Annotated in this window: 477 protein-coding genes, 8 tRNA genes, 2 rRNA genes, 22 pseudogenes and 3 CRISPR repeat arrays (2 of these 512 only partly in view); of the genes and pseudogenes, 227 read left to right on the plus strand and 282 right to left on the minus strand. The window is 45.5% G+C overall.

Annotation, left to right across the window (positions count from 1 at the left end; all coding sequences use genetic code 11):
- Nucleotides 1-894, plus strand: the 3' portion of a protein-coding gene (locus ADU37_RS06265) for a calcium/sodium antiporter (RefSeq protein WP_058946798.1). The gene continues 33 nt to the left of window position 1, outside the view; the window shows 894 of its 927 coding nt (coding positions 34-927); its start codon lies beyond the left edge, outside the window; the stop codon is at nt 892-894.
- Here ADU37_RS06265 and ADU37_RS06270 read toward each other — a convergent pair.
- Together ADU37_RS06270 and ADU37_RS06275 are read right to left on the minus strand one after the other, a co-directional pair.
- Complete coding sequence (locus ADU37_RS06270; RefSeq protein ID WP_203226250.1) at nt 887-1714, minus strand: radical SAM protein; 828 nt, start codon at nt 1712-1714, stop codon at nt 887-889. The genes ADU37_RS06265 and ADU37_RS06270 overlap by 8 nt on opposite strands.
- A gap of 5 nt (nt 1715-1719) precedes the next feature.
- Nucleotides 1720-2085, minus strand: coding sequence for a hypothetical protein (locus ADU37_RS06275; RefSeq protein WP_144433217.1), 366 nt, complete (start codon nt 2083-2085; stop codon nt 1720-1722).
- A gap of 139 nt (nt 2086-2224) precedes the next feature.
- Between ADU37_RS06275 and ADU37_RS06280 the strand changes: the two genes are divergently transcribed.
- From ADU37_RS06280 to csa3, 16 genes and pseudogenes are all read left to right on the plus strand, one after another.
- Nucleotides 2225-3085, plus strand: coding sequence for a cation diffusion facilitator family transporter (locus ADU37_RS06280; protein ID WP_058946800.1), 861 nt, complete (start codon nt 2225-2227; stop codon nt 3083-3085).
- Nucleotides 3086-3090: 5 nt separating this feature from the next.
- A complete protein-coding gene (locus ADU37_RS06285) occupies nt 3091-3531 on the plus strand; it encodes a ferritin family protein (RefSeq protein WP_058946801.1) in 441 nt (146 codons plus the stop codon).
- 188 nt (nt 3532-3719) lie between these two features.
- Nucleotides 3720-7562, plus strand: coding sequence for an adenosylcobalamin-dependent ribonucleoside-diphosphate reductase (locus tag ADU37_RS06290; protein WP_058946802.1), 3843 nt, complete (start codon nt 3720-3722; stop codon nt 7560-7562).
- Nucleotides 7563-7706: 144 nt separating this feature from the next.
- Nucleotides 7707-8495: a CRISPR-associated endoribonuclease Cas6 gene (gene cas6 / locus ADU37_RS06295; RefSeq protein ID WP_058946803.1), complete on the plus strand. Its 789-nt coding sequence runs from the start codon at nt 7707-7709 to the stop codon at nt 8493-8495.
- 64 nt (nt 8496-8559) lie between these two features.
- Complete coding sequence (locus ADU37_RS06300) at nt 8560-10248, plus strand: hypothetical protein (RefSeq protein WP_144433219.1); 1689 nt, start codon at nt 8560-8562, stop codon at nt 10246-10248.
- On the plus strand, nt 10226-10615 hold the full coding sequence (locus ADU37_RS06305; protein ID WP_058946805.1) for a hypothetical protein: 390 nt from the start codon (nt 10226-10228) through the stop codon (nt 10613-10615). The genes ADU37_RS06300 and ADU37_RS06305 overlap by 23 nt, the downstream gene beginning before the upstream one ends.
- Entirely contained in the window at nt 10584-11537 is a 954-nt protein-coding gene (locus ADU37_RS06310; RefSeq protein ID WP_058946806.1) for an RAMP superfamily CRISPR-associated protein, read from the plus strand. The genes ADU37_RS06305 and ADU37_RS06310 overlap by 32 nt, the downstream gene beginning before the upstream one ends.
- 19 nt (nt 11538-11556) lie before the next feature.
- Entirely contained in the window at nt 11557-12468 is a 912-nt protein-coding gene (locus ADU37_RS06315) for a hypothetical protein (RefSeq protein ID WP_144433221.1), read from the plus strand.
- A gap of 21 nt (nt 12469-12489) precedes the next feature.
- Nucleotides 12490-12918, plus strand: a pseudogene (cas1, locus tag ADU37_RS06320) (CRISPR-associated endonuclease Cas1); the annotation flags it as partial.
- Nucleotides 12919-13113: 195 nt separating this feature from the next.
- Nucleotides 13114-13467 (plus strand): type I-A CRISPR-associated protein Csa5, encoded by a 354-nt coding sequence (gene csa5 / locus ADU37_RS06325; RefSeq protein WP_058946808.1) that lies wholly within the window; start codon nt 13114-13116, stop codon nt 13465-13467.
- A complete protein-coding gene (cas7a, locus tag ADU37_RS06330) occupies nt 13467-14414 on the plus strand; it encodes a type I-A CRISPR-associated protein Cas7/Csa2 (protein ID WP_058946809.1) in 948 nt (315 codons plus the stop codon). The genes csa5 and cas7a overlap by 1 nt, the downstream gene beginning before the upstream one ends.
- 1 nt (nt 14415) lies before the next feature.
- Entirely contained in the window at nt 14416-15159 is a 744-nt protein-coding gene (gene cas5a / locus ADU37_RS06335; RefSeq protein WP_058946810.1) for a type I-A CRISPR-associated protein Cas5a, read from the plus strand.
- Nucleotides 15149-16348 carry a type I-A CRISPR-associated protein Cas8a2/Csx9 gene (gene cas8a2, locus ADU37_RS06340; RefSeq protein WP_058946811.1) on the plus strand — a complete coding sequence of 400 codons (1200 nt, stop codon included), beginning with the start codon at nt 15149-15151 and terminating at the stop codon, nt 16346-16348. Before cas5a ends, cas8a2 begins: the two co-directional genes overlap by 11 nt.
- Nucleotides 16345-17913, plus strand: a complete 1569-nt coding sequence (gene cas3, locus ADU37_RS06345; protein ID WP_058946812.1) for a CRISPR-associated helicase Cas3' — start codon at nt 16345-16347, stop codon at nt 17911-17913. The genes cas8a2 and cas3 (ADU37_RS06345) overlap by 4 nt, the downstream gene beginning before the upstream one ends.
- On the plus strand, nt 17910-18575 hold the full coding sequence (locus ADU37_RS06350) for a CRISPR-associated endonuclease Cas3'' (RefSeq protein ID WP_058946813.1): 666 nt from the start codon (nt 17910-17912) through the stop codon (nt 18573-18575). Before cas3 (ADU37_RS06345) ends, ADU37_RS06350 begins: the two co-directional genes overlap by 4 nt.
- Complete coding sequence (csa3, locus tag ADU37_RS06355; protein ID WP_058946814.1) at nt 18544-19221, plus strand: CRISPR-associated CARF protein Csa3; 678 nt, start codon at nt 18544-18546, stop codon at nt 19219-19221. Before ADU37_RS06350 ends, csa3 begins: the two co-directional genes overlap by 32 nt.
- A gap of 79 nt (nt 19222-19300) precedes the next feature.
- Here the strand turns inward: csa3 and cas2 are convergent, their stop codons facing one another.
- Together cas2 and ADU37_RS06365 are read right to left on the minus strand one after the other, a co-directional pair.
- Nucleotides 19301-19558 (minus strand): CRISPR-associated endonuclease Cas2, encoded by a 258-nt coding sequence (cas2, locus tag ADU37_RS06360; protein ID WP_058946815.1) that lies wholly within the window; start codon nt 19556-19558, stop codon nt 19301-19303.
- A gap of 520 nt (nt 19559-20078) precedes the next feature.
- Nucleotides 20079-21549: direct repeats of the CRISPR family, unit length 30 nt; unit sequence GTTCCAATAAGACTTCAGAAGAATTGAAAG.
- 39 nt (nt 21550-21588) lie between these two features.
- Nucleotides 21589-22560 (minus strand): beta-ribofuranosylaminobenzene 5'-phosphate synthase family protein, encoded by a 972-nt coding sequence (locus ADU37_RS06365; RefSeq protein ID WP_058946816.1) that lies wholly within the window; start codon nt 22558-22560, stop codon nt 21589-21591.
- Nucleotides 22561-22614: 54 nt separating this feature from the next.
- On the opposite strand from ADU37_RS06365, the gene folP reads away from it, so the two are divergent.
- On the plus strand, nt 22615-23439 hold the full coding sequence (folP, locus tag ADU37_RS06370; RefSeq protein ID WP_058946817.1) for a dihydropteroate synthase: 825 nt from the start codon (nt 22615-22617) through the stop codon (nt 23437-23439).
- Here folP and ADU37_RS06375 read toward each other — a convergent pair.
- Nucleotides 23429-24223 carry a class II glutamine amidotransferase gene (locus tag ADU37_RS06375; protein WP_058946818.1) on the minus strand — a complete coding sequence of 265 codons (795 nt, stop codon included), beginning with the start codon at nt 24221-24223 and terminating at the stop codon, nt 23429-23431. The genes folP and ADU37_RS06375 overlap by 11 nt on opposite strands.
- 54 nt (nt 24224-24277) lie before the next feature.
- On the opposite strand from ADU37_RS06375, the gene ADU37_RS06380 reads away from it, so the two are divergent.
- Nucleotides 24278-25006 carry a Rossmann-like domain-containing protein gene (locus ADU37_RS06380; protein WP_058946819.1) on the plus strand — a complete coding sequence of 243 codons (729 nt, stop codon included), beginning with the start codon at nt 24278-24280 and terminating at the stop codon, nt 25004-25006.
- Nucleotides 25007-25018: 12 nt separating this feature from the next.
- The gene (locus ADU37_RS06385) at nt 25019-25891 is read left to right on the plus strand and encodes a type I restriction endonuclease (protein WP_058946820.1); all 873 of its coding nucleotides are present in this window, start codon (nt 25019-25021) and stop codon (nt 25889-25891) included.
- On the opposite strand, the gene ADU37_RS06390 is transcribed toward ADU37_RS06385, so the two are convergent.
- On the minus strand, nt 25888-27132 hold the full coding sequence (locus ADU37_RS06390; protein ID WP_058946821.1) for an alpha/beta hydrolase-fold protein: 1245 nt from the start codon (nt 27130-27132) through the stop codon (nt 25888-25890). The two genes, ADU37_RS06385 and ADU37_RS06390, sit on opposite strands and share 4 nt — an antisense overlap.
- Before the next feature lie 180 nt (nt 27133-27312).
- On the opposite strand from ADU37_RS06390, the gene ADU37_RS06395 reads away from it, so the two are divergent.
- Together ADU37_RS06395 and ADU37_RS06400 are read left to right on the plus strand one after the other, a co-directional pair.
- Nucleotides 27313-28242 carry an SDR family oxidoreductase gene (locus tag ADU37_RS06395; RefSeq protein WP_058946822.1) on the plus strand — a complete coding sequence of 310 codons (930 nt, stop codon included), beginning with the start codon at nt 27313-27315 and terminating at the stop codon, nt 28240-28242.
- Nucleotides 28239-29174, plus strand: a complete 936-nt coding sequence (locus tag ADU37_RS06400; RefSeq protein ID WP_058946823.1) for a hypothetical protein — start codon at nt 28239-28241, stop codon at nt 29172-29174. The genes ADU37_RS06395 and ADU37_RS06400 overlap by 4 nt, the downstream gene beginning before the upstream one ends.
- Here ADU37_RS06400 and pfdA read toward each other — a convergent pair.
- The 11 genes from pfdA to ADU37_RS06455 form a co-directional block, all read right to left on the minus strand.
- Complete coding sequence (gene pfdA / locus ADU37_RS06405; protein ID WP_058946824.1) at nt 29155-29598, minus strand: prefoldin subunit alpha; 444 nt, start codon at nt 29596-29598, stop codon at nt 29155-29157. The genes ADU37_RS06400 and pfdA overlap by 20 nt on opposite strands.
- A 60-nt stretch (nt 29599-29658) precedes the next feature.
- The gene (gene rpl18a / locus ADU37_RS06410) at nt 29659-29895 is read right to left on the minus strand and encodes a 50S ribosomal protein L18Ae (protein ID WP_058946825.1); all 237 of its coding nucleotides are present in this window, start codon (nt 29893-29895) and stop codon (nt 29659-29661) included.
- 6 nt (nt 29896-29901) lie between these two features.
- Nucleotides 29902-30588 (minus strand): translation initiation factor IF-6, encoded by a 687-nt coding sequence (locus tag ADU37_RS06415; RefSeq protein ID WP_058946826.1) that lies wholly within the window; start codon nt 30586-30588, stop codon nt 29902-29904.
- A gap of 40 nt (nt 30589-30628) precedes the next feature.
- Nucleotides 30629-30889 carry a 50S ribosomal protein L31e gene (locus ADU37_RS06420; RefSeq protein WP_058946827.1) on the minus strand — a complete coding sequence of 87 codons (261 nt, stop codon included), beginning with the start codon at nt 30887-30889 and terminating at the stop codon, nt 30629-30631.
- 6 nt (nt 30890-30895) lie between these two features.
- Nucleotides 30896-31051 carry a 50S ribosomal protein L39e gene (locus ADU37_RS06425; RefSeq protein ID WP_058946828.1) on the minus strand — a complete coding sequence of 52 codons (156 nt, stop codon included), beginning with the start codon at nt 31049-31051 and terminating at the stop codon, nt 30896-30898.
- 147 nt (nt 31052-31198) lie between these two features.
- Nucleotides 31199-32362: an FAD-binding oxidoreductase gene (locus ADU37_RS06430; protein WP_058946829.1), complete on the minus strand. Its 1164-nt coding sequence runs from the start codon at nt 32360-32362 to the stop codon at nt 31199-31201.
- Nucleotides 32352-32633 (minus strand): (2Fe-2S)-binding protein, encoded by a 282-nt coding sequence (locus tag ADU37_RS06435; protein WP_058946830.1) that lies wholly within the window; start codon nt 32631-32633, stop codon nt 32352-32354. Before ADU37_RS06435 ends, ADU37_RS06430 begins: the two co-directional genes overlap by 11 nt.
- The gene (locus ADU37_RS06440) at nt 32630-33136 is read right to left on the minus strand and encodes a 4Fe-4S binding protein (protein WP_058946831.1); all 507 of its coding nucleotides are present in this window, start codon (nt 33134-33136) and stop codon (nt 32630-32632) included. Before ADU37_RS06440 ends, ADU37_RS06435 begins: the two co-directional genes overlap by 4 nt.
- Nucleotides 33133-34566, minus strand: a complete 1434-nt coding sequence (locus ADU37_RS06445) for an FAD-dependent oxidoreductase (protein WP_058946832.1) — start codon at nt 34564-34566, stop codon at nt 33133-33135. The genes ADU37_RS06440 and ADU37_RS06445 overlap by 4 nt, the downstream gene beginning before the upstream one ends.
- 106 nt (nt 34567-34672) lie before the next feature.
- Nucleotides 34673-35833 carry an FAD-binding oxidoreductase gene (locus ADU37_RS06450; protein WP_058946833.1) on the minus strand — a complete coding sequence of 387 codons (1161 nt, stop codon included), beginning with the start codon at nt 35831-35833 and terminating at the stop codon, nt 34673-34675.
- 5 nt (nt 35834-35838) lie between these two features.
- Nucleotides 35839-37323 carry an FAD-dependent oxidoreductase gene (locus ADU37_RS06455; RefSeq protein WP_058946834.1) on the minus strand — a complete coding sequence of 495 codons (1485 nt, stop codon included), beginning with the start codon at nt 37321-37323 and terminating at the stop codon, nt 35839-35841.
- Between the two features lie 355 nt (nt 37324-37678).
- Between ADU37_RS06455 and ADU37_RS06460 the strand changes: the two genes are divergently transcribed.
- A complete protein-coding gene (locus ADU37_RS06460) occupies nt 37679-38656 on the plus strand; it encodes an ornithine cyclodeaminase family protein (RefSeq protein WP_058946835.1) in 978 nt (325 codons plus the stop codon).
- A gap of 47 nt (nt 38657-38703) precedes the next feature.
- Entirely contained in the window at nt 38704-39663 is a 960-nt protein-coding gene (locus ADU37_RS06465) for a proline racemase family protein (protein WP_058946836.1), read from the plus strand.
- 16 nt (nt 39664-39679) lie between these two features.
- Here ADU37_RS06465 and ADU37_RS11765 read toward each other — a convergent pair whose 3' ends face one another.
- The 3 genes from ADU37_RS11765 to ADU37_RS06475 form a co-directional block, all read right to left on the minus strand.
- Complete coding sequence (locus tag ADU37_RS11765) at nt 39680-39802, minus strand: hypothetical protein (RefSeq protein WP_255357503.1); 123 nt, start codon at nt 39800-39802, stop codon at nt 39680-39682.
- A gap of 1 nt (nt 39803) precedes the next feature.
- Entirely contained in the window at nt 39804-41288 is a 1485-nt protein-coding gene (locus ADU37_RS06470; RefSeq protein ID WP_058946837.1) for a sodium-dependent transporter, read from the minus strand.
- Nucleotides 41289-41627: 339 nt separating this feature from the next.
- Nucleotides 41628-42791, minus strand: coding sequence for a GTP-binding protein (locus ADU37_RS06475; protein WP_058946838.1), 1164 nt, complete (start codon nt 42789-42791; stop codon nt 41628-41630).
- Nucleotides 42792-42911: 120 nt separating this feature from the next.
- Here ADU37_RS06475 and ADU37_RS06480 point away from each other — a divergent pair, with 120 nt between their 5' ends.
- Nucleotides 42912-43364, plus strand: a complete 453-nt coding sequence (locus tag ADU37_RS06480; protein WP_058946839.1) for an Lrp/AsnC family transcriptional regulator — start codon at nt 42912-42914, stop codon at nt 43362-43364.
- Here the strand turns inward: ADU37_RS06480 and ADU37_RS06485 are convergent.
- Genes ADU37_RS06485 through cobB form a run of 4 tightly spaced genes read right to left on the minus strand, consistent with a single transcriptional unit; the run spans nt 43361 to nt 45812 of the window.
- Nucleotides 43361-43924 (minus strand): ASCH domain-containing protein, encoded by a 564-nt coding sequence (locus ADU37_RS06485; RefSeq protein ID WP_058946840.1) that lies wholly within the window; start codon nt 43922-43924, stop codon nt 43361-43363. The genes ADU37_RS06480 and ADU37_RS06485 overlap by 4 nt on opposite strands.
- Nucleotides 43890-44609 (minus strand): TIGR02253 family HAD-type hydrolase, encoded by a 720-nt coding sequence (locus ADU37_RS06490; protein WP_058946841.1) that lies wholly within the window; start codon nt 44607-44609, stop codon nt 43890-43892. Before ADU37_RS06490 ends, ADU37_RS06485 begins: the two co-directional genes overlap by 35 nt.
- Nucleotides 44610-44642: 33 nt before the next feature.
- Nucleotides 44643-45035, minus strand: a complete 393-nt coding sequence (locus ADU37_RS06495; protein WP_058946842.1) for a DUF3783 domain-containing protein — start codon at nt 45033-45035, stop codon at nt 44643-44645.
- Between the two features lie 9 nt (nt 45036-45044).
- Nucleotides 45045-45812 carry an NAD-dependent protein deacetylase gene (gene cobB / locus ADU37_RS06500; RefSeq protein WP_058946843.1) on the minus strand — a complete coding sequence of 256 codons (768 nt, stop codon included), beginning with the start codon at nt 45810-45812 and terminating at the stop codon, nt 45045-45047.
- 110 nt (nt 45813-45922) lie between these two features.
- Between cobB and glyA the strand changes: the two genes are divergently transcribed.
- Nucleotides 45923-47200, plus strand: coding sequence for a serine hydroxymethyltransferase (gene glyA / locus ADU37_RS06505; RefSeq protein ID WP_058946844.1), 1278 nt, complete (start codon nt 45923-45925; stop codon nt 47198-47200).
- A 50-nt stretch (nt 47201-47250) separates the two neighbouring features.
- Here the strand turns inward: glyA and ADU37_RS06510 are convergent, their stop codons facing one another.
- Entirely contained in the window at nt 47251-48519 is a 1269-nt protein-coding gene (locus ADU37_RS06510) for a UbiD family decarboxylase (RefSeq protein ID WP_058946845.1), read from the minus strand.
- Nucleotides 48520-48661: 142 nt separating this feature from the next.
- Between ADU37_RS06510 and ADU37_RS06515 the strand changes: the two genes are divergently transcribed.
- Nucleotides 48662-50026: a DEAD/DEAH box helicase gene (locus tag ADU37_RS06515; protein WP_058946846.1), complete on the plus strand. Its 1365-nt coding sequence runs from the start codon at nt 48662-48664 to the stop codon at nt 50024-50026.
- Here ADU37_RS06515 and truA read toward each other — a convergent pair.
- The 4 genes from truA to tdh form a co-directional block, all read right to left on the minus strand.
- Nucleotides 50013-50813, minus strand: coding sequence for a tRNA pseudouridine(38-40) synthase TruA (gene truA / locus ADU37_RS06520; protein ID WP_058946847.1), 801 nt, complete (start codon nt 50811-50813; stop codon nt 50013-50015). The genes ADU37_RS06515 and truA overlap by 14 nt on opposite strands.
- 305 nt (nt 50814-51118) lie before the next feature.
- Nucleotides 51119-52801, minus strand: coding sequence for a phenylalanine--tRNA ligase subunit beta (gene pheT / locus ADU37_RS06525; RefSeq protein WP_058946848.1), 1683 nt, complete (start codon nt 52799-52801; stop codon nt 51119-51121).
- Between the two features lie 6 nt (nt 52802-52807).
- A complete protein-coding gene (locus ADU37_RS06530) occupies nt 52808-54319 on the minus strand; it encodes a phenylalanine--tRNA ligase subunit alpha (RefSeq protein ID WP_058946849.1) in 1512 nt (503 codons plus the stop codon).
- 74 nt (nt 54320-54393) lie between these two features.
- Entirely contained in the window at nt 54394-55446 is a 1053-nt protein-coding gene (gene tdh / locus ADU37_RS06535) for an L-threonine 3-dehydrogenase (RefSeq protein ID WP_058946850.1), read from the minus strand.
- 250 nt (nt 55447-55696) lie between these two features.
- Here tdh and ADU37_RS06540 point away from each other — a divergent pair, with 250 nt between their 5' ends.
- The 3 genes from ADU37_RS06540 to hmgA all read left to right on the plus strand — a co-directional run bounded on the left by ADU37_RS06540 (nt 55697) and on the right by hmgA (nt 58042).
- Complete coding sequence (locus ADU37_RS06540) at nt 55697-55903, plus strand: TRAM domain-containing protein (protein ID WP_058947643.1); 207 nt, start codon at nt 55697-55699, stop codon at nt 55901-55903.
- A 134-nt stretch (nt 55904-56037) separates the two neighbouring features.
- The gene (locus tag ADU37_RS06545) at nt 56038-56796 is read left to right on the plus strand and encodes a MinD/ParA family protein (RefSeq protein ID WP_058946851.1); all 759 of its coding nucleotides are present in this window, start codon (nt 56038-56040) and stop codon (nt 56794-56796) included.
- 22 nt (nt 56797-56818) lie between these two features.
- On the plus strand, nt 56819-58042 hold the full coding sequence (gene hmgA, locus ADU37_RS06550) for a hydroxymethylglutaryl-CoA reductase (NADPH) (protein ID WP_058946852.1): 1224 nt from the start codon (nt 56819-56821) through the stop codon (nt 58040-58042).
- Between the two features lie 3 nt (nt 58043-58045).
- Here hmgA and ADU37_RS06555 read toward each other — a convergent pair whose 3' ends face one another.
- The 8 genes from ADU37_RS06555 to cgi121 form a co-directional block, all read right to left on the minus strand.
- The gene (locus ADU37_RS06555; RefSeq protein WP_058946853.1) at nt 58046-58738 is read right to left on the minus strand and encodes a hypothetical protein; all 693 of its coding nucleotides are present in this window, start codon (nt 58736-58738) and stop codon (nt 58046-58048) included.
- Nucleotides 58668-59300, minus strand: coding sequence for a hypothetical protein (locus ADU37_RS06560; RefSeq protein WP_058946854.1), 633 nt, complete (start codon nt 59298-59300; stop codon nt 58668-58670). The genes ADU37_RS06555 and ADU37_RS06560 overlap by 71 nt, the downstream gene beginning before the upstream one ends.
- A gap of 398 nt (nt 59301-59698) precedes the next feature.
- Nucleotides 59699-60943 (minus strand): 23S rRNA (uracil(1939)-C(5))-methyltransferase RlmD, encoded by a 1245-nt coding sequence (gene rlmD / locus ADU37_RS06565; RefSeq protein ID WP_058946855.1) that lies wholly within the window; start codon nt 60941-60943, stop codon nt 59699-59701.
- An 8-nt stretch (nt 60944-60951) separates the two neighbouring features.
- Nucleotides 60952-61284 (minus strand): hypothetical protein, encoded by a 333-nt coding sequence (locus tag ADU37_RS06570; protein WP_058946856.1) that lies wholly within the window; start codon nt 61282-61284, stop codon nt 60952-60954.
- Nucleotides 61274-62476, minus strand: coding sequence for an MFS transporter (locus ADU37_RS06575; RefSeq protein WP_058946857.1), 1203 nt, complete (start codon nt 62474-62476; stop codon nt 61274-61276). The genes ADU37_RS06570 and ADU37_RS06575 overlap by 11 nt, the downstream gene beginning before the upstream one ends.
- A gap of 10 nt (nt 62477-62486) precedes the next feature.
- The gene (locus tag ADU37_RS06580) at nt 62487-62750 is read right to left on the minus strand and encodes a TMEM165/GDT1 family protein (RefSeq protein ID WP_058946858.1); all 264 of its coding nucleotides are present in this window, start codon (nt 62748-62750) and stop codon (nt 62487-62489) included.
- Nucleotides 62751-62774: 24 nt separating this feature from the next.
- Nucleotides 62775-63950 carry an aminotransferase class I/II-fold pyridoxal phosphate-dependent enzyme gene (locus ADU37_RS06585; RefSeq protein WP_058946859.1) on the minus strand — a complete coding sequence of 392 codons (1176 nt, stop codon included), beginning with the start codon at nt 63948-63950 and terminating at the stop codon, nt 62775-62777.
- Nucleotides 63951-64083: 133 nt separating this feature from the next.
- Nucleotides 64084-64506 (minus strand): KEOPS complex subunit Cgi121, encoded by a 423-nt coding sequence (cgi121, locus tag ADU37_RS06590; RefSeq protein WP_058946860.1) that lies wholly within the window; start codon nt 64504-64506, stop codon nt 64084-64086.
- A 207-nt stretch (nt 64507-64713) separates the two neighbouring features.
- Here cgi121 and ADU37_RS06595 point away from each other — a divergent pair, with 207 nt between their 5' ends.
- Nucleotides 64714-64905 (plus strand): ribbon-helix-helix domain-containing protein, encoded by a 192-nt coding sequence (locus ADU37_RS06595; protein ID WP_058946861.1) that lies wholly within the window; start codon nt 64714-64716, stop codon nt 64903-64905.
- Between the two features lie 20 nt (nt 64906-64925).
- Nucleotides 64926-66173, plus strand: coding sequence for a cell division protein FtsZ (gene ftsZ, locus ADU37_RS06600; RefSeq protein ID WP_058946862.1), 1248 nt, complete (start codon nt 64926-64928; stop codon nt 66171-66173).
- A 51-nt stretch (nt 66174-66224) separates the two neighbouring features.
- Here ftsZ and ADU37_RS06605 read toward each other — a convergent pair whose 3' ends face one another.
- From ADU37_RS06605 to ADU37_RS06685, 16 genes are all read right to left on the minus strand, one after another.
- The gene (locus tag ADU37_RS06605; protein WP_058946863.1) at nt 66225-66671 is read right to left on the minus strand and encodes an adenylyltransferase/cytidyltransferase family protein; all 447 of its coding nucleotides are present in this window, start codon (nt 66669-66671) and stop codon (nt 66225-66227) included.
- A complete protein-coding gene (locus tag ADU37_RS06610; RefSeq protein WP_058946864.1) occupies nt 66668-67180 on the minus strand; it encodes an RNA-binding protein in 513 nt (170 codons plus the stop codon). Before ADU37_RS06610 ends, ADU37_RS06605 begins: the two co-directional genes overlap by 4 nt.
- Before the next feature lie 10 nt (nt 67181-67190).
- Entirely contained in the window at nt 67191-67790 is a 600-nt protein-coding gene (locus ADU37_RS06615; protein WP_058946865.1) for a DUF4443 domain-containing protein, read from the minus strand.
- A gap of 48 nt (nt 67791-67838) precedes the next feature.
- On the minus strand, nt 67839-68981 hold the full coding sequence (locus ADU37_RS06620) for an RNA ligase (RefSeq protein WP_058946866.1): 1143 nt from the start codon (nt 68979-68981) through the stop codon (nt 67839-67841).
- A 394-nt stretch (nt 68982-69375) separates the two neighbouring features.
- On the minus strand, nt 69376-70101 hold the full coding sequence (locus tag ADU37_RS06625) for a tRNA-binding protein (RefSeq protein WP_058946867.1): 726 nt from the start codon (nt 70099-70101) through the stop codon (nt 69376-69378).
- Nucleotides 70085-71155: a hypothetical protein gene (locus ADU37_RS06630; protein ID WP_058946868.1), complete on the minus strand. Its 1071-nt coding sequence runs from the start codon at nt 71153-71155 to the stop codon at nt 70085-70087. Before ADU37_RS06630 ends, ADU37_RS06625 begins: the two co-directional genes overlap by 17 nt.
- A 5-nt stretch (nt 71156-71160) precedes the next feature.
- Nucleotides 71161-71493: a hypothetical protein gene (locus ADU37_RS06635; protein ID WP_058946869.1), complete on the minus strand. Its 333-nt coding sequence runs from the start codon at nt 71491-71493 to the stop codon at nt 71161-71163.
- A gap of 4 nt (nt 71494-71497) precedes the next feature.
- Complete coding sequence (locus tag ADU37_RS06640; RefSeq protein ID WP_058946870.1) at nt 71498-72478, minus strand: bifunctional oligoribonuclease/PAP phosphatase NrnA; 981 nt, start codon at nt 72476-72478, stop codon at nt 71498-71500.
- The gene (locus tag ADU37_RS06645; RefSeq protein ID WP_058946871.1) at nt 72441-72764 is read right to left on the minus strand and encodes a DUF3194 domain-containing protein; all 324 of its coding nucleotides are present in this window, start codon (nt 72762-72764) and stop codon (nt 72441-72443) included. The genes ADU37_RS06640 and ADU37_RS06645 overlap by 38 nt, the downstream gene beginning before the upstream one ends.
- Nucleotides 72765-72796: 32 nt before the next feature.
- Nucleotides 72797-73147, minus strand: coding sequence for a prefoldin subunit beta (locus ADU37_RS06650; protein ID WP_058946872.1), 351 nt, complete (start codon nt 73145-73147; stop codon nt 72797-72799).
- Nucleotides 73148-73203: 56 nt separating this feature from the next.
- Nucleotides 73204-73440, minus strand: a complete 237-nt coding sequence (pcc1, locus tag ADU37_RS06655) for a KEOPS complex subunit Pcc1 (RefSeq protein ID WP_058946873.1) — start codon at nt 73438-73440, stop codon at nt 73204-73206.
- Nucleotides 73437-74066 (minus strand): ribosomal biogenesis protein, encoded by a 630-nt coding sequence (locus ADU37_RS06660; protein ID WP_058946874.1) that lies wholly within the window; start codon nt 74064-74066, stop codon nt 73437-73439. Before ADU37_RS06660 ends, pcc1 begins: the two co-directional genes overlap by 4 nt.
- A 65-nt stretch (nt 74067-74131) precedes the next feature.
- Nucleotides 74132-74281, minus strand: coding sequence for a DNA-directed RNA polymerase subunit P (locus ADU37_RS06665; RefSeq protein WP_004066568.1), 150 nt, complete (start codon nt 74279-74281; stop codon nt 74132-74134).
- A 29-nt stretch (nt 74282-74310) separates the two neighbouring features.
- A complete protein-coding gene (locus ADU37_RS06670; RefSeq protein WP_058946875.1) occupies nt 74311-74568 on the minus strand; it encodes a 50S ribosomal protein L37ae in 258 nt (85 codons plus the stop codon).
- Nucleotides 74569-75222: 654 nt separating this feature from the next.
- Nucleotides 75223-75468, minus strand: a complete 246-nt coding sequence (locus ADU37_RS11310) for a hypothetical protein (RefSeq protein WP_144433223.1) — start codon at nt 75466-75468, stop codon at nt 75223-75225.
- 214 nt (nt 75469-75682) lie between these two features.
- A complete protein-coding gene (locus ADU37_RS06685) occupies nt 75683-76582 on the minus strand; it encodes a hypothetical protein (RefSeq protein ID WP_020953791.1) in 900 nt (299 codons plus the stop codon).
- Between the two features lie 118 nt (nt 76583-76700).
- On the opposite strand from ADU37_RS06685, the gene ADU37_RS06690 reads away from it, so the two are divergent.
- Nucleotides 76701-77084, plus strand: a complete 384-nt coding sequence (locus ADU37_RS06690) for a hypothetical protein (protein ID WP_058946107.1) — start codon at nt 76701-76703, stop codon at nt 77082-77084.
- Nucleotides 77085-77119: 35 nt separating this feature from the next.
- Nucleotides 77120-77497 carry a hypothetical protein gene (locus ADU37_RS06695; RefSeq protein WP_058946108.1) on the plus strand — a complete coding sequence of 126 codons (378 nt, stop codon included), beginning with the start codon at nt 77120-77122 and terminating at the stop codon, nt 77495-77497.
- Nucleotides 77498-77635: 138 nt separating this feature from the next.
- On the opposite strand, the gene rrp42 is transcribed toward ADU37_RS06695, so the two are convergent.
- The 8 genes from rrp42 to ADU37_RS06735 form a co-directional block, all read right to left on the minus strand.
- Nucleotides 77636-78445, minus strand: a complete 810-nt coding sequence (rrp42, locus tag ADU37_RS06700; RefSeq protein WP_058946877.1) for an exosome complex protein Rrp42 — start codon at nt 78443-78445, stop codon at nt 77636-77638.
- A 1-nt stretch (nt 78446) separates the two neighbouring features.
- A complete protein-coding gene (rrp41, locus tag ADU37_RS06705; protein ID WP_058946878.1) occupies nt 78447-79190 on the minus strand; it encodes an exosome complex exonuclease Rrp41 in 744 nt (247 codons plus the stop codon).
- A complete protein-coding gene (gene rrp4 / locus ADU37_RS06710) occupies nt 79187-79942 on the minus strand; it encodes an exosome complex RNA-binding protein Rrp4 (protein WP_058946879.1) in 756 nt (251 codons plus the stop codon). The genes rrp41 and rrp4 overlap by 4 nt, the downstream gene beginning before the upstream one ends.
- On the minus strand, nt 79939-80649 hold the full coding sequence (locus ADU37_RS06715) for a ribosome assembly factor SBDS (protein WP_058946880.1): 711 nt from the start codon (nt 80647-80649) through the stop codon (nt 79939-79941). Before ADU37_RS06715 ends, rrp4 begins: the two co-directional genes overlap by 4 nt.
- Before the next feature lie 10 nt (nt 80650-80659).
- Nucleotides 80660-81442: an archaeal proteasome endopeptidase complex subunit alpha gene (psmA, locus tag ADU37_RS06720; protein WP_058946881.1), complete on the minus strand. Its 783-nt coding sequence runs from the start codon at nt 81440-81442 to the stop codon at nt 80660-80662.
- 217 nt (nt 81443-81659) lie between these two features.
- Entirely contained in the window at nt 81660-82232 is a 573-nt protein-coding gene (locus ADU37_RS06725; protein ID WP_058946882.1) for a hypothetical protein, read from the minus strand.
- Between the two features lie 58 nt (nt 82233-82290).
- Nucleotides 82291-82827 carry a hypothetical protein gene (locus ADU37_RS06730; protein ID WP_058946883.1) on the minus strand — a complete coding sequence of 179 codons (537 nt, stop codon included), beginning with the start codon at nt 82825-82827 and terminating at the stop codon, nt 82291-82293.
- A gap of 210 nt (nt 82828-83037) precedes the next feature.
- The gene (locus ADU37_RS06735) at nt 83038-83397 is read right to left on the minus strand and encodes a ribonuclease P protein component 2 (protein ID WP_058946884.1); all 360 of its coding nucleotides are present in this window, start codon (nt 83395-83397) and stop codon (nt 83038-83040) included.
- 281 nt (nt 83398-83678) lie between these two features.
- Here ADU37_RS06735 and ADU37_RS06740 point away from each other — a divergent pair, with 281 nt between their 5' ends.
- Complete coding sequence (locus ADU37_RS06740; protein ID WP_058946885.1) at nt 83679-84833, plus strand: DUF763 domain-containing protein; 1155 nt, start codon at nt 83679-83681, stop codon at nt 84831-84833.
- Nucleotides 84834-85127: 294 nt separating this feature from the next.
- Here ADU37_RS06740 and ADU37_RS06745 read toward each other — a convergent pair.
- Together ADU37_RS06745 and ADU37_RS06750 are read right to left on the minus strand one after the other, a co-directional pair.
- Nucleotides 85128-85204, minus strand: a tRNA-Val gene (locus ADU37_RS06745).
- Between the two features lie 42 nt (nt 85205-85246).
- Entirely contained in the window at nt 85247-86191 is a 945-nt protein-coding gene (locus ADU37_RS06750) for a DNA cytosine methyltransferase (RefSeq protein ID WP_058946886.1), read from the minus strand.
- Nucleotides 86192-86261: 70 nt separating this feature from the next.
- Here ADU37_RS06750 and ADU37_RS06755 point away from each other — a divergent pair, with 70 nt between their 5' ends.
- The 3 genes from ADU37_RS06755 (at nt 86262) to pyrG (ending at nt 88670) form a co-directional block, all read left to right on the plus strand.
- Nucleotides 86262-86549 (plus strand): DUF357 domain-containing protein, encoded by a 288-nt coding sequence (locus ADU37_RS06755; RefSeq protein ID WP_058946887.1) that lies wholly within the window; start codon nt 86262-86264, stop codon nt 86547-86549.
- Between the two features lie 5 nt (nt 86550-86554).
- On the plus strand, nt 86555-86947 hold the full coding sequence (locus ADU37_RS06760; protein WP_058946888.1) for a DUF555 domain-containing protein: 393 nt from the start codon (nt 86555-86557) through the stop codon (nt 86945-86947).
- Between the two features lie 127 nt (nt 86948-87074).
- A complete protein-coding gene (gene pyrG / locus ADU37_RS06765) occupies nt 87075-88670 on the plus strand; it encodes a glutamine hydrolyzing CTP synthase (RefSeq protein ID WP_058946889.1) in 1596 nt (531 codons plus the stop codon).
- On the opposite strand, the gene ADU37_RS06770 is transcribed toward pyrG, so the two are convergent.
- Entirely contained in the window at nt 88667-89551 is an 885-nt protein-coding gene (locus ADU37_RS06770) for a hypothetical protein (RefSeq protein ID WP_144433225.1), read from the minus strand. The genes pyrG and ADU37_RS06770 overlap by 4 nt on opposite strands.
- A gap of 105 nt (nt 89552-89656) precedes the next feature.
- Between ADU37_RS06770 and ADU37_RS06775 the strand changes: the two genes are divergently transcribed.
- The gene (locus ADU37_RS06775; RefSeq protein WP_058946891.1) at nt 89657-90049 is read left to right on the plus strand and encodes a 30S ribosomal protein S8e; all 393 of its coding nucleotides are present in this window, start codon (nt 89657-89659) and stop codon (nt 90047-90049) included.
- A 62-nt stretch (nt 90050-90111) separates the two neighbouring features.
- Entirely contained in the window at nt 90112-91005 is an 894-nt protein-coding gene (locus ADU37_RS06780; RefSeq protein WP_058946892.1) for a zinc ribbon domain-containing protein, read from the plus strand.
- Here ADU37_RS06780 and ADU37_RS06785 read toward each other — a convergent pair.
- A complete protein-coding gene (locus ADU37_RS06785; protein WP_058946893.1) occupies nt 90968-92023 on the minus strand; it encodes an NOG1 family protein in 1056 nt (351 codons plus the stop codon). The genes ADU37_RS06780 and ADU37_RS06785 overlap by 38 nt on opposite strands.
- 59 nt (nt 92024-92082) lie before the next feature.
- On the opposite strand from ADU37_RS06785, the gene ADU37_RS06790 reads away from it, so the two are divergent.
- Nucleotides 92083-93060 (plus strand): ferritin family protein, encoded by a 978-nt coding sequence (locus ADU37_RS06790; protein ID WP_082663030.1) that lies wholly within the window; start codon nt 92083-92085, stop codon nt 93058-93060.
- Here the strand turns inward: ADU37_RS06790 and ADU37_RS06795 are convergent.
- From ADU37_RS06795 to ADU37_RS06805, 3 genes are read right to left on the minus strand one after another with little or no spacing between them, the layout of a single operon-like run.
- The gene (locus ADU37_RS06795) at nt 93055-94119 is read right to left on the minus strand and encodes a DUF512 domain-containing protein (RefSeq protein ID WP_058946894.1); all 1065 of its coding nucleotides are present in this window, start codon (nt 94117-94119) and stop codon (nt 93055-93057) included. The genes ADU37_RS06790 and ADU37_RS06795 overlap by 6 nt on opposite strands.
- Nucleotides 94120-94170: 51 nt before the next feature.
- A complete protein-coding gene (locus tag ADU37_RS06800) occupies nt 94171-95490 on the minus strand; it encodes a TldD/PmbA family protein (protein ID WP_058946895.1) in 1320 nt (439 codons plus the stop codon).
- A gap of 5 nt (nt 95491-95495) precedes the next feature.
- The gene (locus tag ADU37_RS06805; protein ID WP_058946896.1) at nt 95496-96866 is read right to left on the minus strand and encodes a TldD/PmbA family protein; all 1371 of its coding nucleotides are present in this window, start codon (nt 96864-96866) and stop codon (nt 95496-95498) included.
- A gap of 152 nt (nt 96867-97018) precedes the next feature.
- Here ADU37_RS06805 and ADU37_RS06810 point away from each other — a divergent pair, with 152 nt between their 5' ends.
- Nucleotides 97019-97897 carry an ADP-dependent ribose-1-phosphate kinase gene (locus tag ADU37_RS06810; protein ID WP_058947645.1) on the plus strand — a complete coding sequence of 293 codons (879 nt, stop codon included), beginning with the start codon at nt 97019-97021 and terminating at the stop codon, nt 97895-97897.
- On the opposite strand, the gene ADU37_RS06815 is transcribed toward ADU37_RS06810, so the two are convergent.
- Genes ADU37_RS06815 through ADU37_RS06825 form a run of 3 tightly spaced genes read right to left on the minus strand, consistent with a single transcriptional unit; the run spans nt 97894 to nt 100470 of the window.
- Nucleotides 97894-98715, minus strand: coding sequence for an ABC transporter permease (locus tag ADU37_RS06815; protein WP_058946897.1), 822 nt, complete (start codon nt 98713-98715; stop codon nt 97894-97896). The genes ADU37_RS06810 and ADU37_RS06815 overlap by 4 nt on opposite strands.
- Complete coding sequence (locus ADU37_RS06820; RefSeq protein ID WP_058947646.1) at nt 98702-99469, minus strand: ABC transporter permease; 768 nt, start codon at nt 99467-99469, stop codon at nt 98702-98704. The genes ADU37_RS06815 and ADU37_RS06820 overlap by 14 nt, the downstream gene beginning before the upstream one ends.
- Nucleotides 99470-99501: 32 nt before the next feature.
- Complete coding sequence (locus tag ADU37_RS06825) at nt 99502-100470, minus strand: ABC transporter ATP-binding protein (RefSeq protein ID WP_058946898.1); 969 nt, start codon at nt 100468-100470, stop codon at nt 99502-99504.
- A 147-nt stretch (nt 100471-100617) separates the two neighbouring features.
- Between ADU37_RS06825 and ADU37_RS06830 the strand changes: the two genes are divergently transcribed.
- From ADU37_RS06830 to ADU37_RS06840, 3 genes are all read left to right on the plus strand, one after another.
- Entirely contained in the window at nt 100618-100899 is a 282-nt protein-coding gene (locus tag ADU37_RS06830) for a hypothetical protein (protein ID WP_004067064.1), read from the plus strand.
- 145 nt (nt 100900-101044) lie between these two features.
- On the plus strand, nt 101045-101569 hold the full coding sequence (gene tfe, locus ADU37_RS06835; RefSeq protein WP_058946899.1) for a transcription factor E: 525 nt from the start codon (nt 101045-101047) through the stop codon (nt 101567-101569).
- A 27-nt stretch (nt 101570-101596) separates the two neighbouring features.
- On the plus strand, nt 101597-102328 hold the full coding sequence (locus ADU37_RS06840; protein ID WP_058946900.1) for a DUF2110 family protein: 732 nt from the start codon (nt 101597-101599) through the stop codon (nt 102326-102328).
- On the opposite strand, the gene ADU37_RS06845 is transcribed toward ADU37_RS06840, so the two are convergent.
- From ADU37_RS06845 to ADU37_RS06910, 14 genes are all read right to left on the minus strand, one after another.
- Nucleotides 102312-103649, minus strand: coding sequence for a hypothetical protein (locus ADU37_RS06845; protein ID WP_058946901.1), 1338 nt, complete (start codon nt 103647-103649; stop codon nt 102312-102314). The genes ADU37_RS06840 and ADU37_RS06845 overlap by 17 nt on opposite strands.
- Before the next feature lie 112 nt (nt 103650-103761).
- Nucleotides 103762-104640 carry an Mrp/NBP35 family ATP-binding protein gene (locus ADU37_RS06850; protein WP_058946902.1) on the minus strand — a complete coding sequence of 293 codons (879 nt, stop codon included), beginning with the start codon at nt 104638-104640 and terminating at the stop codon, nt 103762-103764.
- A 99-nt stretch (nt 104641-104739) separates the two neighbouring features.
- Entirely contained in the window at nt 104740-105687 is a 948-nt protein-coding gene (gene porB / locus ADU37_RS06855) for a pyruvate synthase subunit PorB (RefSeq protein WP_058946903.1), read from the minus strand.
- A 10-nt stretch (nt 105688-105697) separates the two neighbouring features.
- Complete coding sequence (porA, locus tag ADU37_RS06860; RefSeq protein WP_058946904.1) at nt 105698-106882, minus strand: pyruvate synthase subunit PorA; 1185 nt, start codon at nt 106880-106882, stop codon at nt 105698-105700.
- A gap of 9 nt (nt 106883-106891) precedes the next feature.
- The gene (porD, locus tag ADU37_RS06865; protein ID WP_058946905.1) at nt 106892-107209 is read right to left on the minus strand and encodes a pyruvate synthase subunit PorD; all 318 of its coding nucleotides are present in this window, start codon (nt 107207-107209) and stop codon (nt 106892-106894) included.
- Nucleotides 107210-107271: 62 nt separating this feature from the next.
- Nucleotides 107272-108207 (minus strand): 3-methyl-2-oxobutanoate dehydrogenase subunit beta, encoded by a 936-nt coding sequence (locus tag ADU37_RS06870; protein WP_058946906.1) that lies wholly within the window; start codon nt 108205-108207, stop codon nt 107272-107274.
- 5 nt (nt 108208-108212) lie between these two features.
- Entirely contained in the window at nt 108213-109394 is a 1182-nt protein-coding gene (porA, locus tag ADU37_RS06875) for a pyruvate ferredoxin oxidoreductase (protein ID WP_058946907.1), read from the minus strand.
- A 9-nt stretch (nt 109395-109403) separates the two neighbouring features.
- The gene (locus ADU37_RS06880) at nt 109404-109721 is read right to left on the minus strand and encodes a 3-methyl-2-oxobutanoate dehydrogenase subunit delta (protein ID WP_058946908.1); all 318 of its coding nucleotides are present in this window, start codon (nt 109719-109721) and stop codon (nt 109404-109406) included.
- A 39-nt stretch (nt 109722-109760) separates the two neighbouring features.
- A complete protein-coding gene (locus tag ADU37_RS06885; protein ID WP_058946909.1) occupies nt 109761-110318 on the minus strand; it encodes a pyruvate/ketoisovalerate ferredoxin oxidoreductase subunit gamma in 558 nt (185 codons plus the stop codon).
- A gap of 486 nt (nt 110319-110804) precedes the next feature.
- The gene (locus ADU37_RS06890) at nt 110805-112193 is read right to left on the minus strand and encodes a hypothetical protein (RefSeq protein ID WP_058946910.1); all 1389 of its coding nucleotides are present in this window, start codon (nt 112191-112193) and stop codon (nt 110805-110807) included.
- A 56-nt stretch (nt 112194-112249) separates the two neighbouring features.
- Nucleotides 112250-112441: a hypothetical protein gene (locus ADU37_RS11315; protein ID WP_144433227.1), complete on the minus strand. Its 192-nt coding sequence runs from the start codon at nt 112439-112441 to the stop codon at nt 112250-112252.
- Nucleotides 112442-112712: 271 nt separating this feature from the next.
- Complete coding sequence (locus ADU37_RS06900) at nt 112713-113360, minus strand: hypothetical protein (protein ID WP_144433229.1); 648 nt, start codon at nt 113358-113360, stop codon at nt 112713-112715.
- A 5-nt stretch (nt 113361-113365) separates the two neighbouring features.
- Entirely contained in the window at nt 113366-114040 is a 675-nt protein-coding gene (locus ADU37_RS06905) for a hypothetical protein (protein WP_058946913.1), read from the minus strand.
- Nucleotides 114041-114052: 12 nt separating this feature from the next.
- Nucleotides 114053-114880 carry a hypothetical protein gene (locus ADU37_RS06910; RefSeq protein ID WP_058946914.1) on the minus strand — a complete coding sequence of 276 codons (828 nt, stop codon included), beginning with the start codon at nt 114878-114880 and terminating at the stop codon, nt 114053-114055.
- Nucleotides 114881-115185: 305 nt separating this feature from the next.
- On the opposite strand from ADU37_RS06910, the pseudogene ADU37_RS11640 reads away from it, so the two are divergent.
- Both ADU37_RS11640 and ADU37_RS06915 read left to right on the plus strand, forming a co-directional pair.
- Nucleotides 115186-115385: pseudogene (locus tag ADU37_RS11640) on the plus strand (S-methyl-5'-thioadenosine phosphorylase); the annotation flags it as partial.
- 83 nt (nt 115386-115468) lie between these two features.
- Nucleotides 115469-116431, plus strand: a complete 963-nt coding sequence (locus ADU37_RS06915) for an inorganic phosphate transporter (RefSeq protein ID WP_058946915.1) — start codon at nt 115469-115471, stop codon at nt 116429-116431.
- A 10-nt stretch (nt 116432-116441) separates the two neighbouring features.
- On the opposite strand, the gene ADU37_RS06920 is transcribed toward ADU37_RS06915, so the two are convergent.
- The 8 genes from ADU37_RS06920 to ADU37_RS06955 form a co-directional block, all read right to left on the minus strand.
- On the minus strand, nt 116442-117713 hold the full coding sequence (locus ADU37_RS06920) for an ABC transporter permease (RefSeq protein ID WP_058946916.1): 1272 nt from the start codon (nt 117711-117713) through the stop codon (nt 116442-116444).
- The gene (locus tag ADU37_RS06925) at nt 117714-118454 is read right to left on the minus strand and encodes an ABC transporter ATP-binding protein (protein ID WP_058946917.1); all 741 of its coding nucleotides are present in this window, start codon (nt 118452-118454) and stop codon (nt 117714-117716) included.
- Entirely contained in the window at nt 118451-118663 is a 213-nt protein-coding gene (locus ADU37_RS06930; RefSeq protein ID WP_058946918.1) for a helix-turn-helix transcriptional regulator, read from the minus strand. The genes ADU37_RS06925 and ADU37_RS06930 overlap by 4 nt, the downstream gene beginning before the upstream one ends.
- A 2-nt stretch (nt 118664-118665) precedes the next feature.
- Complete coding sequence (locus ADU37_RS06935; RefSeq protein WP_058946919.1) at nt 118666-118965, minus strand: hypothetical protein; 300 nt, start codon at nt 118963-118965, stop codon at nt 118666-118668.
- Nucleotides 118966-119346, minus strand: a complete 381-nt coding sequence (locus tag ADU37_RS06940; protein ID WP_058946920.1) for a DUF2178 domain-containing protein — start codon at nt 119344-119346, stop codon at nt 118966-118968. It lies immediately after the preceding gene.
- Nucleotides 119347-119824: 478 nt separating this feature from the next.
- Nucleotides 119825-120130, minus strand: coding sequence for a PRC-barrel domain-containing protein (locus ADU37_RS06945; protein ID WP_058946921.1), 306 nt, complete (start codon nt 120128-120130; stop codon nt 119825-119827).
- A gap of 73 nt (nt 120131-120203) precedes the next feature.
- Nucleotides 120204-122714 (minus strand): CDC48 family AAA ATPase, encoded by a 2511-nt coding sequence (locus ADU37_RS06950; protein WP_058946922.1) that lies wholly within the window; start codon nt 122712-122714, stop codon nt 120204-120206.
- The gene (locus ADU37_RS06955) at nt 122711-123481 is read right to left on the minus strand and encodes a hypothetical protein (RefSeq protein ID WP_058946923.1); all 771 of its coding nucleotides are present in this window, start codon (nt 123479-123481) and stop codon (nt 122711-122713) included. Before ADU37_RS06955 ends, ADU37_RS06950 begins: the two co-directional genes overlap by 4 nt.
- 138 nt (nt 123482-123619) lie before the next feature.
- On the opposite strand from ADU37_RS06955, the gene ADU37_RS06960 reads away from it, so the two are divergent.
- Genes ADU37_RS06960 through serS form a run of 3 tightly spaced genes read left to right on the plus strand, consistent with a single transcriptional unit; the run spans nt 123620 to nt 126515 of the window.
- On the plus strand, nt 123620-123838 hold the full coding sequence (locus ADU37_RS06960; protein WP_203226251.1) for a hypothetical protein: 219 nt from the start codon (nt 123620-123622) through the stop codon (nt 123836-123838).
- A 54-nt stretch (nt 123839-123892) separates the two neighbouring features.
- A complete protein-coding gene (gene glp, locus ADU37_RS06965; RefSeq protein ID WP_058946925.1) occupies nt 123893-125095 on the plus strand; it encodes a gephyrin-like molybdotransferase Glp in 1203 nt (400 codons plus the stop codon).
- A gap of 52 nt (nt 125096-125147) precedes the next feature.
- Nucleotides 125148-126515, plus strand: coding sequence for a serine--tRNA ligase (serS, locus tag ADU37_RS06970; protein ID WP_058946926.1), 1368 nt, complete (start codon nt 125148-125150; stop codon nt 126513-126515).
- Nucleotides 126516-126590: 75 nt separating this feature from the next.
- Here the strand turns inward: serS and ADU37_RS06975 are convergent, their stop codons facing one another.
- The 3 genes from ADU37_RS06975 to ADU37_RS06985 all read right to left on the minus strand — a co-directional run bounded on the left by ADU37_RS06975 (nt 126591) and on the right by ADU37_RS06985 (nt 128752).
- Nucleotides 126591-126773: a DUF257 family protein gene (locus tag ADU37_RS06975; protein WP_058946927.1), complete on the minus strand. Its 183-nt coding sequence runs from the start codon at nt 126771-126773 to the stop codon at nt 126591-126593.
- 106 nt (nt 126774-126879) lie between these two features.
- On the minus strand, nt 126880-127242 hold the full coding sequence (locus tag ADU37_RS06980; RefSeq protein WP_058946928.1) for a ribonuclease P protein component 4: 363 nt from the start codon (nt 127240-127242) through the stop codon (nt 126880-126882).
- Between the two features lie 7 nt (nt 127243-127249).
- Entirely contained in the window at nt 127250-128752 is a 1503-nt protein-coding gene (locus ADU37_RS06985; RefSeq protein WP_058946929.1) for a hypothetical protein, read from the minus strand.
- 54 nt (nt 128753-128806) lie between these two features.
- On the opposite strand from ADU37_RS06985, the gene rrf (ADU37_RS06990) reads away from it, so the two are divergent.
- Together rrf (ADU37_RS06990) and ADU37_RS06995 are read left to right on the plus strand one after the other, a co-directional pair.
- Nucleotides 128807-128928 (plus strand): 5S ribosomal RNA (rrf, locus tag ADU37_RS06990).
- Between the two features lie 8 nt (nt 128929-128936).
- Nucleotides 128937-129014 (plus strand) — tRNA-Asp (locus tag ADU37_RS06995).
- An 18-nt stretch (nt 129015-129032) separates the two neighbouring features.
- On the opposite strand, the gene surE is transcribed toward ADU37_RS06995, so the two are convergent.
- Both surE and ADU37_RS07005 read right to left on the minus strand, forming a co-directional pair.
- A complete protein-coding gene (surE, locus tag ADU37_RS07000) occupies nt 129033-129818 on the minus strand; it encodes a 5'/3'-nucleotidase SurE (protein ID WP_058946930.1) in 786 nt (261 codons plus the stop codon).
- Nucleotides 129819-129820: 2 nt separating this feature from the next.
- On the minus strand, nt 129821-130387 hold the full coding sequence (locus ADU37_RS07005) for a DUF996 domain-containing protein (protein WP_058946931.1): 567 nt from the start codon (nt 130385-130387) through the stop codon (nt 129821-129823).
- 90 nt (nt 130388-130477) lie between these two features.
- Between ADU37_RS07005 and ADU37_RS07010 the strand changes: the two genes are divergently transcribed.
- The 8 genes from ADU37_RS07010 to ADU37_RS07045 all read left to right on the plus strand — a co-directional run bounded on the left by ADU37_RS07010 (nt 130478) and on the right by ADU37_RS07045 (nt 137120).
- A complete protein-coding gene (locus ADU37_RS07010) occupies nt 130478-131449 on the plus strand; it encodes an archaeosine biosynthesis radical SAM protein RaSEA (protein ID WP_058946932.1) in 972 nt (323 codons plus the stop codon).
- Between the two features lie 210 nt (nt 131450-131659).
- Nucleotides 131660-131917: a 2-oxoglutarate ferredoxin oxidoreductase subunit delta gene (locus tag ADU37_RS07015; RefSeq protein ID WP_058946933.1), complete on the plus strand. Its 258-nt coding sequence runs from the start codon at nt 131660-131662 to the stop codon at nt 131915-131917.
- Between the two features lie 4 nt (nt 131918-131921).
- A complete protein-coding gene (locus ADU37_RS07020) occupies nt 131922-133139 on the plus strand; it encodes a 2-oxoacid:acceptor oxidoreductase subunit alpha (RefSeq protein WP_058946934.1) in 1218 nt (405 codons plus the stop codon).
- Nucleotides 133140-133192: 53 nt separating this feature from the next.
- The gene (locus tag ADU37_RS07025; protein WP_058946935.1) at nt 133193-134056 is read left to right on the plus strand and encodes a 2-oxoacid:ferredoxin oxidoreductase subunit beta; all 864 of its coding nucleotides are present in this window, start codon (nt 133193-133195) and stop codon (nt 134054-134056) included.
- On the plus strand, nt 134046-134558 hold the full coding sequence (locus tag ADU37_RS07030; protein WP_058946936.1) for a 2-oxoacid:ferredoxin oxidoreductase subunit gamma: 513 nt from the start codon (nt 134046-134048) through the stop codon (nt 134556-134558). The genes ADU37_RS07025 and ADU37_RS07030 overlap by 11 nt, the downstream gene beginning before the upstream one ends.
- A complete protein-coding gene (locus tag ADU37_RS07035; RefSeq protein WP_058946937.1) occupies nt 134555-135712 on the plus strand; it encodes a 2-oxoacid:acceptor oxidoreductase subunit alpha in 1158 nt (385 codons plus the stop codon). Before ADU37_RS07030 ends, ADU37_RS07035 begins: the two co-directional genes overlap by 4 nt.
- A 5-nt stretch (nt 135713-135717) precedes the next feature.
- A complete protein-coding gene (locus tag ADU37_RS07040) occupies nt 135718-136563 on the plus strand; it encodes a 2-oxoacid:ferredoxin oxidoreductase subunit beta (RefSeq protein WP_058946938.1) in 846 nt (281 codons plus the stop codon).
- On the plus strand, nt 136560-137120 hold the full coding sequence (locus tag ADU37_RS07045) for a 2-oxoacid:ferredoxin oxidoreductase subunit gamma (RefSeq protein WP_058946939.1): 561 nt from the start codon (nt 136560-136562) through the stop codon (nt 137118-137120). The genes ADU37_RS07040 and ADU37_RS07045 overlap by 4 nt, the downstream gene beginning before the upstream one ends.
- Nucleotides 137121-137159: 39 nt before the next feature.
- Here ADU37_RS07045 and ADU37_RS07050 read toward each other — a convergent pair.
- Nucleotides 137160-137701, minus strand: a pseudogene (locus tag ADU37_RS07050) (FAD-dependent oxidoreductase); the annotation flags it as partial.
- Between the two features lie 259 nt (nt 137702-137960).
- Between ADU37_RS07050 and ADU37_RS07055 the strand changes: the two are divergent.
- On the plus strand, nt 137961-138425 hold the full coding sequence (locus tag ADU37_RS07055) for a DUF192 domain-containing protein (RefSeq protein ID WP_058946941.1): 465 nt from the start codon (nt 137961-137963) through the stop codon (nt 138423-138425).
- Nucleotides 138426-138481: 56 nt separating this feature from the next.
- Here the strand turns inward: ADU37_RS07055 and ADU37_RS07060 are convergent, their stop codons facing one another.
- The gene (locus tag ADU37_RS07060; protein ID WP_058947647.1) at nt 138482-139474 is read right to left on the minus strand and encodes a class I SAM-dependent methyltransferase family protein; all 993 of its coding nucleotides are present in this window, start codon (nt 139472-139474) and stop codon (nt 138482-138484) included.
- Between the two features lie 86 nt (nt 139475-139560).
- On the opposite strand from ADU37_RS07060, the gene ADU37_RS07065 reads away from it, so the two are divergent.
- Nucleotides 139561-139638, plus strand: a tRNA-Glu gene (locus tag ADU37_RS07065).
- Nucleotides 139639-139709: 71 nt separating this feature from the next.
- On the opposite strand, the gene ADU37_RS07070 is transcribed toward ADU37_RS07065, so the two are convergent.
- Nucleotides 139710-141737 carry a hypothetical protein gene (locus ADU37_RS07070; RefSeq protein ID WP_058946942.1) on the minus strand — a complete coding sequence of 676 codons (2028 nt, stop codon included), beginning with the start codon at nt 141735-141737 and terminating at the stop codon, nt 139710-139712.
- 117 nt (nt 141738-141854) lie between these two features.
- Here ADU37_RS07070 and ADU37_RS07075 point away from each other — a divergent pair, with 117 nt between their 5' ends.
- Nucleotides 141855-142853 (plus strand): iron ABC transporter permease, encoded by a 999-nt coding sequence (locus tag ADU37_RS07075; protein ID WP_058946943.1) that lies wholly within the window; start codon nt 141855-141857, stop codon nt 142851-142853.
- Nucleotides 142846-143568, plus strand: coding sequence for an ABC transporter ATP-binding protein (locus ADU37_RS07080; protein WP_058946944.1), 723 nt, complete (start codon nt 142846-142848; stop codon nt 143566-143568). The genes ADU37_RS07075 and ADU37_RS07080 overlap by 8 nt, the downstream gene beginning before the upstream one ends.
- A 6-nt stretch (nt 143569-143574) precedes the next feature.
- Here ADU37_RS07080 and ADU37_RS07085 read toward each other — a convergent pair whose 3' ends face one another.
- Nucleotides 143575-144099, minus strand: coding sequence for an NTPase (locus tag ADU37_RS07085; RefSeq protein ID WP_203226252.1), 525 nt, complete (start codon nt 144097-144099; stop codon nt 143575-143577).
- 237 nt (nt 144100-144336) lie between these two features.
- Between ADU37_RS07085 and mtnA the strand changes: the two genes are divergently transcribed.
- The 4 genes and pseudogenes from mtnA to ADU37_RS07100 all read left to right on the plus strand — a co-directional run bounded on the left by mtnA (nt 144337) and on the right by ADU37_RS07100 (nt 149593).
- Nucleotides 144337-145401, plus strand: coding sequence for an S-methyl-5-thioribose-1-phosphate isomerase (mtnA, locus tag ADU37_RS07090; RefSeq protein ID WP_058946946.1), 1065 nt, complete (start codon nt 144337-144339; stop codon nt 145399-145401).
- Between the two features lie 6 nt (nt 145402-145407).
- A pseudogene (locus ADU37_RS11645) lies at nt 145408-145622 on the plus strand (zinc ribbon domain-containing protein); the annotation flags it as partial.
- A gap of 48 nt (nt 145623-145670) precedes the next feature.
- Entirely contained in the window at nt 145671-146813 is a 1143-nt protein-coding gene (locus tag ADU37_RS07095; protein WP_058946947.1) for an iron-containing alcohol dehydrogenase, read from the plus strand.
- A 29-nt stretch (nt 146814-146842) separates the two neighbouring features.
- Complete coding sequence (locus ADU37_RS07100) at nt 146843-149593, plus strand: DEAD/DEAH box helicase (protein ID WP_058946948.1); 2751 nt, start codon at nt 146843-146845, stop codon at nt 149591-149593.
- Here ADU37_RS07100 and ADU37_RS07105 read toward each other — a convergent pair whose 3' ends face one another.
- Together ADU37_RS07105 and ADU37_RS07110 are read right to left on the minus strand one after the other, a co-directional pair.
- On the minus strand, nt 149594-150526 hold the full coding sequence (locus tag ADU37_RS07105) for an alpha/beta hydrolase (RefSeq protein WP_058946949.1): 933 nt from the start codon (nt 150524-150526) through the stop codon (nt 149594-149596).
- 2 nt (nt 150527-150528) lie between these two features.
- Nucleotides 150529-151581: a M20/M25/M40 family metallo-hydrolase gene (locus tag ADU37_RS07110; protein WP_058946950.1), complete on the minus strand. Its 1053-nt coding sequence runs from the start codon at nt 151579-151581 to the stop codon at nt 150529-150531.
- Nucleotides 151582-151754: 173 nt separating this feature from the next.
- On the opposite strand from ADU37_RS07110, the gene ADU37_RS07115 reads away from it, so the two are divergent.
- Entirely contained in the window at nt 151755-152444 is a 690-nt protein-coding gene (locus ADU37_RS07115) for an MBL fold metallo-hydrolase (RefSeq protein WP_058946951.1), read from the plus strand.
- Nucleotides 152441-152710 carry a DUF504 domain-containing protein gene (locus tag ADU37_RS07120; protein WP_058946952.1) on the plus strand — a complete coding sequence of 90 codons (270 nt, stop codon included), beginning with the start codon at nt 152441-152443 and terminating at the stop codon, nt 152708-152710. The genes ADU37_RS07115 and ADU37_RS07120 overlap by 4 nt, the downstream gene beginning before the upstream one ends.
- On the opposite strand, the gene ADU37_RS07125 is transcribed toward ADU37_RS07120, so the two are convergent.
- Complete coding sequence (locus tag ADU37_RS07125) at nt 152681-153610, minus strand: DUF835 domain-containing protein (protein WP_058946953.1); 930 nt, start codon at nt 153608-153610, stop codon at nt 152681-152683. The genes ADU37_RS07120 and ADU37_RS07125 overlap by 30 nt on opposite strands.
- Before the next feature lie 76 nt (nt 153611-153686).
- Here ADU37_RS07125 and ADU37_RS07130 point away from each other — a divergent pair, with 76 nt between their 5' ends.
- Entirely contained in the window at nt 153687-154448 is a 762-nt protein-coding gene (locus ADU37_RS07130; RefSeq protein ID WP_058946954.1) for a YchF/TatD family DNA exonuclease, read from the plus strand.
- A gap of 5 nt (nt 154449-154453) precedes the next feature.
- Nucleotides 154454-154741 (plus strand): DUF3216 domain-containing protein, encoded by a 288-nt coding sequence (locus ADU37_RS07135; RefSeq protein WP_058946955.1) that lies wholly within the window; start codon nt 154454-154456, stop codon nt 154739-154741.
- A 94-nt stretch (nt 154742-154835) separates the two neighbouring features.
- On the opposite strand, the gene ADU37_RS07140 is transcribed toward ADU37_RS07135, so the two are convergent.
- The gene (locus tag ADU37_RS07140) at nt 154836-156350 is read right to left on the minus strand and encodes a dihydropteroate synthase-like protein (RefSeq protein ID WP_058947648.1); all 1515 of its coding nucleotides are present in this window, start codon (nt 156348-156350) and stop codon (nt 154836-154838) included.
- An 84-nt stretch (nt 156351-156434) separates the two neighbouring features.
- Here ADU37_RS07140 and ADU37_RS07145 point away from each other — a divergent pair, with 84 nt between their 5' ends.
- Both ADU37_RS07145 and ADU37_RS07150 read left to right on the plus strand, forming a co-directional pair.
- On the plus strand, nt 156435-157196 hold the full coding sequence (locus ADU37_RS07145) for an ABC transporter ATP-binding protein (protein WP_058946956.1): 762 nt from the start codon (nt 156435-156437) through the stop codon (nt 157194-157196).
- Between the two features lie 8 nt (nt 157197-157204).
- Entirely contained in the window at nt 157205-158683 is a 1479-nt protein-coding gene (locus ADU37_RS07150) for a hypothetical protein (RefSeq protein WP_058946957.1), read from the plus strand.
- On the opposite strand, the gene ADU37_RS07155 is transcribed toward ADU37_RS07150, so the two are convergent.
- From ADU37_RS07155 to ADU37_RS07165, 3 genes are read right to left on the minus strand one after another with little or no spacing between them, the layout of a single operon-like run.
- Complete coding sequence (locus tag ADU37_RS07155; protein WP_058946958.1) at nt 158673-159026, minus strand: Mth938-like domain-containing protein; 354 nt, start codon at nt 159024-159026, stop codon at nt 158673-158675. The genes ADU37_RS07150 and ADU37_RS07155 overlap by 11 nt on opposite strands.
- A gap of 5 nt (nt 159027-159031) precedes the next feature.
- The gene (locus tag ADU37_RS07160; RefSeq protein ID WP_058946959.1) at nt 159032-159544 is read right to left on the minus strand and encodes an NUDIX hydrolase; all 513 of its coding nucleotides are present in this window, start codon (nt 159542-159544) and stop codon (nt 159032-159034) included.
- 35 nt (nt 159545-159579) lie between these two features.
- A complete protein-coding gene (locus ADU37_RS07165) occupies nt 159580-160434 on the minus strand; it encodes a PfkB family carbohydrate kinase (RefSeq protein ID WP_058946960.1) in 855 nt (284 codons plus the stop codon).
- Between the two features lie 46 nt (nt 160435-160480).
- On the opposite strand from ADU37_RS07165, the gene dapA reads away from it, so the two are divergent.
- The 4 genes from dapA to ADU37_RS07185 all read left to right on the plus strand — a co-directional run bounded on the left by dapA (nt 160481) and on the right by ADU37_RS07185 (nt 164185).
- A complete protein-coding gene (dapA, locus tag ADU37_RS07170) occupies nt 160481-161362 on the plus strand; it encodes a 4-hydroxy-tetrahydrodipicolinate synthase (protein WP_238981933.1) in 882 nt (293 codons plus the stop codon).
- Between the two features lie 77 nt (nt 161363-161439).
- Complete coding sequence (locus ADU37_RS07175) at nt 161440-161664, plus strand: HypC/HybG/HupF family hydrogenase formation chaperone (protein ID WP_004068835.1); 225 nt, start codon at nt 161440-161442, stop codon at nt 161662-161664.
- Between the two features lie 2 nt (nt 161665-161666).
- Nucleotides 161667-162776, plus strand: coding sequence for a hydrogenase formation protein HypD (gene hypD, locus ADU37_RS07180; protein ID WP_058946961.1), 1110 nt, complete (start codon nt 161667-161669; stop codon nt 162774-162776).
- 215 nt (nt 162777-162991) lie between these two features.
- Nucleotides 162992-164185 (plus strand): pyridoxal phosphate-dependent aminotransferase, encoded by a 1194-nt coding sequence (locus ADU37_RS07185; protein WP_058946962.1) that lies wholly within the window; start codon nt 162992-162994, stop codon nt 164183-164185.
- Between the two features lie 13 nt (nt 164186-164198).
- On the opposite strand, the gene ADU37_RS07190 is transcribed toward ADU37_RS07185, so the two are convergent.
- Nucleotides 164199-164402, minus strand: a complete 204-nt coding sequence (locus tag ADU37_RS07190; protein ID WP_058946963.1) for a MoaD/ThiS family protein — start codon at nt 164400-164402, stop codon at nt 164199-164201.
- A 176-nt stretch (nt 164403-164578) separates the two neighbouring features.
- On the opposite strand from ADU37_RS07190, the gene ADU37_RS07195 reads away from it, so the two are divergent.
- Nucleotides 164579-165616, plus strand: coding sequence for a DUF835 domain-containing protein (locus tag ADU37_RS07195; protein ID WP_058946964.1), 1038 nt, complete (start codon nt 164579-164581; stop codon nt 165614-165616).
- Between the two features lie 10 nt (nt 165617-165626).
- On the opposite strand, the gene ADU37_RS07200 is transcribed toward ADU37_RS07195, so the two are convergent.
- Nucleotides 165627-165704 (minus strand) — tRNA-Arg (locus tag ADU37_RS07200).
- A 111-nt stretch (nt 165705-165815) separates the two neighbouring features.
- Here ADU37_RS07200 and ADU37_RS07205 point away from each other — a divergent pair.
- The gene (locus tag ADU37_RS07205) at nt 165816-166262 is read left to right on the plus strand and encodes an Lrp/AsnC family transcriptional regulator (RefSeq protein ID WP_058947650.1); all 447 of its coding nucleotides are present in this window, start codon (nt 165816-165818) and stop codon (nt 166260-166262) included.
- Here ADU37_RS07205 and ADU37_RS07210 read toward each other — a convergent pair.
- The 6 genes from ADU37_RS07210 to ADU37_RS07235 form a co-directional block, all read right to left on the minus strand.
- Nucleotides 166251-166595: a hypothetical protein gene (locus tag ADU37_RS07210; protein WP_058946965.1), complete on the minus strand. Its 345-nt coding sequence runs from the start codon at nt 166593-166595 to the stop codon at nt 166251-166253. The genes ADU37_RS07205 and ADU37_RS07210 overlap by 12 nt on opposite strands.
- A gap of 28 nt (nt 166596-166623) precedes the next feature.
- Nucleotides 166624-167337: a phosphoribosyltransferase family protein gene (locus ADU37_RS07215; RefSeq protein WP_058946966.1), complete on the minus strand. Its 714-nt coding sequence runs from the start codon at nt 167335-167337 to the stop codon at nt 166624-166626.
- A gap of 65 nt (nt 167338-167402) precedes the next feature.
- Nucleotides 167403-167924 carry a YkgJ family cysteine cluster protein gene (locus ADU37_RS07220; RefSeq protein ID WP_058946967.1) on the minus strand — a complete coding sequence of 174 codons (522 nt, stop codon included), beginning with the start codon at nt 167922-167924 and terminating at the stop codon, nt 167403-167405.
- Nucleotides 167925-167936: 12 nt separating this feature from the next.
- Complete coding sequence (locus ADU37_RS07225; protein WP_058946968.1) at nt 167937-168176, minus strand: Lrp/AsnC family transcriptional regulator; 240 nt, start codon at nt 168174-168176, stop codon at nt 167937-167939.
- Nucleotides 168173-169519 (minus strand): signal recognition particle protein Srp54, encoded by a 1347-nt coding sequence (locus tag ADU37_RS07230; RefSeq protein ID WP_058946969.1) that lies wholly within the window; start codon nt 169517-169519, stop codon nt 168173-168175. Before ADU37_RS07230 ends, ADU37_RS07225 begins: the two co-directional genes overlap by 4 nt.
- A gap of 375 nt (nt 169520-169894) precedes the next feature.
- A complete protein-coding gene (locus tag ADU37_RS07235; RefSeq protein ID WP_058946970.1) occupies nt 169895-171178 on the minus strand; it encodes an MFS transporter in 1284 nt (427 codons plus the stop codon).
- A gap of 62 nt (nt 171179-171240) precedes the next feature.
- Here ADU37_RS07235 and ADU37_RS07240 point away from each other — a divergent pair, with 62 nt between their 5' ends.
- The 4 genes from ADU37_RS07240 to mtnP all read left to right on the plus strand — a co-directional run bounded on the left by ADU37_RS07240 (nt 171241) and on the right by mtnP (nt 174370).
- The gene (locus ADU37_RS07240; RefSeq protein WP_058946971.1) at nt 171241-172086 is read left to right on the plus strand and encodes a damage-control phosphatase; all 846 of its coding nucleotides are present in this window, start codon (nt 171241-171243) and stop codon (nt 172084-172086) included.
- A gap of 82 nt (nt 172087-172168) precedes the next feature.
- A complete protein-coding gene (locus tag ADU37_RS07245; RefSeq protein ID WP_058946972.1) occupies nt 172169-172378 on the plus strand; it encodes a hypothetical protein in 210 nt (69 codons plus the stop codon).
- Nucleotides 172379-172484: 106 nt separating this feature from the next.
- Nucleotides 172485-173531, plus strand: coding sequence for a lipopolysaccharide assembly protein LapB (locus tag ADU37_RS07250; protein WP_058946973.1), 1047 nt, complete (start codon nt 172485-172487; stop codon nt 173529-173531).
- Nucleotides 173532-173569: 38 nt separating this feature from the next.
- Nucleotides 173570-174370: an S-methyl-5'-thioadenosine phosphorylase gene (gene mtnP, locus ADU37_RS07255; RefSeq protein ID WP_058946974.1), complete on the plus strand. Its 801-nt coding sequence runs from the start codon at nt 173570-173572 to the stop codon at nt 174368-174370.
- Between the two features lie 354 nt (nt 174371-174724).
- Here the strand turns inward: mtnP and ADU37_RS07260 are convergent.
- Together ADU37_RS07260 and ADU37_RS07265 are read right to left on the minus strand one after the other, a co-directional pair.
- Nucleotides 174725-174802, minus strand: a tRNA-Gly gene (locus tag ADU37_RS07260).
- Between the two features lie 57 nt (nt 174803-174859).
- On the minus strand, nt 174860-175567 hold the full coding sequence (locus ADU37_RS07265) for a nucleotidyltransferase domain-containing protein (protein WP_058946975.1): 708 nt from the start codon (nt 175565-175567) through the stop codon (nt 174860-174862).
- An 85-nt stretch (nt 175568-175652) separates the two neighbouring features.
- On the opposite strand from ADU37_RS07265, the gene ADU37_RS07270 reads away from it, so the two are divergent.
- A complete protein-coding gene (locus ADU37_RS07270; protein WP_058946976.1) occupies nt 175653-176072 on the plus strand; it encodes a hypothetical protein in 420 nt (139 codons plus the stop codon).
- Nucleotides 176073-176152: 80 nt separating this feature from the next.
- Complete coding sequence (locus tag ADU37_RS07275) at nt 176153-176356, plus strand: winged helix-turn-helix domain-containing protein (RefSeq protein ID WP_058946977.1); 204 nt, start codon at nt 176153-176155, stop codon at nt 176354-176356.
- On the opposite strand, the gene ADU37_RS07280 is transcribed toward ADU37_RS07275, so the two are convergent.
- The 7 genes from ADU37_RS07280 to minD form a co-directional block, all read right to left on the minus strand.
- On the minus strand, nt 176343-177527 hold the full coding sequence (locus ADU37_RS07280) for a hypothetical protein (RefSeq protein WP_058946978.1): 1185 nt from the start codon (nt 177525-177527) through the stop codon (nt 176343-176345). The genes ADU37_RS07275 and ADU37_RS07280 overlap by 14 nt on opposite strands.
- A 109-nt stretch (nt 177528-177636) precedes the next feature.
- Complete coding sequence (locus tag ADU37_RS07285; protein ID WP_058946979.1) at nt 177637-178662, minus strand: L-threonylcarbamoyladenylate synthase; 1026 nt, start codon at nt 178660-178662, stop codon at nt 177637-177639.
- Nucleotides 178628-179695 carry a glycosyltransferase family 4 protein gene (locus ADU37_RS07290; protein ID WP_058946980.1) on the minus strand — a complete coding sequence of 356 codons (1068 nt, stop codon included), beginning with the start codon at nt 179693-179695 and terminating at the stop codon, nt 178628-178630. Before ADU37_RS07290 ends, ADU37_RS07285 begins: the two co-directional genes overlap by 35 nt.
- A gap of 35 nt (nt 179696-179730) precedes the next feature.
- Nucleotides 179731-180903 carry a cell wall-binding repeat-containing protein gene (locus tag ADU37_RS07295; RefSeq protein WP_058946981.1) on the minus strand — a complete coding sequence of 391 codons (1173 nt, stop codon included), beginning with the start codon at nt 180901-180903 and terminating at the stop codon, nt 179731-179733.
- A 144-nt stretch (nt 180904-181047) separates the two neighbouring features.
- Nucleotides 181048-182490, minus strand: coding sequence for an asparagine synthase (glutamine-hydrolyzing) (asnB, locus tag ADU37_RS07300; protein WP_058946982.1), 1443 nt, complete (start codon nt 182488-182490; stop codon nt 181048-181050).
- A gap of 123 nt (nt 182491-182613) precedes the next feature.
- Nucleotides 182614-183357, minus strand: coding sequence for an ATP/GTP-binding protein (locus ADU37_RS07305; RefSeq protein WP_058946983.1), 744 nt, complete (start codon nt 183355-183357; stop codon nt 182614-182616).
- Between the two features lie 5 nt (nt 183358-183362).
- Nucleotides 183363-184088 (minus strand): cell division ATPase MinD, encoded by a 726-nt coding sequence (minD, locus tag ADU37_RS07310; RefSeq protein ID WP_058946984.1) that lies wholly within the window; start codon nt 184086-184088, stop codon nt 183363-183365.
- Nucleotides 184089-184178: 90 nt separating this feature from the next.
- On the opposite strand from minD, the gene ADU37_RS07315 reads away from it, so the two are divergent.
- Together ADU37_RS07315 and ADU37_RS07320 are read left to right on the plus strand one after the other, a co-directional pair.
- Nucleotides 184179-185987 (plus strand): PINc/VapC family ATPase, encoded by a 1809-nt coding sequence (locus tag ADU37_RS07315; RefSeq protein WP_058946985.1) that lies wholly within the window; start codon nt 184179-184181, stop codon nt 185985-185987.
- A 102-nt stretch (nt 185988-186089) separates the two neighbouring features.
- Nucleotides 186090-186650, plus strand: a complete 561-nt coding sequence (locus ADU37_RS07320; RefSeq protein ID WP_058946986.1) for a Maf-like protein — start codon at nt 186090-186092, stop codon at nt 186648-186650.
- Between the two features lie 20 nt (nt 186651-186670).
- On the opposite strand, the gene ADU37_RS07325 is transcribed toward ADU37_RS07320, so the two are convergent.
- Complete coding sequence (locus ADU37_RS07325) at nt 186671-188455, minus strand: transglutaminase-like domain-containing protein (protein WP_058946987.1); 1785 nt, start codon at nt 188453-188455, stop codon at nt 186671-186673.
- A 306-nt stretch (nt 188456-188761) separates the two neighbouring features.
- Entirely contained in the window at nt 188762-189409 is a 648-nt protein-coding gene (locus ADU37_RS07330) for a PHP domain-containing protein (protein ID WP_203226280.1), read from the minus strand.
- A 139-nt stretch (nt 189410-189548) separates the two neighbouring features.
- Here ADU37_RS07330 and ADU37_RS07335 point away from each other — a divergent pair, with 139 nt between their 5' ends.
- From ADU37_RS07335 to mce, 3 genes are read left to right on the plus strand one after another with little or no spacing between them, the layout of a single operon-like run.
- Nucleotides 189549-189983: a cobalamin B12-binding domain-containing protein gene (locus ADU37_RS07335; RefSeq protein ID WP_058946989.1), complete on the plus strand. Its 435-nt coding sequence runs from the start codon at nt 189549-189551 to the stop codon at nt 189981-189983.
- A 43-nt stretch (nt 189984-190026) separates the two neighbouring features.
- Entirely contained in the window at nt 190027-190986 is a 960-nt protein-coding gene (meaB, locus tag ADU37_RS07340; RefSeq protein ID WP_058946990.1) for a methylmalonyl Co-A mutase-associated GTPase MeaB, read from the plus strand.
- Entirely contained in the window at nt 190983-191384 is a 402-nt protein-coding gene (mce, locus tag ADU37_RS07345) for a methylmalonyl-CoA epimerase (RefSeq protein WP_058946991.1), read from the plus strand. Before meaB ends, mce begins: the two co-directional genes overlap by 4 nt.
- Nucleotides 191385-191459: 75 nt before the next feature.
- On the opposite strand, the gene rrf (ADU37_RS07350) is transcribed toward mce, so the two are convergent.
- Nucleotides 191460-191581: ribosomal RNA gene (gene rrf / locus ADU37_RS07350) — 5S ribosomal RNA — on the minus strand.
- 154 nt (nt 191582-191735) lie between these two features.
- Here rrf (ADU37_RS07350) and ADU37_RS07355 point away from each other — a divergent pair.
- The 3 genes from ADU37_RS07355 to ADU37_RS07365 are packed head-to-tail and all read left to right on the plus strand — an operon-like array spanning nt 191736 to nt 194153.
- Nucleotides 191736-192587, plus strand: coding sequence for a CBS domain-containing protein (locus ADU37_RS07355; protein WP_058946992.1), 852 nt, complete (start codon nt 191736-191738; stop codon nt 192585-192587).
- Nucleotides 192584-193594 carry a homoserine dehydrogenase gene (locus tag ADU37_RS07360; protein ID WP_058946993.1) on the plus strand — a complete coding sequence of 337 codons (1011 nt, stop codon included), beginning with the start codon at nt 192584-192586 and terminating at the stop codon, nt 193592-193594. The genes ADU37_RS07355 and ADU37_RS07360 overlap by 4 nt, the downstream gene beginning before the upstream one ends.
- Before the next feature lie 31 nt (nt 193595-193625).
- The gene (locus ADU37_RS07365; protein WP_058946994.1) at nt 193626-194153 is read left to right on the plus strand and encodes an ASCH domain-containing protein; all 528 of its coding nucleotides are present in this window, start codon (nt 193626-193628) and stop codon (nt 194151-194153) included.
- A 4-nt stretch (nt 194154-194157) separates the two neighbouring features.
- On the opposite strand, the gene ADU37_RS07370 is transcribed toward ADU37_RS07365, so the two are convergent.
- Both ADU37_RS07370 and ADU37_RS07375 read right to left on the minus strand, forming a co-directional pair.
- Complete coding sequence (locus ADU37_RS07370) at nt 194158-194763, minus strand: ZPR1 zinc finger domain-containing protein (protein WP_058946995.1); 606 nt, start codon at nt 194761-194763, stop codon at nt 194158-194160.
- A gap of 56 nt (nt 194764-194819) precedes the next feature.
- Nucleotides 194820-195209 carry a cell division protein SepF gene (locus ADU37_RS07375; RefSeq protein WP_058946996.1) on the minus strand — a complete coding sequence of 130 codons (390 nt, stop codon included), beginning with the start codon at nt 195207-195209 and terminating at the stop codon, nt 194820-194822.
- A gap of 418 nt (nt 195210-195627) precedes the next feature.
- On the opposite strand from ADU37_RS07375, the gene hpkA reads away from it, so the two are divergent.
- The gene (gene hpkA / locus ADU37_RS07380) at nt 195628-195831 is read left to right on the plus strand and encodes an archaeal histone HpkA (RefSeq protein ID WP_004068982.1); all 204 of its coding nucleotides are present in this window, start codon (nt 195628-195630) and stop codon (nt 195829-195831) included.
- Nucleotides 195832-195857: 26 nt separating this feature from the next.
- Here hpkA and ADU37_RS07385 read toward each other — a convergent pair whose 3' ends face one another.
- The 3 genes from ADU37_RS07385 to ADU37_RS07395 are packed head-to-tail and all read right to left on the minus strand — an operon-like array spanning nt 195858 to nt 197625.
- Nucleotides 195858-196373 carry a metallophosphoesterase gene (locus tag ADU37_RS07385; RefSeq protein ID WP_058946997.1) on the minus strand — a complete coding sequence of 172 codons (516 nt, stop codon included), beginning with the start codon at nt 196371-196373 and terminating at the stop codon, nt 195858-195860.
- Between the two features lie 16 nt (nt 196374-196389).
- Nucleotides 196390-197310, minus strand: a complete 921-nt coding sequence (locus ADU37_RS07390) for a transcription initiation factor IIB (protein ID WP_082663037.1) — start codon at nt 197308-197310, stop codon at nt 196390-196392.
- 6 nt (nt 197311-197316) lie between these two features.
- Nucleotides 197317-197625 (minus strand): Gar1/Naf1 family protein, encoded by a 309-nt coding sequence (locus ADU37_RS07395; protein WP_058946998.1) that lies wholly within the window; start codon nt 197623-197625, stop codon nt 197317-197319.
- Nucleotides 197626-197831: 206 nt separating this feature from the next.
- Between ADU37_RS07395 and ADU37_RS07400 the strand changes: the two genes are divergently transcribed.
- The 7 genes from ADU37_RS07400 (at nt 197832) to ADU37_RS07430 (ending at nt 208690) form a co-directional block, all read left to right on the plus strand.
- Nucleotides 197832-199157, plus strand: a complete 1326-nt coding sequence (locus ADU37_RS07400) for a RuvB-like helicase (protein WP_058946999.1) — start codon at nt 197832-197834, stop codon at nt 199155-199157.
- A 280-nt stretch (nt 199158-199437) separates the two neighbouring features.
- Nucleotides 199438-200700 (plus strand): ORC1-type DNA replication protein, encoded by a 1263-nt coding sequence (locus tag ADU37_RS07405; protein ID WP_058947000.1) that lies wholly within the window; start codon nt 199438-199440, stop codon nt 200698-200700.
- Nucleotides 200693-202684, plus strand: coding sequence for a DNA-directed DNA polymerase II small subunit (locus ADU37_RS07410; RefSeq protein WP_058947001.1), 1992 nt, complete (start codon nt 200693-200695; stop codon nt 202682-202684). Before ADU37_RS07405 ends, ADU37_RS07410 begins: the two co-directional genes overlap by 8 nt.
- Before the next feature lie 11 nt (nt 202685-202695).
- Nucleotides 202696-206988, plus strand: coding sequence for a DNA-directed DNA polymerase II large subunit (locus tag ADU37_RS07415; RefSeq protein WP_058947002.1), 4293 nt, complete (start codon nt 202696-202698; stop codon nt 206986-206988).
- Nucleotides 206989-207047: 59 nt separating this feature from the next.
- Entirely contained in the window at nt 207048-207734 is a 687-nt protein-coding gene (locus tag ADU37_RS07420) for a hypothetical protein (protein WP_058947652.1), read from the plus strand.
- 54 nt (nt 207735-207788) lie between these two features.
- A tRNA-Gln gene (locus ADU37_RS07425) sits at nt 207789-207864 on the plus strand.
- A 139-nt stretch (nt 207865-208003) separates the two neighbouring features.
- Nucleotides 208004-208690, plus strand: a complete 687-nt coding sequence (locus ADU37_RS07430) for an HAD family hydrolase (protein WP_058947653.1) — start codon at nt 208004-208006, stop codon at nt 208688-208690.
- 44 nt (nt 208691-208734) lie between these two features.
- On the opposite strand, the gene argF is transcribed toward ADU37_RS07430, so the two are convergent.
- Nucleotides 208735-209682 carry an ornithine carbamoyltransferase gene (argF, locus tag ADU37_RS07435; protein WP_058947003.1) on the minus strand — a complete coding sequence of 316 codons (948 nt, stop codon included), beginning with the start codon at nt 209680-209682 and terminating at the stop codon, nt 208735-208737.
- Between the two features lie 190 nt (nt 209683-209872).
- Between argF and thyX the strand changes: the two genes are divergently transcribed.
- The 3 genes from thyX (at nt 209873) to ADU37_RS11525 (ending at nt 211217) form a co-directional block, all read left to right on the plus strand.
- The gene (gene thyX, locus ADU37_RS07440; RefSeq protein ID WP_058947004.1) at nt 209873-210604 is read left to right on the plus strand and encodes an FAD-dependent thymidylate synthase; all 732 of its coding nucleotides are present in this window, start codon (nt 209873-209875) and stop codon (nt 210602-210604) included.
- Between the two features lie 100 nt (nt 210605-210704).
- Complete coding sequence (locus tag ADU37_RS11650; RefSeq protein WP_238981934.1) at nt 210705-210815, plus strand: DUF257 domain-containing protein; 111 nt, start codon at nt 210705-210707, stop codon at nt 210813-210815.
- Nucleotides 210816-210920: 105 nt separating this feature from the next.
- Nucleotides 210921-211217 (plus strand): DUF257 family protein, encoded by a 297-nt coding sequence (locus ADU37_RS11525; RefSeq protein WP_058947005.1) that lies wholly within the window; start codon nt 210921-210923, stop codon nt 211215-211217.
- On the opposite strand, the gene ADU37_RS07450 is transcribed toward ADU37_RS11525, so the two are convergent.
- Nucleotides 211214-211699: an HIT domain-containing protein gene (locus tag ADU37_RS07450; protein WP_058947006.1), complete on the minus strand. Its 486-nt coding sequence runs from the start codon at nt 211697-211699 to the stop codon at nt 211214-211216. The genes ADU37_RS11525 and ADU37_RS07450 overlap by 4 nt on opposite strands.
- A 93-nt stretch (nt 211700-211792) precedes the next feature.
- On the opposite strand from ADU37_RS07450, the gene ADU37_RS07455 reads away from it, so the two are divergent.
- Nucleotides 211793-213025 carry a 2,3-bisphosphoglycerate-independent phosphoglycerate mutase gene (locus ADU37_RS07455; RefSeq protein WP_058947007.1) on the plus strand — a complete coding sequence of 411 codons (1233 nt, stop codon included), beginning with the start codon at nt 211793-211795 and terminating at the stop codon, nt 213023-213025.
- Between the two features lie 70 nt (nt 213026-213095).
- Here the strand turns inward: ADU37_RS07455 and ADU37_RS07460 are convergent, their stop codons facing one another.
- The 4 genes from ADU37_RS07460 to ADU37_RS07475 all read right to left on the minus strand — a co-directional run bounded on the left by ADU37_RS07460 (nt 213096) and on the right by ADU37_RS07475 (nt 216036).
- Nucleotides 213096-214082, minus strand: a complete 987-nt coding sequence (locus ADU37_RS07460) for an aminotransferase class I/II-fold pyridoxal phosphate-dependent enzyme (RefSeq protein WP_058947008.1) — start codon at nt 214080-214082, stop codon at nt 213096-213098.
- A 1-nt stretch (nt 214083) separates the two neighbouring features.
- Complete coding sequence (cbiB, locus tag ADU37_RS07465; RefSeq protein ID WP_058947654.1) at nt 214084-214944, minus strand: adenosylcobinamide-phosphate synthase CbiB; 861 nt, start codon at nt 214942-214944, stop codon at nt 214084-214086.
- Nucleotides 214945-215024: 80 nt separating this feature from the next.
- Complete coding sequence (locus tag ADU37_RS11885; protein WP_394325709.1) at nt 215025-215318, minus strand: uracil-DNA glycosylase family protein; 294 nt, start codon at nt 215316-215318, stop codon at nt 215025-215027.
- Between the two features lie 442 nt (nt 215319-215760).
- The gene (locus ADU37_RS07475; RefSeq protein WP_058947009.1) at nt 215761-216036 is read right to left on the minus strand and encodes a hypothetical protein; all 276 of its coding nucleotides are present in this window, start codon (nt 216034-216036) and stop codon (nt 215761-215763) included.
- 42 nt (nt 216037-216078) lie between these two features.
- Here ADU37_RS07475 and ADU37_RS07480 point away from each other — a divergent pair, with 42 nt between their 5' ends.
- Genes ADU37_RS07480 through cobZ form a run of 3 tightly spaced genes read left to right on the plus strand, consistent with a single transcriptional unit; the run spans nt 216079 to nt 217386 of the window.
- On the plus strand, nt 216079-216318 hold the full coding sequence (locus ADU37_RS07480) for a hypothetical protein (RefSeq protein WP_042702076.1): 240 nt from the start codon (nt 216079-216081) through the stop codon (nt 216316-216318).
- A complete protein-coding gene (locus tag ADU37_RS07485; RefSeq protein ID WP_058947010.1) occupies nt 216315-216968 on the plus strand; it encodes a diphthine--ammonia ligase in 654 nt (217 codons plus the stop codon). The genes ADU37_RS07480 and ADU37_RS07485 overlap by 4 nt, the downstream gene beginning before the upstream one ends.
- On the plus strand, nt 216952-217386 hold the full coding sequence (cobZ, locus tag ADU37_RS07490) for an alpha-ribazole phosphatase CobZ (protein ID WP_058947011.1): 435 nt from the start codon (nt 216952-216954) through the stop codon (nt 217384-217386). Before ADU37_RS07485 ends, cobZ begins: the two co-directional genes overlap by 17 nt.
- Here the strand turns inward: cobZ and ADU37_RS07495 are convergent.
- Genes ADU37_RS07495 through ADU37_RS11440 form a run of 4 tightly spaced genes read right to left on the minus strand, consistent with a single transcriptional unit; the run spans nt 217383 to nt 220559 of the window.
- Entirely contained in the window at nt 217383-218081 is a 699-nt protein-coding gene (locus ADU37_RS07495; RefSeq protein ID WP_042702069.1) for a hypothetical protein, read from the minus strand. The genes cobZ and ADU37_RS07495 overlap by 4 nt on opposite strands.
- Entirely contained in the window at nt 218078-218959 is an 882-nt protein-coding gene (locus ADU37_RS07500; RefSeq protein ID WP_042702066.1) for an ABC transporter ATP-binding protein, read from the minus strand. Before ADU37_RS07500 ends, ADU37_RS07495 begins: the two co-directional genes overlap by 4 nt.
- The gene (locus ADU37_RS11320) at nt 218947-220353 is read right to left on the minus strand and encodes a radical SAM/SPASM domain-containing protein (RefSeq protein ID WP_058947012.1); all 1407 of its coding nucleotides are present in this window, start codon (nt 220351-220353) and stop codon (nt 218947-218949) included. Before ADU37_RS11320 ends, ADU37_RS07500 begins: the two co-directional genes overlap by 13 nt.
- A 50-nt stretch (nt 220354-220403) precedes the next feature.
- Entirely contained in the window at nt 220404-220559 is a 156-nt protein-coding gene (locus ADU37_RS11440; RefSeq protein ID WP_158508491.1) for a hypothetical protein, read from the minus strand.
- A 309-nt stretch (nt 220560-220868) separates the two neighbouring features.
- Here ADU37_RS11440 and cobS point away from each other — a divergent pair, with 309 nt between their 5' ends.
- Together cobS and ADU37_RS07515 are read left to right on the plus strand one after the other, a co-directional pair.
- Complete coding sequence (gene cobS / locus ADU37_RS07510) at nt 220869-221564, plus strand: adenosylcobinamide-GDP ribazoletransferase (RefSeq protein ID WP_058947013.1); 696 nt, start codon at nt 220869-220871, stop codon at nt 221562-221564.
- A complete protein-coding gene (locus ADU37_RS07515; protein ID WP_058947014.1) occupies nt 221561-222130 on the plus strand; it encodes an NTP transferase domain-containing protein in 570 nt (189 codons plus the stop codon). The genes cobS and ADU37_RS07515 overlap by 4 nt, the downstream gene beginning before the upstream one ends.
- On the opposite strand, the gene ADU37_RS07520 is transcribed toward ADU37_RS07515, so the two are convergent.
- On the minus strand, nt 222092-223543 hold the full coding sequence (locus ADU37_RS07520; RefSeq protein WP_058947015.1) for a cobyric acid synthase: 1452 nt from the start codon (nt 223541-223543) through the stop codon (nt 222092-222094). The two genes, ADU37_RS07515 and ADU37_RS07520, sit on opposite strands and share 39 nt — an antisense overlap.
- A 29-nt stretch (nt 223544-223572) precedes the next feature.
- Nucleotides 223573-224586, minus strand: a complete 1014-nt coding sequence (locus ADU37_RS07525) for an ABC transporter substrate-binding protein (protein WP_058947016.1) — start codon at nt 224584-224586, stop codon at nt 223573-223575.
- Between the two features lie 85 nt (nt 224587-224671).
- On the opposite strand from ADU37_RS07525, the gene cobT reads away from it, so the two are divergent.
- The gene (gene cobT, locus ADU37_RS07530) at nt 224672-225664 is read left to right on the plus strand and encodes a nicotinate-nucleotide--dimethylbenzimidazole phosphoribosyltransferase (protein WP_394325710.1); all 993 of its coding nucleotides are present in this window, start codon (nt 224672-224674) and stop codon (nt 225662-225664) included.
- On the opposite strand, the gene ADU37_RS07535 is transcribed toward cobT, so the two are convergent.
- Together ADU37_RS07535 and ADU37_RS07540 are read right to left on the minus strand one after the other, a co-directional pair.
- The gene (locus ADU37_RS07535) at nt 225648-226232 is read right to left on the minus strand and encodes an adenosylcobinamide amidohydrolase (RefSeq protein WP_058947655.1); all 585 of its coding nucleotides are present in this window, start codon (nt 226230-226232) and stop codon (nt 225648-225650) included. The two genes, cobT and ADU37_RS07535, sit on opposite strands and share 17 nt — an antisense overlap.
- Nucleotides 226233-226273: 41 nt before the next feature.
- Nucleotides 226274-226816: a 50S ribosomal protein L16 gene (locus ADU37_RS07540; protein WP_058947018.1), complete on the minus strand. Its 543-nt coding sequence runs from the start codon at nt 226814-226816 to the stop codon at nt 226274-226276.
- A gap of 147 nt (nt 226817-226963) precedes the next feature.
- On the opposite strand from ADU37_RS07540, the gene ADU37_RS07545 reads away from it, so the two are divergent.
- The gene (locus ADU37_RS07545; protein WP_058947019.1) at nt 226964-228109 is read left to right on the plus strand and encodes an alanine--glyoxylate aminotransferase family protein; all 1146 of its coding nucleotides are present in this window, start codon (nt 226964-226966) and stop codon (nt 228107-228109) included.
- On the opposite strand, the gene ADU37_RS07550 is transcribed toward ADU37_RS07545, so the two are convergent.
- The gene (locus ADU37_RS07550) at nt 228106-228699 is read right to left on the minus strand and encodes a Flp pilus assembly complex ATPase component TadA (protein WP_058947020.1); all 594 of its coding nucleotides are present in this window, start codon (nt 228697-228699) and stop codon (nt 228106-228108) included. The genes ADU37_RS07545 and ADU37_RS07550 overlap by 4 nt on opposite strands.
- Before the next feature lie 263 nt (nt 228700-228962).
- Between ADU37_RS07550 and tuf the strand changes: the two genes are divergently transcribed.
- The 5 genes from tuf to ADU37_RS07575 all read left to right on the plus strand — a co-directional run bounded on the left by tuf (nt 228963) and on the right by ADU37_RS07575 (nt 231945).
- Nucleotides 228963-230249 (plus strand): translation elongation factor EF-1 subunit alpha, encoded by a 1287-nt coding sequence (gene tuf, locus ADU37_RS07555; protein ID WP_058947021.1) that lies wholly within the window; start codon nt 228963-228965, stop codon nt 230247-230249.
- A gap of 67 nt (nt 230250-230316) precedes the next feature.
- Complete coding sequence (gene rpsJ, locus ADU37_RS07560; RefSeq protein ID WP_004068568.1) at nt 230317-230625, plus strand: 30S ribosomal protein S10; 309 nt, start codon at nt 230317-230319, stop codon at nt 230623-230625.
- Between the two features lie 17 nt (nt 230626-230642).
- Nucleotides 230643-230730 (plus strand) — tRNA-Ser (locus ADU37_RS07565).
- Nucleotides 230731-230777: 47 nt separating this feature from the next.
- On the plus strand, nt 230778-231098 hold the full coding sequence (locus ADU37_RS07570; protein ID WP_058947022.1) for a PqqD family protein: 321 nt from the start codon (nt 230778-230780) through the stop codon (nt 231096-231098).
- Nucleotide 231099: 1 nt separating this feature from the next.
- Nucleotides 231100-231945 (plus strand): DMT family transporter, encoded by an 846-nt coding sequence (locus ADU37_RS07575; protein ID WP_058947023.1) that lies wholly within the window; start codon nt 231100-231102, stop codon nt 231943-231945.
- Here the strand turns inward: ADU37_RS07575 and ADU37_RS07580 are convergent.
- Together ADU37_RS07580 and panB are read right to left on the minus strand one after the other, a co-directional pair.
- Entirely contained in the window at nt 231931-232989 is a 1059-nt protein-coding gene (locus tag ADU37_RS07580) for a histidinol-phosphate transaminase (RefSeq protein WP_058947024.1), read from the minus strand. The genes ADU37_RS07575 and ADU37_RS07580 overlap by 15 nt on opposite strands.
- Nucleotides 232976-233848, minus strand: coding sequence for a 3-methyl-2-oxobutanoate hydroxymethyltransferase (gene panB, locus ADU37_RS07585; protein WP_058947025.1), 873 nt, complete (start codon nt 233846-233848; stop codon nt 232976-232978). The genes ADU37_RS07580 and panB overlap by 14 nt, the downstream gene beginning before the upstream one ends.
- A gap of 57 nt (nt 233849-233905) precedes the next feature.
- Here panB and ADU37_RS07590 point away from each other — a divergent pair, with 57 nt between their 5' ends.
- Genes ADU37_RS07590 through ADU37_RS07605 form a run of 4 tightly spaced genes read left to right on the plus strand, consistent with a single transcriptional unit; the run spans nt 233906 to nt 238590 of the window.
- Nucleotides 233906-234331, plus strand: a complete 426-nt coding sequence (locus ADU37_RS07590) for an archease (protein ID WP_058947026.1) — start codon at nt 233906-233908, stop codon at nt 234329-234331.
- 9 nt (nt 234332-234340) lie between these two features.
- A complete protein-coding gene (locus ADU37_RS07595; RefSeq protein ID WP_058947027.1) occupies nt 234341-235255 on the plus strand; it encodes a tRNA (cytosine(49)-C(5))-methyltransferase in 915 nt (304 codons plus the stop codon).
- On the plus strand, nt 235252-235656 hold the full coding sequence (locus ADU37_RS07600; RefSeq protein WP_058947028.1) for a hypothetical protein: 405 nt from the start codon (nt 235252-235254) through the stop codon (nt 235654-235656). Before ADU37_RS07595 ends, ADU37_RS07600 begins: the two co-directional genes overlap by 4 nt.
- A gap of 42 nt (nt 235657-235698) precedes the next feature.
- Nucleotides 235699-238590: an intein-containing RctB family protein gene (locus ADU37_RS07605; RefSeq protein ID WP_058947029.1), complete on the plus strand. Its 2892-nt coding sequence runs from the start codon at nt 235699-235701 to the stop codon at nt 238588-238590.
- A gap of 18 nt (nt 238591-238608) precedes the next feature.
- Here the strand turns inward: ADU37_RS07605 and ADU37_RS07610 are convergent, their stop codons facing one another.
- The 5 genes from ADU37_RS07610 to ADU37_RS07630 form a co-directional block, all read right to left on the minus strand.
- Entirely contained in the window at nt 238609-239532 is a 924-nt protein-coding gene (locus tag ADU37_RS07610) for an ABC transporter permease (protein ID WP_058947030.1), read from the minus strand.
- Complete coding sequence (locus ADU37_RS07615; RefSeq protein WP_058947031.1) at nt 239529-241724, minus strand: NEW3 domain-containing protein; 2196 nt, start codon at nt 241722-241724, stop codon at nt 239529-239531. The genes ADU37_RS07610 and ADU37_RS07615 overlap by 4 nt, the downstream gene beginning before the upstream one ends.
- Nucleotides 241721-242644, minus strand: coding sequence for an ABC transporter ATP-binding protein (locus ADU37_RS07620; RefSeq protein ID WP_058947032.1), 924 nt, complete (start codon nt 242642-242644; stop codon nt 241721-241723). Before ADU37_RS07620 ends, ADU37_RS07615 begins: the two co-directional genes overlap by 4 nt.
- Nucleotides 242645-242648: 4 nt before the next feature.
- Entirely contained in the window at nt 242649-243572 is a 924-nt protein-coding gene (locus tag ADU37_RS07625) for an ABC transporter permease subunit (protein ID WP_058947033.1), read from the minus strand.
- A 212-nt stretch (nt 243573-243784) separates the two neighbouring features.
- The gene (locus ADU37_RS07630; protein WP_058947034.1) at nt 243785-244114 is read right to left on the minus strand and encodes a YbjQ family protein; all 330 of its coding nucleotides are present in this window, start codon (nt 244112-244114) and stop codon (nt 243785-243787) included.
- An 87-nt stretch (nt 244115-244201) separates the two neighbouring features.
- Here ADU37_RS07630 and moaC point away from each other — a divergent pair, with 87 nt between their 5' ends.
- Both moaC and ADU37_RS07640 read left to right on the plus strand, forming a co-directional pair.
- On the plus strand, nt 244202-244663 hold the full coding sequence (gene moaC / locus ADU37_RS07635; RefSeq protein ID WP_058947035.1) for a cyclic pyranopterin monophosphate synthase MoaC: 462 nt from the start codon (nt 244202-244204) through the stop codon (nt 244661-244663).
- Nucleotides 244664-244696: 33 nt separating this feature from the next.
- Nucleotides 244697-246400 carry a DNA mismatch repair protein gene (locus tag ADU37_RS07640; RefSeq protein ID WP_058947036.1) on the plus strand — a complete coding sequence of 568 codons (1704 nt, stop codon included), beginning with the start codon at nt 244697-244699 and terminating at the stop codon, nt 246398-246400.
- Here the strand turns inward: ADU37_RS07640 and ADU37_RS07645 are convergent.
- Nucleotides 246390-247055: a Kae1-associated kinase Bud32 gene (locus tag ADU37_RS07645; protein WP_058947037.1), complete on the minus strand. Its 666-nt coding sequence runs from the start codon at nt 247053-247055 to the stop codon at nt 246390-246392. The genes ADU37_RS07640 and ADU37_RS07645 overlap by 11 nt on opposite strands.
- A 371-nt stretch (nt 247056-247426) precedes the next feature.
- Here ADU37_RS07645 and ADU37_RS07650 point away from each other — a divergent pair, with 371 nt between their 5' ends.
- The 3 genes from ADU37_RS07650 to ADU37_RS07660 are packed head-to-tail and all read left to right on the plus strand — an operon-like array spanning nt 247427 to nt 249183.
- Nucleotides 247427-248101: a hypothetical protein gene (locus ADU37_RS07650; protein ID WP_058947038.1), complete on the plus strand. Its 675-nt coding sequence runs from the start codon at nt 247427-247429 to the stop codon at nt 248099-248101.
- Nucleotides 248091-248798: a hypothetical protein gene (locus tag ADU37_RS07655; RefSeq protein ID WP_058947039.1), complete on the plus strand. Its 708-nt coding sequence runs from the start codon at nt 248091-248093 to the stop codon at nt 248796-248798. The genes ADU37_RS07650 and ADU37_RS07655 overlap by 11 nt, the downstream gene beginning before the upstream one ends.
- Nucleotides 248791-249183, plus strand: a complete 393-nt coding sequence (locus tag ADU37_RS07660) for a sigma-70 family RNA polymerase sigma factor (protein WP_058947040.1) — start codon at nt 248791-248793, stop codon at nt 249181-249183. Before ADU37_RS07655 ends, ADU37_RS07660 begins: the two co-directional genes overlap by 8 nt.
- Here the strand turns inward: ADU37_RS07660 and ADU37_RS07665 are convergent, their stop codons facing one another.
- On the minus strand, nt 249184-249825 hold the full coding sequence (locus tag ADU37_RS07665; protein ID WP_058947041.1) for a YigZ family protein: 642 nt from the start codon (nt 249823-249825) through the stop codon (nt 249184-249186).
- 184 nt (nt 249826-250009) lie between these two features.
- On the opposite strand from ADU37_RS07665, the gene thsB reads away from it, so the two are divergent.
- A complete protein-coding gene (gene thsB, locus ADU37_RS07670; protein WP_058947656.1) occupies nt 250010-251656 on the plus strand; it encodes a thermosome subunit beta in 1647 nt (548 codons plus the stop codon).
- 95 nt (nt 251657-251751) lie between these two features.
- On the opposite strand, the gene ADU37_RS07675 is transcribed toward thsB, so the two are convergent.
- The 7 genes from ADU37_RS07675 to ADU37_RS07705 form a co-directional block, all read right to left on the minus strand.
- Nucleotides 251752-252885: a sodium ion-translocating decarboxylase subunit beta gene (locus ADU37_RS07675; protein WP_058947042.1), complete on the minus strand. Its 1134-nt coding sequence runs from the start codon at nt 252883-252885 to the stop codon at nt 251752-251754.
- A 6-nt stretch (nt 252886-252891) separates the two neighbouring features.
- A complete protein-coding gene (locus ADU37_RS07680; RefSeq protein ID WP_058947043.1) occupies nt 252892-253374 on the minus strand; it encodes an acetyl-CoA carboxylase biotin carboxyl carrier protein subunit in 483 nt (160 codons plus the stop codon).
- A 2-nt stretch (nt 253375-253376) separates the two neighbouring features.
- Nucleotides 253377-253754, minus strand: a complete 378-nt coding sequence (locus tag ADU37_RS07685) for an OadG family protein (RefSeq protein ID WP_058947044.1) — start codon at nt 253752-253754, stop codon at nt 253377-253379.
- 10 nt (nt 253755-253764) lie between these two features.
- The gene (locus tag ADU37_RS07690) at nt 253765-255333 is read right to left on the minus strand and encodes a carboxyl transferase domain-containing protein (RefSeq protein WP_058947657.1); all 1569 of its coding nucleotides are present in this window, start codon (nt 255331-255333) and stop codon (nt 253765-253767) included.
- A 122-nt stretch (nt 255334-255455) separates the two neighbouring features.
- Nucleotides 255456-255878, minus strand: coding sequence for a translation initiation factor IF-2 subunit beta (locus tag ADU37_RS07695; RefSeq protein ID WP_058947045.1), 423 nt, complete (start codon nt 255876-255878; stop codon nt 255456-255458).
- Between the two features lie 45 nt (nt 255879-255923).
- Nucleotides 255924-259862: an LAGLIDADG family homing endonuclease gene (locus ADU37_RS11035; protein ID WP_082663040.1), complete on the minus strand. Its 3939-nt coding sequence runs from the start codon at nt 259860-259862 to the stop codon at nt 255924-255926.
- Nucleotides 259862-260356 (minus strand): hypothetical protein, encoded by a 495-nt coding sequence (locus tag ADU37_RS07705; protein WP_058947046.1) that lies wholly within the window; start codon nt 260354-260356, stop codon nt 259862-259864. The genes ADU37_RS11035 and ADU37_RS07705 overlap by 1 nt, the downstream gene beginning before the upstream one ends.
- A gap of 111 nt (nt 260357-260467) precedes the next feature.
- On the opposite strand from ADU37_RS07705, the gene ADU37_RS07710 reads away from it, so the two are divergent.
- The 5 genes from ADU37_RS07710 to ADU37_RS11655 all read left to right on the plus strand — a co-directional run bounded on the left by ADU37_RS07710 (nt 260468) and on the right by ADU37_RS11655 (nt 263728).
- The gene (locus ADU37_RS07710) at nt 260468-260980 is read left to right on the plus strand and encodes a metallophosphoesterase (protein WP_058947047.1); all 513 of its coding nucleotides are present in this window, start codon (nt 260468-260470) and stop codon (nt 260978-260980) included.
- A gap of 30 nt (nt 260981-261010) precedes the next feature.
- The gene (locus ADU37_RS07715; RefSeq protein ID WP_058947048.1) at nt 261011-262150 is read left to right on the plus strand and encodes a hypothetical protein; all 1140 of its coding nucleotides are present in this window, start codon (nt 261011-261013) and stop codon (nt 262148-262150) included.
- Nucleotides 262137-263189, plus strand: a complete 1053-nt coding sequence (gene rtcA, locus ADU37_RS07720) for an RNA 3'-terminal phosphate cyclase (RefSeq protein WP_058947049.1) — start codon at nt 262137-262139, stop codon at nt 263187-263189. Before ADU37_RS07715 ends, rtcA begins: the two co-directional genes overlap by 14 nt.
- Before the next feature lie 101 nt (nt 263190-263290).
- A complete protein-coding gene (locus tag ADU37_RS11040; RefSeq protein ID WP_238982021.1) occupies nt 263291-263473 on the plus strand; it encodes a UPF0175 family protein in 183 nt (60 codons plus the stop codon).
- A gap of 114 nt (nt 263474-263587) precedes the next feature.
- The gene (locus tag ADU37_RS11655) at nt 263588-263728 is read left to right on the plus strand and encodes a DUF3368 domain-containing protein (protein ID WP_238981936.1); all 141 of its coding nucleotides are present in this window, start codon (nt 263588-263590) and stop codon (nt 263726-263728) included.
- A 281-nt stretch (nt 263729-264009) separates the two neighbouring features.
- On the opposite strand, the gene ADU37_RS07725 is transcribed toward ADU37_RS11655, so the two are convergent.
- The 8 genes from ADU37_RS07725 to shyB form a co-directional block, all read right to left on the minus strand.
- Nucleotides 264010-264855, minus strand: coding sequence for a TatD family hydrolase (locus ADU37_RS07725; protein ID WP_058947050.1), 846 nt, complete (start codon nt 264853-264855; stop codon nt 264010-264012).
- A gap of 42 nt (nt 264856-264897) precedes the next feature.
- Complete coding sequence (gene pbp11 / locus ADU37_RS07730) at nt 264898-265200, minus strand: tRNA-binding protein Pbp11 (RefSeq protein ID WP_058947051.1); 303 nt, start codon at nt 265198-265200, stop codon at nt 264898-264900.
- Between the two features lie 2 nt (nt 265201-265202).
- A complete protein-coding gene (locus tag ADU37_RS07735) occupies nt 265203-265874 on the minus strand; it encodes a DUF257 family protein (protein ID WP_058947052.1) in 672 nt (223 codons plus the stop codon).
- A complete protein-coding gene (locus ADU37_RS07740) occupies nt 265865-266536 on the minus strand; it encodes a DUF257 family protein (protein WP_058947053.1) in 672 nt (223 codons plus the stop codon). The genes ADU37_RS07735 and ADU37_RS07740 overlap by 10 nt, the downstream gene beginning before the upstream one ends.
- A 69-nt stretch (nt 266537-266605) precedes the next feature.
- Nucleotides 266606-267853: an NAD(P)-dependent hydrogenase/sulfhydrogenase 2 subunit alpha gene (gene shyA, locus ADU37_RS07745; RefSeq protein WP_058947658.1), complete on the minus strand. Its 1248-nt coding sequence runs from the start codon at nt 267851-267853 to the stop codon at nt 266606-266608.
- Nucleotides 267850-268590, minus strand: coding sequence for an NAD(P)-dependent hydrogenase/sulfhydrogenase 2 subunit delta (gene shyD / locus ADU37_RS07750; RefSeq protein WP_058947054.1), 741 nt, complete (start codon nt 268588-268590; stop codon nt 267850-267852). Before shyD ends, shyA begins: the two co-directional genes overlap by 4 nt.
- A complete protein-coding gene (shyC, locus tag ADU37_RS07755) occupies nt 268587-269453 on the minus strand; it encodes an NAD(P)-dependent hydrogenase/sulfhydrogenase 2 subunit gamma (protein WP_058947055.1) in 867 nt (288 codons plus the stop codon). Before shyC ends, shyD begins: the two co-directional genes overlap by 4 nt.
- Nucleotides 269450-270454, minus strand: coding sequence for an NAD(P)-dependent hydrogenase/sulfhydrogenase 2 subunit beta (shyB, locus tag ADU37_RS07760; protein WP_058947056.1), 1005 nt, complete (start codon nt 270452-270454; stop codon nt 269450-269452). Before shyB ends, shyC begins: the two co-directional genes overlap by 4 nt.
- Before the next feature lie 223 nt (nt 270455-270677).
- Here shyB and ADU37_RS07765 point away from each other — a divergent pair, with 223 nt between their 5' ends.
- From ADU37_RS07765 to ADU37_RS07775, 3 genes are read left to right on the plus strand one after another with little or no spacing between them, the layout of a single operon-like run.
- Nucleotides 270678-271514, plus strand: a complete 837-nt coding sequence (locus ADU37_RS07765; protein ID WP_058947057.1) for a sulfide/dihydroorotate dehydrogenase-like FAD/NAD-binding protein — start codon at nt 270678-270680, stop codon at nt 271512-271514.
- Nucleotides 271515-272918, plus strand: coding sequence for an NADPH-dependent glutamate synthase (gene gltA / locus ADU37_RS07770; RefSeq protein ID WP_058947058.1), 1404 nt, complete (start codon nt 271515-271517; stop codon nt 272916-272918). It abuts the gene before it with no gap.
- A gap of 30 nt (nt 272919-272948) precedes the next feature.
- On the plus strand, nt 272949-273491 hold the full coding sequence (locus tag ADU37_RS07775) for a nitroreductase family protein (protein ID WP_058947059.1): 543 nt from the start codon (nt 272949-272951) through the stop codon (nt 273489-273491).
- A gap of 5 nt (nt 273492-273496) precedes the next feature.
- Here ADU37_RS07775 and ADU37_RS07780 read toward each other — a convergent pair whose 3' ends face one another.
- The 4 genes from ADU37_RS07780 to ADU37_RS07795 all read right to left on the minus strand — a co-directional run bounded on the left by ADU37_RS07780 (nt 273497) and on the right by ADU37_RS07795 (nt 278220).
- Nucleotides 273497-274402, minus strand: a complete 906-nt coding sequence (locus ADU37_RS07780; protein ID WP_058947060.1) for an asparagine synthetase A — start codon at nt 274400-274402, stop codon at nt 273497-273499.
- Between the two features lie 215 nt (nt 274403-274617).
- On the minus strand, nt 274618-276816 hold the full coding sequence (locus ADU37_RS07785; RefSeq protein ID WP_058947061.1) for an elongation factor EF-2: 2199 nt from the start codon (nt 276814-276816) through the stop codon (nt 274618-274620).
- A gap of 72 nt (nt 276817-276888) precedes the next feature.
- The gene (gene uppS / locus ADU37_RS07790) at nt 276889-277689 is read right to left on the minus strand and encodes a polyprenyl diphosphate synthase (RefSeq protein ID WP_058947062.1); all 801 of its coding nucleotides are present in this window, start codon (nt 277687-277689) and stop codon (nt 276889-276891) included.
- 6 nt (nt 277690-277695) lie between these two features.
- A complete protein-coding gene (locus tag ADU37_RS07795; RefSeq protein WP_058947063.1) occupies nt 277696-278220 on the minus strand; it encodes a gamma carbonic anhydrase family protein in 525 nt (174 codons plus the stop codon).
- Between the two features lie 74 nt (nt 278221-278294).
- Here ADU37_RS07795 and hjc point away from each other — a divergent pair, with 74 nt between their 5' ends.
- The 6 genes from hjc (at nt 278295) to cyaB (ending at nt 282852) form a co-directional block, all read left to right on the plus strand.
- The gene (hjc, locus tag ADU37_RS07800; protein ID WP_058947064.1) at nt 278295-278699 is read left to right on the plus strand and encodes a Holliday junction resolvase Hjc; all 405 of its coding nucleotides are present in this window, start codon (nt 278295-278297) and stop codon (nt 278697-278699) included.
- On the plus strand, nt 278692-280233 hold the full coding sequence (locus ADU37_RS07805; protein WP_058947065.1) for a CARDB domain-containing protein: 1542 nt from the start codon (nt 278692-278694) through the stop codon (nt 280231-280233). The genes hjc and ADU37_RS07805 overlap by 8 nt, the downstream gene beginning before the upstream one ends.
- Before the next feature lie 76 nt (nt 280234-280309).
- Nucleotides 280310-281347 carry a lysyl aminopeptidase gene (locus tag ADU37_RS07810; protein WP_058947066.1) on the plus strand — a complete coding sequence of 346 codons (1038 nt, stop codon included), beginning with the start codon at nt 280310-280312 and terminating at the stop codon, nt 281345-281347.
- A 45-nt stretch (nt 281348-281392) separates the two neighbouring features.
- On the plus strand, nt 281393-281746 hold the full coding sequence (locus tag ADU37_RS07815; protein ID WP_058947067.1) for a DUF86 domain-containing protein: 354 nt from the start codon (nt 281393-281395) through the stop codon (nt 281744-281746).
- Between the two features lie 3 nt (nt 281747-281749).
- On the plus strand, nt 281750-282304 hold the full coding sequence (locus tag ADU37_RS07820) for an archaemetzincin family Zn-dependent metalloprotease (RefSeq protein ID WP_058947068.1): 555 nt from the start codon (nt 281750-281752) through the stop codon (nt 282302-282304).
- The gene (gene cyaB / locus ADU37_RS07825; protein WP_058947069.1) at nt 282301-282852 is read left to right on the plus strand and encodes a class IV adenylate cyclase; all 552 of its coding nucleotides are present in this window, start codon (nt 282301-282303) and stop codon (nt 282850-282852) included. The genes ADU37_RS07820 and cyaB overlap by 4 nt, the downstream gene beginning before the upstream one ends.
- Here cyaB and ADU37_RS07830 read toward each other — a convergent pair.
- Nucleotides 282830-283669: an ATP-binding cassette domain-containing protein gene (locus tag ADU37_RS07830; RefSeq protein ID WP_058947070.1), complete on the minus strand. Its 840-nt coding sequence runs from the start codon at nt 283667-283669 to the stop codon at nt 282830-282832. The two genes, cyaB and ADU37_RS07830, sit on opposite strands and share 23 nt — an antisense overlap.
- A 3-nt stretch (nt 283670-283672) precedes the next feature.
- Nucleotides 283673-285157 (minus strand): TrkH family potassium uptake protein, encoded by a 1485-nt coding sequence (locus ADU37_RS07835; protein ID WP_058947071.1) that lies wholly within the window; start codon nt 285155-285157, stop codon nt 283673-283675.
- A 102-nt stretch (nt 285158-285259) separates the two neighbouring features.
- Here ADU37_RS07835 and map point away from each other — a divergent pair, with 102 nt between their 5' ends.
- On the plus strand, nt 285260-286150 hold the full coding sequence (gene map / locus ADU37_RS07840) for a type II methionyl aminopeptidase (protein WP_058947072.1): 891 nt from the start codon (nt 285260-285262) through the stop codon (nt 286148-286150).
- A gap of 57 nt (nt 286151-286207) precedes the next feature.
- On the opposite strand, the gene ADU37_RS07845 is transcribed toward map, so the two are convergent.
- From ADU37_RS07845 to hpkB, 8 genes are all read right to left on the minus strand, one after another.
- A tRNA-Ser gene (locus tag ADU37_RS07845) sits at nt 286208-286294 on the minus strand.
- 275 nt (nt 286295-286569) lie between these two features.
- Nucleotides 286570-287580, minus strand: coding sequence for a hydrogenase expression/formation protein HypE (gene hypE, locus ADU37_RS07850; RefSeq protein ID WP_058947073.1), 1011 nt, complete (start codon nt 287578-287580; stop codon nt 286570-286572).
- Nucleotides 287581-287647: 67 nt separating this feature from the next.
- Nucleotides 287648-289960 (minus strand): carbamoyltransferase HypF, encoded by a 2313-nt coding sequence (gene hypF / locus ADU37_RS07855; RefSeq protein ID WP_058947074.1) that lies wholly within the window; start codon nt 289958-289960, stop codon nt 287648-287650.
- A 145-nt stretch (nt 289961-290105) separates the two neighbouring features.
- Nucleotides 290106-291284 carry an RNA-guided endonuclease TnpB family protein gene (locus tag ADU37_RS07860; RefSeq protein WP_058947075.1) on the minus strand — a complete coding sequence of 393 codons (1179 nt, stop codon included), beginning with the start codon at nt 291282-291284 and terminating at the stop codon, nt 290106-290108.
- Entirely contained in the window at nt 291265-291870 is a 606-nt protein-coding gene (locus tag ADU37_RS07865) for an IS607 family transposase (protein WP_058947076.1), read from the minus strand. Before ADU37_RS07865 ends, ADU37_RS07860 begins: the two co-directional genes overlap by 20 nt.
- 68 nt (nt 291871-291938) lie before the next feature.
- Nucleotides 291939-292631, minus strand: coding sequence for a metallophosphoesterase (locus ADU37_RS07870; RefSeq protein WP_058947077.1), 693 nt, complete (start codon nt 292629-292631; stop codon nt 291939-291941).
- Between the two features lie 36 nt (nt 292632-292667).
- Nucleotides 292668-293939 (minus strand): TIGR04013 family B12-binding domain/radical SAM domain-containing protein, encoded by a 1272-nt coding sequence (locus ADU37_RS07875; protein WP_058947078.1) that lies wholly within the window; start codon nt 293937-293939, stop codon nt 292668-292670.
- Nucleotides 293940-294004: 65 nt separating this feature from the next.
- Nucleotides 294005-294208: an archaeal histone HpkB gene (gene hpkB / locus ADU37_RS07880; protein WP_058947079.1), complete on the minus strand. Its 204-nt coding sequence runs from the start codon at nt 294206-294208 to the stop codon at nt 294005-294007.
- A gap of 510 nt (nt 294209-294718) precedes the next feature.
- Here hpkB and ADU37_RS07885 point away from each other — a divergent pair.
- Together ADU37_RS07885 and ADU37_RS07890 are read left to right on the plus strand one after the other, a co-directional pair.
- Nucleotides 294719-296200: a sodium/proline symporter gene (locus ADU37_RS07885; protein ID WP_058947080.1), complete on the plus strand. Its 1482-nt coding sequence runs from the start codon at nt 294719-294721 to the stop codon at nt 296198-296200.
- 143 nt (nt 296201-296343) lie between these two features.
- Nucleotides 296344-296922 (plus strand): thymidine kinase, encoded by a 579-nt coding sequence (locus ADU37_RS07890; protein ID WP_058947081.1) that lies wholly within the window; start codon nt 296344-296346, stop codon nt 296920-296922.
- Here ADU37_RS07890 and ADU37_RS11890 read toward each other — a convergent pair.
- The 4 genes and pseudogenes from ADU37_RS11890 to ADU37_RS07910 form a co-directional block, all read right to left on the minus strand.
- A pseudogene (locus tag ADU37_RS11890) lies at nt 296919-297304 on the minus strand (alanyl-tRNA editing protein). The gene ADU37_RS07890 and the pseudogene ADU37_RS11890 overlap by 4 nt on opposite strands.
- 13 nt (nt 297305-297317) lie before the next feature.
- The gene (locus tag ADU37_RS07900) at nt 297318-298697 is read right to left on the minus strand and encodes a glycerate kinase (protein WP_058947082.1); all 1380 of its coding nucleotides are present in this window, start codon (nt 298695-298697) and stop codon (nt 297318-297320) included.
- 42 nt (nt 298698-298739) lie between these two features.
- Nucleotides 298740-299825: an ATP-binding protein gene (locus tag ADU37_RS07905; RefSeq protein WP_238981937.1), complete on the minus strand. Its 1086-nt coding sequence runs from the start codon at nt 299823-299825 to the stop codon at nt 298740-298742.
- A gap of 108 nt (nt 299826-299933) precedes the next feature.
- A complete protein-coding gene (locus ADU37_RS07910; RefSeq protein ID WP_058947084.1) occupies nt 299934-300350 on the minus strand; it encodes a DUF371 domain-containing protein in 417 nt (138 codons plus the stop codon).
- A 102-nt stretch (nt 300351-300452) separates the two neighbouring features.
- Here ADU37_RS07910 and ADU37_RS07915 point away from each other — a divergent pair, with 102 nt between their 5' ends.
- Nucleotides 300453-300656: a 30S ribosomal protein S17e gene (locus ADU37_RS07915; RefSeq protein ID WP_004069582.1), complete on the plus strand. Its 204-nt coding sequence runs from the start codon at nt 300453-300455 to the stop codon at nt 300654-300656.
- On the opposite strand, the gene ADU37_RS07920 is transcribed toward ADU37_RS07915, so the two are convergent.
- On the minus strand, nt 300653-301255 hold the full coding sequence (locus ADU37_RS07920; RefSeq protein WP_058947085.1) for an ArsR family transcriptional regulator: 603 nt from the start codon (nt 301253-301255) through the stop codon (nt 300653-300655). The two genes, ADU37_RS07915 and ADU37_RS07920, sit on opposite strands and share 4 nt — an antisense overlap.
- A gap of 131 nt (nt 301256-301386) precedes the next feature.
- Here ADU37_RS07920 and ADU37_RS07925 point away from each other — a divergent pair, with 131 nt between their 5' ends.
- Nucleotides 301387-302010: an MBL fold metallo-hydrolase gene (locus ADU37_RS07925; RefSeq protein ID WP_058947086.1), complete on the plus strand. Its 624-nt coding sequence runs from the start codon at nt 301387-301389 to the stop codon at nt 302008-302010.
- Between the two features lie 79 nt (nt 302011-302089).
- Here ADU37_RS07925 and ADU37_RS07930 read toward each other — a convergent pair whose 3' ends face one another.
- The 4 genes from ADU37_RS07930 to ADU37_RS07945 form a co-directional block, all read right to left on the minus strand.
- Nucleotides 302090-303421, minus strand: coding sequence for a TrpB-like pyridoxal phosphate-dependent enzyme (locus tag ADU37_RS07930; RefSeq protein ID WP_058947087.1), 1332 nt, complete (start codon nt 303419-303421; stop codon nt 302090-302092).
- A 512-nt stretch (nt 303422-303933) separates the two neighbouring features.
- Nucleotides 303934-304722: a hypothetical protein gene (locus ADU37_RS07935; RefSeq protein ID WP_058947088.1), complete on the minus strand. Its 789-nt coding sequence runs from the start codon at nt 304720-304722 to the stop codon at nt 303934-303936.
- Nucleotides 304723-305520, minus strand: coding sequence for a radical SAM protein (locus tag ADU37_RS07940; protein ID WP_058947089.1), 798 nt, complete (start codon nt 305518-305520; stop codon nt 304723-304725).
- Nucleotides 305507-306040 carry a hypothetical protein gene (locus ADU37_RS07945; RefSeq protein ID WP_058947090.1) on the minus strand — a complete coding sequence of 178 codons (534 nt, stop codon included), beginning with the start codon at nt 306038-306040 and terminating at the stop codon, nt 305507-305509. Before ADU37_RS07945 ends, ADU37_RS07940 begins: the two co-directional genes overlap by 14 nt.
- Nucleotides 306041-306083: 43 nt before the next feature.
- Between ADU37_RS07945 and ADU37_RS07950 the strand changes: the two genes are divergently transcribed.
- Together ADU37_RS07950 and ADU37_RS07955 are read left to right on the plus strand one after the other, a co-directional pair.
- A complete protein-coding gene (locus ADU37_RS07950; protein WP_058947091.1) occupies nt 306084-306824 on the plus strand; it encodes a heparan-alpha-glucosaminide N-acetyltransferase in 741 nt (246 codons plus the stop codon).
- 3 nt (nt 306825-306827) lie between these two features.
- On the plus strand, nt 306828-307217 hold the full coding sequence (locus ADU37_RS07955) for an NfeD family protein (RefSeq protein ID WP_058947092.1): 390 nt from the start codon (nt 306828-306830) through the stop codon (nt 307215-307217).
- Here ADU37_RS07955 and ADU37_RS07960 read toward each other — a convergent pair.
- Entirely contained in the window at nt 307189-307620 is a 432-nt protein-coding gene (locus ADU37_RS07960) for a hypothetical protein (RefSeq protein WP_058947093.1), read from the minus strand. The two genes, ADU37_RS07955 and ADU37_RS07960, sit on opposite strands and share 29 nt — an antisense overlap.
- Nucleotides 307621-307827: 207 nt before the next feature.
- On the opposite strand from ADU37_RS07960, the gene ADU37_RS11060 reads away from it, so the two are divergent.
- Nucleotides 307828-307977, plus strand: coding sequence for a hypothetical protein (locus tag ADU37_RS11060; protein ID WP_203226253.1), 150 nt, complete (start codon nt 307828-307830; stop codon nt 307975-307977).
- Between the two features lie 61 nt (nt 307978-308038).
- On the opposite strand, the gene ADU37_RS07965 is transcribed toward ADU37_RS11060, so the two are convergent.
- A complete protein-coding gene (locus ADU37_RS07965; protein WP_058947094.1) occupies nt 308039-309133 on the minus strand; it encodes a TRM11 family methyltransferase in 1095 nt (364 codons plus the stop codon).
- Nucleotides 309134-309476: 343 nt separating this feature from the next.
- Here ADU37_RS07965 and ADU37_RS07970 point away from each other — a divergent pair, with 343 nt between their 5' ends.
- Nucleotides 309477-309878: a secondary thiamine-phosphate synthase enzyme YjbQ gene (locus ADU37_RS07970; RefSeq protein ID WP_058947095.1), complete on the plus strand. Its 402-nt coding sequence runs from the start codon at nt 309477-309479 to the stop codon at nt 309876-309878.
- A 42-nt stretch (nt 309879-309920) separates the two neighbouring features.
- Here the strand turns inward: ADU37_RS07970 and ADU37_RS07975 are convergent, their stop codons facing one another.
- Complete coding sequence (locus tag ADU37_RS07975; RefSeq protein WP_144433232.1) at nt 309921-311054, minus strand: hypothetical protein; 1134 nt, start codon at nt 311052-311054, stop codon at nt 309921-309923.
- A gap of 248 nt (nt 311055-311302) precedes the next feature.
- Between ADU37_RS07975 and ADU37_RS11465 the strand changes: the two genes are divergently transcribed.
- From ADU37_RS11465 to ADU37_RS07990, 4 genes are read left to right on the plus strand one after another with little or no spacing between them, the layout of a single operon-like run.
- On the plus strand, nt 311303-311476 hold the full coding sequence (locus tag ADU37_RS11465; protein ID WP_162492200.1) for a hypothetical protein: 174 nt from the start codon (nt 311303-311305) through the stop codon (nt 311474-311476).
- A 59-nt stretch (nt 311477-311535) separates the two neighbouring features.
- Nucleotides 311536-311982, plus strand: coding sequence for a hypothetical protein (locus tag ADU37_RS07980; protein WP_058947659.1), 447 nt, complete (start codon nt 311536-311538; stop codon nt 311980-311982).
- A gap of 17 nt (nt 311983-311999) precedes the next feature.
- On the plus strand, nt 312000-312572 hold the full coding sequence (locus ADU37_RS07985; RefSeq protein WP_058947097.1) for a hypothetical protein: 573 nt from the start codon (nt 312000-312002) through the stop codon (nt 312570-312572).
- Nucleotides 312572-312844, plus strand: coding sequence for a hypothetical protein (locus tag ADU37_RS07990; protein ID WP_058947098.1), 273 nt, complete (start codon nt 312572-312574; stop codon nt 312842-312844). Before ADU37_RS07985 ends, ADU37_RS07990 begins: the two co-directional genes overlap by 1 nt.
- Here ADU37_RS07990 and ADU37_RS07995 read toward each other — a convergent pair.
- Nucleotides 312789-313355 (minus strand): Era-like GTP-binding protein, encoded by a 567-nt coding sequence (locus tag ADU37_RS07995; RefSeq protein WP_058947099.1) that lies wholly within the window; start codon nt 313353-313355, stop codon nt 312789-312791. The two genes, ADU37_RS07990 and ADU37_RS07995, sit on opposite strands and share 56 nt — an antisense overlap.
- Nucleotides 313356-313400: 45 nt before the next feature.
- Between ADU37_RS07995 and ADU37_RS08000 the strand changes: the two genes are divergently transcribed.
- Genes ADU37_RS08000 through ADU37_RS08010 form a run of 3 tightly spaced genes read left to right on the plus strand, consistent with a single transcriptional unit; the run spans nt 313401 to nt 315131 of the window.
- Nucleotides 313401-313718: a hypothetical protein gene (locus ADU37_RS08000; RefSeq protein ID WP_058947100.1), complete on the plus strand. Its 318-nt coding sequence runs from the start codon at nt 313401-313403 to the stop codon at nt 313716-313718.
- A 2-nt stretch (nt 313719-313720) separates the two neighbouring features.
- Nucleotides 313721-314254 (plus strand): HD family hydrolase, encoded by a 534-nt coding sequence (locus ADU37_RS08005; protein WP_058947101.1) that lies wholly within the window; start codon nt 313721-313723, stop codon nt 314252-314254.
- Between the two features lie 4 nt (nt 314255-314258).
- On the plus strand, nt 314259-315131 hold the full coding sequence (locus ADU37_RS08010) for an MBL fold metallo-hydrolase (protein ID WP_058947102.1): 873 nt from the start codon (nt 314259-314261) through the stop codon (nt 315129-315131).
- On the opposite strand, the gene cas4 is transcribed toward ADU37_RS08010, so the two are convergent.
- Both cas4 and ADU37_RS08020 read right to left on the minus strand, forming a co-directional pair.
- On the minus strand, nt 315121-315741 hold the full coding sequence (gene cas4 / locus ADU37_RS08015) for a CRISPR-associated protein Cas4 (RefSeq protein ID WP_058947103.1): 621 nt from the start codon (nt 315739-315741) through the stop codon (nt 315121-315123). The two genes, ADU37_RS08010 and cas4, sit on opposite strands and share 11 nt — an antisense overlap.
- A 134-nt stretch (nt 315742-315875) precedes the next feature.
- Nucleotides 315876-316220 carry a hypothetical protein gene (locus ADU37_RS08020; RefSeq protein WP_058947660.1) on the minus strand — a complete coding sequence of 115 codons (345 nt, stop codon included), beginning with the start codon at nt 316218-316220 and terminating at the stop codon, nt 315876-315878.
- 150 nt (nt 316221-316370) lie between these two features.
- Here ADU37_RS08020 and ADU37_RS08025 point away from each other — a divergent pair, with 150 nt between their 5' ends.
- Nucleotides 316371-317216: a class I SAM-dependent methyltransferase family protein gene (locus ADU37_RS08025; RefSeq protein ID WP_058947104.1), complete on the plus strand. Its 846-nt coding sequence runs from the start codon at nt 316371-316373 to the stop codon at nt 317214-317216.
- Here ADU37_RS08025 and ADU37_RS11530 read toward each other — a convergent pair.
- Nucleotides 317206-317367, minus strand: coding sequence for a hypothetical protein (locus ADU37_RS11530; protein ID WP_203226254.1), 162 nt, complete (start codon nt 317365-317367; stop codon nt 317206-317208). The genes ADU37_RS08025 and ADU37_RS11530 overlap by 11 nt on opposite strands.
- Before the next feature lie 67 nt (nt 317368-317434).
- On the opposite strand from ADU37_RS11530, the pseudogene ADU37_RS08030 reads away from it, so the two are divergent.
- The 4 genes and pseudogenes from ADU37_RS08030 to ADU37_RS08045 all read left to right on the plus strand — a co-directional run.
- Nucleotides 317435-318331, plus strand: a pseudogene (locus ADU37_RS08030) (radical SAM protein); the annotation flags it as partial.
- Nucleotides 318332-318569: 238 nt separating this feature from the next.
- Complete coding sequence (locus ADU37_RS08035; RefSeq protein ID WP_058947106.1) at nt 318570-319391, plus strand: 7-cyano-7-deazaguanine synthase; 822 nt, start codon at nt 318570-318572, stop codon at nt 319389-319391.
- A 361-nt stretch (nt 319392-319752) separates the two neighbouring features.
- Nucleotides 319753-321975, plus strand: a complete 2223-nt coding sequence (locus ADU37_RS08040) for a DHH family phosphoesterase (RefSeq protein ID WP_058947107.1) — start codon at nt 319753-319755, stop codon at nt 321973-321975.
- A gap of 41 nt (nt 321976-322016) precedes the next feature.
- Nucleotides 322017-322235 carry a hypothetical protein gene (locus ADU37_RS08045; RefSeq protein ID WP_058947108.1) on the plus strand — a complete coding sequence of 73 codons (219 nt, stop codon included), beginning with the start codon at nt 322017-322019 and terminating at the stop codon, nt 322233-322235.
- Here ADU37_RS08045 and ADU37_RS08050 read toward each other — a convergent pair.
- The 5 genes from ADU37_RS08050 to ADU37_RS08070 form a co-directional block, all read right to left on the minus strand.
- On the minus strand, nt 322232-323227 hold the full coding sequence (locus ADU37_RS08050) for an asparaginase (protein ID WP_058947109.1): 996 nt from the start codon (nt 323225-323227) through the stop codon (nt 322232-322234). The two genes, ADU37_RS08045 and ADU37_RS08050, sit on opposite strands and share 4 nt — an antisense overlap.
- Before the next feature lie 141 nt (nt 323228-323368).
- Complete coding sequence (locus tag ADU37_RS08055; protein ID WP_058947110.1) at nt 323369-324544, minus strand: MFS transporter; 1176 nt, start codon at nt 324542-324544, stop codon at nt 323369-323371.
- Nucleotides 324541-324846 carry a PadR family transcriptional regulator gene (locus ADU37_RS08060; protein WP_058947111.1) on the minus strand — a complete coding sequence of 102 codons (306 nt, stop codon included), beginning with the start codon at nt 324844-324846 and terminating at the stop codon, nt 324541-324543. The genes ADU37_RS08055 and ADU37_RS08060 overlap by 4 nt, the downstream gene beginning before the upstream one ends.
- Nucleotides 324847-324900: 54 nt before the next feature.
- Nucleotides 324901-325383 carry a hypothetical protein gene (locus ADU37_RS08065; RefSeq protein WP_144433234.1) on the minus strand — a complete coding sequence of 161 codons (483 nt, stop codon included), beginning with the start codon at nt 325381-325383 and terminating at the stop codon, nt 324901-324903.
- Entirely contained in the window at nt 325373-325762 is a 390-nt protein-coding gene (locus ADU37_RS08070; protein ID WP_058947113.1) for a PaaI family thioesterase, read from the minus strand. Before ADU37_RS08070 ends, ADU37_RS08065 begins: the two co-directional genes overlap by 11 nt.
- A gap of 102 nt (nt 325763-325864) precedes the next feature.
- Between ADU37_RS08070 and ADU37_RS08075 the strand changes: the two genes are divergently transcribed.
- Genes ADU37_RS08075 through ADU37_RS08085 form a run of 3 tightly spaced genes read left to right on the plus strand, consistent with a single transcriptional unit; the run spans nt 325865 to nt 327499 of the window.
- Entirely contained in the window at nt 325865-326500 is a 636-nt protein-coding gene (locus tag ADU37_RS08075) for a hypothetical protein (RefSeq protein ID WP_058947114.1), read from the plus strand.
- Nucleotides 326501-326551: 51 nt separating this feature from the next.
- Complete coding sequence (locus ADU37_RS08080) at nt 326552-326950, plus strand: DUF2240 family protein (protein ID WP_203226282.1); 399 nt, start codon at nt 326552-326554, stop codon at nt 326948-326950.
- A 3-nt stretch (nt 326951-326953) separates the two neighbouring features.
- Nucleotides 326954-327499 carry a nicotinamidase gene (locus ADU37_RS08085; RefSeq protein ID WP_058947116.1) on the plus strand — a complete coding sequence of 182 codons (546 nt, stop codon included), beginning with the start codon at nt 326954-326956 and terminating at the stop codon, nt 327497-327499.
- On the opposite strand, the gene ADU37_RS08090 is transcribed toward ADU37_RS08085, so the two are convergent.
- Nucleotides 327480-328472, minus strand: coding sequence for an AI-2E family transporter (locus ADU37_RS08090; RefSeq protein WP_058947117.1), 993 nt, complete (start codon nt 328470-328472; stop codon nt 327480-327482). The two genes, ADU37_RS08085 and ADU37_RS08090, sit on opposite strands and share 20 nt — an antisense overlap.
- A 128-nt stretch (nt 328473-328600) precedes the next feature.
- Here ADU37_RS08090 and ADU37_RS08095 point away from each other — a divergent pair.
- A pseudogene (locus ADU37_RS08095) lies at nt 328601-329235 on the plus strand (IS6 family transposase).
- A 5-nt stretch (nt 329236-329240) separates the two neighbouring features.
- On the opposite strand, the gene ADU37_RS08100 reads toward ADU37_RS08095, so the two are convergent.
- From ADU37_RS08100 to ADU37_RS08115, 4 genes are all read right to left on the minus strand, one after another.
- Nucleotides 329241-330401 (minus strand): MFS transporter, encoded by a 1161-nt coding sequence (locus ADU37_RS08100; protein ID WP_058947118.1) that lies wholly within the window; start codon nt 330399-330401, stop codon nt 329241-329243.
- A gap of 43 nt (nt 330402-330444) precedes the next feature.
- Nucleotides 330445-331617: an MFS transporter gene (locus ADU37_RS08105; RefSeq protein WP_058947119.1), complete on the minus strand. Its 1173-nt coding sequence runs from the start codon at nt 331615-331617 to the stop codon at nt 330445-330447.
- 169 nt (nt 331618-331786) lie between these two features.
- Nucleotides 331787-333247: an S-layer protein gene (locus ADU37_RS08110; protein WP_058947120.1), complete on the minus strand. Its 1461-nt coding sequence runs from the start codon at nt 333245-333247 to the stop codon at nt 331787-331789.
- 47 nt (nt 333248-333294) lie between these two features.
- Nucleotides 333295-333951 carry a sulfite exporter TauE/SafE family protein gene (locus ADU37_RS08115; protein ID WP_238981938.1) on the minus strand — a complete coding sequence of 219 codons (657 nt, stop codon included), beginning with the start codon at nt 333949-333951 and terminating at the stop codon, nt 333295-333297.
- A 147-nt stretch (nt 333952-334098) separates the two neighbouring features.
- Between ADU37_RS08115 and ADU37_RS08120 the strand changes: the two genes are divergently transcribed.
- Both ADU37_RS08120 and ADU37_RS08125 read left to right on the plus strand, forming a co-directional pair.
- The gene (locus tag ADU37_RS08120; RefSeq protein ID WP_238981939.1) at nt 334099-334344 is read left to right on the plus strand and encodes a hypothetical protein; all 246 of its coding nucleotides are present in this window, start codon (nt 334099-334101) and stop codon (nt 334342-334344) included.
- The gene (locus tag ADU37_RS08125) at nt 334345-335367 is read left to right on the plus strand and encodes a DUF3226 domain-containing protein (RefSeq protein ID WP_058947123.1); all 1023 of its coding nucleotides are present in this window, start codon (nt 334345-334347) and stop codon (nt 335365-335367) included. It abuts the gene before it with no gap.
- Here ADU37_RS08125 and ADU37_RS08130 read toward each other — a convergent pair.
- Nucleotides 335353-336018, minus strand: a pseudogene (locus tag ADU37_RS08130) (glycosyltransferase); the annotation flags it as partial. The gene ADU37_RS08125 and the pseudogene ADU37_RS08130 sit on opposite strands and share 15 nt — an antisense overlap.
- Here ADU37_RS08130 and ADU37_RS11065 point away from each other — a divergent pair.
- From ADU37_RS11065 to ADU37_RS08140, 3 genes and pseudogenes are all read left to right on the plus strand, one after another.
- Nucleotides 336017-336189: pseudogene (locus ADU37_RS11065) on the plus strand (Gfo/Idh/MocA family oxidoreductase); the annotation flags it as partial. The pseudogenes ADU37_RS08130 and ADU37_RS11065 overlap by 2 nt on opposite strands.
- Before the next feature lie 14 nt (nt 336190-336203).
- Complete coding sequence (locus ADU37_RS11665; RefSeq protein ID WP_058947124.1) at nt 336204-336563, plus strand: TOBE domain-containing protein; 360 nt, start codon at nt 336204-336206, stop codon at nt 336561-336563.
- 1 nt (nt 336564) lies between these two features.
- Nucleotides 336565-337203: a TrmB family transcriptional regulator sugar-binding domain-containing protein gene (locus ADU37_RS08140; RefSeq protein WP_238981940.1), complete on the plus strand. Its 639-nt coding sequence runs from the start codon at nt 336565-336567 to the stop codon at nt 337201-337203.
- On the opposite strand, the gene tpiA is transcribed toward ADU37_RS08140, so the two are convergent.
- The 4 genes from tpiA to ADU37_RS08160 form a co-directional block, all read right to left on the minus strand.
- Nucleotides 337200-337874 carry a triose-phosphate isomerase gene (tpiA, locus tag ADU37_RS08145; RefSeq protein ID WP_058947125.1) on the minus strand — a complete coding sequence of 225 codons (675 nt, stop codon included), beginning with the start codon at nt 337872-337874 and terminating at the stop codon, nt 337200-337202. The genes ADU37_RS08140 and tpiA overlap by 4 nt on opposite strands.
- Before the next feature lie 37 nt (nt 337875-337911).
- On the minus strand, nt 337912-339876 hold the full coding sequence (gene gor, locus ADU37_RS08150) for a glyceraldehyde-3-phosphate:ferredoxin oxidoreductase (protein WP_058947126.1): 1965 nt from the start codon (nt 339874-339876) through the stop codon (nt 337912-337914).
- Nucleotides 339877-340006: 130 nt separating this feature from the next.
- Nucleotides 340007-341131: a fructose-1,6-bisphosphate aldolase/phosphatase gene (fbp, locus tag ADU37_RS08155; RefSeq protein WP_058947127.1), complete on the minus strand. Its 1125-nt coding sequence runs from the start codon at nt 341129-341131 to the stop codon at nt 340007-340009.
- Nucleotides 341132-341241: 110 nt separating this feature from the next.
- Nucleotides 341242-341481, minus strand: coding sequence for a hypothetical protein (locus tag ADU37_RS08160; RefSeq protein WP_004068029.1), 240 nt, complete (start codon nt 341479-341481; stop codon nt 341242-341244).
- A gap of 114 nt (nt 341482-341595) precedes the next feature.
- Here ADU37_RS08160 and ADU37_RS08165 point away from each other — a divergent pair.
- Nucleotides 341596-341996 (plus strand): annotated as a pseudogene (locus tag ADU37_RS08165) (NifB/NifX family molybdenum-iron cluster-binding protein).
- A 214-nt stretch (nt 341997-342210) separates the two neighbouring features.
- Here the strand turns inward: ADU37_RS08165 and ADU37_RS08170 are convergent.
- A complete protein-coding gene (locus ADU37_RS08170) occupies nt 342211-342621 on the minus strand; it encodes a SufD family Fe-S cluster assembly protein (protein WP_058947128.1) in 411 nt (136 codons plus the stop codon).
- A gap of 29 nt (nt 342622-342650) precedes the next feature.
- Here ADU37_RS08170 and ADU37_RS08175 point away from each other — a divergent pair, with 29 nt between their 5' ends.
- The gene (locus tag ADU37_RS08175; protein ID WP_394325711.1) at nt 342651-343037 is read left to right on the plus strand and encodes a hypothetical protein; all 387 of its coding nucleotides are present in this window, start codon (nt 342651-342653) and stop codon (nt 343035-343037) included.
- Nucleotides 343038-343079: 42 nt separating this feature from the next.
- Here the strand turns inward: ADU37_RS08175 and ADU37_RS08180 are convergent, their stop codons facing one another.
- Nucleotides 343080-343970 (minus strand): cation diffusion facilitator family transporter, encoded by an 891-nt coding sequence (locus ADU37_RS08180; RefSeq protein WP_058947129.1) that lies wholly within the window; start codon nt 343968-343970, stop codon nt 343080-343082.
- A 112-nt stretch (nt 343971-344082) separates the two neighbouring features.
- Between ADU37_RS08180 and ADU37_RS08185 the strand changes: the two genes are divergently transcribed.
- The gene (locus ADU37_RS08185) at nt 344083-344499 is read left to right on the plus strand and encodes an OsmC family protein (RefSeq protein WP_058947130.1); all 417 of its coding nucleotides are present in this window, start codon (nt 344083-344085) and stop codon (nt 344497-344499) included.
- Here the strand turns inward: ADU37_RS08185 and ADU37_RS08190 are convergent.
- A complete protein-coding gene (locus ADU37_RS08190) occupies nt 344496-345113 on the minus strand; it encodes an arsenic resistance protein (RefSeq protein ID WP_144433238.1) in 618 nt (205 codons plus the stop codon). The two genes, ADU37_RS08185 and ADU37_RS08190, sit on opposite strands and share 4 nt — an antisense overlap.
- Between ADU37_RS08190 and ADU37_RS08195 the strand changes: the two genes are divergently transcribed.
- Nucleotides 345085-345342, plus strand: a complete 258-nt coding sequence (locus ADU37_RS08195) for a helix-turn-helix domain-containing protein (RefSeq protein WP_238981941.1) — start codon at nt 345085-345087, stop codon at nt 345340-345342. The genes ADU37_RS08190 and ADU37_RS08195 overlap by 29 nt on opposite strands.
- Here ADU37_RS08195 and ADU37_RS08200 read toward each other — a convergent pair.
- Complete coding sequence (locus ADU37_RS08200) at nt 345332-345781, minus strand: arsenate reductase ArsC (protein WP_058947132.1); 450 nt, start codon at nt 345779-345781, stop codon at nt 345332-345334. The two genes, ADU37_RS08195 and ADU37_RS08200, sit on opposite strands and share 11 nt — an antisense overlap.
- A gap of 158 nt (nt 345782-345939) precedes the next feature.
- Between ADU37_RS08200 and arsB the strand changes: the two genes are divergently transcribed.
- Together arsB and ADU37_RS08210 are read left to right on the plus strand one after the other, a co-directional pair.
- Complete coding sequence (gene arsB, locus ADU37_RS08205; protein WP_058947133.1) at nt 345940-347037, plus strand: ACR3 family arsenite efflux transporter; 1098 nt, start codon at nt 345940-345942, stop codon at nt 347035-347037.
- Nucleotides 347038-347113: 76 nt separating this feature from the next.
- Nucleotides 347114-347704, plus strand: coding sequence for a SagB/ThcOx family dehydrogenase (locus ADU37_RS08210; protein ID WP_058947134.1), 591 nt, complete (start codon nt 347114-347116; stop codon nt 347702-347704).
- On the opposite strand, the gene ADU37_RS08215 is transcribed toward ADU37_RS08210, so the two are convergent.
- From ADU37_RS08215 to ADU37_RS08225, 3 genes are read right to left on the minus strand one after another with little or no spacing between them, the layout of a single operon-like run.
- The gene (locus ADU37_RS08215; RefSeq protein ID WP_238981942.1) at nt 347701-348057 is read right to left on the minus strand and encodes a hypothetical protein; all 357 of its coding nucleotides are present in this window, start codon (nt 348055-348057) and stop codon (nt 347701-347703) included. The genes ADU37_RS08210 and ADU37_RS08215 overlap by 4 nt on opposite strands.
- Nucleotides 348058-348117: 60 nt before the next feature.
- Complete coding sequence (locus tag ADU37_RS08220; protein ID WP_058947136.1) at nt 348118-348423, minus strand: thioredoxin family protein; 306 nt, start codon at nt 348421-348423, stop codon at nt 348118-348120.
- A gap of 43 nt (nt 348424-348466) precedes the next feature.
- Nucleotides 348467-350866, minus strand: a complete 2400-nt coding sequence (locus tag ADU37_RS08225; protein ID WP_058947137.1) for a heavy metal translocating P-type ATPase — start codon at nt 350864-350866, stop codon at nt 348467-348469.
- A gap of 118 nt (nt 350867-350984) precedes the next feature.
- Between ADU37_RS08225 and ADU37_RS08230 the strand changes: the two genes are divergently transcribed.
- Entirely contained in the window at nt 350985-351605 is a 621-nt protein-coding gene (locus ADU37_RS08230) for a TRASH domain-containing protein (protein ID WP_058947138.1), read from the plus strand.
- 221 nt (nt 351606-351826) lie between these two features.
- Here the strand turns inward: ADU37_RS08230 and ADU37_RS08235 are convergent, their stop codons facing one another.
- A complete protein-coding gene (locus tag ADU37_RS08235; RefSeq protein WP_058947139.1) occupies nt 351827-352147 on the minus strand; it encodes a hypothetical protein in 321 nt (106 codons plus the stop codon).
- 215 nt (nt 352148-352362) lie between these two features.
- Here ADU37_RS08235 and ADU37_RS08240 point away from each other — a divergent pair, with 215 nt between their 5' ends.
- On the plus strand, nt 352363-352905 hold the full coding sequence (locus ADU37_RS08240) for a class I SAM-dependent methyltransferase (RefSeq protein ID WP_058947140.1): 543 nt from the start codon (nt 352363-352365) through the stop codon (nt 352903-352905).
- 5 nt (nt 352906-352910) lie between these two features.
- Here the strand turns inward: ADU37_RS08240 and ADU37_RS08245 are convergent, their stop codons facing one another.
- The gene (locus ADU37_RS08245; RefSeq protein ID WP_082663041.1) at nt 352911-353198 is read right to left on the minus strand and encodes an SHOCT domain-containing protein; all 288 of its coding nucleotides are present in this window, start codon (nt 353196-353198) and stop codon (nt 352911-352913) included.
- Nucleotides 353199-353370: 172 nt separating this feature from the next.
- Here ADU37_RS08245 and ADU37_RS11330 point away from each other — a divergent pair, with 172 nt between their 5' ends.
- From ADU37_RS11330 to ADU37_RS08275, 6 genes are all read left to right on the plus strand, one after another.
- Nucleotides 353371-353739, plus strand: a complete 369-nt coding sequence (locus tag ADU37_RS11330) for an FAD-dependent oxidoreductase (RefSeq protein ID WP_238981943.1) — start codon at nt 353371-353373, stop codon at nt 353737-353739.
- The gene (locus tag ADU37_RS11080; protein ID WP_058947141.1) at nt 353727-354041 is read left to right on the plus strand and encodes a DUF6775 family putative metallopeptidase; all 315 of its coding nucleotides are present in this window, start codon (nt 353727-353729) and stop codon (nt 354039-354041) included. Before ADU37_RS11330 ends, ADU37_RS11080 begins: the two co-directional genes overlap by 13 nt.
- 512 nt (nt 354042-354553) lie before the next feature.
- A complete protein-coding gene (locus tag ADU37_RS08260; protein WP_058947142.1) occupies nt 354554-354778 on the plus strand; it encodes a hypothetical protein in 225 nt (74 codons plus the stop codon).
- Between the two features lie 13 nt (nt 354779-354791).
- Entirely contained in the window at nt 354792-355235 is a 444-nt protein-coding gene (locus ADU37_RS08265) for a hypothetical protein (protein ID WP_058947143.1), read from the plus strand.
- A complete protein-coding gene (locus tag ADU37_RS08270; RefSeq protein WP_058947144.1) occupies nt 355235-356038 on the plus strand; it encodes an ABC transporter permease in 804 nt (267 codons plus the stop codon). Before ADU37_RS08265 ends, ADU37_RS08270 begins: the two co-directional genes overlap by 1 nt.
- A gap of 11 nt (nt 356039-356049) precedes the next feature.
- Nucleotides 356050-356955: an ABC transporter ATP-binding protein gene (locus ADU37_RS08275; RefSeq protein WP_058947145.1), complete on the plus strand. Its 906-nt coding sequence runs from the start codon at nt 356050-356052 to the stop codon at nt 356953-356955.
- Between the two features lie 18 nt (nt 356956-356973).
- Here ADU37_RS08275 and ADU37_RS11535 read toward each other — a convergent pair.
- The 4 genes and pseudogenes from ADU37_RS11535 to ADU37_RS08285 form a co-directional block, all read right to left on the minus strand.
- Nucleotides 356974-357150: pseudogene (locus tag ADU37_RS11535) on the minus strand (IS982 family transposase); the annotation flags it as partial.
- A pseudogene (locus ADU37_RS11340) lies at nt 357150-357257 on the minus strand (IS982 family transposase); the annotation flags it as partial. The pseudogenes ADU37_RS11535 and ADU37_RS11340, both read right to left, overlap by 1 nt.
- 138 nt (nt 357258-357395) lie before the next feature.
- The gene (locus tag ADU37_RS08280) at nt 357396-357644 is read right to left on the minus strand and encodes a hypothetical protein (RefSeq protein WP_144433242.1); all 249 of its coding nucleotides are present in this window, start codon (nt 357642-357644) and stop codon (nt 357396-357398) included.
- Between the two features lie 281 nt (nt 357645-357925).
- Entirely contained in the window at nt 357926-358663 is a 738-nt protein-coding gene (locus ADU37_RS08285) for a hypothetical protein (RefSeq protein WP_058947147.1), read from the minus strand.
- Nucleotides 358664-359398: 735 nt separating this feature from the next.
- Here ADU37_RS08285 and ADU37_RS11445 point away from each other — a divergent pair.
- Genes ADU37_RS11445 through ADU37_RS08305 form a run of 4 tightly spaced genes read left to right on the plus strand, consistent with a single transcriptional unit; the run spans nt 359399 to nt 362019 of the window.
- Nucleotides 359399-359566: a hypothetical protein gene (locus tag ADU37_RS11445; protein WP_158508492.1), complete on the plus strand. Its 168-nt coding sequence runs from the start codon at nt 359399-359401 to the stop codon at nt 359564-359566.
- Nucleotides 359567-359620: 54 nt separating this feature from the next.
- Nucleotides 359621-360454, plus strand: a complete 834-nt coding sequence (locus tag ADU37_RS08295; RefSeq protein WP_082663042.1) for an ABC transporter ATP-binding protein — start codon at nt 359621-359623, stop codon at nt 360452-360454.
- The gene (locus ADU37_RS08300; RefSeq protein WP_058947149.1) at nt 360455-361222 is read left to right on the plus strand and encodes an ABC transporter permease; all 768 of its coding nucleotides are present in this window, start codon (nt 360455-360457) and stop codon (nt 361220-361222) included.
- Nucleotides 361207-362019 carry an ABC transporter permease gene (locus ADU37_RS08305; protein WP_058947150.1) on the plus strand — a complete coding sequence of 271 codons (813 nt, stop codon included), beginning with the start codon at nt 361207-361209 and terminating at the stop codon, nt 362017-362019. The genes ADU37_RS08300 and ADU37_RS08305 overlap by 16 nt, the downstream gene beginning before the upstream one ends.
- A gap of 101 nt (nt 362020-362120) precedes the next feature.
- Here ADU37_RS08305 and ADU37_RS08310 read toward each other — a convergent pair.
- Nucleotides 362121-362873: pseudogene (locus ADU37_RS08310) on the minus strand (HAD-IC family P-type ATPase); the annotation flags it as partial.
- A 219-nt stretch (nt 362874-363092) separates the two neighbouring features.
- On the opposite strand from ADU37_RS08310, the pseudogene ADU37_RS08315 reads away from it, so the two are divergent.
- Nucleotides 363093-363623 (plus strand): annotated as a pseudogene (locus ADU37_RS08315) (TRASH domain-containing protein).
- Here ADU37_RS08315 and ADU37_RS08320 read toward each other — a convergent pair.
- Entirely contained in the window at nt 363564-364304 is a 741-nt protein-coding gene (locus ADU37_RS08320; protein ID WP_058947151.1) for a cytochrome C biogenesis protein, read from the minus strand. The pseudogene ADU37_RS08315 and the gene ADU37_RS08320 overlap by 60 nt on opposite strands.
- A gap of 55 nt (nt 364305-364359) precedes the next feature.
- Complete coding sequence (locus tag ADU37_RS08325) at nt 364360-364719, minus strand: hypothetical protein (RefSeq protein ID WP_058947152.1); 360 nt, start codon at nt 364717-364719, stop codon at nt 364360-364362.
- Between the two features lie 215 nt (nt 364720-364934).
- Between ADU37_RS08325 and ADU37_RS08330 the strand changes: the two genes are divergently transcribed.
- Nucleotides 364935-365480: a class I SAM-dependent methyltransferase gene (locus ADU37_RS08330; protein ID WP_011011866.1), complete on the plus strand. Its 546-nt coding sequence runs from the start codon at nt 364935-364937 to the stop codon at nt 365478-365480.
- An 18-nt stretch (nt 365481-365498) separates the two neighbouring features.
- Here the strand turns inward: ADU37_RS08330 and ADU37_RS11085 are convergent.
- Nucleotides 365499-365603: pseudogene (locus tag ADU37_RS11085) on the minus strand (SHOCT domain-containing protein); the annotation flags it as partial.
- Nucleotides 365604-366300: 697 nt separating this feature from the next.
- Here ADU37_RS11085 and ADU37_RS08335 point away from each other — a divergent pair.
- Genes ADU37_RS08335 through ADU37_RS08360 form a run of 6 tightly spaced genes read left to right on the plus strand, consistent with a single transcriptional unit; the run spans nt 366301 to nt 371129 of the window.
- Entirely contained in the window at nt 366301-367398 is a 1098-nt protein-coding gene (locus tag ADU37_RS08335) for a hypothetical protein (RefSeq protein WP_238981946.1), read from the plus strand.
- Nucleotides 367398-368303, plus strand: a complete 906-nt coding sequence (locus ADU37_RS08340; protein WP_232054787.1) for an ABC transporter ATP-binding protein — start codon at nt 367398-367400, stop codon at nt 368301-368303. The genes ADU37_RS08335 and ADU37_RS08340 overlap by 1 nt, the downstream gene beginning before the upstream one ends.
- Nucleotides 368304-368336: 33 nt before the next feature.
- Nucleotides 368337-368627 (plus strand): hypothetical protein, encoded by a 291-nt coding sequence (locus tag ADU37_RS08345; protein ID WP_058947156.1) that lies wholly within the window; start codon nt 368337-368339, stop codon nt 368625-368627.
- Nucleotides 368593-369552: an ATP-binding cassette domain-containing protein gene (locus ADU37_RS08350; protein ID WP_058947157.1), complete on the plus strand. Its 960-nt coding sequence runs from the start codon at nt 368593-368595 to the stop codon at nt 369550-369552. Before ADU37_RS08345 ends, ADU37_RS08350 begins: the two co-directional genes overlap by 35 nt.
- The gene (locus ADU37_RS08355) at nt 369545-370336 is read left to right on the plus strand and encodes an ABC-2 family transporter protein (protein WP_058947158.1); all 792 of its coding nucleotides are present in this window, start codon (nt 369545-369547) and stop codon (nt 370334-370336) included. The genes ADU37_RS08350 and ADU37_RS08355 overlap by 8 nt, the downstream gene beginning before the upstream one ends.
- 4 nt (nt 370337-370340) lie before the next feature.
- Complete coding sequence (locus tag ADU37_RS08360) at nt 370341-371129, plus strand: ABC-2 family transporter protein (protein ID WP_042699671.1); 789 nt, start codon at nt 370341-370343, stop codon at nt 371127-371129.
- 367 nt (nt 371130-371496) lie between these two features.
- On the opposite strand, the gene ADU37_RS08370 is transcribed toward ADU37_RS08360, so the two are convergent.
- Nucleotides 371497-371985 (minus strand): hypothetical protein, encoded by a 489-nt coding sequence (locus ADU37_RS08370; protein WP_144433244.1) that lies wholly within the window; start codon nt 371983-371985, stop codon nt 371497-371499.
- Between the two features lie 450 nt (nt 371986-372435).
- Between ADU37_RS08370 and ADU37_RS11670 the strand changes: the two genes are divergently transcribed.
- From ADU37_RS11670 to ADU37_RS08380, 4 genes are all read left to right on the plus strand, one after another.
- A complete protein-coding gene (locus ADU37_RS11670; RefSeq protein ID WP_238981947.1) occupies nt 372436-372786 on the plus strand; it encodes an ATP-binding cassette domain-containing protein in 351 nt (116 codons plus the stop codon).
- Between the two features lie 227 nt (nt 372787-373013).
- The gene (locus ADU37_RS11675; RefSeq protein WP_238981948.1) at nt 373014-373202 is read left to right on the plus strand and encodes a hypothetical protein; all 189 of its coding nucleotides are present in this window, start codon (nt 373014-373016) and stop codon (nt 373200-373202) included.
- Nucleotides 373195-373467 carry a hypothetical protein gene (locus ADU37_RS11680; protein ID WP_238981949.1) on the plus strand — a complete coding sequence of 91 codons (273 nt, stop codon included), beginning with the start codon at nt 373195-373197 and terminating at the stop codon, nt 373465-373467. Before ADU37_RS11675 ends, ADU37_RS11680 begins: the two co-directional genes overlap by 8 nt.
- Nucleotides 373442-373909, plus strand: a complete 468-nt coding sequence (locus ADU37_RS08380) for a hypothetical protein (protein WP_238981950.1) — start codon at nt 373442-373444, stop codon at nt 373907-373909. Before ADU37_RS11680 ends, ADU37_RS08380 begins: the two co-directional genes overlap by 26 nt.
- On the opposite strand, the gene merA is transcribed toward ADU37_RS08380, so the two are convergent.
- The 6 genes from merA to ADU37_RS08410 all read right to left on the minus strand — a co-directional run bounded on the left by merA (nt 373883) and on the right by ADU37_RS08410 (nt 377561).
- Complete coding sequence (merA, locus tag ADU37_RS08385; protein WP_158508493.1) at nt 373883-375283, minus strand: mercury(II) reductase; 1401 nt, start codon at nt 375281-375283, stop codon at nt 373883-373885. The genes ADU37_RS08380 and merA overlap by 27 nt on opposite strands.
- A gap of 65 nt (nt 375284-375348) precedes the next feature.
- Nucleotides 375349-375561, minus strand: coding sequence for a YHS domain-containing protein (locus tag ADU37_RS08390; RefSeq protein ID WP_004067992.1), 213 nt, complete (start codon nt 375559-375561; stop codon nt 375349-375351).
- Nucleotides 375562-375768 (minus strand): heavy-metal-associated domain-containing protein, encoded by a 207-nt coding sequence (locus ADU37_RS08395; RefSeq protein WP_058947162.1) that lies wholly within the window; start codon nt 375766-375768, stop codon nt 375562-375564.
- Between the two features lie 96 nt (nt 375769-375864).
- A complete protein-coding gene (locus ADU37_RS08400; protein ID WP_058947163.1) occupies nt 375865-376239 on the minus strand; it encodes a DUF302 domain-containing protein in 375 nt (124 codons plus the stop codon).
- 2 nt (nt 376240-376241) lie between these two features.
- Complete coding sequence (locus tag ADU37_RS08405) at nt 376242-376634, minus strand: CoA-binding protein (protein ID WP_058947164.1); 393 nt, start codon at nt 376632-376634, stop codon at nt 376242-376244.
- A 69-nt stretch (nt 376635-376703) separates the two neighbouring features.
- Nucleotides 376704-377561, minus strand: coding sequence for an FTR1 family protein (locus ADU37_RS08410; protein ID WP_058947165.1), 858 nt, complete (start codon nt 377559-377561; stop codon nt 376704-376706).
- An 809-nt stretch (nt 377562-378370) separates the two neighbouring features.
- Here ADU37_RS08410 and ADU37_RS11345 point away from each other — a divergent pair.
- From ADU37_RS11345 to ADU37_RS08430, 4 genes and pseudogenes are all read left to right on the plus strand, one after another.
- Nucleotides 378371-378598: pseudogene (locus ADU37_RS11345) on the plus strand (IS6 family transposase); the annotation flags it as partial.
- A 25-nt stretch (nt 378599-378623) separates the two neighbouring features.
- Nucleotides 378624-379293: pseudogene (locus ADU37_RS11090) on the plus strand (transposase); the annotation flags it as partial.
- A gap of 38 nt (nt 379294-379331) precedes the next feature.
- Nucleotides 379332-379640, plus strand: a complete 309-nt coding sequence (locus tag ADU37_RS08425) for a winged helix-turn-helix domain-containing protein (protein ID WP_058947168.1) — start codon at nt 379332-379334, stop codon at nt 379638-379640.
- Nucleotides 379637-380059 carry a hypothetical protein gene (locus tag ADU37_RS08430; RefSeq protein WP_058947169.1) on the plus strand — a complete coding sequence of 141 codons (423 nt, stop codon included), beginning with the start codon at nt 379637-379639 and terminating at the stop codon, nt 380057-380059. Before ADU37_RS08425 ends, ADU37_RS08430 begins: the two co-directional genes overlap by 4 nt.
- Here ADU37_RS08430 and ADU37_RS08435 read toward each other — a convergent pair.
- Complete coding sequence (locus tag ADU37_RS08435) at nt 380016-381284, minus strand: glycosyltransferase family 39 protein (protein WP_058947170.1); 1269 nt, start codon at nt 381282-381284, stop codon at nt 380016-380018. The two genes, ADU37_RS08430 and ADU37_RS08435, sit on opposite strands and share 44 nt — an antisense overlap.
- 19 nt (nt 381285-381303) lie before the next feature.
- Complete coding sequence (locus ADU37_RS08440) at nt 381304-383304, minus strand: DUF1566 domain-containing protein (protein WP_058947171.1); 2001 nt, start codon at nt 383302-383304, stop codon at nt 381304-381306.
- A 260-nt stretch (nt 383305-383564) separates the two neighbouring features.
- On the opposite strand from ADU37_RS08440, the pseudogene cbiB (ADU37_RS08445) reads away from it, so the two are divergent.
- Nucleotides 383565-384419, plus strand: a pseudogene (cbiB, locus tag ADU37_RS08445) (adenosylcobinamide-phosphate synthase CbiB); the annotation flags it as partial.
- A 69-nt stretch (nt 384420-384488) separates the two neighbouring features.
- Entirely contained in the window at nt 384489-384731 is a 243-nt protein-coding gene (locus ADU37_RS11855; protein ID WP_343203989.1) for a cation transporter dimerization domain-containing protein, read from the plus strand.
- Between the two features lie 18 nt (nt 384732-384749).
- Here ADU37_RS11855 and ADU37_RS08450 read toward each other — a convergent pair whose 3' ends face one another.
- Both ADU37_RS08450 and ADU37_RS11095 read right to left on the minus strand, forming a co-directional pair.
- The gene (locus tag ADU37_RS08450; protein ID WP_058947172.1) at nt 384750-386315 is read right to left on the minus strand and encodes a hypothetical protein; all 1566 of its coding nucleotides are present in this window, start codon (nt 386313-386315) and stop codon (nt 384750-384752) included.
- Between the two features lie 141 nt (nt 386316-386456).
- Nucleotides 386457-386880 (minus strand): annotated as a pseudogene (locus ADU37_RS11095) (IS982 family transposase); the annotation flags it as partial.
- Between the two features lie 114 nt (nt 386881-386994).
- On the opposite strand from ADU37_RS11095, the gene ADU37_RS08455 reads away from it, so the two are divergent.
- Nucleotides 386995-387813 (plus strand): hypothetical protein, encoded by an 819-nt coding sequence (locus ADU37_RS08455; protein ID WP_058947173.1) that lies wholly within the window; start codon nt 386995-386997, stop codon nt 387811-387813.
- Between the two features lie 511 nt (nt 387814-388324).
- Here the strand turns inward: ADU37_RS08455 and ADU37_RS11100 are convergent.
- Nucleotides 388325-388792, minus strand: coding sequence for a metallopeptidase TldD-related protein (locus ADU37_RS11100; protein WP_343203990.1), 468 nt, complete (start codon nt 388790-388792; stop codon nt 388325-388327).
- On the opposite strand from ADU37_RS11100, the pseudogene ADU37_RS11685 reads away from it, so the two are divergent.
- Nucleotides 388752-388862, plus strand: a pseudogene (locus ADU37_RS11685) (IS982 family transposase); the annotation flags it as partial. The gene ADU37_RS11100 and the pseudogene ADU37_RS11685 overlap by 41 nt on opposite strands.
- 113 nt (nt 388863-388975) lie before the next feature.
- On the opposite strand, the gene ADU37_RS08465 reads toward ADU37_RS11685, so the two are convergent.
- Nucleotides 388976-389545, minus strand: coding sequence for a peroxiredoxin (locus tag ADU37_RS08465; RefSeq protein WP_058947175.1), 570 nt, complete (start codon nt 389543-389545; stop codon nt 388976-388978).
- A gap of 140 nt (nt 389546-389685) precedes the next feature.
- Between ADU37_RS08465 and ADU37_RS08470 the strand changes: the two genes are divergently transcribed.
- From ADU37_RS08470 to purE, 4 genes are all read left to right on the plus strand, one after another.
- Entirely contained in the window at nt 389686-390237 is a 552-nt protein-coding gene (locus tag ADU37_RS08470; protein ID WP_058947176.1) for an NADPH-dependent FMN reductase, read from the plus strand.
- A 724-nt stretch (nt 390238-390961) separates the two neighbouring features.
- Nucleotides 390962-392242 carry a S8 family peptidase gene (locus ADU37_RS08480; protein WP_058947178.1) on the plus strand — a complete coding sequence of 427 codons (1281 nt, stop codon included), beginning with the start codon at nt 390962-390964 and terminating at the stop codon, nt 392240-392242.
- 121 nt (nt 392243-392363) lie between these two features.
- Complete coding sequence (locus tag ADU37_RS08485) at nt 392364-393509, plus strand: 5-(carboxyamino)imidazole ribonucleotide synthase (protein ID WP_082663045.1); 1146 nt, start codon at nt 392364-392366, stop codon at nt 393507-393509.
- Complete coding sequence (purE, locus tag ADU37_RS08490; RefSeq protein WP_058947179.1) at nt 393481-393993, plus strand: 5-(carboxyamino)imidazole ribonucleotide mutase; 513 nt, start codon at nt 393481-393483, stop codon at nt 393991-393993. The genes ADU37_RS08485 and purE overlap by 29 nt, the downstream gene beginning before the upstream one ends.
- 248 nt (nt 393994-394241) lie before the next feature.
- Here the strand turns inward: purE and ADU37_RS08495 are convergent, their stop codons facing one another.
- The 13 genes from ADU37_RS08495 to ADU37_RS08550 form a co-directional block, all read right to left on the minus strand.
- Nucleotides 394242-397607 (minus strand): hypothetical protein, encoded by a 3366-nt coding sequence (locus ADU37_RS08495; RefSeq protein ID WP_058947180.1) that lies wholly within the window; start codon nt 397605-397607, stop codon nt 394242-394244.
- Nucleotides 397608-397749: 142 nt separating this feature from the next.
- Entirely contained in the window at nt 397750-398856 is a 1107-nt protein-coding gene (locus ADU37_RS08500; RefSeq protein WP_058947181.1) for a SufD family Fe-S cluster assembly protein, read from the minus strand.
- A complete protein-coding gene (sufB, locus tag ADU37_RS08505) occupies nt 398856-400283 on the minus strand; it encodes a Fe-S cluster assembly protein SufB (protein WP_058947182.1) in 1428 nt (475 codons plus the stop codon). Before sufB ends, ADU37_RS08500 begins: the two co-directional genes overlap by 1 nt.
- Entirely contained in the window at nt 400280-401005 is a 726-nt protein-coding gene (sufC, locus tag ADU37_RS08510; protein ID WP_058947183.1) for a Fe-S cluster assembly ATPase SufC, read from the minus strand. The genes sufB and sufC overlap by 4 nt, the downstream gene beginning before the upstream one ends.
- Before the next feature lie 195 nt (nt 401006-401200).
- Nucleotides 401201-401413, minus strand: coding sequence for a hypothetical protein (locus ADU37_RS08515; protein WP_238981951.1), 213 nt, complete (start codon nt 401411-401413; stop codon nt 401201-401203).
- 59 nt (nt 401414-401472) lie between these two features.
- Nucleotides 401473-402075, minus strand: a complete 603-nt coding sequence (iorB, locus tag ADU37_RS08520) for an indolepyruvate ferredoxin oxidoreductase subunit beta (protein WP_058947185.1) — start codon at nt 402073-402075, stop codon at nt 401473-401475.
- Complete coding sequence (locus ADU37_RS08525) at nt 402072-404075, minus strand: indolepyruvate ferredoxin oxidoreductase subunit alpha (RefSeq protein ID WP_058947186.1); 2004 nt, start codon at nt 404073-404075, stop codon at nt 402072-402074. The genes iorB and ADU37_RS08525 overlap by 4 nt, the downstream gene beginning before the upstream one ends.
- A gap of 81 nt (nt 404076-404156) precedes the next feature.
- The gene (locus ADU37_RS08530) at nt 404157-404678 is read right to left on the minus strand and encodes a ferritin (RefSeq protein ID WP_058947187.1); all 522 of its coding nucleotides are present in this window, start codon (nt 404676-404678) and stop codon (nt 404157-404159) included.
- Nucleotides 404679-404750: 72 nt separating this feature from the next.
- Nucleotides 404751-405779, minus strand: coding sequence for a hypothetical protein (locus ADU37_RS11690; protein ID WP_238981952.1), 1029 nt, complete (start codon nt 405777-405779; stop codon nt 404751-404753).
- Between the two features lie 30 nt (nt 405780-405809).
- Nucleotides 405810-407168 carry a hypothetical protein gene (locus tag ADU37_RS11695; protein WP_238981953.1) on the minus strand — a complete coding sequence of 453 codons (1359 nt, stop codon included), beginning with the start codon at nt 407166-407168 and terminating at the stop codon, nt 405810-405812.
- Nucleotides 407169-407359: 191 nt separating this feature from the next.
- Nucleotides 407360-408451 (minus strand): tRNA uracil 4-sulfurtransferase ThiI, encoded by a 1092-nt coding sequence (gene thiI, locus ADU37_RS08540; protein WP_058947188.1) that lies wholly within the window; start codon nt 408449-408451, stop codon nt 407360-407362.
- Nucleotide 408452: 1 nt separating this feature from the next.
- Nucleotides 408453-409409: a ThiF family adenylyltransferase gene (locus tag ADU37_RS08545; protein ID WP_058947189.1), complete on the minus strand. Its 957-nt coding sequence runs from the start codon at nt 409407-409409 to the stop codon at nt 408453-408455.
- Nucleotides 409410-409466: 57 nt separating this feature from the next.
- A complete protein-coding gene (locus ADU37_RS08550) occupies nt 409467-410264 on the minus strand; it encodes an NAD(P)-dependent oxidoreductase (protein ID WP_238981954.1) in 798 nt (265 codons plus the stop codon).
- A 111-nt stretch (nt 410265-410375) separates the two neighbouring features.
- On the opposite strand from ADU37_RS08550, the gene ADU37_RS08555 reads away from it, so the two are divergent.
- On the plus strand, nt 410376-410912 hold the full coding sequence (locus ADU37_RS08555; protein ID WP_058947191.1) for a nitroreductase family protein: 537 nt from the start codon (nt 410376-410378) through the stop codon (nt 410910-410912).
- Here ADU37_RS08555 and ADU37_RS08560 read toward each other — a convergent pair.
- The 19 genes and pseudogenes from ADU37_RS08560 to ADU37_RS11775 all read right to left on the minus strand — a co-directional run bounded on the left by ADU37_RS08560 (nt 410905) and on the right by ADU37_RS11775 (nt 434231).
- Nucleotides 410905-411366 carry an NAD(P)H-dependent oxidoreductase gene (locus ADU37_RS08560; RefSeq protein WP_058947192.1) on the minus strand — a complete coding sequence of 154 codons (462 nt, stop codon included), beginning with the start codon at nt 411364-411366 and terminating at the stop codon, nt 410905-410907. The two genes, ADU37_RS08555 and ADU37_RS08560, sit on opposite strands and share 8 nt — an antisense overlap.
- A gap of 49 nt (nt 411367-411415) precedes the next feature.
- The gene (locus ADU37_RS08565) at nt 411416-412510 is read right to left on the minus strand and encodes an SLC13 family permease (RefSeq protein WP_082663046.1); all 1095 of its coding nucleotides are present in this window, start codon (nt 412508-412510) and stop codon (nt 411416-411418) included.
- A 585-nt stretch (nt 412511-413095) separates the two neighbouring features.
- Entirely contained in the window at nt 413096-414463 is a 1368-nt protein-coding gene (cas3, locus tag ADU37_RS08570) for a CRISPR-associated helicase Cas3' (protein WP_238981955.1), read from the minus strand.
- Between the two features lie 56 nt (nt 414464-414519).
- Nucleotides 414520-415700, minus strand: a pseudogene (locus tag ADU37_RS08575) (RNA-guided endonuclease InsQ/TnpB family protein).
- Nucleotides 415681-416286: an IS607 family transposase gene (locus tag ADU37_RS08580; RefSeq protein ID WP_058947193.1), complete on the minus strand. Its 606-nt coding sequence runs from the start codon at nt 416284-416286 to the stop codon at nt 415681-415683. The pseudogene ADU37_RS08575 and the gene ADU37_RS08580 overlap by 20 nt, the downstream one beginning before the upstream one ends.
- A 125-nt stretch (nt 416287-416411) precedes the next feature.
- Nucleotides 416412-419634: direct repeats of the CRISPR family, unit length 29 nt; unit sequence CTTTCCACACGACTACGTTCTACGGAAAC.
- 461 nt (nt 419635-420095) lie between these two features.
- Nucleotides 420096-420779 carry a CRISPR-associated protein Cas5 gene (gene cas5, locus ADU37_RS08585; RefSeq protein WP_058947194.1) on the minus strand — a complete coding sequence of 228 codons (684 nt, stop codon included), beginning with the start codon at nt 420777-420779 and terminating at the stop codon, nt 420096-420098.
- Nucleotide 420780: 1 nt separating this feature from the next.
- On the minus strand, nt 420781-421266 hold the full coding sequence (gene cas7i / locus ADU37_RS08590; protein WP_082663048.1) for a type I-B CRISPR-associated protein Cas7/Cst2/DevR: 486 nt from the start codon (nt 421264-421266) through the stop codon (nt 420781-420783).
- Entirely contained in the window at nt 421235-421660 is a 426-nt protein-coding gene (locus ADU37_RS08595) for a hypothetical protein (RefSeq protein WP_058947195.1), read from the minus strand. Before ADU37_RS08595 ends, cas7i begins: the two co-directional genes overlap by 32 nt.
- Before the next feature lie 5 nt (nt 421661-421665).
- Nucleotides 421666-421875, minus strand: coding sequence for a hypothetical protein (locus ADU37_RS08600; protein ID WP_058947196.1), 210 nt, complete (start codon nt 421873-421875; stop codon nt 421666-421668).
- Nucleotides 421868-422632 carry a hypothetical protein gene (locus tag ADU37_RS08605; protein ID WP_058947197.1) on the minus strand — a complete coding sequence of 255 codons (765 nt, stop codon included), beginning with the start codon at nt 422630-422632 and terminating at the stop codon, nt 421868-421870. The genes ADU37_RS08600 and ADU37_RS08605 overlap by 8 nt, the downstream gene beginning before the upstream one ends.
- Entirely contained in the window at nt 422629-423939 is a 1311-nt protein-coding gene (csx1, locus tag ADU37_RS08610; RefSeq protein ID WP_343203931.1) for a CRISPR-associated CARF protein Csx1, read from the minus strand. Before csx1 (ADU37_RS08610) ends, ADU37_RS08605 begins: the two co-directional genes overlap by 4 nt.
- Nucleotides 423921-425132 carry a type III-A CRISPR-associated RAMP protein Csm5 gene (csm5, locus tag ADU37_RS08615; RefSeq protein ID WP_058947199.1) on the minus strand — a complete coding sequence of 404 codons (1212 nt, stop codon included), beginning with the start codon at nt 425130-425132 and terminating at the stop codon, nt 423921-423923. The genes csx1 (ADU37_RS08610) and csm5 overlap by 19 nt, the downstream gene beginning before the upstream one ends.
- Nucleotides 425129-425983 (minus strand): type III-A CRISPR-associated RAMP protein Csm4, encoded by an 855-nt coding sequence (gene csm4, locus ADU37_RS08620; protein WP_058947200.1) that lies wholly within the window; start codon nt 425981-425983, stop codon nt 425129-425131. The genes csm5 and csm4 overlap by 4 nt, the downstream gene beginning before the upstream one ends.
- A complete protein-coding gene (gene csm3 / locus ADU37_RS08625; RefSeq protein ID WP_343203932.1) occupies nt 425983-426861 on the minus strand; it encodes a type III-A CRISPR-associated RAMP protein Csm3 in 879 nt (292 codons plus the stop codon). Before csm3 ends, csm4 begins: the two co-directional genes overlap by 1 nt.
- Nucleotides 426861-427361 carry a type III-A CRISPR-associated protein Csm2 gene (gene csm2 / locus ADU37_RS08630; RefSeq protein WP_058947201.1) on the minus strand — a complete coding sequence of 167 codons (501 nt, stop codon included), beginning with the start codon at nt 427359-427361 and terminating at the stop codon, nt 426861-426863. Before csm2 ends, csm3 begins: the two co-directional genes overlap by 1 nt.
- Nucleotides 427362-427366: 5 nt before the next feature.
- Nucleotides 427367-429724 carry a type III-A CRISPR-associated protein Cas10/Csm1 gene (cas10, locus tag ADU37_RS08635; protein WP_058947202.1) on the minus strand — a complete coding sequence of 786 codons (2358 nt, stop codon included), beginning with the start codon at nt 429722-429724 and terminating at the stop codon, nt 427367-427369.
- Between the two features lie 4 nt (nt 429725-429728).
- Entirely contained in the window at nt 429729-430442 is a 714-nt protein-coding gene (gene cas6 / locus ADU37_RS08640; RefSeq protein ID WP_058947203.1) for a CRISPR-associated endoribonuclease Cas6, read from the minus strand.
- 162 nt (nt 430443-430604) lie between these two features.
- Nucleotides 430605-431882: direct repeats of the CRISPR family, unit length 29 nt; unit sequence CTTTCCACACGACTACGTTCTACGGAAAC.
- 555 nt (nt 431883-432437) lie between these two features.
- Nucleotides 432438-433880 carry a hypothetical protein gene (locus tag ADU37_RS08645; protein ID WP_058947204.1) on the minus strand — a complete coding sequence of 481 codons (1443 nt, stop codon included), beginning with the start codon at nt 433878-433880 and terminating at the stop codon, nt 432438-432440.
- Nucleotides 433881-434096: 216 nt separating this feature from the next.
- Nucleotides 434097-434231, minus strand: coding sequence for a hypothetical protein (locus tag ADU37_RS11775; RefSeq protein WP_255357511.1), 135 nt, complete (start codon nt 434229-434231; stop codon nt 434097-434099).
- Between the two features lie 386 nt (nt 434232-434617).
- On the opposite strand from ADU37_RS11775, the gene cmr1 reads away from it, so the two are divergent.
- From cmr1 to cmr6, 7 genes are read left to right on the plus strand one after another with little or no spacing between them, the layout of a single operon-like run.
- Nucleotides 434618-436033 (plus strand): type III-B CRISPR module RAMP protein Cmr1, encoded by a 1416-nt coding sequence (gene cmr1, locus ADU37_RS08650; protein ID WP_058947205.1) that lies wholly within the window; start codon nt 434618-434620, stop codon nt 436031-436033.
- Nucleotides 436030-438894 (plus strand): type III-B CRISPR-associated protein Cas10/Cmr2, encoded by a 2865-nt coding sequence (gene cas10 / locus ADU37_RS08655; RefSeq protein WP_058947206.1) that lies wholly within the window; start codon nt 436030-436032, stop codon nt 438892-438894. Before cmr1 ends, cas10 (ADU37_RS08655) begins: the two co-directional genes overlap by 4 nt.
- Entirely contained in the window at nt 438891-439940 is a 1050-nt protein-coding gene (gene cmr3 / locus ADU37_RS08660; RefSeq protein ID WP_058947207.1) for a type III-B CRISPR module-associated protein Cmr3, read from the plus strand. The genes cas10 (ADU37_RS08655) and cmr3 overlap by 4 nt, the downstream gene beginning before the upstream one ends.
- Nucleotides 439937-441472 carry a CRISPR-associated CARF protein Csx1 gene (csx1, locus tag ADU37_RS08665; protein ID WP_058947208.1) on the plus strand — a complete coding sequence of 512 codons (1536 nt, stop codon included), beginning with the start codon at nt 439937-439939 and terminating at the stop codon, nt 441470-441472. Before cmr3 ends, csx1 (ADU37_RS08665) begins: the two co-directional genes overlap by 4 nt.
- A 10-nt stretch (nt 441473-441482) precedes the next feature.
- Entirely contained in the window at nt 441483-442376 is an 894-nt protein-coding gene (gene cmr4, locus ADU37_RS08670; protein WP_058947209.1) for a type III-B CRISPR module RAMP protein Cmr4, read from the plus strand.
- Nucleotides 442357-442803: a type III-B CRISPR module-associated protein Cmr5 gene (gene cmr5, locus ADU37_RS08675; RefSeq protein ID WP_058947210.1), complete on the plus strand. Its 447-nt coding sequence runs from the start codon at nt 442357-442359 to the stop codon at nt 442801-442803. Before cmr4 ends, cmr5 begins: the two co-directional genes overlap by 20 nt.
- 5 nt (nt 442804-442808) lie before the next feature.
- Entirely contained in the window at nt 442809-443816 is a 1008-nt protein-coding gene (gene cmr6 / locus ADU37_RS08680) for a type III-B CRISPR module RAMP protein Cmr6 (RefSeq protein ID WP_058947211.1), read from the plus strand.
- A gap of 241 nt (nt 443817-444057) precedes the next feature.
- On the opposite strand, the gene dmpI is transcribed toward cmr6, so the two are convergent.
- Nucleotides 444058-444252, minus strand: a complete 195-nt coding sequence (gene dmpI / locus ADU37_RS08685) for a 4-oxalocrotonate tautomerase DmpI (RefSeq protein WP_058947212.1) — start codon at nt 444250-444252, stop codon at nt 444058-444060.
- 149 nt (nt 444253-444401) lie between these two features.
- Here dmpI and ADU37_RS08690 point away from each other — a divergent pair, with 149 nt between their 5' ends.
- From ADU37_RS08690 to ADU37_RS08710, 5 genes are read left to right on the plus strand one after another with little or no spacing between them, the layout of a single operon-like run.
- A complete protein-coding gene (locus ADU37_RS08690; RefSeq protein ID WP_058947213.1) occupies nt 444402-444608 on the plus strand; it encodes a hypothetical protein in 207 nt (68 codons plus the stop codon).
- A 2-nt stretch (nt 444609-444610) separates the two neighbouring features.
- Nucleotides 444611-444940, plus strand: a complete 330-nt coding sequence (locus ADU37_RS08695; protein WP_058947214.1) for a hypothetical protein — start codon at nt 444611-444613, stop codon at nt 444938-444940.
- Nucleotides 444941-445000: 60 nt separating this feature from the next.
- The gene (locus tag ADU37_RS08700) at nt 445001-446281 is read left to right on the plus strand and encodes a cytochrome c biogenesis protein CcdA (protein ID WP_058947215.1); all 1281 of its coding nucleotides are present in this window, start codon (nt 445001-445003) and stop codon (nt 446279-446281) included.
- Between the two features lie 12 nt (nt 446282-446293).
- A complete protein-coding gene (locus ADU37_RS08705) occupies nt 446294-446647 on the plus strand; it encodes a DUF302 domain-containing protein (RefSeq protein ID WP_058947216.1) in 354 nt (117 codons plus the stop codon).
- 56 nt (nt 446648-446703) lie between these two features.
- Nucleotides 446704-447516, plus strand: a complete 813-nt coding sequence (locus ADU37_RS08710; RefSeq protein WP_058947217.1) for a hypothetical protein — start codon at nt 446704-446706, stop codon at nt 447514-447516.
- On the opposite strand, the pseudogene ADU37_RS08715 reads toward ADU37_RS08710, so the two are convergent.
- Nucleotides 447513-448359 (minus strand): annotated as a pseudogene (locus tag ADU37_RS08715) (M24 family metallopeptidase) (it continues 227 nt past the right edge of the window). The gene ADU37_RS08710 and the pseudogene ADU37_RS08715 overlap by 4 nt on opposite strands.

A 448359-nucleotide genomic window follows, 5' to 3' on the forward strand; every position in this document is an offset into this window, starting at 1 on the left:
TTTGCCCTGGGACTGCTAATGCTGGTCAAGGGAAGCGACATATTTGTGGAAGCGGCTACAAGGGTTGCAAAGGGATTTGGAGTTAGCGAGTTCATAATCGCTTTGGTATTGGCCAGCATCGCCACAACTCTGCCGGAGGTCACGACTTCCGCGATAGCTGCGTATCAAGGGCTCAGCGACATAGCCCTCGGAAACGCCATAGGGAGTGCCTTAGCAAACATAGCCCTTATTTTGGGACTCTCTGCTCTCATCATGCCCCTCGATGTTGATGAAATAGCCTGGAAGAACGCCCTTTTTATGATTGGTGTGACATTTTACGCGTGGATTTTGATGAGGGATCTCGTAATTTCCAGGATTGAGGGGTTAACGCTGATCCTGATATATCTGGGATTCCTCTATTACCTATATAAGAAGCATGTGACGCTGGAAGAAGTTAAAGAGGGCAGAGGAAATCCCAAGAGAGATGTTGTAATTTTGTTTGCAAGCGGACTTGTGGTTGTTTTCGGGGCTAGGCTTGTTGTTGAAAGCGCTGTAAAAATAGCGACAGCCCTTGGAATTCCAGAAGTGGTCATAGGTCTTACGTTGGTCTCAGTTGGCACCTCCCTTCCGGAGATGGCAAACTCGTTAACCGCCACACTGAAAAAAATCCCCAATATAAGTGTTGGCAACATTGTTGGAGCGAACATACTGGACATCCTGATGGTCATTGGCATCGCGGCTTTAATAAGGCCGATAAAAGTGGATTACAGCATATATTCCTTCACAACCCCTCTAACGTTGTTTGTAATGGTAGTACTGACAGTATCTCTAAAGCTGAACAACAGGGTTGGAAGGAAAACAAGCGTAGTCCTCTTAGCTTTGTATGCTTATTTCCTCTACGCTAATTTTACATAACGCAGCATTCGTAAATAATCTCCACTTCCCTTATCGTTTTTGCCCACTCAATGACCTTTCTCGGGGGGTTTGTTATTCTGTCAACTCCCTCCTCTATGGCCCCTTTGTCAAACTCCAGCCTCCATTTCCCGAGGGGTCTCATGCATCCAATGCTCAGCTCTCCATCGAACCTTTCTCTGGCGTATTTAACAACCTTTAGGCTCTCCTCCACGGAAGGAGCTTTTATGTTCTCCATCTCCGTTCCTCTTGTGGGGATAAGCACGTCAAGAACCAAAACCTCAATCGGATACTCCCTGAGCATATCAATTGCTTTGTACTCCCACCAAATCCTTCCAAAGTCCAGACCTATGGTTATATGCGGCGCAACCTTGATCCCGTTTGACGTGAGAAGATCTATTATCTCGAGGTAATCTCTAACGCCCTTTTCTATTTTATAAACCCTCCTAATAACATCGTCATCCCCAACAAAGTCGAGAGAAACTGCGTCCACATGCCTTACCCACTCTAAGTCTTTATCGTCTATAAACCCAACATGGGCGTTAAGCTTTAGCTTCGTTTCTTTCTTTATGCGCTCTATCTCTGAAGAATAAAGATCAAGTGGTACTTTCAGCCTTGAATCCATTCCACCGCTTAAAAGACATCCCTTATAGCCCTCTTTCTCAAGCGATTTACAGTATTCGACGAGGTTATGCTTCGTTACTTTCTTCATTCCCTCAAGGTAGTGTTTCCCACAGTGGGCACAGTTTAGGGTGCAGTAGTTTCCAGTAAGGGAAACAGATGGGAAAGAAATACCAGGTATGTAGACCTTGAGCTTTTTCAAGGGGATCACTCCTCGTCGACGCTTGCCTCTATTCTCTCCACATCTTCGATAATGTCTTCCTCCTCTTCTTCGAGGAGGAACTGCTCCTCAAGCTTCTCTTCAAGACTGATCTTTTTCTTTTCTTTCATGGTCAGCTTCTCCGCCTCGGCCACCATGTTTAAAAGCACCGCTGCAAGCCTAGCGGCTGTCTCAGTCCTCATCGAGGCCTTTGCCTCAACATCCTCATTATGTATTGTCATGCTTATGTTTGCCGGTCTGAAGGTTCCCTGCTGGTCTATGTATGCATCCCAGAGGCTTAAGGCAATGTACTTATCCTTGCTCCCCATGTAAATTCGTATTGTGTATCTCGGCTTATTTACCATGAGCTTCACCAACTGTTGTTTGTCTCCCGTCAATAAAAGTCTTTTGAAAAAAGGTTTAAAAGTCTCATGTGAAGTGTATAACACCCAATGAAGAGTTCAGCCTTACCTGAATCGTGATGAGGGAGTGACGGACTGAGGGGATTTCCCAATGGAAGAAGTTTACAGACCCTTAATGGTGAGCATTCTTGGGAATATCTTTTTAGCTATTCTGAAAGTTTCTGTGGGGTTCCTTTACTCCAGTTTGGCCTTGATTTCTGACGGCATACACTCTCTCTCAGATGTTGTGACAAGTGTTGTGGGCTACCTTGGGGTCAAAATCTCCTCTAAACCTGCTGATAAAACCCACCCTTTTGGCCATTCCAGATTTGAACCCCTCTTTGCCTTTTTTATAGGTATGGCGCTCTTTTTGGTGGCCTATGAGGTAGGAAGAGATGCCCTGGAGAGGATTTTCGCCGGATATACTATTGAAGTGAACTCGATTATGCTTGCCATTGTGGTGCTTTCTATTGTTTCAAAAGAGGCAATGACTCAATACTCCCTTAGAATTGGGAGGAAACTCAACAACCAAATACTTATTGCAGACGCATATCACCACAGGAGCGATGTATTAAGCAGCATAGCCGTGTTTGTTGGCCTGCTCCTTCAAAGGTTTGGCTTTACCTACGGAGATGCCCTGGCAGGACTTATCGTGGCTCTGCTGGTAGGGAAAGTGGCGGTTGAGATAGTCTTCAAGAACGTGAACTACCTAACGGGAACTTCTCCACCCTTTGAGCTCTGTGAAAAAATTAAAGAAACTGCCCTTGGCGTTGAAGGCGTTGTGGGTGTTCATGATTTAAGGGCACACCACGTTGGTCCAAAGTTGCATGTTGAACTGCACATAGAGGTTCCTCCCCATATAACCCTCAAAGAGGCTCACGACATAAGCGAAGAAGTTAAAAGGAGAATCGAAAAGATTGATGAAGTCGAGGTAGCGTTTGTCCATGTAGACATCAAAGGGATAACGGAGTGAGAGGAATGAAACTTGAAGAACTCCTGCAGAAGATAGTTCACCAAGAGAACGAGCTTTACAACCTCTACAAGCTTGGAGAGACTTTTGCTACCTATGGATATCCCTCCTTAATCGAACATTTCCAGTGGCTCGCAAGTGAGGAGCTAAGGCACAGGGATACAATCGAAAAATTCCTTCGCGAGGGAACACTTGAAAACACCGCAATTATAGATTACATTGATTCTCTAAGCCTGGAGCCCTACTTCCAAGATGAGAGGGCTGAACCGCAAACCTTAACGGATCTTGTTTTAGAGGCGCTCATAAGGGAAAAACACAGTTATGAGCTCTATAAAAAGCTAAGCCAAATACTCAGCGGTTCTCTAAGCGAGATATTCGGGATAATGGCTCAGGAAGAGCTCAAACATGCCTACAGGCTGAAGATTATCTATGAGGGTTTGGAGGAATAGCTGGATAAAATATCCGACTTAGGTATTTTTCTACTCTTTATTATTCCGACAGAGCTCATCTTCAATATTTGTCATCTTGGCAATCCACAGCGGGGCAAGGTATATTTACCTTACACGCACATTACTCTCTACTGATACTTTTACTAATGTGTCGCGGAATAGTAAAATAATATGACAGGGGGGTTTATATGCCAGTTGAAAAAGTGATGAAAAGGGATGGTCGAATAGTTCCTTTCGATGAGAGCCGTATAAGGTGGGCTATACAAAGGGCAATGTGGGAAGTTGGGGTAAGGGATGAGAATCTTCTCGATAAGATTGTGAAGGATGTTGTTGATAGGATCAATGAGCTTTATGAGGGGCAGATTCCCCATATAGAGAACATTCAGGATATAGTGGAACTTGAACTGATGAGAAACGGCCTTTTTGAGGTTGCCAAAGCCTACATAATCTACAGAAAGAAGAAAGCAGAGATTAGAGAAGAGAAAAGGAAGATACTGAACAAAGAGAAGCTTGATGAGATAGACAAGCGTTTTTCAATAAACGCTCTGAGGGTTCTGGCAAGCAGGTATCTCATGAAGAACGAGGAAGGAAAAATAATCGAGAGCCCAAAACAGCTCTTTGAGAGGGTTGCCACCTTAGCAGCAATTCCCGAGCTCTTATACGACGAGAGGGTGTTCTCCAAAGAAGGAGGCTACACACAGGATTTGAAGAGGGTCGAGCATTATCTGCAGAACTTTGGGAGCTTTGATAACGTTTACAGCATAGGCCGCTTCAAGCTCAACAAGTACCATTTTGAGAGGATGATAAACCTCTATAAGGAGCTGGCAGAGAAGGGAAAAATGAAGGTAAGCATTGACGAATTTTTGAACATGCTCGAGAGAGGAGATTTTGACAGATACGAAGAGGTCATCGAGGACTTCTTCAATTTGATGGTCAATCAAGTTTTCATGCCCAATACCCCCGCTTTAATAAACTCTGGAAGACCACTGGGAATGCTCTCGGCTTGCTTTGTTGTGCCGATAGAGGATGACATGGAGAGCATAATGAAAGCAGCTCATGATGTGGCTATTATACAGAAAATGGGTGGGGGAACAGGGTTAAACTTCTCAAAACTCCGCCCCGAGGGCGATTTAGTCGGAACGACGACCGGGGCAGCCTCAGGTCCAGTCTCGTTCATGCACCTCATCGATGCCGTTAGCGATGTAATAAAGCAGGGTGGAGTGAGAAGAGGAGCCAACATGGGCATACTTGAGGTCTGGCATCCGGATATTGAGAAGTTCATCCATGCAAAAGAGCAGAACGTTGGAACCAATGTTTTGAGCAACTTCAACATAAGCGTTGGTCTCTGGGGAGATTTCTGGGAAGCCCTCAAAGAAGGGAAGAAGTACCCCTTAGTTAATCCAAGAACGGGGAAAAAGGTAAAGGAGATTGATCCCAAGAGCCTCTTTGAGGAATTAGCTTACATGGCCTGGGCAAAGGCAGATCCGGGTGTGGTGTTCTTTGACATAATAAACAGAAGAAACGTTCTGGAGCCCGCTAAGGGTGAAAAGATAAGGGCCACCAACCCATGTGTTGTTGGAGATACAAGGGTTTTAACACCCGAGGGCTACCTCAAGATTGAGGAGCTCTTTAGGATTGCAAAAGAAAGGAACGAAGAGAAAGTTGTTGCAGTTGAAGGAATAGCTGAGGAAGGAGAAGAGTTCGCTTATCCAATAACGATCCTACTTCCAAATGAAGAAGAGAAAGAGGTCATTTATGAAACTGTACACGGAAAGCAGCCTGCTATAGCAGATCCTGTTGAAGTCAAAGCCTACGTCTGGAAAGTTGGAAGGAAGAGGGTGGCTAGAGTAAAGACAAAAGAGGGTTACGAGATAACCGCTACCCTTGACCATAAGATAATGACAAAGGATGGCTGGAAAGCAGTTGAAGATCTTAAAGAAGGCGATTTAATAGCCTTGCCAAGGTTTGAGGTCGGGGATGACTTTGGAAGCGAGAGCATAGGCGAGGATTTAGCCTTTACTTTAGGATGGCTTATTGGGGATGGATGTATTAACACAAATGATAAGAGGGTTTGGTTCTACTTCAACGCTGAAAAAGAAGAGGAGATAGCGCAGAAAATCTCTGAAATACTCAAGAAGCACTTTAACTCCAAAGCCGAACCCCACAGATATGGAAGTGAAATCAAGCTTGGAGTTCGCGGCGAGGCCTACAGATTCTTTGAGAAAATAGTCAAAACGAACGAAAAAAGAGTTCCAGAAATCGTTTACCGCTTAAGGCCAAATGAGATCAGAGCATTTTTAAGAGGCCTCTTCACAGCTGGCGGCTACGTGGACAATGATAGTGCAATAAGACTAACCTCAGGGGATAGGAAGCTTTTAAGAGACGTCCAAGACTTACTGCTTCTCTTTGGTATAATATCAAAAATCCACGAAAGGCCATACAAGGATACATTTGAATACACAACCAAAGACGGTGAAAAGAAAATCTACGAAGCACAAGGTTATTATGAACTCGTTATAGCAAACTACAGCAGAAAGCTGTTCGCAGAGAAGATCGGCTTCGAAGGGGAAAAACAAGAAAAAATTAGGCTCAATAAAACAGAAATTGACGAACCCCACGCAAGAGTTGAGAGTGTGGAAATCATCGGAGAAGAAATTGTTTACGACTTAACAGTACCGGAGATTCACAGCTATGTCTCCAACGGCTTTATGAGCCACAACTGTGGAGAAGAGCCCCTCTACGACTACGAATCGTGTAATCTGGCCTCTATAAACCTTGCAAAGTTCGTAAAATATAACGACGAAGGAAAGCCGTACTTCGACTGGGACGAATATGCTCAGGTTATAATGAAAGTCGCCAGGTACCTTGATAACGCGATAGATGTAAACAGATTCCCCCTACCGGAGATAGACCACAACACCAAGCTGACAAGAAGAATCGGTGTGGGAATGATGGGTTTAGCGGATGCGCTCTTCAAACTTGGAATAGCTTACAACAGCAAAGAGGGCTACGACTTTATGAGGAAGGTCACCGAGTACCTCACCTTCTACGCATACAAGTACAGCATAGAGGCGGCAAAGAAGAGGGGAACCTTCCCGCTTTATGAAAAGACCAGATATCCAGAGGGGGAGCTGCCGATAGAGGGCTACTACCACAGGGAGATATGGAACCTCCCATGGGATGAGCTCGTTGAAGAAATCAAGAAATACGGTGTAAGGAATGCAATGGTAACCACATGCCCGCCAACGGGGAGCGTTTCAATGATAGCGGATACCTCAAGCGGAATTGAGCCAATATTTGCCCTTGTTTACAAGAAGAGCGTCACGGTTGGGGAGTTCTATTACGTTGACCCCGTGTTTGAGGCTGAGCTTAAGAAGAGAGGACTTTACAACGATGAAATCCTTCAAAAGATAAGTGACAACTACGGTAGCGTGCAGGGTTTGGAGGAGATACCAGAGGACATGCAGAGAGTTTTCGTGACCGCAATGGACATCCACTGGCTTGATCACCTCTTAGCCCAAGCAAGCATCCAGCTCTGGCTCACAGACAGTGCAAGCAAGACAATAAACATGCCAAACGATGCAACTGTTGAAGACGTCAAGGCCGCTTATCTCTTGGCCCATGCCCTCGGATGTAAGGGAGTTACAGTTTACAGGGATGGAAGCTTGAGCGTTCAGGTTTACAGTGTTGAGGGTGAGAAGAAGAAGCGTGTGCCCGCAAAGCCGAGCGAATATGCAAAGAAAATACTTAGGGAGATCGTTGAGAGCGAATCGTGGCTCAAGAGATTCATCAATGTTGAGGCGATAATAGACGGCACCAACGGAAAAGGCTCGCCAACGTTTTCTTTAAGTATCCCGAAAGCACAAAGACCGGCGGAGGAAACAGCCAAGGAGAGAAACGTAAAAGACCTTCTTGGGGTGGCATACTGTCCAGTCTGCTATGAAAAAGATGGAGAGCTCGTGGAGCTCAGGATGGAGAGCGGATGTGCCACATGTCCAAAATGCGGCTGGAGCAAGTGCGTGATTTCCTAGCTCTCTATTTTAAATTTGTTCCATGCTGTTTTAATAGAGGGCAAGAATTCTTCAAATCGTGGTAATGGTCGTATTACCATCCGTTAGGTAAGGCTTAAATACTTTGAAGGTCTATCTAACACTACGATCCCTGGGGGGATGATATTGAGATTTTTAATAAGACTCGCCAGCGAGAATAGTGAGTTTAAAGTGCCCTACAACCACCAGCATTATCTCCAAGGCCTTATATATCGGAGGATTCAGGCCGTAAATCCGGAGCTGAGCCTTAACCTTCACCGCCCTAAAGTGCCGAAGCTTTTCACTTACTCGCTCTTCATGACCGAGAGGCGAAAAACACTTCGAGGAGAGAGGTACTTCATTGGAAAAGGAAAAGCTTTCTTTTACTTCTCAACGCCTATAGCGGAGATTGTTGAAGCTTTCATTGGAGGCCTTCTTCAAGAGCCAGAAGTAACGCTATGGAATGAGAGGTTTTACGTGGAAGAGATTAAGGCGCTGGCAGAGCCTTTCTCTTACAGCGGGAAGACCTATTCGACCCTCTCACCAATAGCAGTAACCACTTTAAAGCCCGAGCTCGGGAGGCTCAAGCATTATGATCTCTCTCCCATGGAGGGGGAGTTCTACAGTAATTTGAGGGAAAATCTCAGGGAGAAGTATGTTCTACTTTACGGAAGGGCTCCTCCTGAGGATTTTGAGATTAGGGTGTTGAAGGCAAAGCCCAAGCGCTTCGAAGTTAAGCCCGGTATTTTCCAAAGAGCCTGGCATCTGGTTTTCAAGGCTTACGGTGATGAAGAACTCTTAAGGGTTGGCTATCAGGCTGGCTTTGGGGAGAAGAACAGCTTAGGCTTCGGGATGGTGAAGGTCGATGGGCTTAAGGAGGGGGTGAAGAAGAGATGGAAGGGAGGTGCGAACCATCGAAAAGGAGAAGGGGCTTGATGAGTTCTTAAGAATCTCAAAGAACAAGCCCACGAAAACGACTAAAAACTCGGAACTTAGAGTTATGGGAGATAATGTTACTTATGATTCAGCGCTGGTTAAGGGCACAATAGCTCGAACGGATAAATACAGTGGTATGCCCCATCTTGACGAACTCACTCACCACCTAATTGCGGTCTCTATAGCCTCTTTAAAGTTTGATTCTCCCGAAGTTGTAATGGCAGCGTTGATTCATGATTATTTTAAGCCAGTATTTGACATAAGAGTTGAGAAACGAACTCAATGGTATCATTTCATAACCGACAGAGATGTATATAACCAGCTATTGACTGAGTTCAGCGATTCTCTTGATATCTCAAAAGTCGCCAGCATCTCTCAGTGGCACCATAAAAACAATTCAAACGAGATAAGTCATGTTGAGAACAGCGAGTTGATCTCGGCTATTGAAATAGGGGTTCCCTTTGACGTGCCCACAAACAGGAGTTATACAGTGGCTTATAACTTGAAAATTCCTGGAAAATACAGGATGTTCCTGTTAGCCCTTATAAAAGACCAATTTACACGGATTCTAAGTGAAAAGTACTCAGAAAGACTCCAAGAAGTTCTTGGAGTTAAGGGGATCCGCTACGAGTATAGGCCCATTGGAGATAACGGAAGTTCCAAAATAGAAGAGGTTGGAGAACAGATACTCAGAGAAGACTGGAAAATTACCTTTGATAATGACACTCTTGTAATACCCCTTCCCTCAAAGTTCCATACAGGGCCATTTTACTTTGAGTATTATGAAGGAGCAGATATTGTGATTGATTTTGACAAAAAAGCAAAAGTTATCCGTGGAATCAAAATACCCCTTGGGAAAGCTTCGTCCACCGTGTATTTAGTTGGAAGTAGGGAAGCATACTTAGTTTATGTTGATGCTGGATTTGAACCGTTGCACTTACAAGAGATAATTGAAGAGTTGCTCGACTATTTGAGGTCATCCTTGTCTGAAAAGAAGCGAAAGGCTGCTTTCACTGGAATAGAACTGGACAAGGTTGTGAACTCTCTAACGGGACATTTTAGCAGTGACAGAGCATGTTTATTCTGTGGAGAACCTGGAGAACCAATTACTGATAGGGACAGTACAAAAAGCATTTTGAAAAACAAATTTACGGATACATGGTCATTTTTGAGTTATGAAAAAGCCATATGCCCGGCATGTAAGCTTGGTTTTGAAATAGAAGAAAACTTCAGATCAAGGGGGCTTATCCAATATCTTGTTCACGAGGCCATAATAGAGGAAACGAAATTGCTTGCTAGCGTCCCCATTTTTAAACAGCAAACATTTGTAAAAAGTATTTCATCAAAAATCTGGCTTGAATTAATAAGCGACATTTATTACTCGCTCCACAAAGAGCAAGACAAGATGAATAAGAAAAACACATGGCTTGCAAAATTTTACCTGGATCCTGCTGTCATTGTGTATCCCTACGCCTTGAGGATAATCCCGCAAATTTCACTTGTAAGTTCAAGATACCCTCAAAAGAAGTTTGTCCTTCAAAGCGGGCTTCATTCCAACGTGGTATTCCCAGGAAACGAGAAGGACATGACACCAGAAGAATTCGCGAGATTACGGAAGTTTTACTCGTCAAACCTGGATTTAGGTATGTATCTTCTCAAAAAGATTAGAAGTGTTTATTCTCCCACTTTTGGAATTCCAAAGGTCGATACTCAAAAAGGAGGTGGATCTCGTGCAAGAAAAGGAAAAGGTTGAAGATTTGGTCGTATCCTTGTTGGGGGCCATCGACAGCCTGATAGATTGGAGTGCAATGGGCGACAAAGTTCGCAAGAAGAAGTACTCCATTATGGCTAAGAGAATCGCAGTGGTGGCTAAAAGCTCTAACAACCTCAACGAGTTTATTGAGAAACTCCTCAGCCAGATTGCTGGAGATTCCCTCTATGTTTCCAGAGAAAAGGGCGAGAAATTCCAGGAAGTGTACAGAAAAGCCAAAGCCCGCGAGAATGAACTCCTCAAGTTCCTGAAGGACTATCCCTACCTGAGCACGGTTTTGTATTCCGCTTATGTCGAAAGCTTAGGAGGTGGAAAGAATGCGGATAACACTCAGAATGAAAGCTCTTGAACCCATAAGTGTGGGCTATGAGTCCATCGGAATTGAGACGTTGCTATACTCGCTCCCAATTGTCAAGGAGGACGGAATCGCCATTGAAGTTCCAATAATCCCCGGAAACAGTCTTAGAGGTGTTCTAAGAGACGAAATGGCAATGCAGTTTCTTGAAGATGTAAAAGCAAAATTAACAGAGAAGTGTTCGGAAAAAGGTGATAAACAACTAAAAGTCCACATTGGGACGCTCCTCTCAATGTTCAGCGGAGGCATTCTGAGCGGAGAAGACACAGAGGATAGAACCTTGGACATAACAGACGTCATGAATAATTACGTTTATCCCCTTCTGCCGCTTTCGATCATGGGAGTTGCACTCAAGAAAGTCATCATCCCAGGAAAGCTCAAAGTAGGGATTGGCTATCCTCTTACAGAAGAGACTAAGGATTTACTGGCAGATCTCGGTGTTAATCCCGAAAAGAAAGTCCCTCCACTCTCAGAGATCCTGTCTTCTGTGTTGATCACCCGCAAAGACGATACTGCCAAGGTAATGCAGCTCAAGGAATTAATTGCAGAAATTGAAGGAAAACCAGAGGATGTAAAAGCAGACGACAGTGCTATTCAGCAGAGACTGTATCGTCAGGTCGTAGTACCGGGCACAATCTTTTACAGCTACATTGAAGATGTTATACCCATGACCGACGCTGAATGGGGACTTGTCCTAAAAACTCTCAAACGCCTGAACCGTGTAGGAGGCCGTGTGGCAGGCGGACTTGGAAAAATCAAAGTAGATGTGGAAGGAGTGTCAGATGAAAATAGTTACATTAAGAGTTATGAAAAGTTTATCTACAATAACATAGAAAACATATCAAAGGCTCTAAAAACGGACCCAAACAGCTTCTTCAAGAAGGATAGCAAATCAAAAAAGAGTGCTAAGGGATGAATTGTCACAGCATCTGGTGATGCGGGCTATGTACTTGGTGACACTGAAGTTTAGAGTACACCCTCTTGCTTTATCCCTCTCAAACCCCAATGAGCTCTCACAGGAAATGCTAACATTAGATGGACCACTTGCGTTTGCAGAGTACTATAAAAAGAAACTCTCCACAAGCAAAGACTGGAGAATTAAATACTTAGAAGACACACTCTTTCCAAAAAAGGAATTAGAATGGGCTTCTAGCATTAAAAGCTCCTACCTATTGCCGACCGTATTAGACAAAGAAAACGAAATAGTTAAATTACTGACTCCTATGGGGTTCTCTGCACTATTTTCCATTGATAATCAGCGTGCTAAATATGAGTACTCCAAGGGGAAATACCCAAGAAGGCTCGAATCTTCCCAAATAATCCTAAGATTGGGGCGCAGAGACGACATACTTAAAGCAGAGGTCTTCCGCAAGGCAAAGAATATAACCTTAACGAAACAAGTTAAACTCCCCAGTTCCCAGAGTGGGCCGTATAAGGCAGTCGATTACACAGTAAAACTCTACACTACTCATATATTGTGGGCGTCGATTGTAGATGGAATATCAAAAAAAGAACTTGAAGATCTTCTACTCATCCTCAAAAAGTTTGGAATAGGCAAGAAACGCAACATGGGATGGGGGGATCTGTTAGGATACAACATCTATGACTTAAAGAAAGACTCAGTAACGCCAGAGTTCATAATACATAGCAGCGATGACTCACGATACTTGGAGACCATACGACCAGTATCTCCAAAAAAGATTGCAGAACTCATAGGAAACCCTAATAGAAAGACTAGGAGCAAAAAGTACGTATTGATAGACTCCAAGCTGGAATATGGGGCAGATGGGCCCCCCTATTGGAGGAGACAGCTCGTTGTTAAGTCCGCTTTATTCCAGATCACCTAAAGTTTAAACCTGACAAGTTGGGAGATGAACGCCCTGATAAGCTTCCTCAATTCGAGGCTCTACGCCACCATAGTTAGCGAGCTTTACAACACCCAACTGGCTCCAACGGTGAGTTACCTCCACGAGCCCGGTGAGAGGAGGTTTTCGCTCGCGCTCGACTTGAGTGAAATCTTCAAGCCGGTAATAGCCGACAGGATAGCGACGCGCCTCGTGAAGCAGGGGATAATCAGGAAGGAACACTTCAGAGAGGATCTAAACGGTGTCCTGCTAACAAAGGAAGGCATGAAGATAGTTCTGAAAGAATACACCGAAGAACTGGGCAAAAGCGTGAGGCATCTTGAGCTCAAGAGGAACGTGACAAAGCAGAGACTAATAAGGCTCGAGGCGTATAAGCTGATAAAACACCTCGTTGGAGTTAAAGAGTACGAGCCACTGGTGGCGTGGTTCTGAGATGTTAAGAGATCTCTAAACAGAAACGCATGAAGTCAGATAACCCCGATAAAAAGGCTTCAATAAGCACCCTCCTCTAAGGGTGGAAAAACTATGTTTAGATTTTTCTGAACATTATCATCATCCTTGTTAAACATATCCTAAACGTAAACCTTAAATTCAGTAAAATTTCTTACTATAACTGGGGTGAACTACATGGTGGAGACGGAGTATGAAGGCATCGTGAAAATGCTGAGGTTCTTTGTTCAGACAAAGAACTTCAGCTACGTAGACAGAATTGGAAACGCCCTGAATCCGGAGCCCGTTGAAGTGGCACTTCTTGAGGCCATTAGGGCCTTTAGGTCGATAAGGGAGAGCGCTGCAGTTGGGGAAAACGGAAGGAGGTTCGTAGAGAAAGACGGCAGCAAAATTCCGGTCCCGGGGATCCCCACGGAAATGGAAGTCAAGGAGTTTCTTGAAGCGGTTCACAGGGATATGAGTGTTGCCAAACTCGTGGCCACTCTTGCTCTCTCGTATCCTTCAAAAAGGGAAGAGGGAGGTGATGAGTGATGTTTTTAAGCGTTGGAGTTAGGTTTGAGGCCAACGTTGAGGCTCTGAACATGGTCGAAACAGCTGGAAACTACGGCAAGCACAGGCGCGTTCCGTACCTTGTTGAGGAGGACGGTAGGTTGAAGACTGTATACGTGCCAGCTATAAGCGGTGAGAGCCTAGCCCATGCATACCAGGAGCATCTTGTGAGGGAGGCTCTCTCCATAGGCTTGCCAGTATGTGATGACTGCCAGAGGGGGGAGTTCTACAAGTCTATGAACAAAGTCCACCTTGAGAAGAAAGTCTCCCCCATTCCAGAAGATCCCAGGGCTATCGAAGAGGCCATCGTTAAAGCCTGCGTAGTTGAAGATGTTGGTGGGTTCCTTTATGCTGAAAAGCCCCCTGTAAGGAGAACTTCGGCTTTTCAAGTCAGTTACGCCCTCCCAGTCAAGTCGGTCGCTCTCTTCGCCACTTCCGAGCCACAGCTTCACGCCAGGCACGCTCAGATGGACGCATCGAGCAAGAAGGGTAATGCCTCTGAGCAGATGATATACTACGTCGAGACCGGCACTGCCCTTTACGGCTTCACATTCAACCTGGACCTCGATGCAGTCGGCGTTAGCGCAATAACCTCAAAGCCAATAATTGATGAGAACGAAATAAAGAAGAGACGCGAAGCATCGCTAAAGGCTCTTTTCAGGATGCTGTCATCCAGTCAGTTCGGAGCCAAGCTCTCCCGCTTCTTCCCCGTTGGGGGAATAAGGGAGCTTGTCGTGGTAGTAACGGAACATCCCTTCGTCGTTACCTCACCTATCTACGACGACTACATCGAGAAAACCAAGAAACGGCTGGAAGTCCTCAATGGCCTCGGGGAAGAGACCTTCCTTGCCGTGGCCGACGGTGAAAAAGTCCCAGAAGAGGCCCTGAAGGAGGTGATTGACTACCTCCACGGAAAGGGAGCCTTTTGAGGTGATCCCCTTGACTTTATTTTTAAAGGTTCAGCTGAGGCCTACCGGAATAATAGCCCTTCGCGCCCTTCCCCAGAGCAAGATGCGTATTGCTCTGCGCCACATCCCGCCAACCACACTAATAGGTGCAATAGCGTATCCCCTCCTCCACATCGGCGGTGACAGAGGGGAGACCATCTACGAGAAGAAAAACTTCAAGAGCAAAGCGGAATTCGTAATGAGCCTCTTTAAATGGGCCACCATTAAGATAGAAGGCAAATCAAAGCTCTACGGTTCCCTACTGAAAATCAATACAATTTACCGCGGTAACGTTCAGAGTGCAGTAACCTCATTTCCCTTTGCGGTCCTATATGGTGAATTCGATAACTCCCTAACAGCCGTGTATCTTATCGACGAGGAGGCCTTATCGAATAGCATATACGGCCCAAAAGACCTCGAAAGAGCCGCGTGGGGGATAACAAGGATAGGATCGAGGGAATCAATAGTCAGTGTTGAAGAGGTAAAAATGGGAAAGGCGGTATTTCGGGAGGCTGACGAAGTCAGAACAGCGTATGCCTTCCCCTTTAAAGGGGTCAATGTGCAGGGAGAGGGGACTCTCCAAACAGTTATTGACTGGCGCTCTGGAATCGGTGACTACTCCAACGCCAAACGCATGGTAATGTTTTACCCGGAAGGGAAAGTTGATGTCAGAGGAAAACTCTCAACTGTGGAGATCGACGGGGAGGTGGTAGTTCTTGCTCCTTGAAGCGCTGGCCAGGTACCCCTACGAGGGCCTCACGAGGGAACTACTCTCGCTTGGAATGTCTTGGGTGGTCATGAACTCGGGGCTTGAACCCGATGCCGAGGAGCTGGCCGATTCCCTTGAAGGTGCCCTCCGCTCCCTCAGGAATAAGGTAAAGGCGCACACCTCCAAGATGGGCAGGAACGACAGGGATTCCTTCGATAAAGTCCTGAAGGTATGGTTCAACAGGAGCGCTCCAGAAACTTACGGTGAACTCTTTGAACTTGTGCTCACTGAGACCATAAAACTCCTCAGAGATGGAGATATAGATCCCAGCGAGTCTTTATCCTCAATAAAAACGGACAAAAACGGGACTTATCTTGGAGTGACGTATAACGGGGAACAGGCCATTTTACCAGCAATAATCAAGCAACCCGAATATTACGAACGCCAAAGTGGCTTCCTAAGTCCGACAACCGGCCAGAAAGCTCAGATACGTATGGATCCCCTATGGTTCTCTTTCACGGTTCTCGGATTCTTCACGGGGTTTGCCGGGTTCATAGGTGGAAAATACTACCTCATGACAAAGCCCGGAATAGAAGGCCTCTGGCCCTATGAAGTCGAGGACGTCATCGTAAAAGGTCTGCTCCCCCTAACCGAGGCGGGGATCTCGGGCAGGGTCTCGCTGAGCACGGAGGAACTCTACGAGATAAAACTTGCTATGAAGCTCGCCGAGGAGAACAGAATCCTGCCCGAGGAAGTTTATCCCGTCACTCTGCACCTTATCAGCCTTGAAGGACAGGTGTACACCGAACTCAAGACCCTCCAGCTTGACCTTTCGGGGCTTAGCGGGTACTTGAACGCCTACGTGAAACGCATAAATGCTCTGGCTACCAGTGGAGTACAGATGACCGTGAAGTTGAAGGAAGGAGAAGCGCAGGTTGAGAAATATCCCCTCTGGGCGCTTGTGGACATCGCCGAGAGGGAACTTAGCAAGGGCGTGAGCGGCGATGGGGAGATGCTGGCTTACATCTTCGTCAAGGACCTCTACAGAGCCATTAACAGCGGAGATAGGAAGCTCATCGAGGATTCCGTCTTTAGACTCTTCCGCCAGGGGAGGGCGTTGCTTGAGGGAAGCGGGCGCGCGAGTGGTCAGCTGAGGATAGTGCTGAAGGCCTTCATGTGGCGGGAACACCTAGGGGTGCTCCTATGAGAGCCTACACGGAAGCCGTCGAAAGGCTCGCGGAGGTAAAGGGTTTTAGGCCAGAGAAAAGACCCCTCCTCGAGGAGGCGTTTGATTTTTTAACATCCTCCTCCAAGCCTTTTCTCATCCTCAACGCTCCAACCGGCTATGGCAAAACGCTCCTGAGCTTTGCCCTTGCCCTGCACTCGCTGAATGACGCTTCCCTATTTGACAGGGTCATTCACGTCCTTCCCATGAGGTCAATCATAGAGGACATCCAGCGAACGGCAGAGGAGGCGTTTGGGTTCTCGAGAACCAAGATGATGGGGTCGAGTGGAGAGTTCATGCACCTTTTTCCCCTCAACGTGACTACCGCCGATACCTTTACGTGGGATTTGCTAAAGCTCAACACCAAGAAGAAGCACAGCGTGAAGGCGGGAAAGGAGTTTGGCTACGATTACCTGACCCAGGCTTCAATCCTCACATCACTCGTCATCTTTGATGAAGCCCACTTTCTCCTTGAGGACGAGTCTCTGGCAACAGCCTTTGACACCGTGGTTGATTTCCTGACATCCCAGGGAGTCCCCGTTGCGGTGATGACCGCTACACTCCCCCGCGGCCACGTCAAGTTCTTCGAGCGGTACGCGATGAAAAACGGATACGATTTCAAAGTCCTCTCACCCGATGAGGATGACCCCTTCGTGAGGAGGGAGCTTGAAAAGGACATCACGATCGAATTCGGGAAGGGAGACCCGCTGAGCTTCGTTGAACCCGGAAAGAGAAACGCCGTCATAGTGAACACCGTGGAGCGGGCCGTCGAACTGTACAACAGGGCTATCTCAGACACCCGCTTTGGATTTGAGCGCGAGAGGGTAATCCTAATCCACGGAAGAATGACTCCAAGCCACAAGAGGAGCATCATTACCCGTCTCCAGAGGCTAAAAAATGAGGATTTTCTTCTAATAGGGACGCAGGCGGTTGAAGCGGGAGTAGATTTCTCGGCAGATGTTATGATAACTGACAGGGCGCCCATTAATTCCCTCCTTCAGAGATTTGGAAGGCTCGCCCGCCACGCTGGAGATGAAGCCGGCAAAGCAATGGTGATGGAGGATGCTCCAGTAGGTCCCTACCAGCCAGAAAAAGTGGAGGGAACATTGACCCGGATCAAGGAGCGCGATATTCACCCGCGCGTTCCTTCAACGTATGAGGAGCTTGTGACAGAAGTTCACGGGCCCCAGGCCAGTTCCGTTAAAAAGCTCGTTAATCAAATGCTGAAGGGAAAACTTCTCCAACTCATGAGTGACCCGTCCAAGAGGGCCTCCCATGTTCTCGGAGAAGTTGAACGGCTTGTGGCCAAAGGCACTCCAATCATGAGGGGCTTTCTTGTTCCACTCTCGGTCGGAAGCGAGGTGGTGCTCGTAAGCCCGAAGAAGCTCTTTGAGCTTCACTCCCTAGGACTCGTCAAGGTAAGGGGTGTTGTATCTGAACTCCAAGAACTTGGAGACGCCTACCTTGTTGCGAGGGCAATTGCACTAGGTGACGACGTCGAGGTAATTTACACGGGGGATTACGACGGGGAGCGTGGTATCGTATGATTCCCTGTGCGTACTTCAGCAACGGAAAGTGCGTCGAAACGATGGAAGCCCATGTAAAGCGAGGCCTTGAGCTGATCGAGAAACTCTACATCAAGAGGAACTACACCGCACTGCTGGGGAAGCTTCTCGGCGTCAAACCAGATGTTGCGGGGGATATTCTGCGGAAAGTCTACGTCCTCCATGACGTCGGCAAGTGCCTTGAGACATTCCAGACAAGGCGTGGAAAATTCTCCTACCATGAGTTCTACTCTTACCTGGTGGCAAAAGACGTTTTGAGGGAGTTTGGAACTGCGGGCCAGATAGCCTCGGTCGCAATCCTACTCCACCACCACGACTGGGTACGGAACACCCTTGTCGAAAGACCTCCGAGTTTAAGACTGATCAAGGAGTGTCCCCCACTAATTAAGAATCTCTCAGGCCTCACAATTCCCGGGGAAGTACCTTGGAACAAACCTATCGAGGAATACTCCAGCGTCGAAGGGATCCTTCGGAAAAGCCTAAGGGCAGTTTACGCACTTCTTCTGCCAACAGTGGTGGCGGACAACTACTCTGCAGCCTGCAATAGGGGGGGAGCGGGAAGTATGCTTGGAAAGGAAATCCTGGAGACCCTGGAGGTGAGGGGGTGGGATCTTGCTGGTTGTCTTTCCAGTGGGCTTCGATGAAAAGTTTATTGTCCGGGCACTGGTGAGAAAGAGAAAGAACGTCAATGGACTCGAAACCGGGGACAGACTATTGGCAATCGTTCCAGAAGGCTACCAAAAGGATCAAAGAACTGTCAACGCAATAAGTTCAATAAAAAACATAGCCTCGCCAATAATCGGAGAAGAGCGTTTTGTGATTTTAGAGGTCCCTCCTAACGGCGAAGAGATAGTAGTTAGAATAGCCCAGGCCATAAGAGAAAATCTCACAAATGACCGCCTCGTTCTGGCAGTTCTCTCTGGAGGTATGAGACCGCTTATCGTATCAACTTTGCTGGCACTTTTGAGCGTTCAGGATGTTCGGGTTATAGTGGAAAGTGACTTTGAGAACCTTTCAGGGCATATTTCCTTGGAATTAGGATCGTTTTTAGCTCCCTCAAACAGAAGGTGGGTAAGAATAATCTGCGGCCTCCTTGAGGATAAGAGTGTAAGAAAAATATCCGAGGAGCTTGGGGTGTCTCCAGCGACAATAAGCAATGAGCTTAAGGAAATGGCAAAATACCACCTTGTTAAGGCTGAAAAGCCCGATGGGAGGGCACCCAAGTACAGAGCAACCAAAGCTGGAGAGTTATACCTAAAGGTCAAAGGGGAAGAGTGTCATGAGGTTTAGCTTTATCCTCCACTTCGAACCTTCGTTCTCCATCCCTGCAACACTTGCCTTAGATGTGGGATGATAGAAATGAAAAAACTCAGATAATATCCTCTATCGGGTTCTTCTCCACCCCTATTGTTTCTCTTTTCGGCATTGAGCGGAGCTTGTAAATGACTACAGAGTCCTCATTTTCATCAACGATGTCTTTGAGACCGGCCTTAATGCGCTCAAATTCGGCCAGCGTTATCTCCCCTTCGAAGACGCTGTTCTGAACCCAGTGAAGGTACTGCCTAAGGAACTTCTTAACTTTATTGACCCTCTCAACAGCAACGTCATAGACGACAACCACATACATAACCCATCGACACTAATTTTAACAAGCTTTCTTTTATGTCTTTTGGAATGTTATCACGTTAGAATAACCTTATTTTCAGTTCTCCCTTGTGTTGGGGAATTAAATTTGAAATCATTCTATAAGGTTGCTCTGGATGTTTTTAGTAACTGAAGGTTATTATCGGACAAAGAGTTACAAATTTTTGAGGTTTTTGTAACGAAATTTTTTCGGGTTTTTGAGCGAAGGCTTCTCAGGAATTATTTAATGTCCTCTCCTCGCGGGAATTCGACCATTTTTAGTTTAAAGTGTTTTTATTAGCCTATTTTTGATTTTAGCCTTCGTTCTGTCTCTGGAAGTCTCATGAACAAGACTGGACATGGGAGAAAAAGAGTAAGTTCAGGCGAGCGAGTGTTCTGGAGTCTTTTCTGAGGGCCCGAATTCGAGCTTTTTAAGGGGAGTTTTATTGACCCTTTGACGAAAAGCTTATAAGATTCAAACCATTTAATTACTTTGTAAAGGATTTCAAGGAAAATTCACCCCTGTTCCAATAAGACTTCAAAAGAATTGAAAGAATGTAATGCCCATCCCTCAAAATGTAAACTCTTGCCGTTCCAATAAGACTTCAAAAGAATTGAAAGGGCACAAAGGGAACAGCAGCAGCGCTTTAAGATAGGGTTCCAATAAGACTTCAAAAGAATTGAAAGGACCCGGCATGGGAGACCTGGAAGCAGTGGCTGGTCTACGGGTTCCAATAAGACTTCAGAAGAATTGAAAGGAAGCCTTAACGCCTTCGTACTGGACTGGTTTCCTCAATGGTTCCAATAAGACTTCAGAAGAATTGAAAGTTGGGGCCGAAACCAAAGTTGTTTGCACCAACTCCAAACGTTCCAATAAGACTTCAGAAGAATTGAAAGAAATTCGATGATACGACTACTACTCTTCGATTCCTCAAGTGTTCCAATAAGACTTCAGAAGAATTGAAAGGTTCGAAGCCACCCATAAGCCCAAATAGACCACTGTCACCCCAACGAGTTCCAATAAGACTTCAGAAGAATTGAAAGATAAGAGCTTTGACAAGCATGCCGTTGTCAGCGAGTGTGTTCCAATAAGACTTCAGAAGAATTGAAAGCTCAGAGGGAGCGGTGAGCTTCTGGCTCAAATGGGATGGGTTCCAATAAGACTTCAGAAGAATTGAAAGCATATTGCCGATATCCAATAGTCAACAATAGGCCTACAGTTCCAATAAGACTTCAGAAGAATTGAAAGTTAAAATACGTTACACTCGGTGATATCTGAGACCTCTGAGTTCCAATAAGACTTCAGAAGAATTGAAAGCAATAGCCGACTTACCTATAGCCAATATCCAATATCTGGTTCCAATAAGACTTCAGAAGAATTGAAAGATGTACTTTCTTGCCTTTCCGATCGGCCCGTAATTCGTTCCAATAAGACTTCAGAAGAATTGAAAGTTGCGTTCTTCACTCCGTCCTTGCTCGTTACCAAATGTTCCAATAAGACTTCAGAAGAATTGAAAGCTTGCGGGCCTTGAATTCTCACCACTACCCCATCCTATGTTCCAATAAGACTTCAGAAGAATTGAAAGGGGGTGTGTGGATAGAGAACATGGCCAGCACTGACATCAAGTTCCAATAAGACTTCAGAAGAATTGAAAGGCCTTTGCATCCCCGCCATACCTGTCAATATAAACGAGTTCCAATAAGACTTCAGAAGAATTGAAAGTAATCTTCTGAAACATTGTAGTCCACATCGTTCCCAATGTTCCAATAAGACTTCAGAAGAATTGAAAGGTGGGAGCACTATCAGGGCTCCCATGACAATTCCAGGTTCCAATAAGACTTCAGAAGAATTGAAAGCCGGCTTCTTTTACCGCATTCTCCCGAACGAGATCTTCATGTTCCAATAAGACTTCAGAAGAATTGAAAGTTCGCTAATGCCATTGCTGTCCTGTCATCATATTCTAAGTTCCAATAAGACTTCAAAAGAATTGAAAGATAAAGCAGAGATATTCCAACAAAAATTCAAAAATTGCACTACTTCTGAGCAACTTTGTTGATGAGCCTCAAGATATAGGTGTTTTCTTCGACGGTTGTTGCTCCCCTGTTTCTCGGGATACCCAGCTCAAGCTCGGCCTTTATTCCATGTTCCTTAAGAAAATCGTGAGCCTTTGCTTTTATGCTCCCATACTCACCCCTTTTTATCAGCCCATAGACCGTTGGTCCCCAGGAGCTCTGGCCGTAGCCGTATGCGTTCTCACTCAGGAATTCCGTGATGAGCTTAACATCCTCTCTGAACTCTCCACCCTGATACTCTTCAAAGTGCTTCCCAACCAGTTTTTGGATTTCACTCAAGTGCTTTCCAAAATCTTCGATGTTTCTCTCCTTCAACGCCGGCAGCAATCCCAGAAGAACTCTGTGGGAGATTTTCTCCGCTACGCTGCTTTCCCCTTTCACGCTCTGCATTATTGGTTTTTCCTCCTCCTCGTCAAAGCCCCTCTTTGTTTCCGGGATTATTAAGAGAAATCCCCACTCCTCCGGAAACTCCTCCCTTATGATCAGAGGCGGAAATTTATCCTTAACTCCCCCATCTATCACGAGGCCGCCGTATTTAAAGACATAAACCCCTGCACCCGAGTTCTTTCCCCTCCCAAGCAGGGAGGCAAGTTCCTCTATTTCAATCCTAATGGAGTTAAGCCTTGCTATTCCCAATCCTACAGCAAGCGTTAGCTGGGTAGTGGAGCCCAAGCCGATGTGCCTTGGGATGGCTTTCTCAACCTCAATGAGGTAGTTAAATCCCGTTGTAAATTTCTGATTCATTCTATCGACAGCATGGCGTATTGTTTTGGTGTCCTCTTCACTTGCCCTTATTTCAAGCTTATCGTGGGGCATTACCCTTATTCTGTACCCTCCCTCAAGGGCAACTCCAAGTGATCCGAATCTCCTTCCCAATGATCCGGAAGGATCTACCAGACCCAGGTGCAACCTCTTCGGTGTCTCGATTAACATTTTCTCACCCCAAATCTTTATAGTGTGGGCATTAAAACACTTTTCGGTGAGAGCATGAAGTTTGCAGGGGTAAGCTTGGATGAGCCAAAAATCATGGGAGTCGTCAACGTTTCACCCGAGAGCTTCTTCAAGGAAAGCGTTAGGCAAAATGAGGAAGAGCTGATAGAAACTGCAGTTCAAATGGTGAAGGAAGGGGCTTCCTTTATAGACATCGGGGCAAAATCCACCGCTCCATATTTGGAAACCCAGATACCGGTGGAAGAAGAGGTTAGAAGGGCGGTATGGGCGATAAGCACCATCAGAGAGCATGTTAGGGTTCCGATAAGCATAGATACAACAAATGCAAAGGTCGCCGAGGAAGCCATCAAAGCCGGAGCAGACATCGTAAACGACGTTACCGGTCTCAAAGGAGATTCAAAAATGGCGATGGTCGCCAGAGAATACGGTGTTCCGGTGATAGTTTGTGCCCATAAAGAAGTAAAGAACTTCACCGATCCAGTTCATGAAGTCCTTGATGCCCTCGAAGAGAGCCTCCAGATTGCATATAAAAACGGCATTGAAAAAGAGAGAATAGCAGTTGACCCGGCAATTGGGTTTTTAAGGCCAAAACATCCTCCATGGTACGAATGGGACTCAAAGATTATCGCAAACCTGAACCTGTTGAAAGTCTTTGGACTTCCCATTCTGGTCGGGGTATCGAGGAAGTCGTTTATAGGGGCCATAACCGGAAGAAAAGACCCGCTGGAAAGATTGGCCGGAAGTTTAAGTGCAACAGCGATAGCAGTATGGAATGGTGCTAACATTGTAAGAACCCACGACGTTAAAGAGGCCCTCGATACCGCAAAGGTGGCGAACTTCATAAAAAAGTTTAGAGGGTGAGCTCCTCCACCTCGAACTTTTTCCCCTCTAAGTCTATGGTTGTGTAAAATGCCCTTCCGTTTGGGATTTCTTCAAAGGGAAGGGACGAATAGAGCTCAAAGGTTGAAGACACAACTGCAAAGAGACCTTTTTCTTCAACTTTTAAAAGGCGGGAATACCTCCTGTACAGCGGGTCTTTCTCTCTCTTCTCCACCATGTAGGCAGTTACAAATGCCCTAACCTCATTCGGGGCTATTAAGAGGGTGCCCGTGTTGAGCGTGGTCTTAACTACGGGAAGGGCAGCTTTAAATGCGTTAAGAACCTCACTTTCCTCAAATGAGGACAATTTTCTCAAAAGATATAGGCCAAATACATAGCTGTCGGAGGCGTCTTTAAGCTCATCTTCCTTAAGCCCTGCCATTTTTATAAGTTCATCCTTTTTTAGGTCGCCGTTGTGATAAAACCAGAATGTAAAGCCCTTTGGAGAAGAATAAGAAAAAGGTTGAGCATTGAATAGGTTGACACTTCCTTGGCTTGCAGCTCTTGCGTGGGCCAGTAAAACTCCAAAACCTTTTAAGGACTCTAAAAGCTTTTCGACTCCTCCTTTATCTTCAAAAATGGGTTTTATCGTTTTGTAATGTTCGGCTTTGTCTTTGGACATCCAGAGGAATCCCCATCCATCTTTATGGAAGGGACTCTTGCCTAATGCTGCCTTGTAAAGGTCATTTTCAGAGGATTTTACCAGCGCATCTACAAGGTCTTTCATCACTTCTCCATTTCCAACCGCAAACAGCACCCTGCACATTTTATCCACCAAACTTTTTAGGCAATACTGCTTAAAAAGATTGGAGGAGTAGAAATGATGCTGAAGCTGTTAAAAGAGAGGGCAATGAAAGCGATTGAAGAGGAATTCAAACTAGTGGATTTTTCTTTCGCTTTGCCCTACACTTACGTTGTTATTGAAGGGAAAAAGGGAAAATCTATAGGGTTGGCCATGACTCTGCCAGAAGAGATTGGCGAATACAAAAATACCTTCACAAAGCCAAGCTTGGAGGAGTTTATAGAAAAGGCAGACAGCCTTAACATAATAGAAAGAACCCTTGGGCTTGCGGCGATCAACGCCGTTTCTCAGTACTACTTAGAGGTGGATGAAGAAAAAGATGCCATAGAGTTAATAGAAGAGGAAAAGGTTGCCGTCATAGGGAATATGCCTCCAATCGTAAAGGCGTTAAAAGATAAGAACAAAAAGGTGTTCGTGTTCGAGAGGAACCCCAAACTCTGGGACAGAGAGACCTTAAGCGATGCCCTTGAGTACGTTCTTCTTCCAGAGATGGAAGCTGTAATTGTTAGTGGCTCCGCGTTGTTAAACTGCACCATCGATATGATACTCGAGAGAAGTAAGAGGGCAAAGAAAATCATACTCACAGGGGCAACAGCCCAAGCATTGCCGGAGTTCTTCAGGGGGACCGGAGTGACTCATCTCGCTTCTGCAAAGGTTCTCGATATCGAGAAAGCCCTTATAAACCTAAAGCTCGGAAGTTTTAGGGGATTTGGAGAGCAGAGCAAGAAATACGTTATGGAAGTCTGACAGGTGTGAGAGATGCTTGAAATCCAGAGGGCTGTGATAGATGTTCTCAAAAAGGTTCGAGAACACAGGTTGCTCTATGAAAGGAACGAAGAGGCGGTGAAGCAGCATCTTATAGGAGGGATATTCAAAGCCTTAGGATGGAACTGGGAGAACCCAAAAGAGGTAAGACCCGAAGAGAGAACGGAAGAAGGAAAGGCCGACTATGCCCTCGTCATCAATGACAAAGTGGTGGCCTATTTGGAGGCCAAAAATTTAAGCGTAAACGTTTTGAGAAGTGAAAAACCCCTAAGACAGCTCGCCAAATACTGCTTTTCTCATGGAGTTAAATACGGTATCTTAACAAACGGCATACAATGGAAAGTAGTGAAGTCCTTCGAAGAAAACTCCACTCTTGAGGATAGGGTTCTTATGAAAATAGACCTCTTTAACGAGCCTCTTGAGAAAAGCTCCTTGAAACTCAGCTTTCTATCAAAGGAAAGGATATCCTCGCTGGAAGAATACGCCAACTACCTAAAAGCTTTTTACTGGGGATTCGAAATGCTCAGGGCGAAAGGATACTCAAAAGATTCCCTCATTTCATACCTGCAGAGCACGATAAGGCCAAGCTTTTTCCTTCTGGAGCACCTGAGCGGTGATGAAATTCCGCAGGCCCTCTACGTATACGACAATGGATGGAAAGTTGTCCCCCTAATCGAGAAGAGCATGAAGGGTGTTCTGCTTTCCCTGTTGTTATATTTAGCGGAGAAAGCGGAGAAAAAAGAAAAAACCGAATTGCTTAAAGCTTATGAGCACTTGAGAGGAGTTCCTTTGGATAGGGAGAAAATAATGTTTCTCCTTAAAGGCCTGGAAAAAGAGAAGGGCATTAAGGTGGGAATTGAAATCTAAGGATCTTCAAAGAGCCACAATACAGCGTTGGGGAATCTCCTTGACCAGTGGTATTCGTTGTGTGTGGCACCTTTTTCTTCAATCACCATTAAGTTAACTCCCCCCCTGTATCCTTTTTCCTTGAGAATTTCGACGAGCTTTTTGTTTGTCTCTATGTAGGCTTTGGGGTCTTTTCCCTCCAATGTACCCCAGTCGATGTAGATCTTCTCTGGCCCGGCCGTGGAGTTTTTAACAAACTCGTAAATCTCGGGGTTAAACCAGAAGGCAGAGCTCATAGCGCCAACGTACTTAAAAACCTCCGGATACTTAAAGCCGGCATATATTGAGATGAGTCCTCCTAAGGAAGACCCCATTATTCCGGTTTCGTTTGGCAAAGTTCTGTATTCAGAGTCTATGTAAGGCTTCAATGTTTCGACAATAAAGCGTACATAAGCATCGCCTTCTCCACCTTTCCCGTACTCAGAGTTCACCCAAGGAGAGTATTCGTCAATTCTTCTGTCTCCACCATTGTCTATTCCAACAACAATTATCGCAAACCCCTTCTCTTTAAAGAGCCTCTCCAGAGTCTCATCTACCTGCCATTCCCCAGCAAAGGAAGTTGCTTGGTCAAAGAGGTTTTGCCCATCGTGCATATACAAAACCGGATATCTTCTATTGCTCTGATTGTAGTCCGGCGGGAGGTAAATCCATATCCTTCTTTCTCTGTTGTCGAGCTGGGGAATTTTCATTTTGAAGGTTATGACGTTCCCCACTATTGTATGAGTCCCAACACCGGCCTCTTCCACATAGTCCCGCCAGTGGTAGACTTTAAATTCGTATGTACCTTCTTTTTCGATCACGAGAATTCTGTTGGGAATCTCTTCTCCGTTTTTACCTTTTTCTACTGTTTCCCAAGAGCCCCTTGTGAACTTGAACTCAATTTTTCTTCCCCTCTGAAAGCTTAAGGTAATCTCCCACTTTCCATCCGCCCTTTTCTTGAGCTTATAATCTTCATCTCCCGGATTCCAACCATTGAAATCCCCGGCTATGTAAATACTGTCGCCCTCTGGAGTATATTCTGGAACTTCCACCACAAAAGTTACTGAAATTTTGGAGTTCTCAGGGGTAGGAGAAGTTTGAGCAATGGTGCTTGTTGAGGTTTCGGTATAGAAGGGAGTCTCTGCAGTGGGAAGTTCTTGTCCTTTTTCTATACACCCCGCAAAAAACACCAAGCCCATTATGATCAGTGCTATCCTTCTCATTGCAACCACGAAGGTGTTTTATTTGTTTGAGACTATTTTAAATTTGCTGGACACTCTTGGGAATAAAACATCTTCAAAAATTTCGACAAAAGAACAGCCTTATAGGAGCTCATCAATCCAAAGAAAAATGCCTCCCCAAAAATTATAAATTCCCCAAGAAGAACTCAAAGGGGGAGAGCAATGATAAAGAACAAGCTAATTGTGGTCACCGGAGGAGCAGGGTTCATAGGCTCCCACATAGCCGAAGAGCTCAGCAAAGAGAACGAGGTGATAGTGATAGATAACCTCTACGCCGGTAAAGTTGAGAACGTCCCCCCAAATGTGAAGTTCATTCAGGCTGATATAAGGGACTACCAAAGCATGGCCGAGCTAATTTCTCAAGCGGATTACGTTTTTCATGAAGCTGCTTTAGTTAGCGTTGTTGAAAGCGTAGAAAAGCCAGTTCTCACGGAGGAGATAAACGTTCTCGGCACTTTAAACATTCTAAAAGCCCTCAGCGAGGGGCATGGAAAGTTGATTTTCGCTTCATCTGCCGCAGTCTATGGGGACAACCAGAACCTCCCCCTCAAAGAGAGCGAAAAACCCAATCCTTTGTCTCCCTATGGCGTGACAAAGGTAGCTGGAGAGTACTACTGCAAGGTCTTTTACGAGCTTTATGGGGTTCCAACTGCAAGCTTGAGGTATTTCAACGTTTTTGGAGAAAGGCAAGGCTACAATCAATATGCCGGTGTTATAAGCATCTTCATAAACAGAGCTCTTAAAGGTGAACCCCTAATAATCTACGGCGATGGAAAGCAAACGAGGGACTTCATTTACGTTAAAGATGTTGTAAAGGCAAACATCCTTGTAGCTAAGAGCAACAAGGCAAACGGAAAGGTCTTCAACGTTGCGAGGGGAGAGAGAACAACAATACTTGAACTTGCGCTCAAGATCATCGATGCAACAAGCTCGTTGAGTTCAATCATCTTCGACAAGCCAAGACCGGGGGACATAAGGCACAGTCAAGCCGATATAAGCGAGATAAGGAAACTTGGTTTTGAGCCGGAATACTCGCTTGAGGAGGGATTATTGAGGACAATTGAGTGGTACAAGCACAGGGGAGTGGGATGAAGCAAATTGTCCTCAAAAGAAGTGTCAGGGGAATCTTGTTCCTTACGGCATTCGGGCTGGTAGTTGGTGTGCCAATGCTTGTGAGAGTCCTTGCCCGTGATGTCCCTCTCAAGATAAAAGCTGGAGCGATTGCTTTCATTTGTTTGTGGTTTGGGCTCACTCTTTTTGCATTCTACCGAACAAAGAGAAGCCTCAAAAAAGTTGAAGAGTTAGAAAGGCTTATTTCCGTTATTGGAGATGAGATCAGCTTTTCCACTCCAGTAAAAGCTGAGGTTGGATATTTCTATGCGAATGGCCGTTGGAGCTCAAGCGGAAAAAGCAGAAGCTACCACGTTTTTAGAAACTTCGTGAAGGAATCTGAGGGCACCTTAAGTTCCCTAAAGTTTGAAAACAGGCCTTTCCTTCTTGCAATTGCCCAAGACGGAGAGGGCGAGGTTCGTCTTCCGGGGATTAAGATTTTGAATGAGACACTTCAAGGAGTCCTTATACTGTATGCAAAGCCTTCCTATAAATTCAGCTTTCCCGTTGAAAGCCTCGGTGTCTCCCATGGAGAAGACTTTGTCGAGGCCAGAATAGAAGAGATTGAAAACGGGTTTAGGGTCTCGGTGAGCGCAAACCTCTCAAAGGCAAAAAGAGCTAAAGTGGAGCTAATTTCAAGAGAAAAAAGAGACGTTAAAGAGCTCATCGGCGATACAAAAAACATTGGAGTTTTTGAAAAAGAATTTCTAAACGAGCCTTTGGTAATAGTTGGGCACCATGACCAGATAAGCCCCTTGGAAATCCTAAAAGCTGGGAAATTCGGAAGGATAATATCTGGACATGGAAAGTTCATCCTCAGGTTAGCGCTGGATGTTCCCTTTAGGCCAGATATAAAAGAAGAAATTGAGTTTGAGGTTATCCCAAGGGAGGAGATTACTTCTTGGGGACTCTGAAGCTCATCGCCTGCTTTTGTTGCAATTGTTGGGCTTTTTGAGCTAATTCTTGAAGCTTGTGTTCCAGCTGGTGTAACGCTTCTTGGGTCTTTGCAATGGCACTTTCATACTCCTTGATCCTCTCTTCAAGGTATACTATTGCATCATCAATGCTCTTCTCGATTGCGTATCCGGAACCAACGCTAACTATGACATTGTTTTTGTCCTCTATCCTTCCCTTTAAGAACGAACCAGCCCCTATTGGGACGAGAATCTCGGGCTTCTCTTCCTCAACGCTTTTTAGCCCTTCAAGGGTCTCTTTTACGGCCTGGAACTCATTCTTACCGAGGGTTAAGAGCTCAAGGTTTTGGGCCAAAAGCTGTGCCTGGGCTTGTAAAAGCTGATACTCATAAGCCAATCTCTCAAGCTGTTCTCTGTTTTCCATTTCCATCACCAAAAAGAGTCACCGGAGAAGTTTTTAAGAATATTGTTAAAAAATAAAGTGTCAGGCAAGCTCTAAGCTGAGTCTTCTAACTACTGGGTTCTCAGCCTCTTCTGGCTTTATCTCTTCAACGCTCTCTATGTATATCTTTGACCTCTTAACGCGGTGCTTGCTTCCAATCCCTGAAAGGACAAGCTCCTTTATGTCTTCTGGTTTTAATGCCCTGTACTCCTTGGTGAACCTAAACTTCTTTCCGTTCTTCTCAAAGACCCCCTTAACTCTGAACACCTTAACCTCCATCGCCCATCACCCCAAAAAGCCCAATGCCTCTTCAATCTTAACTATCTCGGGACCAGTTGTGAGGTGCCCAACTACAACACCAAAGGAATTTGCAATCATGCATGAGCCCACAAAGGGAACACCCATGTTGGCAGTTCCCACATAAAAATCAACTTTGAAGAGGTCTTCAAGCCACTCAAGCTCTTCATCAGTTGCTTCGGGATGAACAAGACCTCCCTTGTTCGTAACCACTCCAACGCTTCCAACTGCGTGGTAGTTGGCTATTACTCCCCTCTCCACTTCGACACCAAAGATATCCTCGAACTGCTTTGCTTCTTCCCTCGTGAACTTTGAGCTTATCAAAGCAGCTTTATCGTTCACAAGTATAAGGTTTCCAAAGGCGGTAAGCTTGCTTAAAACTGGCTCAACCCTGACGTCCAGGCCGTTCTCTTCCAGGGAGGTTTTAATTTTCTCAAGCTCGGAGTCCCAGATGTAGTATGGGACTACTACGGCATTCGAGTTTGCCGCGGCAAAGATCCCAACTATTCTTGACTTCATTATACTCGTTTCAATAATCGGAACCTTTAAAACTTCCCTAAGGACGTTAAGCTTCTTCTCCTGAAGCCCTTCTCTAACTAGGGCAAACTTATCAGTGGCCAAGCCAAATACACCAAGATATGGCGAGTTTTCAAAGTCCAGTCTTTCAATGTGCATTTCCACACCTCGGTTTTCCCTCATTGGAAAAAATTAGGAATCAAGCGAGGTGGACTTCAGCCACCTTAACGCCTTCCCTCTCCTCGATGGTTACCTTGACACGGAGCTTGCTTGGTGGCTTCTCGATACCCCTCTCCCAGATCTTTTCGTTAACGTCCGTGCCTATTATGACCTCATCTGCCTTTGTGTGCCTCGCTATAAACTCCCTAACAAAACGAGCGGCTCTTGGCGCTCTCTTCCATCTAGGAACGATCTTTTTGATTTTTCTAATTGGGACAACGTAAATTCTCTCTTCCGCCATCTCACATCACTCCTTAAGCTTGGTTCTCCTCCAGTATCTTCTCTTGGGGTGTGTCAAAACCCTTCTGTTGGTTTTCACAATAACCCAAACAGGTACTCTCCTATTTTGCTTAGCTGCCTTTGCCAGGCGGAGCTTCTTTGCCAACGGTTTGTTTCTTGCCATTCTTAACCCCTCCCTAAGTTGTGAACGTGAAAAGCCCAACTAATGCCCGATTAGTAAAGCCTTATTTAAATTTTTGCTTTCACTCACATTCAAAGATTAGGGGTTAAAAAGCTTTTCATTCGAATGGGCAGGAAAAAGAAGAAAAGGTCACCCTATCTGGAAAGCTGTGCTCCTAAGTTCTCCCCTCTCAAAGCGGTGTGGGTCATACCACTCCCAGTCAAGTGGCACGTGAGTTTTTCCTTTAACAATAAGCTCTGCCATTGCTTCTCCAACTCCCGGAGCCATCATGAAACCGTGTCCGCTGAAACCGGCTGCAATGTAAAAGCCATCTATGGAGTTAATCTTTCCTATGGCCGGGTTGCTGTCTGGAGTTTTTGCATATTGTCCTGCCCACTGCCTCAACACGTGAACGTATTTTAACGCCGGGATTATCCTCGTTGCCCATTTGAGCACTTCCCTCAAGAAGTCATACGTTGGAGTCACATCGTATGTTGGACCATGCTCCAGTCCAGTCCCACAAATTACCCCGCCATCCTCCCCATCTTGAATTACGTAGGAGTCGTTCCATGCTGGTGGGCATACAAGCGGTTCAATCTGGCCTTCTTTAAGAGGTTCCGTTTTGACAATTTGATGCTTATAGGGCTTTATCGGGATGAAATCCCTATCCAGTCCAGCCATCTCATTTATTATCGGTGCCCAAGCGTTTGTAGCGTTAACAACAACGTCAGCTTTTATAGTCCCCCTGTTTGTTTTCACCCCTTTGACCTCGTTGTTTTCCACGATAATATCAGTTACCTCGGTGTATTCATAAATCTCAGCCCCGAGCTCTTTGGCTTTTCTTGAAAAGGCAAAGACGGTTTTGAAGGGATTCGCCTTCCCATCGGTTGGGTTCCACTGTCCGGCCAAGAACTCATCGGCATTTAATAGAGGAACTATCTCTTTTGCCTCCTCTGGAGTTATGAGCCTTGTTGGGACGCCGAACCTGTTGTGGAGCTTTATGTTCTCCTTAAACGCCTCAACTTCCTCTTCAGTTGTTGCGAGGAAGAGATACCCAGTCTGCTTGAAGTTTATGTCGTATTCAAGTTCCTCGCTAAGCTTTTTCCATCTCTCAACGTTGTATTTTTGCAACTTAATGTTTGCCTCATCCGTAAACTGCTGCCTGATTCCAGTTGCACACCTAAACGTTGAGCCACTCCCAAGATATTCCTTCTCAACGAGAACAACGTCAACACCAAGCTTTGCCAGATGGTAGGCTATTGAAGTGCCGGTGCTTCCTCCGCCTATGACAACTACCTCAGCTTTACTCTTCATTCATATCACCCACCAGAACTCCTGCCGGAACTGGTCTAATTGGAATTCTCGTTGCGGGGAGCTTTATCTCATCCGGGCTCTTCCCGGTTTTTCTTGCTATTATGCTGATCACCATGGGAAGGCACGTCCTTCCCTGACATGGCCCCATGCCAATCCTCAAAAGGCGCTTTATCATCTCAATGTCTGCAACCCCCTGCTCAATTAGCGCCTCAATCTCCTCGAGAGTTACTTCGTTACATCTGCATATTATCCTCTCACCCTTTTCACTCATTCTCTCACCACCTTAACGGCCCTAACATCCCATGCCAGCTCTATGGGCATCTCAACGGTTATAATCGGTGTATCCCCCTTGCTTTTCTCCCTTGGGATCACCGTCACTACTTTACCCTTCCCAACCTCCTTTCCAACCCTGTTGAGCAGAACCACCTCCTCACCAACTTTCGGGATTGGAAGAATCTCGTGGGGCATTGTTACCCTTGCTTTGTCCCCAAGGTAGTGAACCATGAAAAACGCCAGTCCCGGGCAAATCTGCACGCACAGAGAACAGCCGATACACTTTTCGTAATCAACGATTGGAACGGCATTTGGATGCTCCATAAGAACCGCATTGGTTGGGCATATCTCTTTGCACGGCGTACACGGGATTTCTTGAGGGCACTCGGGAACGGCCACGGGTTTTTGCCTCAGCCTCTCTTCACTCGGCAAACCAACGTACTTTTTTAGCTCTTCAACACTTAGATAGCCTTCCCTTAGGTAGTTGGGGATCTCGCTCATTCTATCACCACCTTCTTAAGACCCTCAAGAACCTTTCTTCCGAAGGGTCCACTCCTGAACTCCTCAAGATCCCTCTGGGCTTTCTCTATCTCCTTAAGCCACTCTGGAGAAGCCACACCTGTGGCCAAAGCAGCCCCAATTCCGGCTATCTTCCCCTCAAGCATTGCCGTTGTTGCCTCCTCAATACCTGCCGAATCACCGGCAACAAAAATTCCCTTTATCGTCGTCTCCATCCTTGAGTCCCTAATCACAACGTGGCCACCAAGCTCCGGAACGTACTTTATCTGACATCCAACTTGGTGGAGAAGCTCTATACTCGGCCTCAATCCAACCGCCAAGGCTATTACATCAACCTCAAAAACCTTCTCAGTTCCCGGAATAACGTTCCAGTTCTCATCGAGCTGGGCAACAACCGCTCTTTCAACCTTTTCTTTGCCTTCCGCCCTTAGAATTGTATGCCTTGTGAGTATCGGAATTCCAAGTCTTCTAACTTTAGCTGCATGAACGAAATAGCCCCCTATCTTCGGCATTGCCTCCACTATCGCCTCAACTTTCACTCCAGCCTGATAGAGCTGGTAAGCCAAAATTAGCCCAACGTTGCCGGCTCCTACTATCAAAACTCTATCTCCCGGCTTTACCCCGTAAGTGTTCATTAGGGTTTGAATTGCCCCAGCCCCATAAACTCCGGGCAAATCGTTGTTCTCAAAGGGGATCATCCTTTCCATTGCTCCCGTTGCGACAACAACGGTCTTCCCTCTGAACTCTATCAGCTCCTTGTTCTTTCTAACTCCAACGACAAGCTTCTCCTCTCCATTTTGTAGAAGCATTATTGCGGAGGTTTCCAAGAAAATTTCAATGTTTCTCCTCTTGAGCTCTTCGCCTAATATTTCGGCAATTTTTATCCCCCTAACTCCAGCAAACTGCTCTCTCTTACCAAAGAACTTGTGGGTCTGCTTAACCAGCTGTCCTCCGAGCATCGGATTTTCATCCAGGAGAACAACCTTTGCCCCGGCATCTCTCGCATGTATGGCGGCCATCATTCCGGCCGGACCACCGCCAATCACAATAACGTCCGCCTCTATTCTCGGCGGTTCTTTCCACTTGGGTGGCTTTATGGTTTTAGGCAAGGCAGGCTTTTCTTCTTGCCTCTCTATTTGCATGCCTTCCTCAACAAGTGTTATACAAGTCCTCACGTTTGGAATGCCATTTACCTTCATTAGGCATGAGGAACACTTCCCAATTGCACAGAAAAGCCCCCTTGGCCTGTGCTTCTTCGTGGAGTACTGGAAGGTTCTTATGCCCGCGGCATGGAGAGCCATTGCGATTGTTTCACCCTCATAGGCTTTTATCGGCTTTCCTTCAAAATAAATTGTAACCTCTTTCCCGCGGACTTTTTCAAAATTTAAAATAGGATGTTCAGTAAGTCGCATAATATTTCACCAATGTAAAATCGGGAAGAAGTGTTTATGAGTGTTTTTTCATAAAGAGGTTATACACCTTTGGTTGTGGGGAAAAACAAAAGAAGCATAAGACAGGTTAACCCATTTGCAGAGCTTTATTCCTTAGTTCACCTCTTTCAAAGCGGTAGGGGTCATACCATTCAATCGGGAGTTTGCTTTTTCCTCTCGTTATTAAATCCGAGAGCATTTCTGCAACTGCCGGAGCCATCATAAAGCCATGTCCGCTAAAACCAGCCGCAATGTAGTATTCATCTATTTCATTTATCCTTCCAATTGCGGGGTTGCTGTCCGGAGTCTTTGCGTAGTAGCCTGCCCACGTCCTTAATATAAGAAGCTCTCTCAGGGCCGGGATTATTTTAGTAAGGTAATAGCTCACTTCCTTCATAAACTGATAGCTTGGGTTAAGGTCGTAGGTGGGACCCACCTCGTATCCGACGCCACCGACGATTCCTCCGTGATTCGTTTGGGTTAAATAGGCGTGACCGTATTTAAAGGATATTACCATGGGTTTCACTGTTCCCCCTTTTATTGGCTGAGTTATAATCGCTTGGTGTTTGTATGGCTCAATGGGGATGTGTATCGGAACTTTGGCCATTGCATTTATTAGCTTAGCCCATGCGTTTGTGGCATTTACGACGATCCCCGTATTGACAACGCCACGATTTGTCTTCACTCCCTTAATTTCCCCATTTTCAATTATGATTTCCTTGACTTCCGTGTACTCATACAGCTTTGCCCCCATTTCCTCTGCATGAAGTGCAAATGCAGTGGTCGAATGGAACGGATCGGCTTTCCCATCTGTGGGGTTCCAAGATGCTGCAACTACCTCACTTATATCCAAAAGGGGCACTATCTCTTTCGCTTCTTCCGGAGTTATGAGCCTTGTAGGAACACCGAAACGATTCTGAATCGCTATGTTCTTCTTAAACTCCTCAACCTCTTCGTCATCATATAGCAGGAAAAGATACCCCGTTTGCTCAAATGAGAAGCCATATTCCTCGCTGTATTTTTTCCAAAGTTCAACCGAACGCTTCATTACCTGCACGTTGGCTTCATCGTTAAACTGCTGTCTTATTCCAGTACCACAGCGGAAGGTTGAGCCGGAACCTATAAAGCGCTTCTCAAGAACTACAACTTCCTCCCCTCTTTTTGCGAGTTCATGAGCCAAAGTGACCCCTACAATTCCTCCACCAATAATGACAATTTCACTCTTATTTGGAAGCTCTTTATGTGGCATTTTCATCACTCCCTTACAGCGGTAACTTTCATTCTAACATTCTTAAGCGGGGGTCTTGCAACGGGAAGGTCTATTTTACCCATATCTATTCCGGTTCTCTGGCTAACAAGCAGTGCACCATTGAAGAGGCAGAATCTTCCCTGACAGAAGCCCATTGCCAAGTGGGTAAGGCGCTTCACTATCTGCAAATCAGTTATTCCCTTCTTTACTACATCGTCAACTTTCTTCAGGTTGACATCACAGCCGCATATCTGCACATCCTCTAAGTTCATATCCTTGAACTCTATCCTCTGCATGGGCATTGGCTCGGGCTCATATTCCTCAAGCTTCTCCTTGTAAACCGCTGGAGTGGCTTCGTAGCCGAATTCCCTCAGGATATAAGCCCCTACAAGCCTTCCTTCGAGGAAATTAGCGTAGTGAGGCTTTATTCCAGCTGCACTCCCCGCAACGTATATTCCCTCCCTTATGCGATTTTGTTCATCAAGAACCGGAACGTAGTAGCCCCATTTGAATTTGAGCTTTCCCCCTGCTTGAGTGATCGGATTTATATCGGGCAAGCGGTAATCGCTCACGATGACTGCATCAACCTCATACACATTACCGTTGGTATCTATAAGCCTCTCAACTTTCTCCTCCCCTTCAACGCGCTTTGGATTTGGCACTACAATGTACTCAATGTTCCATTTCTCAAGCTCCGGTATTATTCTCTCGGGCTTTCTTCCAACGACGGCAACCCTCTTGCCCGGAGCAACTCCCCACTTGTTTATAACCTCAAGAGCAAAGTCGAGCCTAAAGACACCCGGAAACTCATTGTTCTCAAAGAGAAGAATATTCTCCACAGCCCCGGTAGCCAGTACAACCCTTTTTGCCATTATTTCTATCAGCTGGTCTTTTTTGACTACGGGAACCAAGAAGTATTCCCCCTCATCAAAAACCCCAAGAGCTATTGTACCCTTGAAGACCTTAACGTTCTCGTTGAATTGGGAGGTCAGTTCCTCAATGACTTTCTTGGGTTCTTCATCAAAGCCCTCCTGAATTGTGCTCCTTAGGGACATTAAGCCCCCAAGCCACCCCCTCTCTTCGATTAGGGCAACTGTTAGATACTCCTGAAGCTCTAAAGTTGCGCCTATTCCAGCGATTCCCCCGCCTATTATGGCGACGTCAACGACTTCCCTAAGAACCCCCTTGCTTCCGTCTATCTCCACGGCCTCCTGGAATTCGCCGTAGTTCTGCCTTTCTATTCTCATTCCGTCCTTAACCAAGGTTTTCCTCCCGTCTATATTTTTAATCCCATTTATCACCACAGGTAGCGGTCCAAAGGTGAATGCTCCCCTTTTTCTTCCCTGTAAGCTGGTTGTTATCCAGTAAATGCCGTTTGCAAGCAGTGCCACTGGAAGTTTTTCTCCTTCATAAGCTTCCAGAGCTTTTCCCTCAAAATATATCGTGACCTTCTTAGAAGCGTCTTTTTCGTAAAGATCCAGCGGTCGCATAGGATCACCCATGAACAAGTTTTTATCATAGAAGTTTACACATGTAAACTATTTAAACTTTGTGTTTAAACAAAAAAGTGTTAAACCTGCGGTTAAATGGACATTTTTATTGACATAACTCCCACCTGTGAGGCAATCACCTCCAGATTCACGAATTGCACTCAAAATCCTGCCAACTTCCTTGGCTTCAGGAAACCTCGAAAGCAAAGCCCATAACAACTGCCCCTTAAAAAGTTAAGTGCCTGCGATTCCAACGACCCGATGGGAACTGGGTTTTTGTTATTAACACCCCCATGGTTCAAAGTTCAACGGAGAATATTTATACAACAAAGAACACTACAATATGGTGTTCAGCATGTTGCTCCTAAGCAGAAGTGATCTTGAGAAGTTGCTCTCAATGAGAGAAGTCATAGAGTCCGTTGAAAGGGCATTCTTAGAACTTTATAACGGAAAAGCAAAAGTTCCATTGAGGATTATGATAGAGATCGAAAAGTACAACGGGTTTATTCTTTACATGCCAAGTTTCTTAGGAGACTCTGAAGCCTTAGCTGTAAAAGTGGTTTCTTTATACCCCGAAAACACCAAGAAAGGTCTGCCGACTGTTTTGGCCTCAATTCTCCTTAACGATCCCAAAACGGGTGTCCCGTTAGCATTGATGGAGGGTACCTACATAACTGCAATGAGAACGGGCGCAGCAAGCGGTGTTGCCACAAAGTATCTCGCCAGAAAAGACTCAAAAATCGTGGGGATCATTGGCGCAGGAGTTCAAGCAAGAACTCAGCTTTGGGCAGTTTATGAGGTTAGAGACATAGAAAAGACGCTTGTCTACGACATTAATCCCGAAAATGCTAAAAAATTTGCTGAAGAAATGTCTAAAAAGTTTGGAATCGAGATAAAAACCGTTGAATCTGCAAAGGAAGCTGTTGAGAAATCTGATATCTTAATAGTAGCAACAACGGCAAGAGAACCAGTAGTTAAGGGAGAGTGGATCAGGGAGGGCACGCATATCAACTCTATAGGTTGGGTAGGCAGAAACGCTAGGGAACTCGATTCCGAAACAGTAAGAAGGTCTAAGCTGGTTGTGGATTCAAAAGAGGGTGCCTTAAATGAATCTGGAGACATAATAATTCCCATGAAGGAGGGGGTAATTGAGGAGAGCCATATCTATGCTGAGCTCGGCGAAATTGTTGCGGGAGTTAAAAAAGGAAGGGAAGACAACAAAGAAATAACCCTTTTCAAGAGCGTCGGTTTGGCTATAGAAGACGCAATAACAGCCAAGTTAGCATATGAAAAAGCCCTTGAACGTGGAGTTGGTACTAATGTGGAGTTTTAGGAACTTTTATATACATCCTTGTTTCTTTTAATACTTTGGTGTCCCATATGTTTGCGGCCAATGTTTTCCACGTTGTGGATACTCACACAGAGGGTGAGCCCACGAGAATAGTCTTTTCTGGAGTGAATGTAAAAGGGAAGGATATCATAGAAAAGAGAGAATACTTTAAGGAACATTATGACTGGGTTAGAACTGCTCTGCTCCATGAGCCCAGAGGACATGGCGATCAGTTTGGGGCAGTTATAGTTCCCTCTGATATAGCAGACTTTGGAGTCATATACATGGACACCTCTGGCTATCTTGATATGTGCGGTCACGCTACAATGGGAATTGCTACCGTGTTGGTGGAATTGGGAATTGTGGAGAAAATGGAACCATACACAAATGTAACAAAGGTTGAAAACGGTGTTGTCAAAGAGGTCACGGTTGTTGATGTGCCAAGCTTTCATGTGGGCGAATTTGAGATTGAGTATCCAGAAAGAGGTAAGATAAAAGTCGACGTGGCCTTCGGTGGGAATTTCTATGTGATTGCAGATGCAAGAGATTTAGGCCTCAGGGTTAGAAAAGAATACATAAAAAAGCTTATTCCAGCAGCGTTAAAACTCATTAAAGTTGCCAATGAGCAGATAAAAGTGCAACACCCAAGGAAAGGAGTCCAAAACAGAATAAATTTAGCAATGCTCACTGATGGTCCAGAAAGAGAAGACTCGGATGGCAAGAACGTTGTCATATGGGGACAAGGAAGTGTAGATAGGAGTCCTTGTGGAACAGGAAGTGCTTCAAGGGTCGCGAGTCTTTATTCAAAGGGTATTCTTAGAGTTGGAGATACCTTTGTCCATGAGAGCATTTTAGGAACTCAATTTAGAATCAAAATAGTTGGCACAACAAAGGTTGGTAATTATACTGCAATAATCCCCGAAATTACAGGAAGTGCATACATAACAAAAATTTCTCAAGATATTATATCCAAAAATGACCCACTTTGGAAGGGATTCTTGTTAAGGTAAAAAGAAAAGTTAAAGGTCAGGAACTCTGAGCCCCAGCCTTTTCTTTCTCTTTTTGCAACGCAAGTCTAACGAAATATAGTGTAAGCCCCCAGTAAAATCCAAGAACCACTATCATAGAGATTATTATTGATGCCTCCATTTCAGACTCCCTCCTCGGCCAGCTTTGCTTCAATTTTAGGCATGAGCAGTTTGTTCACTAGGATCCAGATGGCAACTGCAGCTATAATCCACTGCACAATCACCGTTCCGGCACTATAGATCTCAAGTGGATTCCACCAGCTTTCTGGATACCAATCGATTGACTGCTTGAGCCACCAGAGCATGACTATTATTATGCTTACTGGGGAAACGTAACCGATCATAATGTCCCACCACTTGCCGACTTTGATGTCCGATCCTCTGTTTGCAGTCTCTCTGTTCTTTTCTAAGCCTGTTTTAACCATTATGAATGAGATAACAATTGCGCTAACCAGCAACGCAACACCCCATGCCCAGTCTTGGTTGTTGAGCCAGTTGATACTGATTGCCGCTGGAAGGCCCGCCACTAAACCGATGACGGCAACATAGGTGGCAGCTTTCTTTCTTGGAACTCCAAAATCTACCACATTCTTAACAAAGACGTCTGTAATTGCTATTTGTGATGTGAATGCAGCAAAGAACAGGGCTAAGTAAAAGAGTGTACCTATGGCAAATCCTGCTGGTACCTTGGGGAAGAGTTCAGTTAGCCAGATGAAAGTCAATCCCACGTTACCTTCAGCATATACTTTGAAGGGGTCTAACCCAATAAGGGGCGCTGTGACGGCAACGGTTGTAATTACTGCCAAACCTCCCAGAAGTGCTGCACTTGTATCACCAAATCCGGTAATATGAGCGTTGAGGTTAATGTCATCGTTTTTCTTCAAATATGAAGAGTACGTCAGATATATACCCCACCCAGCCCCAGTGCTCCACAGCACTTGACTGTATGCTTGAAGCCAAGCTTCCGCGTTTGAGAGCTTTGAGGTGTCAAATTTGAACATGTATGTTAGGCCTACATCAGCTCCCGACATCGTAACTGCCCTTATAATAACGACCACCAGGAAAAGTATCAATGATGGAACCATGAAACTGGCGACCTTTTCAATTCTCTTAACACCAACGGCCATTACGTACCATGTAAATACCCAGACGAGTATTGTAAATAACACCGGTTGCCATCCACTTATGAACGCATTCCAAGTTTCCAGACCCTTTCCCGGAGCATAGCTTGCATAAAGTCCCGTAAGCCCTTTAATGAAGTAAGCAAGTGCCCATCCATTGACAACTGCATAGTAAAACATAATTGCTATGTTAACCCACGCAACCCAAGCTCCGAGCCATGCATACTTTTTATTCCCGGTATATTTTGCAAAGCCAAGTATTGTGCTTTTTCCGGTTTCTCTACCTATGATACCCTCTGCAATAAGCAGTGGAATTGCCACTGTGAACAATGCAAGGCTGTAAGGAATCAAGAAGGCACCGCCACCGTACATTGCCATCATTCTTGGAAAGCGCCATATGTTACCGCTGCCAACCATTGCACCTATAATAGCAAAAATAAAACCCAATCTAGTTCCCCAGTGTTCACCGGTTTCGACCTTTTCCATTTTCACTTCCCCCCAGGTTTGTAGGCGAATTAGCTATATGTCCCCTACGTGGGGTCATAGCATACACAGTTTTGTAGTATACATATTTATACTTTTCTGATCAACTATTTGTCTCTGCTGATTTATTTTGGAATACAACGTACATTTTTATTCATAGTTCAAAAGAGACTCAAAAAACTTCGAAAAGTTCTCGTCTCCTGAAAACCAGAAGAGAACTTGTAAAGTGGCCTATAATTCAAACCTGAGAAAGAACTCCTAAAAGAAGTGCTTTTGCATTGCCCTTTTCTTTTGAAAGCCTCACCCCCTCAGTATGGGGAGAGGCTCAGGGAATAGAAGTGATTACCTAACATGAATTTCAACAATGTCCCCATCTTCAAGAACATGATCTGGTCCAACTCTCTGTCCCGGGAACTTTGCGCTCTTTCCCCACACCCTTGCGTACTTAAAGTTCTTTGCGAAGTCCTTGTGTATTCTCTCCGCCACATCAAGAACGGTTGAGCCTTTTTTAAGAGCTATGGGGGGATAAGAGGGCTCTTCACCAGGTGATTTGGTGAAAACCCTTATTATATCGGCAAGTTCATAGAGCTCTTCTTTGAGGATCTCAATGTTCGCCTTCTTTTTTGCAGATACGGGAACTATTTTAAACCTGTCCCCATAGGCTTTAACGAGCTTTTCGTAGTTCTCTTTGCTCCCCGGTGCATCGCCTTTGTTGGCAATGATTATTGCCTTTCTCCATACGAGGCTCTCATCAAGAGCATCTGAAAACTCCTCAAGGGTAACGGGCTCTTTTACAGTGATCTCAGCACTGTGAATGCCTTCCTCTCTAAGCATTTTCATAACCTCACTTACATCTCCTTGAATCAAATCCTGCCCGTTGATCACAATCCCACCTGTAGGCATTCTTCTTATTTCCACTTTTGGCTTTCTTTTGTTTATCTTTATCCCAGCACGTTCAAACTCCCTCAGTATTATTTCCATCTGGTTTATTGGGTCTTGAGAAAGGTCAACGACGATAGCTATTGCATCGGCGTTTCTTATGACGCTCAAAAGCTGCGTCCCCATGCCTTTACCCAGGGCAGCCCCTTCTATTAAGCCCGGTACCTCTACAAGCTGAATTTGAACGTCTTTGTGCTTCATCATACCCGGAATTGGCTCAACCGTCGTGAAAGGATAATCGGCAACATCCGCCTCAACGCCCGCAAGAACCTTAAGAAGTGAAGACTTTCCGACGTTTGGCAAACCCGCGAGAGCTATTTGAGCAGCCCCTTCCTTTTTAACGCTAAATGAATACCCTCCCCCCTTTCTCTGGCTTTGCTGCTTTTCCAGTTCTTTCCTAAGTTCAGCCAGCTTTCTCTTTATCTGGAGTCTGAGCTTCTCCGTTCCCTTGTGCTTTGGCACGGTGGCATACATCTTCTCCAATGCCCTTATTTTTTCGGGTATTGTTTTGGCTTGTCTGTATTCCTCTTCCGCCGCTAGATATTCTGCTGTTACGTTTGTTGGCATTTCTACTCACCCCTCGTTCTCAGCCCATTAGGGTTATGATGGAGGGTTTTTATAAATCTATGGTGTGAAACTATCATCAACTTTATATACTTTCTCGAAAAATTTTAGGGTGGTGAGAATATGAAGGGACTTTTAGATGAAATTGATAAGGAAATCTTGAGGGTGCTTCAAAAGAATAGCCGCACTCCGCTGAGAGAAATATCCAAGCGAGTGGGACTTGCAGAGTCAACGGTCTATGAAAGGATTAAGAAGCTGAAGGAGAAAGGAATAATAAAGAAATTCACGATTATCCTTGATCCAGAGTCCCTTGGCTTTCATCTGCTGGCTTTTATATTGATAAAGGCAAAAGCTGGGAAGTATGCCGAAGTTGCCGGGAAGCTCATAACTTATCCGGAGATAGTGGAAATTTATGAGACCACCGGTGATTACGACATGATACTCAAGATAAGAACGAGGAGCAGCGAAGAGCTCAACGACTTTCTTGATAGGATAGGGGAGATAGAAGGTGTCGTGGCAACGCATACGATGGTTGTGCTGAAGATACACAAAGAGACAACCGAGCTTCCGCTTTAAATTTTCCCCTCTGCATAAAGTTTATGATAGGCTTTCAAAAGGGCATCCCTTACCCTCTTTGGCCCGTATCTTCTCACCGCGCTTTTTAATCCTTCGGAATAAACCCTTTTAACTATTAAATCAACATCGGGAGAATCTTTTAGGCTGTTTTCTACATAGAGCTTTGCTACCTCCTCTGGATCCCTGTAGTTCAGCCCCTTAAGCCATTTTAAGGGGATTCCGCTTTCGAACTTCTTTATTACCTCAAACTCAATCACCGTAACCTCGTCATCTCCATGGAGTTCCCCGTATATCTTGCTCAATGCACCTACTAGCTCTTTGACATCCTTAAACCCGTCTTTTTTTGCGTCTTGATTTGTAAGCTCCTTAACCTTTTTCTTCTCCACCTTTGTGATTTTTACCTTTGCAACGGCCGTGTCGCTTGGTGTTATTACAAGGTAAACTTCACTTCCAGGTTTTGCCCCATACTCTCCAAATCTAATCGTGGTTGTCTTTTTTCCGCTTAGTATCTTGGACTTGTATGAATTATCTATCAGCAGGAACTTCCTTATTTGAACCATCCTTGAGCACCTCTAAAATCTCCGGAAGCTCTAAGAGGTCGTTTATTTTGAAATCAGCGTACTCCTCATATTCAAGCTCCCTGTTTGCGTATTTGCCATAGCGGAACCATACGGTATGCATTCCTACCCTCTTTGCCCCATAGATGTCTGAATAAAGCCTGTCTCCTACCATCAATGCCTCTTCCGGAGAGACTTCAAATATCTTAAGGGCTTTCTGGTATATTTTCGGATGTGGCTTTTTCACCCCCTCAAAGTCCGAAATTATCATATGCTCAAAGAAGTCATCTAGGTCAAGCCTCAGAACCTTCTCCCACTGCTTTATTGGATTGCCATCGGTTATGATGCCCAGTCGATAGCCCATTTCCCTGAGTTTGATGAGGGTTTTTCTTGCGTGCTTGACTTCCCTTATGTGGGCAAATTTGGTGTTGTGGTAGGCTATAACCCCGGCGGCAACCCATTTCGGATTGTACTTTAGATCGAGCCTCCTGAGGAGGTAATCAAAGTGATGAGGGAAATTGCTTCCGTATTCGTTTATGAGCTCCAAAAGTTCGTTATAGGCGGTGTCAAAATCAACAGGCATTCCGTGCTGAATCATGTTTTCTATGGCGTTTTTTCTGGCAAGCTCAGCTAAACGAGACGTGTCAACAAGGGTGTCATCGAGATCAAAAAACACTACCCTTATCATTCCAACCCCCAATCAAGTAAAAGGTTAAAGTATTTAACTTTTCCCTATGTCGAGATAAAAGGACTTCATCCTTCGCTTTTCCTCTCTTAGCTTTCTAAAGTATTCATCCTCTCGAACGAGCTCATCAAGAAGGTCTTCAAGCTTCCACGTTAGGGACGTGGGGGTGGTGGTTGCAAAGATCGGGCTAATTCCTTGAGAGCGGACTGTTTTGATAACCCTCTTTACGTCTTCATTTGAGAGGTTGTGCATTATGATGAACTTCCTCCAGTGCCAGTTGCCGCTTCCTTGGAAAGTGGGGGCCTTTGCCACAACTTCCTCCACAACCCAATCTTTGCAGTATTCCGGAACCTCATAAATGTCGAACTCACTTAAGATTTCTCTCACCCTGGAAACTTCATCCTGCTCAAACCCTATTAAGAGTATCATAGCACCACCTTAACAGCCTTTATCTTTTAAACACCTTTTAACCTTTGCCAAAAGATGCTCCATTATTTCTCCAGCAGGTCCTTTTAGGAAAATATCGGCTATAGGGGTTATGCCGCTTTCCTTTGGGTTGATCTCTATCACATAACCTCCGTTCTCTTTTACAATGTAAGGGACATACGCCGCAGGAAAAACCTGACCACTCGTCCCGATAACCAGGCAAACGTCAGCCCTTTCGGCAAGCTTAAAGGCCTTTTGAAGGGCTTCTTGAGGGAGAGGTTCCCCAAACCAGACAACATCCGGCCTTAAGAGGGAACCGCATTTCGGACATTTGAGTAAGCCCTCTTCTTCCAAGAACTCCTCAAGTTTTTCTGATTCAAGAAGATTTTCCCTATAAGCACAGCTGGTGCACTTAACCCGATAAATGTTCCCATGAAGCTCTACAACGTTTTTGTTTCCGGCTTCTCTGTGGAGGTTGTCAATGTTCTGAGTTATGACAGCCTTTAAAAGACCCATTCTTTCAAGCTCTGCCAGTGCCAAGTGGCCCCTGTTGGGCTTTGCTCCCTTCATAAGCTTCATTCTCATCCTGTAGAACTCCCATACAAGTCTGGGATTTCTTCTAAACGCCTCCGGGGTAGCTACCTCCTCCACTCTATACTTCTCCCACAGACCGTTTTTGTCTCTAAAGGTTGGTATTCCGCTTTCTGCGCTTATTCCAGCTCCGGTAAAAGCTATTAAAAATCGGGAGTGGGCTATCAACTTAGCCGCTTCTTCCATCATAGGACATCGCTTTCTAATTCCCCCCTGAAATTTTTAAAGGTATTCTAACGGCAAGATTTAAATTACATGGATGTAAAATATCACATGCAAGAAAGCACCGGGGTGATACCATGAGCTACCAGATGTATAGAGACAAGGTTTTGGAATTTGTTGAGATGCACGAAAAGTGGAGGGCATCAACTATAAACCTGATTGCAAGTGAAAACGTGACTTCCCCAAGCGTTACAAGGGCTGTGGCAAGCGGTTTTATGCACAAATACGCCGAAGGATGGCCAAGGCAAAGGTATTATCAGGGATGTAAGTACGTCGATGAAGTTGAGCTCATAGGAGTTGACCTCTTCTGCAAGCTCTTCAAGAGCGATTTCGCGGATCTAAGACCAATTTCCGGAACTAACGCAAATCAAGCCGCGTTCTTTGGACTAACAAACGCCGGAGACAAAGCTATTGTTCTTCATACTTCCCACGGTGGGCACATAAGCCACATGCCCTTTGGAGCAGCTGGTATGAGAGGATTGGAGGTTCATACATGGCCTTTTGATAACGAAGAATTCAACATCGATGTCGACAAGGCAGCCCAGATGATTAGAGAGCTCGAGCCCAAGATAGTTGTCTTCGGTGGTTCATTGTTCCCGTTCCCACACCCGGTTAAGGAGCTCGCCCCAGTGGCCAAAGAGGTTGGCGCTTACGTAATGTATGACGCAGCCCACGTTTTGGGATTAATAGCGGGAGGAAAGTTCCAGGACCCACTTAGAGAAGGAGCCGATGTCGTAACTTCCTCAACCCACAAGACCTTCCCGGGCCCACAGGGTGGTGTAATACTCTACAAGGACCTCGGGGAAGACACGGCAAAACTGCAATGGGCAATCTTCCCAGGTGTTCTAAGCAACCACCACCTACACCACATGGCTGGAAAAGTCATTACCGCTGCGGAGATGCTCGAATTTGGTAAAGCCTACGCTGAGCAGATCGTAAAGAACGCAAAAGCCCTCGCCGAGGCTCTTGCAGAGGAAGGATTCAAGGTCATTGGAGAGGACAAGGGCTACACGGAGAGCCACCAGGTTATCGTGGATGTAAGTGAGCTCCACGAAGCTGGAGGAGGATGGGCTGCTCCTCTTTTGGAAGAGGCGGGCATAATCCTCAACAAGAACCTCCTCCCATGGGATCCACTTGAGAAGGTCAACACCCCAAGCGGTCTAAGAATCGGTGTGCAGGAGATGACAAGAGTTGGCATGATGGAAGACGACATGAAAGAGATAGCAAGGTTCATGAGAAGAGTCCTTCTTGACAAAGAGGATCCAAAGAAGGTAGAGAAGGAAGTATTCGAGTTCAGGAAGCAGTTCCAGAAGGTCTACTACTCCTTCGACTACGGTCTGCCGATGAAAGAGTGATTTCTCCTTTTTGCCTTTTCTTTATAAAAGGCCTTTTAAAAAGAAAAAATCTAGAGTTTCGCCCGTTCAAACTCTTCCTTTTTGCCTAAAGGCTTTGTGGCATCTATACCCCATTTAGCAGTGAAGCCCTTCTCCCCGGAGGGGTCAAGAGAGCTTCCCCTTGCGTTAGGAATCACAACCAGGTCCTTATCCGCCTGAAATCTCGTGGCCACTGCCCATTCTATCTCTTTATCGTCGTAAATGTTAATGTCCTCATCGACCACTATCACGTGCTTTAGGCTCGGATGTCCAGCAAAAGCCGCCAAAATAGCATTTTTTCCATCTCCATCGTGCTGCTTTGTTATACTCACAACTGCGTGGAGCCACATGCAACCTCCTTCCGTTAATCTTACACCGTGAACCTTTGGAACCACCTGCTTAACGCTCTTGTATATCTGCGGCTCCTTGGGAAGTCCCATGAGCATGTAGTGCTCATATCCGCTGGAAAGCAGTGCGTGGAAAATTGGCCTCTCAACATGGTACATCTTCTCAAAAACCACAACGGGCTGCTCCCTTACTATGTCGTATGTCCCAGTTATATCAACAAAGGGCCCCTCCTTGTCAAGCTCTGGCAAAATTTTTGCCTCGAAGACAAATTCACTCTCGATGGGAACCGGGATACCGTTAATGTTCACGACTTCCAAGGGCTTTCCAAATGCAATCTCACTCATAGATGACGCAATGCTGAGCTCACTAACTCCATAAGGCGGGCTTGTCGCTGCCGCTAGGAGGATATGTATTGGATTGCCGATGATTATTCTAACATCAAGCTCTTCACCGTGTTCTGCCTTATCCTTCCACATTGCATACAAATGCCTTGGGACTAATCTAACTGTCCCGGTTTTTTCATCTCTCACCATTGTTCTGTGATATGAAAGGTTTACAAATCCATTCTCGTCCTTTGCTATGTAGATTGCCGAGGTAAAGTACTGCCCCCCATCCCTTGGAAAGTAATGCGGAACCGGCAACTCTTTGAGGGAGAAATCCTTCGTGGAGTTCTTGAAAAATTCAGCGGTTTTTGCCTCTTTATAGGGTTTGGGATTCTCCATAGCTTCCATTATGAAATGAACAAGCTCCTCTCTTTTTATGCCGAGGTACCTTGCTATTCTCTCCCGCGTGCTCCATATGTTGCCTGCAACTTCCCATCCATCCACATCTTTAAACAGAACGGGCTTAGTTTTATGCTGAAGGAGATAGCTCGTTATCTCAAACTTTTTGCTAACAGGCTTATCAACGATGATAAGCTCGTCCTGAAATTGGTTTAGTATCTCGCGTATCATGACACCACCCATTCAAACTCTGCTTGTACCGTGATAAACTTTTTGGAGGCTTTCATTTTTTCGTTTTTCTTTATTGAATATTTTTCAAAATGAGAGGGAAAGGGCTATAAAGGAGAAACTCCAAAAATTTCTTTTGAGTTGTATGACGACCGTGGTATTGAGAATCCCGGATAAATCTGCACTGGTGTATATTGAGAAGGCCGACCCTAAGATATACTTTATGGTATATGAGGAGCTAACTTACCGAAAAAGTTTCGGCAAATGGGAGAAGCCTGAGAGCCTATACGACCCTCACACAAAGTCCTTTCCCGTAGGGTTAATTCCCCGTGTAAAGCAGCTTTTGAACTCAAAAGGATACAGGGTTAGGGTAATCGATGAAAGAAAAATTGAAGGAGTGGAGATAAACGCAACATGGAATGAGCAGTATAAGTTAAGGAAATACCAAGAAAAAACCGTTAAAAAAGCATTGAAATCCGGCATGGGAGTCTTAGCGTTACCCGTGGGGAGCGGAAAAACAATAATAGGGCTGAGAATTGTCTACGAGCTTAACCTGTCAGCCCTCATTGTTGTGCACACAAAGGAACTTCTTTATCAGTGGGCCGAGAATATAAGGCGAGTTCTCGGAATCGAGCCCGGACTTGTGGGGGATAATAGCTGGATAGAAAAGCCAATAACGGTGGCTATGATACAGACGCTTCTTTCCAGAGGGGCTGATAAGCTCCAGCTCCCATATGCGGTGGTTGTGTTTGATGAATGCCACAGGACTTCTGCCGCAGAAAAGTTCTACGAACTTGGGATAAGCCTCCCCCAGAGATTTAGATTTGGCCTCTCTGCAACCCCATGGAGGAGAATTAAAGGAGAAGAGCTAAAGATAGAAGGGGCGATAGGGCCAATAATCTATGAAGTTAAAGCCGAAGACCTGATAAAAGAAAAGTTCTTGGCAAAGCCAAGGTTTAAAGTAATTGAATACGAATCCTCCATGCCCCCGTTAGCGGATCGCTACAAGGAACTTTATGAAGAAATAATCATGGAAAACGAGGAGAGAAACAAGGCGATAGTTGAGACTGCATACAAGCTTGCGAAACAGGGCCATCGTGTCTTAATAGACGTCAAAAGGATTGAACACGGAAAGATTCTTGTGGAGATGCTTAAAAAGAAGGGCTTAAACGCTGAGTTCTTGAGCTCTCAGAGTCCAAACAGGTGGGAGATTTTTGAAAAGTTCAAAAATGGCGAGATCAACGTTTTGGTCTCTACGCTATTGAAAGAAGGGGTAGATATCCCAGAAATTTCCGCCATAATACTTGCGGGTGGAGGAAAAAGCGATATAATGACAATTCAGACAATAGGAAGGGCACTAAGACCCAAAGGCGGGGGCGGTGCTGTTATAGTTGACGTGAAAGATGAAGACCCACTGCTTTTTACTCACTTCATAGAGAGACAAAAAGCCTTGAGGCAGTACTATGGCAGATACTATGACAAGGAGCTTGAGAGGCTCATAGAGAAGTGAACCAGTCTTCAAAAATGCTCGCTGTTATTAAGTGTTGGGCAAACCTCTCAAAGAATTCTCTTTTTGCCTTTTCAACTGCATAAGGATCTTTTTCGAAGGATATTCCCTCATACTTAACTTCCCACAGGACGAGGTTTTCTGGAGGGGCAGGAGGGAGCTTTTTATCAACTTCCTCTTCCAGCATTCTTTTCACTTCTTCCATTGAGAGAGCGCCAGAGGCGCAGAGCTTGAGAGCCGTTATAATCCTTCTCACCATTTCCCAGAGAAAACTTTCCCCCTCAATTTCAACCGCAATTACATTTCCCCTTAGGAGTATCTCAACCCTGTCTATCTTTCTTACAGGGTTTTTATCCTCCTCAAGCTTGGCAAAGTTTGAGAAGTCATGAACCCCCACAAAAATCTCGGCACAGGATTTCATTTTCTCAATATCAAACCCCTCATTGAGGAGGTAGTACCTATACACCTTTCCTTTGCTCCAGAATCTTGGATGGAAATCCTCCGGAACCGGTGCCCTCCCTAAAACCCAAACATCCTTCAAATGGTGATTCAAAATTCTCGGAGACGTTAGCTCAGGCTTGGAAGTGTTAAACGCAACAACGTTTCCAAAGGCAGAAACCCCTCTGTCGGTTCTTGAAGCCCCCTTAAAGTTGGCATCTTTGGGGTTTTCAATTATTCCGAGCTTAGTTAATACTCCAATTATCTCGCCTTCCACTGTTCTTAAGTTGGGCTGCCTTTGAAAGCCGTAAAATCTTCTTCCATCGTAGGCAATTTTCAAGGCTACCCTCATGGTTGGAAATTTGAGCGGGGCTATAAAAGGGTTGTCCGCCTTATTCTCTTTACAAATATCAAAGTTAATACGCCAATGTATTCGACCTTGTTCCGGAATGTTTTTGGAAATGTGACAACAAAAACAGGATAAAAGCTAAAACCCCTACTCCTTACAAGAAAATTGGGGGTGATAAAATGGTGACTGAGATCGATGTAGAGACCATGGAGTGCTTAATCAACTTTGAGATTATGTTTACATTTGCAAAGAAATTTCTCCGAGAAGGGAGGCCTTTTTGAACCCTTTTTAAGGGAAAGGGAAGAAAATCAGAGAAAACTCCCCTTGTAGAAAGGCCTCAGGAAAATCTCAAATGCCGCTATCGGCATCTCTATTCCCCAGTTTTCAAGCACCTGTGGATGAATCTCCCCTATTATCCCAACGCTCTTCCCATCAACCACTATCTCCCCTACTCTGCCCGGAATGAAGGAGCCGTGTTCTATCTCTCTAAGCTCATATTCAGCATTGAGATGATGCATTAGGCTGTCGAGGATTTCTTTTGCTTCTGTGAAGGTTACTTTGGGATGGGCAAGGGCAACGGCAAGTTTGCTCTCGCTGACGGTCTTTGTTTCTCTGCTTTCGTCTATGAGGGTCACCTTGCCGACCTCAAAGATTTTCTGAGGATACTCCTCATGGGTGTTCTGGCTCAAAAACTCCATCAGGCTTGGAAGGAGCCATTTTCTCAACGCAGACCATTTTTGACTTATGGGATTCTCTATCTCCACTATTTCCTCCTCTGAAATGTTCATTTTGTCAAACTGGGCTTCCTTATTTGTGAGGTTGAATGTCATAACCTCTTGGAGGCCAAAGCCAACCATGAGGTCTCTCACGGCATTTTCAAACTCTATAAAATCGTCTCCCTTTCCTTGAACGGCAAGCCTTGGCTCCTCTGGAACAATGTTGTTGTAGCCGTATGCAATGAGGACGTCCTCCAAAACGTCTCTTGCATGCATTATGTCGTCTCTAAATGCCGGATACCTCAGCTTTGCCTTTCCATCAACGATCTCAACCTCATACATCATGCGCTCAAGCAGGTCTTTTATCTCCTCATCGCTGAGCTCAACTCCCGCAAGTCTTTTGATGTAGTTTAGGTCAACCTCGAACTCCTTGGGAGTCAAGTCGGGGGTTTCTATCTCGAAATCCTTGTAGACTACCTTAACGCTCCTTATTTTTCCGCCACGCTCAGCTAAGGCAGTTACAATTACATTCAAAGCAAGCATGATCCTGTTAAGATTCCATCCCGTGATGTCTATGAAGATGCTCTTTGTCTCTTCAGTGACCTTCCCATGGGTTTCGGAATTTATAACCGGGGGCATTGAGAGAACGTTTCCTTCCCTGTCAACAAGCAATGGATAATAGGGCTTTCCTTTAATCAAGTGGCCGTATTCCTTCCCCTTCTCGTGCTGCTCGAGAATCTCATCAGCACTCATTTCTCGGTCGCTGTTTAATGGAGTAAATCTTATTTTATCCGGTTCAACAGCCTTGTAATAGAAAGGAGGCTTGAGCTTATCGAAGTCGAACGTCCCTATGGCAACTTCTCTTCTCCTCCTTCCGAAGGTGAGCGCCACTTTCTCCTGAAGCTGGATTATCTGTCTCAAGGCTTCCTCATCAAGTTCGAGATTCTCAACTATGGCATAAACCCCATAGGGCCTTATATCTTTCAATTTTTCATCAACATAGACAACAACATCGCTTTTTTCGATTTTATATTTCGGCAATCCCCTTGCCATTCCAAGGGCCCATTTTACCTGTCTCGCTATTCCCTCGGCACTCCATAAGTCGGGTCTGTTGGTATCTTTGGCATCTGCTTTGAAGTATATTTTACCTTCGTGCTCCCAAACATCGTCAAGCTCGCATTTTGCGTAGAGGAACAAGTCTTCCCACTCTTCGACCGTGAATTCTTTCCCAATTAATCTCTCCAGGTCATGCTTGGCAACGTCGAACTTCGGCATCTTTCATCACCACACCAGTTTAGCCTCTCTCAACCATTTTAAATCATAGCTGAAGAGGTACCTTATGTCGTCTATTCCCAGCTTAAACATGGCCAATCTGTCGATACCGATTCCCCATGCAATTACCGGCACGTCTATTCCTAAAGGCTTCGTCATCTCTTCTCTGAATATTCCCGCTCCCCCAAATTCTACCCATCCGAGCTCTTCGTGATAGGCACTCATTTGAACGCTCGGCTCTGTGAAGGGGTAATAATCTGGAAGGAACTTAACCTTCTTTGCTCCAGCTATTTCAACCGCAAACCTCTTCAAGATTCCGAGGAGGTGTTTGAATGTTAAGCTCTCGTCCACAACGAATCCATCAACTTGGTTGAACTCTATTAGATGTGTTCTGTCCAAAACGTCTGGCCTAAAAACTCTTTGAATAGCGAAGTACTTACCCGGTATTTGGACACCTTTGCCAAGCTGTCTGGCACTCAAAGCCGTTGCATGGGCTCTGGGCATTAAAAGCATGGCCATCCTTGGATCCCACTTGTATCCCCATCCTCTTGAGCCCGTTGTCCAGCCGTGCTCGTGAGATGCCCTAACCCTTTCCACAAGCTCCCCATCCGGAAGAGAGCCATATTTTGGATACTTCAGCTGGTATGTATCAGTCCAATCTCTCGCTGGATGATTCTGGGGCTGGAACAAAGCATCAAAGTTCCAGAATTGAGTCTCTATTAGGCTTTCTGCAGTCATCTCAATAAAGCCCATCTCTATAAGTTTTCTCCTTATCTTATCGAGGAAAACCCTATAGGGTTGCTTTTTGCCGGGATAGAGTCTCTTCACAGGGACTTGAATGTTAAAGCGTTTGAACTCAACCTTTCTCCATTCCCCACTCTTTATGAGCTCTGGAGTTAAAACTGAGACCTCTTTCTTGAGCTCAAGACCACCCTCAGCGAGTTTCATCCCTTCCTCTGTTATTTCGACCTCTCTCTCCGCCTTGGTGTCTTCTTCCCCAATCTTTCTACCCTTCAATTCCTTAACAGGGATGAGCTTTTCAAGCTCTTTTGCCTCAGCTTCTCCTTTTTCTGCAAGGATTTTCAATGCTTTGTCAATTGGCCTCTCCTCAGAAATCGCTGCTCTTCCCTTTTCGGTGACCTCAAGAACGAGCTTTCCATCCTCCTTTCCGGCATTCGCCCACCCTTCTCTCCTTAAGATTCCAACGATAGGCCTAAGCTCATCCTCGCTCAGTACTTCCTTTAACTCATCAAGAGAAACTTTGCCCCTCTCCACAAGCAGTTTTAAGGCTCTCCTTTCTGGAAGTCCAATTTTTGCATATTTTCTCCCCAGTTCTGTTATTCTTACGATTCTCTTCTGTCTTTCATGGAGCTTTGCAAGCCCCTTGCTCTGGAGCCAGAGAACGGCTCTCATTACCGCTACCTGATCAAGTCCGGTCTCTTTAACGAGGTCTTCAAATTTCGCCTTTTTTAAATCCCTGAGCTTGATGAGAGTTAATTTTTCTTGATAGCTTAATTCCATTATCAACCCCCCGAAAGAAGTCTTACAGGACTTACTTAAAAATTGCGGTGGTAAAGATAAAAGGGTTAGAAAAGTCAGTGCTTGTGGGGGAAGAAAACGACCTTACCCGTTTTTCCAGCGCGCATGAGCTCAAAAGCTTCCTCAAACTTGTCAAATCCCTTGTACTTGTGCGTGATTATCGGGTCTAAATTGAGCTTTCCGCTTCTAAGGAGGTTGGATACGGTGTACCAAGTTTGCCACAGGTGCCTTCCGGTAATTCCATGAACTTCCAGTGCCTTGAAGATTACGAGGTTGTTGATATCAAAGGTCACTTCCCTCGGGAAGAGACCAAGAAGACTAACCCTTCCAGCGGGAGTGACCGCTTGTAGCCCCTGTTCAAGGGCCTTTGGAGCGCCGCTGAATTCAAGAAAAACGTCAACTCCATTGCCATCTGTTAGGTCTTTCACTTCCTTAACAACATCCTCTTCCATGGGATTTATAACCACATCAGCACCCACTTTTTTAGCCAGCTCTCTTCTGAAGTCACTTGGCTCGCTTACTATTACCAGGGAAGCTCCACTTGCCTTTGCTACTGCTATACCCAAGAGACCCAAGGGTCCAGCACCGGTTATGAGAACAGTCTTACCAGAAATTGGTCCGGCTAAAACCGTATCGACTGCGTTGCCTAACGGCTCCTGGAGGGTTGCGTATTCTGGAGGAATTTCCTTTGGATTTTTCCATGCATTCTGAGCTGGGACTATCGCGTATTCCGCAAAAACACCATCTGTGTCTACTCCAAATATCTTGGTGTTCTGACAGACATGATAGTTGCCGGTTTTACATTGGTAGCATTTTCCGCAAACTATATGCGTCTCTGCAGAGATGTAGTCACCTACCTGAATGTTATCCACTCCTTTTCCAACTTCCACGACCTCGCCAGCCACTTCATGTCCCATTATCTGTGGGGGCTTTATTCTGCTCTGGGCCCATTCATTCCACTCGTAGATGTGAAGGTCAGTCCCACAGATGCTGGTTGCAAGAACCTTGATGAGAACTTCTCCCTCTTTTGGCTGTGGAACGTCAACTTCAACAAGTTCAGCCCCGTAAGCGGGCTTAGTCTTCATAATGGCGGTCATTTTTTCCCCCATGGTTACCATCTCCACAGACTTTTTAACATTAATATCTTCTTGTTTTGTGATATAAAGCTTTTTGTCCCCATAAAATACCCAGCCGTTGCCCTCGGTTTTTCAAAAGGAAAAAAGCGAAATTAAGCTACAAAAAGTTTGGAAAAACCTCAGGCTACCAAAAATTTTAAATACCCCCCTCATCACAATTAAGATTGCAGATACTTGCTTGGTGGTGTCTGAATTGGAGGATAGGAAATTTGGAAAGAAGAGGATGGATAGAGGAGGCCCAAAACTGCCTCCAGTTAAGGTTGGAGAAAGATACAAGGTAAAGATAGAAGCCCTTGGAAAAGGTGGAGATGGAATAGCAAGAATTAAGGGCTTTGTGATTTTTGTCCCCAACACAAAAGTGGGGGATGAGGTGGAGATTGTTATAAACTCAGTGAAACAGAAGTTTGCATTCGGAGAAATTATTGGTTGATTCTTTCATTTCTTCCCCCTTTTATACGAAAATCTTATATTTTATTTTGTAATAGAAGTATTATGTCTATCACTGCGATGATTTAGCGACTTTGTCACTACTTTAAAGACTCACCTATTAAGGAAGTGTGAGTAATGCCGGTTATAATAGTTACCGGGAGAGGGGGAGCTGGTAAAACCACAACCACTGCAAATCTAAGCGTGTATTTTGCTCAAAAGGAATATAGGACTTTAGCTATAGATGGCGATCTCTTCTTGCCCAATCTCGGCTTTCATTTTGCTTTGGATAATGTAAATTATACTGTCCATTCCCTTCTCAAAAATCCCGAAGTTGATCCGGAATGGGCAATCTACAAACACGCAAAGACCGGAGTTAACGTGATGCCCGGTAGCACTAGGCTACAAGATGTAATAGGTATATCACCCAAAAGATTAAGGGATATCGTCGAGCAGATGAGGTATAAGTTTCCGGTGGTTTTTGTCGATTCTCCCACCGGAATTCCCTTTGATACCCTTCCAACTTTTGAAGTTGCTGACTATCAAATAATAGTTGTTGAAGTTGAAAGATCGCCGATTTATTCCTTTGAAACAATGGTGGAGAATGAGATTAACAAGCTTAAGGCAATAGGCGAGGAATATGGGTTAAAGATTGGAGTAGTGCTAAACAAGGTCAGGGAGTCTGAAGAGGTTATAGACCACATAATAGACGAGATCACTGAAAACGTTGGCCTGCCGGTTGTAGGGGTAATACCATTTGATGAACATGTTCCAGAATCCATAAACGTTGGGATTCCAATATTAGCCTATAAACCAAGAAGCGATGCGGCTATAGCGTTTTATGAGGCTGGAGAGATATTGGAAGAATGGATGTTTAAGAAGGCTAAAAAGATCTAAAATCTCTTTTGGGGGTTGGGAGATGAACCTGGAGGAACTTATCGAAAAGGTAGCCAGTGGAGAAATTAAGCTCCACCAAGTGGAAAAATATGCCGGAAGCAAAAGGCTTGCAACTGAGATAAGAAGAAAAGCCCTTGAGAAAAAATTGGGGATATCACTCAAAAACATCGGGCATTACTCTATCGACCCCGAGGAGGTTATCGGGAGGAACATAGAAAACATGATCGGAGTTGTCCAGATACCAATGGGAGTGGCCGGGCCATTAAAGATAAACGGCGAATACGCCAAAGGGGAGTTCTACATTCCCTTGGCAACAACCGAAGGAGCATTGGTTGCAAGCGTTAACAGAGGGTGCTCGGCTTTAACTGCTGCGGGCGGTGTAAAAACAACCATAATCGACGACAAAATGACAAGGGCGCCCCTTTTAAAATGCCCCGATGCAAGAAGGGCAAGAGAAGTTGCCCAATGGGTCGAAAAAAACCTTGAATACCTCCAGGAGAAAGCTGTTTCAAAAGTAACTAGGCATGGAAAGCTTAGGGGGGTTAAGCCTTATATCGTCGGCAATAACCTCTACCTGAGGTTTGAGTTCGAAACTGGAGATGCCATGGGCATGAACATGGTCACGATAGCGAGTGAAGAGATAATGAAGGTTATCGAAGAACACTTCCCGGATGTTAAGTACCTAGCCCTTTCTGGAAACCTCTGCGTTGATAAGAAGCCCAACGCAATGAACTTCATCAACGGAAGGGGAAAAACAGTAATAGCTGAAGCGATCATTCCAAGGGAAATCGTGGAGAAAAAGCTCAAGACAACGCCGGAGCTAATAGCGGAGGTAAACTACAGAAAAAACCTAGTAGGCTCAGCTCAGGCTGGAAGTTATGGATTCAACGCCCATTTTGGAAACATTGTGGGAGCAATATTCTTAGCAACTGGCCAGGATGAGGCCCAAATAACCGAAGGCTCCCATGGAATAACCCTTGCAGAGGTCACCCCTGAGGGGGATTTGTACATAAGCATAACGATGCCGAGCCTCGAAATCGGAACAGTGGGTGGAGGAACGAGAGTCCCTACGCAGAGGGAAGCGTTAAGCATTATGGGTGTTGCCGGCGGTGGAGAGCCAGCAGGAACAAATGCAAAGAAGTTTGCGGAGATTGTTGCAGGTGCAGTATTGGCGGGAGAACTCTCTTTGCTGGCAGCCATAGCGGCAAAACACTTGGCAAAGGCCCACAAAGAGCTTGGACGTTGAGGTTTATTTCTTTTCTAAAAATTCTAAAACTGATGGCGGGAAGCTTATCTTTGTGATTTTAGTCTTCTTTTTCTTCTCTACTAATCTAACTCCTCTAAACTGCAAAAGCAGGAATGGTTGCCCCATCAGGAATGCCATCAGAAAAACCGCTATTGCAATCAGAACTGAGGAGAGCAAGAAGTCCCAATAACTTTTAGGCTCGAAGAACGCAGATGTAACAACACCTCCCACCATAGAGACCAAAAAGGTCATCATGGAGAATCTCCTGCGCTTCTTAGGGTCTATTTTGCCCTTGCATATGAGCTTAAGGAGATATTTTAATCCCTCGGGAGTAAAAACATCAAACTCAAGCGCCTCTTCAAACTCCACCCTCTCAGGGAAAAGGTAAAACATCCTGTTTAGCTCTCCCCTCACCTCTACTATTCCAATATGTTTACTCCCATATAAAGACTCTGCGAGGCTTTCTAGGGTATAGCATTCTGGGTCTATGAGCCTAATTGGTCGTATTCCCAGAGACGAAAAGCGCTCTTCAAGTGCTTTTGAAGTTTCTGCAAGAGAGCCCGATATTACAGAATAATCACATCTCTTGGGCTTTTTCGAGGTTGAGCTTGGGAGATAAGGGCCCTCAATCCTCCCAACCTCTCCTTTTGTATCCTTTTTTAATGCTCTGCAATGCGAAGATGAAGAACAGTACAAAAGTTACAATGTCGCTGAGCTGAGAAAGGTCAATAACATTTTCAAGTGCCAAATAGCCAGCCATAAATGTTAAAATACCCAGAGCCACTTCTATTGCCGTCACCACAAGTTCAAACGTGCTCCTCTTAGCTAACTTGCCCTCAGCGATTTTCTTAAATATCTCCTCGAGGGCGGAGTCCTTTTTGATGAGGAAGACCATGTACTCGTCCTTATTTTTGAACTTAATCCTCTCCTCACTCGGCACGAGATAAAACCAGCGATTCGTTTCATCAGTCAGTTCAACCACATAGAGCCTGCTTGATTTCGAGAAGAGGTTTTGGGCGTTCATTAAAAGGGTATATTCATCGGGGTTCACTACTCTGTTAAAGGTCTTTCCCTTAAAAAGCTCCTCTAGCTCCTTAGCTCTTTCGCTTATCATTTGTTCGGCCTTTAATTTAATGAGAACGTAGACTAACTTCTTTTCCCTTTTCTGAGGGATATTCTTTTTATCCACTTTCTTTTTGTTCTCTGGTTTTCCTTTAGGCTTTCGTGGAATTATAATTGGGCCCGGAACAAAGGTCATCTCTCTTCCCGCTTAGGATACAACTTCAAATCTTAAAAAGTTATGTTATTGAAAAACCCCAGTTCCCATCGGATCGTTAGGGTATAAATTTTGGTTGGTGGGTGTTATGGACTTCGAGGTTTTCTGAGTTCCTTCTGAGGCCGAGGGGGAGTGTTAGTTTGAGGGGATCTGGATTTTGGGGGCTATTCCGGCCGTGAATATGATTATACAACTTCACGGGTCCCATCCATTTATATTGACAATCCACAAAACCCTATGGGGCGGGTTTTAAAGCTAAAACAATTACAGGGTCTTTCTCTAAAGGATTTTGGTTGGCCGGTATCTTCCAGTAACAACGATTTCACTTGTTGCCGCTTTAAAGGCCTTGAAAGATAGCTATGTTCGAATATATAAAAAAATCAACGCCGCTTGAGCTTTATAACCCCCTCCATGTGGGGAGTATGCGGGAACATATCAACTAAGATGGCATCCTCTACCTTGTAAATCTCCTTCAAGTGGGAATAATCTTTGCTAAATGCCTGCGGGTTGCATGAGACATAAACGATGTTTTCTGGTTTCTCTCTTTTTAGGGTTTCCACAAGCTCTTTCAAACCTTTTCGCGGAGGATCGACAATAACTGTGTCATAATCCTTTACCGGGAAAGATCCGGCGTCCCCTACCAAAAAAGTCGCTTCCACACCGTTTATTTCAGCGTTTTTGTTCGCCATTTCAACTGCAAAGGGGTTTATTTCAACTCCCTTAACCTTAATTCCTTTCTTTGCTAAAAACACCCCAAAGGTTCCAACACCGGAATAAAGGTCAAGAACTTTCTCCCCTTCAACAAAATTTAAAACAGCCCTCAAAAGGATGGGAAGGGCATAGGAATTTGTCTGGAAAAAGCTGTTTGGATGCATCAAGTAAACGGTTCCCTCAATTTTCTCCTTTATAAATGGGGACCCACCTACAAGTTTTGGTATACCTTTAGGGTCGTCTTTAGGTTCTTCTTTAAAGCTCCAGTAAAGGGAATCCGCAAACTCAAAATAATCTGGGAAGCCTTGTGGGGCTTTTTCAAGGTGCGCAATTAAGTTCACCATGGTTTCCCCGGTAAACTTCCCCTCCCTAATGGAAAGGTAGTGAACATCGCCGCCTTTCTTTTTTGGATCCCACGGGGAAAGTTTTTCTTCATCAATGAAACGTTTTAAAGCCCTTATGAAGTCTGGAGTGCTGTTAGAAAAAACTGGGCACTGTTCAATGTTCACAATACGTTGAGAATCCCTCTGCTTGAATCCAATGCCTTCCGTTGAAACAATAAAGTTGCTTATGTTTCTAAAGCCCCAAAGCTTGGGAGAACCTTTTATCGGGGCTTCAATTCCGGTAGTCTCTTCAAAGATTCTTTTCTTGAGGTTCAACTGCTCCTTATACTTTATGTGCTGCCAGAAACAGCCTCCACACCTTCCAAAATATGGACATCTCGGATTTTGTCTCAAAGGTGACTCCTCAAGAACTGCGAAATCTTTTGCGATTAAACGTCCAAACCTTCTAAATGTTTTTCTAACCTCCACAAAATCTCCAATAACAGTGTAAGGAACGTAAACCTCTTTTTCCAGCTTTAAAAGCCCATAGCCGTCTGGACTTATCCCCGTTATGTATCCCTTTCCTTTCATTACCATCACTAATACCCGAACTTCACCTCATTTTTAAATTCGTCGCTGGTTATCAGCACAAGGCAAATTGCCGCCAGAAAAGTTAAACTAGCAGATGCGGGCTCAAAGCTTACCAATACCCACAGTATGCCAAAGATAAGGTCCAGAAGTGTTATATACGTCCCCATTTGGATAACAATCTCCCTGCTTAGCAAAATCCCCAGTAGAGTGAGAAAGTGAATCAGAGCGATTATAAAAAACCCAAGCGCAGTTGATCTTTCACTTAAACTCAACACGCCCATTCCAGCAAAATATGCCCCCATTAAGAAAAAGAAGAGAGAAACAACGGGTTTAAGCCCCATCTCCAAATTCCTCCACAGGCAATTTCATTCTCGACACTGCTATTAAAGTCAATATCCCCAGTATTGGCATAAAAGTGAGCTCTGCGAGCGCTAATGCTTCACTATGCCTTGCTAGGGCTTCCGTTATAGAGGGGGCAATTGCATTTGCTGAGTTGGAAATCAGTCCCAAAGCAAAGGATGCCCGGGGATAAATGCTCTTCGGATAAGTTGCAGGTGCAGAGGTCCAGAATGCCGGCCCTGTACCTTGAAGAGCACCAATAAGCCATACTGAAGCTAATGCCAATGAGTAATTCCCCTCCGTCATTGCCTTGGAATAAACGGTTAATCCAACAAATGCCACTGCATAGGAGAGTATCATAACCTGAACAATGGCCTTAAAGAGGCCTCTTGGACTTGGGTTTTTCTTTGAAAGCTGGAAGCCAACGAATCCCATAATTATTGACCAAAGGGCTTTTGATATGTTTAGGTTTGTGCTTAAAGTGGCTACTTGGTTTTTGCTCCAACCGGCTTCGTATCCCAAAGAGGATGAGAAACCAGCAATTGTGAAGATAACCCATAGTGCTGGGAAGAAAGTGAATCCAAGCACCCAAGTAAACTTCATCTTCCAGATGTTTACCTCTTCTTCGCCTTCTTTTTTGTGAATTATCTCAAAGTCCTCCGTAAAGAGCCACCATATCAAAAGAACCGCATACATTATGGCAACCGTTATCAGGAAAGCCGTTTTCCACTCAAAGGCACTTACCAGATATTTGGCGCTCATTGAACCAAAAACGCCTCCCCAAAATATACCTGAAAGGATAATACCTTTAGCAAACGGCCTTTCTGCGACAAAGTAATTGGCTATCTGGGTGCTGAATAACGGGACTAAGCTCACGACAAAACCCTGGATGAACCTAAGGAACACAACGAGATACCAGTTTCCAACATAGGGTATCAAAGCCTGGGGTATTGCGGCAAAACTGAGGGCTATAGCAACACTCCTCTTGAAGCTTCCCTCATAAAGCCTTGTATGTCCAAGCAGGAACGCTATGAAGAGACCGAATACATAGGCCACGTGCTGGAGATCATAAGCCTCGGCACTTATTCCGAAGTGGGAAACTATATCCGGCTTTGCAACACTCATCATGCTTAAAGTTCCAAATCCTGCAGTCATGACCAGTGTGTCCAATACAACGGATTTCCAGCGTTTCATATTTATCACCTCACAGCTTTCCAAGAAGCATCAGTACTCCAAAGACAATGAACAAAATGCCAGCTCCCTTGTGAATAACTTCAAGGGGCAATGCATCGCCTATTTTGTCTCCTAAAACTGCCCCAATCAAATTGACCAATGCCAAACCAAAAATTGCTCCTAAAAACGCCTTAAGCCAGCCATACCTGGAAGCAAATGCAATTGTAGCCAGCTGAGTTTTATCCCCCAATTCTGCAAGGAATATTGCAGCGAAGACATAGAGGATCTCCTTCACGTTACCACCTCAAAAAGAATAAAGTTAAAGCTCCTCGAGGGCCTTCTTTATTCTTTCCATGGCCTCTAAGAGCTTTTCCTTACTTGTTGCGTAGCTTATTCTGATGTAGCCTTCGCCATTTGGTCCAAAGGCAGTTCCCGGAATGACAACTACTCTTGCCTTTTCCAGCAACCATTCTGCAAACTCTTCGCTTTTCATTCCGGTTTCCTTTATGTTGGCAAAGATGTAAAATGCCCCCTTAGGTTCGAGTGCCTTTATATAGGGCATTTCCTTTAAATGCTCTAAAACGAGTTTTCTCCGCTCTGCATATTCCTTGCGCATCTCTTCCACAGCTTTCCAGCTTGCCTCTTCTTTAAGCGCCGCAACTCCAGCAACCTGGACAAAAGAGGCAACGTTTCCGATGATGTAAGCGTGAAGTTTTATCATGTCCTTTATTATCTCCTCCGGGGCTATTGTAAATCCCAAGCGCCATCCGGTCATTGCAAAAGTCTTTGAAAAGCTGTTTGCTAGGACCGTATTATCGGGGGCATACTTTATCATTGGCACATGCTTTGCCCCGTCGTATAGGAAGTGCTCATATGGTTCATCGCTAAGAATGTAAATGTTATAGTCTTGAGCAATATCCGCTATAGCCTTTGCAACTTCTTCATCCAAAACTGCACCAGTGGGATTATTTGGATAGTTAACCACGATCATCCTCGTTCTCTTGGTAATAAGTTCAAGAAGCTCATCCGGATCAGGTTGAAAGCCGTTCTCTTCTTTCAAGGGCAGTCTAATTGGCTTCGCATCTGCAATCTTCGCATCCTCAACATAGCATACAAAAGCTGGATCGGGGATTATCACTTCATCACCACTTTCCAGCAGAGTTTCGAAGGCAAGGTAGGTGGCTTCATAAGCCCCAGCCGTTACGATCACCCTTTCTGGTAAAACATTCACGCCGTAGTGGTCCCTATAGTAATCTGAAACAGCCTCTCTAAGCTCTGGAATACCAGCATTTGGCGTATAGTGAGTCCATCCCTCGTCGAGAGCTCTCTTTGCTGCTTCCTTTATATTTTGAGGTGTCTCAAAGTCCGGTTCGCCTATGCCGAGGGAGATGACATTCTCCATCTTTGATGCCCTTTCAAAAAGCTCCCTAATCTTTGATCTCTGGATAAGATTTATACGACCTGCGACGAAATATTTATGCTTTTTATAGCGCATGATTCATCCCTCCGGAAGCATTTATGAGTGATACCAGATTCTTATAAATTTATCGAGAAAAAAGTTTCAAAACTAGGCACAAATCATAAAAATTCTTCGAAATTTTAACAAAAAATAAACAGTTAAGTCAGCATCAGAGAACATCTACCAAAGCAGCCTTTTCAAGGAGTTTCTTTACTTCCTCTTTTTCACAGTCGTTGAACGGTATCTCTTCCGCGGGTATCTTTGGAAGTATCTCCTGGAGATCCTTTTCTGCATTCTCACTAAATACCACTATGAAGTTCTCACCCTTTTTTGCTCCAACAGCTTTAATGGCATCTTTGATCTGAAGTGTTCCACTTGCCCTAAGAAGGATTTCCCCTTTGATAGTTTTCGCTTTGTTTGTTTTTCTTTCAAACGATTTTAGGGCCAATATAGTAGAAAAAACTACTTGTTCCCAACATTTTACGTTCAATATCTGGACATTATCTGGGAGAATTTCAAAAATATCTCCAGTATTCTCGAGCAAAATCCTTGCAATCGCGATCTTAATTGTGCCGTAGTTTAATACCTTCATTCCATCTCCCCAAGCTCATTGTTTCGTTGTTTATTAAATTTTTTGCTTCTACAGAAATGTGTACTTAATAAAAATATTTTAATTATCTTTCAATTTTCTTAAAAATTTTCGAAATTAATAATATTTTCATATTAATGCAGAGGCAAAAAATATTTAACTAATTAAAACCAGATATACGTTAGATGCACTCATGTAATGGTGGGCAGAATGGCAAAGATGAGAATCATTAGTGTCCAGCTGCCGCAGGGGCTCATAAATGCTCTTGATGTCTTAGTCAAAAGAGGGGTGTATCCCAACAGAAGTGAAGCAATTCGGGAAGCTATCAGGGAACTCATAAAGAAGGAATTGTACACAACAGAGGCAGGAGAAAAGGAACTTCCAGAATACGTGGTTGAATAAGAATATTGGGGGGAATTAATATGGTGTTTAAACTGCTGGAACAAGCTGGTATTGATTTGGATATGGATGACAACGGTAGCAAAATACAAGAAGCCCTCGGTGATCTGGAAACTTCTAAATCTCTCATTAAGATAGCAATTATAGGTGTCGGAGGTTCTGGAAACAATACAATAACAAGACTGTATGAACTGGGGGTTGAAGGGGCAGAATTAATAGCCATGAACACCGATGCTCAACATCTTTCAAGAACCAAGGCTCACAGGAAAATTCTTCTCGGAAAGAATATTACTCACGGAAAGGGTTCTGGTGGAAATCCAAGAATTGGTTATTTAGCTGCAGAAGCCAGTAGAGATGAAATAGCGGAGGCAGTTAGAGACGTCGATCTCGTGTTCATAACCGCTGGTATGGGTAATGGAACAGGAACAGGAGCGGCACCCGTTGTTGCCAGAATTATAAAAGAGGAGGCAAGAAACTCCGGAAGAATTCAAGAGCCGCTTGTTGTGAGCGTTGTGACATATCCCTTCAAAAACGAGGGGACAAGGAGACTCGAAAAGGCAAAAGCAGGTATACAGGCCCTTTTAAAGTATTCAGACACTGTTGTGATAATAGAAAACGACAAACTTCTTGAATTGGTGCCAAAGCTCCCAATTTCAGCCGCATTTAGATTTGCCGATGAAATAATAGCGAGAATGGTTAAGGGTATAACAGAAACAATAATGCTCCCCTCCATGGTAAACATAGACTTTGCGGATGTGTACAGCGTCATGAAAAACGGTGGTGCTGCGTTAATTGGAATAGGTGAAAGTGATTCAAACAAGAGAGCCGTTGATGCCGTAAATAACGCCTTGAACAACAAAATGCTTGAAGTGGAGTTTGGAAGCGGGGAGGCTGCATTGGTGCACTTTACAGTTGGCCCAGACGTCAGCCTTGGAGAGATAAACGATGCCATGCAGATTGTACATGAAAAGCTCGGAACAAAGTCAGAGATAAAATGGGGAGCGAGAATTGACAAAGAGCTTGGAAAAGTCGTTAGGGCAATGGTAATAATGACGGGAGTAAAATCCCCTCACATACTCAGCGGCGACGTTAACGCATTAACAACCGAAGACAATCTGATAATTTCAAATCCAATAACCAGAAGGATAAACAAAGACTCAGAGCTTGAAAACCTATTTGACGAAGTTTCAGGAAAGAAAAAGGCCAACGTAGTTATTAACCCGGAGATTGAGAGAATCATAAAGGGTGCTGTGGATTACGACTTAAGTTAAATCCTTAACTCTTTATAATCATCAAAGGGGTAAAATCAGAAGTTGCTAAAATCACTCGCAAAATATTTCTACTATTTTTTGAATTATTTTGCTTGTCTTGGCAACATCTGTCTTGTATGCGTAGGGTATTCTAATGACTTCTGCCTCGATGCCATGCTTTCTGAGTTCTTCTTTTAGGGCACATAAGTCGAAGTTCTGATCCGGACCCAAGGCAATAACATCTGGATTAAGCTTTTTAACAAGTTCGAAGCTTATGTGCTCCGGTTCCCCAATTACAACTTCATCCACCATCTTGAGCGCCTTTAAGAGCTCAGCCCTTTCGTACATAGAGTTTATCGGTGGTCTGCCTTTTCTTTCTTTTACCGTTTCATCGTGAGCTACTATTACTATAAGCTCATCTCCCAGCTCTTTCGCTTTTTTCAGAAAGTGGATATGTCCCACATGGAGAATATCAAAGACACCTCCAACAACAACTCTTATCTTTTTCTTTTCACTCATACCGCAGTCAACTCCCAGATTTTATCTTTTGCGTGATGTATCACTTTCACGGCCTTCCCCTTCGTTTTCTCCTTCATGGTTTTTCCGTCCATCAATGCAATCCCAATTGCCAACGGCCTACCGTATTCTTCCTCCACCACAAACACAAAATCGCCCTCTTTTATACCCTCATCTGCGTCAACTATACCCGGAGCCATCACATCGGCGCCATTCAATATGTATGGAACAGCGCCTTGATCGACAACAACTCTACGCTTCCATTTTCTTAAATCTTCCTTGTCGGAAATCTCGTACAGAGTTATCACCAGTGGAAATATAAGCTTCTCCCTCCGTATAAAGCGAGGTTTTCCGTTGACAAACAGAATCTGGGTAGTCGCATCAAACTCACCCACCAGAACTTGATCATTTTTTGATATTAACTTCCCGGCCACTTCTTCTCCGAAGATTCTGGCTATTTCTTCCATTATCTTCTTGACTTCTTTTTTGCTCAATGGATGCTTTATTTTCATTTAGAACACCTCACTCAACGAGCTTTTTGATTTCTTCTGGCAATAATTCCCCTTTTAAGCTCAATGCTACATGGATTAAACTTTTCAGAGCATCTGCTTTATTTTCAGCCCACGTAACAATCACAAGGTCACCGTTTTCAATGGGAAGCTTTTTGAGATCTTTGGAAAGTCCAGGGAGGGTTTCCCTTAGAGGCCTCCCATCCTCTGGGAAAACTATCTCACCGTTCTGCACTGTTAAAATCATGGCACCCTTAGCGAAAAAACGAATTGCCTCGTCTCTAAGTTCTATACTCTTAAACTCCGGAGGCTTTCTCACGACGAGTGCATACGTCACAAAACCTTCGAGGGGGGTCACCTTTGAAGGCTCCGAGAACAGTTCTGAAATTTCCTGGACGATTTTAACACCCCTCTCACTCAGTGAATGTCCCTTTTGCTGAGATTCAACAAGCTCAATCGAGGAAAGTTTCTTTAAAAGGGTTCTAACAGTTCCTTCTCCAAGATTCAACTCTTCAGAAATCTGTTTTCGCCCTTTGGGTGTTTTTAATAAGAAAAGTACGGCAATAACATCCTCAATTTTAAACTCCGGATATGCCCCCCGCTTCCAATCCATCTTTTCACCTCTGTTTTCGATTTAATGGCAAAATATAAAAACTTTAGGCTAGTCAACAAAAGCATGTCCGCCCCAAAGCTCCCTAATTTCCCTTGTAGCATCCGGGTAAACTCTCTTAAACGTAATCCTCCAGTAACCCTGGGGCATTTCTTCTATGTCCTCTATGTGAATCTTTAAGCCCAAACGTTCAAAGTGGGATACCATCTTATAGGCCGTTTCTATGTGCTTTACTCTTACAGTGAAAACTTCCGCTATTTCTTCTCCAGCGCTAACGTCCCATATGCTTTCCACAAAGGGTTCCAGAAGGGCCCTCCCCAAAGCCCCTGCATATTTCTCGAATTCCTCATACTGCACTCTCTTTTCGGCCAAGTAAAAAGCAAGCCGCTTTATCCTCTGCATAAAGTATCCATGTGGAAGGTCGAAGAAAATCCTTGCTCCGATTTTAATATCATTGACATTAGCGTAAGGAGTGACGTATTTTACGATTTTCTTCATATCGGGGCTCTTCATGACTATTCCTTCTCTCTTTTCCCTGCTTAGCTGCTCTATGAGATCCTTAAGCTCATCAATTTTCGAGATGTCATATACTCCAAAAACCTCAACACTTGGAATTCCGTATTCTTCTGCTATTTTAAGTCTCTCTTCCACAGTAAGAGAGTTCCCGGTTTTCTTTTCTTGGATGTCAAAAAGAAAGAATTCTATGTCCTCTTTCACATAGGGTGGCCCTTCAACAAGATACGGGCTTTCTGGCCCTGCCATTTCTCCACAGAGAACCAAATTCGGATAATCCTTAAAAAGCTCCATGTTGATAAAATCCTCAATTCTCTCAGTAGTGAATGGACATACGAAACCACCCCGAGTAAAGGCAAAAACCCTTCCCTCAATTTGAGCAACCCTTATGTTGTACCCATCGACCTTTTCTTCCACGTAGAAGGGCTTCCTCTTGAATACCCTCTTTATTCCATTTTCCAGATGAACTACCCTCTTTATGTGGGGAAAGCCAAGTATGATGTTGTGAGAATCAAAAACGACAGTCCCCCTTCTTAAGCTTCCGGCAGAATCCTTAAACCTGAGGTACCTTATTCCCTCGAACTCATCCTCCACTATACCCCCTTTACTTTCCAGTATCTCAATACGCTTCCTGCCGATACCAAGCTCAAGAAGAAGACTTTTGAAATGGGAACTCACCATCCTCAGCACCATTATTATTTTCTGGTTTGAAGTTTATAGGTTTTTGGACGTTACTCCCAAGACCTGCCAAATGTTCAATCTCTGCAAAAGCTTAGGATAAAAGAAAAATAAACCAAAAGCACATTAGCCGTTAAAACTGCTATCTCATTTCCCTCCGAACCAACAACTTGAAGAACTACATTTCCGTTGAGTTCTTTCTCAAGGTCGGAGAGCATTTTCTCGTATCTCCACAGAACTCACTTCTTCCCCGCTTGTGAAGCTGCTCATTGTCCTTTATATATTCTCCCACAGGGGAAAGCATCTCAATTTTTATGGAAATCCCCCTTGCTCTGGGAATTGTCCAATGTTACTGGCCAACATAAAACCAATAAAGTTTAAAAAGCAAAAACCAACCTCAATCCTTCAAAAACGCCTCAACTAAGTTTCTTGTTTCCTTAAGAGCCTCCAACGGTATTCCCTTTGGTAAGCCGCCGATCTCGCCCTTTACATCCTTTAAAACGCCTTCTCCCGCTCCCAAGAACATTCCTTCGCTCGTTATTCCTCTGAAGTTTGCGGGGGGTAAAAGTGCCACAGCAACTCTGTGACCTTCCTTCACGGTTAAATCGTTTGTAACCACAGTAATCGCCCTATCCCCTATGTTGACATTGCATACGAGAAGCTTATCTGCATTTGGGTGCTTACCGGCACTCATGACCTCCCCAACCCTTATGTCTACTGCAATGACTGGATCGTTTATCTTACCAAGTGCCAGCCTCTTATCAAGGTTAAGAATTGTGTTTAGGAAAAAGCGAACCTTTGCTATGCTCTCTTCAACCTTTTCCCTCTCACTCCTATCAGCCAGCTCGAGAAACTTGGTGTACCAATCCTCACCACCCAGTGCCTCAACTATCCCCAGAGCCTTCTCCTTTAGCTCTTTCATCTGAGGCGTCTCAATTAACTCCTGCGGTTCCAGATATGAGTAGCGCAACGCCTGGAGCTCGGGAATCATTTCTTTTGCCAATTTTACTGCCCTCTTTTTGTCCCACTTTCCCTTGAATTTAGCCCCTTCAATGGTTTTCAAAAACAGCTCAACTGCCTTTTCAGCAACCAGCAGCCGGTAATCCTTACTCGTGTCCCACATTTTCCTCACCTTCAATCGCTTTTAGAACATCTCTCTTAATATTTTCGTCGGAAATTGCCTCCGCAACGGTAATTGCCTTGAGCTTCTCACCCCTCTTTGCATAAGTCAAAGCAATTTTTTCAAAGACTCTGGATGCTATTCTATCATCAGAGATTATTGCTCCTACCGTCAGGGCTTCCCCAATCTCTCCTATTTTTAGGAACTTTAATGCAATTTCCTCAAGCTTTTCGTCATTTGGCCTTATTTTCCTCTCTGCAGCCATCCTAAATGCGTCTTCAACAATACTCTTTGCAAGGCCCTTTTTGTCATGGAGAAAGAGCCAGTAAGCTATTTCCAAGAGAGCCAAGAGTTTTTCTTCATCTGGTAGGTATTTGATAACAAAAACCGCGTTGTCGACATCTCTCCTTTCGAGAAACTCAGAAACAAGTCTACTGCCCTTTTCAAGTGCCATCTCTATAAGGGATGCCTTTTTCTTCAGCTCCTGTGCACTTAAGTGCCTCTTTATGTCTTCATAAATCTCTGCGGCAAGTTCGTAGAATTCCTTGGCTTCTGGGGAATGTATCCTTTCTGCGCTTTCCAGAATCTGCTGGGCCAAGCGATATAAAAATGAAAGAACCCTCGAATAAGGTTCGGGAGATTTTTGAGCAGTTTCGTATGCTATATTGTAATAATAAAGGGCATCGTTATACTTTCCCGCAAGTGCCATGTAGTATGCAAGGTAGTCGTAACCCTCGGCTTTCCAAAGAGAGTGGTCAATTGCCTTAATAGCTTGATGGGCCTTTTTAAAGAAGTACTCGCCCTTCTTATCGCCAGTGACGGCAAGGGTATAGGCAATTAATGCCAAAGCCCTTGCCTTCTCCAAAAGCCCTTCAAATGAATCAACGATCTCAAGCATTCTCCCCAGCACGGCTTCCCTGTACTCACTTTCCTCCACGTATTGATATATGTATGAAAGGGCCTCAAGCCTTGAGAAGGGATCCTCAATTCGAAGGGCAAGTTCCAGTGCACTTGAAAAATTTCCTCTCTGGAGAAGGTCGGAAATATCTTCCATCATAAATATCACCGAGCGCCTTTAACTCTCTTATCCCATTCTTCAAGCATTAAATCCAACGCCAGAAGATTCGTAAGCTTAAGCCTAACCTTGTTGTTGCTGTAGTCTATCGAGCCGCTAAACTCATTTATAAGTTCAAAAACTTTTTCAGCTTCCCTAAGATTAAGATTTCTCCCATAAAATTCCTCACCACATTCGGGGCACTTGAAGGCAAAATCCTCCAAAGCCGATAAGAATGCACCCTTATCTTTAAGCAGCTCCTGAAAGTTATCGAGGATGAGCATCTGTTCTATTAAATCCTCCCATTTAATGGCTTTCCCGCATATGGGGCATCTGGACATCAAATCACCCCAACCTCTTTAGAAACATTTCGATTTCTTTCACTAAAAACTTAACGGCTTCCTCAAGATTTCTCTTCCCGTTAGCACCTGCCGCTCCGGAGTGACCTCCACCAGAACCCTCTATAATCGGACCAACTTTCTCCATGAGCTTTCCTAAATGAAGACCCCTCTTGACAAGGTTTTCTTTTGCCCTTGCAGAAATCCTAACACCCTTCTTATCGCTTCCAACAATCGCAACATCAGCCCCAAGCTGAAGGAAAATTTTGCATGCCAAGGACTCATAGGCAGAAACCTTTGAAACGGCTATTATGTAATTGCCGACTTTTTTGATTTCCATTCTCTGGCAGGCCTTTAATATGGCCATTCTCTTTGCCTGGTCTATGTTCTCATCACTCACTGGAGCAACCAAATTGTATATCTCCCCCATCTGGATATCAAACCTCTCCAAGATTTTGGACACCGTTTTGAAGGTTTTCGAGTTTGCGTATCTAAAATTGGCAGTGTCTGTGACTATCCCTGCTAAAAGAACTTTTGCAGAGATTTCATCGTAAAAGCCAAAGTATTCCAGAAGCTCCCACACAATCTCTGCAGTGGAAGTCCTTGAGGAGTCAACGATTTTTATGTGGGCCCTTATTGGGTTCTCCTTTTCGATGTGATGATCGATAATGATTAGATACCTATCATCCGGAACTTTAACAGGCTCCAGCTGTTCAAGGGAGGAGGTATCAAAGATTATAACAGCATCCTCCAAAACGGCTGGATTCTTTTCCACCTGAGCGAAGTTGAGAAGGCGTTTTGCATAAGATGAGACGCTTTGGGCAACACCTATTCGGTTTTTTAGGCCTAGACTTGTAAGGTACCTGGAGAAAGCTATAGCGCTGCCTAAAGAGTCCGGATCGGCGTTATGGTGGCACAGCAACAAAAAAGAATAATTTTTCTCTTTTGCGTTATTCAGAAAGTTTTTGAGCTTTATTTTGCCCTGCAATTTTCCTCAACCTTTTTTCAACTTTTTCATAAGCCTTCTCAAGCGCCTCATAAATCAGCTTTTCCACGTCCACTTTCACGAATATTGGCACCTCAAGATAGACCTCTATCTCCAAATCCAAGGTATCCTCCCGGTTTATCCTCGTTGTCACTTCTATGTCTTTCACTTCACTTCTCGTTAAATGCTCAAAGATATACTCTATAATCTCCTCCTGGGCTAACTCGCCGAGAGATATTAGCTCTTCCTCATCCAGCTCTGGAAGCCCTATGTGGAACACCCTCTTCATCTACACCCCTCATAAAATGTTGAAAAAAGAACTCACCCAGCGACTCCTCTCAGAGAGCTCTGTATTTGTTGTGTGAGCTCTTTGATTTTTTCGTTAAGCTTCTGTTCCTGCCTCTCCAAAGCCCTTAAGCGAACCTCCAGAGTTTCCACTTTCTCTTTAAGCTCCTCCAGTGCCTTTGCCTTCGTTGCCCTGACTATCAAAGTGCCAACCGTCTTGTATATTGGAGTCTCATCTTCAACTTTTTCAATCTCCTCAAGGGCTTTTTTAGCATCGTTAAGCTCCACTTGGATTCTCTGCTTCTGCTGGATTACAAGCTGGAGCTGCTGTTGATAATTCTCGAGCTGTCCCAACAAAGCCTGCACCTGAGGTGGAATGCTCTGCATGACAACACCTCCCTTTAGTCCGAGGCTATACTCTCAGAGGAGATTTAAATAGTTAACTAAAGCTCGACTACATCGAGTGCAACTTTAATCCATCGAAGATAAGAATTAAGGGTTCCTCTTAAGGCGGAGTTGTCCTTCGCAGTGAACTCCATTATAACCTTGTTTCCCTTTAGAGAAAACTTCATCTTGCTTCTCCTATAGGGAACAGTTTTATGCTCAAAAAGAACACTCTCATAAACAACTCTTGCTGTCTCATTGCTGGGGAATTCAATCTCGATTGTGCCTCTTATCATTTTTCATCCCTTTTGATGCCGAGCTTTTCTTTATAGTCCCATCTTCTTCCGTCTTCCATTATCCATATTTTAACGCTTATCAAAGGACCTACCGGTTTTTCCCGTGAGACGTCAAAGCGGTAGAAGTTCACAGCTATTCCCCTTGGATGGCGCTCAATTACCCCCAAGACATCGGTATTGTACTTATCAGCTATATACTGAAGGCTTTTCTCTCCCCTTGGGACGAATTTTCCGTTGGTGAGCTCGGCAAAAACCTGACCAAATACTATGTGATCAAGTCCAACCCTTTTGGCGGTTGTAACTATAAAGGGCATCTCCTCCCTAATCGGGCGAAGGTTTCTAAACCCCATTTCTCTCTGAAGCTTGATTCCATGAAGGTAAAGATATCCCATATATCCCCAATCCTCTGGAGAAACCTTTATGAAAGTCATCTTGAGTGGGTTCCCCCTCCACACATTGATTATCAGAAGCCTCTCGTAGCCCCTATCGTAAGCCTCCATGAGGAGGTCTTGAATGGTTTTCTTTCCCCTAGTTAAATAAGTCGAATTAGGAAAAACCCTCTCCAGATCGTGTCCAAAGCTTCTTGTCCTCCTTGTGGGTCTGTGGGATGTCGTTATCAGCATCATCTCTGATCACTTGGGGATTTTGGAGAAGGGGGTTATAAATCTTTTCAATAGAGAAGAGATAGGGCTCAAATTGCCTTAATCCTTCTGGCAACTTTGGGCCTAGGCTTGTAGATTATCTTTGCTCCACAGTATGGACAGCGTATTTCTCTTGTAATAGCGAGATCCATCTTAAACTCTTTTCCACATTTTGCACATTTATACAATGCCTCTACCATAACGACCACCAAAAAATATTTTAGGGGATTTATTGAGTTGTTGCACCCCTCTTAGCAATCCTTCCAGCCGGAGTTGCGGGCAAATAAGCCCCTCCTGCAAAGGTAGCGCCACACTTCTGGCACTGCCATATTCCGGTGCTTATCCTTTTAACGGCTTTCCTTCCACATACTGGGCAAGTATGCTTTTGTCTCATCTTTTCCTCTACTGCCGCAACTCTTCTTCTGATCTTAAGACCATATCTTGGCCCAAATCTTCCAGCGGATCCAACTTTCTTTGTTCCTGACATGATCATCACCTCTAATGACCTTCAAGCTGAAGGGTATAGCCGAGTTTTATTTAAAAGGCTTTTCCCAAAGCCCAACTAAAAAACAAAAATTTAGTTTATAAATCTTTCTTGCTAAATGCTCCCAATTTCTCTGTGGGAGATTTTCCATGTTAAAATCTCAAAAGCTTCTCCAACTAAGGGACATGACCCCATACCCCAAGCACGGGGATGAGTGTAAATCGCACACCCCCAGCCAGCGATCCAAAGAGCTGGAAAAAGAAAATCCATTAGGTGAATTGTCCATCTCTCTAACTTTGCAGCTTTGGAAAGTGCCTTCTTTTCATGGAAAGCTACGAATGCAAAGATTAAAGTCAATACCAGAAAAATCTTGCTGTAGGCATTAATCCTACCAGAGCAAAGAACGTGAATAGCAAAAATCCAGCGATTGTAACACCCAGAAGTGTCCTTTTATAATTTATGTCAGCCAAAAGGCCAACTAATCCAAGAACGATAATGGATAACAGCAATGCAGGTATAAAAGTCCCCAGATAGTCAGAAAACGATATGCAGGCTCCAGGAGCAAAAAAGGTTAATCTAAGCAACCAAAAAGAAAAATAATGATGGGTTAAGGAGCGGTCTCTTTTTCTCTGGAGATAATTGAATCATAATACTCCCTCAAGCAAGATACACTTTTCTAAGCCGCAGTTTTGCATGGTAGTATGCAGAAACAATTCCACTGAGCCATGGAATTAAGATGAGCCAGCTATCATCCTTAGGGAGGGCAAGCCAGAAGTCAAGGAAGACTATCGCTAATAATCTTACCAACCACTTTTCATAGGGCAAAGCTTTATTAAATTCATCGCCTTTGGAGAAAGCATTAACCAGCAGTTCATAGAGGAAAATCAAAAAAGCATTAATCACTGTGTAACCAATAAGTGCTTCATAAAAGGCTTTTGATGATGTATCTTTTATATGTGGATGAGGGTGAAAAACCCTAAAGATACATAGTACAGTAAAGCCGAGCACAATCAATAGGAAGTCTTTGCTTTTGATTATTTTACTGGGAGTTGTATCAAGATATGGCATTATTATCATACCTCCATTGATAAAATCAGAAAAAAGAGGAAGATAAAAACTACAGTGTCCATAAAGCTTTAGCTGAAACTGTCCACGAGCCATCTAACAAACTTTCTGTAGCTGAAGATATAGTGTATGCTGATACACTATATACAATCCATCCTGGTGTAGCAGTAAGAGCTAATCCTAAGCTAATTGTTGCAGCAGCAAAGTTAAGCCAGGGATCATCAAGTAACGAAAAGAGATAATTTCCATAAGTGTGCTCATATACCATTGAAAACTCTACAGGAATTCCCTTAGCATTTGGATGTATTGTGTATATAATGGTAATGTATCCCTCAACAATTTCATCTTTTACTGTGTATGTTCTAGTAGTAAGTACTGTATAAACCCCATTGATATATGTTCCCCCAGGTGTTTCTTCTTCTTTCACATATGTTACTCCACTGTTATCTCCTGCTCCCAAAGTTGTGTATATTAATTGCCCATCATAGGATAAAATTCCTTTTTGATACGGGATATAAATCAAGTCTTCACTTCCCCTCCAGCCCCATTCTTCCGTTGCTGGATAACCATCTGGTGTTCTCCATTCCCAATGATAATCTACAAATACATACTCGGGCATTGACGAATAACTGTATGGAGTTACCTCCAAAGTGAGGTACATCTGCTCTCCACCCATTGGTTGGATTTCTCCACTCTTACTAGTCTTTTTTGGAAAACTGTACGTATAGGTGACAGTTTTCCCTTTCTTAATCCCATACTTAACTAGCAACCACTCAGCACGAAGTTCGTTATGCCATCCACCTTTTAAGAGCAATCTATGATATTCGTTGAATACCTCCTCAACTTCAGTCCTTGACACCCCCTCACTAACTCCAAATGGAAATGCCATTGCTGTTCCGGCTGTTGCTCCTATCATTAATAATCCAACTAATAGGGCAAAAAGTTTCTTCATGTATCCATCACCGCAAAATATTTTCAAACATCATAGTATATAAATTTTTTCATCTTAATGGGGCGTGTTTATAGTAACTTTTATTTAGGGTTTTTGCTGAATTTTTTCTGGTGATCACATGATCCCCAGATGGGATCACAGACTCAAAGACCCCGAAAGCGTAGCATTTACAATTCTTGACGTCCTGGCAGACCTAGAATCAGAAGGAAAACTGAAAAACCTACCAAAATCCAAAAAATTCCCAGTAAAAACAATAATAGCAGTACTCCTCTTCAAACAATACTACAACCTACCCCTCAGAGACGCCCAACACTACGGCAGAAAACTCTTCGCAGCAAACATCCACTACTCAACCCTCCACAACTGGGAGAAAAAACTGGACTTAGAAGAACTAACAAACCACCTCCTGAAAAAACTCCAACAACTACCCTACACCAGCACCCAAGCAGACTCAACAATCATCACAAATAAAAAAAGACAAAAATCAAAGTCCAGGCAATAACAAGAATCCTGCCAGGCTTACTGTACCCAGTCGCCGTGAAAATCACAACTTCTGAAAACGAGCTGATTGAACTCCTGCCAGAAGGTTCCGGGAAGTTCTACGCTGACGGGGCTTATGATTCGAAAAAAGTACTGAACACTGTGGTGGAGAAGGGTTATCTGCCGATTGTCAAAAAGACTAAGAATCCTCCGGATGGCTTTGGCAGTAAGAAGAGGGATGAAGTGTTTTCTGAGAAGGAGTACAGGCACAGGAATCCGCATGAAGGGTTCTGGGGTGCTTTTACAACCTGGTTTGGCGGTAGGATTCGTTGTTTTCTGAGAGAAACTACTGTAACGAGGATTCTGCTTGGTGTGATGTGTTATGCGCTGAAAATCCTCCTCAGAGTCAAGTACTATTTAAGTAACGGGAGGTGAAACTAAACACGCCCTCATCTTAATTAGTATATCAACTATAGTTTTTGTTTGTTTTTTATTACATATTAGAACAGTACTAATTATAAATGAAAATGCGGAACAAGCAAATTTCAAGGAAAAAGAAGAAAACAAAAAAGGTCACTCTTTCTTGATGCTTTCAAGAACCACTTTTCTTATCTCTTCAGCCTTTTTATAAGCTAAATCCACGGCATAAACGACTTCTTCAAGCTTGAAGCTTCCTCCCTCGCTTTTCTGCACTGCTGAGATGTATCCGTTCTCATCGGTTGTTATTGTTAGTTTGCCATCCATCACCTGCTCCTCTTCAAAGTTTGGATCTACTATCAAGGTGTTACCTATTTTGGCAAAGCTCACTGGAATCGGGACTTTTGTTACTGGCAAGGGCTCGTATTCATCCAGAAGCTTTACTTCTCCGCTTTCCTCATCGTATTCAACTTTCGGTATTTTTGTGCTCAACAATGCTGCAATTGCACCGATTCCAGAAGCATCTAACAGATTCCCGTCGTGGTCGAGAACGTGTACATCTATGAAGATCACCCTTACAAGCTTTCCGGGTACTATTACAAGCTTGCTCAAATCTACAGCCTGGCTTTCTCTTAGTCCCCTATCTACAACTCTAGCCAGCTCTATTGCCCTTTCATCCGGGGGTCCCGGTTCAAAGCTCGGAGATGCTAACGGGACGAATTCGACGTTGGTCGTCATGACACCCATTTCCGGTAAATCTGGAAATGGCTCTCCAAACTCAACTTTTATTCCAACAAGAACTTGAGTGTTGCCTAGTTTTACAAGGGCAGACCCTTCAGCTTTTTCTATGACGTTTGTTTCTATGGTCAGAGACCTTAAATCTTCCGGCCCCCTTCCATCGATTCTTTTACCCTCTTTCAAAAGATTGAGGATGTGATCTCTCATTATTGATGCCATTACTTCCATTTTACTCACCTACCTCTTCCGCTATCTTGAGATACTTCTCCTTCAAAGCCTCTCTCTGTTTTTGATACACTGCCTTAGCTCCCTTTATTGCAAGCCTTACTGCTTCAAGGAATTCCTCCTTGGTGAGGTATCCGTCCATCTGGAGAAGGGTTATGTCGTTCTTGATGGGCATTATCGCAACTGGAACATCAGCTTCCCCATAGTTGTCTTCCTCTTTATTCAGGTCAAGAACGATCTCCCCGTCTATCTTCCCGGCGGCACATGCTGCAACTAAGTCCCTCATAGGAATCCCGGCGTCTGCCAAAGCAAGGGAAGCCGCGGTAATTCCAGCTACCCTTGTACCTGCATCTGCTTGAAGCACCTCAACGAACACGTCTATGGAAGTTCTCGGAAATAGTTCAAGGATAATGGCTGGTTCAAGGGCCCCTCTAATAACTTTGCTTATTTCTATGCTTCTCCTGTCTGGTCCGGGTTTTTTTCTCTCCTCAACACTAAAGGGTGCCATATTGTACCTGACTCTCAAAATCGCTCTGTCGGGCTTCTGAAGGTGCTTTGGATGAATCTCTCTAGGCCCATAAACCGCCGCTAAAATTTTATTCTTCCCCCATTCTACATATGCAGAGCCATCTGCACTCTTTAAAACTCCAACCTCCATTTTAATTGGTCTCAGCTCGTACTTTTTCCTTCCATCAATCCTCTTGCCGTTCTCATCAATAAGCTTGAGTCCCTCAGGCCTTCCCATCATTCCTTTTCACCCTCTTCAATTTGAGGAACTTCTTCAATAATCCCCTGTTCTTTAAGCTCATGCAATCTCTTAATCAGCATCTCCCTAACCCTGTCAGTTAATCCCTGAATGTGGCTTTCTTTGTCTACTTTTAGAATTGCCTCTATAGCCAGCTTTTCCAGTTCCTCATTTCTTCCGCTAACCCATATCCATCCGTTCTGCCCTACTATTATCCTCGTGTTCGTAAGGCTCTTGATCATGTTTATCATTGAGCCACCCTTGCCTATAAGGCGAGGCACTTTAGAAGGAGTTATCTTTACAAGCTGTCCCCCCTTTAGAGGTCCCCCATTGAAAGGCATTCCTTTTGTTATTAGGTCTATTTGATTGATTTCATTAAACGCCTTTACTTTTGCGTAGATTATGTCACCTATATCAAATATTTTCCTCAAATCTGTCTTTAAAATGTCTATTTTCCCTTCAACAGCATCCTGAACCCTCAGCGTGGCTTGATAGGGAGCGCCTATATCGACCACCCAGTTTGAGAACTTTACGTCAACTATCTTCCCTATTACGCTATCCCCCACTTCTGGAATGTATGGACCTTCCAAAGGAACTACTGACACTGTATCGTTTGAAATCCTGACCAATCCAATTACCGTCGAGTAAATCCTGTTTCCATCTTTAAAAGTTCCTCTTCCATTTTTGAACGGTCCCTGGGCTAAAAGCGTTCCTGGAACCACCAATTCCCTATTTTTTACAAAAATCTTCTTCATAGTCCCTTCCTCTCTATAAGTTTAGTTACTGCAGTGCCCTTTGTAAGGGCATTTAATTTCTCATAAAATTCTTCCTCAACTCCACCCGGAATCTCTATTAAAAACATCCATGAGCCATCGCTTCCCCATTCTTCCCTCTTTATGTTTCCAAACTTTCTAACTTCACCGTAGGCTTTTCCACTGTATTCAGAGGGTATCTTCACCGCTATGACCCTTGTTTCTATTTTAAGCGGTAGAGTTCCTCTCAAAGCCTTTATAACATCTGGAACCTGAGCTTCGGCATCCTTGAAGATGTCCACCCTAACTCCAACTTCCTCCATTGCCTTCAGAATCCTCTCTGGAGGATGTGGATAGCCGGTTCTTGGATCCACGGCATGTTTGTGAATTATCATAGCTATCTGCTTTTTCTTTTCCTCAAGCATCTGCCTTCGTTGCTCTGCTGTGAGCTGTACTTCTCCCTTCTTGAGGATTATCTTTGCCACTTCATAGGGATCACTGGTCCCAAAAATCTTCTGCATTTCGTGTTCACTGGCTTTATCTCCCTTATGGGCGTCCTTAAAAACATAAGGGGTGGCGAGGATTTCCTCAATCGGAACAGCTTTGCCCTCTTTGAAGTCTCTGGCTAAATATGGATCCACCAGTATTTCAAAAACCTCGCCATGTGTCTTCAATCGAGCAATCACTGCCTTGTCGACGCTTATGGGCATGCTACTCACCTCAGTAGTTGCTGTCGAGCTCGCTGTAGTCCTCTTCCTTCTCTGGAACCTCCTCTGCTTCAGCCTCTTTCAATGCCTCCTCAAGGCATTTGGCAACTTCTTCTTTGCTGATCTTTTTGAACTTCTTCTCCTTCACTGTGATTACTGCAACTTCAATGCTCTCTGGAGAGGGCTCTTCCATCGTCTTTGCAAGAGCGAGCACTGCAAGCTTTATGGCATCCTCAAGCGTCATGTCATCCCTGTACTTTTCCTCAAATATCGCCATTGCCGTGTTTCTTCCGCTTCCTATTGCAACGGCTTTCCATTCAAAGTAAGCTCCACTTGGGTCTGTTTCAAACAGTTCGGGCTTTTCGTTTACACCCGCCATTAAAAGGGCTGCACCAAAAGGTCTAACTCCACCGTATTGTGTGTGCATCTGCTTTAGGTCACAAATCTTTTTCACTAAAACGGTGAGCGGAACGGGTTCTCCATAAGTTAAGCGGTAAATCTGAGCTTCCAAACGTGCTCTATCAACAAGAACCCTTGCATCGGCTATTATTCCGCTTGAAGCTGCGGCTATATGGTCATCAATCTGGAAAATCTTCTCATAGCTTTCGGGCTCTATGAGCTTGCTCGTTACTCTCTTTTCTACAGCCAGAACAACACCGTCTTTACACTTTACCCCCACGGCGGTTGCTCCCCTCTTAACAGCTTCTCTTGCGTATTGGACTTGGAAAAGCCTTCCATCAGGGCTGAAAACCGTTATTGCCCTATCATATCCGGCTTGCGGTGGTACAAACGCCATTTTCCATCACCTCTAAAGTTATCGTAATCGGCTATATTGGGAATTCCTCAATTCCCTTTATATACTCTCCGATGTGTAAGTTGTCGGGTTGATAATTAAATTTTTCTCTTTAAATTTGAGTCGAAGTTGCTACCCTATAACAGCTTTTGCATTCCAGCAAAATTTGCTAGGCAATGGCACTGTCACAAAGAATTGAGAAGAAGCAATATATTTTAAGCTAATCAACATTAAAAACAAGAGTTCTCTTTTCAAATGGTGCATATGTCACGTATAATCTGCTGTTCTTTAGTTTCAGTTCTATTTCTGATGGGTAGCAACCTTCGCCTGGTTTGCATCCTTTAAGCTCTTTATAATACCATTTAAGATTACCGTTTAAATCCAATGCCAGCAAATAGCGTTCTTGGAGATGATATACAACGTCAATATCCTGATAAAATTCCTTAATTCCAACAATCCCTTTTTCTTTTAGTATTGCGACATATATCGTATTATTGTGAATTAGAACATCTACATGGGAGTACCAGTTTAAGTACTCAAAACTTTGAGATTTCCAAACTATATTTCCATTCCTAATTAAGACAACAGAGTTATTCATGATCTTTGCAGAGTATTCAGGCTTTTCCTCCTCCGTACCTCCACTAGTTTTAACAACTTCATCTGGCATTCTTCCCTCTTGAATTGGGTTAGAGTATTTGTGTTCGTAATATTCCACCATCACACGAGTTAATCCAACAGGCAAGATTAACAAAATTAAAAGAAAGAGGAACAAAATTCTTATCGTTTTAGTCATCTATATTGACCCCCTATCTCCTCGATTATAGTATTGGTTTCTTTAAGTTTTTGTAATTTCATAACCAAGTGTAAACTTGACTGTCACTCCCCATATAAAATTCAATGTTCTTAACTAGTGCCCAATATCGTATTGGAATACCATTAGAGGGAGCTCTTGGATAGTAAATGCCTTCTTCCCCTTCTAAGTAGCAGTTTGTATGATGCACTCCTGAAGGTTCAGATATCCATACATATGAATAATACCACTTTCCATCTTGGATTTTTTCTGCATTACCTCCCACTCCTAAGTCATCCTCATCAACATATCCGTCAGGTAAATTTGTTATGTATTGTCCTCCATAAGAAATTTTATCCCGATTTGGATCCGCTTCCACTCTAAACTCATGTTCATAGTAAGTTCCTGGGTAGTATCCTCCAAACTGAGGATTTATCCATTTAAACGATGATACTATCACCCCTGTACTATCAATCCAGACATCCCCGGTATCTGGTAAATATCCACCTTTTGTTTCAATTGCCAGTGGAGTTACTGGTACTCCTGCTGTTTCTGAAATAAGTGCAGACGATCCAAATCCTGCTGTTAGTAATCCCACAAAAGTATCACCCCCAACAAGTTGTTGCGTTTATATTTACTTATTTGATCTTTATAAGCTTTTTCTTTTACTAGTTGTAATTTGTTACGCTTTTTTTAGTGAGTATTTACGTTTCAACTGCAGTTTTATGTGTCATATTAATCAAAAAAAGCGAGAGTAAGGGAATGAATAGAAGGATACATAAGTACGTAGAAAATACAAATGCAGCTCTTACCACCCAAACTCCTTCAAAAACTTCATCCTCAAACGCTTTATTGTCCCGGAAACTCCAAGAGTCCTTGTTATGACCTTTGACCCGCTAATTTCAGTGAGCATAGCTAAAGCAAAGCGAATTTCTTCCACATACTCTCTGTTGCACCTCACAATTCCAGTTTGAGTTTTTTCGTCAAACTTGATGAACCAAGGCTTTGCCCTTGCAGTTCCTAATTCTCCAAGAACTCTGAGGGAAGCTTCCCAAATTGCTTTTTTAATTTCGTCTTTTTTGAAGTTCCTTTCCCCAATGATTTGAAAAGCTATGTAGCGGTGCTTATCCCTTAGCGTTGGAGGCAAAGTTCTCGGCTTCTCCCTCATGAGAGAGCCTTCCGCATTTTGATTTATTAAATTATCTCAAAAACTTTTGATACTGTCAGGATAAGCTTGGGGTGTTAGATTTAAACCCATGACGCTACTTCAGAAAAAAGAAAAGGGAATATGCAAGCTGTCTTGTTTTTCTGTTTACTTTCTGGTATAATCTTGTTAGGTTTCGTGCTGGTTTTAAGGTCACCCCGTGATTTTGCTGAGTTGCTTTAGGAGGTGACACCCAAGTTATCATAACAGCGCGAAACTTTTAATGAAAGAAACTCGAAGTATTCATGATGAGGAGAGGAATTGCAGAGCTTCCCCTTCACGGTGGGCATGTGCCGAGATGGTTGGCTTTGAGAATGAAGAGGTTAGCGGAGCTTGTCTTAAAGCTTCTAGTCGATGAATACGGCACCCAAGGGGTTCTCGAAAGGTTGGCAGATCCGGTGTGGTTCCAAGCGCTCAACAATCTAATCGGTATGGACTGGGATTCCTCGGGTTCAACAACTGTGACGGCTGGAATTATAAAAGAAGTCCTCTCAAGAGAAGAGCTCGGGATAAAAGCCGCTGGTGGAAAAGGAGCAAAGAGCAGACAAACCCCAGAAGAGCTGAAGAAAATAAGCGAGATCTACGAGCTAAATTCCAACGATTACATAAAGACCTCCAAACTCGTTGCAAAGGTTGACACCGTTGCTTTACAAAACGGCTACCAGCTCTACCATCACGTTTTCTTCCTTGATGAAGAGGGCAGATGGGCGGTAGTGCAGCAGGGAATGAACCCTTTGGTCAAACTCGCGAGAAGATACCACTGGTTTTCCGAAAAGGTGGAATCCTTCACAATAGAGCCTCATAAGGGGATAAGCGGGATAAAAAGCAACTATGCTCTAAATACAATCGCCAGAGAAGCGAAGGAATATCAGAAGACCCTTCTGGACATAGTTTCCGAGAGCCCCACAAAGATCGAAAGAGAAGTCAAAAGCTTGGAGGCCATAAAAAGGGGATATGTACCGTTTTACAAGCCCTATGAAAAAAGAAAGGTTGTGCCTCTATTAGAGAGGTACCAGAGCCTTGGAAAGCTCGAGCTTAACAAAAGGGCACTGGAGCTGGCAAGGGAGCTAAGCGTAAAGAGCTACGACGAGCTTTTGCTTATTAAAGGCTTAGGGCCGAGCACTTTAAGGGCACTCTCCCTTGTTCTCGAGCTTATCTACGATGTTCATCCATCATGGAAAGATCCGGTAACTCATCCACCGGATCCATTCAAGTTCGCCTATGCCGTTGGCGGAAAGGATAAAGTTCCTTTCCCCGTTGAAAGGGGGACTTATGACGACTTGATATCATTCCTTGAGAAGCTCCTTGAAAAGGGCAAAGAGGAAAGGGAGCTCGTTAAGCAGGTGACGAAGATAAGCAAGACGTGGAGCTTTCCCGAGGAAGAGAAGAGGGCTACTTGAGAATGAAAACTTTCTTCTCTTGTTTTGGGCAACATACTTTAACTACACACCTCCCTATAGAGAAGCCACTTCCGAAGTGGTACAACCTGCTCTTTGTTCCAGCTTCGCTTATCTTGTCTTTTCCCTGTAGAATAGCAACTTAGAAGGAACCACGAACTTTAATCCAACTTTTGGGAAAGTTTAGCCAAGAGTTCTTTTCTTTCTAACAGGTAGCGTCCACAGGACGCTTTCCTGAGTGAAACCCTTAGAAAAGCACTTAACACTCTGCAGCGCTTACGCAGGTAAGGGCTGTTATGGTGGGCCCGCGGGGATTCGAACCCCGGACCTCCACCTCGTAAGGGTGGCGTCATAACCAGCTAGACCACGGGCCCGCCCAAACCATTAAAGTTGAAGTTTAAATATAAATCTTTCGCTCACGGAGTTTTCTTGAGCATCACTTTAACAACTTCCGCTATAGCCCTCGCAACCATCGGGGGGACGGACTCGCCAACACTGTCATACTGCACGTTTCTTCCCCCAAGGAAGATGTGGTAATCCGGGTACCCCATTAGCCTTGCATGCTCCCTAACCGTCAAAAGCCTATCTTCAAATGGGTGAATAAACCTGCTTGTCCCCCTAACCGTCGGGGCGGGCTTGTGGGGGTGTAGTCTTATCCAGTTCTTAAACCTACCACCAAAGGAGTGCAGTGCCTCTCCCCACCCAAGCTTTGCAATAGCCTTCCTTTTCTTGGGAGAAATTGGGACATACTCGTGGTTTGGGATTTCTTCCTCGGAAAACATCGGGTCTGGGAGGTCACCTATCGCATCCCAGACCGTGGGCTTCTCTCTGACCTTCGGAGGATTCAAAGGCACGTTGGATATGAAGACTCTTCTCCTTATCTGGGGCGTTCCATAATCATAAGCGTTAAGTACGTTGAAATAAACCTCATAGCCAGCCTTTTTGAACTCCTTTCGGAGGGCTTCTCTCAGAGGACCTTCCATAACCTGAGGGACTTCCTCCATAACGAAAATTGGTGGCTTAAAAACCTTTAAAAATCTAATAAAATGGAGAACCAATCTGCCAGTTGGATCATTGTAAAGCCTGTCAATGGGGTTCTCCTTCCTCTTCAGGTTTATTGCGGTAAAGGGCTCGCAGGGGGGACCGCCTATAATCACTTCAACTTCTCCAATCTCCTTTTTGAGCTTCTCCGAATCAAGCCTCTTGATGTCCTCCACAAAGATGACCGCTTCTGGAAAATTGGCCTGATAGCTCTTCGCTTTTGGAGGAAAGTTTTCTACAGCGGCGACTATCTTAAATCCCGCCTCCTTAAATCCTCTACTGAATCCCCCAGCGCCGGCAAAGAGGTCTATTACCCTCATCCATTCACCGAAAAGGGTATAAAAGCTAAGCTTTATAAGGTTTTCAAAGTACTCAAGAGAGGCGAGACCGGTGGAGCGAGAGATTACTGAAGAGAAGCTTAAAAAGTATTTTGAAATCACAAGGAAAGCCCTCGAGACACTTGAGATAGCAGTCCATGAAAAAAGCCTTCTCTTTTCTGTAGCGCAAGACTTTTTAACCATGGCAAAAAGCTACTATAGCGACGCTGAATACTACTACAGGAAAGGGGACTACGTCACAGCATTTGCCGCTTTGAACTACGCACACGGCTTTATTGACGCGGGGGTAAGGCTTGGAGTGTTTAAAGGTGAAGATGACAGATTATTTGCATTCGGGTGAGGAAGATGGGGGATTATATAGTCGTCCTTGAGGCTCCAATAATAGTGAGAGACGTTGAAAGTGCCGAAGATGCAATAAACGTTGCCGTATCAAAGGTGGCAAAGGCACTAAACAAGGAAAAACTCGACTTTGTGAGGGTTGAAATTGGTTATTCCCAGTGTCCTGTTTGCGGGTCACCATTTGAGAGCGCGTTTGTCATTGGGAGTATAGGTTTGGTTGGAATTTACCTAACGCTTAAGGTGTTCAATGCTCAAAGCCTTGAGCACGCGGAGAGGATAGCCAAAGCCGTTGTTGGAAAAGCCCTGAGAAAAGTGCCTCTAAAGGTTTTTGAGATTAAAGAGCTCCACAACGGAAAAGAAGAAGAGGGGATAGAAATAAACGATAACAACGGCGTTTAAACCTTTGTGCTTTTCTCATTTTTCACCGGGGATTTATAATTTGGAGTTTATCATTTTTAGCTTTTTCTAAACAAAGCTTTTAAGCTTCCTTGCTGCAAAGGACAACATAACTTTTGGAGGTTTTGACATGGCAAAGTTCATCTTTGTAACGGGAGGAGTGGTGAGTGGACTTGGAAAGGGGATAACCAGCGCTTCGTTGGGCATGCTCATGAAATCAAGGGGTTTTAAAACCACAAACATCAAAATTGACCCGTACATCAACTACGATGCTGGAACCATGAGCCCGTATCAACATGGAGAGGTTTTTGTGCTCGACGACGGAGGAGAGGTTGACCTCGACCTCGGAAACTACGAGCGCTTTTTGGACACAAACCTGACATTCGACCACAACATCACAACTGGAAAAGTATACTCCACGGTTATAGAAAAAGAGAGAAGGGGAGATTATTTAGGTGCAACTGTTCAAGTTATCCCCCACATTACCAACGAGATCAAGGAGCGCATAAGAAGAATAGCCGAGGGGTATGATGTTGTTGTCGTTGAAATAGGGGGTACAGCTGGAGACATAGAGAGCATGCCCTTCCTTGAGGCAGCCCGTCAGATGCAGCTCGAAGAAGGGAGAGAGAACGTTGCCTTCGTTCATGTAACTTACGTTCCAAAGCTTAAAGTTGTTGGAGAGCAAAAGACGAAGCCCACACAGCACAGCGTTAAGGAGCTGCGCTCCCTTGGGATTCAGCCTGACGCAATAATAGCCAGAAGCGAGGATCCCCTTGAAGAAGGGGCCAGAAAAAAGATAAGTCTCTTCACAAACGTGCCAGAAGAGGCTGTGATAAGTGCCTATGACGTCGAAGACACCTACGAAGTTCCGCTCCTCCTTGAGAGGGAAGGGCTTGGCAGATATTTAACCAAAAGGCTTGGACTGGAAGAGAGGGAGCCAGAGCTGGGGGCATGGGAAGAAATGGTCAGGAAATACAAAAGCCTGAAAGATGAAGTGGAGATAGCTATTGTAGGGAAGTACATTAAGCTTGCCGATTCATACCTCAGCATAAAGGAAGCGTTGAAGCACTCCAGCGTCGCCAACGATGTAAAGGTAAAGATAAGGTGGATCGAAGCAGAGGACCTGGAAAAAGAAGGCTTCAAGCTCCTTGAAGGGGTTCACGGTATAATAGTGCCCGGCGGATTTGGTGCAAGGGGTAGCGAGGGTAAGATCATGGCAATACAGTATGCGAGAGAAAACGACATTCCCTTCCTTGGAATCTGCTTTGGATTCCAGTTAACCGTTGTGGAGTTTGCGAGGCACGTTCTCGGTCTTGAGGGGGCAAATTCAACCGAAATAAATCCACAAACGCCATATCCAGTCGTTGACCTCATGCCGGAGCAAAGGAGTCTCGAGAAGCTCGGCGGCACGATGAGGCTTGGAGCATATCCAGTCAAGATAAAAGAAGGTACCCTTGCCCACAGGCTCTACGGTAAGGAACTCATATACGAACGCCACAGGCACCGCTGGGAGGTAAATCCGGAGTACATCGAACGGCTCGAAAAGGCCGGTCTTGTGTTTAGTGGAATAGCAGGAGACGATGAAAGGAGAATGGAGATCCTTGAGTTGCCGGATAAGCGCTATTTCATAGCGACCCAGTTCCATCCAGAGTTTAAGTCAAGACCAATGAAGCCAGCACCTGTGTTTAGAGGATTGGTAAAAGCGGCAAAAGAAATGAAAGGCTAAAACTCAAACTCCAATAGCTTTTCTTCTTTTTCTTTCTCCGAAAGCTCAAGATAGAGCATCAAACCCCCAATGGCTACTAAAGCTTGAATTATCGCCTGGAATGGAGCTTGTAAAAGGTTAACTATTAAATTCGCCATAAAGTCGGTTCTCCCAAAAAACAGCACACCAATGAAAGATGCAGGGACAGCTAAAAGGAAAAAGATTGATACAACAAGCAACGCTCCAAAGGTCATGGAGGAGAGCTTGTTCTTGAAAGCCAGTGAAAAGCATTTCAGAGAAGCGCTGATGGAATCGCTCATAACGTAGATGGGCACTGCCATTGAGCTTGCCCCTATCACAAATAAAACGAGTGGGAGTTCAACTAAAAATAAGAGGAAAACTATTGCCGGATTTCCTCCAGAGATGAAGAGCAAAAATCCAAGGACGAAGAGGGGGACTGAGAGTATTGCAAAGCTTATGATTCCAGCGATCAAAATCGTCAAAAACACCTGAAAGACGTGCATTATTCCTTCGTATATCAGATCAAGGAGGGAATAGCTTTTCCCCTCTTCCGTCATTAGAGCGCCTTTTATCATGGCGTATTCACTGAGAGCCTGGAGAAGGAGAGAGATAAGCATGAAAATCACCAAAAATTTGAAAAAGTCTGCAAGCTCGGCAAGCATCTCTTCAGAAAACGCACCGTGTTCTTCAAATATGATGGTCTCATTACTGCTCTCCGGAAGCTTGGAAAAGCTCTCAAACATCGGCATCTCCTTGATAAGGTAAGCAGAAACCGGACTTAGGATGATTGAGATAATCAGCGGAATTAGCAAGAGCTTGGGATTTCTTGTAATAGCTACAATGGTTCTGGCGAAAGCGTTCACAGCTCCCATCTGCACCACCAGCGAAGATAGAAGAGTTATGGTTTTAAGGATTTTGGAGGGAAAAGATTTATAAGCAAATCCCTAAAATGCCCATAGGGTTAAGATCATCATGAGGTGAAAGCTATGGCTATCTGGCAGGGAAGATCACTCAAAAAGCCTTCAGGTGGAAGGATTATACTCGCAAGAAAGAAGAGAAAGAGGGAACTCGGAAGAGAACCAGCGTTTACAAGGGTAGTTGAAGATAAGGAAGAGAGAAAGATCATCAGAACCTACGGAGGCAACAGAAAAGTCAGACTCGTGAAGGCACTCTACGCTAACGTTTTCGAAAACGGAAAGGGCAGGAAGGTGAAGATAATAAGCGTGGTTGAGAACCCAGCCAACAGACAGTACGTTAGAAGGAACATCATCACAAAGGGTGCAATAATCCAGACAGAAATTGGGAGGGCAATAGTTACCTCAAGACCGGGCCAAGATGGTGTTGTAAACGCGGTTCTCATCAAGGAAGAAAACGCCTGAATTCCTCTCTTTTTCTGCAAACCTTTTTATATACGGGCTCCCTATTTATTCCGGTGTGAATAATGGAATACTCGCGCATTGAAAAGATACTCGCGAGTTTGTTCGTTGTTTTTCTTCTTCTGGCGAGCATAAACTTTCTCAGAGAGCTTGAGAACGTCCCTCAAAGGCCGAATTATGAGTATTATCAAGAGAAATACGGGATAAAGGCCCTCCTCGAAAATCAAAGCCGCTTAATGGAACTCGATAGAAAGCTCTTCGAGATGTATCAAAAGGCAGAGAGCAACTTAACAGAGGCAGAGAGGGTTTACCTCTTCAAAAGGGAGGAATACAGAGTTGCGCTTGAGAGCGGAAATGCAACGGAAGAGCTAAAGGAGGAATATCTAAAGGCCAAAGAAGACTATGAAAAAGCCTATTTCCAGTATCTCGGGGCAAAAAGTGCTTACGAAGAGACTCACAAAAAGCTGGAAGAGCTTAACTCAGAACTCCAAGGGCTCATGCAGAAGGCAAATGAGGAATATAGAAGAGCTTACAACGTCTACAGACTTAAAGTTCTGATTCTAAAGCTTTTATTTGCTGTTCCGATTTTCATAGCCTCGCTTTTACTCCTTCGGAGGTACAAAAACATCTACACTTCATCTCTGATAGCCTATTCCTCGCTGTTGCTTATCTATCTCCTCCTCTCTGCAATATGGAGTACAGTTCAGCTTATAGGCTTAAGTCTTTTTGGAGCATTTGCAACGCTTTTAGCGCTCTATTACTTGAGAAGGGAATACCTCAAGCCTGAAAGAGTGTACAAAAGGAGAACCGCCCAAAACAAATGCTACAACTGCGGCTTTCCTATAAAGGATGATTATCTCTACTGTCCCAACTGCGGGGCAAAACTAAAAGAAAAGTGCGAGCATTGCGGAGCCCTAAGGCCTATTCACCTTCGATTTTGCCCATACTGCGGGCAATAGCTTCCATCGCTGGCTTTATTATTTTTATTACCCTTTCCTTTAGCTCATCTATCCCAATTCCCTTTTCAGCGGAAATCTTTAGGGGTTTAACCCCCTTAGCTCTGAGAAATTCCTCGATCTTCTTTATCTTTTCCTCATCTGCAATGTCTATCTTGTTGAGCACCACTATAAATGGAAATTCTCCGAATTCTGCGTAAATTTCTTCAAAAAGATGCATCTGTTCCTCTATTGGAAAGCCACAGTGCTCGCTCGGATCAAAGATGTAGATTATCAGCTTACCGAGATGCTTTAATGCCAAAATCGCCTGCTTCTCTATCTCGTTCCTTTCGCTTAATGGTCTGTCCAAAAGGCCGGGGGTATCTATAACCTGATATTTGAGATAGTGCTCCTCAAACTGTCCTACGTTTATTCCCTTCGTCGTGAAAGGATAGCTCGCCACTTCAGGCTTGGCGTTTGTGAGCTTTCTGAGAAGAGTTGACTTTCCAACGTTTGGATGGCCGGCTATCACTATGGTGGGAAGGCTGAGGTCAATTACGGGCATATCTTTGAGAACGTCCCTGGCTTTGTTCAGATATTCAAGGTTTTCGGCTATGTCCTTTATAACGCTCGCGACCCTTCCGTAAAATTCCCTTCTCAGCTGTGCAATCTCCTTTGGATCTTTAGAATACCTAATTTTTTCCACGTACCTCTCTTCAAGTGTCCTCACGGTCTTTATAGCCCAGTTTATTGAAGCAAGAGCCTTATGGAAGGTTCTCTTATCAACCAGCGTGTCAAGAAGCTCCTGATAAAAAGGAGGCAGCTTTGAAACTCCGGGAGTCCTGTCAAGGACTTTCTTTAGGTTGTCCCTAATCACGTTTGAGACGGTTCTTATTCTAAGCTCCTCCCTCTGCCTGGCTTTACTAACTACACTCCCCCTTGGATTAAAGGCAGAGGCAGCTTTCTCAGCTCGCCTAAAAGCCTTATCAATGATTTCATCCGCAAGAAGTATTGTTGGCATCTTTTCAAATGGATTTTTCATGATCTCTCACCTTTCCTATTTTTCTCGCCGTTAGTGACTTTCACGATGGGTTTTTAAAGATGTTGATCAAATTTTTTAAGAGGGGGAAAGTGCGGGAAGAGATTGTTGTCGATAGCTACCTTGAAAAAGTCGTGAGCTCACTTGAGAAAAAGTCCCCAAAGGAGGTTCTAAGCTACGCTATTTTTAATGAGGAGGAAGAGGCTAAATACTATGCCGAACTTTCCAAGAAAGCCAGGAGAGAGAGTATTAAACTTCTTTTTATACAAATGAGCGAGGAGAGCGTGGCACATAAGGAAAAGCTCTACAGGCTTTTTAAAAGGCTCTATCCGGAGGAGGAACCGGTTAAAGTAGAGGCTCCTCCAGTTGAAGTCCTTCCGTTCTATCCGAAGTTTGAAACTGTAGATGATTACCTGAAAGCTCTCAACTACTGCATGGAAAGCGAGCTCTTCGCAAAGAAGGCTTACGAACTGCTTGCTCAAAAAGCGGAAAATGAAGATGTCAAAGTCTTAGCCCTACAGCTGGCCCTTTTTGAAGAAGACCATTATGAAAGGATTAAAAAGGCCTACGAACTCTTTACAGCCGTTAAACAGGGGAGTATTGACTTAACAAGTTTTTCTCCCATGGGTTATCTTTTTAGTGATAAGATAAAAGCTCGATATTTATTTCTGGAAATCTTGGGAGATCGTAAGGGTGTTGTATTCTCGAGGGATTCTCCAGAGGAAATCAAAAAGTGGATGAAGAAAGAGATAATCTCTTTTTGGATAACCTCCAAAACGTGCCAGCGGTGCATAACGCCCAGAAAACTGCTGGAGTCTCTAAAAGACATCCCCGAGGAGGAAAATCTCGTGATCTTGATAGAGAATATAGAGACGCTTAGAATAGCAGCAGATAGCTTTGAAGAGTTCTACACGAGCATATCAAGGCTTAAGGACGAGGCGACGGCAAAGAAGTGCCACGTTATTTTACATGGAAGTAGGAAAGCCTTTGAAGATAAAGAATGGGCGATACTGGAATCGGAGTTCAAGTATGTCTCATAGCCTCTCAAGTATTTCTGGAATCTCTTGAGGCTCTAAGGCTGTCTCGACAATGTAGCCCTTTTCCATTAAGATTCTGTTGAAAAGTCCTTCTCTCTTCCAGCCATCTAAAGTAAAATCCCCATAAAACATGACCTCTGGGAGGAGAATTACTCCCAAATCCACCTCTGGCAGTTTTTCAACTTCTCTAAGGACGTCATGAGCCGTTAGTAATCCGGCAGTGCCTATGTTTCCTCCAAAGAATTCATTCTTGACCATGACAACGTTTATTTTTGGGAAGAGACGCTTGATTTCTGGATAAGCGAGCTCCCCGGTGAAGATGTAGGTTGGTAGAGGGGGCTCAATGTCAAAGGGCTCCAGGGGAACTTTGAACTCACCAAGAAGAGCCTCAAAAATTGGTGGTATGACTATCTTTAGGCTCAGCTCTTTCTCCTTCTCAAGGGCGACGTTTTTAACAAAAAGAAGCTCCTCCCTTGTTAAAGCTCTAGTCCTTGAGTACCTTGTGACTCCAATCGGAAATAGCCTGACTTCATGAACGCCAAAGTTATCTAAATCATCCAAAACCTCACCTATATCGGAGACGTTGTAGCCGGGAGTTAAGATTATGTCCGCTATAACCCTAAAGTTCTCCACGACCTTTGGTAAAAGGTCAATGACTTTTCCGGCGTTTCTGTTCTTCATAAGCTTAATCCTAACGTCTTTCTTTGTTGTGTGGAGGGATATTTGGATTTCATCCAGCCCAGCTGAGTAAAGGCTTTCGATCCTCTTTTCGTCAAAGCGGACGTTTGCACTTGTATCGGTAACCCTTATCCACAGATCGTAGTGCTTCCTTGCGTAGGCTATTCTGTCCTCAAGCTCCGGATCGTTGAGGGTGTCATGTTTGGAAACCCTGTACACCATCTGGGGGGGATTTTGCATAAGGTAACAAAAAATGCAATCGTTACCACACGAGCCCGCCTTAGAGGATGGGGGAATTATCAATAGGTCTTCCCTCTCGCCTACCATGTCAAGCTCATATTTGGTAATCTTCCTGAGCTTGTAATCCTCTGTTAGCTCATACATGTGGGAAAAATTAAAGCGAGGGTTTAAAAAGGATTAGATGGATAAATTATCCTACTTTCCCGCTATTCTAACGTTCTCGAAGGCCATTGAAGGCACAACCATGCTTCCTCCGAAGGGCAATACCTTTTGCTCTTTGCTTACTGCGTAGAGGTTTGGTAGCAGTTCGTAAACGTTGCCGCTCATCATGAACACTGTGGAGCCTTTTATCTCTCCATCCTCTATAAGAAAAGCCGGATTTGCCACCACGGCAAAGTTCCCGTTGTCTGGATTGCTTGAATGGGCCCCTTGGAAGCCGTCCACCAGATAGCCGTGCTCTATCTCCCCTATAATCTCTTCGAGGCTTTTATTACCCTTCTCAATCACGACGTTGTGAAACCCTATGCTTATTCCTCCGGTAGACAGGTTTCTCTTTCCGTTTCCGGTGCTCTCAGTTCCGTGAACCTTTGCCCAGTAGTTGTCCCATATAAAGCCTTTGAAAACTCCTTTTTCGATTATCGTGTTTCTTCTGGTTGGGACTCCCTCGTCATCTGCTATAATTGGGTTTATGCTGAGCTCGTGAAGCGGGTCGTCGTAGATTGTGAGGAGCTCGTTTGAAACCTTCTCGCCCACTTTGCCAGCTAATGGAGTAGTTCCCTTGACGAGTCTTTCACCGCTGAATGCCGGGAATAGTGCATAGGATAAAAGTCCCGAAACTGCCCATGGCCCAACTACCACTTTTGCTTCCTCTGTCCTGCTTTTTTCGGTTTTAAGTGCCCATTTGACTTTTTGAAGGGCGTTTTTAACGACGCTTTCTACATCAAGCTTGAGGGAAAGCTTAGCATCGAAGTCAAAAATGCCCGGGGTTACCTTGCCTTCCTTCATCCCAACGAGTTCAATGTAAAAGAAAGCCCCTCCGCCTTCTTGAGATACGTTAACGCCGTGGGAATTAACTATTAGGCTTTCTCCCCATTCCGCTCCTCCTCCACCGCCTGCGACGACTATTCCCTCCTCAGATGCCAGCTCTATGCCCCTTTTTGCAAGCTCCACAAAGTAGTCCGGTGAGACTTCTTTGAGTTCCCTATCTACTTTTCGTGGCTCCTTGTATCTTCCGGGTTCTGGGAATGAAACCCACCTTTCATCGGGCTTGTTGAGCTTTGCAAGTTTGTATGCCCTCTCTATGGCCTCCTTGATTTTCTCTTTATCTCCGGTATCAACTATGGCCACTCCAAGCCTTTTGTCTTTAATACCCCTGACAACCGTAACAACCCTCTCCCTCAAGGCTGAAGTGGAAACCTCGTTGAGCTCAATGTTAACGCTGGCATCCCTGTTTCTGTAAAAGGCAATCTCAATCTCATCAAAGAATTTTTCTCCGAAACGAATTAGCTCCTCCATCCCTATCACCCTATTATTATTCCTCCATCAAAGCGCATGTGGGGACCGCCAGAGCTGACAAAAGCCGTCTGTCCTTTTCCGCATCTCCCCATCTCGAGACCAAAGTCATTTCCTACGGCACTTATCTTCTTCAACGCCTCGATGGCAATTCCGCTTATTGAAGTATCCCTTATGGGCTTCGTTATTTCGCCATTCTCAATCATATACCCCTCCTGAACCCCCACCTGGAAGGCAGAGTTGAGCTGTGCCTGACCTCCTCTAAAGTCAACAACGTAGTAACCGAACTTGATGTCCTCTATCATCTCCTCAAACTTCCAGTCTCCCGGCTCAAAGATTGTGTTGCGCATTCTTATTATCGGGGGATAGGTGTAGTTTTCTGCCCTCGCATGACCGTTTGGCTCCATATTCCACTTGTGGGCATATTCCCTGTTGAGCATTATCTCCTTCAAAATTCCGTTTTCAATTATGTGAATGTCTTTGACCGGAACGCCCTCGTCGTCATAGCGGTCGTTTCCGAAGCCCCCTTCAACTATGCGTTCGCTCATTGTAACGTATTCCGGAGCAATCTGCTTTCCAATCAAATCTTTAAAGGGAGAGTTTATCGTCAAATCCGCCTCTGCGAGGTGTCCAAGGGCTTCGTGAGCTATAATGCCCACCACTATAGGCCCGGCAACTATTGGAAATTCTCCCCTCTTCGGTGCAATGCCCTCTAACTGTGCATGAACTTTTCTGATGACCCTCTTAGCGACTTCTTCATTTGGCTCTTTTTCTTTGAAAAGCTCCCAGCCGTAATCAACTGCACCAACTTCATCTCTCGCGGCTGCAAGCCTTTCCCCTTCTTTGCCAGTTGCCCATACATACTGCCATACATAGTTCAAATCCCACTTTATCTTTGTACCCTCGTTTGTTATGAGGATCTTTTCCCCGCTTGCGTCTTCATAGCGAAGCCACGTTGATTTTATAGCTCCGTCTTCTTTGAGAAGAGCTTCCAGGTCCATTAGCCTCTCAACTTTTTCCTCTATTGGGACTTCTCTGGGCCTTATTTTCACCTTGCTCTTCACCACATCCTCGTGAGTCTTTATCTCCGCGAGCTGGATTTTTTCCTTCTTGGCTTTTGCCGTTGCTTTCGCAAGCTTGTATGCATTTTCTATGGCCTGCTCAAGGTTTTCAAGTCTGTTTGTTGAGGAAAACCCCCATGCCCCGTCTGCTAAAACTCTAATGGCAACGCCCATCTGCCCTTTGCCGGCAAAGGTTGTAAAAGTTCCATCTTTGAGTTCCAGAGTGTTTTTGCTGATGTTCTCATAGCGGATTTCTATGTAGTCCGCTTTGAAGTTTTCAAGGGCCCAGTTAAGGGCTTTTTCTAATCTATCTTCCATGCATATCACCCGCAATCTAAGGGTTTAGACAATCATTTAAATTAAAGTTTAAGACTATAAAAGCGTTGTCTCGAGGAGAGATGTATACAAAAGGACGTTTAGAGGAGAAAAATATAAATCGGTCAAGCGGGGAAGATTTTAGGGGTGAGAGAGTGTTTGAGGTAATTGCAATAGGAAACCTCAACTACGATATAATCCTACTTGTGGAGAGATTTCCCGAGTTTCATGAGAAGGTAATCGCCAAGAGAGCCCACTTCGGATTGGGAGGTGCTGCAGGCAATACCGCTTCTTGGCTGGCCCACATGGGAGTTAAGGTTGGGTTTATTGGAGCAGTCGGTAACGATGAGATTGGCGAGGCCCACATAAGCTATTTTAAGAAAATTGGCGTTGATGTGGGGGGGATTAAAGTCGTTAACGAGCACTCGGGAATAGCTATTTCCCTGATAAAAGGAGAGGACAAGAGGATAGTAAAGCATCTCGGTGCTAACGCATACAGAGACGTTGATTTTGAGTACCTTTCCAAAGCTAGGCACATCCACATGTCATCAAACCCAAAAGAGCTCATTGAAAAGACTGTTAACTTTGCCTTCGAGAATGGAATTTCCATTTCACTGGACATAGGCGAAGCAGAGGTGCCAGAATCCGTTGAGGACAAGATAACCTATCTCCTCATGAACGAAGATGAGTTCAAGCGAAAGTATGGAAGCCTGGTGAAGATCCACGACGTTAGAGCTAAAAACGTCATCATAACATTAAACGGCGGTGGGGCGATGATTAGAGATGATAAAGGGAAAGTTTTTGAGATTAGGGGGCTGAGTGCTAAAGTAGTAGATTCCACCGGGGCTGGAGATGCCTTTGATGCCGGATTTATCTATGGGGTTCTTAAAGGATGGGAGCTGAGGGATGCGGCAAAACTTGGAACTCTTCTGGCATATCTAACGGTGCAGAAAGTTGGCGCGAGAAGCGCGATCATACCGTTGGAGGAGATCAAAAAAATAGCAGAAGAGCTGAACTTGGGCCTTCCCTTTTAGTAGCTCTTCAAGCCTACGGTTTTTGCTTGTTTCTCGCTCCATTTGTAGCTTAGGTATCCCAAAAGGGCATAGAGCAGAGAAAGAACTATAAGATAGGAAATCTCCCCCAAAGCTTTTTCATAGCCGTAGGCAACAACCTTTCTCACGGCCTCACTTGTGGGAGCATAGGGAAGAATTTTCGCCATTATCTGCAACCCCTTAGGCAAGATTGAGATCGGATACATCGCACCGCTTAAAGCAAAGACCAGCATTTCAAGAATAGTTATAAACGGACCCGGGTCTTTTAAATAAAGAACGATACCAGCGGCAGCCATTCCCATCCCTATCATTCCCACTGTACCCACAAGCAACACTGGAAGGGCTTTGAGAAAATTGAAGAAGTCAAAGCTAATGTCAAATATCACGACAAAAAGTGGAATGTAGATTGCCATATAGATCAGTGACAGGAAAATTCTGGTAAGAACGTTGCCTATAAAGAAGGTCAGCCTCCTTATGGGGGCTGCAAAGGAGTACTCAAGGGTTCCAGCATAGAGTTCATCAACAACGCTCCACACAAAGCCGCTGAGAAAAGTCAAACCAAAGCCCAATACCATAAATCCCAAGACTGCAAAAGTTACGTAGTCTGAATATCCCGTGAGTTTTTGAAGTGCGGGGGAATTTCTCTCTCCGGTGAGACCTATTCCTATCAGCAGAGCCTGACCCACGAAGAAAAACCCCAACATAACATCGCTAATAAACCACACCCTGTAACTCAAGAAGATTCTCCAGCTCTTAACTGCAACACCGTAAAGCGCTCTGAGCTCTTTAGTAACCTCCATAACCAACCACCCGGGTTACCTTTTCTGCCCATTTGAAAATTAAGTACCCAACTGCCCAGTAAAGTGGTATTAAAAGAAGAAGCCACACTATTTCTCCCCGTATTTCTGCATAGGTTTTTCCAACAAAGATTGCCCTAACAGCGGAGGCAGCATGGGTAAGTGGGAAGGCCTTTGAGAAAGCAACCAGCCATTCGGGCATTACAGCAAGGGGGAAGAAGACGCCGGAGAAAAAGAGCATTCCAAACTCAAATATCTGTGCAAAAGGCCCTATGTTCTTTAGGAGCATCACAAGCCCAGCAAAGATGAAACCAAACCCCAAAAAAGCCAGTAGTGATGCCAGAATAATTGGAATAGACTTCAGAATTATTGTGAACGTGAGGGGGATATCAAATATCAGGGCACCAATTACAAAGACGATTCCCATGAGGGTAGAATCCATTAAAAGCCAGCTAACAGCCAATCCGAAGAGGAGCTCCAAAATTCTGGTCGGGGAGAGTATGTTCATTTCAAAAGTCCCTCTCTGGAGCTCCCTCCTCACTCCCCAGACGTAAGCTTCCATTGGTGAAACCGAAACCCACCACAAAACGTAGCCAATCAAAGCGTACGTTGGATAATCCCCCATGCCCGTAGAGCTCGCCAAAAGCTGTGAGTGTCTCCCTCCAAGGACAGCCTGCCCAAAGAAGACAAACTGAAGAAGGAAAACTAAGCCAACAAGAATAGAGCTTATTATCCTCAAGGGATACCTGAAAAACATCCTAAATTCTTTTTCTATCACAGCTGGCACTATCAATCCCTCAACCCCCTTCCGGTGAGCTTTATAAAAACGTCCTCAAGGGTTGGCTCCTTCTGTTCTACACTTATTATCTTAGCCCCTTTCTTTACAAGCCACTCGACCAGCTTGGGAAGCTCTTCCTCGTCCACCTGGCCTCTCAGGGTTATGATTCCTCTCTCCGAATCCTCCTCAACGACAGCAATTCCCCAAGGTAGGCCATCAAAGGTACCCTCCCATTTAAGGCGTATTTCCACGGCATCCTCGTCCTTAACAAGCTTTTTAAGTCCCTCTGGGGTATCAAGGGCTATAATCTTGCCCTGGTCCATTATGGCTATCCTATCGCAGAGCTGCTCCGCCTCGGCCATGTAGTGGGTAGTTAGGAGGACGGTTTTTCCTTTCTCATCCACAAGCTTCCTTATAAATTCCCGGACAAATATGGAGCTCTGCACATCCAAGCCTAAGGTGGGTTCATCCAAAAACAAAACATCCGGGTCGTTTATCAAGGCCTTTGCTATGGCCAGCCTCTGCTTCATTCCCCTCGAATAGTTCATAACGAGGTCATCTTTTCTCTCCCATAGACCAACCAGCCTGAGAAGTTCCTCAATTCTCTCTTTTTCCTCTCGCTTGGGAACATAATAAATCCTCGCAAAATATTTCAGGTTTTCATACGCACTTAAACGCCAGTAAAGGGTTCTCTCCCCCTCTGCCACGAGGTTTATTCTCTTTCTAATTTCCCTTGCGTCTTTCCTTATATCATACCCCAAGATTTTCACTTCTCCTTCAGTAGGCTCAAGCAAAGTTGTGAGCATTTTTATTGTGGTGGTCTTTCCAGCCCCGTTGGGTCCGAGAAGGCCAAAAAGTTCGCCCTTTTTAACCTTAAAGCTGATGCCCTTAACCGCCTCGACCCATTCCACCTTTCTTAACGGGAGAGGAATCTTTTTAGGGTACCTCTTCTTCAAATCAAAGACCTCAACTGCATCCATACTTTTCCCCTAAGATACTCATGCTGATCAGAATACATAAAGATAGTGGTCTTTAACATGCAAAGGCTTAAAAATGGTAACAAAGATAAACTATTAAAAAAGACCACAAAAGGCTTAAAGGGCAACTGTATCATGGAGGTGACTTCGTTGGAAATAACAATTGAGAAATTCAAGCCAAAAGTTACCCGGCCTTTTAAGAGGAAAAACGAATACTGGGTAAAGCTCATAGATGAGAGTGGCGAGTATATAATGAAGTTCAAAACCCCTCTGGAGGCTGAAGATGCAATATACGGGCTTCTTGATCTTCAGGTTTACGGTGGCAAAGTTAAGCTAAAGCTTAGAGAGGGGAACGTCATAGAAGATATTCAAATTCTTGAACTCTATAAGCCCTCTGCAAAGGAGCTTGTTGACGAGTATTTTAGCGAATAGCTGAAGTCCTTTTTTGTACATTAAGCTTCTTTTTTCGACAAAAACCTATATATACTCCAGAGCCCAAATGTATTATTAGTGGGTTAATACAGCGTTCACAAAATCAATTTTTAAGATAAAATCCAAGGACTTGGAGGTCTTACTTATGGCCAGAAGAAAAAACAAAGAACTCTTGAAATTCGCAGAGGAGATAGGCGGAAAAGAGGCGATTGAGGTAATCAAGGCTCTCGAAAAGAAGAAAGAGGCAACCGATGAAGAGATAGCAGAGATGACCGGAATTAGGGTAAATACCGTCAGAAAAATACTATACGCCTTCTACGACACTCAGCTTGCAGAATTTAGAAGGGTAAAGGACAAGGATACGGGATGGTACTACTATTACTGGCGCCTTGAAACAAGAAGACTGCCGGAGATCATAAGAGCGAGAAAAATGCAGGAGCTCAAAAAATTGAAAGAGATGCTCGAGGAGGAAACTAAAGAAGTCTACTACCACTGCGGAACTCCCGGCCATCCAAGACTGACTTTTGATGAGGCAATGGAGTATGAGTTCAGATGCCCTCTGTGCGGTGAAATGCTCATGCAATACGACAACAGTGAAATAGTTAAAGAGCTCCAAGAAAAAATCAAAAGGCTTGAGGAAGAACTGGGAATAAACCATGACCAATCTTGAATTTTAGTGAACTGCGGGGATGATAAGATGGAGATTATTATTCTTGAGAAGATATACGGGGATAGGAGTGGTTTTGAAAAGCTCAACAAGAAGCTCAAATCCCTTATAGGAGATTTAGAAGTTTCGTGGAAAATAGGAATTACCCAAAAACAATGGGCCAAAATAAACTTAGAAGGGGAAGATGAGGAAGTTTCTGCAAATCTCATACGGGAGGAGTTTGGAGAGGTTCCATACAAGTTAAGCAAGGTAAAGGAAGGGGAAACGTACAGGGGAAGGTTTATTGAGCTCGGAAAAGTAGGTTATGGGGTCTACGTTGACATTGGAGTATTCTCGCCGACCCCAAAGGATGCTTTGGTTCCCCTTTACTATCTCAAGTCCACATTTGGAGACAAGCCAGCCAGACAGCTCATAAGAGAGTTTGGCTGGATAGACCATTTGCCAGTAGAATTAGAAATCACAAAAGTGGAGTTTGGGGCTAGAGAGATGGAAGGAAAATTCAGCGAAAGACAGCTAAAACAAATAGAAAAGTGGACAACCGATGGATATGACAAGATATTCGTTGCCGGCACAATAAGTGAAAAGGTCGAAGAAGCACTAATAAAAACAGGACATTCAAGGGATGTAAAAAGACTCGAAGAGCTTGGACTTATGGAAACTCTTTTAGTTCTTAAAAAGGGCACACAGGCCCCTGGAATTATCAAAGAGATAGGGCCCCATCTAAAAGCCGCGGTGTTTGGGGCAATTAAGTTTGAGGAGTGAGCTCACATATCAGTCTAACTGCAAGAGCTGAAGAGATGTACTGAACCATTGGGAAGAGCTGAGGAGAGCAAGCCGACAACGGAACAAAAATAACCAGAAGCCAGAAAAACAATGCTTTTCCCCCTCTCATATTTAATATCGATCTTCTGAAATCAAACAACAGATAGGATATTAAAATCAGCTGGAGGATTCCTTCCCTTAAGAAGACGAAGAGAGAGCCGGGATCAAAGGATAGGGAGATTTCTGGAATTGAAAAAACATTTGCCCCTAAGATAAAGAAAGTAATGCTCAGACCAAGGTAAATGGAATTTCTTATAGACTTTGTTGGAAAGACAAAAAACGTGAAAAATGGAAAAACAATCAGATAGGGCCACACCAAACTGCCCGCTGCAACGACAAGTGAGAGGAGAAAGACTTGCCCCATTACCTTAGGACTCCCTTCCGTAAATTTTGCATTTAGTGTAAGCGCCGCAACAAGGACTAAGAGAAACACCCCGATATTTGTGGAGAAATCTGCAATAGAATTCCTGAATGAGGGAGACGAGAACATAAGTCCAAAAACCAAAAAGCCAAGCTCTCTATATGGCTTTGGAGCCGTAAAAAATATCAGAGTGGACGTAAAGAAGAGGATAAATAAATGAAGAACAAGAAGGGCTTCTTCCGTTGGAGAGTAGACTTGGAAATAGGAATTGAGAGCAAGAGATAGAAGCGAGTCTTTAGTCTCCATCAAGGCACTCTGAAAGGTATTCTTAAGAAAGTCTTCGCCAATAGTAAAGGGCATCGAGTTTGAAACCCAGAATGCAAGGAGAGACACAACAAGAAGATAGAAAAAGTGAGTATAAGTTCCGTGATTGGAGAACCAAAATGCAAAGAAAAGGACCAAAAAGATACCTGCAAATAAAAGACCATACACCTCCGCACTTCTGAACCTATAGTGGGATGAAAACGCCTTCTCTATGAGGTACATGTTCCCCTCGCTGCCGGTGAAGAGAACAACCCCGTTGAGAACTATCACTGAGGGCTCCAAAGAAGCTTCCGGAGGTAATCCCGTTAAATTCCAGAGCTTTTTCATCTCCGGGTTGTCATAGACGTTTCCAACAAGAACCAGAACTTCATCCCCCTTATCTTTAAACCGAGAAAGCTTCTCATCAACATACCATCCCCATGCCTTAGAATAGTCACTCTCTCCCGAAACCACATGGTATGTTCTTCCATCAGATAAAAACTCTTCAAAGGCATTTTCATTTGGATAGAACTCTAACTGAGACGCAGAAGCAAGGGGAAGCATAAAGAGGAGCGTCATGATTAAAAATTTCTTCATCTCCCCCACCGGATAAAATTATGTAGCCAGGTCCAGCGCGGCATCACCGTTTCGGCCCATGCCGATCTCAGCCGCGCATCGATAGGTAATAATTCAAAAAGAGATTTAAGCTTTACTCTTTCTTCAGCTCTTCCAGTTTTGTAATGAGCTTTTGGACTATTTCCATAAAGGCCTTTGCCGCTGGAGTGTCCTCGTAGAGAACTATGGGTATACCGTTGTCGCCCGCTTCTCTAGCCTTCAAATCTATGGGAACTTTTCCAAGAAAGTCAACCCCTTCTCTCTTTGCTAACTTCTCTCCGCCGCCCTCACCAAAGAGGTCTATCTTGTTCCCGCAGTGGGGGCATATTAGATAGCTCATGTTCTCAATGACCGCTATGTAGGGAACGTTCATCTGTTTCATCATATTTACCGCTTTACCCGTATCGAGCAAAGCAACCTCTTGAGGCGTGGTAACTATTATAGCCGCATCGAGCTGGATTGTCTGGGTAACGGTTAAGATTTGGTCTCCCGTTCCCGGAGGAAAGTCCACGATCATGAAGTCCAAGCTTCCCCACTTTACATCACCGAGAAGCTGTTTGATGGCCTTTGTGACGAGAGAGCCTCTCCATATTATTGGCTGGTCTTCAGGAACCATGAGCCCCATACTCATGACCTTAATTGGAGTTGTTTGGCCAAGAAAGTCGTTCATTGGGGGTATCATCTCGAAATGTCCATCCTCAAACTTCTCTGCAAGAACTTCCGCCTTTTCAACCCCAAGCATCTTTGCCACGTTTGGGCCATGTACATCTGCATCCAAAATGCCCACGAAATAGCCCTGTTTTGCAAGTGCCGCTGCAAGATTTACCGCAACTGTGGATTTCCCAACGCCTCCTTTCCCACTCAGAACAGCAACTTTGTATCTCCACTGCTTCTCTTTTTCCTTTATTCTCTGGGTGAGAGGATCAACACCCAATCCGGGTAAGTTAAAGCTAGGCGGAGTTTTTATCGTCATCCCATCACCTCTGGTTTAGGGTAGTCTAAAAATGCTTATAAGTTTTGCTCACAAAATACACAATATTACACAAAAATGGGTAACAAAAAAGAGGAAAATTCACGGAAGTTCGACTTCTTTACCCAGAATTCTCCATAGCTCCTTTATCTGATTCTTGAGCTCTTGTATCGCTTCGGGTCTCTTGAAGAGGTGCTTAAACCTTCCTTGCAACCTAAGGTAATCTTCAATTGGCTTCTTGAACTTTCCATCCTTGGGGAACCTCTGGAACTTTATGTTGTGGAAGTCCCCGTTTTCTATTTCAAATAGTGGCCAAATACCTGTCTCAATTGCCAGCCTGGCCACCTCAACTGTCTTTTCTGGTGGAGTCCTCCATCCGGGAACACATGGTGCCAAAACTTGAACAAACGCCGGCCCATCCACGCTTGCCGCCTTCTTCATCTTCCTGTAGAAATCATGGGGGTCCCCAATGCTGGCAGTTGCAACGTATGGAATTTGGTGGGCTGCAGCTATTAATGCCACCCATTTCTTTGGCTTGTCCTCACCAATTGAGTACTTTCCGGGAGGTGATGTAGTTGTCCATGCTCCGTATGGGGTCGATGAGCTTCTTTGAATACCGGTATTCATGTAGGCCTCGTTGTCATACATGAGGTAGACCACGTTGTGTCTCCTCTCAAGCATTCCGGAGAGTGCTTGGAGACCAATGTCAGCTGTACCACCATCTCCACCAATGGCAAGAATCTTTCCTTTTCTGCCGAGCTTTTTCCACGCAGCTTCAACACCGCTGGCTACAGCAGCGGCATTTTCAAAAGCTACATGGATCCATGGAGCTTTCCAAGCTGTGTATGGGAAAACACCAGAGACAACTTCCATACATCCTGTGGCGTGGGCTATTGCAAAAGCGTTTGGGTCGCCGTACTTCTCTTCCATTGCTTCGCTAAATGCCTTTGTGGCGAGCTTCATGACTATAGCCGGCCCACAACCGGCACACGCAGCGTGACCAGGTGCCCAGTATTCGCGAGTTGTGATAGGAGGCTTTCTAACGGCCATCATAATCACCTCACAAAATCTCCTTCCTCAATCCTATCCAGTTGACTTCCTCAACCTTCTCTCCTTCAAGGGCTTTCTTTGATATTTCAACGACCTCTTCAAGGTTTTCAAAGGTGACGTCTCTTCCACCAAGGCCGAGTATGAAGTCTAGGACTATTGGCTTCTCTTTCTCATTTATGAGTGCTCTGCTTGTGTCTGCAAAGACCGCACCGCCAATTCCAAAGCTGATGTCCTTTTCGAGAATTGCAAGGACTTTTGTCTTCTTAGCGAGAGCTTTGATTTCCTCAATTGGGAATGGCCTGTAGACAGTCATCTTTGCTGCTCCGATCTTCACTCCCTCTTCCCTCTTTTTATCCACGAACTCCTTGAGCGTTCCGGCAAGTGAACCCATGGTGAGGAGAATTATCTCAGCATCGTCTGTCTTGTATTCCTCAATCATGTGGTATCTTCTACCGAACTTCTTCTCGAACTCGTCAAATACTTCCTTGATGACCTTTCTCGCGTTTTCCATGGCCTCCCAAACCGTGTATCTTGCCTCCATGTAGTGAGCCGGGAACCCAAGGGCACCCTGAGTAATTGGTCTGGCCGGATCAAGGTAAGCGTGCTTTGGAACGTACTCCCCAAGGAACTCGTCAACTACCTCTTGGTCTGGGATTTCAACCGGCTCAACTGTGTGGGTCAATATGAACGCATCGAATCCAACCATTGCTGGGAGCAAAACGCGTTCATCTTCTGCAACCTTAAAGGCGATCAATATCAAGTCAAGTGCCTCTTGGTTGTTTTCCGCATAGAACTGAATCCAGCCAGTATCCCTCTCGCTTATCGTGTCCTGCCAGTCATTCCAGATGTTAATTGGGGCTGAGAGGGCTCTATTACCAATTGCCATAACAATTGGGAGCCTCATTCCTGCAGCTATGAAGAGAATCTCATGCATCAAAGCCAAACCTTGGGAAGCAGTTGCCGTAAAGGTTCTGACTCCTGCAGCAGATGCACCAACACATGCAGAAATTGCCGAGTGTTCACTTTCAACTTTTATGAACTCGGCATCCATCTCTCCATCGGCGACAAATTCACTAATCTTTTCTGGAACGAGAGTTGATGGTGTAATTGGGAATGCAGCCACAACCTTTGGCTTTGCAAGCTTAGCTGCCCAAGCAGCGGCTTCATTACCCTTCATAACTTTCCTCATAGGCATTTTACCACCTCACTTGAATTCTCTAACCATTTCAATTGCTTTGGTTGGGCATTCGTTTGCACAGATTCCACAACCCTTACAGTAGTCGTAATCAAACACCGGATAGCTTTCCTCGTCCAGATAAATTGCGGGCTCTGGACAGAAGGTGTAGCACAAGAAACATCTGACGCACTTATCTTTGTTAAACTTTGGCATGAAAACTCTCCAACCACCGGTCTTGTTAACAACGCTGCTTCCGGGAATGTATACTATTGCACCCGGTGTCATTTTTTCGCTATACTCCTTTTGGACTCTTTCAATATCAGCCTTGAAAGGACTTTCCGCCATACATACCACCCCGAGTGAGTCATCACACTTTTCTTTAAACTTTTCGCAAAAAGAAATAAAAATCAACCGAAGAGCTCGGCCTTCTTCTTAAGCTCCTCCCATTCCTTGAGCACCCATTCTTGGAGTATCTCCATGTCCTCCTTTGTCATGTACTTAAACCTTCCTTGGAGCTTGAGATACTCCTCGAGTGGCTTTGGTTCTTTGTTCGGCGAAGGCATGTTTATCTTGTATTTTCCGTTCTCGTATTCAAAGAGCGGGAAGTATGCAGTCTGAACTGCCAAGCGGGCAAGCTCTATGCTCTTGTCTGTTGGGCTTCTCCACCCGGTTGGGCATGGGGCGAAGAGCTGAATGAAAGAGGGCCCCCTAATTGTTTGAGCCTTTTTGAGCTTTCTCATGAAGTCCTCCGGATAGGCAATGCTCGCAGTTGCTGCATAAGCCGGCTTGTGGGCTATAACAATATCGATAACCTTCTTCTTTGGTCTCTGCTCAATGAAGTGCCTCTTTCCACCCGGAGTATTGGTTGTCCAAGCACCGTATGGGGTCGATGAGCTTCTTTGAATACCGGTATTCATGTAGGCCTCGTTATCGTACATGATGTAAAGGGCATCGTGTCCCCTCTCAAGGAAACCGCTCAAGGCCTGGAGACCAATGTCAGCTGTACCACCATCTCCGGCCCATCCAACGACCATTATTCCATCTTCGCCCTTTACCTTGTATCCTTTTGCCTTCAATGCCGCCTCAATGCCACTAATTACCGCACCCGTTGTTTCAAATGCGGTGTGGAAGAGGGGAGCATTTAAAGCAGTGTAGGGCCATGGGCCGGCTATGATTGTGGAACAGCATGCTGGAATTGTGAATATCGCTTTTCCCCCATAGGCTTTAAGGACATACCTCAAACCCAGGGATGCACCACAACCTTGGCAAGCAGTGTGTCCGGCATAAAAGTGCTCCTCAAAGGGAAGGGTCAACCTTTTCTTAACATCAGCAGGAAGTTCCATTTTTCTCACCTCTTCAGATGGTACCATTCAATTTCCCTATCGAGCTTGCCCTTTTGGATTATCTCCCTCATGTTCTTGGCTATTGTCTTCACATCGTTCACTGTAAGGTCCCTTCCTCCAAGTCCAACGATGTAGTTCTTCATTATTGGCTTTGCATCAGTGTTGTAGAGGACACCCTTGGACTCGTTGAAGAGGATTCCCTCCTGTCCAAAGGAGAAGTTCCTGTCGAGAACCGCTATTCCTTCAACGTTCTTTGCCAATTCGTAGAGCTCTTCCTTCGGGAACGGCCTGAACCACCTGACTTTTGCGGCCCCTACCTTATAGCCCTCACTTCTGAGCATGTCAACTGCCTCTTTTACGGTCCCCATAAGGGAGCCCATTCCCATGAAGACTATCTCAGCATCATCAGTTTTGTAGAGCTCTATCATCTGACTGTAATCCCTTCCAAATCTCTCGCCGTATTCCTTTCCAACCTCTTTGATGACCTTCTTTGCCTCTTCCATTGCCTTGGCTATCTTGTACCTAAACTCATAATAGTCAGCTGGAGTTCCTAAGGCACCGACTGAGAATGGGTTTTCAAAGTCAGTAAGTGTGTACAAGGGCTTCCTCGGTGGGAGGAACTCATCTATCTCTTCCTGCTCTGGCATGTCAACCACATCGTAAGTGTGACTGAGGATGAAGGCGCTCTCAACAACCATTACGGGGAGGTTGACCTTCTCATGCTCCGCAATCTTGAATGCCATCAATACTCCATCATAAACCTCTTGGTTGTTTTCGGCGTAAAATTGGAGCCATCCCGTGTCTCTCTGAGAGAGTGAATCTGTCTGATCATCCCAAACGCTCCATGGAGGAGCCATAGCTCTGTTAACATCGACCATAACAATTGGGAGCCTTGCCCCAGCCGCCCAGTGGAGCATCTCGTGCATTAAAGCCAAACCCTGCGCAGAGGTGGCAGTAAAAGCTCTCGCACCCGTTGCTGAAGCACCTATACAGGCAGCCATAGCAGAGTGCTCGCTCTCAACGGGCACATATTGAAGGTTTTCAACTTCCCCATTGGCAATGAACTCGGCTATTTTCTCAATAATTGAGGTTTGAGGTGTGATGGGATAAGCGGCTACAACCTCAACTCTGGCATGTTTAGCAGCGTAAGCTGCAGCGTAATTACCACTCACAACTTTCTTTGGCATTTTACCACCTCACTTCTCTTCCCTTACCATGGTTATTGCTTTGGTTGGGCATTCGTTTGCACAGATTCCACAGCCCTTACAGTAGTCGTAGTCCACTGCAGTGTAGCCATCTTCCTTGATATATATTGCCGGCTCTGGACAGAACTTCCAGCAAATGTAGCACTTTATACACTTGCTCTCGTCAATAACTGGCATGAAAGTTCTCCAGTCTCCGGTGAAGTTCGATAGCGTTGTCCCCAGCGTTATTGGGGCTTCCGGATACTCATCAACGGACTTAAATACTATTTTTTCGGATTTTGCCTTCTTCTCCCCAAATAGAGTATTCAAGACGTTTCACCCCTAAATGGATTTTAAAGGAAGGAAAAATCAAAGCTCGTAAACAACAGTCTTCTCAAAGGCTTCTCTTGCAGCTTTGGCGTTCTTTTTGCCAAGCTCTCCCGAGAAAGTATCCTCGATAACCTCTTCCACGCTTTCTATCTTAACTATCCCTGTTGCTTTTGCAACAGCACCAAGAATTGAGGTATTTGTAATCGGCAGACCGAGAATTTCAAGGGCTATTGTTGTAGCGTCAACGAGCGCCAGTTTGGCTGGCTTCTTCTTGAGCTTCTCGAGGACTTCCTCCTTGGTTTTCTCGGTGTTTACAATTACCAATCCTCCATCTTTAAGACCGGCCGTAACGTCAACCGTATCCAAGAGAGAGGGGTCAAGGACAACTACAACATCTGGCTCATAAATCTGGGTCTTGATTCTAATTGGTTTGTCGTCAATTCTTGTAAAGGCTGTAACTGGGGCACCTCTTCTTTCAACACCAAAGAAAGGGAACGCTTGGACGTACTTGCCCTCCAAGAAAGCTGCCTCGGCTAAAACGTTCGCGGCTGTAACTGCACCTTGTCCACCTCTACCGTGAAAACGAATCTCTATCATCCTTTCTTCCTCCCAAGTTTTGTCGGTATTATTTCACTTAGTGCATTTATTTAGTTTTCGGTATGGCAAGAAACCTCTTTCGGCATCTGTCTTTGAGTAAAAGTGAACAAATAGTATGTTTAATGGATAATATAATACACCAGCAGACACAAAAAATATCTTTATGTTTGTAAAGTCAATCACGCTTTTAGTGGCTCGGGCCTTGGGGAGCATTATCGGTGTTCACGAGCGGGTTAATCACTCTGAGAAGGAGTTTGCACATGGCGGGATTCACGTCTAACATTGGAGTTAATGAAGTGTAAACACTATTACGAGGGTTCTCTCTTCAGTGATGTACCATCCTCCTTCATCCATTGCCCATCCAGCAGTAATCTTCCACTCCTGTTTCCCTGTTGTTTCAGGCTCTATTTTAATAGGTTCTACTGTTCCATCCTAAACCCCAAGAAGACGATTAACAAAAAACTTAAGAGAAACTAAGCAAATTATCTATTTTGTTGTCCCGCTCTCGAGGGATGATGGGCAAACATCGCCAATGCATGGGATAGACCCAAGCCCATCATCAACCATGGCAAAGTACATCCCAACCTCAACATTGTTAGAGTCCACAAGAGTTATGTCCCTCCTAATAATTGTCACGTAATAATACTGATTGGCCGCTCCATTAACAATGTCTATATTGTAAGCTATTACCGATTCTGAGCCTTCCGAGTATCCGAGTGTTATTGAAAGTGCTCCAACCACCGGGACTTTGCTCCATATCCAATTGAATCCATCTCCCCCAAGAGGCGTTGAGTAAAAGTCGTATCCAGACGAACCCTGAAAATCAAATACTATATTGTTGTACACCCTGTAGCTGTCCGTTTTTATTACTTTTTCTTCTGTTGTTGTTTGTTTAGTCGGGAAGTTGGACGATACCAAATAGTTCGTCAGTAACAATCCACTGTTCACGTCATTTTCATCGAGGTTGTGAGTTCCGGTCAGCATTACTTGAATGGGATAAACGCCCGCAATTGGAATTGTGCCATACTGCTGATTCCATTTATCATAAACGGGAACGTTGTATGTTGCGATAACGTATTTTAAAGGCAGGTTTATGTACCTCTCAAGATGACCGTTATCCGTAGGGATGCTCGGGCTGGGGGCGTAGCTTACCCTTAACGTTGAGCCCCCATAAGAGCTTCCAAAATCGATCATGGGTATTCCGTCAAGGTTAAAAGTCCACATTGCCCTCGTGTTTGAGGTTAACTGTATTCCCCATGAGGCACCCATCTTGTCAATTGTCTTATAACTTTCCGTTCTAACCTTCATTCCCATAAAGGGCACATACTCGGTGAATGTTCTCGAATCGGCATAATAAGAGTCTTTTAAGTATTCCCAGTTTTCTATTATGCAGTATCTGGAATTAAGCTCCTCGTAACCGTTCGGACACGAACTGCTCGTAAGAAGCGATTTCACAGTATTCCTAATCCTTGGGAGTATGGGAATTTCTAATTGGGGTTTTTTTGAGGGGTTAAAAACCTCATCAAGGTTTATCATTCCTTCAAGCTGTAAAGGTCTGTCTTTAACTACGCTTTTGATTCCAATATTTCCGTCCTTTGTAAAGTAAATTGCTATGGGTGTTGGTGGTGCTTTCAAGCCCCTCCCTTTGAGAGCCTTCTCCCAGTTTTTTGTTTCAGTTCGAAGTGAGAGAACCCCACCGGGGATGACACCTTGTTTTAAAAGTTTAACACCTCCTTCTGGTCGTGGCTGAAAGATGAAAACTTTGGCTTTCCCCTGAACGTTAATTTGTTCAATGCTTAAGTAGTTCGAAGTCGCCTGACCGAGTGCTGTTCCAACTATTAAGACCAGCATCAAACCTAAGAGTTTCCTCCACATTACGGAACCTCCCTACGAGGTTTTTACAGAACACTCTCCCCATGCTTGTTATCAACCTACCTTAGAGTCGCTCTGCATTCTTTTTCTTTGCAATTTAGCTCAACTTTAAATTCCAATTTACTTGGAACAATAACACCAATCCACCAAACCTCATAAATCTGTATCTCTCCAGTGATTGTGTGATTTCCCGTTAAATTGGAATTCAATGTGAATCCTATATACTCTCTAACATGCTCTTTTTTAATCAAAATATCGCTCTTAGTGTCAACTTTAATTAAAAATCCCTTAATGACAGGTAATTTGTTTTTAAATGCTAGATAACATCCAAAATATCTCCCGCTGGTGGTTTGTTGTGTAATATTCCAGCAATAAAGAGAAACTGCATAAGTAGGTTTGGAATAGTTTGTATATAGTAAGGATGCCTTTCAAAGCTATTCTCTAAGATTAGAGAATTTGTTGAAATCATTAAGTTAAACAGGATTATATAAAGAAAATAAAAAAGCAGAATATCTCGTTTCCTCATAGCTTTCCCCTATTTTTGTTTTTTACTATTGTGGCAAGATAGGGGCAGAATTTTTGGGCCAAAATCTTTGCCATCTCGTAATCATATATCATGTGGGAGTCGTAATCATAAACCCAGTAGAGGCTGTAAGGTACTTCTGGGTCTGCTGCATTCCGAAGAACGTGCTCAGCTCGTTTGAAATACCAGCCTGTGGCATCGTTTAGATATAGAGATGTTATTGGATCCGAGGAACACTCTTTGAGACTGTTTATTGCCTCTTCCCTTAATTTGAGGATAATTTTGGCTTTGTCTGTTAGACTTTTTGAACTGTTGAATTCCAATGCTAAGCTTTTAAACTCCTCAAGCCTCTCTGCAATGGCGATGGCGTAGAGAAGGTGATAATTTGCCGCTGAGTAGTATCCCTTTTGAAGGGCGATGATGCCTCTCTTTTTATGATAGTCCTTCCAATCACACGCAACTTTGGCCATCATCACGGTGATGTTGCAGGGTCTATCAACCTCTGATAAATTTTTCCTGAGCGTGTTCACCTTGTCTTTGAGCTCTGCAGGCTGGAAATCCCCGGTATCCACGTGCTTCATTAGTATTAATGCATCTTCCAAAAAGCTCCTAGCGTATTCTAAATCACTTGTTATTTCGCTTCCCAACAATGTTAAGTTCTCAGTTTCTTCAGGGCGTATAGGACTGGGTTCTTTTTTAACTTCTCCAAAGAAATAGCGGACCTATTTAAAAAGAGCTCTGCTTCAATTAACTTGTGTTCTATTTTGAGTCCAGTGGTCATGTAGTCGGTAAATTCCACGCCATTCTTCACCCTATTTTTCCATTTTCTCTCAGCTTCATTCCAGAGAATCGTGATATTTTGAAGTTCTTTGGAAGCATAATCAAGGAACTCCTCTCTGTTTACGACTACAAGATGGGAGCCGAGATAATCTGATGCCAGTATTGCACAAACCCTTGCCTGTGTGAGGGCGTCATAAAATTCTCCCATGTTATAAAAGGAGTATGTCTCGTTGAGGCATCTGTCCACGTCCTCAATTTTATTTTTAGAGACGTTTAGCTGTCTCAGCTTATCCATGAGCAGTAATACCCTGCTGATGGCAACCCCGCTATCATTTTCATCTGCTTTTTGATTGAGATATGCGGAGTGAGTTGAATTGTAATTTAATTTGTAAGATTGAAGATGGGATTCAACCAGCTTGATACTGGTGTTAAGGTCTAACTCCATTTCTTCTTGTGTTTTATGTTCCCGGTATTTTGAGTATGCAATGAAAATAGAGGCTGATAGGATAAAAATAATAAAAAAAGCTGTGAATTTCTTTATATCCATAGAGAGATCCCCTCAGTTGTTTTTGTTTTCATAATAAATTCTTGTGACTGTTGTAACACTTACGCTTCTTTCCGTTTCTCCAATGATGGAGGCTAGAGCAATGCGCTTTATCTCGGGGATGATTGGGATACTGTTATGGGAATATCCCGCAATGTATAGTGTCGCGCCCCCACTTATCTTGAATTCGTAATCAGCCTCCTGTGGGTTTACTATGCTCCAAGTCACTCCTGCACCGTAGTCGGTGCCTCTAAATCTTGAATCCCCATAGAATCTAATTGTTATCTTCCTGACGTCATAGGCCACATCCCCTGAAGTTTGGATGGTGTAACTGCCCTTCTCACTCCTGCCAATGTTGAACAGGGGATCCATAAAGTTTGGCAATCCAAGAATCCCTGCTAATGCATCTACTGCCATTTTAAAGAACTCCCTGTACGCTACCTCTGTTTTTGACCCGCTGGATCCCAAGTCTGCAACGAAGATGCCATTTGTACCAGTTAGTATCCCAACGTGGGTGGATATTGATGGTTTTATAACCTCGACAGAGAGCCAGTGCCCACTGCTAACCGGGTAATAATAGTGGTTCCATCCACTTTTCCATCCTTTTCCAAGTTTTACTCTAAGGACAAAGGTTTGTTGGGGCGTGGCGATGTCGTCCTGATTGATTACTACTACTTTAGGTAGATAAGTGGAAGCTACGCCGACTTTACCTATGAAATGTCCGTTCCAGTAGTATGAATATGAATCATCCGCATTTGTCTCTGGTTCTGCAGCCCTAACAATTCCTCCAATTGCTCCCAAAACTAACAATCCCAGCATCAAACCTAAGAGTTTCCTCCACATTACCGAACCTCCTTACGAGGCTTGTGTATTATATTGTAAAACTCAAATCTTTATAAAATTTTCTACGAAATATTGCAATTTTACTTGTCCAGAAACGCAATAATCTTCCAACTATGTAATTTCGGCCTCCCTCCTAGCAAAAAAGAGGGGAAGTAAAAAATGGGCATATAAGGACAACTAAGAAATTTTACGGGCTTATTTCCAGGAGGTACCCTTTTATCATTTAGAGTTTCCTTTTCGGTGGAAAATAGCTCTTAAATAACTCGGTGTAATTTTTACATGGTTATGTCAATGCCAAAGAGTGTGGTGGCTCCGGTGTCTATGGAGTCTTTGAGCCTAGGGAAAGCATAAAAGTGCACACGCCTTACTGAAGACCTTCAGCTCAGGTGGAAATAGACGGAATTAACGGTGTTGAGATTGCTTTTCTCCCAAGGCGTGCGATAGGTATTACTGTTGCAGATTCCCTTGGGGAAAAATACAAGCCCAAGACATAGTAATTACTGACCCCTGCCATGATTAGGTACCTAGGAAATGAGCAATTTTTTTAAGCTTCTCTTGGCTATATAGACTATATAGATGGTGAAGGCAATGGAGGCAATAGTAATAGCGGCAATTGCAATTACGTTCTATATAGCATGGAACATAGGGGCCAACGATAGCGCAAACGCGATGGGAACTGCAGTAGGGGCTGGACTGCTAAGCTTCCGTCAGGCAACATTAACCATAGCCATATTCGTCATGCTTGGGGCTTACCTTAAGGGTTACAAGGTCATGAAAACAATAGGCAAAGGTATTGTTCCTCCAGAGTACCTCACACTCAAAATTGCCATAATAGCCCTCCTTGCGGCTGGTATTTGGGTCACTATAGCGACTATAAAAGGGCTCCCCGTGTCCACCACCCAAGCCATAGTTGGAGGGGTTGTGGGGGTTGGAATAGCGATAAATGCTCCGATAAAATGGGAGACTCTATTGAAAATAGCCGGAGCCTGGGTATTTTCCCCTATCTTAGCAGGTTTATTTGCCCTGATACTCTTTAGGTTTTATGGAAAAGTAATAAACAACATTAAAAGCCTGGGCAGAATTGAGTTTCTTTACAAGTGGCTTGCTGTTCTCGGAGGATCATATATGGCATTTAACTTTGGAGCAAATGAGGTGGCAAATGCAACGGGTCTTCTGGTTGGGGCAGGCTTCTTTAGTCCGAAAACTGCTGGGATGTTTGGGGCGTTAAGCCTAGCCTTGGGTTCTTTAACTTTTAGCTACGCCGTAATGTACACGGTGGGTAAAAAGATCACCTCTCTTGGCCCCATCTCGGCTTTTTCAGCCCAATTCGGCTCGGCTATAGCGGTTAGTTTGGCGAACATGTTCGGACTGCCGGTTAGCTCAAGCCAGGCTATAGTGGGAGGAGTCATTGGGGTAGGACTTGCGGCAGGGGAGGGAGTAGAGAAGAGGGTTATATGGGAGATAGCGTTTGGATGGATAGCCACTCCAACGGTCAGCATAGCCTTAGCCCTCGGAATCTTCAAGCTCTTCCAGTTCTCGGGATTAATTTAAAAAAGAAAGGTTACTTTCTCCTAAACCTCAGCTTTGCCGTGAGGATTTTTTCTGTTGTGAAAAACCTTGCGGTTACAAACAGCGTTAGTGTTGAGATTGCTCCCAAATAGATTGCGCTGGCATACATTGTGGAATATTCTCCCATAAACATTGCCCTAGAAGCCAATATCGGGTGGCTGAAGGGTATTGCCAGCAAAAGATACTTTATTGCCAGAGGCAAAGTTTCTATGTCCGCAAACATGAGTATGAACGTAGGAAAGGCTAAAGGCATTATTCCCGCACTTACCACGGTGTTTGCGCTCTTTGTGTCCTCTGCAAAAACAGCAAGCAGCATAGCGAAGCTCAAAGCGAATATCATGGCTAAAAACATTATAAGAACAAAAAGCGCCGCCCCTTGTGGAGTAACCGTCAGTCCAAGGTCTTCAAGAGAAATTCCAACCTGAGCTGAAGAAGTCAAGCTCCCGAGATAGTTTCTCATACCAATCATATATGCTATTGCCGCTATTATGCCTATTACAGCCGTTCCTACCATTTTTCCAGCCACAATAGTTATCCTTTTAACGGGCAGAGTTAGGAGGGTTTCGAGAGTTTTGTTCTCCTTTTCCATAGCCATGCTCCCGGCCGACATCTGGGCAACCAGTATTATCATTATGAATATTACAATGGGCATAGAAAAAGACTGAGACGCTATGATGTTCGCTACCAACGAAGGGGGAACGGCAACAATGCGCCCCTTAATTACGGTGAAGCTTTTTGCGTCTATTGGTCTTAGAATAGCCTCCGGGTCGCCTTCTATGTTCCGCTCTATTTTCAGCTTTGCAAGGTACTCATTAAGAACAGTTAAAACGGCGTTTATTCTACCTTCACTTACCGCTTCCCTCATGCCTCCACTTATCCCCTCGATTATGCCATAAACCTTCACCTGAGCCTTTTGGTTGTTCTCTATAGCCTTTGAAAAGTTCTTCGGGATTATTACGATCATGTTGTAGTTTTTCTCTTGAGCTTTTTTGATAGCTTCATCAATGCTCAAGGCATCTATCTTGGTTAGAGTCACATTGGGGGCAGTTTCTAAAGCTTTGATCAGAAGATCGCCGTATTGCCCTTCGTCAAGGTTCACCAATACAACTTTAGTTTCCTCTTGAGCTTGCTGAAAGCCTACCTGCATCATCTGTCCCAAGGCGGGATATATGATTAGCGGGACTATTATTATGCCAAAAATGAGTCCCTTGTCCCTCAGAAGGTCTTTGAGTTCTTTCATTACGAGTACCCAGAAGTCGCTCATTCAAACACCCCCACCGCCCGTTTGGATTATGGACATAAAGACCTCTTCGAGGTTTTCCGCTTCGTATTTTTCTTTCAGCTCTTTTGGAGTTCCAATTTCAACTATCACGCCACGGTTTATCAGAGCAACCCTATCACAGAGAAACTCCACCTCAAGCATGTTGTGACTCGAAACTAGAAATGTTATCCCCTTCTCTCTTGCAAAACTCTTTATCGTCTGCCTTATGGAGTATGCGTTTATTATGTCCAGCCCGCTTGCCGGCTCATCCAGAATGGCAAGCTTGGGCTCAACCATCAAAGCCCTCGCAAGCAAAAGCTTTCTCGTCATACCCTTTGAGTACGTTGAAATTTTATCGTTCAGCCTATCTCCAAGGCCACTAAGCTTTATGCCAAGCTCAAGCATCTCTTCATAGCTCTTTCCCGTTTTAGCATAAAGCTTTGCCATGAACTGGAGGTACTCAATCCCCTTGAGGTTCTTATAAGCCCCGGCTTCCTCCGGAAGGTAGCTTATGAGCTTCCTCACTTCATTTCCCTCTTTAACTACATCATGGCCAAAAACTTCAGCCCTTCCTCCCGTTGGAGTTAATAAAGTTGCCAAAATCTTGAGCGTTGTGCTCTTTCCAGCGCCGTTAGGACCAATTAAGCCGAAGATTTCTCCCTCTTTAATCTCAAAGCTTATTCCTTTGAGAGCCTTAACCTTTCCATAATCCTTCTCAAGAGCTTCAACTTTTACAGCACTCATTTATTTACCTCCTTACCATTTTCATATATGAATATATCCTCAATTTTAACGTTGAAAAACCTTGCTATCTTAAAAGCCAGCTCAAGAGAGGGGTTGTATTTGCCTTTCTCTATCGCTATTATCGTCTGCCTTGTCACACCTAAGGCCTTCGCCAGCTCCTCCTGCGTTAGGCCCCTCTTTTCCCTGAGCTCGTGGAGACGGTTCTTCATGCTCACATCCTCCTAGCGTAGTACGCTCTGAATATCCAGATGCCAAAGAATACCATCATAAAGATTATCAGGGCCGTGTCTCTGGCGGCGCTGTTTTTTGTGATAAACCAGTGATAATACAGCAAAACTATGTCCACACCCATGACAAGCTTAAGGGTACTAAGGGCCGTCCTTTTGTCGATTTCCATCGCTCTTTCATCGGCGGGAAGCCCTATTTCTCGAAGCATAATTCTCGTAATCAAAGTTCCAAGAAGAGCTCCACCGAAAAAGGAAACAACTGCAACGATGGCCAATTCGTTCATTCACATCACCCTCGCGTAATAGTGCCTCAGAATAAAATGCAGGAAAAGCATTCCGGCAAGTGTAACCCCTATGGCGGCAAAGGCCCCAACAAACTTCGGATCACTCAGCTTTCCTGTGAGAGTTATCATGGCGGTTGCCAGCGACACTCCCACAATCTGAATGGTTCTTACGGCGGCAATTTCGCTTATCCTTTTTGTACGCTCGTCCTCGAAGACATGACCCCTCCTTTCAAGGATTGAGTAGTAGGTGTTAATAAAAAACGCTCCCAATACAAAAACCGCCACGGCCACCTTAACTTTTCCCTCCCCGGATGCCCAGCCCATCATCCATCCCATGGCCATGACACCAACCAGCGGTGGAAGATGGACAAGCTTGCTCATCCTACTCACCATGTAAAGTTTCCTTTACGTAAAGTTTCCTTTACATCCTTATAAACTTTTTGCTAAGACCCTTCTACTTTTTGAGCCAATAGTAAAGCATTGCAACCAAAGAAGAATATACAAAGAGTTGCACTACAACAAAAAAGTATCTACTGAGAATTTCGAACTCTTTTGCTCCATAACTGCTCGCTAACTTCCAGACGGAAAATGCCGCTATTATCGGAGCAGAAATCTCAAAGGTTAAAAGTTAAAACTTCCATTCATCTTCGCTCCTTTCAATTCCTGCAAACTTCATTCCCGAATATATGGAACAAAACGCCAGAATTACAGATATCGCAGCTTTATCGGATTTTTAGATTTTATAAAGTGGTTTGTGAGAACTACAAACATGAAGACAAAAGCAGATATCCAAACACCCCAGCACTTAATCTCCATGCAGTCATCGGATAATTACTAAAATTAGAGGGAACAGAAAGGGTCAAGGTCTTTGAAGTCTCTCCTTTATCGTTGAAATCTTTCTTAGCTTGGACTTTATAGCGAGTTTACTGTGATCAATGACAATGAATTCTCCGATGCTCTTAACGGCCTTCATCGGTATGAGGAGAAGCCCTTCTTGGTCTGTAACAAACTCACTCGTATCTAAATCTTCATCCGGCTCAGCGACAATCACCAAAATTTCCCCGGTGTCCTCGTCAAAACTCAGATCGTAAAGCCATCCGAGTCTTATTCCCGTGTCGGTTATAAGTTCCATATCCCTAAGCTTTGATGCCTTAATTTTCACCATCTTAGTCCCCTCCAATTTTTGCCTACATAAAAAATCGCCTTTTTTCTATAAAATCTTTTCTGAAAATAAAAGGTCAGAGGGTGAAGTAATCAACCTCCCTCCGCTCCTCCTTTGCACCGGCTTTTCTGCTTTCCTCGAATTGCTTGTAATAATCGAGCATGTACCTTGTTATGCTCGGCTTGACTTTTTTCATTGCCTCTTCAAAGTCCCTTCTTGAGACTCTAAGTTTTTCAAGGAATTCCTCAGCCTGCTCTTCTACGAACTCTCTTGGAGTGCTGGAAACGGCCCTTCTGAGGGCAATCAAGGCTGCTTCTCTAACCAACGCAGCTAAATCAGCACCGCTGTAGCCTTCGGTTTTCTTTGCGAGTTCTTCCAAGCTGACATCACTCGCCAATGGAACCCTTCTCGTATGAACCTTGAGAATCTCAAGCCTTGCCTTTTCATCCGGGGCTGGAACTAAGATAAGCCTATCGAACCTGCCAGGCCTAAGCAAAGCCGGGTCAAGAATGTCAGGCCTGTTTGTGGCAGCAATAACCACGACACCGCTGTTCTCCTCAATCCCGTCCATCTCAGTCAAAAGCTGATTAATAAGCCTATCCGTAACCCTGTTGATGTCACTTCCCCTCACCGGAGCTATTGCATCAATCTCATCTATGAAAACCACCGTAGGAGCAGCCTGTCTTGCCTTCCTGAAAATTTCCCTAACCCTCTTTTCACTCTCTCCGACCCACTTGCTAATCACTTCCGGACCCCTAATACCTATAAAGTTGGCCTCGCTTTCGTTAGCAACGGCTTTGGCCAACAAAGTCTTACCAGTACCCGGAGGACCGTAGAGGAGAATCCCCTTCGGTGGAGTAATGCCCAGCCTCTGGAAAGCCTTGGGATATTTGAGCGGCCACTCCACGGCTTCTCTCAATTCTTGCTTAACCTCCTCAAGACCACCAATGTCCTCCCACCTAACGTTGGGAACCTCTATAAGAACTTCCCTTAGAGCTGAAGGTTCAATCATCTTCAATGCCTCATAGAAATCATTCCTTGTGACCTTAAGCTCCTGAAGCACTTCGGGTGGGATCCTTTCTTCCTCGGGGTTTATCTTCCCCTCTGTTATTAACCTCCTCAGGACAACCATTGCGGCTTCTCTTGCCAATGCCGCCAAGTCGGCACCAACGAATCCATGAGTCTTCTCCGCAAGCTCCTCAAGGAGAAGGTCAATCAAACGATGCCTAACCTCTTTGTATATCTCTCCATCCTCTTTTAGAATCTCCTTGATCTCGTTTTCGTCCTTTGCACCCTCAACTTTCTTGATAATTTCATCAAGCTTTGCCCCCTCTAAGGAGAATTTCCTTTTCAGCTCACTTAACACCCTCAAGACACTCTTCTTATCGTAATCTGGCTCAAGAGGCATTCCTCTTGTGTGGATTTGGAGGATTTCCTTTCTTCCCTGTTTGTCTGGAACGCCAACCTCAATCTCCCTATCAAACCTGCCCGGCCTTCTAAGAGCCGGATCTACTGCATCAGGCCTATTAGTAGCACCAATAACTATAACCTTCCCCCTACTCTTCAAACCATCCATTAGGGTAAGCAACTGAGCAACAACCCTCTTCTCAACCTCACCCGTAACCTCCTCCCTCTTCGGCGCTATTGCATCAATCTCATCAATAAAAATTATACTCGGAGCATTCTCCTCTGCCTCCTTAAAGATTTCCCTTAGCCTCTCTTCGCTTTCTCCGTAGTATTTGCTCATGATCTCCGGCCCATTAATCGCTATAAAATGAGCATTAGCCTCGTTGGCCACAGCCTTAGCCAACAAAGTCTTACCAGTTCCCGGAGGACCATAAAGCAAAACACCCTTAGGCGGCTCAATGCCAAGTCTCTCAAACAGCTCCGGGTGCTTAAGAGGAAGCTCTACCATTTCCCTAATCTTTTGGATAGCCTCTTTAAGGCCTCCAATGTCCTCATAGGTAACCTCAGGCACTTTTTCCTCCTTAACCTCCACAGCCTGCGGAAGAACCTCTATCTCGGTGTTATACGTTATCTGCACGATTCCCTTTGGGGTGGTGTTCACAACGATGAACTTAAGCTCGCCAAATCCCAAAGGAAGGCTCTCAAAGAAGCCCCTAAACAGCTCATCAAATGGAGAGCCCGTATAGAATTCCGTCTCCCTTCCACTTGCCACGATTAGGTCTCCTTTGACCACCGGCCTTCCGAGGAGGTTTCTTTTAACGAGCTCACCTGGAATCTGGAGATAGACCCCCTTTTGTGCCGGTGCCAGAACGACCTTCATTGCTTCTTGAACTTCTGCTTTTCTTACCGTGACGTAATCCCCTATGCTAACTCCCGCATTTCTCCTAATATAGCCGTCCATTCTTATTATGTCAAGGCCTCTATCGTCAGGATGAGCGTTTTCAACTATTGCTGCGGTTTTCCTCTCTCCTTCCAGCTCCACTATATCTCCAGGTCCAACGCCAAGCTGCTTTTGATAATTTCTATCAAACCTGACTATCCCCCTACCGACGTCTCGCTTTAACGCTTCAGCAACCCTCAATTTTATTTCTTCTTTGGTTTCCTCCTTCCCGAAAATCATTTTTTATCACCCTTTTTCTTTTTGTGAATTTCAATAGCTTCTTCTAAGGTCAAATTTCCCTTAGCCACTTCTCTCGCAAGCTTTGACGAGATCGTTATTTTACCATTACTCAATTCCCGGCTCCGGGTTTTTATATACTCAATTTCACCTTTCGTAGGTTCACCAGCATGGATGAGCTCCCCCAATTTAACCTCCCTTCCATCTCTTAAAGCTATGTTTATCGAGGCAACTATATCCTGCACATGAGGGTCTACCCCACCAACCTTTGGAGTTGTGCCCCTCTCATTCACGAGTATAATGGGAAAATCCTCACCAAGCACTGAAGCGAGGCTTTTAAGCATTAATATTCGATGTCTTTTTGCCCCGTGTCCTATCTTAATCTTTGCCTTGGGATACCTCTCCAAAAGCTCTAAGATTGTGCCAACGTCCTTGGGATTTTTGAGGTGATAGGCTTCAATTACCCGATTGTCCGCAACAACAACCACTCCCGGCCTCTCTCCGGGGTCTATGGCGATGTATATGTTTTTAAACCTTTTTCTCCCTTCAAGCCTCGCCAGCAGTTCGTCTATGAAGTTCTCATTTACAACCGCTATCTTGACCGGGAAATTGATTTTATCGTACTCCTCAAAGCTCGTCAGAACTACCTCAACATCAAAGGGAATCCTATCTGTAAGCCTAAGGCTGTAAAAAGGGATTCTATACTCACGTAAGACCTTTGTTGCAAGGTAGTAAACCCTCGCATTCTCAGTAACAACCGCAACCCTCATGATTAATAAATCACATAAGGACATTAAAAACATTAAGGAAAACACAAAAAGCAGAAACCCGCTTGAATTTGGAAAAAGAACTGTAAAACTTAAAAATTTTTTTGATAAAGTTTATAAACCCTGGTTGCAGAGATAAGAATGCCCCGAAGGGGCGAGGTGATAAACATGCAACCTCCCAAGAAAAAGAAAGTCGAGGATTATGAAGAGGAAGAAGAGCTCTTCGAAGAGGAAGAATGGGAAGAAGATGAGTTTGAAGAAGAGGACTGGGACGAAGAAGAATTGGAAGAGGAGGACTGGGAGGAAGACTTTGAAGATGAGGACTGGGACGAAGACTGGGACGAGGAAGAAGAGTGGTAATCCTCTCCAACAATTTTATTAACCCTTTTTCTCCTTCTTTATCCAGGTGATAAAATGGCATTTTTGAAGGTTGTTCCCCTTGAGGAAGCACTAAAAATCATTAACTCCCTACCGCTCAAGCCGAAAATTGAAGAAGTTGCCCTGGAAGAGGCTCTTGGAAGGATTCTCGCGGAAGATATAAACTCCCCCATGGATGTTCCACCCTTCGATAGGGCAACGGTAGATGGATACGCGGTTAGGAGTCAAGACACCTGGAACGCAAACGAGAGCAATCCGGTAGTTCTTAAGGTAGTTGGAGAAATCCATGCCGGAGAAGAGCCCGATATTGAGCTCGGAGAAGGGGAAGCTGCATACATCTCAACCGGAGCGGTGTTGCCAAAAGGAGCCGATGCCGTAATAGAGTTCGAGATAGCGGAAAGAAAAGGAGACGAGGTAATAATCACCAAGCCCACTTATCCCCAAGCGGGTGTAATGAAAGCGGGGGCAGATATTCCAAAGGGAACTCTTCTTTTAAAGAAGGGGACAAAACTTGGCTTCAAGGAAACTGCCCTTCTCTCTGCCGTAGGGATAAGCAAGGTGAAGGTCTTTGCAAAACCCAAAGTTGCAGTGATCAGCACGGGAAACGAGGTTATTTTACCTGGAGAGGAGCTTAAGCCTGGAAAGATTTATGACATTAACGGAAGGGCCGTAAGCGATGCCGTTAGAGAACTTGGAGGCGAAGCATATTTCCTCGGAATAGCAGGGGACAATGAGGAGAGCTTGAAAAAGAAAATACTTGAGGGGCTTAAGTGTGATATAATAATCCTTTCCGGCGGAGCAAGTGGAGGGACGAGGGACCTAACGGCGTCAATAATAGAAGAGCTTGGGGAAATAAAAGTGCACGGAATAGCCATACAGCCCGGCAAACCAACAATAATCGGGGTTATAGATGGAAAACCTATTTTTGGACTTCCCGGGTATCCAACTTCTTGTCTAACGAACTTCACCCTTCTCGTTGCCCCCCTTATTAGGAAGCTCCTGGGCGGAGAGTTTGAAACCCAAAGAATCAAAAAGAAGTTGGCCCATAAGGTGTTTTCCGTCAAAGGTAGGAGACAGTTTCTACCGGTTAAGATAGAAGGAGAAATCGCAAAACCAATCCTAAAAGGCAGCGGGGCGGTTACAAGTTTTATAGAGGCAGATGGGTTTGTTGACATTCCGGAAAACGTTGAAATACTTGAGGAAGGGGAAGAGGTAGAGGTTATTCTATTCCGCTTTTAATTTCCAAATAACTTTTAAATGATCTCCTCATTATTAGGGTAGGTGAAAAGGAATGCTCGATATAAAGCTCATCCGTGAAAACCCGGATCTGGTAAAGGGCGACCTGATAAAGCGTGGAGAGTTAGAAAAGCTCAAATGGATAGACGAGATTCTTGAACTCGATGAAAAGTGGAGAGAAAACTTAAAGAAAATTAATCTCCTCAGAAGAGAAAGAAACAGGCTTGCCGTGGAGATAGGAAAAAGAAAAAAGGCAGGAGAGCCTGTAGAAGAGCTTTTAGCAAAGAGCGATGAAATAGTGAGACAAATTGAGGAAATCGAAAGAGAAAACAGGGAAATCAAAGAAAAAATCGACTATTATCTCTGGCGCCTTCCCAATATAACCCATGAAAGCGTCCCCATAGGGAAGGACGACACGGAGAATGTTCCAATAAAATTCTGGGGCAAGGCAAGGGTATGGAAAGGTCACTTAGAGAGCTTTTTAGAGCAGAGCCAAGGAAAGATGGAGTATGAAGTGATTGAATGGAAGCCGCAGCTTCATGCCGATCTTTTACCTAAACTTGGAGGGGCGGACTTTGAAAGGGCCGCAAAGGTAAGCGGTTCAAGGTTCTTCTACCTCTTAAACGAAATCGTCATCCTCGACCTTGCATTGATAAGGTTTGCCCTCGACAAGCTCATTGAAAAAGGATTCATCCCTGTAATACCGCCGTACATGGTCAGAAGATACGTGGAAGAAGGAGTTACCAGCTTTGATGACTTTGAGAACGTGATCTACAAAGTAGAGGGAGAAGACCTCTACCTGATACCAACCTCAGAGCACCCGCTTGCAGGTCTTCACGCAAACGAGATCCTTGATGGGAACGATTTACCCCTCCTCTACGCCGGGGTAAGCCCCTGCTTTAGAAAAGAAGCAGGAACTGCTGGAAAAGACACCAAGGGTATCTTTAGGGTACACCAGTTCCATAAAGTTGAGCAGTTCGTATATTCAAGACCAGAAGAAAGCTGGGAATGGCACGAAAAGCTCCTCCAGAATGCGGAAGAAATCTTTCAAGCCTTGGAGATTCCCTATCGTGTAGTTAACATATGCACCGGTGATTTGGGCTACGTCGCGGCTAAAAAATATGACATTGAAGCGTGGATGAGCGCACAAGGGAAGTTCAGAGAGGTTGTAAGCTGTTCGAACTGTACAGAATGGCAGGCGAGGAGATTAAACATAAGGTTCAGGGATAAGCCGAATGAAAAGCCACGTTTCGTTCACACACTCAACTCAACGGCAATAGCCACATCAAGGGCAATTGTGGCGATAATAGAAAACTTCCAAGAGGAGGATGGGACAGTAAAGATACCAAAAGTTCTTTGGCCATACACAGGATTTAAGGAAATAGTGCCGGTGGAAAAGAAGGAAAAGTGCTGCAAAGGTTAATCTCTGCTTTGGCTTTCCTTTAACAGGTCTTTCTTCTCTCATCACCAACAAAGCTTGACATAAAATTAACCGAGCTCAGGTCCCCCCACGGAGCTTGAGTACGGTGCAAAGAGCTTTCCTACCCAACCACAATATTAACAACTTTAGCGTGTCTAAAACATCCGCAACCACTACCATATATCCCTTTTTCTTGGCCCAGCTAACCAAACTATAGAACCCAAACGAAGGGAAACCTATGCTGTTGTACTCAAGGAGCACGGTCTCGCCAAACTTCGTTTTCTCCCAAATATTAACAGCAGGGTGCTGTATCTTCCATCCCCTTCATTATAATTCAGCAAGAACATTAAAAAACGTTGCGGTTGCTTTAAAAACCCGGCTTTTTCCTCCGTTCTCTCTTCTCTCTCAGATACGGGTACCTCATTATATGCCCACATTCCAGGCATTTTATAACAACATGAGGCATCCTCTTCTGCCTAAGCCTAACCCGAGCATTAACGCCGGGAACAAGAAAGGAATGACACCTCTTGCAGTACCTCCTCTTCCACTTCCTCGGCATTCTAACCTTTGCCTTTTGTTGCACTGCCAAGGCTATCTCAACGTAGCGATTTGCCAGTTCTTTGTCATAGGGAAAGACTCTCTCGGCTAAGCTAAAGAGAATATCTATTCTTTCAAGGGCTATTCTTTTCTTTTCCCTCTGTTCCCTGCGCTTTACAAAATTTTTTGACATCTTCTCACTACTCCGGCTTTATCATCTTTAACCTGCCCATGAACGGCTCATAAAGGTATCCATCTGCAATAAGGCGTTCTATAACCTCCTCCGCATAGGACGGCTTAAATCCGTACTCCACTAAGGCTTTGTAAAACTCCTCCCTGCTAACAGAACCATCTATTGAAGTAGCCTCCAAATCCATAAAGACCCTCAAAGCCATTACCAAGCGTTTGTTTCTAAAGTCCCGCTCGATGTATTTCTCATAAATCTCCAGCACCTTCAACATATCTCTCTCTGAGATTTCGTTCATCCACATGTCCACTATCTCCTGGTTCATATTTATAACGTCGCTTATGATTTTATTGTTTATTTCTCCCTCAAATCGCGCCATTGAGCCGAGGAGGCGGAGGCTTAACAAGTATCTTGTGTTTGTTTCGAATATCATCCCCTTAAGTCTTAAAGCGTCGAATTTTTCTCCGTATTCTCTGGCATTTCTAAAAATCCATCTTTCAAACCTTTCTCTAAACTTCTCTATCATTTTATCAGAAGGGTTAAGCGAGGGTATTTTTTCTTTTTCCAGAAATATTGTGGCCAGAAGATTGGGGATGAGCTGTTCCAGCTCCCGGTTTTTCTCCCACCCAATAGGTTCATTTACAATAAAAGGCGTTTCGGAAGCGTAAGCCAGAGGATCCTCTGGAGAAATCCGTTTGTACACTTTTGGGGTTAAAAATACTGCTTGCTTTTTCTCAAAATATCCTCTGGCCCACTCTGGAACTGGAATTTCTTTTTTAAGGAGACTTTTGTTTGAAGGAGAATAGTACCTGCCCCCTTCAAAGAGGAATGGAAGGTCAAGATCAAGATTATCATCCACAAAGGATTTTGCTTTTCCTTTTTTCAAGATCATCTCCTCAGGGAAAAGGTCGATTAAGTATTTCGAGGCTTCCCAGAGAGATTTTACAACTTTGAGGTCATTTTTGAGGGCAGAAAACGTCACACCCTCTCCCCAGAGTTTTCTGCTACCAACTACCGAAGGGGAAGCAAAGAGAGAATAAAGAATGGCCTGCCTGAGCTCGTAATTGGCATTGATTGTCCCCTCTATGAGACCCTCCAGCTCTTCCTTTTTAAGGGCGAGCTCCTTATACTGGAGCCAGTAATCCTCAACACTGACTTTTTCCAGAGAGGTAATATGTATAAGGCGCATGTTTCCGAAGGGATACGCATCCATAATTCCCTCAATTTTAACATACTCCCCGCTCTTCAGTTCTGCATTTACCCTGCTCTTTTCGGTTATTTTTATCGCCACGTAGGGTCTAATATCGCTCTTTGAGAGCTCACTTGGAGACAGGGGGGAGAGAAGGTAGTACACTCCATCTTTCGGCACGTTTGGAGGTGGTCTTAGGATCAAAAACCCCTCCACCTCTATAGTTTCACCATTTTTATAGGATTGAATAACCCTCTGAAAGTCTCTGGCCCTTTTTGATGGGCTTATTGTCAATCTCTCAACACTTCTAAGCAATGCGTAGATCATCAAGAAAAATAGGACCGTAAACTTTATAAAGCCTGTGCTGAGAGTTAGTATCGGTACGGCGGTCATAGCGGCGGGGTCACACCCGGACTCGTTTCGATCCCGGAAGTTAAGCCCGCCAGCGATCCCGGGTGTACTGCCCTCCGAGAGGGGGCGGGAAACCGGGGACGCCGCCGGCCACTCAAATGCCCGGGTGGTGTAGCCAGGCCCATCATGCGGGACTGTCACTCCCGCGACTCGGGTTCAAATCCCGACCCGGGCGCCAAAACTTCTTTTAGCGCTTCTACAGTTCTAAAAGTCTCTTGATCTCCTCCAAATCCACCTTTGCTGTCATGTCAATGTTTATTGGAGTTACGCTAACTTTTCTCTCAACTTTAACTGCATACATATCCGTTCCCGGTTCTAATACCTCCTTAGGGCACTGGGTTCCGACTATCCAGTAGTAGGGGCTCCCCTTTGGGTCTATGCGCTCTTCAACAGAGGGCCTATACATCCTTCTTGCCAAGCGGGTAAAAGCTATCTCTGTGTTTTCATCCGCATCATAGGGGACGTTAACGTTCAGCATATCGACTCCTTTTGGGAGGCCTCTCTTTAAAACCGCCGTTGCGATTTTTCTTAGGAAATACTTGGCAGCTGAGAAATCTATTTCTTCACCCTCACCAAATTTGTGTTTTTCCCTGTTAACTTCCAGGCTTATGGCAATGCTCGGGATTTCTTGGGTTGCGGCCTCTATTGCAGCACTTGCAGTCCCGGAAACAGTTATCTCGGTGCTCATGTTTTCTCCCAAGTTTATACCACTTATTGCAAGGTCGAAATCTCCAAATCTGGCCATGGCAAAGATAACGCAATCAACGGGCATTCCATCTAATGCATAGGCTGCTTTTGCACCGTCCATACTTATTCTTTTAGCCCTTAGAGGTCTGTGGATGGTCATTGCCCTTCCACTTGCGCTCCTTTGAAACATTGGGGCAACTATGTAGATCTCTCCCAATCCCTGAAGTGCCTCTACAGCGGCTTTTATCCCTCGCGAGTGAATTCCATCATCATTTGTTACAAGTATCTTTGCCATCTTTACCCCTCTCCATTTTCAACCTTTTCTGGAAGGGAAAGGTATGCAACTATTTCCAGTATCTTTCCAGCCAAGATGAGAAGCGCTCCAAGTCCAAAAACGATCATCAAGACGGTTCCCAGAAAGTACAGGGAGCCGGTTGTTTTAAATACATCAACACCAATTTCATCTGCAATCTCTTCATAGCTCTTTTTAAGGTAGTAAGAGCCGAGAAGGAAGAGGATCCATGCCAAAAATGCCCCCACCAAAAAAGTGGCAATTATATGTCTTAATGCCCAAAAACCCTCCTCCATAGCTCTGAAGGGCATCCCCTTGAACACTACAGCCCCTATCCCAAATAAAACGGCGATTATGAGTACTAAAAATGCCCCCAAAAGGAGGATAAGTGCCACAAGGTAGCTTCTAAAAATGTCCTCCCTTTTGAATTCGTTGGAGATTTCCCTCACCGCAAATAGCGTCATTACCATCCCCGCTATTGTAACTAAAAGCCCTACCCTTGGTATAAGGCCCCCTAAAAGGGAAAGGACGGCTCCTATGCTTCCATAAGTCCTGGCTTCCTTCAAGCTCATAACCTTCACCTACTGCCTTTTGGTTTCATCTTATGAGAATTTCCATCAAACTTAAAAAGCCCTTCTCTAAGCTTTGGTAGGTGAGAATTGATGACATTTTGGACAAGCGAGGACAACGTTGCTGGAAAAAAGGGCATCGCACTTTATGTTATCCTCCCAACTGTTGGCTGCTACCGCTATAGAATTGGGGAAGCCTGTTATATGTGCTCTTATCCAGCGGAAGCCCCCAAAGTTCCTTGGAGCCAAGAGGGGCTTGTGGAATACTTCAAAAAAGCCCTTAAGGAAATTGAGGGTAAAAAGGGTCCAATAGCTGTTAGAATATTCACATCCGGGAGTTTCTTTGACGATGGGGAAGTTAAGAGAGAGACCAGAAGGCAAATCTTCTCTATTCTGGCGGAGATGGATAACGTTGAGGAGATAGTGGTGGAGAGCAGGTCGGAGTTAGTGAGATATGACGCGGTGAGAGAGCTTGTTGAAATTATTGAGGGAAAACACTTCGAAGTTGCCATAGGGCTGGAGACTGCAAATGACGATATTGCAGATGTGAGCATAAACAAGGGGAATACCTTTGAAGAGTTTGTGCGGGCGAGTGAGATAATTAGGGAAGCCGGAGCCAATGTTAAGACGTATCTGCTCTTTAAGCCGATATTTTTGAGCGAAAGGGATGCGATTGAAGATGTAAAGGAGAGCATAAAAAAAGCCGCCCCATACACGGATACATTTTCTATAAACGTGACCAACATACAAAGGGGAACAACCTACGAGAGGCTGTGGGAAAAAGGGGAGTACAGAACACCCTGGCTTTGGAGCGTTGTTGAAATTTTGAAGTGGGCCAAGGGGAACTTTCCGGAGAAAAGGATACTGAGCGACCCGGTGGGAGCTGGCTCAAAAAGAGGACCTCATAACTGTGGTAAATGCGACAAAGCCGTGGCAAAGGCGATTAGAGAATTCTCAAACACTCAAAACCTAAAATTCCTTGAGAACATTGAGCATGACTGTTTGAGAGAGTGGGAATACATAGTTTCCGAGGGGTTGCTCGACTGGCAGCTCCAAATTTGGTGATTAACTTTACAAATATAAAGCCGAGATCCAAAAATTCCAAGCTTGAGAGGGCTGTTTAATGACTATTATTGTACAATAAGGGCATGTTTGTTAGGCATTTGCTCAAAAAAAGCAACCTATAAGCCGAATTTATTCATAGATGAGAAACTTTTCGAAAACTTTAAATGGTTTACATAAGTAAAAACACTTAGCAAATCGCAGGTGATGGTTATGGCAAATGTCGAAGTCAAAAAGGATAATTATCTGGCTGTTGGAAAAACCGAAGCAGTCGAGATAAGCGTTGACACTTTCCTCTGCAAGGGATGCGGCATTTGTGTTGAGATGTGCCCAAGGAAGGTTTTCGAATGGAGCCAAGAGCTCAGTGAAAAAGGAGTGCACTATCCGGTTCCGGTGCATGCTGACAAGTGCGTGAAGTGCAAGCTCTGTGAGCTCCTCTGTCCGGACTTTGCAATAGCTGTTAAGTGGTGATAAGATGATAATCCGAGGAGACGAGCCCGAGCAGATAGGGCTCTTAAAAAGGCTTTACCCCAAGGGAAACTACTTCATGCAGGGCGATGAGGCTATAGCTTATGGAGCTCTTTTTGCCGGGTGCAGGTTTTACGCCGGCTATCCAATAACCCCCGCAAGTGAAATTGCCGAAACAATGGCAAGGGAGCTTCCGAAGCTTAAGGGCTACTACATCCAGATGGAGGATGAGATAGGGAGCATTGCCGCTGTAATAGGTGCTTCTTGGACGGGACTTAAGAGCATGACCGCAACTTCCGGCCCGGGTTTTAGCTTGATGATGGAGAACCTTGGCTATGCCATAATGACAGAGACCCCCTTGGTTTTAGTTGACGTTCAAAGGAGCGGCCCTTCGACAGGTCAGGCAACAAAAGGCGCCCAGGGAGATTTCTTCCAGGCAAGGTGGGGAACTCATGGGGATCATCCAATAATAGCCATTTCTCCAACGAGTGTGGAGGACAGCTTCTGGGAGACAATAAGGGCGTTTAACTTGAGTGAAAAATTCAGAATACCAGTGATTCTTCTTGCTGATGGGATAATAGGACACACAAGAGAGCAGATAAGAATTCCTGATCCGGAGGAAGTTGAAATAGTCTATAGAAAGCTTCCCGCCAATGAAGAGGAAGCTAAATATCCATTTGGAGACGTTCATGGCGACTTAATTCCTCCGATGCCCCTCTTTGGTAACGGCTACTTTACTCACGTTACGGGCTCTACGCACAAGGAAAATGGCTTGAGAGATGTCTACACTCCAGAGGTTCACGATCGCTTGGTGAGGAGGCTTCACAAGAAGATAGAAGTTCACGAGAAGGAGATCCAAAAATGGGAAGAATACCACACCGACGATGCAGAGATTCTGCTCGTGAGCTGGGGCGTAAGCGCGAGGCCATCGCTTGGAGCGGTAATAGAGGCAAGAAAGAAGGGGATAAAGGCTGGACTCATTGTCCCTAAGACCGTTCATCCGTTCCCCGGGAAGAGAATTAAGGAGCTCTCTAAGGAAGCTCACACGATTCTTGTGCCCGAGATGAACCTTGGGCAGATGATACTCGAGGTGCAGCGCTTTGTAAGGGAGGAAGTTCCGGTTATTGGCGTGAACAAGATAGGTGGCGTTCCCTTAACGGTAGAGGAGATTTTAAAAGAAATAGAAAGCTCAGCCGAGCGTCCTCGTCACCGTTCGGCGGATTAGATATTCATCATCGCTGAATAAAGTTGGTGTTTGGATATTTAAAGGTGATGCGCATGGCAAAACAAATTTACACAAAGTATGAAATGGTCAAATATCTTAGGAAGGAAGCCCTCCCAACCGCACTTTGTCCCGGGTGTGGTGGGGGGACTGTGTTGAATGCTTTTGCAAACGCCATAGATCAGCTAAAAATCGACCCGCGTGACTTAGTTGTCGTGAGTGGGATAGGGTGCTCGGCTTGGATAGCCTCACCGTACTTTCTTGCTGACACCCTGCACACCACACATGGAAGAGCTGTAGCATTTGCAACTGGCGTTAAAGTTGGTTTGCCCGATAAGAAAGTTGTTGTCATAAGCGGTGATGGAGACCTGGCCGGAATTGGGGGAAATCATCTTATCCATGCAGCAAGGAGGAACATCGACATAACTGTAATCGTTGTGAACAACTTCATATATGGGATGACAGGTGGGCAAGTAGCACCAACAACTCCCTTTGGGGCAATTACCACCACGACGCCTTATAGGAACATTGAGCATCCACTAAAAATAGCCGAAACCGTAGCCTCCGCTGGGGCCTCTTATGTGGCAAGGTGGACCACTTTTCACGTTTACCAGCTGATAGAGAGCATAAAGAAGGCATTGACCGTTAAGGGATTCTCCCTTGTAGAGGCAGTTTCTCAATGTCCCGTGCAGTTCGGAAGGAGAAACAGAATGAAGACCCCAGCCGAGATGCTTCGCTGGTTCTCAAAGAATTCCATCCCAATAACCAAGGCCAAGAACATGTCTCCGGAAGAGCTTGAGGGGAAAATTGTCATTGGAGAGTTTGTAAGCAGAGAAAAGCCCGAGTTTACGGAAGAACTTAACAAGCTTATTGATGAGGTTGCCCAATATTACCGGCTGGGTGATGAAGATGCAGATTAGGTTAGCGGGTATTGGAGGACAGGGGGTTGTTCTTGCAGGCATAATCCTGGGAGAGGCGGCCGCCATAGAGGGGCTTAACGTGATCCAAACCCAGGATTATGGTTCCCAAAGCAGAGGGGGACATTCTATAGCTGACTTAATAATCTCAAAGGAGCCGATTTACGATTTAATGGTCACAAAAGCCGATATCCTCGTTGCACTTGCCCAGCTTGGCTATAATTCTACAAAGAACTCTCTCCGGGAGGATGGGCTTTTGATAATTGACACCGACCTTGTAAAGCCCGATAGGGAGTATATAGGCGCACCATTCACAAGACTTGCCGAGGAAAAAACGGGCTTGGCTTTAACCGTCAACATGGTTGCGCTTGGATATCTGGTTGCAAAAACAAACATTGTGAGGAAAGAGAGTGTTGAAAGGGCCATAAGGAGAAGGGTTCCCAAGGGAACAGAGGAGATAAATCTAAAGGCTTTTAGGATAGGTTACGAGGAGGGGTTGAGATGAGATATCCGTTTCCCGTTGGAAGTGCTGATTTTATCCAAGGGGATGAAGCCATAGCAAGGGCTGCCATTTTAGCCGGGTGTAGGTTTTACGCCGGTTATCCAATAACTCCCGCAAGCGAAATTTTTGAGGCAATGTCCCTTTACATGCCCCTTGTTGATGGAGTGAGCATTCAGATGGAGGATGAGATAGGGAGCATTGCCGCTGTAATAGGTGCTTCTTGGGCTGGGGCCAAGGCCATGACCGCAACTTCCGGCCCGGGTTTTAGCTTGATGATGGAGAACCTTGGCTATGCCATAATGACAGAGACCCCCTTGGTTTTAGTTGACGTTCAAAGGAGCGGCCCTTCGACAGGTCAGCCCACTTTGGCAGCTCAAGGCGATTTAATGCAGGCTATATGGGGGACTCACGGGGATCACAGCTTGATAGTTCTAACACCGGCAACGGTTCAAGAGGCCTTTGACATGACAATAAGAGCCTTTAATCTTGCGGAGAAATATAGAACTCCCGTTATATTGCTGACGGATGCTGAAGTTGGACACATGAGGGAGAGAGTTTATGCTCCACATCCGGACGAACTTGAACTCATTTACAGAAAGCTTCCCGCCAATGAAGAGGAAGCTAAATATCCATTTGGAGACGTTCATGGCGACTTAGTTCCTCCAATGCCTATCTTTGGGAAAGGATATCGCACTTATGTCACCGGACTGACGCACGACGAAAGGGGAGGACCCAAAACAGTGGAGGCAGAGGTTCATGAAAAGCTCATAAAGCGCATTGTTGCCAAGATAGAGAACAACAAGAAGGACATCTTTGATTATGAAGCCTATGAACTGGACGATGCCGATATAGTGCTGGTGAGCTTTGGGATTGTCGCGAGATCGGCTATGAGAGCCGTCAAGGAACTTCGCAAAGAAGGAATAAGAGCCGGATTGCTCAAACTTAATGTAATCTGGCCTTTTGATTTCGAGCTGATAGAGAAAATAGCCGAAAAAGCGGAGAAGATGTACGTTGCGGAGATGAACCTTGGCCAGCTCTATCACCTGGTTAAGGAGGGAGCCAACGGAAAGGCCGATGTGGAGCTCATAAGCAAGATAGGTGGAGAAGTCCATACCCCCGGGGAGATAGTGGAGAGAATTAAGAAGGATTTGAGGTGAGGAGGATGTATCTAAAATCCAGCTATGAGATTAGGGACAAATACCTTAGAAAAGACATGCTTCCCACGATATTCTGTCCGGGATGTGGTATTGGGGCTGTTTTGCAGTATACCCTCAGGGCTATTGATGATCTCGGCCTAAACCAAGACGAAATAGTGTGGGTAAGCGGTATAGGGTGCTCTTCAAGGGTTCCGGGTTATGTGAACTTTGATGGTCTCCACACAACCCACGGAAGGGCACTGGCTTTTGCAACCGGGATTAAATTGGCAAATCCAGACCTCAAGGTAATAGCTTTCATGGGCGATGGTGATGCTGCTGCCATAGGTGGAAATCACCTAATCCACGCCATAAGAAGAAACCTTGATGTTACGGTTATTCTCATTAACAACTTCACGTATGGAATGACTGGTGGGCAAGTTGCACCAACAACTCCGAAAGGCCTTAGGGGAACCACCGCTCCTTATGGAAGCTTTGAAAATCCGTTTGACATTGCCGAGCTGGCAGTTGCCGCTGGGGCAAACTACGTTGCGAGGTGGAGCGTCTTCAACTACCTTCAAGGGATAAACAGCATAAAGAAGGCTCTGCAAAAGAAGGGGTTCACCCTGGTGGAGTTCTTATCCCAGTGCCCGATAAGCTTTGGGAGGAGGAACAGGCTTAAAACGGGTCCGGAGCTTATAAAGTGGTATCAGAATATAACGGTTCCCATAAGCAAGGCCAAGAACATGTCTCCAGAGGAGCTTGAGGGCAAAATCGTCATCGGGGAGTTCGTGGACAGAGACAGACCGAGTTTAATAGAAGAATACGAGGCCTACAAGAGAAGGGCAAAGAAAATAATGGGGTGGGAAGAATGAGGAGGGAAGTCCTTATAGGCGGCTTTGGTGGGCAAGGGGTTATACTTGCCAGTGTCATTCTTGGAAGGGCAGCGGCAGTCTATGAGGGCCTTTACGCGGTTCAAACCCAAGCTTATGGACCGGAATCAAGAGGTGGTGCAAGCAGAGCTGAGGTTGTAATAAGTGACGAGCCCATAGACTATCCCAAAGCACTGGCCCCTGATTATGCGATTTTGCTTTCCCAGCAGGCTTATGAGAAATACCTCCCCCTTGTAAAGAAAGGAGGCATCGTGATAGTCGAGAAGGACTTGGTTCCCAATAGAAATGAAGAGCTTGAGAAGAACTTCAAGGTTTTTGCAATCCCTTTGACAGAGATAGCGGAGGAAACCACCGGACTTAGCCTGACAATGAACATTCTAACCCTCGGACTCTTAGTTAAGCTTACCGGCATTGTGAGCGAAGACTCCATAGAAAAAGCCGTTCTTGATTCAATTCCTAAGGGAACCGAAAACATAAACCTAAGGGCCCTCAAAAAGGGCTTTGAACTTGGTGAAAAAGCTCTCAAGGGGGAGATCTGACTTTATATTTTTATTGCTTTAAAAGATAAAATTAAAGGGCTAAGCCGGGAGACGTTTCTTTTGGATGTACTCATGGATTGCCTTCGCGGCCCTCTTTCCGTCGCCCATCGCAAGAATGACGGTTGCCTCTCCCTTTCCTTTGGCATCTCTCTCCTCAAGAGGCTTCATCTTCTCGAATTTAACAGCCTTCACCTTTCCGTTCTCGTCACCGATGAACTCAACTGGATTGAGGAAGAACTCAAACTTAACACCCTCCTCGGCGTGGATTATCTCTTCAATACGGGCAGTCATGTCTTCCTTTCCACGGCGATATGCTATAATAACTTCGCTCCCCATCCTGAGAGCGGAACGAGCCGCGTCCATAGCTGTATTCCCGGCTCCAATCATGATGGTCTTCTTTCCTATAGCTATAGGCTCGTCATATTCTGGGAAGAGGTAAGCTTTCATGAGGTTTATCCTTGTGAGGAACTCGTTGGCGGTGTAAATTCTGTCGAGGAGTACTCCTCAAGAAGCTCTTCAAGGGTCACCGTTTTTCCTACTATGTGACCAAGCTTTATCTCTACACCCAACTCGTGAAGTTTTATTTCTCCATCGTAAAGAACCCTGCAAGAGCCGTACCTGTCCCATCGACCATTATCTGCCCAGGTTTTCCTTTTTCGTTATCTTATAACCCATAATGTACCACCTTGTACATATGTTTTGGTTTGTACACTACGGTTGCTAACTCTTAGTTTATAACTATTTTTTAAACCGAAGGTTAACAACTGAAGGTATTTTCAAGTGTTGAGTATTAACAGTTGTCGCAACGCTTATTTAGAGAACAGCTTAAACTCTCTTGGCATGCTGATAAACAAAACAAAGGGCAAAATCTGGAATGGAAAGGTCGAACTCGCGGATACGTTCTTTAGGAGACTTAGGGGTTTAATGCTAAAATCCAGCATAGACTACGCCCTCGTGTTTATCTTGCCAGCGGAGACAAGGATAAATGCCTCGATTCATATGTTCTTCATGCTCCAGAGTATAGACGTTATCTTCTTGAACTCTTCCCGGGAAGTTGTTGATCTAAAAAGGGCCCGCCCTTGGAGAATTTATGTGCCAAGAGAAAGCGCTAAATACATAATTGAGGCTCCTTTGGGAGTTGCTGAGTATTTAAACGCCGAAATTGGGGATGAAATTGACTGGAAAGTTGAGGAGGAAAGAAAAGCAGTTCCCTCTCCCGTTGGAGCTTTAAACAAAATAAATATAAAGGGCTCAAACAACGCGATAAGCCTTGCAGAGCCCAAACCCAAGCTCAGAGGGGAGTGAGATTGATACTCCCGTTGTATAAAGAGCAAAATCAAAGAGGGCCCTGAACTACGGTCCTAAAACACGGCAAAATCAATCGCGATGTTGAACTGATACGGAGCATATGGCCTTACTTTTCTTTTTTCCAGAATCTTCACGTTCTTTCCAAGTTCTTCTGCAACCAGTTTTATCTTTTCCACGTGCTCATCAAATAGATTCTCCTCATGCGAGAATCCGTAGTAGTGAACTACTCCACCTTTTTTGACGCTTATAATTGCTTCCTTCAGGAATTCGTGGGCAAACTTGGGAAGGTTCATTATCACGCGATCGGCCTTTATCCGGCCCGCTACTTTTCTCACGTCTCCGAGAATTGGAAGGACGTTTTCAACTTTGTTCAGCCTTTTGTTTTCTTCTAAGTATCTTATTGCCCAGGGGTTTATGTCACACGCAAAGACTATCTTTGCTTTCTTTGCGAGGAGGATTGAATAAGGGCCAATTCCGGCAAACATGTCAAAAATGACCTCCCCCTCTTTGGTCTCCTTGAAAATTCTCATTCTCTCCGTTGCAAGCCTTGGGGAAAAATAAACCTTTGCAACATCGAGCTTCAGTCTTATTCCGTTTTCTCTATGGGTTGTCTCAGTTCTCTTCTCCCCCGCAAGATGAACGAGCTCTCTCACCCTGTATTCCCCTAAAACTTTGCTCCCTTTTGCAAAGACCGCCTTTACGTGCTTGTGTACCTTTAATATTGCTCTTCCAATGTTTTCTCCATATGGCATGAGCTCCTCTGGAAGCTCTACTATGGCGATGTCCCCTATTATGTCGAAGGACGATGGAAGGAGGGGTTTGAGTTGGGAAGGGACATCCACGACCTCTCTGTAGCTATGAGGCCGCTTTTTGGCCCTTTCGAAAGTTTCCTCAACAATATCAAAGCCCTCTACCTTTTCTTTTATGGGGAATATCACGAATTCTCCTTCATGCTTGACCTTAAAGTTAGTATCCAATAGGCCGAGTTCAATGAGTTTTTTTCTAACGTTCTCAGCCTCCTTCTTTGGAACCTTTATCCCCAGCATTCTCATAGCTAAACCCCTGCACAAGTCCTTTAAAAGGGTTTTGAGCGAAAAGTTTTTAAATGCATCTCAACGTTAGGATATTGGACGCCCCGGTGGTGTAGCCCGGTCAAACATGCGGGCCTTTCGAGCCCGCGCCCCGGGTTCAAATCCCGGCCGGGGCACCATAAGAAACTTTTCTGGAAAAATTCCATTAAAACCCGTTAAAAAGAAAAAGGAACGAAGCTCCTCTTGGATCTCAGCTTGTTAAAAATTCTGCAAGCAGGTTTACGTAATCTTCATTTACTCCCTCAGAATACGTCAGTACTTTCTCCCCTGTTTGATGCCTATCTTTTCCAGCCAGCACTATTACTATCTGCCCCCTTTCCCAGACGTCTCTCTTTATGAGGATTCCCTGCTCTCCGTTGATAATTCTTTTTTGCTCGTATTCGTCCAAAACCTGTTTCACGTATTCTCCAACTCCGTCGTAGGCTTTGGGGCCGCCGAGAATTATTATGATTTTATTCTTTTTGTAGGTTTCAAATTCTTCTGGCCTTGCCCTTGTTACAATCGCCCCCATCTTTTCGAAGTATTCTTTGAGATATTGGCCCTTTATATTCCAGTCAATGTCGTTTGATAGTATTGTTACTTGGACAATTGGTGCAAAGGTCTTTATTGGTTCAAAGTTTGATGCCCACTCCACTATGTCCTTTAAAGCCAGCAGCTCTTCCTCTCCGCCAGCCTCTATTTCGAATGAGATGTAGGCGCTTCTTATTCCATCTCCACGATGTTTCTCGTCCCTTGTTATAACTGTGGAGAGATAGTCTTTTGAAATGGCATCTACACTCACGATGTCTTTATTTATTGCACTCAGCAGGCGAACTCTTTCTATTATTGGCCGGCCGGGAGTTAGGATCACTGGAGTACCGCCTATTTGGATTCTCACTTCATCATCTGTGAAGCTTAAAGTTCTCAAGGCATCAACCAACGGGAAGTCCAGTGCATATATCCCTCTGGCTGGTTTTGAATGGCCGAATATCTTCTCCTGGAGGCTAAAGAACTCTACTATCCTGTTCTGTTCCAGGCGTTTCTTTTCCCTTATCGCATCTCTGGCAAACTTCAAGCTTTCCGAGGGCAGGATATACTGCCACCCAAATGCGGAATCTGTTTCATTGGAGAACTCAAGGGATGGGACACTTTTTATTAGCCCTATATTTTTGATAATGACCTTCTCTGAGGAGGGAACAAATGGCAGTATAGTTGGGATTTCGAATATTGCATAGTTCCCCTTTCCGGCACTTTCTTTTTTAGCCTCCTCTACTACTGGCAAGAGCTCAAAGCCAAGCAATGTTGCTAGGCTTTCTTTTTCATAGGCATCAAACGTTCCTATGTGGGAAATTGCTCCCATCTGGATTAGTTTCTCTCCGTCATAGACGGAGCCATCAAACAGTGTTCCGTGAGTTGCGATTATTCCCGCGTTGTTTTCCCTGAGGTATCTGATTAGGCCTTGAATGTCTGGAATCTCCCATCTTTTTAGCCATAAGTTGGATAGGATCACCACTCTGGGCTGAACCTCTTTAAGAGCGGTTGCAAGCTCTTCCGGGGAAACTATAGCTATGTTGTAATACTGCGCGAGGTACTCCCAGTGGTGCCTTTTTAAGAATCTTGGATGATTGAGGAATGGTTTTACTTTGTTCATTTCTTCCTTGTAATCGCTTAGATCTACGGGATATACCTCTGTTGCATTGACGAGTAGTTCTACACTCTGCGCCCCCTCCAGAAAGAGTTCTTCTCTTACAGAGGGATCCACGATGAGCACGTGCCTCCCTGAGGGATTTACGACGAAATACTTCCCAATGATGCTTTCACTTATATGCCCCTCTTTGTCTTTTACAACTACTTTGAACTCCACTACACTACCTGCTTTTTGAGCGGGGATAGTTGCTTTCCCATAAAATGTCCTTATTATTGCTGATCTGTTGTATATTCTGCTGACTATTGAATTATACATTTCCTCGTTCTCATTTATTGTGGCGGTTTTTACCGCTCTTGTTTGCCACTCCCCATAGTTTACTCTGTAATAGAAGGTGATTTCTTCAATGTCCAGATCATCAATAACATAGAAATATGCGGTGTATTCATCTCCTTCAGGTATTGAAAAGTACCTTGGGTAGGGATTTCCGAGTATTATCAAAGACGGCTGGGGATTCTCTATTAGTATCTGCCCCGCTGCAAAGTTAGATATAGTTAAAAGCAAAAACAGGGCAAGACTTAGGGCTTTCTTCATTATGGGATCACCCGGTATCATATATAGTGCGTTCATGTATTTATACTTTCTTGACTCGTAGGCTGACCGGGGATAACTTTTTATACACCAGTTTTGGATAAATAATCCAGTGAGAACATGAAGAAAATCGCACCACTATTGGTGTCATCGGTAACCCTTGTCCTTTTAGGGATAGTCGTTGGGCCAGTAGAGATGCCTTTTCGGGATATTCTGGCAGCTTTTAGTCTTGATAATTTAAGGAGGGCGTTTTTAAACCCAAACTCGCTTAGTGGGAACAGCTACATTGTCCTCCAGATAAGATTGCCTAGAGTTCTACTGGCATATCTTGTTGGGGTAAGCTTGGCTTCAGCAGGTACCGCCTCCCAAGCTCTTTTTAAAAATCCACTTGCGGATCCGTATATAATCGGAATAAGTGGGGGAGCTGCAGTTGGGGCTTCAATAGCGGCCTTGTATTTTCCCCGGTACATGGGTGTTCTTGCATTGGTAGGCGCTTTCTTGGCGGTTGTTGTAGTGTACAGGATTGCAAGGGTTAATGGTCATATTCCGGTGGATACGTTGCTTTTAGCAGGAATTGCCCTGGGATTTTTTACGAGTGCTCTAACGTCTTATCTCCTCTACGTAGGCAGAGAGAAAATCCATAACGCAATCTTTTGGCTTATGGGAACATTTAACGGAGCCGATTGGGGGGATGTTAAGGTGGTTTTGTTTTCATCCGTAGTGGGGGTTAGTATTTTGCTTTTCAGCTGGAGGGAGCTAAATCTGCTCCTTTTGGGAGAGGAGAGCATTTCAATGGGGCTTGATATAAATCGCTACAGAAAGATAGTAATTGTTGTTATCTCTCTTTTGACCTCATTTGCCGTGGCTACGAGCGGGATAATAGGGTTTGTGGGTTTGATAAGCCCGCATGCCATGAGGATGATGTTTGGCCCAAATCATAAGAGACTTTTACCCGCATCAGCCCTTTTTGGAGGAACTTTAATGGTTTTTGCCGACATACTTGCCAGAATACTCCTAAAGCCGGCGGAAGTCCCGGTGGGGATTATTACAGCTCTCTTTGGAGCTCCGTTTTTCCTCTACCTTCTAATAAAGAAAAAGAGGGGTGAGCTGTTTGGATAAGCTTGAGGTCAACGTCTCATTCTCCTATGGCGAAAAGCGGATTTTGAAGGATGTGAGTTTTTCAGCCAAAAAAGGAGAGTTTTTAGCAGTCGTGGGACCCAACGGCGCTGGGAAGTCCACACTCTTAAAGTGCCTGGTTGGAATTTTAAGGCCCTCTGGATACGTTAGGCTGAACGGTTTGGATTTGTTGAGCTTAAAGCCCAAAGAACGGGCGAAGTACATTTCTTATGTTCCGCAAAGTTCGTTTCCCGAGTTCGCGTTTACGGTTGAAGAGTTTGTGGAGCTCGGCACCTATGCAACTAAAGGGGATGTTGAGGGGGCATTAAGAAAGGTGGGGATGTGGGAAAGACGAAATGAATTTGTAACAAAGCTGAGCGGGGGAGAATACCAGCTGGTGTTGATAGCGAGGGCTCTGGCTCAGGGAAGCAGTGTTATGTTGCTTGATGAGCCGACTTCTCACCTCGATATCAATCATGCCCTCCAGATAATGAACCTTTTGAAGAGCCTCAAAGACGAGAAAATCCTTGTGGCCGTTATGCACGACCTAAATTTGGCTTTGAACTATGCAGACAGGGTGATAGTTCTAAACAAAGGACAGATACAGTGGAGCGGCAAATCTTCCGCCCTAACTCCAGAGGTTCTGGAGGGGGTTTATGGTGTAAAAGCGAAGATAGTTGATGTGGAAGGACAGAGGATTGTTGTGGCTTGGGAATGAAAAAATTCAAGGTTTTAGAATTGCCTTCAAGTTGTGAATGATTTCCTGTCTTATGTGTTCTCTGTTCTCTGGCGTTAAAACGTAAAGCTTTCCGTAGTTCCTGAATCGCTTTGCATAATTTCTGTGAACCGTCGCTAAAAGTGGTTTTTCGCTCTTAACAGCTTTTTCCACAGCTTCTGCAAACTCCCTGCTTTTGTATTCCATTGCGCCAATTTCGTCAATGATTATGAGGTCTGCGTCTTTGAGCGCCCTTTGTATTGCCAAGACTCCAACGCGGTTTAAGTCCTCAAGATTAACAACGTACTTCCCCACTCTTGGATGCCCTTCTCCGATCCATGCTAAGATTCCTTCTTCTCCTGTGTCGAGGGCTTTAATTTTAAATCCGACTCTTCTGCCATTCTCCCTAACTTCCTGCGTTATAAAGCCACCAATTTTTAAGTTGTAAGCTTTCAGCTCTTCGGCAACTCTTAATACGAGGGTTGTTTTGCCCGCTCCCGGTAAGCCGGTGATGAAGATTTTCATAAGGCTCACCGAATTATAAAAAGAAAAGGGATTTAATAATTTGGTGCCACATTCCATGGCCTTTTCACCTTCGGGACTTCTCCAACAAGCCTTTTCCTCTTCGCATTAAGCCCAATGCACCCGCACATCTCTATAACTCATACTTTTTCGCCGGCATGGTCTATCTCGTTAAACCCTATCCATTTTGTCTCGTTGCACAAAGCAAAATTTAAATCACTTGACTGAAAGGAACTAAAGGTGATGAGCATGGAGATAAAATACAAGCCCGAAGAACTTACAAAGCTCCCAAGAAGTGTGGAGTTCAGGGAGGGGAAAGTCTACATTATTGATCAGCTCCTTCTTCCAAGGGAGTTTAAGGTAGTCCCTTTGAGCACTGTTGAAGAAGTTGCCAGGGCAATAAAAATCCTCCAAGTCCGTGGGGCTCCCGCAATAGGGGCAACAGCAGCTTATGGGTTAGCTTTACTTGCAGAGAACAGCAAAGCAAAGAACAAAGAGGAGTTCTTTGATGAATTTTATAAAGCATTTGAAATACTTAGAAACACCCGCCCGACAGCGGTAAATCTTTTCTGGGCACTCAACAGGATTAAAAATCTTGTAGAGGAGCACAGGGAAGAGAACCTTGGTGAAATAAAAAGGCTGATAGTTGAGGAGGCCCACAAAATAGCGGATGAAGATGTGGAAGCAAACCTCAGGATGGGTCACTATGCGGCTGAGATTCTTCCGGAGGGGAATATCCTAACCCATTGCAACGCTGGGAGCTTAGCCACAGTACATCTCGGTACGGTCGGAGCAGCACTTAGAGTTATGTACAAAGAAGGCAAGCTCAAACTTTTGTGGGTTGACGAGACGAGGCCGGTTCTCCAAGGCGCAAGGCTCTCCGCTTGGGAGTACCACTACGATGGGATTCCACTAAAGCTGATAAGCGACAACATGGCGGGCTTTGTGATGCAGCAGGGAATGGTGGATGCGGTAATAGTTGGTGCCGATAGGATAGTTGCCAACGGGGACTTTGCCAACAAAATTGGAACTTACTCTCTGGCCGTGCTTGCGAAAGAGCACAAAATACCCTTCTTCACCATAGCACCCCTCTCAACCATTGACATGAGCCTCAAGAGCGGCAAGGAGATTCCAATTGAGGAGAGGCCTAAAGAAGAAGTTTTAACCTGTGGAGGATGCAGAATAGCACCAGATGTTGACGTCTACAACCCAGCTTTTGACGTAACGCCCCACAAATATCTCACGGCAATAATCACGGACAGAGGAATTGTTTACCCACCTTTCGAAAAGAATTTGAGGAAGCTCTTTGAATAGCGTTGGGGTAAATTAAACACGAATGGGCACAGGGTTTTGAAATGTGAATGCGGTTTTAAGGCCGATAGAGACTTATCGGCTCTTTGAATATTCGTTTGAAAGCCTTGAAGATGTGGGGAGTTTCCGTTCCCCCCGAAAGCCGGCCAATGAAGACGGGAGGCTGGAAGGTTATTCGCTACGAGTGGTGCGGGAGTTCCACCCGTGCCAAAAGTAGCGGATAATCAGAACGGTTTAAATATTCCCCCTCAATATTATTTTTGGTGATGAATATGAAGTTCTTCAGCTTAAAAACGAGGATAGCAGTTGGAGAAGGAAGCCTTAAGTACGTGCAGAGTATTGCTATGAACCACGAGAGGGTCTTGATCTTATCCAGCAAGTCAATGCGCATTCATGGGTTCTTAAACGAGGTTATGGACTACGCAGAGGAAGCTGGAGCGGAAGTTGATGTTATAGAGGGCTTACCTGCAGAGCCAAGCTATGAGGACGTTGAGGAGCTGATGCCAAGGGTTAGGGAGTTTTCTCCGGATTTGCTCATAGCCCTCGGAGGCGGAAGCGTAATAGACATTGCTAAAGCGATAAAAGTATTCTATGATGCTCCAGAGCTGAGCTTTGAGGAAATCGCATTCCTCGACAGGTTTACAAAGCCTCCCAAAGTTATTCCCAAGCTCAAGACTCCTTTGGTGGCAATACCCTCCACAAGCGGTGCTGGGAGTGAAGTTTCAGCGGCAAGTGTTCTCAAGAAAGATGGTGTAAAATACAACTTCGTCTCATTTGAAATTGCTCCAGAGTACGCTATTTTGGATCCAAGGTTGCCCAAAACGATGCCAAGGGAAGTTGCAAGGAACAGTGGCTTAGATGTTCTGGTTCATGGGGTTGAAGCTTACACAACGACTGCAGCTACTCCCTTCAGCGATGCGATGGCCATAAATGCTATAAAAACGGTCTTCAAGTGGCTTCCATTGTCCGTTAATGGCGATGAAACCGCAAGAGAGAAAATCCACTATGCGGCAACGATGGCTGGGATAGCTTTCTTGAACGCCCGTCTCGGAATATGTCACAGCTTAAGCCACAAAGCGGCCTGGATTGGTCCCCATGGGCTGCTCAATGCGATTTTCCTCCCATACGTGGTTGAGTTCAACATGAAAAGCGACTATGCAAGAAAGAAATACGCTGAGATAGCAAGGGAAATAGGATTCAAAACCGCTGAAGAGCTGGTCGAAGTTGTCAAAGAGTTTAACGAAATGCTCGGTGTGCCAAAGCTTAGTGACCTCGTTGATGAGGAGGTTTTCATGGCAAAGCTGGATGAGATGGCAGAGAAGGCCTATGCAGACCCTCTGGTCAACTTCAATCCCGTGGAACCCAGCGTTGAGGATATGAAAGAACTCTATAAAAAAGCCTACTATGCCGAGTGATTTTTAAACCCTCTTTCGCACTTTTTATCATGCATCCCCTTTTAAAAAGGGCCATAGAAGAGAAGTTCGGGAGCCTTAATGAGCTCCAGATGAGGGCTTTTGAGGAGGTTAGCTCTGGAAAAAGCGTTTTAATCGTAGCTCCCACCGGAAGCGGAAAAACCGAGGCCGCTGTACTTCCAGTTTTTAACGCAATTTTAGAGGAAAAGCTATACCCCATCTCCGTCATCTATATAGCCCCTTTAAAGGCTCTTAACAGGGACTTGCTGGACAGATTGCTTTGGTGGGGAAAGAGACTGGGGCTTAACGTGGAGGTGAGGCATGGGGATACCTCCTCCTACAGAAAGGCACAGCAGGTGAAAAAGCCTCCCCACATGCTCATCATAACCCCCGAAACCCTTGGAGTAATCCTCACGATGAAGTCTTTTCGAAAAGTCCTCAAAAACGTTAGATTTGTGGTGGTAGATGAGATAGTGGAGCTCGTCGATAACAAGAGGGGTGTCCAGCTTAGCTTGGCCCTTGAGAGGCTTGCTGAGCTTGCAGATTTTCAGAGGATTGGTCTTTCGGCAACCGTTGGGAACGAAGAGGAGATTAAGGCTTGGCTCAAGGCGGAGAGCATTGTCAAACCACCAATTGAAAAGGGTTACAAAATTAAAGTCCTCTTTCCGCAGCCCGATGAAAAAGACCTTGAACTTGCTAGGAACCTAAGTATTCCCCTTGATGTTGCCACAAGGTTAAGGGTTCTCTGGGAGATAATAGAAAAGCATGAAAGAGCCCTGATCTTCACAAACACGAGACAGTTCGCTGAGATTCTCGCTCACCGATTGAAAGCATGGGGCAAGCCAGTAGAAGTCCATCACGGCAGCCTTTCACGAGAAGCGAGGATAAGTGCCGAGAGGGCTTTAAAAGAAGGCAAGATAAAAGCCCTTGTGTGCACATCTTCCATGGAGCTTGGAATTGATATCGGGGATGTGGACGTTGTAATCCAATATATGAGCCCAAGACAGGTAAACAGGGTTATTCAGAGAATAGGCAGAGCAAAGCACAGGGCGGGGGAAGTTAGTGAAGGCTATATAATCGCCACAAACATTGAGGATTACCTCGAAAGCCTTGTAATAGCCCAGAGGGCACTTGAAGGGAAGCTCGAGGCTGTGAAGCCATATGAAAACGCCCTTGATGTTCTCGGTCATTTTGTTGTGGGACTCCTAATAGAGCACAGGAGACTGCCTAAGGAAACCCCTTTTGAGATCGCAAAGAAAGCTTATCCCTACAGGAATCTGAGGTGGGAAGAATACGGCGAAGTTTTAAACATGCTGAGCGAGGCACGTTTAATCGGTTATGATGAGGAAAGAAGCCTTCTCTATTTGAGGAGAGGGGCTTATCAGTATTACTATGAGAACCTTTCCACGATTCCCGATGAAATCAGCTACAGGGTTTTTGACATAAAAAGCGGGCGGATAATTGGCCGCTTGGATGAGAGCTTCGTGATGAATCTCGAGGAAGGGGTGGAGTTTATAATGCATGGCAGAAGCTGGATTTTGCTGGGCATTGATGGGGAGTCAAGGCTGTTGAAGGTAAGGGAGAGCGAGAGTCTGGAAAGCGCTGTGCCGAGCTGGGAGGGGGAGATGATACCTGTCCCCTTTGAAGTGGCCCAAGACGTTGGAAGGCTAAAAAGGGAGCTTCTTTTCGATTTTAACTCCGGCAGGGCTCTTATCTCTAGGGTCGATTTCAAAGATGAGGAACTTGAACTTGCCCTTTCAATTCTAAAGAAGCAGGAACCTTTGGGCAGTGACAGAGACATTGGAATAGAATCCCTCCCTAAGGCGTTAGTTATCCACGCAGATTTTGGAAACAGAGCTAACGAAGCCATCGGAAGGTTTCTTTTAGCTTTTTTGGCGACAAAATACGGGAAGGTCTTCTCCATGAAGGCGCAGGCTCATGCAATAGTTGTTAATTCGCCCTTCCAGCTCAATCCGGATGAGGTTAAGGAGTGCCTTCTCCATGATGCGAGAGCACTTCCGTTTGTTCTTTCTAAGGCGGTGAGAGACAGCCCGGCTTACAGATGGAGAATGCTGAATGTAGCGAAAAGGATTGGAGTGTTGAGGAGAGAGGCGAGAATAAGAAAAATTGAGTTGCTCTTTGAGGGGACTGTAATTGAAAAAGAAACATTAAATGAGCTTTTCCATGATAAGCTCGATGTGGAGAAGGCCGAAGAGATTTTAAAATCCATTAAGAATGGAAAAATCCGGATAAGGGGAATTTTAAGGAGAGAACCTTCACCCCTTGCTCTCCCCAACTTAAGCGTTGGCGGAGAGTTTTTGGTCAGTGGGGAGCTTGAGAAAGACGAGATACTGATGCTGTTTAAGGAAAGGCTTCTCAACACGGAAGTTGCGCTAATATGCACCAACTGCGGGTGGAAGAGCACCACTAAAGTTCTGCGCTTAAAGAACCGTTTGGATTATCTTCACTGCCCTAAGTGCTCCTCCAGAATGGTTGCCGTTGCTCATCCGATAGACGCTGAACTGTTTATTTCAGCATTGAAAAAGCTTAGGAAGGGGGAGAAGCTTGAAAAAGAAGAGGAAAGCGCCTACAGGAGATTAATAAAGGCGAGCGACCTGCTCAAGGCTTACGGTTTTGATGCCGTTTTGGCACTGGCAAGTTATGGGGTGGGACCGGATACGGCTGCAAGAATTTTAAGTCAATATAAGGGGGAAGCGCTTTTGGCTGCTCTCTTGGAAGCCGAGAGGAGGTATATAAGGACAAGAAAGTTCTGGAAAGAGTAGTCAAGTTTTCAAAAATTCCTCTAAGATGTCCAAAAACTCTTTTGGCTTTTCTTCATGTGGCAAATGCCCGCATTTCTCCATCACGACCAGCTTGGAGTTTGGGAGAATCTGATGCAGCTTTTCTCCGCTCTTCAGTGGTACTATCGCATCTTCCCTGCCGTGGACTATTAGGGCGGGAATGCTTAGAGTGCTGAGGTCTTCGGTTATATCCGGATAGCTGCTGTATTTGGTCACCCAGAAAAGCCCTTTGTCCCAGTCTTTAGCCTTCAGTGGCTTCTTATACCCTTCCCGGACTTCATCGGTAAGTTTGGTTTTGTTGTACCATGCATTTTCGAGTATGTTCTCAAGTCTTCCAACAGAAAGCCGAAGGACTAAAGGAAAGTACTTTTCTGTCCACGGAAGGGAAAATAAGAACTTCTGAAGGCGGCCCTGATTTCTTGCCTCCCATGCAGGAGCCACGAGGACAAGTTTTTCTACCCTTTCTGGGGCTTTTATGGCTACCAAGAGGGCTATCCCGGCACCGGCAGAATGTCCCACCAAAGTGGCTTTTTCCATTCCAAGTTTATTCATCAGCTCTAAAGTCAGCTCCGCGGCTCCCTCGGGAGAATAGGGATTACAGGGCAATTCTTTCGGATTTTTTCTTTCCGTGAGCCCGAAACCTGGGCGATCAAATGCCACTACCCTAACTCCTAAGTCACTTTCGAGCAGGTATCTCCAAGAAAACGTACTGGCACCAAAGCCATGCAAAAGAAGCAGGTTGCTCTCACCGGGTTTCTCCACATAGTGAACCCTTAGCCCGCATACCTCAATGAATTTGCTCTCTGGAAGTGATATCTCCTCTACGTTCTGCCCGGTGCTTGGAATTGGAATTGCATAGAGAATGATCAGAAGCAAAAAGAGGGCACCAAAAAATTTGTAGAGTGTCCCTTTCAATCTCAGCTCCTCCCATAGATTTCGTTGACCTTCTTTAAGAACTCACTCGCCTTGACAACATCTCTAACGTCTATCCTTTCACCCTTTGTGTGGGAGATATCAAGGTTTCCGGGGCCGAAGACAATCGTCTTTGTCCCGTTGTACATGAAGTTAATTGCATCCGTCCAGCTTCTCATCCCCCCGAAGTCTTCCAGATCAACTTCTTCCATGGCCTTTTTGGCTAATTGAACTATCTCTTCGCTCTCGTCAAGTTCATAGCCGTCCCATATTTCTGTGTACTCATAGCGGAGTGTGTATTCATCCAAGATGGGCTCCATCAAGTCCAGAACGTCCTCAACTTCCTGATTGGGTAAGAGCCTCGCTTCAAACCTTCCCTTGCAGAGGGCTGGAATTAGGTAGTAGGGGTTCTCACATATCAGCTCCTGCAGTCCTATGTAGGCATCGAAGTACTTCCCCTTCTGCTTGAAGGGTTCGAGGGCCTTAAGCTCCTCTATCATTTTGTAAGCTTGGTCTATGGCATTTATCCCGCTTTCGGGACATGCTCCGTGAGCTTCTTTTCCGTCAACTTCGAAGTAAGCTTCTATGTTTCCCGCATGGGCTATGTGCACCTCAAGGTCGGTTGGCTCTATTACTATTGCCATCTTTGGCTTGTAGCGCTCCATAAACAGGGCAGAGCCCATTCCGCCTTTTTCTTCATCGCTCACAAACACAACTCCGACGTTAAGGTCTTGCTTTTCTCTCTTTAGGCTCTCAAGCATCAGAAGGACGCTTGCAAGTCCACCTTTGACGTCGCTTGCCCCCGTTCCATAGACTATGTTTCCCCTAACGAATGGTTCCGCCCTTACATCTATCGTATCCATGTGAACCTCAAAGAAGAGCTCAGCCTCGGGGTTTACGACGAGATCGATCACCCTTCCATCGCTCTCTATGTGGACGTCATAGTCCAATCTGTGGAGGAACTCCATTATGTGCAATGCAAGGCGGTCTTCCTGCCCTGAGGGGGAGGGAATCTTTAAAAGCTCGACCAAAATTTCCTTTGCTCTCTCGGCTTTCATTTGGCTCACCTAAATAAAACTTAGTACTTTGACTTAATAAATACTGTGGGAAAGGAAAACTTTATTTGCTAGTCAGATTATCCACCCTCAGGCGATGAAGAGATTCATCCCTCCTGACGGGAGCTTTAGGATGAAGAGGCGGTCCCCCCTCGAGCCTTTTTGAGGTGATTGCGGTGATTCCCATAGAAATCCCACCAAACACGGTAATGCTCAAAGGAGAAGGGTATGATTCAAACATCTATTTGTTTCGAGACCGGAGAGAGGGTTTGATAATCGACACTGGCACAGGGGTTTACTGGCACAGGTATTTTGAGGTGCTTGACAGAGAAGGCTATCTTGAGGGTTTAGAAAGGGTCACGATTCTAAATACGCATGAGCACTTCGACCACGTCGGAGGAAATGGGAAGTTTAAGGAGTTTTTGGAGGAGAGGGATATTGAAGTTTTCTTTGCTGCCCACACTCTCACAGCGGAGGCTATTGAAAAGGGAAACGACTACATTATTCTCTCATACGCCTACGGGAGAAGATTTACACCGCATAATGTTGATATGAGACTTGATGATGGAAGCATTTTAAGAATCGGGGGCAGGGAGCTTAAAGTCATCTACACTCCCGGCCATACTGCAGGAAGCATCTGCTTATATGAGCCGCAAGAAAAAGTTCTTTTTACAGGGGATACCGTGTTTAAGGGCACGGTTGGAAGGACAGACTTGCCCACGGGGAGCTTTGGAGAATTAATAAGAAGCCTGAAGAAGCTGGAAGCGCTGGATGTTTACATCGCTCTACCCGGACATGGAAAGCCTATAACAAACTGGGAGGAGAATTTTAAGCTAATTAAAAAAGTTTTGGGGGCCTTTGAGTGAGAAAGGGCTTCGTTAAGGAGGTTCTGGCAAAAATTAAATACGACCCAAGGGAGAACGAAGAGGACTATTACATAGTTATCGAGCATCGGGGAGCCTATGGAGACATCAAAAAAATTCCCGTTAAGCTGATAACACTTGGCCATGGCTACTTCTTCATTGAGGATACCCAGATTCCCTATCACAGGATTCTGGCCGTTGTTAGGAAAGATGGAAAAGTCGTCTGGAAGAAGAGGGGCTTAGGAGATGATGTGAAATTCCGAAGTTAGCACGCCCTTCTCACTTTCATTAAAGGCTTTTAGATCCCCGGATATGACCACATAGCTTTGGTTCACCATCGCGTAGTCTTTGAGGTAAGTCAGTACTTCAAAGAGCTTTTTAAATCCAAGCTTTGCGTTCAGATGCTCTATTCCCTCTATAGCTAAAATGGAATTTCCACGCTTTAGAAAGTCAATCATGAATCTTTTTGCCTCATCAAACCTGTCTGGAGAGATGGAGCCGACTGTTGGGATGTTTGTTAACCAGTATACCTCAACGTTGCCCCTAAACAATTTTTTAACCTCTTCCGGGGAGTCCCTTGTTATCACTGCCACCCTATACTTATCAGTGAAGTTCAAAAGGAAGTAGCGTGCCTTAAATTTTGTAGAGAATATGTAACCACCCGGAGCGAGCTCCTTCAACTTGGTCTCATCTTCGGAAAGTGCCAGCAAAAGCTCATAAAGCTCTCTCAGCCTGTTATAGTGCTCCCCTTCAATGTGAGAGAGTGCAGAGAGGGTTGATTTCATGCTGTCATCTTTTATTATCTTTGACAGGATTTCGTATGTCTCTTCCATGCATGTTCTTAAAACTCTGAGATGCTCCCGGAGGGTTTTGAACGATTTTGGAACTTTTCTGTGTTGAAAAAGCGACAGCTTAGTGGGTTTTGGTTCCTCCCCCGGATACAGCAGTTGGAATTTTTCATAAAGCTCGTTTTTCTTTTTGAGGTTTTCCTCTGAGAATGAAGAGAATAGGGTCTTAACGCTCTCCAAGCTGCAGCCTTCAGCAAGTTCCCGATAAAATTTGGCTTCATATTCCTTGTTAGAAATCAGGAAGCTCAGAATTTCCTTAGGGGGTTTTTCCCGGAGGTATCTAATAACTTGATCCTCTTGGACGATTTCTTCCCACTCCATTTCACCTCCCATAATCTTTGAGGGATTGAATAGAAAAACTTTTCTATCCTCTGCTTTATGATGGGAGGGGGTTCAGGTGATAGATGCTCATGCTCATGTGGAGATGTTTAAAAAGGAAATCCCTGCTATCGTTGAAGAGAGCCAAAAACACCTCGATGCCATAGTGGATTCCATAACCGAATACCGGAAATTCCACGTATGGAAAAGCTGGGAGCTTCTAAGGCCATATTTTGGCTTTATATTCCCAACCTTAGGATTTGCTCCAAACGAGGCAAGAAGGGGCAACTGGGAGAAAGCGAAGAAAGTGGAGGGATTTATACTTAAGCAGAAGGATGAAATCGTCGCCGTTGGCGAGATTGGGCTTGATTATTACTATGCCGAAACGGAAGAAGAGCGAAAGAACCAGCGTGAGATATTCATCCATTTCCTTGAGCTCGCTGCCGAGCTGGGCAAGCCCGTTGTTCTTCACGCGAGGGATGCTGAAGGGGAAGTTTATGAGGCGGTTCAGAAAAAAGGCCTCCATGGCTATTTCCACTCCTACACCGGAGACGTTGAAACGGCAAAAGAAATTGCCGAAAACGACCACTTTATAGGTATAAGCACGGGAGTGGCTTTCATCCCCGAAGTGAGGAAAGTTGTGGAGGCTTTGGACGTTGAGAACATTCTCGTTGAGACCGATGCTCCATATATGAGTCCTTTCAAGGGCGAGAAGAATAGGCCTTATTATGTGAAGTTCGCCATTGAGGAAATAGCTAAAATAAAGGACATGCCTGTTGAGGAGGTAGAGAGAATAACCCACGAAAACGCTGTTAGGTTCTTTAAGCTGGATCTGAGGTGATTCCCGTGGAGGAAGTTGAGAAGGTTAAGGCATTGTGTAAGGAGCTCAATGAAGGACATCTCCTTAAGGCTATTGATTCCTTCGTATCCCTTCAGAAGGAGCTCTCGAGCAAAAAAGGGGAGGATTTCATAAACGTTTCCATACTGGGCTTTATCGAGGGGATTCTGGTAAGTCTTTCAAGAAAGCATAAAAACGAGAAAATAGGCGAGCTTTTGGAGGAAGTTAGGACAAAAAGAGCAGAGCTGGAAGAGAAATTCAAGAAGCCGAGAGTTCTGCTCTTTGAAAATCTCTGATCAGCCCTGGCTGTACTCCTCATTGCCATAGGGCTCGGGATAGGCTTTCATCACCCCCGTTATGGGTTGGCATTTTTGGTTTTAATACTTTTCCTCAGTAGAAGTCCTTGAAGAGTTCGTCCTCCTGCAGATAACTTCTCCTTAGTTTGAGGGCAGTTTTTGCCTTTTCAAGCTCTCTTCCGAGATAAAAAGCGTGTCTGGGCGAAATTTCAAAGTGCTCCAAGATTGTGTCAATTATTGCGTTTGGTTCTTCCCCAACCACTGTCAGAAGCTGTTTGGTGCCTTTATGTGCTATCACCCATATCTTCTCATCCCTAAGGAAGATTCTGAAGTAGATATCCTCAAGCTTTACGCCTTTTTCCTTGGCATTCACAATGGGGGATTTTACTTCATAGGCAACACTTTCGCTTTTCTTTTCTTTTAAGAGAAGTAGATCAAAGCCAAGATCCTTGGGAATCTCAAAGAACATCATGTCCAAAGCCCTTCTTAGCTCCTTGACGCTCCCTCTGCACTTAGGACTCACCTCCGTGGTGAGGAGAAGTGAGATGTTCAGTTCCTTCGCAACTCCCGCCAATAGGGCGTTAATTCCTACGCTGTCCGCGTCTATCATCTCAACAACATTTCCAACTCCGGCTAAGAGAACATCCTCCCCATGCTTTTCTCTGTAGAGCTGGAAGGCCGAGATGGAACGGGCTAAATTGGGCACATGCTCAAGGATCAAGTCTGCGATGACCCTTTTATATCCAAGGGAGAGTGCTTTCTCCTTAAGCTTCTCCAAGAATTCAACCCTCTCTTTGGGATTGACGGGGAAATAGCCTTTTTCTTGGTTAGTTGGAATCAAAACGACGGGTTTTTCGGTTATCATATCCTCAAGGTTGCTCTCATCAACGCTTAAAAACAGATCCGCAAAGTCGAGGGCTCTTTCAAGTTCTCTTGGGTTTAGGGAATCGAAGCTTATCGGAACCTCATAGCCGGAGCTTTTTAGGACTTCCCTGAGTTCTGGAATTATCTCAGCGAATTCAGGGCTCTCTTCCCCACTCACCATCCCCAGATCAATTATATCCGCTCCACTTTTGAGGTAATGGAGGGCTTTATTAAAAAGCTCCTCGAAGCCGAGCTTTGGGGCATCTACGATTTCGGCTATTATTCTCTGCGGAAAGTCAAGTCCGACGGGCAGATTTCCTATAAGGAAGTTATAGGGCTTCTTGAGGGCTTTTTCAATGTATCTCTTGTTTTTTGTCCGGTTTTTGATGTCTTCGACTTTCTTGAGGGCATCTACTTCAAAAAGATCATCGGCGGGGATTTCTCTGCTCAGCTTGAACCCTTTTTTAACTGCCTCTATCACTTGAGGAATGTCGTAAGCGTTTCTCGGGCCTTTGAACGTAGGAATTCCAATGGCATCTTCTATCTCCTGGGCTGAGCCCCTCACGAGTCCGGGGATTAGTATAAGGTCATAATCCCTTATACGGGCTTTTTTTAAACAGTTTGCAATCATTCTTGGAGTGAGAAAAGCTGCCACACTAACGGGACATACAAAGACATCGCATCCTTTCCCGTACTTCCTAACCAGAGGCTCCGCAAGGATTCCCGTGACGAGCAGGATTTTCATGTTATCATTTTTGCATTTCATGGTTATAAATCTCTCTCAAAAGGTTTATTAGAGCATTGGTTTTCAATTAATCGAGGCAAGCTTATGATCGTGGTGGAAAATCTCACCAAGAGGTTTGGCGAGAAAACAGTGCTCAGGGGGATAAGCTTTAGGGTTAATGATGGCGAAATTTATGGGCTTTTAGGCCCCAACGGAAGCGGGAAATCGACCACAATGAAGATTCTGGTTGGTATACTCAAACCTACTTCTGGAAGTGTAACTATAGAGGGCATTGACCCTTTAAAAGATCCGATAAGGGTGAAAGAGGTCGTGGGATTTGTGCCCGAAACCCCTGTTCTGTATGAAAGCTTAACGCCAGAAGAGTTCTTTAATTTCGTTGGAAGCGTTAGGAGAATTGCTAAAGAAAAGCTGGAGGAGAGGGTTAACTATCTTGTCAAAGCCTTTGGGATTGAGGAGTACCTCGATCAGTTTATTGGAACGCTGAGCTTTGGCACACAGCAGAAAATTTCTCTCATCTCTGCCCTGCTTCACGACCCACAGGTTCTTGTTCTTGATGAAGCTATGAACGGCCTTGATCCTAAAAGTGCCAGGATATTAAGGGAGCTTTTGCTCGAATTCAAGGAAGAGGGGAAGAGCATAGTGTTTTCCACTCATGTGTTGCCCTTGGCAGAGATGATATGCGACAGAATTGGACTTATCTACAGGGGAGAACTTATTGTGGAAGGAACAATGGAGGAGTTAAAAGAGAAAGTTCATGAAGAAAACTTGGAAGATATTTTTCTCAAGCTGACAGAGAGCAAAGAAGAAGTGGAAAATATTTTGCAGGCTCTTAAAGAGGCTTTATAGGTGGTTTTATGCTGGAAATCCTTTATCGCGAGCTTCATTACCAGATAGCAAAGAGAAACCCTCTGGTAGCAAACGATGAGAAACAGTTCCAAAAGGCAATTAAAAATGCGATGAACATTAAAAGGAGCATTGGAGTTCAGGTACTTGGTTTCCTTCCATTTGGCTTGTTGATGGCGTCTACCTTTGCTTTTACCAATGAGAAGCTGGTTCTTTCTTCTCTAATGGTATCCCTCGCGTTGATACCGTTTGTCTTCGCGATGTATGTTACCGCGGTGCAGACCTCTTACATCCTTTCGGTGGGGTTGTTTGAACCTTTAAAGCTTCTCCCGCTAAAAATGGGCTCCAGATATCTCAGCGGTCTTTTGCTTCTTGAAATCTCCCCCTCCCTCGCTGCAGTTCTCCCAAGTGCACTCTTCCTTATGGTGAAATATCCTTTATCGGGGCTTTTTGCAGTCCTCTGGTTGCTGCTGGGGTTATTTTTAGGACACACACTTGGATTGCTCTTGGTTAACTTTTTTTCTCTCAGGATACATCAAAGGGCAGGAAAGGGGCATTCTTTGAAGAGCTTTGCCAGGGTTGTGATGTTTCTGCTTTTCATAGGCATGTTCATGATGATGAACTACCTTCAGTACTACATAAGGAAGCACTCTGAACAGGTTGCTGGAATAGTGGAAAAGTACTTTATTGCGTATCCTTTTGTCGTCTCCTCTATCTTTGACCCTCTGCGAAGTATGGCACTTTTTCTTGCTTATTTGAGTATCTTTGGACTCGTGTATCATTTAACCCTCAAAGGAGTATGGAAAAAGATTCTCGAACCTCCTGTGGTTTCGGAAAGGAGGGGCGTTTCAAAGTTTAAAGCATCACCGAAGGGCAAAGTCCTAGCTCTGGTTTTAAAAGATTTCAAGATATTCGTTAGAAAACCGGCGATGCTTGTAGCTTTTCTTTTCCCCATCTACGTAATTTCCCCAACGCTTGTATCTGCACTTCAGAGGGGGAATTTGGGATTAGAAGATCTCTTGCCTGTGCTTTTTATGATTGGGCTCTTTTCCGTTCCGGGCGCTGATGCAGTTCTCAAAGTTGAGGGAAAGAATCTGGACTTTCTCAAGACACTCCCCGTAAAAAAGAGAGACTTTGTCATTGCAAAAGTTATGTCGATGGCCCTTATCCCGACTTTCTTGGGGCTTTCCTTAGTAACTCTCGGCGTTTTTTATGACTCAGGGGCTTTTGTTTTATTGCCCTATGCTCTTTTCCTTCCGTTTATAGCCTCCTCCATAACGATGCTTTATTTTTTCAGGTATAAGGGAGAAGAGATTGGTATTCCCGAGCTTAGATGGCCGCAGATAATCCTCATGTTCATAATCGTTGGTATGGTTTTCGGCATCATCATCCTTCCGATTTTTGTAAGCTTTAATGTAATTGGGAGTGAGGTGATAGCCCTTGTGACGTCTTTAACTCTGGCATTCCTCCTTGGAAGGCTCAGCAGGTGATGTGGAATATCCCCAGTGTTTTTCTCTTCTTCCTGAGCTCGTTGAAGACCTTTACCGCCTCAGGAGTGGGCTTTTCGATTACTTCTTTTCCCTCTATTAGCTTCTTGCTTTCTGGAAGGAGTGAAAGCATTCCATAGATGCCCGTTCCGACAATGAGAACTTCGAAGTCTTCTTTTAAGTACTCCTTCAGCTCCTCCGGGTCGAGCTTGTGGCTTGTTCCGTGTTTTTCTTTTGAAATCCACTTTTTACGCTTCTCGATTTTTCCTGAGGGGTAGATAACGATGTCGTGAGAGTATTCCTTTCCATTCGCGCTTATTCTCCCAAATTCGACTTTTTCTATCATTCCAATCACCTAAAAACACGGAATGCATCTTCTATAATCCTCTCGTGGTCAAAGGCAAGCTTTAGTCTCAATACCTCATCAAGGGCGAAGGCTCTCGCTTCACTCGCATCGTCTCCCCCTTTCAGCTTTCCCTTTCCTTTGGCTAAGAACGCTATTGTAACCGTATGTCCCCTTGGGTCTCTCTTTGGATCGCTGTAGACACCTATAAGCTCTAAAAGCTCAACATCCAGCCCGGTTTCCTCCTTTGCCTCCCTTATGGCAGCATCCTCTACTCTCTCCCCATACTCCACAAATCCTCCCGGCAGGGCCCAGTAGCCCTTATACGGCTCATTGCGCCTCTTTATGAGCACTATTCCGTCTTTGTGCAGTATTACGAGGTCTACGGTTAAGCCTATGCACCTATGAATCTCCGCTTTAACCTCGGGATATTCCCTTTGTATGAGCTTTTCTATCTCTTCCTTGATTGGGGTTATGTTGTATCCCTTAGGGGCTTTTAGGAGGAGGACGTATCGCTCCATACAATCACCTCGGCCAAGTCCCTTCTCATCATCCCTCAGCGTGCTGACGTTTCCTCATCGGTGTTTAATTTTTCTACCTTTACGAATTTAGCCTTTTCCATGGCTTCAGCAATGGGGAAGTCAATTGTTCGTCTCTCTAAAAATGTTGCCGTAAAGGCATTCGCCCTCTTTAGGGCTTGAATGAAGGGGCACTTTACGTAGAAGTAGGCAAAGCTTGCCAAAAGAACGTCTCCGGCTCCGGTGGGGTCTTTTTCATCTATTTTGAGGGGGTAATAGATGTATCTCTCCCCCCTATGGTGGGCAAATCCACTTTCGGAACCGTTCGAGACTAAAAGAACATCAAGAGCATTGGGGTTCAGGTTTTTCACGTGTTGGAACTCATTGACGTCTGCATGAACAACATGTGCATTTTTTAAAAACTCCTCGTTTGTCTCTTTTAATCCAACCCTGCCGTTTTTAAAATCTCTGATAAACCCTTGAATATCCACGGCAACTTCCTTGGCTTTTACAAGCTTCAGGGCATTTGGAGGAATCTCATTTGCAACTGGGTTCAGCAAGATGATGTCAAACTTTTCTTGGGGGATTTCATCAAGGGCGAAGGGGTCAGCCTTGGAGAGGAGCTTGAGCTGTCTGTTCTCTTCTTCCCGATAGAGGAGTTCGTAAGTTGTGCTTTTTTCAGAGGGAATTATTATCGTTGATATTCCGTAAGATTCGAGCTCTTCGAGCCATTCAAAAGGGAAGTCCTTTCCGATTTTAGTCAAAACAACAACTTCGCAGAACTTTGAGAGTGCAATGGACGAATAATATGCTCCGCCGCCAATTCTCTCGGTTTTTCTTCCATTTTTTACTATGATGTCGTGGGTTAAATGTCCAATCACTAAACATCTCATTCATCTCACCGTAAGGTTTAATTAGGTAAAGTTCCTTTTTAAATCGATGCCCATGTTTGAAGGAGTTTTTGTTCCCCATATAACCCCGTTTGATGATGAAGAAGAAATAAATGAAGAAATGCTGCGCGATCTCGTCCACTACTTTGCAGACGCTGGTTTAAACGGCTTAGTAACTTTGGGGAGCAATGGAGAGTTCCCTTATTTGAGCTTTGAGGAGAAACTTAGGGTTCTTAAGATTGTGCGGGATGAGTCTCCAGTTCCGGTTATAGCTGGTGTTGCGGAGAACTCTACCAAGGAAACGATAAGGCTTGCGAAAGAAGCCTGGGATATAGGGGTGGATGCTCTCTTAATAGCCCCTCCGTACTACTTCAAGCCTGACAAGAGGGAGCTTTTCGCTCATTATTCCAGAATTGCCTACGAGGTGGAGGCTCCAATTTTGCTCTACAACGTTCCAAAGTTTACCACAATCAACATAGATCTGGATGTAGTTGAGAAGCTTATGGAGGAGCACTCCAACATCGTTGGTATAAAGGATTCAAGCGGGTCAATGGGAAGAATAGCGGAGCTTGTAAGGAGGGTGGGAGATAAGGTGAGCATCTTAGCGGGAACCGCGGATGTTATGTATCCTTCGTGGATTTTGGGAGCACATGGGGCTGTTGTGGCGGTTGCAAACGTCGCTCCGAGGCTTTGTGTCGAACTTTACAACGCATTTCTTGAGAAGAAGTATGAGAAGGCAAGAAAGCTCCAGCTCATGATAAACCACCTCAATGAAGTTCTCGTCAAGAAATACAACCAGATAAGCGCGATAAAAGAGGCCATGAGAATGCTCGGCTTTGAAGTAGGTTACCCAAGGATGCCTGCTTTGCCCCTTGATGAAAAAGCCCTTGAAGACATAGAAAGGGCTTTGATTGAGGTAGGCCTTTTGTGATACACAACTTTGTGAACAACCTATGGTTTAAAAAAGAATTAAAAACTCCCTTCTGTAGTTTTGATTAGGTGAGGAAAATGTGTTTAGCAATGCCCGCTAAGGTAGTTGAAATTAAGGATAACGTTGCGATAGTCGATTTTGGCGGAGTTAGGAGAGAAGCGCGCATAGACTTTGTGAAGGACGTTAAAGTTGGCGATTACGTTATAGTTCACACGGGATTTGCCATTGAAAAATTGGATGAAAAGGCCGCCCTTGAGAGTTTGAAAGCTTGGGAAGAGGTCATGAAGCTCGTGGAGGAGTAAATATGGAACTCTCGATCTTTCAAGATAGAGAGTTAGCTCAGAGAATCCTCCAAGGGATAAGACGGGAGGCGGAGAGAATAGGCAGGGAAGTAAAGCTGATGCACGTTTGCGGTACTCATGAGGACACTGTGACGAGAAGTGGAATAAGGTCTCTCCTTCCTGAAAACGTTAAAGTTATGAGCGGTCCCGGCTGTCCGGTTTGTATAACTCCCGCCGAGGACATTGCGGCAATGATGGAGATAATGCGCAAAGCGAAAGAAGAGGGAGAGGAGGTCATTCTTACCACCTTTGGAGACATGTATAAAATCCCCACAGCAGTGGGGAGCTTTGCCGACTTGAAGAGCGAGGGATTTGATGTTAGAGTTGTTTATTCGATTTACGATTCCTATAAGATAGCACTCAAAGAGAAGGACAAGTTAGTGGTTCACTTTTCTCCGGGGTTTGAAACCACAACTGCTCCCGCTGCGGGCATACTAAAGGAGGTCATAGAGAAGGGAGTAGAGAACTTCAAAATATATTCAGTTCACCGCTTAACTCCTCCAGCGGTTGAGGCGTTGATTAGACAAGGGACGGTTTTTGATGGGCTTATAGACCCCGGACACGTTTCTACAATAATCGGCGTGAAAGGATGGGAGTACATAACAAAAGAATACGGAATTCCCCAGGTGGTTGCGGGATTTGAGCCGGTTGATTTTCTCATGGGAATATTCATGCTCTTGAGAATGATAAGAAAGGGAGAGGCAAAAATAGAAAACCAGTATACAAGGGTTGTAAAATATGAGGGCAACGTTGAAGCTCAGAGAACGATAGAGGCTCTCTTCGATGTCGTTGACGCAAAGTGGAGAGCTCTGGGTGTAATACCAAAAAGCGGGTTGGAGCTCAAGAGCGAATACAAAGACTATGAGATAAGAACCTTTTACAAGGTCAAGCCTCCGGAGCTGCCCGATCTGGAGAAGGGATGCATATGTGGGGCTGTGCTTAGGGGACTGGCGTTGCCGACACAGTGCCCCCTCTTTGGAAAGAAGTGTACTCCAAGAAAACCGGTTGGGCCGTGCATGGTTTCCTATGAGGGAACGTGCCAGATATTCTACAAGTATGGAGCACTCTTTTGATTTTTGCAATTTTTATTTTCGATATTGCTCGGGGTTAGAGAGGGGCTCGGAGGGTGTTCACGTCATCATTTCTCAGCATGCTTGCTAATCGTCATCGCCTGAAGTAGCTACGCTTTCTCTCTTTTAAAGCTATCTCCAAAACGTGAAACCTTATGCTAGGAAAAATTTTTATGCTTGTAAAACAACCTTTCTCTGATTCATACGGAGGTGTTGTTATGATTAAAGCGTCAAAAAGAGCTATGAGTATTGAGTACGCTATAAGGGATGTTGTTCTGCCGGCAAGGGAGCTCGAAAAGCAGGGAATAAAAATCATCAAGCTCAACATCGGCGATCCCGTGAAGTTCGACTTTCAACCTCCAGAACACATGAAAAAAGCTTATTGCGAAGCAATAATGGAGGGTCACAACTATTACGGAGACAGCGAGGGAGATAGAGAGCTTAGAGAGGCTATTGTGGAGAGAGAAAAGAAGAAAAACGGGGTGGATATTACCCCGGAGGATGTTCAAGTTACAGCTGCCGTTACCGAGGCATTGCAGTTCATCTTCGGCGCGCTCATCGATGGAGGCGAAGAGATACTAATCCCCGGGCCGAGCTATCCGCCATATGTTGGACTTGTGAAGTTCTACGGCGGTGTTCCCAAGGCTTATAGAACAATTGAAGAAGAGGGCTGGCAGCCTGATGTAGATGACATGAGGAAAAAGATAACCGAAAAAACGAAAGCAATAGCCGTTATAAATCCAAACAACCCCACTGGAGCCCTATACGAAAAGAAGACCCTTCAGGAAATAATTGACCTCGCTGGAGAGTACGATCTGCCAATAATAAGCGATGAGATTTATGACCTCATGACATATGAAGGAAAGCACGTTTCCCCGGGTTCATTAACTAAGGACGTGCCCGTAATAGTCATGAACGGTCTCTCAAAGGTTTACTTCGCAACGGGGTGGAGACTGGGCTATATGTACTTTGTAGACCCAGAGAACAAGCTTGCGGAGGTTAGAGAAGCAATAGGGAAGCTCGCAAGGATAAGGCTCTGTCCGAATACGCCAGCTCAAAAAGCGGCAATCGCTGGCCTTAGGGGCCCAATGGACTACCTTGAGGAATACATGGCAAGGCTTAAGGAGAGAAGGGACTACATCTACAAGAGGCTTAATGAGATGCCCGGAATAAGCACCCAGAAGCCTCAGGGAGCGTTCTACATCTTCCCCAAGATTGAAGAGGGACCATGGAAGAGCGACAAGGAGTTCGTTCTTGATGTCCTCCACAATGCCCATGTGCTCTTTGTCCACGGCTCTGGATTTGGCGAAGGTGGCGAAATGCACTTCCGTTCAATATTCTTAGCTCCGGTTCCAGTGTTGGAGGAGGCCATGGACAACCTGGAGAAGTTCATGAAAGAAAGGCTTGGGTGATCTTTCTTCTTTTTTATCCTCCAGATACTACTGGAATTACTTCGACGTAGTCGTTGTCTTTAACGGGATCATCTTCTAAAGCAACTTTTCCGTTCACCTTCGCTATTGCACTTTCCGTGTTGAATCCAACAGCCCTAAGGATGTCTTTGACTTTCATTCCCTTCTGATACTCCAGCTCTCTCTCGATTTTTCTTCCGATTACCCTCACTTTTATCATGAGCATCACCGGAGAAAAATCCCTGTGTGGGTTTTTAACTTTGTCGAAAAACTCTTTAAGTTTCTGAAGGATATACAAACGTCGATGATGGTCGAGGCCCGGCACTGAAAGGTGATCCAGGATAAAGGAGAAACTTTATAACTCCCGAACTCTATTCGAGGTTTGGGGGAGACTTCATGATACTTCCACTTGAGGTGAATACTATCGGAATGCTTACGCCGAGAGTAGGAGCTGTTCTGCTGTTTTTGTATGCATACTCAAAAAGTAAGCGAAAATCTGCTCTTTTCTTTGCGCTTTCGTGGCTTTTCGCAATTCCAACAGCAACGTTTGGGCTTGTTAGCATAAAAATCGAAAACGCTTTCATCTCTTTGGCTTTTGCTCTGTTTAACCTTGCTCTCTTTTCTATGCTTAAAGAGGAAGCCAATGTTCCAATCCCTCGGATTGGATTCATAGTTCAACCCCTTGTTATAGCCCTTTTTGGCATAGCAGAGAGCATTATTGAGAGAAAACCAGAGGATGGCTACATCTTTGGAGGACTTTTGACGGTGATAATCGGTGCCGTAACAATAGAGGCCCTCTCCCCTTATTATGGTAGGGATGGAAAATTATTGGGAATTACGCTAATGGTTTCGGGTGTTGCCTCTGCAGTGTATCCAAGAGTTGTTTTATCTCCTCAATTGTTGACCGTAGGTCAGATAGCTGCTTTGGCGGTTGGTGCGAGTTTGTTCTACTTTTACTACAAAATAGTTTTCAGCCCGCGTTTTATCAAAAGGTATGGGGCAGAGAGTATTGAACCCCTCGAACTTGGGGGAGTCCGCATCCTTTCACCAGAAGAGTTTAAACAAATTAAAACACAGTTGGAAGACTATCCAGTTCTTGCTTTTCTTCGGAACTTAAAGCCATCTGAAAAGTGGAATTCCTTCAGCTTCACTACCATGGAAACGCCAAATAGGATCCACCCAACTGACCTGTACAAGATAACCGACATGGTCAATAGGTACATCTTCGAGACGAAAAAGAGCAATCTTAGGGGGATTGTGTTGATAGAAGGCCTGGAATTTTTGAGGTTGTACAATGAATTCCCTTCAATAGCAAAGATGCTGAGCGCAGTTAGAGACCACGTGATTTCCAACAATGGAGCTCTTGTAGTTGTTGCGGATAAAAGTGCCTGGGACGAAATAGAATGGAACACATTGCGGAGGATTTTAGAATAGAGCAGACCTATGGCGGACCGGCGGGGATTCGAACCCCGGACCCTCGGCTTAGGAGGCCGATGCCCTATCCTGGCTAGGCTACCGGTCCACTCCCGTTTCCTATCCTCTCTCACTGGCTTATAAATCTTTTGTTAAATAAAATTGTTTAACAAAAATCAAAGGGTATTTAAACTTCCCTTCAAAACTTTCTCCGGTGTGGCTGATGGTGGATGAGCTGGACAGAAAAATAATCTCTATTCTTCAGGAGGATGCTCGGCTCTCTTATAGGGAGATAGCAAAAAAAGTGGGAGTTGCCGTGGGGACGGTGTACAACAGAATAAAAAGACTTGAAGAAGAAGGTATCATTAGGGGATTCGCTCCAAAGCTGGATTACGCCAAACTTGGCTATGACCTTACGACGATAATCGGGGTCAAGGCTCAGGGGAAGAGGATAATTGAGATCGAGAGGGAGATAGCAAAAGACCCCCATGTTGCCTGTGTCTACGATGTCACTGGAGAATACGACATAATAGTAATCGCAAAGTTCAGGGGAAGGGAAGACATGAACAGGTTTGTCAAGAAGCTTTTGAGGATAGAGGGTGTGGAAAAGACTTACACCCATGTTGCAATGGACATAGTGAAGGAGGATTTAACGCTAGAGGTTTAGGAAGTTCCTCACAAATCTCTTCGCCAAATTTTGCAAAGTCTCAGCGGGTAACTTTACTTTTTCCCCGTTTTCCGTGCCTTCAAATATTAGTGGAATTGGGCTCAGGGTTTCTATAACCTGGAATTCCTCGTTTTCGTTTAGCGTTGCCTTTAGAACTTTTCGGTATTCTTGAGGGGTTACAACCTTTATAACGCCGTGGAGCACCAATCTCTCCCCACACTCCTCTTCACTGCATACAAAATCGAACTCCTCCCCCAGCTTTGCCTCCACCATTATGCTCTTCCCGGCTACATTGTATATCATAAACATGTCTTCGTTCTCGAAATTTTCCATATTAAGTCCTCCAGATAAACAATAAAGGTTAAAGCCTTACCATAACGTCCACGGGGATGTTGTATTCCTCTTTTATCCTGTTTATTGCATTGCCTGCACTTATAAGGAAGAACATTCCTGCCGGTGTTGCACTTGCCTGCCTGCACATCTCTATAAGGGCCCTCTGGGTTTCTCCGCTCCTCACAACGTCATCAACTATTAGTATCTTCTCTCCCTTTTTAATTGCCCAATATGGCAAATAAAGTGTCATAACGCTTCCTGAAGAGCTTGAGACATAGTTTACCTCGTAAAACTTTTCCACTCCAACTTCCTTTTTCTTCTTTGCGTAGACGACATCCACCCCAAGCTCGTTTCCAATATGAACTGCCAGGGGAATGCCGTCCGTAGCTGCCGTTAGTATCTTATCTATCTCCATCTCCATGTACTTTGAGGCAACGCTCTCAGCAATAAGGCTCATCAAATCTGTATCGCTGAGAATCTTCAGGTTATCAAACAATCCATGTTTATCAAAAACTATTCTCTTCTTAACTTCCTCTTCAAGGTTTACGTAGGGGGAGAGAACCGCTATTAGTTCCCTGGCACGCTGCGTGCTTGGAAGGACTTTTCCCCTCACGTATCTGTTGAGCACCGTTATTGGAAGTCCGGTGATTCTTGAGAGTTCCTCATATGTGTAGCTCTTTTTTAAAAGCCTTAAAATCCTGATGACACGGAGTTTCTCTTTAACTGCCTCTATCTGACTCAAGCTCCCACCTCCTGCTGGTGGAATAATATTGACAAGAAAATGTATAAATAGGTTTCGGTTTATGGTCAAATTATAAGATCTGCCGGTTTATTTTGATGATTGGAGATTCCCATTTTCTGCCGGTATTCGGATATTACCTCGCCAAAATATCTCATTGCAAAATCCAAATCTATAGGGTCTCCCTCTGGATGGTTGACCCCTTTACAAAATGAATCTTCCTTTACGTACACGTCTATAAGGGAGCCATGCTTGACCAGGATAAAGGGATACAGCTTACACGCCAATGGTCTTTTGGAGTAAATCTTGCACTTTCCATCTTCTCCAAGGAAGACACAGCCATCGTCAAACGGTCTCTTCCTAAGTCCGTATCCCAGAAACTTGTCCCCTCTATAGAACATCTTCTCATAATCCACAAACTCCCACGCGTTAAATCCCAAGTCCTCTATTCTTGCTATATCCTCGTCTCTGAGGGGTATCTCAAGGTTTATGCAGCAGTTGGCACACTGAAGGCATTTAAATTTAAAAGAAGGGTCGCTTTTAATTTGCAGGGTTTCTAAATTTATTGTCGCTATCCACCTCTTCTCCACCTTTTTATCACCTCAGCTCCCGTAAGAGCTTGCTATTAGTGTTTCGGTCATCTCTATTTCTCTTATTTTCCTTAAAATCTCGTCATGGAAGCTGTCTAATTCTTTAATGTTCTCAATTTCAACCCGTATAATTATGTCGTATTCTCCATAGACTTTGTATATCTCCTTCACTTGGGGGATGTCCTTCAGCTTTTCATATACCAGGTCTTCATTTCCGGGCTTTACAATAATTAAAACAAATGCCTCCATCATATGCCCAACCCCCCAAAGTTAAACCTCTTGGCCATCTTGGCCAATTTCCTTTTATCCATACCCTTAAAGAATTTTTTCATCTGCTTGTATTGGTTGAGCAGTTCCTTTACATCTTTTGTGCTAGTGCCAGAGCCCCTTGCTATTCTCTTGATCCTTGAGTAGTTTATTATCTCGGGGTTTTCGAGCTCTTCTTCAGTCATGGAATCCATGATTACCTTGAATTTTTTCAGTCTCTCTTCACTCACCTTAATTACTTCATCCGGGATAGAATAACCCATTCCCGGGATCATTTTCAGTATCTGCTGGAGTGGCCCCATCTTCCTCATAGCCTCTAACTGGGCGTACATGTCTTTGAGGTTAAACTTCCCCCTCAAGAACTTTTCAATGTCTTCTTCTCTGAATTCAGTCTCCTTGCTAAGTTCCTCGAACTTCTCCAGCAACCCTTGAATGTCCCCCAATCCTAAGAGCCTTGAAACAAAGCGCTTCGGATCAAAAGGTTCTAAGTCATCTATCTTCTCTCCAACACCGATGAACTTTATTGGGGCTCCCGTTGCTACAACAGCGGAAAGAGCCCCTCCACCTTTTGCCGAGCCGTCCAGCTTGGTTACAATTATCGACCCTATGGGAGTTGCCTCCTTAAAAGCCAGTGCCTGGTTGTACGCTTGCTGTCCAATTGTTCCGTCGATTACGAGGATGACCTCATGGGGGCTTATAGCATTGCTTATTTGCTTCATCTCTTCTATGAGTCCTTTCTCTTCCTTGTGCCTTCCTGCCGAGTCCACTATTATCACATCTACACTCTTCTTTTTGAAGTACTCCACTCCCTCTTTAGCAAGCTTTACTGCGTCTTTTTCTTCGGGGTCTCCAAAAACCTCAATTCCATACGGCTCTACGAGCTGTTTTAGCTGGAAATAAGCACCCGGACGCCAGGTGTCGGCACAAACCAAGCCTACTTTATATCCATGTTTCTGGAAGTATCTCGCAAGCTTTGCCACGCTTGTGGTTTTTCCCGATCCTTGGATGCCAACCGTTAAGAGAATAGTTGGCTTTTCCCTTATCTCTATGGGCTTTGCCTCCTTTCCCAAAAAATTTGTCAGCTCTTCGTAGACTATCTTGATTACGTGTTCCTTTTTGGAAACTCCGGCAGGTGGCTTTTCTTCTAAAGCTCTTTTCTCAATTTTCTTGGTGAGATCAAGGACGAGACGAACGTTAACATCACTTGTAAGCAGAGCCCTCTGAATGTCCCTAACCACCTCTCTCACAAGAGCTTCATCAACGGTACTTGCACGCGCAAGTTTTCTTAGGGCGTTGTTGAGTGACTGGCCGAGCTTGTCTAATACCATTTTTCTCCACCATATGTAAAGCCCTCTGGAAGTTTATAATCCTTAGCTCCTTGATCTCTGTACTGATGCGTTCATTTAAGAAAAGAAACCCTTGGAAAGTTGCTTTGATTGCTCTTATATGTACATTAAACTTTGAACACCGTCATTCGACCATTTTTCTGAGAGTTTTGTATTTTTTTGCTCATCTATAGCTAAAAAAGGGCTGAAAATGTTTTTAAAGGAAATTAATTTATTTATATTCGAGAGAAAGCTCAAAAAAGAAAGGAGGTGAGAGAAATGGAGATGATATTAAGACTTTATGATTACCTTTACATGAGGGAGTTCGAAAAGAGAAAAAGAAAGCCCGTAGTTGAGGAGCTTGCACTCCTTGAACATCTATACTAATTCCCTTCCTTTAGTTTCTTTTCCGAGAACAAGAATGTCTAAGGCTCCTATAATTGAGATCACAGCAATTACAAGCACAGCCACCCCAACTGTTGAAGTTTCCATAATTCTTCCCGCCAGTATTGGCGCCAATCCTCCTCCAATTCTTGCCATTGCCCCGGCCCATCCTGTCCCGGTTCCCCTAACTTCCGTTGGATAAAGCTCTGGGGTGTAGGCATATATAGCTCCCCATGCTCCGAGATTGAAAAAGCTGAAGAGGATCGCGCTTGTGAGTATCATGTAAACGTCTCCTGAACTTGCATAGTGGTAAAACATGACCCCAGCCAGGCCGGAGAGCAGCAGATAGGTGGAGAGGGTTTTCTTCCTTCCTACCCTCTCGAGAAGATAAGCGGCGCTCCAGTAGCCCGGAAGCTGGGCTACGGCAGTTATTATAAAGTATTGAAAGCTCTTGAAGACTGTTATCTTCAGGGTTGCCGCTAAAAACCTTGGAAGCCATATGAAGAATCCATAATAAGCAAAGGCTATGCTGAACCATGCAATTGAAAGCATTAGCGTTATTCTGCCGTACTTTTTCCAGAGCTCCACTATCGTTATCTTTGCTTGTTTGCCCTCTTGCACCTTGATCTCTGCTTTTTTCCCAAGTATTCTTTCTATAACCCTTTCAGCCTCTTTTGTTTTTCCTTTAAGGGCTAAAAACCTTGGAGACTCTGGAAGCCAGAGTATTATTGGGAGCAACAGCAATACGCTTCCTCCAAACAGGAGAATGCTTCTCCAGCTGGCTTTTAGTAGGAGTGCAACTATTCCAATTATTATAGTACCAATGGCCCAGAAGCTTTCTAAGATAGATATCATAGCCCCCCTAATTTTTGCGGGCATGAACTCGGCAAAATAAGAGCTTGCAACCGGCAGAGATCCTCCTAAACCAAGCCCAACTATAAACCTAAGTGCTATAAGCTGATTCAAACTGTTGGCAAAGCTACTCGCAATGCTTCCCAATCCAAAAAGCGAAACTGTCAAGGTTAAGGCATTTTTCCGCCCTATGTAGTCGGCAACCGCTCCGAAAAACCACGCACCGAAGAGCATCCCCCACAGTGCTGCAGAGCCCATTGCCCCAAGTTTGCTCAAACTTCCCTGAAACGCCGGTTCTTTGCTTAGTAAAGGAATCACAAAGCTCACAGAGAGGGTGTTTATTGCTATGAATGCCCATACCGTTCCGAGGATTGCCAGAAGGGTGTAATGAAACCTTCCGAATTTTGCCTTATCTATTACCTCCATTGTCCTCACCGAACAAATGTTCGGTTAATGCTTTTTAAACCTATTGCAGACCTTAATGAGGTATGAAGATCCACTATGAGTGTTTCACGTGCATCGCGAATCAGTGCCAGAGGATAATTGAAATGAGCACAGAAGACTTAGCAAAAAGAAAGAAAGCGGCTGTTTTCTGTGCAAAGCTCATGGGAAAGCTTGAAGAAGAGTCTATACCTGCGATAGTAGCTAGCAAGATATTTTTTGATCTCTACGAATTCCTTGGAGTTCGTGATCCGTTTAAAGCCTACAAAGAATCTTCCAATAGGCTGGCGGAGAGAGTCTTGAATGAGATTGAAGCCATTATGGAAGTTGACCTTAAAACGGCGTTAAAGCTTGCAATAGTGGGTAACGTGATTGATTTTGCCGTTGGATACTCCCCGGAAAAGATTGAAGAAGACATAATGAGGCTCATTAAAGAAGACCTTTACATAGACCGCTCTGAAGAGCTCTTCAAAAAGCTTGAAAATGCCAGAGTCTTGTTGTACCTCACAGATAACTGCGGTGAGATATACTTTGATAAGCTCTTCTTGAAAAAGATTCAAGAGAATTTTCCTCACTTGGATATCTACATTGCTGGAAAAGAAGCCCCGATAATAAACGATGCCACCGTGGAGGATTTAAAAGCGGCTAAATTTGATGAGGTTGGGACAATAATTTCAACGGGTTCTGGAATTGTGGGCATCCCCTTTGGAGAAGTTTCGGAGGAATTCATGGAGATTTTTAGAAGAGCGGATGTCATCATAGCAAAAGGCCAGGGGAACTTTGAAACTCTCAGCGAGATTGGGGATAGGCGTGTTTTCTATCTTCTAAAGGCTAAATGCCGCCCGGTAGCGAGGGAGTTAGGGGTGCCCCGGGGAAGCATGCTGTGTATATAGGCATTTGACGATATTATCTTTGACAAGCATCGATTAGAAAGGCTTTTATACTTTAAAGTTGTATAATACGGTGGTGATACCTATGCCGACGATGATTAAAAAAGATTTGAAGAAGTTTATGAAGGAACTAAAACTCCATTACGACGATGTCTGGCATGTTCCCTCAAGTGAATATCTTAAGAAGCCCGATTTTATTGTAGTGGACCCCAAAACTGGCAAAAAGATAAAAGTAAGCTTTGTCTCATTGGACGATGGTGAGGTTGTCAGTGTAGTTTATGATGAACTCAGCTGATTCGTTTTTTGACGAACTCCTTTCCGACTTTTGTTTTATGAGTATAAAATAAAATTGTCAAAATGGTTAAATATTCCTTATGTCCAATTTTTTGTGATGATGAAAGATGAAGGAGAGCACAATTAGTGATATTTTCGATCTCGTCGGTATAATAGCAGACCCGAAAATTAGGGCACTAACCTATGCCAATATTGGAGTTGAGCTTTTCCGCATGGGCAACGAAAAGTACAAGGATGCCTTTAGAAAAGCATTAGAGACCGCAGAGGAAATTGAAGATGTAGCTGAGCTCGCTTTTTTGCTTATTCAACTTGCCACTTATCTTGGAGAGACAAACAAAGCCACCGCTGCGAGGGTTTTTAATAGAGTTCTTGAACTTGTTGAACGCATGCCTTCTAAAGTCCGGAACAGAGCTCTGGAAAAGATGATAGAGGCAGCATTAAAACTCAAGCTCTATGATTTGGCCGTTTCCTATGCAATGAAAATCAAAGACGGCAGAGTGAGAAACAGCATGCTCATTCCAATTATTAGAGGTTATCTTTCTGAGGGCCAGCTTGCTAAGGCAATCAAAGTTTCAAAAGAACTGCTTGAAGAGCCCTGGAGCTCTATGGCAAAATCGGAGATAATAAAGTACTACATTAAGGGCGGAGAAGTCATGAATGCTCTGGATATCTTTAACACCGTTGAGGGGAACAGGGAGAGGTTCATCAACGAGATCATAGAAGAGCTTATTGATTTCCAAGAACACGTTTCAAAGTTCTTTGAACTTTTAAAAGAGGAAGAGCGGGTAAGTGCTGCAAAGAAATTGCTCGACATTCTAATAAAGTCCCCGAGGAGGGGGTACATAGAGCTGGTGGAGAGAATTGCAGAAAAAGTGCCTGATGAAAGCGTGCAGGTAAAGGTGGTTTCATTTTTAACGAGGGCTGGTGAAAAAGAGAAAGCGTTAAAATACGCAAACAAAATACAGGATAGCTACCTGCGCTCCTTGGCATTTGGAGAGATTGCCTTGGGTTACCTAAAGGAAGATGATTTAGATAAAGCCATAGAGACCGTAAAAAACGTCAGAGACCTGAAATGGAATTCAAGGCTTTTGGCGGAGATATTGATTAAGGTGCTAAGGCTTGCCGCCAAAGAGGAATCTGAAGGAGGACATTAACTTTAAATTCTTTCTTCCAACTTTTTCTGGTGATGCTTGTGGTGAGGATAGCGATAGTAGGTGGATCCGGAGTTTACGATCCAAAGCTTCTGGAAAACGTCAGGGAGGAGAGGGTTGAGACTCCTTATGGGGGCATTAGGGTAAAAATTGGGACGTACAAGGGCGAAGAGATTGCGTTTTTAGCAAGGCATGGAGAGAAGCACAGCGTTCCGCCACATAAGATAAACTACCGTGCCAACATATGGGGTTTGTATAAGTTGGGTGTTGAGAGAATACTCGCAACCTCGGCGGTAGGCTCTCTAAACGAGACTATGAAGCCGGGAGATTTTGTTATACTTGATCAGCTAATTGATTTTACAAAAAACAGAACTTATACCTTCTACGATGGAGAGGATTCGCCCCATGAAAGGAAGTTCGTTGCCCATATTGATTTTACTGACCCTTACTGCCCAGAGCTTAGAGAGGCTTTAATAAGGGCTGCTAGGGAGCTAGGTTTTAGCTATCACCCAAGGGGAACTTATGCTGCCATGGAGGGGCCAAGATTTGAAACAAGAGCGGAGATTAGAGCGTTGAAAATCCTTGGTGCTGATGTTGTTGGGATGACCCAATCTCCTGAGGCGATTTTGGCTAGAGAACTTGAGATGTGCTATGCGAGTGTTGCCATTGTTACCAACTATGCCGCTGGCATAAGTAAGACCAAGCTCACCCATTCGGAGGTTGTGGAGCTTATGGAGAAGAAGAGTGAGGAGATCAAGCTCCTTTTGATGAAAGCTGTAGAGTACATTCCAAAGGTCAGGAGGTGTGCATGTAAGGATGCTTTGAAAGGTGCTACCGGTTAATTTTTATTTTTGGAGTTAGAGTGATGAGATTGATCCCAAAACTTAGCTTGAAGATAAAACAGGGTCTCCACTTGAGGTAGCAAGGGTTAACGATTATGTAATCAGGACGGCCTTCTTTGAAGGCGAATACCACCGGCATAAGCACGGCAACGAGGATGGTTTTTCTATGTTTACAAGGGGAGGATGGGTATTCAGCTAAAGGGTTTTCCGGAGATAGTTTTGTATATAGTTTTGTATGAGGGGACATTGCAGTTTGAACCCGCGAGGTTTAATAGTAGAGGAGATTGAGCTAATGGAACTCGGCTCGACAAGAAACGAAGAAGTGCGGAAGTTTTGGAAGAATCGAATAGAATTTGGTGCGGTGGCCGGGATTTGAACCCGGGCCCGCGGCGTGGCAGGCCGCTGTCCTGGACCAGGCTAGACTACCACCGCACAAGCCCGGTAGATAATCAATTGCAGACGCTTTATAAATTTTTCGCCAAGGTATTTTTAAATTCCACCGCTTTCTCTGACCCTTTTCCTAACGTTCGGATCTCTATCCGCTATCCTTTTCAATGCTTCCTCAAAGCTCATCCACTCGGGAACCTCTTCATTGAGATAGATTCCGGTTCTCCCAATTGAATCCCTTCTGGTTAGAACCTTCACCCTCTCCCACACTATTTCCATGCCCACTCCAAGAATTTTTGCAACCTCGCTCTCTCTCCCAATGACTTCCCTCTCTATGTGTCCTTTTTCTGTTGGAACTATTAGTATTAGCTTTTTGTTAACTCCCGGCACCCGGAGGTTTGTTTTGAGCCCCCAGAGATCAACCATGCCTCCCCATTTATAAAATTCGATCTCTCTATCCTTGGGCTCAATAAGGGGAAACGTTATCGTAGTTTCTTCGTCGATTTCAATATGGCCTTTTATTAGGTGCCAGGGAGTGGCCATAACTATTCTCCGCTTTTCAAATGGAATCCCCTCCAAGCTCAGCTCGATTAAAAAGCTGGGAACTTTATATGGAATAACGATGTCAATGTCGCTATCTTTCCTGACGTCTCCCCTTGCCACGCTTCCGTAAACATGGGGCTCAAACTGAGCCAGTCTCTCCATTATCTTTAGGGCTTTTTCACGTTTTTCTTTTAAGATTCTCCATCGCTTGGGTGAGTACACAACTTCCCTCTCGTCCCACACTCTGACGACCTTTTCTCTTGGCATGATATCCTTTTTGTCATTGTTCTTTTTAAATTCGATCGGTAATCTTTAATAGGGCAATGTTTACTCTTTAGGAGGAGGTGGAAAAATGCCCGTTGTAGGTGTTAACATAACGAAAATTGAAGTTGAAAAGCATGGGGGGATAATTGACAAGATTGAGGTGAATCTCTCTCCAAAGATTGAGGAGGTTAGATTGGGAGAAGTAAAAACCCCTTCTGGGAAAGTAAATGGCATTGAGGTGTTCTTCACTTATCAGATCGGATACAACCCTGAGATTGCGAGGGCGCTAATAAAGGGAGCGGTATTTTATCTGCCCCCCAAGAAAGAGCAGATAGATGAAATTCTTGATGGTTGGGAAGAAGAAAAGAAAATCCCTCCAGAAATGTTTGCGGAGATAGTGAACTTTGTAACTAATGAAATAACCCCCCTGATAATGGTAATCTCCAAAGAAATGAGGATTCCTTATCCGATTCCTCTTCCGAGAGTAGCCATAAGGCAGCAGACGTGAGATTGCCTCTATCAAAACTCTTATAAACTCTCTTTTCCCTCCTTTTTTGGTGATTGTGATGAGAGGGGATTTACTTTGCTTTGCCAAAATCAGCGCTTCAGGTATTTAACGCTTTAGAGGACAAACCAATATCCTCTAAGGAGCTTGCAAGAAAAACAAACCTCTCTGAAAGGACTGTTCGCTATGCCCTGAAGATTCTTAAGGAGAAAGAGCTTGTTGAAGAGATATTTTTCTTAAGGGACGCAAGGAGGAGGGGCTATAGAAGAAAAGCTATTCTGGGCTGAAGCCTTCTGCTTTCTGTAGTCCTTTTTTAATTTCTGGATATTTCGTCTCGAAGATGAGCTCTGCCAGTTCTATTGCCTGTGCATAAGCTTCTCTCTTTGCATAGAAGTCCATATGCTCAACAAGTTCTAGGTAGTTTCTGCTTCTTTCCTTAGCGGCCAGATAAAGAAGAAGGGCTTTTCTTATTCTGTATCTATGTTCTAGCGTTGTTTCCACTTCCAGGAGAAGGTCTTTGTAAGCTTTTAAGCCTTCCAGAATCTTATCAAGAGCGAAGAAGGATTGAGCAAGCATTAGTAGGGTATCTCCAAGTTCCCCCATGAAACCCTTTTTTCTGTATTCTCCCGCGAGCTGATAGAGCATTTTTGTGGTGTTCAGACCTATCAGCTTTGTTCTTTGAGAGTTCCCTGCCAATAAATATGAATACTCAGCGTTAAGAAAAGATTTTGAAGTATGGTAGAGATTTCCATTGGCGTACCATTCCCTTCCTGCTCTCTCGTAGTTTCTTCCTGCGTTCTCCATAAGTTCCATGAAGTGTTCATCATAACCAAAAACGTCCTTGACGATAAAGGCGAGCTTGAAAAATGTATCTCCCGCTTTTTGATATTCTTTCTTGGCCACAAATACTTCTACCCCTTTTCCATAGAGGTCAAGCAAAATACTTGCCATGTCCTCAATACCAGCTGAGTCGTTAATTATCCTGTAATATCTGTATGCTGCTTCATAAGACTCAATTGCCTTTTGACTTTTTTTCTCTTTTATGTAAGTGTCGCCCATGGATTTGTACATTACGGCAAATTCCTTTGCATATTTTTCAAATTTGTCTTTCTCACCGAGAATTTCAAATATCCTAAGGATGTTTGAACAGAATTCGTTAAGAAGTTCTAAATTGGGGTCCTCAGCTTCGACCTCTCTTTCCAGAATATCCAAATAATGATACGCACTCTTAAGGAGAAAAGGTCTGGCATCTTTCAAAGCCTGTGGATTGGCACTAAGAATGAGGTCTCCAATGTACCTGTAAATCCGTGCAGCATCTAAAATTCTTTTTTGTTTTTCATACTCTCTCGCGGACTTTATAAGAAGTTTTATACCGGTTTTCAGCTCTCCCTTAGTCACCAAGCTTTTCCCAGATAGTTCAAGCTCGTCCGGGCTGGACCTTATTATACCGGTTATCAAAAGGGTCACCTCATCTGGTTTTTAGCAATCACCTATTCCACTCTAGTGTATTTAACTCTTTCTCCGATGAACAATAGACTACATTAAAACTCGAAAAATTTTCGAAAAATTAAACCCGTATCACTCTATATCCAGCCGCTTTCTTGAGTCTATTCATCACAGCAAGCCCCAACCCTCTCTCTTCAATCCCTTCAGCCAATATTATATCCACTCCAGACTTGTCGAGTTCTCTGAGGGCTTTAAATAAATTCCTTGCTATCTCTTCCTCGCTTTCCCCTATGTTGAAATATGCGTCTGCCTCATAGAAATCCCCTGTGGCCATTACACCAACCTTCATACCCTGAGCTTTGTACTCTTTGACAAGCTCCTTGATCTTCTCTTTAACCTTTTTACGCTCTCCTTCGATGACTATAACCTGGGCCTCTGGGGCGTAGTGTTTGTACTTCATTCCGGGAGCTTTTGCCAGCTTTACCGGTTTCCCTTTTACGGCTGGATGAATCTTTATTTTTCCGATTACCCTTTCTATTTCCTCAAGAGGCAAACCGCCGGGTCTTAGAAGCATCGGGGGCTCTGTGGTTAGATCTATTACCGTTGACTCCACCCCTATCTTTGTCTCGCCCCCATCTATTATGCACTCTATCCTTCCATAAAAGTCATCGGCAACGTGTTCCGCTAGAGTTGGACTTGGCCTTCCGCTTATATTGGCTGAAGGAGCAGCAACCGGTCTTTCGCTTGCCTTTATCAACGCAAGGGCAATCTCATGAGCGGGCATTCTTATCGCTACAGTTTCCAATCCACCTGTGGTTGCATAGGGGACTTTATCCCCTTTGGGGAGCACTATTGTCAACGGCCCCGGCCAGAACTTCTCTGCGAGCATTTTAGCTTTCTCAGGGACTTCTTTTGCAAGGTCATGAACCTGATCGAATTCAGCTATATGGATTATTAAAGGATTATCGGGGGGCCTCCCTTTTGCCTCGAATATCCTTTTGACGGCGTTTTCATTTAGAGCGTCTGCACCCAGTCCATAAACCGTCTCTGTAGGAAACGCAACAAGCTTCCCCTCTCTAATAAACCTGGCAGCTATCTTGATTTTTCCCCGGTCAACGCCTTCCCGCATGTTTATCACTATCGTCATGTCCCTCACCCAAAACTTCCGTGTAAACCTCTTCAATTCTCTCAGCGACTTTTTCCCACGTGTACCTTTCACCGATTCTTCTTCCGATTCTGCCCATTTTTAAAGCTTTTTTGTTGTCGAGCAAAAGCTCCACCCTTTCAACAAGCTCGTCAAAGTCTTTAAAGAGATACCCATTTTTTCCATCCCTTATGAGCTCCTTTATCCCCCCAACGGCCCTTCCAACCACAGGCACGCCAAGGGAATTCGCCTCAACTATCACAAGTCCAAAGCCCTCTCTCAAGGAGGGAACTACCAACATTTTGCTCTCCGCCAATATGTTTTCAACATCCCCTCTGTATCCCAAAAACTCAACATTTGAGGGCGCCCTGCTTTTCAGTTCATCCATCAGCGGACCCTCTCCAACTACAAGGAATTTCTCAGTAGGGAAATGCTCCGCAAGGCGTATAAAAGTTTCTGGATCTTTGTAAGGGGCTAAGGCTCCGATGAACGTGATGTATTTTCTTGCTGCTTTCTTTGAGTTCAATTTTCTTATGCCGTTTGGGATAACCTTTACCCTTTTTGCTCCGAGGGAGAGGGCTTTTCCCTTCAGGTAGTGGCTTACGGCTATTATTGCGTTGCTTTTTGATATGCTCTCTCTAACGAAATACCTGCCCAGCGGAAGGTTTGACATGAAGTCAAGGTCACTTCCATGGGCCGTTATGATTAAGGGGATTTTTAGCTTCCTCTTTGCGAGAACTCCTGCATAGCTGGTTGTTCCGAGGTAATGAGCGTGGATGAGTTCAAAATTCAGCTTTTTGTGGAGCTTGATTATCTTTAGAAAAGCCAAAAGGGCAAACAAAATCCCCCTCAAACCAAAGATTGGGGGCACTTTAACCTGATAAACGGCGTCTCTTTCGAAGTCTCGCGGGATTATCGGGCCGTAAGTTAAAACATAAACTTCATGCCGCTTTCTAAGCTCCCTAACTAGGCTATCGGTGTGATTTGCGACCCCTCCCTTATGGGGAGGGTAATGCCCTACCATCAAGATTCTCATGGATAAAAAATGTAGAAGAGAGGTAAAAAGCCTTTCTATGGTCTGCCCCTACCTTTTCCACTCGGTGGATTTACTGGGAGGTTCTCCTTTATTTTGCCTTTTCCTTGCATAAAGGCTTCCCTTAACATGTTTTTGGCATCTTCGATGAGCTCCCTAGCGGTGTCGTAATCTCCAGCCTGTATTGCGACTTTTGCTGCATCTATCTTCTTTTTTATTTGAGTTACGTCAATTCCAGCCTTTTCGAGAACTTTTATTTTAACTTCGAGTCTGTATACTTCCTTTTCGAGCTGGATGTCAACCCTCGCATGAATGACCTTCTGCCACTCCTTGCTGGCCAGCTTAATCACGGCCTCTGCGTGAGCCTTTGCAGCTATTGCCTGTCCGTAAGCTTTTCCGTAGTTTCCTTCATTGTAGCTCTCGTTTGCGATTTGTATTTTCTTTTCGGCAATTTCAATTAGTCTTTTAGCGGCCGGAACTGGAAGATTATCGAGCATTTCTTTTGCCGTTTCAGTTCTGTTGATAGCTAATTGGATTGCTTCCCATGCCATCTCGGCTGTCACAGTTACGTTCTCTTCGGTTATGTTTCCATCTCTAACCCTCTCTCTAATGCGCTCTCTTATTTGTTCAGCCGTTCTGTTATTCATTAGTTGGCTTTTGAGTATTATCACGTTTCTAGTTGTGAGCAGGACGCCAATTACTTCAGTTGTGTTTGTTAGATTGTCATCCACGTATAGGATAAACTTCTTCCCTTCTATGCCTTTAGCTTGTTTTATTGCCCCCAGGTCTCTCCCGTGGGCGATGACAATCTTAACGTTTTCAAAAAGTCCTGGATATTCTTGGATGGCCTTTTTGAGTACTTCTAAATTGGTTTCGTACCTGTTTTCACCATACCACCTAACACATGAAACTCCTAGCTCGTCTAGGTCCGTTTCGTAGTCTTTTGGCACGGCATCGGGCCCGCCTATTATTATAACTTTGTCTGGGGCATTCTCCATAATCTCTGCCGTGATATTGGGATCATACACTCCCCAAGTCGTTACCACCACGCTTGCATTTAGCATTTTGGCAAGCTCCTCTGCAAGCGTTGAATCCGCCTCGTTGTCACTTACAAGGATTACTATTGAAAGGCTCTGTGCCTGTGATAGTGGCATCATGCTCGCTAAAAGCAAGGCACCAAACAACAATGCAAACACTTTTTTCACCATCATGGCTTATCACCTCACTTTATTATAGTGAAAAACCTCTATTTAAGCTTTTTTCATGAAATCGTTTTGTTTTGTCTCTGTTTGTTTATTCAAATGCCATGAAAACCCTTTTTGACTTTGTGAGGGTTAAAAAAAGTTTAAAACCGTTTATGTATGTTCAAAAACCTCATAGAAGACTTTTTCAGCAAATTGAGTTAATGTCATTCCTTCTTTCTTTGCTATTCTTTCGAGAATCTTTTGTGCATTGCTTCCGTATTGGCAGGCTTTCTTTTCTCTGTATGCGACGTCTCTGGGTAGGCCTACTTCAAGGGCCACTTCCCTCAGGATAGCCTTTCTTACCCCATTTTGGATTTTGTACTCTAAAGGTGTTCTCAGTCCCCCTTTAACAACGTTGAGATCCAAGAACGGAAACCTTCCTTCAACACCGTTCAGCATGGCAATTTTGTCGTCTCTGGCAAGGTTCCTTTCCCCCATCTCCAAAATATCTTTCTCCATTAGCGAAGGATCCCTAAGGTATTTTGCGTACCCTCCAAAAAGCTCATCGGCTCCCTGACCGGTTAAAAGAACTTTGGTGTTGTCCTCTCTGGCCAGCCTTGTTGCGAAGTAGATCGGAATTCCTATCGCAAGGTTCATGGGGTTGGGCTCTTCTATGGCGAACATAACTTTTTCAAGAGAGTTTTTTACGTCATCCATGCTAAACACGTACTCCCTAAGCTTTAAGCCGAGTTTTTCACTAACTTTTCTTGCCCATTCCAGGTCTTGACTCCCCTCTGCTCCCGCCGTGTAAAGGATAACATCTGAGTATTTTGAGGCAAGAAGGGCTATTAAAGAACTATCCAGCCCTCCTGAGAACAACACCCCTACCTTTTTTGCGCTCCTGATTCTTACTGCATATTCCAGGCTTTTCCTTATGCTTAGCTTTGCCCTCTCGTAGGAAAAAGGTGCCCCTTTTAGCTCTGAGAGTGTAAAGAGCTGAACTCGTTCAATGCCCTTCCTTGATATTTTAACGAGCTCTCCTGGATTTACGGGGATTGCTCTTTCTCCTATGCTCCAGAGGACTTTCTTTTCTGAGGCAAAGAAGCCGTTCTGAGAATAATAGAGAGGCCTAATCCCAATTGGGTCTCTAAAAAGGTAAATGTTCTCTTTATCGGAAAATGCTATTGCATAATCTCCGTTTAAGACTCTCATTAAGCGTTTCACGCTCTCAGCTATGGAACTGCCCTTTTCAATTTGAAACTCCAAGAAGCGCAGAATCACTTCCGTATCGACATCACTCTCGAATTCAACCCCTCTTCTCTCTAAAAACTCCCTTATTTGCCGGTGATTGTATATCTCTCCGTTATGAGCTAGGACAAAGTTGTTAAAAAACGGCTGGGTAAAGCTCTTTGAACCTGTCATGGCTAGACGGCACTGGAGGAGTCCTATACTGCCGTCTGGAATTTCACCAATTTTAGAAAAATCTTCGCTCTTCAAAACCCCTTCATTGGTCCACACACCAAAAGAATCTCCCCCCCTATGTTTTCCAGAGCGCATCATTGTTATGAGCTTGGGTTTTAGATGCCTCCCTATCCCTCCCGCGATGAGGCACACTACTCTCACCAGAACCTCTTGTTTACCCGTCAATAAAAACCTTCCCGGTTTCTTCCTAAAGAAGGATTCATTTTAGGAAAAATTTCTTGAATGAAAGTTCTGTTCTCAGTTTTTCCACTGAACTTATGTTAGATCCCCACAGGTGCAGTAGTGTTCATAGGCTAACGTTTCAAGTTCATCAAATCCACTTCTCGTTTTTGCGGATAGATAGAGCACCCTAACTGGCGGCGAAACTTCGGGCAGAAATTTACATAGCCTGTACGCCAAAAGCCCCTGCGTTGAACTGTCAAGCTTTAAACGAGCTGAGAGATATTCAACATTCTCCAGGTACCTTTTTGTCTTCCCCAAATCTCTGATAAGGTCTATTTTATTCAGAGCAGGCACAGTTGTTGCACCAAGCCGAAGGTCTATCAAAAGGGCAAAAAACTTAACAAAGCAGTAATCGTGGAGGTTTCTTAGTATCGTGGGGTCAAATAAGTATACAACAAGCGGACTTGGGAGATTTTCCATTAGCTTAACCCCAAACTCATGGAAGAGAAACGTTTCCATCTGGCCCGGGGTGTCGATAAGGACGTAATCGTTCTCTTTTTCCAGCCTTAGTATTTTTTCAACGTATTCGTTGAGGTAGTCCATCAAAAAGTCATAACTTTCCACAATAGCCCCATTGGGTCCGTAACCCTTTTTCATAAGCTCTTCTACTGTTACATGCTCTCTAACGTCTACCGCCGGGATATAGGGGAGGTTCTTAACCCCTGTATCCAGATTTACATACGCCACTTTCTTCTCGTTCTCTTCCAAAAACCTCCCAAATTCTCCTGTTAGAGTTGTTTTTCCGCTTCCAGCGGTCCCAACGAATACCACTATCACTCCAGTCACCGCTGGTCTCTTTCCATCCCTATAAGCCTCTCCGCAAGCTCGAAAAATGCTTTTGTGGCTTTTGAATTCGGATCATACACCACCACGGGCATTCCTTCCAGCGTCGCTTCCCTAACTTTTGGGTCTTCCGGGATAACTGCCAAGAGCGGAAACTCCATAACTTCTTCAGCAGCTTCCGGGGGTATGTCGTTTTTATGTCCACCGTACCTGTTGAGTATAAACCCCAAAACCTCTCGTCCAGCCTTCTTCAAGACTATCCCCACTTTCATTGTGTCGCTGAGGCTTGCTATTTCTGGGTTGGTCACCAGAATAATCTCCTCCCCGCTCAGCATGGCACTCATGGCATCTATTTGCAATCCAGCCGGACAGTCTATAAGGATGTAATCAAAGTCCTCCTTTAGCTTGGGGATCACCTTTGGTAGATTTCTGGGGTCTGCTTTAGCAACGTGCTCCCAATCTACTGCAGCCGGAACCACGTACACGAGCTCATACCGGGTGGTATGGACAGCTTTTCTTATGTCCTCCTCTTCAATTAAAACATCGTGGATAGTTCTTCCAGCATCGTCCAGTCCAAAATGCAGGCTTAGGTTTGCCATAGTCAAGTCCGCATCAACTGCACACACTTTTCTCCCCAACTTTCCCAGAGCAATTGCGAGATTTGCTGTAACAGTAGTTTTTCCGGTACCACCTTTTCCGGAGGCTATTGAGATTATTCTCCCCATGGTCATTCCCCACTATAATTCTCCTAAACCTTTATGAACTTTTACCAAAAGGTTATAAGTGGAGAGACCAGCAATGGGAAGGTGAGAAAAATGAAGGTGTTTGTTGCGGATACGAGCGTTATAGTTGATGGGAGGCTCACTCAGTACCTCAACAGGATTGACGAAAAGGTTAAGGTGATTATTCCCGAAGCGGTTGTTGCTGAGATTGAGCATCAGGCGAATGAGGGCAAGGCTATAGGGCACACTGGGTTGGAGGAGTTAAAAAAACTTAGAAAACTTGCCGATGAAGATAAGATCCTTTTAGAATTCTACGGTGAAAGGCCAGATCTATGGCAAATTAGAAGGGCAAAAGCTGGGGAAATTGACCACATGATAAGGGAAGTTGCCAGAGAGCTTAACGCAATCCTTATAACCGGTGATCAGGTGCAGAGGGACATCGCCATAGCCAAAGGCATCGAGGTAATCTATCTCGAAAGCAGAAAAGAGGTTAAGCACAGACTTGAGGACTTTTTTGATGAGCATACAATGAGCGTTCACCTTAAAGCCGGCGTAAAGCCACTGGCAAAGAAAGGAAAACCCGGTCAATGGAGGCTTGTTCCCATAAGGGATGAGGAGCTTACGGATGAGGAGCTTGAGGAGATAGCGGATGACATAGTCGAGAGGGCTAAGAGAGATCCGGAGTCGTTTATAGAGCTTGATGAACCCGGGGCCACTGTTGTTCAGCTGAGGAACTATCGTATAGTCATAGCAAAGCCCCCGTTTGCCGATAGAATAGAGATTACCGCTGTAAGACCGATAACCAAATTGAGCATAGAGGACTACAACCTCCCGGAAAAACTCTTAGAGCGTTTAACCGACAAAGCCGAGGGAATACTTATAGCCGGTGCGCCCGGAGAAGGGAAGACAACTTTTGCACAGGCTTTAGCTGAGTACTATGCCTCCATGGGTAAGATAGTTAAGACAATGGAAAAACCCAGAGACCTTCAGGTTAGTGAAGAGATAACCCAGTATACGGCACTTGGGGGAAGAATGGAAAAAACCGGGGATGTGCTCTTACTGGTCAGGCCGGACTACACCATATTCGACGAGATGAGGAAGACGAGTGACTTCAAGATCTATGCTGATTTAAGGCTCGCTGGAGTTGGCATGATAGGCGTTGTCCACGCTACAAAGCCCATAGACGCTATCCAGAGATTTATTGGAAGGGTGGAGCTCGGAATGATTCCGCAAATAGTTGATACAGTGATATTCATAAAAGCTGGGAATGTTGATAAAGTGCTGACTCTGGAGTATAAGGTTAAGGTGCCGAGTGGAATGACAGAGGAGGATTTAGCGAGACCTGTTATAGAGGTCAGGGACTTCATGACGGATGAACTTGAATACGAGATTTATACCTATGGAGAGGAGATAAGCGTTGTTCCAGTAAAGAAAAAAGAGAAGCCACCGGCAATGAAACTCGCGGAGAAAAAGCTCAAACAGGAGATCAAGAAGTTCCTCCCCGACGTTTACACCGAAGTTGAGCTTGCAAGTCCGCACAAGGCTATAATATACGCGGATGAATTTGATATCCCGACAATAATAGGGAAGAAGGGCAAGAGAATAAGCGAAATAGAGAAAAAGCTTGGCATAAGTATAGATGTGAGGAGCTTTGATGAAAAACTTGCAGAAATGCCCAAGGAAAAGATACCCGTTGAGGCAGAAGAAAAGAAAAAGCAAATAATCCTTAAAGTTTCACCCGATTTTGCTAAGAAACCCCTTAAGTTCTTTGCAGGCGAGCAGTACATATTCACCGCAACGCCTTCAAGAAAGGGGCTTGTTAAGGTTAACAAAAACACCCCGATAGGTAAGGAGCTCACGAGGGTGCTGGATGCAGGAATTGAGCTCTGGGCTTCTCTTTAATCTCTTTTTGGCTCAGTTGCGAGGGTACTCATCATTACTCAGCTAGCGAAATTGTCCTCATCGCCCGAAATTTTTATATTTTCATCCTTTAAGTGCCTTTTGATGAGGCTGATCTTAGCGTCCCAAAGTCCAAGGAGAAGGGAGATACTTGCAAAGTTCTTTGATACTTTTGATATCATCCCGAGCAACGTCAGTGAGGAATCCAAAGCTTTAGATCCAGCGGAGCATGCTGTAGAGGTGGCAAAGAAAAAAGCCCGTGATGTTTATTCCCTCTACGGAGGAACCGTAGTTGGGGCAGATACCATAGTCTTCTTGGACGGCAAAATCCTTGGCAAGCCAAAAAATAAGGAAGAAGCAAGGGAAATGCTTAGGGCCTTAAGCGGAAGAATACACAAGGTCATAACTGGTTACTGCATTATCCATGAAGGGAGGGAGATTACAGGTTACGTGGTCACGGAGGTTAAGTTTAGGGAACTCAGCGAAGAGGAGATAGAATGGTACGTTTCCACGGGTGAGCCTCTGGACAAGGCTGGCGCTTATGGAATCCAAGGGAAGGGAGGAGTTCTGGTGGAATGGATAAAAGGGGATTACTACAACGTTGTCGGCTTCCCGATGAAAATAATCCTTGAGCTTAAAGACCTGGGGTTTAAGCTCTCAACATAAAACAAAAATAAAGCTGGAGGTTAATTAGCGATTTGTAGTACCATGATTATTCTTGGGATTTCAAATGTATCTCCGCTAGAGTCACGAATAACTAGTTTATTGTTTTCATCGAGATCTAAAACAAGATAAAACTTGTCACATAGCTTAATAACATCCTTCCACTCATCCTCAAGGAATGCTGGAATTGGCCAATAATTTTCCAAAAGGATTTCTGCTATTTTTGGATGATAATACAATCCTAGATATTCGCTATACCACCATAACGTCCATCCTTTTGTAAATCCATAGGGTAAGGGGGTATTTGAACTCTGATTAGTTGCTTTTATGGCCATTAGATCTTTTTCAGCAAGTTTCTTCAATCTGTCGTCTTCCGCGTATCTTGGATACATTTCCAAAAATTTTTGTTTTACAATTTCAGTGATTATTTCGATGTCTTTTTTGCTCATATGGTATGTTTTCTCTTTTATTTGATTCCCCGTCCATGTCCAGTTTGAGTAGATTATTGGTTCTCCATTTTTATTAAGCCTAATTGCGTAAAAGGTTATGTTTGAAATCTCCATATCATCATCTACCCATTTCCAATAGTAACTCCCTATATGAATTGGAGGAATTTGCTGGTCTATAACGAAGTATTCGCTACCAATCTTTACAGCTACTGCCGCATGACCCGGTTTCTTATCTTTAAAGGTAATGTCAAGCATATAGATAGGAGTTATATTTGACTCCAGGAGTAAGCTCGCCGTAAGGATTGCATAGTCACCGCAAATTCCGCTTTGGTAGTATATAGTATCATTAGCTGCTTGTAATTTTGTCAGGTTGGCATAAAGTTCTCGTTGGTAATCTGATAAAGTGCTCCAATTGATCACCAACACATCGACATAGTTGGCCTTTGTATAGTTGTATTGTACGGTGTTGTCAATCCATTCAAGAATCGCCCAAACTTTTTCTAGTGTGCTGTTGTATTCCGTGAATTGTTCTGAAAGGGAGCTTATCTTGCTTCTAAGGAGTTTACTCAGCCCTGCTTTGAATGCTTCTGAGTCATAGTAAGTTCTCCAATCATAAGTGGGATCAGTTCCGATTTCTATTTCATATCCATCCGGTAAATAATCTTTGTCTGTATCTTTCTCTAAGGGGTTCGTGAGAAAATCTATCACTTCTTCTCCGTCTAATAGTCCATCATTATCAGAATCGGAATTTAAGGGATCTGTGAAATACTTTATGAGCTCTTCTCCATCCCAAAGTCTGTCCCTGTCAGTGTCTTCATTAATCGGATTAGTTCCTAATTGTAGTTCTTCTCCATCATAAAGGCCATCGTTATCAGTATCTTTTCTTGTGGGGTTTGTGTTGTAGGTTAATAACTCCTCAAAGTCTGTGAGGTTGTCTTTGTCTGTGTCTTTTGATAGCGGGTTTGTCTTGTAAAGGTTGGCTTCCTCCCCGTCAATTATACCATCCTTGTCGGTATCGGGTTCCAGAGGATTTGTGTTATAACTAAAAAATTCTTCCCAATCTGATAGTCCATCCCCATCTGAATCGAATTTGAGAGGATTTGTTTTATATTTATTGACCTCCTCTCCATCGCTTATTCCGTCCCCATCTGTGTCTGGATTAAAGGGGTCTGTCCCATATTTTTGTTCCTCTTCAAAGGTTAACCCATCATTGTCTTCTGGTTGGGTGGAAGTAGACTCAATTAATGGAGAGTGGGAGGTTATAGTCTGTTGAGTGGTTGCTTGTTCGGTGCTTTGAATACAGGCAGAACTGAGACTTATTACAATTATGAGTACTATAAGAAGAGACCTAACTTTCATGTTTCCTGCACCGTATAGATACTATTGCGGAGGGAAAAATATTTAAGGTTTACTCTAGTTCCCATCGGGTCGTTAGGATTACTTAACTTTTTTGATTGGTGGCTGTTATGGACTTCCGGCAGGGAATTCTGCTCATAAAATTTACCCCGTAATCAGAACCAAAAAAACACTCTTTCTGAGGCCGGGGGGAGTGTCAGTTTGAAAGGCTTGGCCCTCAGGTTTTAGGGCGATTCCGGCCGTGAATCTGGGGAATCACTTCACATGTGGTGGGAACTGGGGCAAGGTTTCCGTGACGAGCATAACTAATCACAAGAGCTCTGAAAATAGTAAATCCTCTTTTTTGCCTCCGGCTTTTTTGAATGCCTTTAAGCTCCAGCTTATGTTACCTACATCTCCCGGCCGGTGGGCATCGCTTGCAAAGGCTAGTTTTACTCCCTTCTGGATGCACAGCTTTATGAAGTCTAACTCCGGCACCCTGTATCGGGAGCTTATCTCAAAAGCCTTCCCATACTCCTCCGCCAGCTCGACTATCTCCTTATATTCTTCAATCGAAGGATAGCCCACATATGGGAAAACGTTTCCGAAGTGTCCTATTATGTCGATGTTCTCATCTTGAAGGGCCAGCTTTATGAGTTCGAGATATTCATCGTACCTCCCCGGGTCGAAGTAGAGGTGAACGGAGGCTATTACGTAGTCGAGCTTTTTTCTAAAGTCGCTGTTTATATCAACGCCTTCCGGAAGAATATTGGCCTCTATTCCAGCCATAACGGTTATCTCACTTTCTTTTTTGGTTTGGTCCATAAGGGCAAGGTATGAGTTGAGCAGGTGGGGAGTGAAGAAATGCGCGTGATCGCTGATTCCAACAATCTTTAGTCCCTTTCTCTCAGCCTCGGCAATATTGTCCCTGATGTTTCCAATTCCATCAGAAAACCTTGTGTGGGTGTGGAGGTCCATCATCTTAGCTCCCGTATCTCATCTGCTTAAAAATTTAAAAGCCTTGCACTTTTTGGATAAAATATCCAATGTAAACCCAAACCTTTAGGTTTGACAACCTTTAAATACTGTCTTACTCTAATGAAAGTTGGTGGTGAATATGGTCGAGCGTTCGAAGGTTAGGGTTCTAATAGCAAAGCCGGGACTGGATGGTCACGATAGAGGGGCAAAGGTCATAGCGAGGGCACTTAGGGATGCGGGTTTTGAGGTCATCTACACCGGAATAAGACAAACACCCGAGCAAATAGTAGAAAGCGCTATACAGGAGGATATAGACGTTCTTGGGTTGAGCATTCTTTCCGGAGCGCACATGGTTCTCATCCCAAAGATTCTCAGACTTCTGGAGGAGAAGGGCATAAAGCCAAACGAGGATATACTCGTTCTTGCCGGGGGTATAATACCCCCTGACGATGCTCAAGAGCTTGAAAAAATGGGCGTTGCAAGGGTTTTCGGCCCTGGAAGTCCAATTGAAGAGATTATCAGGTTCATCGATGAGAACGTTCCAAAGCTCAAGAAGTTCAGGGGAGAAAGCTAAGGTTTATATTTTCTTTTTTGGATAATTAATCCAAGTGATAAATATGATAAACGAGCTGATTGAGAGAATGCTTAATGGGGATAAGAGGGCAACCGCAAGGTTGATAACTTTAGTAGAAAACGATGAAGAAAAAGCGAGGGAAATAGTCAAGAAGATTTACCCATACACCGGAAATGCCTATATCGTTGGAATAACCGGTCCTCCCGGCTCTGGAAAGTCGACTTTAGTTGATAAGCTCATAAAAAAAGCCAGAGATGAAGGAAAGATAGTTGGGGTTATAGCTATAGACCCCACGTCTCCGTTCACTGGAGGGGCTCTTCTTGGGGATAGGATAAGAATGCAAGGGCACTCCACGGATCCGGGCGTATTTATAAGGAGCATGGCAACAAGGGGTTCTCTTGGAGGACTGGCAAAGGCAACCAACGATGCTATAAAAATACTTGATGCCTACGGCTGTAATGTTATTTTTGTAGAAACCGTTGGTGTGGGGCAGATTGAGGTGGACATTGTAAAAACCGCCGATACCGTGGTTTTGGTCACCGTTCCAGGCTTAGGGGATGACGTTCAGGCTATAAAAGCGGGGCTCATGGAGATAGCGGATATCTTTGTGGTCAACAAAGCCGATAAGGAGGGTGCAGATGCCACAGTGTTCGAACTCGAGCTGATGCTTGATCTCGAAAAGGAGAAATGGGAGAAAAGGGGCTGGAGGCCGCCAATAGTCTCTACCGTTGCTTTTACCAACAGGGGAATTGATCAGCTCTGGGAAGCCATCAACAAACACAGGGACTTTTTGTTGGAGAGTGGAGAAATCGAAAAGAAAAGGAAGTTCCGAGTGGGAGAAGAGATCAAAGCAATCGTTTCGAGCACCATCGCAAGAAAAATTGGGGAGATGATGGGGAATAATGAGATATCTCAGCTCATAGAGAGGATTGCCAATAGAGAGATTGATCCTTATTCTGCTGCTGATCTTGTTTTAGAGAAAGCTTTGGGGGTGAAAGTATGATAAGGAAAGTTGACCATATTGGAATTGCAGTTAGGAACCTTGAGGAAGCTATTAAGATTTGGGAAAATCTCGGGTTAAAGGTCGAGGAGATTGAGGAAGTTCCGGACCAAAAAGTTAGGACTGCCATTTTCTACGCCGGTGAAACGAGGATTGAGCTTTTGGAGGCAACTGCAGAGGACTCACCAATAGCGAAGTTCATTGAGAAGAGAGGAGAAGGCATACACCACATTGCTCTCGGCGTTGACAACATTGAGGAACACTTGAAGAAGCTCAAAGAAAAAGGATTCAAACTCATTGATGAGACGCCCAGAATAGGAGCGGGTGGGGCTAAGATAGCTTTTGTACACCCCAAGAGTGTTGGTGGGGTTCTCCTTGAGCTCTGTGAAAGGGAAGAATGACTCCTTTTAATTTTTGTTAGGAACTAAAAACCAGTCCTTTTTCTCTTGGAGTTTTCTTAGAAAAGTTTGTTAGGTGGCCGGCGGCGTCCCCGGTTTCCCGCCCCCTCTCGGAGGGCAGTACACCCGGGATCGCTGGCGGGCTTAACTTCCGGGATCGAAACGAGTCCGGGTGTGGCCCCGCCGCTATGACCGCCGTACCACTATCAACTCCCGACATTGGGTTTATAAATTTTGCGGTAAAAGCAAAATCATGGATATTTGCATCTTTTAGGGGTGTAAAGTTTAAGTACACTCCTTCAGGTGAAAAACTTAAATAGTGAAAAGACTTCCTACATAAAAGCGGTGATGAAAATGAAAGTTAAAAGCCTCATGACTCCAGACCCAGTGGTAATTGAACTTCCGGCAACGAGGAGTTACGCACTCGATCTTTTCAAAAAACATAAATTCAGGTCTTTTCCGGTAGTTAAAAAAGGCACAAAAGAGCTTGTTGGTATAGTTAGCATAAAAAGTGTTCTATTGCACCCCGATGAGGATCAACTTGCAATGCTCGTTAAGAGAGACGTCCCAACCGTACATCCCGATGATGCCTTGAAAAAGGCCGCAAAGCTGATGCTTGAATACGACTACAGGCGTGTTGTTGTAGTGGATGATCAAAACCGAGTTGTGGGTATTCTAACGGTGGGGGATATAATAAGAAGGTACCTCTCCAAGGACGAAAAAATGAAGGAGATAGAAATTGAGCCATATTACCAGAGATACGTGAGCGTTGTCTGGAGAGGAACGCCCCTAAAGGCTGCATTAAAGGCACTGCTACTTTCAAACTCCATGGCTTTGCCCGTGATAGATGATGAAGGGAACCTTATAGGCATCATCGATGAGACAGACCTCCTCAAAGACAGCGAGATCGTGAGGGTTATGAGAAGTGCAGACTTAGCAGCTTCCAGCGAGGAGGAATGGATATTGGAGAGCCATCCGGTGCTTCTCTTTGAGAAGGCAGAACTTCAGATTCCCAAAAAGCCAGTGGAAGAAATTATGACAACCGAACTAAAACTTGCCACCCCTCATATGAGTGTTTATGAAGTGGCAAACATAATGACAGAGGAACACATAGAGCAGCTACCCGTTGTCAAAGGGGGAGGAGAAATAATAGGATTGATTAGGGACATTGACCTCATAAGGGCAATAATAGTGAAAAAGGTATGAAGGAAATTTCCCTTTCTCTTATCGGTTTTGGAAACGTGGGAAAAGGCGTTGCCGAGGTAATCCTCAATAAACGTCAGTATTTCAAAGAGAAATACAACCTTGAGATCAAGGTGGTGAGCATTACCGATTCTACCGCCACAATATGGAATCCCAACGGGATAGACCTAAAAGAGGCTTTGGAAACTAAGAAAAGCTTTGGTTCGCTTAAATTCTGGGGAGATGAGTATGAGGTTTATGAGTTGGGGGCTTCTGAGGTGGTTGAAGAAGTCGACAGCGACGTGGTGGTTGACGTTACCAACGATAAAAATGCAGCAAAATGGCATCTGAAGGCTTTAAAGACTGGAAAGGCCGTTGTAACCTCAAATAAACCGCCTGTGGTTTTTAGCTATAGAGAGCTCCTCAAGGTCTCGTCTGAGAAAGATGTGCCTTACCTTTTCGAGGCCACAGTAATGGCGGGGACGCCCATAATACACCTCCTTAGGAGAGCTCTACTCGCTGATTCTATAGAAAGAATCTGGGGAGTGCTTAACGGCACAACAACGTTTATCCTAAACGCAGTAGAAGAAGGCATGAGCTTTGAAGAAGCCCTTAAAAAAGCTCAGAGGCTCGGAATAGCAGAAAGAGACCCATCAAACGACATCAAAGGAATTGATGCAGGTTATAAGGGAGTCATTTTGCATAACGTAGCCTTTTACCCCTTTGATTTCAAAAAAGCTTACATAGAAGGTATAGAAGGGATATCGGAGGAGAAAATCAGGGAGAACTTCAAAAAAGGAACTGTTACAAGGCTTGTTGCCCTTTTAGAAGATGGAAAAGTGGAGATAAAGCTCAGAGAATTGCCCATGAACAGTCCCTTAGCCGTTAAAGGTACTTCGAACGTTGCTTTGATAGAGAGCGATTTATTGGGGGAGTTAGTTATTAGGGGAGCCGGGGCAGGGATAAAAGAAACTGCTTCTGGAGTTGTGAGCGACATAATAAGAGCATCCTCAAAAACCAAATATTTATAACTCCCTTCTGGATTTTTGACTCGGTGAGAGCGTGGAGCATGTAATAGCCCTCCATCAGGTTTATGGGGAGCTGATATTCAGGGGGCTTAAGTATCATGAAATAAGGAAAGCTCCTGTTTTTAGGGAGGGGGACACTGTTTTTCTCTATATCGCAAGGGGAGACCTAAGCGTCTTAAGAAGAACTATGGAAAAACTCGGCCTGAGTGAAGAACAAGTTTTAACTAAAAGGGGAAGCATTGTTGGGGGATTTGAAGTTGGAGAAGTCATCAAAGCTGACTTCGAGACGCTGTGGGAGCTAACAAAAGACACCAGCGGGCTTAGTTTTGTTTATGGCGAGGAAGAGGGCAAAAAATGGCTTAAACAGTATATAAAAGAATACGGCTATGCCTTCACCATAGAAAGGCCGTTTCTTTTTAGAGAACCCCTCACGAGAGAAAAAATGAAGGAGCTTTACGGCATTCACGTAGAGGGGATAATTCACCTTTCAAGCAGGACGAGGAAGCCATGGGTTAAAACCCTTCTCGAAGACCTCACCGCGAGAGAGGTTCACTTTATTTAACCCCTTATTCGGTATCTTCTTCAGGATAATATACTACGTAAGGCCCCGTGCTGAGTTTTTTGATTTCTTCTTTTGTAAGAAGCCTGCTCTTTACTTTCTCACCTATTAATGCACTGTTCCCAAAGGGATCCATGATTTTTACTGTTATGGGTTTTTTGCCTTCTCTTACCTCTTCGATATAGGAGAGTATTTCATCGATCTTCTTTACGCTCTCCTCATCGTTTTCCTGAGTCTTAAAATTCCTAGCCATTAGCAAGGTTTCCCTAGTTCTCTCAAGAATCCCTTCTATATTCGTTACAAACCCCTGACTCGCCGGCCCAGGCTCTATTTTAACTCCAATCTCCTCAAGCTCAATGGTACCACTTTTGCTCCTTACAACCCTTGTAAAGAGATCTTTTTCTTCTTCTACCTTTATACTGTAAAGTTTGGGCTCTTTCTCCTCGAGTATCATTACATCGGCATTTCTGTATCCACACTTCTCGCATATTATCGTAGACTCCATCACCTTACCAAAATATGGAATTTCATGAATGTGATTAAGAGCCTTCAGACTGTTCTTTCCCCCACATATCGGGCAGTCGCCAAGCCTAACCTCATGTATCTCGCCCATTTCAACTCACCGGGATTAAAAAGAATAGAGAAATTTATAAAGGTTAAAGAAGGCCTTCAGCCCTTGTATATTTTAATGTCTGCGGGAGTAATGAGTATCTTAATCTCATGTTTTGCTATTTTTGCCGTCTCTCCGCCAAGGGCTTGGGTAATCCCCTTTATCTGCTCAACAACCTTTGCAAGCACTTCAGGTTTTGATTCCAACGGTGTTAAATCGGCGATAATAATGTTACCTGCCTGTATTTCTTCAGAAATCTTTTCCAAATCGCTGTAACTGGTAACAACAATCTTCTTGACATATCTAATCTCCGGCTCAACAATCGTTTTCGCTATAACATCCTCTTCCAGAGGGACGACATCAATTTCACGTCTGACATCTCTCTTCCTTCCCGTTCCAAGTTCCTTCTTTGTTTCTTCTTTTTTGATAATCTTGTCAAACAGTCCCATACTTTTCACCCCAAAAACATTCTTGACTAAGTTATTTTTTGGTACTAGGTCTTTATATTTCTTATGGATGAGCTAATTAATAAGTGGCAAAGAGATGGTGTATCAAAAAGTGAAGGTACGTCTTTTGTCAGCCGAGGGATTAAAATGAATTAGGGCTTCCAATAGGTGAGCAAAAAATCTTTGTGAGTGATCTTATGCACAACTCCCACTACCTAGGTAAGACCTTAAATTTCGCTGATTGTCTATATAGGGAGACATTTTCCAGAGATGAGGTATGTCGCCTCTCCCCTAAATAGTTCCCATTTATTTATGAGAAAATGGGAGATGAAAAGGGTGAAAACGGTCGCTTTTATCGAAAGGTTTATATATCTTCAATTCAAAAAATAAGAATGAAGAATTTCCCAAGGAGGTGTTGTGAATGGCTGAGTTGCCAATTGCCCCAATTGACAGATTGATTAGAAAGGCTGGTGCCGAGAGAGTTAGTGAAGAGGCCGCCAAGATACTCGCCGAGTACCTCGAAGAATACGCGGTCGAGCTCGGAAAGAAGGCTGTTGAATTCGCTAGACACGCCGGCAGAAAGACAGTCAAAGCCGAGGACATTAAGCTTGCAATCAAGGCTTGAAAGCCTTTTCCTTTTTGTCTTTTCTATTATGGGTATTTCCACTGTGTTTCCCACGGCTTGTAGATATCAAATTTGAAACGTTCACCCGTTATATCACCAATGAGGAACGTTGGATCACTCATTCTTGGAACCGTTGGGGACCCGGGATTAAGGAGATGCACTTTTTTATCCATATACTCATAGCTTTTGTAGAAGAACCTGTGTGTATGACCAAAAATCAGCAGATCAACACCCATTTCGAGGGCTTTGTATTTGAGACTTTGCTCATCCAGGCTGAGAAATTGATGGCCGTGGATGACGCCCACGTTCAGACCTTCGATTTCTAAAACCTTCTCCTCTGGAAAAATTGGCTTGTCCAAATTCCCTCTAACGATAACTACTGGCGCTATTTCTCTAAAAATATCAAAAAGCTCAGGGGATGTTAAATCCCCGGCATGGATTATTAACTCCACCCCTTCTTCCCTAAAAACATCAAAAATTAAATCGGGAAGATAGGAAGTTTTATCGGGGTAGTGGGTATCGCTGAGTATTCCTATTTTCATCTCTTCCCCCGCTTGTTTAAGTGGGGATGCGTATATTAAGTTTGTCCACAAGTTCTTTATACCTGTTCCTTACCGTAACTTCCGTCACCCTCGCAACCTCAGCCACTTCCCTTTGGGTCATCTTCTCCCCCTCAAGAAGGCTCGCTATGTAAATGGCAGCTGCAGCTATTCCTGTTGGACCTTTCCCACTTGTAAGACCTTTTTCAATTGCCTGATCTAGTATCTTTATTGCCCTCCTTTTTGTCTTTTCACTTACTCCGAGCTGATCTCCAAATCTTATAACGTAATCAATAGGGCTTGTTGGCTTTAGTCGAAGATTGAGCTCTCTAGCAAGATATCTATAACTTCTCCCAATCTCCCTTTTATCAACTTTTGACACATCCTCTATCTCTTCTAAGGTTCTCGGTGCATTTGCAATCCTGCACGCCGCGTAAAGACAAGCGGAAACCATTCCCTCTATGGATCTTCCTCTAACGAGTTTGTTAATGACGGCCTTTCTGTACAAAACCGCCGCAATTTCTCTTATATTCCTAGTGAGCCCCAGCTGAGAACCCATTCTATCAAGCTCGCTCAAAGCGAACGCAAGATTTCTGTCTATAGCATCGCTTATTCTCATCCTTCTCTGCCACATTCTAAGACGGTATATCTTTGTTCTAATGCTCCCTGAGATATTGCTTCCATGGATGTCCTTGTTTCTCCAATCTATATCTGTAGAAAGCCCCTTATCATGAAGCATTACGGTTTCTGGTGCTCCTACTCTAGAACGCTTCTCCCTTTGTCCAGGCTCGAAAGCCCTCCACTCCGGCCCCAAATCCATAATCTCCTCAGCTAAAACATATCCACAGTTGGAGCAAACAATCTCAGCCCTGCTTGGATCATAAATCAAGCTTTCTGAACCACAATTAGGACACCTTTTAATACCTCCAAGTTGAGTCAAAAGCTCTCACCCCCTTTTCTTGGGGGCAGGGCGTTTTTTCTTGACTTCTCCCTCATGCTTTTTACCAGCCTTAGAAGGAGCTTTTTTTCTGCGCTCATCAACGTATAAAACTTCCCCAACATACCTCTGAGGGTCTTCAACACGAGGTTTTACAGCGACATAGGGATAATCAACTGGACCAAAAACATCCTTAACAGTTCCAACAACCTGAAGATTCTTATCTACTACAGGATCATTTAGTGCAGGTGCAAATGTTGAACGGAGTATCAAGAAACCCTGTTTGGCGTAATGAGAAACCTTGCCTAACCTTTTCATGGCCCCACCCCAATCGAAAATCTTTTAAATATATTTCTTTTAATCTTTTTAAACTTTTCGTAACACCACAAAGAATAGTAAGATTTCGCAGAAAAGTTTTTAAGCGTGAGGTATTTTTCCACTGGAATTTTCACAACGTTAACCTTTTAAATTTTCGACTATTTTAACTACAAACGGTTTCTAAAGGATTTGGGGGTGAGGGGTAGATGCCACTTATTGAAGAAGTTGCAACCCACAGATTTGAGAGAATCGGCAGCCATTCTCACATAAAAGGGCTTGGATTAGACGAAAATGGTAAAGCCAGGTTCATTGCAGATGGAATGGTAGGGCAAACAAGGGCAAGGGAAGCAGCGGGGATTGCCGTTAAACTCATAAAGAAAGGGAAGTTAGCGGGTAAAGGAATTCTTCTCGCGGGGCCAACAGGAAGTGGAAAAACTGCAATTGCAATGGGCATCGCGAGGGAACTTGGAGAGGATGTGCCTTTTGTTCAAATCTCTGGAAGCGAGATATACTCCGCTGAGATTAAAAAGACTGAATTCCTAAAGCAGGCTTTGAGAAGGGCAATTGGAGTTAGAATAAGCGAGGAGAGAAAAGTTTACGAAGGAAAGGTAGAGAGGGTACAGATCAATAAAACAAAACACCCCTTTAACCCCTATGTGGAAATTCCAGAATCCGTTGTGATTACCCTAAAAACCAAAGACGATGAAAAGACAATCAGGGCTGGGAGGGAGATAGCTTACCAACTTTTAGAGATGGGAGTAGAGGAGGGAGATGTCATTCAAATAGATGCCGAAAGTGGTAGGATTTCAAAACTCGGGACGACAAAGGAAGAAGAGGGACTGTTCTTTAAGAAAAAGACCGAAATGCCAAGCGGGCCTGTGCTCAAGATTAAGGAATTCACATATACGGTAACTCTCCACGATTTGGACCTCGTAAACAGTCGTGCTGGCGGGATATTCAGCCTCTTCTTCGGAGGAGGTCTTGAGATTACAGACGAGATAAGAGAAAAAGTTGATGAAACGGTGAAGCAGTGGATAGAGGAAGGGAAGGCAATTCTGGTGCCGGGAGTGCTCTTTATAGACGAATGCCACATGCTCGACATAGAGGCATTTTCCTTCTTAGCCAGAGCCATGGAAAATGAGCTGGCACCCATTCTAATCCTGGCAACCAACAGGGGCATCACGAAGATAAGGGGAACTGATCTGGAATCGCCCCATGGAATACCAATAGATATGCTCGACAGACTGCTGATAATCAACACCGAACCCTACAAGAAGGAGGAAGTCAAGGAAATCGTAAAGATAAGAGCCAGAGAAGAAGGCATAGAAATTTCAGAGGAAGCTCTGGAGTATCTGGCAGAACTTGGAGAAAAGACAAGTTTAAGATATGCAGTTCAGCTTTTAGCCCCTGCAAGCATCTTGGCTGGTGGTAGGAGGGTGGAAAAAGATCACATTGAGAAAGCAAGGGAATATTTTGCCGATATAAAGAGAAGCACAGAATACGTCCAAAATCTTGAAGGAATGCTCCGCTAAGCTTTTTTATTTATAACTTTACCTTTAAGTCTAAATGCTTTTAAAGACCCCGCAGATTTTAGTCATAAATTTGCTCAACAAAGCATATATACCACCTAATTACAATCTATGAAACGCTTTCCTCTGGATCGTCTGCTTCCAGTGGAAATCTTTTAAAAGGTGTTGGAGCTATAAAAGAATGCAAAAAATGAGCACAGCTTTGTATTATAATAACTAACTAAAACCAAGAAATTGGTCAAATTGTCAAGAATTGGATGGAGTTCCAATGGAGGGACGAGGAATGTTACAGGAAGGACAGACCAACCTAAGGTCACTTTTTGAAAAATACCTCCACACACAGCGAATCTTCAAAAACAAGGATGTTTTGAGACACAGTTACACCCCCCGAGAACTTCCACACAGAAGAGAACAGATAGAAACTCTCGTTCACATCTTAGTTCCCGTCTTAAGGGGGGAGACACCTTCAAACATCTTTGTGTATGGGAAGACCGGAACTGGAAAAACGGTCACCGTTAGGTACGTAACTGAGGATTTGATGAGGATATCCCAAAAGTACAATGTCCCAGTAGATGTTATTTATCTCAACTGTGAGATTGTTGATACCCAGTATAGAGTCCTGGCAAACATAGTTAACCATTTCAAAGAAGAAAGCGGTATAGAGATTCCCCTTGTGGGATGGCCTACTGATGAGGTCTATGCGCAGTTAAAAAAAGTGCTGGACATGAGGGAGCGCTTTGTGATAATAGTCTTAGATGAGGTAGACAAACTTGTCAAGAAGAGCGGCGATGACATTCTGTATTCTCTAACAAGAATAAACACGGAGCTTAAGAAAGCAAAGGTGAGCATAATAGGCATCTCAAACGACCTGAGGTTCAAGGAATACCTCGATCCAAGAGTTCTCTCAAGTTTAAGCGAAGAGGAAGTCGTTTTTCCGCCGTATGATGCCAACCAACTAAGGGATATACTTATGCAGAGAGCTCAAGAAGCTTTTTATGACGGTGTTTTAGATGAGGCAGTCGTTCCTCTCTGTGCTGCTTTGGCAGCGAGGGAACATGGAGATGCAAGAAGGGCCCTTGATCTGCTGAGAGTGAGTGGGGAAATAGCTGAGAGAGAAATGGCACCAAAGGTTACTGAAAAGCACGTATGGAAGGCCCAAGAAAAGATAGAGCAGGACACCATGGAGGAGGTGATTAAAACCCTTCCTCTTCATTCAAAAATCCTGCTCTATGCAATAGTCCTCCTCGACGAAAACGGGGAGTTACCGGCAAATACGGGTGATGTCTACTCCGTCTATAAAGATCTCTGTGATTACCTTGACCTTGAACCTCTAACCCAAAGGAGAATAAGCGATTTGATAAACGAGCTGGATATGCTCGGCATCATCAATGCTAAGGTCGTCAGCAAGGGCAGATACGGAAGAACAAAAGAGATAAGGCTCAACATAACACCCTATAAAGTTAAAAACATCTACCGCTCTGAAGAGACATTGAGGCCATTAATATCGGTAAGCATGCTCAAGCAGAGGAGGTTGTTCTATGGATGAACTCGTGAGGGGCTTGATGTCAAACAACTATCTAATAACTCCTCCCGCATATTTTCTTTTGTCTGAACACTACAACAAAGATTTTACCCTCCCAGAGCTCATAAAATTTGCAAAGGCAAAAGGGACCTTCATAATAGATGAGATCATCGCAGAGGAGTTTTTGGAAGCTAAGGGAATTATAACGAAACCAAAACACCTGGAGAGATTTATGACAGGTAAAAAACCAGAAGAACAAAGCTTGGGAGAGTCTGAAAAAGGACAAACGCTAGAAATCTCGGAAGCTGAAGAAGCTCCAGCCTTTGTAAGTGAAGTGGTTGAAAAAGCTGAGAAGCTCGAAATTCCAGAAAGCCAAGAGCATTTAACCTCTGAAATTCCCGAAGAACCCTCAATGGGGGAAATAGAGGAGACGAGTGAAGAAGCCGTGGGCCAATTCGTGGAAGAATTAGAGATAATCGAAGAGGACAAAGAAGCTGTAGAAGAATTTGGAGGGGAGGAAGAGACAGAAGAACCTTTTGAGACCAATGGAGAAGAGAATGGAGAAAATGGGGAGGTTAAAAGGAGGGTTATCTTCGAAGAATATGGAATTCCACTCGTAGCTGAAGAAGAGCTGCCCGAAGAGGAAAAGAAGACTTATTCTGTTTATGCCGATTTTAAGGTCTCTCTGAGAGAGGGATTTGAATTTATCGCCGAGAAGATAGAACCGGACTTTAAGATTAAATTCGATGTTAGAAACGTTAAGCTCCAGCCACCAAAGGCTAAAAACGGAACAACTAAGGAAGGAGAGATCATTGTTAAGGTTTACGAGAACTACTTCAAGAGCAGGCTGAAAAAGATGAGAAGAATACTTCGTGAAAATCCCGAAGTTTCTGGTGTTATTGATATAGGAAAGCTAAGCTACATAAACCCCGAAGGGGACGTAACGATCATAGGGCTTGTAAATTCAAAAAGAGAGACAAGAAACGGATATATGTTCGAGGTTGAGGACTTAACCGGGATAGTAAAGGTCTTCATAGGGAGAGACAAAGAAGATTACAAAAAAGCCTTTGAAATAATGCCCGACAGCGTGGTGGCGTTCAAGGGAAGGTACTCAAAAAGAGGGATATTTTTTGCGGAAAACATCTACCTCCCAGATGTCCCGCTGTACAAAAAGGAGAAACCGCCTCTGGAGGAAAAGGTGTATGCTGTTCTGATAAGTGACACACACGTGGGAAGCAACAAGTTCTGTGAAAAGGCATTCATGAAGTTTTTGGAATGGCTAAACGGCAATGTAAACACAAAAGCTGAAGAGGAGATTGTCAGCAGGATAAAATACATGATAATAGCCGGCGATGTAGTTGATGGAATTGGCATATATCCGGGCCAGTACAACGAACTAAGCATACCTGATATTTTTGATCAATACGAGGCTCTCGCCAATTTGCTCTCCAACGTCCCCGATCATATAACCATGTTCATAGGCCCCGGAAACCACGATGCCGCAAGAACTGCTTTGCCGCAGCCGGAATTTTATAGAGAATACGCAAAGCCCCTCTATGACCTCAAGAATGCTGTCATAATAAGCAACCCTGCCGTCATAGATTTACACGGAAGGGAGTTTCTCATTGTTCATGGAAGAGGAATAGAGGACGTTGTTAGTTATGTTCCGACTATGAGCCACCACCAGCCCGTGAAACCCATGGTGCAGCTTTTGAAATTAAGGCACGTAGCTCCAACTTTTGGAGGAAAAGTGCCCATCGCCCCAGACCCAGAGGATTTGCTCGTCATAGAGAGTGTCCCAGATTTAGTTCAGATGGGTCATGTTCACGTTTTGGACTATCAGACATACAGGGGGGTCTTCCTTATAAACTCCGCAACATGGCAGGCACAAACGGAGTTCCAGAAGATGGTCAATATCGTCCCAACCCCAGCTAGAGTTCCAATCATAGATGTGGAGACCGCCAAGCTAAGAATGATAGTCGACTTTAGTAAGTGGTGTGACGTTTGAGGTGAAATAACATGGAGCTCTACAGTGAGGATATGAAAAAATACTTCGAATCCCTCCAAAGGGAGATTGACAAGGCTTATGAAATAGCCAAACAAGCCAGAGCTCAAGGAAAGGATCCCGTGAGAGACATCGAAGTTCCCCAAGCAACCGATATGGCTGGAAGGGTTGAGAGTCTTGTGGGTCCAAAGGGGGTTGCCGAGAGAATAAGGGAGCTTGTAGAGGAACATGGAAAAGAACTGGCCGCCCTCAAAGTTGTTGATGAAATAATAGAGGGAAAATTCGGAAAGTTTGAGAGCAAAGAGAAGCTTGCCGATCAATCTGTAAGAACCGCCTTGGCAATTCTAACCGAAGGTATCGTTTCTGCTCCGCTCGAAGGAATAGCCGATGTTAAAATAAAGAAAAATTCAGATGGGACTGATTACCTTGCAATTTATTATGCCGGACCAATCAGAAGTAGCGGAGGAACGGCACAGGCTTTGAGTGTTCTTGTTGGGGATTACGTGAGAAGGAAGCTTGGCCTTGATAGGTTTAAGCCAACTGAAGAGCACGTGGAGAGATATGTCGAAGAGGTAGACCTCTATCATAGGGCCGTTACAAGGCTGCAATACCATCCCTCACCAGATGAGGTTCGTTTAGCTGTTAGGAACATCCCAATAGAGATAACTGGAGAAGCAACCGATGACGTGGAGGTAAGCCACAGAAACGTTCCGGGAGTTGAAACAAACCATCTGAGAGGAGGAGCAATCCTGGTTTTGGCAGAAGGAGTTCTTCAAAAGGCAAAGAAGCTTGTAAAGTATATAGACAAAATGGGCATTGAGGGATGGGAATGGCTGAAGGAGTTCGTCGAGGCAAAGGAAAAAGGCGGCGAAGAGGAAGAGAAAGGGAAAGAAGAAAAAGAAGAGAAAACAGAAGAAAAGACCACAGTAAAAGTTGAGAAAGGCTTCTACTACGAGCTCTATGAGAAGTTCAGAGCAAATATAGCCCCAAATCCAAAGTATACAAAAGAGATAATAGGTGGAAGGCCTCTCTTTGCTGAACCATCAAGAAACGGTGGCTTCAGGCTTCGCTATGGAAGGAGCAGGGTGAGCGGATTTGCAACGTGGAGCATAAACCCAGCTGTTATGATAATGGTCGATGAATTCTTGGCTGTAGGAACCCAAATGAAGACCGAAAGGCCAGGAAAGGGTGCAATTGTAACTCCAGCGACAACTATAGAAGGCCCCATTGTAAAGTTAAAAGACGGAAGTGTCGTGAGGGTTGATGACTACTACAAAGCCCTCGAGCTGAAAGACCAAGTGGAGGAGATTCTATATCTTGGAGATGCCCTTATAGCATTTGGAGACTTTGTGGAGAACAATCAAACACTTTTACCTGCCAACTATGTTGAGGAGTGGTGGATTCAAGAGCTTGTGGAGGCAGTAAACAAAGTTTATGAACTTGACCTCAGGCCCTTCCAGGAAAACGAGAGGGAAATTGTAGAGGAAGCCGCAGATTACCTCGACTTAGACCCAGAATTCCTTGCAAAGCTTCTTCACGATCCGATCAAGGTAAAGCCTTCAATTGAAGATGCCATACACCTCTCGCGCATTCTCAAGATACCCCTCCATCCATACTACACCCTCTACTGGAACACCTTGGAGGTTGAAGAGCTTATCTCTCTCCAAAACGCCCTCGTAAATGCCAACATAGAGTGGGGAGAGTATAGAGGGTTCAAATACGCAAAGAAAGTCGAAATTCCCCTCCAGTCTCTAGGAAAAGCTAAAAGATATCTGGAGCTTCTTGGGGTCGAGCATAGAGTGTCTGGAGACCTTGTTGTAATTGATTACCCATGGTCCGCCGCGCTACTAACTCCTTTGGCCAATTTAGAGAAGAAAATTGAATTCAAAGAATTCCACACCCCCATAGACCTGATAAATGAGGTAAGTGATGTCAAGCTTAGAGACAGGGGAATCAGCTGGATAGGGGCAAGAATGGGAAGACCGGAAAAGGCGAAAGAAAGAAAAATGAAGCCTCCTGTTCATGTTCTCTTCCCAATAGGATTGGCAGGAGGAAGTTCGAGAGATATTTACAAAGCTGCCCAAGAAGGAAAAACGGCGGAAGTTGAGATAGCGCACTTCAAATGCACAGACTGTGGTCATGTGGATATCTACCCAACATGTCCCAAATGCGGGGGCGAGGCTAAGCTACTCTACCACTGTCCCAAATGCGGCTTTGAGTCAACGATCGACACGGAATGCCCAAAATGTGGTATAGAAATGAAAGCCTACCGCAAGAGAAGAATAAATCCCTCAGAACTATTAAGCAACGCTATGCAAAACGTTGGAGTTTACAGCCTTGAGAAACTCAAAGGCGTAATGGGTATGAGCTCCGCCCATAAGATAGCAGAACCCCTTGAAAAAGGAATACTAAGGGCAAGGAATGACGTCTACGTCTTTAAAGATGGCACAATAAGGTTCGATGCCACAGATGCTCCGATAACACACTTCAAACCCAAGGAAATAGGTGTAAGCGTTGAAAAACTGAGGGAGCTCGGCTATACCCATGACTTTGAAGGGGAGCCCCTTGTAAGCGATGAACAAATAGTTGAGCTCAAAGTTCAGGATGTAATCCTTTCAAAGGAGGCTGGAAAATACCTTGTCAGGGTTGCAAAGTTTATAGATGATCTGCTTGAAAAGTTCTACGGGCTGCCAAGGTTCTACAACGTTGAGAAGATGGAAGATTTGATAGGGCACCTCGTGATTGGTTTAGCCCCCCACACCTCTGCTGGAATTATTGGAAGGATTATTGGGTTTGTTGACGCCCTTGTAGGCTATGCTCACCCGTATTACCACGCTGCAAAGAGGAGAAACTGCTTCCCCGGAGACACGAGGATACTCGTGCAGATTAACGGGGAGCCAAGGAGAATAACACTCCGCGAGCTGTACGAGCTCTTTGAGGACGAGCGGTATGAGAACATGGTCTACGTGAGAAAGAGGCCGAAGGTCGAGGTCAAGGTCTATTCCCTCGATCCTGAGAGCGGAAAGGTCGTCCTTACTGAGGTGGAGGACGTCATAAAGGCACCGTCAACGGATCATTTGATAAGGTTCGAGCTCGAGCTCGGCAGAAGCTTTGAGACAACCGTTGACCATCCGGTGCTCGTCTATGAGAACGGAAGGTTCATCGAGAAGAGGGCTTTCGAGGTCAGGGAAGGCGAGCAAATAGCGGTGGTTGAGGGGAATAAGGTGATAGCTTCCCGTATTGGGCGCGTTGAATATATTCCTCCAAAAGATGACTTTGTGTTCTCTTTAAATGCCAAGAACTACCATAATGTTATAATAAATGAAAATATTGTTACACACCAGTGTGACGGTGATGAAGATGCTGTCATGCTCCTTCTCGATGCCCTGCTCAATTTCTCGCGCTATTATCTCCCAGAGAAGCGCGGTGGAAAGATGGACGCCCCGCTGGTAGTCACAACCCGTTTAGACCCAAGGGAAGTTGATAGCGAAGTCCACAACATGGATGTTGCTAGATATTATCCTCTGGAATTTTACAGGGCAACTTACGAGCTCAAATCTCCAAAAGAGCTCGTTGGAGTTATTGAGAGGGTAGAAGATCGCCTGGGAAAGCCAGAAATGTACGAGGGATTGAAGTTCACCCATGACACTGACGACATCGCCTTAGGCCCAAAAATGAGCCTCTACAAGCAGTTGGGAGATATGGAAGACAAGGTTAGCAGGCAATTAGCGCTTGCGGAACGTATTAGAGCTGTAAACGAACACCACGTCGCTGAAACTATAATAAACTCCCACATAGTGCCGGATTTAAGAGGAAACCTGAGGAGCTTTACAAGGCAAGAGTTTAGGTGTGCGAAATGCAACAGCAAATACCGTAGACCGCCTTTAAGCGGAAAATGTCCAAAATGTGGAGGTAGAATAGTGCTCACGGTGTCAAAGGGAGCAATTGAGAAATACCTCCCAACTGCGAAGATGCTGGTTACCCGTTACAACGTTATAGATTACACAAGACAGAGGATCTGCCTAACGGAGAAGGACATAAAAACGCTTTTCCAAAACGTATTCCCAGAGACCCAAAGAACCCTCCTTACCCTTGGAGCGGACATTTGTGAGAAAATGACAGCGGAAAGAACTGGGAAGGCAACAAAGAAAAATGGATACCTCGATGAGTTAAAAGAAAACGGAAAACTAAAGAAAGCCGAAAAGAAAGAGAGCAAAAAGGAGCAAAAGGAGAAAAAAGATGAGCCCAAGCCAAAGAAGAAAAAGACCAAAAAAGTTATCAGCTTGGAGGATTTTTTCGGTAGCTAAGCCTTGGGTTGCCGAACAAAAAAGATAAATACTACAAGTTCCAATATCTCTTGGGAAAGATGAAATTAGTGCCCAGTGTGGCTTACCTCAGAATCCAGAGGCAGTTTTATGTAGGTTATTCGATGGCATTAGCCGGATGGATAGGAGAGCATCTGATTATTCGTAAGTCTCTTCCAAAGCCTTCTTTTGTTGATAGGGCTTTGAAAAAGCTTGGTTTTTCCCTCGTTGGAGAAGAAATTGGAGAAGACGAGTACTCGTATTTCTTTAAGAGAAAGGACGTGGGAATTTCTGCATTTTTTGAACCCTCAAACGACCTGCTGTTTCTTCAGATATACCCCCTCAAAAAGAGAATAACCTCCGGCATAAGCGTAAGGGCGCAGTACATAGAGTTCTACGATCAGTTCGTTGTTTCAATTGAGCCTGCGCAAAAGCTTCCTCCCGGAATAAGAAGTCTGGGCATTAATCCATTAATCCTTGAGGACTACTACCCAATCTCAGCCCCCTACTGGGGAATGGTGCACGAGGATTGGGAAAACGACTTAAAGATGCTTGTCATGGTGAATGAGATATTCGAGGAGCTTGAGAGGAATGAATACCGCTGTCCAGTCTGCTTTTCCGAGCTGAGTGTGGAAGACAACTATCTAAAATGCCACACCTGCGGATTTGTATATACGGCTGAAAGCGAGTTCGAGAAGGTAGTATCAAGGTTCTCATTGGGCATTGGAGAGGAGGAGATTATCTTCTAGCTGTTCTCTTGCAGTAAAATTTATAAACGCACCCATAAAGTAGTGATTGGGCGCAGCCCCGTGGTGTAGCGGCCAAGCATGCGGGACTTTGGATCCCGCGACCGGGGTTCGAATCCCCGCGGGGCTACCAAATCCAGGGCTCCAGACCAAATCCTTTTTAAAACAATTATCGCAGGGAGTTTTCCTCTGAACGCTGCGAATACCTTCAGTTAACTTAATGTAGCAAATTTATTAATCCCTTCTCCAATATCTCAAGGGTGGTGGCGATGATCAAACTAATCTCCTTCGACGTCTGGAACACCCTTCTGGACATAAACGTCATGATCGAAAGCCTTGTAAAAGCCCTATCAGAACTTTTGGAAGTTCCTGAAGAGGAAATTATGGAGAACATCCTCAAAACAAGGGAGGAAATCAAAAAGATAAGGAAATCAAAAAGTGGCAGCCCGGAAAAAGCCCTGGAAGAGAGTCAAGAACTCCTCGCAAGGGCTTTAGGGGTCGATGTAGAAATAGTGAAAAGGGCCGCAGCAAAGGCCACCCTAAATGTTGGTGAGGAAATAGTCCTTCCCGGTACAAAAGAAACCCTAAAAGCACTCCATAGAGAATATATAATCACCACAACAGGCAACGTAATGTTCTGGCCTTCCCCCTACACAAGGCTAATCTTAGAGAAATTTGGTCTAGCCGATTACATAACCAAGCAGTTCTATTCTGATGAGATCAAAGCCTATAAGCCCATGAGGGAGGCGTTCTTAGCACCGCTGGCGTATTTTAACGTATCTCCAGAGGAAGCACTCCACATCGGTGACACAAAGGCTGAAGACTTTGAGGGGGCCTTAAAGGTGGGAATGTATGCATGCTGGGTAAATCCAGAAGCAGAAAAAGTCGAGAGAATTCATGAGAGAGGCTTTGTTGTTAAAAGCGTAAAAGACCTTCTAAAAGTGCTTCCTCAGATTTGATTTTCCAATTTTTGAACTATCAAAGTAGAAAAGTAGAAAAGGGTTCAAACCTTTATGCCGCCCATTACAAGAGCCATGGCTGCCTTTTGGGCATGTAACCTGTTCTCCGCCTGATCCCATACAACGCTGTTTGGCGAGTCTATGACGTCGTCGGTAACTTCCTCTCCCCTGTGGGCCGGGAGGCAGTGCATGAAGATGTAATCCTTCTTAGCGTGCTTGACGAGCTCTTTGTTAACCTGGAATGGCATGAAGATCTTTCTCCTTTGCTCCGCCTCGGCCTCCTGCCCCATGCTCGCCCATACGTCGGTGTAGATTACATCGGCATCTTTAACGGCCTTAACCGGGTCGTGGAGGAGTTCAAAGCTTCCACCGCTTTCGGCAGCATTCTGCTCTGCCCACTTGATGACCCTCTTGTCTGGTTCATAGCCTTCTGGAGTGGCAACGACCACGTTGGCTCCAAGCTTGGTTCCGGCTATCATGAGTGAGTGGGCCACGTTGTTTCCGTCTCCAACGTAGACTATCTTAAGCCCCTGAATCCTGCCCTTCTTCTCAAGTATCGTCTGGTAGTCAGCTAATGCCTGACACGGGTGGGAGAAGTCTGAGAGACCGTTTATTACCGGGACGCTCGCGTACTTTGCCAGATCCTCAACGTCCTTGTGATCGAAGACCCTCGCCATGATTCCATCAACGTACCTGCTGAGAACCCTTGCCGTGTCTGCTATCGTCTCTCCCCTTCTCAACTGCAAATCTTGGGCATTCAAGTAGAGCGCATAGCCCCCGAGCTGGTAGATTCCAACCTCAAAGCTTATTCTTGTTCTCGTGGAGGGCTTTTGGAAGATCATGGCTAAAGTCTTACCCTCAAGAACGCGGTGCGGCTTTCCAATCTTGTTCCAGATCTTCATCATTTCAGCCGTTTTGAGAATAGTCTCGATTTCTTCTCTTGTAAAATCCTGAAGGCAGAGGATATCTCTTCCGGCTAAGCTTACCACCATGCGCATCACCGTTTAAAGCTTGGCGTTTTCTTTAATAACTATTTCGTCGTTAAAAAATACTCAGCGGCGAAAATTTTCAAAAAATTTCTGAAAACTAATGGATAAATGTAAACTAACATAAGCCAATATCTTGCTGAAGTTTTCAACAAGGCTAATAAGGGAAGTTCTCCTTTTACTGCCGGTGGGGGAGATGGAAGGCTTAAAGGTCAAACTAGTAAACTACACTCCAAAACCCCTTGAAACAGTAACTTGGGCTGCGTTGATAAGCTACTGGGATGAGTGGGAAAGTGAAGCCTTCGAAAGAACAACTATGGAGGATGTTGAAAAGCACTTGCCGAGGGTTCTGGGCTATGGGCATGAATCAATTCTGGAGCATGCCGTTTTTACCTTTGCAATTGAAGGGTGCTCAAGAATCTGCACTCATCAACTTGTTAGACATAGACTAGCGAGCTATACCCAGCAGTCAATGCGCTACATCAAGATAAATCCCGAAGATGTAGAGGAAACTTTTGTTATTCCGGAGAGCATTAAAAAGAAGCCAGAGCTGTATGAAAAGTGGAGAAAGTTGATGAAAGAGGCGATGGAGCTTTATGAAGAAACCTATGCCAGAGGGATACACCAGGAGGATGCACGTTTCATCTTGCCACAGGCAGTGAGAACCAAAATCGTGGTCACAATGAACTTGAGGGAGCTCAAGCATTTTCTCGGTTTTAGAGCGTGTGAAAGGGCACAGTGGGAGATAAGAGAAGTTGCGTGGAAAATGCTTGAGGAGATAGCCAGGAGAGAAGAGCTGAAACCAATAATAAAGTGGGCAAAGCTTGGTCCGAGGTGCATAGCCTTAGGTTACTGCCCAGAGAGGGAGCTAATGCCACCCGGTTGCTGGAAGAAGACGAGGGAGTTGTGGAAGAGGGTTTCTGATTAGTGGGGCGGTAAACATTGACTTTTCCACTTCTTTAATTGTTAAAAACCGGACACAGCTGTTCCTTCCTACGTCCTCTATACCCTCATAAGGGATGCCCTCAATGAGGGGCAGGAGAGTGCTCATTGACGACTTCATGGACACCTTTCACATATACAAAACCCAGCTGGAACGGGCAGGGGTTGACGTCTCCCTCTTCGACGAGGTGTCATAAAGATAGGGGGAATATCCGACGTTGGTAAGGTCGTTGGGAGGATAAGCGCGGGGGCTCGAGATACACGCGGGTGCAGTTCCTGAAGGTGGATTCCTCATAAACCCGGTGCTGGGCCTCGAGAAGGCCCTCCTCTTCGCGGATGACAGGGTTGAACTTAGGGGAACCCTCGCCGGGATATCCGTACACCTCGGGGATAAGAGGAGGATAGCCGTCTACTTCGTGGACAAGGACATACTGAAGGGCGTCCATCCCGTGGTGCTCTCGATTATAGAGTTCATGGCCACTACTCTCGTTGACGTGGAGAAAAAGGGAAGGGTTTATACCCGGGAGGTGCTCAAGTCCATAACGCCTGAGGTAGACGGGAAGATGTTCAGCTGCGACATTGACAGGCTTGAAGGCTAAACCAGCTCTTCTATCGCTTTTTTCAACTCCCTATATGCCTCCTCAAGGGACTCTGGAATAACTTTCGTGTCCGCTATCACGGGCATAAAGTTGGTATCTCCATTCCACCTCGGCACGATGTGAAGGTGAACGTGGTCGTCTATTCCGGCCCCGGCCACTCTCCCAAGGTTAACGCCCATGTTGAAGCCATCTGGATTCATAGCTCTCTTTAAAACCTTTATCATTAGCTGGGAAAGCTTCATTATTTCCAAAAGCTCCTCATCGGTGAGGTCTTCCCATTTTCCAACGTGCCTGTAAGGAGCGATCATCACGTGGCCGGGGTTATAGGGATAATTGTTCATGATAACAAATGCATGCTTACCTCTGTAAAGGATTAATCTCTCTTCATCGCGGTTTTCTTTGGGGAAATCGCAAAATATGCAGCCGTTGTGCTTTGGGGAACGAATGTACTCGATTCTCCAAGGTGCCCAGAGTATCTTCACGCTCTCACCTCAATTGGGAGAGAGTCCAGAGATTAAAAATGTTTCTCATAAAGTTTTTAATTCTCTCCCTGTATTCACCCTAGGTGATAGAACATGAAAAGGAAAGGCATTCTCATAATTCTTGACGGACTCGGAGACAGACCCGTAAAAGAACTTGGTGGAAAGACTCCTCTTGAGTATGCAAGAACACCAAACATGGATAGGCTCGCAAAGATTGGAATTCTCGGGCAGCAAGATCCCATAGCTCCGGGAAAACCTGCCGGAAGCGATACAGCGCATCTGGCAATTTTCGGTTACGATCCATATCAAACATACAGGGGGAGAGGTTTCTTTGAGGCTCTGGGAGTAGGGCTAAACTTGGACGAGGATGATTTGGCGTTTAGAGTTAACTTCGCCACAATCGAGAACGGAATAATAACCGACAGGAGAGCTGGTAGGATAAGCACGGAAGAGGCTCACGAGCTTGCAAAGGCCATTCAGGAGAACGTCAAAATACCGGTAGAGTTCGTATTTGTTGGAGCAACAGGCCACAGAGCCGTTCTCGTGCTCAAAGGCATGGCCAAGGGATACAAGGTTGGAGAAAATGACCCTCATGAAGCTGGAAAACCACTGCACAAATTTGAGTATGCCGATGAGGATAGCAAAAAAGTTGCGGAAATTTTAGAAGAATTTGTGCAGAAAGCGCATGAAGTTCTTGAGAAGCATCCAATAAACGAAAAGCGCAGAAAGGAAGGCAAGCCGGTGGCAAATTATCTCCTCATTAGGGGCGCCGGAACCTATCCAAACATCCCAATGAAGTTCACCGAAGAGTGGAAGGTAAAGGCTGCCGCCGTTGTTGCAACTGCCTTAGTTAAAGGCGTTGCAAGGGCCATAGGCTTCGACGTTTACACTCCCGAAGGAGCCACGGGTGAATACAATACAAATCCAATGGCCAAGGCAAAGAAAGTCGTTGAGCTTTTAAAGGACTACGACTTTGTGTTTCTCCACTTTAAACCAACCGATGCAGCCGGGCACGATAACAACCCCATGAAAAAGGTGGAAATGATTGAAAGGGCCGATGAGATGATTGGTTATATACTCGAACATGTGGACCTTGAGAACACGGTGATAGCTATCACCGGAGACCACTCAACGCCATGTGAAGTCAAAAACCACAGCGGCGATCCGGTTCCTCTGTTGATTGCCGGCGGAGGAGTCAGAGCAGATTACACAGAAAGCTTTGGCGAAAGGGAGTGCATGCGCGGAGGAATAGGAAGGGTCAGAGGAAAGTACATAGTGCCCATGATGATGGATCTAATGGGAAGGACAGAAAAGTTTGGAGCTTAGCCCCTTTTCCTCATTCCCGTTTCCCAGAAAAAGAAAGTAAACAGAAAATGTTTTGGAAAAAGGTATAAAATCAGCCAACATTGGATGCTCTTCGCCCGTCGAGGTGCTTTAGAGCCTCTATTAGTTTGTCATTTTCCTCTTTTTTCCGAATGCTGAACCTTATGTGGCCGGGCAATCCAAAACTTGAGCAGTCCCTAACGAGTATCGCCCTCTCTTCGAGCTTTTCAACAACACTTTTTGCATCTCCAACGTATTTGATAAAAAAGTTTGCATCGCTTTTCACCTTTAGCTCATGTTCCATCCGCTCTTTTTCTTTCCAGATTAGTGGCATTGTTCTCTTTAAGTGTTCAAATCCATCCGCTATGACAAACTCTAAAAACGCATAGCCAAGGGATCCAATGCTCCAAGGCATCCTTACACTTTTGAAGGCCCCCTCAAAGCCAACAACGTAGCCAACCCTAATCCCGGGCAGGCCATAGCTCTTTGTAAATGTTCTCAGCTTTACTATGTTTTCACTTTCAGGGCTTTTTGCATCTTTAACAAAATCTATAAAAGCCTCATCTAAAACGAGAAGTGAATTTTGATCTTCTACGGCTTGTATTAGAGGCTTAAGCTCTTTCACTCCATAGAATTTTCCATCAGGATTGTTGGGATTGCAGAAAAAGACAATACTCCCTTTATCGACCTTCTCAGCCATTGCTCCGGGATCATTTGGAGCCTTCACGATCTCAGCCCCGAAGATTCTTGCAATCCTCTCGTATTCTTCGTAGGTGTGCTCCGGGATAATTACTCTTCTTTTTTCTTTCATTGCGAGGATGCCAACTAGGTATAAAGCCTCGGTTATCCCAGCCGTGACCGTTAATGGTTCTCCTATGAGGTTTGAGAGCTCTTCCTCAAGTCCTTCCCAGTAAAGGTAGCGGTTGCTCAAGGCTTTAGCACGCTCAACCATCTCATCCACCCATTCTGGAAGATAGGGGTTCAATGAGGCTGAAAAGTCCAACAATCCCTCTCTTCTGGCACCCCCGTGATGAGCTTTAAATTTAACAGGCTTAAGCATTCTACCACCTCCACATAACCAAAGCAGATGTAAGTATCCACTCCCCCACAACGATCCAGTAAACTCTAAGAGCCCGCTTAATATCCTCAAGTCCCGGAGCTCTGCCATCAAAATAATAAACTCCCTTTTTCTCAAGCCAGACTCCCAAAACGGCACTCATTGCTGCAATTGGTTTATCACCATTTATTTTAAACTTGGCCTTTTTGTAGTGAGACAGCACTTTCCTAGGACCCAAAGGAAGAAACAAAAGAACGGTCAAACGGGCGGGAATGAAGTTCGCAATATCATCCATCCTCGCCGCAAGCTTCCCAAAAAACTCGTATCTCTCATTCCTGTATCCAATCATGGCATCGAGGGTGTTTATGGCCCTATACACCAATGCCCCGCTTAGCCCAAAGAGGAGAAAATAGAAAATTGGAGCAACCACACTATCCACGATGTTCTCGGCAAGGCTCTCGATTGCTGCTGAATTGAGATGATACCTATCTAGGCTTTTCACATCTCTGCTCACAATCAAACCAACGTACTTTCGCTGTTCTTCAATGTCTTCTCTTATGGTGTCCTTTACATGCCAGGCAAGGCTTTTTACAGCAAAAGAGCTCTTTAAAAGGTAAACGCTCAAGCCAATGCCGAACCATTTGGGCAAAAAATCCGGGAGTTTTGAAAGGAAAAGGGCAAAGCCAATCACAGCCATTGTCCCCAAAGACCCTATAGCAAAATCCAGAGCTGGACTTCTCCTTCTGTAGTGTCTATCAAAAAATTCAATGAGCTTGCCAAACCACACTACGGGGTGAGTTAAGGTAGGTGGTTCTCCTATAGCTAAATCCAACGCCAAAGCAAGGAGAAAGATTATCAGCTCCATTTTGGCATCAACAGTGTTGGACATTTTATCCTTTTAACTCTTTCTGGAGCCCTCCTTATTTGACGACGATCTTCTAAGCCCTAAACTGTCCCGCCATGAATTGAGACAAATGCCTTTCTTATTTCTTCATACTCTTCAAGAATCTCCTCGTTTGGTTCTTTTATTCCTCTCCTAACGTACCAGGCTGGATGTTTAAGGTAAAGTGCATCAAGGTCAAGCTTTTCCAGGGCTTTCCGGGCGGTTTTTCCAATGGCAAAAATGGCTTTAGGCTTGAGGATATCGAGCTCCCTCTCCAAAAGCCCCAGTTCCTTTTCTCCAAATCCTTTCAGCCTGTTTTCCGGAGGATTGCACTTAACAACATTAGTAATGTACACGAAATCCGGGTTTATGCCGAGGGAAAAAACGTTTTCCTAAGAAGCATTCCCGAGGCATCTCTGTAGAAGCATATCCCCGTTAATCCGCACCCCTTTCTGCCCGGTGCTTCACCTATCAAAGCAACACCGGAACCGACCCAGCCGTTTGCAAAGGGCAAGCCCTCAAAGGCTTTTATTTTCATCTGGTATTCATGATACTCTTTACTGCAGAACCTCAATGGGCTGTTTCATAGATAGCAACAAACGGAACATTTGAATTCTTTTGTTTTCCGAAATTTTTAAATAGTTTTGAGTTGTAATTTTAATGATGTAGCAGTCCCCGATATGTGGGGTTCTAAGCCCGAAAGGGGACTGCTGAAAGCCCTGAAGATGTGGGGAGTAACCGTTCCCCCCGAAAGCCAGCCAATGAAGACGGGAGGGTGGAAGCCTGCCCGTTATGAAATTAACACTCTACACACACTTTACGGGTAGGCAGAACGGCTCCAAGGAATTCAAGATAGAGTTTCAAGAGTTTAAGGGCTTTTTCCCCATCTGCCTTATTTTTAACCAAAAATCTTTCCCCCGGGTTGTAGATTGTTTTGGCATAGACTCCATAGACTTCCTCGTCCAGAGAGAGGAGATCTCTCCACGTCTTTAAGAATAACGGCATGGTTTTGAAGTTTTTTGGATTTATATAAACTTCGCCAATCCTTTTAAGGCTCTCAAACCTCAGCAGCATAAAGGATAAAATGTCCAATAGATTTATAATTTTGGTGGTGGCATGGAGACAAAATTTTGTGAGGGAATAATTGTAAAAGGAAAAAGCCCACAAGAAAGCTGCGCCCTCCACTTCTGGAAGGCTCCATGGAAAAGGGGATTTAAAGGAGCAATTAGCGGAGCTATAAGAGCTTATCCATGGCTATGCCTTAACTGTGGTGCGATAATTCCTTACGTGGAGGAGGCAGAGCTTCAAAAAGTCAAAGAGGAATACGAAGAGGCAAAGCTGGAGGGAAGGCTTTGAGGGGTGTAACTTTTTTCTCAGGTGGAAAGGATGGATTATACGCCCTCTATCTTGCCGAAAAGAGAGGTATCAAAGTTCCCTATTTACTTGCCCTCAAGACTTCAATTGGACTATCTCCCCACTGGGAAAATTTTGATGCCCTTAAGATCATTGCAAATGCCATGGGGAAAACTCTCCTTACCTTTGACATGGCAGAAGGAGGAGATTCTTTAGCCAGATTCATAGCATCCCTTGAAGTTGATTATCTCATAGCGGGGGACGTATTCATAGAAGAACACCTAAAGTGGGTGGAGTGGCTTGCTGAAAAAGCCGGTGTTAGAAGCTTAGAACCCCTGTGGGGACGAAATACGCTTGAGCTAGCCGAAGAGATTCTTAATACTGGCTTTGAATATGCAATAATTGCAGTAAATAAGGAAAAACTTGGAAAAGACTGGTTAGGATATAAGTTTTCCTCCCTGGAAGATTTAGATGTATTCTTAGACAAGAACCCCGCCGTAGATCCGCTCGGTGAAAGGGGAGAGTTCCACACGGTAACACTCTCCGGCCCACTCTTTAGGGAGCGTTTTAAGCTTGAAAAGCTTTCCATTGAGAAAAGCGAAAAGTATTGGTGGTTAAGGTTTAAGGTGATGAGGGATGATCGAAAAGCTTAATTCCAAAGGGGTAACCCTTGAAAAAATGCTCGATACTGCCCTGGAGCTCTACATCGGAGAAGAGAGAGAAAAGGTCAAAGAAAAACTCAAGGAAATCATGCTCCATTACCTAAACGATATAAATGTCCAAGCGCTTTTGACAGCTGCTCTGCTCCTGGAAGAGAACTTCAAAGTTGAAGGTGATCCCGTCAGCTTGGTTGCCGATGAGCTTATAGGAATTGACATAGCTGAATACATTGGGGGCAAAATGGCGCTCTTCAACTTCTTTTACTATGACACAAAAAAGCCGGGGATTTTAAAGGAGCTTCCTCCTTTCCTGGATGATGCCATAGGAGGATTCATTGCCGGATGCATGACAAAGCTCTTCGAGCTCACTTCATCCGGGACTCCCAACGAAGGGGGAGGAATAACAATCTAATCTTCCCTGAACTCGATGGTAAGAATCAATACCAAGCACAAAACTAGCCAGAACACTAATGATGCCATAGACAAACCCCCATATTGCGGATGCTCATATGCTATCAGGTGGGAAGCACTGACGGTGGGTATCAGGAGGAGAACATAGCGTAGTTTCTCGGGTGCGAGAGTTATGGGGTAATAAACCGGAAGAAAAACCGTTAGTATGGTTGTTAAAACCGTTGACAGCCTCATAACCGTAAGGGGTTCCCTCATTTTGACACCGATGTACATTCCAATGGTCGTGCTCCATATCCACAGAGAAACCACACCGAAGGCTACATATCTTATGTGAGAAAGCCCAAACTTTGCGAGGAGAGTGAGGATGAGTATCGCCAAGTAAGGCGTAGCCGGCAAACTCATGCCTATCGATATTCCGAGCATCTTCTCTGCTGAATTCCCAGGTAAAGACATCATTATATCGTAAAATTTTGAACGAACTTTCATCCCCACCAGCTCTATTGGAAGATCTGCCATCCCAACCCCAATGATGAAGCTGATGATGGCTCCTGCAATGGCAGATGAAAGAAATCTGCCCTCACTAATCACATAGACGATAAAAATAAACGAAAGTGGTTGTATGGCAAAACTTAAGATTGAGCTTTTGCTCTTCATTAATGCGTTCCCATAATACTCAATTATTGCCCAGAGGTTCATCTCAAATCCCCCACAAGGAATATATCTTCTATGGTCAGTTCCTCTCTTTTAAAAGGGATTCCAGTATCTTTTAGCTCCTCAATCACCTCTCTTTCCTCTGATTTTGACTTGGTATAGACGAAAGTGTTCTTCCCTGCCCTCCTTGTTGTATAGTCCTCCTTGGTAAACTCCCCAAAAACAACTATCTTCGAATGGAACTGTGATAGATACTGCCGTGCAATTTTCTCGGGTTTACCAAAAGCAACCACCCTTCCTTTTTTAAGGAGAAGCACGTTGTCGCATACGCTGGAAATTTCGTTCAAATAGTGGCTTGTTATTACTACGGTGGAGTTCTTGCTTTTTTCTCTCAATATTTCCCACAACTTCAGGCGATTTTCAACGTCGAGCCCCACAGTAGGCTCATCCAGATAGTAGATTTTAGCATCAGCCGACAAAATCATGGCGAGCAGAGTTTTCCTCACCATGCCACCCGAAAGCGTTGACATTATCTTATCGGCATAGTCAATGCCAAACTCCTCCACAGCCTTTCCAGCCCGAATCTTGGCATCTTTCCTTGAAAATCCACGCATCCTGAGGTAGTGGTAAATGTACTCGAAAGGCGTGAGGGTGTAAAAATGGGACTTTGCCTCTTGAGGCAGGAGCGCAAAGAGGTTTTTAATTTCGCTTTTGCGGGAATTAACCTCATGACCGTACAGGAGTATTCTGCCCTTGTCCGGTTTAAGCAGTAAACTGAGAATTCTCACTAAGGTTGTTTTTCCCGCACCGTTCGGCCCAATAATCCCGAGAATGCCCCCTTCCTGCACTGAAAAAGTTAAGGAATCGAGGGCTTTGATTTCTCCATAGCTCTTGGTGAGATCTTCAACTGCTATTGCTTCCATTCTTCCCCCTCCAACTTGGAGGTGTACAATTGGTTTAATGGGGAGCCTGGAATATCTTTTGTGCAATACAGTTCTCGGGGTATGGCCTTGCAAAACGTGTTGCAATATCCTTTCTTATAAAGAACGCATTGTCTGCATTCAGGAGCAACCAAGTTGAATTTATCCTTTTCAGGATCATCAATGCCGATCCTGAAGTATTCTGCAAGGGGAGATGCCAATATGTCTTTTAAAGAGTTTTGAAAAATATTGCCTAATTTAAACTTTTGATCCCTAAGAAAGACGCAAGGATATACATCCCCATTTGTATGTATTTGTATTTGAAAATTAACTGCGCCGCATCTGGCAGTTGGTTTTGTAGGGGGCGGATTAAGGGGTGTCACACCCGCTAAAGACTTCAACACAGTTACATTTTTTGCTTGTTTTGATCCTTGAAGTATCAAGTGGTATGCCTCTACTAGTTCGTTAAGGGAGAGCCCTTCGGATTTTATGAATTTTCCTCTACCAATAGGGATTAATGCTCCATAAACCCAGCTATCCGCTCCTAATGAATCAACGAGTTTAATAATATCGGGCAATTCATGCAAGTTTCTTTTACCTATGGTAGTGCCAACAACGATCATTGTTCTATGATGGTTCTTATCTCTGGCAAGGTTTTTGATAGCCCAAATTACTTTATCATAAGTCCCATACCCCCGATAAAATTCGTGAGTGTCTCGTGTTGCTCCATCCAATGCTATCTGGATTTCATCAACATACTCCTTAACAATGGACAACAATTTTTGATTCTTATACAATGGAGTTCCATTAGTGGCAACTATCACATAAAATCCACGATCTTGAGCATCTCTTAGTATTTTGTCAATCTCTGGATGAAGAAGGGGTTCTCCTCCAGTAACCCATAAAATTGGGATTCTAAGAGTTTCAAGTTCGTCAAACACATGCAAAACTTCATCAAAACTCATGTACAGATTTGTGTGAGGTCCAGAATTAGCATAACAGTATTTGCAAGCCAAATTACAGTAGGATGTAATCTCTACTGCTGCTAGATGAGGAGCAGAGTATGAGTATGGGTGTGCTTGGGGATATGGAGAAAGGAATTCTGTAGTAAATCCCAGCAATTTGCTTAGGCGTTCGTAGAGCATAGCCTCGGCATTTTCTCGAGTCATTCCAAAAGCATTTTGCATCATTGAAACAATTTTTTCATAAGGTACATGTGACTTAGCAAGTTCAAGTAGTGCAATAGTTCCAAGGTCTGTGTAAACTTCAAAACCTTTTGTATCCTTTTTGCTACTAATCTTGTGAAGTACTAATCCCCGTCCTTCCTCTTTTCTCCAGTAGAAAACTCCTGAGTCAACAAGCCTCTGAAGCTTCAAATACAAATCTTCAGTGTTCATTTTACTCCCTCCTTTGACTCATACACAAAAATTAAAAATACAATAGGGGATCAAAAACCACTTATTGACCATGCCCTTGAGTTGCACTGTCTGCCTGCACACAATGGGGGGATTTGGGAGTAGTTGAATTCTGGCTTGGTCTCGACTATGTTTTTAACAAGTTCCAAAATTTCCGCTTCTTGCTTGGCGTCCGCCACGCAAATCACCAGTAGTATATTTAAACACAAAAATTATAAATTTTACTTTTGATACTTCAATATTGTCCAGGATAATCAGTAGGACGTTAGAGTTAGACTATCTTAAGTTAAGATTCCATAAAAAAGATGAAAAAAGATTAAGACTGAACCCACCTAGTAAACAATGATTTCAGCCTTTATATTCCCCTCAACTTTTTCTGATTTTCTCAAGTAGTATTAGTGATTTAAATCGCCCCTACTGCTTATCCTGGCAGTATTCGTACATGGGGCAGACTTTTTAAGCTTTCTTGCAATTGGATTAATTAGCCAGGTGGTTGCATGAGAAACATCATCCCGTTTATGACAAGAGTCCCAATAAGGGGAGACTTCGAAAAAGCCAGGAATGAAATATGGGCCTTTCCTCTGCTTGCTACCCTTACCTCCTCTCTGCCCACTTTGATTTTATACCTTGACCTTCCTATGAAAAACATCTTAGCAATTCTCTCGCTTTACTCCACAATAGGCCTACTCCACTTGGACGGGCTAGCCGATTGGGCCGATGGAATTATGGTTAAAGGAGACAGAGAAAGGAAAATTGAAGCCATGAAAGACCTGAACACGGGTATAGCTGGAATTTTTGCCGTTGCAATGGTACTTCTTGTCCAGATATACTCCCTAAACTACCTCCCATTTTATGCAATATTTCTGGCTGAGCTGAACTCAAAGTATGCAATGCTCCTTGCTTTAGCCACCAAAAAACCACTTGGATCAGGATTAGGATGGTATTTTATGGAAAAGATGAACAAAAGGCAATTGGCTGTTGGCACCTTGTTATACTCGATCCTCATCTTCCCTATAGGATTTTATAACCCAAAGGCCATTTTTTCAGTTGTTGGACTTTTGGTTAGTGCATACGTCATGAAGGTTAGTATAGACAATTTCGGAGGTTTAAATGGGGACTGCATTGGAGCAATAGCAGAGATAACAAGAGCCGGAACACTTTTACTTACGGCTTTTGTCTGGTGGTATCTATGATAATCATCTTAGCGGGTGGAAAATCTACCAGAATGGGAAAAGAAAAGCCAGTGTTGAAAATAGCAGATAAAGAAATGCTCCTCTGGGTTTACAATGAGAGCTCAAAGATAGATGAAACCCTTGTTGCCCTCTCGAAGAACACGCCAAAAACAATGGAACTATGCCTCCGGGAGGGGATTCCCTTCGTTAACACGCCGGGAAGAGGATACGTTGAAGACGTTCAGTGGCTCTTGAGTGAGTTTGGACCATTTGTAAGCGTCTCAGCTGACCTGCCTTTCGTGAAGGCGTGTGATGTTGCCCTTATAAGGAGAGAGCTTGAAAAGAAAAAAACCAGCATCACCGGAGTTTTGCCTTTAAACATAGTCCCAAAAGACCTTGGAGTCACAGCTTACAGAGGATACGCAATTGTAGGAATTAACGGAGTTTCCTATGAGGGAGAAAAATTCGTCGAGCTGAGAAATCCTCTTTTGGCCATAAACGTGAACACACCAAGGGAGCTTGAACTTGCAAACAGAATTGCCAAGCTCCTATATATCAAGTTCACTCAGGATGTGATTGAGGTCTAAGTTTTCTTCCACAACTCTGGAAAATCTTTCAATTTCCCCCTCCAGACTCCATTCCTTGAGGCTTAAGGGCTCGAGACCCTTTTCCAAGCGAAGCATGTTTAAAAGCCGCTTTGTGAATGCGAAGTTGTGGAAGATTCCGTGGAGATACGTTCCAAAGGTTCTCTCACCTATAGCCCCCTCGGGCTCGAAGGCTTTGGCACCGTTTATCTCCTTTATTATTGAGAACGGTCTCTCACTTGTAGAGCGCCCCATCCTTATCTCGTAGCCTTCAACTTCCATTTCCATGGCTTGCTCCCACAGTATTTCCGATTTCAGGTGGTTGGTTCTCTTCTCCATCGTGAAGACCGTCTTAGCTGGCAGAAGACCGATGCCCCTAACCTTGCCTCTCTTTGACTCGACATTGTCTATTATCTCCTTCCCAAGCATCTGAAAGCCACCGCAGATTCCCACAACGAATGAACCCTCACTGTGGGCGTTTATTATGGCATCTTCAATCCCGTTATCCCTCATCCAGAGCAAGTCTTCCACCGTGTTTTTGCTCCCCGGGATTATTATGAGGTCACCCTCTATCTCATCCGCCCTCGTTACATAATCAACACCGTTGGCCCAATGAAGGGGTTCGAAATCGGTGAAGTTGCTTATATGTGGAAGCTTGATGATCTGTATGTGCAGCTCACCTTTAACTTTAGGAAACTCTGCTAAGGAATCTTCCTCTGGCAGTTTGTGATCCACATAGGGAATAACCCCCAAGACTCTCTTCCCATATTTCTGCTCCAGATACCCAAAGCCGGGTTCAAGGAGAGATTTATCTCCCCTAAACTTGTTAAAAACAAATCCCATAACTAGCTCCCTTTCCTCCTCGCTCAAAAGCTCCATCGTGCCTACTATTGAAGCAAAACTACCTCCCCTATCTATATCAGCAACGAGAATAACTTTGGCATTTGCATGCCTTGCAACCCGCATGTTTGCAATATCGTAATCCTTCAAGTTTATCTCCACAGGGGAGCCCGCTCCCTCAATTACTACGATATCATGACTATGCATAAGCTCATCCAGAACCTTCATGGCCCTTTTAAAGAGCTCCTCCTTGGTGGAAAGCATGTATTCTCTGGCTGAGACACTCCCGATGGGCTTCCCCATAAAAACTACTTGACTTCTCATGTTCCCCTCAGGTTTTAGAAGAATAGGATTGAACCTCACAGAGGGCTTCTTCTTACACGCCAAAGCCTGCAAATATTGAGCCCTGCTTATTTCTCCCCCTTCAATGCTTGGAGCAGAATTTAGGCTCATGTTCTGGCTCTTGAAGGGAACCACATCGTAGCCGAGGTTTGTAAGAATCCTGCATAACGCAAGGGCCAATAAGGATTTTCCAGCCCCTGAGGAAGTCCCCTGGATCATTAAAGCTCTACCCATAACCACCACCAAAAAAGAGAAAAAAAGAATCAGCCTGCCGTAGCCTCACATACAAGAGGCTGATATGTGAAGTTAAACACATCTTGATGTAAGAACTTTGCGATTTCCTCCAAACCCTCGACTATCCTTGGACTTGGCCTTGAAACGATGTCATCACTGCTTAGAGTGTAAACCCTCCCATTTTTTACGGCATCTGTGTTAATAAGCTGAGTGTTGCAGAGGTCTTCCGCACTCATCCCCGCATGTGGAGGAAGGATTATTACCTCCGGATTCCTTGCCAAGACTTCTTCAACACTCACTTGCGGCCACCCTTGAGTATCTCCAAATATGTTTTCTCCCCCTGCCAATATTATGAGATCGTTAATGAAAGTGGCGTTACCAGCGGTCATCAGAGGGTCGCTCCAGACTATGTAAAAGACCTTTACTCTTGGAGCATCCTTTACTTTTGATCTTATTTCTTCAATCTTACTTTGCATGTTATTCACGACTTCATTTGCTTTCTCCTCTTTATTCGTAACTTTTCCCAAAAGTTCAACTGCTTTATAAATCTCCTCTATACTTTTTGGATCAATGATTATGACCGGGGCTATCTTTTCAAGTTGTTCTAAGTATTTGAGATGCATTGAAGTACCAACTATAAGGTCTGGATTCAAAGATGCTATCACCTCTATGCTGGGATCAGAAAATCCCCCGACAACGGTTCTCCCTTCTTGAACGTTCTCTGGGTAGTTGTCGAATTTTGTCACTCCAACAACTTTGTCGAGAGCGCCTATGAAATAGAGGGTTTCCGTTATACTTGGAGCTAAAGAAACTATTCTCTGGGGCTCTTTCTCTATGGTGACCTTCCTTCCGGCAAAATCGACTATAGCTAATGGATATTTAGGAGCGGGAGTTTGGGTTTCGCTTACTGTATTTGCCGTGGTTGTCGTGGGTGTCACTTTTTTTTCAGTGGTTTCTGTTGTGGTATTGGCGGTTTGCCCGATACAGCCCGCCACAACAACTCCAAACATAAGCAGTGCAAGCAGGATGCCAATCTTCTTCATGTTCCTCACCTGGATAATTAGTCCAGCGATAATAAAAAAGGAGGGTATATAAACCTATTGGACAATTTGTCCAAGGGTGATATCTATGATGCTTGTGGTATTGGGAAACACCGAAGTATCTTTAATACCGGGAATAAGCATGGCAGGGGCAACGCCGGAGCTAACAAAACTAACTCCACCGGCAGATGCGGAATACCTTTTTTACGAAAGGCCGAAGATAATAGATGCAATACCCGTAACCCCAGAGGGACATCCAACTCCGGCAATAATTACAAAAGCGGCAAAAGAGCTTGCAGGTTTTCCCATTATGGTAGTCAGAGGAGGAACTTACATGGCACCCCTTGTGCCCCACATCCATATAAGCAGCCACGTTGGGAGGGACTTTAGAAAGGAAAAAGCTCTGCCAGAAGCGAGGGAAATAATGGAGAGGGCGATCATTCTTGGGAAAGAGCTAAACAGATTAAATCCCGAAGAGCTCGTTATTGGAGAGTCAACGCCGGGAGGAACAACAACAGCTCAAGCGGTTTTGTGGGCTCTTGGATACGATGCAAAGACTTCCTCGGCTTCCCCAAAAAATCCTCAACCCTTAAAAGAGAAGGTAATAGCAGAGGGGTTCAAAAGGGCGGGTATAAAAGAAGGGGAGCTTAAGGACAAACCATTACTAGCCTTGGAAGAGTTTGGCGACCCGATGATGGCCACAGTTATAGGGATCGCCCGGAAGTTCAAAGGAAAAGTAATACTCGCCGGTGGAACACAAATGCTGGCTGTTGCAGCCTTGTTAAGAGCTATGGGAGAAGAGCTCGAAAGGTTCACGATTGTGACAACAAAGTGGGTAATAAAAGACAGAAGCTCGACTTTCAAAGAAACGGCCGAGGAACTGGGAGTAGAGTACCAATATGCGAACTTGGACTTTTCAAAGAGCAGATTTAAAGGTCTTAGAGACTACGAAAGGGGCTACGTGAAAGAGGGGGTTGGAGCCGGAGGAGCTGCATGGCTGGCACTAAAGAGGGGATTCACTGAGAGAGATATCGAGGGGAGAGTGGAAAAGCTCTACGAAAAACTCACAAAGAGTCCTTAGTTTTTTCCCACTTCTCCAAGCTTTCTTTTAGAGCTTTTCTAACCGCCCTCCCTATGTCTATTCCAAGCCTTGTGGCGGTTCCTGCCCATTCCCCTTCTCCCTCGAAGGCAAACACTCCAATTCCATCACTTGTAGTTCCAGTAGCATTATAACCGAGATCCAATAGTGTGTATGTTTTTGCTTCTGTGGCCGTCATTATTGCATTTGCCATAGCTCCCAGAGTGAGCCCTTCTTCAATAACCAGAGCTATGTTGATTGTTTTGCTTAAAAATCGGGGAGGCTCATCCCCAGCTATTGCGGGATTAGTCATTCCCGCTGTGATGTAGGCCCTAACGTTTCCATACTCTGCAATAGAGAGGACCTTTTTTATATCTGCAGCAGTCATGAAACCTACAAAATTCTCCAGCCCATTTGCCCTTTCAAATTCAAGACAATCCTTCTTGTAATCTCCGTTATAATTTTTGTGAACCTGCATGAAAAAGAACCCGTTAGCTCTGAAAACTCCACCGTTATGGGGTGCATTACTGAGAGAAATCATTTGAGACTTAAAAGGGTGCACAAATGCCATCATGAAAGAAAAGGAAAAGTTAAGGTTAATAAGCTTTTACCTCAAAGTGTTGACAGTATTTTGGTTGTTACGTCGTTTCCTTCCTTGTCGTAGATTCTGTAGTAGCACTTGCATGGGAATTTCATGCTTGCTCTCTTCATTGCGGCAATTGCAAACTTTAGGTGCTCTCTGTTAACCCTAACGGTGAGGATCTTCTGATCTTTCTTAAGTCTTGCAGCCAATCCAATTGGCTTTCCAAAGGGCCTTCTCATACCGTTTCCGTAACGGTCGGCCTTTCTTCCGGTAGCCATCGGGTTTTCTCTAAGCACTTGGAATGGGTAAACCCTAATCTTGTAGTGGAAGTTGCTCCTACCGACGTTCTTTGTGAGGAATCTGTTGATTTGAGTTCTTGCAGCTTCAAGGGCGTTTTGCCTGATTTGGACTGGCTCAGCTGTGTGAAGGCTAACCTCAAACTCAAAGTCTCCAGCGGGATTCCCCATGTCGAAGATAGTAATTTTTGGACCTGGAGCACCTCTAATGTATTCCCTTCTCGTGTAAGCGGGCTTATCAACGTATCTGTCAATCTTGGCCGGTCTCAAAGCCATACTTCTCACCTCCCAAATGAGCGTAATCTAAAGGTAAGCACTTTGCTTAGCTTATAAAAGTTTTGGATTCTTGACTTGAAAGCTTTTTGGTGGTGGATATATAAAGGTTTTTATAATCTATGAGCCATCTTTCAACTGGGTGATACTATGCAGTTTGAGGATGCCTATAGGGAAGTTTACGAGATAGTAAAGCCAAAATACAAACTCTTCACCGCAGGCCCAGTTGCATGTTTTCCGGAAGTTCTTGAGATAATGAAAGTCCAGATGTTTAGTCACAGAGCAAAGGAGTACAAGCAGATGCACGTCGATACCGTTGAGAGACTCAAGAGGTTCCTTGAAGTTGAGAAAGGAGAAGTTCTTCTCTTCCCGAGCTCCGGTACTGGAGTGATGGAAGCAAGCATTAGGAACGGTGTTTCCAAAGGCGGAAAGGTTCTTGTGACAATAATCGGAGCTTTCGGAAAAAGGTACAAGCAGGTTGTAGAGAGCAATGGAAGAAAGGCCGTAACCTTAGAATATGAGCCCGGAAAGGCCGTAAAACCGGAAGATCTCGATGAGGCACTAAAGAAAAACCCGGACGTTGAGGCTGTGACAATAACCTATAACGAAACTTCTACCGGTGTTCTCAATCCTTTACCGGAGTTAGCCAAGGTGGCAAAGGAGCACGACAAGCTTGTTTTCGTTGATGCCGTGAGTGCAATGGGTGGGGCCGACATAAGGTTCACCAAATGGGGAATCGATGTTGTCTTCGGAAGTTCCCAAAAGGCTTTTGGAGTTCCTCCCGGGTTAGCTATTGGAGCTTTCAGTGAAGAATTCATTGAAATAGCCCACAAAATGGAAGAGAGAGGCTGGTACTTTGACATTCCAAGGTACATCAAAGTGCAGAACGAAAAGCAGGGGCCACCTTCAACCCCGGCAATGCCCCAGGAGTTTGGCCTAAACGTTGTGCTTAGAATAATCGATAAGATGGGCGGAAAAGAGAAGTGGCTTGAGATGTATAAAAAGAGAAGCGAGATGATAAGGAACGGAGTAAGAGAGATTGGCTTAGAAATTCTTGCCGAAAAAGGCTACGAGAGCCCCACAATAACGGCAGTACTTACACCGGAGGGCATTAAAGGAGATCAAGTTTATAACGCAATGCGTGAGAGGGGTTTTGAGCTTGCTAAGGGCTACGGTGAAGGCATAAAGGAGAAAACCTTCAGAATTGGAAACATGGGATACATGACGTTTGAAGACATTGAAGAGATGCTCCAGAATCTGAGAGAAGTGATAGAAGAATTAAAGGCAAAGGTCTAAGCAACTTTCTCCAGCTTTATTTCTCCTTCTTTTTGAACAACCCGATAGATTGCGTTCACCCTTCTAAGGCCGCTCTTTATGTCCCTATAAAGTTCAATAACAAGCTCAAACCTTGCAAGGGTTTTGTCGTCTATTCTAAGCCAGTGTTTTATCTCCCCCACTAAGTCCCTCGAGAGGACAAGTGAGGAAATTATAAAGGGATAATCATCGATTATTTTGTCCAGCAGGTATGGAACGTCAATTGTATGGAGGGTGTCTACAACAACGTAATCGGGATTGAGTTTCTTAATCTCCTCTATAACCTCCTTAGTTCTTTGTTTGGTGCTCTTCTCATTGAACTCGGTGTCTATCACGTGGACGTTCTTCTTGAAGGGCTTAAACTCCCCATAGGCCGTGACAACGGCTATTTTCCATTCCTCTGGAATGAGATGAATCATTGCCTCGATCAGCTTTGTTTTACCGGCCCTACTTGTCCCAACGACGAGAATGTCTTCTTTCTTTAATATGGACTCTCTAATCACTTCCAGCTGGTGTTTGGTTATGGTTTCGTATCTCAAAAGATCCTCCGGCGTAAAGATATAGACGCCCATTTCCTCGTCACCAAAAGGTATTGGGTTTTGGCATTATTAAACATATGGTTGAGCGCTCTCATATGGAGATTTAAGATGAGACCTCAAAGCTTGCCGTCTAATTTTAGTTAATTTTTTAAACCCCAATTTTTATCCCACCATGAACTCATGAGGCTCTCTCAGAAAAATGCGGGTTTCCCGCGTGAGAGAGCTGAGGTTTAGAGAAAGCTTTAAAAACCCACTTTGATGAATAGACTTAGGCATAACTTTGGAGGTGTATTAAGATGGCAAAGGAGAAGCCACACGTTAATATAGTGTTTATCGGACACGTAGACCACGGAAAGAGTACAACAATCGGTAGATTGCTCTTCGACACGGCCACCATTCCGGAGAGCATCATCAAGAAGTTCGAGGAAATGGGTGAAAAGGGTAAGTCATTTAAGTTCGCTTGGGTCATGGACAGACTCAAGGAAGAGAGAGAAAGAGGTATTACAATCGACGTTGCCCACACCAAGTTCGAGACCCCACACAGGTACATTACCATTATCGACGCTCCAGGACACAGGGACTTCGTTAAAAACATGATTACCGGTGCTTCACAGGCTGACGCTGCAGTTCTTGTCGTTGCAGCCACAGATGGTGTCATGCCACAGACAAAGGAGCACGCATTCCTCGCAAGAACACTCGGTATCAACCACATAATCGTTGCGATTAACAAGATGGACATGGTCAACTACGACGAGAAGAAGTTTAAAGAGGTTGCAACACAAGTTACAAAGCTCTTGCAAATGCTCGGTTACAAGAACTTCCCAGTCATCCCAATAAGCGCTTGGAACGGTGACAACGTAGTTAAGAAGAGCGACAAGATGCCCTGGTACAACGGTCCAACACTCATCGAGGCCCTTGACCAGATCCCAGAACCAGAGAAGCCAGTTGACAAGCCACTTAGAATCCCAATCCAAGACGTCTACTCAATTAAGGGTGTCGGTACAGTCCCAGTCGGTAGAGTTGAAACCGGAAGACTTAAGGTTGGGGATGTAGTCATCTTCGAGCCAGCATCAACAATCTTCCACAAGCCAATACAAGGTGAAGTCAAGAGCATTGAAATGCACCACGAGCCACTTGAAGAGGCCCTTCCAGGTGACAACATTGGTTTCAACGTCAGAGGTGTCGGTAAGAACGACATAAAGAGAGGTGACGTCGCTGGACATCCAACCAACCCACCAACAGTTGTCAGACCAAGGGACACATTCAAGGCCCAAATTATCGTCCTCAACCACCCAACAGCTATTACAATCGGTTACACACCAGTTCTCCACGCTCACACAACCCAGGTCGCGGTTAGATTCGAGCAAATCCTTGCCAAGCTCGACCCAAGAACGGGTAACATCGTGGAGGAGAACCCACAATTCATCAAGACCGGTGACTCAGCTATCGTAATCCTCAGACCAACCAAGCCAATGGTCATCGAGCCAGTTAAGGAGATACCACAGCTCGGTAGATTCGCTATCAGAGACATGGGTCAAACAGTCGCTGCCGGTATGGTTATATCCATCCAGAAGGGCGAGTGAAGCCCTTCTCTAGCCCTTTCCTTTAAAATTATTACTTTTCCCATTAGAACTTAGAGAGGTGGCAAAAATGCAAAAAGCAAGAATTAAGCTTGCGAGCACAAACATAAGTGCTCTTAATGAGGTTACAGACCAGATCAAGCAGATTGCAGAGAGAACAGGGGTTAGAATGAGCGGGCCTATTCCACTTCCAACCAAAAGGATAAGGATAACCACAAGGAAGAGCCCCGATGGGGAAGGAAGCGCAACTTTTGATAGATTCGAACTTAGGGTTCACAAGAGACTCATAGACATTGAAGCTGATGAGAGAGCTATGAGGCAGATCATGAGGATTCGCGTTCCCGAGGATGTCACAATCGAGATTGAGCTCATCTCATGATTCTCATTATTTTTAGCGCCGGGGTAGCCTAGCCTGGGAAGGCGCGGGCCTGGAGAGTCCGTGGGCGTTAAGCCCGCCGGGGTTCAAATCCCCGCCCCGGCGCCAACACCCTTATAAAGCTCTTTTCCTCATCTCCGCTGGTGAATAAAGCTATGGAGAACTATCTCAAGCTCATCCCCAGAAGAAATGAAGAAATCAAACTAAGAAAGATCGATGGAAAGTATTACCTTCTAATCCCCATGACATCCAAACTGGATTTTCTCGCAAGGAAGCTTCATGGTGACTACAGGCGAATAGAACTCGATGAAATCGGGGTCTTTGTGTGGGAACTTTGCGATGGCACGAGGACAATAGAACAAATAGGGAAAAAAGTGAAAGAAAGATTTGGGGAAAATGCCGAACCGTTGTATGAAAGACTTGTAGCCTTTATCCTTGAGCTATACAAGAGAAATCTCGTTCTCTTGGGTGGATGAAATGAACAAAGAGACCGAAGGGACTCTCTTGGCCCTTCTTGGCATGTTTCTCTATGGAATAGAACCCGTGGTAATCAAGACAAACCCCACCAATCCGCTAAGCTTTGCAGCATTTTCTGCCCTCATAGCTTCCCTAATCCTTTGGCCAATCGTTTTACTTACATCCGGGTGGAAAGAAGTAAAAGAAAATCCCCAGTATATTCCAAGAGCATTTTTGGTAGGGGTGTTTGGAACTGCCTTAGCCTATATAGCCTATTCTTATGGGGCTCGATTAAGCACAGCTATAAACGCCTCTCTTATCACAAGGGCAGAAGTCCTTTTCTCGTTTGTTCTTGCATATGTTTTCCTAAGGGAAAAAATAACTAAACACCAAGTCTTCTGGTCATTTTCAATACTTGCAGGTCTATTCTTAGTGATAACACAGGGAAGGGCGTTAATACCAAGAGAGGGAGATTTGCTCCTTCTATTGGTTCCTCTCTTCTGGCAGAGCGGACATGTGATAGCAAAAAAACTCCCATACAGTCCATTCCTTATAGCGGCATTTAGGAACACCTTTGGAGGAATCCTGCTCTTTTTGCTTGCTCTCTCTTCTGGGCTTGAGTTTTCAAGGCTCGCTGTAGCTGAAGGCATAATACTCTCATTTGGACAAGTGATATGGTACCTCGCAATAAAGCGGATAAACCTCTCAAAGGCGACGGCAATAATAACACCCGCCCCCGCAGTAGCAATAGGAGCTGCAATCCTCCTTGGGGAAGAATTCACAGTATATCACCTAATAGGGTTTGCGCTCATAACCGCTGGAACCTTTATGGTCAGCAGGATCAAAAGCGAGCTAAAGACGGCTTAGTAATTCATCGGCATCTCTTGGAATTCTAAGCCTCACGTAGGAATCATCCAAAGGCCTGAACGCTGAGCCCCTTACAGTTAATATCTTTCTTTCAAGAAAATGGTGATAAGTGTCCCCTTCTCCCCGCAGAAGCATTATTGGAGTCTGCATGTGGGTTTCAGCTATTTGGAACTTTTTCTTGAGGGTATTGATGACTTCTTTTTTTACAGCGGCTATCTTTTTTCTGCTCTCCTCGAGGAATTTTTGATCCTTAAGTGCCTCAACTGCTAAAATCTCCCCAATTGTACTTATCGGAAACGGCAAATCCACCTTTCTGTAAAGCTCCCCAAGCTTTCGGTTTTTTATAACAGCATAACCTACCCTCATAGAGGCCAGTCCAAAGCCTTTTGAGAAAGACCGGAGGACGATAAGGTTATCATATTCAAGGTTTATTGCCGATTCTTCTTTTTCAACAAAATCTCCGTAAGCTTCATCTACAAGAACCAAAACCCCCTTTTTCTCGGCATCTTGAACGATTTCCTCAACTTCTTTGAGCCTTAACACCTGTCCAGTGGGGTTGTGGGGATTATCAAGGTAGAAAAGGGAATAATCCGGATTGAGGGCATTTACAACTTCACTGACATCGATTTTAAACCGGTTCTCTCTCTTTAACGGAACAGAATCATACACACCACCCATGGCAAGCACATCGCTTATGTACCTTGTATACTGTGGAGAAATTCCAAGCACCTTGGAGCCCGGACTTATTACAAATTTGTTCACCTTTTCAAAGCATCCGATGGTTCCATAACCAAAGAAAATGCTTTCTCTATCTATACCCCAATAATCGGCAAGGGCATCCCCAAGGAGGGTGTACCTCACATCCGGATACGCAGAAAGGTCTACCTCTAAGTTTTTCAATTTCTCTTTTACCCTTTCGGAAGTTCCAAAGGGATTTGTGCCAAGGGAACAGTCAAGGAAGCCCTCTCCGTGTTCAACTTTATCCGCGTATCCTCCGGGTACCTCAAGAGTGAGGAGCTCTTCGCGGACTTTAAACTTCTTCATCAGAACTCTCCCCTAATAGGCGCTCTATGACCTTTCTCCTTTTTTTCTCAAAGTCGTCCTTGTCAAGGAACTCCCAGTAGTATTCACCGCTTGGGAACTTGCCCCCTTTCACCTCTTCCCTATAATTCTCAAGCGCCAGCTGAATTATACTCCCCAAATCCGCATATTTCTTTACAAATGGGGGCACATGCTCATAGACACCAAGGAGGTCGTGCCATACCAAAACCTGTCCATCCACGTAAGGCCCAGACCCGATTCCTATCGTTGGTATCTTGACTTCTTCAGTTACCAACCTAGCAACATCCGCCAGAACGAACTCCAAAACAACTGCAAAAGCTCCAGCCTTTTCCAGTGCCTTCGCATCCCTAAGTATTTCCTCGATCTCTTCCTCGGTCTCTCCCGTTATACGGTAGCCTCCCAAACGGAGGTACCTTTGGGGAGTTAGGCCGGTATGCCCCATAACAGGTATACCCGCCCTAACGAGCTTCTTTACAAGTTTTCTGTGATCGTAGCCCCCTTCAATCTTCACTGCATCAGCCCCTGCTTGAATTAACCGGGCGGCATTTCTCATCCCATCCTCTACACTAACTTCGTAACTCATAAATGGCATATCAGCGAGAACCAATCCCCTTTTAACGGCCTTCGCAACTGCCCTCGTGTGATAAACCATCTGCTCCATGCTTACGTTTAGAGTGTTCTGCTCTCCATAGACCACCATTCCGAGAGAATCTCCAACAAAGATGATATCAATCTTGGCCTTATCCGCTAGAAGAGCCGATGGGTAATCGTATGCAGTCACCATCGTAATTTTCTCCTTCCCCTTCATTTCCATAATCTTCTTCGGTGTTATCTCCCTCATGGCAATCTCCCTAAAGCCTAATAAACTTGGGGAAATATTAACCTATCGGGTGAGAGAATGAAAAGGTGGGAGCACTATGAACACACCGCTGATATTGGGATAAGGGGATATGGAAAAACCCTTGAAGAGGCTTTTGAAGCCGTTGCAATTGCTCTTTTTGATGTAATGGTTAACGTTGAGAAAGTTGAGAAGAGAGAAGTAAGAGAAATCGAAGTTGAGGGAGAAGATTTGTATTCCTTGCTTTACAACTTCCTTGAAGAGCTCCTTATCCTCCATGATACGGAAGGACTGGTTTTTAGGGACTTTGAGGTCAAGATAGAGAAAACCAAAGAGGGGTACAAGCTCAAGGCAAAAGCCTATGGAGAAAAGCTGAGCGAAAAGCACGAGCCAAAGGAAGAAGTTAAAGCCATAACCTACCACGACATGGAGATAAAACAGCTCCCCAACGGGGAATGGATGGCACAGCTTGTCCCGGATATCTGAGGTGATCGGATGGAAGAAGTTGCCAAGATGAACAGGGCATTCTACGAGAGGTACCAAAAGCTCGACGATGGGGAAGAGTTCTGGAAACTTATGATGGCACCCCTGAGGCAGAGCATAAGAATCAACACCCTCAAAGCTCCCATAGAGTACGTAAAGGCAAGGCTGGAAGAAAGGTACGAGCTTGAACCAATCCCTTGGGTAAAGGAAGGGTTCTTTATCAACACCAGGGAGTTCGGGGAGATGGTAGAGTACGCCCTTGGGCTTGTCTTTCCTCAAGAGGCGTCCTCAATGATACCCCCCGTTGTCTTAGATCCCAAACCCGGAGAACTTGTCCTTGACATGGCGGCCGCCCCGGGAGCAAAAACAACTCAAATAGCCCAATACATGAAAAACGAAGGGTGCATAATAGCCAATGACTTAAAAAAATGGCGTGCTAATGTTTTGATAGCAAACCTAAACCGGTTTGGAGTGCTTAACGCAAGGGTTACCGTCAGAGACGGCATTTACTTTTCACGATTTGAGGATACCTTCGACAAAATACTCCTTGATGCACCTTGCTCGAGTGTGGGAATGATAAGAAAAAGCTTCAAATTCCTGACGGATTGGAGCATGAAGAAGGTTATACGATACTCCAACATTCAAAAAAAGCTAATAGTGGCAGCTTACAAAGCTCTAAAGCCCGGAGGAGTTTTGGTGTACTCCACTTGTACAATAGACCCCCTTGAAAACGAAGAGGTTGTTGACTACCTCCTCTCCAAAACTGACGCCAAGCTTGAGAAAATCAACCTACCTCTAAAGTCAACACCTCCCGTTTTGGAGTTTGAAGGAAAGAAGTATTCCGAGGAGGTGAAAAAATGTCTTCGCATTCATCCACAGGACAACAACACGGAGGCGTTCTTTGTAGCGAAGATAAGGAAACCATGAGCAAAAAAGTTAAGGAAATGCTGATTGAGCAATACGGATATGCTCCGGATTTGATTTTTGAAATAAAAAGGAGTAGAAAGGTTTACGCTTATAAGCCCTGTGAGTTTGATCCAAAGACACGCACAGAGGGGGGAATTTATTTTGGAAAAATCGAAAGTGATGGGATAAGGCTCACTATAGAGGGAAGCTTTTTAGTCGGCCCAAAAGCCACAAAAAACGTCGTTGAAATTGATGGGGAAGAGGTGAAGCTCTGGCTAAGCGGAGAAGACCTGAAAACCTCAACCGAGACAAGGGGATGGGTAATACTAAAATGGGGCTTTTACTATCTCGGCTGCGGAAAAGCAAAAGACGGCATAATTAAAAACTACGTGCCGAAAGAAAGAAGGATAATTCCCAAATAACGCAATCTTTTAAAATTTTGAGAGCTATTTAATCTGGAGGTGATGTGGGTGGAGATCCCATTAAAAAGAATAGATAAGATCAGGTGGGAGATACCGAAGTTCGATAAAAGAATGAGAGTGCCGGGAAGAGTTTATGCAGATGATGCACTACTCAAAAAAATGAAACAAGATAGAACCCTTGAACAGGCCGCAAATGTGGCCATGCTTCCGGGGATTTATAAGTATTCTATAGTAATGCCCGATGGCCATCAGGGCTACGGCTTCCCAATCGGCGGTGTAGCGGCTTTTGACGTGAAAGAAGGCGTTATAAGCCCCGGAGGAGTGGGCTACGATATCAACTGCCTTGCTCCGGACTCCAGAGTCCTGACGGAGCACGGCTACTGGCTCAAAGTGGAGGAGATGCCAAAGCTCTTCAAGCTCCAGGGGCTCAAAGTTTATAACCTCGACGAGGGCCACAACGACGCCTCGGAGATAGCGTTCGTTGCGGAGAGGGATGTCGAAGAGGGCGAGAAAGCCGTCAGGATAACCACCGAAACGGGCAGGGTAATCGAAGGAAGCGAGGACCATCCGGTATTGACTCCCGAGGGCTACGTCTACCTCGGGAACGTGAAGGAAGGAGACTTCGTGCTCGTCTATCCATTCGAAGGTATGGAATTCGAGAGAAGGGAGGGGATCCTGCTGAGCGAGGAGGACTTCAGGGATGCCGATGTCCAGGCGGTCAAGTTCCTTAAAGAGAGGAAGCTCATTCCGCTCCGCTGGGATGACCCGAGGCTCGGAACGCTCGCGAGGATCCTCGGATTCGCCTTCGGGGGCGGCCACCTTGGCGAGATGGGCGGAAGGCTGAGCCTGAGCTTCTACGGAACCGAGAAAGCCCTCAGAGAGCTGAAGAAGGACCTCGATAGGCTCGGGATAAGCTCAAACCTCTACGTCCGCGAGAGGGAGTACTCCATAGAAACCGTCAGCGGGGGCTATGAAGGCAGGAGCACCTCGGCCGAGCTCAGGGTTTCGTCAAGGGCCTTCGCGCTCCTCCTGGAAAAGCTCGGAATGCCCAGAGGCAAGAAGGCAGAGAATGCCTATCACGTTCCGACCTGGATCGGGGAAGCTCCCGCGTGGATAAAGAGAAACTTCCTGGCGGGCCTCTTCGGAGCGGACGGAAGCATCGTGGAGTTCAAAGGAGTGACGCCCCTCCCGATAAACCTCACCCAGTCAAAGGATGAGAGGCTGAGGGAGAACCTTGGGGAATTCATGGGCGAAATTCAGGCGCTTCTTGAGGAGTTCGGAGTTAGGAGCACCGTCTACGAAGTGAAGTCCAGGAGAGGGGTAACCCTCAGGCTGGCCCTGGTGGGAGAAGAGAGCATCAGGAACTTCCTTGGAAGGATAGGCTACGAATACGCTCCAGAGAAGAAGGAGAAGGGCCTGATAGCCTACGCCTACCTGAAGTTCAAGGAGCGCGTGAAGGAAGAGAGGAAGGAGGCTATGGAAAGGGTGAGAAAGGTTTACGAAGATACCGGAAGTGTGGAGCTCGCCCACGCACAGGTTAAAGACACCGTGAACCGGCGCTTTGTCGAGAGAACTGTGTACGAGGGCGAGAGGGAGCCAAGGGTTCCCAAGGACTTCCCGACCTTTGAGGAGTTCGCAGTGGAGAGGGGCTACGCGGGCGGCTTCGTTGCCGAGAAGGTCGTAAAGGTGGAGCACATCGAGCCAGAATACGAAAAGTTCTACGACATCGGCGTTTACCACGAGGCCCACAACTTCATCGCCAACGGCGTCGTCGTCCACAACTGCGGCGTCAGGCTTATTAGGACGAACTTAACGGAGAAAGAAGTTAGGCCAAAGATCAAACAGCTCGTCGATACTCTATTCAAGAACGTGCCAAGCGGACTTGGAAGCGAAGGAAGGATTAGGCTTCACTGGACGCAATTAGATGACGTTCTTGCAGATGGCGCAAAGTGGGCTGTGGATAACAGCTATGGCTGGAAGGAAGATTTAGAGCATCTAGAAGAGAACGGGAGAATGGAAGGAGCGGATCCAAATGCAGTAAGCCAACAAGCAAAGCAAAGAGGGGCCCCACAATTGGGCTCTCTAGGAAGTGGAAACCACTTCTTGGAAGTGCAGGTAGTTGATAAAATCTTCAATGAGGAAATCGCCAAGGTATACGGCCTTTTCGAAGGGCAAGTTGTCGTTATGGTGCACACTGGGTCAAGGGGGCTTGGTCATCAGGTAGCAAGCGATTACCTAAAGATCATGGAGAAGGCAAATAGAAAGTACAACGTGCCATGGCCAGACAGAGAGCTTGTGAGCGTTCCATTTCAAACAGAGGAAGGTCAAAGATACTTCAGCGCCATGAAAGCGGCCGCAAACTTTGCATGGGCTAACAGGCAGATGATCACCCACTGGGTAAGGGAGAGCTTTGAGGAAGTGTTCAAGCAAAAGGCAGAAGACTTAGAAATGCATGTAGTTTATGATGTTGCCCACAACATAGCGAAAGTTGAGGAGCACGAGGTTGATGGAAGGAAAGTCGAAGTCGTAGTTCACAGGAAAGGTGCCACAAGGGCATTTCCGGCCGGTCATCCGGAGGTTCCAAGGGCCTACCGCAGTGTCGGACAGCCTGTTCTAATTCCGGGTTCAATGGGTACTGCAAGCTATGTTTTGGCTGGTGCAGAGGGTTCAATGAAAGAAACCTTTGGTAGCACATGCCACGGTGCGGGAAGGGTTTTGAGCAGACATGATGCTACAAGACAATTTAGAGGGGACAAGCTTAGAAATGAGCTCATGCAGAGAGGAATATACATCAGGGCAGCGAGCATGAGGGTTGTTGCAGAGGAAGCCCCCGGAGCCTACAAGAACGTCGATAACGTTGTTAACGTTGTTCACGAAGCTGGAATAGCAAGCTTAGTGGCAAGGATGAGGCCCATTGGAGTTGCCAAGGGTTAATTTGCTCTTTTCTATTTTTCATCTGAGGTCGCTGGTCATAAATCTAGCGTAAGCAAGAGCAAATGGGAAGAGTAGGAAGGTCAAAAGCATTGAGAGATTGTCGAGCATCAAAATTAGGGAATCTCCAAGGGGAGCATAATAGTTAGCTATTCTATCCCCGGCAAAGACCGCAACAACTAAAGCCGCATAGTGGTGAGCCGGATTTATGGAATGCAATCTCTGCTCCCAGAGCTTGAAGTTTTCTTCCCATAGTTCAAAAGCGGGTGTTCCATAGGGTGGTATCTCTCCTGCTATATGCTGGGCTATTAAGGAAACCAAAGCCCCATATACCATCGTTAGGAAAACTGCCAGCCCGATGGATACGAGCATTGACGTCTCGGGCTTTTTGAAAAAGGTTGAGAAGAGAAGGGAGATGCTCAAAAAGGTCAGGGAGTATAAGAGGCTCAAAAGGAATGCAAGAAACCCTCTTGCAATTGAATCTCCATCAAGGGGCGTCCCATTGATAAGGAGAAAAGCTATCGCAAACACATACCCCGCAAGAACCGTGATGAGCAGAACAAGTGCATTACCAATGAACTTTCCGTTTATAACTTCATCCCTGTAAACTGGATGTCCGAGGAGCGTTTTTATAGTTCCGCTCTCAATCTCTTTGTTTATCGCATCTGCCCCAAGGGAAGCCCCAAGGATTGCACCGATTACCGTGAAGAACGTAAAGTTGAGGGTAAGCATGGTGGATAAAGGCGTGACAAAGACATCTCCACTTGCCCCAAACAGATTCAGTGATAGATTATCAACAGAGGGAGAAGTTAACCCACTTAGCTCGTCCCTCAGGGAGTAAGAGAGCAAAAGAAGAAGGAGAACATAAACACCAAGGAGTACCGCAAATCTTTTGCTTTTTACCGCTACGTAAAGCTCCTTTACTGCAATGTTTAACGCCTTCATCTTCTACCCACCCTCCTCATCATCCATATAACCGCCCCAAATGTAAGGGCGAGTATGAGCATCCCTATGTATGCGGTGCTTGAACTCTGTGTTACCCTAACCGTGATTTGGGTACTTGCCTGAGCTTGGTCACCCTTGCCGGTGATTGTTATCTGGTATGTTCCGGCCGGAGCAGTCTCCGGGACTTTTATAGTAACGGTTAAGCGGCTCTCCACTCCGGTCGTTCCTACCCTAACATTACCCTCCTCAAAATAAGAAGGTCTAAGTTCCGGGATTACCTGGGGGATAGCTCTAACATCCCATCCCTGGGGAGCGCTCACCTCAAATTTTATGTTTGTTACTGGAGCTGTCCCGATGTTTTCAAGGGAAACATATGTCACTCCCTCTCTACCGGCTTTAACGCTAATCATTGGGGTCTCAGGATACATCTCGAATTTGTACTCGCCGATGAGCTTTACTACTATGTTTATCCTTTTCTCCAGCCCGGAGGAACTTTTGACGGCAGCTGTTAGGTTATATTCTCCCGGCTGAGCATTAAAGGGAGGAACCAACCTTAGAACAACCTCCTTGGACTCCCCAGAACTTACCTTTATGCTCCTCAAAGGGCTTTCCGCATAGTAGAATTCACCAGACCACTCTTCGGGAATGCTTAAAAGGGAAAGCGAGTAAGTGTCTTCTTCCTTCCCCAAGTTCTTTATGCCAAACCGATAGACCCCTGTTGAACCCACCGTGACGGCAATTGTGTCCCCACCTCCCTCAAGTTCGAAGTAATAGGGAAGTTTCGTTAGGGTTATCTCCAAGGTTTTTTCCTCACCGTCTTCAAGTGTGACCTCTTCCTCGCTCTTCTCGTACCCCTCTCTTTCTGCAACAAGTCTATATACCCCGGGCTTGAGTTCAAAGGTGGCTTTTCCATAGCTGTCAGTAAGGACGGTTTTGTTCCCAACATCGATCTTTGCCTTTTGCACAAAGCTGCCCTCCTCGTCTTTAACGGTCACAAGCAATTTTGCCGGTTCCCCTTTGTAAGTTTTGTAAACAAAAACGCTTACACTCCTCTCTATTCCGTTTATTGAAAACCTTATTTCATGCTCGCCGAGTTCAGCATTTCTTGGGACTTCCACAAAAAGGGTTATCTCTTGCTCCCCCTCTAAGAGAAAAGACCTAACTCTCTGGTTGCCCATAAGGAAGTAAGCATTCCATCCTGCAGGCTTTTCCCTTACCTCCAATGTTACATCCTTCTCCCCTCCATGATTTTTTAGGGTTATCGGAAACGTGATGTTCTGGCCAGCTTCGCTTTCAATGCCGAGAAGAGAAACCACTACGTCAACGCTTTCTCTTTTTATTACATTTAGGTTTATTTCCCCGGTTTCTTCTCCAACAGCAAAGCGAATTCTCTTTACTCCGCTAACTCCTTCGGGAATCTTCGCAAAAAGAGTTAGAGTTACAGAAGTCGAGGGCTTTAGAGTGAGTTCACTCACTTCATACCTCCCGCTTTCATCAAGAACTTTTACGTCCCATCCGGGGGGTTTTGAAATTACCTTCAGCTGGAGCTTTAGCTCACCGTTACCCTTGTTTATGACTTCCACGGGAATTTGAACTTCAGCACCGGCCTCAACTTTCAATCCCCTAAAAGGATAGTGTATCTCGTAATCTTTTTTCTCTTCTCTCACCACCTCAACATTGGCATGGTAAATTTTCACAACACCGCCCGTGTATTCCAAGGCAATTTTATCATAAACCCTGACAGAATTTTCCTTTATCTCCACCCTGTCACCGTTTATGTTGAGCAACACACGGTCACTTCCCGAGTCAATCACCTCTAAGGAGTAGCCATCAACATCAAATGAGGTACCTTTTTCGGGGCTGAGCTCCTTCATCAGAGGGGGCTTATACTGCAGGGCAACGAACACCTCTTGATTCTCAGCATCATAGCTTCCAAGTACAATCCTTATGCTGTCAATCTCGGTGATATTTCCCTGACCCACGACCTTTTTTATGTCCCCGCTTTCATAGATTATCGCATACGGTTTCATTTCGTTCTTTTCCAGCGTTACCTCTATTTTGTAACCCCCCACAATTAGGGTTTCCCCTATCTTCACTTTATCTTCAAACACCGTCATCCATGGTTGGGCGTTTATGAGGGAAAAGCTTGAGAGTAGAAGGAGAAAAACAATGACAAAAGCTTTCCTTTTCATTCAGCTCCCCTCCTGTAGATAGTCCTTAGGAAAACATCCTCCAAGCTCGGCTCCTCAACCTCGAGGCTTACAATGGTTATCCCTCTCCTTGTCAGAAGCTCAGACAACTGTTCTCTTATGTCATTCTTTGCAAATATAATCGCCTTATTTTCGCCCACTCTTTCCACCCTTATAATCTCGGACAGCTCGATTTCCGGAAGCGCTTGCTTTGTCTCAACCTTTATCTCGTATCCCTCAAGTTCCATGAATTCCCTTTTTATCTCTTCAAGTGCCCCTAATGCTCTAAGCTTCCCCTTGACTATTATGCCAACTCTATCGCTAAGCTCCTCTACTTCACTGAGTACATGGGATGAGAAAAACACCGTTTTTCCGTTTTTGCGCTCCTCCCTGATGATGCTCTTTACAAGGTAGGCTCCTTCCGGGTCGAGACCGCTCGTTGGCTCATCCAGTATCAACACCTCAGGATCGTTTATGAGTGCTTGAGCCAGCAAAAGCCGTTGCTTCATCCCCTTCGAGAAAGTTTTGACCTTTCTGTACTTTACATCCCAAAGCCCAACGAGTTTCAGAAGTTCCTCTATGCGTTTTTCTTTTTCTGATTTGGAGAAGCCGTAAAAGTTTGCAAAGAACTCAAGATTCCCCCATGCTGTCAATTCTTCATAAAGCGTCGCATTTTCTGGAAGAAAGCCTATCCGCTCTTTGACTTTTATAGGTTCTCTGAAAACGTCATTTCCGAGTATTCTCACAGTGCCTTTGTCGGGGATTATAAGTCCGAGCATGCTCAAGATAGTGGTCGTTTTACCCGCTCCATTCGGACCCAAAAATCCGAAAATTTCCCCTTTGTAAACTTCAAAGCTCAATTCATCAACGGCTTTGAGATTTCCATAGCTTTTAGTTAGGTTTTCAACTTCTATGGCTTTCATGCTATCACCTCAGCTCCATTTTCATAAACTTTGCATAGGCTATCGCAAAAGGTAAGAGAAACATAATTACCAAGGCCACAATGTTTTTCCATGCAATTCCAATCGCTTCTAAGTACGAAATGTTTGACGGCTGCAGTGTGATTGAAAGCCCTCCAGAAACCAGTAGCTCGGAGAATTCAGATGTAGAAACCCCATACTTAATCGTATTTAGTATGTTGTCCATATGGTAACCGGGGACTGGTGAGAGCAGGAGATAAACTTTTTTTAGTGTCTCCTGTAAGATTATTGGATTAGTAAGAGTAACCCCCTCCTTCAAGCTCATTAACACAACAATAGTTGAAGCAACACTTGGGTAGACAATTTCAAGGAATATCGGCAGAATTACCGCCACTATTATTGCTGTTGAAGGCTTTTTTATGAATGTCGAAAGTAATACTCCCAGAGAAAGGTAAACGAGTGAGAATATTACAAAAAACGGCAACATTTTCACAAAAGTTGCTACGAATTCTGAGCTCAAAGGAACACCAAGTATTAATAGGAATGCAACGCTCCCTATTGCGAATATTAAAAATGCCATTATAATCACCGCCATTCTGCCAAGGAACTTTCCTATTAAGTATTCATCCCTATAAATTGGATGACTCAAAGTGACTTTAATAGTTCCTCTCTCAACTTCCCTGTTTATAGCATCGGCCCCAAAGATTGCTCCAAGTACTGCAAGGAAAAGCGTCATTGAGGAAATTTGGACATTTTGAGCGACGTTTAAAGCCATATCAGCGTCTAAAACCCCCATTATCATTAAAGTACTCTTTATCCAGTACGCATACCCTGCTCCAGCCGTCAAAAACACGACAAGCACTATGAGCAATCTTTTTGTCTTTATTCCCTCATAGATTTCTTTCATGGAAACGTTCAAAATTGATGACATTTTCCCACCTCATTGTCTAGCGATTACTTAATTGAATTTAAATTTTACCATACTATTTAAATTTTTTTATGGCATTGATGAGGTCTTCAACTTCTGTGGCTTTCATGCTACCAGCTCTGGTATTTTTGAGGAATTTTGCATACAAGGCGGAAGGAAGAGCAAAGAAATTTCAACAATCGAGGGGATTATCAAATGAAAAAAGAAAAAAGCTTTCACTCCTTTTCCAATATAACAGCGGTACCGTAGGCAAAAATCTCCGCTGCCCCAGCAGCAACAGCTGAAGTCATAAATCTAACTCCGATAACTCCGTTTGCTCCCATTTCCTTTGCATGCTGAATCATCCTCTGAAGAGCTATCTCTCTCGCCTCTGCAAGCATTTCAGTGTACTCCTTAACTTCTCCACCAGCGATATTCCTTAAACTGGCAAGTATGTCTTTTCCAAGGTGCTTTGCCCTAACGGTTGCCCCTCTTGCAATTCCAAGAACTTTAACTACCCTATACCCAGGGACGTTCTCCGTTGTAGCAAGAATAAGTTCCTCCATATTTATCACCCAGATACTTCGAACTTCGAGGTAATTTTATATTCTAAAGCTTAAATACTTTTCTGGAGTAATAGGAGAGGTGAGAAAATGGAGCTCACGCATGTCGATGAAAAGGGCGTAAAAATGGTTGAAGTTGGGCATAAGGATGTAGTCTTCAGGAAAGCCGTTGCAAAGGGGAGGATAAAACTAAAGCCTGAGACCATCAAGCTCATCCAAGAGGGAAAAACAAAAAAGGGAAACGTGATAGCAGCTGCACAGCTTGCGGGAATTTTGGCCGTAAAGAAAACTCCAGAACTCATTCCCCTCTGTCATCCAATTCCACTAACCGGAGTGGATATATCCTTTGAGTTCGGAGAAGACTACATCGAGGCAACTTGTGAGGTGAGGGCTTACTACAAGACGGGCGTTGAAATGGAAGCACTAACTGGTGTCAGCGTTGCCCTTCTAACAATATGGGACATGGTCAAAGCTGCAGAAAAAGACCCCAACGGCCAGTATCCCTTTACAAAGATTGAAGAGATTAAAGTAGTGGAGAAAGTGAAGGAGTAGGGTTTATAAAATCCACCAGAGGTTTAGTGAGAGATGAAGCTCAACAGTGAAGCGAAGGAAATATACAAGGCTATAAAAAATGAGATAAAGAGGAGAATCCAGCTCAGAGAAAGTCTAGCGTATCTTGAGAAATTTTCGCTAACAAACAACAGAGAGGAAATATTGAGAAGACAGAGGTATCTGAAGGAAAATCTTCCGAAAATCAGCGAAGAGCTAAAACCCCTCCTTTCAAAAATAAGACCCATAAGGTTTAGAAGAGAATATCTCCACGACAGGCTTCTTGTAGTCAGTGAAGAGGAATTCGAGAAGGCAAAAGCCCTTCACATATGTGACGTCTCTCTAAAGCCAGAGGAAGGCTATGACCTAATACTGAGCACAGCTGACTATGGCATTGATGTTGAACTTTCCATCAGCGAAATAGCTCCCGAGCTCTATATAATGCCTCTGTGGGAAAATCGGGAAACGCTTAAAGCCCTTGCCAGCATGGGAAGAATTCTAAACTCTCCTTCCGTTGCAGAGGAAATTTTGGCAGAGCTAAGAGGACTTGAAAGAGTTGCGAAGAGGGGAGAGATTTTAGAAAACTTAGAGGAAATACTTCGAAGGGAAGAGCAGAGGTTAAACACAAAAATTGAAGAGATGCTAAAGGAATTTAGCCTAACCCTGAGCGGAAAGGAACTTTTGGAGTTCCTAAAAGAACTAAAGAGCGGAAATTATCAGGCGATATTCTCCCACTTCTCCCAGGTTGAAAACGAAATCTTGAGGGAGATAAGAAAAAGCGAAGAAAGACTTAGCAAACTGCTTAATCTTGACGTGGAGGTGTTTTCAAGAGACAACCTATACCCAGCGGAAGTTTCTGCAGAGACCGTTGAACTCCTAAGGAGAGAGCTCGAAAAAGAGACAAAGATTGAGATGTATTTAGTGAGCAGGGAAATCCTGAGGAAAATAAAGCCACTACTCCCGAAACTGAAAGAAGAGCTACAAATGGCTTATGAGCTGGAATTCTTGAGGGCTGTGAAGGAATTCACCAAAGGCTTTGTCTTTCCAGAAATTGCCAGCGGAGGGGTAGCTTTCATAAATGGAAGGCACCTCTTTATAGAAAACCCACAGCCGGTCAGCTACGTTGTTGGAAGCATTGTAAACTTTGACGGCACAAGTGGAGAGAGAATTGTAATTTTAACCGGAGCTAACAGCGGTGGAAAGACCTCTCTGCTTGAGCTCATCACCCAGATAATCCTTCTCACCCACATGGGGCTTCCAGTTCCTGCGGAAAAAGCATGGGTTGAGCCATTGGATGAGCTTTTCTTCTTCAGAAGGAAGCGCTCTTCCTACGGAGCCGGCGCTTTTGAGACTGCCTTAAAGGCTTTTGCCCGCGCTCTTACAAAAGATGGCAAAAAGCTGATCCTCATAGACGAGTTTGAAGCCATAACTGAACCCGGTGCTGCAGTGAAGATTATTGGGGAGCTCCTTAAGGTAGCCCACGAGAAGGGATTTTATGTCGTTATCGTCTCGCACTTGGGAGAAGACCTAAAGAGAGAGCTCCCCTTTGCGAGGGTTGACGGAATTGAGGCAGAAGGCTTGGACGAGAACCTCAACTTGATAGTCGATAGACAGCCCAAGTTTGGAAAACTCGGAAAGAGCACTCCCGAACTTATTGTGGAGAGGCTGGCAAAGAAAAAGCGCGGAAAGGAGAAGGAAATCTTCGAGAGGGTTTGGAGGGCTTTCAAAGCTAACCCCTAATCCATGTCCTCTCCCTGTATCTTCCTCTACTCTCAATTTCATTCAGCTTTGCCTCAACTTCCTTCCTCTTTTCCATACCTCTAATCTCCTCGTAACCGTTTAAAACTTCTTCAAAACCTTTCTCAAACCACTTGTAATGCGTGCTCTCCATGGCCCTCCTGAGGAGATGCAGATCAACACCCTGAGCCTCAAGAGATGAGTCAAACTCCGCAAGGCCGAAGTCAATGAAGTAAATTTTCCCTTCCCTCAGAATCATGTTTGAGGTTGTTAAATCTCCATGAACTACTCCAGCTTCGTGGAGCTTACCTATCTGTCTGCCGATTTCCCTGCAGAGCTTCAAACGCTCTTCCATTGGAATGACTTCAAGGTATTCCTTCAGCCTCTCGCCTTCTATGTACTCCATGACTATTTTCATGTCCTTTAGATCAACCTCGTAAACGTAGGGAACATTAACGTCAAACTCCTTCGCCCTGTGCAGAATCCTCGCTTCTCTCACAGTTCTCTCCTTTCTAAGCTTCTCATCTATCTCCTTTATGCGATAGCGCTTTGGGATGCGGTGTTTTATGGTAACCTTCTCCTCATTAAACGGAAAGTAAAGCTCTTCAAAGCCCGCCAGATAAATCTTCGCCTCTGCACCCTGCTTTATCAGCTTCATGTGCCTCACCCGCTCATCTCAATAACACTATGAGCATCTTCAAACACAAGCCTGATAGAGATAACGTCTTCAACTTTTAGCACCAACATAGCGTTCCCCTCTTTGAGCACTATTTTGGCCTCATCAACCTCGTTTTCCTCAAGTTTTTTTACGGCATATTTAAGCTTTTCATCTTATCTAGAAGGGATGCTCTGTTTTCTATTTCAATGTCCAACAGTTTGTAGTCTGAAATAATACCCTAAGCTCTTCCATACCCGCAGCACCATCTGTGCTTTGTCTCGCAAGTGTATTAAAGCTTCTCAAAGATTTGGCAAAAGGTTTAAATACTATGTCAACTTACATTAGTTGACAAGAATTCAATGGTGGGGTAAATGAAAGTTGAGGGCGCATGGCCCATAACCCCTCTGGGAGTTTCAAGGATTTTTGTAATATTGGGATATTCTCTAATGATTGCGAGTTTAATTCTTCAAGTCCACGTTGGAGAACTTGTCTGGGCCGGAGTTACCCTCCTTGTAATCTCTGGGGAGAGGGGTATAGAGATTAAAGAAGATGGGCCTGTTTTAAAATATCTTTTCTGGAAGGTTAAGATACCTTTTGAGGAAATCAAAGAGGTAATGCTTGCGAATGAGCTCAGAGAGGCCAAATTATTTAGATACAACTGGAAAGATGCAGGACTTGTAGTGTTGCTCTTTATTATAACTCTCATTAAAGTCCCATGGAGAGAACCCCTTCTCCTTTTTCTCTGGATTTTTGTCATTTATGTTGCTTATTTCTTGTATATCTTTGTTCCAATCTATAAAATTTGGGAAAACTTCGGGAAAATCCTTTTGGGCATTTTAGTGCTACTTCCCATATTCTCTGCCTTAGTTGGTGAAAACCCAGTTCTTGGAGTATTTCTTGGGATTGTATTTCTCGTGTTTATCGTTTTCTGGACAAGATTCGACTACATAATTGTCAATACTGTGGGAAAAGGCAGTATTGTAATAGGATGCTCTGATGGGAAAAAAGCCATCAAACTGTTTATGGGTGTTAAAAATGAAGCTTGAAGTAGTCAGGCCCTCAAACTTTGGTGGAATTCCATTAATGATAGCCATTCTTTCCCTTGTTCTAATACTAGGAGCGATGGAGCTCTCCTATTGGTGGATGTGGATTGCTGGATGGATTCTTATTTTTGCTTCGTGGGGAGTATCGGCTAAAATTGAAAATAAAACCCTAATTCTCAAATATGTCTTCGGACTGCTGTCCATAAAGCTCAAAGGGGAGGATATCGAAGAGATTTTAGTCCTAAACAGACTGGAAAAGGGCATCCTTCTAAGGCATTTTCATGGAATTGGAATCACTTACATGGGCGTACTTGTATATGCATTATATCGTTATTTTGCACTTCCAGAGAACCTTCTGCCAGGGTATTACCTAGGAGCAATGGGGCTAATTGTATTCTCGAGCTCTATGCTGATTTCAATGACAATTCCCATTGGGAAAACCCGTTATAAGCTCCTTGTAACAGTCCTCATTTTCATTGTTGGTGTACTTTTTCTGTCGCTTAAGACTCCTGAAGCTGAGCTGATTCCGGGAATAGTAGCATTGACCACGATGGGCCTTTGGATGGTATATGATCTCGACACCGAAGATTATATCGTTTTGAAAACAAAGAAAGGGAAATACCTCCTAACTTCTAGTGCCCCAAGAGATAAAGTGGAAAAAGCCATCAAAGAAATTATGGGGGTTTTAATCGATGATTAAGCTCCCGGAAAGCATGGAAAGAATCTGGACTATGAGAGCCAGAGGGATGAGAGAAATAGAGATAGCAGAAAATCTTGGAATTTCGAGGCAAGCCGTGAACAAAGCTTTGAAAGAGGCTAAAGCCAAGCTTTTTGAGGCATTCTTTTCCTTAGCTGAGACCTTTTCGTGGGAGATTGTCAGGGTAAACGCCGAAAAGGGTTTTATGGTTGCGAGGGGAAGGTGTGGGGACAAAACAACGAGAATTTACGCCTTCTACATACCGAAAAATGGGATAAGGGGGTTTTTCGGCGATGAAATTCCAGAGTTTATTCTTCAACACGCTTTGGAGTTTGGAATCATTAAAAAACTAGACAAGAAGGAGCTGATAAATGCCTTGGAGAGATGACTAGTCCATTTTCTTCCCAATTCCTCTCTCAAAATCTAAGAACTCCCTTATTTTTGCTTTTCCTTTGGTGATCTCGATGAGATAGTTTATAAGCTCCCCTTTTCTCTCCGGCAAGACGCCAGCTACAAATTTGACTTCAACGTTGAATTCTCTCTCAAGGATTTCCGCCTCGAATTTTTCAAGTGCCTTTTCAACTGCGTTGTAGAGGTTGTAAGGAAAAACGATTTCAATGGGTTCTTTTTTGATGACCTCTATTATTCCCGCTTTTTCAAGAGCCTCGCTTGCTGTCTCACTATAGGCTTTAATCAGTCCTCCGTAGCCGAGTTTTGTCCCGCCGAAGTACCTAGTCACAACAACCACAACGTTTTCCAGACCTTTGTGCTCAAGAACTTTAAAAACCGGCTTTCCTGCACTTCCCTTCGGCTCCCCATCGTCATCATAGTGAACAATAAGAGTATTGCCTTCCCTAACCCTATAAGCAGAAACATTGTGCGTTGCATCCGAGTGGGCCTCCTTAACCTTTCTAATGAACTCTTTAGCCTCTTTCTCTGATTTCACTGGCATAGCATAGCCGATAAAGAGAGAATCCACGTAGACTTTTTCAACCTTTCCGAAACCTTTAACTGTCTTGTAGCCCTCCATGAAAGGGAATAGAAAACGTTCTTTAAGAATCTTTTGTGCCCAGATTTTTGTGATTCAGTCAAAAATTTGCATATTTATTGCCTATTATTCAATAATACACACTAAATCTGGCCTTTTGAATAGAAATCTTTTTATAGAGCACTAACGAAAGGCTCTTGTTTAATAGATGGAGGCAATTGAAATGATGGTAGGACAAGGTGGACAGCCTGTTGTTATTCTTCCCGAAGGAACCCAGAGATACGTTGGAAGAGATGCTCAGAGATTGAACATTTTGGCCGCTAGAGTTATTGCAGAGACAGTAAGAACCACCCTTGGTCCCAAGGGTATGGATAAAATGCTTGTCGACAGCCTTGGTGACATAGTAATTACAAACGACGGTGCAACGATTTTGGAGCAAATTGATGTCCAGCATCCAGCTGCCAAGATGATTATTGAAATCGCTAAAACTCAAGACAAAGAAGCTGGCGATGGAACAACTTCAGCCGTTGTAATTGCGGGAGAACTCTTAGCAAAGGCTGAAGAACTTTTAGACCAAAACATCCACCCGAGCATAATTATTAAGGGTTACACCCTTGCAGCCGAGAAGGCCCAAGAGATAATTGACAGCATGGCAATCTCAGTTGAACCAGACAACGAGGAAATCCTCACAAAAATAGCCTCAACTTCAATAACCGGTAAGAATGCCGAGAGCCACAAAGAACTTTTGGCAAAGCTTGCCGTTGAGGCAGTTAAGCAGGTTGCCGAAAAGATTAACGGGGCATATGCGGTGGACATTGACAACATCAAGCTTGAGAAGAAGGAGGGTGGAAGTGTAAGAGACACCCAGCTTATCAAGGGTGTAGTTATTGACAAGGAAAGAGTCCACCCAAGAATGCCAAAGAAAGTTGAAAACGCAAAAATAGCCCTCATAAACGATGCTCTTGAGGTTAAAAAGACCGAAACAGATGCAAAGATAAACATCACCAGCCCAGACCAGCTCTATGCATTTCTCGAGCAGGAGGAAAGGATGCTCCAAGAGATGGTGGAACAAATAGCGACAACAGGGGCTAACGTCTTCTTCTGCCAGAAGGGAATTGACGACTTAGCACAACACTACCTTGCAAAGCACGGTATCTTAGCGGTAAGGAGAGTTAAGAAGAGCGACATGGAGAAGCTTGCCAAAGCCACGGGCGCTAAGATTGTCACAAACGTTAAAGACCTGACAAGTGAAGACCTCGGCTATGCCGAGCTTGTTGAGGAAAGGAAAGTCGCTGGCGAAAACATGATATTCGTTGAGGGCTGCAAGAATCCAAAGGCGGTTACAATACTCATCAGGGGTGGAACAGAGCACGTTGTAGATGAAGTCGAGAGAGCCCTTGAAGATGCCATCAAAGTCGTCAAGGACGTCATGGAAGACGGTGCAATCTTGCCGGGAGGAGGAGCCACAGAGATTGAGCTCAGCATAAGGTTGGATGAGTTTGCAAAGCAAGTGGGTGGAAAGGAGCAGCTTGCAGTTGAGGCCTTCGCTGAGGCATTGAAAATCATTCCAAAAACCCTCGCAGAAAATGCTGGACTTGACACAATAGACGTCCTCGTTAAGGCCATAAGCGAGCACAAGAACAAAGGAAAAGCAATTGGTGTTGATGTCTTTGCCGGGGAACCGGCCGATATGCTCGAGAAAGGTGTCATCGAGCCAGCCAGGGTTAAGAGACAAGCCATAAAGAGCGCAAGTGAAGTTGCAATAATGATACTTAGAATCGACGACGTTATCGCAGCAAAGCTTTCAAAGGGCAAAGGCAAAGGTGGAGAGGGAGAAACGGGTGAAATGGGCGGAATGCCCGGCATGATGTGATTTCTCTTCTTAGTTTTTACTTTTCTCCTTTAAAATCCTTTCTCAGAGAAATACAACTGAAACCAACCTGAGAACAGAAAAAATCTAAAAAGGAATTAGCCGAGTACCGAGAGCAGAACTCCAGCAACGACTGCAGTTCCTATAACTCCAGCAACGTTTGGCCCCATTGCATGCATTAGTATGAAGTTTCCGGGGTCTTCCTTTGTGGCAAGCTTTTGAACAACCCTCGCGCTCATTGGAACAGCTGAAACACCGGCAGCACCGATCATTGGGTTTATCTTTCCACCGCTGAGCTTCATCATGACCTTACCCAGTAATACCCCGCCGGCAGTTGCCGTTGCAAACGCTATGACACCAAGGAAGAGGATTTTTATAGTGCTCAAAGTTAGAAAGCTCTCCGCCTGCATTGTTGACCCAATACCAAGTCCAAGGAAGATCGTGACGATGTTCATTAGCTCTTCTCTTGCAGCTTTGCTAAGCCTTTCAACAACACCGCTTTCCCTGAAAAGGTTGCCAATCATGAGCATTCCAACAAGAGGAGCCGCTGAGGGCACAAGGAGGCCGATGATTATTATTGAAGCTATTGGGAAAATAACCTTCTCCCTCTTTGAAACCGGCCTTAGCTGTTCCATTCTGATCTTTCTCTCTTCCGGAGTTGTTAAGGCTTTAATAACTGGGGGCTGGATTATTGGGACGAGGCTCATGTAGGAATAAGCAGCCACTGCAGTTGCTCCAAGTAAATGGGGAGCGAGCTTAGTGGTTAGATAAATTGTCGTTGGCCCGTCGGCACCGCCAATGATACCGATAGATGCCGCCTCTTGGAGGTTGAAGCCTAAGGCTACTGCGGTAAGCATTGCAATGAAGACACCAATCTGAGCCGCTGCACCAAGCAGTGCAGTCTTTGGATCGGCGATCATTGGACCAAAATCCGTCATTGCTCCAAGTCCAAAGAAGATTAGCAATGGCACAACCTCCGTGTCAATGAGATAGCGCTTAATTAGGAAGAACAGCCCTGGATGCTCTGGATCGGCGCTTAAGATACCGGTTAGTGGAAGGTTCACCAGCACAGCACTTATTCCAATCGGGAGCAACAACAATGGTTCCATTTCATACCTTATGGCCAAATACATCAGGGTGAAGCCAACAATTATCATTACCACGTTCCCTATTGTTAGATGAAAGAGGCCTATGTTGGCAAAGAAGTCAAGTATTGCCTGCTCAATTCCCATTCCCCATCACCCGAGTTCTATTAGTGGTTGTCCTGTGTCGACGGTGTCTCCTTCCTTGACAAGAATCCTCTTCACAACACCATCCCTCGGCGAAGGAATCTCATTCTCCATCTTCATAGCCTCTAAAATGACCAACCCCTGACCAACCCTAACCTCATCACCCTCCCCAACCAAAACCCTAAGAACCTTACCCGGCATAGGCGCAGAAACCACTTCCTCACCAGCCGCCGCCGGAGCAGGCACCGCAGGAACCCCAACCGAAGCCGAAGGAACTGATACCGGAGCTGGCGCAGGAGTAGCGACAGGAGCACCGACCTGAACAGGAGCTGCTGAAGGAGCTTGAAGGGCTCCCATGGGAATTCCAAGCTCTTTGGCCTCAACTTCGTAACTTTCTCCCTCAAAGCTAACTTTGAACTTTCCTCCACCGAGCTCTTCAACCTCAACTTCATAAGGAACACCATCAACAATGACCTTAACTTTACCTTTCATCCTCACCATGCCCCCATTTCGTAGTTAAAGTTTTCAACCTCCTCAATCTGGGATTGAATACCGTACAAACGCCAGACATCGGAAGGTTTCTTTTTAAACGGCAAAGGTCTAAGTTGGGCGTTCTTCTCTGCTATGTAGGCCAAAATCGCGGCGGTAATTATGGCGAGCTTCTTTGGTTCAATTGAAGGCTTCTCTTCAGCAACTACCTTCTCTTCCTTAGGCAAGGGCTTAACTTCCGCTTTTTCCCTCTCAATCAACACCCTTTCAAGGTATCCTATACCGTACATTGCCAAAGCTAATATGCCCAGCACTAGGAAAACCACTGCAACGCCCAAAATGGTAATATAAAGGCCCTCAAGGAAAAACTCCCAAGTGACCATTTTTCGCACCTCACAGAGGAATATTGCCGTGCTTCTTTGGTGGAAGCTTTACGCGCTTGCTTTCCAAAGCTTCCAAAGCCATTATTATCTTTCCTCTTGTTTCCGCCGGGTCTATGACATCATCTATGTAGCCTCTGCTTGCGGCAACATATGGGTTAGCGAACTTCTCTCTGTATTCCCTTATCTTTTCTTGTCTAACTGCTTCCGGGTTTTCCGCTTTGGCGATCTCCTTTCTAAAGATGATATTTGCCGCTCCTTCCGGTCCCATAACGGCTATCTCAGCCGTTGGCCAAGCGAAGACAAAATCAGCTCCAAGGTGTTTTGAACCCATTGCCAGATAGGCCCCACCGTAAGCTTTTCTCAGGATTACTGTGACCATTGGGACTGTTGCCTCCGAGTAAGCGTAAAGAACCTTCGCACCGTGCCTTATGATTCCACCGTATTCTTGCTGAACTCCCGGCAAGTAACCGGGAACATCAACCAAAGTTACTATCGGGATGTTGAAGGCGTCACAGGTTCTAACAAAGCGTGCAATTTTGTCGGAGCTGTCTATATCAAGAACTCCCGCCAAGTGAATTGGGTTGTTTGCCACAATTCCAACCGTTTGTCCGTTCATTCTTCCAAAGCCTACAACGGCATTTGGAGCAAAGTAGGGAAGTATCTCAAGGAAGTCCGGATTTCCGTTGGCATCTCTATCAACAATCTCATAGATGACCTGCCTCACATCGTAACCTTTGTTGGGATCATCTGGAACTATTTCATAGAGCTTCTCGCTTTTTCTAAACGGTGGGTCGTTGGTTGGATACCTGGGCGGCTTCTCCATGTTGTTTGATGGGAGGTAGCTTACCAACCTTCTTATGAGCATTAAAACTTCTTCGTCACTCTTTCCTATTAAATGAGCCTGTCCACTCTTTTGGGCATGGACCATTGCACCACCAAGCTGAATTGGAGAAACCTCCACACCGGTGACTGCCTTTACTACTTGGGGACCGGTGATGAACATGAAGCTTGAGGGATTGTCAACCATGAGGATAAAGTCTCCAATTGCCGGGCTGTAAACTGCTCCGCCTGCACACGGGCCCATAATGGCTGTAATCTGGGGGACTACTCCACTAAGAACAGTGTTCATCTTGAATATCTCACCGTAGCCCTTGAGGGAATCAACGCCCTCTTGAATTCTCGCCCCACCGGAGTCGTTGAGTCCTATCACCGGCGCTCCTGCCTCTAAAGCCAGCTCCATGATGCGCTTTATCTTTGCCGCGTGCATTTCTCCAAGGGAACCGCCCATAACGGTGAAATCTTGAGCATAAACGAAGACCAATCTGCCGTCGATCGTCCCATAGCCGGTGATAACTCCATCTGCTGGTAGTTCCATCTTGTCAAGGTCAAACTCTGTGTTTCTGTGCTTAACGAACATCCCTATCTCCACAAAACTTCCCGGATCAAGGAGTTTTTCGATTCTTTCTCTCGCCGTGAGCTTTCCTTTTTCATGCTGCTTTGCCACATTTTCTTCTCCACCCATCTTCAGAATTTTCTCCTTCTTTTCATAGAGTTCCTTCACTTTTTCCTCCATGCTCATAAGAGTTGCCCCCATAACCATTTGTTAACTAATTTGTAGTTTGTAAACCCCTTTAAAAGGATTTTCATAGCCATAAAATGTCCAGAAGAGTACATGTACACAAACAAAAAATGTAGAGAAGCTCAGAGATGGGCTATTGGGGTTTCAGCACCACAGGCCTCACACTTCAAGAAGTGGAAGCGGTCTTTCTTTATGATCTTTGTGTCCGGTGAGCCACACACGGGGCATATGACGTACTCCTTGAGGTATTTCTTCATCTTGTTTGCTATGAGATACGGTGTAAAGCGTCCCTGCAGGACGGCTCTTCTTCCTTCCAAGACACCTGCAGTGGCGATTTCCCTTAAGATAAACTTAAGCAGATGATTTGGATCTCTGTTCATCGCCTCAGCGATATCCCTGAAGTTCTCGATCATAGTTCTGTTGCCCTCGATTGTTACCACCGCAGCAGGAACCTCAAACCTTGATTCGTGATGCTTAACGTTCTCCGGAAGTTCTTCATACGCTTTTTCCAAAAGCTTCTCATAATCATAATAATCGTACTCCATTTTTCTCACCTCGCTATAGGTTCTATCTTCGCCTTATTAACCTTTTTACAAAACCTTGTAATAGCCTGAGCGGGGTTCGTATATCATTGAGTTGGCCTTAAGCTCTTCCAATATTTTCTCAACCTCACTCTTTCCTATCCCGTATTTGCTAGCCTCTTTTATTATTTCCTCTTTTGGAGCCCCATAATCTTCTAACTCCTGGAGTTCTTTTATTATGCTGAGAATCCTGTCCATCTTGTTGATCTTCTTTGATGATTTTCCAACCTCCAAGATGCTAACGTCAATGTTTCCTTCTTCATCCATTGCCGTTTTCCGTAGTGTATACTCCATAAGCTCAATTGCAGCTCTGGCGTCTTCTTTTGTGACAATCTCGCTCAGTCTCATTTTTGCATGGGCTTCGCTAAGCCTTATAAGGGCCTCAAGCTGTCTTGCAGTGATTGGAATAGGCTTGATGCCTTCTTCATTACCTCCTCTCCCTATTGTCCTTCTCATCTTAACGTAGTACCGCTTGATTTCTTCCATTGCCTCTTTACTGAGCACTGGTTTGATGTTCTTTCTTGCATAGGCTATGTACTTTTTGAGAAGCTCATGCGGTATCTTTGGAGCAACTGCCTCTGCCTCGCCCTTCCTGACCTTAAGTATGTGCTCGGCTATCTCAGAGTCAAGTTTTTCATCGGGCTCATCGAGAAGAACAAATATGAGGTCAAACCTGCTTAGGAGTGTTGGGGGCAAATCCACCTGCTCCGGAAGGGATTTCATCCTGTTAAACCTCCCATATTTGGGATTGGCGGCAGCTATAACCGTAGTTCTTGCATTCAGTGTTGCCGTAATCCCAGCCTTTGATATGCTAACAGTTTGCTGCTCAAGGGCTTCGTGTATGGAACTCCTATCTCTATCACTCATCTTGTCTATCTCGTCAATGAGTGCAATCCCCATATCGGCTAAAACAAGAACTCCAGCCTCCAAAACCCAAGAGCCGGTTAGTTCATCGCGCACTGCGGCGGCTGTATTGTGGACTACGAATCCGTTGGCAATAAAGCTGTGAGAACCTTCAACGGTGATATCATAGACGTATTCGTAAAGACTTTTTATTCTCTTGCTCTCCCTGACTCTCTCAAAGAGCAACTCCGAGTTGGCAAGCTTTCTGAGGAACTCAATTTTCTCACGTATCTCAATTTCCTCTGCAGTCACGTCGCTTAAAATCCAAACAAGCTCTCTGTACACTTTTTCATCTCTCTCTGCAAGAGCTCTTGCAACTTTAACAAGAAGTGCGTAATTTATTTTTCTACTTCTCTTCCTCTTGAACAGCTCGTAGAACTCCTCCCTCTTAAGCCCGATTTCTTTTGGTTCCATAACTTCGCCAATTCTAACTCTGAGCTCATTGGGCAGTTCAACGGGAACTCTTTCGATATCAGCTTTCTCAAGGTTCTCAAGAACCCTTTTGAGGAGTCTTCTTGATATTGGACGCCCATGCTCAATGGCAGAACCAAATTTTGTGCCGTAGGTTTCTTCAATGCCCATTCCATAGAAGGTTCTTATCTTCCGGAGCAAGCCCCCGATACCAGGAATAACGTCGATGTTGGTATCTCTTTTTGAGGCTCTTAGCTTTCTGACCAGCTCTTCAAGGCGGGCTTTCTTCTCGGGATGTTCAAACCCAATTTCCCTCGCAAAGTGAATGATGTTTTCACCATATATCCTGAGCTCCCATCTATCGTGTTTAGAAACAACTCTTCTTCCGTTTATCTCACTAACATATCCCTTTCTGTTTCTCTTCCTTAAGTGGGAGACTACACCAAAGCGAAGAAGTGCCAGCTGAATCTTTTTAGCAAGCTTTTCACTTGGGGTATCGAATTCTATGTATGACGACCCTTTATTTCTTAGAACAACCGTTCCGTTACAATCGAAGACTCCCCTAAGATAGGCAGCTAAGACTTCTTTTGGTGCTGCAAAGAGTTCCGGGGGAATATCCACCTTTTCAGACTTTGGTGAAAGTGGAACGCCCAGCTTTTTGAGAAGATGAGCAACTACCTTTGAATGAAAGTGTACTGCCGAAACTCCGTCCCCTTGCGCATTCTCCTTAACCTCTATTCCAAAAAGATACTCAGCGAGTTCCTTGAATTTTCTTCTCATTTCGCTGCTCCTGTTAGAGAATCTCACAGAAACTCCCCCAGCTTGGGATACGTACCCATCTCCCGCAATTAGTCCAGCAAAATAAGCAAACTTCTCATCAAGGAGTTTGGGTATTCTGATTCTTTTTCCATCTTGAAGAGCAACCTCTCTGGGATGAATTGATGAAAGCGGCACTTCTGCAAGCTCAACGAGCTTCTTCAGGTGTTTCATGGTAATATTGCCCCTTGCTCTCTCATTCACCCAGTTATGATTATTCTCGTTTACCCCAAAAATTTTTGCAAGTTCTCTCTTTGTTATGGCTTTTTCTTTTCTTATTTTCTCAATTAACCTTTTTACATCCTCCTTAATCCCATACAAAACGAGCTCATCAAGATCTTGGAGCATTTCGATAACATAAAGCGGTTTCTCTTCAACTTCGATCTTTCTAAGTGTTACCACATAATCCCCTTGCTGAATATCTTCAGATTTCTTCCACTTGAAGCTGCCATCTTTGAACACCAGCAATTGGGTCTCGGGAGTTGTTATAACCTCTTTTCCTGTGTTTGTTTTTAACATGATAAGCTCTCTCGGAGATTTTAGTTTCCACACCTTGCTCATTGGCGATTTCTTGATTTTTCCTTCGCTGAACGAAAAGCTCTCTCCGAGATAGGGGGCGTAATAAATACCCTCGGAGTATTTAATTGCCCCTACGTCTTTAATCCAGTCTTCAGTGAGCTTTCCAAGCTCCCATGTGCCGTTTTCTGTTATTATGAGGGAGTCTGGGGCAACACACAGACCAGCGGCGCTCGAGCTCTTCCCACTGGTATAAATAGCCCTCGGCGCTAAATTCGCCACATAACGGAGTATTTGAGATTTGGCTACTCCAGGGTCTCCTACAAGTAGAACGTGGCTCTCTCCTCTTAGTCTTGTCCCATCTGGAAGTTGCTTCGTGTTCCCCCCAAATAATGCCAGGGCAATTCCGAGTTTTTCCTTTTTCATTCCATAAATGGCGGGAGCAATTGAGTCAACTATTACATCAACGATGTCCTTCCTTTTTGCAAGCTCCTTAATCTTCTGCTCATCCTCCGGAGTTATTTCAAGCTCTTCTATTTCCTTGCTTAACTGTTCCACATAGTTTGCCTCTATTATCTTCCGGAATATTGGTCTCTTATCCTTCTGCTCTAAAACAACTCTCAGAATTCCGGTTATAACCACTCTATCTCCCGGAAGGGCAATATCCACGAGATCGTCAAGCAAAATCACGTCAACAAAACGGGGCATTTGTCCACCCTTAAGGCTCTCAGGCCTGTCTTGGAGTCTAAAACTCTGAAAGTTTAGAAAAGTGCTCTTATCAACGTCAAGCTCAACGTTCCTGCTTCCACAGGCTTCACATTTGTTGGGCCTGATTAAATTCGCATACGGTTTTTGAAGTCTCACCATCTCATGTCCGCAATCTTTGCAGATGTAAACCGCCCTGGAAACGAAGGGCTTTACCTCGGTCATCCTTGTTATTATTCCCTCAACTTGGATGAATTTGTTTATATGCTCACTCCCGAGCTCCTTCACAAGGTAGCTCTTTGGCAGACCATGAAAACGGGCATGAATCAGAAAAGGTTCCTTCCTAAAGAAATCCTCCTGCAGGATTATTTGAAGAGCATCTTCAGCCGCAAGGATAACTTCTTCGGGATTGTCTATAAGCTCTCCAGCGAGTTCGGGATCAAAGGCGTTCAAATGTTCCCAGTTTATTGCAATATATCTCCTAGGAACAACTGTCAGCACATCCCTTATTTCATCTAAATAAACCTTGTTCCCGCTGTCATCGGTATATTCTCTGAGAAACTTCACAAATCTCTCTATCATCTCCCCTTTGTCCATCACTTCTCACCCAACCACTCATTTCTAATTCGAGATATCTGAAGGTATATCCTTTTTTCCTCCAATGAAAGCCTGCTCAGGATCTCCAAGCTCCCGGGTCTGAACATTATCGCGTTGATTATCTTGTTAAAGCGGAGACGCTTGAGATACTGGTATTTCCTCTTTAGATTGGAGAGCTTGGTCATTTTGGCATTTAAAACTTCTACATCCACATCGGTCTTTGCTTTTACATAATTTTCAAGGTAATAAATATAGAACTCAGCCCTTTCATACAGTCCCTCTGGAATTGACGTTATCGGCTCGCTGTTTTTTTCTTCGTTTATAACCTTCTCAAGTTCGCGGATGATTTTCTCACTCTCATCCACAATCTCCACTATACCTCTTTCCCAAAGTTCTTTGGCCTTCCAATCTTCAACTAAGGGAGTATCCCCCGCTTTCCAGCTTCCAAATGATTTTAACACCTTGACCGGAATCAACGCCCTCCCGACCAGCATTACCTTTCACCCTCTCATCGTATAGATTGTTGACGAACTGAAGTTCTTAAGCTTTAGCCCACCGAAGATAAAAATATAAACTCTCCAGCCTGACTATACAGAGGTGGTCGTATGCTGATAGGGATAATGAGCGACACCCATGACAACCTTCCGGCCATAGCAAGGGCTGTTGAGCTTTTCAACAAGGAAAACGTTGATCTTGTACTTCACGCAGGCGATTATGTGGCACCATTCGTCAAAAAAGAACTTTCAAAGCTAAATGCCCCCCTAAAAGGGGTCTTTGGCAACAACGATGGTGAGAGGGAAGGTCTCAAAAGGGCAATTGGAATAGAGGAAGAAATAATGGAACTCGAACTGGAGGGGCTTAAGATAGTTCTCCTTCACGGCACAAATGAAAAGGTAGTTGAGGCATTTATAAGGAGCCAGCTTTACGATGTTGTGATAAGGGGGCATACACATAAATATGAGATAAGGGAAACCGGGAGGAGCATAGTTCTTAATCCCGGTGAAGTCTGCGGATACGTCAGCGGAGTAAAGAGTGTGGCGTTCTTGGACACGAGAAAGAGAGAAATAAGGATAGTAAACCTTGACACGGGAGAACCGCTCGGCTTTATGAGCCTTTGAAAAAGCTTTTAGGGGGGCAAAGAAAGAATCATGGAGACCGATCTGCTTACACCTAAAGAAAGATACAGTGGAGTAGTTTTTATTGGAGTTAGAAAAAACGGCGAGGTAGAGTTCATAAAAGTCTATGCAGAAAATGAGGAACTAGCCAAAGATATCCTGGAGAGATTTCTATACGAAAAGGGAATCCACCCCGCAGATTTCGTTGTGGTGGATAAGGGGTATGAGGATGTTGAAGGGAAAGAGATAATAAGCACGCGAACCGAAAGCGAGCTTTCTTCTTTTCTTGGCCGTCTTGGGTTAAGGCTTCTCTCAAACGGGGTTCTCTATCTGCAAGGGAAAAAAGAGATATACCAGATAACCTCCCTCAGCAAAGATCTTTTAAGGGAGATAAAATCCAAAGAAGACTTAAAAGAAGAACCTGTTAGAGTTGAGCTCAAAAGCCTAAACCTCCCGCCGAGATTTATCGAAAGGCTCAAAGCTCTGGAGCTCATGGAAGATACACTGATAATAAACCACGCGGAGCTTCCCATTCCTGAGGTTTTGAAAGAAGCTATCAAGGGAGCCGTTAAAATCCCAGAAGTCCTCGAACTTGGCTCGCTGAGACTTCGGCTTTTTAATAGCGAGCTCCACGAAGTAATAAAGAGAGGAAAAGAGCTCCTAATAAAACCCCCGATAGTGGTTTGGGACAGTTACGTTGATTCTCTGGAAGATTTTGAAGTTAAAGAGAGAGGAGAGGGTTATGACGCTCCTCTTTTCTTAAAAGCCCATAGGGGATTTCTAATACTCCGAGAGCCTCCCGAGAAACTTGTTGAGAAACTCATGAGGATTAAGGAAAAAGGAAGTGCAAAGATTAAGGGCTTCAAAGTTCCCGTGGAGTTCACGCTGATAGTAGAAAGCAAAAACACAGAAAAGTATGACCTACCCGTGAAGATAAAGCTGCCATATCTAAGCCAAGAGGAATTCAAGGAACTCCTGGAGGAAAAGACCGGGGTAAAAGTGTCGGATGAAGCTGTGGAAAAAATACCCAAAGAAAAAAGAACTTTCAGAACTCTCTTAACCATCTCAAAGCTCCTCAAAAGGCTTAAAGAGAAAAAGCCCAACAAACAGTCAGAAGAACTTTTAAAGGAAACTCTTGCATTATTTCTCGGTGAAGGGAATGAGGGTTATTGATGGAAGCTATGGAGAGGGCGGTGGACAGATATTAAGGACTGCGCTGGCTCTTTCAGTCATCACGGGGGAAGCTGTTAAGGTAATAAACATCCGTGCTAAGAGACCAAAACCCGGACTAAGGCCACAGCACCTATACGGCGTTTTAGCCCTCAAGGAGCTTTCAAATGGAGAAGTTAAGGGTGCTAAAGAAGGTTCAACCGAGCTGGAATTTTATCCCAAAGGTATCAAGACAAAACACATTAAGGTTCCCATAGAAACTGCCGGCAGCATAACCCTTGTTCTCCAAGCCCTTCTGCCAGCGATGGTCTTTGCAGATAGCGAGGTCACTTTTGAGGTAACCGGGGGAACTGACGTCCCCTGGAGCCCGCCGGTTGATTATCTCAAATACGTAACCCTCTACGCTCTCAAAAAGATGGGGATTAAAGCGGAAATTGAGATAAGGAGAAGGGGACACTATCCAAAGGGCGGAGGCTTGGTCGTTGGTAAAGTTCATCCCTGGGAAGAAAAGAAGCCGCTGGTTGCTACAGAGTTTAAAAGACTTCACAGCTTTGAAGGAATAAGCCACGCTGTAAGGTTGCCTTCCCACGTTGCCATAAGACAGTCAAAGGCTGCAAGAGAAGTCCTTGAGAGGGTTTATCCTTCCGTGCCGGTTGAAATAAGGGAGGAGTACTATGAACCCGTTAAAGACCCCCACCTGGGGCCGGGAAGTGGAATCGTCGTATGGGCAAATACAGAGGTTCTTCGCCTGGGAGGAGACGCCCTTGGAGAGAGAGGCAAGCCAGCAGAGGTCGTGGGAAGAGAAGCCGCAACTGAACTTTTAGAGCAATTAAAGACAGGATGTGGAGTGGACAAGTTCCTCGGAGATCAGCTCATACCGTTTTTAGCCTTTGCGGGAGGGGAAATATGGGTGAGTGAAATCACAAGGCACCTAATAACCAACGTCTGGGTCGTGGAGCAGTTTTTCGGAAAGGTCTTTGAGGTTAAAGGTGAAGTAGGAAAGCCCGGGAAAGTGAAAGTTGTGAGAAAGGTTGGGGTCTAACAAAGGTTTTAAATATTTTCCACTACAACCATCAAACGGTGGGAAAATGGAAATAGTAATTCCAGAAGATATAATCACGGCAAATTTTATATCAGCGGGAAATTTTCCTCCTTGGAAAAGCTGCCAAGCTTGCGGGAGTAACCAAGAGAGAGTTCCTTGAGGAACTGGCCAATAGGAAAGTCCCGGGCATTACACGGAAAGGGAACTTGAGGAGGACGTGGCCTTTGCCCGTGGTGAGTGATTCAACTCCTCTGATCCACCTTGCCAAAATTGGCAGACTTTAACTTCTCCGAGAGTTCTTTGGGGAAATAATTATCCCCGAAGCCGTTTATCGGGAGTGTGTCCTTGAAGGTGGCGAGAGCGAAGATGCAAGGGCAATTAAAAACGCCGGACTTATTTTGATCGACGACTACGATGGCCAGGAAGTGGCGAGGGCTCTGGGGCTTAGAGTTGTGGGAACTCTCGGCATTCTCCTCAGAGCGAAGTTTCGTGGGGAAATAGAGAGCCTTAAGGACGAGCTCGAAAAGCTGAAGACGTGAAACCCTCGTCTCATCGGGTTCTAAGTTTGCCTCTTCAAGGCTTTATTACTCTATAAAGTTTAAAAAAGTTTCGGTTCTTTAAAGGTTGTCCTTCAATTACCGCATCCCCTTAAAGGGCAGGTTTTCAAAAGAAAATAGGTAAACGTTCCACTTGAAGATGTCATAGATATTTCTACTGAAGTACTTCTTGAGTATGGGATCTCACAAGCCCGATTATTATTTCTCCAGAGGAATTCAGAAGGGGAAATGATTCGTTAAAAGGTATAAGAGTTTAACTGCCCTTATTCCTCTATCTCCACTCCATAAACCTTTTTTGGATTCTCAACGTGGATTTTGTAGGCTGTTTCCTCACTCATCAAGCCCTGCTGGAGAAATGCTTTCGTCCTTTTGGGCACGGTTTTGGGGCCTAAAACAGCCCCGGGTCTTCTTTTATCGTCTATGTAATCGGTCTCCATCAAGAACCTGCTTCCCTGCATTAGGGCTTCCATAAGGGCTTTTTTGCTTGCCAGAATTGAAGGAAAAACGCCAACCTCTTCCGCCACCCTAACTAAGGGGGGAGAGTAATGCTTGACAACTCTGTAGGGCTTTATACCCACTTCTTTGACGATCGCCCCGAGCTCTCTGAACTTTCCCTCATCAAAGCCCTCCGTGTGAAGCTGAACAGCACAGTCCGCCTCTCTGGCCAGTTCCATCCCATATTTCATGAGCTCTATGCTCGCTTCCCATATTTCCTTGCTGACCCCGTAGTGCGGCCTTCCTATCTCGCCTATGGCTATGGCCTTTCCTTCAAGGCAGAGCTTTTGGGCATATTCCAAAGCCTCCATAACCTCATTCTTGGCGTATTCAACGCCCTTCTTCTCAGCCAAGTACGCGAATTCCGCGGGATGTACCCCAACAACGGCAAAGGCCTTAACTGGGGTCTCTTTATTTATCCTCTCCACAAGGCTTATGTGAAAGTCCATGGCCTTCATGAAGTCCTCGGCTCTAATTCCATTAAATCCGTAATCGTGGGCACTCTTGTAAACCACGTTGAGATGCGTCCCTCCAGCTTTATGGAATTCTTCAACCGCCTCTAAGAACAGCCCTTTAAAGGGGTCAACATGAAAGTGATTGTCAAATATTATCATTCCCATCACCAAGAAAGCATAAGTGAAGGAGTTTAAAAGCCCTTAGGATTGATAAACCTCAAGTATCTCCCCGGCTTTGGTGCTGGGTTTCCCTTCCAAAACAAGGGCCACTTTATCATACTCAAGCGCAAAATCAACCTTTTGCTTCTCCTTCTGTATCTCCCTTATGAGTGCTGCTCCCTTTCCCTTCACTTTGTAGCCCGGGTAAATAATTCCCTCAACAACCTCTCCAGCCAGAACTTCCCTGCCAGAGATTTCAAAGACCTTCTCTACTTTAAACTTGGCCGCGGGTCTTTTTGAAAATACCCCCACCTCTTTCTTTTTGAAAATGTCAAAGAGCCCCATTTTCACCACTGGAGTACTCTCTCAAGAGAAACCTCAAACCCTTTGCCCAAAAGCTCTATAAATGGAGTCTTTTCGAAGATAATCTTTCCCCTCCCATATTTTCCTTTGATATGTACCACAGTCGTCGCTATTTCCTCCAGCTCTGGAATTGGGTTGAACTTGAGATTTGAAACAATGTTTTTGTCTATTATATAAAACGCTTTTCTGCTCTTGTTCCCTAAAAAGCCTTGAATGGAGCTTATTACCGTGTAGAACTCAATAGGTTCCTGCAAAAAGGCAAAAAGCCTCTCAAGGCCAAGGACTATGTTCATGTACTTTCCTTTGGAGAAGACTTCGTTTGCCATGGACTCATATCTGCTCAAATATATCACCGGCTCTGTTTCTAGGGGAATTCTCCCCACAACCCTTCCAACGTCCATCTTCCCCCCAGTTTTGATTACAAGGATGTCTGAAAAATCTTCTTGAACGCCAAGAAACTCCAACTGCTTTTTTATCAGGAAGAGAGTGTCCAAGTTGTCGTCAATCATTATTTTCAATCCCTTCTCCCGGGCGTACCTTACAAAGACATACGTTGCAATAGCCGAGCCGTAAGATGTCTCATCCTCAATGAGGACTAAATCGCCAAATGGCGTTTTGTCTATTATTTCAAAAAGCATCTCCTTCGTCATTTCCATCCTATCACCCCAGCTGGGATTTCGATTTCCTTTCCAAGCAGGTCCGGGCTTGTGGATTTTTTGAAGGTAAAAATACTGCTCGTAGGTGTTGGGACGGCTTCAATTAGTGTAGTGGCCATTCTTTCAAGTTCCGGGAGAGGGTTAAACTGAATTGAAGATGCAATATCCTTATTGACCAAATAGAAGGCCTTCCGCTTCTCATTTCCAAGGAAAGACTGAATCGCGAGGATAAAGGTATAGAATTCTGATACCGATGAAACAAACGAAAAGAGCCTTTCAAGGCCGAGGACAATGTTTATGGATTTTTCAACCTTTGAAAAGACTGCTACACCTGCTTCTTCATAGTTTCTTATGTATATAACCGGCTCGCTGACAAACTTTACCCTTGTGACAACGTTTCCAACGTTCCTTTTTCCACCGGTTTTAACAACAAGGGCATCTCTAAAGTCCTCCCCAATGCCAAGGGATTCAAGATGCTTCTGGATAACGTGGAGAGAATCGAAGTTATCATCAATTATAACCGGCAATCCTCGTGATTTCCCATAATACAGAAGACCAAGCGTCATAAACTCAGGTATGAACGATCGGTAGTATTCAACGAGAACGATCTCGCCAAACTTTATTTTATCGACGAGCTTAAAAACCTCCTCCAAGGATTCCAAGTTCTCACCTCCACAATTAATTAATGCCCTTTACAGATATAACTTTTTTGCATTTAAAAATAAAAAGAATCAGAGCCTAACAACGTGCACAGAACAGGAGATGCATGGGTCGAACGCCCTAACGGTTTCCTCCATCTTCTGAAGGAAAGTCATTTCGTCCGAGCTTCCATACCTCTTTTTGGCCTCTTCATAAAGGCTGAGCTCCATAATGGCGTGGTTGAAAGCTGTAGGGGTTATAATGTTGGAATAAGCTATGTTGCCTTTTTCATCAATCTTGTAGTGGTGCACCAAAACTCCTCTCGGTGCTTCAACGTAACCTATTCCTTCCCCTTCTTTGGGTTCAATCGGCACGTTTTCTCCCTCAAAGCCCTTATCAAGGAGAGTTCTGGCTATCTCCCCCGTCCTCTCGAGGGCATATACAAGCTCTATGGCTTGGGCTAAGTTATTTAAACTGACGTATCCTTGAGCGAATTTCTCCTTATATTCTTCGTATAGATGCTTCGCCATTGGGGTAAGCATTTCGTACTTCAGCATTAGCCTTGAGAGGGCCCCAACCATGAACACCTCTCCCTTGTATCTGCTCTGCTTTGCAAAGCTGTAGGGCAGAGTTTTTTCTTCAATGTGCTGGAAATAGTCAAAGTGCTCTCCATCATCAGCAATCAGCTTATCCCCATAGAGATAGCCGTTAACTGTAACGTAATGCTCTGCCTTTGCCCCCAAATATTCTTGGCCTGAAAATATGCCCACTGCTCTCCTTGCAAGCTTTAATAATGCCTCGCTTTGCCTTTCCATTCTTTCAAGCTCTTCTACTGTTGGATATCTCCCAAATCCGCCGGGCTTAACGTTGATGCCATGTATTTCCCTCCCCCCGATAACCTCCCTTAGATAGTTGCCGAACGCCTTGATTGTAAGGCCTTCTTTTACTATCTCGCCGTGTTTGCCCGCCATTCTTATTGCGTCAGCATACCCGAAAAGGTCCGGAGCAACTAAGAGGTAGAGGTGCAGAGCATGGCTTTCCAAAACTTCTCCTAGAAGGCCGAGTTCTCTTAGGAGCATTATCTCCTCTGGGACCTCAACCCCAAAGGCTCTCTCAATGGCAAGAACGGAGGCAACGCTGTGAGACAGGTAGCAGATGGCACATATCCTTGCCTCCAAGTCTGGCACGTCCCAGTAGTGCCTTCCAAGGGTTAGGAGCTCGAAGAACCTTGGCCCTTCGAATATTTTCACCTTAACGTCCTTCACTTCTCCGTTCTCGATGATTATCTCCGCCCCTCCGTTTCCTTCAACTCTTGTAAATGCCTCAATTTCAATGCTCACCATCTCAGCTCACCCCTTGCAAAAGTCTTGAACTTTCTCCGAATGTATTCCTCATCGTAGCCAAGCTCTTTGAGAATCTCGAACTCACTTGCGGGATTGGCTTCCTTCGGCAGAGGCCCTCTGCATCCAATACACCCAAGTTGAGATTTTATACAGACTGCATTGCACCCGCCGAGCGTTATTGGACCCAAACAAGGAATCCCCCTCTTAACGAGAACGCACTCGTATTCGTTGAGCTTGCACTCCACACAGACCGGATAGTCCTTTGTAGGTGGCTCAACACCTTTTGCCAAACTCATGAGCACCTGATAAATTTCGTCCTTATCATAAGGACAGCCCGGCAAGGCGTAATCAACGGCCACATGCTGCACAATCGGAGTTGAATCCAAGGCCTTCATTGGGTTTGCTTTCGTTCCATAAACCTTCTCAAGCTTTTCTCTAATTTTTCCTTCAACGCTCGCCTGCACATCCCCATGGGTGGCACATGTTCCAAGGGCTATGAGATATCTTGAGTGGTTTCTTGCGTAGTGAAGTAGATTAAGGTCCCGCTGAGTTGAAACCGTTCCCGTCACTATTGCAACATCAAAGCTATCGTGCTCTTTGAGACTCGAGGCCATATGGAACTCCTTTATCTCATAGAATTCAAGCAGATCAAAGAGCTTTTCGTAGAGGAAGAGAATGTTGAGGGCGCATCCCCCACAATCGGTCAGCTCAAAAACACCAAGCTTGAGCATCATATCAGCCCCCTTGTGGATAGAGCATCCCAATAAGTGAATACAGGACCGTCTTTGCAGACGTATTTAATAGAAGTGCTCGTTCCCACGATGCAGTGGCCACATTTCCCAACCCCACAGCGCATTCTTCTTTCGAGGGTCATGTAAATCCTTCCCGGAGAGAGCTTTCTATCTAAGAGTTCCTTGATGACGTATTTGTACATCACCGGCGGACCGCAGATTAGTGCATAGGTGTTTTCAACGTCAAAGGTTTCTCCTCTAAAGAGATCAGTAACGACACCTTTGCATACCCTCGGTGAATAGCCCTTCTCCAAGTAAATGCACGATGGAGTCTCCACCTCGTAGGCAAGCTTCACATGACAGTTCATGTCCTCCCCGTGCTTCAGTAGATGGATTATCTCATCCCTGAAGAGAATGTCCTCGTAGGCTTTGGTTCCATAGAAAAGATAGATTTCCTCATATTTCCCCGTATCCAAGGCATACCACAGCACTGACCTCAAAGGTGCCATTCCCAAACCGCCAGCCACAAGAACCAAAGTCGATCCTTCCATCTTTTCCATTGGAAAGCCATTGCCATAAGGACCTCTAATCCCAACTACGTCACCCTCTTTGAGCTTATGCATGTATTTTGTCATTCTCCCAACCCTTCTAACACAAAGCTGAAAGTAGCCTTCTCTAGTAGGAGTTGAGCACAGGCTTATCGGAAATTCCCCAAAACCCCTTATATCAACTATAACAAACTGTCCGGGCTTGTATTTGAAGCTTCTGTTGAGCTCTGGATCGACAAATCGAAGTGTGAAAAGCTTTTCCCTTGAGGTGAGCTCCTTCACTTCCAAAATCCTCGCCTCGTATGTCTGAAACGTCATTGTAATCCCTCCCTCACCTCATCGAGAACCTTGACGTGCTCTATCTTAGCCGGACAGAACTCGTCACACCTTCCGCATCCAATACAGTTAAAGCCCGCTGAAGGATCAAAGTAGCTCTTGCAGTAATAGCGGTGCCTGAAGCGATCTAAACGGGTTGGTCTAAAGTTATGTCCTCCAGCAACCAGACCGTGGCTTTCCATGAAGCAGGAATCGTATCTCCTAACCCTTACTGCCTCATAGGCGTTCATCCACAGGTCACACACTTCATAGCATCTACACGTCGGACAAACCATGTTGCAGTTGCCACAGCCCAGGCATATTTTTTCATATTTCTTCCATACCGGGCTGTTGTAGGCTAAATCGAGCATGTCTTCAAGACCCTCCTTGTTGAGATGCTTTTTGAATGAGTTTGCCCTCTTCTCCTCAAACTCCCTGAAGTTCTTCATATCCTCTTCAGTCAGCTCCTCGAAGAGCTCCTCATTTTCCCATGCAATCTCGTGTCCTTTAACACTACCAACCCTCACTAACCAGCCATCGGGGAGCTCGTGCAAAAATAGATCAAAGCCGTGCATGGCGAAATCCGTGCCAAGGCTTTTGCAGAAGCAGTATTCATCTGGCATACAGCTCATGCCGATTATTATCGAATTCTCCCTTCTTTTCTTGTAGTAGGGATCTACTGGCTCGGCAAGGTAAACCTTGTCAAGTATTTCCAATCCGTGAATATCGCATGAATGAACCCCAAAGAGGACTATTGGCTCGACCCCATTGCTCTCTTCCCATCTACCCCCTTTAAGTCTAAGCATTTCATCCTTAGGCCTCACAAAGAACTTCTTCGGGGGAAGCATTGTTCTGGTGTAATCAAAGGCTATCTCGGAAGGTTTCTCGACATGCTGGAAGGAATAGATGTTCCCCTTTTTCACCGGGGCATACACTTTGCCCCACTTCTTCAAAGAGTTGAAGAACTCCTCAAAATTTTCCTGGGGTAGCTTTACATATCGCAAGACAATCACCCGAATTCATTATTCAATTTTATATTTGTAAAGAACCGATTTAAGGATTTTTTAAACAGAAGGTGGCCAACCAAATGTTACAAACATATACTTTATAGTACACTAACGATGATTGATGATATTTTATAACTGAGAGTATAATAATGAGCATCAATGTCCTTCTCTGGAAAAGGTTTATATCAGTAAACCTCCAAACTAATAGTGGTGATGTCTCGTGTTCAGAATAGTTCACAAGGAAATATTAGCCCCACATATTAATCTTTTTGAAATAGAAGCACCCAGAATAGCTAAACATGCGAAACCGGGGCAATTTGTCATCATAAGGCTCCACGAAAGGGGAGAAAGAATCCCCCTAACTATAGCGGATACAAATCCCGAAAGGGGTACAATAACGATAGTTGCCCAAGAGGTCGGGAAAACTACCTATGAGTTAGGGACGTATGAGGCAGGGCAGTACCTTCTGGACGTTCTGGGGCCCTTGGGACAGCCAAGTCATATAGACAACTTTGGGACAGTGGTTATGATAGGTGGTGGAGTAGGAGTGGCCGAGATGTATCCCGTAGCTAAGGCGATGAAAGAAGCGGGAAACTACGTGATATCCATATTAGGTTTTAGGACCAAGGAACTCGTTTTTTGGGAGGATAAGCTAAGATCCGTAAGTGATGAGGTGATAGTAACAACCAACGATGGGAGCTATGGGATGAAAGGATTTACAACCCACGCACTGCAAAAGCTGATTGATGAGGGAAGAAAAATAGACCTCGTGCATGCTGTAGGACCGACTATTATGATGAAATTCGTCGCAGAGCTGACGAGACCTTATGGAATCAAAACTGTGGTTAGTCTAAACCCAATAATGGTCGATGCAACAGGCATGTGCGGTGTATGCAGGGTCACGGTAGGGGGAGAGGTAAAATTTGCATGCGTAGATGGGCCGGAGTTCGATGGGCATGAAGTTGATTTTGATGAGCTTATGAGAAGGCTGGATTATTATAAAGATTTGGAGAAGCTTTCATTTGAAAAATGGAAGCGCGAGAGGGGGATGGTTTAAATGTCAAGGAAGATTATAAAGGAACGAGTTCCAACTCCAGAAAGGCCTCCCGAAGAGAGAAACAAGGACTTCAATGAGGTAAACCTGGGTTACACCTTAGAGCTCGCAAAGAAAGAAGCTGAAAGGTGCCTTCAATGCAAGCCCGCTCCATGCGTACAGGGATGTCCCGTTTATATTGACATACCCGCTTTTATTGCAAAGATAATTGAAGAAGACATAAAAGGTGCCCTTGAGGTCATATGGAGGAACAACTCACTCCCTGCAATTACGGGAAGGGTCTGCCCGCAGGAGGATCAGTGTGAAGGAGTATGCACAATGGGTAAAATCGGCGATCCCATAAACATAGGCAAGCTTGAAAGGTTTGTCGCGGATTACGCGAGGAAGCATGGAATAGATGAGGAGCTTCTCCAAGAGCAGATAAAGGGGATACAGCCGAATGGAAAGAAGGTTGCCGTTATTGGGGCCGGACCGGCTGGGCTTACATGTGCCGCCGAGCTGGCAAAAATGGGATACGAGGTGACGATATTTGAGGCCCTGCACGAGCCGGGAGGAGTCACAATCTACGGAATTCCCGAGTTCAGGCTCCCCAAAGAGATAGTCAGGAGGGAGCTTGAGAATTTGAGGAAGCTTGGCGTGAAGATTGAGACCGACACGCTTGTGGGCAAAACAATTACCTTTGAAGAGCTGAAACAAGAGTACGATGCCATTTTCATAGGAACAGGTGCTGGAACGCCGAAATTTGTGAAGTGGGAAGGGATAAACCTAAACGGAATCTACTCGGCAAATGAGTTTCTCACAAGGGTTAACCTCATGAAAGCATATCAGTTCCCCGAGTACGATACGCCGATTAAAGTAGGCAAGAGAGTGGCCGTTATTGGGGGAGGAAACACCGCAATGGACGCAGCCCGTTCTGCGTTGAGACTTGGCGCCGAGGTGTGGGTTCTCTACAGAAGAACAAAAAAGGAGATGACAGCAAGGATAGAGGAGATACACCATGCAGAGGAAGAAGGAGTTAAGTTCATGTTTCTTGTATCTCCAAAAAGATTTATCGGAGACGAACACGGAAACCTTAAGGCAATAGAGCTTGAGAAGATGGAGCTTGGAGAACCCGACGAAACCGGAAGGAGGAAGCCTGTCCCAACGGGCGAAACCTTCATCATGGAATTTGACAACGCCATAATAGCGATAGGGCAGACTCCAAATAAAACTTTTATACAAAGCGTACCAGACCTTCTCGTGGACAGGTGGGGAAGGATAGTAGTTGACGATAGGCTAATGACAAGCATTCCAGGTGTTTTTGCTGGTGGGGATGCCATAAGGGGAGAAGCGACGGTGATTCTGGCAATGGGTGACGGAAGAAAAGCCGCAAAGAGTATACACGAATACTTAAGCGGAAACGCCTAAACCTCCCTACCCTCTATTTTTGGTGATAGTATGGAGTTCTTTGAGGTTGTCAAAAAGAGGAGAAGCATTAGAAAATATCAGAAGAAAAAGATTCCAGAGGAATATGTGGAGAAGATTCTTGAGGCGGCATTTTATTCCCCAAGCTCAAGGAACAGAAGACCATGGCACTTCGTAGTTGTTGACGAGGAAGGGCTTATCAAAAAGCTAGCTCAAACAAGACCGGCGTTGGAGTTTTTGGAAACAGCACCTTTAGCAATAGTTGTATGCGGAGATGAGGAAATAAGCTCCGCTTGGGTGTTTGATGCATCTATAGCGGCAGAGCACATACAGCTGGCTGCCACGGCATTAGGATTAGGGACATGTTGGGGTCATGTGCTTGAGAGGATGCACAACAAAGAGAAGAGCGCTGAAGATTACGTGAGAGAACTCCTAGGAATTCCAGAACATATAAGAGTTTTGTGCATCATCGGTATAGGTTACCCAGCAGAAGAAAAGCCGTCCCACAGTGAAAAAGAAGTAATGTGGGGGAGAGTTCACCGGAACAGGTTTGGAAACTCATGGAAAATGAAGTAAAAAAGCTAAATAACAGCAGGAATCCCGGGAACTCTTGGGAAAGGCTGTACTTCAGCTATGTGCTTTGCGCCAACTATATACCTAACAAGCCTCTCCACTCCAATGCCGGCTCCAGCAGAGGGCTTAAGTTTTCCAGCTTTTGCAACCTCAAGGTAAGGCCTAAAGGCCTCCAAGCTTAACCCGCTTTCCTTAAGCTTTCTAACTATCACATCGTACTGCCACTCCCTTTCTCCACCGCTTGAAACTTCTCCGTAACCTTCGGGCAGTATTAAATCATAGTTTCTAAAGTGCCCCGGCCTCTCTGGATCTTCCCTGTCGTAGAATTCCCTTGAGATGTCCGTTATCCAGAAAGGCTCGCTCATTGCCTTACTTGCCTTCTCATCGTCCCCAAACTCTTCCTCAACTTCCTCCATTGTGAAGCGCTTAAACGGCGACTTAACCCTGGGCAGCTCCCTTCCTTCAAGCTCTTCCCACTTTCTTGTCTCCTTAAAAAGCCCGGCAATAAGCTCCTCAATTAACCCAATAACATCGTCCATGGTGGCGTAGGCTATCTCAAAGTCGAGCTGGGTAAATTCATACGCATGCCTTCCATCGTCTCTATCCCTCTCTTCAAGCCTGATGTTTGGTGAAAGAACAAATATCTTTTCCAGTCCCATCGCTATGGCAAACTGCTTATGCAGAATCATGCTGTGCATAAGCTTGAGCCTTGTGCCGTAAGCTTCAATTTCTGGGGCCCTCATTTTACTCGCCGCCGGATCTGGCCACAGGGGATCGGTTATCGAGCTAAGCATAACCGGCAAGAGCCACTTAAAGCCCCTCTTCACAAAGAAGTCTGTCATGTAGTCTATAACTTTCGTCTGCACTCTCATCGCCTTTTCAATATCCCTGCTTACAAGTTGAACAGCGTTCATGAGCATCACCAGTATGAGGAATTCCCGAAGTCCTATATGTACTTTGTGCAAAAAACTTTGAAAAATTGGTAAATTTGCAAAGAAATAGGGCTATTATCTTAGATTTTATCCAACAGGTTTATAAAAAACATTGACACAATTCTCACAAACCGCAACTATGGACCTTCAATCTCAATAAGAAGTCACAAGAAGAGAAGATAAGAAAGGAAAAGACTTCACTGCTGTGGACAGACGTCCTTCTCTGTTGGTGGATTGGGATCAAGGCCTTTTCTCTGTCTTATCTGTCTTATGATGTTTATTGCGAGTTCATTTGGAACCCTCTTGAAGCCAGCGTGCTCTGTGCTCCACAACGCTCTACCGCTCGTTGCACCCCTAATTGCCCCTGCAAATCCGAACATCTCCGCCACTGGAGCCTCTGCAATGATAATCATCACCTCACCTTCTTGCCTCATGTCAACAAGCTGTCCTCTTCTCTGGTTGAGCTCTCTGCTGACAGCACCCATGTATTCGTATGGAACGTTAATAATGACCTTCTGGTATGGCTCGTAAAGAACTGGGTTTGCCTTCATCATTGCACAGTGGATAGCGGTTCTAATTGCCGGGTAAATCTGAGCTGGACCTCTGTGAACGTTATCCTCGTGAATCTTTGCATCCATGAGTCTAACTATTACCTTCATTACAGGCTCTCTGGCAAGTGGTCCCTCGTCCATTGCCTGGTGGAAACCATCTACAAGGAGATCCATAACTTCGTTGAGGTACTGGATACCCTTGGTGTTGTCAAGGAACATGTTGCCATTGTAAACATCAACTATACCCTTGGCCATCTCATAGTCCATCCCAAGCTCTGCGAGCTTCTTTGCAACAGCCTTTGGATCTTTTGGTCTTCCTTCCGGTATTTCACCCTCTTTAATTGCCTGGTAAATCTCATCCGGCATTGGTTCAACAACAATGTAGAACCTGTTGTGCTTGTTTGGTGACTTTCCTTCGACTATTGGGCTTTGCTTTGTAATGCTTTCTCTGTAAACGACGATTGGCTCTGAAACATCAACATCAACGCCCCATTTATCCTTAAGGTGCACGAGCTTGACCTCAAGGTGGAGCTCACCCATACCGCTAAGCAAGTGTTGTCCCGTCTCCTCGTCAATCTTGACGTGGAGTGTTGGATCTTCCTTGGCGAGCTGTCTGAGAGCTTCGATAAGCCTTGGTAAGTCTTTGACGTTCTTGGCCTCAACGGCCACTGTAACGACGGGCTCGCTTATGTAGTGAAGTGCCTCAAACGGTTCGATTTGCTCCTCGCTAACTGTTTCACCGGCCATTGCATCTTTCAAACCTGTTACGGCAACTATGTTACCTGCCGGGATGGCTTCCATGTTGATTCTCTCTGGTCCCATATAGATACCAACCTGCTGGATTCTTGCCTTTCTCTTAGCGGTGATGAGGTAAACCTCTTGACCCGTCTTTACGGTACCGCTCCATACTCTACCGGTTGCAACCTCACCGGCGTGCTTGTCAATAATGATCTTTGTAACAACCATGGCCATCTTTCCATTTGGATCACAGTTAAGCATCGCCTGACCAATCTCGCTCTCGATGTCCCCTCTCCAAAGGTGCGGAATTCTGTACTTTTGAGCCTGCAATGGATTTGGAAGGTGCCTAACTACCATGTCCAGAACAACCACGTGAAGTGGAGCCTTCTTTCTAAGGGTCTTCAAATCACCGGCGTTTGTTAAGTCAATGATGTCCTTGAACGAGACACCGGTCTTCCTCATGTAGGGAACGCTGAGTGCCCAGTTGTAGTAAGCTGAACCGAAGGCAACGCTACCGTCCTCAACTTTAACAAGCCACTTGTCCTTGAACTCCGGAGGAGCGTACCTCCTAATCAAACGGTTTACGTCGGTAATTACCTTGACAAACCTCTCTTGCATCTGTTGCGGGGTAAGCTTGAGCTCTTTAATGAGTCTGTCAACCTTGTTGATGAAGAGAACCGGCTTGACGTACTCTCTCAAAGCCTGTCTAAGTACCGTCTCCGTCTGGGGCATTACACCTTCAACGGCATCCACAACGATTATTGCTCCATCTATGGCCCTCATTGCTCTTGTAACGTCACCACCGAAGTCAACGTGACCTGGAGTGTCAATGAGGTTGATAAGGTACTTCTGCCCCTCATACTCGTGAATCATTGAAACGTTGGCGGCGTTAATTGTAATACCTCTTGCCTGTTCTTGCTCATCGAAGTCAAGCACGAGCTGCTTTCCTGCAAGTTCTTCGCTGATCATTCCCGCTCCGGCCAACAGGTTGTCACTAAGTGTCGTCTTACCGTGGTCAATGTGAGCGGCAATACCCATATTTCTAATTCTCTCCGGTTGAGTCATCAACTGCTTGATTTCCTTAATCATCTCTTCCCTTTTTCCCATATCGCACCACCTAAAACATTGATCGTCAGTTCATCATTCACTTCAAAAGTTCAGTTATAAATCTTTCCATAACTATTTCCCGAACCTCCTGTGACGTTTTTGATATTCTCTTATTATCCTCAAAAAGTCAATCTTCCTGAATTCGGGGAAATACACATCAACGAAGAAAAGCTCGCTATAGGCAATCTGATAAAGAAGGAAATTGCTTATCCTTATCTCTCCACCCGTTCTTATAACTATATCCGGGTCAGACATGTTGGGCACATAAAGATACCTCTTCAAGAGCTCCTCGTTTATTTCGTTTTTGCTCAGCTTTCCAGCTTGAACGTCTTCAACAATCCTCTTCACGGCATCGACAATCTCGCTTCTCCCCCCGTAGGCAACGGCAATGTTTAGGGTATAGTTGTTGTATTTCCTCGTCGCTTTCTCAGCCTCTTCTGCCGCTTCTCTCACGTTCTTTGGCAACAGCTCCTTCCTGCCAAGGACGTTAACCCTTATGCCGTATTTATGAACTCTCTCATCGTAAATAAGCTCCTTAAACTTCTTTTCAAAGAGATCCATGAGCATCTTTACCTCTTCCTTGCTTCTCTTAAAGTTCTCAGTTGAGAAAGCGTAAACAGTCAGCGTCCTTATCCCCAGTTCCCTGCACCATTCAAGAATTTCTTCCAGCTTTCTGGAACCAAAAAGGTGACCGTACCAAGGGGGCTTGTCCAAAAGTCTTGCCCACCTTCTATTGCCATCCATTATGAGGGCCACATGCTTTGGTATTTTCTCAGGCTGAGACTTAACTTTTTCAAGGAGGTAAGACTCATACAAGTCATAAGCGGGTTTAAATAAAATATGGGGAATTTTGGAAACAATCCTGTAGAGCATATCCCTTCACTCAATCTTCTTTCTCTTCGCCATGTGCATTTCGGCAAGCTCAATATAAATTTCGGCGTTTTTCTTTGTCATCTCTATTTCCTCTTCACTGAGCTGCCTCACAACTTTGCCCGGGACGCCTACAACAAGGCTGTAATCTGGAATCTCCTTGCCCGGAGGTATTAAGGCCCCAGCCCCTATGATGACATGGTTTCCGATTTTTGCCCCATCCAACACCACGGCCCCCATTCCTACAATAACGTAGTTTCCAATCTTCGCTCCGTGGACAACTGCGTTGTGCCCTATTGTAACGTACTCCCCAATTATCGTGGGCATCCCGTGGGAGGTGTGGATGCTGACGTTATCCTGAATGTTGGAGCCCCTTCCAACGTATATCTGCTCTATGTCCCCCCTCAGAACCGCTGAAGGCCAAACGCTCGTCTTCTCCTCTAAAACGACGTCTCCAATTATGTAAGCGTTCTCATCCACAAAAGCCGTTTCGTGAATTTTAGGTTTCCTCCCATTTAGCTCGTAAATCACCATGATTACCACCAGTAATGGCTGGATAAAACAACTTATAAACTTTAACACCCTAAAAGACATGTGGTGAAACGCCAATGAGATACCGAAAAGGTGCCAGTGCCGAGAGAGAGCTTATAAAAATGCTCGAAAAAGAGGGATTTGCCGTTGTTAGGTCAGCAGGAAGCAAAAAAGTTGATATAGTTGCAGGGAATGGTAGGCTTTACCTCTGCATTGAGGTTAAAACCACGAGGAGCGATAAACTCTATTTAAGCGAGGAAGAGGTTGAGAATATAAAAAGCTTTGCCAACAGATTTGGAGGAAAAGGAATCCTTGCCGTCAAATTCACAAACAACGGATGGTATTTTTTTGATGCTGAAAAGCTAAAAAAGAGCGGAAAAAATTATAGAATAACCCTTCAAACGGCAAAGCATAAAGCCAAAACCTTTGACGAAATAGTTGGTAAGCAAAAATCTTTAATCGAGGTGATTGGAAGTGAATAAAAGAGCCATTGTTTTGATAACACTCCTATTTTTGCTCCCTATCCCAAAGACAAGTGCCCAGCCTTCTCTGTTGCTTGAAGTCACTCAAAAAAGCTTCGAAGCAAAACCCGGAGAAACTATCTCAGTCCCGGTTACGCTGAGCAATATTGGTAACGAAACGGCAGAGAATATAACCCTTTACATCTCTGGGCCACTCATTGAAGGTCTCCTTTACTACCAAGATGTCATAAAAAAGCTTGAACCCGGAGAAAAAGTGGAGAGAACTCTACCCATATATGTTGAAAACCCCAAAGCCGGAGTTTACGACCTCAAAGTGGTGGCAAGAGTAGGAGCGGTGCTTATTGAAGTTCCAGTATCCCTGAGAGTTCTCACAAGAGTGAGCTATTCAATTGATATAGACGTTAAGGACAGGTATCTCTTTGGGGAAGACGTTGCCATAAAACTGAAGGTTTCCTCTTCCTCCAACGGGATAATCTTTGGAGATGTTTCTTATGAGATCTACAGGGAAAACGCCTCAATTGCAGAAAAGGCAATTCACAACATCTTCCTTTACCCCGAATATCCAGAAAACAAGTGGGAGTATGTGATATTTCTTCCCAAGCCAGACGTGGGAAAATACACAGTTGTTATGAGAACCAGCTTTGGGGGAATCTCAAAAACAATTACAAAAAGCTTTGAAGTCTATCAAAGAAAGCTGAAGTATGAGACAAAATTCGAAAAGGGCATAATATACGTGAGAATTTTAGACGAAAAAGGAGAGGGAGTGGAAGGACTACCGGTAATAATAGAGGGCACCAAGCTGAAGACGAATTCTTATGGAATAGCTTTCGTTGAGGCAAAGGAACCCGGAACTTACCACATCACATTGAATCTCGATGGTAAGATTGTTGAGACGTTCGTTGAGGTTAAAAAGCTCTTCATGGCCTATGAACAGAAAAACGAGACGCTTTTAGTCTACGTTAAAGACTCGGCAGGAAAAGGAATAGGGAACGTGACCATAGAAGCTATAGGGCCAATTGGAAAAACTTACGCCGTAACCGATGAGAACGGAACAGCGGCGATAAACCTAAACGAGACCGGCTTTGGAAGCATCTCTCTAAAAGCCGAAAGCGATAGGTATCTTGGCGCTGAGGCAATAATAACCGTCAGGGAACCAAAAAGGCCAGAAGCCGAGACTCCAACCCAAACGACTCCCACCCCAATAAACCAGACAACACCGGTCTCTCCAGTGAAGCCGAAGGACTATGGAAACCTGCCCATAATTTTGGTTCTCTCCGCAATAATCTTCGGGAGCACCTCCTATTTAGCTCTTTTCAAGCCCCTTAAATTCGAAGAACAGCTCGATAAATACTACTTCGTAAAGGTGAGGGCCCCGAGACTGAGAGAACTTAGCAACTTCAGGTATGAAAAAGCAATAAACGCCATCGATGCAAGGGCAACAAAAGGAAAGGTAGCAATAGAGGACGGTAAAGTAATATGGGAGATAGACAAACTTGAACCCGGAGAAGAGGCCTTTTTGCAGGTTATTCTCTGAATCTTCCCTTTTCTTCGGAAAAATTTTTAAGGTCCAAAGCTTCATTAAGATAAGCATCTAAACGGAGGGTGATAAAATGGTTAACTGGGAACTTATGCAGAAGGTTATTGAAGCCCCGGGAGTTTCTGGATACGAGTTCATGGGGATTAGAGACGTTGTAATCGAAGCTCTTGAGGATTACGTCGATGAGGTTAAAGTCGACAAGCTCGGAAACGTCATAGCCCACAAGAAGGGAGACGGACCGAAAGTTATGATAGCCGCCCACATGGACAAAATAGGTCTTATGGTGAACCACATAGACGAAAAAGGTTATCTACATGTTGTTCCAGTTGGCGGGGTTGATCCAAGAACTCTTGTGGCACAAAGGGTTAGAATCTTCGGGGAAAAGGGAGAAATATATGGTGTCATTGGACACATTCCGCCTCATCTGACCAAGCCCGAGGAGAGAACCAAAGCGGCTGATTGGGACACGATAGTTGTTGACATTGGAGCAGACTCCAAGGAAGAAGCGGAGAAAATGGGCGTAAAGGTAGGAACCATAATGGAGTTTGCCCCCGCTTTTACAAGGCTTAACGAAAACCGCTTTGCGACTCCATATTTAGACGATAGAATCTGCCTATACGCAATGATTGAAACAGCAAGAGCATTGGAGGGGCATCAAGCAGACGTATACTTCGTGGCAAGCGTCCAAGAAGAGGTTGGACTGAGAGGTGCCAAGGTGACGAGCTATGCAATTGACCCAGAGATTGGAATAGCAATGGACGTTACCTTTGCCAAGCAACCGGGAGATAAGGGCAAAATAGTCCCAGAGCTCGGAAAGGGCCCCGTAATGGACGTTGGGCCAAACATAAATCCAAAGATAAGGGCATTTGCGGATGAAGTTGCCAAGAAATACGAGATACCCCTCCAGGTAGAGCCAAGCCCAAGACCAACTGGAACCGATGCAAACATCATGCAGATAAACCGTGAAGGAGTAGCAACAGCAGTCCTCTCGATTCCAATAAAATACATGCACTCACAGGTAGAGCTTGCCGATGCGAGGGACGTTGATAATACCATAAAACTTGCAAAACATCTGCTGGAAGAGCTCAGACCGATGGACTTGACTCCATGAAAAACCTTATCTTTTCTTATTCCTTAACTATTCTTGGTGTTACGTGTGAAGAAAGAAGAGATTGGATATAAAGCAGAGCTCATAGAAAAGAGCATTCGGCTCATAAGAGCCTCACTCCCAAAAACTCAGGAAAGATTCTCAAAAATGGGTATAACTAAAGACGGGATATATAAGCAACTTGAATTTGCAATTCAAAATCTTCTCGATGCCCTCAGTGAAATTTCCTCCGGCTTAAAGCTTGGAGCAGTAAGTTATCGGGGAACAATTGAGAACCTGCATGAGGAGAGGATTATTGATGATGAGCTTAAGGAAAAGCTTGATAGCGTTCAAGAACATGGAAGAGTACCTCCAGTTCCTCGAAGAGGGCTTGAAATTCTCAACTTCCTTTCTGGGGGGTGAGGGGTGAAGATAGGAATCCTCCCGTTGGTAGTGAAAGAGGTTGAAGAAAGCATTTTGGAGGCCGTGAAAAACTATGTCGAAGGATTCTACTCAAAATTCGGATTTAGAGTAGACCTCCTGCCCCCAACAACCACAAACGACCTCTTCTTCTCCTACAACCCAATCAGGGGACAATTCCTCGGAAGATTCTTCCTTACAAAGGTTGCCGAACATAGAAGGGATTTTTCAGCGGTTTTAGGGATAACCGATGGGGATCTCTATGAGGAAGGTATGAACTTCATCTTTGGACTTGCCAACCCATACTTGAGAGCCGCTATAATATCACTGGCAAGGCTGAGACCGGAATTTTACAACGAAAAAGATGGAGAAGTTTTAAAAGAAAGGGCCATAAAGGAGGCAATGCACGAACTCGGCCATGTGTTTGGGCTTGGCCATTGCGAAAACCCCGGATGCGTAATGCACTTTTCAAATTCAATAATCGACACTGATCATAAAGGAAAAGACTACTGCGAAAAATGCTTGAATAAGCTAAAAAGAAACCTGGAGGGAATAGGATGATCGAGATTGAGCTCAAAGGACATGCAGATGATAGAGTATTCGAAAGGGTTAGGGAAACCTTTACCTTTATGAGGAAAGAAATACACGAGGACATCTACTTCAACCACCCATGCAGGGATTTTGCAGAGACGGATGAGGCACTTAGGATAAGAATAAAACGCTTTAATGGTCATTTCGAGGCATTTCTCACGTACAAAGGGCCCAAGATTGATACGCTTTCAAAAACAAGGAAGGAAATAGAGGTAAGCATTGAGGATGTTGATGCGTATCTTGAACTTTTAAGGCTTCTCGGCTTTAGGGAGGTTCTCACGGTAAGAAAAACCAGGGAAAAATATTACGTGGAGAAAGGCGTTACCATCACGTTAGACGATGTTGAAGGTCTCGGAAAGTTCGTCGAGATAGAAAAACTTGTAAAAGACGAAAAAGAGGTGCAGAGGGAAGTTCCACAGCTCATGGAAATCCTGAAGGCCCTCGGGATTGAAAAGTTTGAGAGAAAGTCCTATCTCGAGCTGCTGATGGAAAAGCTCAGCTCTTCAACAGGGCTTTGAGGGCCTTTATGAGTTCTTTATCATTTAGGGCGGCTTTTTTGAGAAGCCCCTTCCTTTTCAATTCAGCCCCAATTTTTACGCTAATAGGAATTCTGATGCCGAGCTCCCTTAGATAATCCGCTTCCTCAAAAATCTCTCTCGGCTTTCCCTCCATCACCAGCTCTCCCCTATCCAAAACTATTATCCTGTCGGCAAAATCAAAGAGGTACTCCGTGTTGTGTTCGACCAGAACTATTGTAATACCCTGCTCCTTGTTCAAAAGGGTTATCAAGCTTAAAACCTGCTCCCTGCCCAAAGGATCAAGCTGAGAGGTAGGCTCATCAAGCACCAGAACCTCTGGCTTAAGGGCTAAAACACTTGCTATCGCAAGCCTCTGTTTCTGCCCACCACTTAGGTTTGGGGGGAATTCTTTTTCAAGCCCTTCAAGGCCGGTAATTTTCAACGCCCAGTAAACCCTCCTCCTTATTTCCTCCACATCCAAGCCAAGGTTTTCAAGGGCAAATGCCACTTCCTCTTCGACGGTCATGTTAAAGAGCTGGGAGTCAGGGTTTTGGAGAACCAATCCAACAATCTTCGAAAGTTCCGCTACGCTGGCTTCTCTCGTGTTGTATCCTTTTACAAAGACGTTGCCATTAAAATCTCCTTTTATAGAATGGGGAATTATCCCGTTAAAGGTTAAGCACAAAGTAGACTTGCCGCTTCCACTCGCTCCTAAAATTCCCAAAAACTCCCCTTTCTTAACTTTAAAGTTGATGTCCTTGAGAGAGTATTCCTTTGCTCCAGTGTATTTAAAACTCAGATCCTCCACTCTTATCATGCTTCACTCCCTCTCCACGATTCTGGGCACAATTAAGAGAACGCCAAATATGAACACGAGGGTTGAGAATATCTCAAGCCTTCCAATCCACATGTGAAGGATAAGGAGAACCTTAACATCCAGCGGCAGTCCCGGAGATGTTATCCCCACACTTAACCCAACGTTTCCCTGAGCTGAGGCAACTTCAAAAAAGGCATCTGCCAAGCTGGCGCCAACCCTAAGCATGACCCATACGGTTCCAATTAGCAAGAAAGCAATGTAGGTCATCGTAAACCCTAAAACCTCCTGCAGGTCTTCCTCCGTAAAGATGTAATCACCAATTTTCCTTTTTATGACCGCCCCCTTAGGAAGTATAGCCTGCTGGATAGTCCACTTCAAGGTCTGGAACGTTAGGGTGAGGCGGATGAGCTTTATACCTCCCGCCGTACTTCCAGCCCCACCGCCAATTACCATCAGGAAACCAATTAAGAGCTTTGCCAGCTCTGGATATTTGGATAAATCCGATATAGAGAAGCCAGTACATGTTACGGCAGAGACCGCATGAAACACTGCTTCCCTGAAAGATTCTCCAATTGTCAGCCCATCGTAAACCATAAGCCCATATCCAATGAGCGCTATAACCGGGGTTAAAAAGAAGAACATGTACTTAACCTGAATATCCCTGAAGAAGGGCACGAGGGATTTCTCCTTAAACATTTTATAGTGAACGGTAAAGTTTGTTGCACCCATTATCATAAGAAAAATCGTGACTGCCTCTATGCTGAGGCTGTTGAAAAACCCTATGCTTGAATCGTGGGAGCTCATACCACCAGTTCCAAGCCCGGTCATTGAGTGTATCACAGCATCGAAGAGCCCCATACCGTTTATGTAATACAGATAAACGCCCACAACCGTCAAGATTGTATATATCTGGAAGATTATTTTTGAAGTGTTTGCCAAGTTTGGGAGAATTCTCTCGCTTCTCGCCTCCGCTCTGTAAAGCCTCGCCGCAGCAACTCCTGGGCGAATTAAAATGGTAAGGGCAACTAAGACTATGCCTATTCCACCAAGCCACTGCATCCAAGCTCTCCAGAAGAGGATTATGCGAGGATAGCTTTCCAGATTGCGCATCATGGTTAATCCTGTTCCAGTCCAAGCAGACATGCTTTCAAAATAGGAGTCAACAAAGCTCATGCCCGCTATCCTCATGAAGGGAACTACACTTACAAAAGAGGCAAAAAGCCATACGAAAGCGGCAGAAATCATGGCCTGCCTCAGGTTTACATCTTCTATGTGTTCCGAATGCCTGGCAAGCCATGCGCCAAAGAGAATACACGCCAAGCCGGGAATGACAAAATAATAGACGTACTGCATCTCTTCCCTGTAAATCCACGTAATTAAGACTGGGATTAGATAGGCAACACCTATACCTTGAAGAAGCGCTCCTATGAGGTTTCTTATGACAAAGATGTCATCGGTGATGTTGATGTACTTCCGAAGCTCTAGCATTGGGTCACCACATTGTTTAAGGAGAATAGGGCGTTAAAAAATTTTCGAGAAATCGGACAACTTTTTTAAAAACAAAATAGAGAGTGAACCTAGGTGGTAGAAGTGGAAGACAAAATAGGGAATCTCCTCAAAGCAGGTGAAATTGCAAGGAAGGTTAAAGAAGAGGTTTTAAAGCTAATAAAACCTGGAACATCACTTTATGAGATAGCCGAGTTTGTTGAAAACAGAATAATGGAGCTTGGGGGAAAACCGGCCTTTCCGTGCAACCTCTCACTAAACGAAATTGCCGCTCACTACACCCCCTATATCGGGGATGAGACGGTTCTCCAGAGGGGGGATTATCTAAAAGTTGATCTGGGCGTTCACGTTGATGGCTACATAGCGGATACGGCCTTTACCGTGAGGGTGGGAATGGAAGATGACGAGCTAATTGAGGCTTCAAGGGAAGCGCTCAAAAATGCGATAAGCGTTATCAGAGCTGGGGTAAAAATAAACGAAATCGGGAAGGTTATAGAAGAGACCATAAGAGAAAAAGGCTTCAATCCAATAGTCAATCTCAGCGGGCATGTAATAGAGAGATACAAGCTTCACACGGGCATTTCAATTCCAAACATTTACAGACCACACGATAACTACGAGCTCAAAGAGGGTGACGTTATAGCGATAGAGCCCTTTGCAACAACCGGGGCCGGGCAGGTGATAGAGGTACCGCCTACGTTAATATACATGTACATCAGAGACCGACCCGTCAGGCTACCACAGGCAAGAAACCTCCTAAGCTACGTCAAAAAGAACTTCTCCACCTTACCCTTCGCATACCGCTGGGTTCAGAGGCTCATGCCGGATGCACAGCTAAGGCTTGCATTGATGCAACTTGAAAAAGCCGGAGCATTGTACGGTTATCCAATCTTAAAGGAAATACGGGGAGGACTTGTTTCTCAGGCGGAACATACCGTAATAGTTGAAAAGGACGGGGCACTTGTGACCACGTAGTTCTGTTATGCTTTTGTATCCAGTTTTTTAGGATGGGAAAGAAGCTTTGCTCGGCTATGGCGCCGGGGCGGGGATTTGAACCCCGGCGGGACAAAGCCCAGTGGATCTCGAGTCCACCGCCTTCCCTGGCTAGGCTACCCCGGCGCTCGATTTTTAGTAAAAGAGACCAGCTTATAAACCTTGCTGGTTTCGAATAGTAAAAATGTAAAAGACAAAAACCTCACTCCTTTTCGTTACAAAATACCAGTCCACGTAGCAAAAGCAGTGGCAAGTCCTCTAAGCCTATTTTTCCCTCAATGAGCTTCTTCCTCACGAGCTCTCTAAGGTTCATCATTGTATCGCCACCGGTGGCGAAAAAGAGGCGATTTATAAGTTTTTGTGGCTTAAATGTATATAAAAGAACATCAGAAGAGAATGGCTCAGCAGACCCTCGGCACGGGATCTCCAACGGGTGGCTCCATAAATCTCTTCCCACCTATGCCGGTTTCAAGAAGGACTTTGCCACGGTATTGATCTATAACTTCACCTATAATTGCGGCATTTTTTCCCTTTTCAGTCCTTCTCATTGCCTCAAGTGCCTCCTCCCCATATTCTCTCGCTACAATCATCACGACTTTTCCTTCGTTGGCAACTTCATATGGGCTTATGCCAAGCATGTCACTCGCTGCCCTTACCTCGGGCTTTACTGGAATGTCGCTCTCCCTCACCAAAATTCCAACGTTGCTCTTTCTTGCCATTTCGTTCAGGGCGTTGCTTAAACCGCCTCTTGTGGGGTCTTTCATTGCGTGAATGTTCTCCCAGCCAATTGCTTCAGCAACGGCTTTTACCACGTCCCATATGGGGGAGACATCACTCTTAAGCTCCGTCTCGAAGGCTATCCCCTCTCTATGGCTCATCAAAGCTATTCCGTGATCCCCAACAGTCCCGCTGACCAGAACAATGTCTCCCACCTCTGCTCCAGCATCGCTTATCGGCCTTTCAGCAATTCCAATTCCAGCGGTTATGATAAAAATCCCTATCCTGTCTTCGACTACTTTCGTGTCCCCGGTGACTATGGGAACCGGAACTTCCCTTGCAGTTTCATCCATTGACTTTAGGATTCTCTCAAAGTCCTCTCCGCTAAACCCTTCCTGGATTATCATGGAATTTGCAAGCGCTAAAGGCTCTGCCCCCATTACGGCTAAATCATTCACCGTTCCGCTCACAGCCAACCTTCCAATGTCTCCACCGGGGAAGAAGAGCGGCTTAACCGTATGCCCATCTATGGTGAAAACCAAGTGCTTATCCCCAAAGGGGATTGTTGCGGCATCGTCTAAGGCATCTAACCCTATCCCACCGGCTGATTTCAATGTAAGGTTTTTGAGAATCACATCCCTAATAAACTCCTCCATTAACTCCCCACCCGCACCATGCTCGAGTTTTATTCTCATCTTTACCACCTGCTATTTCATCTTGAAGGATACTTTAAAATGTTACTAAGGGGGCAAAATGGAAAATTCAAAGTATCAAATCCTCTTTACTCAGATATCCCTCCAAATAGAGACCGCCGAGGAAAGCCTGACCAACGTTTGTTCCATTGTCTCCCCTTGGTACTTCGTAGGTTGAGTAGAATCTCAGGCCATTGCCTTCCACGATTTTTCTTATTGTCTTCACTATGAGCTCGTTGTAGGCAACCCCTCCGCTTATGCCAACGTTTTTAACTCCGAACTCCCTCGCCTTCTCAACCGCAACTTCCCCAAAAGCCCTTCCCAAAGCCAGGTGAACTGAATACGCTATATCAGCTGGATTTGCCCTGCTTTCAAGAACCTGCTCAAAGAGCTCCTCAACCTTCAGCTCTTCGCCCTCTATGGGAATGCTAAAGCCCAGATCGTTTTTGCCCTTAAAGGCAATTCCCTCAAGCTTCATTGCGGGTTCTCCTTCATAAGTCCTTTTATATGCAACGTTGAGCAAAACGGCCATAGCGTCAAGGACTCTACCCGTTGAGGAGGCATAGCCAACGTTTATCTCCCTCGCAAGCTGGTTAAGTATTACGTTGAACTCAACCTTCCCGTATCTGAGGTTTTCAACAGCTTTTGGGCAGTGCCTTTCGATTATCTCTTTTACCTCCTCTATCCCATAGAGCTTGCTCAAAATCCCCATTAAAGCCCTTAGGGGGTAATAGCTCGCCAAATCTCCACCCGGGAGTGGGTAGTAGCTTATATGGGCCAGCCTCTCAACATCCTCGTAGCTCAGGTATAAAACCTCCCCTCCCCACGTGTTTCCATCGCTTCCATAGCCAACACCATCCACCGCTATTCCCACTATCTCGTCAAGATTGTTTTCGGCCATAACAGAAGCAATGTGAGCGTAGTGGTGCTGTACTTGGATAAATTCCGCATTTTCCTCTTCCGCTATCTCCATTGCCAGTTTTGTGGTGTTGTAAAGCGGGTGAAGGTCAGCAACCACAAGATCAAACCCCTTAACCCTTAGTATTTTCTTGAAGTGAGCTATGGCACTCCTCATGAACTCAAGAACTTCAACCTTTGAGGTGTTCCCTATGTACTGGCTCGGATAAACCCTTGAGCCCTTTACGACTCCAAAGGCGTTCATGAGCTCTGCACCCACGGCTAAGCCAGAGTATTCAAAGGGTATTTCTATTGGCAATGGAACGAACCCTCTGCTCCTTCTTATTACAGCCCTCCTCTCATCAACGAACCTGATAACGCTGTCATCCGTTCTGTTGAGAATTTTCCTGTTGTGCAGCAAGAAGTAATCGGCTAAGTCCTTAAGCTCTTCAAAGGCTCTCTCGTTGTCTATTACCATTGGCATTCCCGGGTAATTGGCGGAGGTCATGACGTAAACGGGGCTCTTGGAATAGTGAAAGAGTATGTAGTGGGTTCCAGCGTAGGGGAGCATGACACCTATAGTGGGCAAGCCCGGGGCTAGAGCCTCTGGCAGCGGGAATGGTTCCTTCTTCCTTAAAGCCACTATTGGCTTCCTGTAGCTTGTTAACTCTTCTCTCTCTACCTCGCTGATTATTGCAAAGCTCTCCACAGTTTCCATATCTTTGGCCATTATTGCAAAGGGCTGCTGGGGTCTTAGAATTCTCCTCCTAAGCTCCTTCACAACTTCTTCATTGGTAGCGTCGCAGGCTATATGAATCCCACCTATGCCCTTTATTGCCACTATGTAACCCTTGTCGATAAGTTCTGCAGCCTTCTTTAGCGGATCTCCCGTTATTTCTTTTCCATCGTTCGTGTAGAGCCTGTAGCCCGGTCCACATACAGGGCAGCAAACCGGTTCCGCGTGGTATCTTCTATTTAGGGGATCCCTGTACTCGCTCTCACAATAATCGCACATGTCGAATTCTCTCATTGTTGTGTTTACCCTGTCATAAGGAAGGTCTTCTATTATCGTAAACCTCGGGCCGCAGTTTGTGCACACGATGAAAGGATACATGTACCTCTTATCCGTGGGGTCGAAAAGCTCTCTAAGGCAATCTTCACATATGCTCACATCTGGAGGAATTATAGAATCCCCCTCCCCCCCACCGTTGGAGCTCTTTTCAATGTAGAATCTGTCAAACCCCTGAAACGGGATTTCCTTAACGTTTATCCTCTCAACCCTCGCAAGGGGAGGTGCTTTTTCTCTGAGGTCTCTCAAGAAGGCCTTTACTTTTTCTTCTTTCCCCTCAACCACTATCTCCACTCCAGCATCGCCGAGATTTTTGACGTAGCCTTTCAGATCATGTTCATGAGCAATTCTGTAAACGAAGGGTCTAAATCCAACCCCCTGGACAATTCCCTCAACGTGAATGTGATAAGCTTTCACTACCTTCACCTGTTTCAGAATTGGAAAAGAGGAATTTATATCTTTCCAAAACCAAAAGTTAAAAACTAATGAAGAGTTTTGAACCAAAGGTTTAAGTTTGAGTTTTTGGAAAGAAAAATAAAGGGGGTCATCAATACCGTTCTGCCTACCCATAAAGTGTGTAGGGTGTTAATTTCGTAACGGGCAGGCTTCCACCCTCTGGTTTCATCGGGTGGCTTTCGGGGGGAACGGAAACTCCCCACATCTTCAAGGCTCTCAAACGAATATTCCAGCTCCCAACAACATCCCTATCAGCCTCAAAACCACAGTTTAAACACTTCAAAACCCTGCACCCATTCGGGCTTAGTTTCTCCCCACATATCGGGCACAGGGACGAAGTGAAGGCAGGATTGACAAAAACAACTCTAACACCCTTTAGTTTAGCCTTGTACTCAATGATTGATTGGAGTTTCCTAAAACTCCACCTGTGCAAGCGACCATTCATTTCAGCCGAATACCTTATTGAATCCCTGATTTCCGTTAAATCCTCAAGAGCAATTCCGCCGTATTTCTCCGCCAACTCAACAATTTTGTTGGCTAATTTGTGATACAAATCATTCAGCCTGTTCCTCTCCCTCAACCCGTACTTTTCAAGGAGTTCTTTCCTCTTTTTACCAGTCCTAAGTTTCTTTTGAATCTTTCTCCTTTTTACAAAATAACCCGTCCTAATCTCCCGCTCGTGAGTAATAATCTGAACAAACCCGCCATTTGGAAGACTGAGCGTGACATTGTTCTCATTCAAATCCACGCCAACAAGGGTTTCAGGCTCTCCAACTTCAACCTCCCTGGAGAATACCACGTTAATGAATACTCCTTCTGGCGTTTTAACCAGCCAGGCCTGCCCAACCCTCCAACTCTCAAACTTCTCATGATATTTTGCAGGGTAAAACTCCAAGGGAATTCTACCGCTCGGGGTTGAGAATTTTATCACTCCGGCCTCAAGATCGAGTTTGAACAAGTGGTCATCAAGCATGATAACTTCTTTTTTGAATACTGGCTTTCCATTGGCTTTGCCCTTCCGCTTCCTCTTCCTGTAACTTTTGTAAATTGATGTAGCCATCTGACAAGCCGTGTAAAGATAATGGCTTGGCAATTGCGGGTATTTCCCCCTTAACTCCTTGTAAGTCTCCTTCTTCAGCCGGTAAAAACTGGTGATGTTATTCTCATAAGCATAAGTTAGGAGAAAGTTTACAATCTCACGGTAAAGGGAGAAGAGGTCATCTAACCCCTCTGGTGGGTTTTTGAGTTTGAATTTTGCTGTTAATTTAATCGTCCCTGAGAGCATTCTTTACCGCCTCGATGAGGCGTTTTGTCTTGTGTGAACGAGCTCCGTAAAGCTTTCCAGCGAGGGAAGTTACTATGGCTATTAAATCCTCAACGAGTTCTTTTTCTGTTTTTTCCTCATCATCAAAGATGGTTTCTATTTCAACGCTGTGGGAGTTGAAGTAGTTTTCGAGGTATTTGAATCCAAAGCGGGTGAGTCTGTCTCGATAGGTTATCACGACTTTGCCAACTTCTCCGCTCTCCACGAGTTTGAAGAGTTGTTTTAAGCCCTTCCTGTTCTCGTTCAAGCCTGATGAGATGTCGGTTATGATTTTGATGACTTGGTAGCCTTTTGAGGAGCAATAATTTTTAAGGTATTCAACCTGTCTCTCTAAGTCTTCTTTCTGGTCTCTGCTTGAGACTCTTGCGTAGATGACAACTTTTTCAAGGGTTTTACCCTCAAGAAGTCTTTTAATTTCACTTTCTGGAATGCGGTATTCTCTCCCAACCCGATAAGCCTTAATCTCACCAGATTTAATTTTCCTGATGAGTGTTGGTTTACTTATGCCTAAGAGTTCTGACGCCCTCCCTGTTCGATAAAGCCTCATACCACACTCCACCAAAACAAATTATGAAACAAAAATACTTAAAATTTACGCTTTTAACTATCTACGAACTAGCCCCCATAAAGCCTATAAGCCAGAAACCTTGGCAAGCCTGCTTCTATTATCTTCCTCGCTGCCGTGTCAACGTCGTATTCAATCCTTTCAAATATAACCTCATTGCTCTCCGTATCTACGAAGGCATAAGCTGCCCTCCAGTCTCCGTCCCTTGGCTGCCCAACTCCGCCGGGATTTATTATTCTCCTCTCCCCAATCTCCTTGAGCATCTGCATATGCGTGTGTCCCACAACAAGGTTCTTTTCTCTGAAATACTTCAAAACCTCGACAAATTCACTATCGGGGAGCCAGGGGAAGAGGTACTCGTCCAGAGGTGCCCTTGGAGAGCCGTGGATTATCAAAAAATCTTCCTCTTCTGTTCTAAAAAATTGCCTCACAGGAAGCCTTCGAAGGAATTCGATGTTTTCTCCGCTCATCACTCTTTCGTGCCATCTTATTGCCTCCCTTGCATAGGGATTAAAACCCCATGTAATGCCAAAGGCAACGGCATTATCGTGGTTGCCCCTCACGCAGATTATCTCTCTCTTTTCCATTTCCTCCCTAAAAAATTCCACCACTTCGTTGGGATTTGCTCCATAGCCCACTAAATCGCCCATGCAGAATACCACGTCGGCTTTCTTTACCCTTTTCCACACAGCCTCCAAGGCTTCGAGGTTTGAGTGGATGTCACTTATGAGGGCTATCAGCATGTTATCTATTACACGCCTAAAGATTAAATCCTTTTCTCAGCAGACTTCATTAACCCTTCCAAAATAGCTTGGGCTTTCTTCGTAGAATTCCTCCATAAGCCTCTGGAGCCTCTTTGAAAGTTCTATCTGAACTCCCCAGGAACCCTCAATGTAACCCTTGGCCGCCATTCTGCCGAGAAACTTCTTCATCTCATCGCTAAGTGCTGAGGGCTTGCATCTTGCCCACGGAGTTCCCGGTAAAGGCATAAAATAATGAGCCCTAACCTTTCCGCCTTTGCGCATTATCCACTTCATAAGCTCAATGCTCTTTCTCTGGCTTTCTTCATTTTCATTTGGCAGGCCAACTATGAAATCAACAACAGGCTCTATGCCATATTGGAGCATATACTCAACCGCTTGCCTTACATGTTCCGTCGTATGGAGGCGGTGCATGGCCTTAAGCATCTCATCGTCGCCGCTTTGAGCACCTATTGCCAGTCTTCTGTTGTCGGCATACTTCAAGAGAAGTTCAAGTGTTTCTGGCTTAACGAATTCCGGCCTCACTTCACTCGGAAAAGTTCCATAAAATAATCTCCTCCCCTCTTCCCTCAGGGGCTGGAGGGCTTTAAGTAGGGCTTCAAGCTTGTCGAGCCTTAATATAGCCCCCGGACTGCCGTAGGCAAAAGCATTGGGGGTTATGTAGCGCATGTCCTTCATTCTTCTCGAATATTTCACGATCTGATCTATCGGCCTGTGCCTCATACGAAAGCCCTTTGCATAGGGGGTTTGGCAGTAGTAACAACCAAAGGGACAGCCACGGCTTATTTCTATAGGGGCTATTAAGTGGGAGCTTTCCGCAAAAGGAGGAAACTTAGTAAAGTCTTCAACCTTCGCAAAACCCGTAAAGACGAATTCACCGTTGAGGTAAAACGCAAGCCCCTTGATGTCCATGAGTTCCCTTGTTATTTTAAAGTTGCTCTTTTTAAAGGCCGTTAAAAGCTGGAATATAACCTCCTCCCCTTCCCCTACAACGGCTATATCAAACCCCATCCTCAAAGTGTGCCTCGGCATTGCGGTTGCATGATAACCCCCAGCCACCAATAAGGCGTTGGTCTTTTCCTTTAGGATGTTTACTTCTTTCTCAACTTCCCAGACCTCCTCGGTGAAGAAAGAGTATAGAACCACTTTGGGCTTTGCCCTTAAAATCTCGCTAAAATCCCTTGTTATTAAGAGCTCACCGATATCAAAGCCTTGAGACTCAAGTGCTCCCAAAAGATGCACAAAAGCGTTGTGGTTTCGCCTTGTCATTCTGATAGCTATCTCATGCATGGTATAAACTCAGAAGGGGATTTTTAAATGTTTACGCAAAAAAGAACAAAAGAAGGGAAAGGCCATCAGGACTTGATTGCAAGCTTAATGTCCTCGGCCTTAACGGTCTTTCTTCCAGCGTGATTTGCAAAGTCTACTGCCTTCTTGGCAATCTCTATAGCCTTCTCCTCAAGGTGCTCGGCGAGGACCTTTGCTGCCTCCTCACTAACTCTTGGAGCACCCGCCTTTCTAATCAATCTGTCAACTGGGGCAATTGGCAACTCAGCCATTTCCCACACCTCCTAAAGTTGTCTAAATTGGTATTTGCATTTTGTTTTATGAAAGAAGTTATATATAAACCTTTCGGAAAAGAACCCCTTTGAGAGCAAGAAGGGATGAATGGTCTCATAACAAGGCATAAGCCAGACATCTCAAGGGCACTTATCGAGAGTATGAAATTCTAAGGGGCGTAATTTCTACAGTTTAAAAATAAAGGAATCCCCCAGTTGCTGATTTTGTTTATGTTTGTCAAGTATTGCAACCTGTTATATTAATAAAAACACGAAATATTTGTTGACATTATTGCCAAATTATTTTGACATAATTTTCTTCGACAATTAGCTGAAAACGTAACGTTTATATATGAACACTGGCACATATTTTACCGATAATGTCCATAGGAGGTGATGAGTGTTATGCTTGGGGCAAAGTTGGTGCTTTTTGTGCTACCAACGCTGATAGTTTTGTGCTCGGTTGTAATATACTACGCCAGCGGTAAGAAAGCTTAGGAGGTGTAAAATGTGGCGAACGCATATGAAATGCTAAAAAACCCCGCTGCACTCGCAGCATTTTTGTTTACCCTCCTGCTGCCAATATTCGTAGGGTTTTTAGTAATGAGGAGGACAAAAACAGAGGAGGACTTTTTCGTAGGCGGCAGAGCAATGAACAAAATTGTTGTGGCCCTTTCGGCGGTTTCTTCAGGTAGATCTTCGTGGCTTGTCCTTGGTCTTAGTGGAATGGCCTACGCAAGAGGAGTAAGTGCGGTCTGGGCTGCAGTAGGTTATATCGTTGCGGAAATGCTCCAGTTTGTTTACATGGGAATAAGACTAAGAAAATTCTCAGAGAAACACAACTGTATAACAGTCCCCGATTATTTTGAGGAGAGATTTAAGGATGAATCCAAGATCATAAGGTTGGTGGCTTCAATAATCATTGCCTTGTTCCTAACTGCTTACGTGGGAGCACAGTTTAACGCAGGAGCAAAGTCCCTGAGCACTGCATTAGGAATGTCCACATTAACGGCTCTTTTAATTGCGGCACTCATGATTCTCATTTACATGGTTCTGGGTGGATTCATAGCCGTTGCATACAACGATGTTATAAGGGCGGTAATAATGATCTTTGGGCTAACAGTGCTTCCTGCAGTTGCTGTGGCTAAGGTAGGGGGAGTAAATGCAATGCTCTCAGTTCTTAAAGCTCTGGATCCCAAGTATGTTGATCCTCTCTCCTTGGGAGTGGGTGGCCTTATAGGATTTTTAGGAATTGGTTTAGGATCCCCCGGACAGCCCCACATCATTGTTAGGTACATGTCAATTGACGACCCTGACAGACTTAGGGCATCAACGGTTATAGGCACGTTCTGGAACGTTGTTTTGGCTTGGGGAGCAATCTTTGTCGGTCTGGCAGGAAGGGCTTTGTACACAGATGTCAACATGCTTCCCGATGCAAACTCAGAGATGATATACCTTGTTCTGTCATCAGAATTCTTTGGACCACTCCTCTATGGATTGCTCATCGGTGGAGTTTTTGCAGCAATACTTTCTACCGCTGACTCACAGTTACTTGTGGTTGCTTCCACCATAGTAAGAGACTTTTACCAAGAAATCATAAACAAAGGAGAGCAGTTAAGCGAAGAGAGAGCGGTTTTCTTAAGTAGGATAGTTGTTTTTGTGGCGGGTATCTTCGCAATGCTACTGGCATACTTTGCACAAGACATTATCTTCTGGTTAGTCCTCTTTGCTTGGGGAGGATTAGGGGCGGCTATCGGTCCAACGCTCATAGTCTCTCTGTACTGGAAGAGAACAACCAAATGGGGAGTAGTTGCTGGAATGATAGTGGGCGCATTAACAACAATAATTTGGAAGCTTTACATAAGGCCAATAACAGAGCTTTACGAGCTTGTGCCAGCGTTCATCTTTGCCCTCATAGCAACGATAGTGGTTAGTCTAGTAACAGAGCCTCCAGAGAACGTAGACGAATTAATGAAAGACATGACAGAATGATTCCCTTTTGTAATTTTTTCCATCTTATTTTTAAATGCCATGTTACTTAAAGCAAAAACTGCGTGAGCGATTGTTTGAAATCCAAAAATTCCAAGGAAAGAACTTTTTAAATGGAAGAGCAAAGGACAAAAAGGGTGATAAGCATGCATCCAGAGGGATTCTTGGAAGTCATTACCGGACCAATGTTTGCAGGAAAGACAAGTGAATTGATAAAAAGGATAGAAAGGCAGATTTTTGCAAAAAGAAAAGCCGCCCTTTTCAAACCATCAATAGACAACCGCTACAGCGAGGATAAAGTCGTCGCTCACAATGGATTAAGCTATGAAGCCTTTGTAGTGCCGACGACAGAGGAAGGTGTGAGGGCTATATACCAAAAAACCAAGGAGGAGGATTTTGAGGTCATAGGCATCGATGAGGTTCAGTTTTTTCCGATGTCAATCGTTGAAATCCTAAACAGGCTCGCCAATGAAGGCGTTTACGTCATAGCCAGCGGTCTGAATTTAGATTTTAAGGGAGAGCCATTTGAAGTAACCAAGGAATTGTTGGCACTGGCCGATAACATAGTCTACCTAACCGCCATATGCAGCGTCTGCGGAAGGGAAGCCACAAGGACGCAAAGGCTCATAAACGGAAAACCAGCCCCAAGAGATTCCCCAAGGATCTTAGTGGGCGGGATGGAAGCCTACGAAGCAAGATGCAGGAAACACCACATAGTCCCTTAGAGGACATCAAAGCTTATTTCAAGGAGCTCTTTAGCCTTCCTAAACCTGACTTTCCTGATTTCTATACTCCCAATTTCTCCAGTTGTCTTCGTATGCTCCTTGTTGCATGCGTTAACGTTCCAGTCTTCAATAACCACAACCCTAAGGGTTCTAACTTCCTCTGGAATTGGAAAGAGGTCGCACATGTCTTCACCAAATCTCTTTTCTACTTCTTCCCTCGGGAGCTCGTAGATGTGTATTGGAGCATTCTCTTTGATTTTCTCATTCGCAGGCCTTTTTATTTCCTTAATTTCCTCCTCTGTTGGCTCTTAACAGTTAGCCTTCCGTGGTTGCCGTTGACATAAACACTGGCTGTTCACTTAGCCTATTTTCCCAAGACCATAACAACAGCTCCCTTAAGAACATGTCATGTGAGTTTTTACCTCCATTTTACTCCCCAGGATTACCGCTATCACTATTGAATTAACGTTCGTCCTCGTTGGGCCCGTTACAAGTAAAGCCTTCGCTTTCTTTAAAGCCTCATAAGCGTTGTGCTTCTTTAGATATTCCTCGACATCTATGGCCTCTTTTTTAAGGGCCTCTAGAGTGTAGCTGTCCACCAATCCACCGGCGGCATCCGTTGGGCCGTCAGTTCCATCCGTATCCATGGCCAAAACCGCAACGCCTCTAAGGTTCGCTATTTTCCTCGTTATGCTCAAGGCAAACTCTTGATTTGGCCCTCCAAGGCCTGCTTCACCCTCTATCGTTACCGTCGTTTCTCCACCGGCTATTACAACGCAGGGCTTCTTAAAGGGCCTGCTCCTATGGTAGATTTCTTCAATTACTGAGCCGAAAGCTATTGCCACTTCTCTGGCCTCTCCTTCAAGGGTAGTTGTGAGGATGTGGGCCTTCAATCCCATCTCTTCCGCCTTTCTCTTTGCCGCCTCGCAGGCAAGAGAGTTGCTCGCTATGAGGAAGTTGTGGACGTAGGGAAGGTCTTCTTTTAGGGTTTCCTCGACTTTTCCCTCAAGGCCGAGCTCTATGTGCCTTCTCACGCTCTCGGGAAGCTTATCCCAGAGGTTGTAGAGCCTGAGTATCCTGTAGGCGTCCTCAAACGTTGTTGGGTCTTTTACAGTTGGCCCGGAGGCTATGGCTTCAAGGGGATCGCCAACCACATCAGAGAGGATAAGGCTTATCAGAGTTCCCTTGACGAGCTTCGCCAGCTTGCCGCCCTTGACCTTCGAAATGTGCTTTCTGACGGTGTTGATCTCGTAAATCTTCGCCCCGCTTTTAAGGAGGAGCTCATTTGTTTTCATCTTGTCCTCAAAGCTTATCCCCTCCTCGGGCAGCATGAAGAGTGCACTTCCACCACCGGAGATAAGGACAAGGAGGATATCATTTTCCTTAACTTTTTTTGCAAGCTCCACCCCGAGCTGAGCACCCTTTACTGAATTTTCATCCGGCACTGGATGCCCCGCCTCAACAACCTTGATCTTTTTGAGAGGCAATGAATAGCCGTACTTTGTGACCGCAATACCTTCAGCAATCCTCTCACCCAAAAGATCCTCCACGGCTTTTGCCATCGAACATGCTGCCTTTCCAAATGCCAAAACATAGATTTTTCCCCTTATCGGGAACTCCTTTCCTTTAACAATAAGCTTGCCGTCCTCAACCTTTAGGGCTCTTTTTACCGCTTCGTATGGGTCTGCACTTTTTATTGCCTCTTCCATCAGAGTTAAAGCGATTTCCTTAGCCTTTATATCTCCATAAGAGAGGAGTTCATCTCGATTCATCATGTAAATCACCGTAGGGTATTAAAGCAGAGCAAGATATAAGGGTTAGGGAGACATCAGAAGGACTCTAAGGAGGGGATCTTCTATCCAATATCTTCCTCCTTCCGAACGTATGAATCCTGCTTTTTCAAGAGTGTCTAGATACTTGTAGATGTGCTGAATTCTCCTAGGTGCCTTTTCTGCCTTCTCAAGCTCTCTGTAAACCTCCGCCCCCCTAAGTGCGCTGGGGTATGCATTAGCGAGGACTCTAAGCACTTCAACATAAATGGGACTGCTGTAAACGTTCAAGAAAGCCCCCAAATCCTTTTTCCATTCATCAAGGGCATATTTTCTGCTCTCTTCTAGTGCCCTCGGAAGAGCTTTTTCTACAGCAACTCCCCTCCTTACAAGGTTTGTTACAGTTAATCCATAATAAGAAACAAAACCTGGAACGCCTCCAAGCTCCCTTACAGCCCTTTCAAGTTCGAGCTCATTCTTTACATTAATACCATAGGTTTCAAAACCTCTTCTCAAAAATTCTACGCCCTCCACCACGCTCCAGCGCGGGAGTGTAAATATCTCGGCCGAGCGCATAAAGTTTGGCTTACTGGCATCGGGATTCAAATACTCCATAAGTAGACCGGGCATTGAGCCCGTAAAAATCGGGGATATGTTCGGATAACTGTCCGTTATCTCCTGAAGTAAACCACGAAAATCTAAGTTTTTCAATCTAGCAAGCACCTGGGCTTCGTCAAAAATAAGGAGCCCTCTTGCTGAGTTTTGAGACAGCACCCTTACAAGAGTAGAAAAGTCAGAAGTAAACTCCTCTATGCTTGTCTTCCTAACTTCGACAGAAATCCCGCGAAGGGAAAGGGCATAGCTCTTACTCATGGTTATAAGTCTTAGAGATGTTCTTTTTGGCTCTATGTCGGATATCGAAATAGCCCTAGCACCAATGAAGCGAGAAAAGTTGAAGTATATGTAGTGATGATTTCTTCTTTTCGTGAACTTTTCAGCGACCACATTAACAACGCTTGTCTTTCCTACACGCTTCGGGCCTAAGAGAACAGAAATATTCCCTCTCAGAACTGCTTGAAAAAGTTTTTCAGCTGTATTTCTGTGCCCTTCTCCCCAAAGGCACTCCTCCTCCATAATGGGTCTAGTGCTGAAAAAGTTTTTACATACCATGTAATTTACACCCCATGTAAATTATGTTCTATGTAATAAAAATCTTTCGATAAGGACCTTACCTCAAATTTATCATTCCACAATTATCTCAACAATCGCCTTCTGCCCCGGATTTTTCAGCTTCTCCACAAGTTCCCGTTTAATGTCCTTCGCTGCCTTGTTTGCCCTTATTGCAAGGGTTCTCCCATCAACGTAGTCGCTCTTTCTTATCACCATAGAGACATCGCTCTCAAAGCTCAGCCTCTTGTCTCCAAATGCCTCAAGCTCATCAAAGATTTCATCAACAATTATCCTTATTTTTATTTTTCTGCCTTTTTTCAGGGCTTCTTTTAACTCATCACTTAGGTCTTTAAGGGCTTTGCTGGCTTTTATGCATATTATGCAGTCCCCCCTTGGCGTTAGGTAATCCTCCTTTGTTATTTCCAGGGTTGAGCGGTGGGTTGCCTTTACGTTTTCATGCCCGTAGCAGATGATGGTTTCCTTAATCATGTAAAAACCTTTAAAGGGAAGCTTTATAAATTTGGCTGGGAAAAGTTTAAAACAGCCTCACTTGATTTGGAAGTGGAGTCAAGATTACCGGAGGGATGAGGAATGGGAAACATTAAGCAAGGTTTCATTAAGAGAACCGCGAGAGAGCTCTTCAACAGATATCCAAACGAGTTCACAAGGGACTTCGAGCACAACAAAAAGAAGGTTGAGGAGCTAACAAACGTCACAAGCAAGACCATAAGGAACAGAATAGCCGGCTACATAACAAGACTTGTAAGGCTTAAAGAAGAAGGAAAAATCCTCTAAATCAGTTCTCTCTTTATCCTTTTTAAATCCTCGAGGATTTCTCTTGGGAGGATCCCTTCGAATTCCTTTAAGAGCTCATCAAACTGCTCCTCGCTTTCTCTGGCAATCCTGTGCATGAGGTTCTTTATGTAAGCCTCGGTGAGCATTCTCACTTCTTCAAGCTCGCTCTTCATCTTCACATACTCGTTTATTTTTCGCTCTATCTCACTTAAGAAGGAAGAAAGTTCTCTGATTTTCTCTTCAATTGGCTCTTGGGACTTTATAAGCTGCTTTATCTCCTCATATTCCTTCGTTCGTCTTGGGGCTTTTGGCTCGTACATCTCGGTGCCGAAGGAATACGGCGTGAGGAAGACCTCAAGCCTGATGCCCCGCTTTATTTGGTAGTACTTCCTAGGCCTACCCCTCGGAATCTTCTCTATCCTGCCCTCAATCAACCCGGCGCTCTCAAGGATTCTGAGATGTTCGAGAATGGCCTTTTGTCCAACTCCCAGTTCCTTCGAGAGCTCGCTTACAAAGTAGGGTCGTTTGGTAAGCAGGAGCAGTATCCTCCTTCTCGTCTCGTTTCCAAAGACATCAAGTAACCTTCCGTGCTCCTCCATGGTCTCACCCCGTGATGAGAGGACTCCCCCTTATCTAACCTAATGTAAATAAAAATCCTACTTAAATCTTTTGGTTTTAACTACACAAAATTACTTTAAGGTTTAAGGGAGAATATATTTTGGTGACGCCTATGAGGGTTGTTGGAGGAATACACCTTGTGGATGAAACTTTTGCAAACGTCTATCTGATAGAAAGGGGAGAAAAGCTTTTCCTTATAGATGCCGGACTTCCGGGTGAATACGAGAAGGTTTTGAAGTATATAGAGAAGCTCGGCTACGTTCCAGAGGACGTGGAGACGATAATAGTGACCCACGCCCACTACGACCACGTGGGCTCTTTGAAAGACCTTAAAGACGCAACCGGTGCAAAGGTTGCAGCTCATAAGGATGAGATTCCCTACTTAACGGGGGAGAAAAAGTTCAGAAGAGAGATCGAGCCGGTCGAGGTGGAAATAGAGCTGAACGATGGAAAGGAGATAGAGGGGCTGAGGGTTATCCATTCTCCGGGGCATACTCCCGGGAGCATATGTTTGCTTGATTTAGAAACAAAGGCCCTCTTTGTGGGAGATTTGGTTATGGAGGAGAACGGAAAACTGAAAGAGATTCCGCACCATTATTCCCTCGATCCAATGAAGAACAGGGAAGCGATAAAGAAACTTCTGGATGTTGATTTTGTGCATTTGCTGCCAGGGCATGGAAGGCCCATATTGGATGAGGGAAAGGAGAAGGTGAGGGAGCTGGTGGAGAGGTTTTAACCATAGTTTCCATTTGAAGATGGTTTTTAGGGAAGCGATCGCCCACAGGTAGTGGGAACTAGGGTAAAAGTAACAAAAATCAGAAAAGCCCATTCAACACTGGAATTTTCTCCGGCTCGTAATCTTCCAGCTTTCCTTCAAGAAAGTCGTCATAGCCCTTAAGGTCAAGGAATCCGTGACCGCTCAGGTTGAAGAGTATGACCTTCTCCTCTCCCCTTTTCTTTGCCCGAAGTGCTATGTCGATTGCCGCCTTTACTGCATGGGCACTCTCCGGAGCTGGTACTATTCCTTCGGCTTTTGCAAAGAGAACCGCAGCCTCAAAGACTTCCGTTTGATGATATGCTATTGGCCTCACAATGCCGTGGTTCACAAGAACGCTTAGCGTTGGAGCCAAGCCGTGATATCTCAGTCCACCAGCGTGAATTGGGGGCACGTAGTACGTGTGACCGAGGGTATGCATCTTCATCTTCGGAGTTAACCTTCCCGAGTCTCCGTAATCATACGTGTAAACCCCCGCCGTCATAGTTGGGACAGCTTTGGGCTCAACGGCAATGAACTCATACTCCTCTTTTCCCTCCAAGACGTCTTTGATAAAGGGATACGCCAAACCAGCGAAGTTGCTCCCCCCGCCCACGCAGCCTACTATTACATCGGGCTCTTCAAATTCCTTCATCTGCTCCTTTGCCTCAAGCCCGATGACCGTTTGGTGCATTAGGACGTGGTTTAGGACGCTTCCAAGGGAGTAACGGGCGCTCTCATCTTTTAGAACGTCCTCAATGGCCTCGCTTATCGCTATGCCAAGACCTCCGGGATGGTTTGGATCCTCGGCTAAAAATCTCCTCCCCACTTCCGTCCTATCACTTGGGCTTGGAAACACCTCAGCTCCATAGATGTTCATGAGGACTCTCCGATAAGGCTTTTGCTGGTAGCTCGCCCTGGCCATGTAAACCCTAACCCTTAGGCCAATAAGAGCCCCCGCAAGAGAAAGAGCCGTTCCCCATTGACCAGCCCCTGTTTCGGTTACAAGCCTCTCAATGCCTTGCTTCTTGGCATAATATGCTTGAGCCAGAGCGGTATTTATCTTGTGACTGCCAGTGACGGTCGCCCCCTCGTATTTGAAGTAAATCCTTGCTGGAGTTCTAAGCCTTTTCTCAAGGTTCGTTGCCCTGAACAGAGGTGTAGGGCGTCCAATTTTGGAATACAGCTTCCTAACTTTTTTAGGAATCTTAACATAGCGTTCATTGCTCATTTCCTGCTTTACAAGCTCCTCCGCAAAGATTCTAAGTAGCTTTTCTGGCTCTACGGGCTTTTCCGTCTCCGGGTCTAACGGGGGCTCCAGAGGTTCGGGAAGGTCGGGCAAAATGTTGTACCAAAACTTCGGTATTTTTTCATCCGAAAGAACGGCTTTCATTTTAACCACCTCTTTCTCTCTGCAAATCCCAAAATCGAGGGAATAATGAGAGTAAAGTAGTCAAAAGCAGCCAAGTATCTCAAGTAGGCAGAGACGTTTAGACAATCAAAAAGCCTGCCAAAAGCAATCCCGCCTATAAGCTAACCTAGAGAATGAGGAAAACGTATCACAAATTCCAAAAACACTCACTCCCTATCGGCATAGCTCTACTACATGCACTTACCCCTTAAATATCCTTCGCCAAAATTTCTGTAAATATGGCAAGTTCTTAAACAAAAACAGGTATAAGTTTGTCACTCTGTCAAAGATTAAAAAGCCAAAAAGCTCACTTCCTGAAGGGCAAAGGCACAAGCAAAAGTCCCAAGATGAGCGCTGGACCGCAAACTTCGCCTTGAAGGGACTCCGGGAAACATGAGATGCCGAGTTCTGCAAAGAGTGCCTTTAACTCGGCAACGTCTTTTTCACTCGGCTTTTCTTTTCCGTAGCTTCATGTATTCCCACATAAAAATTTTTTAGATTATCTCAAGTTCTATAGTCTCTTCAACTTCAAAATCCCCACCTATGAGCTTAACTTTCTCCTCGTTGCAGTAGACACCAACCCCTCTAACCCTGTTCCCGTTTGCAAGAACTTCAAAGTTTGCTTTAAAGATCCCAACGCCATTTTCAAGAGTTTTCTCAGCCCTTATAGCCTTCCCAAACAGCATTGCCTTATTTCCATTGAAAATCGCTCCGTAACGATAATGGGGCAATCCACCTTCAATGTTTCCAAAAGGCGTCATTCCCCTCCCTCTAGTTTTCAGAGGCTTAAGCCAATAGTAGTGGGCGGTTTTTTCGACGACTTTGAATTCCCTTCCCTCAGCAACGGGAACTAAAGGTCTAACTTTGGGAAATATCGTTAATCCTCCCCTCGCCCTGTATCTATCTTCACACTTTCTAAGCTCAAAATGGGCATGCTTATCACTCCAAGGAGAGAAAAAGCCCGAGAGTCTTAAGGACCCAATCTCATCGCCAAGAAAAACCCTCTCGCCAACCCTAATTTCGGGCTCCACGTGGAGAACCTTCAAGCAAAAATCCGCAACTTCAAAGATGAGAAGGTAGTCGTCTCCAACGGGAATATACCGGGGAGTTTTTATCTTTTTCACCTCAACAAGCTTTCCCTCATCGAAGGGAAAAAGGGCCTTGTTCTCAAAGTACACATCAACTGCAGTCCCAAGCTTATGGCCGATGTACGGGGTGTCAAAGAAGGAATACCTGACATCCGGGATTTCTAACCAGAGGCCACCCACCCGGGCTATTCTCATTTACCTCACCTCTATAAATTCCCAGCCTCTCTTGTGAACTTCTATTCCCCCTGTCCTTATGTTCAAGCGTTTTATTAGGCTTATTAGGCTCTTGACGAAACGCCAGAACTTATCATCGTCAACCATAGCTTCATAGCTTTCCGGGAAGTTCTCCCTTAATAGCCCTCGAAACTCCCTGCCGGCGGCCTTCAAGTTGAGCATCTCGAAAAAGCAGGAATCAGCGAAGTCCCTTGTTTCCCTTATTATCTCCTCCACATCGGTAATCTCGGGAATAATCGGGCTTATGAAGGCGTAGTTTTTCACTCCCTCCTCTTTGAGTGCCTTCAAGGCATCTATCCTGAGCTTCTGTGAAGGGGTAAAGGGCTCTATGAGCTGCTTTTCCTTCCCCTCAAAGCTGTTTATTGTCAATCCAACTTCGATTTCGTTGAAGAGCTTGAAAAGGTCAACGTCTCTAACCACGAGAGGGGACTTTGTCAGAATGCTGAGTTTATTCTTCTTGTTCATCATCTCAAGGGTTCTTCTCGTTAGCTTGAGCTCCTTCTCTATGGGCTGATACGGATCGGAGATGCTCGACATAAAGACTTCTCCATAGACCCTCTTCCTTGCAAGCTCAGGGGCGTTGGTCTTTACCTCCACCCATGTTCCCCACTCGCCATGGGGCTTCCACTTGCAAATGAACTTTGCGTAGCAGTATTTACACCCAAACTGACATCCTACATACTGATTTACAACGTAATCCACTCCCGGAATTCCGCTTTTTGTGTAGATGCTTTTTGCTCTGGTCTTAACAACCCTCATGGGAACACCTCGACAACTTTGAGAAAGCTGAAGAAATTGAAAATTTTCTCTCTTCAAGCTCTCCAAGCCTAAGGAAAACGTAAAAAGAGGCAACCCAGATGCTGAGTTGAACCAAAAGCAGGGGCACATCATGGGGGTAATGGGGTGGGGAGAAGATAGCCGGGGGGAACAGCAGTATACTGAGCTGAAAACTGAGAAAAGTTAAGAAGGGGGCATTCTCAATAGAGAACGAGGGATTGATGCTCTTGATTGCTTTCAGCTTCAAAAAGTACACAACAACGAACAAAACCGCATAATGCAGCCCATAAAGAGAAAGAAGTTTAATTCCAAGTTCCTTCCGCTTCAAGAGTGCGTATAACATTAAAATCACAGCGCCTCCGAGATAGGCAGAGAGCCAAGTGGACAAATCCTTGTAAAACCCATAAGGGGCATCAAAATTGGCAAAGGCTATTGCCCCGGGCTGTGTCATCATTAAAATTGCCAGAGTAAAGAACAAAAACCTCAACCCATTTCTCCCCATGACAACCCCAAACTTAAATAAGCCTTGGAGTTTATATCCTTTGATGTTCGGGAGTGAAGTTTATTCAAAGCGCTTTTGGGAGGTCGACTTCGTTAGAGGAATAGCGTTAATCATGATGTTAATTTCAAATTTTGTCACCGATTTGCAGTTCTTTCTTGGCTATTCCGAGCACAAACTCTTTTGGAGGCTCTTCGCCTATGCGACCGCCTCCCTCTTTGTTTCAATTTCCGGGCTATCGCTCTGGATAAGTCATGCAAGGGGAAGAAAAAGCCCCAAAAAATATCTGCTCAGGTTCACAAAGCTGTTCGGCCTTGGTTTGCTCATAACCCTCATCACATCTATGCTGCTGGATAAAGGGACAATCTACTTTGGAGTTCTGCATTTCTTAGGCGTCGCAAGTTTGCTCATAATTCCCTTCTACCCCCTTGGATGGAAAAACATCTTTCCCGCAGTTCTCTTTCTCCTTGGAGGTCAAATCGTGAAGAACGTTCACGTCGACACCTTGCTCTTTCTTCCCTTGGGAATAACTCCTCGCGAGTTCTTTACTCTTGATTACTTCCCGATTTTCCCGTGGTTTGGAGTTTTCCTTCTGGGAACCTCCACTGGGGCGTTAATCTATCCCGAAGGAAAGAGAAAATTCAAAACAAGCCTGCCAAAAATTCCCCCCGTAGAGTTTATCTGCTTTATGGGGAGGAACACCTTAGGGATTTACCTCATCCATCAGCCGGTTTTTGTAGGATTTTTCATGCTTCTCTACGGCGGTTTGCCCAACTTAGGGGTGTGAACTATGAAGGCCTACGTCAAAAACACCCTCAAAACCCTCAGCATATTGGCAGATGAGATAGTTGTTGGAGTATTTCTGTTCTTTGTTTTGCCGAGAGTCGGGATAGAGGTTCCTTTAAAACCCGCTCTTGCTGTAATAGGTTTTCTTGTTTTTAAAGATATCATTGCCGTTAAGTTCCTCTGGGAGGTCTTTGAGAAAAGAGCAGAGGTTGGGCCCGAGGCATTGATTGGAAAAGAAGCAACCGTGATTGAAGATTTAAGCCCAAAAGGGGTTGTAAAAGTAGGAAACGAGCTGTGGATAGCTGAATGCATAAATGGAAGCGCCAAAACCGGGGAGAAGGTCAGGATAATCCAAGTTAGGGGCACTAAGCTGCTCGTGGAACGCCAAGGGTAGTTAAAACCATAGCAACTTCTTCCGGGTTATCAGTTGTGAACGCCACATCCCAACCCCTTCTGTGCAGGAGGATGCATCCTTCAGCAGGGAAATTAAACCTTATTGGGGCCCAACAGCTTACCCAGCCCAATTTAACCTCAAAACTCTCGATTTCATCGATCTTAATCGTTTTTCTGATAATCAACCCCAGAGTTCCGCGAAGCCTTATCTCTCTTTCATCTATTTCTATTTTAAAGCTCAACACGTCTATCAAAATCATGACAACAGCGATGAAAACTACTGCCATAAACCCAAAGCCCTCTCCCGTATGATATGTCGCCCAAAGGCCCGCTAAGAGACCTATATACGCTGGGAATGTAATAAAAAGCACAAACCTGCTAAACCTCCTTTCTTCGTAGAGCATATGGCACCAAGAAGAAAAATGGTTAAAATCTAATAAAGCTTTCCCAAGCTTTTGTGTCCTTTAAACCATGGCCCGTTGCAACCACAACGACACTTTCGTCTCTATCTATTATTCCCTCTTCCCTCATGTTTTTAGCGAGGGCAAGACTATTGCTGAGGAAGGCTCCACGAAGAGACCCTCTTTTCCGAGCATTAAGCCTGCGTTCATATGATAAGAGCCGAAAAAGTTGAAATAGTGTTTATACAGGCAGATGAAAAACTTTCATTGCTTGCAGGGAGAATCAAAGCATTTCACAAATTAAGTTATGCCGACGCTTTTGTTGTGGCAACTGCAATTGAAACGAATTCCGAATTCTAACCGGTGATGAAGAATTCAGACGCGTAGATGGTAAGGTGGAGATAGAATGGCTCTAATACCTTCACCCCTTAAATTTCAGCACGTGAATGTCCCTAACAACCCTGTGCCTCGCTTCAAAGTCCGTGTATTTCCCTAAAACTTCAAAGCCAAGCTTTCCAAGCCACTTCCTGTCTTTGCGGTAAATTTTACCATCGCTGAGCTTGTATGCTGGAAAAACGAACACAACCTTTCCGTTTCTCTTTAAAACATCTCTAAAACTATCAAAAACCTGATAATAAAATCTATCGAGCTCGTTGGCAAGATTTATTGCCTCATCTTTTGTGGGATGATACTTTAGTGGCTTGCCCATATAGGGCTCCGTAACAATAGCGTCAAACCTAATTCTAAAGCACCTTTTGAGCTTTCTCGCATCACACACTTCAAGATGGGCCGTTCTCTTTACTTTAAACTCCTTCTTCAACCACTTCAGGTTTTCTTTGGCTCCGTGAATAGCTTTTGGATTGGAATCACTCCCGTAAGCATTTAAACCTTGAAGCAAAAACTCCTGCACTATAGTCCCTATCCCGCAGAAGGGATCAAGGAAGTTGCCCTGCTTTACCTCTGTGAGGTTTACCATTATTCTCGCTAAACGCGGGGGAATTGAGAAGATCGCCCTCTCTACGGGTCTTTCAACGTCAAGTTTTTTGAGTTCAAACGGGTCAGTTATGGCCACTGTTTCTCCCACGTAGACCTTTTTTCCAAAGAGAAAGACGAAGTCCTTAACCTCGGGAAAGCCCTTCAGGATGAGCTCAGAGGGCATTGCATAGACCTTTGCGGGTTTGAAGAACTTGCTTGTGCCTTGAGACTTGAAATGCTTCTTTATCTCGCTCCCAAGCTTTCTCCAGAGCTTCCAGTCGTTTTTTCCATAAAGACTCACGGTGAAGAGCTTTGCATACTCTAAGTCTTTTATAGCCTCTTCTCCTTCTCCAATAATTTTTATCAGCTTCAAAGAACCGCCAAGTCTATGGAAAAGCCTTTCTACGCTTCTATCACCTTCAAAAAGTATCCAGTCTTTTGAGCTCTCAACTACACTAACTTTTAACCCAAATCTCCTCACAAAAGCCCAGAATTCAGCTTCACTGAGCTTTGGATTCTTTCCATAGATGAGCGCATACATGATGGGAAGTTCATAGGGGGATTTAAAAAGGTTTGTGAGGGAATAGATGATGGAGCATTAACTTTTCTGTATTTTGCTCATTTCGTACTTAACCCAGTTTATTTTTGCTTTCTTCTCCTCGGCACGGGTGGAATCCTCATTCCAACTTAAGAACCTTTAAGAGAACTTGCTACACGTTGCCCGGCTTTGAAAAAGTTAGTGAGCGGGAACACAGGCTCTGGGACTTAGCTTCCCAACTCGCTTATATAACTCCAGCTGAAGATGGAGCAAGTGGAGGCACTATAGTTTTATAATTTCAGAAGCCAAGAAAGAGAATAGCACGGAAAATTCTGGAGGGGTAAAGATGATCCTCGAGATTGAGATTCCAACAAAAGAGGAGTTCGAACTTATTGACATCACCCCCTTGGTAAACGAGAAGATACGGGAGAGCGGGATAAAAGAGGGAATAGCCGTGATTTTTACAACACACACAACAACAGCCCTTTTCATCAACGAGAATGAGAGCGGCCTTCTTGAAGATGTCAAAGAGTTCTTTGAAAGTTTTATTCCCAAGGGGAAGGGTTACAAACACGATAGAATAGACAGAAATGCCCACTCCCATTTAAGGAGCATCCTTTTGAACCCAAGCCTTACAATTCCAATAAAAGACGGAAAACTCTTGCTCGGGACGTGGCAAAGCGTGATTTTTGCTGAGCTAGATGGACCAAGGAGAAGAAAGGTTTTTGTAAAAATATGTGAGTGCTAAAACTCTATTTCTCTTTTTGGAAAATAAAGGGGAATAGAAGTATTAACCACTTAGAATTTTGAATGCAAAGATCGGTACTGTATTCATATTGTTAACGTTCGCTGTTGCTTCTCCTTTCTTCACAGTATGCCAAGTCCCACTCTCTCCATATACCTCAAAATCCACAAGATATGCCTGATTACTTATTTCCTCATAGCTAACATCAATAAACAAGCCCGCCAGGGTTGCAGCTTGAGCAGCCGTTCCTGTAATCTTCCCTATCATCACCAGATAATCAATAAATCCCAAGGCATCAACCCCTGATGAAGAGTAACTGCTTCCACTCACGGTGTATGTGTAGTAAGGAGTTCTGTAAGAAGAGGAGTATCTATATGCTATTGTCTCCCAATTGTCTATAGGAAGGGGCTTGACATCTGATGGTTTGTAGTTGGCTCCATCTAATGAACTTGGATCAAAACTTTTAATATAAACGTATTCCTCATAGAAAGTTTGTCCATCAATATGAATACCCCATCGCTCATAGCGATATGTAAATGTCATCCAGATATACCCATTCTGCACACCATCAAAGTAAACTTTCTTGAAGTTGTCCCCTGACACATCATAAATATAATGGTATCCTATCTGAGACCATTCACTGCTTGTAAACACGTACATCCCAAATCCTATCCTCGAAGCTGCAGCATAGTAGTAAAGCAAGTGTCCCCAGCTGTATGAATCCAAATTCATCACTTCTGCAACAACCGCTCGAATGTCTTTATCTTCTGAGTCGTCAAGCCACTCATAATATCCAGCCAGTGGTTGAATATCCTTACTTGAGGTTATCTGATAAGAACTAGAGGACTTTAAGGGTTTAAACTTGGGGATTATTGTAATTTTAGAAACTGGCACTTCCCATTTTAATGGCACTCCTTGAACAGCAACATTACCTCTTTTTACAACAGTAATCACCAAAAGTGATTCACTCCCAAGTCCCTGCTGTTTGGTATAGTCATCCCAGGCTCTCTTTAAATCTCTTAAATCGATATAAATTTCCTCTCCTTCTGCTTCGTAATGTCCAACCTCTCTCAATCCTTCGGGATATAACGCCTTAACAAAAACGTGCGCTCCTGTAGAATTTTCAATTTTCAAAACCACCACAGGCCCAGGTTGTATATTGTTGATGGCACTACTCACAAAACCAAAAAAACTAAACCCAATATGAAGATCTTGGTTAATCTTCGCATTGGTAGATCACCAGATTAAACTTTGTATAAGTTATATATAACTTTTTCGAATTATCATCTTTATTGTTCTTTATAGGTGACAAAACCTGGGAGTAATCTGTAAAATTTCCACAGCGGTTGTAAGATATTTGAAACGTCCATTTTTGACCAGTATTTCCTTGTAGTTTGAGCATTCTATTAATTGTTGGTGATGTGGTGATGTTTGAGTTTGAGGGTTTGAGAAGGTTTTGGGAGAGGGAGAGGAAGTCAGAGGAAGAGAGAGTATGCGAGATACGAGGCAGTGAACTTCCAAAGAAAAATCATTTGAGGACAAAAAGTTTATCAAACCAAAAATCCAAACGAACATTAGAAGTTTATTTCATAATTGGGTGATCATTTCTAATCAGAAACCCTATATGATTTGACCAACAATACATGGTAGTGGGATGAAGATGCCAGAAGACCGGGATATCGAGAAGCTCTCAGAGGAGGTCAAAACCCTAAGAAAGGCCCTAAATGAACTGATGGCAAGCTTTGAATTAGTCTCAAGGCTGGCAGAAAATTACCTAAGGCTTATTAACATCTATGCCCAATATGGAGGATTAGGAATAGATGTAGTCGTTTCAGAGATAAGGCATGATCTAATAGCGAGAGAGATAGTGAGAATTCTCTTTGATTTAAAAAGCGCAAACATAAGCCAGATCACTCAAGAGCTAAAAAGAAGAAGGGGCAAAGCTTCGCGAAACACCGTTAGGGAAAAGATACATCACCTAATTGAGCTTAACGTTGTTGAAGAGGTTGATGGTGAGAAGGGAAAAGTCTATGCACTCAGAAAGGAAGTGCTCAATAAGTGGTTTGATTTGATCGGAATTCCAATTAAGTTTGACCAAACAGAATAATTATTGAGGTGATTGGAATGGAATTTGGTGAAGGGATAAGGAAAAAAATTGAAGAGGCAATGGAAAGCGAAAGAGGAGCAAAGAAATTCATAGAGGAGACGATCAGAGAGCTCACAAAAGAACTCAAGGAAGCAAAGAGCAAAGAGGACGTGGAGCTCATCGAGAAGAAGATCGAAATGCTTGAGGAGATGCTCAAGGCCTACGAAAAGGGCAAGGGGGATGAGGAGGACATCAAGGAACTCCAGCAGGTACTTGGAACCGTTTCAGAGCACTTGCCAAAGATAATGGACTCCATCTTTGGACCAATAAAAGACCTCCTAAACGATGCATATGACCCAGAGAGGGCAGAGAAGTTCGGTAAAAACGTTGCAAGCTTTTACAAAGAGCTTGTAGGAGCTGGGATGGATCCGGATAAGGCTTTTGAACTCACAAAAGAGTACATGGAGAGCATGAACGTCATAAAGACCCTTGTTGCGGCGTTTATGAAAGAGAGAATGGGCAAGCTTGAAGGCCTCAAAGACCTCGGGAACATCGGAAAGAAAAAGAAGATAGAGATAGAGGAAGAGGAGGAGTTTGAGGAGGAGCTCTGATGTTTTCGCTCTTTTTTTCCTTCTTTCGGCTGCTCATGATAATTCCGAAAACACTGTGGCAGTTGGCTGGAATGAAAAGGGCTGTTAAAAGGGCAAAAAGGAAGTTCAAGAAAACGCTGATCAAGAACGGCCTCCCGAAAGAACTTGCGGAAGAACTTGCAGATGAATACGCTATTTTGGATGAAATGCTAAGCATTGGGGGAATTTTAAAGTTAATCAAGACCTCCTGGCGTACTGAGCGTAATACGCCAGCCTTTCCAAAAGCTCGTTAAACCCTTCATAGGTAACCAGAGACAGCAGTATCGGCTCCTGCTCAAGTCTCTTCTTGATGACTTCCCTGAGCTCTTCGACCTTTTCTCTCGGCACAAGGTCTATCTTATTGACAACAACTATTATAGGCTTATCGTACCTAAACTTTAGCAGATGATGAAGCTTTTCCATTCCCCTATGGAGGCCATACTGGGCATCTATCATATGAATAACTATGTCCGCCGAGACGATTTCCTTCAGGAGCTCCTTGAACTTTTCCTCGCTCAGAACTTTTCCCCTAAGTTCGTGCTGCGGGTCGTACAATCCGGCCGTGTCTATTAAAACCAGCTCGTCAGCACCTCCAAGGGGGTTCTTTATTGTTTTCGGAATCTTAACCGTCCCAAAAGCCCTTCTTATGACTCCTTTTGTGGTGCCGGGGATGGGTTGTGTTTCAGATACTTTCCTTCCCAGGAGGGCATTCATGAGCGTGGATTTGCCAACGTTTTCAGCACCGATAATCGCAACCTTTATCATCTCCCCCACCCAGAATATTTTCACGAGAGTTAAGTTATAAGGGTGATGGGAGTGAAGAGAACCAAGTTCGGTCACAACTATTATTACATCCTCACGATTGACGAGCTCAAAAACGGCAATTTTAGGGGAAAAAACGTCGTCATAGAAGGAGTTATAGAGGACAAGCCAAAGATTGAGTTCCTCCCCATGGAGTTGCCGAGTTATAGAGCAACGTTCCATATTTCCGGCTTAAAAATAGAGTTCTCCGGGACTCCAAATATAGGCAAGGGGGAAAGCGTTAAGGTCTACGGCAGGTTCGTGGGAGACGGGATAATAGCCAAGGCCATTGAAACGGAAAGAGTCCTCTACGTGACGGAGGAATAAGGATGTTAAACCTTTTTGCAGAGGCTGGGAGGTTAAAAAAGCTCCCCAGAATGGGGTGGTTGCTTAGAGGAATTCCCAATCCGGAGAGCGTTGCCGAGCACAGTTTTAGGGTGGCCTTTATAACCCTATTCTTGGGAGATGAGCTGAGAAAAAAAGGAATGAAAATAAACGTCGAGAAAGCGCTGAAGATAGCTATCCTCCACGATCTTGCTGAAGCAAGGATCACTGACTTGCCCCTTGAGGCGCAGAAGTACTTGGATAAGAAGAAAGCCGAGAGAAAGGCCATAGTGGACATTCTCGGCGCTGAGAGGGTGGAATACTTCAAGCTTTTTCAAGAGTATGAAGAAGAAAAAAGTCCGGAGGGCAGGCTTGTTAAGTTTGCCGACAAGCTTGAAATGGTTCTCCAAGCATGGGAATACGAAAAAGCAGGATCAAAAGGCCTGGAAGAGTTTTGGGAGGCTTTGGAGTATTTGAAGAAAAGTGAGTTTTACCCATATTTCAAAGAGCTCGTTGATGAGCTGGAAAAGCTGAGGTGATTTTATGGCGCTTGAGAAACTTGGGGAAAACCTCTACCTCTACCCCGGGAGTCCCTCAACAATGGTAAAAGCCGGAGAAAACGTTGTTATCGTTGATCCGGGAAATGGGAGCAAAAGGCATAAAGAACTCCGAAGGGAGCTGAGGAAAATAAACCTTGAGATTGACTACATGCTCTCCACTCACGGACATGCCGATCACATAGCAATCGCACCGAAGCTTGGAAAACCCTTATTCATTCACAGATATGAGTTCTCCATAGCTGAAAGCCCCCTCAACAGGGAGCTTTTGACCTTTGGCTCGAAGGCGCCGAAGGGGTTTTTGGTCTACCAGTTTCCGCAAGAAGTCAGAGTTCACGGAGTTTTTGAATGGGGGGATGAACTTTTTGGGCTGAAAACGGTAGAGCTTTCGGGGCATTCACCAGGAATGACGGGGTTCCTTGATGAGGAAAACGGCGTTTTGTACGCTGGGGATAGCTTTTTTGGTGAGAGGATTATTCAGTCCGTGGGCTTGCCTTACCTGGTTGACCCAGAACTATTCAAAGAGTCCATAAGAAAGTTAACGGGCTACGCAGAGGAGGGTATTCTGCTCATTCCTTCCCATGGGAGGGCCGTAAAAGGGGAAGAGGCTTTAAAACTGCTCGAACTAAACCTTAAAAGGGTAGAAGAAGGAGAGAGGAGGATTCTCGAGTTACTAAAGGAGCCAAAAAGCGTAAGTGAACTCAGCTATGCCCTTGCAAAGGATTTTGGAGCAAAGATAACACCCCAGATACTTGCACTGAACCAAGTCCCAATAAGGGCAATCATAGCGGCGCTGTACAACAGGGAACTCATAGAGGCAGTTGTGGAAAAAGACCTCAAATGGAAGGCTAGAGAGTGAAGCCATCTCCAAAACAGATATAGTAGTAAGGGCAGAATCTGCAGGTGTAGTCCTTCCACCCCTCCGGGGGAACGCCCTTTTCATAATGTTTTTTTATCAGGTAAAACTGCTTCACGGTTTCTTTGAAAAGCTTTTCATCATAGGGTACCTCAAAAGCTTTAAAGTTCTTTCCCCTGACTACTGGGAATCTGGAAAAGTCCACGTCCTTCAAAACCCTCTTTGGCTCCTCATGCAGCTTAACATAATACAAATAGCCGTATTCACTCTCTGCCCACCTTAGATAAACGTTCAGCTGGGCTAAGTGATAATCGTAGGGGATTCTTGGAAGGGAAGTTTTTCCCTTTATCTCTATTGGAAACCGCCTGAATGCATCTATCCTCCCGTGTATTTCAAGCCCGAGACGGGGAGATTTTAACACAATATGCTTTTCAAGCTCAAAGCCAAACCTTTTCTTAAGTATCTCCCCGAGAATATTGTGGGCATTAACCCCTTGCTCAAGCCTCACCCTTACAAACTCGGGCCATTTCTCTTTATACCCTTTAAGACGAAAGTAAACCCTTCTGGGGCACGTCATGGCTTCACTTGCATAAAACTCAAGCAGCTCACTCATCCTCGCTCCTCCAAAAGGTGTTTAAAGCGTCAGCTAATACCGACGTCATCATTGACTCAGACTGGGCAAGGCCCATCATCCGCTAACTAAGAATACCTCCGAAGGTTTAAAATATTTGAGGTAAAAAGAAAAGATTAACTCCTGCTTTTTAGAAGAGAACCCTTCTTTATCGAGTAGCTGAGACCATAAGCGGGCCACAAACCAGGAGGCATTGCATAGTGGTGGAGATTCCTGAGTATTTTCTCAGCGTGCTCCTTTTTATCGGCAACTATCCTGAGCTTATCCCTTGTGAGCTCTACGGTTCCGTTTGGCAGCTTGAGAATTATCTTATCCCCGATTACATCTGGCTTGGCCCTCATTAGAAGAGCCTTCAAGTCCCTGTAGGCATCTTCCGTTATTTTCTGCTCAATGATGCCTTCCTTCTTTTTGGATTTTAATATTTTACCCAACCAAAAACTACTCGAGGATTCATCATCCATTGTCAAACTCTACCTCCGGTGAGGTTCTCAGATAATATTGGGGAATACTCCTTTTAAGCTTTTTCTATCGTTCTTTGCCGAAATGACCAATCGAAGAAAGAAACGTACCAGACCAAAAGGTTTTAAGGGAGTTCTTGGAGGTTATCCCGTATGAAGAGGAGAAAGACCCAGCTCATAAAGCCCAGAATAAAGGAGATGCTAAGCAAAACCCTTCCTCCCGAATTAGTGAACCTTCTTCCAAAACACTGGGTTCAGCTGGGAGATGTTTTAATCCTTCCCCTTCGAGAAGAGCTCTTGCCTTACAAGTATGAGATCGCAAAGGTCTATGCAGAGGTCTTAGGCGTTAAGACGGTTCTGAGGAAAGGAAGGATAGGGGGGGAATTCAGAGAGACCAACTACGAGATAATCTATGGAAACGATCCCATAACGATCCACAAAGAGAACGGCATTCTCTACAAGTTTGATGCCTCTAAAGTCATGTTCTCCCCCGCAAATGTAAAGGAAAGGGTCAGAATGGCGAGCATTGCGAGGCCAAACGAGCTTGTAGTTGACATGTTCGCCGGGATAGGTCACCTAAGCCTGCCCATAGCGAAGCACTGCGGTGCAAGGGTAATAGCAATAGAAAAGAGCCCCTACACCTTTAAGTTCTTGGTCGAGAACATCGAGCTCAACAAAGTTCAGGACAGAATGACGGCCTACAACATAGACAACAGAGAATTTAAAGGGGAAAACATAGCGGATAGGATTCTGATGGGCTACGTCGTTAAAACCCATGAATTCATTCCAAAAGCTTTGGAGATAGCAAAGGATGAAGCGGTGATTCATTATCACAACACCGTTCCGGAGAAGCTTATGCCGAGGGAGCCCTTTGAGACCTTTCAAAAAATAGCCAGAGAACATGGCTACGAAAGCGAGCTCTTGGAGAGCAGAATAATTAAGCGCTACGCCCCGGGAGTGTGGCACGTTGTTCTGGATATAAAGGTTTTCAAGAAGTAAGGCTTTCGTAGGTAGCCCAAACAGTGTAGCAGCCTTTTTCGTCCTCCTCAATTGTTAGGGTTTTCAAAGAACTCCCATATTCTTTAATGAGCTCTTCTACTACCTTTGGGATCTCCTCAAGGAAGGCCTTCCTTTTTAGGGTTATACTCATTTCCTCACCACAAGCTCAAAAGCGTCAAGTTTTTTAATGCTTTCCCACATCATCTCTCGGTGAGAAAATGAAATACAGCTGGGAAGAATTTGCGAGAAAAATGGGCATAGAGCCAGAAATTTTGGAAAACAAAGAGGCGAGACTCTTAAAGAAGTTTGTTGATGATTTAGTCGTTCCAACTCACTGTCAGAGATGCCAAGGCTTAGATTTGAGCATAGAAAATCCAGTTCATCACCCCTCTTACGAGCTCACTCCCGCTTGCAACCACGACTGCATATTCTGCTACTCCAACGTAGCGGTAAAGCTCGGAAAGGCTCCAAAGCCGGGCTACTATGGGTGGGAGAATCCTTACGCTATAACAGTATCCCAGTACGGAGAGCCCCTCATGAGCCCAAGAATAGTTGAGGTAAACAGGCTTTTGAGAAAGAAATTCCCCGATGCGAGGCTTGATCTGCAAACAAACGGCTCCCTCTTAACGGAAGAGCTATGGAAGAAGCTTGACTTCGATTTGGTTATGATTAGTTTAGATGCCGCAAGCAGAGAGAAGCACAAAATGATAACTAACGCCGACACCTTTGAGAATGTGGTAAACGCTCTCAAAATCGTTGGGGCAGATAAATCCGTCCGCTCCGTCGTGAGAACAATCTTCATGCCCGGGATAAACGACGAGGACATTCCAAAAATAGCGGAGCTTGCGGCTTCCCTTGGAGTTGACGAGATGATGCTCCAGCCCCTAACGATACACAAGCTCAACGAAGAGAGATTAAGAAAAGCGGGTCTGGACTTCGAGAGGGCTGAGAGCATAAGGGAATATCTCAAGGCAGCAATGGAAGCTAAAAAATACATAGACGTTAGGATAAGCGGCTGTCAGCTTGCCATTTATAGAACCATGGACGCACTAACGCTCTTCAGCGCAAGGCGTATAGGAAGAGACGTGGCTCCGATAGTAAAGCGGAAGAAGGTTGAGCTCGAAGAGACCTGCGATGGATCAATCAGATTCAGTCTTGGGAGGGAAGTAGACCTAAAAGAGCTTACCTCAAAGTTAGAACGCTTAAACACTCCCTATGAGTTCAAAAAGGACTACGTTAGGTTCTTAGATAAGGGAGCAGAAATAATTGTCTTCAAGAGCGGGAAAGCGTTGGTGAAGGGCACTACAGAAGAGAAAGCGAAGGAGCTCTACACCAAATACTTCGGTGGGTAGAATGCTCAAATGCTCCCTCTGCATAAACGACGAGAGAACTGCAAAGATCAAAATCGTCAATGGAAAACCCCTCTGCAAGGAATGCATAAACTACCTAGCCCATAAGCCAGACAAAGAAAAAATACGGGCTGAACTTGAAGAGCTGATGAGAAAGGTGGACAAAGCCATAGTGGCCTTTTCCGGAGGAAAAGATAGCACGGTTGCCCTTTATCTTGCAAAGAAAAGATATGGCGTCGATGTTGAAGCCGTGATGATAGACCACGGCTTTATGGCAAGAGAAGCTATAGAAAACGCAAAAAGAATAGCCAAACACCTCAGTGTGCCCTTGACGATTCTCCACTACGATTACTCCGATATCTTTAGGGAGGCCCTCCTTAAAGGCAAATCCCCATGCAAAAAGTGCTCCTCAAGGACGATGGAGAAGCTTAGAAAATACGCCCTAAGGAGGGGAATCAAGTATATAATAACGGGGCATGAGCTTCCTTTTGGGCATCATCCCTACAGACTGATGAGCGGTGGAATAGTTCAAATCCGGTTGCTGAGCCTTATGAGTGAGGAAGAGCGCTTTGAAATTCTCAACAAGCTTCCTTTCAAGTTCCCTGAGCTTGCCGGCTACACAACCAACTGCCTAATCTTAGGCCCCGCACTCAGGAGATACTACGGAAAGCACGGTTACAGCTTCGAGACGAGAAGGATAGCGGCACTGGTGAGATATGGGTTAATCGACAAGGAGAAAGCCCTAAAAAAGGTTAGCAAACCGGAAAACCCAAAAGAAATTGAGGAAGAAATCTATAAAAAACTAGGAATCATCCAAGGCAAATGATCATTTTAAGGAGCAATTATTTTATGTGCTCCAATACTTCCATCTCTGAATTTTACGTGGGTCGTTCTGCCTTCAATTTTCACGTTTTCTGGATCTTATCGAGACTTTTGCATGCTATCTTAACCAAATGTTCGCTTGTAAAGATGCAAAGTCCATTTTTCTTCTTTCCCTCTCCGCTTGCAAGGAAGTAGGCAACAACAACGTATTTATCATTCGCATCAACCCAAAAGCCCACTGGAAAACAGATTAAGATAATAAACTGATTGGCAATACTACTTGGCAGTATCAGAGGAATAAAAGAAAGAGTTATAAGCTTGCCTTGTTCTCATTGAATAGTCTACTTTTGCGGGAGGAGTGGGAGATGGCGGTTAAGGATTGTCCCGAGTGTCATGGAAGCGGGAAAGTAAAGAGTGGCGAGAAGGAATGTGAGGTGTGTAACGGTTGGGGTTACGTTCCGGCGGACTTTAAATTGGGAGACAAGCTTAAAGGCTACAGGAATTTGGATTATTTTGGCGTAGAGGAGGAAGTGGATGAGATTCCCTGTCCAGAGTGCCATGGGAAGGGCGTAGTTCCAGTTTACGACACATGCTCAACCTGTGGAGGAACCGGGAGAGTGTTAGCTTGTGACATTTGTGGAAAGATTAAAGAACCCTGGGAACCCGGGATGGAGACCTCATGGGTGTGCCCAGAGTGTGAGAGGAAGTACAAGGTGGTTTACGTTCTTGACAAGACCTGTGACTACGAGGATGTTGAAGTGGGCAAGATTTACAAAGGCCTTATAGAGAGGGTGGAGCGGTTTGGAGTATTTGTAAAGCTCAATCCTCATGTGACAGGGTTAATAAAAAGGAAAGACCTTCTTGGAAAGAAAGAATATACCCCCGGGGAAGAGATTCTTGTTCAGGTATTAGACGTAAGACCTGAAAAGAAGGAAATAGACCTCATAGAATCCGCTTTGAGGCACTACAAGGAAGTAGTCGTTAGGAAAGAGCTTCCTGTTACGGATATTGGGGCGTTAACCAAAGAAATGGCCGGAAAAACTGTAAGAATTAGAGGCAAGATAACCCAGATACAGGTAACCGGTGGCCCAACGGTCTTCACGATAACGGATGGAACCGGCATAACGTGGGCAGCTGCCTTTGAGGCTCCGGGCGTTAGGGCTTATCCTAATATCGAAGTTGGGGATATCGTGGAAGTGATCGGGAAGGTTTCGTTCCACGCTGGAGAGATTCAAATAGAGATAAGCGACATGTCCCGTCTTTGGGGCCCAGATGCTGCCGAGGTTAAGAGGAAGATAGAGGAAGAGCTTAACAAGAGGGCGCAGCCTGAGGACGTTGGTTTTCTTGTTGAGAGCGAAGTCCTAGAGAAGCTCAAACCTAAGATAATGAAAGCCGCGTTTATAATAAGAAAGGCTATATTTGAGGGGAGGCCCATAATTGTGAGACACCACGCAGATACGGATGGCTATACAGCTGGTTTGGCCCTTGAATACGCTATAGTGCCACTATTGGAGGAGATTTCTCCAGATCCCCAGGCAAAATGGAAGTTCTTCAAGAGAAGGCCAAGCAGAGCCCCGTTTTATGAGCTTGAGGATGTCCTTAAGGACATAATCTTCATGATAGAGGACCACGAGCGCTTTGGAGATCCGCTTCCCCTCCTTGTGATAGTCGATAACGGAGGCACAACCGAGGATATCCCCGCCTACAGGCGTATAAAAGCCTATGGTGTTCCCATAGTTGTTATTGACCACCACGATCCGAGAGATTTCATAAGCGAGGACAAGGCTGCAGTTGATGAATACGTTGACGTACACGTTAATCCTCACCTAGTAAAGAGGGGCTACTATGAGCTAACGGCGGGAATGCTTGCAACTGAAATAGCCCGCTTCATCTATCCTCCGGTTGAGGAGAAAATAAAACATTTGCCTGCTATAGCTGGAACTGGGGATAGAAGCGACGCTCCGGAGTTTCAGCAGTACCTCAAGATAGCTAAAGAAAGCAAAGGTCTTGAAGAAGAGGATTTGAAGAAAATAGCGGAGGTAATCGACCACGAAGCCTACTACTGGAAGTTCATGGATGGGCATGGGATTGTAGATGAGATCCTTCTCCTCACTGGCAATCTTCAGAGGCATAAGAAGTTAGTGGATTCAATTTACCCAGAGGTAAAGGCCAAGCAGGAGAAGGCCCTCAAGGCATCCCTGCCCCATGTTAAGAGCATCGTATTGCCAAATGGGATAAGGTTCAACACCATCGATGTAGAGCTGTATGCTCCAAAGTTTGATTATCCGTCTCCTGGAAAGCTGAGTGGTTTGATCCATGACCATTTCAAGGAACAGTATGGAGAGGATACCCCAATTCTAACCCTCGCTTACGGTCCGGATTTTGCGGTTGTTAGGGCAAGCGATGGAATGCAGGCTTACAACTTTGACCTCAACGAGATAATAAAAGTGCTTCAAGAAAAGCTCCCCGATGCTGGGATTGAAGGCGGTGGGCATAGCTTTGCGGGTTCAATAAAATTCTTTGAGGGCAAGAGGAAAGAGGTTTTGGAGGAGTTCGCAAAGCAAGTTGTGAAGCTGAAGAGGAGTTAAACCTTTTATATCCACACTCAAATTTTTATCTGGTGGTAGCCATGTACATGGCGGAGTTCAAGCTTAGGTATGGGGAAATGAAATGGTACGTAAGGAGAATCGTTGAGGCTGATTCTTTTGAAAAAGCAAAAGAACTTGCGGAGCGTTACGCTAAGGCCATAAACAAAGGGGAAGTCATTTGGGAGCTTAACGACATCTATGAAGTGGAAAAGCCCCTTACGATAACCGAGGAAATAGTTGAAAAGCTCGAAAAAGCTTAACCCTCTATTTCATCGGCGTAGTTTGTGTGCATTATTTTTTTCACTTCTTCAACGTTTTTTGTATGTCCAAGGGCCCACATGAGCTTTGTTATTGTTGTTTCCTTTGTCATGTCCTTTGCTGGAATGATCCCTGCTTCGAGGGCTTTCCTTCCAACTTCATATTTGTTCAAGTCAACCCCATCATAGAGGGCCTGTGTGGTCATGACTACTGGGATTCTGGGGGTAATTTCCCTTATCTTGCTTAGGAGGCCTCTCTTTCTATAGGGAATCCCTCCAGTCCCGTAGCCTTCAAGCACTATCCCCTTGTATCCGGCTTTTACAATGGCATCTATTGCGTCTCCATCTAATCCTGGGGTGAGTCTAATAAAGACCACCCTTGGGTCGTATTTTGTATCAAGCACCGGTTCTCCTTTTGGTTTGAATTTCCTTTGGGGAAGGTTGTAAATTACTTCTTCTCCTTTTATATAAGCAACATCGGGATAGTTTATGCTCATAAAGGCATTTAAGCCCAGAGCCCTTATTTTTGACACTCTGCATCCGAGCATTATTTTGTCCATAAAAGCCACAAAAATTCCCGAAACATCTTCCATTGCAAATCTTATAGCGGCCTTCAGATTTCTTGGGGCGTCACTTTCTTCCTCAGTAACTGGGCGCATTGAACCGGTTAAAACCACGGGTTTGTTAATGCCTCTAATCATAAAGGTAAGCATGGAAGCTGTATAGGCTAAGGTATCAGTCCCGTGGGTTATGACTATTCCGTCGTAATCTTCCAGGGCTTTATACACTTCTTTTGCTATTCTCTCCCAATCTTCGGGCTGGATAAGGGTGCTATCTATATTTAAAACGTTCCTCGTGTCTATTTCATAACCGTTTTTCAGCTTTATGTCGGCTTTTTCAAGAATCTCATCTATTGTGAGGACGCTTTTAAATCCGGCATCGGTTTTTGCGCTCGCTATAGTTCCACCAGTTCCGATGATTAGAATTCTCTTCATATCCTCAGCCCCTCTGCGTTCTAACTTTCTTTTTCCGCTCATGGCTTTTTAGTCTTTCTGACAAAAAAATTGTGCACTTTTCCCCTTATGTATTGACATATCTCCAACAAATTTGAAAAATAAAAGAAAAATTGACAAATCTCAGTCTTTGACAAGGAAAGCCATTAGGAGCATTGCCACAGCATTAATGATGGCGGCATAAAGGAAACCCACTTTTAGGGAGTACGTCTGCCATAGATAGCCAACTATTACGGACGCAGGGAAAACAAAAATCCCAAAGACCGTGTGGTATGCCCCTATCACCGTTCCCTTTTCGAATTCTCCTGCCAGGTCTGCCATATATGCCCTTGGAATTGTATCTTCGATTGCTATATAAATCCCATAGAATACAAAAGCAAGAAGAAGCATCGGCAGACTTTTAGAATATGCAAAAAGAAGCGATGCCAATGCTGCAACTCCGAATCCTACTGTTATAACGGCTTTTTTGCTGACCTTATCTGAGTAATAGCCTATAGGATATGCTGAGAAGGCGTAGATTGCATTAAACACGGCATAGAATCCCAGTCCTTGGAGAAGGTTATACCCCAGTTCTTTGGCTTTCCATAGGGTAAAAGCATAGCTGTATCTCCCAAGGGCAGCTAAGGCAACAATAACTAAGAACATTCTAAGGTTTCTGCTCTTTAGGGCTGATATCCCCTTTATCTTCTTTTTAACTTCTTCTCCTTCATCTTTGACCAAAAACAGCACAAGAAGAACTCCTACAATACCCGGCACTGCTGAGAGCAAAAACACATAGCGGTATGCCATCTTTATTGGGTAGCTTTTTAGGAGCGCTAATAAACCTATGGCAACTAATGGCCCGACGACCGCTCCAAGCGTATCCATCATCCTGTGGAAGCCAAAGGATTTGCCGCTCTTTCCTTTTTCACTCGATTCTGCTATTAGGGCATCTCTGGGGGCAGTTCTTATGCCCTTTCCAACCCTATCCAGAACCCTAAGAGTCAAAAAGTCCCACCATGAGCGTGTAAAAGCCAAAACTCCCTTTGAAATCGTTGAGAGGAGGTATCCAAGGGCGACAAATATCTTTCTTTTTCTAAATACATCGCTTACATAACCAAACAGAACCTTAAAAAGGGAACTCAGGCTCTCTATGAGCCCCATAATCGAACCGCTTGCCGCTTTTCCAATCCCCAATACATCGGTCAGGTAAGTAGGCACTATCGGTGCTATCATCTCACTGCTCATATCGTTGAGAAAGCTGACAATGCCGAGGAGAAAAACATTCCGGCTTATTCCAAAGATTTTTCTTTCTTTCATTTTTCATCACCCAAAATTTCCCTGCAGAGCTCTTTCACCTTCTTTTTTCCTTCTTCCAATACTTCAATCCCCGCTTGGGTTAGTTCATAGAGCCTTACCCTTTTTCCATTCTGGACTCCCCATCTGCTCTTGAGAAGCCCCATTTTTTCCATTTTTTGAAGCAAAGGATAAAGTGTTCCCGGACTTACCTTGTAACCATGAGATTCGAGCTCTTTCATCATGAAAGCTCCGCTTATGGGTTCTTTGCTCGCATGGTGGAGTATATGCAGTCCCATAAAGCCGAGGATAATACGGCGCATCATATCGAGCACCGATATCGAATTTCGATAAGAATGTTTAAATAGTTTTGCATAGCACTAAAAACAGGGAACACTCAGGAGAATCTCCTTGATTCTCTTCATAATATTTTGTTGCTTCTCATTGAGATATCCTCTCTCTTTCCCTTCCTCCATGGTCATTTGAAACGGAGGGAAAATACGTAGCCTCTGGACTAACAATTGTAATTGCCTCTCTTTTTCTTCCAGTGCCAATTTCTTTCTTTTTATTGGCTTATTTAACCCATTCCCAAGAGTTGAACAGATTCTCAGAATTAAAAACCCCGATACTCCTTGGTTTAGGGACCGGGCTTTTGTTGTTTCACTCATCATGATTATACGGGGAGATTTCTTCAATACTCTCTCGTTTTTGACTGTGGCTTTTCTTTCCATTCTTTCTATCAAAAAAGACAAAATACAGAAGAAAAGCAATTTTTGTTGATTGTTTGGGTGTTTCTCATCATGTGTATTGTTGAAGTGGCTTACTTTTTGTATTTTGGGGTTTGATTTTGCTCTAAGTTTCAAGAACGTGCTTTTCCAATACATAACAGTAGAATTTGCCCTCAAGGACTATTTCTCCCTTCTGATTGAAGACCTCAACAAATACAATCTTTTTCTTTCCTTGATCTTCCTCCACTTTTGCCTTAGCGACAAGCTCGTCCCCCACTTTTACCGGCTTTGTGAACCTCACTTCTGCTTTTCCCAGAACCACCGTGGGCTCGTTAACGGCTAGCATCGCTGCGTAATCGGCTAACCCGAAGGTAAAGCCACCGTGGACTAAGCCATATTCATCAACCCTCATCTCTTCCTTTGTCTTGAGCCTTACCTCCGCATAATCCTTTTCGATTTTTACGGGCTCTCCAACAAGGTCTTTAGAAGTTAAAAGATGAGTTTTCTGCTCCATTATCATCACCAAAGCACACTTGCCTTCACCAAAATATAAACCTTTACATTCTTGAAAAACTTTTTAAATTTTTTAGGGTTTTTATTATCCGAGGTGGAAAAAGTGGCGTACCTTGAACACGGCCCGGAATATGGTGCTTATCTCCTTACGATGGCATTTTATTATGTGGGTGGACTTGCGATAATACTTTACGGGGCATACGTGAACAGGAATTATCTGTTAAAGAAGGAGTTCAAGCTTGCAGGGATAAGAGGGGGAGTTTGGCCGTTTTTTAGGCGATTTCTCCTATGGCTCCTAATAGGCCTTTTAATTTGGTCGGTTTCTGCATTCAAAGCAGTTGATTATTATCTATCCCTTTACTCCTTCACGATGACAGGAAGCCACTTAACTGCCAGTGGCGTTTTTGAAGATATGAAACAAGATGAGTTCTACAAGTTTGATGTTGATGGGATTAAACAGCTTGGAAATCCATCAGTAGGCTTTTTAAAGGGGTATAAACTTTTGGATTCGAAGAAGGAGGGGTTTATAGTAAGGAGAATTGATCAGGTGGTAATAGTTCAAGGATATCCTTTCCTGCCTGTTGTAAAGCTTTACATCTACGAGGTAGATGGAAAATCTGCGAAAAGTCTTAGAACGGCTTATCTTGTGTATCCCCAATCTCCAGGTGGAAGACTTTCGGAAATCTTTGACTTTCCGTTTGAGATGTTCTTCTGGAGTGGAGGGGGAGTGGGGGCTTAATCTGGCAAACGTTTTTATTTTATGAGTCCCTATTTATTCTTGGTGGAATTTGTGGAGGCTTTGAAGTATGCAATCCTCTATAAGGGCTCGAATGAATTCTCAAAGCCTGAGTTAATAGGAACCCTCGTGCTTAAGCTCCGCCTTATGGATTATAATGAGGCTAAAGCCCTGGTTGAGGAGGCCATGAGGAGAGGCATTATTGAGCAAAGAGGGGAGAAGCTCATAATTAAGGAGGACGCTCTTAAAGAAGAGGAAAAGAGAGAGGACGTTTTTGGCGAGATGATAGATTATATTGCCAAAAAATTGGGCTGGAGCCATCTGGAAGTCCTCGAAGACCTGGAAAAGTTTTCTGAAAGGTATGGAGATTTGGATAAGAAAATAGTTGCCTACCTCTATGGTTTGGACAAAGGGATTGATATGTCGAAGTTTAAGGACAAGTTGGAGGTGTGAGGAATGGAGGCATTGATAATAGTTGACATGCAAAGAGATTTCATGCCGGGCGGGGCCCTTCCGGTTCCAGAGGGAGACAAGATAATTCCAACTATTGAGGAGCTTATTAAGAAGTTCGAACAGAGGGGAGCCCTTATTGTTGCAACAAGGGACTGGCATCCACCAAACCACGTAAGCTTTAAGGAGCAGGGAGGCCCGTGGCCGAGGCATTGCGTTCAAAACACTGAAGGGGCTGAGATAGTGGTTAGTCTCCCCAAAGATGCGATAATCATTTCAAAGGCAGACAAGCCTGACAAGGAAGCATATTCCGGCTTTGAGGGCACGAAGCTGGCGGAAATATTGAAAGAAAGGGACGTTAAAAAGGTCTACATCTGTGGAGTTGCTACAGAGTACTGCGTCAGGGCAACCGCTCTGGATGCTCTAAAGCATGGCTTTGAGGTCTATCTCATTAGGGACGCCGTCAAGGGAATAAAGCCTGAGGACGAAGAAAAAGCCCTCAAAGAGCTGAAAGAAAAAGGTGCAAAGATAATCAGCTCTGCTGAGCTTTGATTCTTTTCCACTCTTTTAGCAACGCAGATACAAGGTTGAGCACTATCGGGCCGATTATAAGACCCTTAACTCCAAAGGCCCATACCCCACCTATCATGCCAATTAGAACCATTATCTCGTCGAGCTTAGCCTCTTTTGCAACTATTTTAGGCCTTATTGTGAAATCTGGAAGCGGAGACACCAGTGTCGCTCCGTAAATGGAGATTGCGACGGCTTTTAGCACGTCCCCTTGCTTTAATAGGTATATAGCCGCAATGACCCATATCATCCATCCCTCGAAGAGGGGAATAAAACTGAAGAGTATCGTTAAAAGTCCAGTTAATAGGGCGGTTGGAAAGTCCGTAATGCCAAACCCCCAGAAGCCGAGGGTCATTATGATTCCCTTGGCAATGTTAAGGAGAAGCCACGCTCTTATGAGAGCTTGCAGAGTTACGTCTGCCCTCTTTAAGAGTTTTTCCCCTAAATGTTCATGTCCTTCAGGGATTAAAGCATGGATGTGCCTTTTTATTTCTTCGGAGTTTACAAGAAAGGCGTAGAACATAGTTAAGAAAACCACCAGCTGGAGAAGATACTTCGGTATTGAGAACGCATAACTCTGCACGTATTCGGCTAACTTTGGCGTTATCTGGGAGTAGAACCTTTGAAGCACATCGTGAGTGCCAAAGGGCAATTCAAGAGTTAAGCTCCATGAGATGAAGGTCATTATGTCTTCATAAAATGAAACTATCAAGCTCTTTATTATAAGCGCAAGCTCCATCGTGATAACCGCTGAAAGCCCTATTAAAAGAGCAGTAAGAATTAATGCGGATTTTTTGCTATCAGCTCTCTTTGCCAGACGTCTGTGTATTGGTAAAACCGCATAAGCCAGAACGGCGGCAAAAAATATCGCCGAAAGAAGAGGAGCTACTGTTCTCCATGCAAGATAGAGAATTATTAACGTCACAACTCCCCATAAGATTTTCTCTGCTTTCATGGTATCCCACTACTCAACTTGGGCATAGAGTTATATTTAGCTTTCTGTTTTAAGCTGGATACTGTCAGGATAGGCTGTGGGGCGTCAGGTTTAAATCTCTGACACTATCTCAGAAAAAGAAAGGGGAGATGAGGGCTGAAACCATTATTTACCGGGTGGTTCCAGTCTTAAAACCTTTTCGCCGGAACAAAATTCCAGCAAAAAGAAAATCAGGGCAGTAAAATTATTGCAAGACCTCGGCTACCGGCAAGTCTCCATAATCCTTGGAATCAGCCCAAAAACTAGCGGAAGCAGTTTACAAGCCAAAAATCCCCGCAGTGAAAAAACAGAGGAACTTCATTGCAGTTGGTGAGACTGTAATAAAAATCAATGGACAGAAAGGATTTCTCTGGGCTGCAATTGATGTTGAAAGCAGAGAAATCCTCTCAGTCTGGATTACAGTCCTCAGAAACTGGTGGGTTGATGGAGGTTCCATTCTGATTGTTTTGAAGTCCTGTGAAGGGCGGCCTGTTTTTCTGGTTGATAATGCTAGGACACAACCTTGGGCTGATGTTCACGTAACTTTCGGGCCAGGGAATAGTATCGAGCGCTGGTTTGGGACTGTGAAGGAGCGGACAAAGCGTTTCTGGAATAATTTTAGAAGCAATGATTGGAAAGCTCAGATGTTTGTCTTTCTGTCTGCCTTCTGGTATAATTTTGTCAGGATTCATTCTCGGTTTACATCGCTGAATGGATCCAAGAGGGGATACCAAAGTTATCCTGACGGTATCATTCCTCTTTTGAGAAAAGCATCCAAAAAGTTATCATAGAGAGCCCGTACAAAATACCAGTCACAAAAAACGGCATTACAAGGGATAAATCAAAAACTTTCCCACCTATAAGTTGACCTATGCCGAAGGTCGTCGTCCACGAAAAGTTCCTCAATGCCACTGCCGTCGATCTTTCCTCCTTAGTGAAAAAGCGCATCATAAATGAATCCCATATGGGGTTAACGATGTTCATTAATATGGTTCGGATCGTATAAATCACCGCCGCAATCGGAAAAGAGGGAGAGAAGGGCATTGAAAGTATTAGAAGGGTTGCACTCCCATTGAAACCTACGATCGTTTTAACACTCCCAACTTTGTCGGCAATCACGGGAAGGATGAATGTTCCAATTCCCATTACAAACTGCTGAATGGCAAAAAGACCCCCAATGCTCTCCAAGCTTGTTCCAAAACGTTTGTTAAACCACAGCCCCATGTAGGGTATCGTAACCCCAGCCCCCAAGCCAATTAAAGCCGATGGGAGGGAAAACTTTGCGATTTTGACAACAAGCTCCCTTTCAAACCTGAGTTTCTTTTCCTCCCTCCTCAAAACTGGAGAAGCCATGAAAATGAAGAAGCCCTGAACCGGAACGAGTAACGCAACAAATAAGAGCGTCATTTTGTATGGATTTGAACCATCGAACATCTTGGGGAGTAAACCACCCAAGTACATGCCCAATGCAGCACCTATCGTTCCCAAAGCGGCATTTAAGCTGAAGAGGTAGTGCCTCCTCTCATCGCTTACCTCTTCACTCAAGAGAGACATCAACGCTGGACCCTCAAGTGCCATTCCTACCCCCAACACGGCAGATGCAATGGCAAAAGTCCAAAAATACGGCATAAAGACTTGGAGAAGCCTTGCCGCAAAGAACATTCCCACCGCAACTAAGATGGTTCTCCTATAGCCCAACCTAACGCTTACATGTCCCGCGATTAAAAGAACTATGGCTTGAGCTATTGTGGAAACCGAAAAGAGAATTCCAATTTTTGAAAAATTCATTCCAAGAGAGGAGTAGTAAAAAGGCAGGATGAACCACGCTATATTGCCCCCTAACCAGCCCAGAAAGGAATAAACAACCACAAGCTTGGCATCCCTGCTGAATCCTCGGTAGTTCTCGAGCATCGCTTTTTTGTCATTTGCCTCGTTTATAAACTTGTCGAAACGCTTAAACTCTGTTATACTTAACGAAGAAGAAGTAGAATATCAGGGTAGCTGCTACATAGAGGGTCGCTGTAGCATAAAAAGGATAGCTAAGGGAGATTGAAAACAATATACCCCCTATATAGTTCCCCACTCCCCTCATGAAGGTGGAAAAAGCCCTTCTAATCCCCGCAGCCGTTGCCTTTTCTTCGGTCGTAAAGAATCCCATCATGAAGGCATCATCTATGGGCCACACAATGTTCATAAGGATTGAACGGATGATATAAACAAACGCCGCCAAGAGGAAGAGTTCCAACGATGGGAATATCCCGAAGAGAAAGGCAGCGATGCTCTGAAAGAGGGAAATAGTCTTCACAGGGCCGATTTTATTTACAAGCTTTGGAAGTATGAAAGAGCTTATACCCATTACCAGCTGTTGGGCAAAGAAAACCCCGCTTATAGTCGCTAAAGTTTGTCCAAAGCGAAGGTTAAAGTAGAGACTCATATAGGGAATCGTTATTCCCGCTCCCAGGCCTATCATCGCAGAAGGAAGTGAAAACTTGAGGATCTTCACAACTAGCTCTTTTCTCCAATTTATGCGGGGATTTTTCACGGGAACATCTTTAATTATCAAGAGGATTGGTATTACAATGGCAAACTGGAGAATTGCCAAGGAAACAACAAGCCTGTATGCGAGTTCTCTCGATAGTCCAAAGGTTTCCACAAAAAAATCGGGAGCAAATCCGGCAATTAAAACCCCCAGAGCATTTAAGATCGTCCCAATTCCAAAGCTTATAGAAAAAGCATGATGCCTCTGCTTTTCTTCTACCTCTTCACTCAGCAAGGCATAAAAATTGGGCTGCCTTATTCCCATGTTAGCACCTATTAAAAAGAATCCCAGAGCAATAACGTAAAAGTTGAGTGCCAAAACTTGGAGTATTCTTCCCATCAATCCCAAAAGTGCCCCGAGAATCAAGGTTCTCTTATAGCCGAGCTTGAGAGATACCTGACCAGCGATCAAAAAGAAAAGTCCACCAGCAAAAGTCTGGATTGAGAAGAAAATCCCCATTTTGTCCATTCCATAGCCCAAAGCACTAAGGTAAAAGGGCATTATGAATATGGAAAACTGGAGAAACAGCTGGCCTGCCGCATTGGCTGCTATTAACAATTTTGCGTCTCTGTTGTAGTGTCCAAGCATGGTTGAATTATATATCATAGCGTTTATAAGCTTATCGAAATGAAGCAGAAAAGCTTAAATACCCTCCAGATATTCCCTGAACAGCTAAAATAAGGGGAGTCATTTTGATCCGTGTTATAATCAGAGCACGGTAAAATAAGCATTATCTCAAAAAATTTAAAGAGAAAGACTAAGCTTTTGACATGAATTCATCAACTGCTTTCTTTGTGTGTATGTAGTCTTTCCCTGCCAGTATTATGACTTTAAAGTTTGGATTGTTTGGATTGTTCAAAATAGCGACTACGTGGCCCTTGTTCATTATGTCGTTTTTGAGGCCCTCTATTGTCGCCGAATCATAATTTTGTTCTAAGACCTTCCAAGCTTTGTTGCTGACCCATCCTCCGATTATTATCACATGCTTGTCGTTTGGAAGACTCGAAAGCTCTTCATCGGTTATTATGAGGGAGTTAACATCGCCCACAACTTCGGCTTTTGTCGTTTCTACCGTGACCTTCTTCTTAACTGTGACTGTCCTTAAAAACCTGTAGCCTGCTATTCCCGTTATGGCTCCATTGTTATCTTTCTCAAACACCGGCGAGATACTAAGAGCAAACATGGGAAGGTTCAAAGTTTCCTCTCCTAAGGTTACGATTGGGAAACCGTTATCGGGGTCAACATGGAGGTAGAGGGTGAATAAATAGTTTGAGGGGTCGATATCCCAGACCCACTGTCCTTTGTACACATCCCCATCTTGGTATTTTTTGGTTTTTTCGTAATATTCATATTCATAGGTAACCTGTTTTGTGCCCCCAATACCTATGAAGAAGTCAGAAGGGGTGAACACAAGAACTTTTTGAGCACCTTCCTTCAGCAGGGTCTCAATCCTTCCACCGGGATAAGCATCGTAAATTTCAAAGTCCTCCTGACCTTGGGAATCCACATACATAACATAATATTTCTCTTTGTAGAGTGTTTGAGTCTTTTCCAGCCCACTTGGATAGGTTATCTCTACAAGGGTCTTTTTCTGCTCAGTGTCAATATCAACAAAGTAAATCTTCCATCCATTTACCGTCAATGTGCTCCCAAGAGACTTCGAATCACTTTTCTCTTCATAGGAGTATATGTAAAGGGTGTCCTTTCCGTTTTCAACCGTTGATACTAGTTTTGAGTTCTCCCCACCAAGGCTTAGTGGTGTCGTGTTCTCATTGAATATTATCTCCACACTTCTATCTCCAAACTGTGCCTTCTTTAACGTTGAATTGTAGAGAACTCTTGAAAAGTTCACCGCAATAACGATTTTATCTCCCTCTGGAGTTTCTCCAAGAACCAAACCCACATCAGGCATGTCTGTTTCACTCAACTTATAATATTGGTCGTCATCTGGTATAATAACACTCCTGTACGTTACTGGAACCTCAACGTAGGTGGGGTATGAGCCCGGTTTTATTCCCTTAAGGACTAAGAATGCTCCAAGCCGTGCCCCAGCAATTGCATCTTCGTTTATGTGAAGGGGTTGATTGTTCACAACCTTTGTAGTGGGAAGCACGATAACGGCATTTGTCGAGTCTATTGAAAAGCTGTATGCGTTGGCTACTCCTACACCAGAGAGAAAGAACAACAACGCCATTACAAAACTTACAGCCTTCTTCATATTTTCACCTCTGTACCTCTTCAACTTTGAATTTTATTAAGGTTTGCCTAACTTCCCAAATTTCTCAATAGATTAACCAAGGTCGGCAGAGAAATGCCAACAAATACCCCTTTGAGGTACCTGAGATCCATTTTAAGAGCAGTCTTGGCACCTAACCATGAGCCGATGAGGACGGGCAACATGAGAAGCATCCCAATAGAATAATCCACACTGCCGTTTTTTGCATAGTTTATGAACGCAACAAAGTTGTTGAAGAAGATGATCACCTTTGCCATCGCGTTTGCCCTTAAAATGTCTACCCTAAAGAACATCCTCAGGAGAGAGATTACCACAAGGGTAGACGCTATTCCCAAAACACCTATGTAGATGCCAATTGCCAGTCCCACAATTGATTGGAGTAGCTTTCCACTAAGCATGGGCTCCCCTTGTGGCGCTTTTAATGTGAAATACGTCCCTACTATAAGAAACACCATCACTACAAAATTTGCTGCCTCCTCAGGGATACTCAGCAGGAAAACACTACCAATGTAGGAGCCAAGCAGAGAAAAGAGCACAATAGTTAAAGCCGTCTTCAGATTTAAAACACCTGCTTTAAGGTATGTGAGAGAAGACACGAGGGTTAATGCCGCAATAATCATCTTTAATGTTCCTACAGCAGTTTTTGCAGGAACACCGAGGAGCGTAAGAATAAAGAAAGCCACCATACTTCCTCCGCTCATCAAAGAGCCTATAAAACCTCCGAAGCCCGCTATAAATAAGAGAAGGGCTTCTTCCATATTAGCCCGCCAAGAACACTTTCAGCTTGGAAAAATAAAAAGTTTTATATTGGTCTTCACAACTCAAATAGTGCGATGATGAATGAATCCAATGCTGAAGAGATGATTGACCCCAGAGTGGCTGAGCGTGAAAAAATGGAAAGCGAACTTAAAAAGTTAAACGAAAATATGGCAAAACTCTCCAAGCAAGTAGATGAGATACAAGAGGAGTTAGACAAGAAAAACAAACCCAACAAACTTGGATGGGACGGCACCAGCGCCACAATCATCGTGAGTACCTTTGCAGTTATAGGAGCCATAGCAGTTGACCTGGTGAAGTAGATGATAATAGTTACTGGAGAGAGATACGACGAAGCCCTAAAGGAAAGAGATTTTGAAAAAATTCTATTCCCAGAATACGGGAAGAACAGAGAAAAGCTAAAGGAGTTTGTCAACAACCTAAGGGGCAACGAAGTGATTGTAACCGCAAGCTTGGAGCTTATTGATCTCATACTTGGGAAATTTCAGGGAGAAGGGCATATCTTAATTTATTCAAACACGGGTAAAGGATTAACCTTTAAAGAAGCTTATGAGCTGAGGAAATACCTTGATTTTGATCTGAGAGGGGCGGAAATAACGAACACAGAAAAAGTGAGCGTTCTTTTCTGTGAAGGGAAGACCGATTCAAAGTTCTTTAAAGCAAGCTATAAGAAGGTCTTTGGCTTTAAAGAGGCCAGAGAAGTTCCTTCTAATTTAGCGCTAATTGAAAAGCTTTTCGAAAGGGACAACTACGAGCTAATAAGGAACAACGGATACATCGCCATAATACCCAGCGAAGGCAACGCTGGAGTAATAAGGAATCTTGGGAACTTCCTGAGAGCAATGGAAGTTTTTGAATTTCATGTTGGAAAAATAGGCCTTGCAATCGACATTGATGAGAGCAAAAAGGCTGTGATGGATTCCATAAAGGGCAAGCTTTCATCATTCCACCATACAGAAACCAAAAAAGGGTTTAAAGTTGGAAAAACTGAAGTCATCCCCCTCTTAATCGGGAGCAAGGTAGACCTCGGCCCCTGCGTGGAGTGGCAAAAGCCAACGATTGAAGACTTTATGCTGGCGATTTTGGAAGGTGATAAAACGTTCAAAAAGCTGGAAAGGGCCATCAACATTTTATACGTAGACCTAAAGCGAAAATTGAAACCGAAAGAGGTTATTTATTTGGCAATGGCTGCCAAGAAGTTTTGGGGAAACCTTGAGGGCTTTTACGAGATGAGTATAATGAGAACTCCAAAGTGTAAGGTCGAGAAAGTCCTAAAAGAAAGCAAAATATATGAGAAGATGGAAGCGCTCCTACCATCTCTCTAAAAGGTAGTCCTTCTCCTTTAAGAATGTCTCCGCTCTTTTCAGAACTAGTTTTTCTGCCTCTTCTGTGGTCATGTCCCTTGTTTTTTCCACGAAGTCCGCGGTTTTTGCAAAGTAGAGAGGCACTAAAGGTTCGGCATTTTTGAGTATTCCGTTTTTATATGCCACTGCCCCATCAAAGAGAACATGACTCCACAGGACGTCGTCGAAGTCAAAAGTTCTTAAAGCCCCTTTAACTTCCTCAAACGTTTCCTTCGAAAGTGCTCTTTCCAGAATCTTTTCATTTTCCTCAAAAAGCTTTCTTGCCTTTTCCTTTAGCAGTTCCAAAGTAACCTTGACAGGTTCTGGTTCTCTAACCTCAATCTCCCCGAAAACCGGAACCGGTTTTATCTCCCTTACGTCCCTCCACCTATCCTCATACTTCTGCATCAACATGAAAAGTGTCCCTACAACTTGGTTGAACATTGGGCCCAGAGAAGCAGCTGGATCCTTTGGATCGTGAATCTTAACTCCCAGCGCTGTCTGGATAACTTTAAAGCCTTCCGCTACTGCAGTAGTTGTTAGGAAAATATCCACTCCAAACCTTGCTACATCGCTTTTCCAAACTTCTTCATCGCCAAGATAGGTGTCTATAAGCTCTGCGCAAGCTGCAAAGGGGTTCAATGCAAAACCGTACACAAGTTTAGATGAGTTCCTCGATTTGGATTAGAAATTGTTGAAATCCTAACCCCCACTTACACTCACGCTGAACTGGCCATAAAAGCCCCAAAAAGCGGTAAACATGTGATTGTAGAAAAACCCATAGCCCTCACAAGCGAAGAAGCTTTTTCAGAGTGATAATGGGAGAGGAAGAACTCTCAATAACTGCAAAAGACGCATTAATAGCACTCCAAATGGCAGAGGTGGCAATAGAGTCCGCAAAGAGAGAAGAGTCCTTGGAGTTTAAGGAGATAAAGGGGAAGCTCCTCCAAGTCGGGCTGGAGCATGTAAAGAGAAGCGCCAAAATAGAGGGAACAGTTGACTTCGTTGAGGCCCTAGGAACTGATACGATTGTCCATGCCAATATAGGGAACGGGCAAATCATAAAGGTAAAGCTCCCGGGACATATACCCCTTGAGGTCGGTAGTAAGGTTAAAATAGTGATTGACCTGGATAACATCCATGTGTTTGACAAGAACACTGAAAAAGCCATAATATAAGGTGGAAGTAAATGGAGGAAGGCGAGCTCAAGGCACAATTCCCCCACAGCTTTTGGAAAAAGTAGCACCCCTTCTAAAGACAAAAAGCAGGGAAGTTACAATTGACCTGTTCGTGTACGGAGAAAAAGAAGTTCCAAAAATAGCGGATAAAATCAGAGTGCGAGAAGTGGAAGATCCGATAATACTTATACAGGACAAGGCATTAGGCATTTACGCCCCTCCCGAAGCCTTCAAATCAAAAGAACAAACAATAAAGGGCTACGCCTTAATAATAAAAGACAAAAACCTTCTTTTCATGCTCGATAGATACTTCTACCATGCACTATGGCCCACTGGGGAACTAATTTACAAGAAGAAAGGAAAGATAAAACTTCCAAAGAGTTACATACATATCAGATCCCTTGTGGAGGACATAAGGAACCACAACCTAATAGGGACCGAAATAGAGATATATGGGAAATTTGTAAAGACCAGAGAGCCCGTTCATTTGACTGGAAAGATAATCGACTTCTTCGAAAGTGAAGGAAAGGTAATTTCAAATATAACCGTTGAAACAAAAGAGGGAGAGAGGTACGTGGTGGGAGGGTGGAATGCCTCTCTTGAGGACATTGAAGCCGATTTAATGATTCTTAAAGGCTAGATTATGAGTGATACGAGGTCTCTTATTGCCTTTTCTGGGTCTTTGGCTTTTGTGACACCGCTTGCCAAGAGAACTCCAACCGTCCCCAATTCTAAAGCCTTTTTCACATCCTCCCCAGTTGAAATACCAGCACCAGTAAGAACCTTAACCTCCGGGTTTACCCTCCTAACGAGCTCCACCGTGTTGGTTATTACCTCGGGCTTTGCCTTACTAACCGGGATTCCAGTGCCGATCAGCTCTGGAGGCTCAACAGCAACGTAATCCGGATTTAGAGCGGCAACTGCCGCGCTAACTGCAGGGTTGTTGCTGCAGACCATTGTCATTAAGCCAACTTCTTCTGCTCTCCTTACTGCAGCTTCCAAATCCGCAAGGACCATTCTGTTTTCGGAGTGGTTGAGTAAAGTCCCAACGGCTCCGGCCTCTTTTACTGCCTCCGGCAAAACATGCCCTGTATGACTGCCGGGTTTTATCGGATCTATGTGCTGAGCAAAGACCGGAATCTCAACTTCTTGAGCGATTCTATAAAGATCAACCAACTGTGGTGCCACGACTATTGTTATTCCGGTTTCTTTGTAAACTTTTTCTGCCGCCTTGGCTATTTTTAAAGCCCTCTCCCCGGTGGCCTCAATATACGTCTTAAAATTTATGGCTATAATCGGCTCCTTCAGCATTCTTACCACCCCTTCTTCAAACACCATAAACGAAAAATTAAAGCGTCCAATCAACCCCCAAAATTCTGCTGTATTCTGCCAACACCCTTCTAAGGTACTCCTTTGCTGTCACAACTTTGTCTTTCCTAAACTGCTCTGCCCATCTTTCGTTGCCAAACTCCTCGGCTCCTTTTGCAACAAGATCTATAACCCTCATTGAATCCCAGAACACAGGTTCATAACCGGCTTTCTTGAGGAAGTTAACAAGTTTTCTTATCGTTTTCTTGGCCTGTTCTTCCATATCTACGTTTTCTCCATAGGCCTCCATGAAGAGTGCCTTCAACACAGACTTTGCCCATTCGCGGTGGAACCTGCACCAACCAACGTTGTCGTACCAGTATTCATAAAGGGCACTGGCGACTATCTTATTTGCAAGCTCTTCAGGCTCTAAGAATACTCCAAACTGATAGAAAGTCCAGTAGCGACCTTGGATTGGTAAGGGAATGTAGTTCCCAATAGCCCAGTACATGGTGGGTACCATCTCCCCGTTTATTCCTATGGGTGTGTAAACTCCGTAGTCTTTGAAACTTTCTCCATAGCTAAGTCTGTCCTTGAACTTCTCATCGAGTACCTCACTAGCTCTCCTTATGCCTTCTCCAATTATCTTCGCAATTTCAGTTTCAGCGAAAGCAACCCTATGGGCCAATTCAGCAACAAGCCTGGCATTCTTTTCGCTCGTTTCGATAGGCTTTAAGAGAAGGGAATCCTTATCAAATTCGGGTTTGTCGCTAAGTCCAACTTCTTCTGGCTTGAGCAATCCTCTATAAACCAGTTCCAAAACCCACGCAGCGGTGCCTCCAAAGCTGATTGCATCAAATCCCATGGCATCAACGGCGTGAACGCTTATATCGCTTGCCCTAAGGGTTATCACACCGCTTAAAGGCCCGTTAGCTTCCCTCGGCTCATATTCTATGTGGTGACCGTTGGCGTATTTCTTACACACCACTGGGCAGGGCTCCCCACAGTTGGTCCAGTTTTTGGGTTCTATCGCCTCTTTATTAAAGGGCTCCCAGTAGTATTTCATTATGTTCTCGTGGATTTTAATCCTCTCCTCCTTGGGGATGTAGGGCATCTGCCAGTTGAGTATTGGAACAAAGTCCCCTTCAGCTGGATAGTTCCCTCCAAAGGTTCCTCCCGTCTTGAGCTTGGGGTTGTATTTATATTTCACAGTTTTTTCCGATATTACCTCATTCATAGGTTTCTTGTGAATGCCCTCCACTATCGGCTTTGCCACCCTTATATTGCTTATATCCTCCTTTGGAAACTTCTTCCTTGCCTTTCCCCCAAATATTATGGCAACAACGTTATGGGCCCTCAACAAAACGCTCCCGGTTCCTCCCCTAGCAGCCCAGTCCTCACTTCCGACAACTCTCTTACCGTTTCTTAAAGTTTGAGAGAACACAGCACCCATATGCGTATTTAGAGAAGCGGGCCCAACACAAGCTATTCTATACTCCATTCCATCAAACTTGTCATGGAAGTTATCTATGAGGTATTGAGTGAGGGCATAAACTCCCTCTTCCCCTTTGTAGTCCTTCCATATTTCGATTACCTTTTCAAGTTCAACCTCATGAAGCTCAACATTCAGGTTTTCTCCGTCATTGGAAAGCACTATCACTGTAGGCTTTTTCCCTTTGCCCTCAAGAACCACAAAGTCCACTCCAACCCTCTGAAATTGATAAGCCGCACCGCCCATAGTTGATGGGAAAACCCCTCCGTACTGGGGCGATCTGTAAACAAAAGTCATTCTATGGGAACCAGGAAGAATAGAACCAGCAAAAGGCCCTTTTCCAAAAACCATAACGTTCCTCGGATCATAGGGATCCTCGAGCTCGTAGGTCTTATAAACTTCGTCGTGCAAGTACAAAGCATAATCAATTATGCCGTAAATTCCCTCTCGCTCAAATTCTTCACCTTCAACTTTCTTTTCATCAAGGTTTATCTTAAGCACTGAAAACCTCATATCCCTCCCTCCCATATCACTCTGGGTGTTATGTAAAAGAGCAAATTATTTAAGATTTTTGGATAATGCAAGTGAATTTCATAGATTCTTTAGAACCAAAAAAGAAAAAAAGAAAATTAGCAAAAGAGCATCAGACCGACTCAAATCTGTCCTTAAGCTTCTCTAAAACACTTGGCAAAGTTGTGTATTCCATCTCCTCAAGCGGGAGGCGGTGAGGTTCAAAGGGTCCATGTCTCCTTATGTAATCTGCAATCTCCAATGCCTTCTTTCTTGCCTCATCAAATGCCACATCCTCAAAGAGGTCAACCGGACCTATCAGCTTTCCATCCTTGTTGATCTGCCATCCCAACGCTACAGCCCTTGGGGGTCCATCAAATCTTGATGGGGTTGCATATTTAAGCGGGACAGGCATTATTGGGCCGTTGTGAGAACCTCTCATCCATCCGCTTACGAGGTGCGGGAAGGCAAAGGGCTCCAAGACTTCTCCAAGGGCAGGAAGACCGCTTTGAGCCCTTACTATTGCCACTGGATCGTCTTTTCCCACGTATTCGCCGGCAATTTCGTAAAGCTTTTCGGTGCTTACAACGGCAACCGGCTCATCTTCGGGAAGCTTGTGTCCCTTCTTGGGATAGACCCGTTTTATTACGTATCTAGACTTCGCACCTATCAGCGCCAAAATGTCGTACATTTCTTCAGGAGAGCTCATAATAACCCTCTTGTGCTCCTTTATGTCCCATATCTCAAATCTAAAGCCCATGTGCATGTGAGGATCAATGACCAAACCAGCGGTGTTGAAGGGATCGGCAAACATCCTAAAAATCGGCAGGTTGAACGCTCCCGGCTCCGTTTTATCCATGTGGAATGTAACGATGGGCTCGCTTTTTCTTAGGGTAATCTCCATCTCGGCCACTCCTGGCCCCATTCCCCTAACGTTCCCACTGAAGGCATCCTTAAGCAAATCCTGACCGGCCCCATAGAGACCGAGCTCCTTTGCTATCTCAGTTGCTTCTTTAAACACGTTCCAAGCTAGACCGTGTATTTTCTCACTGTCTACTCCATGTTTATGCGTCATGATAAGCTGCAAATCATCACCGCAGTACGTGGCGTAGAAATCAATTATTATCCCTTCCTCTTTTGCCTTACCCAAAAGCTCGTTGGCCTTCTCGATAAGGGCTGGATGAACCTTGCAGTGTCCCGGCCATCCCCCAATATCAGCCTTTATCACGCTGATGGTTATCTTTTCTCCAACTGCCACGTGACATCACCAATAATACGTTCACTTTCGGTCTTATAAAATTTTACCACTATAAAATATATCACTCCCAATGATACCAAAGAAGAAAAAGAGAAGAAAAAGCAAAAAGTTCAGCAGATATCAGTCCAGCCGAATTCCTCTTTTGCGACCTTTATAAGTTCTTTAAGCTCCTCTTTCTTGATGTTAACACTGCTTACAGCGCCCACAAGGGCTATAATACCATGAACCTCTTCCTGCACCTGAATGACATCGTCACTTATCTTTGTAACCTTAAGCTCCCTTCTGGCAACTTCCTCCTCCGTAATCCTAAACTTATCCTCCCCAATTTTTACGTGCTTTATCTCGGTCATGGACATCCCTCAAATAATGTACGCTCTCAAATCTGATAAGCTTTCCTATTGTGATTTCTGTGCATATGCACAAAGTTTATATGTTGCAAATTTCATCCATTTTTGGTGATGTAAATGAGAATCGCAATTCCAGCTGAGGATAACAGGGGCTTAGAAAGCAACGTAAGCAGACACTTTGGAAGGGCTAAGTATTTTGTTTTTGTGGATGTTGAAGAGGGAAAAACAGAGAACGCAGAGGTTGTTGAAGTACCCTTCGACGAGCATAGGCCGGGGATTTGCCAAACTTTGTGAAAGACCACGGTGGTAGTGTAGTTCTAGCTTACGGAATGGGGAGGAAAGCAATAGACTACTTCAACCAGCTTGGCATCGAAGTTGTTACCGGAGCTTATGGAAAGATCAAGGATGTTGTTGAGGCATTTATCCGCCAAGTTCTTGAAGTAGACCGCTACTGGAAAGAGAAGACAGAACGGGAAAAAGAGCACAAAGGGGAATGTGGAGAGTCTGAATGTAAATGATCACTTTTTAAGACACTCTGACTCTTCCTCTTCCATTTTAATAATTTTTGAAAGAACATATTCTAAGGCCCTTAGATCAGAGAGGATTTCTTGGAGTTTTAATTTATTTTATCAGACCATAACCCATTTTAGACTCACCTCATTTTAGTTAACAAGCTGAACAAGAAAATAGCGGTTAAAAATATTTTCATGAAAAGGATTTTTCAGGAGAAGCTCATTCCCTCAGAAGGCCCTTGATTATAAGCTCCGCTGCCTCCTCTTCGCTCAAACCTTTCGCCATTAGCTGCATGAGCTGAGCCTCGTTTATTCTTCCTATCGAAGCCTCGTGGGTGAGTTCAGCTTTATCGTTCTTCACCCTCAGGAGTGGAACCGTTTGGACGTCTGCATTCCCCTTAACTATCTCGTGACACTCTACGTGGCCTTTTGCATAGTCTCCGAGGCTGTAGGCCTCATTTATTACATTTGCCCTCGCGTTGTCAAAAGCCATCACCGTAGTCTTCAGGTTTGCCCGCGAGTGATTTCCATTCAAATACGCAATCTCCCCAACCTCAACAGAATCGTCTTTAACAGCCTTTACCTTGGAAACGAGTTCCGTCACAGCATAATCGTCCAGTTTAACCCTCATTTCAAGCTTGAGTTCTCTGGCACGGTGCTTTGTTAAAGAAAACTTCCCGCTATACCTCCCTTTTCTCCCAACTTTACCTTCGAGTTCCTGCCGACCTTAATGTTGAAGACGACCTTCTGGTAGCCCTCGCTCTTCAGGTAGCTGGTCTTTTTAAGTGTCCCGAGACGGGGCTTATCTTCAATGCTGATTTAGTTGGAGCTTTCAATATTTTGAAGAAAGCTGTAAAAACCATAACCCCGAACCTGCCGGGCTTGACGGCAGGTAGGGGTAATTGGCCGAAGACCCGGCCGGAGGGGTTTAGGGAACCTTTAAAAGGGTTTCCGATGGGGACCCCTCAAACCTTCCCCTCATTGGCGAGGGAGTTAAGTCGAACCCTCGCCGTTCACGGCGGGAAGGAGGTCAGGAGGCTCTCGTGAACCTTATCGTCAAGCCCACCTCTGGACGTTGGGACTACTACCCTAATCACCTTTCCCACCGCAGATTGCCTTTTTGTCCTTGCATCTCCCTGTCTCAAGCTGAACAGTCACGTGGGCTATCCCGAAACGCTTAAGCCTCCCCTCAATCTCGTCTATAACCCCTTGGGCCTCGCTTATCGGCATGTCATTAACCTCGACATGGCACTCAAAGTGGATTTCCTTCTCCCCTATACGCCAGGCGTGGAAGTGGTGCGCATTCTTAACACCGGGGATGCTCTCAATTTCGTGTTTTATCTCCTCAAAATTTAGATTTGGTGAAGCCTCCATGAGCACCTCAACGCTCTCCTTTAATATTTCATAACCCTCGCGGAGGATGTAGAGGGAGATAAGAACCGTTACAATTGAGTCTATCCAGAGGACGTTCCACTTTATTATGGCGATTCCGCCTGTAACAACGGCGACTGAAGAGAGCGTGTCGCTCAATAGATGGAGATAGGCAGAGCGGACGTTCATGCTCTCGTGAGCATGTTCGTGGAGCAGAAGAACCGAGATTAGGTTGGCAAAAAGACCGATTAGGGCAACGCCGAGCATAAGCGGGCCGTCTATAGGTTCGGGATTCTTGAAGCGCTTGTAAGCTTCAACAAGGAGGAAGAGGGCAACGCCAACGAGAACGGCGGAGTTAACAAAGGCCACCAAAATCTCGGCCCTCTTGTAGCCGAAGGTGTACTTCTCGTTCTTCTCCCTCTCACCGATCTTTATGGCCAGATAGCTCGCGAGGATGCTCATTGAATCGCTGAAGTTGTGGAGGGAGTCGCTGAGGAGGGCTAAACTTCCGGAGAGAAGGCCGCCGATGATCTCAGCTATGGTTATCGTCATGTTAAGGGCGAAGGAAAACAGCATTCTGCCCTTGAGCTCACCATGGTGATGTTCCATTATCACTCCCCTTTTCAACTCTCGAGTGACAATATAAAAGACTTTCGAACGTTAAGATTTGTATGGAAAAAGGCTTTATTTGAAAGAGCGTCCATTTTGAAACGGTGGTATTATGGAGCGTCTTGAGTATTCAGCCCATCTCAAATGGGACGGCAACGTGGGAAGTGAAGCGAAGGTGAGAGGGTTTTCATTCAGCATAGACACGAACACCGATGGTCATAACAAGGGACCAAACCCTACGGAGTACCTCTTAGCGGCAATAGGCGGCTGTTTAACCGTCAACTGGGGGAGGTTAATCAAGAGGATGCGCCTCGACGTTAGGGAGATGGAGATAACCGTTTCGGGATGGAGGGACAGGGAGGAGCCCCAGCTTAGGGAGATAACCTACAGGGTTAGGGTGGTTACCAGTGAGCCGGAGAAGAAGATAATGCGCGTTAAGGAGTTAGCGGAGAAGTACGGAACGGTTTTCAACACCGTTGGGGCGGAAAAGATAAAGGGGGAGGTGGAGATAGTAAAGCCAGCGGACTAAAGGACCTCCGCTTTGCTTTTCTCATTGAGTTCAAAGCAGGCCTCAAAGAGACACCTTATCCTCCCCGCGAGCTTGAGGTAGAGGATGAGAAAGATTATCTGGAATATGGGGAGAGTTGCTGCTGGAACGGCCACGAGGGGCTGGAAGGCGAGCGTGGCTATAGCTATGGCCGTTCCGTTGTTTTTCCCGACGCTGAGGAACGCTATTCCCATGTGCTCCCCATAACTCATGCCCAGAGCCCTGTCCAGCCACGTTATAAGCGCGAGCATGATGAGCATGTAAACGGTGTTCACAACGGTCAGCTCAACGATGAGAGTCCATTTGCTCAGCAGGAGCTGGGCCTTCATGAAGAATATCAGTCCCACGAGGAGAAGCATGGTCGTCATCGTCGTTGCCCCAAGGAGAGGCTTTAATTGGAGGAACCTCTCCTCGCCGAGTTTTCTCGTGAGGAGCCTCCTCGTAAGGTCTCCAAGGAACATCGGGAGAATGAGGACAATGAAAATCGTTCTCAGAAGCAGTAAGAAAGGAACAGGGACGCTGTAGGCACTTCCGAGGAGCTTTATCCACAGGGGGAGCATGACCGGAATGAGGAGGAAATTAACGCCGAGCGCCACCGTGGCAACCTCAAAGGGGACGAACGAGATCTATGGGGCACTCCAGGAGAAGGGGCTAAACATGCCCCGCTCAACGCTCTACTACCACCTTTCAGCCCTTGAGGACGCGGGAATAATCGAGATGGCAGGGTATAGAGAAGAAGGTGGCGGTGCACCGGAGAAGCTCTGGAAGCTGAAGGTCAGAAAAATTGGAATAGACTTGGTTACGGGAGAAGTATTCAAAGAGTGAAAAGGCTCTTCCTACCTATTATCTCCTCCCTCCTCTTTCCGGCCTTCAAGTCCTCGATGAGCTTTAAAACACGGCGCTTTATCTCGTCCCTCACCTCGCGGTACTTCTCCATTGGCTGACCGTAGGGATCTTCAAGCCCCCAGTCCCACGTCTTTTCAGGCGGAGCGTAGGGGCACTTGTCAAGACAGCCCATCGTAATGACGATGTAGGCTTTATCGGCCATTTCCTCGGTGTAAAGCTTTGGGTACTGACCTTCGAGAGAAATTCCAATCTCTTCCATAACTTTCCTCGCTAAAGGATCTATCTCCCCAGCTGGCTCCGTCCCGGCGCTCATTGCTTTAAACCTTGGGTCGTCGTTGAAGTGGTTGAAGAAAGCCTCTGCCATCTGGCTCCTTGCGGAGTTTTTCACGCAGACGAAGAGGATGAGCTTTTCTTCCATTTCGCCCTCCCCCAATGGGGTTAGAAAGCCATTTTAAATATCTTTCCGCAATAATCTATAGAGATCAATGTAGATGAAGTGTACTTCATTTGAGCCTTCACCTTTGGTTTTAAAAAGACTTTTATTTGAAAACTCCTTCAATCAGGTGGGTGTAGAGAATGGGCGAGAAAAAAGGGTTGAACTTTTTCGAAAAGTACCTCTCGGTATGGGTGGCGCTCTGCATAATAGCTGGCATAGCCATCGGAAAACTCATCCCAGCACTTCCTGAGGCGCTCTCAAAGTTCACCATAGCTAACGTTAACATGCCCATAGCGGTCTTGATCTGGGCGATGATTTACCCTATGATGGTCAAGGTGGACTTTTCAGCTATAAGGCGCGTTCATAAGGGTCAGATGCTCAAAGGTCTAACCGTCACTTGGGTGACCAACTGGCTAATAAAGCCCTTCAGCATGTTCCTCATAAGCTCCTTCTTCATAGGGACGCTCTTCTCCCTCAAGATGGGCATCATCGAGCCGTCGCTCGCTAAGGAGTACATAGCCGGCGCAATACTCCTCGGTGCTGCCCCGTGCACGGCGATGGTCTTTGTATGGAGCTACTTAGCTGACGGGGACCCGCTCTACACACTCGTGCAGGTTGCAACGAATGACCTCATAATCCTCTTCGCCTTTGCCCCGATAGTCGGCTTCCTCATGGGCCTCAATGAGGTTCCCGTTCCATACGACACGCTCCTCCTCTCGGTGATTCTCTTCGTAGTCATCCCGCTGACTGCCGGCTACTTCTCGAGGAGACACATCCTCAAAACGAAGGGCCCGGAGTGGTTCGAGCGCGAGTTCCTTCCAAAGCTTAACAGCATTTCAATAGTTGGCCTCCTTCTCACGCTGATACTCCTCTTCTCCTTCCAGGGGAAGATAATCCTTGAGAACCCTCTCCACATAGTCCTCATAGCGATTCCACTGACGATACAGACGTACTTCATCTTTGCAATAGCCTATGGCTGGAGCTGGCTCTGGAAGCTCCCGCACAAGGTCGCAGCTCCGGCTTCCTTCATAGGAGCAAGCAACTTCTTTGAGCTGGCCGTGGCGGTCGCCATAGCCCTCTTCGGCCTCGAAAGCGGAGCTGCTTTGGCCACGGTTGTGGGTGTTTTGGAGGAAGTGCCCATAATGCTGAGCCTCGTGTGGATAGCCAACAAGACAAGAGGCCTGTTCACGGCGAAATTCGAGGCGGGAAGTGCAGCACCGGTAATTGCAGAGGAATAGCGTTTTTCCCTGCTTTTTCACTTTGACACCAAAACCTTAATCAGTGAAGACACCCTCATCAATTTTGGGATGCGCCATGAGGGTTGAACTTCCCGCCCCAAGGCTTAAGGGAGAAATGAGCGTCGAGGAAGCGATAAACCTAAGGAAGAGCGTGAGGAGGTACAAGGATAAGCCGCTGACCCTTGAAGAGGTGTCCCAGATACTCTGGGCCGCTTATGGAATAAACGCCTGGGGTAAAAGGACTTCTCCAAGCGCCGGCGCCTGCTACCCCTTTGAGGTCTATGTGGCGGTTTCAAACGTGGAGGGCCTTAAGCCCGGTCTCTATCACTACGATGGGAAAACTCACAGCTTAGAGCTCGTGAGAGAAGGCAACCTAAACAAGCCCTTAGCAAAAGCATGCCTCAATCAACGGCACGTAGAAACAGCTCCGATAAACATCGTCATAGTGGCACACTACGAGAGGACGACGGGGAGATACGGGGAGAGAGGATACAGGTACGTGCACATAGATTCCGGCCATATGGGGCAGAACATCTACCTTCAGGCCACTGCTTTAGGGCTAGGCACAGTTGCCGTTGGGGCCTTTAGAGACGAAGAAGTCAAAAAAGTAATTGATGTGCACGGAGAGCCTTTATACATCTTCCCCGTTGGGGTTCCAGAAGGTTAGAGCTCGCTAGCCTCGTAAATAACTACATCTCCTTTCTCTTCAATCAACTTCGCCTCATACCTTTTTACTTCGCCGTTGGTGTTTACTTCCATAATCACTTTCTTAGGAGAGAGCTTCTCCCCTGTGGTGAATTCTTTTGTCTCTATTGCCTGTGTAAAGAAGTCCCCACTTCGTTCAAACTTAAAAACAAGCACCTCTCCTTCAAGTTCATATCCCTTGTAAACTGCGCCACCCATCTTGAAGGTAGCCCTTAGGGTTATGTATCTTCCCTCTTCTTGAGACCCTATGACGTAAACTCCTACCAGCAAACCCAACAAAATTGCTACCCCAATAACTTTTTTCACGTCCCTCACCCAATATACTCTCGTTTCGAAAATATAAAAGGATTTTGAAAGCTTCAAATTGATTCAAAGCTAAGTCTCACGAAGTTCTTCAAACTTAATGAGAACCTCCTCTTTGGTTCTTATGAGATTTTGCCTTGTGAGCTCTTTCCCATCTTTGAGGTAAACGAGTGTAGGAACATTCAGAATGCCGAACCTCTCAACCAGCTCGCCCCACTTCCCAGCGTCCACGTGAATAATAGTTATCCCCTTAAACTCCTCGCCGAGCTCTTCCATAAAACCCTCCACCAGCCTGCATGGAGGGCAACCCGGAATTGAAAACCACAGCACAACTTTTCCCCTGCTGAAATCTATCTTCCCATCATATTCCTCGATCATACCCACACCACCACTATTTTGCTTTCAAAAGATAAAAGGGTTGTCAAATCCTAACACGCTTGAGCATGAGGGAGTTCATAACCACGCTCACACTGCTCAAACTCATGGCTCCAGCCGCCCACTCGGGTTTAAAAGTTACACCAAAGAGCACAAATGCGAGCCCCGCCGCGAAAGGAATGAGTACCGTGTTGTAAAACATTGCCCAGAATATGTTCTGCTTTATCTTTGATATTGTCTTCTGGCTGAGCTTTATGGCCTTCACAACGTCCCTTGGATCGTTCTTAACCAAAACTATGTCTCCACTCTCCATGGCTATATCGGTTGCGTTTCCAACCGCTATTCCCACATCAGCCTGCGCCAGAGCCGGAGCATCGTTTATTCCATCGCCGACAAAGATTACAATTTCCCCCCTCTCCTGGAGCTTCTTGACCTCGTTGGCCTTATCTCCTGGCAAAACCTCAGCTAAAATGTAGTCCACTCCAAGGGCCTTTCCTATTGCCTCTGCCGTCCTTCTGTTGTCGCCGGTTATCATGCCTACTTTCTTGCCCATTCTGTGGAGCTCCTCGATAGCTTCTCTGGCGCCTTCCTTTACAGTATCAGCTATGGCTATGATTCCCCCAATCTTACCGTCTATCGCCACCACTACAGCGGTCTTCCCCTCGCTCTCAAGCCTCTGGAGTCTCTCTTCAACGTTCTCAAGGCCTATGCCGTTCTCGACCATGAGCCTTCTGTTTCCGGCCAAGATTTCCTTCCCGCGGACTTTGGCCTTAACGCCCTTGCCTGTTATCGTCTCGAATTCCTCAGGCTCTTCCACCTCGATTCCAAGCTCTTCCACCTTTCTCACGATGGCTTCACCCAGGGGATGCTCGGAGCGCTTTTCTGCAGACGCAGCTAACGATAATAGCTCTTCTTCATTCATATCCAAAGGTATCACATCCGTAACCTCTGGCTTTCCTTTTGTGAGTGTTCCTGTCTTGTCGAAAAGAACGATGGTGGCCTTCCTCGCTATCTCCAATGCCTCACCGTTCTTGATGAGTACTCCAAGCTCGGCCCCCTTGCCTATTCCCACCGTTAAAGCCGTTGGGGTTGCTAAACCAAAGGCGCACGGGCACGCTATAACGAGAACGCTGAGGAGAGTGGTAAAGGCAAACACCAATGGCTTGTTAGCTATGAAGTACCAGTAGGCAAAGGAAAGGAGGGCTATCGTGAGCACCGACGGAATGAAGTACGTCACGACCTTATCGGCCAGTCTCTGCACCGGAGGCTTCGTGTTTTGGGCTTCCTCGACCAGTTTTATTATCTGAGCGAGGAGTGTGTCTCTACCAACTTTTTCCGCCTTAATCTTTAGGACGGAGTTCCTGTTTATGGTCCCGCCTATTACCTTCTCCCCGTTCTTCTTGAGGACCGGAATCGGTTCGCCCGTTATCATTGACTCATCGACGTAGCTTTCCCCTTCCACGACCACTCCATCAACGGGAATCCTTTCACCCGGCTTTACAATAACTACATCCCCAACTTTGACCTCGCTAATCGGAACCTCGATTTCCTTTCCGTCCCTAACAACGGTGGCTTTCTTTGCCTGGAGGCCCATAAGCTTCTTTATGGCCTCGTTTGTTCTCCCTTTGGCCCTCGCCTCAAGAAACCTTCCGAGGAGGAGGAACGCCATAAGAAGAACGCTCGCTTCATAAAAGTTAAACCCCTCTGGAATTATCCCAAATGTGGCCAAAACACTCGTCAAATACGCAGAACCTATGCCCAGAGAGTACATGACCTCCATGTTGAGCGTCTTATGTCTGAGTGAAGAATAGGCCTTCTCGAAAATCCCCCTGCCAGCATAGAGTATAGCTATCGTCGCAAGAAGAAACTGAGCATAGATCAGGTTTTCGATGTGAATCCCAAACCTCTTTAGCTGCATGGAAATAAACAGGAGTACCCCAACACTCCAAGCTACTACAAGGTTGCGCTTCATCTCCCTTATGTGTTTTTCCCTCACTTCCTTCTCTATGTCGTGGGTTTCCTCTCCTTCCACGCCCAGAAACTCGTAGCCGACGCTCTCAACGGCTCTTTTGATGTCTTCAATTGTTACAAGGGCTGGGTTGTATGAAACCCTTGCGCTCTCGGTTGCGAGATTAACATTTACCTCAAAAACACCGGGAAGTTCTTTTATGGCGTTTTCAACGGTTTTAACGCACATCGCGCACGTCATTCCGCCTATCTTTATCACCGCGTCCCTGCGCTCCCTGATGACTTCATATCCAACGTCCTCTATGGCTTTGATGATCTGATTCAAACTAACTTTTGACTCATCAAACTCAACAAAGACCGTCTCGCTGTTCAGGTTGGCCTTTGCGGCTTTAACACCCTCCAGCTCTGCCAGGGCCATCTCTATGGTCTTAACGCACATGGCACATGTCATGCCATTAACTTTAAGAGTGATCCTCACTTCCACCACCCATATTTACTTCGTGAAGGAGCTTATGGGTATTATTCATACCAAAATGTAAATTTTAACCGAATGTTTTTTATATTCTGGCAACAAATACTCACAGGTGGAAGTTGAGATGACCAAATTAGACGATCTGGACCTAAAGCTCATATACCTTTTAATGGATGATGCGAGGCTGAGCATATCGGAGCTGGCCGATAGGCTTGGAATTAGCAGGCCAACGGTGAGAGCAAGGTTGGAGAAGCTCGAGAAGGAGGAAATAATCCAGGGTTACACAATAAAGCTAAATCCCGAACTTCAGAGGGCGCACAACGTGGTGGCCCTTATAGTTAAGACCAAAAACCCCGAGAAAATGGAGGAGTTCGAGGAGATAATCGAGGTAAACCGCTTCACGAGCACGAAGTACCTCATCAAGGTGGCCGTAGAAAATATGGAAGAGCTCAGGAAGGTCATTGAGGGCACTGGCGTGGAGGTCATTGAGGTAATGCCCATCCTTGAGAGCAGGGAAAAGAAGCTCAAACCAAAAATAAAGGTGCCCTTCAAGTGCAACTACTGCGGAAAGGAAATCGTTGGAGAACCGATAGTTTACAAGTACCACAACAAGGTCTACTTCTTCTGCTGTCCCACCTGCTTTAGAGAGTTCAAAAAGGCAAGGGAAAACCTGGAGAAAGTTAAACTATCCAAGGAGCAAAAGGTAGAGAATACCAACGGCCACCGGGATCACCTCCATGGCTAAGTCTCCCCTTCCGCTCATTTTTGAGAGTTTATTGACAGCTTCACCGAGCCTTGCATATCTGCTCCCTTAGTGAGCCCAGAGGAGTCAAAGATGGCCGTGCACGTGAAGGTGGGCCCAAAGAGAAGTCTCCCTCAGAAGTGGGGTAGTAAACAATAACCACGAAAGCACCAACAAAAACGAAATTTTCACGGTGCTGGCCTTCAAAATAAAGGTAAGAGAGGTCAGTGGTCCTCTTCCTCTTCTTCAAAGCCCATGTACCCCTCGCAGGTTTCGTGCATCTCCTTCATTTCTTCCCAGTCAACGCCCATATGCTCCTCCATTTCCTTCTCCATCTCCTCGTGCATCTCCGTGAAGTCTTCATGCTTGTCCATCATTCCATGCATGCCGTAGCCCATCATGCCCATTCCGTGGCCGCTCATCATGCCCCAGCCATTCCAGAAGCTTCCCCTGTCCTCGTCAATCCCGCCTGAGTGGGCCAGACCATATGGGACCGCTATAAGCGCCCCAATTATGAAACCAATTATTAGTGACTTCCAGTCCATCCTCTCATCCTCCCGTTTCTTTTTCCAAGTAACACTATGAGAAGATAATGTTAATAGGTTTATTCTTTCCAACATGACAAGCAGAAAGGCTTTCCTTTTTAGAATGGAAGGGTAAATTTAATCGGAAGTTTGCAGACATAACGAGTAGGTGAGAACGTGGATCCCGCAAAAAATACGACAGATTTGCAAAGCTCTATGATCTGTTTGAGAGCCCTATGGAGATGAAATCCTTTTCAAAATACAGGAAAAGGGCATTGAGTCTCGTTAAGGGCAAAGTCCTTGAGATAGGAGTAGGAACGGGAAAGAACCTCCCTTACTACCCGGAGGACGTGGAAGTGATTGGAATAGACTTCAGCCAGGAGATGCTCAAGAAAGCCGAGGAGAGAAGAAAGAAGCTCGGCCTTGATAACGTTACACTTCTCCACATGGACGCCCAAAGCCTGGAGTTTGAGGACGACACCTTCGACACCATAGTTAGCACGTTCGTCTTCTGCACCGTTCCGGACCTGATTAAAGGACTGAAAGAGACTTACAGAGTTCTAAAACCCGGAGGAAGGGCGGTATTTCTTGAGCATATGAAGAGCGAGTCAAGGCTCCTCAATGTTCCCCTCTACCTCATGGAGCCATTCACAAGGACGCTCCTCGGCACATCAATGCTCAGGGAAACCCAGAAGAACATCGAAAAGGCCGGTTTTAAAATAGAAAGAGTGGAGAACCTGTTTTATGACATTGTAAGGCTGATAGTGGCTACAAAATAGGAGGATCAGCCCCCAAGTATCTTTCTCTTTCTCCGCTCGTATTCTTCGTCGTCTATCTCTCCCTTAGCGTATTTCTCGTCGAGTATTTCAAGGGCGCGCTTTCTTGAGGTTTTGGAACCACTTTCAGCCGCCCACTTGATGAGCCAGACTATACCGAGTATCACCAATACCCAGAAGACCAGCATGAAGAGCATGCCGAACCATCCAAACCAGCCGAATCCCATCATATCGTGCCACCCCCATTCTTCCCCTGCATGAACCAAAAAGTTCCCACCCACGTTTTCAAACATCATTTCTTTCACCAGATACTACTCAATGGTAAAGTTATAGGGTTTATTGGTGACAATATTGAAAATGTTCGCCAGATAACTTCTCAAAATGCAAAAGAATACTCTCATTAGTTATGATGCTCTGCAAGGGCAATGTTTAAAACTTAATTATTAAAGTTTAAAACTCGGTGATAACATGGCCGGAAAGATCCTGGCAAAGGTTAGCGAAAAGGACGTGACCTCAGCTATAGTTGACACTTTCTATGGGATGCTCAAAGAATACACTGAATCGGACGTAATAATAGTAGGAGCCGGACCAAGTGGATTGATGGCGGCAAAGGAGCTTGCAAGAGCTGGCAAGAAAGTGTTGGTCATAGAAAGAAACAATTATCTCGGAGGGGGCTTTTGGATCGGAGGATTCTTAATGAACAAGATAACAGTAAGGGCACCAGCACCCTATTTTCTGGCCTACATAAGAGTGAGGAACCCAAATAAGAGGGAGTTTTACGAGCCCTTCCCAAGGGTCTCACAAAAGGGGTTATCTACGATGGGGTGGAACTGCTAAAATATTTCTCCCGAGACGTTGACACATCTAAGCCGACGGTTTTGATAACAGACAGGCTTATAGCCACGTTCGGAGAGGATGGGCGATATCACCTTAGAATGATTGTAATGGAACCTGCGGCGATAATTTCGCTTAAGGGAATACTCTGTGCCCCAGCAAAGCCCCTCCAATATTATATGATGCACTCATTTGGATTTAATGAGAAAATCGATGTAAAGGTTGACATTTTGCGAGAACGAGTAATGCATGCTCCACAATTGCCATACAACAGAGGAGATAAAGAAAGTGAAAGGGTTGTGTAAAAAACATAGAAAGATGCTCGGGGATAGTGTAAATTTAAGAGGACTATCATAGAATGTGTGAGAAAGGATAACATAAAGTTAATGCTCGTTGTTATGGTTTTAAAATAATGCTTATAATGCTTTTAGAATTAAAGAGGGTTTAAGTTTTTTGAGTACTACCTGAAGTTTTATTAAATTCATTTTCTAGAATTTGTAAAAAGAGGCTCTTTAAATCTTACTTTTTTTAGAAATTTAATAACTTCAAATTTTAACTATAAGTTTACGAAAAGAATAAATATACAGCAACATATAATATTAAACTGGAGGGAGTACCAATGGAAGGGTATATCCCTCCCATCGGAGAGGATCTCGGACACGAACTTGGCAGTGTTGTAGTTGAAGTCGGTGGTCCAGGACCAATATTCACTCAGATTATGCCAGTTCTTTTCGTAGTTATTTGGTCCTTACCGTTAAAAGACAAAATGAGAGGGAATCTATAGCTCTAGCGAAAAAGGTTCGGGAGGTGTTGCTAAATGGCGGTGCATGTTGATAGTACTAACATTGGTAAATATTTGGATAATTTGCTGAATGGAGTTGAATCTGATAAATATTTGCTCACTATGCCTAAAGGCCTTAAATTCAGATTCGAAAATAATGGTAGGATCACTACATTTATATGTTTTTATATAGGCGATAAAGAAATCCATTTCGTTACAATATTAAAAGAAATGTTAAACGATCAAAAATCCAGAAAATAGTGAGGGAGTAGCAATGGTAGATAATTCACTGATGCCCCTTTTAATAGTGTTGACGCCTATCCTCGGGACAGTAACGTTTGTGGCAATAATGATAAAGCGTTATTTGGATAACTACATTCCCCTAAAAGTCATAGTAAGACACAAAGGGGATAAAACTGAGTTAATCATACAGACGAAAAGAAAAACCACGCATATTAACATTGGGAACTTCAGAATCAAAGAGCATCGGGAAGTACTTAGGTGGAGAACCAATGGACTTGGATTTGGGCGATACCGGCTAGGTAAGTACACAGGCAAATACGGTGAGGTAGTTTCCTATGCTATTTCAGATTCTGGCTTGCTTATAGATGACATAGACGGAAAAAGATACTACCTGGCTTTTGACAATATCCACGAAGTCATAGACGCTATACTAGACAATAGCATAAAAGAGAAAGTCATAGAGGTGAGAAAATAATGAGAATTAAGCCGATTGTTGTAAAAGAATTTTGGCAGTATTTTTCGAACAAGAACTTGATTGTGCTCTCGACAAACGCTTTGGTCATACTTGTCATCGGCCTATTGCTGATTATGACTGGACCGCAGTATCTAACCCCATATTCAAAACAAGTGGCTATAAAGCAAATATCAGAGAATCCTTTAGTATTCGGACTCTCCAAGGAAGATGTAACAAGAATGGGTGAGAGTGCAATAACCTTTGCCTCATTGGTATCACAATTGCCGGTTATAATAATATTGACCTCAACCTTAAGTTCTTACGTCTCGATAGTGGCGTCACTATTTCATGAGAGGTTAAATAAAACAATGGAGATTCTCTTTTCGTCTCCTCTCTCTGAATCTGAGATTCTTCTAGGAAAACTGTTGTCTGGATTGCTCTTTAGTCTACTTTCGTGGGGTTCTAATTTTGTGGCAGTTCTCGGCCTTTTGCAGTATCTACATTTAAAGACTCTGGGGAGCATGTGGATCCCAACGAAATACTTTCTTGTTATTGCGGTATTTGTCCCCTTCTCAATGATCTTTCTTTCTACTAGTGTCGGGCTAATAGCTAGTATAAAAATAAAAAGCCCCGAGCTAGTGAACGTCATAAGCTTCCCTTTAGTTTTAGTTCCAATCGTGATATCCTTCATCTCTTACAGAATGAGACTGGAAGGTGCTCTTCAAGTTTATCTGCTCCTAGGGACTGTCTCAATAGTGGCATCACTTATAACTGCAATGTTTGGCAAGCGTGTTATCAACCGCCTAGCATTCATTACAAATTAAGGGGTGATTCCATGCTTGAGGCTGAAAAGATTAGTACAGGTTACGGTAATGGCGATGTGATAAAAAATCTAAGCTTTATCGCAATAAAAAGGGAAATTTATGTATTATTGGGAGCCAATGGTGCAGGTAAAACCACGACATTTAGAGCAATCACCGGTATTTTACCCCTTTCCAAGGGTAGAGTAGTAGTTGATGGAATTGATATTTGGGTGGAACCTGAAAAAGCTAAAAGAAAGATTGGGTATCTGCCGGAGGGGGAGCGAGTTTATCCGGATTTAACTGTCTACAAGAATCTGCGATTTTTCGCCAGAATTTATGATGTTGAAGAAGAGCGGATTAATGAACTTCTAAAAGAATTTGGACTTGAAAAATACAAAAATACAAAAGCCGGATATCTAAGTAGAGGTTTTAGAAAGAGACTCGCTTTGGCGAGAGCATTACTTCATAATCCAGATATTTTAGTTTTGGATGAACCATTTGCCAATTTAGACATTCCAACCGTTTTAAGCTTAAGAGACAAAATTTTTGAGATGCTAAAAGAGGGCAAGACAATTTTATTCTCAACCCATATCCTAAGCGAGCTCCAAAACTTTGAAGGGGTAAAATGCAGGGTTGGAATAATGAAAGAAGGAAGGCTAGTTTTGGAGGAAAGATTGGAGAACCTGCTCAACAGAATCAGCAACATTGAAGTACTGTTTAAAGTCGACAAAAAACAACAGGCAAAAGAACTCCTAGAGAAGTTTGGATACCATGTTAAGGTGGAAAGCATCGGAGTTATCTTGGAAGTTTCTAACTATAGCGAGGAAGTGCCAGCAGTTATGAAGATACTGCTCACCCAGGGGATTAATGTATATGAAGTGAAACCAAAAGAAACCCCAATAGAGAAAGTGTTTACCGAAATGACAAAAGGTGATTAGGTTTAAATACTTCCTCCAGTTCCCACCGCCTGTGAAGTAATCCCTCAACATTCACCGCCAGAATCGCCCCCAGAATTCTAACGGCCGACCCCTAGACTAACACTCCCACTCGGCTTCAGAAGAAACTCAGAAAACCTTGAAAACAAGCCTCCCGCGAAAATCAGACAAGTACTTGTAAAACTTCCTCTCCTCTAGAGGTCGTAGAGGCTGATTACTTCCCTGCGGGTGTTTTTCGGGTAGTGTTTTCTGATTATTGGATAAATCTCGGATTTTATGAGCAGGATTTCCTTCTGGAAGTCCATAACAATCCCCAATCAACCAAAAAATTTAAATGCATATAAATCTAACGACCCGATGGGAACTAGGGTTTTCAATTTGCTCAATATTCCCTCCCTCAATCTTCGTTGTACGTTCAACCCCTATGGGAATTCTTTTGATTTTCACTGCTGCTTCAGACAGCCCTCTTGATGTATAAACACTTTTGGTGGATTAACATTATAGTCAACAATCATGAGAATCGCATCTTCCACTTTTTCTGATGGAATTACATGAAAGTTAACCAGCCCCACGGGTTTTCCTTGGAGCCAGTCGATGTGGAGGGAGTATAACTGGGGTGAGTCTTTAGCGGAAACTCCTTGGCTTTCCGGCACTATAACAAAAACTAAGAATACAATACCAAAAGCCAGCAAGCTTTTCCACTTCATAGTATATAGTCTCCAACAAGTTCTTATATTTGAAGTTATACAATCCATATTTATAAATATTTCTATATATTGGGGCGTGTTGATACTGTTAGGATAAGGATTTATTTGCGAATTCTCGAGAAAGATTGGATGGCTGGAGATTGAAGTGGAGAACTCACAAGGCAATCACGAGAGCGGTATGCTCCAAGCTTGAATACGAGTGGTTCAGACCCCCAAGGCGGTCAGCAAAGGGTGTCCTCCTTACCACTCGGTCAAGCCAGCCCTCATCATCTGAGATTTTCAATGAATTCAATAACTTCTTTGGTTTTATTACTATTTCCGACGAGGAAGATTAATCTTGGATATCCAAATTTTTCAGAGCATTCAAGGTATACTACTTCAGTGGCATTCGATAATAGAATTTTTTTATAAGCTTTCCGCTGAATTGGAATTTTTAATTCCTTAAAGTTTCGAGATTTTAGGTTCTTCTCAATTATATTAAACTTTTCTAAGCAATACCCTCTCTTATTGCTTAAACTCAAAAGAGGCTTTATGAATCCCATAGTTTTGTCTTTCCATATAAAGATTGCTATATGATATGTTCCATTAATACTTCCAATCCAAGAGGCATCATGCTCCTTCGGGACAACGTAGAAGTATGTGTTTATCCATTCTGACGTTTTAGTGGCAGTTTCTGAAGAACGGAGGCTTGGAGGAATTGTTAAATAAGCGGCAGCATAAGGACTTGGTCCAGCTTTTGGTGTTGTTGATGTTAAAATTATCCCAGCTACAAAAAATGTTATTATTGTCGTGATAATTGAAAGTTTCCTATTCTCATGAAAATAAAAAGGAATTAAGGATACTATGAAGGCCGGTAGAATGATAAATAAAAGTAGTGCATATTCTCCAAGAAACTGATCAATCTTAAGAATGTCAAAAAAGATGATTATACAGTACTGAAGAGGAATTGATAAGAATAAAGAAAGGAGAATTAAAAAGATGAGCACCATGGTCTTTCTCGCCATATTATCTCCCCCTAGCTATAGGCATAGACATATGTGGCAATTGCTGTATCCCAATTCCCATATACGAAATAATGTTTCTCTGAGTCCCATGTGTTATGGAAAATTAGATAAAATTCATAGCTGAATTCCAAAACTGGGGACATGTCTTCTCTTGCCGAGACGAAAATGAATCCAGTGTTTTTACCGTTCTTGAAAAGACTTAACAACCCCCATCTCACGCCAATTCCTCCTTCAAGTTTTCATAACTATTATTGTAATTTCAATTATTTAACTTTTTGATTTACAACAGTGATACTGGATAGTGTAAATTTAAGAGGACTATCATAGAATGTGTGAGAAAGGATAACATAAAGTTAATGCTCGTTGCCATGATTTTAAAGATGCTACTTTTAGAATTAACTAAATTTTCAAATTTTGAATAATATTTAAAGTTTTATCTAGAATTTGTGAAAAGAAGCTTTTTGAGGACTTACTTTTTTTGGAAATTTATTAACTTCTGATTATTAACTATAAGTTTACGAGAAGAATAAATATATATAGCAACCTACTAAATTATGCATGATATTAAGTTAGGAGGGAGTACCAATGGTGAAGACAATTCTGTCAAGACTAATATCTGGTCCTACCCCCGCAGGAGGATGTTGCAACCGTAGCCAGAGATGCAAAATTAATTTTTTATTTTAATACCAAATCCTACTCTGGAGACATAAACTCACGGAAAAGGAGGGATCACCAATGAAGTATGTAGTTCGTAAAACTCTTCCCAATGGTCAGACTATTTTATTCAACATATTGACTAAATCCATTGAGATTGTGTCTGATAATGCTGATAATGAAAGCATTTCACAAAAACTAAAGGCCTCCTTCATCTTTGTTGACGGAGACGGTATAACAAAACTATAAAAATTACAATTACTTCAAAAAGGACAGAAAATTATCAACGTATGGTGACGTACTATGAATAATGAAGTAATCCAAATTATTGGTGTCTCTAAGTCTTTCGGAAATATCGAGGTGCTAAAAAATATAAATCTTAGAATTCGTGAGGGGGACTTTGTAGTAATAGCTGGAGAAAACGGTTCGGGTAAGACAACACTTCTCAAAGTAATGACAGGTCTGTTAATCCCAGATGAAGGCAAAGTTAGGGTTTTAGGGTTTGATGTATCTAAAGACTGGAAAAAACTTTCTAAGTATATTGGTGTTGCGTTAGCAAATGAAAGGAGCCTATATTGGAAGCTTACAGGCCTAGAAAATTTAGAGATATTTGCCGGACTTTATGGGGTCAAAAAAGGGAAAAAACAGGCCTTAGAAATCTTAGAGAAACTTAATCTAGTACATGTAAAAGATAAGCTTGTAGAGGAATATTCAAGTGGCATGCGACGGAAATTGCTTTTAGCTAAAGCCACAATTCATAACCCCAAAATCCTGTTTCTTGATGAAATACTTAACGGTCTCGATCCCAAGTCCTATTTAGAGATTATAGAGTTCCTTGAGGAATTAAATCAAAATGGGATAACAATTGTTTTAATTAGCCATGTCCTTCATGATCTACCTCAAAAAGCTAGGCTGATAGTTATGAAAGATGGTAGGATTGTGCTTGACGATAAACTTTCGAAGTTCAAATTGGATGAGAGTATAAAAATCAAAGCAACGATTAACGGAAAAGAAATTGAAAGAATAGTATCCGAAAATGAGCTCAATGAAACATTAATAGAGCTCACAAAAGGTGGAGCCAAGAATATTCAAATTGAAAGAGATGACTTATACTCCATTTTAAGGAGGATTCTTTAGATGATTAACATGAGTGGAGTACTCACAATTGCCAAAAAAGAATACAAAATACAACTTCGATATCGCGTAGTGTGGCTTAACCTTGCCTTAACCCCGTTCTTTATGTTGGCTCCGTGGGTTCTAACCGCTAGAATGTTCTCCTCAGACTTTGGGGAAGCTGTTTTAGTTAGCTCCCTCATGTGGTACTGGCTCAATCAATACTTTTTTGGAGTTCAAGAAGCATTCGAAGAGGAGAGAGAAGAGGGGACTCTAATAAGTATTGCTTTAGCTCCAATCTCACTGCTGGAGTTTTTGATTGGAAAAGGAATGTGGATCCTTGTGGAATGTATATACATAACGGGGGTTACCATGCTAATCTTCTGGGCTCTGGGAACATCGCAGGCAACGTCATTTCAGATGTTCGCTGTCTACATACTCTCAGGGTTGTATACGTTTGCATTTTCTATCCTCTGGGGAGCTTTAGTGTTGCAATTCAGAAGGATCGCGGGTATAAATTTTATAACTCAAGAAATCCTGGGGATAGCCTCTGGTGTCACTGCTAACATTAATGCTTATCCTAGACTAATGAGAACTGTAGCTTATATTCTTCCCCTAACATATACAATAAAAATCGGCAGAGAAATTCTGCTAGGAAGAACTTTTTTTGAAGTTCTCCCCGATTTAGCTATCCTGACAATCATAACGTTTCTGTACTTTTCTATGGGAACAGTAATGCTCAAAAGGGCTGAAAATAATTTAAGGAGTACGGGAGGATGGGAAGCTTGGTGAGGTTCTTATATCTCGCAAAAGCATCTCTATTAACTGCAAAACGTTATAGAATAGACTGGTATGGCAATGTATTAATGCCTGTTCTGGGGATTCTTCCTGTTATTATTGCCGTTTGGTATGGGAATAAAATCGGTTTTCTAGATTTTTCCCATATTGTTGGAACTAAAAAATTCTTTGAATACTACATCCTCGGAATTGCATATTGGAACTATATCGAAGCAGTGTGGACTTCAATTTTCGTACTCAGAGAACACATGAGGATTGGACAATTAGAAGAGCTCCTTCTTACTCCGATTAAGCCATGGGAATATATTCTTGGTTGGTCTTTCTTGGCGATAAGTTTAACAACAATAAGTTCTTTGCCGTTAATTATAGTAGCGTTGGTAATAAACATCTTTCACCTGAGCATAGAAACTTGTATTCTGGCGGTATCCATATTTTTAATTTCAATGATAGCCTCTTTTGGTTTTGCATTTTTAATTTTTGGTTTAACGTTAGTGATTAGAGAAGGTGATGAAATAGTTTCATTACTCGGAAATGCTGCTCCTCTTTTAGGTGGTCTTTACTTTCCTGTAACTCTACTTCCAACGCCATTATTAGTTATCTCTTATGTATTTCCCTTTACTTGGGGAATTGATCTACTCAGAGCTGTGTTTTTAGATTCCAAAACAATTCTCAGTTTTGAAACTGAACTGATACTTCTCTTTATAATGTCCCTTGGATACTTTGGAATGGGGATTCTAAGCTACAAATCACTTGAGATTAAAATGAGAAGAAAAGGAATTCAGGGATTTTAATAGTTCATGAAAACTCAGAATATGCATTAAAAGCTCTCTACTCAACAATATTACAAAGAGTCCAGACAGTTAAAAAAGAGAAAAAGTCTAAGGCAGTTACATCAAACCTTCAAAAACTTTGCATTTATTGCAACTATAACTGTGCTCAAGCTCATCAGAAGAGCACCCACTGCTGGGCTTAACAGTACTCCATAGCTGTAGAGTACTCCAGCTGCTAAGGGAATTGCAAATGTGTTATAACCAGTTGCCCATGCCAAATTCTGCACCATCTTTCTGTAGGTCGCCTTCGCGAGGTGTATTGCCGTTATAACGTCTCTTGGGTCATTCTTGACAAGGATTATGTCAGCGCTCTCTATTGCTACATCAGTTCCAGCTCCAATTGCTATACCTACATCGGCTTGAATCAAAGCAGGAGCATCGTTTATTCCGTCTCCGACCATTGCCACGATGAAGCCTTTTTCTTGGAGCTCCTTAATCTTCTCCGACTTTTGATGAGGCAAAACCTCTGCAAAGTAACCATCTAAACCAAGCTCCTCGGCAACCCATTTTGCGACTTTTGCGTTGTCTCCTGTGAGCATGTAAGCTTTGATTCCCATCCCATGAAGCCTCTTTATGGCTTCCCTTGACTCCGGTCTTATCTTATCGGCTAAAGCTAAAGCACCTACAAGTCCACCATCAATAAGTAAGAATACTACGGTCTTACCTTGTTCAAGAACCTTATTAACACGCTCGTCTTCTTTCCAGAGGCCATTTTCCTTCAAGAAGCCAGGGCTTACGACGAGAACTTCTTTTCCGTTAATGACGCCTTGAACTCCCTTGCCAGGGAGAACTTTAGACTCTTCAACTTCATAAAGGCCCATAAGTTTCTTTATGGCCTCGTTTGTTCTCCCTTTGGCCCTCGCCTCAAGAAACCTTCCGAGGAGGAGGAACGCCATAAGAAGAACGCTCGCTTCATAAAAGTTAAACTCCTCTGGAATTATCCCAAATGTGGCCAAAACACTCGTCAAATACGCAGAACCTATGCCCAGAGAGTACATGACCTCCATGTTGAGCGTCTTATGTCTGAGTGAAGAATAGGCCTTCTCGAAAATCCCCCTGCCAGCATAGAGTATAGCTATCGTCGCAAGAAGAAACTGAGCATATCGGAGCTGGCCGATAGGCTTGGAATTAGCAGGCTAACGGTGAGAGCAAGGTTGGAGAAGCTCGAGAAGGAGGGAATAATCCAGGGTTACACAATAAAGCTAAATCCCGAACTTCAGAGGGCTCATAATGTGGTCGCTCTGGTTGTTAAAACTGAGAACCCGATAAAATGGAGGAGTTCGAGGAAATAATTGAGGTAAACCGCTTCACAAGCACGAAGTACCTCATAAAGGTGACTGTGGAAAATATGGAAGACCTCAAGCGGGTTATTGAGAGACTACTGCGGAAAGGAAATCGTTGGAGAACCGATAGTTTACAAGTACCACAACAAAGTCTACTTCTTCTGCTGTCCCACCTGCTTTAGAGAGTTCAAGAAGGCAAGGGAAAACCTGGAGAAAGTTAAACTATCCAAGGAGCAGGAGGTAAAGGATGCTCACGAACACGAGCACCATACCCATGGCTAAGTCCCCTCTTCCACTCATTTTTGAGAGTTTGTTGACAGCTTCGCCGAGCTTTGCATATCTGCTTCCATAGTGGAACCCCAACGTAACTAATGCCAAGGGGAGCACTGAAATCCCAATGAACACTCCCAAGAGTACTGCCCTAGTGCCTAAGGAGAATCCATCAGATAACAAAGAGGTTACAAGCAGGTACGAGGGAAGAACACACGAAAGAGAGAGAAAAGACATTATGCCACCCACTAAAAAAGCACTCGGTGGTGATGTAGCCCTCTCAAGAATTCTGTTGCTTTTCTCCCTCAGGGGGTTGCTTGGGGATATTTTTACATATCCCAGAGATGATGCTATTTTGTAGGCTCCCACTAAGATGCCAAATGCCACAACAAAGTACCTTAAGCCGATAAATTTTCCGTGGAGGTTCATCAAGACGGAGGCTATTATAGTATATCCCAGAAAAGCTCCCGCAGTAAACGAGAGTCCAACTTTGAGAACCTTATTTTTGTCGATCAGAGCTATCATCGAGAGGAGAAACACAATCATCAGAAAAATAGAGGGCCTAAATGCATTCAGAATCCCAAGTGCTATTACGGAAAGGGTCGTCAATCCCGTAAATTCGTTTATGGGCTCGGCTAGAACTCTTCCGCTCATGCTTAACAGCCCAAATAATAGTAAGATAATCTTTTTCATTTTGTGGCACCTCCTTATGTAAGTTGCCAAATTTCATGGAATGACACTGAGGACATCATGGGCTCTCTTCTTCCTCTTCTTCAAAGCCCATATACTTCTCGCATGCCTCGTGCATTTCCTTCATTTCTTCCCAGTTAACACCCATATGCTCTTCCATCTCCTTTTCCATTTCTTCATGGAACTCGGTGAAGTTCCCATCGGCCATGTACTCCTCCATCTCTTCGTGTTCGTCCATCATGCCGTGCATGCCGTAGCCCATCATTCCCATGCCCATTCCATGACCGCCCATTGGACCAAAGCCCCAGTGCGAACCGGTCTTCTCTCCAACGTCAAACCCGCCACTGTGGGCTAGGCCATACGGGATTGCTATGAGCGCCCCAATTATGAAACCAATTAGCAGTGACTTCCACTCCATCTTATCATCCTCTCCCTTTTTCTAATACACTCCTAGGTGGGCAAGGGATAATAGGCTTATCATTCCCAGCATGGCAACCAAAAAGTTGTTCCTTTGCCAGAATGGAAGGGTAAGCTTAATTGGAAGTTTGTGAAGATAATTAACAGGCGAGAAACGTGGATCCCGCGAAAAAATATGATAGATTTGCAAAGATTTATGATCTGTTTGAAAGCCCTATGGAGATACGAGCTTTTTCAAAATACAGGAAAAGAGCCCTAAGTCTTGTTAGGGGTAAAGTCCTCGAGATAGGAGTAGGAACGGGAAAGAACCTCCCATATTACCCGAAGGATGTGGAGGTTATTGGCATAGACTTCAGCAGAAACATGCTTAAAAAAGCTGAAGAACGGAGAAGGAAGCTCAGGTTAGAGAACGTCACGCTTTTATACATGGACGCCCAAGATCTGGAGTTTGAGGATAATACCTTCGACACCATAGTTAGCACGTTCGTCTTCTGTACAGTTCCAGATCCGATTAAAGGGCTAAAAGAGGCTTACAGAGTGCTAAAACCTGGAGGAAGAGCAATATTTCTTGAGCACATGAAAAGCGAGTCAAAGCTTCTCAACGTCCCCCTCTACCTCATGGAGCCCTTCATAAGAACGCTCCTCGGAACTTCTCTGCTGAGGGAAACTCAGAGAAACATCGAGAGGGCGGGCTTTAAAATAGAAAAGGTCGAGAACCTCTTCTATGATATCGTGAGGCTGATAATAGCTACAAAAGACTGAGGATTGAGCTGTTAATCCTCACCCTTCAAGAAGCTTTCTCTTTCTTCTCTGATATTCCTCGTCGTCTATCTCGCCTCTGGCGTATTTTTCATCGAGAATTTCAAGTGCCCTCTTCTTCAGCGTCACGGTTTCCAGGGAGAAGCTTTTGGGCATCCACGAGATGTTCCTCAGTCTTCCGCTTGATCCGGTTCAGCTTGTGTTCATTAGAACTCTCGGAAGTTTTATCATAGGAATCACGGGGGATAGCTTTGGGTAGTATCGCCGGATGGATGCTTACTGAATATCATACCTAGGCAATCCACTCTCCCTGACAAAGATATTCAGTGGAGTCCTAATATCGGCTCCTCTCCTCTTCAGCTTCACTTTTCCGGTAATCCTGATAACGTTCCTGTTCCATTCGATACGCCTTGACGTTGTAAAGGGAGTCATTGCTCCTGTGGCATTCTTTGCGCCCCTCTACATCTCCAAGTATCCGGGATGGGACTCTCAATACCAATGGCATTCGGTATTTCCCTGCTCCTTTCCACGGGGGACCATCGTTGTATCTTCTCTGATGATAAAATCCCTCTATGGTTGGTCTAAGATTATATACGTCCAAAACAGTGAAAACTATCGGAAGTTGTAAGTTTTTAAGTACTCGATATTCAGAAATTAGGTTCACAGGATATTGCTTTTTTTATAGTAGTTTGTTAACTTAATGTTTTAAACATAAAGTTTAGAAAAAACTTAAATTCGTAATTAATACTATTTGTAATTGGAGAGCTAGTAAGGATGTCAGAAAGTAACAGGGGGGCCCTGACAGATGTGTTTTAACTCTATCTTGCTTCATTACTTTAACAGGCTTATGAAATACTACGGGCTGGCGATGGGCTCTTCATTATTCTTCTCTATACTTTCAAAAACGCCATTTATAATCGAGCCACTCATTTTATACATCACAGTATTTGTTATTGGATATGTTATTGAATGCAACTCTACGTTATACCAGATAAGGAAATTCTCCTGTGGTGGTAGATATTACAATCTTGAAAAATTTGGTATTATATCAGCGCTTTTTGCCTTCTCCATGTTTTATGTATTCTCAGTTTCTGGCATTATGATAGCTATTGGTGGATTTGAATTCTCGGTGAATGATATCCTGAATATGAGCCTTGTCTCAACAATTTATTCGTGCTTCCTTCTGTTTGGAGTATTTCTGATTTCTGGTCTAATCCCTGCGGTAATATTGCTAATGATTGTGGTGATTCAGACATCCTTGATAGTTGGGAATTCAGGAAGTATTTCAGAGTTGGTTATGGAGATCCCTAAAACTGAGAATCTCATCTTAATATCATTATCAACCATGGCCCTTACCATACTATTCCTAACATTTATAGGAAGGGAGCCAAGTGTGAGACCAATCATGATCCCAGTAAAATTTTTTAAAGGAACCCTGGCGTGGATTTCCTTCATTATGAGCTACTCAGTAAGGTACTCCTTTATAACTGCCCCTATACTTATGTCCCCCATTATTTACAAATATATTTCAGGGCTTGAAAGAATTGAAATAATATACATGACTATTGGATACCTTCTCCCATCTTTTTTGATTAGTAGTGTTAGTGTGGCAGATACGTTGAGACTCTTAAACTTTAGGAAACTCTTTATTTCCTTATCAATGTTCACCCTGTTTTCAATGATCATAACCGTCCCATTTACCGTCGGGATAAACACTAAAATTATCCTCAGGTTGATATTGTGGTCATTTCTTGGTTCCAGTATAGCACTCTTGAGGAAATTCAAAAAGTACTACGGAAAAGATTCAATATTGCTTCCCTTTCTGGCGTCTATCCTAATGATCCTAGGGATATATTTTGGAGCAATGGTAGTTCCCTTTGCGTTCATATTTTTGCATGTATTCCTGCGGAGGTGTGAATGATGGGGGAACCTCTCATTATGTGCAAAGAACTAACAAAAACATTTGGAAAAACACGTGCTCTTGACAGGATTAACTTTTCAGCCCCTCCGGGACTGATAATATTGCTTGGTAAAAACGGAAGTGGGAAAAGCACCTTGGCTAAGATAATCAGTACGCTTTTACCCTACGACGAGGGGAATGTAAAGGTAAAAGGAAAGGAAGTAAACTCAAACAAAAGAGAAATCCGGCAAATGATATCATACCTGCCCCAAGATAATATAGTCGAGGATGCCTTAACTGTTCAGGAAATTGTTGAACTGTATTCCAGGCTTTTTGGAGAACCTGACACTAAGGCAGATGAGCTATTGGATTACCTGGGGCTCTCTCCGTATAGGGACACTCTTGCCGGAAACTTAAGCGGAGGCTTAAAAAGGCGCCTGTCAATACTCCTTGCATTTCTACCTGACAGAGACATTTATATTTTGGACGAACCATTCGAAGAGCTGGATTTTTGGGGGCGAATTAAGGTTACGGAGCTAATTCATCACGCTTTAAAGAAAGGTAAAAGCATTTTCCTCATATCTCACACGGCCACCTGGCTTGAGGAGATAGCCGATTATATATTGATTCTACATCAAGGAAAACTACTGTACGCAGATTCTCCCAACAATCTGAAACAGGCATTTAAGGATGTCTATGCAATAGATATGGAGTCACTTTCGGAGATTAAGAAAATCCTGAAAAGCCACCATAATGTAACAGCGGCAATTAATGAAAGAGTGTCGGTCATTGGAGAACGCCATGCCCTCTCCAATATTACAAAGATTAAAAACGAAGAGATCCGGGAGGCATCTATCAGCGAAATATGCGCTTTTATCGTGAACAATGCAGCTTTACAGCAAAGCAACTTCATCAAAAAACTATAAAATTTCATACTGCATGCTCTGGAGGTTTGAGAAATGCCTCACAAGATGATCAAATCTCGGTTAATGGAGGAAGTTAAATACACTACGAAAGAGCTCGGCATTCTTGGAGTGAACGCCTTAGCGAACGTAGTCATAATCACGTGGCAATTTCCAGAGGATGCAAAGGCGGATGTAGATCAAGAGCTTACTATTTCAGTGGTAAAAATCCATCTGCCCCGGATGTTATCTTCTGCAACCTCTGGAGGCTCTTGTTTTCGGAAAATATCAAAGAACCTCAGAGTTGAGAAAAATGTCCGAGATAATAATCAAAATAGAAAATCTTAACCTCATTTACAAGCGTGGCCAAGAGCGCATCAAAGCGTTAGATTCAATTAACTTGACTATCAGCAAAGGTGAAAAAGTTGGCATACTGGGTCCCAACGGGGCGGGGAAGTCATCACTAATAAAAATTTTGGCGGGAATTATTAGGCCTACATCTGGAAATGTAATTTGTTTAGGTTTGAACCCCTTTAAAGACCGTCGTAAATATCTGGAAAAAATTGGAGTTGTTTTTGGGCATAAAGGTTTTTTAATCCCAGATGTACCTGTTATAATGTCTCTTAAACTCGCAGCTGCAGTATATGGTGTGCCTAAAGAAGAATTTAACAAAAAACTCAAAGAATTGACTGAAATTTTAGGAATTGAACGAAGTCTTCTAAAGCGCCCTCCTCGCTTGATGTCCCTTGGTCAAAGAATAAAATTTGAACTAATTTCTTCTCTCCTTCACGAACCCGAACTTCTTATTCTCGATGAAGCCCTAATCGGAATTGATGTTGTGTCAAGACATATTATAAAAAACTATTTGACAAAGATAAACAAGGAACTTGAGACCACAATTTTAATTTCATCCCATATTTTATCTGACGTGGAAGATTTTTGTGATCGAGTCATAATACTGAACAGTGGCAAGTTAGTACTTGACACGAGCATAGAACAGCTGAAAAAGCGGCTTGGACAATTAAAGCAAATTGAAATGCACGTAATTTCCGAAGCTTATGCACCTTACGTAGCGGAGATGCTCAAGAAGGTCTCTTCTGATGTTACAGTGGACGGGACATTTGTAAAGTGCAGATTGCCATCTGAAAAAGTCAATGAAATTTTAACACTCATGTTAATGCCCAACAATCACAAATTGAACATTATAGAGGACATTATCATTAAAGAACCTTCTTTGGAAGACATCATTAAGAAGGTGTCTAACTATGAATAGGCTGTCTTGTGTAATCAACGTCCTCTTAAAATCTGCAGTGAAAAGGGTTAGGCTGTATAAAACCGACCTAGCTCTCTATTTAGTAGCATGGTGTGGATTTACCGCTCTGTTAATGACCTTCTGGACTTCGGTGTTAGCCAATTTTGAGATTGTGACCTTTACACGTGGAGAAGTGCTTGCATTTATAGGGATGTACTATATTGCATGGGGCATCGTTTCTTTTTTCTGGGGTGTACGGGATCTTCATGTTTACATTGTAGATGGCACAATTGACGTTTACCTGACCAAGCCCATAAATCCTGTGTTTTTAGTAATCTTAACAAAAAGCCATGCTGGAGTAGTTTTGGAAATTCTTACTGGAGTGATTCTACTCCTAATATCAATTCCACTATTGCCCAACCCAATAACTATTAAAAACATTTTTTTAAGCATTATTTTCCTCTCAGGAGGCGTAGCTCTTTATGCTTTAATCTACGGGGCTTTGAGTATGTTGGCCTTCTTCGTAGGTAGGATGGAGCACACCATTGAGCTAATTGACTACGCCTATGAATACACGTATTATCCGCTAAATTTTCTACCTAAGGGTCTGAGAAGCATTCTTACTTGGGCATTACCCTTGGCATTCTTAGTCACACTCCCTACTCTCAGTTTACTTGGGAAACTATCGACTAAGAAGCTCATAATATCAATCATCGGGGAGGGTATTCTACTCATCGTGTGGTTTGGGATTTTTGTGGCTGTTTTCAAAAAGGGCTTAGAGAAATACACATCTGCAGGAGGATGAGTGTATGAAGCTCGCAGTGGTGAAAACTCTTGTACAGGTTCATTTTGAGAAGCTCAAGACGTATAGGCGGGATTTTTTAATAGGGTTTGTTTCTGCTCCCATACAATTTCTCTTTCTTGTAGCTTTTTGGAGCTATGTCTATAGAACCTTCTCTCAAAAAACAGATATACCTACACTTAACGTAACGATTGCTTATTATGCTCTTCTCCTTATCTATGATAATGCAATCTCAGCATTAAATATCTCTGGAAAGCTCTCTAGAGATATATTTACGGGCAGAATTGATGTACTTCTCTCTAAGCCAATTTCTCCCCTGCTTAATTATGCCATTGAAGGTTATGTAAGATACCTTGTTTTTATACCGGTCTACCTCATTGTTTACTTTCCTATTGCGATAAAACTTGGTTTAAAATTTGACACTGAACATATTCTGGTAGCTTTCTTAGTTTTGTTGGCATCCTCTACTATCAAGTTTTTAATAAGCTCTCTACTCGGCTTAGCTTCTGTATGGACTGGTAAAATAGTGGGTATAACAAGAATATATCAATTTGTTGAGTTAATACTCTCTGGAGGATTTGTTCCCTTATACCTTTATCCTGAGCCACTAAAAAGTATTGCAACATTCCTTCCTTTTTATTACCTCGCATACGTGCCAGTAGTGATTTGGATAGCTCCTGAGCTTGTCGCTCCTTCAACTTTTGTACTGTTGACTGTGTGGATTGTAGTATTGCTCTTCTTGGTGCATGTTATAACTCATCGTGCTTTATCCTCATATCAGTCTTCGTATGGATGATTTTTGGTATTTCGCATTGGCTCATCCACCTATTGTGACTGAAAGGTTTTAGAGTTTTCTTCCTGAGGGCTTATCATGGCAAGTGCCCCCAAACTACTATATATCATGAGATTCTAATTCTTTTGGTGTTGTTTGGGTGAGAATAGCTGAATGGATGTGTAAGCGCCAATGCTTACTAAAAAAACCAACACTCCCAGCCTGACTACGTTATTAAGGAGGAATAATCTGTCAATCACATTAAAAATTAACCCCGGGATGATTAATGTTAAGATGGTTGAAATTAAGGCCGAGTAGTAAGAGTTAAATTCTTTCTTAAACCCCCAGAAGACAATTAACAAAAAACTAAAGGATATGAAGTAATCAACTATCATAATATCGCCGTCCAATAAGTCCATGTTACCTTAATGTCAATCCGAGTATTAACTCTCCCAGCATAAGTTATTGTGACATGCCCCGAACGGTCATCTGGATTTAAAGAAAAGTAGTCCCAGTCAAAATAGGATTTGTCAAATGCATCATATGCTTGAATTTTTATGGAATGAAATGCCATAGGAATTGGTAGAGGTACGTCAGAGATTTCGACGAGAATAGTTTTGGGACCATCCCACTCAAGATATAAGGGACATGCATACTCTGAGCAGTGTATAAGATCAAGCTTGGCATAAGCATAGAATTTGCCATCCTCAGCCGTTCCAGAAGCTGTGTAAATGTGTCCGGCATCCCCTACTTGAAGATGCAAGGTTATGGTAATGTCTTTGAAATATACTATCTGCTCTGGGTTTATTTCCTTTTGGTTAGTAGGTTCTGCTACTGTCATTTGGGCAGTCCCCACCAAAACCAACACTAACAACCCCAACAGTAAACCTAAGAGTTTTCTCCTCATTGAGAGACCCCCTTTACAAACTTCTTGTATTATAGCATAATGTTTTATGTTTTCAAATCTTATAAATTTTTTCTTCAAGTTGTAAATATTATCATGATAAGCAGTTAAGGTTAAGTTTTTGGCAGTAGAAAAAGAAGGAGAAGAGGACTGAAACCATCATATACTGAGCGGTTTCAGCATTAAACTTCTCGCAGAAACAGAACCCTATACACCGTCAAAATTTGACGTCCTCTGAAATCACCACAATGCTCTTGTATGCAAAAATATTAAAATATCTTCGTCTACTAATAGCATTAGGGAGTTAATGGCTAATTTACGCAATAAAAGCTCACCGCTTAACTAAACGCTATGACTCAACATTAGCACTCGACTCTTTAAGCTTTAGCGTAGGGCAAAATAGGATAATTGGACTAATAGGATCAAATGGGGGCTGGAAAGACGACTTTAATAAAAATTTTAACTACTCAGCTCAAGCCTACATCAGGGAAAGCCTACGTTCTGGGCTATGAATTAGAGAGGAGCACTGAAATAAGGAAGAGAATTTCCCTTCTACCTCAGGAGGTCAAAGCCCACTTCTACACCCTCACACCTTTTGAATATCTACTATTACCTCAGAATGCACGGGCTGAAAAGGCAAGAGGCAAAAGAAAAGCTCGTGAAGCTATAAGAGAATTCAACATAAGCTATGCCGACAAGCTAAGGGTAGAGCTCTCAGGTGGGAAAGTTAGAAAAGCACTGGTTTCTATGGTCCTTTCCTTCGACGCTAAGCTGTAGTTCTTGGACGAGCCTACACTCGCTTAAAACCCCTCGGCGAGATTCGAACTCCGGCAGATTTTAAGAGAGAAAACCAAAAGTTCGACGATTTTTTTCTACCCAGTCATTATATAGAAGAAGTCTCAAAGGTTTGTGATGAGATAATTCTGCTTAACAAGCAAATATTACTCCAAGGAAAGCCCGAAGAGGTCGTAAAGCACTACTTGCCGCGCTTTAGGAAGAAGGTTGTGGTGTTTGAGTACGCGGATGTAGGAGACTATGCTGTCAAAAAAGCAGGGAAATACCTTTTTATTTATCCAAAAAGTGAAAATGAGCTTGAAGAGCTCACAAAATCGCTCATCTCCAGAGGAGTACCCTTTAAAATTGAAGAACTTACAATTGAGGACTTGTTTCTGCTGGGGTGGGCGAATGATTAGCGTAATCGAGTACTACGCCAAAGCTCTCACGAAGAGTAGAGCCTCACTGATAAGCTTCGCCATTAGACCACTCTCTTTTATCTTTCTCTTAACCGTCGTGAGCGGTGGAAAGCTTTTCCCAACGGCACTCATTGGGGGAATGATTAGCTTTGTCACAGGCATTGGAATAGCTGACTTGACCATAGAGATAGCAGAAATGAAGACGCGCTCAAAGTTTTATGATGTACTCTCGACCCCCAGTGCATTCGCTGAAACTCGGCCTTAGAATTTCAGTAGGGATGAGCATTCCCGCGTTGCCTTACTTGGTTGTTCTCATTGCTACCTTAACCTGCGTGAGGGGACTTTCTCTCTCGGGAATAGTTCAAATAATCCTTCTCTTAGTGTTTTTATGGCTTTGGAGTGTTTTCGTTGGACTCTACATAAGTGTGAAGCTCAAGGAGCCGATAGTTATAATGAGAGTTTCGAACATCACCCTAACAGCTTTAACGGTCTTCGCCCCAGTTTACTATCCCATTGAAGTTCTTCCAAACTTTGCCCACAAAATTATTCTCTTTTTACCGACGACAAGCTGTGCATACCTAATTCACTCACTTTATGAGCCATTAAGTGAGTGGAAAATCGCTTTAACGAGCTTAACATTTTGGTCTTTAGGGATCGGGGTTTTCAAAGAAGAATTGACGCTAGAGGGCACAACACGGCATTTTTGATATATCTCCTTTGAAGGAAAGTGCGGCAAGCTTTATTGCCTCGCTCATCGTCGGGAAGACGTGAAGAGTGTCTATAACCTCATCTATAGTCATTCTGTTCCTAATTATCACAGCGGCCTCATGGATCATCTCAGCGGCGTTGTAAGCTAAGATATGAACCCCAAGGATTTCCTTCGTTTTTGCATCAACGACCATTTTTATCAGGCCCCTTTCTTCACCTAGAATCAATGCCTTTGGAACGCTTGAGATCTCTACCGCTCTGCATGAGCATTCCGTAAACTTTTGGGCTTCCCTGTCGGTTAACCCAACACTCGCAAGCTGCGGATCGGTTAACACAACCTTCGGAACAACTCTATAGTCGATTTTAACGTTCTTTTCCTCTAATGCGTTCGTTGCTACAGTAAAGCCCTCCTTGGCTGCCACTGTCTCTAACATAGGCTCACCTATAACCTCCCCAACTACGTAAATATTTTTGCCCGCTTTCAGAGTTTCATCCACAACCACAAAACCCTTTTCGTCGGTTTTAACATCCGTGTTCTCGAGGCCCAAATCGTGGGTATTTGGACTTCTCCCAGTTGCGAAGAAAACGTATTGTGCTTCAAACATCTTCTCTTTTCCTCCCACTTCAGCATGAACTCTAACTCCTTCTCCAGCTCTTTCAAGGCGTTTTATCCTCGCAGAGGTGTTTATATTGGTCCCCTCCTCACTTAGAATGTCCTCAAGTTCTATTGCCAGTTCAGGCTCAGCTGTGGGCATTATCCTCATGCTTCTCTGCAGAAGAGTTACCTCGCTCCCAGCTCTCGCAAAGATCTGGGCAAACTCCAAAGCTTGAGTTCTTCCCCCGATGATTACAACTGAGTCGGGAACCTTTTCAAGTTCAAGGACATCAATGTGGGTTAGAATTCTGTCCTTAACGTCTTCAACACCGCCTATGGTTAAAATTCTTGGCTTTGCACCCGTTGCTATGAGGGCCTTTTTGAACTTGATCTTCTCGCCGTTTACCACGATTTCACTGTTTGAGCTAAACCTCGCAGAGCCGTCGATGTAATCCACGTTCTCTAGACTCTCCAGAACTTTCTCGTACTTCTCCCTCCTTAGCTTTTTTACGAGTTCATCCTTTCCGTCCAGCAGTTTTCTAAAGTCAAACTCCTTAAGGGTAAAGCTTAGGCCAGAGTAATGGCCCATCAACGCCCTTTTCTTAAGTTCCAAGGCGGTTAGGAGATACTTAGTAGGAACACAGCCAACGTTTACACACGTCCCTCCAATCGGGCCTCGGTTGACCATGAGAGTCTTTACATCAAGCTCATCCGCTTTTAAAGCCGCAGCAAAGCCCGCCGCTCCGCCTCCAATAATAACAAAATCGTATTCGTTCATCATGTTGTACCTCCACTAACAAAAAATCTGATTCTAGTGCACCAAAAGATTAAGGGCGAAAAAGATCAGTGGCAGCATCCATGTCTTCTGTGGCCATGTTCGTGGGAATGCTTTCCATGTTCGTGTTCCATCTCTTCCCCTTTAATGTATTCTTCCGGGTTAGCTTCAAATTCAGCCTTGCATTCAGGGGAGCAGAAGTAGTAAACTTTGCCATTATATACTGCTTTAAGTTCAGTTCCTTCACTAACTTCCATTCTACATACTGGATCAATGGGCATTTACTCCACCTCAACTTCGTAGCCGTATCGCTCTATTGCCCTTACAATGTCTTCAAGCCTTGTCTTTTCAGGATCGAACTCAACAACGGCAGTCTTCTTCTCAAGGCTGACCTCTCCCTTAGCTCCAACACTCTCAATTGCCTTGCTTATCCTCATAACACAGTGCTGGCAACTCATATTAGGTATTTTCAATATAGCTTTCATCATTTTGCCATCACCAGAATTACCTTAGAATAGAACATTTATTGCCCTTATCTTTTTCAAAGTGGGAAAAAGTAATCAAAAAAGTTTTAAAAATTGAAATTACAGGGACTCGATAATTTTGATAACCCTTTCCTCCATGGGCTTCATGAGCTTAACTACTTCTTCCCCCGCTATCTTCCACGCCACACTGGGCAAAGTAACGCCGAGGTAGTTTCCATCCTCTCTGCGGTAGCCGAAGCCCGTGCAGGGGAGCAAAGCTCCTATGTTCGGGTCTACCTTCACAAGCTCAGCCACGAGCTCCCTGTCGCATATGAAAAGCAAATGGTAATCGGCGACTATTCCGTCCTCGCGCTCCACCATGGCAACGGGAATCCTCTCACCGATGAGGAGAAAACCCTCCTCCTCAAGCCTTTTCTTGAAGCGCTCCCAGAGGAAGTCGAGGTCTTCATCAAACTTTCTCACGTAATAGAACACTCTCACACCTCCAGGAAGAGCTTCCTATCGCTCGTCTCGACCATTATGCACTTCTCAAAGCTGTATTCAACTCCGACCCTTTCAAGGAACTCCCTTATCTCCTCGCTCTCAGCCCCGGGCTGGAACCAGAGTCTCTTAAAGCCAGCCTCAACGGCTTCCTTGGCAACCTGGAGGCCCACTTTGGGGGGAACCACGAAGACTATGACATCAACATCCCTCGGAAGCTCTTTAACGCTTTTGTAGCATTTAAGGCCCTCAATCTCGTCGTGATTGGGGTTCACCGGGAGAACCTCGAAGCCCTTCCTGAGGAGGTCCTTAAGGATTATATTCCCATACTTTGCCGGATTTTCGCTCGCCCCGACGAGGGCTATCTTCCTAAACTCCTTCGGGTTCATTTTCCTCACCGGGCTTGAATTTGTTTTCACCCTTTTTATGCATTTCTGGACAAAAATGGATAAAAAAAGTTACATGGCGCTTTTCAACTTGGAGTTCCCTTTGGCCAGTGAGGGCTCCTTTCCGTACGCCCTCAGGACGAGGTAGAGGGCAACCGTGAAGTAGCCGAGCTGGACCATTACCCTTCCCCACTCCATGCTTGCCGAATACCCGAAGAGCACCGCGAAGATTGAACCAATAGCTCCCTTGTGGTGCCATATACTGTCACCCGGAATTCCAAGATCGTAGACCTTCTCTCCTATGAATCCAAGGTGCATGCCCTCCTCTTCACCCCATTCAATGAGCTCATGGGTTCCGTAACCGGCTAATCCAGCGGCAACAAAGACAAGTAATATCGAGCTGTAGTAGAAGAACGTCCGCAGGTTTATCCTCATGCCAACGCCGTAGATGAGGTACGCCAAAAATAAAGCCCCAGCTATCCCGGCAATCAGTCCCATCACGGTTCCCTCAAGATCCTGAGTGGCGAAGGGAGTTAGGAAGAGCACCGTCTCAAGGCCTTCTCTAAAGACCACCACGAAGGTGAAGCCTATTAAAGCTAAGGGGTTTATCACCTTACTTACCTTGCTCTCTATTTCGGCCTTGATGTTCCTCCCTTTAGTGGCCATCCAGTAGATCATGCTCGTCAGCACTATAACGGCCAGATATGAAGCCACTCCCTCAAAGAGCTCCTTCTCTTCCAGTCCCCCGTAGAGCTCCAGTATGCCCGCTCCAAGGAGGACGCTCGCAAGGATCGAGAGGCCCGCTCCCATCCACACGTCCTTTATCTGATTCGATCTGTTGGTTCTCCTGAGGTAGGCAACGATAATCGCGACTATTATAGCTGCTTCAAGGGCTTCCCTAAAGGTTATGAGGAAAGCTCCAGCGTTCATGGGTTCACCTCCAAATTTGTTAGGTCAATCTAAAATAAGTTGGGGAACTTATGAATTTTATCTTTGCCAAATTGAAACTTCGAACTTAGAAGTGAAAGTTCTCCTCAGCTCACCGGACATGACAATTGTCAAATCTCTCAGGTTCGAACCCGGAAACATGGAAGTTAAGTATCGAAACAAACTCCCCGGTTTCGGGAAGAGGAGCCTGTAGGCCTTTCAAAGGTACAGATAATGAGGGCATTCCGGTTTCAGAATGAATAACGAGGCGAGAGAGTAAAAGAGGCATTGGAACCCTAGTTCCCACCACCTGTGAGGTAATCCCTCCAGATTCACGGCCAGAATCGCCTATCCGCTGATTTCCTTCTCTCTTTAGTTTCTTCAAAAAAGTTAAATGCACATAAATCTAACGACCCGAGTTATAGATCATGAATAAAGTTAAAGGCCCCTTTAGTTCCATAGCCGTCACCCCAAAATGCTAATCACAGCATACAACTAATCATCTGTTGAAAATTAAATGTCTAAGTTTAGCATACACACTAAAGTACTTGGAGAGTACATTTGTATTTTTTACACGGAGGTACTCGTAAATGCTACCTACCACAAGCACCAGTACAACTAAAAACTTCCCCTTTAACGTATAAACGTTCCCCATTCCGTACGCAAATAACACAAAGAGAACAAAATAAAGAGCAAAATCTAGAAGATTCGAGCCAAAACCTTTCCTTATACTGCATCACCCGCACATCCCTACTGCCCCACATATTTTGTGAGCTCCCAAAAGCCAATAGGTGCCATTCATATTTTAAGTTTATCTGCATGTGACTTTCGGGCCGAGGAACAGTGTTGAGCGTTGGTTTAGGACGTTGAAGGAGAGGACAAAGCGTTTCTGGAATAATTTCAGGGCTGAGGACTGGAAAGCTCAGAGGTTTGTTTTTCTGTTTGCTTTTTGGTATAATTTTGTTAGGTTTCATTCTGGTTTTGATGGTCCGCCTAGTGATTTTGCTGAGTGGCTTCAGGAGGTGATGCCACAGTTATCTGACAGTATCCGATGGGAACTAGAGTATGAAACTCCTCCCAAAAATCAGGTACAACAAACTGACAGAACGCTTGAAGGGGCACGAAAAACCTACCATAACTCAGGAAGAATCCTACGAATACGCCAGAGGACACGTTAGAATAATCGACTCGAAGCCAGTTGAGACCAAAGAGTTGGCCAGAAAAAACAGGAAAGGGAAGGTAGGTTCTTCAGAAGTCATAACTGAAAAGCCCGCGGTTGGGTTTATTCCCTCTAAAAAAGTTCTACTATGGGTATAAGCTGACCTGTTACTCTGATGGGAATTTGCTGGCTTTGCTGTCCGTTGATCCCTGCTTTTATGATGTGAGCGTTGTCAGGGAAAAGTTCTGGGTGATTGTTGAGAAGTTCACTGGTTGTTTTCTGTTTTTGGATAAGGGGTATGTCAGCAGGGAGTTGGAAGAGGAATTCCTGAAGTTTGGCGTTGTTTACACGCCGGTAAAGCGGGAGAATCAGATTAGTAGTCTGGGGGCGAGGAAGTTTTACAAGTACCTGTCTGATTTTCGGAGGAGGATTGAGACTTTGTTTTCGAAGTTTTCTGAGTTTCTTCTGAAACCGAGCAGGAGTGTTAGTTTGAGGGGTTTGGCTGTCAGGATTTTAGGGGCGATTCTGGCTGTGAATCTGGACAGATTATACAACTTCACAGGTGGTGGGAACTAGGGTTACACTTATAACCCCCGAGGCAGATTGTCCTACCAATGAACCCTGTAAGGCAGCTGCTCTGGTGGCTCATTGCGGGAAGTGAAGGGGGTTTCAACAGGGCGAGGATAATAGCGGCCCTTAGGGAGAGGCCGTACAACGCGAGGCAGCTCGCCAGAAGACTCGGCCTGAACTACACCACCGTCCGCTACCACCTTGAGGTTCTCCAGAAGAACGGACTGATAACATCAACGGAGAACCGCTACGGGAGGATGTACTTCCTTTCGCCCGTTCTCTTGGAGAACTACGGAGAGTTTGAGGAGATATGGGCTAAAGTCAGAGAAGATGCCCGGGAGGGGGAGAAATGAAAAAAGCTGTGGTGGTTATCATTATCGCTGCCGGCATTTTGGGGGCGCTCATTGGATACAGGTACGTTGGGCCCCCCGGCCCCGGTGAGGTGCAAAGGGTAATTCACAGCAGGAGCGTTGTCGATCCCTCCACCGCCAAGCTCTACACGACCATCAAAGCCGGATTGACGTCACTTAGCGCCGCCATGAGCATCGTGCTCCTCTGGATATACGGAAACCTCTACAGGAAGCTCCGCTCGGAGTTCACGCTCGGGCTGATTGTAGCCACCTCTGCCCTGCTCGTGTACGCGGTGACAGCCAACCCCATCTTCCACACGCTGATAGGGCACAGGGCAATAGGCCCCGGGCCCGTTCTCGTGATTCCCGACTTCTTCATTACCCTCGCCCTGGCGGTGCTCCTCTACCTGGCCCTGAAATAGGCCCTCCAATCCTCGGGGCAGGCCCCCCAGAGAGTGCGAAGCCAAAGAAAGCCTGAAGCGACGAGATGTCAATTAACAATACGAGGGCGAGTAGCGCGTAGCCTATAACCCAGCCTTTCCTTTCTTCCACCAGCTTTCCGATTGCCACCCCCGCCAAAGCGGCCAGTGCCGGTGCCATTGGGAGGTAGAAGCGCGTCATAAATATGTAAAGGCCAGTTCTCAACCACTCGTACTGGAAGTAGAGGCCAAAATATGCCAGAAACCAGAGGAGCAGAAGGGGCGTTGCCCTGTTCTTCCGCCCGATGTATACCCCCACCGGGAGGAGCACAAGCGATGGAAAGCCCTCAAGGAGGAGCTTTGGATGGGTTAACAGGTTTCTCCAGAGGAGCCCGAGACCTTCCTCCAGTCTTCCCGCCAGGATGTACTGAAAAGCGAAGTTCGTGTAGCCTATCGTCTTTGAGTAGCCGACCGAGAAGGGCGAACCAAAGACCGAATTGTTGTAGGCCATCAGGAGCAGGAACATGGGAACCGACGCCCCCAGGACGATTCCGGAGTAGCGAAGTGCCTTTCTTCCCCCTTTCCTGGTTAGCCAGAGGGAATAAACGAGGAGTGCTGCGTAAGCTACTGCGTTGGTATACCTTACCAGCACCGAAAAGCCAAGCGATAGACCTGAGAGAACGCCCCTCTTCCAGTCATCCCCTTCAAGGCCCAGGTAGAAGAATGCAAGGCCGAGGAGCACGAAGACCATGCTCACGAAGTCGGACATGTAAACCCTGTAGAACATCGCCAGAAAGGTCGCGTTCGAGAGGAGGATTAGGGAGGAGATTAGGGCGGCCTTGGGGTCGAAAGCCCTCGCCACCATCCTGTAGAAGACAGGAATGGCAAGGAGTCCAAAGATGAAGTTTACGAACCTCTCGATGCCCAGCTTGTGGAAGAGGGCGAGGATGAAAGGATAGCCCGGGGCCTTTTCGAGCGCGTAGCCCGTGCCAACGTTAACGTACTGGATTGAACGGAAGCCGCCAACCGCGAGGCCTTTTTCCGCGACCTCCCTTTGAAGCTCCACAAGCTCGGAACGCGTTACTACGAGCTTTCCTTCCGCAAAGGCTCTCATGGCGGCGTAGTACGTGGCATCGTCCGGCTCGATGAACCTGACCGGAAGGGTCAGCAGAGGGGAGAAAACCACTAAAGCGGCCACAAAAACCATCGCCAAGAGTTCTCTTCTCATCCCTTATCCCTCACCAACCTTACAAAAGAAGAATAGGGGTTAACCCCTTATAGTTGAGGTTTATCCTTTCAGGGTGCTCCTCAACGTCTCCATAGTTCGGCTTTGACGGGTCGTATTCCTGTATCAGGTGGTTCCAAGCACACCACTTCCAGACTATCTCTCCCCCTTCTTTACCCTCCAGCTTCACCTCAATTATGCATTCAGACCATATTCCCTCTTCAGGCACGAGCTCAGGGTTCATTCCGTTTTCTATTGCCTCGGCCCTTGACTTCTTATCCCAGACTATCATCAGGATGTTCCCGTTGGGCAGTGGCTCAATATCGTGGTGGGTGCAGTAGTTCTCAGAGCAGTAGCGGAACTCCCACAGAAGGTTGCTCTTCCAGTTGAACTCCTGAACGACTCCCCCGGCACCGCCCGCCTTGCTGAAGGGTGAATCCTCCACCTTTCCCGTTCTCAGCAGGTGCCCGTTTTCGAGGAGGTAAGCGTTCTGTCCGGGAAAGTACTGAGTGGCCCATGAGTGGATAACGGCTCCATCATAGTTTATCAGGTAGGTTTTCTTTGAGGACAGCGGGCTGAAGAGGATGTAGCCTTCAGTTGCGTTCTCACTCTTCAACACCACCCCCGTGTTGTTCTCCCCACCCAGGCCCTGATAATCCACGCCCGGTGAGGAGCTCTCGTTTGAAGCTGGCGTAACGTTTGCGTCCCTTACAAGTCTGACGAATGCGCATATCCTGACAACATCCCCCTGAGGCCCGTGACCGTAAGGATACCTGCTTGGATCCCCCGTCTTTGGATCGGACCTCTGTGCTCCAGCCCCGTGGACGTCCATGAGCTTATATCCTTGCGGAGTATTCATCCAGCCGAGGGCCCTTCCGAAGGCAATGTAGACGGCATTTCTCCCGCCCCCAAACATAGAGACGTGCGTCGTGCTCGTCCAGTAGTAGGGGTAGTCAAGTTCTCCGGCCTCGTTGGTTATGGGAGTAACGTTGAAGATCGGGTCTATAGCCGGCCCCCTTTGAGCAGGGTTTACGGCATCTGGAGCGCGGGTGTAATCAACTATGGACTGAAGCTCCTTTGCATTCGGCAATCTCCAGTCGCTGTAGCCGAGGTAGTTCTCCTCGTTCATCCTCTGAACATACTCTAAGGCCTCCTCCCAGTTCATACAATAGCCGCTGTCGTTCTTCGTCCACATGAGGCCAGTTGCCCTGTCCGTGATCGTCCCATCGCCGTTGTCAACGAAATCGTTCTTGCCATAGTCGGGGTTGCCCCTCACGAAGAGCACGTAGAACTTCTTTGTTATTGGATAGGCCTTGATCCTCCCGTCGGCAAAGTTAACCCCAAAAACTGCCTCCTGTCCTCTCATGACCTTCCCAACGTACCTGGTCGAGGAGAGGAACTGGGCATCGATTATCCTCTCTCCGGCTTTTGTGTCACCGTAGGCGAACTCAAAGTAGTTCGTGTCGATGAAGGGGACGAGCTTGCTCGTGTCTGCTCCATCGTAGCCGCTTGGGTCAACTCCGCTGAAAACTATCAGGGAATAGAGCTCCTTTATACTTGGAAGCCTCCAGTCGTCATAGCCAAGGTACTTCTCCTCGTTCAGCTTTTTAACGAACTCCAAGGCTTCTTCATACGTCATCTTGTCCTCGTAGTTTATTTCTCCATCCCCGTTCCAGTCAGGACTCCTGGTCCACATGAGGCCGGTGTTTAAGTCCGTGACGGTTCCATCTCCATTGTCGCGGTATTTTGGTTGATAACCTTCGTACTGGGCATCCTGGCCGTAGAGGGGCTCTCCCGGCTCCGGGCACGCTATCTCTTTCCCGGAAGTGTCGTAGCACTTCTCCTGCCCCGTATCGACCACCGTGTAGGGGTAGGGCGTCTTGATAGATTCCAGTTGAGTTTCTTCTCCATGGCCTTCCGTGCCTGTACCTTCGGAAGTACCGGTGCCAGTGCTGAAGATGTAATAACCCACCGCCCCGATCAAAAGGGCAGTGAGGGCAAGTGCAAAGAGCCCCTTCCTCATACGATCACCTGAATACTAAATGTTGGGCGTACGGATAAAAGGGTTTTCCGAAATCTCACCAGAATCTTTACAAAATTCAGATGAAGGACTTCATTCTATCTCGACGGCATATCGAGTCTTTGAGCTTCTTTACTGCTTTTGGGCGGTCTTTCTCCTTCACGGGGAATGTGCTCCGGTTGAGTTGTCTTTGCATCAATCTCTCACCGAGCCGGGCGGCGGAAGGGTTAAAAGGGATAAAATATCCGTCATCGTGAGACAAGATGCAGGCAGGACTTGCAGTCTTCATCCTCGCGTTACTCTGGGACCTGGCACTCGGTGAGCCGCCCGGGAAGCTCCACCCCGTGGTCTGGTTCGGAAGGGTAGCAGGCCTTATAGATTCCAGATACGGGAGGCGCTCTCCAGCCCTTGACTTCCTCGCCGGCCTTCTCGCCGCTGTCTTCGTGATTATCTCAGCCGTCCTCCTATCCATTGCGCCATCTCACGCCCCTTTTCCCATTAACTACCTCATCGCCATCTACTTCCTCAAGAGCTCCTTTGCCATAAGAAGCCTCCACGAGCACGTGGCGAGAACCGTGACCGATGAGGTGGAGGAGAAAAGAAGGGCCGTCTCGATGATAGTGAGCAGGGACACGAGCGAACTCGATCAGGCTCATCTGAACTCCGCTGCCATAGAGAGCCTCGCGGAAAACCTCAACGACTCCGTTGTCGCGCCCCTGTTCTACTTCCTTCTCTTTGGCCTCCCGGGGGCGCTCGTTTACAGGGCCGTCAACACCCTCGACGCGATGCTCGGATACAGAACGCCCCGCTACGAGTACTTCGGAAAGTTCTCGGCGAGGCTCGACGACCTGCTCAACTTCATCCCGGCCAGGCTGACGGTCCTTCTTTACCTCCCTCTCTGCGGGGGGAAGGTTTTGGAGTACTACCGGCTGGCGAGGTTCAAGCTCAACTCTGACAAGCCGATAGGTGCCATGAGTGCAGTCCTCAGGGTGTGGCTGGAGAAACAGGGTCTCTACCGCTTCCCGGGCAGGGAGCCCAGAAACGAGGACATCGAGAGAGCCCTGAGGGTTTACTGGCTGGTGGTTGGAGAGTGGGTCTTAATCGTGGTGGTCTTCCTCGTGAAAGTTTCCCTTGAGATAATCCTCGAGAACGTCGGCTATCTTACCGGAAAGGCCGCCTCCTTTGAGGTGTGCGAGCAGATTAAGAAGCGCGCTCTCAACGTCCCCAATGTCCTCGGAATCCACGATTTGAGAGCCCACTACGTAGGGCCAAAGCTTCACGTGGAGCTTCACATCGAGGTCCCACAGGATATGACGCTTAAAGAGGCCCACGACGTAAGTGAGGAGGTCAAGAGAAGGATTGAAGAAATGGAAGAGGTCGAGACCGCCTTCGTCCACGTTGACATAAATGGAGTTACAAAATATAAGTGAGGAGAAAAGGTTAGCTGATTATTGCCCTTCGTCTGAAGTGGGACACATTCCCTTTCTTGGGTCGCATGGTGGAAGGCTTCCACTGCTATGGATATAAATATCTCCGTACATACCTGCCAGACTGTACTTGTTGTCCTTATATTGGAACCTGACTTTACTTGAATAGAAAGTTCCGTCCACGTACTGGTTTTTGTACTCCTCTCTTAGTTGCAAGTTAAGATGAATTAGCGAGAACTTCGTGCTGTCAGTATTGAACCCAACTCCTATCGCCATGATGAACGGTGCAATTTCAAGGTTGTTGTAGTCAAGGGTTCCGAGTACCGCCGCCGACGCTGAGAAGAGGGGAATCGTGTTGGTGGACGACACGAAATCCACGTCGAGTTTTGTCAATCCCCCCTGCTGGCTCTCGTGGATCGTTGGCTCCCAGTAGCTGTTGACGAACCACATTGTCCTCTCTCCAATACCTCCATATTGGCTTGGCCAACCATGCTCCACGAACTTCTGTAGGCTCATGTCCTCTTCATCGGGCTTCCCAAGGATTACGTAGGCAACGTCGTCGAGTTTTTGGTAAACGAGACCGTCCCACCAGTAAAGCCTGTATTTTGCCAGCACGACGGTGCCCTTGATGCCTGCCCCTATTACCGAGGGATTGGAAATCTCCGAGCCCCAAATTGTGATGTGGGATTCCGGAATCGTAAGGTCTTCTGTGTTGATACTATAAGAAGTTCCTATTATCTCCGCTTCTGTAGAAGAGCTGCTACCTCCTTTTTGTACGGCCGCGGCTGCAGAGAAGATTAGTTCCAGGCTTTGGGTGGTCCTCTGCCGATACATTGTAGTTATGGTAATCCCGTTTATCTTGCTTGTGTCACCAGTGACTTGGAGGGCAACCAGGGGGATTATAACATTGGATTTTGAGACTATGGTTTTCTCCAACTTCCATACCAGGCAAACTTGGTAGCATGACCCAGTCCAATCACATTTCCAGTAGCACTGATCATGGTCAAAGCTTGGCGGCCAGTTTTCTGTGGTTGCTGAAATATTGTTGCCCTTAATCTTTTCTATTGATTTGAGCTTCTCCTCTATCTGGTTTTTAGTGTAGAGACTTTTAGAGCTCCATCCGGGTAGCTTCACCTGAATGCTCCGCTTGTCGAGCACTTCTCCCACATTAATCGGCACGGCTTTTATGAAGTATTGCACGTTGTTGTTTTCATCTCGGAGGGTTCCCAAGAGCAGAAGTGATGCCGACACCGCTCTGGAATCGAGCTTGGCACTTTTCAAGTAACAACCCCAGAGTTTCATTGCTTTAGTGAGCTGGCTGTAGCTTATTTTTATCTTATCCTGTCCTGAGAAAGTTCCAAGTTCCATCAAAGAACCGTTTGGAAGAAGGATTGACACCGTAACTATTCCGTATCCCTTCTCCGGAAGCTCAATCTCAAGGCTGGGGTCGAGTATGAAGTTCCGCTTGTATTCAACCTTTGCTCCAAGGTACTCCTTGGAGTCTATTGGGATGTTATATAATGCAGCTCCCGAGGCTATGCTTCCCAAGAATAAAACTACTATCAGTACTATAATAGTTTTTTTCATAGCATCATCTCAATATTACAATTCGGAATCGTTCTTAAAACTTTTTGATAGTACTCTAGTTCCCACCACCCGTGAAGTTGTATAATCTATCCAGATTCACAGCCAGAATCGCCCCCAAAATCCTAAGGGCCAAACCCCTCAAAGGTTCCCGTCAGAGTAACAAGTCAGCTTGCACCCATAGTAGAACTTTTTTAGAGGGAATAAACCCAACCGCGGGCTTTTCAGTTATGATTTCTGGGGAGTTTCCCTTCTCCTTACGCTTTTTCTGGCCAGCTCTTTGGTCTCAACTGGCTTCGAGTCGATTATTCTAACGTGTCCTCTGGCGTATTCGTAGGATTCTTCCTGAGTTATGATGAGGTTTTTCGTGCCCCTTCAAGCGTTCTCTTCCCGTGCCTGATTTTGGGAAGGATTTCCTCGATTAGGATTCTGCAAGCGTGCTTTGATTCGGTTAAAGTGCAAGCCGGTGTTGCGCGTTACATGTGAGGATGATTTCATTGTGAGTGTTTTTCGGGTAATGTTTGCTGACTATTGGGTAGATTTCGGATTTTATGAGCAGGAAGTCCATAACAATCCCCAATCAACCAAAAAATTTAAATGCATATAAATCTAACGACCTGATGGGAACTAGGGTCTATGATGTCAAGATAACTGAAGTTTAGATAAACTTGGGGGGAAATTCGTGGGGTGGGCCGGTCGCAACAGACTCCTCTTGGTAGTTGAGCTCACTACATCCATATTATACTTTTTGCCCTTGTTTTTTACATATTTTTCTGTTTATACCTATCTCGTATTGCCAGCTATTATCCTCTTGGGGAGAGAATATAAAAATGAAGTCGAAAAGATAACAAAGAGGCATCTGGAAACCAACGTGTCCCTAGAAAAGACCGTCGGTTATTACAATACGTTAATATTTACTACTATTATGCTATACCTCTTCTCAATCCTTTCGAGTTTATATGCACTAAAGCTGAACGTTTATCAAAAAGCAGGGATTTTGATTTTTCTTTGTGTGCTGGGATATTTAGCTCTTAATTTTTCCACAGTTGTTGCTAAACTTTTTATTGTTTCCACAAGCCTCTACGCGCCCTATCTCTTTTCAGTGCTGATGGCAGGTTATACTCAGCTGTCGCCTGTTTTGTTATTGGGCGGCTTTATTAGGGTGATGTTGTGGTTTGGGATAGAGGCGGCATTACTTAAAAGTATTGTTTTGGTAAAATCAGAGCTAAGATTGAATATCCATAGATTGTTTAATTTCATGCCATTAGCATTTGGGGGTTTGCTAATCCTTTTTGTAAGGCTGCTCGACTATTTTGTGCCCGTTAATCTTTTGTATTATCGTAAAATCTTTGAACAGATTACGTTAATTATGGCATGGGGTCTCTCCTACTATCTGCTAGGCAAGAAGATCAATGAGCAAATTGATAATGCCCCGCTGGCGTATTCCTTTAGCATATTAATAGGTATAATAACTTTTGTTTTGCTTCCACCGCCTCTTTAGAGTTGTTAGGGGTAATTTTATGAAGGGTAAAGATTGGAGGAGGCTCCGAAACGCGTATACCATTAACCATCTATTCAAACATATGGCACCAACAGCAAATCCAGAGGTGATTTAATGTCGAAGTGGCTCTCCCTGCTCATTCTTTTGATTTTGCCCTTGTCGCCTATATCACGTTTTCCAGTGAGAGCACCCAATGCTCTACAAAAAATCTCGAAGGTGCCCTTCTAATCAGGTGCCCCTTTAACGGTATTAAAAACGTGGTTTTAAGTAACGGTTTTTGAGAGTTGCCTCGTTTTAGCGGTGGAGGGGAATGAGAGCTACCTCGGTTTTTACAATATATAGTGATACCTTCCGGATTTAACGTTCAAAGCGCCGTACACCACAGACTTCATAACATCCAAAAGGTACGCCCTGGCTCGTTATGAGGATTACTCCACGGTGTTTGGCTGTAATAGAGAGGTGTTGCGGATTAATGACCCTTATGAGGAGGTTTACCCGATTGGTGATGACTTCATCCTAGTGCGCTATGAGGAATTGTTAAAAGTTCACTCGCCACGCTTTCACCGATTTTGTTGGCTAGGGGCGTTGTCTCTTTGATTAGGCGTTCACCCTTGAATGCCGGAAAGAGCGCAAAGCTCAGGAGCATTGAGATTGCCCACGGCTCAACAATCACCTTAGCTTCCTCTGTTCTGCTCTTCTCAACTTTATAGGCCCATTTTACTTTCTGTGCAGCATTTTCTACAACCTTTTCTACATCTAAGTTCAAGCTAAGCTTTGCATCGAGGTCAAAAATTCCCGGGGTGACATTTCCTTCCTTCATCCCAATGAGCTCAAAGTAGATGTAAGCACCGCCGCCTTCTTGAACGACGTTGATTCCTTGGGAGTTTAGGATTTGGCTCTCGCTCCACTCAACTCCTCCTCCACCACCTGCAACGATTATGTTTTCGAAGTTTTCTGAGTTTCTTCTGAAACCGAGCAGGAGTGTTAGTTTGAGGGGTTTGGCTGTTAGGATTTTAGGGGCGATTCTGGCTGTGAATCTGGAGGGATTACCTCACAGGTGGTGGGAACTAGGGTATAATCCTAACGACCTGATGGGAACTAGAGTCATTGGAAGATACCATCAAAAAGATGCTGAAGTGACAAAGAAATTAGAAGGGAAGCCTCAGATCTTCCCAACGAGGTCGAGGCTGACCTTGAGGGCTTCCTTGCCCGGCTCCCAGCTGGCCGGACAGACCATTCCAGGGTTCTCGCGCACGAACTTAGAGGCTTTAAGCCTCCTCAGGATTTCCTTAGCACTCCGCCCTATGCTGTTGTCGTGCATCTCCATGTGCACAACCTTCCCGTCCGGGTCTATGATGAAGGTAGCCCTCCAGGAGATGCCCTCCTCTTCAATGTAGGTTCCAAAGAGCCTGCACACCTTCCCGGCCGGATCGGCAAGCATTGGATAGCGCACCTTTTTGATTGCCGGCGAGCTGTCGTGCCAGGCCTTATGGACATAGGCAGTGTCAGTTGAGACGCTTATTATCTCGGCCCCCTCTTTCTTGAACTCCTCGTAATACTCAGCGAGCTCCTCAAGCTCCGTGGGGCAGACAAAGGTAAAGTCCGCCGGATAGAAGGCCAAAACCACCCACTTACCCCTGTAATCAGAGAACCTAAGCTTCCCTATCTCGTCTTTCTCCGGGAAGTAAGCATCTGCCTCGAATTCGGGAACGATTTCTCCAACCTTCACCATTTCGTTCACCTCACGATTAATTAGGCAGCCCTAATTTAAAAAGGTTGTCCTAACAAAGTGTGAAGTTTTGAACTTCGAAGCTTTTCACTTCGAAAGGATAAACTTAAAGCCCCAAAATAGAAATTTTACACGGTGATGATATGAAGCTCAAAGTTATTCTCGGAACGGCAAGGGAAGGACGGAAGAGCGAGAATGTGGCGAAGTACATAGCCAGGAAAGCCTCCGAGCTTGGCTGGGAGGTTGAGCTTATAGATGTGAAGGACTACTTACTCTGTTATACCCACCGCTGGAAAATAACGCCCGAGATGGAGCGCTACCGCTCAAAAATCCTTGAAGCCGATGCTCTCGTAATAGTTGCTCCAGAATACAATGGTGGCTATCCGGGAGAGCTTAAAATCCTTCTCGACACGATCTTTGACGAGTACGAGGGATTACCTGTTGGGATAGTTACCGTATCGTCAGTTACCGGTGGGGTAAGACTCCTCCAGGAGCTTAGGTTGGCTGCGGTGAACTACCGCATGCTGCCCGTTGGGCAGGTGCTCTTTTACAATGTCGATGACCTCTTCGAGGGCGATGAGCTTAAGGACGGGAAGTACGCGGAGAGGGTTGAGAGACTTCTCCAAACGCTCGAAAAGTACGCCAAAGCCCTAAAACCGATAAGGGAGGAAGGAAGGAGAAGGGAAGAGGGATGAGGAGCACCTGGGGACGTGATGTTGCTCTATTCCCTCCTTTTTTGAACGTCACAATCTTGCCTATCACGGTGTATTGCCACTTCTCGAGGAAGGGCCTCCTTATGAGCTGTATGTAGCGCCCGATTTCTCTTCCGTCCACTTCGAGGCCGACCTTGATCACGTTGAAGACGAAACTTCCGAAGGTATTGTTTGGAAATTCTTGCGCTTGTTGAGCACGGCCATGAGCCTCGGGAATCCATCCCTCAATTCTAAGGCCCTTCTGGAGCGCTTCATCCACGGGGAATCCATAGCTCCGCGCGGCCCTGATTAACTGCCCTATTGGCTCCTCGAAGCAGAAGTTGGCGGATATTCATAATGAAGAACATTCTCAGACCAGTATACCTCGGGCAATGGAGGAGCAAGTGTCACGATTACTAACATACGTAAAGCCGTCAAAATCACTGTTGATGGAGGATGTTTGAGAGGTTTAGTCCTTACAGGGCAGGCTTGTTGCAAAGAAGAACTTAGATACCTTCTTTTATTCGATTCTGGGTCTCACAACAGAATAAGCCTCCTTTTGACTTTTTATCTCAGACCGAGCCGTTTGTCCAACAACGTCCCCTTCTCGGCGGGCCTGAATGATTTATTCAATTGACATGTATTTGTATAGATTACCGGAACATTTCCAAAATAATGGAAAAATTTATAAGCCCTGAACCTCAAAGTTGTAGCTGGGTGTCCTTACATGAGAAGGGCTGCCACAATCTTGATTGCAATGTTGGTTTTGTTTAGTCCATTGGTCATGGCAGTTAGTTATGACACACCACAGGATAGAGATGTTGTCAGAGTTATCGTAGGTGTACGTGAAAGTGCAGGAAAGAACGTTGTCGGCATGTCTGAAATAGAGGGAGAAAAGAACAAAGATCCAATGGCGGAATTTATGATCTACACAGCCCAACTAAAAGGCTACGGCAAATTGAAAAAGGAAATACCGGAAATCGGTGTAATAGTTCTGGAAGTCCCGAGGAAGGCCCTTGAAAAGATTAAAGGGCTCCCCTTTGTGACATATGTTGAAGAAGACGTAAAGTACCATGCCCTTGGTGAAGTCCAGTGGGACGTTCAGTACATCTATGCTCCAAATGTCTGGAACAACTACTACAAAACCTATGGGTACGCCGCATATGGCTACCACCCAAGCATCCAGATTGCGGTTCTCGATACGGGTGTAGACTACACCCACCCCGATCTGCAAGGTGCTTTTAGCTGGTGTGTGAGAGTTCTAAATAATGGGGGATCCTACTACAAGGGCACTGACCTGAGGTACTGCTGGGATGACAATGGACACGGCACGCACGTTGCTGGAACAATAGGAGCGAGCCTCAACGGGCAGGGCATAGCCGGAGTTGCCCCATACGTTCAAATGTACGTAGTAAAGGTGCTGGACAGCCGGGGCAGCGGTTACTTATCGGACATCGCCCAAGGCATTATAGAGGCAACCAAGGGGCCGGATGGAATACCCGGAACAGCCGACGATGCCGACGTAATAAGCATGTCCCTTGGCGGTTCTAAAAGCACCACCCTCTATAACGCGGTCAGATACGCTTACTCTTATGGAGTTGTCCTTGTGGCTGCCAGTGGAAATGAAGGTGCCCCCTATCCAAGCTATCCCGCAGCCTATTCCGAGGTAATAGCCGTTGGGGCTATCGACTCAAACTACAGAATTGCCAGTTTCAGCAACAGGAGGCCGGATGTAGTAGCTCCCGGTGTTAACGTGTATTCAACACTTCCAGGTGGTACTTACGGCACGATGAGCGGTACTTCGATGGCCTGTCCCCACGTCAGCGGGGTTGTTGCACTTATGCAGGCTTTGAGGGTTGCGGCAGGCAAGCCAAAGCTCACGCCGTATCAAGTCAGAAACATTCTAATCAGCACTGCAATCGATCTCGGTTCCCGGGGTTATGACGTATACTACGGCTACGGGCTTGTGGATGCAGAATACGCGGTCTATTATGCCTTGAACTCCTGAGGCCCTTTGGTTTCTTTTCTTTTTTCAGTTTCTGGGGTTTCTATCTTGTCCGAGCTTTTGACATTTTTATGCATATTTTCTTCAGTAAAGCTTTTAAATTTGGCATTTTTTAGTTAAAACCATGATGGACAAACTCAGAATCGGAATCCTCGGCGGTGGACAGCTGGCCAAGATGAGCGCGCAGGAAGCAAGGAGGATGGGGTTCGAGGTTCTTGTCTTGGATCCAACCCCCGGATGTCCCGCCAGCATGGTTGCTGAACAGATCATTGGAAGCTTCAAAGACGAGGAAAAGATAGTCGAGCTCGCCGAGAGGGTCGACGTTGTAACCTACGACATAGAGGGCGTCAACGTTGATGCGCTCAAAAAAGTGGCGAAGGAGAAACCCGTCATTCCCGAGCCGCACGTTTTGGAAGTAATTCGCGACAAGTACGTCCAGAGGAAAGTGATGAAGAAAGCTGGGGTTCCCGTCCCATGGTTTAGGGGGCTGAAGAGCCTGGATGAGCTTGAAAATCTCATTCCCGTTGTTCAGAAAGCCCGGAGCGGAGGCTACGATGGAAGGGGCGTTGTAGTCATTAGAGACGAAAAGGACCTTCAAAAAGCCCTGAACGTCCCTTCGTACGTTGAAGAGCTCGTACCGATCAAAAAGGAGCTTTCCGTTATAGTTGTTCGCAACGATGACGAGACGCTCGCCTACCCAACCACCGAGATGGTGTTCAACGGTGAGGGGAACATCCTCGACTTCCTCGTCGCTCCCGGACGGCTCGAAAGGGACGTTGAGGAAGAGGCCGAGGAGATAGCCATTAGGGCCGTTGAATCCCTCGATGGGCGCGGCGTTTTTGGGGTCGAGATGTTCCTTGCCGAGGACGGGAGGATTTTAGTGAACGAGATCGCCCCAAGGCCCCATAACTCCGGCCACTGGACGATAGAAGCAGCCATATCGAGCCAGTTCGAGCAGCACGTTAGAGTAGTGGCCGATCTGCCCCCCGGGAGCACCGAGATAGTTTTAAATGCCGCCATGGTGAACCTTCTTGGTGAAAAAGGCTATTATGGAAAGCCCGTTTATGAGGGAATTAGGGAAGCGCTCCGGATTCCCGGAGTTTTCGTCCACATATACGGAAAGAGGGAGGTCTTCCCCTTCAGAAAGATGGGGCACGTTACCGCCGTCGACAAAACACTCTCCAGAGCCATCGAGAAGGCCCTCAGGGCGAAGGAACTGATAAGGGTGAGGGGTGAGGTGAATGCCCAAGGTGGGAATAATAATGGGTAGCGACTCCGACCTTCCGGTCATGAAGGCCGCGGCTGAGGTGCTCGATGAGTTTGGGGTTGACTACGAGATAACCATCGTTTCGGCCCACAGAACCCCCGATAGGATGTTTGAGTACGCGAAAACGGCAGAGGAGAGGGGAATAGAGGTCATAATAGCCGGTGCTGGGGGTGCTGCCCACCTTCCAGGTATGACGGCATCTATAACCACGCTTCCGGTTATAGGCGTTCCCATAAAGACCTCCACGCTGAACGGGCTTGACTCGCTCCTCTCGATAGTCCAGATGCCCTCCGGGGTTCCGGTTGCCACTGTAGCCATAAACAACGCCAAGAACGCGGCCCTTTTAGCTCTCTCAATCCTTGGAGTGAAGTACCCGGAAATAAGGGAGAAGCTCAAGGAGTACCGGAGGAGGATGAAGGAGGAAGTGGAGGAGAAGGCGAAGAGGCTCGAAACGGTTGGCTATGAGGAGTACCTTGAAGGGACGTGATAAAAACGCAACCCTCTTTAATGATGTCCTCTGGCACCGCATCGTCCGCAACAGCTGAGGGCATAGCTTAACTCCTCTTCGGTGAGCCCGGAGATTACTGCATCGTAGCTCTCCGATGCTTCGGCGTGGAGACAGCTCGACCTGTGAGGCTGGCTGCGGTGAAATACAAAGGGGACTCGATAGGAGAAGAAGGCTACTTCCTCGTTCCTACCACATTCCTCAAGAAGCTCAAAAAAAAGAGGGGCCCATCACGGGCCGAAAATCTTCTCAACGTCGCTCTCGCTGGGAGCGGCAAAGATCGAAAAGTCCAGATTCGGGTTCTCCATTATCGCGGTGTGCCTCGCGTCGAGGTATCCGTTGACGTTCAGGAGCTTGACGGCGAGCACCTTTATCTCCTTGCCCGTCTGCGGATTCCTTCCGGTGTAAACTTCGAGGAAAACCCTGTCGAGGTAGTTAACCGCCATCCTGTTGGTGTTGGGCCTTTCCATCCCATCCGCCCCGGGATCGCCTATCGCTATCTCGGTGTTCCCCTTTTGGTCGGTTATCGCGTAGACCGTGACGATTGTACTACCGTTTCCAAGGCTGTCCCACCGAAGCGGAACTATTGGAATGAAGGGCCCCGTTCCGAAGTCGGTTATGTTGATCATCCTCGCGTTGGGGAGTTCGCCAAAAGGCCATCCCCCGAGCTCTCCGTCGAAGATTCCCATGAGCAGAGGGCTTGTCGGCGGGAAGGTTCCAATATCTGTCCACTCCTCCGTTTCAATATCCGCTCTCTGGGCGTTTTCAAAGGCACCCTTGAGGAGGTCACTCACCTTCGCTGGCGTTTTGGTCGATACCCTTGCACCGTTCCCCTTGACCGTTAGACTAACGAGCTGTTCCGCCAGTTGCTTTAGGTCTGCTTTCATCGCAAGCCCCGTTATCGTGTATTCTCCGGCCCTCAGGTAGGATTCCTCAAAGGACGCCACCTCAATGGTGCTCTCGTTCGAAGGCTGTAGTATAATGGGCATCATCGTGCTCGACTGGCCGCAGTCCATGGTGAACTCGATTTCCTGCTCGGGAATGGGCTGGAGCGGTGGAACGGTGGGGCCATTCAACGGCCTGTAGCAGAACCCTCCTGAGGGAGGATCGGTCTCAGCTATTATCTCTCCAATTCCACCTATGGGCGGGATAAGGTAGGTTCCGTTCTCATCGGGGTGGATTACGGCTATCTCCTTTCCCGTCTTTGGGTCTATCAGGACGAGCGATATCTCCTTGGTTCCACCGATGAGGGTGAGCTCTGTCCCGTTCTCGGGAACGCCGATCTTGACGGTCGCTATGCTCGCTCCCACCGTTCTTCCGCCCTCGCGGATGCTTCTAAGGGCGCTTCCGGTTCCAAGGTGGTATATCTCGAGGTTTTTCGCTTCGTAGCCTTTAACGGCCCCCATTACCTCAACCATGGCATCGCGGTTGAGCTTCTTAATCCCCCCATCCGTGGAGTAAAAGAAGGAACCGTCCCTGCGGTAGAATGCGCTGATCGGCTCGCCCGTGGTGGCGTTCTCCCAGTAAGCTTTCTCGACCGCGCCAACTTCCACGAGGGCCCTGAGGTTCAGGGCTTCGCGGTACCTGAGCTGGGCGACCTCGTGGAGTATCGCAACCTGGACTCTAACGTCGCTCTCGTTCTCTGCCATCTTCATCATGGCCTTAGCATTCCTCTCCCAGCCGGTCATCACGGGGTTTTCGAGCTCGAAGCCAAGCTTCTCAAGTTTCCCCTTTGAATCGGCTATGTCTCTCTCGTAAGCGTCGATTAATGAGCTCAGCTCCGCCTTATCTATTCCCCAGTCGTGTCCCGGGGATGGAGTTGGTATCGGGTTGATTGAGGAGGTGCCTTTTGAAACCGGAAGCGTGGTGACCTCAACGTTTCCGTCCTCGATGAAGGCCGTTCCCCTGAATCCCACCGTTCCGTCGGTGTTGAGAACCTTGAAGGCGAGCACCTTTATCTCCTTGCCCGTCTGCGGATTCCTTCCGGTGTAAACTTCGAGGAAAACCCTGTCGAGGTAATCCGAAGCGAGCCTCGTCATGCTCGGAACCCTGCCTTCGTATCCGATATCTCCCGTCTCCATCCTGCTCTTTTCCTCAAGCCCCGGGTCTCCGAGGACTACCGTTGTCCTTCCTTTTGAATCGGTTATGGCGTAGATGACCACTTCCGTGCTCCCGTTTTCCGTTTCCCTCCACTGGGCAGGAACCATGGGGATGAAGGGCCCGTTTCCAAAGTCTGTGATGTTGATTATCCTCGCATCGGGGAGCTCACCAAAGGGCTTTCCGCCGAACTTCTCCTTGAAAATCCCATCGAGAAGGGGACTTACGGAGCAATCGCAGGTGGTCTCAAAGGGCGTCTGCATCGACGCTTCCTGACTTTCCTGGGGCTCAAAGGCATTCATCGCCAGAACGAGGCCCCTCCTTATGTCCGTCTTCTCTATGCCGCGCCTCACGTTGATGTTTAAGTTAACGAGCTGCTCCGCGAGCTGTTTGAGGTCCGCTTTCATAGTGATGGTCGTTATCGTGTAGTTCCCGGGCACCAGGTAGGCCTGCTCAAGCGGGGCAGGGTTGTAGGGTCCTGTTGTGCCGTTGGTCGGGTCAAAGATGAAGGGGGCTATCTGCGGTGATGGGCATATCACAAAGTCATCCGGCATGGGCATGGGTTCCATCGTGTTCTCGTCGAGCGGAAGTGGCCTATAACAGAACCCCTCATCATCGGAGATTCCAACAAGGCTCGTGTTCATCGGAGGGACTATGATGAGCCCGTTCTCGTCGGCCGTTATTTCTTTCACAACCTCGCCGGTCTCTGGGTTGATGAGCCTGAACTGCGGGCGGTACTTGTTGTGAAAGGGAGTCCGATCCCCGTTGAGAACCTGTATAACAATCCCATTGCCCGAGGTTGGAACGCCAACTCTCGCGGCCGCTATGCTTGCTCCCACCGTTCTTCCGCCCTCGCGGATGCTTCTAAGGGCGCTTCCGGTTCCAAGGTGGTATATCTCAAGGCTATCCATCCGGTAACCTTTAATCGCCATCATCTTCTCGACCATTTTCTCCCTGCTGAGCTTCTGCAGTCCGTCCTTCGAGACGTAGAAGAACTCGCCACGCATATTGTAGAACTGCGTTATCGGCTCGCCTGTGCTCGCGTTTTCCCAGTAGGAGCTCTCGACGGCGCCGATACCGACGAGCGATCTGAGGTTGAGAACCTCGTAGTATTTGAGCTGCGCAACGTCTTGGAGAATGAATACCCTCGTTTTGAGGTCACCCTCGCCATTGGCTTTCTCCTCAAGCGTCGATGCCAGCTTTTCCCATGTTTCCATCTCGGGGCTCTCCAGCTGGAAGTTGAGCTTGGCGAGCTTTTCTTTGTTATCCATTATCTCCCTGTCGTAAAACTCGATGAGGCCCCTGAGCCTCGCCTCGTCCTTTCCCCAGTCGTGCTGGGGGGAGGTCTCGGTTGGAGTCGTTGTGGTGGGATTTGTTGTTTCCCTTGAAGTTGTACCGGTGTTGGTGATGTTACCCTGGTCAATACAGCCAGATATAAACGCACCAAGCATTACCACACTCAAAAGCAGGGCAAAGCCTGCAAGTTTTTTCGTTTTCATTTTTTCAAACCTTCTTTAGTCACGAAACGATAAAAATCAAAAAGAGCAAATTCCCTCAAGTGACTTATACTCATGGTTAGTTGTTGGGGTATATAACAGTTGTGCTTTACAAGAGAGAGAAAAGTAAATACAAAAATTGTACTTACAGAAGTTCTTCAACAAGAGCCATTATGTTGCTCCTCGCCTTTGCCTTCAATCTCTGCAAGTGATCGCTCAAGGCTTCGCCTATGCCGTGCACAAAAAGGCTCAAAGCCTCTTCCCTGCTCAATCCGCGGGAGCGAAGGTAGAAGAGGGCATCCTCGTCAAACTGGGAAACGCTTGAAGAATGAGATGCTGCCTCTATCTCTCCGGTATCAACTTCAAGCATGGGCACGCTCACGCCGAGGGAGCCCTCATCCATGATGACCACGTGAGAGCTGACTTCACTCGAAGAGTTCTTGGCCTTTTCAAAAACTTTTGCCACACCTCTGTGCACCACCCATCCATTCCTGTAGGAATAGCCGTTTACCCTTGTTTCGCTTTTACTTTTCTCTCCATATTGAAGAACATTGGTCAGGTAATCAACGGCTGAACTTATTGCCATGGGAATTCCCCTTAAGATGAGTTCGCTTCCAACTCCTTCAAGGGAGTAGTCCTCTCTGTGGTGGCTCATCCTTCCTCCCTTGACTATAGTGAACGCTCTAACCTTGGATCCCTCGCCAAGCGTAGCTCTGAGAAGGTAGTGGGACAAAGCGTTGTGATTCCCAACGGTCAAAATCTCAGCTTCAGCATTTTTAAGCCCAAGCTCAACCACAAAGGATTTTGCCCCTTTTTCAGAGAGGTCGTAGATTATTACTGGCACACTGACGTTTTCCACTTCAATACTTAGGTGATGGCTTATGAAAGCATTTTCCGAGAGGTGGGAGACTATCACGAGTGGCTCCGTGAGATCCTCCGTTATTTTAAGCCGATAAGCCTTTTTGAGGGCGTAAAAGTGGAAGCCCAGAATTCTCGACTCCTCCGGCTGGGAGAGGCCGAGCGTCCCCTCTGTGAGCTCAACTCCACCGGGCAGGTTGAAACTCGCCTCGCTTCCCGAAAAGGTAACGTGTCCCTTAACCGGAACCTCGCCCGCTTTCGCTTCCGTCGGGAGCTTTAGGGGAGAGTTTTCTTCAAAGAGCTTCCACTTCGTGTAGCTCCTTATCGTAGGACTATCCCCGTACTTCTGGTAGGTGAGCTTTTCAAGCGCTTCTGCAGTTATTGTAAGTGACATCATCCAACACCCCCAACCTCGCTGAACTCAAGCTCTATAACCTTCTTGAGCACCTCAACGTACTCAAAGGGAAGCCCCTCAAGGACCTCGCTGATGAAGCCCAGGACGATGAGGCTTTTAGCCTCTTCCTCCTTTATGCCCCTTGCGTTAAGGTAGAAGAGCTTATCCTCGCTGAGCCTTCCGGTAGTAGCTTCGTGGATTATGCTCGCTGATGGCTCATCGTTCTGGTTGTGCGGATAAGTGTAGGCCCTGCTTTCTTCATCGAGGATGAGCGAGTCACATGAAACCGTGGCAGTTGAGTTCTTTGCTCCCTTGGCTATCCTGACGAGACCGCGGTAGATGTTGGTTCCCCCGTTGGCGCTTATGCTCTTCGAGACTATCTTCGAGCTGGTATTTCTGCCCACATGGAAGCTCTTGGCTCCTGTGTCTTTGAGATATGGCCCGTTGCTGAGCGAGACGACGTACTGGGCCGTTCTTGCCCCATCGCCCTTCAGGACGCTCGAGGGATAGGTGTAGGTTATGTAACTCCCTATGCTGCCTTCTATCCACTCCACATAGGCGTTTTCCTCGATTATGGCGCGCTTGTTGTTGAAGTTTATCACGTTCCTGCTCCAGTTCTGTATGGTGGTGAACTTGACGGTGGCATTTTTGTGGGCGTATATCTCCACCATTCCGTCATGGAAGGAGAAGCCCTTGTACATCGGCGCGGAACAGCCTTCAATGAAGTGGACGTAGCTCCCTTCGTCCGCTACCAATAGGGTGTGCTCGAACTGGCCTTCCAAAGCCGAGCCGATGACGAAGAAGGCCTCTATCGGGAAAGGCACCCTAACCCCCTTCGGAATGTAGACGAAGGCTCCTCCGCTCCAGAGAGCGTGGTGTAGAGCGGAAAACTTGTGCTCGCCCGGCGGGAAAACCTTTCCGAAGTACCTCTTGACCAGGTCTGGATATTTTTTCACGGCCTCCTCCATGGGAAGCATTATGATGCCCTTCTTCTCGAACTCCTCCTTGAGCTGGGAGTAGACGCTCTCGCTGTCGAAAACAGCGGTTAAGCCCGATAAAAACTTCTTCTCTATCTCCGGGATGTTGAGCCTCTCGAAGGTCTTTCTTATGTTCTCCGGCAAATCATCCCAGTCCCTTACCTCCTTCTCAAGCTCGGGTTTGGTGTAAAGAATAAGGTTATCCAGATCGAGTTCCTCAATACCAACAACCCATCTGGGCATTGGAAGTTTTTCAAAAAGCTCCAAAGCCCTTAATCTATGCCTGAGCATCCACTCAGGTTCCTTTTTTATCCTCGAAAGCTCCTCCACCGTTTCTCGGCTTATCTTTCCCTTCAGCTCTATTTCCTTGGGGTAAGGAACGGCCGTTCCAAGAATCTCCTCAAGGGAGCCCGCCTTCAAGATTTCCTCAAGCTTTGAGTGCTCACTCATAGTCCCCCCACCGCCGCAAAGCCCTTCTCCTCTATCATCTTTACCAGCTCAACTCCACCCGAGACAACTATCTTTCCTTCCTTAATAACGTGAACCCTGCTGGGCTTAAGGTGCTCGAGGATTCTACCGTAGTGGGTTATCAAAAGAATCGACGTGCCTTCTTCGTGAAGTTTGTTTATAACGCTGGCTATCATTTTTAGAGAATCCACATCAACCCCGCTGTCGGGCTCGTCCAAGATAAGAAGCTTTGGCTTCACAAGGTACGCCTGGAGCATTTCAAGTTTTTTTCTCTCGCCTCCAGAAAATCCAACGTTCAAAAACCTTGAAAGTATTGATTCATCCAGTCCAAGTTCTTGAACAGCGTCAAAGATGAGTTCATAGGCCTTTATCTCCTCCAAGCCCTTGAGGTTCTTCAGAACCCTCTGCAAAAATTGAATAACCTTGACACCCTCAACCTCCACCGGATGCTGAAAGCTCAGAAAAATTCCCTTTTTGACCCTCTCTTCGGGAGGCATGTTGGTTATGTCCTCCCCCTCAAAGAGTATGCTACCGTCTACTACTTGATACCTTGGATGCCCTGCTATGGTCAAAGCCAGGGTGGATTTCCCACTCCCATTGGGCCCCATTACAACGTGAAGTTCTCCATCATCAACGGTGAGGGAGATGCCCTTTAAAATCTCCTTATCTTCCACTTTAACTCTAAGGTTATCCACTTTCAACATGACCATCACCGTCCATTATCGGCACATTTTTGTGTAAGAGAAAATGCTTTTAAAAGTTTTCTACACAAAAGTGAGTAATGAAAGCAGAATAACAAAAGAGGAAAGTTTAAAATTTCAGCCCTTTTGCTTAAAATTCCGGCCTCTGATAGACGGAGCGGAGCATGAGTTCTTCAACTCTAACATCGGGTGGGAGCTTCAACACACAGCGTAGGGCCTCGGCAACTTCTTCGGGCCTGCGAAGTGAGTATCAACTGCTCCCGGCCTCAGCTCAAGGAAGCGAACCTCGGGGGGTTCTCCATCTGGAAAGTCCGGACTAAAGCTCTCGCCGCCCACTTTGTGGCCCGCTATTGCCCTGCCTATTCCCCTCGACGCACCGGTAACAACTGCCACCTTCATAAAAACCACCATTTCTATGTTTTTCTGCGTAACGTTTAAAAGGGTTTAAGAAGGGAAAAGGAAAAGAAAAATCAAAGGAGCCTTTTCATAGCTTTGTACCCGAGTTCGAAGGCCTTCACGTTGATCTCCACGGCTTTCTCAGGCACGCTTGCCTTGACGGCCTCAAGCATCGTCTCCTTGTCTATTGGAAAGTCCGGAAGGGCCGTTAGAGCACCAACAAGAACAACGTTCTGAGCCAGGGAAGTTCCAGCTTCTTCAGCAAGTTTGAGAGCATCTATCTCGTAGAGCTTCGCACCGGATTTTCTGATGTTTTCCACTATCTCTCCATAAGTCACGTACCTGTCTATCTTGCCCTTGACAAAGCTTTCAGTCTCGTAGGGGTGGTGGATGAGGCGCGTGCTGGTTATCACAACCCCTCCGGGCTTGAGGAAGTAGATGTAGCGGAGCGCTTCCATCGGCTCGAGGGCTAAAATCACGTCAGCCTCACCGTAGGGGATGAGGGGCGAGAGGCCTTCGCCTATGCGCTGGTGGACTATAACGGAACCGCTCCTCTGGGAGAGACCATGGAGCTCCCCGCTCACCACGTGGATTCCCTTTCTGGCGCAGGCTTCCCCAACTATGTTGGACATGAGCACTATGCCCTGTCCTCCAACTCCGCAGTAGATGACGTTCATGGCTTCTCCCTCCTGAGCATTATCTGCTCCAGTTCGCGGTAATCTTCTATCGTCACGTAGGGCTTGTCCTCTCCCCCATAGAGGATGGCCGTCGAGTGGATTGCATTATGCGGACACAGCTGGGCGCAGACGCCACAGCCGACGCAGATCTCTGGCAAGATCTTCGCCTTTTTGTCCTCCTCGTCTATGACTATCGCCGGACAGCCGAAGTCCCTTATGCAGTTGTAGGCCCTCTCACAGGCCTCCTTGTCCACGAAGTAGGGGACTATCTTTCCTCCGGCCCTTCTGTATTCGCGGAAGTGGTAGAGGGCACAATCCCCTCTCGATATGACGACTGAGAGTCCGTCGTACTTTAAAGCCTCCCTCAGCTTGCCTATGTTCTTCCTCGCCTGGAAGGAATCTATGACGACTATCTTCTCCACTCCCAGGCCCCTCAAAACGCTCTCTATGTCTATGCGCTTTTCGTAGGGGTTCACCTTCTTCGGACTGCCGGGATGGGCCTGCTGGCCGGTCATGGCAGTAACGGCGTTGTCAAGGATTATAAGCGTCATCTTGGAATTGTTCCTGATGGCGTTCACTATTCCGGGCAAAGCAGCGTGGAAGAAGGTCGAATCGCCTACAAGCGCCACCACCCTCTCTTCAGCTGAGTGCTGCACCCCGTGGGCTATTCCAAGGGAAGCGCCCATCGCTAAGAGAGAGTCAGTCCAGCCGATGTGCTCGAGGGCAAGCATAGAGTAGCAGCCGATGTCGTTGGCGAGATAGTAGTTTTCGATGTTCCCCATGGCCCTCCTGAGCGCCCAGAAGGTCGCTCTATGCGGACAGCCGGCGCAGAAGGTGGGCATCCTCGGAGGAGCGAGCTTTGCGAGCTCCCACATTCTCTTGAAGTGCCCCTCGTAGTCAAAGGGGAGCTCCCTTCCGAGAACCTCGGCGAGAACCTTGATGACTATGGGCACGTTGTACTCCAGCATCTCAAGGAAGTGGCCGCTCTTCTTGCCGACTATCTCCAGCTTTGGATTCCTCTCCTTGGCAATCTGCCTCACGAAGCCCTCTATGTAGGGGAAAAGCTCTTCAACCACCACAACCTTTTCAAGCCCCTCTATGAAGTCTCCAATAAGCTTCTCCGGGATCGGATTGAGGACACCGAGCTTGAGGACGTACGCTTTTCCCCCGAGCTTCTGAAGGCTCTCGAGCACATAGGAATATGCCACGCCCGATGTTATTATGCCGATTCCCCTCGCTTCCCCCGGCTTTGCTTCCCTTACCCCCTCCCCATCGAAGTATTCCACGCGGTTGAACTCCAAAAACTCCGGGTCATCCCTAATCTTCGCTATCTTCTCCAGAAGCTCGGCCTTGAACTTCCTCGCGAGGGAGCCAACGGTCGCGTAGCTTTTCCGGTTTTCTTTCCACGAGAGCTTATTGAAGGGCGTCCTCTCAAGCTTCCCAGCCCTCACTATTCCGCTCTGGTGGTTTACCCTCGTCGTTGTCCTCACCAGAACGACGCTACTGTATTTCTCGCTCAGCTTGAAGGCCTTCTTTACCATCTCGTAGGCTTCCTGCGGGCTGGATGGTTCGAGCATTGGAAGGTAAGCCGTGTAGCCGAACCACCTTCCGTCCTGCTCCGACTGGGAGGAGTGGGCGTAGGGATCATCGGCTATAACCACAACGAGCCCGCCCTTGACGCCGGTGTAGGCAAGTGAATAGAGCGTGTCCGATGCCACGTTTCCGCCAACGCTCTTCATTGATGTGAACCCTCTAAGACCGACGAAAGCGGCTCCTGCCGCTGTCTCAAGGGCAACCTTCTCGTTGGCCGCTATTTCCACAGCGATGTCATCCCTGTAGCGGGAAACCCTCTCAAAGGTGTCTAAGATTTCTGTCTGCGGAGAACCGGGGTAAAAGGCCGCAACCTTCACGTCCGCCTCGAGGGCGGCTCTGACTATGGCCTCATTAGTTAGCATATAGCCCGCATGGGGCTCCTCTTTCAGAACCTCTTTCAGGGACATAGGAACACCGAAATAATTTAGACTTCAAACTATAAAGGTCTTTCTCAGAACAGAAATGGGTAAAAAGGTGCAGAAATGAAATCACTCACCCTGCATTAAAAGGGATGGAAGCTTCGGAGCCCTTGCGGCTAATTCCCTGTCGAGCATGAACACAATCTGTGGGGCGTCCTTGGCGAATTTTAGCTTGTCCAGTATTTTCTTTACGCTCGCCTCTTCCTCAACCTGCTCGTTGATGAACCACTCAAGAAAAGCCCTCGTTGGATAATCCTTCTCCTCCTCTGCCAGAGCTGCTAACTGATGGATGGACTTGCTTATGAACTGCTCGTGTTCATAAGCTGCCTCAAACGCCTCTATGGGGCTCCCCCATTCCCTTGGCGGCTTTGGGATCTCAGTAAGCTCAACTCTCCCGTTTCTGTCGTAAATGTAGTTGTAAAACCTCAGCACGTGGCCGAGCTCCTCTTCAGCCTGAGCTTTCATCCAGCTGGCAAAGCCCTCAAGGTTCAGATCGTCAAAATACGTTGCCATTGCAAAGTACAGATAGGCAGAATAAAGCTCTCTGTTTAGCTGCTCGTTCAGAGCCTTAAGCATTTTTTCACTCAACATGGCCATCACCACTATTTTTTGGACTTTAAGATATTTTAAGATATTGGTTCGAATTCATTCTTCCCCTGTCCATTACCCCCTATTCCCCAGACACTTGACGAATGCATCCCACACCTTGAAAGGCCCGGTAACGCAGATCATATAACAGTTGCAGTCAAACTTGACATCTGCGCATTCGAGCATGGTGCATACATTGGCCGGATCTTTGGGATCCATGCCATCAAGGGGAGCCAAACACGGGTGCAAATCACCCCATCCCGGCCGGGGGAGACTATTCCTGATGTCGCTCGCATAAGAGTTTATTGAAGCTCCAGTTACAACGGCATTGGTCTCGGGCATTGGAGGCCATGGAACGATGCATTGATACCTTTCTATGGCATCCCATATCAGATGGAAGTAGTAAGCAAAAACCACAGCAGGTCCAAAGTTTTTACTTTCAAGGCAGCACAACCTGCAGGTTTCACCCTCCACAACGCCAACCATAGCGGCTTTAAGTTTGCACAGCTCACACTCCTCCGGGGTAGTGTAGGTATTCAGGCTCATGGGTCCCGAAGGGTAAGTGTTTGCGTGCATTGTGCCAAGCGTTGTCTCGCCAAAACTTGCAGAAAAGCCGTTGTAACCGGGCCCATTTTTAAGGACGGCGTTAATTCCCGGGAAGAAGGGGACTGTTAAGTTCCTGTCCTCTGCTGTTGCAACCGTAAGGGACGTCGTTGAATTGCCTGATTTGAGGAGAACCTCATGGATACCATAATCAAGCTGGATATCAAGTCTTCCTTCCCCATCGGTCCTTCCGACTTCTTCGCCATCTACCAAAACGGTGATGTTGGCGCCATAAAGGCCCGGAGGAATAACCACAACGATTGAAAGGGTTAAGGGTTTTTCTTCTGAGACGGCTTCTCTTGGTTTTGGTACCGCAAAGTGTCCCGCTATTAAGATGAGTCCTATGAGTAACAAAACCAGCCCCCGCTTATCTTTCTTCATGTAGAAGGCAATCCCCACGGCTCCAGTTGTAACACCAAGAACCACGGGAAGAACAGCCCAGTCAAAAGTACCCAGTTTGGGTTCCGGGGTTTCAGTTGGAGAGTGGCTCCCGTTCTCCATCAAGAAGGAAAAGTAGCCATCCGAATCTGCCTAGACGGTTCTTCCTGAGATGTTCGCAGGTGCTCCGGGCACGTTTATTTTTCCATAAATGATCGTTCCATTTTCTACCCTAAGGGTCTTTTTCCAGACGAGTTTTGGCTTTAAATCACTTATGATCACTGTTTGATTCATGTAAACGTCCTCGCCATCAAAGTATACCGCCGTGATGTTGTATTCCCCGGCCAGAAAAGTCGCGTTCCATTCTATCCCTTCACCCCACCTGGCGAGCTTTTCGTTTATGTAGAGAAAGACCGGTCCCTGGAAGTACTCCCTTGGCGTCACCCATGCCCTTAGGGTTCCGTTCTCATAGACAAGGTGAACTTCTGGCCTCAGCTCTTCGAGGAGCACTAGCTTTCCGCCCGAGCCAACATATCCCCCGCCGAAGTCGTGCGTGAAGGCAACGCCCGGAAAGGTCGTGTAACCCTCAGGATAAGTCCTCTTCTCCACCCTCTCAAGTGTGGGCTTTATATCCATCTCACCGCGCTTAACTTTCAATGTTTTGGTAGGCCCCCCAAGGAGGATAACCTCCGCTCTCCCGGTTTCTTTTTTGAGGGCAGCCTCTCCAGTCCAAGTGACGTTCCCCGGGTTGAAGAGAACCAGATCCCAGTCCGAGTTCATCAGGAGAACGTAGTCTCCAAAGGGCTTAACGTGGAGGGGCCGGCCTATAATCTGGAGGAAGTGAAAAGTAGCGTTGTGAGGCTCGAACATCGCAACGCCCGTCATCTTACCCTCCATTATTGCCGTATAGATGGTGAGATTCTCATCAACGGTTATTCCATCTGGAACGAGAGTCGAATAGTTCCCGGGAAAGCGCCACAGGTAGAATGTCCCGTTATCTGGAAAGAGCAACCCCACGCCACCCTTGGGCTCATCTTTAAACTCAACGGTGAAGTATACTCTATCAAGGACTGGAAAGACGTCGTAGGCTTTGAAGGTCTCATTGGAAAGACGATAAAAGGTCATGATGCCGTTTTTAAGTATTCCAACTCCGCCGGTTCTGTTGATCATACCGGCAAAGTACGCGGTACCTCTTTTGGCATAGACGTGGATGAACTGCAAACCCGGGTATTCCCAAGCGTAGAGCGTGTCGTTGGCCGGATTTAAGGCCAGGGCAGGCCCCCAATCGGCCGCCATGTAAACTTTATCTCCAACCGAAAGGCCGTTGAGAAGGTAGGGCTGTTCCCAGTAGATGAAGTGGGTCTCATTGGTCTTGAGCCACACCCTCTCACCGTAGGTGCTGAAGTAAAGCCCATCGGGGGAGAGCCTGGGATGGAGTATTATCCCCCCAACGTCCCATAAAAATATTTTTCCGGAGGTTGCAAATGGGAGCGTTAACAAAAAGAGGAGCAAAGCACACAAGGATTTTTTAGGGCCAAAGAACTTCATTAACTGGGGCAAAGAAAGGTTCCCTAAACCATCCACAATTCCTCCTTTTGAAGTTATACGACCTGGAACAATATAAAGTTTGCTTTTCCAAAAAGGATGTTTTGGAAAGCAAACTTCTATCATAAATCAAGGGATACTACTCCTTTATAAACTTCTCAGATCACACCCTCTTTTTTCAGCTCTGCCCTTATTTTCTCGAACTCCTCAAGCTTCCCCTGTGTTACAACCCGCTCTGGCCTGAAGGGGCAGTCACAGTAAGGATACTCCAAAAAGGCATCATATGTTTTTATTTTCCGGGCTATGGAAACTATCTCCTCTTTGTCGAATCCTAAAAGGGGCCTATGAACTGGAAAGTCCACACTCATGGTCTCAAAGTAGAGATTAGTCAGGGTCTGCGATGCAACCTGGCCGAGGCTGTCACCGGTGACTATCCCAAGGGCGCCGTTCTCTTTTGCTATCTCAGCCGCTCTTCTCAGCATGGCCACCTTGCATACCACACAGGTCCATTCTCTTCTGTTAAGCTTATTTAATGCTATCACGTAAGGCTTGAGGATCTCGAAATGATTCTCTACGATCAGCTCTATGGGTTCCGGGGAATAATCGTTGAGAATCTCCACGACCTTCTCAACGACTTTTCTCGCATTCTTTCCTTGGTCAAAGTGAACCGCTATCACCTCAGCACCTCTCTTCAGCATTAGGAAAGCCGCCACTGGAGAATCTATCCCTCCACTCAAGAGAACCACAACTTTTCCCTGCGTTCCCACCGGTAGTCCTCCCACACCCCTAATCTTCTCAAAGAAAACGTAAGCTTTTCCGTTTATTATCTCTATTCCAATTGTAAGTTCTGGATTCTCAAGATCGACCTTCCATCCAAATTCCTTAACAACAAACGCTCCTATTTCCTTATTAACTTCCACAGAGGTCTTCAAGAACGTTTTGTCAAGCCTCTGGGTTTCAACTTTAAAGCTCCTTGGAGTGAGGCCTTTAAGGGCCTCTTTAAGATACTTGGGAACTTCCTCATAGGGCATGACCTTCGCCGGTGAGACTGAAACAACTCCCGGAACCTTGGCTATTATTTCGGCGGCATTATCCGGGGCATCAACGAGAATCCTGCCCCTTATTACCTCCGCTCTTCCCTCGATTCCCTTTCTTTTTAGGGCTTTCTCAATATTCCCGGCCAATTTTCTCTCAAATTCCCTTCTTTTTCCGCCTTTTACCGCTATCTCTCCGTATCTTACTATTATCACATCAACCACCCAGATACCTTGCAAAGAGGTTCTTCGCTTCTCTCTCCTCTTCAGCCCCCCTAATAACCATTCTTCCGCTTTTGAAGATCAGTATTTCATAATCCTCATCTTCAAATTGAATGAACTGCGAGGTTTTTAGATATTCAAGGCCGAGGTTTTCGAGCTGTTTTCCAAGCTCTTCAAGGTTAACATCCATTTTCTCCGGGGGCGTTACCTGGATTGAACCATCACATAGCCTCTCTATCTTTATACGCTTTTCTAAAAAGGTGAACTCCCCCCTTACACATGCCGGACAGTCCTCCCTTCTTGGCACCTCAACTTTTTCAAAGTCAAGCGTCTTTGTGTCGAAGAATATGAGCTCGCTTTTGACATCTTCCCCCAACAAAATCTTTGCCGCAAGAGCAACGGCTATTGAAGCTGCCAGCGGGGGAACATAGCTCATAATCCCAGCCATCGCACAGGTGGGCATAGGTCTTGAAGGCAGCTTGGGCATAAAACACCTGAAGCACGCTGTTTTACCAGGAATTATCGGCATTATGTTCCCATAGGTGGATAAAACCCCCACATATATCCAAGGCTTGCCGTTTTTTACTGCATAATCGTTTATAACCTGCCTTGTGTAGATGTTGTCGGTTCCATCTATTATCAGGTCAGCTTCGTCAAGAAGAGCAACTGTTGAGGGGTTCAAATCCTCAAAGTAACCTTTAACTCCAAACTTCTCCTTTAGCACATCCACCTTCGGCTTTCCTATGTCTTCCTTAGTGTATATTGTCCTGGGGAGGTCGCTTTCGTCCACAAAGTCCCTGTCTATGACGATTATCTCCCCCACACCGAGCTTATGAAGGAAGTAAACCTCCCAGCTTCCCAAAGCTCCAGCCCCAACGACCGCCACTTTGCTCTCGCCCAACTTTCTCTGACCCTCAATGCCTATAATGGGAAAGTGTCTCGAAAAGTCCATGCTACCTCACCGAAAAAAAGTATGAAAGATGCTTTATGAATTTAATCCTTTTCAAAATTAAAGCTCCCGGAGGAGTTTGTAAACCACCGAAAAGTCAAGCTCCTCCATGCCCCTTTCAAAGGCAAGCCTGTAGAGCTCCCTCACGGTAGCGTTGAGCGGGACTGCTTTCCTCGATGCCAAGGCCAGGTCGTAAGCGTAGGAGAGATCCTTAACGAGGTTCTTCACGGAGAAGTGGGTCGAGTAATCTTCACTGAGGAGCTTTGCCTTCTTCGCCTTCAGCACCACCGAGTTGCCGGCGCCGTTCTCAAGCACCTCTATAAGCTCTTCCTTCGGGATTCCGGCTTTTTCACCCAAAGCTACTGCCTCACCAAGGGCGGCCATGAAGGCTCCGAGCACAAAGTTGTTTATCAGCTTGAGCTTTGTGGCCTTCCCGGGCTTTTCAAAGTGGAATACCTTCTTCCCGAGCTTCTCAAGATAGGGACGGACTTTCTCAAAGGCTTCCCTCTCGCCGCTCACGAGGATCGTCAGCTGGCCGTTTCTCGCCGGAATGACGCTCCCGATGACGGGGCTTTCGAGGTAAAAGGCTCCCGCGTTTCTGTACATCTCGTGGAACTCTAAGACCTTCTCGTGGTGGTTCGTGGTGGTGTCCACTACTATCTTCCCGCTGAGATCTGCCTTTAAAAGCCTCTCCGAGACCTGCCTCACCGCTTCGCTGTCGTAGAGCGAGAGGAAGATCACGTCGCATTTCTCGGCAACTTCCTCAGGAGTTCTTGCGACGTTCTTGAAACCTTTGACCTTCTCTATCGTCCTGTTCCAGACGAGGAGCTCGTACTCCTCTGATAACCTCTCCGCCATGGCTCGACCTATATGACCCAGGCCAATCCATCCGATCATTGGCAATCGCCTAAAGGGGTTATTTTTCAAAATTCTTATAACCGTTACGTCAAAAATCTCAACGGTGGTAACATGGAGTTCTTTGAAGTCCTGAAAAGGAGGAGGAGCATAAGGCGTTTTCAGGACAAGCCCGTGCCGAGAGAGGTGATAGAAAAGCTCCTTGAAGCGGCATTCCTCTCGCCGAGCTCCTACAACAAGAGGCCGTGGCACTTCATCGTTGTTGATGATAAAGAGAAGCTTGAGGCCCTCTCAAGGGCAAAGCTCGGTGCCTCTGGCCTCAAAACGGCCCCGGTGGCGATAGTCGTCACAGCCGACGAGAGGAAAAGCGACGTATGGGTTGAAGACGCGAGCATAGTGGCAGAACACATCCACCTCGCCTCCTATGATTTAGGGTTAGGCTCCTTCTGGGTGCAGATAAGGAACAGGATGCATGACGGAACCAAAAGCGCCGAAGAGTACGTTAGGGAGCTTCTGGGCATTCCGGAGAACTACCGCGTGCTCTGCATCGTTGGAGTGGGCTATCCGGCTGAGAATAAGCCGCCCCACGGCGATGAAGTTTTCGAGTGGGAGAAGGTTAGTCACGATGAGTTTGGAAGGGGGTTCAGGTAGTTATTAAGGCCTTGAGCTCTTCTTTTAACTCCCTTATCCCTTTTTCAAGCTCTTTCTTGACGATAGTCTTTTTCAGGAGCGCTTTATCACCGTAGAGCTCCTCCATCTGCTCGAGGCACTTCCCCGCCCTTCCGGCGCAGGTTGCGAAGAATACCGCGCCTTTGATCCGCTCCCTGTTCCTCAGGAGGTATGTTTTTATGGCGGGTGTAATCCTTCCATTCCATACAGGGGTTCCCACAATCACGAGGTCGTATTTTGACGGGTCCTTCGTGAACTCTATCTCCGTTGTCTTCCCCCTCGTGGCATCGTAGCCGGCTCTCAGGAATCCGATGATGCCCCTGCGGGACTTCTTATCAATTACCTCGTCAACGTCGGCGTTAAGGGCTTTAGCAAGCTCCTCCGCCACTCTCTTCGTCGTTCCACTCCGGGAGTAGAAGACGACGAGCGTTTTCATAACACCACCCCTTTAATTTCACCGGCAAGGTTAATAGAGTTTTCTTTTCTTAAGAGCGAAGGAAGGAAAGAACAAGCACCGTAGCCACCGTGGAAAGGAGAAAGTAGGGCAGAGAGTACTTCTGGAAGTCCCTTATACTCACCCCCGCTATTCTAACGGCTATCAGGTTTGCAAGCGAGCCCACGATTACCCCATTCCCCCCAAGGTTCACGCCGAGGGCAAGAGAAAGCCACTCGGGTTCCTGGGGGAGCAGGAGAACAGTTGCCGGGACGTTGCTGATAACCTGACTTATGCCGGCTGAGAGGAGCATGAGTTCAATCCCTCCCCTGGGGAAGGAGAGTCCACTCTCTGAGAGCAGGATGGACAACTCCCGGAAATCCACGAAGATGAGGGCAAACGTGAGTATTAGCGCCCAGTCGAAGTTGAAGAAAGCCCTCCTTCCAAAAAGGAAAAGGATCAAGAGTGTGAGGGCAAGCCCAGCATACTGCAGGTGGAGCTCCGCAAGGAGGACGTTGAGGGCGAGGAGGCCTACCGATACGACAAGGAGGGGTTTATCGACGTGCATTGTGAGCTCCTTCCGGGTTTCAAAAGGCCTCTTTTTGACTATCAGGACATAGGGGAGGAGGAGAACCAGCCAGAACACCACAAAGGGGGCCATGGAGAACACAAACTCGAAAAATCCAAGCCGGTAAGCCTGCCAGATGATGACGTTCTGGGGGTTGCCTATTGGGGTGAGGGACGAACCGACGTTGGCTGCTATGGCAGAGAGGGCCGTGGCCTTGGCAACGCTCACTCCGGAGAGCCTCGCCGTCATGGCCACTATCGGCACGAAGACGAACATCGCAGTGTCGTTCATTATGATGGCCGAGGAAGTTGCTATAACGGGGATAAAGACCATGAGGAGCCTCCTCTCAGAGCCCCCCGAGAGCTTCAGGGCCTTCAGAGAGGCCCATTCAAAAGCTCCGGAAAGCTCAATGGCCTTGCTTGTGAGGAACAGGGCCGTTATGAAGGCCAGGCTCCTCCAGTCGATAAAACGGGGCGTGTTCGATAGGAGAGAGTGGTCCACGATGGAAAGGATGGCGTAAAGGGCTACAAGGAGCGAGAGGAACCACTCGCGTTTGATGACTTCCGTGAGCTTCCCCATGGTATCACCTAAGCGCTGATGGAGAATGGGGTTTATAAGTTTGGGGTCACGGTTGCAGTGATGCTCAAGAAACGCTTTTAACTCAAAGTTTCAATTGAAACTCACGCAGAAAAGCGAAAGACCCTGTGACCTAGTTTAGGAGCTCTACTGGCTCATACGAAAGGCCTTTGAGGAAGACTTGAGAGAATCGGATAACCTTCTTGGAGTTTAAGGCCCCCATGAGGGTCTCAAAAGCGACCGCCTCAAAGGTTCTCCTCTCCCCTGAAAATAAAGGCATTGTTGAGAAACAGGGGAAGACCTACCGGGTAATTTCGGAACGATGACATCTGCAATGTTTCAGGGCACGGGGGAGGGCGGGAAGTCCCCAATCCTCACCATATTCAGGAAGCTCGTGAGGCGGGCTTTGCTTACGTCTTCGTCCACTACACTTCCCCGGCCTCAAAGGGGTGCGGGCCGGAATAGTGATCAGGAACATGGTGGCGGCTATCACCGGCTTCCTGTGGGGGTGGACAAGGATAGGGGCTTTAAAAAGGAATTCCGCTCTCCAAAACAGGTGAAAAGCCGTTGCATGGGGCAAAGATACGCTCAGAACACCAGCTCTTTTTCTCCTTCCACTATGCCGAGTTCGTCATCGTAATCCACTTCAATACCGAAAACTCCAAAGCGCTCGTAGAGGTCTTCGGAAAAGAGTCTCGCCTGGTTTAACACCCATATCGGCACGTTCACCGTCTTCTCAACGACGAACACCGTAGCTTTTAGCTTCTCCTCATCGCTCAGTTCTTCCCATCCAGAGGCGTACTCAAGAGCAATATCCAGGAAGGGCCTTGGAATGGCGGGAAGGCTAATGAAGGTATCCCTCGTGCTCAGCCAGTCCTCGCTTCCCTTCCACCTCGAGAGCGTCTTCAAAGTTTTCCTCCTCAACCAGTGCTGGTTGATGGCTTTCTCAAAGCCACCCCACACCTCTTCGTAGAACTTGTCGTTAAGCCTGAGAAGGTGGAGCTCACTCTTAACTCCTTCAAGCTCTCCCAAAAGATTGACGCTCGCCTCGAAGCTCTTTTTGTCGTAGGGAAGATAAGCTTTATCCCCCTCCGGTTCGAATACGAAGGCCCGGCCCCTCTTAAACCCCCTCCTGTTCACCCTTCCAAAGCGCTGGACGAGGGCATCAATCGGGGCAGCTTCGGTGTAGAGGACATCGTAATCAATGTCCAGCGAAACCTCCACAACCTGCGTGGCCACGAGGATGCCCCCCTCAATCCCCTCAACGAGCTCCATCTTCCTCCTCTTATCCTCATTGGTGAAGCGGGAGTGGAAGAGGTAAACGTCTTCCCTCTTCCTTTTCAGCTCGATGTAGAGCTCTCTCGCCCTCGTGACGGTGTTGGCCACGACGAGCACTTTTCCTCCCGCCTTGGCAATTTCGTCCACAGCGTTGAGGAGGGGCTCATCCCTCACACTTACCTCGACCCTCTTCCTTGAGGAATACCTCTCCTCCACCTTCTCGAAGGGGATGAGCGGCTTGAGGGACCTTTTCTCAAGCTCCTCCGCGAGGAGAGAAGGCAGAGTAGCCGACATAACCGTTACCTCTGCTCCGAGGTGTTGCCCCGCGTATTCAATTCCGTCCAGGATAAGGGAGAGGGTGTAGGGGCTGTAGGCGTGGATTTCATCTATTATCCAGTGCGCCCCCCTCAGGGCGAACTCCCTGACAGAAAAGCGGGGGTAGTTGAGGAAAGCGAGGAGTAACTGGTCGACCGTTGAAATGAAGACCGGCCTCATGGCGTAGCGGTGTAAAAGCTTCTCATCCAGCGCCCCCCTATGGTAGAGGCTCAGGAACAGCAGGCTGTGGGCGAAGGAAACTTTCTCCCCGAACATCATTTCGAAGCGCCTTCTCATTGCTTCGGTGGTCGTTATGGTCGGGAGGGAGTAGACGAGCTTGACTGCACCATCGGGGGTCGCCAAAAGGCTCGTCTCGGTCTTTCCATCGCCCGTCGGCAGTCTGAAGTAGCCCGTTCTGCCTACCCATAAAGTGTGTGTAGGGTGTTAATTTCGTAACGGGCAGGCTTCCAGCCTCCCAACTTCATTGGCTGGCTTTCGGGGGGAACGGAAACTCCCCACATCTTCAGGGCTTTCAAACGAATATTCCAACTCCCAACAACATCCCTATCAGCCTCAAAACCACACTTACACTTCAAAACCCTGCACCCATTCGGGCTTAGTTTCTCCCCACATATCGGGCACAGGGACGAAGTGAAGGCAGGATTAACAAAAACAACCTTTATTCCTCTTAATTTAGCCTTATACTCGATAATACTCTGAAGTTTTCTGAAACTCCACCTGTGCAAACGACCATTCATTTCAGCCGAATACCTTATTGAATCCCTGATTTCCGTTAAATCCTCAAGAGCAATTCCGCCGTATTTCTCCGCCAACTCGACAATTTTGTTGGCTAATTTGTGATACAAATCATTCAGCCTGTTTCTCTCCCTCTCACCGTACTTTTCGAGAAGCTCCTTCCTCTTTCTTCCAGCCCTCATCTTTTTCTGAATCCTCCGCCTCTTTACAAAATAACCCGTCCTAATCTCCCGCTCATGAGTGATAATCTGAACAAACCCGCCATTTGGAAGACTGAGCGTGACATTGTTCTCATTCAAATCCACACCAACAAAGGTTTCAGGCTCTCCAACTTCAACCTCCTTTGAGAAAACAACGTTAATGAAGACTCCTTTTGGCGTTTTAACCAGCCAGGCCTGCCCAACCCTCCAACTCTTAAACTTCTCATGATATTTTGCAGGGTAAAACTTCAAGGGAATTCTCCCGCCCGGAGCGGAGAGTTTTATCACTCCGGCCTCAAGATCGAGTTTGAACAAGTGGTCATCAAGCATTATCACATCTTTCTTAAAAACGGGCTTTTTCCATTGGCTTTGCCCTTCCGCTTCCTCTTCCTGTAGCTCTTGTAAATTGATGTAGCCATCTGACAAGCCGTGTAAAGATAATGGCTTGGCAATTGCGGGTATTTCCCCCTTAACTCCTTGTAAGTCTCCTCTCTCAGCCGGTAAAAGCTGGTGATGTTATTCTCATAAGCATAAGTTAGGAGAAAGTTTACAATCTCACGGTAAAGGGAGAAGAGGTCATCTAACCCCTCTGGTGGGTTTTTGAGTTTGAATTTTGCCGTGAGTTTAATTGTTTCGGAGGGCATTCTTTACCGCCTCGATGAGGCGTTTTGTCTTGTGTGAACGCATTCCGTAAAGCTTTCCAGCAAAGGAAGTTACTATGGCTATTAAATCCTCAACGAGTTCTTTTTCTGTTTTTTCCTCATCATCAAAGATGGCTTCTATTTCAACGCCGTGAGAGTTGAAGTAGTTTTCAAGGTATTTGAAGCCAAAACGTGTAAGCCTATCCTTGTAGGTTATCACGACTTTGCCAACTTCCCCGCTCTCCACAAGTTTGAAGAGTTGTTTTAAGCCTTTCCTGTTCTCGTTCAAGCCTGATGAGATGTCGGTTATGATTTTGATGACTTGGTAGCCTTTTGAGGAGCAGTAGTTCTTGAGGTGTTCAACTTGTCTCTCTAAGTCTTCTTTCTGGTCTCTGCTTGAGACTCTTGCGTAGATGACAACTTTTTCAAGGGTTTTACCCTCAAGAAGTCTTTTAATTTCACTTTCTGGAATGCGGTATTCTCTCCCAACCCGATAAGCCTTAATCTCACCAGATTTAATTTTCCTGATGAGTGTTGGTTTGCTTATGCCTAAGAGTTCTGACGCCCTCCCTGTCCGATAAAGCCTCATACCACACCTCACCAAAACAAATTATGAAACAAAAATACTTAAATTTTACGCTTTTAACTATCTACAAACCAGCCCCTCCTCTCGAGCATGCCAATCTGGGTTATGTAGACGGGCCTCTTCATATCACCACCGCACGACTACGTTCTACGGAAACCGGTTGATACTAGACAAAAAGCCATATTTCGGGCATAGACAACAAATCAGCTTTCCACACGACTACGTTCTACGGAAACTTGATGTTCCCAATGTGCAAGGGAGGATAGTTTGGGTCTTTCCACACGACTACGTTCTACGGAAACCTGAAAAGAAGAGCTCAAAAGTACCTCGTAGTCATAGACGAAAACTTTCCACACGACTACGTTCTACGGAAACTGTAAAAACATCGTAATACAAGACCATGGATGGCATTACGTTGTCTTTCCACACGACTACGTCCTACGGAAACTCAATAGAAATAATGGACGACAAGTCCAGATATGTGTACAACTTTCCACACGACTACGTTCTACGGAAACATAGCACATGGTATCCTTCACAAACACAGAGAGATCTTTCCACACGACTACGTTCTACGGAAACGAACGTCTAGTTTCCCAATCCCCACATCGGACAGCATGCCTTTCCACACGACTACGTTCTACGGAAACATTACAATATCTCATAGGAGTTGCAGAAGAATATTACGGCTTTCCACACGACTACGTCCTACGGAAACGCGGAAACAGATACCGGGTCGCTTAATATCAGAGATGAATCGTTCTTTCCACACGACTACGTCCTACGGAAACCCGGTCTTCAGCTATTCAAGAAGAATTAGCCAAGAGGTCGCTTTCCACACGACTACGTCCTACGGAAACTTTTCACTTTTCCTTCGAGGATTTCACTAAGTTGTTCATCTGCTTTCCACACGACTACGTCCTACGGAAACCTGAATATCACCGGAAGAGTTCTCTTTCTCTTCTTGCCTACCTCTTTCCACACGATTACGTTCTACGGAAACTTAAACAACTTTGAAACTTATAAGTTTTGTTAAACAACTACATGCTTTCCACACGACTACGTCCTACGGAAACCGGGCATGCACAACAACTGAAGAGTGCCAAAAAGGTAGAATACGTCTTTCCACACGACTACGTTCTACGGAAACAAGTACATAGAAGAATATAGACAAGAATACTGGTGGACCTTTCCACACGACCACGTTCTACGGAAACAGAATTAGCAGAAACGCTAGGGTACACCGTGTTGTTCGACTTTCCACACGACTACGTCCTACGGAAACACGGAAAAAACGATCACTCCCACCGAGTTGACGATATACTCTTTCCACACGACTACGTTCTACGGAAACGTCACCGCAACGCCAGGTCGCCTTGACGACACAGTCGCTTTCCACACGACTACGTTCTACGGAAACGATGTTCGGGGTGGGGAAGAGTGCTGGGAAGCGGGGATCTTTTCACACGACTACGTTCTACGGAAACTTTGAGAACATAAGTAGTCCTATGGATGACGTAAGGCTATACTTTCCACACGACTACGTTCTACGGAAACGAGTTTCCCGAAAGCTCAAGCAGTGAGCTAATAGAACTCTTCTTTCCACACGACTACGTTCTACGGAAACCCGCTCTTATCACTCCAAGCGCAACGGTGAGCGGGAGCACGACTTTCCACACGACTACGTTCTACGGAAACACAGCCTCGTTTGGGAAATGTCGGGCCAGCTGAAGCCTTTCCACACGACTACGTTCTACGGAAACTCAAATTCGAAATCCACGAAACTAACAGGGTTTTCATCTTTCCACACGACTACGTTCTACGGAAACAGTCGCATTCATTGTGTTTCCATAGCCCTTCTCCACCTGCTTTCCACACGACTACGTTCTACGGAAACTTGGCCGATAACACCGAGGAAAAAATTAAAGAACGCTTAACTTTCCACACGACTACGTCCTACGGAAACCCACGTTTATGTCCAGATCCGAGTTGAACCAATCCTCTTTCCACACGACTACGTTCTACGGAAACCCCTATGGTTTTTTCAATTATATTATAGAATTCAACCTTTACTTTCCACACGACTACGTTCTACGGAAACAAGCACGAAGGATGGTACTTCGATTAGCTTTAAGGTGTTCTCCTTTCCACACGAGTACGTTCTACGGAAACTGGTGATATGGTGGGAGATTGCCGGAGCGACGGTTAGAGACATCTTTCCACACGACTACGTTCTACGGAAACACTCGGTTTCCTTGCGGTGCAGTCCATGGCGCTTGAAGAAGTCTTTCCACACGACTACGTTCTACGGAAACGGGGGGAAAACTGGCTTACATTAGATATCGATGTCTACAAAACTTTCCACACGACTACGTTCTACGGAAACATGGTGGTGATGCCTGCAAGGTGGTGTCCATGGTGCCTGCTTTCCACACGACTACGTTCTACGGAAACTCGTAGGCAGAGTCCCCATGTAACTGTTCATCAGCTTTGCCTTTCCACACGACTACGTCCTACGGAAACCGGGGAAGAGCAGTCGTATATTGAACAAATAGGTGGTGTATACAGCTTTCCACACGACTACGTCCTACGGAAACTTGTAAAACAGTTAGTTAAAGAGTATGAGGAAGAGGTTAACTTTCCACACGACTACGTTCTACGGAAACATGAAAGCCTCGAGGCACGTTGTGAGGGCCTTCTACTCCTCTTTCCACACGAATACGTCCTACGGAAACTGATCTCTTAGAACCACGTCAAATTGAACAAATAAGCGACTTTCCACACGACTACGTCCTACGGAAACATGGTCTTTGAATCATCCACTGGGCGAAAAAGTGTTCTACTTTCCACACGACCACGTTCTACGGAAACATTAAGTTCGAGGTTCACGAAACCAACCGAGCCTTCAGGCTTTCCACACGACCACGTTCTACGGAAACAGGTAAGTGTGGGTATAGGTAGTGTGTGTGCGTAAGGCTTTCCACACGACCACGTTCTACGGAAACTTCCCGCACCGGATATGCCACTGTAAACGGCTTTTGGTATTTCTTTCCACACGACCACGTTCTACGGAAACGTTTAGTGCCTTCTTCTCAAGCTGTTTTATGTACGCTTCTTCTTTCCACACGACCACGTTCTACGGAAACTGGTTCCAAGATCAACGCAAACAGGCTTGCTGAGTACGCTTTCCACACGACCACGTTCTACGGAAACATGCTTTGAGTATCTGCACGATCCTGTACGTTGCATAGACGACTTTCCACACGACCACGTTCTACGGAAACAACGAGATCCAGGCTCGTTATTTACAACGGAAGGAGGGCTTTCCACACGACCACGTTCTACGGAAACCCTCGACTTTTTTCCCCGGATGCCTAAATGGAATAACGTAAGAACTCCTATTTAAACCTTGCCCCGAAAACCCATGGCACTGCAGCCCATTTATAAACCTGACGCAAAAATAGAGCACCTACGAAAATGCTTGAAATTACCTACAAAAGCTTTTGGTCGGTTAAAAATTGCCCTCCAAAAATCGAAACCCTACTCAATAAATTTGGGCCTGAAAAAACAATTAAAAACAAAATCCGGCTGCAGATATGGCTTTTCAACCCTCCAAAATCCCGGAATTCAGGGCCGTTTTCACGTCTGGAACCTTTCACGCCTTTTCTGCAAAACGTGTCCATCCGGCGAATCCTTACCACCGGCGTGGTAAACGGAAAACGAAAACATTTTTGGCCGTTATAAATCCGGCTTTGAACCTGGAAAACAGTTCAAATCAAAAACGAAAGGTGAGCGGGGAAGAAAACATAAACTCAGAACACGAAAACCGGCTCCTTGTCAAAGAGTAGCACGCTCACCGGGCTGGCCAGCTCTACGAAGCCGCCTGCGAAGGCGATGACCCTCTGGTAGATTGCCCTCCTGCTCTTCCCGCTGTAGGTGAAATTAACGGGCATCCTGTACTCCCTCGGCGTCAGGTTGTTCCTCCTCATGACGAGGAACCTCGCGCCCCTGGCGTACTCCTCAGCCGGGATGATGCTCTTCAGCGTGCTCTCCTCGCCTTCCTCAACATCAACGAGCCCCACCCACTCCCTTTTTGCTGGATAGAGAAGGCTCTCGCTGTCCCCTATGTAGGGGGTAAAGACCGGGTCGCGGAGGGCATCGTAGGCCCTCTCGACCAGCTCTTCGTCGCCGGCGAAGAACATCCTGTAGTAAGGCCTGTGGTAGAGCACCTTCGTTATTGGGTAGATGGGGGCATTGGCATTCTTGAATATGGCTGCGGTCTCCTCCACCCTGGCACCGGGGTCTTCGACTATTACTCCGTACTTAAGCTCTTCGAGTAGCCTTATGAAGCCCTCCTCGGGCAGACCCATGGCTCCCGCTATCATGCCTATCGCCGTGGTCCTCGGTGGAAAGGGGTAGCTGTCGAGGAGGAGGGAATTGTAGGGAATCCTGAAGTGCGCCTGCAGGGGCTTTACTTCCACGACGAGGCCAAGCACTTCACCCACCGAGCTCAATATTTTGTATCCTCTCCCTCAGCTCCCTCATGCTGAGAACCTCTACCTTCTTCATCCCCTCAAAGGCCTTCTTCAGCTCCTCAACGTTGGCGAAACGGTTTTCGAAGAGGCCGACGTAGAGCTTCTCTATGTTGTCCTCGAACGTCTCAATCGTTTCCTTGAGGAGGTCAACATCGAGGACGAGCTTTCCGTCAACGTAGCCGGGCTTAACGCGGAGGGCATCTCCAATGACGGGTATCTTGCGCTTCAGCAGGGCAACCACCATTACCTCGGGGTAGACCTTCGTGAAGAAGTTGCTCAGCTTGGCTCCACCGTGGTACTGCATTATCGCCTCAAGCAGGGCCTTCAGGCGTCTCTCCCTCTCCTCCTTCGGGAGGAGGTAGAGTGTAACATCCTTCCCAGTGATGTCCCTCTCCTTTTTAGCCTCATGAACACCATCAATATTTAACCTCCAAATTTTTTCCTTCAATCATCATCTTTGCTATTGCAAATGAAGCTCCAAAATCCATTAACTCATACTCTACTATTTCATCAATCAAATCAACAAGACTTTTTCTATCCTTATTGTAATACAAATCATTTAATACAACAACCAACTCCACCCTATTATTCTCCCAATCAATAACTTTCTTCAAAATCTTAAACCCACGTATATTTAACTCTTCCTCATATTCTTTACTGTTAAAAACAAACAGCATATCTCCACATTCAACGCACCTATACTCAATCACTCCAAATACTTCAACTTCTTCGCTACTCTTCCCTTTTACAATATCAAACCTAAACAATGTTGCCTCATTACCGTCTACTCTTTTATCAATCTTAACAGCCTGCTTAATCTCATATCTTTTCATCTTAAACACCCTTATCACCTCCTTTTTATTTTTATTCCAAAGTCGAGATACTTATCTGTTGCCGTCCAAACACCATTTACCTTAAGCTTAAGCCTGCCATCCGCATCTATGTCATAATCATCAATCTTGCCCTTCTCAATCAATTCATCTAAGAAATCAACTGCTTCCTCGACATTTTGTGGAACATTTTGCTTAACCCACTCAACAACATTCTCGTCACTCATTGCCTTTTTGACAAACTCTTTCTTCTTCTGCTCCCTCTCCTTTTCTCTCTCCGTAAAACTGCTTGGAACCGTAAACGAGGTAAACTTTGACGGTTTTTCCGACCTCCACGGTCTCCTTCAGTAATCTCCTGTTCTTGAGGAACTTGACGAACTCGTGAAGAACTGCAAAAAAGGCCTCGTTGGGGTGGTATCTGCTCAGGCTCAGGTTAACACTGAAGTAATACCGCCTCTTTCCATTCCTTGTCTCGGCCGTAACCCTGAAGCTTTCCCTCCAGAAGTCGTCCTTGAAGGTTCTTTTGAAGCGCTTCAGCTCTCTCTCTGGGGCGTCGAAGAAGAAGCGGAGCGTGGAATCTCCAACCGGGACGGTGTAGAGGTAGGCCATTGCGGAGTAGAGCTTGAATGCGTGTTCCAGGCAGAAGTGAAGCCTCGTGGCATCGCTAACAACGGAGTCTATCTTCCTCTCGAAGGGAAAGATGAACGCCTTATTTTGAACCACTTTGGTTTCTCTTCCGCAGATAGAGCACGTCCCCCTTTTCCCATCCGTGAGTCCCCCAAGGATATCCTTGGTTTTGCTCGAAAGCTCGAAACCAAAGACTTTCAACAGGGCCAGGGCATCTTCGTCCGAATCGACGGGAGCGCCGTTGGCCATCTCCACGACGGGCCTTAGATAGGCCTCTTCAATGACCTCCGGAGTTATTTCCCCTATTTCCTCCTCCCCGAGGAAGAGCTCGCCGTTTTTGAGATAGGCATCTATCATTTCCCCTCCCCCAGGGCCCTTGATACCATGGCCTCTATCTCTTTCTTTGCATCGGGTGAGTACCTCAGGAAGGTGTGTAACCGCGCCTCCCTAATGGCATCCCCAACGTCCCATTCTTCCATTCTGACCTCCGTCGAGTTTGCCTCAAGGCCGGCGTGAGCGAAGAAGTTTCGAGGGGTTATGCTGGCGTTGGCCTCGTCAAACCTGTAGAATTCCCTCAGGAGCGTCCACCCCGGGAACTGGCCGGAGGAGGCATATTCCGCCGCTTTCTCCTCCACTTTGTGCAGTTCCACGTTGACCCTTTCCCTTATGGAGCCTCTGAAGAGGGAGTTCGAGAGTTCGTAAAGGGCATCAACACTCGGCGGAAGTTCCGGCCTGAGACCTTCGAGGACCTTCACCTGGAAGAGGAGCTTCACCAGTGTGCCGAAGCCGGTTCCAAGGGCCAGCTTTCTCTCCACGCGCTTTTCCGAAACCTCCACGTTTTCCTCCCAGGTTCTCAGGAGCTCTTCAACGGCCTCTTCTATGGCTCCCCCATCCGGGAAGTTCTCAGCGAAGAGGAGGGGCAGACCAAAGACCACCGAGCCGATCCAGGCGTCTATTTTTCTCTTTTTATCCCTTATAATATCAAAGGTCTTCAGCTTTCTCTTGAGCTCTCCAAGTACCTTCTTTTCGATGGAGTAAGGAACGAGGTAATTGCTGAGATCGGGCAGGGGTTCCGAGAGGGGAAGGGGCTCCACGTAAACGTCCTCTATGACGTTTATGCCCAGCTCCCTCGTTATCCCCGGAACGAACGGGTCGGAGTTGTAAGCTAAGAAGCGGGTTCTGTTCAGGAGCGCCCGTATGCCGAGGAGCTCGCGGAGGGCCCTGTGAATGAGGAACGTTACGTAGTTGAGGCCGTGGGTGATGTCAAAGTGGACCTCAAGCTCTCCCTTTGGAGGGATTATCTGGGAGAGGCGGTAGAGGACGTAGTGGTAGGTGTCGAGGGCGCTCCCGGAGAACGTGCCGTTGGAGAAGCTTCCGATTCCCGGCACTATTAAAACGTCCACTTCCCTCCCGGTTCCGATCTCCTCGAGGAATTCCTCAACTTTGCCGCGTATGCTCTCCCTGAGGGCTTCGAGAGAGGTAAAATCAACCCCGAGGGTCTCGGGGAGGACTATGACGCTCCAGTCCGGCTCTATGACCCTCTGGAGTATTGGAAGGGTTGACTTGTTCGCGAGCCTCACATTCCCAAACCGGTATTTGGTCTCCGTCCACCTCTCGAAGGCGCCCCAGGAGGCTATGAGGAGCTTCATTCCACCTTCACCCATCCCATGGGCATTCCATCGGCAACCCTGCGCGTCTTGGGGAAGTCTCTGGAAACGCCCCTGCCTCCGGGCTTTCTGCCCAGTCCGAGCTCCCTCCGTGTGCTTTCCCATTTCTTCTCCTTTCTGAGGAGTATTCCAACTGTAGTCGATATCCAGCCGCTTCCCCAGCCGAGGCGGAGCTTTCTGCCCTCGGGAAGGGTTCTATAGAAGGAGCTGACGCTGGTCCTATAGGGCCCATGCTTGTGAATTTCATCCAGTTCCGCCTTTATTACCTCACCGTAGAACTCGTCCACGGCCTTCCAGATGAAGTCTTCGAAGACCTCTTCCGGCTTTCCATAGTTGTTAAGGCACTCCCAGAGGAGGCCGTTAAAGTGGTTTCCGTTTAATCTCAGGGTCTCCCCGTCCACGGCCAGCTCGAACTCCACCGTAGTTTCTGGTTTTAGGGCCTCGACCCAGGTGGGAATCTTAACGTCCGCCCCTACTATGTTAACGCGGTAGACCGCGAGGTGCTTTTTTCCGATGGGTTCAGAGTCCCTAACCACAAGGGCGCGCATGGGGTCGCGCTTTGGCTCGTACCTCACGCCGGGCTCCATGCCAAAGACTATCGCCTCAAGGAGGTCGTCGGCGCTCTTTGTGTCGAACCTTTTCTCCTCTTCGAGCCGTGAGTTGATGTAGTTGAGGTAGTATTCAACCAGATGCGTGTTCCATCCAACGGAGTTTTTCAGTTTTTCAATGTTTTTCCGTTGCTCATTGTTGGCACTTCTCGCAACGCTGCTGAGCACGTCCATGACAGTTGCAGTATCTCCGCACTCCTTCAAAACCCTGTAGAACACCGCGGTTCTTATTGCTCCCTTGATGGACGAGCCCGGGATGTAGGGCTTTCCATTGGATTTTATGAAGTTCTTTATCCTCATGCTCTCCCTGCCAGCTTCTCCGATGAGGGGGAGCGTGTATAGGGTGTAGTCCTTCACGTTGAGGTTGAGGGAATCTATGTAGCCCTTGAAGACGTAGCTGTTGCCGGGAGGGTCCTTCAAGAGGGTTAGAATTTCTTTAAGCGGTATCCCGAGGTTGAGGAGATCCTCCGTGAGCTTTCTGGTGTCGAGGACGAATATCATGCCATCACCGGGATAAATGTCAACGCTTGTGATCTCGCTTCCGTCCCCTATGTGGAGGGGAAAGAGAACTGTAAGCCTCATGGCAATCCCTCCGGGAGCTTAGCTGGAAGGGGAAAACTCAGACCGTAGACGTAGATTCCTTTTCCTCCAACGGTGAGAGTTTCTATCTTCCCGGAGTCGTTGCCGATTATTGAGCCCTCCTCAATGAAGCTAAGCTTTGGCTTCCTGCCCCAGGGGCTCCAGCCACCCTTGCGGAAAAGCCTCCAGAGGAGGGGAGTTTCCGAGGGGAGCGTGTTGGAAAGCGTAACGAAGGCCTCCCCCCTGGGGACACTTATCTCCACGTCCTCAACCTCGATGTCGAACAGGCCGTATCCCCACGTTCCTTTTCCCCCTATGCCCGTATCACCCAGGTAGCGAAGCGCCGGGAGGATGTAGCCCTTGAGCGTTTCCCCGTCGCCCTGATAGAGGAAGTAGATTCCCGTGTTCGGTTTGAAGCGGATTTCCTCCCAGAAGTAGAGGGCGGAGTTGCTTGTTACCCTGTCGAGGGCCACCCTGGGGAGCTCAACCCTCTTGAAGGGGAGCTCGGCGTACGTAAACTGCTCGAGCCTCAGGGCCTTCTCGAACTCTCCCAGGGAAAGGTACTTCGCGCTCTTTAGCCTCTTGAAGTTAGGAATCCCTTTGATCTTCTCTTCGGGAAGTGTGGAAAGCCAGTATTCAGCGCTCAGAGGCTTCGGGAGGAAGAGCTTTTCTCCTTCGTAGGGAAAGGCCGAGCTTATCCTTGCTCCCCTCTGGAACCGCTCTGCAAACTCGTCGATTGCCTCTTTTCCATAGAGTACCCCAACGGCCGTGGCCATTGCCCCAAATAGCGTGTCAGCGTGGGGAATCTCCGTTAGGGGCCCCCTGAGCTTCAGCTTTATGGCCTTGAATTTCATTACTCCGCCCCCAGTTTCGCTTTCACCTCCGAGAAGAGGTCGCCGAATTCGGAGAGTATCTCACGGACGCTCTTGTTCACGGCAGGTATCTTGATGATGTCCCTCGGATCCCCTGTCCTGTAATAGTCGGCCTTTCTGAACTCAATGTTCTCGAAGAAGAACTTCACCTTTCCGTAGCCCCTTGAACCAGAGCCTCCGAGGTAGCTGTCCTCGAGAAGGGCCATCGCCGTGAGGAGGTTTTTGACGTCGTCTTCCCAGTGACTTATATCCTCCACGGTGTAGATTATCTCGAAGTTGAACTCGGTTCCGGCAACGACGCGCTCGTTCGTCCTCGGGTTCGCCTGGGATGTAACACGGTCTATCCCAACCTCGATTTTTGCTTCCGTTATCTCCTGTCCCTCCTCCCATTTGCGCTTCCATTCCTCGGTGAGGAACGCGTCTCTGACTATCAGCCGCGAGGGGAAGTTGCTATCGTTACCGCTGGCTCCGAATAATCTGCATACCGGACAGTTGTAGGCCTTCTGGTAGTCCGGACATACGTGAATCCAGCCATTGTTTATCCTCTTGTTGAAGAACTTGCCGCAGTTCTCTCTCCCTTCTTCCCTGCAGCTTCCGGGGGAGTAGCCTTTAAGGCCTATATACTTTTCCTTCCACTCGTCAAGCTTTGAATTGGTGAGAATTTCGAACAGGGACCTCAAGCGACCCTTGAGCGAGGAGCCGGGTATGTAGGGAAGGCCGGTAACGGGATCCCTGATAACGGGGTTGTCGATTCCACCTATCTCCCCCACTTCCCTCTGGGCACCTATGTGAAGTCCGGTGACGGCTTTTATTTTTCCGGTGATAACGAGCTTTCCGTTGAACTTTCTGTCCATAACCATCAGTCAACACCCCCGTAAAACTTGTGGTAGGCAACAACGGCCTGGAGGAAGTCGTAAAATATCTCAAATTTCTCGGCGGGCTTCAAATCCTCCGAATCCTTCGGCTTCATTATAACATCAAGCATCTGGTCGAGGATTTCGTAGAAGTTTTTCAGGGCTTCCCTCTGGTTTCTGTTCGTCGTTTTTCCAACCGCGTACGCAAGCAGGTACCTCATCCTCACAACGTCATCGACGAAGTCCCTCTCTTTTCCCCTCCGGATTTCGAGGTGTATGCGGCGCGCTATCTCCAGAACCCTCCTTATCTGATTCGTCTTGAGGTTATGGGAGAGGTACTTTCCGAGCTCCATTGCGTTCTGAAGCCTTTCCTGGGCGCTCCATTCAAAGAAGTTCTTGGCGGAGCGCTTTATCTCTTCGATCTTATCATTTCCAGGGGGCTGCCTCTGGCCTTGATAACCCCTGTTCCGGGAGTACCCTCCACCTTGGAAGGAATTATACCCCACACCAGTCACCTCCTAACAGCCATCAACACAACCTTAAACACGCCGTCCACGAAGTATATCTCCTGGGGACGGCCCTCTTTAATGGCCCTAACGTCTATCCCGACAAGTTTCGGGAAGAGGCCTCCAAGTTTGTGCCTCCCGAGGAGGTAGGCCGTTAAATATGCCCACCTGACGCTCGAAGGATCCCTAACGTAGAGCTCCCTGAACTGGAGAATCCTCCAGAGGAGGGCTTTCTTTCCTTCGAGGTCTTTTACCAACTTCCCGTCGCCCGCGTAAACCTTCCTCGCATAGTTCTTCCAGAGCTCCTTGTATTCGTCCCATGTGTAGCTGGCAGGGTGGTTGTCCATTTCCGGCCTCGTCCTCTCGATGATGTAAACCCTGTTCCTCCCCTCGTCCTTGGCAACATTGAGGCGTTCGCTTACGACGTCGGCCATTCTGTAGATGGGGGTCTTTTCATCGAAGTAGCCGAGCGCCATCGAGACCGTCCTTCCACCTCCGGTGTAGGCTTTGAAGGCTTCTCTGATCCTGAAGGCGAGCTCAAAGACCTGATTCCAGGAGCCAACTATGAAGAAATCGTCGCCACCGGCGTAGACCACAACGATGTCCGGCTTATCCGGCCAGGGTTTGAGAGAGGGGACTTCCCCAATGAGGTCTCCATACTTCCCATGGATGACCCCCTTGAGGTAGACCTTGAAGAAGTAGTCCATGAAGCGGGAAGCCGTGGCGAGCTTTGAGAGGCTGTCCATGTTCTTGAAGAACTCGCCAAGATTGTCAACGTCCCCTTTGAGGACTCCTATCCTCTTTGTACCGGAGGAAGCGTTGGCAAGCTCTTCGAAAGTGGCCACCCCGGTCTTGCCCTCCTTGTAGTAGTCGGCCACCGGATAGGGTATGAAGACGGTGTCCTCGGGGATGTCCCCGGGGGCATCGAGGGTGTTCTTGAGGAGGAGGAACTCGCCGGCGGGGCTCCCCCTCTCGTGGGGAATGAGATACCTGAAGGGGCCGGTGGTAATGCCTTCTTCCCCGTGGGCCTTCTTGTCAAGGATAAAGCCCTTTAGCTTCGGCAGCTTTTCTCCGAGCTTCGCCAGCTCGTTGCACCTCTTGCAGGCCTGGGCCTCTGGGTCATCCGAGTAGCTGAAGTGCTCAAGCTCGCTTTTTGGAACTTCTCTGCCACAAACAGGGCACTCCTCGAGCCTTCCCGGGCCTTTTGGGGCCTCAAAGATGCCCTTCACTTCCCCAAAGCGGCGGAGCTTTCTGGTGTTTAGCCTGCTCTTGAGCCTCATCCGGGCCTCTTTGAAGAGGTTTTTGCCTCCTTCCTTTCCGAGCTCCCTTCCGGCAACCTCCTCCCACTCGAGGGCAAGGTAGAGCTTTTCGTCGAAGTTGCGGTAGAGCCATTCGGAAACCCTGAGCCTTATCTTCTCAAGCTCTCTCCTCGCTTCCTCGGTGTTCTGGGCAACGATGAGGAAGTGGCCCCCGGCGTTGAAGACAACGTTGGCCCTCGTCAGGCCGAGACGGGTGAGGATTTCGAGCACTACATCCCAGCCGATCAGCTCGAGGTAGGCGCTCCTGGCGCGGAGGTACTTGAGCGTCCCCTTGCCGCTCACGCCATAGATGAAGTCCTGAATGCCGGAGAAATCGCCCTCGATGAGGAGGAAGCGCTTCTCGTTCCTGCACCTTCCGGCCTTCACGTCTCCAGCGGTACAGTTCGCCCTCGCCATCGCTAAGGCTATCGCGGAGGTCATCTTCATGTGGTCGTAGAGGGATATGACGTTGTTCTCGGCCGTGAAGGAGCTCACGAAGGTGAGGTACTTTTCAAGCACCGGGAGCAGGCGGTCCACCTTAAAGGGCACTCCCGAGAGCTCCCTGGCGAGACCCTCGACGGTTTTCCGGTAGTCAACGCGGACTTCCTCCGGCGGGAGTGGATGGGGCAGTTCATCTGGTGAATCGTTGACCCCCTTGAATTCCAGCTCCCTGAGCTGGTAGGCCATTTTTTCGTTGAACACGGAACGCAGCGGCCTTGAAGCCTGAGGCTGCCCCTCCTCCCTCTCGCTTGAAGAGAAGTTGTCGGCTTCATAGACTATCCAGAGGGCGTTGATGACCTCTTCCTCAGTTAGGCCGAAGCGGGAGGGCTTTATTCTTTCCACTTCCTTCCGGATTTCCCCATCATTCATGTCACCGGCATGGTGAAAGCGGGAAAAGAGGGCCATCAGCTCAAACTCCGGTTTTCCTGTTTCTCTTGCAAGCTCAAGAAGAAACCTGTATCCCTGAAGCGGATGGCTCTCCTTTCCGTATTTCCCCGCCCTCTGGACGGGCTTGCCTATGTCGTGGAAAAGCCCCCCGAGGGCCACCAGATCATAAAAATCCAATGTATCACCTCCCGATGGGATTGAGAAATCCAAAGCCAAGGCTGTTCTTCTCTCCCAGCCCGACATCCATTATAAAGCGGTAAAATTTCCTTTCCTCGGGCTTTATGTGTTCCTTCTCCAACAGCTCCCAGTTGGAGCCGATGACTGGAAAGGGAACGCCGTTCTTGACTACCCTCACATAGACATCTATCTTCCCGTTTGGGCGCACCTTGGGTATTACCCTGTCGAAAATCTGCCCGTCGAGGGTGAACTCCTCGCCGTAGAATGCGCTATATTTTTTCTCGGCGTTCTCTTTAAGTCGTTCAAGGAAGAAGAGCAGGTCCCTGTGCTGGTGGAGCTTGAAGTACTCGTTTTTACTGGCATTTCTGTAGAGAACCACCGGTGAACCTGTCTGGAAAGCCTTCCTCAACGGAAGCCGGAACTTCTTGAGCTCCGATATTCCGTACTCCTCCTTCCCTATGTAGACCGTCTCCCTTTTCCTGATCGCCGAGTAAAGCGCCCTTATGAAGTCCGGATCCGGCGAGGATACCAGAAACGTTGGCCTCCCTCTCTTGTCGATGAAGAAGTCAGAGAATGTGAAGAACTTGAACCTTGGCTCATCGTGCCTCTCACCGTACTCGCTATCCTTCAGCATGCTGTAGATAAACCCTTGGACGGCATGCTTGTTGGGGCGCGAGAACGTGCCGTTCTCTATGTTCAGTGAGATTTTGAGTCTCATTCCATACACCCGGCAGTGCACACTGCCAAAGAACTATTAGGATTCCGGTGCTTATAAATCTTACTACTCTCAAGATATAAAAACTCTGACTTTCAGGCAATTGAGCTTCCCGTAATCTTGTTCCGTTCCAAAAGAGTCAACGGGACGGGAGCTCCGAAAAAGCTTCCCACACGACTACGTTCTACGGAAACTGGGGCATGCAGAGTTACTTTAAGGCAAGGGTTATAGCGACCTTTCCACACGACTACGTTCTACGGAAACTTGGATATTGGGACGACAAAATCGTTGAAGTAAACGTTCTTTCCACACGACCACGTCCTACGGAAACAGGGACGGAATCAGCTTCGAGGAGGTCATTAGAGAAGCAGCTTTCCACACGACCACGTTCTACGGAAACACAGCTTCGATTACTTCTTCTGGTGTGACAAGAAATGGTTCTTTCCACACGACCACGTTCTACGGAAACTTGGACGACAGCATCATTGTTGAAGTAGAGCTTGCGGATTTCTACTTTCCACACGACTACGTCCTACGGAAACATGGTTTCCTATTGAGAGTGTATGAGGAGACCGAGGAAATGCTCTTTCCACACGACTACGTTCTACGGAAACGTAGGTGGAGCTCTTGGTGGATTTTTGAGGGTTTGATAGAGCTTTCCACACGACTACGTTCTACGGAAACGCTGGTCAGGGTGGGGCAGAATGGTCGTAGCAATTCAAAATATCTTTCCACACGACTACGTTCTACGGAAACGCCGGGTCGTAGGCTAAAACGAACATGTGTGGGAAAGCGCTTTCCACACGACTACGTTCTACGGAAACTAATGGAGTGATTAGGGGAGTTGTGCAGAAGACGGTTTTAGTCTTTCCACACGACTACGTTCTACGGAAACCGATGAACTAAAGAATGCTACAAAAGAGATAGCGGCAAAGGCCTTTCCACACGACTACGTTCTACGGAAACTTAGAGCCGAAAGGTTAGAATACATGATAAGCATAGCCTTTCCACACGACTACGTTCTACGGAAACTAGCCACACTACCTATATCCCACACACACTTACCGCACACACTCTTTCCACACGACTACGTTCTACGGAAACTTTCGAGATGAGCGCCGAGATAACCGAGATTTTTTCAACTTTCCACACGACTACGTTCTACGGAAACATCAGTAGCAAACTACGACCCAAGAGTTGCAATAGAAACTTTCCACACGACTACGTTCTACGGAAACTTCCTCGATGAACCGCTGGGTAGCTTCTCTTAGTGCCTCCGCTTTCCACACGACTACGTTCTACGGAAACTCTCTGAAGATATAGTCAACGTATACGCTTTTGTATTGCTCTTTCCACACGACTACGTTCTACGGAAACGGAGGGATAACTAGAGAAGGAAAAGGCAGGTATAGAACTTTCCACACGACTACGTTCTACGGAAACCCTCGACTTTTTTCCCCGGATGCCTAAATGGAATAACGTAAGAACTCCTATTTAAACCTTGCCCCGAAAACCCGTGGCACTGCAGCCCATTTATAAACCCAACCCGAAAAGCAAGGAGCTGTTGAAAGTCTCCTCTATCCTATCGGTGCACTGAAACAGCTCAACATATTATTCCAAACGATCGAAAACCGTTTAAACCGATTTAAATTGTCAAAAACCAGTAAAAAATTAATCATGGCATTTTTACGGGATCTCAACCTTTCAATCTCCTCTCAAATTCCACCGCCACCGGTTTTGGGCTGTTTCAGGCGTTGTATTTAAAATGGATACATCTGGTATGGGATTACCACCGGACAGGTAAACAGAAATCAAAAATCGCTTTCCGGGAAGCTTTACATGTTAAACTACTCCAGAAGCATTCTCCATCGAATCCCAGGACGAACAGGTTCGTACCGGCAGTTGGGAAAAGCGGTAAAGCCCTTCCCCTCCCCCGGTAGCACCGCCCGATGCCCGGGCACTTCGATCATATTGAGGGATGTGAAGGCGTCGGACAGTTCAGCCCTCCGAGAGGACCCTGAAGATCCTTCCGTACTCGAATCCCACCAGCCTTATCTTTTCCCTTTCCCAGTCCTCGGAGTTCTTTCCGTGCCATACCCCGTAGAGCTTGTAGGAGGCGAAGTTAAGCTCCCCGAGGGTGGCAGCGAGGACGTAAAGGGTGTCCCTTAGCGCCTCCCAGCTCCCCTCAAAGGTTCTCCCGAAAGAAAACTCCCACTCCAGCCTGAAGGGTACGAGCCCGCTTCCTCTCAGGGCTTTCATCTCGGCGTAGGCCCTGTCGTCGAAGGTAATAACCATCACGTTTGCATCCTTCTCCTCGGCGAAGGCCTTGTAGTCGAGGGCTATCTTGGTGTCTCCGGAGTGGTCCTTCCCGGAGCTCGTCCTTTCAGCGCCGCGGGAGCGCAGTTTTTCCAGCTCGACCTGGCCGAGGGAGGCGAGCCTCGCCTTTGGGGTGGGAGCGTTTGAATAGATCCCAAGGGAGCTTTTGTAGGGAAGCTTTTTGTTCACCATCCTTCCCAGTTCAAGGGCCACTTCGTCGGAGTAAACGAAGTCGAAGATCAGGCTTCCGCCCCTGTAGAAGGCCTTCTCCTCCAGAACCCGTGAGGGAATCCTCATCAGGAGGGCGTTGGTGTCGAAGCCGATGTAGAGGGGCCTGCCGCTCTCAAGCAGGGCGAAGACCTTCTTCACGAGCTCGTTCCAGTTTTTGAAGCTCACCATTCCGCCGGCTATCAGGGCCTCCTTAACCATCCCATGCCCGCCGTGTTCCTCGGGAATTTTCACGAAGTCCTCGAGGTGGAAAGAAGCCCTTTCTCCCAGGGAGGCACTCCCTATGGGCAGGCTCCTCAGAGAAACCCCGAACTCTGTTGTTCCATCTATGTAGAGGGAATCCAGGATCGCCATCAGCTCCTCCCTCGTGACCGTGAAGGAGCCCGGGCTTTCCCTCCTTCTCCATCTCTGGATATGAGAGGGCCTTCCCAAGAGCTCTCTGCCCGTGAAGAGCCTCTGCTTGCTCATCGGTACCTCAAAGAGTAGCTTTCCAACGTAGTCCCTCCAGTCGGAGAGGTGGAGGTAGGTGATCTCGGCGTTTGAACTTGCCGCGGCCCCGAACAGGACGGCGCTCATGAACTTCCGCCCCGGGATTATGTCCACGACGACCTCCTTTCCGGCGAGCCTCTCAAGGAGAGAGAACACCCTATCCCTGAGCTCATCTGGCTTGGCCTCCTCGACCTTCAGCGATTCGTCGGAGTGAATCCTTATCTCCATTCCATAGGCTCTGGAAAGCCTCTCTATTAGTTCTCTGACCCTATCCAGCTCGTTCTTAACGCCGTCATTCCATATGAGGTAGACCTCCTCCGGAACCCAGCCGTGGACCTCCACCAGGTACCAAAGGGGATTAAAGACCGCCTCGGGAGAAGTTCCGACAACCGTCACGTATGCCCTCATGAGATCCCCCTCAATTGTAGTCCGATGGTGTTAAAAACCCTTGTCCACGGGGCGAAAGATATTTCTACCGTAAGGCTGGAGCGGAACGGGATGGTCTTTCACGGGGCGGTAAGGGGGCCTTTGGTCTCATTCATCATTGCCATCTTTGCCTGAACAGACTAACTTCATACATGCTAACCCCGCCTCTCCGGTTACGATAGGCTTCTTCCCCAGCAACTACATCCTCCCGGCTGGGGTTGTCTTCCCGATGTTTGCCCTGCTAACGGGCTCCAAAAAGCTCGCTGCCGTTCTTTTTCTTGCGTCAATACGGGTGCCCGGGTAAGCTCCTTCCTTTCCCGTCGCCAGCTCCATCCTCTGTACCGAGGCTAACGGAAATCACGGAGAATGCCATTGTGGGGAAAGTCTGACGCATTGGGCTTTCTGATGTGTCGCGCCTCAAAACAAAGTGGAAGTACGAAGCCAGATTCAGGATCCGCCACCGCAGGGTAGAGGGCTATGTGAAATCGGAGCCATTTCCTGTTCCCTGCAATGCCTCCAAAAACCTCTCTTGTGGATTCAACTCAACTGAATTGAGTTCATAGCCCTGCAATTTTAGAGCAAAGGACAATTTCCTTCAGATCCCTCTTACCAACTTGCCAACTGGAACCAAAAAACTTTTTTAATTCTCTGTACAATTAAGTATAGGGGTGTATCCTAATGCTCAACATAGCCTATTTTTCCTTGCCGGAGGTGTTTTGATGTACGAGGCGACATTTGAGCTCGAAGCCATAACACCTCTTTTCATGCGCGGTGCTGATCAAAGAAAGGCCGAGTTTCGCTCCGCCAGCGTCAAGGGTGTAATGCGCTGGTGGTTCCGCGCTTTGGCCGGCAACTACCTCGGGAACAGCATAAGCAAGCTTAGAGAGATAGAAGGAACGATCTTCGGCTCTGCTGGAAGTGGAGGGGCGAGAAGAAGCAGAATCCTCATAACAGTTAAATCCCAACGAGAGCCAGGTAATCTTTTGGATGTGAACAAAGTGGAAGTGGTAACAAGGAGTAGATCCAAACAAATCGAACTAGTCCCAAAATACAACGACGTTGAATATCTGGGTTTTCCAACAAGCTATCTGTTTTTTTCAGTAAAAATGATGCTTGATGAGTTTCTTAAAGTGGAACTGAGAGAGCTTCTAGGAGGTTATAATCTGAGAAACGGGTTTCAGAACCAAAAACAGTTAGAGTCGCTAACTAAAAGTTTCAGAGAAAGGATTTCAAACCGGGTCCCAACGTACTATCCGCCGGGTTCAAAATTTGAAGTCACATTGAGGAGCTTTGACAGGACTTCCTTTATACTAGGGGTGTCATCTCTCTGGCTTGCCACCGCATATGGGGGCTTTGGATTCAGAAGCAAGAGGGGGGCCGGAAGTCTGATAATCAACCAGGTAAAGGGAATATCAGCCGATCCAGAGATTGAGCAGACAATCCAAAAGATAGCTAAGCTGAATTACAAGGGATTAGCGACTTTTCTGGATTTGGTTGGCCCGTTTATTGAGACACTCAGGGATGAGGAGTCTCAACCAGAGTCCACAAAAATTCCCAAGTATCCGACACTCTCCACAATGAAAGTTCTGGAATGTAGAAAATCATTCCACAGCCCCTTAGATGCACTTCGTGAACTCCAATCTGCATACGCCGGAAGTTACAATCGCCATAAGAGGAAGTATGAGGGTGGTGTACGCTTTAAATTCGCTGATAGGAAATTCTCACATAGTACTGTCAAAAATCTGAGTAATGGGGAAACTTCCAGAGAGAAGAGGTATTACTTTGGACTTCCTGTCGTTTACGCTAACTGGAAGATAGAGGTCATTGGACTCGGAAAAGGTAAGAACAACAGTGACGAAGAATATCCCAGGAGGGCTTCATCGATAATCCTAACAGTAAAGAAGGAGGGCCACCAGTACAGGCCCATAATAGTTGTTTTTCCCTATGAGTATCTTCCCAAGCACGAGGGCCAGTTTAAAGCTCACAAAACGGGAGGAGCATCTAGGGAAGAGGCCATCATAACCGTGAAAAACAACGAAAAACTATTCGATAATGAGGCTTTCGTTGATACGTTTTTGCCCCAGGTGATTAAGGAATTTAAAGCTAAGGATTTCGAGGAGGTGTTCTCCCAATGAGCATCTGGAAGGCTTATTCAGAGGCCCTGCTTGAAGTTGCACCCTCAAAGATACTCTCATCCCTCACCAACAAACACAAACTTCCCGGCCTATGGAAACGCCTCTCCAGCTATCCTGCCGAAGAAAAACTTGACAGGTTCATCCTCAGGCATCCGATAAGTGGAGAAGAAAAGCCACTAAAGGCACTCACCGCCCTATGGTTCGGCTCTCCCGACAGAAGAAAAAACCTCCCCGAAGCACTTGAAAGGGCCGAGGAGAGGGTTGCAGGCGAACTCGCATCGGCCAGTTCAATGGAGGACTTCGCCAGACTGTGGAACGGGCTTCCCGAGAAACTCAGAAGAGCTTACGAGGAGGAGCTTGAGAATGCTGGCATAGAGAACGCACCTTTGCTCGCCGAGGAACTCGTTCACTTTCCGGCGGATCCCTTCGTCCCTGACCACGACTGGCTGAGCAGGCTCGACGTTTACGCCGTCCTCAGGCTGGGAAATGCAAAGCTGGTGCGTTTCAAGCTTTCCCCAGTCCAGGGGTTCATAGGCAACGCGAGAAGCGAGCGCGACCTCTGGGCCGGGAGCCACATGCTGAGCCTTCTTACTTACATAGCCATATCCAAGATGTGGCGCGCTGCCGGGCCCAACGCATTGATATTTCCCCACCTGCGGAACCAGCCCTTCTTCGAGCACGAGCTCGGGGAGCTGGAAAATAGGGATTCCCTTGACGTGGCCAACATACCCAACAAAGTCCTTGCGGTAGTTCCAGAGAATGTGGACGTTGAAAAGCTGGCCCGAAAGATTGAAGATGGAATACGCGACTTCCTAGAGCGCCTTTTTGAGTCCGCTTGGAAGTTTTATAGGTCAAGTGACGAATTAAGTGAAGGATTTGAGATTAAGGAGGTATACAGGGAGACAGTCAGGGGCTACTTTTCGATAATCGTTGAGGAGATCCTCCTCTCGAAAGTCGAGGTAATCGAGGGGAACCTCAGGAAGTACTTGGAATCCCTTCCGGAAGAGTTCGAGGACAGGGTTCACCACTACCCCGAGCTCTTCTCCATCCTCGACCAGCTGACCGATTTTAAGTCTGCGGAACACTTCCCGCCGGAGCAGCCGCCAGGTCACAAGTGCACCCTCTGCGGCGAGAACCTCGCCATCGGTGGTGATGACTATTCAAAGGTCAAAACGGGATGGGACAGCCTGAGAAAAGGACTGAGGAAACGTGGGGTTTACGACATCAAGGACAGGGAGCATCTCTGCCCCATCTGCCTCTCGAAGAGGTTCTATCCAAGGTTCTATGCCCTATGGAAGGAAGACTACCAATGGCTCACCAGGGATTACGGGGCAATAGCCGACGAGGCACTTGAGGAGCATAGAGCAGGGCGCTTTGCATCCGTGAGTGAAGTGGCGATGAGAAGACCCACCGAGAAGGCTTGGGAACTATTTGAAAAGGGTGAACTCAAAACTGATAGCGGTCCCGTCACGTGGTACGACATTTTCAGGTACCTCGTCCTCCACACCGAATCGAGGGACGAGCGACGGGAAAAGCCCTCTTTCGGTGGAGAGCTTGAGAAGTTCCTTATGGGCCTGACATCGGCGCTGATGCCCCTCTTCAAGCACTTCGGCCCCAACAGTGAGATCCTCTACACAGAGAACCTCCTGAGCGGGAAGGCAATCGCCAAGACCTACGGCGTGAAGGAGGAGCACCTTCCGTCCGGGATCAATCCCGAGGGGATAAAAAAGTCCTTGATTGAACTCGTGAAGAAAATAGGCGAGCCACCAAAGTACTACGCCCTTCTCAAGATGGACGGCGACAACATGGGGAAGGTGATAAGCGGTTCCAAAGGAGTTAAGAGCGTGGGAGAGTACACACTCGCGGGTGAGAGGAACGGCGTGCTAAGACCGGCGACGCCGATGGTCCACGTAGCAATAACCCGATCCCTCAGCAACTTCGCGGTTCACTTCGTCCCAGAGATAGTGAGAAAAAGACTAGGAGAGCTCCTATACGCCGGTGGGGACGACGTCATGGTCCTCAGCCCGACGCACGAGGTTTTCAAGCTGGCGAAAGAGATATGGGAAACCTTCCGGGAGGACTGGAAAGGCTTCACCTACCTCCAGGGAAAAACCAGGAGCATGAGTGCGGGCGTTCTTATAACCCACTACAAGGAGCCCCTCTACCAGGTAGTGAAGAGGGTGAACGAGCTTGAGCACTTCGCCAAGGAGAGCGGAAGAAATGCACTCGCCATCGGCTACCTCAAGCACAGCGGTTCTTACTACAGCGTGGCCATCAACTGGAGGGCAATAGACGAAAACCTGTACCACTTGCTTGAGGCCATCCGTTCCGAAAAGCTCAGCAGAAGGCTCGTTTATGAGTTCGACCTCACCACCTGGCCCAACGAGCCCCTGGCTGTCCTTAACCTCGTCAAGTTCGAGTTCGAGAGACATTCTCACTATGATCTCAATAAAGAGCAAGAACTGCCGAAGAGGCTCGCCGAGTTCCTATGGCTGGCGAGAAACGTGAGGGTGGTGCTCTCAGCTGAAGAACTGGCGGAACTCGGCGTGGATCCTAAGAAGGGGAGGGAAATAAACGAGGTAATAAGAGGAGTCATAGTGGACGACCCCGAGAAAGATGAACCCACGGACAGCTTTGAGGATATTCTAGCGGGAGTTAGGACCCTCTTCAAGCATGGGGAACCGAGCCTGTGGTTCACCTCTCTCGTGGAAAAGATTAAGGGTAAGCTTGAGAAAGAAGGGATTGATGCCAAAAAGGCTGGGGAATTAGCTGAGGGTATAACAGGCCTCGTGCTGAAAAAGCAGGTCGCCGGGGCGGCGGTTCTCCTCAAAGTCTTCCTTGAGACGGGGGTGAGAGGATGATTGAAATCCTTCCCAACGACGTTCTCCTCTTCAGGGAAAGCAGGAACTTCACGGCCGGTGAAAACCACGTGGCGCTCACCGAGGAACCCCTCCCGCACACCATAGCCGGGGCACTGATGAGCCTCATCTACGACCGGGCCGGTGATGAGACCAGGGAGAAACTGCTGAAGCTGGATGAGAGGAAAAAACTCGCCGAAGTGGGCAAGTCTGACGAATGGGTTCCCGGCTTTTCACTCCTCGGCACGTTCTTTGCTCTTAACGGCAAAACTCTCTTCCCGCTCCCTAAGGATACCGGCTTGGTTGGAGAGAGCCAAGGAAGGGCCGTTGTTCTCGCCCTTCACGAGGTTCTGGGAAAGAAGACTGTGGTGGCCTACGATGGGGAAACCCCCACGAGACACTTCAAGGCCGGTGAGGGTTTCGTAAGGCCTGAAGAACTTCGAGATTACCTCAACGGGAAGAATGAAGTCTGGTTTCTGGAGAAGGGAGCCGTTTACGTTTATGAAGAGCGCGTTGGAATAGGGATTGGAGAAAACAGAACCGTTGAGGAGGGCTTGCTTTACCGCGTGCGGACCCTCAGGCTGAAAGAAGGGGCAACGATAAGGGCATACTTCGAGAGAGAAGAGGCGAAGGTGAGAGAGACCATCGATGGGGAGGGCTTGCTCAAACTCGGCGGCGAGTCGAGGTTCGCCCGCTACCGCTTCCTGGACGAGGAATTTCCCTTGGAGCAAGAGGAGCTGACGGTGGAAGCCGGAGATGTCCTGAGGCTCTACTTCGCCACCCCTCTTCTGCCGGGAAAGGGTCTAGACGGGGTTCTGGAAGAGCTTGGCGTGAAGGGTGAAGTTGTAAAGCTATTCACCGGGAGGAAAGCCAGGGTAACGGGCTGGGACGTCCAGCTGGGCAGACCCAAGCAGACCCTTTACGCCTATCCCGCCGGGACCGTCGTCTGGGTAAAGGCGAGCGGGAGGACAACGGTAAATCGCCTTTCGAAGGCAGGGAGAATGAAGGAGCTGGGCTACGGCCTGGTAATCTCGGGGGTGCTGGAATGAAGCGCGTTCTCGTGGCCACCTGGGGCAACCCATTCCAGTGGGGGGAGATAACATATAGAGTCGATTGCAGGGAGCTGAACCTGGAAGACTGTGAAAACATCGAGATGAGGAACGTGAGCACGTTGCCCGTTCTACTCAAGGCCCTGAAACCTGACAAAACGATAATTCTCGCCCTCGACACCCTCGCCAACTTGACCCATAAGAACGATGTGCCCGCTAAGGAGCTGAACTCGTACGACGAGGTCAGAAAAGACGTGGAGGAGCGCATCAGGTGGTTCATAGAAAACAGGGTCAGGTCCTACATATCCGAGGATGATGGGAACCTCCTAAACGACGTCGATGTTGTCGTTCTTCCAGGCTTAGGGGAGTTCGACAACGTCAGCGTTAGGGGGAACCTTCTCGACTTCTACTCGATGGTTCTCGGGGAGCTCGCGGAGAGGCTGCCGAACGGCGACGCGGAGGTCTTCCTCGACCTGACCCACGGGATAAATTTCATGCCGGTTCTGACATACCGAGCCCTCACGAATCTCCTCGGGCTCCTGGCTTACCTTCACACCGCCAGGCTCCATGTCCTCAACTCGGAACCCTACCCTCTCGGGGAGGGAAAGTGGAAGGAAAGGGCCATTGAAACGCTCGTTCTCAACATAAGGTCGGTGGAAAGCACGGAACTGAGGCCGAAGCCACTCTACTCGGTGATAAGTGACATGCCCGAGTGGAGCGCCTTCATAAGCTCCGTCACCAACGGCTTCCCCCTGGCCTTCGCGACCTTCTACCCCCGCATGGAAAAAGTGAGGGAATACGTTGAGTTGAAGCTTAGGGGATTCCTAAACGGTATAGAAGTCTCGATAGAGCCCGATAAAACCGGAAAGAACAAGGTTCACGTTGTCAGAAACATCTCCCTCGACGAAAACTTCAGGACGGCCGCTAAGCTTTACTACCTCCTAAGGGTTCTCAAATCGGAGTTTGGACAGAGGGAATATCCAAAACGGAAGAAGTTCACGCTTGAGGAGTTGAACGAGATAACGGGCAAACTCTTCGCCAAAATGCCGAGGATAGGGATAATGGTTGAGGACCAGATTAAAGAACTCCAAGATCTCGTTAAAGACCAGCACATCTACGATAAAGAAGGTCCCAGACGGAAGAGAGGGCTCCTAAGCATACTGGAGGGGAAAGTTGACAAAGATCTTTTACCCCTGAAACAAGGCAGAGCGATGTCGCTGGGTGATGTAAGGGCCGCGATGAAGTTAAGCCCCAGATCAGGAGAAGGGAGGAACCTAAAACCCGACCTCAGGAACTTCATAGCCCACTCCGGCTTTGAGTACAACCTCGTGAAGGTTGAATACGATTCCAGCGAAAAGAAGCTCTACTGGTTCTACCAGTACTCCGACGATGACTGCTGCACTATGATAAATGACCATTCCGATTTCGGTAAGGAGTGTGAAAGGGTGAACTCCATGCTCTCCAATTATAGGGGGAGCCTCAAACTGGTTGTGTGCTTTCTCATATGCGCACTGCTCCTAAAAGAATACTGAGGAGGGGAGAATGGTGTATGAGAAAAAGCTGGTTTTGGGAATATACGCCGTAACGCCCGTCCACGCGGGCAGCGGTTCGGAGGTAGGCCTGATAGACCTCCCCATACAGAGGGAGCGCCACACGGGCTTTCCAGTGATATGGGGCCAGAGCCTGAAAGGAGTTTTGAGGAGTGCCTTTAAGAAAGAGAACTCAAAAAGCGGAATCATATACTCCATCTTTGGACCCGACACCGAAAGGGCAAGCGAACATGCGGGAGCCATAAGCGTCGGCGACGCCAAAATTCTCCTCTTCCCCGTGAGGAGCGCTAAGGGCGTCTTCGCCTATGTCACATGCCCCCTTGTCCTGGAACGCTTTAAGAGAGACCTCGAGCTTGCGGGAAAGAATACAAACTTTATCATCCCTACGGTGGGCGGTAATGAAGCCGTTGTTAGTAAAAACAGCGTTCTGATGATCAATGGAAATGTTGTCCTTGAGGAGGTTGTACTTAAGGGAACACAGAACGACCTTTCAGGGGTTGTAAATGCCATCAACCACGTGCTTCCAGATGGGGTGAACGTTGAAGAGAGGCTTGCCGTGGTTCCCGACGATGTCTTCAGTGCTTTCGTTCGTATGAGTACTGAGATCGTCGCAAGGGTTGCTATAAATGCCGAAACTGGTACCGTCAAGCAGGGTGGCCTCTGGTACGAGGAGTTCCTGCCGGCTGACACCGTGCTCTACTCGGTAATAGCAATCGCCAAGCCCAGGGGAGGAGAACTCAAAACGGCAGAGGAGGTTAGTAATATCCTAGAGAACTTCTTTAAAAATAACCGCTTCCTCCAGATAGGAGGTGATGAGACGATTGGAAAGGGATTCGTCAAAATCAAGATAAGCGGTGGGGAGGGCAATGAATCTGAGAACCCTTGAACAGGAACGGGCAAAGTTCGCATACGAAAAGGTCAGGGAGGTCATGAACGCAGACGAAAACGTTCAGAAAAAATATTCCTCCTACGTAAAGAGTGCCCCGGCTCTCATAATGACCAGTGGGCTCGGGCAGACCTTGGCATTCTATCTGTCCAAGCTGGAGAAAAAGGGCGAGGCTGACTGTGAATCTATAATCCCCATAAAAGAGGAAAAAGCCGAGAAAATCGCCTACGCCTACTTATACAAGCACATATGCGAGTGGCTCGCTGAGAGAAGAAAGCTCACCGACAACCGGGATCCCCTGAAGTTCTATCTCGAGGCCGATGCCTTGGAAGCGATAACCCTCACGCAGGAAACGCTCGCGCTCCTCAACTGGTTGAAGAAATTTGCCGATGCAATGCTTGAAAAGGAAAAGGATCAAGAACGGTGAAGAGGATGGGAAACAGTAAAGGCGGGAAGAGCGAGTTCAGGTACTTCGTCCCGGGAGGAACCATAAAGGCCGTGGAGGATCCTTCCAAGATAGACAACCTGGCACTACTGCTCGGCAAGTTTTCCCCGTTCAGGGAGAAAAAAGAAAAGGTAGAGGCCAACTTTTCAGTGCTCAGGGATGCGCTGAAAAAGGTGGAGATCACAGAAAATGCTATCAATGCCTACAAAAGATTTCTCAACGACTACCTGATGCTCCTGAAGTCACTGAATGCCAGAATGGGCGTTCTCCAATCCCAATCGAGGCTCGTGGTGGGTCTCGGGGATGAAAGCGTCTACGAGGTCAGCATAAGGCTCCTCAGGAACTACGGGATTCCATACATACCGGGCTCAGCGGTTAAGGGAGTTACCAGGGCCTGGGCGGTATACATGATGGCCGAACTCCTCGATGGGTATGGGGAATTTGAAAAGGATTTCTTCAAGAGGGCAGGAAAGATCGATGAAATGCTCGGAAAGGGAAATGCCGAAGCTTTTCCAGAGAAGGTGGAAATAAGCGGTCTTTCGAAGCACCTTAAGGAGTTTCTTAAGGTTTTCAGCGAAAACCCCAATAAGGGAACCGTGGACGCGAGGAGAATAGCGGAGACCCTCATGAAAATCTTCGGTACCACTGAGAAAATGGGAGAGGTCGTTTTCTTCGATGCCCTACCATCACCTGCAGAAGAGCCTCCAAAGAAGCCAGAGGATCTGAGCTTCCTTCGGGTCATCCTAGAATTTGACATAATGAACCCCCACTACGGACCATACTACAGTGAGGGCAAACCTCCAGGGGACTGGTATAGCCCGGTTCCTGTGATTCTCCTCACCGTGGCGAAGGGAACGCCTTTCCTGTTTGCAGTCGCCAGGAGTTCAACGGCAAAGGAAGACCTAACGGAGAAGGCATGGACGCTGATGAAACTGGCCCTCAAATACCACGGAGTTGGAGCAAAGACGGCCCTCGGCTACGGGAGGTTCGAGTGAGTCCAGTCCTTTTCTTTCTATGATGGGATCGCGGTCAATAGGCGAGATAGCCCCATCCTCTTTTACTTCCTGCCGAGCGATTCGAACCTCGCCACCTTTTTCTTATTTCCCGGGTTGGAGGCTTTACTTCTCGTTCTGAACCGATGAACGTGAAAGGTCAACGCCGAAGGAGCCGGACCGTCGAGCTCGGCTTTTTCTTCCCATCTGCGAAGATGAGGGCAGAGCAGTAAATGCCCTCAAATCAACCTCTCCGCCTCGCTATTATGTCCGAGAGGAGCTCGCCATCCGAGCCAACGTTCTCAAGCTCGTTCTCGTGGATTATAACGCTCACGTGGTGCACCTTGTAGACCTCCCTTATTACTTCAGTTATCCTCTTCACGAGCTCCCTCTTCGTTTCTGCATCCGCCTTCGGACCCTCAACTATCACCAACGGCATGGGTATCACCAGAATTACTTTTCAACGATTCGCCTTAAAAAGCTCTCGGGGGTTTGGGCGGAGATGTCAGGAACCCCGGGGAATTTTTTCCATTTTGAAAAGGATAAGAGCCATAAGTGTGCTTCGTTAAGTATAAACTGGTGGTGGCAATGGAAGCCAGGGTTTGTAAGTTCTGCGCCGGGGAGAAACTTAACGATGTTGTAAAGCTTCTGGAGGATAAGGGGTTTAAAGTGAGCGTCGAGGGGTGCATAGGGCTCTGCGCAAAATATGGATGCGGCAACATAAACGTCATTGCCGGGGAAAAGGAGATATCCGTTGGGAGCTTTGAGGAGTTCATTAAAGCTTTGGAGGGCTGAAAATGGTGAAGGCCTTGGTGATAATCTCAAGCGATGACGGGAGAGCTTTACCTGGCTTTATGTGGGCAACCAATGCAATAAAACACAAATGGGTCGAGGACGTTGAGGTAATCCTCTTCGGGCCGATAGAGAAGGCAGTAGCAGATGGAGACGAGCGCTTCATTCCATGGATTGAGAAGCTTAAAGAGCTTGGAAAGCTTCCAGTGGCATGTAAGAGGATCGCGGAGCTTGAGGGGTTCGAGGTTTCCCTGCAAAAATATACCAAAGTAGAGTATGTGGGGAAGATCATAGCGGAGCACTTAGAAAAAGGCTACATACCAGTGACCTTTTAATGAAAAATCCTTCAAGAAAAGTCTTTTAATTCATTTTTCCACATTTCTTGGGGTGAAAACGTGAGAAAGCCCACTATGCTCCTGATTACACTTGTCATCTTCACAAGCTTGGTGAGCGCGGGTATTGTAACTTACGGGAATTTGGAGTTTTACACAATCTCAGGCGAAAAAGAGCTTGAGATCTTACTTTCAGATCATGAAGGAGAATACTTCTTCATCTTTTATCATTCAGAGACTTGTCCGGCCTGTAATTATATGAAAACCAGTGTTTTCCCGACACAAAAGGCAGAGGAAGTCTTGAGGGGCATAAATTTGGTCTCAATCGACGTGTATAAAGGGAGAGCACTAACAAACCTCCAATATAAGGTTTACGGGAAAGTTCTCGTTATCCAGCCGGACAACGTGGGCTACTACACCCCAAAAGAAAAGGGCGAGCTAATAAACGTCGGCGTGCCCGGGACACCAACCATGGTAATATTCAAAGCTGAAAAGGGAGAGAAGGTTCTGAAAGGTGTGGCCGTTGGGGCATTAAATCCGGAAGGTTTAGAATTCTTCGTGCAGAACAGCCTCGGAGATGCCACGAATAGCGAGAGGTCAAGCGAAGAATCACAAGGGAAAGATGAAACCTCTTCCACAGGCAATTTATCTTTAGCAGTCCTCCTGCCCATCCTCTCAGCTGGAATTCTAAGCGTGTTTTCTCCCTGTGTTCTCCCTCTCATAGCGGGAACGTTTTCACTCCTCTTTGCAAAGAGGAAGGTTGAGGTTGTCATAGCAGGCCTTGTTGTGTCTTTTTCCCTGCTTGGGGCCTTAGCAGGTAGCTTGGGCTCTTATATCGCCCAGGTTAGGGGGGCTCTCTATCTTGTAGGTGGCCTCGGGTTCATTCTGGTCGGGGCATCGTTAATAAGTGGCAACATCAATCAAAAGCTCTTCAAATTTATTCCCTCTCCTTCAGAGAGGATTTCATCGAAGAACGGCTATGTTTACGACTTTCTATTGGGTTCTGCACTTGGAGCCACTTGGATTGGATGCATAGCGCCATATGTTGGGTTTGCTGTTATTACAGCGGCATTAAGTGGAAGTGTCTTAAAGGGAATAATTGTCATGGGCATCTACGGTCTTGGAATGGGGCTTACCATCTATTTGATCCTTAGCTCAAAAGACTTTGCCGAGTGGATAAATAAAAAGTTCCTATCGAACAGACTAAGCCTAACCGAGAGCAAGAAAGCCAAGTGGGAGAAAATCTTAGGAGCTGTGATAGTTCTCTTTGGAGTTTTAATGCTCACCGAGCTAACCCCCCTCAGGCTCTGGAGTGCCCTATTTGAAAAGCTTGCAAAACTTTAAGGAGGCGGTCGAATGTTTAGGTATAGAAGAAAGGTTGAGATGTCCTTAAAGGAGGCCGAAGAAAAGTTGAAGGCAAAGCTTGGGGAGAAGGGCTATAATGTTGTGCTTGAATTTACGCCGAGCGAAGTAGTTAAAGCGAAGCTTGGCGTTGAGATGGAACCATATAGAATCCTCTACGTCTGCAATCCAGGGAAGTTCTACGAGATGACAAAAGTTGAATACGAGGTTGGCTCCTTTGCCCCCTGCCCGGTACTGCTCTACGAAAAAGAAGGAAGCGTATACGTTGCCATAAACACTGCAGAAGACATTGTTGAGGTCATCAAAGAGGCGCTTGAGGACGTTAAGTCCGTTATAGACTCTCTTTAACCTCTTTTCCACAATTTTAATAAGGTTAAGATGCAAAATTTAATGAGGTGATTTTCATGCAAAGAGCCCTTGTGACCCTAACCCCCTCCGAAAGCAAGCGCTTGATTGCCAAAGCCGTTGTAGCTATGGAAGAAGTACAAAACGCCCTCAAGAACGGTTTTGTATACATAGCAACCGGAACCACAGCCGCTTACATTGCGGAGGAAATTTTGGGAGAGAAAATTGAAAAAGAAAAATGGACGGTGGGGACGATAAGCAAGGGAAGAACGTGCGTTACACCGAAGGCTACATGGCCAAAGCACCTCGTCCTCTACAAGGGGAAGCCCTTTGATGATCCGCTTGAAGCCCTGAAAGAGATGGGGCCCGAGGATGTTTTCATCAAAGGAGGAAACGCGATAGACATCAACTGGAACGTTGCGGTTTTTGCGGCCGCCCCGGATGGGGGGACAATCGGCAGAACTTTTGGATGGACAATAACAAAGGGAGTATTAACAATAACCCCAATCAGCCTCGAGAAGTTCACTCCAACGCCTGTGGAAGTAAGCGCAAAGCTGACGGGAATAAAGTCCTTTGACTGGGGGACGGGGCTATATTCCGCTTTAGTTCCTATTCCACACGCAATCCCTATAACCGAAGTTGAAGCCTATGAAATACTTGCCAACGTTGATGCAATCCCAATAGCCGCTGGCGGCGCTGGAGGAGCGGAAGGAAGTGTAACGCTCGTCCTTGAAGGGGACGACGAGGACATGGAAAAGGCAAAGGAAATAACGAAAGCAGTTAAAGGCGAGCCCCCATTAAAGCCATACACAGAGGACTGCTCGATCTGCCCCTTCGCAAAGGTCTGCGGAATTGGCACTGGGGCTTTTTAATATTTTGTCACGTTCTCCAATTTTTTATTTAAGATGAAGGTGTCCTCCTTCTTTACCGCCCCTTCCGGAATCATCAGAGGGGCGTGAACCATTGCGAGAACCATGTTCTCCTTAGCATCCATCGCCCTGTGTGGGACAACTATGGTGGTTATTGGATCCTCCTCGATGAGAAGTCCAACGCCGTGGGTGTAGCCGGTTATGTAGTACTCTTTGAGTCCTCTCGCAGTGTAGATTTTTTCAATCTCCCTTTCTACCTGGGCAAATCTGACACCGGGTTTCGTCTTTTCTACTGAAGTCGTGTAAGCTTCTTCCATAGCCGCTATGGCGTTTTTTGCCCTTTCACTTATTTCTCCCACTGGAAAAGACCTGGTTATGTTTGCGTAATAGTGGTTCCAGTCGGCGCCTATTACCACCGAGACAACACTTCCCTCCCTAATTTTGACATCTTTGAATGGCTCTGCATGGGCTCTTGGAGTTGCCGAGACGTAAACCTTTGGCTCCTCGCTACCGTTGAGCATTAGCTCCCTCATTACTTCAGCAGCAACCTCAAGCTCCGTCTTTCCGGGCTTTATTTCTTCCTCGGCAACTTTCATCCCCTTCACAGCTATTTTTCCTGCCTTTCTTATGTTCTCCAGCCCCCATTTGTCTTTAATCATCCTAAGCTCCATGGAAAGTCCTCTAACGTCCACAACCTCTACATCGGGGTTGAGCTTTTTAAAGAGCTCATAGAAGAGAATGTAAGCATCCCTCTCCACGCTGAACTCCATGCCAACTCTGCTGTAACCGTTTCTCTTTATCTAGATAGTTACATTGGCCATGAGGTCTTCCGTTTTTTGAAACTCC

It is taken from the genome of Thermococcus sp. 2319x1, from assembly GCF_001484685.1.
GTDB lineage: Archaea > Methanobacteriota_B > Thermococci > Thermococcales > Thermococcaceae > Thermococcus_A.

Bases quoted from the DNA above. Each gene is read 5' to 3' on its own strand.
- ADU37_RS06280 (WP_058946800.1), top strand. From the start codon at position 2,225: ATGGAAGAAGTTTACAGACCCTTAATGGTGAGCATTCTTGGGAATATC.
- ADU37_RS06285 (WP_058946801.1), top strand. From the start codon at position 3,091: ATGAAACTTGAAGAACTCCTGCAGAAGATAGTTCACCAAGAGAACGAG.
- ADU37_RS06290 (WP_058946802.1), top strand. From the start codon at position 3,720: ATGCCAGTTGAAAAAGTGATGAAAAGGGATGGTCGAATAGTTCCTTTC.
- ADU37_RS06300 (WP_144433219.1), top strand. From the start codon at position 8,560: ATGGGAGATAATGTTACTTATGATTCAGCGCTGGTTAAGGGCACAATA.
- ADU37_RS06310 (WP_058946806.1), top strand. From the start codon at position 10,584: ATGCGGATAACACTCAGAATGAAAGCTCTTGAACCCATAAGTGTGGGC.
- ADU37_RS06315 (WP_144433221.1), top strand. From the start codon at position 11,557: ATGCGGGCTATGTACTTGGTGACACTGAAGTTTAGAGTACACCCTCTT.
- csa5 (WP_058946808.1), top strand. From the start codon at position 13,114: ATGGTGGAGACGGAGTATGAAGGCATCGTGAAAATGCTGAGGTTCTTT.
- cas7a (WP_058946809.1), top strand. From the start codon at position 13,467: ATGTTTTTAAGCGTTGGAGTTAGGTTTGAGGCCAACGTTGAGGCTCTG.
- cas3 (WP_058946812.1), top strand. From the start codon at position 16,345: ATGAGAGCCTACACGGAAGCCGTCGAAAGGCTCGCGGAGGTAAAGGGT.
- ADU37_RS06350 (WP_058946813.1), top strand. From the start codon at position 17,910: ATGATTCCCTGTGCGTACTTCAGCAACGGAAAGTGCGTCGAAACGATG.
- cas2 (WP_058946815.1), bottom strand. From the start codon at position 19,558: ATGTATGTGGTTGTCGTCTATGACGTTGCTGTTGAGAGGGTCAATAAA.
- ADU37_RS06365 (WP_058946816.1), bottom strand. From the start codon at position 22,560: ATGTTAATCGAGACACCGAAGAGGTTGCACCTGGGTCTGGTAGATCCT.
- folP (WP_058946817.1), top strand. From the start codon at position 22,615: ATGAAGTTTGCAGGGGTAAGCTTGGATGAGCCAAAAATCATGGGAGTC.
- ADU37_RS06375 (WP_058946818.1), bottom strand. From the start codon at position 24,223: ATGTGCAGGGTGCTGTTTGCGGTTGGAAATGGAGAAGTGATGAAAGAC.
- ADU37_RS06380 (WP_058946819.1), top strand. From the start codon at position 24,278: ATGATGCTGAAGCTGTTAAAAGAGAGGGCAATGAAAGCGATTGAAGAG.
- ADU37_RS06385 (WP_058946820.1), top strand. From the start codon at position 25,019: ATGCTTGAAATCCAGAGGGCTGTGATAGATGTTCTCAAAAAGGTTCGA.
- ADU37_RS06390 (WP_058946821.1), bottom strand. From the start codon at position 27,132: ATGAGAAGGATAGCACTGATCATAATGGGCTTGGTGTTTTTTGCGGGG.
- ADU37_RS06395 (WP_058946822.1), top strand. From the start codon at position 27,313: ATGATAAAGAACAAGCTAATTGTGGTCACCGGAGGAGCAGGGTTCATA.
- ADU37_RS06400 (WP_058946823.1), top strand. From the start codon at position 28,239: ATGAAGCAAATTGTCCTCAAAAGAAGTGTCAGGGGAATCTTGTTCCTT.
- pfdA (WP_058946824.1), bottom strand. From the start codon at position 29,598: ATGGAAAACAGAGAACAGCTTGAGAGATTGGCTTATGAGTATCAGCTT.
- rpl18a (WP_058946825.1), bottom strand. From the start codon at position 29,895: ATGGAGGTTAAGGTGTTCAGAGTTAAGGGGGTCTTTGAGAAGAACGGA.
- ADU37_RS06415 (WP_058946826.1), bottom strand. From the start codon at position 30,588: ATGCACATTGAAAGACTGGACTTTGAAAACTCGCCATATCTTGGTGTA.
- ADU37_RS06420 (WP_058946827.1), bottom strand. From the start codon at position 30,889: ATGGCGGAAGAGAGAATTTACGTTGTCCCAATTAGAAAAATCAAAAAG.
- ADU37_RS06425 (WP_058946828.1), bottom strand. From the start codon at position 31,051: ATGGCAAGAAACAAACCGTTGGCAAAGAAGCTCCGCCTGGCAAAGGCA.
- ADU37_RS06430 (WP_058946829.1), bottom strand. From the start codon at position 32,362: ATGAAGAGTAAAGCTGAGGTAGTTGTCATAGGCGGAGGAAGCACCGGC.
- ADU37_RS06435 (WP_058946830.1), bottom strand. From the start codon at position 32,633: ATGAGTGAAAAGGGTGAGAGGATAATATGCAGATGTAACGAAGTAACT.
- ADU37_RS06440 (WP_058946831.1), bottom strand. From the start codon at position 33,136: ATGAGCGAGATCCCCAACTACCTAAGGGAAGGCTATCTAAGTGTTGAA.
- ADU37_RS06445 (WP_058946832.1), bottom strand. From the start codon at position 34,566: ATGCGACTTACTGAACATCCTATTTTAAATTTTGAAAAAGTCCGCGGG.
- ADU37_RS06450 (WP_058946833.1), bottom strand. From the start codon at position 35,833: ATGCCACATAAAGAGCTTCCAAATAAGAGTGAAATTGTCATTATTGGT.
- ADU37_RS06455 (WP_058946834.1), bottom strand. From the start codon at position 37,323: ATGCGACCGCTGGATCTTTACGAAAAAGACGCTTCTAAGAAGGTCACG.
- ADU37_RS06460 (WP_058946835.1), top strand. From the start codon at position 37,679: ATGTTGCTCCTAAGCAGAAGTGATCTTGAGAAGTTGCTCTCAATGAGA.
- ADU37_RS06465 (WP_058946836.1), top strand. From the start codon at position 38,704: ATGTTTGCGGCCAATGTTTTCCACGTTGTGGATACTCACACAGAGGGT.
- ADU37_RS11765 (WP_255357503.1), bottom strand. From the start codon at position 39,802: ATGGAGGCATCAATAATAATCTCTATGATAGTGGTTCTTGGATTTTAC.
- ADU37_RS06470 (WP_058946837.1), bottom strand. From the start codon at position 41,288: ATGGAAAAGGTCGAAACCGGTGAACACTGGGGAACTAGATTGGGTTTT.
- ADU37_RS06475 (WP_058946838.1), bottom strand. From the start codon at position 42,791: ATGCCAACAAACGTAACAGCAGAATATCTAGCGGCGGAAGAGGAATAC.
- ADU37_RS06480 (WP_058946839.1), top strand. From the start codon at position 42,912: ATGAAGGGACTTTTAGATGAAATTGATAAGGAAATCTTGAGGGTGCTT.
- ADU37_RS06485 (WP_058946840.1), bottom strand. From the start codon at position 43,924: ATGGTTCAAATAAGGAAGTTCCTGCTGATAGATAATTCATACAAGTCC.
- ADU37_RS06490 (WP_058946841.1), bottom strand. From the start codon at position 44,609: ATGATAAGGGTAGTGTTTTTTGATCTCGATGACACCCTTGTTGACACG.
- ADU37_RS06495 (WP_058946842.1), bottom strand. From the start codon at position 45,035: ATGATACTCTTAATAGGGTTTGAGCAGGATGAAGTTTCCAGGGTGAGA.
- cobB (WP_058946843.1), bottom strand. From the start codon at position 45,812: ATGATGGAAGAAGCGGCTAAGTTGATAGCCCACTCCCGATTTTTAATA.
- glyA (WP_058946844.1), top strand. From the start codon at position 45,923: ATGAGCTACCAGATGTATAGAGACAAGGTTTTGGAATTTGTTGAGATG.
- ADU37_RS06510 (WP_058946845.1), bottom strand. From the start codon at position 48,519: ATGATACGCGAGATACTAAACCAATTTCAGGACGAGCTTATCATCGTT.
- ADU37_RS06515 (WP_058946846.1), top strand. From the start codon at position 48,662: ATGACGACCGTGGTATTGAGAATCCCGGATAAATCTGCACTGGTGTAT.
- truA (WP_058946847.1), bottom strand. From the start codon at position 50,813: ATGAGGGTAGCCTTGAAAATTGCCTACGATGGAAGAAGATTTTACGGC.
- pheT (WP_058946848.1), bottom strand. From the start codon at position 52,801: ATGCCGAAGTTCGACGTTGCCAAGCATGACCTGGAGAGATTAATTGGG.
- ADU37_RS06530 (WP_058946849.1), bottom strand. From the start codon at position 54,319: ATGGAATTAAGCTATCAAGAAAAATTAACTCTCATCAAGCTCAGGGAT.
- tdh (WP_058946850.1), bottom strand. From the start codon at position 55,446: ATGGGGGAAAAAATGACCGCCATTATGAAGACTAAGCCCGCTTACGGG.
- ADU37_RS06540 (WP_058947643.1), top strand. From the start codon at position 55,697: ATGGATAGAGGAGGCCCAAAACTGCCTCCAGTTAAGGTTGGAGAAAGA.
- ADU37_RS06545 (WP_058946851.1), top strand. From the start codon at position 56,038: ATGCCGGTTATAATAGTTACCGGGAGAGGGGGAGCTGGTAAAACCACA.
- hmgA (WP_058946852.1), top strand. From the start codon at position 56,819: ATGAACCTGGAGGAACTTATCGAAAAGGTAGCCAGTGGAGAAATTAAG.
- ADU37_RS06560 (WP_058946854.1), bottom strand. From the start codon at position 59,300: ATGACCTTTGTTCCGGGCCCAATTATAATTCCACGAAAGCCTAAAGGA.
- rlmD (WP_058946855.1), bottom strand. From the start codon at position 60,943: ATGAAAGGAAAGGGATACATAACGGGGATAAGTCCAGACGGCTATGGG.
- ADU37_RS06570 (WP_058946856.1), bottom strand. From the start codon at position 61,284: ATGGGGCTTAAACCCGTTGTTTCTCTCTTCTTTTTCTTAATGGGGGCA.
- ADU37_RS06575 (WP_058946857.1), bottom strand. From the start codon at position 62,476: ATGAAACGCTGGAAATCCGTTGTATTGGACACACTGGTCATGACTGCA.
- ADU37_RS06585 (WP_058946859.1), bottom strand. From the start codon at position 63,950: ATGCGCTATAAAAAGCATAAATATTTCGTCGCAGGTCGTATAAATCTT.
- cgi121 (WP_058946860.1), bottom strand. From the start codon at position 64,506: ATGAAGGTATTAAACTACGGCACAATTAAGATCGCGATTGCAAGGATT.
- ADU37_RS06595 (WP_058946861.1), top strand. From the start codon at position 64,714: ATGGCAAAGATGAGAATCATTAGTGTCCAGCTGCCGCAGGGGCTCATA.
- ftsZ (WP_058946862.1), top strand. From the start codon at position 64,926: ATGGTGTTTAAACTGCTGGAACAAGCTGGTATTGATTTGGATATGGAT.
- ADU37_RS06605 (WP_058946863.1), bottom strand. From the start codon at position 66,671: ATGAGTGAAAAGAAAAAGATAAGAGTTGTTGTTGGAGGTGTCTTTGAT.
- ADU37_RS06610 (WP_058946864.1), bottom strand. From the start codon at position 67,180: ATGAAAATAAAGCATCCATTGAGCAAAAAAGAAGTCAAGAAGATAATG.
- ADU37_RS06615 (WP_058946865.1), bottom strand. From the start codon at position 67,790: ATGGATTGGAAGCGGGGGGCATATCCGGAGTTTAAAATTGAGGATGTT.
- ADU37_RS06620 (WP_058946866.1), bottom strand. From the start codon at position 68,981: ATGGTGAGTTCCCATTTCAAAAGTCTTCTTCTTGAGCTTGGTATCGGC.
- ADU37_RS06625 (WP_058946867.1), bottom strand. From the start codon at position 70,101: ATGTGGGACACGAGTAAGGATTACCGGCTGCTGGTTGCTGAAAAGGCA.
- ADU37_RS06630 (WP_058946868.1), bottom strand. From the start codon at position 71,155: ATGATGGAAGATATTTCCGACCTTCTCCAGAGAGGAAATTTTTCAAGT.
- ADU37_RS06635 (WP_058946869.1), bottom strand. From the start codon at position 71,493: ATGTCCAGATGCCCCATATGCGGGAAAGCCATTAAATGGGAGGATTTA.
- ADU37_RS06645 (WP_058946871.1), bottom strand. From the start codon at position 72,764: ATGAAGAGGGTGTTCCACATAGGGCTTCCAGAGCTGGATGAGGAAGAG.
- ADU37_RS06650 (WP_058946872.1), bottom strand. From the start codon at position 73,147: ATGCAGAGCATTCCACCTCAGGTGCAGGCTTTGTTGGGACAGCTCGAG.
- pcc1 (WP_058946873.1), bottom strand. From the start codon at position 73,440: ATGATAAGAGGCACAATCGAGATTGAATTCCCCAGCAATGAGACAGCA.
- ADU37_RS06660 (WP_058946874.1), bottom strand. From the start codon at position 74,066: ATGATGCTGATAACGACATCCCACAGACCCACAAGGAGGACAAGAAGC.
- ADU37_RS06665 (WP_004066568.1), bottom strand. From the start codon at position 74,281: ATGGTAGAGGCATTGTATAAATGTGCAAAATGTGGAAAAGAGTTTAAG.
- ADU37_RS06670 (WP_058946875.1), bottom strand. From the start codon at position 74,568: ATGTCAGGAACAAAGAAAGTTGGATCCGCTGGAAGATTTGGGCCAAGA.
- ADU37_RS06685 (WP_020953791.1), bottom strand. From the start codon at position 76,582: ATGAAGAAACTTTTTGCCCTATTAGTTGGATTATTAATGATAGGAGCA.
- ADU37_RS06690 (WP_058946107.1), top strand. From the start codon at position 76,701: ATGATCCCCAGATGGGATCACAGACTCAAAGACCCCGAAAGCGTAGCA.
- rrp42 (WP_058946877.1), bottom strand. From the start codon at position 78,445: ATGGAAGTAATGGCATCAATAATGAGAGATCACATCCTCAATCTTTTG.
- rrp41 (WP_058946878.1), bottom strand. From the start codon at position 79,190: ATGATGGGAAGGCCTGAGGGACTCAAGCTTATTGATGAGAACGGCAAG.
- rrp4 (WP_058946879.1), bottom strand. From the start codon at position 79,942: ATGAAGAAGATTTTTGTAAAAAATAGGGAATTGGTGGTTCCAGGAACG.
- ADU37_RS06715 (WP_058946880.1), bottom strand. From the start codon at position 80,649: ATGCCCATAAGCGTCGACAAGGCAGTGATTGCTCGATTGAAGACACAT.
- psmA (WP_058946881.1), bottom strand. From the start codon at position 81,442: ATGGCGTTTGTACCACCGCAAGCCGGATATGATAGGGCAATAACGGTT.
- ADU37_RS06725 (WP_058946882.1), bottom strand. From the start codon at position 82,232: ATGACTAAAACGATAAGAATTTTGTTCCTCTTTCTTTTAATTTTGTTA.
- ADU37_RS06735 (WP_058946884.1), bottom strand. From the start codon at position 83,397: ATGAGGGAGAAGCCGAGAACTTTGCCTCCAACGCTAAGGGATAAGCAC.
- ADU37_RS06740 (WP_058946885.1), top strand. From the start codon at position 83,679: ATGATGAGGAGAGGAATTGCAGAGCTTCCCCTTCACGGTGGGCATGTG.
- ADU37_RS06750 (WP_058946886.1), bottom strand. From the start codon at position 86,191: ATGAGGGTAATAGACCTCTTTGCCGGCGCTGGGGGATTCAGTAGAGGA.
- ADU37_RS06760 (WP_058946888.1), top strand. From the start codon at position 86,555: ATGGGGGATTATATAGTCGTCCTTGAGGCTCCAATAATAGTGAGAGAC.
- pyrG (WP_058946889.1), top strand. From the start codon at position 87,075: ATGGCAAAGTTCATCTTTGTAACGGGAGGAGTGGTGAGTGGACTTGGA.
- ADU37_RS06775 (WP_058946891.1), top strand. From the start codon at position 89,657: ATGGCTATCTGGCAGGGAAGATCACTCAAAAAGCCTTCAGGTGGAAGG.
- ADU37_RS06780 (WP_058946892.1), top strand. From the start codon at position 90,112: ATGGAATACTCGCGCATTGAAAAGATACTCGCGAGTTTGTTCGTTGTT.
- ADU37_RS06785 (WP_058946893.1), bottom strand. From the start codon at position 92,023: ATGAAAAATCCATTTGAAAAGATGCCAACAATACTTCTTGCGGATGAA.
- ADU37_RS06790 (WP_082663030.1), top strand. From the start codon at position 92,083: ATGTTGATCAAATTTTTTAAGAGGGGGAAAGTGCGGGAAGAGATTGTT.
- ADU37_RS06795 (WP_058946894.1), bottom strand. From the start codon at position 94,119: ATGTATGAGCTAACAGAGGATTACAAGCTCAGGAAGATTACCAAATAT.
- ADU37_RS06800 (WP_058946895.1), bottom strand. From the start codon at position 95,490: ATGGAGGAGCTAATTCGTTTCGGAGAAAAATTCTTTGATGAGATTGAG.
- ADU37_RS06805 (WP_058946896.1), bottom strand. From the start codon at position 96,866: ATGGAAGATAGATTAGAAAAAGCCCTTAACTGGGCCCTTGAAAACTTC.
- ADU37_RS06815 (WP_058946897.1), bottom strand. From the start codon at position 98,715: ATGGAGGTTACTAAAGAGCTCAGAGCGCTTTACGGTGTTGCAGTTAAG.
- ADU37_RS06820 (WP_058947646.1), bottom strand. From the start codon at position 99,469: ATGTTTTTCAGGTATCCCTTGAGGATAATAAGCTCTATTCTTGTTGGC.
- ADU37_RS06825 (WP_058946898.1), bottom strand. From the start codon at position 100,470: ATGGATGCAGTTGAGGTCTTTGATTTGAAGAAGAGGTACCCTAAAAAG.
- tfe (WP_058946899.1), top strand. From the start codon at position 101,045: ATGGCCAGAAGAAAAAACAAAGAACTCTTGAAATTCGCAGAGGAGATA.
- ADU37_RS06840 (WP_058946900.1), top strand. From the start codon at position 101,597: ATGGAGATTATTATTCTTGAGAAGATATACGGGGATAGGAGTGGTTTT.
- ADU37_RS06845 (WP_058946901.1), bottom strand. From the start codon at position 103,649: ATGAAGAAATTTTTAATCATGACGCTCCTCTTTATGCTTCCCCTTGCT.
- ADU37_RS06850 (WP_058946902.1), bottom strand. From the start codon at position 104,640: ATGACGATAAAAACTCCGCCTAGCTTTAACTTACCCGGATTGGGTGTT.
- porB (WP_058946903.1), bottom strand. From the start codon at position 105,687: ATGGCCGTTAGAAAGCCTCCTATCACAACTCGCGAATACTGGGCACCT.
- porA (WP_058946904.1), bottom strand. From the start codon at position 106,882: ATGCCTATGAGGAAAGTTATGAAGGGTAATGAAGCCGCTGCTTGGGCA.
- porD (WP_058946905.1), bottom strand. From the start codon at position 107,209: ATGGCGGAAAGTCCTTTCAAGGCTGATATTGAAAGAGTCCAAAAGGAG.
- ADU37_RS06870 (WP_058946906.1), bottom strand. From the start codon at position 108,207: ATGGAACTTCCTGCTGATGTTAAGAAAAGGTTGACCCTTCCCTTTGAG.
- porA (WP_058946907.1), bottom strand. From the start codon at position 109,394: ATGCCAAAGAAAGTTGTGAGTGGTAATTACGCTGCAGCTTACGCTGCT.
- ADU37_RS06885 (WP_058946909.1), bottom strand. From the start codon at position 110,318: ATGATAGAGATTCGTTTTCACGGTAGAGGTGGACAAGGTGCAGTTACA.
- ADU37_RS06890 (WP_058946910.1), bottom strand. From the start codon at position 112,193: ATGTGGAGGAAACTCTTAGGTTTGATGCTGGTCTTAATAGTTGGAACA.
- ADU37_RS06905 (WP_058946913.1), bottom strand. From the start codon at position 114,040: ATGGATATAAAGAAATTCACAGCTTTTTTTATTATTTTTATCCTATCA.
- ADU37_RS06910 (WP_058946914.1), bottom strand. From the start codon at position 114,880: ATGTGGAGGAAACTCTTAGGTTTGATGCTGGGATTGTTAGTTTTGGGA.
- ADU37_RS06915 (WP_058946915.1), top strand. From the start codon at position 115,469: ATGGAGGCAATAGTAATAGCGGCAATTGCAATTACGTTCTATATAGCA.
- ADU37_RS06920 (WP_058946916.1), bottom strand. From the start codon at position 117,713: ATGAGCGACTTCTGGGTACTCGTAATGAAAGAACTCAAAGACCTTCTG.
- ADU37_RS06925 (WP_058946917.1), bottom strand. From the start codon at position 118,454: ATGAGTGCTGTAAAAGTTGAAGCTCTTGAGAAGGATTATGGAAAGGTT.
- ADU37_RS06930 (WP_058946918.1), bottom strand. From the start codon at position 118,663: ATGAAGAACCGTCTCCACGAGCTCAGGGAAAAGAGGGGCCTAACGCAG.
- ADU37_RS06935 (WP_058946919.1), bottom strand. From the start codon at position 118,965: ATGAACGAATTGGCCATCGTTGCAGTTGTTTCCTTTTTCGGTGGAGCT.
- ADU37_RS06940 (WP_058946920.1), bottom strand. From the start codon at position 119,346: ATGAGCAAGCTTGTCCATCTTCCACCGCTGGTTGGTGTCATGGCCATG.
- ADU37_RS06945 (WP_058946921.1), bottom strand. From the start codon at position 120,130: ATGGTGAAAATTAAGGCATCAAAGCTTAGGGATATGGAACTTATAACC.
- ADU37_RS06950 (WP_058946922.1), bottom strand. From the start codon at position 122,714: ATGATTTTCGGGAAGGAGGAAACCAAAGAAGAAATAAAATTGAGGGTT.
- ADU37_RS06955 (WP_058946923.1), bottom strand. From the start codon at position 123,481: ATGAGGGTTGCGGTTGTTACTGAGAATGCGAGGGTTTACTACCTTGCA.
- ADU37_RS06960 (WP_203226251.1), top strand. From the start codon at position 123,620: ATGCCCCGAAGGGGCGAGGTGATAAACATGCAACCTCCCAAGAAAAAG.
- glp (WP_058946925.1), top strand. From the start codon at position 123,893: ATGGCATTTTTGAAGGTTGTTCCCCTTGAGGAAGCACTAAAAATCATT.
- serS (WP_058946926.1), top strand. From the start codon at position 125,148: ATGCTCGATATAAAGCTCATCCGTGAAAACCCGGATCTGGTAAAGGGC.
- ADU37_RS06980 (WP_058946928.1), bottom strand. From the start codon at position 127,242: ATGTCAAAAAATTTTGTAAAGCGCAGGGAACAGAGGGAAAAGAAAAGA.
- ADU37_RS06985 (WP_058946929.1), bottom strand. From the start codon at position 128,752: ATGATCTACGCATTGCTTAGAAGTGTTGAGAGATTGACAATAAGCCCA.
- surE (WP_058946930.1), bottom strand. From the start codon at position 129,818: ATGGCAAAGATACTTGTAACAAATGATGATGGAATTCACTCGCGAGGG.
- ADU37_RS07005 (WP_058946931.1), bottom strand. From the start codon at position 130,387: ATGAGCTTGAAGGAAGCCAGGACTTATGGAAGCATAGGAGCCGTCCTT.
- ADU37_RS07010 (WP_058946932.1), top strand. From the start codon at position 130,478: ATGACATTTTGGACAAGCGAGGACAACGTTGCTGGAAAAAAGGGCATC.
- ADU37_RS07015 (WP_058946933.1), top strand. From the start codon at position 131,660: ATGGCAAATGTCGAAGTCAAAAAGGATAATTATCTGGCTGTTGGAAAA.
- ADU37_RS07020 (WP_058946934.1), top strand. From the start codon at position 131,922: ATGATAATCCGAGGAGACGAGCCCGAGCAGATAGGGCTCTTAAAAAGG.
- ADU37_RS07025 (WP_058946935.1), top strand. From the start codon at position 133,193: ATGGCAAAACAAATTTACACAAAGTATGAAATGGTCAAATATCTTAGG.
- ADU37_RS07030 (WP_058946936.1), top strand. From the start codon at position 134,046: ATGCAGATTAGGTTAGCGGGTATTGGAGGACAGGGGGTTGTTCTTGCA.
- ADU37_RS07035 (WP_058946937.1), top strand. From the start codon at position 134,555: ATGAGATATCCGTTTCCCGTTGGAAGTGCTGATTTTATCCAAGGGGAT.
- ADU37_RS07040 (WP_058946938.1), top strand. From the start codon at position 135,718: ATGTATCTAAAATCCAGCTATGAGATTAGGGACAAATACCTTAGAAAA.
- ADU37_RS07045 (WP_058946939.1), top strand. From the start codon at position 136,560: ATGAGGAGGGAAGTCCTTATAGGCGGCTTTGGTGGGCAAGGGGTTATA.
- ADU37_RS07055 (WP_058946941.1), top strand. From the start codon at position 137,961: ATGCTGATAAACAAAACAAAGGGCAAAATCTGGAATGGAAAGGTCGAA.
- ADU37_RS07060 (WP_058947647.1), bottom strand. From the start codon at position 139,474: ATGCTGGGGATAAAGGTTCCAAAGAAGGAGGCTGAGAACGTTAGAAAA.
- ADU37_RS07070 (WP_058946942.1), bottom strand. From the start codon at position 141,737: ATGAAGAAAGCCCTAAGTCTTGCCCTGTTTTTGCTTTTAACTATATCT.
- ADU37_RS07075 (WP_058946943.1), top strand. From the start codon at position 141,855: ATGAAGAAAATCGCACCACTATTGGTGTCATCGGTAACCCTTGTCCTT.
- mtnA (WP_058946946.1), top strand. From the start codon at position 144,337: ATGGAGATAAAATACAAGCCCGAAGAACTTACAAAGCTCCCAAGAAGT.
- ADU37_RS07095 (WP_058946947.1), top strand. From the start codon at position 145,671: ATGAAGTTCTTCAGCTTAAAAACGAGGATAGCAGTTGGAGAAGGAAGC.
- ADU37_RS07100 (WP_058946948.1), top strand. From the start codon at position 146,843: ATGCATCCCCTTTTAAAAAGGGCCATAGAAGAGAAGTTCGGGAGCCTT.
- ADU37_RS07110 (WP_058946950.1), bottom strand. From the start codon at position 151,581: ATGAAAGCCGAGAGAGCAAAGGAAATTTTGGTCGAGCTTTTAAAGATT.
- ADU37_RS07125 (WP_058946953.1), bottom strand. From the start codon at position 153,610: ATGGAGTGGGAAGAAATCGTCCAAGAGGATCAAGTTATTAGATACCTC.
- ADU37_RS07140 (WP_058947648.1), bottom strand. From the start codon at position 156,350: ATGAAAATCCTGCTCGTCACGGGAATCCTTGCGGAGCCTCTGGTTAGG.
- ADU37_RS07145 (WP_058946956.1), top strand. From the start codon at position 156,435: ATGATCGTGGTGGAAAATCTCACCAAGAGGTTTGGCGAGAAAACAGTG.
- ADU37_RS07150 (WP_058946957.1), top strand. From the start codon at position 157,205: ATGCTGGAAATCCTTTATCGCGAGCTTCATTACCAGATAGCAAAGAGA.
- ADU37_RS07155 (WP_058946958.1), bottom strand. From the start codon at position 159,026: ATGATAGAAAAAGTCGAATTTGGGAGAATAAGCGCGAATGGAAAGGAA.
- ADU37_RS07160 (WP_058946959.1), bottom strand. From the start codon at position 159,544: ATGGAGCGATACGTCCTCCTCCTAAAAGCCCCTAAGGGATACAACATA.
- ADU37_RS07165 (WP_058946960.1), bottom strand. From the start codon at position 160,434: ATGAGATGTTTAGTGATTGGACATTTAACCCACGACATCATAGTAAAA.
- dapA (WP_238981933.1), top strand. From the start codon at position 160,481: ATGCCCATGTTTGAAGGAGTTTTTGTTCCCCATATAACCCCGTTTGAT.
- ADU37_RS07175 (WP_004068835.1), top strand. From the start codon at position 161,440: ATGTGTTTAGCAATGCCCGCTAAGGTAGTTGAAATTAAGGATAACGTT.
- hypD (WP_058946961.1), top strand. From the start codon at position 161,667: ATGGAACTCTCGATCTTTCAAGATAGAGAGTTAGCTCAGAGAATCCTC.
- ADU37_RS07185 (WP_058946962.1), top strand. From the start codon at position 162,992: ATGATTAAAGCGTCAAAAAGAGCTATGAGTATTGAGTACGCTATAAGG.
- ADU37_RS07190 (WP_058946963.1), bottom strand. From the start codon at position 164,402: ATGATAAAAGTGAGGGTAATCGGAAGAAAAATCGAGAGAGAGCTGGAG.
- ADU37_RS07195 (WP_058946964.1), top strand. From the start codon at position 164,579: ATGATACTTCCACTTGAGGTGAATACTATCGGAATGCTTACGCCGAGA.
- ADU37_RS07210 (WP_058946965.1), bottom strand. From the start codon at position 166,595: ATGGAAAATTTCGAGAACGAAGACATGTTTATGATATACAATGTAGCC.
- ADU37_RS07225 (WP_058946968.1), bottom strand. From the start codon at position 168,176: ATGATGGAGGCATTTGTTTTAATTATTGTAAAGCCCGGAAATGAAGAC.
- ADU37_RS07230 (WP_058946969.1), bottom strand. From the start codon at position 169,519: ATGGTATTAGACAAGCTCGGCCAGTCACTCAACAACGCCCTAAGAAAA.
- ADU37_RS07235 (WP_058946970.1), bottom strand. From the start codon at position 171,178: ATGGAGGTAATAGATAAGGCAAAATTCGGAAGGTTTCATTACACCCTT.
- ADU37_RS07240 (WP_058946971.1), top strand. From the start codon at position 171,241: ATGAAGATCCACTATGAGTGTTTCACGTGCATCGCGAATCAGTGCCAG.
- ADU37_RS07245 (WP_058946972.1), top strand. From the start codon at position 172,169: ATGCCGACGATGATTAAAAAAGATTTGAAGAAGTTTATGAAGGAACTA.
- ADU37_RS07250 (WP_058946973.1), top strand. From the start codon at position 172,485: ATGAAGGAGAGCACAATTAGTGATATTTTCGATCTCGTCGGTATAATA.
- ADU37_RS07265 (WP_058946975.1), bottom strand. From the start codon at position 175,567: ATGCCAAGAGAAAAGGTCGTCAGAGTGTGGGACGAGAGGGAAGTTGTG.
- ADU37_RS07270 (WP_058946976.1), top strand. From the start codon at position 175,653: ATGCCCGTTGTAGGTGTTAACATAACGAAAATTGAAGTTGAAAAGCAT.
- ADU37_RS07285 (WP_058946979.1), bottom strand. From the start codon at position 178,662: ATGACGATAGTGATAAACATGCGGGAAGGCGTTGACCGGGGAAAAATC.
- ADU37_RS07290 (WP_058946980.1), bottom strand. From the start codon at position 179,695: ATGAGAATCTTGATGGTAGGGCATTACCCTCCCCATAAGGGAGGGGTC.
- ADU37_RS07295 (WP_058946981.1), bottom strand. From the start codon at position 180,903: ATGATGGTGAAAAAAGTGTTTGCATTGTTGTTTGGTGCCTTGCTTTTA.
- minD (WP_058946984.1), bottom strand. From the start codon at position 184,088: ATGGGGAGAATAATCTCAATAGCCTCCGGAAAAGGTGGTACCGGAAAA.
- ADU37_RS07315 (WP_058946985.1), top strand. From the start codon at position 184,179: ATGAAGGTGTTTGTTGCGGATACGAGCGTTATAGTTGATGGGAGGCTC.
- ADU37_RS07320 (WP_058946986.1), top strand. From the start codon at position 186,090: ATGAGGCTGATCTTAGCGTCCCAAAGTCCAAGGAGAAGGGAGATACTT.
- ADU37_RS07325 (WP_058946987.1), bottom strand. From the start codon at position 188,455: ATGAAAGTTAGGTCTCTTCTTATAGTACTCATAATTGTAATAAGTCTC.
- ADU37_RS07330 (WP_203226280.1), bottom strand. From the start codon at position 189,409: ATGGACCTCCACACCCACACAAGGTTTTCTGATGGAATTGGAAACATC.
- ADU37_RS07335 (WP_058946989.1), top strand. From the start codon at position 189,549: ATGGTCGAGCGTTCGAAGGTTAGGGTTCTAATAGCAAAGCCGGGACTG.
- meaB (WP_058946990.1), top strand. From the start codon at position 190,027: ATGATAAACGAGCTGATTGAGAGAATGCTTAATGGGGATAAGAGGGCA.
- mce (WP_058946991.1), top strand. From the start codon at position 190,983: ATGATAAGGAAAGTTGACCATATTGGAATTGCAGTTAGGAACCTTGAG.
- ADU37_RS07355 (WP_058946992.1), top strand. From the start codon at position 191,736: ATGAAAGTTAAAAGCCTCATGACTCCAGACCCAGTGGTAATTGAACTT.
- ADU37_RS07360 (WP_058946993.1), top strand. From the start codon at position 192,584: ATGAAGGAAATTTCCCTTTCTCTTATCGGTTTTGGAAACGTGGGAAAA.
- ADU37_RS07370 (WP_058946995.1), bottom strand. From the start codon at position 194,763: ATGGGCGAGATACATGAGGTTAGGCTTGGCGACTGCCCGATATGTGGG.
- ADU37_RS07375 (WP_058946996.1), bottom strand. From the start codon at position 195,209: ATGGGACTGTTTGACAAGATTATCAAAAAAGAAGAAACAAAGAAGGAA.
- hpkA (WP_004068982.1), top strand. From the start codon at position 195,628: ATGGCTGAGTTGCCAATTGCCCCAATTGACAGATTGATTAGAAAGGCT.
- ADU37_RS07385 (WP_058946997.1), bottom strand. From the start codon at position 196,373: ATGAAAATAGGAATACTCAGCGATACCCACTACCCCGATAAAACTTCC.
- ADU37_RS07395 (WP_058946998.1), bottom strand. From the start codon at position 197,625: ATGAAAAGGTTAGGCAAGGTTTCTCATTACGCCAAACAGGGTTTCTTG.
- ADU37_RS07400 (WP_058946999.1), top strand. From the start codon at position 197,832: ATGCCACTTATTGAAGAAGTTGCAACCCACAGATTTGAGAGAATCGGC.
- ADU37_RS07405 (WP_058947000.1), top strand. From the start codon at position 199,438: ATGTTACAGGAAGGACAGACCAACCTAAGGTCACTTTTTGAAAAATAC.
- ADU37_RS07410 (WP_058947001.1), top strand. From the start codon at position 200,693: ATGGATGAACTCGTGAGGGGCTTGATGTCAAACAACTATCTAATAACT.
- ADU37_RS07415 (WP_058947002.1), top strand. From the start codon at position 202,696: ATGGAGCTCTACAGTGAGGATATGAAAAAATACTTCGAATCCCTCCAA.
- ADU37_RS07420 (WP_058947652.1), top strand. From the start codon at position 207,048: ATGAAATTAGTGCCCAGTGTGGCTTACCTCAGAATCCAGAGGCAGTTT.
- argF (WP_058947003.1), bottom strand. From the start codon at position 209,682: ATGGTGGTAAGCTTAGCCGGAAGAGATATCCTCTGCCTTCAGGATTTT.
- thyX (WP_058947004.1), top strand. From the start codon at position 209,873: ATGGAAGGCTTAAAGGTCAAACTAGTAAACTACACTCCAAAACCCCTT.
- ADU37_RS11650 (WP_238981934.1), top strand. From the start codon at position 210,705: ATGAGGGGCAGGAGAGTGCTCATTGACGACTTCATGGACACCTTTCAC.
- ADU37_RS07455 (WP_058947007.1), top strand. From the start codon at position 211,793: ATGAAAAGGAAAGGCATTCTCATAATTCTTGACGGACTCGGAGACAGA.
- ADU37_RS07460 (WP_058947008.1), bottom strand. From the start codon at position 214,082: ATGCTTAAGCCTGTTAAATTTAAAGCTCATCACGGGGGTGCCAGAAGA.
- cbiB (WP_058947654.1), bottom strand. From the start codon at position 214,944: ATGGAGCTGATAATCTTTCTCCTTGCTTTGGCGTTGGATTTAGCTATA.
- ADU37_RS07475 (WP_058947009.1), bottom strand. From the start codon at position 216,036: ATGCTGCTGAGGTTTGAGAGCCTTAAAAGGATTGGCGAAGTTTATATA.
- ADU37_RS07480 (WP_042702076.1), top strand. From the start codon at position 216,079: ATGGAGACAAAATTTTGTGAGGGAATAATTGTAAAAGGAAAAAGCCCA.
- cobZ (WP_058947011.1), top strand. From the start codon at position 216,952: ATGATCGAAAAGCTTAATTCCAAAGGGGTAACCCTTGAAAAAATGCTC.
- ADU37_RS07495 (WP_042702069.1), bottom strand. From the start codon at position 218,081: ATGAACCTCTGGGCAATAATTGAGTATTATGGGAACGCATTAATGAAG.
- ADU37_RS07500 (WP_042702066.1), bottom strand. From the start codon at position 218,959: ATGGAAGCAATAGCAGTTGAAGATCTCACCAAGAGCTATGGAGAAATC.
- ADU37_RS11320 (WP_058947012.1), bottom strand. From the start codon at position 220,353: ATGAACACTGAAGATTTGTATTTGAAGCTTCAGAGGCTTGTTGACTCA.
- cobS (WP_058947013.1), top strand. From the start codon at position 220,869: ATGAGAAACATCATCCCGTTTATGACAAGAGTCCCAATAAGGGGAGAC.
- ADU37_RS07515 (WP_058947014.1), top strand. From the start codon at position 221,561: ATGATAATCATCTTAGCGGGTGGAAAATCTACCAGAATGGGAAAAGAA.
- ADU37_RS07520 (WP_058947015.1), bottom strand. From the start codon at position 223,543: ATGGGTAGAGCTTTAATGATCCAGGGGACTTCCTCAGGGGCTGGAAAA.
- ADU37_RS07525 (WP_058947016.1), bottom strand. From the start codon at position 224,586: ATGAAGAAGATTGGCATCCTGCTTGCACTGCTTATGTTTGGAGTTGTT.
- cobT (WP_394325710.1), top strand. From the start codon at position 224,672: ATGATGCTTGTGGTATTGGGAAACACCGAAGTATCTTTAATACCGGGA.
- ADU37_RS07535 (WP_058947655.1), bottom strand. From the start codon at position 226,232: ATGGCATTTGTGCACCCTTTTAAGTCTCAAATGATTTCTCTCAGTAAT.
- ADU37_RS07540 (WP_058947018.1), bottom strand. From the start codon at position 226,816: ATGGCTTTGAGACCGGCCAAGATTGACAGATACGTTGATAAGCCCGCT.
- ADU37_RS07545 (WP_058947019.1), top strand. From the start codon at position 226,964: ATGCAGTTTGAGGATGCCTATAGGGAAGTTTACGAGATAGTAAAGCCA.
- ADU37_RS07550 (WP_058947020.1), bottom strand. From the start codon at position 228,699: ATGGGCGTCTATATCTTTACGCCGGAGGATCTTTTGAGATACGAAACC.
- tuf (WP_058947021.1), top strand. From the start codon at position 228,963: ATGGCAAAGGAGAAGCCACACGTTAATATAGTGTTTATCGGACACGTA.
- rpsJ (WP_004068568.1), top strand. From the start codon at position 230,317: ATGCAAAAAGCAAGAATTAAGCTTGCGAGCACAAACATAAGTGCTCTT.
- ADU37_RS07570 (WP_058947022.1), top strand. From the start codon at position 230,778: ATGGAGAACTATCTCAAGCTCATCCCCAGAAGAAATGAAGAAATCAAA.
- ADU37_RS07575 (WP_058947023.1), top strand. From the start codon at position 231,100: ATGAACAAAGAGACCGAAGGGACTCTCTTGGCCCTTCTTGGCATGTTT.
- ADU37_RS07580 (WP_058947024.1), bottom strand. From the start codon at position 232,989: ATGAAGAAGTTTAAAGTCCGCGAAGAGCTCCTCACTCTTGAGGTACCC.
- panB (WP_058947025.1), bottom strand. From the start codon at position 233,848: ATGAGGGAGATAACACCGAAGAAGATTATGGAAATGAAGGGGAAGGAG.
- ADU37_RS07590 (WP_058947026.1), top strand. From the start codon at position 233,906: ATGAAAAGGTGGGAGCACTATGAACACACCGCTGATATTGGGATAAGG.
- ADU37_RS07595 (WP_058947027.1), top strand. From the start codon at position 234,341: ATGGAAGAAGTTGCCAAGATGAACAGGGCATTCTACGAGAGGTACCAA.
- ADU37_RS07600 (WP_058947028.1), top strand. From the start codon at position 235,252: ATGAGCAAAAAAGTTAAGGAAATGCTGATTGAGCAATACGGATATGCT.
- ADU37_RS07605 (WP_058947029.1), top strand. From the start codon at position 235,699: ATGTGGGTGGAGATCCCATTAAAAAGAATAGATAAGATCAGGTGGGAG.
- ADU37_RS07610 (WP_058947030.1), bottom strand. From the start codon at position 239,532: ATGAAGGCGTTAAACATTGCAGTAAAGGAGCTTTACGTAGCGGTAAAA.
- ADU37_RS07615 (WP_058947031.1), bottom strand. From the start codon at position 241,724: ATGAAAAGGAAAGCTTTTGTCATTGTTTTTCTCCTTCTACTCTCAAGC.
- ADU37_RS07620 (WP_058947032.1), bottom strand. From the start codon at position 242,644: ATGAAAGCCATAGAAGTTGAAAACCTAACTAAAAGCTATGGAAATCTC.
- ADU37_RS07625 (WP_058947033.1), bottom strand. From the start codon at position 243,572: ATGTCATCAATTTTGAACGTTTCCATGAAAGAAATCTATGAGGGAATA.
- ADU37_RS07630 (WP_058947034.1), bottom strand. From the start codon at position 244,114: ATGGAGGAACTTATTCTTGCTACAACGGAGAACGTCCCTGGGTATAGG.
- moaC (WP_058947035.1), top strand. From the start codon at position 244,202: ATGGAGCTCACGCATGTCGATGAAAAGGGCGTAAAAATGGTTGAAGTT.
- ADU37_RS07640 (WP_058947036.1), top strand. From the start codon at position 244,697: ATGAAGCTCAACAGTGAAGCGAAGGAAATATACAAGGCTATAAAAAAT.
- ADU37_RS07645 (WP_058947037.1), bottom strand. From the start codon at position 247,055: ATGAAGCTGATAAAGCAGGGTGCAGAGGCGAAGATTTATCTGGCGGGC.
- ADU37_RS07650 (WP_058947038.1), top strand. From the start codon at position 247,427: ATGAAAGTTGAGGGCGCATGGCCCATAACCCCTCTGGGAGTTTCAAGG.
- ADU37_RS07655 (WP_058947039.1), top strand. From the start codon at position 248,091: ATGAAGCTTGAAGTAGTCAGGCCCTCAAACTTTGGTGGAATTCCATTA.
- ADU37_RS07660 (WP_058947040.1), top strand. From the start codon at position 248,791: ATGATTAAGCTCCCGGAAAGCATGGAAAGAATCTGGACTATGAGAGCC.
- ADU37_RS07665 (WP_058947041.1), bottom strand. From the start codon at position 249,825: ATGGAGGGCTACAAGACAGTTAAAGGTTTCGGAAAGGTTGAAAAAGTC.
- thsB (WP_058947656.1), top strand. From the start codon at position 250,010: ATGGTAGGACAAGGTGGACAGCCTGTTGTTATTCTTCCCGAAGGAACC.
- ADU37_RS07675 (WP_058947042.1), bottom strand. From the start codon at position 252,885: ATGGGAATTGAGCAGGCAATACTTGACTTCTTTGCCAACATAGGCCTC.
- ADU37_RS07680 (WP_058947043.1), bottom strand. From the start codon at position 253,374: ATGAAAGGTAAAGTTAAGGTCATTGTTGATGGTGTTCCTTATGAAGTT.
- ADU37_RS07685 (WP_058947044.1), bottom strand. From the start codon at position 253,754: ATGGTCACTTGGGAGTTTTTCCTTGAGGGCCTTTATATTACCATTTTG.
- ADU37_RS07690 (WP_058947657.1), bottom strand. From the start codon at position 255,333: ATGAGCATGGAGGAAAAAGTGAAGGAACTCTATGAAAAGAAGGAGAAA.
- ADU37_RS07695 (WP_058947045.1), bottom strand. From the start codon at position 255,878: ATGGAGTACGATTATTATGATTATGAGAAGCTTTTGGAAAAAGCGTAT.
- ADU37_RS11035 (WP_082663040.1), bottom strand. From the start codon at position 259,862: ATGGACAAAGGGGAGATGATAGAGAGATTTGTGAAGTTTCTCAGAGAA.
- ADU37_RS07705 (WP_058947046.1), bottom strand. From the start codon at position 260,356: ATGCTGGTCGGGAGGGCGTTGATTCCGGTCAAGGTGTTAAAATCATTT.
- ADU37_RS07710 (WP_058947047.1), top strand. From the start codon at position 260,468: ATGCTGATAGGGATAATGAGCGACACCCATGACAACCTTCCGGCCATA.
- ADU37_RS07715 (WP_058947048.1), top strand. From the start codon at position 261,011: ATGGAGACCGATCTGCTTACACCTAAAGAAAGATACAGTGGAGTAGTT.
- rtcA (WP_058947049.1), top strand. From the start codon at position 262,137: ATGAGGGTTATTGATGGAAGCTATGGAGAGGGCGGTGGACAGATATTA.
- ADU37_RS07725 (WP_058947050.1), bottom strand. From the start codon at position 264,855: ATGATAATATTTGACAATCACTTTCATGTTGACCCCTTTAAAGGGCTG.
- pbp11 (WP_058947051.1), bottom strand. From the start codon at position 265,200: ATGGGGCTCTTTGACATTTTCAAAAAGAAAGAGGTGGGGGTATTTTCA.
- ADU37_RS07735 (WP_058947052.1), bottom strand. From the start codon at position 265,874: ATGGAAATGACGAAGGAGATGCTTTTTGAAATAATAGACAAAACGCCA.
- shyD (WP_058947054.1), bottom strand. From the start codon at position 268,590: ATGATGCTCAAGCTTGGTGTTTTTGAGCTGACCGATTGTGGGGGATGC.
- shyC (WP_058947055.1), bottom strand. From the start codon at position 269,453: ATGACGTTTCAGACATACGAGGCGAGGATTTTGGAAGTGAAGGAGCTC.
- gltA (WP_058947058.1), top strand. From the start codon at position 271,515: ATGTCAAGGAAGATTATAAAGGAACGAGTTCCAACTCCAGAAAGGCCT.
- ADU37_RS07775 (WP_058947059.1), top strand. From the start codon at position 272,949: ATGGAGTTCTTTGAGGTTGTCAAAAAGAGGAGAAGCATTAGAAAATAT.
- ADU37_RS07780 (WP_058947060.1), bottom strand. From the start codon at position 274,402: ATGAACGCTGTTCAACTTGTAAGCAGGGATATTGAAAAGGCGATGAGA.
- ADU37_RS07785 (WP_058947061.1), bottom strand. From the start codon at position 276,816: ATGGGAAAAAGGGAAGAGATGATTAAGGAAATCAAGCAGTTGATGACT.
- uppS (WP_058947062.1), bottom strand. From the start codon at position 277,689: ATGCTCTACAGGATTGTTTCCAAAATTCCCCATATTTTATTTAAACCC.
- ADU37_RS07795 (WP_058947063.1), bottom strand. From the start codon at position 278,220: ATGGTGATTTACGAGCTAAATGGGAGGAAACCTAAAATTCACGAAACG.
- hjc (WP_058947064.1), top strand. From the start codon at position 278,295: ATGAGATACCGAAAAGGTGCCAGTGCCGAGAGAGAGCTTATAAAAATG.
- ADU37_RS07810 (WP_058947066.1), top strand. From the start codon at position 280,310: ATGGTTAACTGGGAACTTATGCAGAAGGTTATTGAAGCCCCGGGAGTT.
- cyaB (WP_058947069.1), top strand. From the start codon at position 282,301: ATGATCGAGATTGAGCTCAAAGGACATGCAGATGATAGAGTATTCGAA.
- ADU37_RS07830 (WP_058947070.1), bottom strand. From the start codon at position 283,669: ATGATAAGAGTGGAGGATCTGAGTTTTAAATACACTGGAGCAAAGGAA.
- ADU37_RS07835 (WP_058947071.1), bottom strand. From the start codon at position 285,157: ATGCTAGAGCTTCGGAAGTACATCAACATCACCGATGACATCTTTGTC.
- hypE (WP_058947073.1), bottom strand. From the start codon at position 287,580: ATGAGAATAAAACTCGAGCATGGTGCGGGTGGGGAGTTAATGGAGGAG.
- ADU37_RS07860 (WP_058947075.1), bottom strand. From the start codon at position 291,284: ATGCTCTCAGGGACGATTAAATTAACAGCAAAATTCAAACTCAAAAAC.
- ADU37_RS07865 (WP_058947076.1), bottom strand. From the start codon at position 291,870: ATGAGGCTTTATCGAACAGGGAGGGCGTCAGAACTCTTAGGCATAAGT.
- ADU37_RS07870 (WP_058947077.1), bottom strand. From the start codon at position 292,631: ATGCTGATAGCCCTCATAAGTGACATCCACTCAAACCTCGAAGCCTTG.
- ADU37_RS07875 (WP_058947078.1), bottom strand. From the start codon at position 293,939: ATGCATGAGATAGCTATCAGAATGACAAGGCGAAACCACAACGCTTTT.
- hpkB (WP_058947079.1), bottom strand. From the start codon at position 294,208: ATGGCTGAGTTGCCAATTGCCCCAGTTGACAGATTGATTAGAAAGGCG.
- ADU37_RS07890 (WP_058947081.1), top strand. From the start codon at position 296,344: ATGCATCCAGAGGGATTCTTGGAAGTCATTACCGGACCAATGTTTGCA.
- ADU37_RS07900 (WP_058947082.1), bottom strand. From the start codon at position 298,697: ATGATGAATCGAGATGAACTCCTCTCTTATGGAGATATAAAGGCTAAG.
- ADU37_RS07905 (WP_238981937.1), bottom strand. From the start codon at position 299,825: ATGGAGGAGGAGTGCCTTTGGGGAGAAGGGCACAGAAATACAGCTGAA.
- ADU37_RS07910 (WP_058947084.1), bottom strand. From the start codon at position 300,350: ATGATTAAGGAAACCATCATCTGCTACGGGCATGAAAACGTAAAGGCA.
- ADU37_RS07915 (WP_004069582.1), top strand. From the start codon at position 300,453: ATGGGAAACATTAAGCAAGGTTTCATTAAGAGAACCGCGAGAGAGCTC.
- ADU37_RS07920 (WP_058947085.1), bottom strand. From the start codon at position 301,255: ATGGAGGAGCACGGAAGGTTACTTGATGTCTTTGGAAACGAGACGAGA.
- ADU37_RS07925 (WP_058947086.1), top strand. From the start codon at position 301,387: ATGAGGGTTGTTGGAGGAATACACCTTGTGGATGAAACTTTTGCAAAC.
- ADU37_RS07930 (WP_058947087.1), bottom strand. From the start codon at position 303,421: ATGAAAGCCGTTCTTTCGGATGAAAAAATACCGAAGTTTTGGTACAAC.
- ADU37_RS07935 (WP_058947088.1), bottom strand. From the start codon at position 304,722: ATGAGAATAGCCCGGGTGGGTGGCCTCTGGTTAGAAATCCCGGATGTC.
- ADU37_RS07940 (WP_058947089.1), bottom strand. From the start codon at position 305,520: ATGAGGGTTGTTAAGACCAGAGCAAAAAGCATCTACACAAAAAGCGGA.
- ADU37_RS07945 (WP_058947090.1), bottom strand. From the start codon at position 306,040: ATGGGGAGAAATGGGTTGAGGTTTTTGTTCTTTACTCTGGCAATTTTA.
- ADU37_RS07950 (WP_058947091.1), top strand. From the start codon at position 306,084: ATGTTCGGGAGTGAAGTTTATTCAAAGCGCTTTTGGGAGGTCGACTTC.
- ADU37_RS07955 (WP_058947092.1), top strand. From the start codon at position 306,828: ATGAAGGCCTACGTCAAAAACACCCTCAAAACCCTCAGCATATTGGCA.
- ADU37_RS07960 (WP_058947093.1), bottom strand. From the start codon at position 307,620: ATGCTCTACGAAGAAAGGAGGTTTAGCAGGTTTGTGCTTTTTATTACA.
- ADU37_RS11060 (WP_203226253.1), top strand. From the start codon at position 307,828: ATGATAAGAGCCGAAAAAGTTGAAATAGTGTTTATACAGGCAGATGAA.
- ADU37_RS07965 (WP_058947094.1), bottom strand. From the start codon at position 309,133: ATGTATGCGCTCATCTATGGAAAGAATCCAAAGCTCAGTGAAGCTGAA.
- ADU37_RS07970 (WP_058947095.1), top strand. From the start codon at position 309,477: ATGATCCTCGAGATTGAGATTCCAACAAAAGAGGAGTTCGAACTTATT.
- ADU37_RS11465 (WP_162492200.1), top strand. From the start codon at position 311,303: ATGTTTGAGTTTGAGGGTTTGAGAAGGTTTTGGGAGAGGGAGAGGAAG.
- ADU37_RS07980 (WP_058947659.1), top strand. From the start codon at position 311,536: ATGCCAGAAGACCGGGATATCGAGAAGCTCTCAGAGGAGGTCAAAACC.
- ADU37_RS07985 (WP_058947097.1), top strand. From the start codon at position 312,000: ATGGAATTTGGTGAAGGGATAAGGAAAAAAATTGAAGAGGCAATGGAA.
- ADU37_RS07990 (WP_058947098.1), top strand. From the start codon at position 312,572: ATGTTTTCGCTCTTTTTTTCCTTCTTTCGGCTGCTCATGATAATTCCG.
- ADU37_RS07995 (WP_058947099.1), bottom strand. From the start codon at position 313,355: ATGATAAAGGTTGCGATTATCGGTGCTGAAAACGTTGGCAAATCCACG.
- ADU37_RS08000 (WP_058947100.1), top strand. From the start codon at position 313,401: ATGGGAGTGAAGAGAACCAAGTTCGGTCACAACTATTATTACATCCTC.
- ADU37_RS08005 (WP_058947101.1), top strand. From the start codon at position 313,721: ATGTTAAACCTTTTTGCAGAGGCTGGGAGGTTAAAAAAGCTCCCCAGA.
- ADU37_RS08010 (WP_058947102.1), top strand. From the start codon at position 314,259: ATGGCGCTTGAGAAACTTGGGGAAAACCTCTACCTCTACCCCGGGAGT.
- cas4 (WP_058947103.1), bottom strand. From the start codon at position 315,741: ATGAGTGAGCTGCTTGAGTTTTATGCAAGTGAAGCCATGACGTGCCCC.
- ADU37_RS08020 (WP_058947660.1), bottom strand. From the start codon at position 316,220: ATGGATGATGAATCCTCGAGTAGTTTTTGGTTGGGTAAAATATTAAAA.
- ADU37_RS08025 (WP_058947104.1), top strand. From the start codon at position 316,371: ATGAAGAGGAGAAAGACCCAGCTCATAAAGCCCAGAATAAAGGAGATG.
- ADU37_RS11530 (WP_203226254.1), bottom strand. From the start codon at position 317,367: ATGAGTATAACCCTAAAAAGGAAGGCCTTCCTTGAGGAGATCCCAAAG.
- ADU37_RS08035 (WP_058947106.1), top strand. From the start codon at position 318,570: ATGCTCAAATGCTCCCTCTGCATAAACGACGAGAGAACTGCAAAGATC.
- ADU37_RS08040 (WP_058947107.1), top strand. From the start codon at position 319,753: ATGGCGGTTAAGGATTGTCCCGAGTGTCATGGAAGCGGGAAAGTAAAG.
- ADU37_RS08045 (WP_058947108.1), top strand. From the start codon at position 322,017: ATGTACATGGCGGAGTTCAAGCTTAGGTATGGGGAAATGAAATGGTAC.
- ADU37_RS08050 (WP_058947109.1), bottom strand. From the start codon at position 323,227: ATGAAGAGAATTCTAATCATCGGAACTGGTGGAACTATAGCGAGCGCA.
- ADU37_RS08055 (WP_058947110.1), bottom strand. From the start codon at position 324,544: ATGAAAGAAAGAAAAATCTTTGGAATAAGCCGGAATGTTTTTCTCCTC.
- ADU37_RS08060 (WP_058947111.1), bottom strand. From the start codon at position 324,846: ATGATGCGCCGTATTATCCTCGGCTTTATGGGACTGCATATACTCCAC.
- ADU37_RS08070 (WP_058947113.1), bottom strand. From the start codon at position 325,762: ATGGAGCAGAAAACTCATCTTTTAACTTCTAAAGACCTTGTTGGAGAG.
- ADU37_RS08085 (WP_058947116.1), top strand. From the start codon at position 326,954: ATGGAGGCATTGATAATAGTTGACATGCAAAGAGATTTCATGCCGGGC.
- ADU37_RS08090 (WP_058947117.1), bottom strand. From the start codon at position 328,472: ATGAAAGCAGAGAAAATCTTATGGGGAGTTGTGACGTTAATAATTCTC.
- ADU37_RS08100 (WP_058947118.1), bottom strand. From the start codon at position 330,401: ATGCTCGAGAACTACCGAGGATTCAGCAGGGATGCCAAGCTTGTGGTT.
- ADU37_RS08105 (WP_058947119.1), bottom strand. From the start codon at position 331,617: ATGCTTGGACACTACAACAGAGACGCAAAATTGTTAATAGCAGCCAAT.
- ADU37_RS08110 (WP_058947120.1), bottom strand. From the start codon at position 333,247: ATGAAGAAGGCTGTAAGTTTTGTAATGGCGTTGTTGTTCTTTCTCTCT.
- ADU37_RS08115 (WP_238981938.1), bottom strand. From the start codon at position 333,951: ATGGTGGCTTTCTTTATTCTTACGCTCCTCGGTGTTCCTGCAAAAACT.
- ADU37_RS08120 (WP_238981939.1), top strand. From the start codon at position 334,099: ATGATGAATGAATCCAATGCTGAAGAGATGATTGACCCCAGAGTGGCT.
- ADU37_RS08125 (WP_058947123.1), top strand. From the start codon at position 334,345: ATGATAATAGTTACTGGAGAGAGATACGACGAAGCCCTAAAGGAAAGA.
- ADU37_RS11665 (WP_058947124.1), top strand. From the start codon at position 336,204: ATGGGAGAGGAAGAACTCTCAATAACTGCAAAAGACGCATTAATAGCA.
- tpiA (WP_058947125.1), bottom strand. From the start codon at position 337,874: ATGCTGAAGGAGCCGATTATAGCCATAAATTTTAAGACGTATATTGAG.
- gor (WP_058947126.1), bottom strand. From the start codon at position 339,876: ATGAGGTTTTCAGTGCTTAAGATAAACCTTGATGAAAAGAAAGTTGAA.
- ADU37_RS08160 (WP_004068029.1), bottom strand. From the start codon at position 341,481: ATGACCGAGATAAAGCACGTAAAAATTGGGGAGGATAAGTTTAGGATT.
- ADU37_RS08170 (WP_058947128.1), bottom strand. From the start codon at position 342,621: ATGAGGGTTAAACTGGACGATTATGCTGTGACGGAACTCGTTTCCAAG.
- ADU37_RS08180 (WP_058947129.1), bottom strand. From the start codon at position 343,970: ATGGAACATCACCATGGTGAGCTCAAGGGCAGAATGCTGTTTTCCTTC.
- ADU37_RS08185 (WP_058947130.1), top strand. From the start codon at position 344,083: ATGGAGCGTCTTGAGTATTCAGCCCATCTCAAATGGGACGGCAACGTG.
- ADU37_RS08195 (WP_238981941.1), top strand. From the start codon at position 345,085: ATGAGGAGGAAATTAACGCCGAGCGCCACCGTGGCAACCTCAAAGGGG.
- ADU37_RS08200 (WP_058947132.1), bottom strand. From the start codon at position 345,781: ATGGAAGAAAAGCTCATCCTCTTCGTCTGCGTGAAAAACTCCGCAAGG.
- arsB (WP_058947133.1), top strand. From the start codon at position 345,940: ATGGGCGAGAAAAAAGGGTTGAACTTTTTCGAAAAGTACCTCTCGGTA.
- ADU37_RS08210 (WP_058947134.1), top strand. From the start codon at position 347,114: ATGAGGGTTGAACTTCCCGCCCCAAGGCTTAAGGGAGAAATGAGCGTC.
- ADU37_RS08220 (WP_058947136.1), bottom strand. From the start codon at position 348,423: ATGATCGAGGAATATGATGGGAAGATAGATTTCAGCAGGGGAAAAGTT.
- ADU37_RS08230 (WP_058947138.1), top strand. From the start codon at position 350,985: ATGACCAAATTAGACGATCTGGACCTAAAGCTCATATACCTTTTAATG.
- ADU37_RS08235 (WP_058947139.1), bottom strand. From the start codon at position 352,147: ATGGACTGGAAGTCACTAATAATTGGTTTCATAATTGGGGCGCTTATA.
- ADU37_RS08240 (WP_058947140.1), top strand. From the start codon at position 352,363: ATGGAGATGAAATCCTTTTCAAAATACAGGAAAAGGGCATTGAGTCTC.
- ADU37_RS08245 (WP_082663041.1), bottom strand. From the start codon at position 353,198: ATGATGTTTGAAAACGTGGGTGGGAACTTTTTGGTTCATGCAGGGGAA.
- ADU37_RS11330 (WP_238981943.1), top strand. From the start codon at position 353,371: ATGGCCGGAAAGATCCTGGCAAAGGTTAGCGAAAAGGACGTGACCTCA.
- ADU37_RS08260 (WP_058947142.1), top strand. From the start codon at position 354,554: ATGGCGGTGCATGTTGATAGTACTAACATTGGTAAATATTTGGATAAT.
- ADU37_RS08265 (WP_058947143.1), top strand. From the start codon at position 354,792: ATGGTAGATAATTCACTGATGCCCCTTTTAATAGTGTTGACGCCTATC.
- ADU37_RS08270 (WP_058947144.1), top strand. From the start codon at position 355,235: ATGAGAATTAAGCCGATTGTTGTAAAAGAATTTTGGCAGTATTTTTCG.
- ADU37_RS08275 (WP_058947145.1), top strand. From the start codon at position 356,050: ATGCTTGAGGCTGAAAAGATTAGTACAGGTTACGGTAATGGCGATGTG.
- ADU37_RS08285 (WP_058947147.1), bottom strand. From the start codon at position 358,663: ATGGCGAGAAAGACCATGGTGCTCATCTTTTTAATTCTCCTTTCTTTA.
- ADU37_RS11445 (WP_158508492.1), top strand. From the start codon at position 359,399: ATGAAGTATGTAGTTCGTAAAACTCTTCCCAATGGTCAGACTATTTTA.
- ADU37_RS08295 (WP_082663042.1), top strand. From the start codon at position 359,621: ATGAATAATGAAGTAATCCAAATTATTGGTGTCTCTAAGTCTTTCGGA.
- ADU37_RS08300 (WP_058947149.1), top strand. From the start codon at position 360,455: ATGATTAACATGAGTGGAGTACTCACAATTGCCAAAAAAGAATACAAA.
- ADU37_RS08305 (WP_058947150.1), top strand. From the start codon at position 361,207: ATGGGAAGCTTGGTGAGGTTCTTATATCTCGCAAAAGCATCTCTATTA.
- ADU37_RS08320 (WP_058947151.1), bottom strand. From the start codon at position 364,304: ATGAAAAAGATTATCTTACTATTATTTGGGCTGTTAAGCATGAGCGGA.
- ADU37_RS08325 (WP_058947152.1), bottom strand. From the start codon at position 364,719: ATGGAGTGGAAGTCACTGCTAATTGGTTTCATAATTGGGGCGCTCATA.
- ADU37_RS08330 (WP_011011866.1), top strand. From the start codon at position 364,935: ATGGAGATACGAGCTTTTTCAAAATACAGGAAAAGAGCCCTAAGTCTT.
- ADU37_RS08340 (WP_232054787.1), top strand. From the start codon at position 367,398: ATGGGGGAACCTCTCATTATGTGCAAAGAACTAACAAAAACATTTGGA.
- ADU37_RS08345 (WP_058947156.1), top strand. From the start codon at position 368,337: ATGCCTCACAAGATGATCAAATCTCGGTTAATGGAGGAAGTTAAATAC.
- ADU37_RS08350 (WP_058947157.1), top strand. From the start codon at position 368,593: ATGTCCGAGATAATAATCAAAATAGAAAATCTTAACCTCATTTACAAG.
- ADU37_RS08355 (WP_058947158.1), top strand. From the start codon at position 369,545: ATGAATAGGCTGTCTTGTGTAATCAACGTCCTCTTAAAATCTGCAGTG.
- ADU37_RS08360 (WP_042699671.1), top strand. From the start codon at position 370,341: ATGAAGCTCGCAGTGGTGAAAACTCTTGTACAGGTTCATTTTGAGAAG.
- ADU37_RS11670 (WP_238981947.1), top strand. From the start codon at position 372,436: ATGGGGGCTGGAAAGACGACTTTAATAAAAATTTTAACTACTCAGCTC.
- ADU37_RS11680 (WP_238981949.1), top strand. From the start codon at position 373,195: ATGATTAGCGTAATCGAGTACTACGCCAAAGCTCTCACGAAGAGTAGA.
- merA (WP_158508493.1), bottom strand. From the start codon at position 375,283: ATGAACGAATACGATTTTGTTATTATTGGAGGCGGAGCGGCGGGCTTT.
- ADU37_RS08390 (WP_004067992.1), bottom strand. From the start codon at position 375,561: ATGCCCATTGATCCAGTATGTAGAATGGAAGTTAGTGAAGGAACTGAA.
- ADU37_RS08395 (WP_058947162.1), bottom strand. From the start codon at position 375,768: ATGATGAAAGCTATATTGAAAATACCTAATATGAGTTGCCAGCACTGT.
- ADU37_RS08405 (WP_058947164.1), bottom strand. From the start codon at position 376,634: ATGAACCCGAAGGAGTTTAGGAAGATAGCCCTCGTCGGGGCGAGCGAA.
- ADU37_RS08410 (WP_058947165.1), bottom strand. From the start codon at position 377,561: ATGAACGCTGGAGCTTTCCTCATAACCTTTAGGGAAGCCCTTGAAGCA.
- ADU37_RS08425 (WP_058947168.1), top strand. From the start codon at position 379,332: ATGAACCCTGTAAGGCAGCTGCTCTGGTGGCTCATTGCGGGAAGTGAA.
- ADU37_RS08430 (WP_058947169.1), top strand. From the start codon at position 379,637: ATGAAAAAAGCTGTGGTGGTTATCATTATCGCTGCCGGCATTTTGGGG.
- ADU37_RS08435 (WP_058947170.1), bottom strand. From the start codon at position 381,284: ATGAGAAGAGAACTCTTGGCGATGGTTTTTGTGGCCGCTTTAGTGGTT.
- ADU37_RS08440 (WP_058947171.1), bottom strand. From the start codon at position 383,304: ATGAGGAAGGGGCTCTTTGCACTTGCCCTCACTGCCCTTTTGATCGGG.
- ADU37_RS08450 (WP_058947172.1), bottom strand. From the start codon at position 386,315: ATGAAAAAAACTATTATAGTACTGATAGTAGTTTTATTCTTGGGAAGC.
- ADU37_RS08465 (WP_058947175.1), bottom strand. From the start codon at position 389,545: ATGGTGAAGGTTGGAGAAATCGTTCCCGAATTCGAGGCAGATGCTTAC.
- ADU37_RS08470 (WP_058947176.1), top strand. From the start codon at position 389,686: ATGAAGCTCAAAGTTATTCTCGGAACGGCAAGGGAAGGACGGAAGAGC.
- ADU37_RS08480 (WP_058947178.1), top strand. From the start codon at position 390,962: ATGAGAAGGGCTGCCACAATCTTGATTGCAATGTTGGTTTTGTTTAGT.
- ADU37_RS08485 (WP_082663045.1), top strand. From the start codon at position 392,364: ATGATGGACAAACTCAGAATCGGAATCCTCGGCGGTGGACAGCTGGCC.
- purE (WP_058947179.1), top strand. From the start codon at position 393,481: ATGCCCAAGGTGGGAATAATAATGGGTAGCGACTCCGACCTTCCGGTC.
- ADU37_RS08495 (WP_058947180.1), bottom strand. From the start codon at position 397,607: ATGAAAACGAAAAAACTTGCAGGCTTTGCCCTGCTTTTGAGTGTGGTA.
- ADU37_RS08500 (WP_058947181.1), bottom strand. From the start codon at position 398,856: ATGTCACTTACAATAACTGCAGAAGCGCTTGAAAAGCTCACCTACCAG.
- sufB (WP_058947182.1), bottom strand. From the start codon at position 400,283: ATGAGTGAGCACTCAAAGCTTGAGGAAATCTTGAAGGCGGGCTCCCTT.
- sufC (WP_058947183.1), bottom strand. From the start codon at position 401,005: ATGTTGAAAGTGGATAACCTTAGAGTTAAAGTGGAAGATAAGGAGATT.
- ADU37_RS08515 (WP_238981951.1), bottom strand. From the start codon at position 401,413: ATGGTGGTTTTTATGAAGGTGGCAGTTGTTACCGGTGCGTCGAGGGGA.
- iorB (WP_058947185.1), bottom strand. From the start codon at position 402,075: ATGAACGTCATCTACTGCGGAGTTGGAGGACAGGGCATAGTGCTCATG.
- ADU37_RS08525 (WP_058947186.1), bottom strand. From the start codon at position 404,075: ATGTCCCTGAAAGAGGTTCTGAAAGAGGAGCCCCATGCGGGCTATATG.
- ADU37_RS08530 (WP_058947187.1), bottom strand. From the start codon at position 404,678: ATGTTGAGTGAAAAAATGCTTAAGGCTCTGAACGAGCAGCTAAACAGA.
- ADU37_RS11690 (WP_238981952.1), bottom strand. From the start codon at position 405,779: ATGGAGAACGGGAGCCACTCTCCAACTGAAACCCCGGAACCCAAACTG.
- ADU37_RS08545 (WP_058947189.1), bottom strand. From the start codon at position 409,409: ATGGACTTTTCGAGACACTTTCCCATTATAGGCATTGAGGGTCAGAGA.
- ADU37_RS08550 (WP_238981954.1), bottom strand. From the start codon at position 410,264: ATGGCGGAGAGGTTATCAGAGGAGTACGAGCTCCTCGTCTGGAACAGG.
- ADU37_RS08555 (WP_058947191.1), top strand. From the start codon at position 410,376: ATGGAGTTCTTTGAAGTCCTGAAAAGGAGGAGGAGCATAAGGCGTTTT.
- ADU37_RS08560 (WP_058947192.1), bottom strand. From the start codon at position 411,366: ATGAAAACGCTCGTCGTCTTCTACTCCCGGAGTGGAACGACGAAGAGA.
- ADU37_RS08565 (WP_082663046.1), bottom strand. From the start codon at position 412,510: ATGGGGAAGCTCACGGAAGTCATCAAACGCGAGTGGTTCCTCTCGCTC.
- ADU37_RS08580 (WP_058947193.1), bottom strand. From the start codon at position 416,286: ATGAGGCTTTATCGGACAGGGAGGGCGTCAGAACTCTTAGGCATAAGC.
- ADU37_RS08600 (WP_058947196.1), bottom strand. From the start codon at position 421,875: ATGAGTGACGAGAATGTTGTTGAGTGGGTTAAGCAAAATGTTCCACAA.
- ADU37_RS08605 (WP_058947197.1), bottom strand. From the start codon at position 422,632: ATGATAGATGCCTATCTCAAAAACGGCGAGCTCTTCCTCGGGGAGGAG.
- csx1 (WP_343203931.1), bottom strand. From the start codon at position 423,939: ATGGGTGAAGGTGGAATGAAGCTCCTCATAGCCTCCTGGGGCGCCTTC.
- csm5 (WP_058947199.1), bottom strand. From the start codon at position 425,132: ATGAGGCTTACAGTTCTCTTTCCCCTCCACATAGGGGACGGAAGCGAG.
- csm4 (WP_058947200.1), bottom strand. From the start codon at position 425,983: ATGAAATTCAAGGCCATAAAGCTGAAGCTCAGGGGGCCCCTAACGGAG.
- csm3 (WP_343203932.1), bottom strand. From the start codon at position 426,861: ATGGTTATGGACAGAAAGTTCAACGGAAAGCTCGTTATCACCGGAAAA.
- cas6 (WP_058947203.1), bottom strand. From the start codon at position 430,442: ATGAGACTCAAAATCTCACTGAACATAGAGAACGGCACGTTCTCGCGC.
- ADU37_RS08645 (WP_058947204.1), bottom strand. From the start codon at position 433,880: ATGAGGGCATACGTGACGGTTGTCGGAACTTCTCCCGAGGCGGTCTTT.
- ADU37_RS11775 (WP_255357511.1), bottom strand. From the start codon at position 434,231: ATGGAGCTGGCGACGGGAAAGGAAGGAGCTTACCCGGGCACCCGTATT.
- cmr1 (WP_058947205.1), top strand. From the start codon at position 434,618: ATGTACGAGGCGACATTTGAGCTCGAAGCCATAACACCTCTTTTCATG.
- cas10 (WP_058947206.1), top strand. From the start codon at position 436,030: ATGAGCATCTGGAAGGCTTATTCAGAGGCCCTGCTTGAAGTTGCACCC.
- cmr3 (WP_058947207.1), top strand. From the start codon at position 438,891: ATGATTGAAATCCTTCCCAACGACGTTCTCCTCTTCAGGGAAAGCAGG.
- csx1 (WP_058947208.1), top strand. From the start codon at position 439,937: ATGAAGCGCGTTCTCGTGGCCACCTGGGGCAACCCATTCCAGTGGGGG.
- cmr4 (WP_058947209.1), top strand. From the start codon at position 441,483: ATGGTGTATGAGAAAAAGCTGGTTTTGGGAATATACGCCGTAACGCCC.
- cmr5 (WP_058947210.1), top strand. From the start codon at position 442,357: ATGAATCTGAGAACCCTTGAACAGGAACGGGCAAAGTTCGCATACGAA.
- cmr6 (WP_058947211.1), top strand. From the start codon at position 442,809: ATGGGAAACAGTAAAGGCGGGAAGAGCGAGTTCAGGTACTTCGTCCCG.
- dmpI (WP_058947212.1), bottom strand. From the start codon at position 444,252: ATGCCGTTGGTGATAGTTGAGGGTCCGAAGGCGGATGCAGAAACGAAG.
- ADU37_RS08690 (WP_058947213.1), top strand. From the start codon at position 444,402: ATGGAAGCCAGGGTTTGTAAGTTCTGCGCCGGGGAGAAACTTAACGAT.
- ADU37_RS08695 (WP_058947214.1), top strand. From the start codon at position 444,611: ATGGTGAAGGCCTTGGTGATAATCTCAAGCGATGACGGGAGAGCTTTA.
- ADU37_RS08705 (WP_058947216.1), top strand. From the start codon at position 446,294: ATGTTTAGGTATAGAAGAAAGGTTGAGATGTCCTTAAAGGAGGCCGAA.
- ADU37_RS08710 (WP_058947217.1), top strand. From the start codon at position 446,704: ATGCAAAGAGCCCTTGTGACCCTAACCCCCTCCGAAAGCAAGCGCTTG.